Origin of the sequence: Cupriavidus consociatus, assembly GCF_017814975.1 — a bacterium.
In the GTDB taxonomy this organism is placed as follows: Bacteria; Pseudomonadota; Gammaproteobacteria; order Burkholderiales; family Burkholderiaceae; genus Cupriavidus; species Cupriavidus consociatus.
This window is the reverse complement of record NZ_JAGIQA010000001.1, coordinates 287,213-712,696: the sequence shown is the minus strand read 5'-3', so window position 1 is coordinate 712,696 and position 425,484 is coordinate 287,213. Positions and strand designations below refer to the sequence as shown.

Sequence of the window (425,484 nt, the reverse complement as noted above, 5' to 3'; positions counted from 1 at the left end):
CCGGAAAGGGTGTAGTAATCGGTATGGCAGATGCCGGTGGCCTTCACTTCCACCAGCACTTCCCCGGCGCGCGGGCCGTCCAGGTCCACGTCTTCGATCGTTAGCGGTTTTCCCGCACCCCAGGCAACTGCTGCGCGTGTTTTCATCGGTCTGTTCTATCGATAAGCTGGTGGGGCCAGACTATAAGTGGGCTGGCATGGGTATTGGCCAGGCCGGCATGCACTTGTCCGAAAACTGGCCCAAGTTGGCCGACGGCCGCGATCAAAGCTGGCTTTCACCTTCGCTTTCAGCTTCGCCTTCGCCATCATCGCGCACGCACAGCGCCCCGGCGTCGTCATCGGACAGCGCCGACTCGGCGGGAGGAGCTCCCTTTTCGCGGTAGGCCGCGGGCGGTACGCCGAATTGCTTGCGAAACTCGCGCCCGAGATGCGAGGCGTCGGCAAAGCCACAGCTCAATGCAATGTCGGCAACGGTACGATCCGAGCTGGTCAACAGCCACGCGGCGGTGCGCAGCCGCACATGCCTGGCGAATACCTGCGGGCTCTTGCCGGTCTGTGCCTTGAACAGGCGCTCGAGCTGGCGCGCCGACAGGTCAAGCTTGCATGCAAGCGCCTCGAGCGGCAGCGCGCGCCCGACGTGCTGCTCCATCAGCAGGATCGCGCGCTTGACCTTCGGGTGCGTCGCCGGTTCGAGGCCGGGCGGGTGCGGCTGCGGCGCGTTGCCTTTCTGCATCTCCCCGACCAGCAGTATCCGCAGCGCCTTCTGCACGGTCGCATGATCGAAGTGGCGCAGCAGGATGGCGGCGGCCACGTCGATCGACGCGCGCCCGCCTGAGCACGTGATGCGCCGGCGGTCGATCACGAACAGCCGGTCGGCGACCAGCAAGTCGGGATCCACCGTCGGGAAGCGTTCGATGAAATCCCAGTAGTGGAACCAGCTGACGCAAGCCCGGTAGCCGTCGAGCACGCCGGCGCGCATCAGGGCGAAAACGCCGGTGCAGATGCCGACGATGGTCGCGCCGCCGCCCGCCGCGCGGCGGATGAAGTCCAGTGTCTCGGGTCCGGCCTGCGGCCCCGAGTGGAGCAGCCCGCCGACGACGACCACGTAGTCGAATGGCTCCGCTTCGTCAAAGGTCTCCCACGGCGCGACCTGGATTCCGCAGCTTGCGCGCACCGGCGCGAGTGTGTTGCCGATCACGCTCCAGACGCAGCGCACCGGCTTGCTGTAGTCGCCATCGTCCGCCGACAGCCGCAGCATGTCGACGAAGCCGGAAAACGCGGTCAGCGTGAAGTTCGGCAGCAGCACGATGCCAAAGCGGATGCGCCGGGGCGCGGGCTCGGCGACGGGAGAAATGGGAACGTCTGGTGTCATGGCGGCATCCATCTTGACAGGCTCGCATGGGCAGGCACATCCGGGCTACCCCCGAACCCGCCCCGGAACCCGACAGGGGCGAGGGCGCGTCGGGCACGCGGACGCCGGTGATGCGTACTGCATCCCTGTAGCCTCCCGCCGCGCCGCCTTGTCCCGGTCTTGCCCCTATCTTGCCCGCGATCGGACGAGGCGCTCCGTCACAGCCAGCGTCGCCGATCCGCCCGCAGCGGACTTGCACAATTGCGACGCGAATCATCGCCAAAGCGAAATCCGGGCTCCTGCGGACCGCCGACTGGCGGTGGCATCCCACGCCGATGCCGGTTTTGTTCTATCTGCAAATCCTGCGCTCTGATGTACTGGCTTCCAACGACAGCAACCCAGCACCCGCAGAGAGGCAGTCAGATGAATGTCAGCGTATTCGACCTGTTCAAGATCGGTATCGGACCCTCGAGTTCGCATACGGTCGGCCCGATGATCGCCGCGTGCCGCTTCGTATCCCACCTCGAGGATGCGAACCTGCTCGGCTTCGTTCGCCGCGTGCGAGCGGAATTGTATGGCTCGCTCGGCGCGACCGGCAAGGGCCACGGCACCGACAAGGCGGTGCTGCTTGGCCTGGAAGGGAGCCTGCCCGACCGGATCGATCCGGACCTGATCGAGCCGCGGCTGGCGCAGATCCGCAAGGACAAGCGCATGCTGCTGCTCGGCAAGCACGAGATCGGCTTCGACGAGAAGGAGCACCTCGGCTTTTTCCGCCGGATGATGAGCGGCACCGGCAGCGTCGTGCACCCGAACGGCATGCGTTTCCAGGCGTTCGACGAGCAGGGGCAGCTGCTGGTCGAGAAGGAGTACTACTCGATTGGCGGCGGCTTCGTCGTCAACCGCGACGGCGACCGTGTCAACGGCGTGCGCGCGGCCGCGGAGGTGCCGCATCCGTTCCGCACCGGCGCCGAGCTGATGCAGGCGTGCCGCGACAGCGGGCTGTCGATTGCCGAACTGATCTTCCGCAATGAATGCGCGCTGCGCCCCGCCGACGACGTGCGGGAAGGGCTGCTGGCGATCTGGCGCACCATGGCCGCCTGCGTCGAACGCGGCTGCAAGGTCGAGGGCGAACTGCCCGGCCCGATGCGCGTGAAGCGCCGCGCGGCCGAACTCAATCTGCGCTTGCGCACGCGTTCCGAGGAATCGCTGCGCGATCCGCTGTCGATGCTCGACTGGGTCAACCTGTACGCGATGGCCGTCAACGAGGAGAACGCGGCGGGAGGCCGCGTCGTCACCGCGCCGACCAACGGCGCGGCCGGCGTGATCCCGGCGGTGCTCCACTACTACGTGAAGTTCGTGCCGGGCTCGAACGACGATGGCATCGTCGACTTCCTGCTGACCGCGGCCGCGATCGGGATGATCTACAAGGAAACGGCATCGATCTCCGGCGCCGAGGTCGGCTGCCAGGGCGAGGTCGGCGTGGCGTGCTCGATGGCCGCGGCCGCGCTCGCGGCGGTGATGGGCGGTACGCCAGACCAGGTCGAGAACGCCGCGGAAATCGGCATGGAGCACAACCTCGGCATGACCTGCGACCCGGTTGGCGGGCTGGTGCAGATTCCCTGCATCGAGCGCAACGCAATGGGCGCGATCAAGGCGCTCAACGCCTCGCGCATGGCGCTCAAGGGCGACGGCCAGCATTACGTGTCGCTCGACTCGGTGATCAAGACCATGCGCGAGACCGGTGCCGACATGAAGACGAAGTACAAGGAGACGTCGCGCGGCGGTCTGGCCGTGAACGTCATTGAATGCTAAAGGGGGCATGAAATGAGCCGCTATTCGATATTCAGTCTGTTCCGCAATGGGCTGTCCTACCACGAGAACTGGGAGAAGCAGTGGAAGAGTCCCGAGCCCAGGCGCGAGTATGACGTGGTCATCGTCGGCGGCGGCGGGCACGGCCTGGCGACCGCGTACTACCTGGCGAAGGAGCACGGCATCACCAATGTCGCCGTGCTCGAGAAGGGGTGGATCGGCGGCGGCAACACCGCACGGAACACCACGATCGTCCGCTCGAACTACCTGTGGGACGAATCCGCGGCGCTCTACGAAAAGGCGATGAAGCTGTGGGAAGGGCTGTCGCAGGACCTGAACTACAACGTCATGTTCAGCCAGCGCGGCGTGATGAACCTGGCGCACACGCTGCAGGATGTGCGCGACACCGAGCGGCGCGTGAACGCGAACCGGCTGAACGGTGTCGACGCCGAGTTCCTGACACCCGCGCAGGTCAAGGAGATCGAGCCCACCATCAACCTGAACAGCCGCTACCCGGTGCTGGGCGCGTCGATCCAGCGGCGCGCGGGCGTGGCCCGGCACGATGCCGTGGCCTGGGGCTTCGCACGCGGCGCCGACCGCGCCGGTGTCGACATCATCCAGAACTGCCAGGTCACCGGCATCCGCCGCGACGGCGGCGCGGTGGTCGGCGTCGAGACGGTGAAGGGCTTCATCAAGGCGAAGAAGGTCGCGGTGGTCGCCGCCGGCAATACCACCACGCTTGCCGACATGGCCGGCATCCGCCTGCCGCTGGAAAGCCACCCGCTGCAGGCGCTGGTGTCCGAGCCGATCAAGCCGGTGGTCAACTCGGTGATCATGTCCAACGCGGTGCACGCCTACATCAGCCAGTCCGACAAGGGCGACCTCGTGATCGGCGCGGGCATCGACCAGTACACCGGCTTTGGCCAGCGCGGCAGCTTCCAGGTCATCGAAGGCACGCTGCAGGCCATCGTCGAGATGTTCCCGGTGTTCTCGCGCGTGCGCATGAACCGCCAGTGGGGCGGCATCGTCGACACGTCGCCGGACGCGTGCCCGATCATCAGCAAGACCGACGTCAAGGGCCTCTATTTCAACTGTGGCTGGGGCACGGGTGGGTTCAAGGCGACGCCCGGCTCGGGGTGGGCGTACGCGCACACCATCGCGCGCGACCAGCCGCATGCGCTGAACGCACCCTTTTCGCTCGACCGCTTCTATACCGGCCACCTGATCGACGAGCACGGCGCCGCCGCCGTTGCGCACTGAACCGCACTGAACGCAAGCAGGAGAAAGACATGTTGCTGATCCAATGCCCATGGTGCGGCCCGCGCGCCGAATCCGAATTCTCGTGCGGCGGCGAAGCCGACATCGCACGCCCGCTCGAGACCGACAAGCTGTCCGACCGCGAATGGGGCGACTACCTGTTCATGCGCACCAACACCCGCGGCGTGCATCGCGAGCAGTGGATCCACGCGCAGGGCTGCCGCCGCTGGTTCAAGGTCGAGCGCGACACCGTCAGCTATGACATCAAGGGCTACGAAACCTTCGGCCAGCCCGCCGCCAACGCACAGCAAGGAAGGGGCAAGCAATGAGCCAGAAAGACCGTCTCGGCACGGGCGGCCGTATCAATCGCGGCAAGCCGCTGACCTTCACCTTCAACGGGCGCGTGTACCAGGGCTTCCAGGGCGACACGCTGGCTTCGGCGCTGCTCGCCAACGGCGTGCGCTTCGTCGCGCGCAGCTTCAAGTACCACCGCCCGCGCGGCATCATGACCGCCGACGTGGCGGAGCCGAATGCCGTGGTGCAGCTGGAGCGCGGGGCCTACACGGTGCCGAATGCGCGCGCAACCGAAATCGAGCTGTACCAGGGCCTCGTCGCGGAGAGCGTGAACGCGGAGCCGGACCTGGAGCGCGACCGCATGGCGGTCAACCAGAAGTTCGCGCGCTTCATGCCCGCCGGCTTCTACTACAAGACCTTCATGTGGCCGCGCAAGATGTGGCCCAGGTACGAGGAGAAGATCCGCGAGGCGGCCGGCCTCGGCAAGGCTCCCACAACGCTCGACGCCGACCGCTACGACAAGTGCTACGCCCACTGTGACGTGCTCGTGGTCGGCGGCGGGCCCACCGGCCTCGCCGCCGCGCATGCGGCGGCGGTGAGCGGGGCGCGCGTGATCCTGGTCGACGACCAGTGCGAACTTGGCGGCAGCCTGCTGTCCGGGCGCGCCGACATCAACGGCAAGCCCGCGCTGCAATGGGTTGCCGAGATCGAGGGCAAGCTGCGCAAGCTGCCGGACGTAACCATCCTGTCGCGCAGCAATGCCTTCGGCTACCAGGACCACAATCTCGTCACCGTCACGCAGCGCCTGACCGACCACCTGTCGGTGTCGATGCGCCACGGCTCGCGCGAGCTGCTGTGGAAGATCCGTGCCAAGCGCGTGATCCTCGCGACCGGCGCGCACGAGCGTCCCATCGTCTTCGGCAACAACGACCTGCCGGGCGTGATGATGGCGTCGGCGGTGTCGACCTACATCCACCGCTACGGCGTGCTGCCGGGACGCGAGGCGGTGGTGTTCACCAACAACGACCGCGGCTACCAGGCGGCGCTCGACCTGAAGGGATGCGGCGCGAAGGTGACTATTGTCGACCCGCGTGCCACGACCAGCGGCGCGCTGCCCGCGGCGGCGAAGCGGCAGGGTGTGAACGTGATGAACGGCGCGGTCGTGGTGGCTGCCGCCGGCAATAAGCACGTCACGTCCGTCAGCGTCGCGTCCTATGCCAACGGCAAGGTCGGCGGCAAGGTGTCGAGGATCGCCTGCGATCTCGTTGCGATGTCGGGCGGCCTGAGCCCGGTGCTGCACCTGTTCGCGCAATCGGGCGGCAAGGCGCAGTGGAGCGACGAGAAGACGTGCTTCGTGCCGGGCAAGTCACTGCAGGCCGAAACCAGCATCGGCGCGGCCGCGGGCGAGTTCAACCTCGCGCTGGCGTTGCCGCTGGCGCTCGAAGCGGGCGCTGCTGCGGCCAGGAGCGCAGGCTTCCGCACCACGAAGCAGCCGGCGGCACCAAAGGTCAGCGCTGTCGCCGAGGGCGCGCTGCTGCCGCTGTGGCTCGTCGGCAGCCGCGAGGCCGCCGCGCGCGGGCCCAAGCAGTTCGTCGACTTCCAGAACGACGTCGCGGCCTCGGATATCCTGCTGGCGGCGCGCGAAGGCTTCGAGTCGGTCGAGCACGTGAAGCGCTACACCGCGATGGGCTTCGGCACCGACCAGGGCAAGCTCGGCAACATCAACGGCATGGCAATCCTGGCGCAGGCGCTGGGCAAGTCGATCCCGGAAACCGGCACCACCACGTTCCGGCCCAACTACACGCCGGTCACCTTCGGCACTTTTGCGGGGCGCGAGGTCGGCGACTTCCTCGATCCGGTGCGCAAGACCTGCGTGCATGAATGGCACGTCGCGAATGGCGCGCTGTTCGAGGACGTCGGCAACTGGAAGCGCCCCTGGTACTTCCCGAAGCGGGGCGAGGACCTGCATGCGGCGGTGAAGCGCGAATGCCTGGCGGTGCGCAACAGCGTCGGCATCCTGGACGCGTCGACGCTGGGCAAGATCGACATCCAGGGCCCGGACGCAGTCACGCTGCTGAACTGGATGTACACCAACCCGTGGGGCAAGCTCGAAGTTGGCAAGTGCCGCTACGGGCTGATGCTGGACGAGAACGGCATGGTGTTCGACGACGGCGTGACGGTGCGCCTTGGCGAGCAGCATTTCATGATGACCACCACCACCGGCGGCGCCGCGCGCGTGCTGACATGGCTCGAGCGCTGGCTGCAGACCGAGTGGCCCGACATGAAGGTGCGGCTGTCCTCGGTGACCGACCACTGGGCGACGTTCGCGGTGGTCGGGCCGAAGAGCCGCAAGGTATTGCAGAAGGTCTGCGCCGACATTGACTTTGCCAACGCTGCCTTTCCGTTCATGAGCTACCGCAACGGCACCGTCGCCGGTGCCAAAGCGCGCGTGATGCGCATCAGCTTCTCGGGCGAGCTGGCCTACGAGGTCAACGTGCCCGCGAACGCCGGCCGCGCGGTGTGGGAAGCGCTGATGGCCGCCGGCGCCGAGTTCGACATTACGCCGTACGGCACCGAGACCATGCACGTGTTGCGCGCGGAGAAGGGCTACATCATCGTCGGCCAGGACACCGACGGCTCGGTCACGCCGTACGACCTCGGCATGGGCGGGCTGGTGGCGAAGTCGAAGGACTTCCTCGGCAAGCGCTCGCTGACGCGCTCTGACACCGTGAAAGAGGGCCGCAAGCAATTTGTCGGCCTGCTGACCGACGACGCGCAGTTCGTGCTGCCCGAGGGCGCGCAGATCATCGCGCCGGGCACGCGCGTGTCGACGACCGAACCGACGCCGATGATCGGCCACGTGACGTCGAGCTATTACAGCCCGATCCTGAAGCGCTCGATCGCGCTGGCCGTGGTGAAGGGCGGGCTGGGCAAGATGGGCGAGAGTGTCGCGATCCCGCTGGCTGATGGCCGCCGGGTGAGCGCGAAGATCTCGAGCCCTGTTTTCTACGATACCGAAGGGGTGCGCCAGAATGTGGAATGATCAAGGTGTTGCTACGGCGCTGGCCAACGTGCCAGTGCCCAACGCGCGCACGCGTGACGTGCGCCTGGAGTCGCCACTCATCGGCGCGGCCGGCCTGCTGGAGGCACCGCATGTGCGCGCGTCGAAGCACTTCACGTTGCGCGAACGGCCGTTCCTCGATCTGGTCATGGTGCGGGGAGAGCTGGCCGATCCGGCCTTCGTCGATGCATTCGAAGGTGTCGTCGGCTGCTGCCCGCCGGCCGCTCCGAACACGGTCGCGCGCAGCGCGGGGTATGACGTGCTGTGGCTGGGCCCGGACGAGTGGCTGGTGCGCTCGAACGGCCCGGTGCCGGCCGGCGTGCTGGAGGACAAGCTGGCCCCGGCCATCGCCGGCACCTATTCGGCCGCGGTCGACGTCGGCAGCGGCTACACCGTCGTCGAACTCAGCGGCGCGCGCGTGCGCGACGTGCTGGCGCGGGGCTGCCCGCTTGACCTGCATCCACGCGTGCTGAAAGCGGGGCAATGCGCCCAGAGCCATTACTTCAAGGCATCGATCGTGCTCGTGCCGACCGGCGACGACCGCTTCGAGATCGTGGTGCGACGCAGCTTCGCGGACTACTTCTGCCGCATCCTGCTCGACGCGGCGACGCCGCTGCTGTCATGAAGCCGGTCGACAAGGTGTTCAGCGAGCCGCTGGCGGGACTCGATGGACCAGGTTGGCGCGATGCCGCGCTGCTGCCGGGGCGGGGCTGGAGCGTGTTTGTCGATGCGCTGACAGTGCCCGTGCGCATCGGCATCCACCCGCACGAGCACGACGCGCCGCAGCCGATCGTGATCGACGCGCGCCTTGGCTACCGGCGCGAGCCGAGCGAAGAGACCGAGTGGATCGACTACGACGGCTATTGCACGCGCGTCGCCGCGTATCTCGCACGCAAGCCGCACACGCGCCTGCTCGAGACGCTGGTGGCTGACATTGCGGAGCTTTCGTTCCGCGAATGGCCGGCGCTCGACACCCTGAAGCTTGCCGTGCACAAGCCCAGGATCCGGCCGGGGACGCAGCGCGTCGGCGTCGAGCTGGAATGGACGCGCGCCGACTACCTGCGCCGCGGCGGCAACGCAGGCTGAGCGCTGCCAGGGCCTGCCGGCGCGATGGCGGCGCCGGCCAAGCGCGCGTCGGGTTTTGCATGCAGCCGGTGTGCCCCTGGGGACTACTCTCGTAGGCGCACCGCTGCCGTGCCGATCGGCGTGGCGGCGGCGCGCGATACCGATACGAGGAGGAAATCCAATGAAAAAAGCCAAGCCAGGCCTGGCCATCGCCCTGTTGTTTTCCACGTCCGCTTTTGCTCAAGGCAGCGTCACGCTGTACGGCATCATCGACGAAGGCATCAACTACACCAACAACGTCCGCGGAGATCGCCTGACCGAGATGCAGAGCGGCTTTGCGCAAGGCAGCCGCTGGGGCCTGAAGGGCTCGGAAGACCTGGGAGGCGGGGTCAAGGCGCTGTTCCAGCTGGAGAACGGCTTCAACGCCAGCACCGGCAGGGCCGCGCAGGGTGGCGTGCTCTTCGGCCGGCAAGCCTATGTCGGCCTTGCCGACGACCGGTTGGGCACGATCACGCTCGGACGCCAGTATGACTCGGTGATCGACTACCTGGCGCAGACCACCGTAGTCGGAAACTGGGGCGGGTACATGTTTGGCCACCCCTACGACAACGACAACATGGTCTACTCGTTCCGGGTCAACAACACGGTCAAGTACACCAGTCCGTCGCTTGGCGGGTTCCAGTTCGGCGGCACCTACAGCTTCAGCAACGATACCAACTTCGCCAACAACCGCCAGTATGGCGCGGGGATGCAGTACGCGAGCGGCGGATTGCTGCTGGCTGCCGCCTACCTGGAGGCTGACAACCCGTCGGCCACGGCCAATGGCGCGATCAGCAGCGGGGGCGACCAGAACTTCCTTGCCAGGCGCCTGCGCATCTTCGGCGCCGGCGTCAACTACACGTTCGGCGCAGCCACGGCCGGCTTCGCGTACTCCAACACGAACCTGACCCAGCCGCTGTCGACCTCATACATCTCAGGCTCCATCCTGCCGGCCAGCGGCACGCTCGACGCGCTCAAGTTCCAGAACTTCGAATTCAATTTCAAGTACCAGTTCACGCCGGCGTTCTATGCCGGCGCGGTCTACACGCTGACCACGGAGAAGTTCCAGGCGTCGTCGGGCGAGGCCAGGCCCAAGGTCCACAGCATTGGCCTGATGGCCGACTACAACTTCTCGAAGCGGACCGACGTCTACCTGCAAGGTGTCTACCAGCGCGTGAGCGGCGACAGGACAGGCACGGCACTGGACCAGGCCTACATACCCGGCGCGGCCGACTCGTCGTCGACGGCCAGCCAGGTCCTGGTCCGGGCCGCGATTCGCCACAAGTTCTGAGCCGGTATCGGCATGGTGCCGCGGAGATCCGGCAGCCTGTGGGCAGCAGCGCGCCTGTGGGATGGGTGCGGCCGGTGACGATGTCGGCCAGGTTCAAGCACGCGTCGGATTTTGCAAACAGCTGCAAGGCCTCCGGCACTACTCTCGAAGACGCATGCCGCGAATGCGGCGCCGGACTGCGTGGCCGCGGCATGCTTCAACAAGACATGGAGACAATGCGATGAGCAACAACCGGGGTGTCGTTTATCTTGGGCCGGGCAGGGTCGAGGTGCAGAGCATCGACTATCCGAAAATGGTCGATCCGACCGGGCGCGCCATCGGCCACGGGGTGATCCTCAAGGTCGTGACCACGAATATCTGCGGGTCGGACCAGCACATGGTGCGTGGCCGCACGACCGCAGAGGTGGGCCTCGTGCTCGGCCACGAGATCACCGGCGAGGTGATCGAGATCGGCCGCGACGTCGAAACGCTGAAGATCGGCGACCTGGTATCGGTGCCGTTCAACGTCGCCTGCGGGCGCTGCGCGATGTGCAAGGAGCAACACACCGGCGTATGCCTGAGCGTCAATCCGTCGCGTGCGGGCGGTGCGTACGGCTATGTCGACATGGGCGGGTGGATCGGCGGACAGGCTGAGTACGTGATGGTGCCGTACGCCGACTTCAACCTGCTGAAATTCCCCGACCGCGACCAGGCGCTCGCGAAGATCCGCGACCTTACCTGCCTGTCGGACATCCTGCCGACCGGCTACCACGGCGCCGTGACTGCCGGCGTGAAGCCGGGCTCGACCGTCTACATCGCCGGCGCGGGGCCGGTCGGCATGGCGGCCGCGGCATCGGCGCGCCTGCTGGGCGCGGCGTGCACCATCGTCGGCGACATGAACCCCGCGCGCCTGGCCCACGCCAGGGCGATGGGGTTCGAGGTCGTCGACCTGTCGCAGGACGCCACTCTCGGCGAGCAGATCGCCGCCATCCTCGGCACACCCGAGATCGATTGCGCGGTCGACTGCGTCGGCTTCGAGGCGCACGGCCACGGCGCTTCGGGCCACGTCGAGGAGGCGCCGGCGACGGTGCTCAATTCGCTGATGGAGATCACGCGGCCTGCGGGCGCGATCGGCATCCCGGGCCTTTACGTGACCGATGATCCGGGTGCCACGGATGCCGCGGCGCGGCGCGGAAGCCTGAGCCTGCGCTTCGGCCTTGGCTGGGCCAAGTCGCATTCCTTCCATACCGGCCAGACGCCGGTGCTGAAGTACAACCGAAACCTGATGCAGGCCATCCTGCACAATCGCCTGCCGATCGCGGAAATCGTCAATGTCTCGGTGATTTCACTGGACCAGGCGCCGGAGGGCTACCAGCAGTTCGATGGCGGGGCGCCGCGCAAATTCGTCATCGATCCGCACGGCATGCTGGCTGCGGCCTGAGCGGTTCCTCAGGCGCAAAAAGGGCGGCCGCAGTCGGGCCGCCCTTTTTCATCGGCGCGTCGCGGGGGCGGAAATCCTGTCCCGCCTGCCGCCTCACGCGTGCAACACCGGCGCATACCGGGGCGCCTTGCCATGTGCCGGTGCCTTCGCCAGCGGCGCCGACTGCGCCCGGCGTTCACGTGTCGGCGCGACCCCGAACGCCTCGCGGTAGCTCTTGCTGAAATGGCATGCGGACTGGAAGCCGCATGCCATGGTGATATGCATGATCGACATGTCGGTCTGCAGCAGCAACTCGCGCGCGCGCCGCAGCCGCAGCGTCAGGTAATAGTGCGTCGGCGTCATCCCGAGATGGTCCCGGAACAGCCGCTGCAGCTGCCGCTGCGACATGCTGGCAAGCCGTGCGAGTTCCTCGCGCGACAGCGGCTCCTCGATGTTGTTCTCCATCAGCGAGATCACCTCGAACAGCGACTTGTTCGCCGACCCCAGCCGCGCGACCAGCGGCATCTTCTGCTGTGCGCTCGTGTCGCGCACATGCTCGACGATGAACTGCTCGGCGATCTGCGTGACGCGGGCCGTGCCGACGCGCCTGGCGATCAGGTACAGCATCATGTCGAGCGGCGCGACGCCGCCGGTGCAGGTGACGCGGTCCCGGTCGATCACGAACAGTTCCTTCAGGAAGCGCGTGTCGGGAAACTCCTCCTTCAGCGCCGACATGTTTTCCCAGTGAATGGCGCAGGCATAGCCGGCGAGCAAGCCTGACTTGGCCAGGGCATAGGTACCGGTACACAGGCTGCCGAGCATCAGGCCCTCGCGCGCCGCGCGGCGCAGCGTCGACAGATGGTCGGCCCCGGTCGAGCGCTGGACGTCGATCCCGCCGCAGACGAACACGATGTCCGGCCGCCCGATGCTGTCGGCCGGACGGGTATCGATCGTCAGTCCGTTACTCGCCGTCACCGGGCCGCCTTCCGGGCTGATGACGGACCAGCGGTACAGCTCCTGCCCGCTGAGGTAGTTCGCCATGCGCAGCACCTCGATGGCGTTGGTGAACGCGATCATCGTGAAGTTGGGCAGCGGCATGAACGCGAAGTGAGACAGCGACGCGGTTCGGTCGGGGGACATGGGGGGCGATCCTTTGGAATTTTGATGGGCATTCTGGCCTTTTGGGGAGGCCGCGGCGCCGTCTATGGATATTCATAATGCGGGCGCAACAAACGTGCCATACGGCGAAACCCCTACTAATGAGGGGCGTGACCCCCGCAAGCGCCGAAATGCACCGGATGCGTGGCATGGCGGCTCGCGTCGCTGCGCGGATGCACCGCGCCGGTGCGGTTCGCCACGCAACCACAGGTGCAGTGCGGAAGCCTTATATCACCGCGTCACGCAACACGGCAGAGGCCACGTGATCCGCCGCATCCACCACGCGCCCGCATGCGTGCCACGCCCGACTTGTGCCCGACTTGTTCAAAACGGACGCGAATGGCGGAAATGGAAAAGAACGCGTCTGAATTCACCAATCGACAAAAAACCCGAACGACAAGAATAGATCCGTCGGCAACGCTGCGCCGACCAGGCCGGAGAGCCCCGGTGCAGCGGGCCTCCCGCCCCGTCAGGCAGCCATCTCAATCAGTCACGGATCCTCTATGTCGAACACCCAGTCATTCTTCTCGCAGTCCCTGGCCGAGCGCGACTCGCGGGTGCGCGGTGCACTCCTGAAGGAGCTTGAGCGGCAGCAGTCGCAAGTCGAGCTGATCGCATCGGAAAACATCGTGTCGCGCGCGGTGCTCGAGGCGCAAGGCTCGGTGCTGACCAACAAGTACGCGGAAGGCTATCCGGGCAAGCGCTACTACGGCGGCTGCGAGTTTGCGGATGAGGTCGAGGCGCTCGCCATCGACCGCGTGAAGCAGCTGTTCAACGCCGGCTTCGCCAACGTGCAGCCGCACTCCGGCGCGCAGGCCAATGGCTCGGTGATGCTCGCGCTGGCCAAGCCGGGCGACACCGTGCTGGGCATGTCGCTCGATGCCGGTGGCCACCTGACCCATGGCGCCAGGCCCGCGCTGTCGGGCAAGTGGTTCAACGCCGTGCAGTACGGCGTGAATCGCGACACCATGCTGATCGACTACGACGAGGTCGAAGCGCTCGCGCATGAGCACAAGCCGAGCCTGATCATTGCCGGCTTCTCCGCCTACCCGCGCAAGCTGGATTTCGCCCGCTTCCGCGCGATTGCCGACAGCGTGGGCGCCAGGCTGATGGTCGACATGGCGCACATCGCTGGCGTGATCGCCGCGGGCCGCCATCCGAATCCGGTCGAGCATGCGCACGTCGTGACGTCGACCACGCACAAGACCCTGCGCGGCCCGCGCGGCGGCTTCGTGCTGACCAACGACGAGGAGATCGCCAGGAAGATCAACTCCGCCGTGTTCCCGGGCCTGCAGGGCGGCCCGCTGATGCACGTGATCGCGGGCAAGGCGGTCGCGTTCGGCGAGGCGCTGCAGCCGGAATTCAAGCGCTACATCGACAACGTTCTGGCGAATGCGCAAGCACTCGGCGAAGTGCTGAAGGCGGGAGGCGTCGACCTGGTGACGGGCGGCACCGACAACCACCTGCTGCTGGTCGACCTGCGCCCCAAGGGGCTCAAGGGGACGCAGGTCGAGCAGGCGCTCGAGCGCGCCGGCATCACCTGCAACAAGAACGGCATTCCCTTCGATACCGAGAAGCCCACGATCACGTCGGGCATCCGCCTGGGCGCGCCCGCCGCCACCACGCGCGGCTTCGGCGTGGCGGAGTTCCGCGAGATCGGCCGGCTGATCCTGGAGGTGTTCGAGGCGCTGCGCGCGAACCCGCAAGGGGAACAGTCCACCGAGCAGCGGGTGCGGCGCGAGATCTTCGCGCTGTGCGAACGCTTCCCGATCTACTGAGCGCCGGATTACAAAAGCCAGACTGGAGCAATACCTATGAGCCCGCTGCACGAGGACAGCATCATCATCGACGGCCTGAACATCTCGAAGTTCGAGCGGTCGGTGTTCGAAGACATGCGCAAGGGCGGTGTTACCGCCGCGAACTGTACCGTCTCGGTCTGGGAGAACTTCACCAGGACCGTCGACAACATCGCACTGATGAAGAAGCAGATCCGCGACAACGGCGAATTGCTGACACTGGTGCGCACCACCGAGGACATTCTCAGCGCGAAGCGCGAAGGCAAGACCGGCGTCATCCTCGGCTTCCAGAATGCGCATGCGTTCGAGGACAACCTTGGCTACATCGAAGCATTCGCCGACATGGGTGTGCGTGTCGTGCAGCTCTGCTACAACACGCAGAACCTGGTGGGCACCGGCTGCTACGAACGCGATGGCGGGCTGTCCGACTTCGGCCGCGAAGTGATCACCGAGATGAACCGCGTCGGGATCATGGTCGACCTGTCGCACGTCGGCGGCAAGACCTCCTCTGAAGCGATTGCTTTCTCGAACAAGCCCGTCTGCTACTCGCACTGCCTGCCCTCTGGCCTGAAGGAGCATCCGCGCAACAAGAGCGACGCGCAGCTCAAGGAGATCGCCGATGCCGGCGGCTTCGTCGGCGTAACCATGTTCGCACCGTTCCTGAAGCGCGGCATTGACGCGACCGTCGACGACTACATCGAAGCGATCGATTACGTCGTGAACCTGGTCGGAGAGGATGGGGTCGGCATCGGCACGGACTTCACGCAGGGCTACAGCACCGAGTTTTTCGACATGCTGACGCACGACAAGGGCCGCTATCGCCGGCTGACCAGCTTCGGCAAGGTGATCAATCCGGAGGGCATCCGGACTATCGGCGAATTCCCGAACCTGACCGCGGCGATGGAACGCGCGGGCTGGAAGACCTCGCGCATCCGCAAGATCATGGGCGAGAACTGGGTGCGGGTCTTCAAGGAAGTCTGGGGCGGCTGAGCCGCCGCCATTCAAGCCGGTTCTCTTTCGTCTCTTTCAAGCGATTCACTACCAACGGGACGTGCCCGCGCGCTGCGCGGGCACGCGGGCAATGCCGCGCCTGCGCGAAGACGCAAGCGGCGAAATTTTCCTCACGGAGCCACCACGATGCAACCGCAACTGCCGATCGACGTCAATCCCGACACCGGCGTCTGGACCACCGACGCGCTGCCGATGCTGTACGTCCCGCGCCATTTCTTCACCAACAACCACGTCGCCGTCGAGGAGACGCTCGGAGTCGATGCGTACGCCGAGATCCTCTACAAGGCGGGCTACAAGTCCGCCTACCACTGGTGCGACAAGGAGGCGCAGCTGCACGGCCTCAGCGGCATGGCCGTGTACGAGCACTACCTGAAGCGGCTGTCGCAGCGCGGCTGGGGGCTTTTCTCCCTGCTCGAAGCCGATCCGGCGACGGCACATGCGCGCATCGCGTTGCACCACTCGTCGTTCGTGCTCGCGCAGCCGGGCAAGGAAGGCAAGCTTTGCTACATGTTCGCCGGCTGGTTCGCCGGTGCGATGGACTGGGTCAACGACACGGCGCCCGCCGGCACGGGCGGGCCGCGCGCGCAATCGAAGGAAGCGCAGTGCGCGGCCGAGGGCCACGATCATTGCGTGTTCGAGGTGTCGCCGATCGCCCACTGAACCTCGCCGAGCCCCCGCCGAGCCAGATTTCATCCGCAACACGAAAGACATACGAACGCCAGAGGTCGTCTGCGATGCGCTATCCCCACCTGTTTAAACCCTTGCAGCTCAACCAGCTGACGCTGCGCAACCGGATCGTCAGCACCGCGCACGCCGAGGTGTATGCCGAGCCGGACGGCCTGCCGGGCGACCGCTACATCCGCTACTACGAAGAAAAGGCGAAGGGCGGTGTCGGCCTGGCGATCTGCGGCGGCTCCAGCCCGGTTTCGATCGACAGCCCCCAGGGCTGGTGGAAGTCGGTGAACCTTGCCACGGACAGGATCGTCGAGCCGCTGTCGCGGCTGGCAGAGACGATGCACCGCCACGGCGCGAAGATCATGATCCAGGCCACCCATATGGGCCGCCGCTCGGCGTTCCACGGCGAGCACTGGCCGCACCTGATGTCGCCGTCCGGCGTGCGCGAGCCGGTGCACCGCGGCAACGCGAAGATCATCGAGGTCGAGGAGATCCGCCGGATCATCGCCGACTTCGCCGCCGCGGCAAAGCGCGTGAAGGACGCGGGCATGGACGGCATCGAGATCTCGGCCGCGCACCAGCACCTGATCGATCAGTTCTGGAGCCCGCGCACCAACTTCCGCACCGACGAGTGGGGTGGCAGCCTGCAGAACCGGCTGCGCTTCGGCGTCGAGGTACTGCAGGCGGTGCGCGAGGCGGTCGGCAAGGATTTCTGCGTCGGCCTGCGCATGTGCGGCGACGAGTTCCACGAGGACGGCCTTGACCACCAGCAGCTCAAGGAGATTGCGCAGGCCATGTCCGAGTCGGGGCTGATCGACTACCTCGGCGTGATCGGATCGGGTGCGGATACGCACAATACGCTGGCCAACTGCATGCCGCCGATGGCGCTGCCGCCCGAGCCGTTCGTGCACCTGGCGGCGGGGATCAAGTCAGTGGTCAAGATCCCGGTGATGCATGCGCAGAGCATCCGCGACGCTGGCCAGGCCGAGCGCCTGCTGGCGAGCGGCATGGTCGACCTGGTCGGCATGACGCGCGCGCAGATGGCGGATCCTCACATGGTCATCAAGATCCGCGACGGCCGCGAGGACGAGATCAAGCAATGCGTCGGCGCGAACTACTGCATCGACCGCCAGTACAACGGCCTGGACGTGCTGTGCGTGCAGAATGCGGCCACCTCGCGCGAGGCGACGATGCCCCACGTGATCGAGAAATCGCGCGGGCCCAAACGCAAGGTGGTCGTGGTCGGCGCAGGTCCGGCCGGACTGGAGGCGGCGCGCGTCGCACGCTCGCGCGGCCATGACGTGGTGCTGTTCGAGAAGAATACCGAGGTAGGCGGCCAGATCATGCTCGCCTCGAAGGCACCGCAGCGCGAGCAGATGGCCGGTATCGTGCGCTGGTTCGATATGGAGACCAAGCGCCTGGGCGTCGACCGGCGCCTGGGCGTCGAAGCCGACGCCCGGACCATCATGGCCGAGCAGCCGGACATCATCGTCCTGGCGACGGGCGGCCGTGCCTTCTCCGACCAGGTGCCGGCGTGGGGCGTTGCCGAAGGCCTCGCGGTCAGCTCGTGGGATGTATTGTCCGGCCGGGTGGAGGCGAAGCAGAACGTGCTGGTCTACGACGGCGTCAGCACGCACGCCGGCGCGGGCGTCGCCGACTACCTGGCAAGCCGCGGCGCCAAGGTAGAGATTGTCACGCCGGACGTGAAGGTCGCCGACGACTGCGGCGGCACGACGTTCCCGATCTTCTATCGCCGCCTGTACGCGCAGGGCGTGATCCATACCCCGAACTACTGGCTCGACCGCGTCTACGAGGAAGACGGCAAGAAGATCGCGGTGCTGCGCAACGAGTACACGGAAGAACTCGAGGAACGCGCCGTGGACCAGGTCGTGATCGAGAACGGCTCGACGCCGAACGATGCGCTGTACTGGAAGCTCAAGCCGGAATCGGTCAACCGCGGCCAGGTCGACGTGCACAAGCTGTTTGCGTCGGAGCCGCAGCCGTGCCTGTCGGAGACCCTCGGCAACGGCCGCTTCCTGCTGTTCCGCGTTGGCGACTGCATCTCGATGCATAACATCCACGGCGCGATCTATGACGCGCTGCGGCTCGTGAAGGACTTCTGACCATGAATCCGTCCTTGCTGATTACCGTCCTGCTCTGGCTGTCGGTGGCCGGCCTTGCCTTCGCGCTGCTGCGGCGCGCGTCGTACTGGCGGCTCGGACGGGCGGCCACGCCCGGCTCGTTCGGCATTGCCAACCTGTTCGCGATCCCGAAGCGCTATTTCGTCGACCTGCACCACGTGGTCGCGCGCGATCCGTATATCGCGAAGACGCACGTGGCCACCGCGGGCGGCGCGATCGCCGCGCTGGCGCTCGTGTTCGTCAACTACGGGCTGGCGATCTACTCGCCCTGGCTCGACAAGCTCATCCTCGTCGCGGCGCTCGCGATGCTGGTCGGCGCGGTGTTCGTCTGGCGCCGCCGCAAGGCGAAGGACGTGCCGGCGCGCCTGTCGAAGGGGCCGTGGAATACGCTGCCCTGGCTGCTCGGCTCGTTCGCGCTCGGCCTCGCGCTGTACACGCTGGTGCCGGCCGAGGTCATGTCGGGCGCATTCGCCGTGCTGTGCGCGGTGCTGATCGGCGTCGGCGCGTTCGCGATGACGGTCGGCGCGGCCACGGGCGGACCGATGAAGCATGCGATGGCGGGCCTGCTGCACCTTGCCTTCCACCCGCGCCAGGAGCGGTTCGCCGCGACGCCGGAGTCGTATACCGGGAGCGGCACGGCCACGCCGCCGACTGCCCTGAAGATGCCCGACATCGAGCACAAGGAATATGGCGTCGCGAAACCGGTCGAGTTCCGCTGGAACCAGTTGCTGAGCTTCGACGCCTGCGTGCAATGCGGCAAGTGCGAGGCGGCGTGTCCGGCGTTCGCCTCCGGCCAGCCGCTCAACCCGAAGAAGCTGATCCAGGACCTGGTGGTCGGCATGGCGGGGGGCACCGATGCCGCCTATGCGGGAAGTCCGACCCCGGGGATTCCGGTCGGCAGGCATCGCGGCGAGCCCAGCGGGCCGATCGTGTCGGGCCTGATCGAGGCGCAGACGCTGTGGTCGTGCACCACCTGCCGCGCCTGCGTGCAGGAATGCCCGATGCTGATCGAGCACGTCGATGCCATCGTCGACATGCGCCGTAACCAGACCCTCGTGCATGGCACCGTGCCGGGCAAAGGGGCCGAAGTGCTCGCAAACCTGCGCGAGACCGGCACCATGGGCGGCTATGACAACGCCGCGCGCTACGACTGGTCGGTCGACCTGAACGCCCCGGTCGCGCGGGCGGGCAAGGCGGTCGACGTGCTGATCGTGGCCGGCGAAGGCGGCTTCGACATGCGCTACCAGCGCACGCTGCGCGCCCTGGTCAAGGTGCTGAACAAGGCCGGCGTCGATTATGCGGTGCTCGGCGAGGCCGAGACCGACACCGGCGATGTCGCGCGCCGCCTTGGCGACGAGGCCACTTTCCAGCAACTGGCCAAACACCTGATCGGCACCCTCGGCGCGCTGTCGTTCAAGCAGATCGTGACTGCCGATCCGCACGTGATGCACAGCCTGCGCAACGAATACCGCGCGATGGGACTGCGTGTGACGGTGAAGCACCACACCACGTATCTCGCCGAACTGGCGTCGAGCGGGCTGATTGCGCCCAAGGCCGTGGAAGCGCTGCGCGAGAGGCGGACCACCTACCACGACCCGTGCTACCTCGGCCGCTACAACGGCGAAACCGAGGCGCCGCGCAAGCTGCTGAAGACCATTGGCATCCAGGTGGTCGAGATGGAACGCCACGGCATGCAGGGCCGCTGCTGCGGCGGTGGCGGTGGCGCGCCCCTGACCGACATCCCGGGCAAGCAGCGCATTCCCGACATCCGCATCGCCGATGCGCGCGCGGTGGGTGCGGAAGTGGTCGCGGTCGGATGCCCGAACTGCACCGCGATGCTCGAGGGCGTCGTCGGCCCGCGCCCGGAGGTGCTCGACGTGGCTGAACTGGTTGCGGCTTCGCTGGAGTGAATTGATGGACACGATCAAACGAATCGATCCGCGCCGGCCGTTCATCATCACGGCGGCGGGCCTCAGGCGGATTACGCTCGGCGCAGCCGGCAGCGCCGACGCAGGCACGGCGCACTGGCCCGCGCACGGACATGCGGCGGCGGCAAAGCCGCGCCGGATGGTAAGCGATGCGCGCCATGTGCTGCTGGTTGCAGCGCACAGCGAGCGCGGCGCGCTCGACGAGCATGCGCGCCAGGCGGTCGCTGCCGCGGCTCTGCTGGCGGATGCGCAGACCGAAGTCGCGCTGCTGGTGTTCGGCGAGATGAAGGACGATGCGGCGGAACTCGGTGCCGACAAGCTGATCGCTCTGCCAGAGTTCGACCGCCGCACGTTCGCGCCCGAGGCGGAGCTGCGCGCGTTGCAGGCGTGCGCCACGGCGCTGTCGGCCCGCCATGTCTTCATTCCCGACAACGCGTCCGGCGACGGCGATCTCGGCCGCCGGTATGCGGCTGTGGCGGCCGAGGCCGGTGCAAGCGTCGCGACGCACGTGGTCGAAATCGATGCACGCCACGTCGGCACCTATGCGCACGCCAGGCGCGCGTTCGCGACCCGTGCGCTGCCCGATGTGATCCTGCTGGCGCCGGGCGCGGTCGATGCCAGGCTGCCGTTCACCGGCGCGGGCGAGCGTCTTTCTCCCGATTTTCTTTGCGCGAAGGGGAGCAGCACGCACCCGTACCGCGATCTCGGCATCGAGGAGATCGATGCCGCGCGGGTCGCGCTCGAAGAAGCGGACTTTATCGTGGCAGCCGGCAACGGCGTGACCGACATCGGCGCGTTCGAACGGCTTGCGGGCGCTTTCGGCGCGGCGGTCGCCGCCAGCCGGGTGGCGGTGGACAACGGGCATTTCACGCGCGACAAGCAGGTCGGTGCCACCGGCAAGACGGTGGAGGCGAGCGTCTACATCGCGTTCGGCATCTCGGGCGCGGTTCAGCACCTGCAAGGCATCAAGGACTGCCGTCACGTGATCGCCGTCAACGTGGACGGCAGTGCGCCCATCGCCAAGCGCGCGAACCTGACCATTGTCGGCGACGCGCAGGCGACGATCGCCGCGCTGATGGAGTTGGTGCAGGCCGCCCGCCCCGCGCGTGGCCAGCCCGAGGAAGCACGTTCCAGGGAACTCGCAGGAGTCGCAGCATGAGCGCCCCCCGACAAGTAAAACGCATCGCGGTGCTGGTCTCCATTGGCCGCCATCCGGTCAGCGGCGCGCCGCGCTACAGCCGCAACGACGCCGCCGCGCTGGAACTTGGCCGCGGCCTGGCCGACAGGCATGGCGCCGAGCTGACCGTGCTGCACGCGGGCGATGCCGCGGATCCGGCACTTGCCGACTATCTGGCACTCGGCGCGAGCGAGGTCCAGGTGCTGGCGTGCGGGGCCGGTGAGGATGCGGCGCGCGTGCTCGCCGCGCACGCGAAGCACTGTGATCTCGTGCTGACCGGCACCCGCGCGGAGGGCGCCTACGACACCGGGATGCTGCCGTACCGGCTTGCCGCGGTACTAGGCCGCCCGCTGGTGGGCGCTGCCGTCGACGTCGCCATCGAGGGCAGCCGTGTCGCCGTGCGGCAGTTCCTGCCCAAGGGGCTGCGCCGGCGCGTCGATTCGGCGCTGCCTGCGGTGGTGGCGGTACACCCGCTCGCGAACGCCCAGCCGCGCTACGCCTACGCGCGCCTGCGCGGCGGCGCGATCCGCACGGTGCCGGCAACGCGATGCGACGACAACGATGCCCCGGCATGGGTGCTCGGCGCGGCCGAGCGCAAGCCGGTCAGGCTGGCGGCTGCCGAAAAGCGCTCCGGCCATGCCCGGATGCTGTCGGCAACCACGACCGAAAGCCGCGGCGGAAACGTCGTAAACGGTGGGACTTCGGTCGAAAAAGCACAAATCATCCTCGCGTATTTGCGCGAGCATCAACTCATCGACTACTGACGTTGCCGGTCTGTCGGCAAACAACCAGGAATGCAGGGAATCCGGAGCAAACGATGAAAGTATCGGCAGACATTCGCGCGCTGGTGGAACGGCGCAAGGCGGGCCACAGCCTCGAGGCGCCTTTTTACCTGAGCGATGAGGTTTTCGCGCTCGACATGGAGGCAATCTTCCGCCAGCACTGGATACACGTGGCGGTCGAGCCCGACGTGCCGGAGCCGGGTGACTACGTGACCGTCCAGCTGGGCCAGGACTCGATCCTGATCGTGCGCGACGACGACATGCAGGTCCGCGCGTATCACAACGTGTGCCGCCATCGCGGCGCGCGGCTGTGCAACGAAGACAAGGGTACGGTCGGCAACATCGTCTGCCCGTACCACAGCTGGACCTACAACCTGAGCGGCGAGCTGATGTTCGCCGAGCACATGGGCGAGAAGTTCGACCGCTGCAAGCACAGCCTGAAGTCCGTCCACGTGGAGAACCTTGCGGGGCTGATCTTTGTATGCCTGGCCGCGGAGCCGCCGGATTTCGCGGCGATGCGCGCCGCTATGGAGCCGTACCTGTTGCCGCACGACCTGCCGAACACGAAGATCGCGGCGCAGGTCGACATCATCGAGCAAGGCAACTGGAAGCTCACGATGGAGAACAACCGCGAGTGCTACCACTGCGTGGCGAACCACCCGGAGCTGACCATCTCGCTGTACGAGTACGGCTTCGGCTACCAGCGCTCGCCCGCCAACGCGGAGGGCATGGAAACGTTCGAGCGCACCTGCGAGACACGCGCCGCGCAATGGGAAGCAATGAAGCTGCCATCGGCGGAAATCGAGCGGCTGCTGGAGACCACCGGCTTCCGCACGCAGCGCCTGCCGCTCGATCGCAGCGGCGAATCGCAGACCCTGGACGCGAAGGTGGCATCGAAGAAGCTGCTCGGGAACTTCGAGCAGGCAGACCTCGGCGGCCTTTCCTTCTGGACCCAGCCCAACTCGTGGCATCACTTCATGAGCGACCACATCGTCACGTTCTCGGTGATTCCGTTGTCCGCCGGCGAAACGCTCGTGCGCACGAAATGGCTGGTCCACAAGGATGCGCGCGAGGGCGTCGACTACGACGTGAAGAACCTGACCGCAGTCTGGAATGCGACCAATGACCAGGATCGCGCGCTGGTCGAGTACTCGCAGCGGGGCGCGGCGAGCAGCGCGTATGAGCCCGGCCCGTACTCGCCATTCACCGAAGGCCTGGTCGAGAAGTTCTCGGCCTGGTATGTCCGCCGGCTCGCCGAGCAGATCGGCGCGTAGACGCAAGGAGCGGAGGTCGACATGATGCGCGATGCGGTGCATTTCGAATCAGCGGACAGCCGGGTGACGCGCCCGGCGTTCTGGAACGCGCTTCCCGAGCGCTGGACCAGCGACGTGGAGGAGACGCTCGTGTGCTGCCACGTGCGGCAGGAAACGCACGATGTAAAGAGCTTCTTCTTTCGTTCACCTCAGGGGCGCGCCTTTGTGTTCGAGCCGGGTCAGTTCATCACGCTGGAACTCGACATCGATGGCGAGACGATCAATCGCTGCTACACCATATCGTCGTCGCCCGCGCGGCCGCACACGGTCTCGATCACGGTCAAGCGGGTGCCGGGAGGCAAGGTGTCGAACTGGCTGCACGACACGGTGACGCCGGGCATGCCGATCCGCATGCTCGGGCCTGGCGGCGAGTTCACCTGCGCGCGGCACCCGGCGCACAAGTACCTGTTCCTGTCCGCGGGCTCGGGCATCACGCCGCTGATGTCGATGAGCCGTGCGCACCACGATCTCGCGGAAGACCGCGACATCGTGTTCCTGCACAGCGCGCGCACGCCGGACGACATCATCTTTGCCCGCGAACTGGACCTGATCGCGGCAAACCAGGCGAACTTCCGCACCGCGTTCGTTTGCGAGCGTGTCGGCGCGCGGACCAACTGGCCGGGCGTCACCGGATTCCTGTCGCTGCCGCTGCTGAAGCTGGTCGCGCCGGATTTCATGGAGCGCGAGATCTTCACGTGCGGCCCGGCCCCCTACATGAAGGCGGTGCGCGAGCTGCTGGACGAAGCCGGCTTCGATCGCGGGCGCTACCACGAGGAGAGCTTCTCCTTCGAGACCTTGAGCGCTGAGCCCGCCCCCGGCGAAGCGGCCGAGACTGTCGGGGAGGGTGAGGGCGGCGCACCAGCAGCCAACGGCCATGCGGACACGGCGCGGTTCAACATCAGCTTCGCCAGAAGCGCACGGGACATTGCCTGCGGTGCGGGGCAGAACGTGCTGGACGCGGCGCGCCAGTCTGGCGTGCGGCTGCCTGCGTCATGCACACAGGGCATGTGCGGGACGTGCAAGGTCAAGCTGGTCAGCGGACAGGTCGACATGAAGCACAACGGCGGCATCCGCCAGCGCGAGATCGACCAGGGCATGGTGCTGCTGTGCTGCAGCAAGCCGCTGTCGGACCTCGTGATCGACAAGTGAGGCCACGCACAGCGGCCGACGGTTCGTATTCAGAAGGTGGGCGCCTCGGCGCCGATTAAAGGAGGGTAGACATGAAACTTCTCGGAAAACTATTCTGCACTGGCGCTGCATCGGTCATGCTGACATGGAGCGCGCTCGCGCTCGGGGACGCCAAGCCAACGTTGAAGATCGGCTACGTCGAGGGTTGGGATGACAGCGTCGCTACCACCAACGTAGCCGCGCGCATCATCGAGAAGAAGCTGGGGTATCCGGTGCAGCTCGTGCCGGTGGCGGCGGGCGTGATGTGGCAGGGCGTCGCGCGCGGCGACCTCGACGCGACGCTGTCCGCCTGGCTGCCGGTTACGCAGGGCGCCTATTGGGAGCAGTTCAAGGCCAAGGTGGTCAACCTGGGGCCCAACTTTACCGAGGCGAGGATCGGACTGATCGTACCGGCGTCCGTCAACGTGAAGAGCATCGACGAACTGAACGCGCAGAAGGCCTCGTTCGAAGGCCGCATCGTCGGCATCGATGCCGGCGCCGGCGTCATGCGCAAGGCGTCCGAGGCGATCAAGAGCTATGGCCTCGGCTATTCGCTGATGCCCAGCTCCGGCAGCGCGATGACGGTCGAGCTGGCACGCTCGATGAACGCGAACAAGCCGGTGGTCGTCACCGGCTGGGCGCCCCATTGGATGTTCGCCAAGTGGAAGTTGCGCTTCCTCGACGACCCGAAGAAGGTGTTCGGCGATGCCGAGCACGTCGATAACATCGTGAATCCGGGCCTCGAAGCCAAGGCGAAGCCGGTCGTGGCCTTCCTGAAGAAGTTCCAGTGGAAGACGGGCGAGATCGATAGCGTGATGCTGGCGATCCAGAATGGCACGAAGCCGGATGCCGCCGCCGACGCGTGGATCGCCGCGCATGGGGATCGCGTCAGTGCGTGGCTGGAGAACACGCAGAGTGCCGCGCAGTAGATCCACGCAGTAGTTCCGTTCGCCTGCGCTGCATGCAAGAAAACACCGGCCACGATCGCATCGCGATCGTGGCCGGCGTCGTTGCGCTTACTGGAACACGACTGTGCGGTCTCCGTTCAGGAACACCCGCCGCTCGATGAACGCCTTCACCGCGCGCGCCAGCGTGATGCATTCGACGTCGCGGCCGACTGCAAGCAGCTGGTCAGGCCGGTACGAATGATCGACGCGCTCGACGGCCTGCTCGATGATCGGACCTTCGTCGAGATCGTCGGTGACGAAATGCGCGGTCGCGCCGATAAGCTTGACGCCGCGCGTGTGTGCCTGGTGATAGGGCTTCGCACCCTTGAAGCCGGGCAGGAACGAGTGGTGGATGTTGATCGCGCGGTTGGCGAGCCTGGCGCTGGTCGCAGCCGAGAGCACCTGCATGTAGCGCGCCAGGATCACCAGCTCCGCGCCGCTCGACTCGAACAGATCCAGCCAGCGCGCTTCCTGCTCGGCCTTGGTCTCCGGCGTAATCGGGAAGTGCCGGAACGGCAGGTCATGCTGCCGCGCCAGCGGCTCGAGGTCGGCATGGTTCGAGGCGATCCCGACAATGTCCATCTTCAGCTCGCCCATGCGCCAGCGGAACAGCAGGTCCGCCAGGCAATGCTCGAGCCTGGACACCATGATCAGGACCTTGGGGCGGGCGTGCGCGTCGTGAACCGACCACTGCATGCCGTAGCGCTGCGCGATCGGCTTGAATTCTTCCCGCAGCCGGCCGACATCCAGCCCCTGTGCGTCCGTCGGGTGGAACCCGCAGCGCAGGAAGAAGCGGTTGCTCAGGTCGTCGTCGAAGACGGTCAGTTCATCGATATAGCAGCGATGGCGCTCGAGCAGGCCGACGGTGGCGGCCACCTGCCCGGGGGCGCTCGGGCACGACAGCGTCAGGATGTGCTGCTGTGAAGGAGACAGCGCGTTCATGCGATTCCTCTTGTGGTTGACTGGCCGCGGACGCATCGTGCGCGCACATGCCATGCGCCAAGTAGATCAGGCCGCGCGGCCAGCGGATAGAACCGATGCGCCGCGGGGCTGGTATCGACCCGCCACGCCGCACGGCGCGCCGTACGCGCCCATTCCGGATCGTCGGCGTCGCTTGTGGACAGTCGCCGTCAAAATCGGCGTCCGCGCTTGCCGTTGTCGCATTTCTGCAAGCACTTGTCGGAATTCGTCGGCAGGCGAGGGCGTTTCTTGGCAACCATGTAGGGAATCGCACAACGCAGGTTGCGAAGCGACGGAAAGGTTTGCTCAGGCATTCCAGGGAGAGAGGTAGTAATGCGCCGCCAGCGCTTCCCGGACGAGTGGAAACGGCGTTGGCATGCCACATGACGTAAGAGTCCCCACAGGACCAGGAGAAGTTTCGATGGATAGTCCCAAGGTCGTGGTCGAAGGTCTGTGCAAGGTATTTGGCAGCAACCCCAAACAGGCGCTCGACATGCTCGCCGCCGGTTCGACGAAGGACGAAGTGTTCCGCCGCACCGGCCATGTGGTCGGCGTGCACAACGTGTCGTTCGACGTGAAGGAAGGCGAAATCTTCGTGCTGATGGGCCTGTCGGGATCCGGCAAGTCAACGTTGATCCGTCTCGTCAACCGGCTGGTCGAACCGACCGCCGGCAAGGTGCTGATCGGCGGCCGCGACGTGGCAGCCGTCAGCCGCAGCGAGCTGATCGCGCTGCGCCGCAAGGACATGAGCATGGTGTTCCAGTCCTTCGCGCTGATGCCGCAGCGCACGGTGCTGTCGAATGCCGCGTTCGGGCTGGAGGTGGCCGGCGTTGGCAGGAAGGAGCGCGAGCGCCGTGCCATGGACGTGCTCGAGCAGGTCGGACTGGCGACGTTCGCGCAGAAGCTGCCGCGCGAGCTGTCGGGCGGCATGCAGCAGCGTGTGGGCCTGGCGCGCGCGCTGGCGGTCAATCCGTCGCTGATGATCATGGACGAGGCGTTCTCCGCGCTCGACCCGCTCAAGCGCAAGGAGATGCAGAACGTGCTGCTGCAACTGCAGAAGGAGCACCGGCGCACGATCATGTTCGTGTCGCACGACCTGGAAGAGGCGCTGCGCATCGGTAGCCGGATCGCGATCATGGAGGGCGGCCGGCTGGTCCAGGTCGGTACGCCGCAGGAGATCATTGCCAATCCGGCTGACAACTACGTTCGCACCTTCTTCGACGGCATCGACACCAGCCGCTACCTGACGGCTGGCGACCTGATGCAGACCAACGCCGTGCCGACGCTGTCCAGACTCGACGCGGCGAACATCGCCGCGACCCTGACCGGCAGTGAAGACTATGCCTTCGTGCTCGATGCGCAGCGCAAGCTTCGTGGTTTCGTCACACGCGACGCTACCCAGAGCGTGCGTCCCGTGGAAAGCATCCGGCGCAACGCGTCGCTCGACCATGTCGTCGAGCGCGTGGTCGCGAACCCAAATGCGCTGCCGGTCGTCGACGACGACGGCTGCTATTGCGGCTCGGTCAGCCGCGCCGTCATCCTGAAAGCAATCACGCGCTCGCGAGGCAACCATGTCTGAACTCCTTCCGCTCGGCCGCTGGGTCGACCAGTCCGTCCATTACCTCCTCGATCACGACGCCGCCACGTTCGATGCCATCGGCCGCGCCATCGGGGGGCTCGCTGAACTGATCGAGCGCAGCCTGCAGGCCGTGCCGATGTGGCTGATGGTGGCGATCTTCATCGGCATCGGGCTGTGGCGCGTCGGCTGGCGCTTTGCGCTGTTCACGGGCGCGTCTCTGTTCGTGATCTTCGCGACCGGCTTCTGGGACCAGACCATCATCACGCTGGGCCTCACGTTGTCGTCGACCATCATCAGCCTGCTGCTCGGCGTTCCGCTCGGGATCTGGGCGGCAAAGAGCAGGGTGGTCGCGGCCACCGTGCGTCCGGTCCTTGACCTGATGCAGACCATGCCTGCGTTCGTCTACCTGATTCCCGCCGCGATGCTGTTTGGCCTCGGCCGCGTGCCGGGCATCCTGGCCACGGTCATCTTCGCCATGCCGCCGGCGGTGCGCCTGACGAGCCTGGGCATCCGCCAGGTGAACATGGAAATCGTCGAAGCCGGTCATGCTTTCGGCTGCACGCCGTGGCAACTGCTGTACAAGGTGCAGTTCCCGAACGCGCTGCCGTCGATCATGCAGGGCGTGAACCAGACCATCATGATGGCGCTGTCGATGGTGATCATCGCCTCGATGGTGGGCGCGGGTGGCCTGGGCAACGAGGTGCTGGCGAGCATCCAGCGGCTCGACATCGGCCTGGGCTTTGAAAGTGGCCTGTCGGTGGTGCTGCTGGCGATCATCCTCGACCGCATCACGGAGAGCTTCGGCCGGGTGCCGGGTACCGCGAAGGCGCCGCTTTTCTCGGGGATCCGGCAACTGTTCTGCGCCAAGGCCAGCACGGCGCAAGCCTGAGATCAGGACATCTGCTCGCCAGGAGAGCGACGTGAGCTCCGCCGACGCCGTGCCAACTGAGAGCCTTCCAACGTCGATGTCGGCTCTCGCGCATTTCGGCTTCCTGACATTGCCCGAGTTCTCGATGATCGCGTTCTCGAGCGCGATCGAAGTGCTGCGCATGGCGAATTACGTCGGGCGTGCCGACCATTACACATGGTCGATCTATACGCCCGACGGCGCGCCGGTGCAGGCGAGCAACGGCATCGTGGTCCGCCCGACGCGCCCGCTGGATCGCTCTGCGCTGCCGGATGTGTTGATTGTCTGTGGAGGCATCCGGATCCGCGATGCCGTCGACGACGGCACGCGGACCATGCTGGCGCAGCTCGCCGGGCAGGACATGCCGCTTGGCGGTGTCTGTACGGGCGCCTATGCGCTGATGTCGAGCAAGCTGCTGGACGGATACCGCTGCGCGGTGCATTGGGAGAACCGGTCCGCCCTGCACGAAGAATTTCCGCTGGTGAAGTTCGCTGACGAACTGTTCGTCATCGACCGTGACCGGCTCACTTGCACGGGCGGCACCGCACCGATCGACATGATGCTGAACCTGGTTGGCTTGCGTTTCGGCCAGCAGCTTGCGGCGCAGGTTTCCGAACAGTTCATACTCGAGCGGATTCGTAGCGCCAGCGATGCGCAGCCGATCCCTGTCTATGCCCGGGTTGGCCTCTCGCGGGCAGAGCTGATCGAGGTCGTCCGGCTGATGGAGGCGAACATCGAGGAACCGCTGTCGCTCGATGAACTGGCGCGGCTCGTGCGGCTGTCGCAGCGGCATCTGCAACGGATGTTCAAGTTCTACCTGAACGTGTCGCCGACCCACTACTACCTGACGCTGCGCCTGAAGCGCGCGAGAGAGATGCTGCGCACGACCAACGCGCCGATCGCGCGTGTCACGGCAGTCTGCGGCTTCCATTCGCCCTGCCATTTCAGCAAGGCGTATCGCGCGCAATTCGGCCATGCACCCAGCCACGAACGCCGTCCACCGGGATGATCCTGCGCAGCGCACAGTGCAAGCTACCAGAGGCAGACGCCATGAATCCATCGTGGGACGGTCGCCGCCCGGAATTCCGTGCACAAGCGAACAAGCCTGTTACCGACTACGACATTCCCAAGATCCCCATGAGCCAGAACACCTCGCACCTTTTGCGCACGCCGCTGTACGAATGCCACCGTTCCAGCCACGCGCGCATGGCTAATGTTGGCGGCTGGGAAATGCCGGTTGCCTTTGGCTCCCAGATCCAGGAGCACCACACCGTGCGGCAGGACGCCGCAATGTTCGACTTTTCGCACGCGTGCGTGGTCGACTTGCACGGCGCGGAGGTTCGCGCGTTTCTTGGCAAGCTTCTCGCCAATGACGTCGCCAGGCTGAAGTCGGCAGGCAAAGCAATGTATTCGTGCATGCTTAACGGAGACGGAGGGGTGATCGACGACCTCGTCGTCTACTATCTGGCCGACGATCACTTCCGCATCGTCCTGAACGCGCACACGGCACGCGGCGACCTTGAATGGATCCGCTCGCAAATTGCGGGGACGGACAGCGTGGTTACCGTAGTGGCGCGGCGCCCGGATCTTGTCACGGAGGGTGTAGAGCCTTTGGCAACGATTGCCGTCCATGGTCCCAATGCACGGGAGTCGGTATTCCGGGCGATACCATCCACCCAGGTTGCCGCACAGGTAAAGCCGTTCAATTCGATCATCGTGCATGACCCTGTCGTAGGCGAGCTGATGCTGGCAAGGACGGGGAAGACCAGCGAGGATGGTTTCGAGCTGATCGTGCTGGCAAGGCATGCTGTGCAAGTGTGGGACATGCTGCGCTCGGCGGGCATCGTCCCGGCGGGTCTGGATGCCTGGGAGACGCTTCGGCTTGAGGCTGGCATGCAGCTGGCCGGGCGGGACATGGACCCAAGGTGCTCCCCCTTCGATGTCGGCCTGGGATGGAGTGTCGATCTTGACTCGGAGCGGGACTTTGTTGGCAAGGCAGCGCTGCGCACACGTCGTCAGACCCGGCAGTTCGTCGGGCTGGTATTTGAACAAAGCGCTGCGGTCGCCCGCACGGCCAGCCCGGTGGTGAACCTCCAGGGCGAGGTCATCGGAACGGTCACCAGCGGAACGTATAGTCCGACACTTCAGATCGCCATCGCCCTGGCACTGATCGACCCGGACATCCCGTTCGGCGCGTATGTGGATGTCGAGGTGTATCGCAATCGCGTTGCTGCGAAGGTGGTGCGGCCGCCTTTTGTACGGGACGGGCGTTCCATGCCACGGCTTGCCTAGCACCGATGTAGTCAGCAAGGATAAGGAGGAGTCCAACCATGTGTTCGGCACTATTCAAGCAGGGCATGCGACGACTCGCCGCTTCCGTGACGGTCATCACCGCCCGCGACGGGGGCGAAGTCGTTGGGCTGACGGCGACGGCGGTATGCTCGCTTTGCGCGGAACCACCCTCGCTGCTGTGCTGCCTCAACCGGAGCAGCAGGACAGCCCAGGCGATCGTGAATTCGCGCCAGTTCGCGGTCAACATACTTTCGCCGAACGACATCGAGGTGGCCGGAAAATTTGCCACCAGTGCGGCCCCGGCGGAGAAGTTCGCCGTCGGCGAGTGGAATGTGAGGCCGGGCGCCGCGCCATGGCTGTCCTCCGCCACAGCTGTCTTCGAGTGCAGCGTGTCCGAGATCATCGAATCAGGCACTCACCTCGTCTTGATTGGCGACGTGACCGATGTTCGCCTGGACGCCGGGGATTCAGCTTCGCTACTGTATGCGCGGGGGGAGTATGGCCGGTTCATCAATGCCGTCATGACGGCGGCGGCCTGATGCCAGGGTGCGGCATCCGGCGAGCTGACAAAGGCCAGTCGGCCCGCGCTGCTTGTGCGACGCTGGCATCGGCATGCCGGAACCTGGCCTTGTCCCATGCCTGCCCGGCAAGCTTCAATGCAGCCGCGTCCCCGCACCCAGCCAGCGCTCGAGCCCATGCGATATCGAGATCGCCAGGGCCCGGCGCCAGCCGTTAATCGAGACGATGTGGCGACGATAAATGGCATTGTGTAGCAGGCCAGCCAGACGTCCCTCCACATACCAGCCTGAAATACCCTTGACCGAGGCCAGCGAACCGACGGCCAGGCCACCCGCCAGCGAAATCAGCGATCCATAGTCCCGGAAGACAAAGGGCCTCACCGGCTTGCCCGCCAGATGCCGCGGCACCGCGTCCGCCAGATACAGGGCTTGCTGGAAGGCAACCTGTGCCCGCGTGGGGAGCTCCTTTGCCGCATTGGCGGGCCGGCAGCTGGCGCAATCGCCGATCGCGAAGACGTTTTCGTCATCCAGGCACTGAAGCGTGGGGCCCACGCGGGCCTGTCCCTTCTCATTGACAGCCAGGCCAAATGACGCGACCAGCGCCGGCGCAGCGACGCCTGCGGCCCAGACGACGACGTCCGCATCGACCGGCTCGGTGCCATTGAGCGTGAGTCCTTGCGGCGTGACCGCAGTCACGCGCTGCCCGGTGGCGATGCCGATGTTCTGCTTGGCGAGTTGCCGTGCCACCCGGGCCGCAAGCTCGCCATCCATCCCTGGCAGGAGACTCGGCGCCGCTTCGAGCACGGAGATATCCACGTCACGGTTCGGGTCGAGCTGATGCACGCCATAGCGGTTCAGCAGGTAGGAGGTGCGGCGCAATTGCGCGGCTAGCTGGACGCCGGTCGCTCCACCACCCACGATAGCCACCCGCACCTTGCTTGCCTCTCTGTCGGGCGACAACGCGGCGGCTGATTTGCGGCGCAGGGCGGCGTGCAGGCGCTCGCGCACGCGCTCAGCACCGCTGACGCTGTCCAACGCCAGCGCATGTTCGCGGGCTCCGGTCACGCCAAAGTACTGCGTGACACCGCCGATCGCGAGCACAAGCTTGTCGTATGCCAGCTGCCGGAGGCGCGCGCCGGACGTATCTGCTTCGCCGCCGGCGGTCAGGGAGATCACGCGGTGCGACCGGTCCACGGAAACGAGGTCCCCCTGAATGAACTCGAAATGATTGCGTTCGGCCTGTAGCGCGAAGGAGGTGTAGTGAACGGTCGGCTCAACCGTGCCAGCGGCCACCTCGTGCAACAGCGGCTTCCAGAGATGCGTCGGGCTGCGGTCTACCAGGATCACCCTGGCGCGCCGGCGTTTCCCTAACGTGCGCCCCAGTCCAATGGCGAGTTGCAAACCGGCGGCGCCACCGCCAACAACGACGATCGTATTCATATTGGTTTTCCGAAGTCAGCTAAGGAGCGGCAGAGGGAGCCGTGCGCGGCGCACCTCGAGAACGTGTATCGCGCGACGGCCATGCCTCGCTACCGTTGTCGTTCCGCCTTGCGAATGCACCGTCATGCGCGTTGAGTCTTTCCCCCTGCATGCCGAGGCGACGCGCGATCTCGTTACAGCGCCTCGACGCCGACACCAGCGACGCATGTTGTGGCGGTACGCCCGTCGTGCGCAGGATCAGGCGATACAACTCGTCTTCCGACTGGTGCCCGGACAGGGCGTCCGCGGTGGCCACAACTGAAAACCGGTCGACCCAGTCTGGCCCCAGCGTTGATTCCATCAATGCGCAGACCATCCTGGACGAAAGCCTGGAGCCCAGTGCAAGGCGCACCCCGTCGAGCGCGGCGTCTTCCATCCGGGCAAGCGCCTGTGCTTCGATCCCAAACCTGCCCTGAGCGCACGCGGCGATGAAGCGCTTCTCATACGCCAGTAGATCGGCCTCCGCGTGCTCCCGCACCGTTTCGCTGTTTGCCGAACCTGCCGTCAGGCGAAGTTCGCTGAAAGTGTGTGCGACATCTTGCACTGAGGTGGCAGCTTGCCGAGCGCATGAGGCTCGCCACGCTTCGCCGCGCTCTTCTTTGGGTTGGCCTTGGTGCGGATCGTCAAGCCGGGGCATGACGTCGTCCAGTGCGAATACAAGCAGTTCAGGTGACATTGCCGTTCTCTCTCTTAAGAGCCTTAACCTAAGGGGTCGCGTGGATTGCGTTTCCGTGCTGCCCACTATAAGGTAGCGGGCTCATACGAAAAAATTGATAATCAAAACCGACCCATTGGTTTTTTGATATGAATCGATCCACCACGTTCCGGCAACTGAATGCCATCGATGCTGTTGCACGCCTGGGCGGTGTCTCGCGGGCGGCTGAAGAATTGCACCTGACGCAGCCGACGGTGTCATTGCAGTTGCGCCTTTTGGAGCAAGCGACCGGTACGCCGCTCGTGCAAAGGGTCGGCCGAGGCATGCAACTGACGCCTGCCGGTGAGGTCATCGCCGGCTATGCCGGCCAGATGCTGCGCTTGTGGCGCGATGCGGTCGAAGAAGTCGCCGCGCTCAAAGGGGACCAGGCCGGTACGCTGCGGGTGGGGGCGATTACGACGGCAGAGTACCTGTTGCCGCCGATGCTGGTGGCATTCACCGGGCAACGCCCCGAGGTCAAGATCAAGCTCAGTGTAGGCAATCGCGAGGAGATCATCCGCATGCTGGCCATGCACGAAATCGACCTTGCCATCATCGGCCGGCCACCCAGCGACGTGCGCACCCACGCGACGCCATTTGCCAAGCACCCCATGGCGTTCATCGCCGCGCCGGATCATCCGCTGATGTCACGCAGGAATCTTTCCCTGAAAGACTTGCTGAACGCCAACTTGCTGGTGCGGGAGAGGGGGTCTGGCACGCGCAATACGGTGGAGCGCCTTTTCAAAGAGGCGGGGCACCGCTTGCCCCTGGGTTCCGAGCTATCAAGCAATGCCGCCATCAAGCGCATGGTGGCGGCGGGGCTGGGTGTCGCCTTCCTCTCGCTGCATGCCTGCACGCTCGAATTCCAGGCAGGGCTGATCGGGCTGCTGCCACTCAAGGACAATCCGATTGAGCGCGACTGGTATGTCCTGAACCTTCCCGGCGTGCGCATTCCCCGTGTTGCCATGGCGTTTCGAGCGTTCCTGATCGAACATGGCCAGGCGGAGATCACGCGCCAGCTCGAAACATTCGACGGGATACTCAGCCGTCTGCATGCGAAATCTTCGGGTCGGCGCGACCGCGGACGCCCGGCGTCCCGACGCTAACCCGCGTGGCTTCGCCCCCTGCTCAGACTCCCTGCACCTGTCTGCCGCCACGTTCGCGTTCTGGTCCAGGAATAGGCCAGCGGGCTGGCCTGCGTTTGTGCCCAGATACAGAGCATGTTTGCTAAGGCTATGATTTTCCTAGGAATGTTGCTGGTGGGTCGAGTGGATGGCATCCACTGTTTGCCCGGCCCGCGAGGCTTCCCGCGCTAAAGGATTTGCCGGAACGCGGGCACTCGCCAAGGAGCATTTCGACCTGCGCCGGCAGGGCGGAATCAAGGCAGCGTGGCCACGCTGGGTGTTGCTAGATAGCGCCAACCTCGTTTCACATTCGCGCTGCAGCACTTCCCGACCTAATATAGGCCATGCCATCGGCGGCACGGGGGCTTCCTATGATGATCGATCCGCCAGTCTTGCCATGTTGACGCGCAGAGCCTTCCTGCTCGGCGGTGCGGGCGCCGCTGGTGTGCTGGTGATTGGATGGGCCTGGCTGCCGCCGCGTCAGCGCCTGGTGGGCGGCGAGCCGCTAGCAGTGCGCAATGGGCAATTCGCGCTGAACGGCTGGGTGAAAGTGGCGTCTGACAACACCGTCACGGTGGTGATGAACAAGGCCGAGATGGGGCAGGGCGTGCATACCGGCGCGGCGATGCTGCTGGCCGAGGAGATGGAGGCCGACTGGTCGCAGATCCGCGTCGAGCCGTCTCCGGTCGACAACCTGTACAACAACATCGAGGGCGTGGTCGCCAACCTGCCGTTCCGACCGGACGACAAAGGATGGCCCAGGCGGGCCGCGGAATGGTTCGTGCGCAAGGGTGTGCGCGAGGTGGGCATGATGTTCACCGGCGGCTCAACCAGCATCAGGGACCTGTGGAATCCGATGCGCGAAGCCGGCGCCGCCGCCCGCATGATGCTGTGCGCGGCCGCGGCCAGGCAGTGGGACGTCAAGGCCGAGGAGTGCCGCGCGCAGGCCGGCAAGGTAGTGCACCCGTCGGGACGCAGTGCCACCTTCGGCGAGCTGGCCGCGGCAGCCGCGCGCGAGGGCTTGCCGCGCACGGTCGAACTGAAGGAACCGGCCAACTTCAGGCTCATCGGCACCCGCACGGCGCGGCTTGATACACCGGCCAAGCTTCACGGCACCGCCCGCTTCGGTATCGACGTGGTGGCGGACGCGATGGTCTACGCCAGCGTGCAGATGTGTCCGACGCTGGGCGGCAAGCTGCAGGGATCGCCGCCGGACGATGTGAAAAAATTGCCCGGCGTGCTCGACCTTGTCGCGCTGGAGCCGATCCCGGGCGGCAGCGGCGGCGTGGCGGTGATCGCCAGCGATGCGTGGATCGCCATGCAGGCGGTGGAAAAGGTTCAGTGCAAGTGGGACGCGGGCGAGGCGCAAAGCCTTTCGAGCCCCGGTATCCGCGACCTGCTGGTGAAGGCGCTCGACGCCTCCAACCCGCGCATCTGGTACGAGCATGGCAACGGGCGCGCCATGGCGCAGGGCAAGCCCGCCATCCAGAGCTTGTACTCGGCACCATATCTCGCGCACGCCGCGCTGGAGCCCGTCAACTGCACGGTGCTGGTCCAGGAGGATCGCGCCATCGTGTGGGCCGCCACGCAGATGCCCGGGCTGGCTCGGCGCTGCGTGGCGAAGACGCTCGGCCTGGACACGGACCGGGTGGAACTGCGCCAGCAATCCATCGGCGGTGCCTTCGGGCGCCGGCTCGAAGTGGATTTCATCTGCCAGGCGGCCGCCATAGCCGCCAGGCGCAAGGGCGTGCCGGTGCAGACGATCTGGTCGCGCCCCGAGGACATGCAGCACGACTTCTACCGTCCGGCCAGCGTGTCGCGCTTCGAGGCCTGGCTCGACGGGAACCGCAAGGTCATCGCCGTGCGCAATATTTCGGCCAGCCAGTCAGTGCTGGAGAGCACCGCGAAACGCAACTTCGGCCTGCCCGACATCTTCGTGTCGCGGCTGGACAAGTCCACGGTGGAAGGCGCCTTTGACCAGGCCTATGCCTGGCCAGACATATGGGTTGGCCACCACACCGTGGATCTGGCCATCCCGGTGGGCTACTGGCGCTCGGTGGGGCACTCGCACCATGCCTTCTTCATGGAAAGCTTCGTTGACGAACTGGCGGTGGCTGTCGGCGCGGATCCGCTCGATTACCGCATGACCCTGCTCAGGGATGATCGTCAGCGCGCGGTGCTCGATCAGCTGAGAAACATGTCGGGCTGGGGCCAGCCTATGCGCAGGAAGCCTGGCGTGGCCAAGGTGGGGCGTGGCGTGGCCCTGCATGAGTCGTTCGGCAGTGTGGTGGCGCAAGTGGCCGAAGTGTCGGTGGACAACGCGGGGCAGGTGCGCGTGGATCGCGTCTACTGCGCTATCGATTGCGGCATGCCGGTGAACCCGACCCTGATCGAGCAGCAGGTGGAAGGCGGCATCGTGTTCGGTCTGTCGGCGGCGCTGTGGCAGAAGATCACGCTGGATGCAGGCAAGGTGAAGGAGGACTACTACACCGCCTTTCCGGTCATGCGCCTGCGCGACTGTCCGGACATCCAGGTACACGTGATGCCTTCGATGGGACCGCCCCAGGGCGTGGGCGAGTCCACCACGCCGCCGGTCGCGCCGGCGGTGGCGAACGCCTTGTTCAATGCGACTGGCGAGCGCTTGCGCGACCTGCCGCTGTTGAAGACCCTGCCGCCTTCCGGAGCCTGCGATGCCAGACAACCAGCTCAGTGTCAACGGTAAGCGCGTCGACATCCGATCGGACCACTGCACGCCCTTGTTGTGGGTGCTGCGCTGCGAACTGAAGCTGACGGGCACCAAGTTCGGGTGCGGCGTGGGAGTATGCGGCGCCTGCGCGGTGCATGTCGACGGCAAGATGCTGCTGTCGTGCCAGCACCAGGCGGGCGAGATGGAAGGCAAGAAGATCGTCACCATCGAAGGACTGGAGGGCCCCGAAGTGAACGCGCTGCGTGCCGCCTGGCTGAAGCACGAGGTCGTTCAGTGTGGCTACTGCCAGAGCGCGCAACTGATGGCGGCGAGCGCGCTGCTCAAGCGCACACGAAATCCGAAGGAGACGGAGATCGTCGACCAGATGAGCTGCGTGATCTGCCGCTGCGGCACGTATACGCGGATCAGGCGGGCGATTGCGGAAGCGGTTGGGATGCTGAGGGGATAAGGGGACATCAGGGCATCAGCGCTTGATGGCATGAGGGCGCCATCCGAGAGTGGCCGCCATGGCGCCGCACGCGTGCGTGCCCCCAGTCTTGCAGGCGAGCCAGAAATCTCAGGGGAAAGGCGATGAAGGATTCCGGGGCAGCACCCGCGCCGCGCTATCCGGGCGGGTCGAAACCTGCGGCCGCTGCTGCCGGTGCCGCGGCGAAACCAGCCGTGTCTGCTGCGATCGGGCGCGTGGAACTCTATACGCAAAGAGCCATGGTGAACTGGCTGAGCCCGCTGCAGCTTCCGTTCACCGCCATGCGCGTTGCCGTGGCAATGGCAGTCGGCACGTTTGCGGACCAGCGCATGGTGCAGGCCGCACTGTCCACGCTGAATCCGAATCCGCCGATTCCCGTACCTGCTGACGAGCAGGGCGGTGTCTGGGTAGACTATCTGTCCGACACGGGAGACGGTTGGGACTCGACATACTCCATGGCGTTGTGCGTCAGTCACGGGGTGACAGTGCGCGATCAGGGTGTGACGTTGCCGCGGTCGAAAGTACTGTTGCTGGGCGGCGACCAGGTGTATCCGACCCCTGCCCATGATGGCTACCGGTCCCGCTTCGTCGATCCTTTCCGGGCGGCCTTCCCCGCGCCAGTCGAGGCCGCGCAACCCGCGTACAGCGACCAGCAGATCCAGTTGCCGGACGCACCGTGGATGGTCGCCACGCCTGGCAATCACGACTGGTACGATGGTTTGCGAGGCTTCGCCCGGCTGTTCTGCAGTGGCAAGTCCGTGGGCGGCTGGGAGACGCGCCAGCGCACGGGTTACTACGCCTTGCAGTTGCCCGGCGGCTGGTGGATCTGGGGCCTGGACCTGCAACTGGAGTCGGAAATCGACCGGCCGCAGCGCGAGTACTTCCAGAAGATGCTTGCGGAGTTGCAGCCCGGTGATCGCGTGGTATTGTGCGCGCCCGAGGCAAGCTGGGTGGATGAGATGGAGCGCGTGCGCCGCGGGGAACGGCGGGCCGTGCCGTCGATCGAGATCAAGACGCCGCGCTTTCGGAGTTTGAGCGAGATCGAGGGGATGCTGGGTGACCGGCTCGCACTTGTGCTGGCCGGCAACTCGCACCATTTCGCGCACTATGTGCCAAAGGAGGGCACGGCGGGGCCGCACCGCATCACCTGCGGAGGCGGTGGCGCCTTTCTTCACGGCACGCATCTGCTGCCAGATCCGCCCAGGCCTATCGTGGTGGGGCCGGCCAGGCAGTTCTACGAACTGAAGGCCGCGTATCCGGAAAAAGCGACCTCCCGGCAATTACGCAATCGGGCGTGGCAACTGCCGGGGCGCAACCTTTCGTTTTGCGCGCTGGTGGCCAGCGTGTACTTGCTGTTCGGCTGGATCGTTCAGAGCGCGAGCCTCGTACCGTTGCCCGGGAGCAATCACCGCGGCTTCGTGCAGAGGCTGCTCGACCTCGAAGTGACATTCGGGAACATCGGCGAGGTATATCGCGAACTGTTCCGGGTCATGGCGCATAGTCCGGCGTCAGTGTTGTTTGTGGCAGCCATTGTCTTTTGTTGTGGTGCGCTGTCGACCAGGGATGTCAGGCGGGGTGTCGGGCTCGCGTGCGTTGTCGGCGCGTTGCACGGGCTGCTGCATCTGGCACTGGCGGTCGCCATGCTATGGCTCGTCACGCGCTTCAACCTCCACGGCTTTGGCGCGGACAAGCCGCCACCCATGCTGCTCTTCCTCGTCGAAGCCATGCTGCTGGGCGGGACCGTCGGCGGCCTGCTGTTCGGCGGGTGGATGGTTCTGGGCAACGCCCTGTGGCGCCTGCACCCCGAGGAGGTGTTCTCCTCCCAGCGCATCGCCGACTACAAGTGCTTTCTGCGGATGCGGTTCGAGGACGGGCAACTGACGATCTATCCACTCAAGCTGGAGAAGGTTTGCCGGAAGTGGAAGCTGGGTGAGGGCGTCAGGCGGCTGGCAAAGGTCCGCGGCACCTGGCGCGTGCGCGCCCAGCCCGGCGCAAGCGGGCCCCGCTTCGTGCCGGCAGACGGTGAGCTATCGCCGCCGGAGGCGGTGCAGATGATTGAGGAGAAGGCAATCATCATCCCACGATAGGGAGCGTCAGATGAGCAATGCGCTGGCATGCGATGTCGTCATCATCGGCAGCGGCTTCGGTGGTGCGGTCTCGGCCTGCAGGCTCGCACAGGCCGGCCGCAGGGTGTTGGTGCTGGAGCGCGGACGGCGCTGGAGCCCGGCGACCTACCCGCGCGACGAGAATGACCCCTGGCTGTGGAACCAGGAACGCGCACATCGCTTCAATGGCTGGGCCGATATCCGGACATTCTCTGATGTCTGGGTCATCGCCGGGGCCGGAGTCGGTGGCGGCTCGCTGATCTACGCCAACGTCTCCGTGGAAGCCAGGCCAGAGGCCTTCCAGCGTGGCTGGCCGGAAGAGGTTACCTATGCCGAGCTGCAGCCCCACTACGAAGAGGTGGGGCGCATGCTCGCAGTGAGCGAGGTTCCGGATAGTCAGTTGAGCGAGCGAACCCGGCTATTGCGCGAGGGGGCGCAAGCATGCGGGTGGGGCGACCGCTTCCGCAAACTGCCGCTGGCTGTGTCCTTTTCCGAGCATTGGGATCCCACACGGCGAGACCCCCGCGCGGACCGCCATTCAGAGAAATTCCTGAACCGGCACGGCAGGTGGCAGGGCACTTGTGTCCACTGCGGCAACTGCGATGTGGGGTGCCAGGTATCGGCCAGGAATACGCTGGACCTGAATTACCTGGCGGTGGCTGAAGACAATGGCGCCGAGATCCGTCCCTTGCACCTGGTAGACAGGCTGGAGCCGCTGCAGCAGGGCTGGCGGGTGTGCTTCAGGAAAATCGACCCGGATGACTGCACGATGAGCCCTGGCGAAGTCACGGCTGCCCGGGTGATCCTGGCAGCCGGCTCAATCGGCAGCACCGAGCTCTTGCTGCGCTGCCGGGATGAGCATCGCACTCTGCCCGGGCTCTCACCACGCCTGGGATATGGCTGGGCCCACAATGGCGACTTCGTGACGCCAGCCTTCTATGACAACAGGACGGTCTCGCCTTCCCATGGCCTGACCATTTCTGCGGCGATCGACCTGCTGGACCACAGCGGCCCGAACGGACAGGCCCTCTTCGTGGAGGATGGCGGCTTCCCGAATCTCGCAGGCAACTTCATTCGACGCCATTTGAAGAGAACGCGTTCGCGCAAGCTGCGCGCTGTGTGGAAGGAGATCGGAGGGCTGTTTGACGACGGCGATCCGATCGAGAGCATGATGCCCTGGTTCGGGCAAGGCGTGGACCCGGGCGATGGGCAGTTGAGGCTGGGCCGCACATGGTACGCACCATGGCGCCGGGTGCTGCGGCTAGACTGGTCTTACCAGGCTTCGGTGGCGGTCATCGAGGCCATGATTGCAGCGCATACGCGGCTCTCGGAAGCGACTGGCGGGGATCCGTGGGTACCGCTCACCTGGCGGCGGTGGCACAACCTGATCACGCCGCACCCGCTGGGCGGCTGCAACATGGGTACCTCTCCCGCGGACGGCGTCGTCGATGCACGGAGCCGGGTATTTGGCTACCCGGGGCTGTATGTGATGGACGGCGCAATCGTCCCCCGTCCGCTCGGCCTGAACCCTTCGCGCACCATCGCGGCACTTGCGGAGCGTAATGTGGCGATGCTCCTGCGCGAGCGGGATTGACGCACGCTGGAATGAGCGTGGTCCTGGTAAGCCGTTGCTGCATAGACGCCAGTGGCGAAGCTACATCGAAGGCCAGGATGTAGGTTCGCCGTCTTTATTCTGCTCGACTGCCGGCTCGGAAGTGTGGCACCGGTGCAGTTTCTCGAGGCCAATGATGGCCCCCTCCAAGGCGATCCAGATCGTGTTTATCGGCGGTCGTCGCTGACTGGTGCGACGTATCTTGTCAGATTTTTCTCTATTTGTTTCGAGATCTCTACTCAGGACATCGTATCGCTATAGTCGGTCCTGCTGCGTCTTCGCGGCGCCAATGACAAGGCAGGAGGGAAAAGATGGCTGGCACGCCGAACGCTTCGCGATGTACCGCTTTGCGGATAGCACAGCAAGGAGCCGCGCCATGGGAGACCAGTGGCGGCCGGGGTATTGCAGAACTGTTGCTGGGCGTTGTGCTGGACGCAACATGCGGTGCAGCGATCCCGGTCATGCTGACCGTGCAGATCAGCGCGGCATTGCGAAGTGGCGCATTCGACCGCGATGCGCGCCTGCAGCATGCACAGGGTTTGCAGCAGCAATGGCTGGCCGAACTCCGGCAAGCGGGGAGCCTTGTGAGTCGCGCACATGTAGTCGTAGAAGCTGAACTGCCTTCGTCCAGCTATGTGCCCTGGCATGGCGGGATCAGGCCGATTCCATTCCACCATGACGACGGCATTGCGCATTGCTTGCGGGTGGCGCGGCTGTTCGACACGGCGATCCGCTCGCGTGCTGGCGCGTTCGGGCTGGTTCCGCTGTGGCTCACGATCCTTTACTTCGGCGACGCCGCGCAGTTGGCGCGGCAGCGGCAACCGCTGACGGTGTCGGCGGTGAGCGAAGGGCGGCTTGGCCCACTCCGGCAATACGAAATGAAAGTGTCCCAGGGAAGCGAAACAGTCGCGATGCTAACCACCGTCTACGATAATGCCTAGGCCAGAAAACCGGTCGGCGCGGCCCGCCGTTATTGCCGCAGTCATTGGGCTCGCTCGCCGCGGCGGGCTCGACAGCTTTTCCATCAACGATCTCGGGCAGGCGCTTGGCGTGTCCAAGAGTTGCGTTTACCGGCACTTCGAATCCCGCAACGACATCGTAGCGGAAGCCATGCTTGCCTACGCGGATGCGCTCGCCCGGCACGCAACCAGGGCTGCCGCCGGGACGCCTTCGGGATTACGCCGGCTGCAACGCATGTTGGACGTCTGGCTCGGCGACTATGTGCTGAGGGAAGGCTGCCTGATCCTGCGTGCGGGAACCGAGTGCGCCAATCGAGCTGACGATACGGTAAGCCGCAGCGCTGCGCGGGCGGTGACGGCATGGCGCGGCTTGCTAGCCGCGCAGCTGGAAGACGCCGTGCGGGCTGGCGAGATCGAGGCGGAGGTCGATACCCAGCGCGTGGTGTTCGAGATCTTCAGTTTCGCGCTGGGCCTCCAGCACGATCACCTGTTCCTTGGCGACCCGGTGGAGTTCCGGCAGGCGGTGCTCAGCGGTATCCTTGCCCGTCATGGCATTCGGATCCCAGGCGCGACCCCAGGGCTTCCGCCCGGCTCGCGCCCGATCGCAGGGCACTGAGCCGCCGGGTAGACTTGCCGACGGCGGCGAGCTCATTCCGGTCCGTGCAATGCCAACAACTGCCGCTTTGCCGCGGCCAGCACCGCATCGGACCGCTTGTCGTTCGCCAGCACCCGTGACACCACCAGCGCGCCGATCATCGCGCTGACCGCGAACATGGCCTTGTCGGGATCGTCACCGCCCAGTGCGTCGTCCATCCGGCCGATGAACCGTTCGATATGGGCTGACATGGCTTCGCGCGCCGGCTCGTCGGCACGCGCCACGTCGCCCGCCAGCGCGGCGATGGCGCAGCCGGTGGTGCGCGCCTCCCGATGCGTGCGGCTCAGGTAACTGCGCACCACCGCGGCGAAGTCCGGCGTCGCTTTGCCACTCTTTGCCTCGAATGCGGCCTTTCCGTCATCCAGTGCGCGTTCCAGCGCATGCACCAGCAATTCCGACCGCGAGGCGAAGTGACCATAGAAGCCGCCGTGGGTCAGGTTGGCGCTGCGCATCAACTTGCCGACGCTGACGGATTCAAGTCCGCCGTCCCGGATCTGTTCCGCCGCCTGCTCCAGAATGCGCTCCCTGCTGCGCGCCTTGTCCGCCTGAGAGTGGCCCATCTGCCATTCCTTTCATGTCGCCTTGACATTCTGCATTGTGATCGTCATTCTCCTGAATGACAACCATCATGCAGATTAGGGGCGCCTGCCATGGCCGAACCGGACGAACTGGACGTTGATCTGGACGACTACGAGGTGCCTTTCAAGGGCATTGTCGAACAATCCATTGCCGGCATCTACATCCTGCAGGATGGGCGGTTCCGCTACGTCAACGAGACCTTCGCGCGCATGTGCGGGCTGCGCCGCGAGCAATTGCTTGGCGCCCGCCTGCGCGACGTCGCGCACCCCTCGCAACGCGCCGCGCTGATGAACCAGTACGCGCGCAGGATCAAGGGCGCCGCGCCCGCCGACCTGTTCGTCATTCGCCGCACATCGTCACACAACCCCGGTTGCTTCGAAATCCATGGCACGCGCGTGATCTTCCACGGGCGCCCGGCGATCGTCGGCGTCGGCATCGACATTACCGACCGGGAGCGTCAGCGTGAGCGGCTGGTCGAGGCCGGCGAGCGACTGCAGGAACTGGTGGCAAGCGCCAACAGTGTCCGCGAGAACGAGCGCAACCGCGTGGCGCGCGAGCTGCACGACGTCATCGGCGGCATGCTGACAGCGATCAAGTTCGACCTGTCACGGTTGTCGCGTGGCATCGAGGCGCTGGACCGGGCTTGCGCGCCGCGTGCCAGACGCAGCCAAAAAGAGGCGCCGGCCCTTGCATCCCTGGCATTGACCGCGGCCCAGACCCTGCAACTCACGCAGGAAACCATCGAGGCCGTGCGCACCATTTCCGAAGGGCTGAGGCCTGGCGCCCTCGATCATCTGGGCTTGTGCGACACGCTGTACCTGGATCTCGGCCGTTTCGAGAGACGCTACGGCATTGCCACGCGCATGCGCACGGCTGGCGAGGCGCGCGCCATGGACCGCAATCGGGAAATGGGCATCTACCGGATCTTCCAGGAAGCGCTGACCAACGTCGCGCGTCACTCCATGGCCACCGAAGTCGCCGTCTGCCTCGACTGGACGGCAGACCGGCTGGACGTGGAAATCTCGGACAACGGCCTGGGCTTTGATTTCGGCTCTGCCGCGGCCGAGGGGCATCTGGGCTTGCTCGGCATGCAGGAACGGGCGCGCGAACTCGAGGGCACGCTGGTGCTGGACACCGGACCGCGCTCCGGCGCGCGGGTGCGCCTGAGCGTACCGGTCCCGCCCTGCAGCCATCGGCAAGCTGATGCGCAGGCGACCGGATGCGCCCGCAACGGCGCGTATCACCACGGAGAGAGACATGATTCGGCTGCTGCTGATCGATGATCACACCATCTTCCGCCAGGGGCTCAAGCGCCTGCTGGCCGAGCACGAAGAATTCGATGTCGTCGCGGAAGCCGGCGACGCCTCCGAGGCGCTGGGCCGGCTGCGCGAGCAGCCATTCGACGTGGCGCTGCTCGACGTCAACCTGCCTGGCCGCAGCGGGCTGGAGATGCTGCCTTCGCTGCGCGCCGAGCGGCCCGCGATGCCGGTGGTCGTACTGAGCATGTATCCCGCCGAGCAGTATGCGCTACGCGCCTTCCAGGCTGGCGCATTCGGCTATGTCACCAAGGACATGGATGCGATGGAATTGGTCGATTCCATCCGCAACGTGGCGAAGGGCAAGCGCTACATGACACCCGCCGTGGCAAACTGCCTGCTCGACGGCTTCGACCGTGTCGGCGATAGCGCGCCGCACCGGCAACTGTCGTCTCGGGAGTACGAGATCATGCTGCTGATCGTGCGCGGCATCCGCCTGACCGAAATCGGCCGCCAGATGTTCCTCAGCGTGAAGACCGTGAGCACATATCGCTCGCGCATCCTGAAGAAACTCAGTGTCTCCAGCAACGCCGAACTGGCACGCTATGCCGTCGAGCACCGCCTGATCGACTGAAGTCCGAACCGCAATCTGCGCGGCGACAGCTTCAGAAAACGCTGACACGGCGCAGAGTGAGTTCCGACAGCCAGATTCGCGCCCGGCATCCAAACTCTCTTCAACGACACGACTCCACCGGGGTCGGAACCGAAGGAGAGAATGATGACCACGGACGTGCTGCAGCACCTGGACGACGGCGTGCTGGTCGTGACGATCAACCGGCCGGCAAAGAAGAACGCGATCAGCGCGCCGATGTATCAGGCGCTCGCCGAGGCAATCGTCGCAGCCGACCGCCGCGAAGACGTTCGTGCCGTGCTGTTGCAGGGCGAGGGCGGCAACTTCAGCAGCGGCAATGATATCGGCCTGTTCGTGAACGGACCGGCATCCGATCACAAGGCGTCGCCCGCCGCGCCATTCCTGCGCGCGGTCATCGCGCTGCGCAAGCCGATGGTGGCCTGCGTGTGCGGACACGCGGTCGGCATCGGCGCCACCGTCCTGCTGCATTGCGATTATGTCGTCGCCTCCGACGACGCGCGCATCCGCTTCCCGTTTGTCGATCTCGGCCTGTGCCCCGAATTCGCCTCCACGCTGCTGCTGCAGCAGGTGGTGGGCCGCAACAAGGCCGCCGAATGGCTCTTGCTTGGCGCCACCATTCCCGCCGCCGAAGCGCACCGTGCGGGGCTGGTCAATCGTGTGATGCCGCAGAACACGGTCAGCGAAGAAGCCTTGTCGGTCGCCAGGTGCCTCGCCGCCAAGCCGCCCCAGGCCCTGATGGCAACGCGCGGCCTGATGCGTGACGCCACCCGCGCTTTGGTCGAGAGCAGTCTCGAGCGCGAGACCGTTGTCTTCGACACCTTGCGCCGGTCGCCCGAGGCGCAGGAAATCTTCCGGCGCTTCCTGCAGCGCACGCAGGCCCCGACGGCGCTCGGCGCCTGACCGGCGCAGCCGCATCCAGCCCCATTCCCAAAACCTCGGCCGGGCACCAATCCCCCGATACGAAGGACGCAAAGGACCTCCCATGAGCACCGAATACGCAGTCATCGATGACATCGCAGTCATCACGATCACCAATCCGCCGGTCAACGGCCTGGGCTATGCCGTGCGCGTCGGCATTCTCGACGGCATCGATCGCGCTGCGGCTGACGCAAGCGTCCGGGCCATCGTGCTGACCGGCGCCGGCAAGGCCTTCTCCGGCGGGGCCGACATGCGCGAGTTCAACTCGCCGAAGACGGGGCGCGAGCCGGGCCTCAATACGGTGCTTGCAGCCATCGAAGACAGCGCCAAGCCGGTGGTCGCCGCCGTGCACTCGGTGGCGATGGGCGGTGGCCTGGAGCTGGCGCTGGCGTGCCATTACCGCGTGGCCGTGCCGAAGGCGCGCATCGCCTTGTCCGAGGTGACCATGGGGCTGCTGCCCGGCGCTGGAGGCACCCAGCGGCTACCGCGCCTGATCGGGCTGGAAGCGGCCACCAACATGATCGCGCACGGTACTTCGGTCACCTCCGAGGCGCTGGCCGGGTCCGGGCTATTCGACCGGCTGGTTGACGGCGACATCCTGCCTGCCGCGCTCACCTTTGCGCGCGAGGTTTCCACGCGTCCTGGGCCGCATCCGCGTGTGCGCGACCTGCCGGTCACCCACCCGAACCCCGAGGGGTACCTGGCGGTGGCGCGTGCCGCCATCGCCGCCCGCTACAAGAACCTGCCGGCGCCGCTGCGTTGCCTGGACGCCATCGAGGCCAGTTTCACGCGGCCTTTCGATGAAGGACTGGCGCTCGAACGCCGCTTCTTCCTCGAATTGATGAACGGTCCTGTGTCAAAGTCGCTGCGCCATGCATTTTTCGCGGAACGGGCAGCGGCGAAGCTGGCGGGCGTGCCCGAAGCGGTGGCGGAACGGACCATCGACAAGGTGGCAGTTGTTGGCGCCGGACTGATGGGCAGCGGCATCGCGATGAACTTCCTCAGCGCTGGCATGCCTGTGGTGCTGCTGGACGTTTCGGAAGAGGCGGTGCAGAAGGGCGTCGCCGCCATCCGGCGCAACTACGAGGCCGGCGTGAAGAAGGGCAAATTGGGCGCAGAAAGCGTCGAGACACGCATGGCGCTGCTGCAGCCGGCTGTTGAACTGGGCCGCGTTGCCGATTGCGACCTCGTGATCGAGGCGGTTTATGAAGACATGGACGTCAAGCTGCGCACGTTCCGCGCGCTCGACGAGGTGGCACACCCCGGGGCCATCCTGGCCACCAATACTTCGACGCTCGACGTCGACCGCATCGCCGCCGAGACCAGGCGCCCGCAGGACGTCGTTGGCCTGCATTTCTTCAGCCCCGCCAACGTGATGCGCCTGCTGGAAGTGGTAAGGGGCGCTCAGACCGCACCCGACGTGCTGCAGACCGCAATGCGGCTGGCCCGCCGGATCGGCAAGGTCCCGGTGGTGTCCGGCGTCTGCGACGGCTTTATCGGCAACCGCATGCTGGCGAAGTACACCCGCCGCGCCGGCGAACTGCTGGAGCAGGGCGCCCTGCCGGAGCAAGTCGACCGCGCCATCGAGGCTTTCGGCTTTGCGATGGGCCCGTTCCGCATGGCGGACCTCGCTGGCAATGACATCGGTTGGGCGATCCGCAAGCGCCGCTATGCCGAGAATCCCGCCCTGCCTCGCTTCGAACTGGGCGACCGCCTGTGCGAAGCCGGCCACTTCGGCCAGAAGACCGGCGCAGGCTGGTACGACTACGCGGCCGGCCAACGCAAGGCGCTGCCGTCGGCTCGCACGCGCGCCATGCTGGAGGCGTACTGGCAGCAGCACGGCGTGACGCCCCGGCGCTTCAGCGACCAGGAGATCGTCGAGCGGCTGGTCTACGCGCTTGTGAATGAAGGCGCCGCCATCCTGCAGGAAGGCATTGCTGCCCGCGCCTCCGATGTCGATGCCGTCTACCTGCACGGCTATGGCTTCCCGGCCTGGCGGGGCGGACCGATGTTCTACGCCGATACGGTCGGCGTCACCAACGTCCGTCGCACGCTGCATGCGCTGTCCGCCGGCGCCGCGGGCGATCCCGGCTGGAAGCCGGCTGCGCTCATCGAACAGCTTGCCGACGAAGGCGGCGCCTTCAACGCCTGAATTCCCCAACCCAACGGAAAACAAATCATGAATGAGGCCGTCATCGTATCGACCGCCCGTACCGGCCTGGCCAAGAGCTGGAAGGGCGCCTTCAACATGACCCATGGCGCCACGCTCGGCGCGCATGCGGTGCGGCATGCCGTGGCGCGCTCGGGTCTCGACCCGGCCGAGATCGAGGATTGCATCATCGGCGGCACTTTTGGCGAGGGCACCACGGGCGGCAATATCGCCCGGGCTATCGCGCTGCGCGCCGGGCTGCCCGTCACGACGGGCGGCGTCAGCGTCAACCGGTTCTGTTCGTCCGGCCTGCAGACCATCGCGATGGCGGCGCAGCGCGTGATGCTGGAAGGCGCGCCCGCTATCGTCGCCGGAGGCGTCGAGTCGATTTCGTGCGTCCAGAACCAGGCGAACACGCATATGCGGCGCGATCCGTGGCTGGCCGAGCACAAGCCGGAGCTGTACTGGAACATGCTGCAGACCGCCGAGCAGGTGGCCAAGCGCTATGGCATCGGCAAGGACGCTCAGGATGCTTATGGCGTGCGCAGCCAGCAGCGCGCCGCCGCGGCACTGGCCGCCGGCAAGTTCGACGACGAAATCGTACCGATGACCACCACCATGGGCGTGGTCGAGGCGGACGGTCGCATCACCACCCGCGAAGTCACGATCTCGCACGATGAGGGCATCCGCGCCGACACCACGCTGGAGGCGGTCTCGCGCATTCGCCCAGCGCTGCCTGGCGGCGTGGTCACCGCTGGCAATGCGAGCCAGTTTTCCGACGGCTCGTCGGCGTGCGTGGTGATGAACGCCAGGTTGGCGGAGCGCCGTGGCATCGAGCCGATGGGGCTGTTCCGCGGCTTCGCCATTGCCGGCTGCGAGCCCGACGAAATGGGCATCGGTCCCGTCTTTGCCGTGCCGCGCCTGCTCGAGCGCGCCGGCGTCCGGCTGGAAGACATCGGTCTGTGGGAGCTGAACGAGGCGTTCGCCTGCCAGGTGCTCTATTGCCGCGACCAGCTTGGCATCCCCGATGACCGGCTCAACGTCAACGGCGGCGCGATCGCGGTCGGCCATCCCTACGGCGTCAGCGGTTCGCGGCTGACCGGTCATGCGCTGATCGAAGGCAAGCGCCGTGGCGCGAAGTATGTCGTGGTGACCATGTGTATTGGCGGCGGGCAGGGCGCCGCCGGGCTGTTCGAAGTGCTTTGACGATGTCCATCCATTAACAAGGAGACAGCAATGACGGTAGTGGCAAATCTTTTCGACCTGAAGGGCCGCACGGCCCTTGTCACTGGCGGATCCAGTGGTCTGGGGCTGCAGATTGCGGAAGCGCTCGGCACGCAGGGCGCGCGGGTGGTGATCTCGGCGCGCAAGGCGGACGCGCTGCAATCGGCGCAGGCGCACCTGGCCCGCCTGGGTGTCGACGCCAGCTGGATCGCGGCCGACAACGCGGCCGAGGACGATGTCGAGCGACTCGCCAATGAAGCGATGGAGCGCCTCGGCAAGGTCGACATCCTGGTCAACAACGCGGGCGCAACGTGGGGCGCGGCTACTGTCGATCATCCGCTGGCCGCCTGGGACAAGGTCATGAATCTCAACGTGCGCGCGATCTTCCTGCTGACGCAGAAGATCGGGAAGCTGTCCATGCTCCCGAACCGCTACGGCCGCGTGATCAACCTGGCGTCGATTGCCGGGCTGAAGGGCAATGGTCCCAAGGGCCAGCCGACGCTTGCCTACAACACCAGCAAGGGCGCGGTCGTCAACCTCACGCGCGCGCTCGCCGGCGAATGGGGGCCGTACGGCATCACCGTCAACGCGCTCGCACCGGGCTTCTTCCCGTCGAAGATGACCAAGGGAACGATCGAGAAACTCGGTGTCGAGAAGCTGTCGGAACGCGCGCCGCTGCAGCGCATCGGTGACGACGACGACTTGAAAGGCGCCGCGTTGCTGTTCGCCAGCGACGCGGGCAAGCACATTACCGGCCAGATCCTCGCCGTCGACGGCGGCCTGACTGCCGTCTGAGGCTATCCAGCCTTATCCCGATCCACCCCAAGCACAGGAAACCATCATGAGCAACGCAGCAGGAACGCCCGAAGTTCGCATGACGATCGAGGACCATATTGCCATCATCTCGCTCGACAACGCGGCCAAGAAGAACGCCATCACACCGGAACTGATGCAGCAGCTCTCGCAGCGGCTGACCGAGTTCGACAATGACGACAACTTGTGGGTGGCGGTGCTGGACCCGGCCGGCGAGCACACCACCGCGGGCCTGGACATGCCGAAGTTCTTCGGCCCGACCGCCACGGCAAAGCCGATTCCCGATGACCAGGTCGATCCGTTCGGCCTGCGCAAGCGCTGCCGCAAGCCCGTGATCTCCGTGGTCCACGGCATCACCTACACCATCGGCATCGAGCAGATGCTGGCTTCGGACATCGTGATCGCCGCCGACACCGCGCGCTTCTGCCAGATGGAATCGAAGCGAGGCATCGCCCCGCTCGGCGGTGCGCACTACCGCTACCTGACGCGCACGGGCTGGGGCAACGCGATGTACCACCTGTTCCTGTGCGACGAATTCTCCGCAGAGGAAGCGTACCGTTGCGGCTTCGTGCAGGAAGTGCACCCGTACGGCCGCCACCGCGAGCGCGCGATGGAAATTGCCCGCGCAATCGCCAAGGTTGCGCCAATCGGCCTGCGCGCCACCAAGGCGGCAGCGCTGACCTATATCGAGCATGGCGAGCAGGCGGCCATCGCGGTCATCCCGCAGGTGCGCGAAGAGGTCTTTGCGTCGTCGGACTTCAAGGAAGGCATCCAGTCCTTTGTCGAACGTCGCGAAGCCCGGTTCACGGGGCGTTGATACGGAGGCATCCATGCAGACCTTCACGTCGATCGAAGCCCTGAAGGCATTCCAGGGCAAGGAGGCCGGGCCAGGCGACTGGCATCAGGTCACGCAGCAGGCGGTCGACCTGTTCGCGCAAGCCACGGGCGACGACCAATGGATCCATGTCGATCCGGAGCGCGCCAGGCGCGAGTCTCCGTTCGGCGGGCCGGTCGCGCATGGGTTGCTGACGTTGTCGCTGCTGCCGATGCTGATGGCCCAGGTGACGCAGTTCGAGGGCGTGCGAGCGCGGATCAACTACGGCCTGAATCGGGTTCGCTTTACCGCGCCCGTACCCGTTGGCGCCAGGGTGCGCGTCCGCGCTGTCCTGCAAGACGCGGACGACGAGGGCCAGGGCGGTGTGAAGGTGACATGGGCCGTCACCTTCGAGATGGAAGGGGCATCCAGGCCCGTTTGCGTCGCCGAATCGCTGGCCAAGCTCTACTTCTAGGCAAGCTTCCTCGTCAACAACCCGGACGTCAGCCGAGACCGCGCGATGCCTTTCGTCGCGCGGCAGGCGACCTGCGCCCTGCGGACGTGGTGGAGTCCGGGAAAGATAGAAAAAAACTGGAGACAACAAGATGGCATTTCTTGCATGGCGGTGCGGCGACGCGAGGCTCGCAGCCGTGTCGCTGCTGATTCTCGGCATCGGAACCGGAAACGGCGCGCTGGCGCAGTCGACGAGCCGCACGCCCGCATCACTGATCGTTCCTTATCCGGCCGGCAGTTCGTTTGACATTGTCGCGCGACGGCTCCAGGCCGAGCTCGGTACGCGCCTGAACCGGGTGGTGGTGGTCGAGAATCTTGGCGGCGCATCGGGTTCGCTGGGAGCGCAGCGCCTGCTCAAGGCCGACGGCGAAACGCTGTCGATGCTGGTGGCCTCCCCGAACGAACTGACGCTGCCGCCGCTGGCCATGAAGAGCGTTCGCTACAAGCCTGAAGACTTCCGCATGGTCGCGCAGCTGACCTCGGGTGTGCTGGCGGTGATGGTGCGGCCCAACTACCCGGCGAACAGTCTCAAGGAACTGATCGAGAAGGCGAGGCAGCCCGGCGTGCAGCCGCTTTCGTTCGCCAGTACTGGCGTCGGCTCCATCTTCCACATGGTGGGCGTCGACTTTGGCAGGCGCCTCGGTCTGCCGGTCAATCACGTGCCTTACAAGGGCGGCGCCCCAGTGATGCAGGACCTGATGGGCGGCCAGGTGGATATCACGTTCCTGCCGCTGATCCCCGGCTATATCGAAGCGGCGAAGGCCGGAAAGATCAAGGTGCTGGGCATCCTCTCGGCGCAGCGGCATGCCGCGTTGCCGGAGGTTCCGTCGGTTGACGACATCGCCGCATTGCGCGGTTTCCACTACGCGATGTGGACGGGCCTGTTCGTGTCCTCCAGGCTGCCGAAGGCGACTGCCGAGGCCATCGGCAAGGCCGCCAGCGAGATCGTTGCCGCTCCGGCCTTCCGGGATTGGGTTGCCGAGCGAGGCAATTCAGCCGGGGCTCCGATGGACCTCGACCAGGCCGCCACCTACTTCCGCCAAGAGTCCGACCGCTTTGCGCGGCTGGCACGCGACATCCAACTTGAACGCGAATGAGCCTTGCAATGGAGCGCACCATGACTGCCCAGATGCCTGATTACTGGACCGATGAAGTCCTCTTGAACGAAGCCGACGTAGCGCGCTTCGAGCAAGTGCCGCTTGCAGCCCGCAAACTGCCGGCGTCGACCTACGAGATGCTGATGGACGGTTGTGCCATCGCACCGTCCAAGGTCGCCATCCACTATTTCACCGACGGCGCCCGTCCGCTGGAGAGCGCCCGCCAGGTCACCTATGCCGAACTGCGGGAGAAGGTCCACCAGACGGCCAACCTGCTTGGCGACCTTGGCGTCGGCAAGGACGACGTGGTGTCGGTGCTGCTGCCGGCGATTCCCGAATCGCAATTCGTGCTGTGGGGCGCGCAGGCCGCTGGCATTGTGAATCCGGCCAACTGGATGCTCGAGCCCGACATCCTGGTGCAGATGTTCCGCGCGGCCGGCACCAAGGTATTGGTGGCGTTTGCCGGCGACGAGAACCCCGGCATCTGGGACAAGGCCGAGGCCGTCGCGCGGGGGCTGCCGTCGCTGGCAGCCGTGATCCGCGTGGGCGGCGCCGGAGCGGCACCTGCCGCGGTGAACGGCGTGCCCGTGATCGACTTTGCCACGGCGGTGGAGCGCTACCCCGCGGACCGGCTGTTGTCCGGGCGCGCCTTTTCGCCCGACGACACGGCATCCTTGTTCCATACCGGCGGCACGACCGGCGCGCCGAAGCTGGCGCGCCACCTGCACCGCAACCAGGTGTTCTGGGTGTGGGCGTCGAAGTACCTGTCGGGTTTCGACTCGACCGAGGTGAGGCTGGTCGGCGTGCCGATCTTCCACGTCGCGGGTGCCGTGGTCGGTTGCTTCGGTCCGCTGGCGAAGGGCGCGACGGTCATCCTGATGACCGCCGCGGGCTTCCGCCATCCGTCGGTGCTGCCGAATATCTGGCGGATCGTCGATCTCACCCGGGCCAACATGCTGACCCTCGTGCCGACGCTGGTCAACCAGGTGCTGTCGATCCCGATGGACGGCGCTGACATCTCGACGCTGACGTACGTCGCTTCGTCAACGGCCCCGTTGTCTACCACCGTCGCGCAGGCGTTCCACCGGATGACCGGGCTGCGTATCCGGGAAAGCTGGGGCATGACCGAGACGACCGCCGTGACGTGCATCACGCCGCCGATCGAGCAGGTCAAGGTGGGCAGCTCGGGCGTGCGGCTGCCGTACACCCAGGTGCGGATCGTGCAGCCGGACGGCGACGTGGCGAGCGAATGCGCGCCGGGCGAGTCCGGGCTCGTCATCGTGCGCGGGCCCTCTGTCTTCCCCGGCTACCTGGGGCAGGAGTCGGCCGCGCGCTGGTTCGACGGCGACTGGATGGATACCGGAGATCTCGGCTACCTGGACCCGGATGGCTGGCTGTGGATCACCGGGCGCGCCAAGGACCTGATCATCCGCGGCGGCCACAACATCGACCCGAAGATGGTGGAGGAAGTTCTGTTTGGCCATCCGGCGATCCAGGATGCCGCCGTGGTTGGCGCGCCGGACGCGCATGCCGGGGAGGTGCCGGTCGCCTACGTGGTGCTGAAGCCGCAGGCGACGGCTTCCGCGCAGGCCGTGCTGCAGTACGCGGCCGAGCATGTACCTGAGCGCGCCGCGATTCCCCGGCACTGCTTCGTGCTGCCGGAGATGCCGAAGACGTCAGTTGGGAAAATCCAGAAGAACCTGCTGCGTGTCGACGCCATCGAGCGGATGTTCCGCGCCGCGCTAGATAGCGTAGGGCGAGGCTCGGACGCCACCGTGCAGGCCACCGACCGGGGCAGCCGCGGCTTCTTTGTCGAGATACGAGTGCCGGCTTGCGATGCGGACGATGCCGTGCTGGCCGATGCGCTGCGTAGTTTTACCGTTCCCTATGCAGTCCGAGCCGCCGAAGGAGCCTGACCATGACCCGATCCATTGACCGTCGTACGGCCGGCAAATGGCTGCTTGCCGGTGCCGCCACGACTGCCACCGCGGGATTGTCTCGCGCGTTGCTGGCCCAGCCAGCCTTCCCGTCGAAGACGCTGCAGCTCGTCGTGCCCTATCCGGCCGGGGGCACTACTGATGTCGTGGCGCGCGCGCTCGCCCACGGCTTGTCGGATCGCACACCTTCTCCGGTGATCGTGGAAAACCGGCCCGGCGGCTCCAGCTCCATCGGCAGCGGCTTCGTCGCCCGCGCGGCGGCGGACGGCCACACGCTGCTGGTGACCACGGGCAGTACCGTGACGCTGCTGCCGCATACGCAGGGGCTGCCGTTCGATCCGCTCAAGGCGCTGACACCCGTGGCGGAACTGGGCCGCACGCCGCTGTTCTTGTACGCCAATCCCCGCATCCCGGCGAAGGACATGAAAGGGTTGATTGCCTGGATGAAGGCCAATCCCGGGAAGATCTCCTACGGTTCGTACGGGCAAGGCACGCAAGGACACTTTGGTGGCGTGATCCTCGGCAGGGCGACGGCGGCAGATATGCTGCATGTCCCGTTCCAGGGCGGCGCCCCGGCGTTGCAGGCGCTGGTCGGCGGGCACGTGCAATTGCTGATTGATGCCTACCAGCCGGCGATGGAGCAGGTGAAGGCGGGCAGGGTGCTTGCGCTGGCAGTGTCAAGCCCGGAGCGCAGCCCATACGCGCCCGACGTGCCGACCTTCCGCGAACTGGGCCTGAAGCAGGTCGAGGCCATCAGCGGATTCTTCGGCATGTTCGCGCCTGCGGCGACGAAGCCCGAGACTGTCGCCGCGCTGAGCCGGCTGGTCTCCGGCATCACCGCCTCTGAAGCTTATCGGCAGAGCCTGGCGAAACTGGGCGTCCTGCCGCCGCAGGCCCTGAGCCCGGCGCAGATGGGCCAGTCGATCCGCCAGACCCATGCAGCGTGGGCGACATTGGTCCGCGACATCGGCTATCGCCACGGCGACGCCTGAGCGACGCAGGTTCGCGCCATGCAACGCATTCACCAACAAGGAACTGCTATGTCTACGCAATACAGGGCTCCCGTCGACGACTATGTCTTCCTGCTGCACGATGTGATCGCACCCGTCGCCCCGCACATGCTGGGCGACCTGACGCGCAACGATACGCGCCAGGTGCTCGACCAGGCCGCCAGGTTCTTCGAGGAAGTCTGGGCGCCGCTGGACGGGCCGGCTGACGAAGAAGGCTGCCATTTCGAAGACGGCGCGGTGCGCACGCCAGCCGGGTATCGGGCGGGCTACGACGCGCTGTGCGAAGCCGGATGGAACCGGGTGTCGGCTCCCGAGGCATCTGGCGGCGCCGGGCTGCCGGAGGCAATCGGGCAGGCCGTGCGCGAGTTCTCCGCATCGGCCTGCAATTCTCTCGGTCTTTATGCAGGGCTGACCGCCGGCGCGCACGCCACTGTCCGCCGCACCGGCGAGCCATGGATGCTGAAGCAAATCGTGCCGCCGATGGTGGACGGGCGCTGGGCCGGCACCATGTGCCTGACCGAGCCGCATTGCGGCACCGACCTGCGGCTGATGACAACCCGCGCAATGCCGCAGCCTGACGGCAGCTGGCGGCTGAGCGGCACCAAGATCTTTATCTCGGGCGGCGACCAGGACCTGACCGAGAATGTCATCCACCTGGTGCTGGCGAAGGTGCCCGACGAGAGCGGCCGCCTCCGCGACGACCTGTCGACGGTCCGGTTGTTCCTGGTGCCAAAGCGCGTGGTGGATCCCGACACCGGCACCCTGGGGGACCGCAACGGCGTGGTGGTGGCCGGCATCGAGCACAAGATGGGCCTGAAGGGCAGCGCCACCTGCACGATGTCGTTCGAGCACGCGCTGGCGTATCCGCTGCGCGAGTCGAGCCAGCCGGCCGGCTCGCAGCGCAAGTCGTCCGCCGGCATGAGCGGTATGTTCGACATGATGAACTCCGCGCGCCTCGGCACCGGACTGCAGGCCCTGTCGTCGGCGACACGCGCCTATGGGCATGCGGCTGTCTACGCCCGTGACCGGCTGGCCGGCCGTGCGGCGAAGGCTGAGGATCGTACCGGCGGCGCCGCGGATCCCATCGTGGGCCACCCGGACGTGCGCCGGCTGCTGCTGAAGCAGGCGTCCTTCCTGGAAGCGGCCCGCGCCCTGGCATTGCAGGTCAGAACGCTGCTCGACGAGCCGGACGACGCGCTGCATGGCGAACGCAGCGCGATCGGCAGCCTGCTGACCCCGGTGGTCAAGGCGTTCTTCAGCGACCGCTCCTTCGAGTCGGCCAATGACGCCATGCAGCTGATGGGCGGGCATGGCTACATCCGCGACAACGGCGTCGAACAGCTCGTGCGCGACTGCCGCATCTTCCAGCTCTACGAAGGGGCTAACGGCGTGCAGGCGCTGGACCTGGTGCTGCGCAAGCTGCCCGCCGCCGGTGGCCACGCCCTGGCAGGTTTCCTCGACCTGATCGAAGCCACGGCCTCGGAGGCGCGGCAGTGGGAACCGCTGCGCGAACAGGCTGACGCACTGCGGCAGGCGTCGCAGCAGATCCGGGCCTGCGGCCAGTGGTTTGCCGATCCGGCCCGCGACCCGTACGACGCCGGCGCGTCGTCCAGCGACTTCCTGGCCATGATGGGCATTGTCGCCTGCGCATGGATGTGTCTGCGGATGTCAGTGGTCGCGCTGGACCTGCTTCCTGCAGCGCAGGACAGGGCGTTCCTTGAGCGCAAGCTCGATCTCGCGCGCTACTGGTTCGCGCGGGAGCTGCCGCTGGTGTCGGCGCTGCGGCAGCGCGTCGAAACCGGCGCGGCCTGCCTGATGGCGATCCCGTCCGAAAGGTTCTGAGCGGCATTCCAATTTACCCCATTCATTCCAAGGAGATTGGACGATGAAGACACAGATCACGGAGCTATTTGGCATCGAGCATCCGATTATCCAGGGCGGCATGCACTACGTCGGCTTCGCGGAGCTGGCCGCCGCGGTATCCAATGCAGGCGGCCTGGGCATCCTCACGGCGCTGACGCAGCCAGACCCGCAGTCCCTGGCGCGCGAAATCCGTCGCTGCCGGGAACTGACCGACAAGCCTTTCGGCGTCAACCTGACCTTCCTTCCCGCGCGCAACCCACCCGATTATCCCGGCTACGTGCGGGCGATCATCGAGGGCGGCGTCAGGATTGTCGAGACCGCCGGAAACAATCCGCAGAAGTGGCTGCCGATGCTGCACGAAGCCGGGATCAAGGTCATCCACAAATGCACCTCGGTCAGGCATGCACTGAAGGCCGAGAGCATCGGGTGCGACGCGGTCAGCGTGGATGGGTTCGAATGCGGCGGCCACCCAGGCGAGGACGACGTGCCCAACTTTATCCTGCTGCCCCGCGCCGCTGACGAACTGCGGGTGCCGTTCGTCGCCTCGGGCGGCATGGCCGACGGCCGCTCGCTGGTGGCAGCGCTGGCGATGGGCGCCAGCGGCATCAACATGGGAACGCGTTTCGTGGCGACACAGGAAGCCCCGGTACACCAGAAGGTGAAACAGGCAATCGTCGCGGCGACCGAGCTCGATACACGGCTCGTGATGCGCCCGCTGCGCAATACCGAGCGTGTGCTGAACAACGCCGGGGTCGAGCGACTGCTGGAGAAGGAACGCCGCCTTGGCCCCGACATCGCCTTCTCGGACATCGCCGAAGAGGTGGGCGGTGTCTATCCACGCGTCATGAAAGACGGCGACCTGGACGCGGGAGCCTGGTCGTGCGGCCTGGTCGCCGGACTGATCCATGACATTCCCGGGGTCGGGGAATTGGTTGAGCGGATCATGCGCCAGGCGGAAGAAATCGTTGCGCAGCGGCTTCAGGGGATGCTGGCGCGCGCCTGAACACAGCGGATACGAGAGGAGAAAACAGCAATGCGTGGAATTGTTGCGAAGATCAGGATCAAGGAAGGCCGGGAGGCTGAGTTCGAGGCATTGGCGGATGGACTCGTGACCCAGTCGCGCGGTGAACAAGGCTGCTTGTCTTATGACCTGTGGCGCTCGGACGAAGCGCGTGAATACGTCTTCATCGAGCGATATGCGGACGAGGCGGCAGCACAGGCCCACGTCAAATCCGATCACTACCGCCGGATCGGGCGCCTGATGGGAGCGCTGATGGACGGGGCGCCGATTGTGTTCAGGCTCGCGGCAGTGACATCCGCTGCCGGCGTGGCGCCGGACAAGTAGCCTACTTGCCACCTCTGCCCTGGGCCACAGTCCCAAGTCAGCGTGACAGCAATGCGTCGTCTCTCCCGGGCTCCCTTGGGGCACCGGGATTTATCCCGCGGGCAATCCGCGGGTTCTTTTTTTGCCGCCAAGGCCCGCGGCGGCGCTTGCCACGGCCGAGCACATGGCGCAAGCGATGCTGAGCGCCCACGCCACCACTTGCGCGTGGCCACGCACTGCACCGAGGCTGACATAGACCACCGTGCGCGGCAGCCAGCGTGCATCGCGCCCGGTGCGCTTCAGGCGGCCTTTGGTCAGGCCAGCAAATCTCTGGACATAAGCATAGTTATGTCTAAAGAAATATCAGCTTAGTTAGAAATATAACGTATTACGTAGTAATATTTATATTCACGTTTCCTCTCGATTTTCGCCGCAGCCCAGACGACGCCGCGTTGCGGCGTTTTGACAGGAACTGCGAGCGCACGCGCGCCACCATTTACCATCCCGACTTGCGCGGAAGCGCTGAAGGAGATTGCCGCCGGGCCGGTGCAGACCATCTGGCGGGTGGCCAACGAAGCGGCCACCGGCGCGCCGGCCAGCGCTGGTCGGTATCCCGGCCGCCACCCCTGGGAAGCACAGGCGGAAGAGCAGGGCGCGCCTGCCGTGGCCAGCAATCCGGATAACCCGAACGTAGCAACGGTAACGATGAGAACCCAACGCTGTGGCCGTCCGGGCGTGACAGCCACCTTCAGCACGCCGTCGAGTTGATTGCTGATCGCGCCGGCCCCGCTCGATCTTGCGCACTTTGTAGTGGCCGGGGATCTGGGCGCGAGGGTGAGACGGCCGCGGCCCCGGCAGTCTGTCGGAATCACGTCTATTATTTACCCCAATGAAGGCCGGAGTGCACTTGCCTTGTGCATGCAAGGGACGGCACCTGGCTCGGGGCTTGCGATCGCAGTGTCCGAGCGCGACTGCAGCGAGGAATCCGGCGCGCAATCGACCTTGATCCTTCAGATCGAAATACTGCCAAGCAAAACCAGCGAACTGGCCATGCAGCCACGCCGCATTCCCTGCCGCGGGGTATTTGCAAGATGAGCAGCAATCCAACGGACTCGCATGCGCCGCCGCCATCTCCCCGCACGTGGGACGCGCGTCTGGCGCGACGGCTTGTCGAGCCGCTCAAGGATTCCCGGGTTACGCCCAATCATCTGACCACAATCCGGCTTTTGACCGGTGTGGCCGGCGCGGCGTGCCTGGCGCAAGGCGGCTTCGCCTGGGCGAATGGCGGTGCGCTGCTGGTCGTGCTTTCCAATTTTATCGACCATGCTGACGGGGAACTCGCGAGAATCAGCGGGAAATCCAGCAAGTTGGGCCATTTTTACGATCTGTTCAGCGACGCGGGAGTCACTATCCTGCTCTTCGTCAGCATGGGGATCGGCGTCTCGGGACAGTTTCAGGACACTGCGGTGTCAGCGGTCGTGCGCGGCAGCGTCGCGGGCGGGGCCGTGGCGCTGATTTTCTTCTTGCGCATGCGCATCGAGGCGCTCGCTGGCAAGAACGCCACGAAACAGGCCTCGGTCGGTGGCTTCGAGACGGAGGATGTGCTCTACCTCCTGCCCCTTGTGACCCTGAGCAGTGCCATCGGCCCATTCCTGACGGCGGCCTCGATCGGCGCGCCCTTGTTCGCGGCATGGGTGGTCATCGACTACTGGCGCGCCGTGCGGCGCGCTCGGCCCGTGACAGCGGCTACCAGACCATGAGGCGCCGATGAGCGAACAAGCCGAAGCGGACCGGGATCTTCTCGCCCTGGCTGGCGAGCGGCAGCAGCCTTTCGCCGACCCTGCAGCCGCGCGCGCCGATCCCGATGCAGATGTGGGCGCACGTGTTGGCACACTCGGGCACAGCGCGCTGCGCGCGGAATTCGAGCGCCAGGGTGCGTTCTTGCATGTGGGCGAATTTTTGCCGGCGGAAGTCACGGAGGGACTGGTTGCCAGCGCCCAGGCCTTGAAAGACCGGATCAATCGCAATTATCTTCCGGGCCACAAGCAGGGCGGCAGCGTCAGCCGCCATGTGATCGACCAGCACGCGCCGTTTATCGCGCAACTCTATCGGTCCAAGGCCCTGATCGGCTGGCTCGAACAGATCTGCGGCGAGCGGCTGCTGCCTTCGCCCGAGCAGGATCCGCATGCCTACGCGCTCTATTACTACACGCGCGAGGGCGATCATATCGGCTGGCATTACGACACCTCTTACTACAACGGCAGGCGCTATACCTTGCTGTTCGGCGTGATTGACGAATCGTCGTGCCGTCTCGAGTACGAATTGCACACGCGCGAGGCCGGTGTGCCCGTGCAAGCGGGGTCGGTACAGATCCCCCCAGGCGGCCTCGTGTTCTTCGATGGCGACAAGCTGCGCCACCGCATCACGCCACTCGGGGCGAACCAGATGCGGGTGTCGCTGACCTTCGAATACGTCACCGACCAGGGCATGCGGCCGTGGCTGCGTTTCGTCTCCAATATGAAGGACGCGCTCGCTTATTTCGGCTTCCGGCAAGTATTCAAACGGCTGGCCAGGGGCCAGCAGCCCCGGGCATGACGCGTGCGGCGATGTTTTCGCTGACAGCCGGTGCGGCGCTGTTTGTCGTCCTGCTTGCCTTCACCGGATTCGGCTCGGTCGCGTCGACGCTGCTGTCCGCCGGGTGGCTGAGCCTGCTGGTGGTGGCGTTTCACCTGCTGCCGCTGGCGCTGGATGCAGGTGCCATTTTCGTACTGTTCGATCGCCACGCCGGACATCGCACCCTGCGCGCCGCACTGCTTGCACGCTGGGTGGGCGAGTCCGTGAACAGCCTGCTGCCCGCCGGACAGCTGGGTGGACCGGTGCTGATGGTGCGCCATCTCGCGCAACTCGGTGCGCGCATGCGCGATGCTGCCGCGGCCATCACCGTCAGCACGACCATGCAAGCGATGGCGCAGATCGTGTTCGCGGTGTTCGGACTCGTGCTGTTCGGCGCGTCCACGGCGCGCGGAGCGCGCGAGGATTTGCAGTTTCCGGTGATTGCCGTCACCGCGCTATTGGCGCTGTGCATGGTCGGGTTCTATGTGGCGCAGCGGCGCGGCCTGTTTGGGCGAGTGCTGCGCTTGCTGTCGAAATTGTCGGGAAAGCGCGATTGGTCTGCGCTGACTTCGCGTGCCGATGCCGTGGACGCCGCGGTGCGGCAGACCTATCGCGCGCCAGGCAAGATCGCCGCGACCTTCGCGCTTAGCCTGGCGGGCTGGCTGGTCGGCACCGGCGAGGTGTGGCTGGCCCTGCGGTTTCTCGGCCATCCTGTCAGCTGGCTCGACGCCTTGCTGCTGGAGAGCGCCGGGCAGGCGATCCGCGGCGCCGCGTTTGCGATTCCCGGCTCGCTGGGTGCCCAGGAGGCTGGCTACCTGTTGCTCGCGCCATTGGTGGGCCTGCCTGCCGATGCGGCGCTGGCGCTGTCGCTGATGAAGCGCGCCCGGGAAATCGCGCTTGGCGCGCCCGGGCTTCTGTATTTGTACTGGAGTGAACGAAACCACCGGCGGCGAAGCATGGGGGGTGTGCCGACTACCGATTGATGGCAAATTGCAAGGGAGCAGAGAAAAGTATGCGAGCGATTATTCTTGCCGCGGGCCTTGGCCTGCGTTTGCAGCAACCGCCCGGAGAACAATTCCCGAAATGTCTGTTGCGCTTCGATGGCATGACCCTGCTGGAACGGCATCTACGCATGCTGGACGCGGCGGGCGTCACGGAGATCGTGCTTGCGCTTGGCTTCCAGCCTGAACTGGTCAAGACCGAACTCGACCGGCTCGGACATTCGCCCCATCCTGAAATCGTTCTGAATCAGCGCTACGAGCTCGGCAGCGTCCTGACCGTGCACACCGTCGCCGACGCGCTCACGCGCGGCGGCGACGTGCTGCTGATGGACGCCGACGTGCTCTACGACGAGCGCATTCTCGCCGCGCTGGTCGCCGGCGACAGCGTCAACCGCCTGCTGATCGACCGCGACTTCGAAATCGGCGACGAGCCAGTCAAGCTTTGCCTGCGGGACGGCCTTCCAGTCGAGCTGCGCAAGCAGGTCGCGGTGGGCCTGGAATATGACACGATCGGCGAGTCGGTCGGCTTTTTCCGCTTTGGCGAGCAGGCCGCGCGCCGACTGGCGCAGATCGTCGCGGGGTATGTCGAGCGCAACCAGGAGAAGATGCCGCACGAGGAAGCCGTGCGCGACCTGCTGCTGGAGGGCGGTCATGCCTTCGACATCGCGGACGTGACCGGTGCGCCCTGGATCGAGATCGACTTTCCGGGCGACGTCGTGCGCGCGCGCGATGAAGTGTTGCCGGAACTCCAGCGCCGGTCCAGCGTCGCCTCTGGAGCCACGCCATGAACGCACGCGATCCGGCCTTGTCCGCGGCCTCGCGCAGCGCCACGCTGCGCCAGTTGCTGGTGGGCCCCGAACTTGAATTCATGATGGAGGCCCACAACGGGCTCTCGGCCCGCATTGTGCGCGAAGCGGGCTTCAAGGCCATCTGGGCCTCCGGCCTGGCGATCTCGGCGCAATTCGGCGTGCGCGACAACAACGAGGCAAGCTGGACACAGGTGGTCGACACGCTCGAATTCATGGCCGATTCCAGCGGCTTGCCGATCCTGGTCGACGGCGATTCCGGCTATGGCAACTTCAACAATGTGCGGCGCCTGGTCAGGAAGCTCGAACAGCGCGGCATCGCGGGTTTGTGCATCGAGGACAAGCTGTTCCCCAAGACCAACAGCTTTATCGACGGCGAACGCCAGCAACTGGCCACGATCGACGAGTTCTGCGGCAAGATCAAGGCGGGCAAGGATACGCAGACGGATGCCGATTTCTCGATCGTCGCGCGCGTGGAAGCACTGATCGCGGGCTGGGGCATGGACGAGGCCTTGCGCCGGGCCGAGGCCTATCGGCAGGCCGGTGCCGACGCGATCCTGATCCACAGCAAGCTGTCGCGGCCGGATGAGATCCTCGAGTTCGCACGCGAGTGGGCCGGCCGCGCTCCGCTGGTGATCGTGCCGACCCGGTACTACAGCACGCCCACCGAGGTGTTTCGCCGGGCCGGCATCAGCGTTGTGATCTGGGCCAACCACCTGATTCGTGCGGCGGCATCCGCGATGCAGGCGGTGGCCAAGGAAATCCACGACACCCAGACGCTGGTGCATGTCGAGGACCGTATCGCGCCGGTAAGCGAGATCTTCCGCCTGCAGGACGCCGATGAGTATTCCGCCGCCGAACGGCTGTACCTGTCTGGTTCCGAGGCGCCCGGCGCGGCGGTTGTGCTGGCGGCGAGCCGCGGTGAAGGGCTTGACGCCCTGACCGCCGAGCGGCCCAAGGTCATGCTGCCGGTCGCGGGCAAGCCGCTGCTGCGCTGGCTGGTGGACGCCTTCAAGATGCAGGGCATCCACGACATCACCGTGGTCGGCGGCTATCATGCCGATGCGATCCGGTGCGCGGGCGTCACGCTGCTGCGCAACGAGCGCCACGCGAGCACCGGCGAACTGGCGTCGCTGACGTGCGCGGCCGAAGGCCTGCATACAGATACCGTGATCGCCTACGGCGACCTGCTCTTTCGCAGCTACTTCCTGCGCGACCTGTTCGAGAGCGAGTGCCGCTTCAGCGTGGTGGTCGACTCGTCGCAGACGCAACCGTCGAATCAGAGCGTCCGCGATTTCGCCTACTGCTCCGCGCTGGACGATCGCGCCCTGTTCGGCCAGAAGGTCCTGCTGCGGCATGTCTCGAACAAGGCGCGGGAAGTGCCCGTCACCGGCGGGCAGGCGCCGCACGGACGCTGGATCGGCCTGCTGTGCGCACGCGGCGCCGGGCGTGAGGCCTTGCAGCGCACACTTGCCGGCCTGCGTGCGCGAGCCGATTTCGACACGCTGGACATGCCGGACCTGCTCAACGCCTTGATCGATGCAGGCGAGGAGATCGAGGTGAAGTATGTGCATGGCCACTGGCGCAGCGTGAACGACCTGGAGGACTACCAGCGCGCGGGCGAGTTCGCGCATGCCCCGCTGCCGTTCGTCCAGGGCGCACCCTCCAGCGAGAAACGCCCATGATCGAAGCGGCCCAGTTTATCGAGGCGACGCTGGCGCGCGGCTTCTCCTGGTATGCGGGGGTGCCGTGCTCGTATCTCACCCCCTTTATCAATTACGTGCTGCAGGCTCCATCGTTGCACTACGTCTCGTCCGCGAACGAAGGCGACGCGGTAGCGCTGATCGCGGGCGTGACGCTCGGCGCCAGGGATGGGCGGCGCGGCATCACGATGATGCAGAACTCCGGTCTCGGCAATGCGGTGAGCCCGCTCACTTCGCTGACCTGGACGTTTCGCCTGCCACAATTGCTGATCGTGACGTGGCGAGGACAACCGGGCACCGCGGACGAGCCGCAACACGCGCTGATGGGTCCGGTCACGCCTGCGATGCTCGACACCATGGAGATACCCTGGGAGCTGTTCCCGACCGACGCGGCCGCCATCGGCCCGGCGCTCGATCGCGCGCTGGCGCATATGGACGCGACCGGACGCCCTTACGCGCTGGTCATGCAAAAAGGCAGTGTCGCGCCCTATGCGCTCAAGCCGCAGATTCGACCCGCGCCGCGCGCGCGATGCGAGGTCCGCACGCAGTGGCGGGGAGGGGCGCCGGATGCGCTGCCTTCGCGTCGCGATGCCTTGCAGCGCGTGATTGCACATACGCCGGCTGCTTCCACGGTGGTACTGGCATCGACCGGCTTCTGCGGCCGCGAACTGTATGCGCTCGAAGACCGGCCAAACCAGCTCTATATGGTGGGCTCGATGGGTTGCGTGGCTTCGTTTGCGCTCGGCCTCGCGCTGGTGCGCCCGGACCTGCATGTGGTCGCCATCGACGGCGACGGCGCTGCCTTGATGCGCATGGGCAACTTCGCCACCCTGGGCGCATACGGCCCGTCGAACCTCGCGCACGTGCTGCTCGACAACGGAGCGCACGACTCGACCGGCGCACAGGCCACGGTGTCGCCCAATGTGTCTTTCGCCGGCGTGGCGGCGGCGTGCGGCTATGCCTCGGCGGTCGAAGGCGACCGCCTCGAGCTGCTTGACGATGGTCTTGCGGCGGCTGCGCCCGCCGCGCCGGGTGCATCCGCTCCCGGCGCGCGTTTCGTGCGATTGATGATACGCGCCGGCACGCCGGATGGCCTGCCCAGGCCCACCATCACCCCCGCGGAAGTGAAGTCCCGCCTCGCGCGGCACATCGGCGCTGATCACGGAGAGAACTGATGCTATTGCTCAACCCCGGGCCGGTTACCTTGTCCGAGCGCGTACGCCGCAGCCTGCTGCAGCCCGATTTGTGTCACCGCGAAAGCGAATTCTTCGATTTGCAGGACGAGGCGCGTGCGCGGCTGCTTGACGTCTACCGGCTGGACCCCGCCGAGTGGGCCGCGATATTGATGACCGGGTCAGGCACAGCGGCAGTCGAAAGCATGATTGCCGCGCTGGTGCCCGAGCGCGGAAAGCTGCTCGTGATCGAGAACGGCGTGTACGGCGAGCGCATCACGCAGATAGCAAGTCAATACCGCATCGACCATGAGGTGATCAGGCATGACTGGATGCAGGCGCCCGATCCCGGCCGGCTGGCCGCCGTGCTGGACGCGGACCGGGCCATCGGCCATGTGGCGGTCATCCACCATGAAACGACGACTGGGCGCTTGAACGATCTGCACGCGCTCGACGCCGTTTGTCGCCAGCGAGGCGTTCTCTTGCTGGTCGACGCCGTCAGCAGCTTCGGCGCCGAGACGATCGATTTCGGCGGCAGCATTGCCGCCGTGGCCGCCACTGCCAACAAGTGCCTGCACGGCGTGCCCGGGGCCGCCTTCGTCATCGCGCGACGTGACGCGCTGGCCCAGGCCGCAAGCCGGACCTATTACCTGGATCTTGGCCGGCTGGCACGCCTGCAGGACCAGCGCAACACCCCTTTCACCCCGTCCGTGCACGCCTACTACGCCCTGGTGGAAGCGTTGCGCGAGCTTGACGACAGCGGCGGCCAGCCCGCCAGGCACGCGCACTATGCGGCCCTGGCCGAGCAGGTGCGCGCGGGACTTGCATTGCGTGGCATCGCAAGCGCGTTGCCGGCGGACCAGTCTTCCGTCGTCCTGCGCGCCTACCGTTTGCCGGCGAGCTTGTCGTACACGCAGTTGCACGACGGCTTGAAAGCGCTCGGCTTTGTGATCTATGCAGGGCAGGGGCAGCTGTCGAACGAACTGTTCCGGATCTCCACGATGGGACATATTCAGGCGCACGACATCGAGCGCCTGCTGCAGGGGTTTGCGGCATTGATGACGTGATCCCGGCGTGGCTACCCGCGCCATTGAGGCATTGCCCGCGAAGGCAGGTTACGGGGGGCCAGGCACAGGCGCTCAGTGCCCCGATAACCGCCATGAATGACGCCAGCTAGCCCTGTCCGCTCCCTGCGACTTCAGGCACCAGGGCATGAAGCCGGGAAAGAACGAGCCGCGCCGCCCGGGACAGCGGATGATGCCGCGTGACGCCCATCGCAATGGTCCGTGGCAGGCGCGGCTCGACAATCTCGACTGCTGACAAGCGTCCGGCGGCAACCTCGCTATCCACGGCGAGGACAGGAAGTATTGTCAAAGCGCCACCAGCAAGCGCGACCTCCTTCATCGTATTCAGCGATTCCACTTCCAGTGCCACGTCCAGCGAGATGCCGAGCTGGCGCGCGTGCTGGTCAAGGATCGATCGCAGGCCATTGGGCGCCGGCGGCAGCACCAGCGGGAGGCCGTCGAGCTTGCGGAACGCCACCGTCGGCATCCCGGCGAGCGGATGCCCGGGCGGGCAGATCAGGTAGGTGGCGACCTGGGCGAGCACGTCTTCATTCTGTCGCGGCCCGGGGCCATAGCGATTGATGACCGCAAGATCCAGATGGCCCGATTCCAGTTCCTCATCGAGTTGGCCGCTGAACCCTTCGGCCACGCGCAGCCGGACACCCGGCGCCGTGGTGCGCAGGTCCTCGAACAGCGCCGGAATCAGGCGTGGCGCCATTGACGGCAGCACGCCGATCCTTACCTGGCCGACCGGCACGCCCGCCGCGTCCTTGACCTCGTCGCGCAGCCGCGCCGACTGGGCCAGCAGCAACTGGACATGCGGGAAGATCCGCTGGCCGAACTCCGACAGCACCACGCCCCGGCCGGTCCGTTCGAACAGCCGGTCGCCCCATTCGGCTTCGATCTGGGCAATGGCGCGGCTCACCAGCGACTGGGCGATCCCCAGCGAGCGTGCCGCGCGTGACAGCGATCCCACTTCGGCCACCAGTGCCACGGTTTCGAGCTGCTTCAGGTTCACGCTGCCACTCCATCCAGAAAGTCGATATCAGATATCGACGATTCTACTCTTTTGCATTAGACCAGGACTCCATACACTGAGTCCATCCCTCCTGGCAGAGAGAGGGGGCTTACGAAACATATGGAGACAACATGCCGCGCTTTTCCGCTGTGCTTCGCGCATTCCGGCGGCCGTTATGCGCCTTGCTGGTCGCCGCCGCGCCGGCTGCCTTCAGCGGCGCCGCCGCTGCCACACCGGGCTATCCCGCCAAACCGATCCGCCTGCTTGTGCCGTTTCCGGCCGGCGGGCCCACTGACGCGATGGCGCGGCTGATCGGCCAGCACCTGTCGCAGCAGCTAGGACAGCCCGTGGTGATAGACAACCGCGGCGGCGCCGGCGGCACCATCGCCACCGAGGCCGCGGCGCAGGCGGCCCCCGATGGCTATACGCTGTTCTTTGCCACCACCGGCACCATGGCGATCAACCCATGGCTCTACCGCTCGCTGAAGGTTGACCCCGTCAAGTCGTTCGATGCCGTGGGTTCGGTGGCCTCCACGGTCAACGTGCTGGTGGTGCCGAACAACCTGCCGGTCAGCAACGTCAGGGAGCTGCTGGCGCTGGCAAGGCAGAAGCCGGGCACGCTGACCTTCGGCTCGGCCGGCAACGGCAGCTCCAACCACCTGTCCGGCGAACTGTTCAGGTCAATGGCGGGCGTCGACATCGTCCATGTGCCGTACAAAGGCTCGGCGGCGGCATTCACCGACCTGCTTGGCGGACGCATCTCGATGATGTTCGACACGGTATCGAGCCAGGTGCAGTACATCAGCACCGGCAAGGTCAAGGCGCTCGGCGTGACCGGGGCGACACGCTCGGAGGCGCTGCCCAAGGTGCCGACCATTGCCGAGGCCGGCCTGCCGGGCTTCGACGTGACGATCTGGTTCGGCCTGTCGGCACCGAAGGGGACCACGCCAGACGTGATCCGCCGCCTGAACAGCGAACTGCAGGCCGTGCTCGCGCAGGCGGACGTGCAGAAACAGCTCGCCGCGCTGGGTGCACGGCCGCTGCCGGGGACGCCGGCCGACTTCTCCCGGCTGATCCAGCAAGACGCGGGCAAGTGGTCGCCGGTGGTGAAGGCATCGGGAGCGACCCTTGACTGAGATCTCCGCAACCTTCGGCGCCTTGTTCTCGCCGGCCTCGGTGGCCGTGATCGGCGCCTCGGACAATCCCAACAAGGTGGGCGGACGGCCGATCCACTACCTGCGCACCTTCGGCTACACGGGCGAGGTGTTTCCGGTCAACCCGGGGCGCGAGGTCATCCAGGGCTATCGCGCGTATCCCGATCTCGGTGCGATCGGCAAGGCGCCGGATGCCGTGGTGATCGCCGTGTCCGGCGATGCCACGCTTGAGCAGGTGCGCCAGTGCGGCGCCGCCGGCGTCAAGGCTGCCGTCATCATGGCGTCGGGCTTCGCCGAGACGGGCGAGACGGGACGCCGGCGGCAGCAGGAACTGGTGGCGGTGGCCAATGACAGCGGCATGCGGCTGGTGGGGCCGAACGCGCAGGGCACGGCCAACTTTGCCAGCGGCGCGGTGCTCAATTTCTCGACCATGTTCATGGAGGTGGCGCCCCGGGACGGCCCGATCGCGATCATCAGCCAGAGCGGCGCGGCGAGCGTCATGCCCTATGCCTTGCTGCGCCAGGCCGGCCATGGCGTGCGCTACCTGGTGGCGACGGGCAACGACGCCGATCTCGACGCCTGCGCCATGACCGCGGCCGTGGCGGCGGACCCCGAGGTGCGGCTGATCCTGGTCTACCTTGAATCGGTGTCCGACCCGGCGCAGCTGGCCCGTGCGGCGGCGGTGGCCCGTGCGCGTGGCGCCAGCATCGTGGCGATCAAGGCCGGCAACAGCGAGCGCGGCGCCAGGGCGGCAGCCTCGCATACCGGTGCGCTGGTCGGCAACGATGCGGCGATCGATGCCTTCCTGGCTCGTCACGGCATCTGGCGTGCGCGCGATATCGGCGAGCTGGTTCGCGCCGTGCCCCTCTATCTGCAGCACTGCACGCCGGGGCAGGGCCGCACGGTCGTGATGAGCCATAGCGGCGCCGTGGGCGTCATGGCGGCCGACCTGGCCGAACGGCACGAGCTGCCGCTGACCGAACTGCAGCCGGCCACGCTGCGCGAACTGGGCGCGATCCTGCCCGCGTTCGGGACGGCCAGCAATCCGCTCGACATGACCGCGGCGCTGCTGGGCAAGGGCGACATGTTCCCGCGCGTGCTACAGGCGCTGGGCGCCGATCCGCAGGCCGACATGGTGATGGTCGGCATTCCGGTGGCCGGCCCCGGCTACGACGTCGAGGCGCTGGCGCGCGACGCCGCCACTTTCAGCGCGCAACAGGCCAGGCCGCTGGTGGCGAGCGCGCCGCAACAGTCGGTGCGCGAGGTCTTCGTGCGGCACGGGGTGCCGGCCTTCGTCACCGAAGCGGATGCCATTGCAGCGCTGGCGCAATACGCCGCGCATCATCGGCTGGCCGAGGCGGCAACCACGCCGGCCTGGCCTGAAGCACGGCAGCTCGACGGCAGTGGATTGCAGGACGAAGCCCGTAGCCTGGCATTGCTTGCCGCAGCCGGCGTACCGACCGTGCCGTACCGGCTATGCGACAGCGTGGATGCGGCGGTGACGGCGTTTGACGCGCTCGGCGGGGTGCCGGTGGTGGTCAAGGGCTGTGCGGCGGAGGTCCCGCACAAGAGCGAACATGGCCTCGTGCATCTTCGGCTCACCGATGCGGCGAGCGTGGCCCGCGCGACGCAGGACTGTCTCGATACGCTGCAGCGGCTGGGCGTGGCATCCCCACGGGTGATCGTGGCAACGATGGTCAAGGGCCGCCATGAGTTTGCGCTGGGCGTCTCGGTCGATCCCGCGTTTGGGCCGCTGGTCATGATCGGGGAGGGCGGCACGCTGCTCGAACTCCGCAAGGACGTCGTGACCCTGCTGGCCCCGTTCACCGCCGACGACGTCAAGGCGGCCTGCGCACGGCTGCGCCTGGCGCCGCTGTTCGGTGGCTATCGCGACATCCCGGCGCTCGACCTGGAGGCGCTGGCGTCGTCGGCGGTTGCGCTCGGAGACTGGGCGTTGCGTCACCGCACCGCGCTGGTTTCGGTCGACATCAACCCGCTGATGGTGATGGCGGCCGGCGCGGGTGTCGTGGCAGTCGATGCCGTGGTGGAACTCAAGGGAAACTGAAGCATGGAAGCCATACGTGTCGAACAGGATGACGAGATCGCCATCGTCACGCTGAACCGTCCGGGCCGCATGAACGCGGTCAACGACGTGCTGCGCGGCGAGCTGATCGAAGCGCTGGGCCGGCTCAACACCGAACCATCGGTACGCGCCGTCGTGCTGACCGGTGCCGGCGAGCGGGCGTTCTGCGCCGGGCAGGACCTCGATGAGGCGGCTGCCGTGACCTGGCAGCAGCTCGTGCCCTGGCTGAACCGGCAACGGGCGATGTACCAGGCCGTGCGCGATCTGGACAAGCCTTGCGTGGCCGCCGTGCGGGGCGTGGCGGCAGGCGCGGGTTTCCAGCTGGCGCTGTGCGCGGACTGGCGCCTGACCACGGCTGACAGCCGCTGGGGCCAGCCGGAGGTCAAGGCAGGCCTGGCTAGCATCGTCGGATCGTATCTGATGACGCTGCACGTTGGGCACACCCATAACGTGCAGATGTCGCTGTCGGGCGAGCTGGTCAGTGGCCAGCGCGCCTTCGATATCGGCCTGGTGACGGCGCTGTGCGGCGAGGCCGAGCTGATGACGCAGGCGCTGGCACAGGCGCGGTCGCTGGCGGCGCTGCCGCCGACCGCCGTGCGCCTGTCCAGGCAGCGCTTTCGTGCCATGACGCAGCCGGGGTTCGATGAGGCCTGTGTCGCCGGCATCCGGGCGCAACTGGAATGCTATGCCGACGGCGAGCCGCAGCGCGTGATGGCAGCGTTCCTCGATCAACGCAAGACAAGGGAGTCGCAGTGAAGCAGTTGACCCAACACTACATAGACGGCACACGTCGCCCGATACGAGGCGGCGAACCGATCCGCGTCCACGATTCGGCGACCGAAGCCCCGTTGGCCGAGGTCAGCCTGGGCACCGCGGACGATGTGGCCGACGCCGTGGCGGCGGCCGTGCGAGCGCAGCCAGCGTGGCAGGCCCTGGGCGCAGCCGGGCGGGCGCCGTATCTGCATGCGCTTGCCGATGCGCTGGAAGGTTGCGCAGCGGAACTCGCCCACGAGATCTCGCGTGAAGTCGGCATGCCGCTGAAGCTGTCGCGTCGTATCCAGGTCGATGCGCCGATCGCGGCCTGGCGCGCCACGGCGGCGCTGGCCGACACGTTCGATTTCGTCCGCACGATCGGCAATTCCCGGGTGACGCTGGTGCCGGTCGGCGTGGTGGCCGCCATCACGCCGTGGAACTACCCGTTGCACCAGATCACGGCCAAGCTGGCGCCCGCGCTGCTGGCCGGCTGCACGGTGGTGCTGAAGCCGTCCGAACTGGCGCCTGCCGCCACGGAACGGCTGATGGCCGCGTGCGAACAGGCGAAGCTGCCGCCGGGCGTCCTTAACCTCGTACTGGGAGGTGCGGCGGTCGGCGAGGCGCTGGTCTCGCATCCCGATATCCAGATGGTGTCGTTCACCGGCTCCACGGCAGTGGGCCGGAAGGTCGCCGCGCAGGCGGCGGGCGACATGAAGCGCGTGTCGATGGAACTCGGCGGGAAGTCGGCGGCCGTCGTGCTGCCGGGTGCCGATCTCGCCAGGGCGGTCAGGGCGACGGTCGGTTCCTGCTTCCTCAATTCGGGGCAGACCTGCAGCGCGACCACCCGGCTGATCGTTGCCCGCGAGGACTACCCGCGCTGCCGGCAACTGCTGGCGGAGGCCGCGGCAGCGATGACCCTGGGGGATCCCGCCGATGGCGAAACCCGGGTCGGCCCCTTGCTGTCGGCGCTGCAGCGCCAGCGCGTGCAGGCGCATATCGCCACAGCGGAAGAGGCGGGCTTCGACCGGATCGCCGGCGGTGCCGACGCGCCAGTACCAGCGACCGGCTATTTCGTCGCGCCGACCATCTACGGCAACGTTGCACCCGACAGCCGGCTGGCGCAAGAGGAGGTCTTCGGGCCGGTGCTGGCGGTGCTGTGCTACGACAGCGTCGACGAGGCGATCGCCCTGGCCAATGGCACGCGCTACGGACTGGCTGCCACGGTCTGGGCTGCCGATGACAGCGCCGCCGAAGCGATCGCCAACGCGCTGCGGGCAGGGCAGGTGGACGTCAATGGCGCCCGCTTCAATCCCGCCGCACCGTTTGGCGGCTTCGGCCTGTCCGGCGTCGGGCGCGAAGGCGGCGTCCATGGGCTGGAAGAGTTCCTGGAGCCGAGATCGGTTCAGCTCCCTTAGTCAAGACTAGCCAAGACATCAAAAGGAATCGCACTATGTACAGTCAGGTCACCGTTGCTCGCGCAGGAAAAAGCGAGCGCATCGCCGTGGTCACCATGAACCGGCCAGACAAGCTCAACGCGCTGACCAAGGTCATGGAGGCCGAATTGCGCGACGCCATGGAGACCGTCGATCGCGACGACAACGTCCGCGTGGTGGTGCTGACCGGCGCCGGCAAGGGCTTTTGCGCCGGCATGGACATCAACGAACTGGAAGTGCTGCCGCCGGGCGACATCCGCGCCGCCCAGTGGATGCGCCCGTTCGACATGAACCGGCGCGCCGACTACCAGACACGCTATGGCTATTTCCCGGCCATGCGCAAGCCCGTGATCGCGGCAATCAATGGTGCCGCGGCGGGTCTGGGCCTGGTGTTCGCGCTGTACAGCGACATGCGCTTCGCCAGCGCGCGGGCCGCGTTCAGCACCGCGTTCGCGCGTCGGGGGCTGATTGCCGAGCACGGTATCTCCTGGCTGCTGCCACGCGTGGTCGGCCCAGGTCATGCTGCCGATCTGCTGTACTCGGCACGCAAGGTTCCGGCCGACGAGGCGCTGCGGATTGGTCTGGTCGACCGTGTGGTCGATGCGGACACACTCATGGCGACGACCCTTGACTATGCCGACGACCTCGCCGAGAACGTTTCGCCCCGATCCATCCGCGTGATGAAGCGGCAACTGTGGGAGCAACCGTTCCAGTCATTGGCCGAGGCCACGCGGGTTGCCAACGCCGAGATGTTCGAAAGCATCCAGAGCGAGGACTTTACAGAGGGGGTTGCGCATTTCATCGAGCGCAGGCCGGCCAGATTTTCCGGCCAGTGACCGCACTGAAACACTCTGCTGCGACAGTGCACCGCGCAACCCTTCTTCGCCGGCCACGCGTTGACGACGCTGAATGTCGCAACGCGTGGCAAGCAGGACGACTGACACGCTTCCAGCGACCCCCTTTTCAGGGCGATCACTATTCCGGCTGGATTCCCGCTTCCTTGATGACTTTCCCCCACTTTGCCAGGTCAGACTTGATCAAGGCCGCGTATTCCTGTGACGTGCCGCCCTTGACCTCGATTCCTGCCGCTTCCAGCTTGGCGCGCACCTCGGGCAAGTTCAGCGCGGCATTGATCTCGGTATTGAGCCTGGCAACGATCTCCCTGGGGGTTCCCGCGGGGGCCAGGAAGCCGCCGTTGGTATTGGCGTCATAGCCCTTGAGGCCTTGCTCTTCGGCAGTTGCCACATTGGGCAGGGCCTTGGAGCGGCTATGGGTGGATACCGCGATGGCACGGACGTTGCCCGACTTGACCTGCTCCTGGATGGCGCTGATGGTATCGATGTAGAGCGTGGTCCGTCCGGCGATCAGGTCGGGATGGGCGGCGGACGACCCCTTGTAGGGCACCAGCAGCACCGGCGCCCCGCTTACCATGCGGAACATTTCGGCGGCCATTTCCTGCGCGCTGCCACGACCGGAAGTGGCAACCTTGGCCTCGCCCGGATTCGCCTTCATCCAGGTGACCAGCTCAGGTACCGTCTTGACCGGGAGTTTCGGGTAGACCGCAAACACCAGCGGGATCTCATGGGTGTAGACGATGGGCTCGAAGCTCTTCTGCGGATCCCACCCCAGGTTCCTGAAAAGGAATTTGTTGATGTTGTGGCTGCCGCCCACGATGCCGATGGTATATCCATCGGGCCTGGCGTTTGCCAGCACCGCGGTGCCCAGGTTGTTGGACGCACCCGGACGGTTCTCGACGATGAACGGTTGGCCAAGCCTGACTGAAAGCTTTTCGCCGACGATCCGGGCGATCAGGTCGATGCCACCCCCCGCCGGCGCGGGGACGATGATGGTGACGGGTCGCGCGGGGTAATTCTGTGCCGATGCCAGGCCGGGTGCGATGAGCAGCGCGGCGGGGACGACCAAGGTCTTGATCAGGGTAGTGAACTGCATCGTTGTCTCCGTTTGTTTCTGGTTAACTCGTGTCAACTCTGGGGATGCACGCCTTTGCAAAGCGTGCAAGGGTGCGGATCCATGTCAGCCGCGCCCGGCGAAGGGCATGGCACTGGCCATGACGGTCATGGTCAGCACGTTGGCGTCCAGTGGCAGCGAGGCCATATGACGCACGGCATTGGCGACGTGGCTGGCGTCCATCATGGGCTCGGGTGCGATCGTTCCGTTGGCCTGCAAGACGCCGCGCGTCATGCGCTCGGACAGGTCGGTCAACGCGTTGCCGATGTCAATCTGGCTGGCAACGATGTTGAAGGCGCGCCCGTCCAGCGCCAGTGCCTTGGTGAGGCCGGTGACGGCGTGCTTGCTGGCGGTATAGGGCGCCGTGAAGGGACGCGGCGTATGCGCCGAGATGGAGCCGTTGTTGATGATGCGCCCGCCCTGCGGCGATTGACGGCGCATGAGTCCGAAGGCCGCACGCGCGCAGAGATAGACGCCGGTGACATTGGTATTGATGACGTTGAACCAGTTATCCAGCGGCAGCTCGTCCATCGGCACAGCCGGCGCATTGACACCCGCATTATTGAAAAGCAGGTCCAGTCGCCCGAACTCGCGTTCGATCGCGTCGAACAAGGCCTGCACGCGCTGCGGGTCGGTCACGTCTGCAGGCATGGCCACCGCGCTCTGGCCGCGCGCGGCGGCTTCGGCGGCCAGCGCTTGCAAGGGAGTGGCGCGGCGGCCGGCCAGCACGACCGTCCAGCCGTCGTCGAGCAAGCCAATCGCGGTAAGGCGGCCAACGCCGCTGCCAGCGCCCGTAACCAGGGCGATCTTTCGGGAAGCGTTCAAGGACGGTCTCCTGCAATGAGGGGCGAACGAAAATCAGGTGAGAAACGGCGCCGCGCGCCCGTGAGACGGGGAGGGCAAGCGTGGCGATGGTGGGAAAATGAAGCCGGTCAATTCCGGTGTCAGGGATGGGCCCGCGCTCAGGTAGTCAGGCTCATGACGGGGCGGTTGCCGGCCAGCGCCTGGGCGACGCTGTCGAGCACCATCTGCGCCATGGCGGTACGGGTCTCCCAGGTGGCGCTGGCGCGGTGGGCCTGCAGCGTCGTGCGGTCGGACTGGCGTAGCGTCAGGGGAACGCGAGGCTCATCTACGAATACGTCCAGCGCGGCGCCCGCGATCCGGCCGGCGGCGACGGCTTCGGCGAGATCCGCCTCGTTGACCAGCCGGCCACGCGCCACGTTGACCAGATAGCCGCGGGGGCCGAGTGCGTCCAGCACCGCGGCATCGACGATGCCTTCGGCCTTGTCGGCAGCCGCGCACAGCACCAGGGCATCGCTGTCGTGCGCAAGCTGGCGCAGATCTGCCACGAAGGCATAGGGCACGTCGTCCATGCGGTGCAGGTCCGTGTAGCGGATGTCGCAGCCAAAGGCAGCGGCCCGCGTTGCGACCGCGCGGCCGACTCGCCCCATGCCTGCGATACCGACGCGCATGCCGCTGAATCGCCGGGCGAGCGGGATGGCGCTGGGCTGGGGGTGCAGCTCCCATTGGCCATCGCGCACAAAGCGGTCGACGGCGCAGATGTTGCGGCAGGCCGCGATCAGCAGGCCGATGGCCAGGTCTGCCACGTCTTCTGTCAGCGCACCCAGGGTGGCGGTGACTGGCAGGCCGCGTTCACGGCAGTAGGCAAGATCCACCGCATCCGTCCCGACACCATTGACGGCCACCACCTTCAGCGCCGGCAGCTGTTCCAGCATCGCGCGCGAGATCCCGGTGTGCCCGCCGGTGATGACGGCCTCGATTGCCGCGCCATGCTCCCGCAGCCACGCGCCCTGGTCCGCGATCTCGAAGAATTTGTGAACCCGATAGCGTGTGGCGAGTTCGTCATTGGCCGCCGGGATCAGGATGGGATTGAGTTGCAGGATCTGTGGCTTCATGTCCGGATGCAGTCAGGTTGACAAAGGTAGGAAAAGGTTGACTGCATGGTATGTATAAGTTGATTGTGTAGGCAATCTTGATATATAAAATCAATATAAATTTGCCAAACCAGTCATCATGGGATCCTGGATATCGATGGAGGAGGCGTGCAAGCGCCTTGGCGTCAGGCCGCAGACGATCTATGCCTACGTCAGCCGCGGCAAGCTGGAAGTCACATCCGACCCCGCGGACACACGGCGCAGCCTGTATCGCGCCGAAGACGTGGCGAACCTGGCCAGGCGCAAGCAGGCCGGGCGCAAGTTTGAGACGCTCGCGGCCAATACGCTGTTCGGGGCGGAGCCCAGCATCCCCACTGCGCTCTCCACCTTTGTGCGGGAGCGGCTGTACTACCGCGGTCAGGACGCGGTGATGCTGGCCGGCTCGGCCAGCCTGGAAGACGTTGCGCGCTTGCTCTGGAACGCCGAGCAACCCGTCGACTTTTCATCGACTGCCCGCTGCGGCAAGCCGGGGCGTGTTGCGGCGTTCATGGCCCTGGCCGAGCTGGCCGCCACGGGCCACTCCACCCACGGGCGCATGACCCGCGTCCTGCACTACGAATGCCAAAGCCTGGTGGGCCAGCTGGCCAATAGCTTCGGCGCGCATGCGGGACAGCAGCCGTTGCACTTGCGATTTGCGCAAGGGTGGAAGCAATCCCCGCAGGTGGCTGACCTCCTGCGTACGGCGATGGTGCTGCTGGTGGACCACGAGTTGACGAGTTCCGCCTTTGCCGCGCGCATTGCGGCGTCCACCGGGGCGTCCCTGCCGGCCTGCCTTCTGTCCGGCCTGACCACACTGTCCGGTCCGCTGCATGGCGACGCCTCAGGCCGCGTGAAGGCGCTGTTCAATGAACTGGACCGACAGGGCGAGGACCAGGTGATCGCCCACCACCTGTCCGCTGGCTTGCCATTGGCTGGATTCGGGCATCACCTCTATCCCGAAGGCGATCCGCGCGCGGCCGCGTTGCTGGCACTGTTCGATCCCCCGGAAGTCATCGCCCGCTTTATCGAGAAAGCGACTCGCCTGACCGGTTTGCAACCCAATATCGACGTTGCCCTGGCGGCGCTGGTTACCCACTACGGACTACCTGACGACGCAGCCTTTGGCATGTTCGCCACGGCGCGGAGCATCGGGCTGTTGGCACATAGCCTGGAGCAGTCGGGTGTGGGGCAAGTGATACGTCCGAGAGGGCGTTATGTCGGGAAAACGCCTGAAAGAGCGGCCGAGGGCTGAGTCGCCACGGCGCCGGGGCCGCCTCATTCACCAACCACCGGCGTTCGCGCGACACACGCTGCCGTCGTCGTTCACTTCGTCATGCAGCGCCACCAGTCAACTTACGCCAGGCTGGTCGCGTTCGACGCTGTCGGCGAGCGCGCGCAACAAGGCCGCGCCGTCGCCGCGCCAGGCGCTGCCGTGCATGCAGGCGAGCGTTGTGGGCTGCAGTGCAGCGAGGCGTTCCAGCATTGCGCGGGCGTTCCTGGTGTGGGAGAAGTAGTCCATCTTGCGACGGAACGCCTCGCTCGGCTCGAGGATGTCACCCTCGGTAAGCGGCGCAGGGTGCGAGCCGCCCTGGGTAAACAAGTCCCCACAGAGCAGGGTCGCTGACGTGCACTCCATCAGGAACCCACACTCCCATGCGTGCGGCAGATGCGGTGTATCCAGCCAGCTCACCTTGTGCTGCCCGAGCGAGATGGTCTCGCCATCATCCAGCGCGCGAGGCGGGCGGTCGGCATAGTCACTCACCGAGACCATGGCTGCGATCTGGCCGCACAGTGGCTCGGCTCGCGGCGCGGCCGCGAGAAACTGATTGAGCGCGCCGCATTCGTCAGCCTCGAAATGCGAGAAACCGACATAGCGCAGGCGACCGACAGGCATGATCCGCTCGACCGCTTCCCTGACCACCGGAAACAGCCTGCGCAGACCGGTATGAAATAACAGCGGCTCGTCGTCATCGATCAGGAACTGGTTGAAAGAGAATCCGCCACCCCCGGGGATCTCGAGCGGCGTGGAGATGCGATAGATGCGGTCCGCAATCTCGTCGATTGCTGTACCGCTGGAGAGGGACAGGGTCGCCATGGCGCGCTCCTCCTTGGGCAACTTGCGTGGTCCGGACTCGGCCAACTCGTCGTTGTGCGTTCGACGATTGTCTGCCATCCAGGCCCAGCGTCAAGGGAAGGATCAATGCGGACGAAGCGGTGGCGCTTCGGCGCCCGATGCGGTTGCTGATCCCTGGCGCTCGCGAAAATCATTCGCAACCCGCAAGGGCGCGCGGAGGGAGGGCAGCAAATCAACCGTCGACGTCGCGCGGATCGTTGCCAAATGAGCTTCGCTCAACGATTTGGCGGTCCCGGCCGTGGATAAGCAGTTCCACCCTTGCACGCCTGGCCTTCTCCAGGCCGGTGGCAATCGCGTGGTCCATGGAGGTGAATCGCTGCTGCCTGCCGGCGCCACCTTCCGATTCAACGGCCCAGCCGTTATGGGTGGGCACGACGTGGATGTTCTTGCCGGGCATGGTCGTCTCCGGAGGTTGGTGCAGCCAGTGTCTGCTCAACGTCACCGCACCGGTATCAGGCGTTGTCCGACAAAGAGATGTGGCCGCAGTAGCCCGACCATCTTTTTGTAAAGGCTCTCGTCACACCTAAACTGGTGCCATCACATCCTTCTCTGCGCGGCTTCGCGAAATCCGGGGTCATTTTATGGAGGGCCGGATCATGCACACTGTTGTCAGGACTTATGCCGGAAGCGGGGCCAAGGCGCTGTTTGACCTGCTGGAAAAGCGCACACCGGAAGTCGAATCGCTGATGCGCTCGGTTCAGGGCTTTGTCAGCTATACGCTGGTGCGAACCACCGATGGCGGATTCTCCGTCACGACCTGCAATGACAAGGCCGGCGTGGATGAAAGCGTCAAGAAGGCCAGGGACTGGATTGCCGAGAACGCAGCCGCTACGGGCGCAAGCGCGCCGACTATCTCCGAAGGCACCGTTATCCTGCACGCCAAATAGGCGCTGCACGCAAGCAGGGCAGGTCGCAAGTGAGCCGGGCGGGTCCTGCAAAGAACCGGATCGACTTATCGATCGGACCGAGGGCACGCCTTGGCGCGCAGCCATTTCGATCCGTCCCTACGCCTGACCAACCGGAAGAACAACATGGCAAAGCTTGTCGCACTGTACAAAATGCCCGCCGACAAGGCAGCGTTTGACTCGCACTACTTCTCGAAGCACATTCCGATTGCCAGGAAAATGCCAGGCTTGCAAGCTTACGAGGTCAGCAGCAGTCCAGTGGAGACGCCAGCCGGGCCATCACCTTTCCATCTGGTAGCGTTGCTGACCTTCGATTCCCTCGGCGCACTGCAACAGGCTCTCGCTTCGCCAGAGGGCGCCGCGGCCGCCGCCGACCTGGCGAATTTTGCACAGGCAGGCGTGGATCTTCTGGTCTTCGACACCAAAGAGGTGTAGCGCCTCTCAGGCGCTCGCGATCTGTTTGCGCAACGTTGCGAAACGCTCTTGTGCATCGTCTCCCAACAGGGGATCGGAGCCATCCGGAACGGTGTCCGAGACTTCTGCCCAATCTTCTTCGGTCAGTCGTTGCGCGGCACGCGGCATGACCTGTTTTTCCTCAGTGGAGAGATGATTGCGATAGTAGGCAAGGTACATGGCGGCGGCGGCTTCGAGCGCCGTCCGCGACGTGATGACGTCGCTTTCTGCTTCGCGAAGCCGGCCGAGCAGTTCCTCGCCCACCGCGGCGATGACGCGATGCTCTTGCAGAAGCCGACTGACCACAATGTCCATGTCCGGAGATCGCTCGACGAGCAGGGCGTATGCAACATCCTCCCGAGGGTGGTGAACGCAATCGCCATAGCTGCGCAGGTAATCGATGATCATGGCCATCAAGCGGTAGTTTGGCTGCTCGTCCCGGTAAAAGGCGTTCACCTGCTCTTCCAGCAGGTCGAGTAGTGCGGCGAAATTGATATGGTCGGAATGCCAGACGGCAAGCTGGTTGGCCATGGCGCCCTCCAGGGAAACTGGTCACTGGGATCGTTGAGTCCGGATTCATCGGAACTGCAACATTTCAGTAACAATAGTCTTCCCTCGCAGCGTGGGCCTGATCCAGGTCAAAGATTCCTGTTCAAGCCTGCAGAGTCTTCCCGACCCGGATAGCCAGCAGCCGCTTGAGAGCCAGGCTTCTTGCAGCGCGAGCGTGGACCGGTTTCTCGTCAAGGATGGCTACAAAAAGCAAGCCAAGTGACGGGCTGAAGATCATCGAGAACGTCGTCCAGGCCGCACCGGAGCGCCCCAGCCCGTTGGCAAAAAGGCCAACCAGAACGGAAAAAATCAACCAGCATGCAATAGCGAACATGACGAAAACTCGCAATATCAGGAAAGGGGTGCTCGCAGTATGTGAAATCGCCGCGCCTGCATTTGACTGCGCGGGACAAAAATTTTGCTGTTCGGGACAATCAGGGTAAGTGTTTAGCCGACGGAGTGCAGGTGAGAACACACCGGTCGCCGGCCGGCGCCTGTGGCTTATCCCGGCAGGAAGAAGAAGGTGAGGGCAAGCGCGAAATAGACCATCAGAAGTTGCGTGCCCGTGAACCAGTCTGCGCGGCCGTCGCTTGCCATTTGCGCCGTGACCAGCACGGACAGGATCACGATGCGCACCAGGTCCGGACGAAAGGCCAGGTCCATCTGGGCCGGCAGCTATCGTTCGCAACTGGCCGAGGATTCGAGTGCGCAAGCCAGCGATCTACGCGTCCGGATCGGGGAGAGCGGTTGGGACCGAAGATCCTTCGTGCCTGGCGATAAAGGCCTCGATGGTGTCGTGCAGCAGGTGCGGCTTCTCGAGGAAGATGAAGTGGCCACCGTCCAGCATGACAAGCTCGGCCCCGGGAATTTGCGCCGCAATCTCCGCTGAGAAGTAGGGCGGGGCGCAGAAGTCGCGCTCGCCCACCACTACCAGCGTCGGTGTCGAGATAGAAGGAAGATCCTCGAAGGCGTCATGACCGACGATCATCTCGATCCGGGCAAACGCGATCTCTGCTTCAAACTTGCCAGCCGCTGTTGCATCTACCCATGCCTGCACCTGCTGCGGGTGTTCGCGCATGAATCGCGCATCGAACAGGAACAGTGCGTTGGCCTCCGTTGAAGCGCGCAGGCCGGAATCCATCAGCATGCGTTGCCGCATGGCGAATTGGCGACGGTAGAACGCGTCCGCTCGGGCAATCGAGGAGACGATGGTTGCGCTGCGTAATAATTCGCGGTGACGGATCGCCAGAAGCTGCGCGATGGCGCCGCCGGTTGAAGAACCGATGACGTGGACGGGTCCGCATCCGACAGCCTCGATGATCCGCGCCATGTCGCGGGCGTGTTGTGGGATCGTCATGTCGCGCGCGATGTGCTCCGACGCACCGGTTCCCCGGTGGTCCGGAATGATCACCTGGTGTTGCGCGGCAAACAGATCAATCTGTGGCCCCCAGGATGCGCCCACTCCCGCAAGCCCGGCCAGCAATAGAACCGGGGAACCCTGACCCTTGGTCTCGTAGTGGATGCAAACACTGTCTGATGTCACGTTTGGCATGTTGCTTCTCCGGTTTAGGGCAGTGCGAAGGAGAAGTCGAACGGGGCGAGGACCGCGCCGTTGAGCTGAACCATAGCGTTAGCGCAGCAATTCCGGAGGCAGGAGGCTGTGCGAAAGCATACATAAATGGTACAGGCGGATCGCGTTCTTCAAGCAGAAGGCCGAGCATGCCAGGGGCCCGCGACAGCCAGGGCCGATCGCAGAATGAACATCATGGCCACGGTGGCTGCTCCGCCTGCCCCCGGTAATAAAACGGCTGGCTAGGGTGGCGCTTAGCGCGCGCGCATTCCATACTAGAAACGGCGCCCTCTTAGGACCAGGGGGCTCGGGCTGGCGCAAGAGCGCCCGTTTTGAGCAAGCGTGAAGGGCGCCCAAACGGCTAAGGGGCCAGGGCCAGATATGAAAGCGCTAGGCGTGCTTCTCGGCATATCCATGGCGGCGGGGTTTGCGCCTCTCGCCGGCGCCGTTGGATGCCAATACGATATGCAGTGCAAAGGGGAGCGAATCTGCGAGAACAGTCAGTGCGTCTCTCCCGGCGCACAGGACCGGAACGTCGAGCAAGCCATCAAGGCCCCACCGGCCCCGAAGAGCGTCCCAAAGCCGGAGCAACCCACCCGGATTTCCCCAGCCACAAGGAGTTTTCCGCCGCCTGCGCCAGCCCCCAAGGCTGCGCAAGTGACGAAGAGCGTTCCAGCTCCTGAGCAACCCATGCCAGCTGAACGATCTGCCGTGGCTTCGCCGGCAGTGGCGAATTCCCCGGCACCTTCGACGGCGTTTCGTTTCTGTTGCACCAAGGTCGGAAGATTTCCGATCGATCCGGAAGCTAGCGCGGAGGGCCCCCTCAATACCTGTTATGGGATAACCAGTTACGGGACGCCCCTCCCGGGCACGCCCTGTAATTGAAAGGTTACGTGCCCCTGTCCGGGTGAACTGCATCGCGCCATCACGCGATGGGACGACAGGCGGTGCCCGAACCGGGAAAGGAACGTGTCATGCCCTTCGCACTTCGATCCTCGGTTTGCCGGTTCTTCGTCGCCTGCTGCCTTGGTATCGCAGCCTGCGGAGGGGGTGGGGACGACGAGGGCAATGACGGCGCGAGCGGCACCGGTACGCTGACGATCTCCATCTTCGGCCTGCCGTCCGGGACATCGGCGGCCATCACCGTATTGGGTCCCGGCGAGTTCCGCCAGACCGTGACCCAGCCGTCCACCCTGTCCAGCCTGGCTCCTGGCAGCTATACCATCAGTGCCGCCAACGTGCTGACGGGCAGCGCGCTCCTCAAGCCACAGCCGCCCTCGCAGACGGTGGGGGTGGCCGCGGGCGGACGTGCCGTGGCCACCGTGGCTTACGAGGAAACGTAGCAGCCGACGCGGCCCCACGTCACCGGCAAGGTTTTACCCACCAGCACCACCAGCCCCACCAGCCCCACCAGCCCCACCAGCCCCACCAGCACCACCAGCACCACCAGCCCCACCAGCCCCACCAGCCCGGCACCAGCCCTATGCCGCCTTCATGCCATTCGCGTCCCGCGTGCCGTCCACCGCCTCGCGCTGCAGCGCTGAGGCGCGCTGCACCAGCTTGCTGAGGCTGGTGTTCATGGGCTTGAGCTCCATGCGCTCGGCCGCCAGCGCGCAGGCCAGGTTGGCGCGCTCGCCGCGCAGCGCCGCCTCGATCAGGGTCAGGTTGATCAGGTCGCGCTGGGCATGGCTGCCCCCGAAGCGGTGCGCGATCTGGCGTACCGGCATCAGCAGCTCGATGGTGCGATCGTAGTCGCGCCGCGAGAAGGCGACCAAAGCCTCGGTCACTGGCAGGCCGACCTCGCGCGTCATCATCGCGTTGCAGCCGCCTGCGGCCGCCGCGGCGCGCATGCCGGCAAGCAGGGCGGCGAGCGCGTCATCGCGCCCCGCGCACAGGAAGGCCATCGCCGCATGGGTGTCGTTGAAGGCGTAGTACCCTTGCGCGCCGCGGGCCTGCCAGGTGTCGGCCAGCTCGCTCCAGCGCGTGCCTGTGTCGATGCCGCGCAGGTGCAGGCGCCACAGCATGGCGCACGCATCGATCAGTTCCAGCGCGACCGAAGACTGGTTCTCGCGGATGTGCGCGTCGTAGATGTCGAGCACCTGCCTGGCATGGCCAAGCTCCAGATGGAACAGCGCCAGGTGCCACCAGTTGTGCACGGCCATCATATTGTCCTGCGACCAGTCGCCGGCACGACCGCTCAGCCAGTCGATGCCTTCGTCCTGGCGGCCTTGCATTTCCATCACGTGGGCAACGGCGTGGATCGCCCAGGGATCGCGCGGGTTCAGTTCCAGCGCGAAGCGGCCGCGTTCCTCGGCCTGCTCGTACCGGTGCGTTTCCTCCAGGCCGAAGGCATGCATGCCGAGCACATAGCCGAAGCCCGGCACACGGGTGTTCCAGTGAGGCAGCACCTGGGCGATGCGGTCGCGCAGCAGGGTGGACTGCCCGAGCAGGAAGTCCCCGATATGGGCAACCTGCAGCGCCAGGCTGTCGCGCGGGTAGTCGATCACGATGTCGCCGTAGAGCTGGATCGAGCGTGTGAAGTGTCCATCCAGCCAGGCGCGCGCCGCGGCGATATGCCGGCGCTCGCGCTCGTTCGCGCCGGCGGACAGCGCTTCGCCTGCTTCGACGCTTTCCCGCAGCAGCGGCACTACGGTGCCGTCGCCGGCCGTGATCATCATCCCGGCGCGCAGCGCGTGCCCCATCACGAAGCCGGGGTCTTCTGCCAGGGCATGATCGATCACCGTGAGCGGGTCGCCGTAGTAGCCATGCAGCAGTTCCAGCGCCGCCTCGAAGCGCTCGATCGAGCTGGCGTTGGTGCTTGAGACCGAAACACTCCGCGAATCAGTATGTGCCATGACGCAATCCTTCCAGTGTGATGGAGACAGCCCGTGTCTCGATAAACAGCCCGTTATCTGCGCGCTGAATTGGGGCCGCGCGACCGGGGTTGTGCTGATACTAGGCAGGGGCCGTGAAGGGGACCGGCGGTCCGGCGTGAAAGAATCGTGAAAATTGCCGCGCGCCGGAAAGTAACGGCTACCTGTCTTTGCGGCCGGGGGGCGCAGCGTAGTCCTTTGCCGTGGCCTATAAAGGATGGGCTTGCCAGTTTCCCTCCCATGACCCGCGCCCGTCTCGATCTGTTCGGCGGTTTCCAGCTCAGTTCCGCCGACGGCACGCCGATTCCGCTGACGGCGCGCAAGGCGCGCGCCGTGCTCGCCTACCTCGCCCTCCAGGGCCGTGCCCAGCCGCGCGACAAGCTCGCCGCGCTGTGCTGGGCCGAAAGCAATGCCGAGCAGGCACGCAGCAGCCTGCGACAGGCGCTGAGCGCGGCACGCCGCGCGCTCGACGATGCAGGCACGCAAGGCCAGCACGTGGTACTGGCGGAAGGCGACTGCGTGATGCTGGGCGAGATCGCGGTCGATGTATGCGAGTTCGAGCAGTGTGCCCGCGAAGCCACGCCGGCATCTCTGGCCCGCGCGGCGGACCTGTACCGTGGCGACTTGCTGGAAGGATTTCATGCCGCTGCGCCGGCCTTCGACCACTGGCTGGCGATCGAACGCGAACGTTTGCGTGGCATGGCGCTGGACGCTCTGGCGAAGCTGCTGGGGCAACATGAACAGGCTGGCGCGACAGACCTTGCCATCGCCAGTGCCACGCGCCTGCTTGCGCTGGACCCGCTCCAGGAAGGCGTGCACCGGGCGCTGATCCGGCTGTATGAGCGGCAGGGCAGGCAGGCCCTGGCACTCAAGCAATACCGGCTGTGCCGGGCGGCGTTGCAGCGCGAGCTCGGCGTGTCGCCGGAGCCCGAGACCGATGCGCTGTACCAGGCCATCCTGCGCGCGCGGCGCGAGCCGGCGGACAGCCTGGGCGGTGACGACGGCGCCGGGCAAACAGCCGGACCGGACGCGGTTTCACCCGCTGCCACGGTGGCGGCCACGCTGACAGCCGAGCCGCAACTGCGCCACGCGGTGGTATTGGTGGCCAGCCTGCAGGAGGGCGCCGCCAGCGTGCCCGACCCTGAGCAGCTGCACCAGGCACTGACCTGCTGGCGCCAGCACGCACGCGCCCTGGCGGATGCCTGTGGCGGCCACATTACCGATGAGATCGGCACCCGGCTGACCATCGTGTTTGGCGTTCCGGTGGCGCACGGCAACGACGCCGAGCGCGCGCTGCACACCGCCGGGGCGCTGCATGCAGCATTGGCGGGGTTGGCCGGTGCCGCCGGGTCACGGCTGCAGGCCCGCGTCGGCCTGGCAAGCGGGCAAGTGCTGGCGGCTTATGGCGGCAGCAACATGACGCTGACCGGCGGCCCGGTCGGTGTCGCCTTGCAGGCGATGGAAGCCGCCGAGGCTGGCGGCACGATGGTGTCCAACCGGGTCTACCAGGCATTGCCCGGACGCCTGGAAGCCGATTGCGTGGCCCGCGCCGTGCTGCCCGGCATAGCCGAGCCAATCCCGCTGTGGCGTGTGCGGCGTTTCCTTGGCGTGGAACAGGCCCCGGCCGAGCATGCCTTCGTCGGCAGGCACGCGGAACTGGCCCAGTTGGCCGGTGTGGCGGACAGCTGCCTGCGCTCGGGCCATGGCCGCGTCGTACTGATCCGCGGCGAGGCCGGCATCGGCAAGAGCCGGCTGGCCGGACGCTTTGTCGCGCTGGCGCGCGAACGCGGCCTGGAGGCACACCGGGTCCTGGTGCTTGACTTCGGTGCCGGCAGCGGCGGCGATCCCATGCGCATGCTCGCGCACAGCCTGATGGGCGCCGCGCGGGGTGCCGACGCCAATGGCAGCAACGCGGCTGCCCTCGAAGGCGCGCTCACCGCCTGGCAACTTGCCGAGCAGGACCTGATGTTCGCGCGCGACATGCTCGGGCTGCCCCAGTCCCCCGAGCACGCCGCCGCGCTGGCCGCGATGGATCCCGCCAGCAGGCAGCGTGGCGCGCAGCGGCTGATGGTGACGCTGGCTACCCGGCGCAGCGCCGCGCGGGCGTTGCTGATCGTGGTCGAAGACGTGCACTGGGCCGAGCGCACGGTGCTCGATTGCCTGGCGCAGCTGGCGGCCGCGACGCGCGGCCATGCGCTGGTTCTGGTACTGACCGTGCGCCCCGAGCACGACCCGGTCGATGCGGCCTGGCGCGCGACCAGCCAGGGCGCGCCGCTGACCACCATCGACCTCGGTCCGCTCGACGATGCCGAGGCGCACGAACTGGCCGCCTGCTACCGGCAGGTCGATCCGGCAGTGGCCATTTCCTGCATCCGCCGGGCCGAAGGGAATCCGCTGTTCCTCGACCAGCTGCTGCGCGGCGCCGAGGCGGGCGCGGAAGCTGGCATGGAAGAGCTGCCCGGGACGCTGCAGAGCATCGTGCTGGCGCGGCTGGACCGCTTTTCCAACATCGACCGGCAGGCGCTGCAGGCCGCTGCCGTGCTGGGCCAGCGCTTCAGCTCGGCCGCGCTGCAGCACTTGATCCAGGATCCTGCCTATGCGTGCGAGCGCCTCGTGATGGCCGCCATGACGCGGCCGGAAGGCGAGGACTACCTGTTCATGCACGCGCTGATCCACGAGGCGGTGTACGCGTCGCTGCTCAAGTCGCGCCGGCAGAACCTGCACCGGCGCGCGGCCGCCTGGTACGAGGGCAGGGACCCGGCACTGATGGCGGAGCACCTGGACGCCGCGGGCGATCCCGGCGCGCCCGAAGCCTATGCTGCTGCGGCACGGCATGAGGCGGCGCACTTCCGCGGCGAGCGCGCGCTGCGCCTGGTCGAGCGCGCGCAGCGGCTGGACAGCGATGTCGCCTGCCGCCATGCGCTTGCCTGCCTGCATGGCGAGCTGGCGCTGGACCTGGGCCTGGCCGCGCAATCCCTGCAAGCGTTCCGGCAGGCCCAGCCGCTTGCGAGCGGGGCGGCGCAGCAGGCCCGGGTCTGGCAGGGCACGGCGGCTGCCTTGCGCCTGCTCGACCGCCATGATGAGGCCCTGTCAGCGCTGCGCGAGGCCGAGCAGGCCGCCGCAGGGCTGGGCCAGTCCGAGCAGCTGGCCGAGATCGAATCGCTGCGCGGCAATCTTTATTTCCCGATGGGCGACATGGACCGGTGCCTGGCCGCCCACCAGCGCGCCCTCGGCCATGCGCGCGCAGCCGGATCGGTGCTGGGCGAGGCGCGCGCGCTCGGCGGCCTCGGCGATGCCTACTACCAGCAAGGCCGCATGATTACCGCCCATGCGCACTTTGTCCGCTGCGTCGAGCTGGCGCGGGCGCACGGCTTTGTCCGCATCGAATGTGCCAACCTGCCGATGGTGGGCGCGGTGGATCTGTTCCTCAACCAGCTCGATTCTGCGCGTGCCAGTTGCGAAGCAGGGCTGCGCCTGGCGCGGCGCATCGGCGATGCGCGCAGCGAGATGCTGGCCTGTGACGTAATGACCTCGACCGCGCAGCTGGCCGGCGACTGGCAGCACGCCGAAGCGCACGCTCGGCTCGCCCTGGCGCTGACGCGCCGGCTCGGCGCACGGCGCTTCGAGGCCGAGGTGCTGGCGCGGCTTGGCCTCGCCCTCGGCGCGCTCGGCCAGATGCAGGAAGCCGAGGCACTGCTCGACGAGGCGCTGCAACTGAGCCACGCCAGCGGGCTGCGCTACTCCGGACCGACCGTGCTGGGTTTCCTGGCACGCACCACACGCGATCCCGACCGGCAGCTCGACGCCTTGCGGCAGGCCGAGGCGATCCTGGCGCAGGGCTGCGTCAGCCATTGCCACGTCGACCTGCTGGAAGCCGCGATCGACGTGTCCGTATCATTGCGGCGCTGGCAGGAAGCGGGTCGGTACCTCGCGGCGCTGCAGGATTACATGCGGCCCGAGCCGTTTGCGTGGGGTGATTTCCTGATCCGCAGGGGCCGCGCGCTGGTCAGCGCCGGACAGGAAGAGGAGGGCAGCGGCACGCCGGCGCTTCGCGAAACCCTGCGCCAGCTCAGTGACGAAGCGCATGCGGCCGGCCTGCTCGCGTCCCTGGCGGCCATCGATGCCGCACTGAAGCGGCTCGGGGAAGGGCGCAACTAGGCTGTCCCTAACAGGTATATTGTCGCTGGGGAGGGCGCCTCACCCGATCGCCGGCCGGCAGTCGGATCCTCTGCCCTTGGACCTGCCACGCCGCCAAGAGCGCATGCACCATGCACCTGGGAAAATCGTACTCAATATCCGAGTTCACGTTCTGGTCGAGACGCCAACTCTATGCCTCGGTGGCGTGCGCATCGCTGCCGGTCTTTTTCTATCAGTTCGCCGGACTGAAATGGCTGTCGATTCCGGTCTCGGTGGTGGTGCTCCTGGGAACGGCCACTTCGTTCATCGTGGGCTTCAGGAACGTGCAGACCTACAGCAGGGCCCTGGAGGCCCATCAGATCTGGACCGAAATTCTGAATGGCAGCCGGAGTATTGGCGTGATGAGCCGCGATTTCCTGGCAGGCCAGCCGGGCGCCAGGGAACTGATTATCCGGCATTGCGCGTGGCTGACGGCGCTGCGCTACCAGCTAAGGACCCCGAGGATCTGGGAAAGCTCGGGCAAGGCATCCAACGTGGAGTACCGCAAGTACTACCGGGTCCCGGAGTGGGAGACGCCATTGGAAGCGGCGCTCGCGCGGTACCTGTCCCAGGCCGAGCTCGACTCGCTGGCGCCGGCCGACAGCAAGACCAGCCAGTTGCTGGGCGTGCAATCCGCGACGATCAAGCGGCTCTTCGACGCTGGCGAGATCAGCAACGCCTTTTATCTCGAGCTGCTGGCGTCGATCCGAGGCTTTTTCGTGCAGCAAGGACGCGCGGAACGTATCAAGGACTATCCCTATCCCAGGCAATATGCGGTCATCAACAAGCTCTTTGTCCGTGCCTTTTGCCTGCTGCTGCCTTTTGGCATGCTCACGGAGTTCGAAAAGCTCAATGCCAGCGTTTCAGGGTTTATGCACGGCAACATGATCTGGCTGGTCATTCCGTTCAGCACGATGATCCTGTGGATGTACCTCGCACTGGAGCAAGTGGGCGAAAGCACGGAAAACCCGTTCGAAGGCAATGCCAACGACGTGCCCATGGCACAGATCTGCCAGAAAATCGAACGCGAACTCATGGGAATGCTTGGCGAAAAGAGCGATATCGCCAGGCCAGCGGCAGAGCACGGTGTTGTCCTTTAGGGCTAGTGGCTTGGGCGGCCGTCTTGCCGGCGGGCGCATCGGTAATTTAACATAACACTTATTATGCGTCTTTTGAATGTTAGGCCCAAATAGTAATGTCGTACTTGGGGGTGCGGACGAAAACATGACCTACCTCCAAGTAGTCCAAATTTTCGTCCGCACCCCCAAGGACGACTTTTCAAAATCGGCTGGACAACAGATGTAGCGGCAAAGCGGTAATGTCCGCTTATAGCCAAATCGCCCTCCTTATTCCAGCGGCGAAATCGTCCGCCCGCCCGCCGCGTCCGCGTCTGACGAATCAGCGTCGATCCAGACACGCGTGGCCCCGCCCACGCGCGACAGGCGCATCTGGTAGGTGTAGCGCTCCGGGTGATACAGCCCCACCAGGTATTGCACGCGCCGGCCTTGCCGATCCGTGGCGATGCGCGAAACGCGCAGCAGCGGCACCCCGGGACTAAGGCGCAGGATGCGGGCAACCTGCAGGTCCGCCACGGCAGCCCCGAGCGTCTGGTCGGCGGAAACGACATGCACGCCGTGCTGCTCCAGCGCCACCAGCATCGGCGTGTCCTGCAGCGTATGCCGGTCGAGTGCGCCGGCCAGGTCGTCGGGCACAAAGACTTCGGTATAGGCGATCGGTTGCGCCTTGAACTTGCGCACGCGCACTACCTTGAGCACCGCGGCGCCAGGCGGCAGATCCAGCGCCATGCTGACCGCCGGGGGAGCCGGCATGCGCTTCCATTCCAGGACCGTGACGCGGGTTCGCTTGCTGACGCTGACGATGTTGTCGAGCAATCCGCCGCGCACCGCCGTGGCGGCGGTTGCCGCATGCCGGAAGGTCGGCACGGTGCCCTTGCCGCGCAGACGCGCGACCATCCCCTCCTCTTCCAGGCGCGCCAGCGCCGAGCGTACGGTGACGCGCGCCACGCCGAATTCTTCGGCAAGCTGGCGCTCGCCGGGTAGCGGCATCCCGGTCTCGTAGTAGCCGCCGCGGATACGGTCGCGCAGGATCAGCCGAACTTGCTGGAAGCGGGGAAGATCGGGGTTGGCATCCAAAGACATGGGCGACAGGCTGACAAGCGTACCGGGGCATTGCTGCCACGGTACGCCGGTGGCGCTACTTGAACAAGCGATGCTGCCCCTATTCGTAGCGCTTGCCGAGCGCCAGCATTTCAGGTGTCCCGATCAGTTCGTTGAGCGCCTGGAACGAAAGCATCCGGTCCAGGTACGGTGTGGTGGTCTGGTGCGCTCCCAGGCTCTGCAGGTAGTCGCGCAGCGCAAAGGCCAGCGCCCGCACGGTACCGCCGGGGAAAATCACGACGCGAAAGCCGATCTCCTCCAGTTCCGGCGCCGGCAGCACGGGCGTCTTGCCGCCTTCGACCATATTGGCCAACATTGGCGCGCGCTGGCCCAGCCTGGCGATGGCCGCCGACATGTCTTCGCGGCTGCGCAGCGCTTCCACGAACAGCAGGTCGGCGCCGGCCTCGGCGTAGCGCTCGGCGCGTTCCAGCGCCGCTTCCATGCCCTCCACCGCCACGGCGTCGGTGCGGGCAATGATCAGCGTGTTCGCATCGCGGCGCGCGTCGCAGGCGGCGCGGATCTTGCCCGCCATCTCGGCGGCCGGGATCACCGACTTGCCGTCGAGGTGCCCGCAGCGCTTCGGCATCGCCTGGTCTTCCAGCTGGATCGCCGATGCGCCGGCACGCTCGAGCACGCGTACGGTCTGCACCACGTTGAGGGCGTTGCCGAAGCCGGTGTCGGCATCGACGATCAGCGGCAGCGCCACGCGCTCGCGGATATTACGGGTAACCGAAGCCACGTCGTCGAGCGACAGGAAGCCGATATCCGGCCGGCCAAAGCGCGTATAGGCAATGCTGGCGCCGGACAGATAGGCGGCCTGGAAGCCGGCCTGTTCGACCAGCAGAGCGGAAAAGGCATCGTAGACACCCGGCGAGGTCACGATGCCGGGTTGTTGCAGGCGTTGCTTCAGTGTCATGCTGGAATCCTGGTCACGGAAAGTTGGCCCGCCGCGATCTTGCGGGCGAGATGCGGCACGAGGCCGCCGTCATGGATCATGTCCACCAGGTGCGGCGGAATCGGTTCGCATTGTAGCGGCGCGAGGCCTTCGACAAAGACCTGCGCACGCGCAATATCGCAACCGGCGCGCTGGCCGGCCGCGATATGCGGCAGCGCCGGGCAAGTGAACAGCGGCAGGCCCAGGTTGAAGCCGTTGCGGTAGAACAGCCCGGCGAACGACGGCGCAACCACGGCTGCCACGCCCAGGTGCCGCAGGACCTCCACCGCCTGTTCGCGCGACGATCCCGCGCCGAAATTGCGCCCGCCGAACACGATGTCGCCGGGCCGCACCGCGCCAGCAAACTCGGCATCCACATGTTCCATGCAATGGCGCGCGAGCGCTTCGATGCCGTACTTCATGTAGGCGCCGGGCGCGAGCAGGTCGGTATTGATATCGTCGCCGAACACCCAGGCGCGACCGGTAAAACGCCCTGGGGCTGGCGTCAGCGTCTCGTTCACGACAGCATCTCCCGTGGATCGGCGATTCGGCCGGCGATTGCAGACGCGGCCACCGTGTACGGCGAACCGAGATAGACCTGCGACGATGCGGCGCCCATGCGTCCCTTGAAATTGCGTGCGGTGGTGCTGATCACCACGGTGTCTTCGCCAAAGCGGTGCTCGCCATAGCCGGCGCACGCGCCGCACGCGTTCGGCAGCAGCTCGGCGCCCGCGGCCACCAGCGCGCCCAGCGTGCCCTCGCGCTCGGCCTGCGCCTGGTCCGCGGCGCTGGCCGGCGCCACCAGCAGCCGGATATTGCGCGCCACGCGCTGCCCGCGCAGCACCTGCGCCGCCATGCGCAGGTCGTCGAGCTTGGCGCCGGTGCAGGCGCCGATGTATGCGATATCGACCGCCACCTTGCCCAGGCTGTCGACGTCGCCCGCATCGGCCGGGGTATGCGGCCGCGAGACTTGCGGCGCCAGCGATGCGGCGTCGAAGTCGTGCGTAGCGAGGCAGGCAGCACCGGCATCCGACTGCCAACTGTCGATGTCGATGTCCGATGGCGCCACGCCGGCGCCGAGCAGCCAGTCGCGCGTAACCGGGTCGGGCGCCACCAGGCCTGCCTGGCCGCCAAGTTCGGCAGTCATGTTCGACAGCGTCATCCGCTCCTGCATCGACAACGCCGACACGGCGGCGCCGGCATATTCGACCGCCTGGTACTGGCCCCCGTCCATCCCGAACTGCGTGCACATGCGCAGCATCATGTCCTTCGCCGACACGCCGGCGCGCAGCTTGCCATGCCATTGCATGCGGATGGTCTGCGGCACGCGCACCCAGATCTCGCCGGTGACCAGTACGCCCAGCATCTCCGTCGCACCGATGCCGAACATGTACGCGCCAAACGCCCCACCCGTCGACGAGTGGCTGTCGCCGCCCACCGCCATCATGCCGGGACGCAGGTAGCCCTTCTGCGGTACCACGACATGGCAGATGCCCTCCATGTCATGGAAGCGCGCCACGCCCTCCTCCCTGACCCAGTCGCGCGCGATCTGCACGATCTTGCGGCTGTCGGCGTCATGGGCCGGCACGTAGTGATCTGTGACCACCACCACCCTGGACGGGTCCCAGACCCGGGCGCCGATTTTCTCCAGCAGCGGCTTGACGCGTCGCGGGCCGCCTGAGTCATGCATCATGGCCAGGTCGACACGGCAGGTGACGATCTCGCCCGGCGTGACATGCGCACGGCCGGCCGCGCGGGCCAGCAGTTTCTGGGCGAGCGTCTGGGGCATGGCCGGTGGCGCGGCCTGTGCGGACACCTGCGTCATCATTCCACCCGCGTGCCCGATGCCTGGATCACCTTGGCCCAGTGCTGGATATCGCCGCGGACAAACTGCGCGAACGCCTGCGGCGTCATGCTGACCGCGCTGGCGGCCTCGGTTTCCATGCGCTGCTTGTACGCGGGATCCTCCACCGCGATCTTCACCGCCCGATACAGCTGGTCAGTGGTTGCCTGCGGCAGCTTGGCCGGCCCGAACAGCCCGAACCACGCCGACGACTCGAAGCCCTTTACGGTGCTGCCGATGGTGGGCACGCCCTGGAACTGCGGCAGCGGCTGCTTGCTGCTGACGCCCAGTATCTTGAGCGCGCCGGACTTCGCATGCGGCAGCACGTTGACGGTACTGGCGAACATCAGGTCCACGGTGCCGGCCAGCAGGTCGGTCAGCGCGGGATTGGTGCCCTTGTAGGGAATGTTCAGGATGTCGGTGCCGGTCTGCAGCTTGAACTGCTCGCTGGCGAGGTGCAGCGACGACCCTTGCGCGCCGATGGCAAAGCTCAGCTTGCCAGGATTGCGCCTGGCATAGTCGATCAGGCCGGCAGTATTGTCGAACGGCGCATTCTTGCGTGCCACCAGCACGCTCGGCACCCGCGCGACCATCGAGATCGGCGTGAAGTCCCTGACCGGGTCGAACGGCAGGTTCTTGTAGAGCGAGGCGTTGATGGTATGGCCCGTAAAGCTCATCAGCAGCGTGGTGCCGTCCGGCGTGCTGCGCGCAACATACTGCGCGGCGATATTGCCGCCGGCGCCGGGCTTGTTGTCCACCACCACGCTGCGTTGCAGCGTTTCACCCATCGAACGGGCGATCAGGCGCGCCAGCGCGTCGGTAGTGCCACCGGCCGGGCTGCCGACCACGATCGTGATCGGCTTGTCGGTTGCAGCGTGCACTGCCGGGGCCATCGAGGCCAGGACGGCCAGCGCGGCACTGGCCAGGAACTGTCTTTTGCTGAAAGGCATGTCGGTCTCCACCGCTGTTCTAGCTACTTCGGGTGAAGTGGACTCTATGCCCGGGGGCAGGTGCGTTCAATGGAACCGGGTGGTCCTATCCTAGGGACCACTTATGGGCCAGTGCGGCTTCTACAGGCGATTTCCTGTTTTTCCCAGATACAGCCCATATCCTGTATTTTCATATTACAGGCTACAGCTTGTAAAATACCAAAACAGGCTATATCCTGTATGTCATCCACAGACCCACGGCCAGCCATCCGGGGACGGCAGGTGCGCTATGCAATATCCCATCCATACCCTCACCCAGTTGCGCCCGATCCTCCAGGGCTTCAGGAAATCCAGGGGCCTGACGCAGGCCAATATGGCGGCCTACCTGGGCGTCAGGCAGCAAACCTACGCCGAACTGGAAGCCAACCCTGCCACGGCCAGCGTCGAGCGGCTGTTCAAGGCACTGCGCGTGCTCGGCGTGGAGATGGTCCTCTCCCCTGCCCTTGATATGCAGGTGCAGCCGGAGCCTGTGCAGGAGACAAGTCCCGTCTCCCTGCCGGCAAACAAGGCTGCCCGCAAGACAACGACGACTGAAAGGCCGAAACAACTCGCTGGCGACAAGGCAAGCCGCCCCGCCCGCAAGACCACCAAGGCACAGCGGGAGGACTGGTAGCCATGGCGCGCGGCACGCAAGCGAAGCGTCTCGACCTGTGGATGAACGGATTGCCGGTGGGTCACTGGGAAACCACACCCGCCGGCGACCGGCTGGCCTATCGCGATGACTGGATTGCCGACCCGCAAGGCCGGCCACTGTCCCTGTCCTTGCCCTTTACGCCAGGCAACCAGCCACACCGTGGGCCGGCAGTCGCCAACTATTTCGACAACCTGCTGCCCGACAGCGATGCCATCAGGCGGCGCATCGCGGCCCGGTACCAGACCGGCGGGACCGACGCCTTCGCGCTGCTGGCCAAGCTCGGCCGCGATTGCGCCGGTGCCCTCCAGATGCTGCCGGCGCAGGAAGCGCCGATGGCATTGAAGCGCGTCCAGGGCCGCCCGCTGTCCGAGACGGAGATCGCCACCCTGCTGCACGAAGCCACGGCCGAGCCCGTGCTCGGGCTGCGCGAGCCCATCGATGACCTGCGCCTGTCCATCGCCGGCGCGCAGGAGAAGACCGCGCTGCTGCGCTGGGACGGACAATGGCTGTTGCCGCAAGGCAGTACGCCTACCACGCATATCTTCAAGCTGCCGATGGGGCTGGTGGGCAATATGCGCGCCGACATGCGGACCTCGGTGGAAAACGAATGGCTCTGCGCCAGGATCGTCGCCGCCTTTGGCTTGCCGGTCGCTGCCTGCGAGATCGCGCGCTTTGGGGATATCAAGGCACTGGTGGTCGAACGCTTCGACCGCAAGCCCTCGGCCGACGGTTCCTGGCTGCTGCGCCTGCCGCAGGAAGACATGTGCCAGGCCACCGGGACGTCGGCATTGCAGAAATACGAGTCGGACGGCGGGCCTGGCATCCAGCAGATCTCCGAGATCCTCTCCGGCTCGCGCTCGGCGCTGTCCGATCGCCGCAACTTCTTCCTCGCGCAGATCGTTTTCTGGGTGCTCGCGGCCACCGATGGCCATGGCAAGAACTTCAGCATCAGCCATCTGCCGGGCAGCCGCTATGAAGCGACGCCGCTGTACGACATCCTGTCCGCGCACCCGATCATCGGCAAAGGCAAGAACCAGGTGGCGCCGCAACGGGCCCGGCTGGCGATGGCGTTGCACGGCAAGAATTCGCACTACGCCATCCAGGAAATCCAGCGGCGGCACTGGGTTGCCCAGGGACAGCGCATCGGCTTCCCGCCCGACGATGTCGAGTCGATGCTCGACGAGGTCGTGTCGCAGGCCAGCCGGGCCATCGACACCGCCGCTTCAGCACTGCCGCCGGAATTCCCCATGGACCTGGCCGATGCGATCTTCGATGGCATGCGCCGGCAGCAGCGGCGCCTCGCCGCCCGAGGCTAGCGCCGGCGTTTGGACTGGTTCAGCGCCACGGCGGCGCGGACCAGCGCCTTCAGCGCTTTCTCGTCGATCCCGTCCCCTTCCTGGAAATCGATGGCGCGCCGGGTGTTGCCCTCCAGGCTGGCGTTGAACAGGCCGGCAGGGTCGGCCACCGCCGCGCCCTTGGCGAAGGTCATCTTGACCACGTTCTTGTAGGTCTCGCCGGTGCAGACGATGCCGTCGTGCGACCAGACCGGGACGCCGCGCCATTTCCATTCCTCGACGACTTCGGGATCGGCTTCCCTGACCAGCGCGCGCAGCCGGCCGAGCATCTGGCCGCGCCAGTCGTCGAGCTCGCGGATCCTGGCATCGATCAGTTCGGAAGCCGGAATGCTGTCCTGCCTGCTTTCCTGCATTTCGCTCTTCTTCATGGCGGTTGCTCCTCAAGCGGATGCCGTGCCCGCGACACATGGCCGGCCCTGCATTGTGCCGAACCCTGCCCTGTATCGCCACTACCGCGCCACTACCGCGCCACTACCGCGCCACTACCGCGCCACTACCGCGCCACCACCGCCCTCACCTTGCCACGCCGCCCAAATCTGCCTCTAATAGTCTGAACAGGCGGGTCGGCATGACCCGGTCCGGTCAGGAGGCGAAATGCGCTGCACGCATTGCGGCTTCGCGAACGTTGCGGGCGCCAACTTCTGCGAGGAGTGCGGGGCAAGGCTTGCCCGCATTTGCCCGCAATGTGGCGCCGAATCCACGCCAGGCGCCAAGTTCTGCCGGGCCTGCGGCGCTTCCCTGGCCGATACGGCCGCGCCGGCATCCGTGCCGCGATTTGCGCCCCAGTCCGCGCCCCAGTCCGCACCACAACCCGCGCCCCAGCCGCCCCTGCCGCCGGCGACTGCCCCGGTCCATTACACCCCGCCGCATCTCGCCGAGCGCATCCTGGCCGAACAGGCCGCGATGGAAGCCCGCGGCGAGGCCGCCGGCGAGCGCAAGACCATCACCGCCCTGTTCGCCGACATGGCCGGCTCGACCGCGCTGACGCAGGACATGGACCCGGAAGACGCGCGCCGCCTGATCGACCCGGTGGTGACGCTGATGATGGAGGCGGTCCACCACTACGAAGGCTATGTCGCCAAGTTCCTCGGCGACGGCATCCTGGCGCTGTTCGGCGCGCCGATCGCGCACGAGGACCATGCCCTGCGCGCGTTGTACGCCGCGCTGCGGATGCAGGGCGCGATGCATCGCCACAGCGACCGGGTCCGGCTGGAGCAAGGCATTCCGCTGCAGATCCGCATCGGCATCCATACCGGCGAGGTGGTCGTGCGATCGATTCGCAAGGACGACCTGCATACCGATTACGATCCGGTCGGCCACACCATCCACATTGCCTCGCGCATGGAAGGGATTGCCACCCCTGCGTCGATCCTGGTCAGCGAATCCACGCACAAGCTTGCCGAGGGCTATTTCGAGTTCACGGCGCTGGGCACCACGCATGTCAAGGGCGTGCGCGAACCGCTGGCGGTGTACGAGGTGGTGGGGCTGGGGGCGTTGCGCACGCGCCTGCAGGTGGCGGCGCACCGCGGGCTGGCGCGCTTCGTCGGCCGCCAGCAGGAACTCGAACACCTTAATGAAGCACTGGAGCACGCCAAGGCGGGCAGCGGGCGCATCGTCGCCGTGGTTGGCGAAGCAGGCGTCGGCAAGTCGCGGCTGTTTCATGAGTTCAAGACCCGCTCGCAACAGGGCTGCCTGGCGCTGGAGACGTTCTCGGTTTCGCACGGCAAGGCGTTTGCCTACCTGCCGCTGATCGAACTGCTGAAGAACTACTTCCAGATCACCGCGCAGGACGGCGACCGCGCCTGCCGCGAGAAGGTGACGGGCCGGCTGCTGACGCTCGACCGTTCGCTGGAAGATCACCTGCCCTACCTGCTCTACCTGCTTGGCACCACCGAACCGGGTTCGCCGCTGCCGACCATGGACCCGTCGATCCGGCGCCAGCGCACCTTTGACGCAATCGCCCGGTTGCTGGTGCGCGAGAGCGCCAACCAGCCGCTGATGCTGATCTTCGAAGACCTGCAATGGCTCGATGGCGAGACCGAGGCATTCCTCAACATGATGGTCGACCATGTGCCCGCCGCGCGCATGGTGCTGCTGGTCAACTACCGGCCCGAATACACCCATCGCTGGGAAGCGGGGCCGCGTTACTCGCAGCTGCGGCTGCAGCCGCTGGGGCCGGCCGAGGCGCAGGGCCTGCTGACCGCCCTGCTGGGCGACGACCAGAGCCTGGTGCCGCTCAAGCGCCTGATCCTGGACAAGACCGAAGGCAACCCGTTCTTCATGGAGGAAGTTGTCCAGACCCTGTCCGAGGAAGGCGCGCTGCTGGGCCAGCCCGGCTGCTACCGCATCGAGCAGGCGCCGGCGCTGCTCCATATCCCTACCACGGTCCAGGGCGTGCTGGCCGCGCGTATCGACCGCTTGCCGCTGGCGCAGAAAGAACTGCTGCAGACACTGGCGGTGATCGGCAAGGAATTCCCGCAAAGCCTGGTGCTGCGCGTGGCCGGGCTGGAGGGCGACAGGCTGCATCCGCTGCTGGCCGACCTGCAGGCCGCGGATTTCATCCACGAACGCCCCGCGTTCCCGGAAGTCGAGTACGCCTTCAAGCACGCGCTGACCCAGGAAGTCGCCGGCAATTCGCTGCTGACCGAACGCCGCAGCGCCTTGCATGAAGCCACGGCGCGGGCAATCGAAGATTTGTTCCAGGGCCGGCTCAAGGACTATTGCAGCGAGCTGGCGCATCACTACAGCCTCAGCGGCAATGTGCCAAAGGCGGTCGAATACCTGCACTGCGCCGGCCAGCAGGCGCTGCAGCGCTCGGCGCAGGGCGAGGCGATCCGGCACCTCAGCACGGCCATCGAGTTGCTCAAGCGCCAGCCCGATACCGCCGAGCGCGCACGCCAGGAACTGACGCTGCTGCTGACGCTGGGACCGGCGCTGATGGCCGCGCGCGGACAGGCGTCGCAGGAAGTCGAGGCCAACTACCGGCGCGCGCTGGCGCTGTGCGAGCAGGGCCGGCAGACGCCCTACGTCTTCTCCGCGCAGCTCGGCCTGTGGGCCTTCTACCAGCTGCGCGCGCAATACCAGGTTTCGTTGCCGCTGGCCAAGCGGCTGCTCGGCCTGGCACTGAAGTCGCAGCGGCCCAAGCAGCTGGCCGAAGGCCACCGCGCACTGGGCGCCACGCTGTTCCGGCTGGGCAAGCTCGACGCCGCGCGTTCGCACATGGAGACGGTGATCGGCCTGCCCCACCCCGATTCGCAGGCCTATGACTTCCTGATGGGCTACGGGCGCGATCCGGCCGTGCACGCCACCAGCACGCTGGGCTGGATCCTGTGGTACCTCGGCTGTCCCGACCATGCCCGCGCGCTGTGCCAGGAGGCCCTGGTGATGGCGCGCGCGCGACCCGATGCCTACAACCTGGCGCTGTGCCTGGTTTTCGCCGCGGAAGTGCACCAGTGCCGGCGCGAGCCGAAGCTGGCTCGCGAGTATGCCGAGGCGGCGATCGCGATTTCGGGCGAACAGGGTTTCCCGATCTACCTGGCGTGGGGGAACGTCGTGCAAGGCTGGGCGATGGCCGAGCTTGGCGAGACGGAGGCAGGGATCGCCCGGATCCGCCACGGCCTGGCTTCCTACGAGGGCACCGGCGCCGTACTCGGCACGCCTAACCTGCTGTCGCTGCTGGCCGATGCCTGTTGCAAGGCAGGACAGGCGGAAGCTGCGCAGGAAGCGCTGGCGCGCGGGCTGGCGCTGGCGGAAGAGACCGGCGAGCGCCTGGACGAAGCCACGCTGTGGCGGCTGCGCGGCGACATGCTGTGCCGGCTGCAGCCGCGCGCGCACGAGGAAGCGGAAGCCTGCTTCAGGCGGGCGCTCGGCATCGCCGGCGAACAAGGTGCCAGGCTGCTGGCGCTGCGCGCCGCGCGAAGCCTGGCCAGGCTGTTGCACTCGCAAGGCAAGGCCGAGCTGGCACGCGAGATGCTGGCCCTGCACCTGGCCCCGCTGACCGAGGGCGCCGACACCGTCGACCAGCTGGAGGCCGCCGCGCTGCTGGCGCAACTGGAAGGCGAAGTATCCGCCACCGAAGCCGGCACTGCTAACCGCACTGCCAGCGCCACCACAACCCCCGCGCGCCCATGACCCCGCTCCAGGCCCGTCAGCTCCAGGACCGCTTCGTTGCCGTGTGGACGCGCGCGGGCGGTGCGCATGCGCGCGACGCCTATGCCGATCTTGCCGGCCGCTATGGCGAGCCGGGCCGCCATTACCATACCCTCGACCACATCCGCCGCTGCCTGCGCGACCTGGATTGGGCACGCGGCGCCATTGCCCCGGCGGATGCCGACGCGGTGGAACTGGCGCTGTGGTGCCATGACGTGATCTATGTGCCCGGCGCGGCCGACAATGAAGCGCGCAGCGCCGGCTGGATCCTGCAATGGGGGACCGGCATCGCCACGGCCAGCAGGATCGCCGCCCTGGTGCTGGAGACCGTCCACGACGGCATCCCCGCCAGCCCGGCGGGCCGCTTTACCGCCGATATCGACCTGGCGGCGCTCGGCTGCAGCCGGATGCGCTTCCGCCATAACGGCGCCTGCCTGCGCGCCGAGCGCACCGACCTCGACGACCAGGCCTACGACGCCGCCGAGCGCGCTTTCCTGCGCGCGCTGCTGGACAGCCCGCGCATCTACTACACCGAGCTGTTCCATGCGCGCTACGAGGCGCGCGCGCGCGGCAACCTGGCGTGGCGGCTGGCGCAGCCGGGCCCGCCTGACGTCACAGGAATTCGCCGCTGATGTCGATGCTGGAGCGCTGGCCGATGCTGTCGTAGTGCTGTGCCAGCCAGGCCGTGGCCTGCTTGCGGCCCTGGTCGCGCAGCGCGCACAGGAAGCCCCAGTCGGCGTTGTACTTGGTTGACACGCCAAGCGCCGCCATGGTCTCGTCGGAGCGGATCGAGTGGATCCACATCTCCTTCATCTCGCGCCCGTCCACCTTGCCTTGCTGGATCAGCGAGGTGACAAAGGCAATGGCGCGCATCTCGCGCATCAGCGATGAGTTGAAGCTGAGTTCGTTGACGCGGTTAAGGATATCCGCCGCCGAGGTCGGCACGCCGTGGCGCACGATCGGGTTGATATGAACGATGACCACGTCGCGGGTCTGGCAGTGGTAGATCAGCGGAAAGATCGCCGGATTGCCGACATAGCCGCCGTCCCAGTAATACTGGCCATCGATGCATACCGCCTGGAACAGCGTGGGAACACAGGCCGAGGCCAGCACGGCATCGATGCTCAGTTCCTCCGGCGGGAAGATGCGTATGCGGCCGGTCTCGATATTGGTCGCGCACAGGTAGAGTCGGATCGGGCAATGCTCGCGCAGCGCGGCGAAATCCACCTGCGTGCCGAGCACTTCGCGCAGCGGGTTCAGGTTGTTGGGATTGAACTGGTACGGCGACAGCAGGCGCAGCGCAATGTCGGCCATGGCGTACAGCGGCGAATGGTTCAGCCCCAGGGTATGGCCGGTCTTGAACCAGGGCATCCAGCGGAACGGGCTATAGCGCTGCGCCGAGTTCGAGATCGCCTGCCAGAACGAGTGCAAGGCCTCGCGCGCGCCGGCGCTGCCGCCTTGCAGCATCCCGTAGGCCAGCACCGCGCCGTTCATGGCGCCGGCGCTGGTGGCGCTGACGCCCTCGATCGCCAGCCTCCCGTCCTCCAGCAGGCGGTCGAGCACGCCCCAGGTGAAGGCGCCGTGCATGCCACCGCCCTGCAGGGCAAGCGAGACGGGTTTGTGGTCTGGCTGATCTGGCTGGTCCGGCTGCATCCGAGGCTCCCTCCCCTGGCGCGCCATGCGGGTGCGCCAGGCTCCGTGCTGCGGGCGGTGATTCGTATCAATCCAGTGTAGGGAATAAGCCGTTTTACGGCAGCCCGGCGCGTGGCCCGGCGTGTGTCCTTACGGCCGGACCGATGGCGGGCTTGCCGCCGGCGCCATGCCTGGACCTCCGTCAGGCGCTGGCGGCGGCCCTCACGACGTGCGCCTGCATCGGCCCGGAGACGGGGCCGTCTCCATATGCCTCCAGGAACGCCCGTGTGCACGCGTCGGTAGCCCGCGCCAGCGCATCGGGACCGCGCCGCTCCAGCTCCGCGCGCAGCGGCGTGCCCTGGCAGTACGCCACCGCGGGGATGCGGGCGGCATCGGCGCGGCTGGTGGCGGTGACGGTCTCGAACAGCGGCGGCGCGGTAAAGCCGCCCTGCCGCAAGTCCTGCTCGATCGCCACCTGGCTGTGATAGCCGTGCGGCGTGCGCGCCATGAAATCCGGCGGCGATTCGGGGAACAGGCGGGCCAGCGCCGCCGCGACATCGCGGGCAAAGGCGTTGAATTCGATCCGGTCCCACACGTTGAAGACCAGCGTCCCGCCCGGCACCAGCACGCGGCGCGCCTCGGCGAAGGCCCTGGCCTTGTCCGGGAAGAACATCACGCCGAACTGGCAGGCCACCAGGTCGAAGCTGGCATCGCCGAACGGCAGCGCCATCGCGTCGGCCTCCTGCCAGGTCACGGGGCGCTCCGTGCCTTCGGCCTGGGCCCGCGCCAGCATTGGCGCATTGAGGTCGGTGGCGACGATGATGGCGTCGGGCGCGAGCCGGCGCGCCAGTTCGCGCGTGAGCACGCCGGTGCCGGCGGCCAGTTCCAGCACCCGGCGCGGTTGCAGCGCGGCGATCCGCTGTGCCAGGTCGGCGGCATAGGGCGCAAAGATCATGGGCACCATCAGCGATGCGTAAATGTCGGGGATCGCACCCGCGAACAGGCGGTCGGCATTCGGCTGGTCGGCATTCGGCAAAGCCATGGAAGTCCCCTTGCCCGGGCGCTGGAAGCCGGGATCGCCTCAGTGGGTGTAGGACACCTGGCTGCGAAAGTAAACCAGACGGCGCTGCCTGCCGTGGCGTAATGGCGTCAGGGCCGCCCCAGCGCCCGGGCCTCCTTCATCTGCGCGTTGGCGAATTCGAGCATGCGCAGCGCTTCGTCGAATACTGGCAGTGTGCGTTCCCGGTCCGGCACGTCAGGCATGCCGGCGCGGTCGGCGGCAACGCCGCGGATCAGTTCGTCCAGGAAGCCGGGCTGGCTCGCCTCGGCGCGCTGCAGCAGCAGGTGCAGCAGATAGGCGCAGGCATCAAGGCGCGAAACTTGCGTGGCGGTCATGGGACTTACCCCCTTCAATTTGGGCACGACGTGCGCACCGCGCGTGGTGCGTGTCATTGCAAAAAATACAGTGCACACTCGAGCAAGGCAAATGATCCGGATCGGCATCTCGGGCTGGCGCTATGACGGGTGGCGCGGCGTGTTCTACCCAAAGGGGCTGGCGCAACGGCGCGAGCTGGAGTTTGCCTCGCGCGCGGTCGACTCCATCGAGATCAACGGCTCGCACTATGCGCTGCAGACGCTGCGCAGCTATCGCGCCTGGTACGAAGCCACGCCCGAGGATTTTGTCTTCAGTGTCAAGGGATCGCGCTACCTGACGCACATGCTGCGTTTCCGCGACGACAAGGCGCGCCCGGCCATGGCCAACTTCCTGGCGTCCGGCGTGCTGGCGCTGGAGGAAAAGCTGGGCCCGATGCTGTGGCAGTTCCCGCCCAATTTCGCCTTCGATCCCGAGCGGATGGAGCGCTTCCTCGCACTGCTGCCGCACGACACCCACAGCGCGCGCGAACTGGCGCGCGATCATGACAGCCGGGTGAAACAGCCGTGGTGCGACACCCGGCGCCGGCGCCGGATCCGGCACGCCGTGGAAATCCGGCACGACAGCTTCTGCACGCCCGAATTCCCGGCGCTGCTGCGGCGCCATCGCGTCGCGCTGGTGATCTCCGACGCCGTGGCGGACTGGCCTTACGCCGAAGACGTGACCAGCGATTTCCTCTACCTGCGGCTGCACGGCAGCCAGACGCTGTACGGCGGCAGCTACTCCGACAAGGCGCTGCACCGCTGGGCGGCACGGCTGGGCAAATGGGCGAGCGGCCACGAACCGGCCGATGCGCAGCGGATCTCGCCCAAACGCCCGCGCAAGGCGGCGCACCGCGACGTCTACTGCTATTTCGATAACGACAAGAAGGTCAAGGCGCCGTTCGATGCGCAGCGCCTGATGCGCATGCTGCAGAAGGAATGAGGGATTGCGGGTGCCTTAGTTGGCGTCAGTCACGGATGCGCGGCAGCCAGCCGCTGCCGCGCGTGCGCGGATCCACCGGCAGCTGGCGCTGCAACGCGGCCTTGGACAGCATATGGGCACTGATCGGCGCGGTCAGGAACAGGAACGCGGTCACCAGCAGCTCATGCAGGCTGGCATCGCCCCGGAAGCTGAAATACGCCACGGACCCCAGCACCACCCCGCCCACGCCCAGCGTGGTCGACTTGGTGGGCCCGTGCAGCCGCATGAAGAAGTCCGGCAGGCGGAACAGCCCGATCGCCCCCACCAGCATGAATACGCTGCCGATCACAAGCAGCGCGCAGACAACGAATTCCGCAACGGGATGCAGCATGGCCGTGGCTCCTTAGTATTCGATGATGTCGCCGCGCTGCAGGTACTTGGACAGCGCCACCGTACCCACGAAGCCCATCACCGCGATCAGCAGCGCAGCCTCGAAGAACATCGCCGAATCCAGGCTGATACCCAGCAGCACGATCAGCGCAATGGCGTTGATATTGAGCGTATCGAGCGCCACGATGCGGTCCGGCAGGCTGGGCCCGCGCAGCAGCCGCGCAAAGGTCAGCAGGAAGGCCAGCCCGAGGATGACCAGGCACACCGGTATCACGATGGCAAGCATTGGAAGATCTCCTTCAGCGGGATTTCATAGCGCGACTTGATGCGTTCGACCAGGGCCGCCTCTTCTTCCAGGTCGAGCACATGGACCAGCAGCGCGCGCCGGTCGTCGCTCAGTTCGGCGCACAGCGTGCCGGGGCTCAGCGAGACGATGCTGATCAGCGCGGTGGTGGCCAGTTCGTGTTCCACGTCCAGCGGCACCACGATAAAGGCCGGCCGCAGCCGCGCGGTGCGGCCCAGCACCAGGATGGCCACTTCGATATTGGCCATGACGATATCGATCAGCACATGGATGCTCAGGCGCAGGATCAGGTCGGGACGCGACAGCCGGAACGCGCCCAGCACCAGCCAGCGGTCGGCCAGGCGGCCGATGGCCCAGCCGAGCAGCGCGCCCAGCAGCAAATGGCCGGGCGCGATGCTGTTGGTCAGCATCAGCCACATGAGCAGCAGAATCAGGCTGAGCCAGGGATGCGGCAGCAGGCGATGCAGCATGGCCTACTCCTTCTGCGCGGGCAGCACGGCCCGCAGGTAGGCCGCGCGGTCCAGCAGTTGCGCGGCGGCGTCCGCCATATATTCGGTGGCCGGCCGCGCGTACACGGTCAGCGCGACGTTGCCCGCCAGCAGCAGCGCGCAGCAGGCCAGCTTGCGCGGGTCCGGCCGCATGCGGGAGCGCGCGGCAAAGGGATGATCCTCGTCGAGATACTCGGCGCCTTCCGGCACCTGCGCTGCCTCGTGCGGCAGGCGCCACAGCAGCCGCGTGCCGGTGCGCGACGCCGCGATCAGCAACAGCAGGCTCGACACCAGCACCACCGGCCACAGCGCCGGCATCCACGGCACCGGAGTCGCGCGCAGGATCATGGCCTTGCCCAGGAAGCCCGACAGCGGCGGCAGGCCCACCGCCGCGAGCACGCCGACCAGGTACAGCACGCCGGCCAGCCGCGAGGCCACCGGCGGCGCGCCATCGCGCGCGGGATCCGGCTCCAGCGCATCGGCCAGCAGGAACAGGCCCGCCGTGCACAGCGTGGTGCTGGGCAGGTAGTACAGCGCGGCGGCCCAGCCGGCTTGCGTCTGCATCGCCACGCACGCCGACAGCAAGCCCACTGAGGCCACCACCAGGTAGCTTGTCATCGCGCGCAGCGTGCGGGCTGCCACCGCGCCGATGCCGCCGATCGCCAGCGTCAACAGCGCCAGCGGAAACACCCAGTCATGCAGGAACGGTCCCAGCAGCCCTTGCGCGCCGCCGAACAGCAGCGCGGCACAGCGCAGCATGGCGTAGATGCCGACCTTGGTCATGATGGCGAACAGCGCGGCGACCGGGCCGGTGGCGCTGGCATAGGCGCGCGGCAGCCAGAAATACAGCGGGAACAGCGCCGCCTTGAGCCCGAACACCAGCATCAGCATGACGCCGGCGGCCACCGCGAGCGGCAGGTCCTGCGCCGGCAGGCCGGCCAGCCGCAAGCCCAGGTGCGCCATGTTGAGCGTGCCGCTGAGCCCGTACAGCACGCCGATCGCCACCAGGAAGAACGACGACGCCACCAGGTTCAGGATCACGTAATGGAGCCCCGCGCCGATGCGCGCGCGCCCGGCGCCGTGCACCAGCAGCGCGTAGGAGGCGATCAGCAGGATCTCGAAGAAGACGAACAGGTTGAACAGGTCGCCGGCCAGGAAGGCGCCGTTCAGGCCCATCAGCTGGAACTGGAACAGCGCGTGGAAATGCCGGCCCTGGCGTGCCGTGCCATCACCCGCCGCGGCGAGCGCCGCAACCGCCAGCACCGCGGTCAGCACCAGCATCATGGCGCCGGTGCGGTCCAGCTGCAGCACGATGCCGAACGGCGCGGCCCAGTTGCCCATCGCGTAGACGTCGATGGCGCCGGTTGCCGCATGCTGCATCAGCATGACGGCCACCGGCAGCAGCAACAGCGTCACTACCGCGCACACGGCACGCTGCGCGCGCAGCGCCTGCGCCGGCATCGCCGCCAGCAGCGCACCGGCGAACATCGGCAGCAGGATGGGGAGAAGCACGGCGTGGATCATGCCCGCGGCCCCCGTGCTTCATCGCCGTCCGGATCTGGCACCGTGCCGCTTTCCGGCTTGCTGGCGGCGTCGACATGGTCGCTGCCGGTCAGTCCCAGCGACCGCAGCGCCAGCACCACGGCAAACGCCGTCATGCCGAACGCGATCACGATGGCGGTCAGCACCAGCGCCTGCGGCAGCGGATCGGCATAGCTGGCGCCAGGCACGATCACCGGCGGCCGGCCGATCGACAGCCGGCCCATGCCGAGCAGGAACAGGCTGACCGCATACGACAGCAGCGTCAGGCCCAGCACCACGGTGAAGACGCGCTCGCGCAGCAGCAGGTAGATGCCGCAGGCAGTCAGGATGCCGATGGTCAAGGCGTAGAGGGCGGCCATCAGTCCTCCTCCTCAGCACGCGCGGGCGGCAGGTTGCGCACGCCAAGGTGCGAGACGATGACCAGCGTGGTCCCGGTCACGGTGCAGAACACCCCAAGGTCAAAGATCATGGCCGTGGCCAGCTCGATTTCGCCGATGCCCGGCAGGTGGAAATGGCCGAATGCCGTGGTCAGGAACGGGTAGCCGAAGGCCAGGCTGCCGAGGCCGGTCAGCCCCGCCAGCAGGATGCCGGCGCCGGCAATGGCGCGGTAGTCCGGCGCGATGCGCGCTTCGGTCCAGCGCACGCCGTTGGCCACGTACTGCAGCAGCAGCGCCACCGACGTGATCAGCGCAGCGATAAAGCCGCCGCCGGGCAGGTTGTGCCCGCGCAGCAGGATAAACACCGCCACCAGCAGCGTCAGCGGCAGCATCAGCCGCGCCAGCATGGCCAGCAGCAGCGGATGCGCCTGGCTGGTCCACGGCAGCCCGTCCGGCGCGGCCGACGGCGTTGGCAGGCGCATGCCCTTGAGCAGCGCCTGCACCGCCAGGCCGGCGATCAGCAGCACGCAGATCTCGCCCATGGTATCGAAGCCGCGGAAGTCCACCAGCAGCACGTTGACCACGTTGTGGCCGCCGCCGCCCGGCACCGCCTGCTCGATATAGAACGCGGACACCGGGTCGTACGGGCGCGTCATCACCGCATAGGCCGCCACCGCCAGCAGCGTGCCGCCGCCCAGTGCCAGCGCCACGTCGCGGGTGCGGCGCGCGGCGCCGCCCTGCTCGGCCGTCTCGCGCGGCAGGTAGAACAGCGCCAGCACCAGCAGCAGCACCGTCACCACTTCCACCGACAGCTGCGTCAGCGCCAGGTCCGGTGCCGAAAAGCGCAGGAACACCAGCGACACCATCAGCCCGCAGCCGCCGAGCAGCACCAGTGCTGCCAGCCGTTGCCCGCGCGCGGCCACCACGGCAAGCGCCAGCACCGCCAGTATCGCCAGCGCCGCGGCGCCCAGCGGGTCGAGCGCGCCGGCCGGGACGGTGCCGGCGAGCGCGTCGAGATCGGCCAGGAACCAGGCCGGAATCGCCAGCAGCGCCAGCAGCATCCAGGCGATATAGCCCGGCAACGAGCCGCGCTCCAGCGTGCGCGTGAGCGCGGTGGCGATACGCTCCAGCGCGCGCATGCCGCTCTCGAACGAGCGGCGCGCGTTCAGGTGCTCGAGCGACTGCTGCCAGCGGCGCAGCGCATCGCGGCGCAGGAAGAACAGCGCCGCGCCGCCCGTCATGGACAGCAGGCTCATCACCAGCGGCAGGTTGACCCCATGCCACAGGTTCAGGCTGTACGCCGGCAGCGGCGCGCGCAGCGTGGCCAGCGACGCCGCCGCCAGCAGGGTGCCAACGGTGTAGGCAGGCACCAGCCCCACCACCAGGCAGATCACCACCAGGAATTCCACCGGCACCTTCATGAAGCGCGGCGGCTCGTGCGGCGGATAGTTGGGGACGTCGGGCTGCCTGCCGCCGAAGAACACGCCGTAGATGAAGCGCAGCGAATACGCCATCGTGAGCGCGCCAGCCATGGTTGCCGCCGCCGGAATGACCCAGTTGAAGTCGCCCAGCAAGCCCTGCGCCAGGGTCTCGCCAAAGAACATTTCCTTGCTGAGGAAGCCGTTGAACAGCGGCACGCCCGCCATCGACAGCGACGCCACGATCGCCAGCACCGCCGTATGCGGCATGTAGCGCGCCAGCCCGTGCAGCCGGTCCAGGTCGCGCGTGCCGGTCTCGTGGTCGATGATGCCGGCCGCCATGAACAACGACGCCTTGAACACGGCGTGGTTGATGATGTGGAAAATTGCCGCCACCGTGCTCAGCTGGGTATCGAGCCCGAACAGCAGCGTGATCAGTCCCAGGTGGCTGATGGTGGAGTACGCCAGCAGCCCCTTGAGATCGCGCTGCAGCAGCGCCATCGCCGCGCCGAAAATCAGCGTGGCCAGCCCGGTCATGCTGACCAGGTAGAACCAGCCGTTGGTGCCGTCCAGCACCGGGTACAGCCGCGCCAGCAGGAACACCCCGGCCTTGACCATGGTGGCGGAGTGCAGGTACGCGGACACCGGCGTGGGCGCGGCCATCGCCTGCGGCAGCCAGAAGCTGAACGGGAACTGCGCCGACTTGGTGAACACCGCCAGCAGGATCAGCACCAGCATCGGCATGTAGAGCGGATGGCGCTGCACGCTGCCGGCCTGCGCCAGCACTGCCGACAGCTCGAAACTGCCGCACATATGGCCCAGCAGCAGCACCCCGGCCAGCAGCGCCAGCCCGCCGCCGCCGGTGACGGTCAGCGCCATGCGCGCGCCCTGGCGGGCATCGCCGCGCCACGACCAGAAGCCGATCAGCAAGAACGACAGGATGCTGGTCAGCTCCCAGAACACCGCCAGCAACAGCAGGTTGCCGGCCAGCACCACGCCCAGCATGGCCGCCATGAACAGCAGCAGCAGGCAGAAGAAGCGCACCGCCGATTCATTGCGCGCCAGGTAGTAGCGCGCGTACAGGATCACCAGCAGGCCCACGCCGACCACCAGCAGCGCAAACAGGTAGGCCAGGCCGTCCAGGCGCAGCGACAGGTCGAGACCCAGTGCGGGCAGCCAGCTCACGCGCCAGGCCAGGCCGTCCCCGGGCTGGTCGAAGACCGCGCCGCGCAGCTGCAGCAGCAGCACCAGCGCGACCAGCGGCAGGCCGACGATGACGGGCGCCACCAGCCGCGGCGCGCGCATGCCGATCACCCAGGTCAGTCCGGCGGCCACCAGCGGCAGCACGAGCAGCAGCGGCAGCTCCATGGGCGCCGCCTCAGGCCTGCGCCGGCGCGCGCGCCTGCGCAGCGCGCGGATTGACGACGATGACCGGCACCGTGGCCTGCGCCAGCACCGTGGACACCACCGGTCCCGGCAGCGCCGACACGATGGCGCCGCGCCCCTTGGCGCCCGGCACGATTGCATCGGCATCCGGCGTCCCGGCCAATTGCACCAGCTCGGCCGCGGGATCGCCATGCAGCCAGTGCCGCACCAGCGGCATGCCGGGCAGCCCGGCCTCGGCGGCGGCAAAGGCGCTGTCGGCCTGGCTGCGGTTCTCGGCATCGAGCGCGGCGCGGGACAGGCCGGGGCTGCCCGGCACCGGCGAAACATGGGCGACATGCCCGGACAAGGGCGCGGCCAGCAGCGGGCGGCTGGCCAGGCGGCGGGCGGCGGCAACGCTGTCGGGCGATCCGTCCATCGCGAGTACGACGACTGTCATGGGCAATGATCCAGGCATTAACAATGCAGCGGGCAGGCGTGCCCCCTACTCTCCGGATTCTGGGGGTATTGCGCAAGTCATGCGTCACCTGTTAATGGCTGCACGAAAAAATTCATCGCCCTGCATAACATACTGAATGCGCGATACATGCCCGCTATCGCCCGCCAACAAATGAATATTGGACGCAGCCGGCCCGGCTGCCTTAGCCTTGGCGCCAGCAACTGAACCCGATGCCCCCGGAGCCCACCATGAGCAACTTCCTCCTCTACGAACAGGACGGCCATATCGTCACGCTGACGATGAACGAGCCCGAGCGCCGCAACCCGCTGACCGGCAACACCGCGGTGGCGGAGTTCCTGGCCGCCATCGAGCGCATCCATGCCGACCGCAGCGTGCGCGCCGTGGTCATCACCGGCGCCGGCACGGCGTTCTCGTCGGGCGGCAACATCAAGGACATGGAACGCCAGGCCTCAGGGCAGGTGCCGGGCATGGAGATCCGGCAGGACTATCGCTGCGGCATCCAGCGCCTGCCGCTGGCGCTGTTCAACCTGGAAGTGCCGGTGATCGCCGCCGTCAACGGCGCGGCCATGGGCGCGGGGCTGGACCTGACCTGCATGTGCGATATCCGCATCGCTTCGGAGCGCGCGCAGTTTGCCGAGTCCTTCGTCAAGCTGGGCATCATCCCCGGCGATGGCGGCGCCTGGCTGCTGCCGCGCGTGATCGGGCTGTCGCGCGCCGCCGAGATGACCTTTACCGGCCAGGCGATCGACGCGAAGACCGCGCTGGAATGGAACCTGGTGTCGCGCGTGGTGGCGCCCGAGGCGCTGCTGCCGACCGCATACGAGCTGGCCGGGCGCATCGCCGCCAACCCGCCGCACGCGGTGCGGCTGGCCAAGCGGCTGATGCGCGAGGCCATGCACACCCGCCTCGACACGCTGCTGGAATTGTCGGCCGGCTTCCAGGCACTGTCGCACCAGACCGCCGACCACCGCGAGGCGGTGCAGGCCTTCCTGGACAAGCGCACGCCGGTGTTCGGCGGCAACTGATCGCACGACCGGAAGCTGGCCGGAAGCTGGCCGGAAACTGGCCGGAAACTGCCCGCAAACTGCCCGCGCCGACCGGCCAGCCAGCTTCAGGCGGATTGCGTTTCCGCCGCCTTGAGCTGGTTGACCAGCGCCACGTAGTCGCGCATGGCCTGCTCGCGCGGCAGGCCGCGCCGCGCCGCCCAGGCGTCGTACTTGGCGCGGCCGACCATGTCCATCATGCCGGGGCGGTCGCCGCTGACGTCGCCCGCGCTGCCTTGCTTGTAGAGCGCATAGAGCGACAGCAAGGTGTCGTTGTCGGGCGCCTGGCGCAGCGTCTTCGACAACGCCGCGGCGGCCTCGAAGGCCTTCTCGGACGGGCTTGGCCCCGGCACCGCCGGCGTGCCGCCGAAGTGCGCATCCTCCAGCGCCACTTCGTCCGGGAACCACCGCCCCTCCAGCAACTTGCCGTCGCGCAGCGCAAAGGCCAGCACGCCCTGCGAGGCCAGCGTGCCGCTGCGCAAGGTCGCGGGCACCACGGCCATGCCGGTGTTGAGCACCGGCGCGCCGAAAGCGGTGAACGCCAGCCCCGCATCCGCCCACCCGCGCAGCCGCGCCAGGCCACGATCGCCACGGTAGACCCCGCTGGTCCGGTTGGCGCCCGGCTGGAACCACGCAAAATCGCCCTTGCCGCGCGCATACAGCGCGGCCAGATCGCCCTGCTCCAGGTCTGTGCGCGCCGCCGCCAGCAGCCCGGCCATCTGGTCCGGCGTCATGCGAGCATCGTCGCGCTCCCCACCCGCCATGCCAAGCGACGTGCCCACGCTGGCCTCGAAGAATTCCAGCACGTTGCGCGCCACCAGCTCGCGGTCATTGTCGACACAGACCATGTGGTAGCTGTCTTCCAGCACCAGCATGCGCGCCTGCCCGGCACGCTTGCCCTGCCCGATCTGCTCGACCAGGAAGTTGGCCGAGCGCAGGCTGGTCAGCTCGTCCAGCCGGGCGTGGACCACCAGCGTGGGGCAGGCAATGCGCTGCAGCCCCCTGCGCACGTAGCCGCGCAACCGGTCCACTTCGCGGATGCATGCCAGCGGCACCCACTGGTAGTGGAAGTTCTCGCCGCGCGCGAACTTGGCCTTGACGATCTCGCGCAGCTGCTCGTTCTTGATGCCGAACGGCTCTTCCTCTTCCACCTTCATCCGGTTTGGCACGCCTGGAATCTGGTACAGCAGCGGACGCAGGCCGCGGTACCACGGCGTGGCCCAGCCGTCGATATAGACCGGCGGCGCCAGCGCCACCAGCCGGCCCTTGGTGTGCTGCTCGCGCTTGACGGTCTCCACCGCCAGCAGCGCGCCCATGCACATGCCCATCACGTGCAGTGTTTCATGCTGGTCGATGATCTCGCGGTATTTGGCGCGCACCGCCTCGAGCCAGTCCTCGGCGCGCACGCCGCACAGGTCCTCGGGCTGCGTGCCGTGTCCCGGCAGCGTCAGCGAGTGCGTGACAAAGCCGGCGCGCTTGAGGCGCTTGTGCATGGAGCCCAGGTCATACTGCGTGCCGCCCAGGCCGTGGATCAGGAACACGCCGGGGTCAGACATGCGCGGGCTCCCCGCCGGTGCGGCGCAGCAATGCTGCCACCTGCTCTACCTTGCCGTCCGCGCCACGGATGCCGGCCAGCCGCTCATGCACGCGCAAGCGGCCGCTGCCCGGCAGCGTCACGGCGTACTCCTGCACGCTGTCTGGCGCATCGCCGCGCGCCACGGCGGACCAGGTGGCCTGCACCAGCGCGCGGTCGGATGCGTCGATGCGGTCCAGCCATTCGTCGACGCTGCTGACGTCGCGGATCGTGTCGCCGAGCAGCGCCGCCGCGCCCTCGCTCCAAGTGGCCCGGCCTGTGACCGCGTCATATTCCACGCTGGCCACGCCCACCGCCTGCAGCGTGCGCGCATAGCGCAGGCGCCAGTCACGCGCTTCCTGCAGCGCGGTGCGGCGGCCCTCCGACAGCGCGCGGCCAAGCAGCATCACCAGCGCCCAGACAATGACGAAACCCTGCACCTCGACCACGGCCTCGCCCGGAAATCCCTCGATGACGTTGAACGGGCCCGCGCCGGCCGCGGTGCGGTGGATGATCAGCAGGCAGCCCAGCAGCGTGGCAATGGCACCGCCGCGCGGCCCCCACAGCAGCGCGGTGGCAAGCAGCAGCGGCATCGGCACGTAGGCGAGCGTGGGCGCGAGGCCGCCGAAGCGCTGCGCCGCGTTGTCCGAGAACACCGCCAGCACCGCCACGATAAAGACCACGAAGGCCAGCCCGCCGGCCGCGAACTGCTGCATCGGCATGCCGCCCGAGCGCCGCACGCGGAAGCCGCGGAACGCCACCGCCAGCGGCCCCACCAGCAGCAGCCCGGCTGCGGTGGAAAAGGCCCAGGCGCGCCATTCGACCGGCAGGTCCAGGCCGGGCCGCTGCCAGCGCCACAGCTCGACCGCCAGCGAAGCGCCCAGCGCCGAGCCGACCAGCGCCCCGGCGATCAGCAGCGTGGCGCCCTGCGGGCTTTGCGGATCGCGGCGGCCATAGGTGGCGATCCAGCCGGCGGTGCCCAGGCTGATGACCTCGATCAGGCCGAAGGCGACCGCGCCGCGCAGCGGCAGGCCATGCGTGGCCATGCCCCACCCTGCCAGCGCCAGCCCGGCGCCGGCCAGCACCGCCGGCCATGACCAGCGCGCGCAGACCAGCAGCGCGGCAAACGTAACGCCGCTGCCAAGCCAGACCGGCACCGCCTCGGTCGACGCATGCGCCAGCGAGCGCGAGACCACGCCGGCCGCAAGTACCAGCACGGCGACGATCGCCGCCAGGCGTATCTGCTGCATTGGCATACCCCCAGGAAGCTGTTCTTGACGGGTTTCCGACATCCCGTTTGGGACTCAGGATAGTCGCCAGCCTGCCGGGGGCCAAGCCAGGTCACTCCGCCAGCCCCGGGTTCGCGCGCGTCAGCCGGATACTCCGAGTGCTCCCTCCACATTGCGCACCAGGCTCACCAGCCGCGGGCCGATGTCTTCTTCGATCTGCTTGCTCTGCGGGCTGAACACCGGCACCGACGCGGCAAAGATCCACGCTTCCCCATCGCGCCGCGCGCGCATCGGCACGGCAACGGATTCCACCTCGCGATGCAGGTCGCGATGGCCGCGGCAGTAGCCGTGTTCCTGCAGGTCGCGCCCGGCATCGGCCAGGCGCTGCTGCAGCCAGTCGGCGCGCGCGGCATCGGCGGCGCGCAGCTGGGCGAGATATGCCTCGCGCTCCGGTTCCGGCATCAGCAACAGGTAGCCGCGGCCCGAACCGGTGCGCGAGATCGATACCCGGGTGCCGACCTCGGGCCGGAACACATGGCTGCCCACGCCCTGGGCGATCTCGACGTAGGTCATGGCGTTGCCGTTGCCGACGATCAGCTCGACCTGTCCGGCGATATGGTCGGCCAGCTCCTGCATGGCCGGCCGCGCCAGCTGGCGCACCGTCATCCGCGCCAGCGCGGGCGCGGCCAGGTTGACCAGCCCGACCCCGGGCACGTAGCGCGACAGGCGCTCCGAATAGTGCAGCAGGCCCAGTTCGCACAAGGTGTCGAGCAGGCGGAACAGCGTCGGCTTGGCCAGCCCGGTGCGCTCCATCAGCTCGCGGCTGCTCAACTCCTGCACCGTTGGCGAGAAGCAGTTGAGGATCGACACGCCCCGCGCCAGCGCACTGACGAGGCGCGACTCGCCATCCGCATCGGGGGGCGACGGGGTCATGGTTCCGTGTGCTTCATTCGTCATAACCAAGGCCTTCATCTGGATTTTTTTGATACCAGCGTCTCAAAACCCGGATGTTGCCCTTCGCTGATTCCGAAGTCAAACGCAGGATTTTGAGTTTACATAGTGAATTTCCGACGCGAGAATTCCAATTCATCGTATTGGACGATCACTTTTTGAAACTGACGTCTCAATATCCTGACTCAACAACATCCAAGACTCGCAACCGCTCAGCCTCAGGGAGACACCCATGCAACAAGCCGTCATCGTCGACGCCATCCGCAGCCCGATGGGCCGCTCCAAGCCGGGATCGGCCTTTACCGAGCTGCATGCCACGGAATTGCTGGCCCAGGTGCTCAAGGGCCTGGTCGAACGCAACCAGCTCGATCCCGGCCTGGTCGACGACGTCATTACCGGCTGCGTGACGCAGGCCGGCGAACAGTCTGCCGGTCCGGGCCGCGTGGCCTGGCTGGCGGCCGGCTTCCCCGACCACGTGCCCGCCACCACCATCGACCGCAAGTGCGGTTCGAGCCAGCAGGCGGTGCACTTTGCCGCGCAGGGCATCATGGCCGGCGCCTACGACATCGTCATCGCCTGCGGCATCGAGTCGATGAGCCGCGTGCCGATGGGCTCGGCGCGCATCGGCCAGAACCCGTACGGCCCGTCGATGGAAGCGCGCTACGCGCCGGGGCTGGTGTCGCAGGGCGTGGCGGCCGAGCTGGTGGCGGCCAAATATGAGCTGTCGCGCCAGGACATGGACAGCTACTCGGCCCGCTCGCACGAGCTGGCGGCCGCGGCGCGCGAAAGCGGCGCCTTCCGCCGCGAAATCCTGCCGATCAGCACCCCCAACGGCGTGGTGGAGCATGACGAAACCATTCGCCCCGGCACCTCGGTGGATAAACTGGGCACGCTGCAGGCCTCGTTCCGCAACGACGAACTGAGCGCGCGTTTTCCGCAGATCGGCTGGAATGTCACCGCCGGCAACGCCTCGCAGATCAGTGACGGCGCCTCGGCCATGCTGCTGATGAGCGAAGCCATGGCGCAGCGCCTGGGCCTGAAGCCGCGCGCGCGCTTTGTCGCCTTCGACGTCTGCGGCGACGATCCGGTGATGATGCTGACCGCCCCGATCGCCGCCAGCCAGCGCGCCATCAGGAAGAGCGGCCTGGCGCTCGACCAGATCGATCACTACGAAATCAACGAAGCCTTCGCCTGCGTGCCGCTGGCCTGGCAGAAGGCGCTGGGCGCCGACCCGGCGCGCCTGAACCCGCGCGGCGGCGCGATCGCGCTGGGCCACCCGCTGGGCGCGTCGGGCGTGCGCCTGATGACCACCATGCTGCATGCGCTGGAAGACAGCGGCCAGCGCTACGGCCTGCAGTCGATGTGCGAGGCCGGCGGCATGGCCAACGCCACCATCATCGAGCGCCTGTAAACGCCTGTAAGCGCCGTAGACAACACCTCTGCCGTTCCCGCCGTCGCGGGAACCTGGCGATTCTTTTTCTAGGAGACACCCATGAAACTCGAAAACATGTCCGCCGTCGTCACCGGCGGTGCTTCCGGCCTGGGCCTGGCCTGCACGCGTCGCCTGGTGGAGCGCGGCGTCGGCGTGGTCATCGCCGACCTGAACGAAGAGCGCGGCAACGCGGTGGTGGACGAGTTCGGCGGCAAGGTCCGCTTCGTCAAGGCCGACGTCACCGACACCGACCAGATGAACGCGGTCTACGACGCCGCCGAGGCCATCGCCCCGCTGCGCGCGCTGATCCACTGCGCCGGCCTGGGCGCACCGGTGCGCGTGGTCGAGAAGGACGGCTCGCCGGGCTCGCTGGAAAAATACGAATCGGTGGTGCGCATCAACCTGATCGGCACCTTCAACGCGCTGCGCCTGGGCGCCGCGCGCATGGCCAAAAACGAGCTGGTGGACGGCGAGCGCGGCGCGTGCGTGCTGACCGCGTCGGTGGCCGCCTATGAAGGCCAGATCGGCCAGATCCCGTACAGCTCGGCCAAGGCAGGCATCGTCGGCATGACGCTGGTGGCCGCCCGCGACCTGGCGCAGCGCGCCATCCGCGTATGCACCATCGCCCCGGGCCTGTTCGACACGCCGCTGCTGGCGAAGCTGCCGGAGAATGTGCGCACCTCGCTGGGCGCCATGGTGCCGCATCCTGCGCGACTGGGCGCGCCGGACGAGTACGCCTCGACCGCGCTGCACATCCTGGAGAACCCCATGCTCAACGGCGAGACCATCCGCCTGGACGGCGCCATCCGCATGGCCCCGCGCTGAGCCATCGATCCACATCCGGCACCCCGACAAGGACATCTGCATGAGCGACACGCTGCAACTAGAGACCCGCGGCAATACGCTGCTGATCACCATGAACCGGCCCCAGGCGCGCAACGCCATGGATTTCGAGACGGCGACCGCGCTGGCCGCGGCGATCGACCAGCTCGAAAGCCGTGACGACCTCGCCGTCGCCATCCTGACCGGCGCCGGCGGCACCTTCTGCTCCGGCATGGATCTGAAGGGCTTCCTGGAAGGCAAACGCCCCAGCCTGCCCGGCCGTGGCTTCGGCGGGCTGACCGAGAAGCCGCCGCGCAAGGTGCTGATCGCCGCCGTGGAAGGCTATGCGCTGGCGGGCGGCTTCGAGCTGGCGCTGGCCTGCGACCTGATCGTCTCGTCGAAGGCGGCCAAATTTGGCCTGCCCGAGGTCAAGCGCGGGCTGGTCGCCGGTGCCGGCGGGCTGATGCGCCTGCCGCGCCGCGTGCCGTACCACATCGCCATGGAATATGCGCTGACCGGCAATATGCTCGGTGCCGAGCAGGCGCATGCCTACGGCCTGATCAACCGCCTCACCGAACCGGGTGAAGCGCTGCAGGGCGCGCTGGCACTGGCCGACGAGATCGGCGCCAACGGCCCGCTGGCGGTGGCGGTCAGCAAGCAGATCGTGGCCGAGTCGGCGGACTGGAGCAACGAGGAGATGTTCGAGCGCCAGCGCCCGCTGATGGCGCCGGTGTTTTCCTCTGCCGATGCACGCGAAGGCGCCGCGGCCTTTGCGGAAAAGCGCAAGCCGGTGTGGACCGGCAAGTAATGCCGTAGTCCCGCCTGTTTGCCTGGACGGCCGGCTGCAAGCCGGCCGTTTGCACATGGAACCGCAGCACAGATATCACGACATGGAGGAGACCCATGAACACCAGGCTGCCACAATCGCTGTGCCATCTGCCGTCCCTTCCGCTTTCCGGATCGCTTTCCAGATCGCTTTCCGGATCGCTTTCCAGATCGCTTTCCCTTCGCGCCAGCCTGCTTGCCGTCGCCGGCGCCGCCACGCTGCCGACGGTCGCGCACGCCGCCCCCGCATGGCCCGACAGGCCGATCACCATCATCGTCCCCGGCGCCCCGGGCGGCACCACCGACATTCCGACCCGCCTGGTCGCGCAGAAGCTGTCGGCCATCCTCGGCCAGCCCGTGGTGGTCGACAACAAGCCCGGCAGCGGCGGCATCATCGGCACGCAGGCCCTGCTGCGCGCCGCGCCTGACGGCTACACGCTGGTGGTCGGCAACACCGGCTCGCATGCCATCAACTACAGCGCGTACAAGCAGCTGGCCTACCATCCGCAGGACTTCATGCCGCTGACGGACATGATTTCCTTCCCCAACGTGCTGGTGGTCAATGCGCAGGCGCCAGTGCGCAACGTGGCCGAGCTGGTGGCGCAGCTGAAGCAGTCGCCGGGCAAGTATTCCTACGCCTCGGCGGGCATCGGCCAGACCACGCACCTGACCGCGGAGCTGTTCCGGCTGCGCACCGCCACCGAGGTGCTGCACGTGCCGTACAAGGGCTCGACGCCGGCCACTACCTCGGTGCTTGCCGGCGAAACCACCTTCATGTTCGACAACCTGACGCAGGCGCTGCCGCATATCCGCGCCGGCAAGCTGCGCGCGCTGGCGGTGACCAGTGCCGAGCGGCTGCCGTCGCTGCCGGACGTGCCGACCATGGAACAGGCCGGCGTGAAGGATTTCGTGGTGATGGGCTGGCTCGGGGTGTTCGCGCCCGCGAAGACGCCGCCTGCCGTCGCCGCCGTGCTGCAGGACGCGCTGTCCCGCGCCATGCGCGATCCCGAGGTCGCGGCGAAATTCCGCGACATGGGCGGCATCCCCGGCGGCGAACCGCAGCCGCGCTTCGCCGCGCTGGTCAACGGCGACATCAAGCGCTGGGGCGAGACCATCCGCGCATCCAGGGTCAGCCTGGACTAGCGCGGCGCCCGCCTTCGGCAAAGCGGAAGGCGGGCCGGCCCAAAGCCAAATTGACATGGTCCCGGCCACCGCTTACGCTCGCCCTACCCTGCGGTATATTCAGCGCATGCTTAACAAGCCAGGCGCCGTCGCGGGCACATAACGACAACGACAATCCCGGGAGACGACCACCGTGCCTTCCTCAACCGCGCCTTCCCGCCTGGAAAGCCTGCGCCCGGCCCTGCCGATCCTCCTGGGGGCCTCCCTGATGCTCAGCCTGGCCATGGGCCTGCGCCAGAGCCTGGGCATCTTCATGCCGCCGCTGACGCGGGACATCGGCATCTCGGTCTCCGACTTCACGGTGGCCATCGCCGTGCAGAACCTGGCCTGGGGGCTGCTGCAGCCGCTGGCGGGCGCATGGGCGGCACGGATCGGCTTCCGGCCGCTGATGCTGGCGGGATCGCTGTCGTATGTAGCCGGGCTGGTGCTGCTGGCGACCGCGCAAGGAATGGTCGGCGTCACGCTGGGCGCAGGCGTGGCGATCGGCGCATCGATGGCCTGCACCGGCAGCGCGCTGGCGATGGCGGTGGCGGCACGGCCGGTGCCGGCGGCGCTGCGCAGCACGGTCCTGGGGCTGGTGTCGGGGGCCGGCTCGCTCGGGGCGCTGCTGGCGGCGCCGATCGGGCAGGTGGTGACGCAGACTTACGGCTGGCGCGCCGGGCTTGCCGCCTTCGTGCTGCTGGCGCTGGTGATGCTGCCGGCGGCCTGGATGGCGGGGCGCGTGGACAAGCTGCCGTTGCCAGCGTTCGTCGGCGCCGACCAGAGCAATGCACGGCAGGCGCTGGGCACGGCGCTGCAGCACGTTCCGTTCATCGTCATGGCGCTGGCGTATTTCGTCTGCGGCATGCAGCTGGTTTTCCTGACCACGCACCTGCCGTCGTACCTGGACATCTGCGGCATGGACCCCATGCTCAGCGCGCAGGCGCTGGGCGTGATCGGCGGCTTCAACGTGCTCGGCAGCATCTTCTTCGGCTGGGCCGGCGGGCGCTTCAACAAGCTGATGCTGCTGGGCGGCATCTATACCGTGCGCTCGCTGGCGCTGACGTGGTATTTCTCGTCGGCGCCCACGCCGGGCAGCACGCTGGTGTTTGCCGCGGTGATGGGCTTCCTGTGGCTGGGCGTGGCGCCGCTGGTATCGGGCTGGATCGCCGAGACCTTCGGCCTGCGCTGGCAGGCGATGCTGGGCGGCGTGGCCTTTTTCAGCCACCAGATCGGCAGCTTTACCGGTGCCTTTGGCGGCGGCGTGGTCTATGATGCGCTGGGCTCGTACACCGTTGCCTGGCAGGCGGGCGTGGCGATGGGGCTGGCGGCAGGGCTCGCGCAGATCGCGTTTGCGGTGGCGACGCAGCGCCGGCCACCGTTGATGGCGACGTCCTGACGGCTCCGCGCCGTGTCAGAATCCGGGGTTCCTTGCAGGAACCCTTTTTTCATTTTTGCCGCCGCCAGACCTTGGATCTCATTCGCATCGCCCTGCTGTTTGCCGTGACAGCGCTAGCCGAAATCGTCGGCTGCTATCTTCCCTGGCTGGTGCTGCGCCAGGGCAAGAGCGCGCTGTTGCTGCTGCCCGCCGCCGTCTCGCTGGGCCTGTTCGCCTGGCTGCTGACGCTGCATCCCGCCGCCGCGGGGCGCACCTACGCCGCTTATGGGGGCATGTATATCGCCGTGGCGCTGCTGTGGCTGCGTTTCGTCGATGGCCTGGCCCTGACGCGCTGGGACGTGGCCGGCGCCGCCATTGCGCTGGCCGGCATGGCCGTGATCGCGCTGCAGCCGGCGCGCTGATTGCAGTTCGCGGCGCTGATGCCGCGGCTTCAGCGTTCCTGGGCCACGGCAGGCCACCAGGTCAAAATTTGCCAACAGGCTCAACGCAAGGGCTCAAAGGGGCCCTCAAAGGCATCAAAGCGTATATCGGGCGCGTCGATGTTATGCCGCGACGGCACCACCCTGCCGAAACGCACGGAACGCGCCCGAATCACGGCGGTGTCGGCCACCGAGGCGTGATGCGCGCGGCCGGCGGCATCGCGCCACTCGACGCGGCTCATATCGGCGTTGTCTTCGGCGACATACATCGAGCGCAACATCGCGAAGCCTGACATGCCGTCTGCCATGGACATGCCGGGGGGTCGATAGCTCGGCCTGAATTTCACATCGAGCGCGGTGCGCTCGCGGCTCACTTCGATCAGTCGCACGCTGGCCTCGCCGCCTGCGATGAAGCGCAGCCGAATGGATCGCTCTTTGGGGTCGATATCGATCCCTGCGATCTCGACGACGGGTCTGCCAGCCTCCGTGATCGGGCCAATCAGGAACGATGAGCCGTATGAATTGCCGCTGGTGTGGATTGCCGGCAATGGCTTGGCCCGCCAGTATCCGTCGGGCGGGTACAACACCAGCACCTGCGTCTCCCGCAGTTTTCCAGCATGCGGATGCTTCACGTAGAACTGCAGCAGATGGAATTCGTCATACACGCTGCCCCACACCGCGACCGGCACGGACTGTGGCCGCCAGAACGTCTCGTAGGTATTGCCTTCGATGACGAAATCAGGACCGTCGTAGATTCGCACCTTGCGAGGCTCGAAGCGACGCCCCGGATCCGTGCGGGGCGTATTTTCGTCGAAGTCGCAGTTGGAGAAGTCCGCCGGCGGAAAACGGGGCTCGCCAACCTTGCTGAGGTATGGCGGATGTAGCGCCTCTACGCGGAAGCGCTGGATTGCCGGCGAGCTCATGGCGAACGAGACATTGTCCTCCTCGGTGCATTGGGTCGGTGTGGTGAAGTTGCGCACCTCGACGATCACCGGCGTGGCCCGGACTGCGTCAAGCGCAAGCGCACAGACTGTCACGATGACGGCGGCAAGCGCCCGGAAGCGTAGGGTTGCCATGATAGGTTGCCATCTCCTGCTTTCGCGGTGCGATCGCAGCGTCACAAGCAGAGAATGCGTGCTGCACCCCGAACGGGGGATGTGCTGCCGATGCCAGGCAATTAGGATAAACGCTGAGCGGTCCTCTAGCGGACCCTCAGGCCTTTGCGGCCCGCGTTCGCGCGGGCCTTTTTCCAAGGGCCGGCAGCCTCAAGCGGCGCAGGTAAGAATCGCCCGCGGTTGTAATTCTGCCCGTCGTTGCGGGCACTCAGCGGGCGTGGCGGCGCCAATGCCACAGCGCGAGGCCGGCAAGTCCGGCCGCCACCGCCGCGCCGGCAATGCGAAGCTGGCGCATCCGTTCCGGCGAGCTCCAGTTGCCCTCGACATCCATATGCCCCAGCGAGGCATGGAACAGGTTGCCGTCGGTGACCGGTATCTCGTGCGCCCCGCTGAAATGCCGATGCAGGATGCGGCCGTACGCCTGCTGCAGCAGGCCTGGCGCCAGCAGGTTGGCAACGCGCGCCAGCCTTGCGACGACGCCTACCGTCACCGCCTGCGAGGCTGGTGCCGCCACCGCGCGCAGCACTGCACGCGCGACCGCGCCCGCCTCGACCAGCGGCCGCGGCGGACGCAGTACCTTGCCGGTGTAGTTGGCACTGTGGCGCATGCCCGGCGTGTCGGCGGTGGCGGGGAAGATGTCGCAGATGCGGATCTGCGGATAGTCGACCAGCTCCGCGCGCAACGCCTCCGAAAAGCCGCGCAGCCCGAACTTGCTTGCCGTATACGACACGCCATATGGCGACGGGGCCCATGCCCCCAGCGACACGATATTGACCAGCACGCCCTTGTGCGCCGCCTTGAAGAACGGCAGCACCGCATGCGCGCCGTGCAGGTAGCCCAGCAGGTTGATGCGGACCACCTGCTCGTGCGCGGCCACCGGCGTTTCGTCAAACAGGCCCACCGCGCCGACACCGGCATTGTTGACCCACACATCGATGCCGCCATCGCCAAACTCCGCCGCGCGCTCGGCCAGCCGGTGCATGGCCGCCGGCTGCGTGACGTCGCCCGGCACGGCCAGCGCCCGTGCACCCAGTTCGCGGCAGGCCGCGGCGGCGCGCGCCAGCGGCGCCTCGCCGCGCGCGCACAGCACCACGCGCGCCTGGGTGCGGGCGAAGGCCAGCGCGGTGGCGAGCCCGATGCCGCTCGAAGCGCCGGTGATGACAACGGTAAGCGGTCGGGTCGGGGGCATGGTGAACCTCTTGCAGTGTTGGCGGCGAAAGTTACAGCGCATCCCCGGCAGAGCAGCAGATTCCGTTCCAGCGCGGCGTCGCTGGAATGCAACTTGCTGCCTGACACCCAGACAGACCTTGCAGCCGCTATCGGCGCCAGCCCGCCTGAACCCTTGCACAAGGAGCCCAGCCATGACCTCGACCGAACAGGAAATCCTGGTGTGCGGCCCGGAACACGGCCGCTGGCACCTCGAAATGCGCACCGGCAACGGCGCACCGGAGCGGCTCGCCGGTGAATTCGATTCACCCGACATGGCTATTGCCGGCGCCCAGCAGGTCTATCCGTCGATTCCGGTTCGCGTGACCGATATCTCCGGTGCGCCGGCACCCTCGGCGCCCGCGCATGAAGGATCGCTGACCGACTACCACTACGGCGGGCACAGCGTGACCCAGGACGAGAAGCTGACCGGCCGCGCGCATCCGTCGAGCGACACCTCGCAGCCCCCGCCCGGCCCGCACCCCTACCAGGCCACCGATCTCGGCAACCTGCCGGCGGGCACGCCGCGCCACGGCATGTACGGGGTCGCGTCCACCCCGGCAGAGGCCGAGGCGGCAGACCGCAGGGACGAGGCGGCGCGGCGCCACCCCGGATCGCGCGACGCCGAAGACTAGGCCAGGCGGCACCACGGCGGGCGACACCACGTACAATCCCGGTTTTCCCTTCGCCCCGCCGCCTTGCCGCCATGACCACCCTCGGAACGCCCCTTTCCCCCTCTGCTACCAAAGTGATGCTGCTCGGCTCCGGCGAGCTGGGCAAGGAAGTGCTGATCGCACTGCAGCGCCTGGGCGTCGAGACCATCGCCGTCGATCGCTATGACAATGCGCCGGGCCAGCAGGTGGCCCACCACGCGCGCACCATCGCCATGAGCGACCCGGACCAGCTCAAGGCGCTGATCGAAGCCGAGAAGCCTCACCTGGTAGTGCCCGAGATCGAAGCCATCGCCACCCCCATGCTGGAAGCGCTGGAAGCCGCCGGCACCGTGCGCGTGATCCCCACCGCGCGCGCCGCGCGCCTGACCATGGACCGCGAAGGCATCCGCCGCCTCGCGGCCGAGTCGCTCGGCCTGCCCACCAGCCCGTACAAGTTCTGCGATTCGCTCGACGAACTGCAGGCCGCCATCGATGGCGGCATCGGCTATCCGTGCGTGGTCAAGCCGGTGATGAGCAGTTCCGGCAAGGGCCAGAGCAAGATCGACGGCCCCGAGGACGTGCAGGCCGCCTGGGACTACGCGATGGCCGGCGGCCGCGTCAGCCACGGCCGCATCATCGTGGAAGGCTTTATCGATTTCGACTACGAGATCACGCTGCTGACCGTGCGCGCGATCGGCGCCAGCGGCCAGGTCGAGACGCAGTTCTGCGCCCCGATCGGACACGTGCAGGTCAGCGGCGACTACGTGGAAAGCTGGCAGCCGCAGCCGATGCACCCCGCCGCGCTGGAGCAGGCCCAGCAGATCGCGCAGGCCGTTACCGCCGACCTGGGCGGCATGGGCCTGTTCGGCGTGGAACTGTTCGTCAAGGGCGAGCAGGTCTGGTTCAGCGAAGTCAGCCCGCGCCCGCACGATACCGGCATGGTCACCATGGCCACGCAGCACCAGAACGAATTCGAGCTGCATGCGCGCGCCATCCTCGGCCTGCCGGTCGACACCTCGCTGCGCAGCCCCGGCGCCAGCGCGGTGATCTACGGCGGCGTGGATGCGCAGGGCGTGGTGTTCGACGGCGTGGATCAGGCGCTGAGCGTGCCGCAGACCGAGTTGCGCCTGTTCGGCAAGCCCGAGAGTTTCGCCAAGCGCCGCATGGGCGTGGCGCTGGCCTATGCGGATGACGTCGACACCGCCCGCATCCGCGCCAAGGAAGCCGCAAGCCGCGTGCGCCCGCGCGCGGTGGGCTGATCTGGAGGCGCGGAAGGCCTCAGAGCACGTGGCTGCCCGCGGCGGCGTGGCCGGGCGGGTGCGCTGCTGCCACCTGCGCGGCAGCGTGCGCCGCGGCCAGCACCGGCGCCATGCGCACGCCGCTCAGGTCGGCGCCGGACGGCGCCTGGTACAGCCGCAGGCCCAGTTCCGGCAGGATCGCCAGCAAGTGGTCGAACACGTCGCCCTGGATGCGCTCGTAGTCCATCCACGCCGTCAGCGCGGTAAAGCAGTAGATCTCCACCGGGATGCCTTGCGAATCGGGCTCCATCATGCGCACGTTCAGCAGCAGGTCGTGGTGGATTTCGGGATGCGCCTTCAGGTAGGCAATGCCATACGCGCGGAAGGTGCCGACATTGGTCAGCCGCCGCCGGTTCACCGGGTCATTGCCGGCGGCGATCAGCAGCCGGTTGGCCTCGTCGACCTTGGCCTGCTTCTCCGCCAGGTAATCGTGCAGCAACTTGTAGCGCATCAGCGCATGGACTTCGTCGTCTTCCAGGAAGCGCACGCTGCTGGCGTCCAGGCGCAGCGTCCGCTTGATACGGCGCGCGCCTGACTCGAACATCTGGCGGTAGTTGCGGTAGCTCTCCGAGAACAGCTTGTAGGTCGGCACCGTGGTCACGGTGTTGTCCCAGTTCTGCACCTTGACCGTATGCAGCGCAATGTCCTTCACGTAACCATCGGCATTGCATTGCGGCATCTCGATCCAGTCGCCGATGCGCAGCATGTCGTTCGAGGTCAGCTGCGTGCTGGCCACGAGCGACAGCAGCGTGTCCTTGAACACCAGCAGCAGCACCGCCGACAACGCGCCCAGGCCGGACAGCATCCACAGCGGCGAGCGGTTGATCAGGATCGACAGCACCAGCACCGCGCACACCAGTCCCAGCCCGAGCCGCCCCACCTGGATGTAGCCCTTGATCGAGCGCGTCTGCGCGCGCCGGCTGCTGGCGTAAACGTCCTGCCAAGCGCCCAGCACGCCGCCCAGCATCAGGAAAAAGCAGACCCACAGGCAGGAATGGGCCAGGCGCTCCACCAGCAGCGCATAGCGGCCCATGTGCGGTACCTCGCCGATGCCGACAGTGATCACCGCGAAACCCACCGCATAGCCGAAGCGCCGGTACGCGCGATGGCGCGTCAGCGCCTTGCTCCAGGGCCCCTTGCCCCAGACCGTCAGCACGCGGTGGGCGATGCGCGACATCACATGGCCGAACAGCCATTGCGCGAGCACCGCGATCAGCACCAGCACCACCGAGTACAGCGTGATCTGCGCCCAGGGATGGGCCGGAATACGGTGCTGGAACAGCTCCAGCAGGGCATCGAAACTCATAAGGGGGCGACGTCAAGCCAGTGGTTTGGCCGGATAGTGTACAAAACGCGCGCGCCCCTTCGTAAAACTGCGATCCCGGGACCATTTGTCCCCCGCCCGGCCCTCGCTCAGGTTTGCTCAGGTTCGCCCAGGTTTCCTCATGCAGGCAGCAGCTTCAGCCCGCCGATCCCGACAAAAATCAGCGCGATCAACGCCAGCCGCAGCGGCGCCGCGCTCTCCCCAAGAAACAGGATCCCGATCACGGTGACCCCGATCGCCCCGATCCCGGTCCATACCGCGTACGCCGTCCCCACCGGCAGGTGCCGCAAGGCCGCACTGAGCAGGAAGATGCTCGCCAGCGCGGCCGCGATTCCCAGCACCGTCGGCCCTGGCCGCGTCCACCCATCCGTGTATTTGAGGCAAGCGCCATCACGATCTCGATCAGCCCAGCCAGCACCAGCAGCATCCACGCCATTGCCTCTTCCTTTCCGGTCTTGCCGCCCGGCGACCATTGCCGCGCCTGCCCGGCCAATGTAGGCTGTGCGAATCGGCACGGGAACTGGCAATTTTTGCAAAGGAGCTATGCAAACATGCAGGAAGCGGACTGGGATGACCTGAAATATTTCCTTGCCGTCAGCCAGTCAGGCTCACTGGCCGGCGCCGCGCGGACGCTGCACGTCAACCACTCCACCGTGCTGCGCCGGCTCGCCCGGCTGGAAGAGGTGCTGGGCACCCTGCTCTTCGAGCGGCATCCGACCGGCTACGCCCTCACGGCTGCGGGAGAAGCGCTGGCCCAACGGCTTGCCGGCGTCAGCGAACAGATCGATGGCGCGCAACGGCAGTTGTCCGGCCTGGACCGCCAGCTGAGCGGGCCGCTGCGGGTCACTACCACGGACACGCTGCTGACCGGGCTGCTGATGCCGCTCTTCGCCGAATTCCGCGCGCTGCATCCGGGGATCCAGTTGCAGATCGTGGTCAATAACAGTTTCCTGAGCCTGAGCCGGCGTGAAGCGGATGTGGCGATACGGCCGGCCAGTGCGCCGCCGGAGTACCTGGTCGGGCGCCAGGTCGGGATACTGGAAACGGCGCCGTACGCATCGCGCGACTACCTGGATCGGACCAGCAAGGCCCCGGCCCTGGCAACCACCGCACCGGACTGGGCCGGCCACGAATGGGTGGTACCGGACGACGCGCTCGCACATCTCGCACAAGCTCGCTGGGTGGCCGAACATGTGCCGCCGGCGCGCCGGCTGGTGAGCGTCGACAGCCTGGTGGCCATGGCCGATGCCGTCAGGCATGGCATGGGTGTCGGCATGCTGCTGTGCCTGCTGGCCGAGGACGATAGCGGCCTGGTCCGGCTCGCCCGGCCCGACCCCGCGCTCGGCACACCGCTATGGATCCTGACCCATCCCGATCTCCGCCACAGCGCGCGGGTCCGGGCGTTCAACGACTTTCTTTACGCGAAGCTCAGCGCGTCGCCCTGGTTGAAGCCAGCGCCGGCGCTATGAAGCTTTCGTAGTCGTGTACATCGCCATCAGTTGCTCGTCCGTATAACCCCATTCGGCGGCATTCTCAAACGCGACCACCGTCTCCTCGCTGTGCCGCAGGTCGACGAGTTCCGTTGGCACCGGGCGTGACTGCGACACCGAATAGAACGCCATCACCAGCGGCCGCAGCGGGTCCGCCTCGTTCTGGCCGCAAACCACCGCCAGCCGGTTGGAGCGCAGCCGCAGCACGGTGCCCAGCGGGTAGATGCCGACGGTACGCGTGAAGGCCTTGAACACGCGGCGGTCGAACAGCGTGTCGACGCGCACGGCCATGTATTCCATGGCGCGCGCCGGCGACCATTGCTGGTGGCCCGGACGGTCCGAGGTCAACGCATCGTAGGCGTCGCAGATCGCGGCAATCCTGGCGTGGATGCTCAGTTCGCGGCCGACCAGCCCGAACGGGTAGCCGCGGCCGTCCACACGTTCGTGGTGGTGGACGCAGACGTCGAGCGGGATATTGGAAACCAGCCGCGCCTCGTTGAGGATGCGGTAGCCGGCCGATGAATGGCGGCGGTAACTCTCCTCTTCCTCGGGCGTGCGCGCTGCGGCCTTGTGCTGCACGGATTCGGGCAGTGTCAGCTTGCCGATGTCGTGCACCAGTCCGGCCAGCCCGAGCTCGCGCACCTCGTCGTCCGGCAGGGCCAGCGTCCGCCCGACCGCGATCATCAGCGCGCAGACGGCAAAGGCGTGCAGGTAGTTGTAGTCGTCGCGCGCCTTGAGCCGCGCCAGCGCCAGCAGCGCCTGCCCGTGGCGCGACAGCGAGCGCGACGCGGCGTCGACCAGCGGCAGCGCGCGCCCGACCTCCAGTGCGCGGCCCATGCGGATGTCGGCGAACATGGAACCGAGCACGGCCTTGCCGGACTGGAGCAGCTCGCGCGCGCGGCCGAGCTCGGCTTCGAGCGAGGCGCCCGGCTGCGCGGCCGCAGGTTCCCACGCCTGTGGCTGTGGCGCGGGCTCCATAACCGGCACCGGCCGCACCGGCGGCACCGGCGGCACCGGCGGCACCGGCGGCGCCTCGGGCACGACTGCTGCCGGCAGGTTGCGGCCCTTGAGGATATCGATCCAGACTTCGCGGACGCCCGCGGACTGGATCTGCCGGATCTGGTCTTCGTGGCTGACCAGAAACTTCGCGCGCCAGAACGGGTGGTTGATCCACGGCCCGCCCAGCCTGGCGACAAACATCCCGACCTGCAATTGTTCCGACCCGATCCGTCTCAGCATGAGATGTCCCCCGGACGTTGGTTTTTCTCTTGTCGGGATGGCTATCGGCAGGCTCGCGCCAGACTTGAGCCGTGTCCTTGCCTGCCGGAACCGGGCCCGCCGGCGTTGTCAAGGGGAGGCCAAATGCCCGGACGGCGCCGTCAGGCATTCCGGGCGGCTGCGGCGCCGGCGCTACAATGGCGCGCCCAGTGCTCACCAGACGCCAGCCAGTCGCCCCCGTTCAACCATGTCCGGAACGTACACGCTAGTCGGCATCGCCCGTGCCAAGTCCCATCGCCGCGAGGCGCTGGTATCCCAGCTCACGACGCTGCAAACGCGCGGGCTGAAGGAGCCCGGCTGCCTGGACTACCATGTCGGGCAGGATGCCGAGGACGCACAGGTCTTCGTGATCTACATGGTCTGGGATTCGAAGAACGCCCTGGAATCGCACCTGAACCGGCCTTATATGCGCGATTTCCACGCCTCGCGCCGGGAATTCGTCGAAGGCGATTTCAGCTTCCGCTGGCTGAACGCGGCCTGACGCGGCCTCCCTCGTCCCTGCCAGCGGCTTACGCCACAAGGCGCGTCAGGCACGCCACTTCCACGCCCGCCTTTCCGGCCGCCCCGCCCGCTTGTCATTCCCGCCGCGCCGGTCTATCAATCAGATTGACCCTCATCTAGGGCCGCCGCGGCCCGGCAGGAGTGCATCATGGACGTCAGGGACGGATTTGCCGGCACCATTGGCCACACCCCACTGATCCGGCTGGCGGGGCTGAGCGCCGAAACCGGCTGCGATATCTACGGCAAGGCCGAATTCCTGAACCCGGGCGGCTCGGTCAAGGACCGCGCCGCGCTCTACATCATCCGTGACGCCGAGCGCCGCGGGCTGCTGAAGCCCGGCGGCACCGTGATCGAAGGCACGGCGGGCAATACCGGCATCGGCCTGGCCCACCTGTGCGCGGCGCGCGGCTACCGCTGCATCGTGGTGATCCCCGACACGCAGTCGCCCGAGAAAATGGAGCGGCTGCGCATGCTGGGCGCGGAGGTGCGCCCCGTTCCCGCCAAGCCCTATGCCGATCCCGGCAACTACCAGAAGATTGCCGGCCGGCTGGCCGAGGAAACCGACAATGCGATCTGGGCCAACCAGTTCGACAACCTCGCCAACCGGCAGGCCCACTATGAAACCACCGGCCCCGAGATCTGGCACGCCACGGCTGGCCGCATCGATGCCTTCACTTGCTCCACCGGCACCGGCGGGTCGCTGGCGGGCATCGCGCGCTTCCTGAAGGAACACAAGCCGGCCGTGCGCGTCGTGCTGGCCGATCCGCACGGCAGCGGGCTGTACCACTACGTGAAGCACCGCGAGGTGAAGGCCGAGGGCAGCTCGATCACCGAGGGCATCGGCTCGAGCCGCGTCACCGCCAACCTGCAGGACACGCCGATCGACGATGCCGTGCGGATCGACGACCAGACCTGCGTGGACATGGTCTACCGGATGCTGCGCGAGGAAGGGCTGTTCCTGGGCGGCTCGTCCGGAATCAATGTCGGCGCCGCCGTAGCACTGGCCCGGGAAATGGGACCGGGCCATACCATCGTGACACTGCTGTGCGATCGCGGCGACCTGTACATGGGCCGGCTCTTCAACGAGGCATGGCTGGCCGGCAAGGGCTTGCAGCCGATTCCGTTCCGGCGCGTCGGGCCGGGCGTGTAGGCACAACCAGCGGCTACGCCGCCTTCAGCCGCCGCCACAGCGTGGTCGGGCTGATGCCCAGGACATGGCACGCGGCGGTCCGGTCGCCGCCGCATTCGGCCAGCACGCGGCGGATATGCTCGACTTCGCTCGATTGCTTGACGCGCGCCAGCGAATGGCCGGGCTTGCCGGCCGTTGCAGTGCGCGCGGCGGGTTCGGCCGGCGCTTCCGCCATGACCATCGCCACACCCTCGCCGCCGAACAGTTCCGGCACGGCAGCCTGCAGCTCGCGCAGCAGTGCATCGGCCTCCAGCTTGCGGCCGGCCACCAGCACCGCGATGCGCTCCGTGACATTTTCCAGCTCGCGGATATTGCCCGGCCATGCGTAGCGCGCCAGCCGCGAGCGCGCCACGCCAGGCAGGCGCTGCGGACGCTCGGTGCCCAGGCGCTCCTGCGCGCGGCGGTACAGCAGTTCGGCGAGTTCGGCCAGGTCTTCGGCGCGCTCGCGCAACGGCGGCATCTCGATGCGCAGGATGTTGAGGCGGTAGTACAGGTCCTGGCGGAAGGAGCCGTCGCGCACCATCGCGGGGAGGTCGCGGTGGGTGGCGGCGATCACGCGCACGTTGACGGGCACGGCATCGAGGCCGCCGATCGGCAGCACCTGTTTTTCCTGCAGCACGCGCAGCAGGCGCGTCTGCAGCGTCGGCGGCATGTCGCCCACCTCGTCGAGGAACAGTGTCCCGTTGTGCGCGGACTCGAACAGGCCGGCCTTGCCGCCGCGGCGCGCGCCGGTGAAAGCGCCCTCTTCATAGCCGAACAGCTCGCTTTCCAGCAATGCTTCCGGAAACGCGGCGCAGTTGACCGCCACGAACGGGAACGCGCGGCGCGGGCTGGCGTCGTGCATGCCCTGCGCCAGCACTTCTTTGCCGGTGCCGCTCTCGCCGCCGATCAGCACGGTGGAATCGACCACGGCGTAGCGCCGCGCCAGCGTGCGCAATTCAGTCATCACCTCGGAGGTGCCGGCCAGGTCGTCGAGGCTGTAGCGCACACCCGCGGGCCGGGCGCGGCTGCGCGAGCGCAGGTTGCGGTCCACGCGCTGGATCGCGCTGGCGTCCTGGATGGTGAGCACCGCGCCGAGGGTGCCGGCTTCGCTGGCGATCGGAATACGGTTGACCACCACCATCTTGTCGCCAAGCTTGTGGATCGCTTCCAGTTCCTTGTCGCCGCTCTGCATCACGCCTTCGAGCGACAGGTTGGGCGCCAGGGTCTGCAGCTTGCGACCCACCGCGGCCGCGACCGAGGTGCCGAGGAAGCGCTCCATGGCCGGATTGAACGACTGGATCCGTCCTTCCGCATCGACGGCTGCCACGCCCTCGTTCAGGTGGGCCAGGATGGTATTGACATAGTCGCGCCGGGTGGATTCAATGCGGCGCAGCCGCGCCGCCTCGATCGCGTCTTCCAGCGCCATGCGCACCGAATTGCCGGAATACAGGAACACGCCGGTCAGGCCGTAGCGGTCGGCCAGGTCGGTGACCAGCCCGGGGCCGACCACCACCTGGATGCCCTCCTGCTTGAGCGCCTTGACCCGCGCCACGGCGTCGTCCTCGGTCAGGTAGGTATAGGCCGGGATCGCCAGCGAGAACGCGCGCACGAATTCATCGACTTCGGCATAGGTGGAGGCATGCGTGACCAGCGCCACCCTGGGCGAGATTCGGCGCGCGGTGGCAAGCGCGCTCATGACATCGAAGCCCGTCACCTTAACCAGCACCACCGGCACGTCGACGTGCTGCCGCAGGTAGGCGCCGTTCGAGCCGCCGGCGACCACCACGTCGAGCCGTCCTTCGCGCACTTCACGCGATACCGCACTGGCGGCGGCTTCGAATCCCTTGCCGACGATGCGGAATTCCGCGCGCGCGGCATAGGACGGAATCAGGTCGGCAAAGGCACGCGCAAGGCGGCTGATGCCGATGGCCCAGATGCGCGGACGGGCGGGCGTGGAGGCGGGAGGACTCATGGTGTGGTGCGGCGTGGGGAGCGGGTGAAACCCCGCTGGAACAGGCGTACAGTGCTGGCACATTGTCCGTCATGCCACGGCCGATTTCAACTTTGAATTCACGATTTGCGAATGTGAAATGCAAATGTGCCGAAATGATGACATCCGGTATTGGCGAGGTTTTGCCCCGATGCCCGCCAGCCCAGGCCTGACAAGGCTTTCCGGGAATTTGCCGACGCCCGCGCAGGCGCTGGCACAGCCCTTGCGCTTATGGCTCCGTCTTGTTCACCTCAACGCAAACGCCAAGCAAACGCCATGACCTACTCCGCTTCCGACCTCGCGCGCTCCGCTGGCGCCCGTTTCCGCCAGGCGCTTGCCGAAGAGCATCCGCTTCAGGTGGTCGGCACCATCAACGCCAACCACGCCCTGCTGGCCAAGCGCGCCGGCTACCGAGCCATCTACCTGTCAGGCGGCGGTGTCGCTGCCGGCTCGCTGGGCCTGCCCGACCTGGGCATTTCCAACCTGGACGACGTGCTGACCGATATCCGCCGCATCACCGACGTGTGCGACACGCCGCTGCTGGTTGACGTCGATACCGGCTTCGGCGCCTCGGCCTTCAACGTGGCCCGCACCACCAAGTCGCTGATCAAGTTCGGCGCCGCGGCCATGCATATCGAGGACCAGGTCGGCGCCAAGCGCTGCGGCCATCGTCCCAACAAGGAAATCGTCACCCAGGGTGAAATGGTCGACCGCATCCGGGCCGCCGTCGACGCCCGCACCGACGAGAACTTCGTCATCATGGCCCGCACCGACGCACTGGCCGTGGAAGGCCTGGACAAGGCTATCGAGCGCGCCGTGGCGTGCGTGGAAGCCGGCGCCGACGCCATCTTCCCGGAAGCCATGACCGACCTGGCCATGTATCGCAAGTTCGTCGACGCGGTGAAGGTGCCGGTGCTGGCCAACATCACCGAGTTCGGCGCCACGCCTCTGTTCACCACCGAAGAACTGGGCGGTGCCGGCGTGTCGATGGTGCTGTACCCGCTGTCGGCCTTCCGCGCCATGAACAAGGCGGCGGAGAATGTCTACGCGGCGATCCGTCGCGACGGCACGCAGAAGAACGTGGTCGATACCATGCAGACCCGCTCGGAGCTCTACGAGAGCATCGGCTACCATGACTTCGAGCAGAAGCTCGACGCCCTGTTCGCGCAAGGCAAGGGCAAGTAAGGCAACCAGACTCAGGCACGGCCGGGCCGGGTATATCCCCTCCCGGCCGTTCGGTCGCACAGATCCGGCCGATCACTAACAGGCAACACCAGGCATCACATCAAGGAGACCCAGATGTCCGAAGCGCAACCGCTCGTCACTCCCAAGCCCAAGAAATCCGTCGCGCTGTCCGGCGTCACCGCAGGCAACACCGCGCTGTGCACGGTCGGCCGTACCGGCAACGACCTGCACTACCGCGGCTATGACATCCTCGATGTCGCCGACGCCTGCGAATTCGAAGAAATCGCGCACCTGCTGGTGCACGGCAAGCTGCCCAACAAGGCTGAACTGGCCGCCTACAAGACCAGGCTGAAGGCCCTGCGCGGCCTGCCCGCCAACGTCAAGGCCGCGCTGGAATGGGTTCCCGCCAGCGCCCATCCGATGGACGTGATGCGCACCGGCGTGTCGGTGCTGGGCACCGTGCTGCCGGAGAAGGAAGACCACAACACCCCGGGCGCGCGCGACATCGCCGACCGCCTGATGGCGAGCCTGGGTTCGATGCTGCTGTACTGGTACCACTACAGCCACAACGGCAAGCGCATCGAAGTCGAGACCGACGACGATTCGATCGGCGCCCACTTCCTGCATCTGCTGCACGGCGAAAAGCCGTCGGCGCTGTGGGAGCGTGCCATGCACACCTCGATGATCCTGTACGCGGAGCACGAGTTCAATGCATCGACCTTCACCGGCCGCGTGATCGCCGGCACGGGCTCGGACATGTACTCGTCGATCTGCGGCGCGATCGGTGCGCTGCGCGGCCCCAAGCACGGCGGCGCCAACGAAGTCGCGTTCGAGATCCAGAAGCGCTACGACAGCCCGGATGAGGCGCAGGCCGACATCACCCGCCGCGTCGAGAACAAGGAAGTCGTGATCGGCTTCGGCCACCCGGTGTACACCATTGCCGACCCGCGCAACCAGGTGATCAAGGAAACCGCCCGCAAGCTGTCGAAGGAAGCCGGTTCGATGAAGATGTTCGACATCGCCGAGCGCCTGGAAACCGTGATGTGGGACATCAAGAAGATGTTCCCGAACCTGGACTGGTTCAGCGCGGTGAGTTACCACATGATGGGCGTGCCGACGGCGATGTTCACGCCGCTGTTCGTGATCGCGCGTACGTCCGGCTGGGCCGCGCACATCATCGAGCAACGCATCGACAACAAGATCATCCGCCCGAGCGCCAACTACACCGGCCCGGAGAACCTGAAGTTCGTGCCGATCAAGGATCGCAAGTAAGACCGGCTGCCGGATTGCCCTTTGTCGGGTTGCATTGATCCGCCTGAGGGCAAAGGGGGTAGTTGGTCGCTGACACGGGGCCACTACCCCTTTTTCATACTTATATAGATTTCCCTACACCATGAATTCTGCAAACCGCAAACCGCTACCGGGCACCAAGCTGGATTACTTCGACGCGCGCGCCGCGGTCGAGGCCATCCAGCCGGGTGCCTACGACAAGCTGCCGTACACGTCGCGCGTGCTGGCAGAAAACCTGGTGCGCCGCTGCGACCCCGCCACGCTGACGGATTCGCTGAAGCAACTGATCGGGCGCAAGCGCGACCTCGACTTCCCGTGGTTCCCCGCGCGCGTGGTGTGCCACGACATCCTGGGCCAGACCGCGCTGGTGGACCTGGCCGGCCTGCGCGACGCCATTGCCGACCAGGGCGGCGACCCCGCCAAGGTCAACCCGGTGGTGCCGGTGCAGCTGATCGTCGACCACTCGCTGGCGGTGGAATGCGGTGGCTTCGACCCGCAGGCGTTCGAGAAAAACCGCGCCATCGAAGACCGCCGCAATGAAGACCGTTTCCATTTCATCGACTGGACCAAGAAGGCGTTCAAGAACGTCGACGTGATCCCGCCGGGCAACGGCATCATGCACCAGATCAACCTGGAAAAGATGTCGCCGGTGATCCACGCTGACCATGGCGTGGCCTACCCCGATACCTGCGTCGGCACCGACAGCCACACCCCGCACGTCGATGCGCTGGGCGTGATCGCCATCGGCGTGGGCGGCCTGGAAGCCGAGAACGTGATGCTTGGCCGCGCCTCGTGGATGCGCCTGCCGGATATCGTCGGCGTCGAGCTGACCGGCAAGCGCCAGCCCGGCATCACCGCTACCGACATCGTGCTGGCCCTGACCGAATTCCTGCGCAAGGAAAAGGTGGTCGGCGCCTACCTGGAGTTCCGCGGCGAAGGCGCGTCGAGCCTGACGCTCGGCGACCGCGCCACCATCTCCAACATGGCCCCGGAATACGGCGCCACCGCGGCGATGTTCTTCATCGACGAACAGACCATCGAATACCTGCGCCTGACCGGCCGCACGGACGAGCAGCTCAAGCTAGTCGAGACCTATGCCAGGACCGCCGGCCTGTGGGCCGATTCGCTGAACAATGCCGAATACGAGCGCGTGCTGAAGTTCGACCTGTCCAGCGTGGTGCGCAATATGGCCGGCCCGTCGAACCCGCACAAGCGCCTGCCGACCTCGGCGCTGGCCGAGCGTGGCATCGCCGTGGACCTGGACAAGGCCCGCGCGCAGGAGGCCGAAGGCCTGATGCCCGATGGCGCCGTGATCATCGCCGCCATCACGAGCTGCACCAACACCAGCAACCCGCGCAACGTGATCGCCGCCGCGCTGCTGGCGCGCAACGCCAACGCGCGCGGCCTGACGCGCAAGCCTTGGGTCAAGTCGTCGCTGGCGCCTGGCTCCAAGGCGGTCGAGCTGTACCTCGAAGAATCCAACCTGCTGCCTGACCTGGAAAAGCTCGGCTTCGGCATCGTCGCGTTCGCCTGCACCACCTGCAACGGCATGTCCGGTGCGCTCGATCCGAAGATCCAGCAGGAAATCATCGACCGCGACCTGTACGCCACCGCCGTGCTGTCCGGCAACCGCAACTTCGACGGCCGCATCCACCCGTACGCCAAGCAGGCTTTCCTGGCCTCGCCGCCGCTGGTGGTCGCGTACGCCATCGCCGGCACCATCCGATTCGATATCGAGAAGGATGTGCTGGGCACGGACCAGGACGGCAAGCCGGTCTACCTGAAGGACATCTGGCCGACCGACGAAGAGATCGACGCCATCGTCAGGCAAAGCGTGAAGCCCGAGCAGTTCCGCAAGGTCTACGAGCCGATGTTCGCGCTGACCGCGGAGACCGGCGAGAGCGCCGCGCCGCTGTACGACTGGCGCCCGCAGAGCACCTATATCCGCCGCCCGCCGTACTGGGAAGGGGCGCTGGCCGGCGAGCGCACGCTCCAGGGCCTGCGTCCGCTGGCGGTGCTGGGCGACAACATCACCACCGACCACCTGTCGCCGTCCAACGCGATCCTGCTGAACAGCGCGGCCGGCGAATACCTGGCCAAGATGGGCCTGCCGGAAGAGGACTTCAACTCGTACGCGACCCATCGCGGCGACCACCTGACGGCGCAGCGCGCCACCTTCGCCAACCCCACGCTGATCAATGAAATGGCCGTGGTCGATGGCCAGCTCAGGAAGGGTTCGCTGGCGCGCATCGAGCCGGAAGGCAAGGTCGTGCGCATGTGGGAAGCGATCGAGACCTACATGGACCGCAAGCAGCCGCTGATCATCATCGCCGGCGCGGACTATGGCCAGGGCTCGTCGCGCGACTGGGCCGCCAAGGGTGTACGCCTGGCTGGCGTGGAAGCCATCGTCGCCGAAGGCTTCGAACGCATCCACCGCACCAACCTGATCGGCATGGGTGTGCTGCCGCTGGAGTTCAAGCCGGGCGTGAACCGCCTGACGCTGGGGCTGGACGGCACCGAGACCTATGACGTGATCGGCGAACGCCAGCCGCGCGCCACGCTGACGCTGGTGCTGCATCGCAAGAATGGCGAGCGCGTGGAAGTGCCGGTGACGTGCCGCCTCGACAGCGACGAGGAAGTTTCGATCTACGAGGCTGGCGGGGTGCTGCAGCGGTTTGCGCAGGACTTCCTGGAGTCGAGCAAGGCGGCGGCTTGACCAGTTGCCGAGTGTTGGCTCCCCTCTCCCGCTCGCGGGAGAGCGGAGCGTCCGCCAGGGGTGCCGGCTGCGATCGGCTTCCTGCGCATACCTAACCACGACATTCATTCCCATGGCCCACGTACCCCAGATCAAGATCCCCGCCACCTACATCCGTGGCGGCACCAGCAAGGGCGTGTTCTTCCGCCTGCAGGACCTGCCCGAGCGCGCGCAGTCGCCCGGCCCGGCGCGCGATGCGCTGCTGATGCGCGTGATCGGCAGCCCCGACCCGTATGGCAAGCAGATCGACGGCATGGGCGGTGCCACGTCGAGCACCAGCAAGACCGTGATCGTGTCGAAGAGCACGCGTCCGGACCACGATGTCGACTACCTGTTCGGCCAGGTCTCGATCGACCAGTCCTTCGTCGACTGGAGCGGCAACTGCGGCAACCTGTCCGCCGCGGTCGGCCCCTTCGCCATCAGCGCCGGCCTGGTCGACCCGAGCCGCGTGCCGCAGAACGGTATCGCCGTCGTGCGCATCTGGCAGGCCAACATCGGCAAGACCATCATCGGCCACGTGCCCGTCACCAACGGCGAAGTGCAGGAAACCGGTGACTTCGAGCTCGACGGCGTGACTTTCCCGGCCGCCGAAGTGCAGCTCGAGTTCATGGATCCGGCCGCCGAGGAGGAAGGCGCCGGCGGCGCGATGTTCCCGACCGGCAATGTGGCCGACGACCTGGAAGTGCCGGGTGTCGGCACGCTCAAGGCGACCATGATCAACGCCGGCATCCCGACCATCTTCGTCAATGCGGAGAGCATCGGCTATACGGGCACCGAGCTGCAGGACGCCATCAACAGCGACACCAGGGCGCTGGCGATGTTCGAGACCATCCGCGCCCATGGCGCGCTGCGCATGGGGCTGATCAAGGACGTGGACGAGGCCGCCAAGCGCCAGCACACGCCCAAGGTTGCCTTCGTGGCCAGGCCGGTTGACTACGTTGCATCGAGCGGCAAGAAGGTGGCCGCAGCCGACGTGGACCTGCTGGTGCGCGCGCTCTCCATGGGCAAGCTGCACCACGCGATGATGGGCACGGCAGCCGTTGCCATCGGCACCGCTGCGGCCATCCCCGGCACGCTGGTCAACCTGGCTGCCGGCGGTGGCGAACGCAACGCCGTGCGTTTCGGGCACCCGTCCGGCACGCTGCGCGTGGGCGCCGAGGCGCAGCAGGTCGATGGCGAATGGGCGGTCAGGAAGGCCATCATGAGCCGCAGCGCGCGCGTGCTGATGGAAGGCTGGGTGCGCGTGCCGGGCGACGCATTCTGACGCCTGCCATCCAGGCTGCTGTCGGGGCGGTATCGCTCCACCGGGCATGGCTGAAACCGTGCCGGTGGGCGAACCGCCCCGCAATGTATGCACATTCGATCAACGCTCCACCAACTTCATGCCGAATCGGCATAACCGGCCGGGAACCTCCTCACGTATAGTCACTGCCGCTACCCGCCCGGCGCCTGCGCGCGCGGCGGCAAGCCATTGAAGGAAGACGGACCGCACCGCACCACCCACAAGGTCTGCAGTGCCGTTTCGCTCGAACCTGTACGTGCCTACACGTCCGTATAAATCCGAGGAGAACCATGAAGAACTTTGCCCGCGCCACTACGCTGGCCGCTGCCCTGCTTTCCGCCAGCCTGATCACCGCGCCTGCCCACGCACAGCCGGCGACGGTCGCCCCGCCTGCTGCGGCGCCCACAGCGCCCGCCGCTGCCACGGCTGAAGCCCGCAAGGCCAATATCGTCATCATCGGTACCGGCGGCACCATCGCCGGCGCCGGCGCGTCGGCCATCAATACCGCGGCCTACCAGTCCGCCGTGGTGCCGGTCGACAAGATCATCGCCTCGGTCCCTGAAATCTCGAAGGTCGCCAACGTCAAGGGCGAGCAGATCTTCCAGATCGGCTCGGAGAGCTTCAACAACGAACGCCTGCTGAAGCTGGCCAAGCGCGTGTCGGAAGTGCTCAAGCAGCCGGACGTCGACGGCATCGTCATCACCCACGGCACCGATACCATCGAGGAAACCGCGTACTTCCTCAACCTGACGCTGAAGAGCGACAAGCCGGTGGTGGTGGTCGGCTCGATGCGCCCGGGCACGGCGCTGGGCGCGGACGGCGCACTGAACCTGTATGACGCGGTGCTGGTGGCCTCCAATCCCGCTTCGAAGGGCAAGGGCACGCTGGTGGTGCTGAACGACGAGATCCACACCGGCCGCGACGTCACCAAGAGCAATACCTTCAAGGCCGAGACCTTCCGCTCGCAGTTCGGCCCGCTGGGCTACGTGGTGGAAGGCCGCTCGCTGTTCTACCGCCTGCCGGCGCGCCCGCACACGCTGCAGACCGAATGGGATATCGACAAGATCGACAAGCTGCCTGAAGTGGCCGTGGTCTACGCCTACGGCAACGTCAACCCGGCCAGCATCGACGCCGCGGTGAAGAACGGCGCCAAGGCCATCGTCTACGCCGCCACCGGCAACGGCAGCGTCGGCGACTACATGGTCGAGCCGCTCAAGGCAGCGCGCGCCAAGGGCGTGCAGATCGTGCGTGCCTCGCGCACCGGCAGCGGCGTGGTGGTCCGCAATGCGGAGCAGCCGGACGACAAGTACGACTGGATCGTCACCGACGACCAGCTGCCGCAGAAGGCGCGCATCCTGATGGCGCTGGCGCTGACCAGAACCAACGACCCGAAGGCGCTGCAGCAGGTCTTCTGGAAGTACTGATGGTGGCGCGGGCATGTCGGCGCCGATGCCAGACGCGCCCGCCTTCTCTTCCGAGCCCTCTCCCAAGGTGGGAGAGGGATAAGGAAAGCCAGCCTCACACGGAATCCGGCTGCCTCCCTATTGGAGGCGTATTCGCGCCAGTTTACTGGCGCGCAACGGTTGTGGAACACAAGTTCCGGCGGTTAATTGCATTTTAAGAAGAGGCCTGTGCGCATGCGCTGGCCTCTTCAGCGACTCAGAACATGGCGCTGCTCATCAACGCCTTTGCCACCAGCACGCCTTCGTCGGCAGCCTCGGCGTAGACCGCCACCTCGGTCGCCACCTGCCGCCGGCCACGCCGCACCACTGACGCCACGGCGCGCAATGCCGCCCCTTGCGCCGGGGCAAGGTACTGGATCGACAGCGAACTGGTCGCCCCTCCCCTCACTTCGTCGGCGCTGGCGCCGGACGCTGCGGCCGCGGCGCCGGCAATATCGATCAGCGTGGCGATCACCCCGCCGTGCACGGTGCTGCCATGGGTCACATTGGTCGGCAGGAACGGCATTTCGAGTTCGACATGCTCGGGGGCGAGGCTCGCCAGCCGCACGCCCAGCGCCCGCGCGACTGGCGAGCTCAGCAGGATGTTGTCGATCATCGCGTGCATGCGGGGGTCGACGGCGGCATCGCGGCGCGCGGGGGCGAGGCTGGCAATGGCCTGCGGCATGGGGCGGCTCCTTCAGATCAGTTATGGGGCTATGCCAGGCAGCGTAGGGGAATGCCGCGAGCGGCTCAATTACGTCGTACATAGTTGTGCGGCAATGGCGCCGCCAATGCGCGGCATGGCTCATATCGCGCACATCGGGCGCCGCGGGATCCGGTAATTTGCAGCTACGCGGCCGGACGCAATCCAGCGGCCGCCAATTCACCTACACGGGGACAGGCCCCTATTCCCATGCCCGGGCACGAATGCTATCGTGCAGCGGCTTGCCGGTGCCACAGCACCCCCACAGCACACCACATGCCGGCAAGGCATCTACAGGATTGCGTACCCCCGATATGTCGAGACAGATTCCCCCACTCAACCCGCTGAGGGCGTTCGAAGTGGCTGCCCGGCATCTGAGCTTCACGCGGGCCGCGGAGGAATTGTTCGTCACGCCATCGGCGGTCAGCCACCAGATCAAGGCTCTGGAAGAAAGCCTTGGCGTGCAGCTGTTTATCCGCGAGGCCAAGGCCCTGGTCCTGACACCGGCCGGCACTGCGTACCTGCCCAGCGTGCAGCTGGCCTTCAAGCAGCTCGCCGATGCCACCCACCGCCTGCACAGCAAGGACCGCCCCGCGCTGAAGGTCAACATGCCGCCCACGTTCGCGGTCAAATGGCTGATCCCGCGCATGGACCGCTTCATGAAGGCACACCCGGATATCGACCTGAAGGTGTCCACCTCGAACCATCGCATCGACTTCGAGCGCGACGATTTCGACATGGCGATCCGCTATGGCCGCGGCGATTACCCCGGCCTGCACTGCGAGCTGTGCATGGCGGTCGAAGTCATCCCGGTGTGCAGCCCGGCGCTGCTGCAAGGCCCGCAGCCGCTCGAAACACCGTCCGACCTGAAGCACCATACGCTGCTGCACGACGACAGCACGTACACAGACGTGAGCAACCCCGACTGGGCAATGTGGCTGGAGCATGCTGGCGTGACCGATGTCGACGCCAGCCGCGGGCCGTCGTTCTGGCCGAGCCACCTGGTCATCAACGCCGCGCTCAATGGCCTGGGCGTGGCGCTGGTGAAGAAGAACTGGATCGAGCAGGACCTGGCTGAAGGCCGGCTGGTGCGACTGTTCGAATCGATCCGGCTGCCAGTCGAATTCTCTTACTTCGTGGTGTTCCCGAAGGAGCGGCTGGAGGATCGCCGCATCCGCAGCTTCACTGACTGGATCCGCGCGGAAGTGTCGGCGGACCAGCAGCAGCCGGCCCCCGTCTGAGCGCAGCTTGCGGGGCGCGTCCCCCGCAAGCTGTGCGCGCCTGCCGCACCGGACAGGCTTGCTGCACGGCTTCAGGCCGCGGTGGGCATCGATGCCGTCTTCTTTTGCACGCGCGCGCGCAAGCGCCCGACATCGACCACGAAGCGGCGATGCGTGCCGCTGCAAACCCGCTCCACCGCATCGTCGGCAGTCACGCTGAACGTGACACTGCGGCCGTCGATGGCCGTGATCTCGGCGTGGATGCGCACCTCGCCGCCCAGCGGCGTGGCACCGGTGTGTTGCACCGACACCTCCGCGCCCACCGAGCTTTCGCCGTCATTGAGAAAGCCTTGCAGGAAGTCGAGACAAGTTTGTTCGATATCGCGCACCAGCTCGGGCGTGGCGTAGATGCGCAGGCTTTCGCCAAGAAAATCGATGGTGCGCTGGCGGTCGACCGTCAGCGTGCGCGCGCAGGTCGCGCCCGGTTGCAATCCGTTTTTCATCATGGGTTCCGTTCAGGTCTGGGGGCGAAGCCGCCCGGCCCGCCACGGCGCGAGCCGGGCGGGTGGCGGATCCTGGCAATGCGTTGCTACAGGCGATAGCAGCGCGCGGCGTTGTCGTGCCACAGCGCGCGCTGCTGTTCGGGCGGATAGACGGCGATGGCGGCGCGGAACCCCGTCACGATGGTGTCGTAGCTCGCCACCAGGCTGTCCACCGGGTAGTTGCTGGCAAACATGCAGCGTTGCGCGCCGAAGATGGCGATGGCGTCGCGGATCACCGGCACGTTGTCTGTCTGCGTCCATGGCTTGCCCGGCAATCCCAGGCCCGAGATCTTCACGGAGACATTGGGCTGCCCGGCCAGCCCGGCCATCGCGGCGCGCCAGCCGGCCAGGCCGGCTTCACTGCGGTCGGCCGGCAGCCCGGTATGGTTCAGGATCAGCTGCGTGCCGGGGAAATCCCGTGCCAGCGCAGCCGCCTGATCCAGGTTCCACCACGGCGCCTGCAGGTCGAAGGACATGCCATGGCGAGCCAGCAGCGCATAGCCTCGCCGCCAGCGCTCATCGTCCATCGAGCCGGGCACGCCGCGGCGCGCATCCTCGCGCCGCGCGGCGGTCACCGGCTTGTTGCGGATGCCGCGCATGATGGCGCAGGCGGCATGACCCGCCAGCACTTCCTCGACATCGCCGCGGTCAAGCTGGGCATGGCCGACGATCACCGTTGGCCGGCCCGTCCGCGCGGCGAGCTGCGTCAGCCATGCGGTCTCGTCGACGGGATTGCCGCGCGCCCATTCGGCCTCCACATGCACCGTCTTGACCGGCGCGCAGCCAGCCGTGTCGCGGGCGAAATCTTCAGGAAGATAGTTCCTGCGTAGCGCCGAGTAATCGCCATAGCGGAAGTTCGGCACCGATTCGCCCTGCAGCCACGGGTACGGGTTGCGCTCCAGGTCCCAGAAATGCTGGTGCGCGTCGATAAAAGGCGCGACGGACGCCGCGCCCTCCGCGGGTGTGTCGCGCATGGGCCTACTCCTTGACGCTGATGCGGCTGGCGAGCTGCTTGAACTGCGCCGACTCCTTCACCATGGCGGCCTGCAGCGTCACGTCATCGGCATAGGTATCGGTGCTGAAGTGCAACTTCTCCAGCGTCTGGCGCATCACCGGCTCCTGCACGGATTTCGCGATCGCTGTCTTCAGTACCGCGATCACCTCGGGCGGCGTGCCCTTCGGTGCCGAGATGCCGCGCCAGATCCCCATGGACAGGTCGATGTTGCGTTCCTTCAGCGTGGGCACGTTCTCGAAGCCGCTGACCCGCTTGTCGGCCATCACCGCCAGCACCTTGAGCTTGCCCGCGGCAACATGCGTGAATACCTCCGCCGTACTGACCGTGACCGCATCGATATGCCCGCCCAGCAGCGCGAGCGTGGCGGGAGCGCCGCCCGCATAGGGGATATGGTTGAACCTGGCGCCGGTCTTGTCGGCCAGCGCGGCGGCTGCCATATGCCACGCGGAGCCCTGCCCGGCGTTACCCACGCGGATATTGGCGTCCGGCTTGCGCGCATCGGCGACAAACTGCTCGATCGTGCTCCATGGCGCATCGGCCCGTACCGCCACGGCGGCCGGGTCCGCGTTCAGGCGTGCGATGGGGATCAGGTCCTGGTAGGTGAACTTGGCCAGCCCGAGGTAGTTCAGGAAGGTCAGCTCGCTGGACGACAGCACCAGCTTGTAGCCGTCCGGCTTCGCGTGGACCACTTCGCCCAGGCCTACCGCGCCGGTGGCACCCGGCTTGTTGATCACCACGATCGGCTGCGGCAGGTGTTTGGCGGCCGCGGCGGACAGCGCGCGCGCCACCACGTCGGCCCCGCCGCCTGCCTGCCAAGGCACAATCAGCTCGATGCGCCGGCTCGGGTAGGTTTCCGCACTTGCCGTGGCCGTACCACCCAGCAGCCCCAGCAGCCCCAGCACCACGGCCGCCGGCATCGCCCAGCGCCGCATCAGCGAAAGTGACATCGTCATGGTTGTCTCCTGTCTTTTATCGGTATAGATGATGGCCGCGGTGCGCTCAGGCGGCACCGCGTTCCAGTTCCTGTGCGCGGACCGGGGCGCCGAACGCCCCCTGCGCACGCAGCCGCGTAACGGTGGCCGCGTCCAGGCCAAACTCGCCCAGCACCTCATCGGTATGCTGGCCCAGCAACGGCGCCGGATAGCGCACCTGCTGCGGCGTGCCGCTCAGCTTGACCGGGAACCCCAGCGCCTTGACCCGCCCTTCGACCGGGTGGTCGATCTCCAGCACCATGTCCCGCGCCACCGCCTGCTCGCTGGCCAGCGCTTCGTCGTAGGTGAAGATCGGGGCCGCTGGCACACCGGCCGCCAGCAGCGCATCGACCCACTCCGCCGCTGGCTTGCGCGCGAATTCTGCCTCAATTTCAGGGATCAGCGCGGCGCGGTTGCGGATGCGGGCGGCGTTGTCGGTAAAGCGCGGATCGGCAAGCAGGTCCGGGCGCTCGATCACCTCGCACAGCGCGGCCCACAGCTTGGGATTGGCCGCGCCAATGACAAAGTGCCGGTCGGCGGCCCGCACCGCCTGGTATGGCGCGCTCATGCGGTTGGCGCTGCCGATCGGTACCGGCACGTCGCCGGTGCCCCAGAACTCGGCCGATTCCCATACCGACAGGCCCAGCGCCGTTTCGAACAGCGACGCATCGACGTATTGCCCCTGCCCGGTATGCTCGCGACCCATCAGTGCGCTGAGGACGCCATAGGCGGTGAACAGCCCGGCCCCCAGGTCGGCGATCGGCACGCTGGCCTTGACCGGCGGCGCGTCCGGATGGCCCATCACGCTCATTACGCCCGACATGGCCTGCGCGATCAGGTCCAGCCCCGGGCGCCGCGACCATGGCCCGGTCTGGCCGAAGCCGGAGATGCTGGCGTAGACCAGGCGCGGATTGATCTCGCGCAGCACCGCATAGTCGATCTTCAGGCGAGCGGCCACGCCCGGACGGTTGTTCTCCACCAGCACGTCAGCGCCGCGCACCAGTTCATAGAAGGCCTCCAGGCCGGCCGGGTTCTTCAGGTCGATCTCGACACTGCGCTTGTTGCGGTTCAGCGCCAGGAAGCCGCCACTGTCATCGCCCTTGAGCCGGAAGCCCATCGACTTGCGGGTCTGGTCGCCGGCACCCGGCGCTTCGACCTTGATGACGTCGGCGCCCATGTCGCCCAGCAGCATGCAGCAGAACGGACCGGCCATGATCTGGCTGACGTCCAGGACCTTGATTTTCGATAACGGCAAATTCATGGATACCACCTGAGGTTGGGGCGGCCGCATGGGAATGGCGGCGCCGCGATGCTTGGAAAGTAGGTGCTTTCAACGGCCCACGAACTGCGGGCGGGTCTTGTCGATAAAGGCGCGGTGGCCGATGCGGAAATCCTCGGTATCGAAGCATGCATAGGACTCGGCATGCTCTTCCGGACGCAGCGGCGTGGGATCGAGCAGCCGGCGCACGAACTGCTTGTGCCAGCGCGCCACCAGCGGCGCGCCAGCGGCGATGCGCCGTGCCGCCGCATAGGCTTCGTCCGGCACGGCCTCGTCCGCCACCACGCGATTGACCAGGCGCTTGTGCAGGGCCTCGTCGGCATCGAACACGCGGCCTTCCAGGACGATCTCCAGCGCGGTGGCCGGCCCCGCCAGCGCCACCAGCCCACCCAGTTCGCCATACGACATCACCAGACCGAGCCGGTTGACCGGCACGCCAAAGCGGCTCGACCTGCCGCAGATGCGCAGGTCGCACATCGAGGCGATCTCCAGCCCGCCGCCGACGCAGGCGCCCTGGATCAGCGCGATGGTCGGGTGCCGGCATTCGGCGATGGCGCGCATGGTGGCATTGGTGATCTCGCCATACTGCTGCGCCTGTGCGGCGTTGGCGCGCATGGTGTCGAACTCGGCAATGTCGGCGCCGGCGGCAAAGGCCTTGTCGCCGGCGCCGCGCAGCACCACGCAGCGCAGCGTGTCGTCGGCCGACAGGCCCTGGATGGCTTCGGTCAGGCCCTGCCACATGGACAGGTCCATGGCATTGAGCTTGTCCGGGTTGTTCAGCGTGATGGTGGCGACCTGCGCGTCGCGCTCGATCAGGATCGGTTGTCTCATGGTTGTCGTTGGTGTGGAGGAGGCCCGGCAGCGGGCGGTGGTCCGTAGTCCGGCTGGTCTGCGCCAGTCTAGGGCCCGCGCCGCGCGCCGCAAAACGAGAAAATCTCAGCGCCGTTTCAAGAAAAACTAGGCATCCGGTGCTGTGAGTTTTTCTTGGGCAGCCTTCAAGTAATTCCACGTTGTGACCCGCGGGCCTTGTTCCTAGACTTCGTCACCAATGCAGCCGGCCCGCCCACAGGCACACGGCGCACCCCACACAGCATGGAGACAAGATGGCCCTCATCCACTACATCACCCAGATCCAGATCGACTTCGGCGCGATCGGGCTGCTGGCCCAGGAATGCGAACGCATCGGCATCAACCGCCCGCTGGTGGTCACCGATGCCGGCGTCAAGGCCGCCGGCATCGTGCAGCGCGTGCTGGAGCAGCTGCGCCCCGGCTGCGAGGCGGTGATCTACGACGGCACGCCATCCAATCCGACCGAAGCCGCCATGCGCGAGGCCATGCGCCTCTATGGCGAGTACCGTTGCGACGGCATCATCGCGGTGGGCGGCGGCTCGCCGATCGACCTGGCCAAGGGGGTCGCGGTCTGCGCCACGCACGACGGCCCGTTGCGCCAGTTCGCCGCGATCGAGGGCGGCGTGGCGCGGATCACGGCGGCCACCGCACCGGTGATCGCGATCCCCACCACCGCCGGCACCGGCAGCGAAGTCGGCCGCGGCGCCGTGCTGATCCTCGACGACGGCCGCAAGGTCGGCGTGCTGTCGCCCTACCTGGTCCCGCGCGTGGCGATCTGCGACCCGGAGCTGACGCTGGGCCTGCCGCCGATGCTGACGGCGGCCACCGGCATGGATGCCATCGCGCATTGCCTGGAAACCTTCATGGCGCCGGCCTTCAATCCGCCCGCCGACGGCATCGCGCTCGATGGCCTGCGCCGCGCCTGGCTGCATATCGAGCGCGCGCGCCGGGATCCGCAGGACCGCGGCGCGCGCCTGGCCATGATGAGCGCATCGATGCAGGGCGCGCTCGCTTTCCAGAAGGGGCTGGGCTGCGTGCATAGCCTGAGCCATGCGCTGGGCGGGCTGATGCCGACGCTGCACCACGGCACCCTGAACGCCGTGCTCCTGCCCGCGGTGATCCGCTTCAAGGCCGACGCGCCGTCGATGCGGGCCGACGACAAGCTGGCCCGCATCGCGCAGGCCATGGGGCTGCCCGATGCCAACGCCGTCGGCCCGGCCATCACCGACATGAACCGGCGCCTGGGCCTGCCCGCGGGCCTGCGCGAAATGGGCGTCGATCCGGCGCTGTTCCCGCGCGTCATCGACTACGCGCTGGCCGATCACTGCCACAAGACCAGTCCGCGCGAAGCCAGCGCGCAGGACTACCTGCTGATGCTGCAGGCCTCCCTGTAAGGCCGGCGCCTTCCCTGCATCCATAACAACATCAGTGAGACCACGCATGCGACGTCGCACATTGCTGTGCGCGGGCGCGGCCGCATTGAGCCCGGCGCACACCGACCGGGCCGCATGACACCCCAGGAGACACCATGAAACACGTTATCCCGCATATCGTGCTGGCAGCGCTATTGTCCGTTGCCGGCGTGGCGCAGGCAGAGGCACCGGTAAAGCTGCGCTTTGCCCATACCGTTCCGGAAACCGACTCCCAGCACCTGGCCGCGCTTGCCTTCAGCAAGAAGGTCAAGGAGCGCACCCAGGGCGGCGTCGAGATCCAGGTCTTCGCCAACAGCCAGCTCGGCAACGACACCACGCTGGTCACCGGCGTGCGCAGCGGCACCATCGATATCGGCGCCACCGGCAATCCCTTTGTCACGGGCCTCGCGCCACGCCTGAACGTGCTCGACCTGCCCTACCAGTTCGAGGACGGCCCCTCGGCGTACAAAGTGCTGGACGGCCCGGTCGGCCGCTCATTGCTGGAGGAGTTGGGCGCCCACCGCATCAAGGGCCTGGCCTTCTGGGAGATCGGCTTCCGCAGCCTTGGCAACAACAAGCGGCCGGTCAACAAGGCCGAGGACATCCGCGGCCTGAAGATCCGCACCACGCCCAATCCTTCGCATATCAAGGCCTTCCAGCTGCTGGGCGCGAGCCCGCAGCCGATGCCGTTCGCCGAGGTCTTCGGCGCGCTGGAATCCGGTGCGGTCGACGGCCAGGAAAATCCGCCCACGCTGATGGTCTCGGCCAAGATGTACGAGGTGCAGAAGTACGTGTCGATGACCCGCCACGCCTATACCGCTCTGGTGGTGCTGATGAACAAGGCGAAGTTCGACGCGCTCAAGCCCGAGTACCAGAAGGTGCTGCTGGAAGAGGCCGCTGCCGCCGCCACCCACCAGCGCAAGCTCAACGCCGACAACGAGGCCGCGGCGATCGCCACGCTGCGCGCCAGGGGCGTGCAGGTCAACGAGCATCCCGACAACGCCGGCATCCGCAAGGTGGTACGCGAGGAGACGCGCCAGCTGTTCGTGCAGAAGAACGGCGACGCCGTGCTGCGGGCCATGGACGCCCAGCGCTAGGAGGCCGGCCATGCCAGCATTGCCCGCCGCCATCGTCGATGCCCACCACCACCTGTGGCGCCTCGGCCCGGCGCGTCACCCCTGGCTGCAGGAAGGGTACGACCCTGCCGCCTTCTTCCTCGGCGATTACGCCGCGCTGCGGCAGGACTTCGATCCCGCCGCCTACCTGCGCCAGTGGGACGGCCTGCCCCTCGCGGCCAGCGTGCACGTGGAAGCCGAGCGGCATGCCGACGAGTCGGTGGCCGAGACCGCGTGGCTGCATCAGGTCCACGCGCGCCACGGCTTTCCCAATGCAGTGGTGGCGCATGCCGACTTCAACAGCGACACGCTGGCGGCACAGCTGCGCGCGCACCAGGCCTTCCCGCTGGTGCGGGGCGTGCGGTGCAAGCCGCGCACCAGCCAGAGGGCGGATGGCAGCGTGCGCGGCCAGCCCGGCACGCTGCAGGACCCGCGCTGGCTCTCCGGGCTGCAGCGGCTGGCCGGGCATGGCCTGGCGTGGGACCTGCGGGTGCCGTGGTGGCACCTGGAGGATGCCGCCGAGGCGATCGCGGCGGTGCCAGGGCTTGCCGTGGTGGTGGAACACACCGGGCTGCCCTGGGACCGCACCGAGGCGGGCCTGTCCGGCTGGCGCCGCGGGCTGGCGGCCGTGGCGAGCCTGCCGGGGGTGCACCTGAAGCTGTCCGAATTCGGACTGCCGGGTGCGGCGTGGGATCGCGCCGGCAACGTCAGGGTCGTCCGCCAGGCGCTGGAGATCTTCGGCTGGCAGCGCTGCATGTTCGCCAGCAACCTGCCCGTGTCGGGACTGCGCGCGTCGCTGCATGAAATCGTCAATACCGTGGCCGCCGCGCTGGAAGGCCTGCCCGACGCCGCCGCGCAGGCGGTGTGGCACGACAACGCCATGCGCTTTTACCGGATCGGGGCGCCTGTGGCGAGCCTGCGCTGAGTCCCCGTCCACCCAGGAGTTTTCAATCATGAACCGAATTACGCTGCGCCTGATCCAGGGCGCGATGGTCGCCATGATGGCCACCATGATCGTGCTGGTCTTTGGCAACGTAGTGCTTCGCTACGTCTTCAATTCCGGCATTGCCTTCTCCGAGGAAGCCTCGCGCTTCGTCTTTATGTGGCTGACGCTGACCGGCGCGCTGCTGGTCATGCATGACAAGGCCCACCTTGGAATGTCCACCGTGGTATCGCGGCTGGGCGAGACCGGGCAGCGTGCCTGCCGACTGCTCGCCGACGCGGGCGCCCTGGGCTGCTGCCTGCTGCTGGCGCATGGCGCCTGGCAACTGGTGGCGATCGGCATGGACGACCGCGCTCCCGTCACCGGCGTGCCGCTGGGCGTGGTCTATGCCTGCCTGCTGGTGTGCAGCGTGGGCATGGCGGCGATGCTGCTGCACGGGCTGTGGCGCCTGGTCAGCGGCCGCATGGCGCAGCATGAACTGGTGCCGCAGTCCGGCGCCGCCGGCGAATAAGCGCAAGGAGCCTGTCATGACCATCTTTGTCTTTGTCGGCTCGCTGCTGGGCGCGATGTCGCTCGGCATGCCCATCGCCTTTGCGCTGCTGGCTTCCGGCGTCGCGCTGATGCTGCACCTGGGCAGCTTCGATACGCAGATCCTTGCGCAGAACATGCTCGAGGGCGTCAACAACTATCCGCTGATGGCGGTGCCGTTCTTCATGCTGGCGGGCGAGCTGATGAACGCCGGCGGCCTGTCACGGCGTATCGTGCGCGTCGCCGACGCAGCGGTCGGACACGTCCGTGGCGGGCTGGGCTACGTGGCGATCATCGCGGCAACCGTGGTGGCCAGCATTTCCGGCTCCGCGGTGGCCGATACCGCGGCAGTCGCCGCGTTGCTGATCCCGATGATGCGCAACGCCGGCTACAACGTGCCGCGCGCGGCGGGACTGATCGCGGCGGGTGGCATCATCGCGCCGGTGATCCCGCCGTCGATCGCTATCGTCGTGTTCGGCGTGGTCGCGCAGGTTTCCATCACCAAGCTGTTCCTCGCCGGTATCGCGCCCGGCGCGATGATGGCGCTGACGCTCGCCGTCACCTGGCACTTCTGCGCACGCAAGGAAAAACTGGCGCCGACGGAGCCGTTCAATGTGCGCCGCCTGGGCAGGGCCGCGCTCGACGGGGTCTGGGCCCTGGTGCTGCCGGTGGTGATCATCGGCGGCATGAAGATCGGCGCGTTCACGCCGACCGAGGCGGCGGTGGTGGCCGTGGTCTACGCCATGGTGGCCGGCCGCTTCGTCTACGGCGAACTGAAGCTGCGCGCGCTGCCGGAGCTGATCGTCACCGCCGCCAAGACCTCCAGCACGGTGCTGTTCCTGGTGGCCTGCGCGCTGGTGTCGGCATGGCTGATCACCATCGCGAATATCCCGGCGCAGGTGACCGACCTGCTCGAACCTTTCATCGACAACAAGATCCTGCTGATGTTCGTCATCATGGTCCTGGTGATCGTGGTGGGCACCGCGCTCGACCTGATGCCGACAGTGCTGATCATGACGCCGATCCTGATGCCGGTGATCACCAAGGCGGGCATCGACCCGGTGTATTTCGGCGTGATGTTCGTGCTCAACAATGCGATCGGCCTGCTGACGCCGCCGGTGGGCACGGTGCTCAACGTCGTGGCGGGCACTTCGCGCTGCAGCCTGGACAGCGTGATCGGCGGGGTCTGGCCGTTCCTGCTGAGCCTGACCGCGCTGATGTTCCTGTTCGTGCTGTTCCCGCAGCTGATCCTGGTGCCGGCCGCATGGCTGCATTGAGGCCAACTGCGCCAGGCTGCCGCCGCATCCGCCCGCTTCTCAGTTTTTCTTGCCGTAGCCGCAAATCCCACTGCAAACAAACCCAGACAGGAGACAACCAATGATCCTTCGCCAAACCCTGCGCGCCCGCCAGGCGCTCGCCACCCTCGCAGCGGCCGCCGCCGTCGGCGCCATCGCCCTGATGCCCGCGGCAGCCGCGGCGCAGCCGGCGCCATCCGCCGAATGCAGGGCGGCACTGGACGCCCGCGCCCAGAACCCCAACTACCCGCGCGACAGCGTGCCGCGCTACATCAAGACCCCCACCGGTTACCTGCTGGTGCTGCGCATGGGCGACAACGTGTTCGAGCAGATCGAGGCCTTTGCCATCTGCGAGAAGGTGCCCAGCGCGAGCTTGTCCGCGATCGGCTTCGCCAACGTCACCTTCGGCTTCTGGGACGCCGCGAAGAAGCAGTTCAACCCGCGCACCTTCCGCAACGTGGAGATGGCCAGCATCGTCGGCAGCCTGGCGTGGAAGGAAGGCAAGCCGTCGATCCACGCGCACGGCGTCGCCGGCGACAGCAGTTTCGACACGTACGGCGGCCATATCCTGTCGATGGAAGTCGGCACGGGATCACTGGAAGTGACGGTGACGGCCTATCCGCAGCAACTGGAACGCGGCATCGACCCGAAGATCGGCGCGAACGTGCTGGGACTGCGCGATAGCCACTGACGGGCCGCGGGATTGGGCGGTGGGACCGGCGGCGGCCGGTCCCACCCCGTATAATGTGCCCCCGTTTCACCCCAACCCACTCGTCGACATGCCGCAGTCTCCCGAATCCGCCCCGTTCCGCCCCCAACCGGACACCGGCGCCACGGATTCCCCGCTGTCCGACCGTCCGGACAGCCCGTGCATCGGCATCTGCTCCACGCTGTTCGACGAAATCTGCCAGGGCTGCGGGCGCACCGCAGCCGAGGTCAGCAACTGGGTGTTCTTCAGCGACGAGGAAAAGCAGGGGGTGTGGGAGCGCATCACGCGCGAAGGCACGGCCCGACGCTTCCGGCAGGACTGATACGCGCCTGCCCCTGCGCGGCCGCTCAGCCGCCCGCCAGGCGCCGCTCCATGTCTTCGACTTCGCGCCGCTCCAGGCGCTCGCGTGCGAGCTTGCGCCAGCTCTCCGCCAGCGGAACCAGCGCGGCCATGTCGCCGAGCGCGGCATAGTCGAGCCTGTCGACATACAGCACGTGCAGGAGCCGCTGCAGCGGCCATTGCGGGTATGGACGCGCCACCAGCGCCAGCGTATCGCCCGCGCCTGTCTCGCCATCTTCCAGCACGCGGTAATACCATCCGGTGCGCAGGCTCTGCTGCACCGCCCGTGACATGCCGGCATAGCCGAAGCGGTGATTGAGCTTGAAGCATGGCTGGCGTGCCTGCGAGACTTCGACCAGCGCCGTGCCGAGCCGGAAGCGATCGCCGATGCAGATATCGGACTCGGTCAGCCCTTGCGTGCTGAGGTTCTCGCCGAATGCGCCGGGAGCATCGAGCAGGGCAATGCCGGCCGCGCCCTGTTCCGCCAGTTCGGCACGCCAGCCGGGGTAGTGATCGCGAGGATAGTGGTGCAGCGCCTTTTCCGGGCCGCCGTGATGGCGTGGATCGCCCTGCTGGTCGCCCTCCAGCCCGAGCGAGCCGATGCGCACACGCCCGCTGGCGGCTGACTTGGCGATGCCGCTGGGTACGCCTTTGGGCCCGAACGGCCGCACTGCGCCAACCAGCACCGCGTCGATAACGGCCCGCACATGCGACACCGGCGGCGACACTGGCGGCGGCGACACCGGCAATGCAGACGTACTCACAGCTCCGCCTGCTCCAGCCAGCGGGCAAACATGCGTTCGCCTGCCGCCGCCACCTTCGCGCCGACTTCCGCCGTGCGCGCGCGAATGGTGCGCGGGTCGATGCCGGCCTTGCCGAGTTCGACGGTATGGCCAACCAGCCAGGCCTCGATGTCGCCCGGCATCACCTCGGGATGGAATTGCAGCGCCAGCACCTGGTTGCCGATGGCATACGCCTGGTTAGTCACCGCCGCGGTGGACGCCAGCAGTTCGGCGCCGGCCGGCAGGTCGAAGGTATCGCCGTGCCAGTGCAGCACTTCCCAGTTGGCCGCGTCCAGTTCGCCAAGCGCCGAATCCCGTCCGGCCGGCGTCGGCACGATCGATCCCCAGCCGATCTCGCGCGTGCCGGGATACACGCGCGCGCCGGCGGCACGGGCGATCAGCTGCGCGCCCAGGCAAACCCCGATTATCTTGCCGCCCGCGGCCAGCCGCTGGCGGATCAGCGCGATTTCGCCTTCCAGCCACGGATAGGCATCGGTCTCGTAGACGCCAATCGGGCCGCCCAGGATCAGCAGCAGGTCGGCCGGGTCATCGACGATGGGGCTCAGGTCGTCGACACCCGCCTGGAATGCCCGCAGCGCATGGCCGCGCGCGCGCAGCGCGTTGCCGATCACGCCCGCGTGCTCGAATGCGAGGTGCTGGATCACATGGGTGGTGCGCGTGGCCATGGGCGGCTCCTGCCATTCAAAAAGGGCCCTCATGGTAGCGCCAATGGCAACGCCGCGAGAAAACCACGGCGGGATATCGCCTATTTGATATCGCCTGTTTGGGCGGTATCCCCGGCACGGCATGCCGCCACGGTGCGCTAATTTGTCGCAGCCGGAACCAGGGTCAGGGCGTTGGCCTGCGCAGGTGCCAGGGGCATGGTCACGTACTCCACCGCCGCCCATTTGCCGGTCCAGTCGCGATAGCGCGGCAGCAACGCGTTGCCGGACTGGCCGGTGGAATCCATGAAGCGCGATCCTGGCAGGTCGGCCAGGTCGTACAGCGCCCGCACGCTGGCGGCATGGGTATTCTCGAACGGCGCCTTCTCGTCGCGCAGGTTGTGGCGGCCGACGTTGACCGTATACGTGTCGCCGCCGGTCGGCACGCGCAGGTTGAACAGCGGCGACAGGTACGCGACCTTGCCGAACGGCTTGTGCTCGGAGCGGGCCGCATGCGCTTCGCCCCAGCGCCAGCGTTTCGGGTCCTCGCCATAGCGGCGCGACAGGTCGGCCATCGCCTGCGTCCAGGCATCGGCAATCGCCTCGTTGCAGCTTTCCGCGGGGCCCGTATGCGGACGGTCACACCAGAACGCCCCGAGCTTGCCGGGGTCGCGCAGGATATTCAGCATCGGCTGCTGCACATTGCGCTGGTCCCATAGCCGGACAAAGATCGCCTCGCCGACCTTTTCCTCGAACAGCCGCCGCGACAGCTCGCGCAGCCAGGCGGTGACCACCAGCGGCTCGGCGCGCCCGGCGTCCATGGTGCCGTCCCACTTGCGCAGCGCATCGAGCAGCGCGCGCTCGCGCTGCGGCCGTGCGCCGTCGTGGCTGACCGGTGCGGCCAGCAGCAGCGGCAAGGCATCGCGCACGGCCAGCGACAGCACGTCTTTCTGGATCGCGGCGAAGGTGTCGAAGGTGTGTCTGGGCGTGGCCGCCAGCAACGCCTGGATGCGGTCATGGCGATATGGCACCGTCCATTCGCTGGTGATGAAGTACGGGTAGTCCGGCGGCACGATGCGCTGGTTGGCGGTCACGATCACGCCTTCCGCCGGGTTGTAGCGCTGCGGCAGGGCCTCGAACGGGATAAAGCCGACCCAGTCATAACGCGCGTCCCAGCCCGGCGCGGGCGCCAGGCCCTTCAGGTCGTTGTCGGCGCGGCGCAGCGGCACCCGGCCAGGCGCGAAGAAGCCGATATTGCCGTCGACATCGGCGTAGACGATGTTCTGCTGCGGAGAATGGAAGTCGCGCAGCGCGGCGGTAAAGCTGGCCCAGTCGCGCGCCTCGTTCATCTTCATGCCGGCCTGGAAGGTGCGGTCGTCCGGCCGCAGCGCGGTCCACTGGAACGCGACCACGTATTGCGCGCCTAGCGGCCCGGCCGCGGCGGACAGCGGCTCGGACACGTCCGAGACCACTGGCCCATGGCGCGTGCTGCGGACCTTCAGCGTCACGTCGGGCGCGCCCTTGACGCGGATGGTCTCGGTGCGGGTCTCGAAGGCGGCCCATCCGTCCGGCGTCTGGTATTGCGTTTCGCTGCCGGGCCGCAGCCGTTCGATGAACAGGTCCTGCACATCCGGCGCGGTATTGGTCAAACCCCATGCGATGCGGTCGTTGTGCCCGAGCACCACCACCGGAATGCCGGGCAGCGTGGCGCCTGCCACGTCGAGTCCCGGGGCCGTCATGCGGGCGAAATACCACAGCGCCGGCGCCTGCAAACCCAGGTGCGGGTCGTTGGCCAGCATCGGCTTGCCCGATTGCGTATGCGCGCCGGAGACCACCCAGTTGTTCGAGCCCATGCCCTCGACATAGCCCGGCGGCGCCTTGTCGCTGACGCTGGCCATGGCATTGGCCAGCGGCGCCAGGTGCTTGTACAGGTGGCCGTAGTCCATGGTGCGCACCGGCTGCTCGCCCGGGTACGGTGCCAGCAGTTCGCTGATGCGCGCCACCGGCAGCACTTGCGCCAGGCGCATGCGCAGCGTTTCCTGGTTCCAGTTGCCGCCCAGGTCCCAGGCCATCATGGTCTGCCAGCCCAGCGTATCGGCCGGCTCCCAGTGCTCCGGCTGCGTGCGCAGCAGCAGGAATTCAGGCGGCAGCGGCCCCTGCCGGTGATCGATCCACGCATTGACGCCGTCGGCGTATGCCTGCAGGGCGGCCCGCGTCTCCGGCGCGGCCTGCGCAAGGATCGCTTCGGCGTTGCGCCGCACGCCCAGCGTGCGCAGGAACTTGTCGGTATCGAGCGCGGACGGGCCCAGGATCTCGGCGAGCCGGCCAGCCACCACGCGCTTGTTCATCTGCATCTGCCACAGCCGGTCCTGCGCGTGGACATAGCCCAGCGCGAACCATGCGTCGGCCTTGCTGGCGGCACGGATCTGCGGCACGCCGTTGCCATCGCGCACGACGGTGACCTGCCCACGCAGACCAGGCAGCGCGGCTGTGCCGGATGCGGGCGGCTGCGCGGCCTGGCGATACCAGATCAAACTTCCCGCCGTGCCGGCTAACGCCAGCACCAGCAGCCATCCCACAAGCCTGGCCAGACGACCGAACCAGCGCATCGTTGCTCTCCCCTTATCGTTGTCGTTGCATGGCACCGGCGACGGCCGCCGCTTCTTCGGCGGCGATGCAAAAAATGCCCGGACCAGCCGGGCATTTTCCCATGTCGCGCAGGCCTCAGGCCGGCTTCCTCAACTGCAGGGCCTTGTATTCGAGGAATTCCTCCAGCCCGTACTTGCCGGCTTCGCGCCCGTTGCCGGACTGCTTGTAGCCACCGAACGGCGCCGCCATGTTGAACGGCCCGCCGTTGATGTCGACCTGCCCGGTACGGATGCGCCGCGCCACGCGGATCGCGCGCGCCTCGTCGCCGGACCAGACGCCGCCGCCCAGCCCGTAGATGCTGTCATTGGCGATACGCACCGCGTCTTCCTCGGTGTCATAGCAGATGATCGTCAGCACCGGCCCGAAGATCTCCTCCTGCGCCACGGTGGCGCGCGGCTCGACCCTGCCGAGCACGGTCGGCCTGACAAAGAAGCCCTGGTCCAGCCCCTCCGGCGCCTCGGGGCCGCCGGCCACCAGTTCCGCGCCCTCTTCCAGTCCGCGGCGGATATAGCCGGTGACGCGCTCCTTCTGCACCGCGGAGATCAGCGGTCCGAGCCGGGTGGTTTCCTGCAGCGGATCGCCCACGGTAAAGCCGGCCACCACCTTCTGCGCGATCGCCTTCACTTCGTCGTAGCGGGCACGCGGCACCAGCATGCGGGTATGCGCCGAGCAGGTCTGGCCCGAATTGAGGAAGCAGGCGCTGATCGTGCCCTTGACCGCCGCCGGCAGGTCGGCATCGTCCAGCACCACCGACGCAGACTTGCCGCCCAGCTCCAGCGCCACGCGCTTGACCGTTTGCGACGCCAGTTCGGACACGCGCTTGCCGGCCCGGGTCGAACCGGTGAACGACACCATGTCGACCTCCGGATGGCTCGCCAGCACCTCGCCCACCACCGGGCCAAAGCCCGTCACCAGATTGAACACCCCCGGCGGCAGGCCCGCGGCCTCGATCACTTCGGCCAGCACGAAGGCGTTCAGCGGCGCCACTTCCGACGGCTTGAGCACCACCGTGCAGCCCGCGGCCAGCGCCGGCGCGACCTTCAGCGTGATCTGGTTGAGCGGGTAGTTCCACGGCGTGATCGCCGCCACCACGCCCACCGGCTCGCGCACCACCAGCGAATTGCCGACTTCTTCCTCGAAGGGGAAGGTATCGAGCAGCTTCGCGGCCTGTCCCCAGTTGTAGACCGGACCGCCCACCTGGATCGCGCGCGCCAGCTTGATCGGCATGCCGACTTCGCCGGCGATCATCTGGGCCAGTTCTTCGCTGCGCGCCTTCAGACCTTCGGCGATCTTGGCGATATAGCCTGCGCGCTCCGACGCGGGCGTCGCCGCCCAGCCGTCAAAGGCAGCGCGGGCGGCCTGGATGGCGTCTTCCGCATCGCGCGGCGAGCCTTCGGGAATGGTCGCCATCACCGCTTCGGTGCTGGAATGGATGACGTCGATGGTGCCGGTACCGTGGGGCGCGACCCACTTGCCGTTGATAAACAGTTTGTCTCGTTGTTGCATGGCCACAGTTCTCGGTTGGTGCTGAGTTTGACGGATAGGCAACCGCAATTTTTTGTTACTTTTATGGTGCACGCACATTGTAGAGCGGTTTGGAGACTATGTTTCCAGCCCGGCAGCCCCCACGCCGGCCGCTCCTTATCAGATGGCGATAATCGGCCGCACCCGCAACACGGGATGCTCGCACGGTCGGCCGGCATAACAAGGGAGCGAGACACATGGTCGATCCGATCTACCGCAAGACGGATGCGGGACAAGACGAGATCAGGACACGCGCACGCAAGCTGGACCACAAGCTGCGCGCGCTGCTGTTGATGGTCAACGGCGAGCGCCGCGGGCAAGACCTGCTGGCGCAGGTGGCAGCCATGGGCGTCGGGCCCGATGCCATGGACATGCTGGCCGCCCAGGGGCTGGTCGAGCCAGTGCAGGAGGCGGCACCGGCGCTTGCGGCTACCGCTGCGGATGCCCCTGCCCGTACATCGAACGCCGCGACGGATACCAACATGTTTTCCGTGTACGCCATGCGGCACGCGCCGGGAGCCGGGCCCGCGGCAATGCATGACCCGACCCAGCCGACGCACTCTGCCGCCGAGATCGACGCGTTCCAGCGCCTCTACCACTTCTATACCGAAGTCATCGGCCAGCACCTGGGCCTGCGCGGCTACATGCTGCAAGTCAAGGTGGAAAAGGCGCAGGACCTGCCTGCACTGCTGATCCTGCGCGAGCCGCTGCACGCGGCGCTGCTCAAGGCCAAGGGGGAAATCACGGCGCATGCGATCCTGCGTGAACTGGACACCATCGCACAAGACCTCCCGGCGGCAGCCGGTTGAGCGGCCACGGGCGCACGAGACAGCAAAAAGGCCGCCTCGGAAGGCGGCCTTTTCCATGGGCATGAGGCAAGCTCAGCCGTCGATCCCCTGCGACTGCAGGTACTCGTCATACGTACCCAGGTAATCGGTCAGCGTACCGTCGGTGCGCACTTCGATCACGCGCGTGGCCAGGCCGCTGACGAACTCGCGGTCGTGCGAGACGAAGATCAGCGTGCCCTGGAACTTGTCCAGCGCGATCTGCATCGACTCGATCGACTCCATGTCCATGTGGTTGGTCGGCTCGTCCAGCGCCAGCACGTTATGGCGGCCCAGCATCAGCTTGCCCCAGATCATGCGGCCCTTCTCGCCCCCGGACAGCACCTTGACGTTCTTCTTGATATCGTCGGCCGAGAACAGCAGGCGGCCCAGCGTGCCGCGCAGCGAGGTCTCGTCATCGCCGGCCTGCGTCCACTGGCTCATCCAGTCCATCACGTCGCGGTCCGTGGGGAATTCCTCGTAGGTGTCCTGCGGCATATAGCCCACATTGGCGTTTTCCGCCCACTTGATCTCGCCGCGGTCCACTTCGACGCCGCGCTGCACGCCGGTCTGCACCGCACCGTTCAGCAGGCTGCGCAGCAGCGTGGTCTTGCCCGCGCCGTTCTCGCCGATGATGGCCACGCGCTCGCCGGCCTGGATCGCCATCGACAGGTTGCTGATGATCTTGCGGTCGTAGCTCTTGGTGACGCCTTCCGCCTCGACTGCCAGGTTGTGCAGCTTCTTCTCGAACTCGAAGCGGATGAACGGGTTCTGGCGCGACGACGGCTTGATGTCCTCGACCTTGATCTTCTCGATCTGCTTGGCACGCGAGGTGGCCTGGCGGGCCTTGGACTTGTTGGCCGAGAAGCGGCGCACGAAGTCCTGCAGTTCGCTGATGCGCTCCTTGGCGCGCGCGTTGGCGGCCATCTGGCGCTCGCGGGCCTGCATCGACGCTTCCATGTAGTCGTCGTAGTTGCCCGGGTAGACCTTGAGCGTGCCATAGTCCATGTCGGCCATGTGGGTGCAGACCGAGTTCAGGAAGTGGCGATCGTGGGAGATGATGATCATGGTGGAGTTGCGCTCGTTGAGCACGGTCTCCAGCCAGCGGATCGTGTTGATGTCCAGGTTGTTGGTCGGCTCGTCCAGCAGCAGCACGTCCGGGTTCGAGAACAGTGCCTGCGCCAGGAGCACGCGCAGCTTCCAGCCCGGCGCGACGTCGCTCATCGGGCCCTGGTGCTGCGTGGTGGGGATGCCCACGCCCAGCAGCAGTTCGCCGGCGCGCGCCTCGGCGGTGTAGCCATCGTATTCGGCGTACTTGGCCTCCAGCTCGGCGGCCTTCATGTAGTCTTCGTCGGTCGCCTCCGGGTTGGCGTAGATGGCGTCGCGCTCCTGCGCGGCGGCCCACATCTCGGTGTGGCCCATCATCACCACGTCCAGCACGCGCATGTCTTCATAGGCGAACTGGTCCTGGCGCAGCTTGCCCAGGCGGATGCCCGGCTCCAGCATGACGTTGCCGGACGACGATTCGAGGTCGCCGCCCAGGATCTTCATGAAGGTGGACTTGCCGCAGCCGTTCGCGCCGATCAGGCCGTAGCGGTTGCCCTCGCCGAACTTGACCGAGATATTCTCGAACAACGGCTTGGGGCCGAACTGCATGGTGATGTTTGCGGTAGAAAGCACGTCTGGAACCTTGTCTGGAGAATGTGGCGCCGCGGCACGGGCCGCATTGCGCAGGTTGTAGCACCGGGGTGCACCCCATGCCGTTCAGGGGCCGGCCTTGCCGGGAAGCATCGCGCCGTCCGGAGCATTCCGGAGCCATGGCTGGCGATGCGGCAGGGGCCGCGCCCGGTTCTTGCGAGAACCCGGCAGGAAGTCAGGAAATAACCGCATATTCTACCATCCGGATGCATTCCTTGCAGCCGGATGGCGGCATGGCGGCCAGCACGTGGCGGCCGCGCTTCGCGCGCTGCGCTCAGGCCATCGGCGGCAGCACCGGATAGCCGGAAAACGCCATCGAGAACCCGTCGGCACGTGCGGCCAGCCGCACCTGCGCTCCCACCGGCAGCGTCAGCTTGCGCGCGCAATGGCCGAACGGCAGGCCGGTCAGCACCGGCACCGGCAGCTGGTCGCGCAGGTAGGCCACCACGGCGTCCATGTCGTAGCCGTTGTCGTAGTCGGTGACGCGATAGTTGGAGAAATCGCCCAGCACGATAGCGCGCTGGGTGCCGAGCACGCCGGCCTGCTGCAGCTGGAGCAGCATGCGTTCGACCCGGTACGGCGGCTCGTTGATGTCTTCCAGGAACAGCACCCCGCCCTCGACCCGCGGCATGTAGGGCGTGCCGAGCAGGCTGCACAGCATCGCCAGGTTGCCGCCCCACAGCGTGCCGGACACTTCGCCGCTGAACGGCTGCCCGCCGGCCTGCGGCGCCGCCACCTCGACCCGGTAGGCCGGATCGCGCAGGATGCCTTCGAAGTGCTCCCACATGTAGGGATCAACGCTGTCGACGCCGAAGTCCGCCAGCAGCATCGGCCCGGCGAACGTCACGCCGCCGGTCGCCGCGAGATATGCCAGCTGGAACGCGGTGAAATCGCTATGCCCGACGATGGGCGCGGCGCTCGCGCGCGCCTGCCCGGCGATACGCGCGAAGTCCACCTGCGCCAGCAGCCGGGCGATGCCGTAGCCGCCGCGCACCGCCAGCGTCAGCTCATGCGGCGCGCCGGTGCCGATGGCATGCAGGTCGGCCAGCCGCTCCGCGTCGGTGCCGCCGAAGCGCAGGTAGCGCCGGGCCAGCACGTCGGGGTTGGTGGTGTGGTAGCCGTGCTGCTTGAGCCAGGCAACGCCGCGCGCGGCAACGGCGACGTCATGCGGATAGCCGGACGAAGCGATCAGTCGGACTTCGGTATGCGGCGGCCTGCTGTTCGGCGTACTCATGCGTCGTTGGCGTTGTTCTGGGAATTCGGTTCTGGATGGGCCGGGCAGGCGCAGCCCGCGCCATTTCCGGCCTCGCTGCGGGCGGCGTCGCTGCGGGCGGCCTTCTGCGCGCGGCGCCTGGCGCCGAAGAAATCCTTCAGCATCTGCCCGCAGGTGTCGGCCAGCACGCCGCCGGCGATGGTGGTCTGGTGATTGAGCTGGGCGTGCTCGAACAGGTTGAGCACGCTGCCTGCGGCACCCGTCTTGGGATCGGTGGCGCCGAACACCACGTGCCGCAGCCGCGCGTGCAGGATCGCGCCACTGCACATCGCGCACGGTTCCAGCGTCACGTACAGCTCGCACTCGGGCATGCGGTAATTGCCGATCACCTGCGCGGCGGCGCGCAGTGCCTGCATCTCGGCATGCGCGGACGGGTCGACCGCGCGGATCGGCAGGTTGTGGCCGCGCGCGATGATGGTGTCGTTCCAGACCACCACCGCGCCGACCGGGACTTCGCCGGCGGCCTCGGCCAGGCGCGCTTCTTCCAGCGCGGCGCGCATGTAGCGCGCATCGCGTGCGGCGGCCTCGGCCGGATCGTCCGGCAGCGCGCGCGGGGCGCGCAGCGGCAGCGGCGGCGTCTCTGGCATCGCCCGGCTCAGTCTTGCGCCGGCAGCACTGCTTGGGCGCTGACTTCGGCCCAGCAATTGGGGGTTTCGAACAGCACCAGCTTGGTCAGCTGCAGGTGGTGGCCGAAACAGTCCTTGAACACCGGTGCCAGGATATCGAAGGCGACCTGGGCCAGGTTCTCGACGGTGGGGATGGCATCCAGCACCACGGTCTTGTGCTCTTCCATCGATTGCAGGAAGTTCAGCAGCGCGGTGTCGCCGCGATAGATCAGGAAGGCGTGGTCCCATTTGTTGACCAGGTGCTCGTTGGCGAGCGCCTTGATATCGCCGAAGTCCAGGATCATGCCGTCATCCGAGGCACCTTCGCGATGCAGCACCTCGCCCGACAGCGTCAGGTCCAGCCGGTAGCGGTGGCCGTGGATATTGCGGCACTGGCCGCAGTGGTTCGGGATGCGGTGGCCGGAGTCGAACTCCAGCCGGCGGGTAATGGAAACTTGTTTGCTCATTTGTAGCGGCGCCCCTTTCGTGGTCAAGGCCGCCTGCGTTGGACGGGCGCCGCGCGTGCGCCCGAAGCCTCTATTGTGTACGTTTGCCCCGGGTTGGGCAAAACTCCGGCCCTGCGCTCAGCGGATGCCCAGCAGCTTGTGGGTCTGCAGCGACAGCCGCCAGCGCGGATGGCGCTGGCAGAACTCCACCGCGGCGGCCGTATTCTCGCGCTGCAGCGGGCCGTCCATGGGCTGCACCAGGAAATGCTCGAAATCAAGCTGCTCGTATGCGGCAAAGTCCTGGCCCGCCTGCGGGATCACGACCTTGAGCTCGTCCCCGCGCCTGACCACCAGCTCGGAACCCATCTTGGGGCTCACGCAAACCCAGTCGATGCCGGGCGGCACGGCGATGGTGCCGTTGGTCTCGATGGCGATCTCGAAGCCCTGCGCATGCAGCGCATCGATCAGCGGCGCGTCGAGCTGCAGCAGCGGCTCGCCCCCGGTGCACACCACCAGCGGCTTGCCGCCCGCGCCCTGCGGCCATTCCGAGGCGACCACCGCGGCCAGTTCCGCGGCGCTACGGTACTTGCCGCCGCGGGTGCCGTCGGTGCCGACGAAATCCGTGTCGCAGAACTGGCATATCGCGCTGGCGCGATCCTCTTCACGGCCGCTCCACAGGTTGCAGCCGGCGAAGCGGCAGAACACCGCGGCGCGGCCGGCGTTGGCGCCCTCGCCCTGCAGCGTATAGAAGATTTCCTTGACGGCGTAAGTCATGCGTGGGGTCTCTCTGGGACCGTAAACGGATTAACGGCAGCGGATCATCGGCAGCCTTCGGGCTGGCCTGGTGTCTTGGTATGGTTGGGCTCGGCCAGGGGCCAGTCATGGCGGATCGATCGGCGGGACCGATGCCGCCCAGGGCGGCGCACGATCGTGGCAATCGATGGCAGCGCGGGCGGGAAGCACCGGGTTTCCGATGCAAGGGTCCGGGCACTGCCGGAGTATCCGCCCCGTGGCCTGTCGCAGGCTGCGTCCGGCCGCTCCGGACACGGCTCGGACAACGTATAAGTATACCAGAGGGCCTAGGGTTTTCGCTAAGGACGGCCGCGAGGAGCGCGCAGGGCCGGGGTGACCCGTGCGTCGCCCGCCGGCGGCACCTTACCCCTACCTGAGCCCGAGGTAGTCGCGCTTGCCGATCTGCACGCCCTTGTGGCGCAGGATGTCGTAGCCCGTGGTCACGTGGAAGTAGAAGTTGGGCAGCGCGAACCCCAGCAGGTATGACTTGCCGTCGAACGTCACCGGCCCCTGCCGCAATTTCAGTTCGATCACGCGCGTCTCGCTGCCCTCGAGTTGTGCCGGCGTGACCTGTTCCAGGAATACGATGGTGCGCGCAATCCGGTCCTGCAGCTCGGGGAAGGAGGTTTCGATGTCGGCGAACGATGGCACCTCGATTCCCGCCAGCCGCGCCGCGGCCCCCTTGGCAGCGTCACTGGCGCGCTGGACCTGCGCCGACAGCGGATCCATGTCGGCGATCAGCCGGGTCTGGATCAGGTCGGCCGGATCCATGCCCTGCGCCTGCGCATGCGCGGCGCCCTTGTCGAGGATCGCGGCAAGGTTGCCGAGGGCGCGGATAAACGGCGGGATCGATACGTCGTACATCGAGAGTGCCATGAGGTCTCCTGGTGTGGCTTGTGATGTCGCGGTTGTCGTGATTGTCGAGGGTCGGCAGGCTGTCCTGGCAACCTGCCGCGAGCATAGAACGGTTTGGCCTTTGCCGCAGAATCTCCGTCCGCTCTTGCCGCCAGTGCCGCGCCTCCTGCAGCATCTGAGCGCAACACAACGGTGCCAGCGCCGCGGACCGGCAACCTGATTTAACATATCCGGCCATCGCCCCGGAATCCGGCGGAGCCACCGCCGCGCCCCCATGAACGCGCCGTTTCCCCTTCGCACGGAATGCCCGCCCGGCGCCTGCATCTGCGGGCGCGAAGCGCTGTTGAGTGATCCCCACGCCGACCTGCGCGTGCTGCGGCTCACCCGCGCCGAGGAAAAGCGTCTGGTCGAACGGCTCGAGAACCTGACCAGCCTGGCCGAGCTGCGCCGCATGGAGGGCCTGATGCAGTCCCAGCTGAACATCGTGCTGACCATCACGCCCAGCGCGCGCGGCGTGAAGACCGTGCGCGGCATCAATATCCAGGTGCAGGAACAGCCGGGCCTGTGCCGCAAGATCCGCCAGTCCATTCCCGCGGCCATCCGGCGCAGCATGGAGCAGCATCCGGAGATCGCCTATGCGATCGTCGATGCGCACGACCTGCTGGGCGGGACCTGACGCGCCCGGAACGACTGAACCTCCCTGTCCTATTCGTCAAACGGCTGCTTGCCGAGGGCGTCGACCACATGGTCGACAAAGCAGGTGATGCGCGCAGCGAGCGCGGTATTGCGGTAGTAGACCGCATTGACCGGCTGGCGCACATCCGCCGATTGTGCCTCGAACAGTTGCACCAGCCGCCCGCTGCGCCGGTCATCGCGCGTCATGAAATCCGACAGGCACACGATGCCAAGCCCGGCCAGCGCCAGATGGCGCAGGGTTTCGCCGCTGGACGAGGCGATGGTCGGCTTGATATGCACCGCGCCGCCGCCCTCGTCGCGCAGCGGCCAGTCGTTCAGCGATTCCGGTTGGGTGAAGCCCAGCAGCGCGTGCTTGGCGAGATCACCCGGCGTTGCCGGCGTGCCATGGCGTCCGAGGTAAGCCGGGCTCGCCAGCACGCGCACGCGGCTGGTGCCGATCGGGCGCGCATGCAGCGTGGAGTCCTTCAGCGCGCCGATGCGGAACGCCACGTCGGTGCGTTTCTCGATCAGGTCAATGATGCCCTCGTTCGAGTTCAGCTCCAGCTCCACCTGCGGATAGCGGGCACGGAAGCCCTCCACCAGCGGCACGATCACATGCAGCATGAACGGCGTGGCGGCATCGACACGCAAACGCCCGACGGGCCGCATCCGCCGTGCCGCCATCTGCTCTTCGGCGGCGTCCACCGAGGCAAGGATCGCGCGGGCCTGCTCCAGGAATGCGGCACCTTCCTCGGTCAGTTCCAACCGGCGTGTCGTGCGCCTTAGCAAAGTGGTCTGCAGCTTTTCTTCCAGCCGGCCCAGGGTACGGCTGGCCGCGGAGATGGTCAGCCCGAGCTGGTCGGCGGCCGCCGTGATCGAGCCGGTGTCGACGACCGCGACGAACGCCTGCATCTCATCGAGGGTGGTCTTCATTGTTGATTTCAAATCAAATGTATTTGGCTTATACACGTCTTTTTTGGCAAATGTAAAGCCGTCACACTGCGGTCCATCGCCTCGGTTCTGCAGTTCGACCCAACGGAAATCGCAGACCGGACCCAGGCTGATGCCCCCATTCCCTGAACTTACGAGCCATTCCATGAGCATCCCTTCCTTCGGCGTCGGCACCTTCCGCCTGACCGGACAGACCGTGATCGATTCGGTCCGCAATGCGCTGGCGCTGGGCTATCGCGCCATCGATACCGCCCAGATCTACGGCAATGAGGCGGACATCGGCCAGGCTATCGCCGGCAGCGGCGTGCCGCGCGGCGACCTGTTCCTCACCACCAAGATCTGGGTCGACAACTATGCCGGCGACAAGCTCGTGCCCAGCCTGCGCGACAGCCTGGCCAGGCTGCGCACACACTATGTCGACCTGACGCTGATCCACTGGCCGGCACCTGGCAACGGCATTGCGCTGCCCGAGTACATGGCAGCGCTGGCCGAGGCCAGGGCACTTGGGCTGACGCGCCGGATCGGCATCTCGAACTTCAATATCGACCTGGCGCGGCAGGCGATCGCCGCGGTCGGCAAGGACGCCATTGCGACCAACCAGATCGAACTCAGCCCGTACCTGCAGAACCGCAAGCTGGTTGCGTTCCTGAAGGACCATGGCATCGCCGTGACCTCGTACATGACGCTGGCCTACGGCAAGGTGCTGGAAGACCCGGTCATTGCCGGCATCGCACGCAAGCACGACGCCACCCCGGCGCAGGTGGTGCTGGCCTGGGCGCTGCAGCTTGGCTACGCAGTGATCCCGTCATCAACGAAGCGGGAAAACCTCGCCAGCAACCTGCTGGCCCGCGACCTGCGGCTGGACGACGACGACTTGCTGAAGATCGCCGCGCTCGAGCGCAATGGCCGCGAAGTGAGCCCCGAGGGCCTGGCCCCGGCGTGGGACTGACTGCAGCCTACCCTTGAATCCACCGGTGCCGCGGTGCCGGCCACGGAGCCCCTTGATGACTGACGAAACCGTTTTCGATCCCTTGTTCCGGCCGCTGCCGCTGGCCGGCCTGACCCTGCCCAACCGTATCGTGATGCCGCCGATGACGCGTTCGCGCGCCAGCCAGCCCGGCGATGTGCCGAATGCACTGATGGCCGAGTATTATGCGCAGCGCGCCGGCGCCGGCCTGATCGTCAGCGAAGGCACGTGGATTTCGCCGCTGGGCAAAGGCTATGCGTGGACTCCCGGCATCCACACCGACGAACAGATTGCCGGCTGGCGCAAGGTCACCGAGGCTGTGCATGCTGCGGGCGGGCGCATCTTCGCGCAACTCTGGCATGTCGGCCGCCTGAGCCACGTCAGCCTGCTCGGCGGGCAGTCGCCGGTATCGGCGTCGGCGCTGCAGGCCGAGGGCGTCAATGTCTTTATCGCCGACAACGACGGCCAGCCCGGATTCGTCCAGGCATCGAAGCCGCGCCCGCTCGGCGTGGAAGAGATCCGGGAAATCGTCGGGCAGTACCGGCAAGCGGCACGCAATGCGATGGCGGCCGGTTTCGACGGCGTCGAGTTGCACGCCGCCAACGGCTACCTGGTCAACCAGTTCATCGACTCCGGGGCCAATGACCGCACCGACGCCTACGGCGGCGCGCTGCCGAACCGGCTGCGCTTTCTCGACGAGGTGGCGCGCGCGCTGATCGAGGGCACTGGCGACAGGCGGCGCGTGGGTATCCGGCTGGCACCGCTGACCACGCTGAATGGCTGCGTCGATGCGGATCCGCAGACCACCTACACCGCCGCCGCGAAACTGCTCGGCGAAATCGGGGTCGGCTACCTGCACATCGCCGAGGCTGACTGGGACGATGCGCCGCACATGCCGGTCGCGTTCAAGCAGCAACTGCGCGCGGCCTTTTCGGGCGTACTGATCTATGCCGGCAAATACACCGCCGAACGCGCGCGCACTGCGTTGCGCGAAGGCTGGGCCGACATGATCGCCTTTGGCCGGCCATTCGTCGCCAACCCCGACCTGCCCGAACGCCTGCGGCAAGGCGCGCCCCTCAACGTGCATGAGCGCGAGACGCTGTTCGGCGGCGGTGCGCGCGGACTGACCGACTACCCGGCAATGGCTGCCGCGGCCTGAGGCCCTGGTCTAAAGGTCGGCAGGTCGGAAGGTCGGAAGGTCGGAAGGTCGGAAGGTCGGAAGGTCAGTACCCCATGCACTCAGGTCAGCGCCGACAGCAACATGTTCTGCGCTGCCTCGCCGTCCTGCGCAAGCTGTCGTTCATAGTTCCCGCCAGGCGTCATCACCCAGGTGTCGCGCCGGTCGGAGAGGTACGGCTTCAGGCCTTCGGCAATGACCCGTTCCTTCAGCCGGGGATCCAGGATGGGAAAACAGACCTCGATCCGCCGGGACAGGCTGCGCTCCATCCATTCCCCACTGGACAGCATGACCCTCTCTGCCCCGCCGTCGTGAAAGTAGAAGATGCGCGAGTGCTCGAGAAATCGACCCATGACCGATTTCACGGCGATGTGCTCCGACAGGCCGGCAACGCCCGGCCGCAGCGCACAGGCGCCCCTGACGATCAGGTCAATGCGCACGCCTTCACGCGAGGCATCGTATAGCGCCTGGATCAGCTCGGGCTCCAGCAGCGCATTCATCTTGGCGATAATCCGTCCCTTGCGCCCGGCTCTGGCGTGCTCGGCTTCGCCCCGGATCGCCATCAGCAACTGCTTCTTCAAGGTGAACGGCGATTGCCAGATATGAGTCATGCTCTGCGTCTGCCCGCGGCCGGTCAGCTGGCTGAAGACTTGTGCCACGTCCTGCGTCAGCGATTCATCGCAGGTCAGCAAGCCGAAATCGGTATAAGTGCGCGAGGTATCGAGGTGATAGTTCCCCGTGCCGAGATGGACATAGCGCCTGAGCTTTCCACCCTCTCGCCGCAACACCATGACCATCTTGGCATGTGCCTTGAAACCGACGACGCCATAGACGACATGGGCGCCAACTGCCTCCAGTTGCGCCGCCCAGCCGATATTCGCCTCTTCATCGAAGCGGGCCAGCAATTCCACCACGGCGGTAACCTCCTTGCCGTTGCGCGCAGCCTCGATGAGTGCCGACAACAGGACCGAGTCGTGTCCGGCCCGATACACGGTCTGGCTGATGGCCACGACATCGGGATCCTGCGCCGCCTGCCTGACGAAGTCGACGACCGGAGCAAATGACTGGAATGGATGGTGCAGCAGGATGTCGCCATCGCGCATGGCGCGGAAGACATCGGCATGCTCCTTCAGGATCTTCGGCACGCCCGGCCGGAAAGGCATGTATTTCAGTTCCGGCCTGTCGACCTGGTCCGGCACCTGCATCAGGCGAACCAGGTTGACCGGCCCGTTGACCGAAAACACTTCACCTGGCGCCAGTCCGAACTGTTCCTGCAGGAACGTCGTCATTGCCGGCGTGCAGTTGTCCGCGACCTCCAGCCGGACCGCATCGCCAAAATGGCGGTGCGGCAGTTCGCCTTGCAGCGCCTCGCGCAAGTTCTTGACCTCTTCCTCGTCCACGAACAATTCGCTGTTCCGGGTCACACGGAACTGATAGCAGCCCCGTATCGACATGCCGCTGAAAAGTTCGCCGACATGGGCGTGAAGGATGGAAGAGAGAAAGACAAAGCCATGCTCGCATCCTGAAACCTCAGCGGGCAGTGCGATGACACGTGGCAGCGCCCGTGGCGCTTGCACAATCGCATAGCCGGAGTTGCGCCCGAATGCATCCTTGCCCTCGAGCTCCACCGCGAAGTTCAGGCTCTTGTTGAGCACGCGCGGGAACGGATGCGCGGGATCCAGCCCGATGGGTGTCAGGACCGGCATCAGTTCGGCGAAGAAGAAATCGCGAATCCAGGCCTGCTGCTCGGCGTTCCACGATGGCCGTCGCAGGAAGCAGATCTGCTGCTCTGCCATGGCTGGAATCAGGACGTCATTGAAGAGGCGATACTGCTGCTCGATCAATTCACGCACCCGCCGGTTGACCGTGGCATAGACGACCTGCGGCGTGAGCCCGTCCGGGCCGACGACCGGCGACTGAAGCACGCACTGCTCCTTCAGGCCCGCCACGCGAATCTCGTAAAACTCATCCAGATTGCTGCTGAAGGTACACAGGGCACGCAGGCGCTCGAGCAGCGGAATGGCGGGATCGGCGGCCTGCTGCAGCACACGGCTGAAGAACTCCAGCTGGCTGAGCTCGCGGCTGATATAGAACTCATTGCCATTGGGCAGGCTCTCCTCATCCGCCAGAGGGTCCGGGCGTCCCGCCCCCCGCGCAGCCGACGACACATTCTTCATGGAGCTAGATTCGCGTTTCATGATTCCGTGCCAAAGAGAGAGCCTTCCAGATTCTAGCTGGCGTATCGCGCATATCGACGCGATCCTGATTCCGGTGTTCGCGAAATATGCAATCCTCCCGGAACCTGCTCGACCTAGAATAATCCGACTTGCCCAATGGAGTTGCCAATGACACCGGAAATACCATCTGCGAGCGAGACCACACCGGAAGGTCTGGCGCGATTGATCGAGCACATCAGGCATGCCGTGGAGCAAGGGGATCTCGACCCCGATTTTGTCCACAAGCTGGCCAAGCGCATCTGCAAGGAGTTTCAGGAGATGAAGCTGGCAAGGCCGGGAGAAACTGACCTAGCGGGACTCGAATCACGCATTGAGGCGCTGCTGCTGGCCGCGGACAGCGGGCATGGCGCCAGGTTGACCAAGTCCTTGCAAAAATTGCGGGAGAATGAAGGCGCGAATCCGGCTTCTCACTAGCCGCCGTAATGACGATTACGCCGTGACTTTTTCATTACGTCATTAATTCATTGCGCCGAACCATGGCACGCCGCTAATCTGGGTGCACCCGCGCTGCGCCTTGTCAAAAACCTGCCATCCAGGTTTAGGAAGGACGCTGGCAACGCCCGCCCACACGGAAATTCCTGTCGTTCCGTACCGCGCAGAATCAGTGACGCGGTATTGCCTTATATGGCCGTTGCCGGCTCCCACCCGCCGCCTAGTGCCTTGAATGCCGCCACGGCAGCGCGGGCGGAGTCGGCCTGCGCCTGCGCCCTGGCATCGGACGTGCGCAGCAGGCTCTCGTCGGCAAGCAGCACCTCGATCAGGCGGACCACACCTTTCTGGTAGGCCGCGAGCGAGGCGTTACGCGCCTGCGTCAGCGAGGCCTCACCCTGTGCCAGGGTACCGGCCTGCTCTTCACGCTTGATCAGCGCGGAGAAGGCATTTTCGACATCTTCGGTCGCACGCAGCACGGCCTGCCGGTATGCCACCAGGGCTTCCGCTTCCTGGCCGCGGGCCAGGTCGATCTGGGCATTGATGCGGCCGAAATCGAACAGGCGCCAGCGCAGGCCCAGCACGCCCGCCGCCTGGCTCGCGCCGGAGGAAAACAGATTGCCGCCGGCCACGGTCGTGGCGCTGCCCAACAGGGCGCTGAGCGAGAACTTGGGGTAGTACTCGGCAATGGCGACACCGATGCGTGCGTTGGCTGCCGCCAACCGGCGCTCCGCGACGATGAGGTCCGGCCTGCGTCGCAGCAGGTCCGCCGGCGAACCCGTACCGGCGAGCTGCGGTGCCGCGGGTATCGTTCCTGGACCGCCCAGTTCGGCGCGATACGTGCCCGGCGGAACACCAAGCATCACGTCGAGCGCGTTCAACGCTGCATCGAGCCCCGTCTCCAGCACCGGAACGGTGGCGCTGACCTGGGCCAGCGCGCCCTCGGCCTGCCGGACTTCCAGCTCGGCGGCAAGGCCCTTGCCGAACAACAGGCCAACCGTGGAGAGTAATTTCTGCTGGGTCTCCACTTGCCGCCTGGCGATGCCCAGACGGGTCTGCAATCCACGCACGGTGATGTACAGGTCCGCCGTTTGCGCGGCCACGGCGAGACGCGTCGCCGCCGCGCCCGCGGCCGAGGCCTGGTACTCCGCCAGGGCGGCTTCGCGCCCGCGGCGCAGTCCGCCGAAGACGTCCAGCTCCCAGCCGGCGCCGAGGTTTGCCTCGTAGGTGTTGCCATACCTGTCAAAGCCCGGCGTGGCATTCTGCAGCCTGCCAAGCGGCGTCTCGATCGACTGGTAGCTCCTGCCCGCCTGCGCACTGGCGCTGCCCGAAGGCAGCAAGGCCGCGTTGGCCGCGCCGAGCCCCGCCCGCGCCTGGGTGACGCGCGCTGACGCCTGCGCCAGGTCCAGGTTCTGTTCCAGCGCCAGCGACACCAGGCGGGTCAGCACGGGATCGCCGAAGCCTTCCCACCACGTCGTCAGCCCGGCCGGCGGCGACGCGTGCCGTTGTTCAACGCCGGACTGGCCCAGGTAGCGTTCCGAAACCGGGACGTCCGGTTTTCTGTAATCCGGGCCGACGGCGCAACCCGCCATGGCGCAGGCACTCAGCAGCAGGGTCAGATAGCGAGGGAAAAGCATTGGAGTGTGCGGTGACTAAAAGCGACTGGAGTTGTGACTATAGTATAAATCGGTCACTAGTTGTCAATGACTCTCTACCACGGTAAGCTGGCCGAATGACCGAAACCACACCCTCTGCCCTGCCATCCCGGGGCCCCGCAGATCACAATGTCCGCTCCCAGATCGTCGAGGCGGCCACCGAGCACTTCAGCCTCTATGGCTACGAGAAGACGACGGTTTCCGACCTCGCCAAGGCGATCGGCTTCTCCAAGGCGTACATCTACAAGTTCTTCGATTCCAAGCAGGCGATCGGTGAAGTGATCTGCGCAAACTGCCTGGGCGCGATCACCAATGAGGTCGACGAGGCCCTTGCCGCCGTCCCGACGGCTTCCGAACGCTTGCGGCGGCTGTTCAAGACCCTGGTCGACGCTGGCGTACGCCTGTTTTTCCAGGAACGCAAGCTCTACGCGATTGCCGCGGCGGCCGCGCAGGAACGGTGGCAGCCGGTTCTCGCCTATGAGGACCACATCCGGAATCTCGTGATGCGGATCATCCTGGAGGGCCGGAAATCCGGGGAGTTCGAGCGCAAGACACCGCTGGACGAGACCGGCAACGGCATCTACCTCGTCATGCGCCCTTACATCGATCCGTTGCTGCTGCAGCACAACCTCGACGTTGCCGCAGAAGCTCACGTCCAGCTTTCCAGCCTGATCCTGCGCAGCCTCGCCCCGTAAGAAGCATCTGCGGATCGGCGCAGGCGGCGTACTCGCCGCCATGGGTCCCATGGATGGCCGTGACCATTGACTAAATTGGTCACACAACCAATAATTCAGGTCCAGTCTCGCATAGAGAGGACCTTATGCTTCAGCGCCGAATCGCTTTATCCGCCGCCGCGTGCGTGTTGCCACTTGCACTAGCCGCTTGCGGCGAGCCGCCGGCGGCCGATCCACGCATCCAGCCCCCGCTGGTCCGGGTCGGAATCGTCCAGGACCCGGCCGCCGCCACACGCTCTTTCACCGGAACCATTGCCGCCCGCGTCCAGGGCGACCTGGGCTTTCGTGTCCCGGGCAAAGTCCTGGAGCGGCTTGTCGATACGGGCCAGGCGGTCAAGCGCGGCCAGCCGCTGATGCGTATCGACCCCAACGACCTGAAGCTGGCCGCGCACGCGCAGCAGGAAACGGTCGTTGCCGCGCGGGCCCGGGCCAGGCAAACGGCGGAGGACGAAGCCCGCTACCGCGACCTGGTCGGAACCGGCGCGGTATCGGCATCGGCCTACGACCAGGTCAGGGCCGCGGCGGAATCGGCCAGGGCACAACTCAAGGCAGCGGAAGCCCAGGCCGGCGTGGCGAGGAATGCCACCGGCTACGCAGTCCTGGTCGCTGACGCCGACGGCGTGGTCGTGGAAACGCTTGCCGATGCCGGGCAGGTCGTCAATGCCGGCCAGGTGGTGGTGCGCGTGGCGCATGCGGGGCGGCGCGAAGCAGTGGTTCACCTCCCTGAAACCCTTCTGCCGCCGGTGGGTTCGGTCGGCGAGGCGACCCTTTACGGCAACGACACGCTGACGGTGCCGGCAAAACTCAGACAGCTTTCCAACGCGGCGGATCGGCAGACCCGCACCTACGAAGCGAGGTACGTGCTCGAAGGCGCGCTGGCCGAGGCCCCGCTCGGCGCCACCGTTGTCCTCCGCATCCCGGAAGTCCGCCGCGCTTCGGCGCAAGCCGACCTGCAGGTACCGATCGGTGCGCTCTTCGATCCGGGCAAAGGCCCGGGCGTGTGGGTGGTGAACGGAAAGTCCAATCGCGTCAGCTGGCGCCCGGTGAAGGTACGCAGCCTGGACGACGATGCCGCGCGTGTCGCGGGTGACCTCCGCGCCGGCGACCGGATCATCGCGCTGGGCGCCCACCTGCTGCGCGAGGGCGAGCAGGTGCGGATCGCGGCAATCGGGACCGGGGCCGCGCAGGCGTCCGGCCAGGGAGCCCAGCAATGAGTGGTTTCAACCTTTCGGCGCTCGCGGTGCGCGAGCGATCCGTCACGCTGTTCCTGATCCTCCTGGTGTCGGTGGCAGGCGTCATCGCCTTCTTCCAGCTTGGCCGCGCGGAAGATCCCGCATTCACGGTGAAGACCATGACCGTCATCACGGCCTGGCCGGGCGCGACGGCGCAGGAGATGCAGGACCAGGTGGCGGAACGGCTGGAAAAACGCATGCAGGAACTGCGCTGGTACGACCGGACGGAAACCTACACCCGCCCCGGCCTGGCATTCACCACCGTCACCCTGCTCGACAGCACCCCGCCAGCGGAGGTCCAGGAAGAGTTCTACCAGGCGCGCAAGAAGCTGCGGGATGAGTCCGCCGCGCTGCCTGCCGGCGTGATCGGCCCGATCGTCAACGACGAGTATTCGGACGTAACCTTCGCGCTGTTCGCGTTGAAGGCGAAGGGCGAGCCGCAGCGGGCGCTGGTCCGCGACGCCGAAGCATTGCGCCAGCGCCTGCTGCACGTCGCAGGCGTGAAGAAGGTGAATATCATCGGGGAACAGTCCGAGCGCATCTTCGTCAGCTTTTCCCATGATCGCCTGGCCACGCTGGGCATCTCGCCGCAGGACATCTTCGCGGCCCTGAGCAGCCAGAACGCCCTCACGCCCGCCGGGTCGATCGACACCGCGGGTCCGCAGGTCTTCATTCGCCTCGATGGGGCCTTCGACAAGCTGCAGAAGATCCGCGACACGCCGGTGGTGGCGCAGGGCCGGACCCTCCAGCTTTCGGATGTCGCCACGGTGGAGCGCGGCTACGAGGATCCGGCGACCTTGCTCGTCCGCAACAACGGCGAACCCGCGCTGCTGCTGGGCGTGGTGATGCGCGACGGCTGGAACGGCCTGGACCTCGGCAAGGCGCTGGATGCGGAAGTGTCGGCGATCAATGAAGCGTTGCCGCTGGGCATGAGCCTGGCCAAAGTGACCGACCAGTCCGTCAACATCAGCGCATCGGTCGACGAGTTCATGGTCAAGTTCTTTGTCGCGCTGATAGTGGTGCTGGTGGTGTGCTTCGTGAGCATGGGCTGGCGCGTCGGCATCGTCGTGGCGGCCGCTGTGCCGCTGACGCTGGCCGCGGTGTTCGTGGTCATGGCGGCGACAGGGAAGAATTTCGACCGCATTACCCTGGGTGCGCTGATCCTGGCGCTCGGCCTGCTGGTGGACGACGCCATCATCGCGATCGAGATGATGGTGGTCAAGATGGAGGAAGGCTACAGCCGCATCGCCGCCTCCGCCTATGCCTGGAGCCACACCGCCGCGCCGATGCTGTCGGGCACGCTGGTCACGGCGGTGGGCTTCATGCCCAACGGCTTTGCGCGCTCAACGGCCGGCGAATACACCAGCAACATGTTCTGGATCGTGGGCATTGCCCTGGTCGTGTCCTGGATCGTCGCCGTCGCCTTTACGCCCTACCTGGGCGTCAAGCTGCTGCCCGGGATCGTCAAGGCCGAAGGCGGGCACGATGCCATCTATGGCACGCCGAACTACCACCGCTTCCGCCGCCTGCTGGGGCGCGTCATCGGGCGCAAGTGGCTCGTGGCCGCGGTCGTGGTGGGCAGCTTCGTGGTGTCGGTGCTGGGCATGGACATCGTCAAGAAGCAATTCTTCCCGACTTCCGATCGACCCGAGGTGCTGGTCGAAATCCAGATGCCCTATGGCACGGCGATTGCCCGGACCAGCGCGACCACGGCCAAGGTCGAAGCGTGGCTCGCGCGCCAGCCGGAGGCGAAGATCGTGACGGCCTACGTCGGCCAGGGCGCGCCCCGCTTCTATCTCGCCATGTCGCCGGAACTGCCGGATCCCTCCTTTGCGAAGCTCGTGGTGCGGACCGACAGCCAGGCCGAACGCGAAGCGCTGAAGGTCCGTCTGCGCCAGGCCATTGCCGATGGGCTGGCGCCCGAGGCCCGCGTGCGCGTCAGCCAGCTGGTATTCGGCCCATACTCGCCCTTCCCGGTGGCATTCCGCGTCGCGGGGCCGGATCCGGACAAGCTGCGTGCGATTTCCGCGGACGTGCGCCGCGTAATGGAGAGCAGCCCGTTGATGAGAACCGTCAATACCGACTGGGGCTCGCGTGCGCCCGCCTTGCACTTCACGCTGCAGCAGGATCGCCTGCAGGCCGTAGGGCTGACTTCCAGCGGCGTGGCGCAGCAACTGCAGCTGCTGCTCAACGGCCTGCCGGTCACCGAAGTGCGCGAGGACATCCGCTCGGTGCAGGTGCTGGCGCGCGCCGCGGGAGACATCCGCCTGGACCCGGCGAAGATCTCCGGCTTCACCTTGACCGGGGCGGCAGGACAGCGCATTCCGCTGTCCCAGGTAGGCACCGTCGATGTGCGCATGGAAGATCCGATCCTGCGCCGCCGCGACCGTACGCCGACGATCACGGTACGCGGCGATATCGCCGAGGGATTGCAGCCGCCCGATGTGTCCGCGGTGATCCAGCAACAGCTGCAGCCGATCCTCGCCAGGTTGCCGGCTGGCTACCGGATCGAGCAGGCTGGCGCCATCGAGGAATCCGACAAGGCCACCAAGGCGTTGCTGCCGCTGTTCCCGATCATGCTGGCCCTGACCCTGCTGATCATCATCCTGCAGGTGCGTTCGATCTCCGCCATGGTCATGGTGCTTGCCACCAGCCCGCTGGGACTGATCGGCGTGGTGCCGACCTTGCTGCTGTTCCGGCAGCCGTTCGGGATCAACGCCCTGGTCGGGCTGATCGCGCTGTCCGGCATCCTGATGCGCAACACATTGATCCTGATCGGGCAGATCCACGAGAACAAGCACGCGGGCATGGCGCCGTTCGACGCGATCGTTGAAGCGACGGTGCAACGTACCCGTCCGGTACTCCTGACCGCGCTGGCGGCAGTGCTGGCCTTTATTCCGCTGACGCAATCGGTGTTCTGGGGAACGCTGGCTTACACGCTGATCGGCGGTACCCTCGCCGGCACGGTGCTGACCCTGGTGTTCCTGCCGGCGATGTATGCCATCTGGTACCGGATCAGGGTGCCTGCCGATGCGAAAGAGAGGGATCCGGGCAAGCCTGCAGTCACGCAGCATCGCGCGGATATGGACGACGGTGGCGCGGGCACTCCCGCAAGCACTACATGACGCGGGCGGCCGCGACCGCCATGGCGCGGCCGCGGCCTTCACGCTGGTCAGGCCGGAACATCGTTACGGCCTGCCGATATCCCGCACGCGCTAATGGTATCCGCCGGAATCTCCCGGAGGGATTTCGCCTGTTCGACCTTCAGGTCATCCGGCAGGCGCACCTGATTCCGCGCTGCCACCACCTCGGCAAGGATCGAAATGGCGATTTCCGGCGGCGTACGGCTGCCGATATAGATGCCGGCCGGCCCATGCAGCCGCGCCAGCTGCCTGCTGTTCAGGTCGAATTCCTTCAAGCGCTCGCGCCGCGCCTGGTTGTTGCGGCGCGAACCCAGTGCGCCGACATAGAAGGCCGGGGTGCGCAGCGCCTCCATCAGGGCCAGGTCGTCTAGCTTGGGGTCGTGTGTCAGCGCCACCACCGCACTGCGCTCGTCGAGGGCCATCTCCATCACCGTGTCGTCCGGCATGGTTCGCACCATGGTGATGCCGGGGAGCGTCCAGGCATCGCTATATTCCTCGCGCGGGTCGCACACCGTGACGTCGAAGCCCAGCCCGACGGCGATTTCACAGAGGTACTTCGAAAGCTGTCCGGCGCCGATCACCAGCATGCGATAGCGCGGTCCGTGGATGGTCGACAGGAACCTGCCGTCGAACGCCAGGCCGTCGGCGGCCGCGGCCGGTCCAAGCGTGGCGACGCCGGTCGCCACATCGAGCGTGCGCGTCACCAGACGGCCATCCTCCACCGCCTGCAGCAGTTCACGCAACCCGCTTGCCGTGCATACTGCCTCCGCCACCAGTTCAATGGTTCCGCCGCAAGGCAAGCCAAAGTGGTGTGCTTCCTCGGCACTGACGCCGTACCGGAGCACCTTGGGTCTGCCGTCGCGAATGCCCTCGCGCCGGGTCTGGTCGATGATGTCGTCCTCGATGCAGCCGCCGGAGACCGAGCCCACAACCAGGCCGTCGTCGCGCACCGCCAGCATCGCGCCGGCCGGCCTTGGCGACGAACCCCAGGTACGGACCACCGTCACCAGCAAACTGCGGTGCCCCTGCCCGCTCCAGCGGACGCTGCTTCTCAAGACTTCAAGATCCACGCTTTCCATGATCGTTCCTGCCGGTGGAGCCCGCGTCCGCGCCCCCGGGCAAGCGGGGCAGGCTCATGTCTCGGTCAATACCCGGGGGCCAACAAATGGGTCATGCCTCGTTGGCAACAGCCGCCTGCGGCGACGGCTTCCCGTCTGCCGCCATTCCCTTTGCCGCGACGGCGATGGCAGCGAGAACGGAGGGCACGGCGAGGATGCTCAGGATCGCGCTCATGCCGAGACCCAGCTGCAACAGCGTGCCACCGGCAACGGCGCCGAGGATGCCGCCAAAGCGCCCGATGCCGAGCATCCAGCCGACGCCACAGGCGCGACCCTGCGTTGGATAGAATGAGGCGGCCAGCGCTGGCATCGATACCAGGCCCGCGCCCATGAACAGCCCGGCGACGGGCGTCAGCATGGTCAGGTATGCGCCACTGGTCGCATGAGCCATTGCCAGGATGAACACGCCAGCAAAGAAGTAGGCCAGGCCGATGATGCGATGCGGATCGATGCGGTCCATCAGCCAGCCGCACGCCATCGCGCCCAGCGTGCCACCCAGCGGGAACAGTGCTGCGATCAGCGCTGCCTCGGCCGGGGTCGCGCCGGTTTCGTTGACCAGGGTCGGCATCCAGCTCGTCACCAGGTAGAAGACCAGGACACCCATGAAATAGGTGGTCCAGAGCATGAACGTGCCCATCCGGTACTTTTGCGACAGGATCAGCCCGAGCGGCGAGCGCAGCTTGTCGGCCTGGTCATCCGGCAAGGTAAAGCGCGCCGCCTGGAATTGCGCGGAACCTGCGATGCGCCGCAGCACCGCACCGATCCGCTGCGCCGGCCAGTCGCGCAGCACCATGAAGCGGATCGACTCCGGCAACGCCAGCACCATGACGGCAAGGACCAGCGGCACCACGCCGCCGACGATAAAGACGCTGCGCCAGCCGAACTCCGGAATCACGACCGCGGCAAGGAAGCCGCCGCCCGCGGCGCCCAGCGTAAAGCCGCAAAACATGCTGTTCACCAGGAAGGCGCGGCGCCTGGCGGGCGCATACTCGGCCAGCAGCGTGGTCGCGTTGGGAATGGCGGCGCCCAGCCCCATGCCCGTCAGGAAGCGCCAGCCGGACAGCTCGACGGCGGACGCCGCCGACGCGGTGGCAAGGCTGAACAGGCCGAAGACCGCCACCGATACACCCAGCACGGGCTTGCGCCCGAAGCGGTCGGCAAAGGGTCCGGCGATCAGCGCGCCGAGCGCAAGGCCAACCAGCGAAGCGCTCAGCACATTGCCCATCGCCAGCTTTGAAACGCCCCACTCCTTTGTCAGCGATGGCGCCACATAGCCGATCGCGGCGGTGTCGAAGCCATCCGCCACCACCACCAGAAAGCAGACGATAAGAATCATCCATTGGTAAGGCGAGAATCGCTGGCTGTCAATGAACGCCTGGACGTCAACCGTCCCGGGCGAGCTGGATTGCTGTGGTTTCATGCGCGTTGTCTCCGTTGTCTGTCATGCAATGATGATCGTCATATCAAAGGGCGAACGACTGCAGCGGCCACGACGCTCCCCATGCCGCTTGTCGCGAGTCTGCAATGCCCCGCTGATGTATCCAGCGTCTACATCCTAGTCAGGCGATGCGGCATGGTCAAGGAGGATCACCCCGCTGCTGCCTTGGTGCTATCCCTAGTGAAGCGGGTGGCGCGAGCGTTCAGGCAACCACATTCCCCGCGCGGTTGGCAGACCTCGGGAAGCGCCCGATGCAATGACGATCGTAATGCTATATATTGCAGAGACTGACATTGCCATCGCTGGCTCCCCATCATGCGCTACTCGCTCGACCAGAAGGCTGAAACCCACAAGCACATCGTCAAGGCCGCCTCGACGCAATTCCGCAAGCATGGCGTCAACGGCATCGGCGTTGCGCAGTTGATGAAAAGCGCCGGCCTCACGCATGGCGGCTTTTACGCACACTTCGAATCCAAGGACGCGCTGGTCGCCGAGGCCATCGACGCGGCCTTTGACCAGACCATGGATTTCCTGGAGGATGCGACCTCGGTGGCATCTTCGCGGCAGCGCAAGCAAGCCGTCGTCCAGGCCTATGTGAACAAGAAGCACCGCGACAATCCCGGCACGGGCTGCGCCATCGCGGCGCTCGGCGCCGATGTATCCCGGCTTGACGCCAGGACCCGCAAGCGCTTCGAGGCGCGCGTGACAGCGCTGATCGATGCCATTGCCGGAGGCGATGACGAGGCTGCGCGCAAGGATGCCATCGTCACGCTGGCGGCCATGGTCGGCGGGATGGTGCTGGCGCGCTCGGTCAGGTCGGAAGCGCTGTCCGGCGAGATCCTGGACGCAGTCCAGGCCGGCCTTCACGCCGGCCTGTAAGGCGGGCGCCTCCTGCGCCGGCACCCGAGCCGACATGAGCCAATCCCGCTTCCTTGCCATGCCATGTCCTGTCGCCCATGCATCGGCAGTACTGGGCGAGCGCTGGGTCATCCTGATCCTGCGCGAAGCGTATTACGGGTCGACACGGTTCGAGGAGTTCCAGCGCCGGCTCGGCATCGCTTCCAACATCCTGAGCGCCAGGCTCCAGGCGATGACCGATCATGGCCTGCTGGAACGAAGGAAGCTTGAGGGCAGCACGCGTTGCGCCTATTTCCTGACCGACAGCGCACGCGATTTCCTGCCGACGTACCTGAGCCTCAAGGCCTGGGCAGAGCGATGGGTGGCGCAGCCGAAGCGGCGCGCCAAGCGTTTCGTCGACAAGCAGACCGGCAGCGAGATCGTGGCGCCGCCGTTGTCGCGCGCCGATGGCTCGCCGATCGCCTTTGAAGACGTCCAGGTCATCGACGCGCTGCTACGTTAACTGCCCGTTGCGGCCCGCGCCGACATTGGCCTGCCGGTGCGCAATAACGCGCACGAACATGGGACAGGATGGCGCTAATATGGAGGCCTGACGATATTGCCACCCGCATTTTCATGACCACCTCCACCAAGCGCCCAGCCCGCCAAAGCTATCACCATGGCAACCTGCGGGAAGAAATGATCCGTTGCGGCCGCGAAATCCTCGCCAGCCAGGGCGTCCATGGACTGACGCTGCGCTCCGCGGCCAAGCTCGCCGGGGTTTCACACGGCGCGCCGCGCAACCAGTTCTCCGACAAGGAGGGCCTGCTGGCCGCGATCGCCGCCGAAGGGTTCCGGGAACTGGTCGCGGTGCGGCGGGCCCGCCTCTCGCCGGACATGAGCGCCGAAGCGCGGCTGCTGACGGTCATGGATGGCTACATCGAGTTTGCCGTCAAGCATCCGGCGCTGTTCTACCTGATGTTCGGGCCACAGATCGAGGACAAGGAGCGGTATCCGGAACTGCTCGAAGCCGGCAGCGCGTCCTACCAGCTGTTGTCGGGAGCCGTGCAGGACTATTTCGGCGAGAACGGTCTTGCCGGGCAGTTCGACGACATGATGGTGCGCTGCGCCTGGTCGGCCATGCACGGTGTCAGCATGTTCTTCAGTGCCAGGCCGACGGGCCCCAGCCCTCGCCCGCGGGTGGCGCTGGCACAATGGCGGCAGAGCGTACAACAGTTCGTGCTGACCGGCCTGCTGGCAGCGGGCCAGAAGAAAAAAGCCGCGGCGGCCGACGAGGCCGCCGCAGGCAAGCCGAAGGCGAGGTCACGCAGCGCCGCGCAAGCGTAACCCGCCTTCGGGAGACTCAGTCCGCGCCAGGCGCTTCTAGCGCATCGGCAAGCGCGCGCTTCAGCATCACCCGGCCAAGCTGCATCCGGTATGCCCCATCCGCAAAGTTGTCCTCCAGCGGGGACACGTTGGCGAATGCGGCATCGACGATGGCATCGACCTTGTCCGGCAGCTCCGCGAAGCTGCCTTCCAGCAACGCACCGGCCTCCCATGCGCGGAATGCCGTATCGGCAACGCCGGTGATGGCAATCCGGCCCCAGGTATAGCCGTCCTTGCCGACATTGATCGCAACGGCCGCCGCGGCGACCGCGTAGCCGGACGACGGATGGCGGAACTTGCGGTAGCCGACCCGGGCCGGCGCCGGCAATGGCACGTGGATGCGCGTCAGGATTTCGTCCGGCTCGACGGCTGTCGCCATGAAGCCGGCAAAGAACTCAGGCGCGGGAATGCGCCTGCTCCCGCGTTCGCCCACGACTTCCATCTCGGCGTCCATGGCGAGCACCACAGCCGGCCAGTCGGCCGACGGATCCGCGTGCACCAGCGCGCCGCCGATCGTGCCACGGTTCCTGACGGTCGGATCGGCGATCACCGCGGCGGCGAGCGGGAACAGCGGTGCCAGTTGCTTCAGTTCCGCGCTCGCCTCGAGTTCAGCGTGCGTCGTGGCGCTGCCGATGGAAACGGACTCCTCATGGACCGCGATCCCACGGAGCTCTGGCAGGCGGCCGATGTCCACCAGCAGCGCGGGCCGCGCCAGCCTGAGCTTCATCATCGGCAGCAGCGTATGACCTCCGGCCAGGATCTTCGCCTCGGGGTGTTGGGCAAGGAGCGAAAGCGCCTGCTGCACGCTGCCGGCCCTCAGGTATTCGACTTCGTAAGGAATCATGTCGCGCTCCGGCGCTGTTGGATGGCACGCCAGACCTTCGGCGGCGTCAGCGGCATATCGAGATGGGATATGCCGAATGGCTTCAGTGCATCGCATACCGCCGCCACCACCGCGGGCGGCGCACCGACGCAGCCCGCCTCCCCGATGCCCTTGACGCCAATCGGGTTGGACGGCGCCGGAGAGACATGGAAGCCGGTGCGCATGCGAGGAATCTGCTCGATGCGCGGAAAGCCGTAGTCGAGCAGCGAACCGGACAGCAGCTGCCCGGCATCGTCGTAGCTGGCTTCCTCGAACAGCGCCTGGCCGATTCCCTGTGCGATGCCGCCGTGCATCTGGCCGTGACAGAGCATCGGATTGATCATCACCCCGACGTCGTCGACCGCCACATAGTCCAGAATCGTCACGACTCCGGTCTCTGCATCGACCTCCACGACCACGGCGTGGCAGCCATTCGGCGCTCCCAGGGCGACCGGCTCATAGAAGACGCGTTCATCCAGCCCTGCCTCAAAATCCCGGGGCAGCCTGTGCGCAAGGTATGCCATTCTTGCAACCTGCGAGAACGGGATAACGGTGGGATTGGCTGCGCTCGAGAAACGGCCATCTGCATAGTTCACTTCCTCTTCGGGGACTTCCAGCATGAAGGCGGCGATGCGCCTCGCCCTGGCCAGGATCTTGCCGGCTGCCACATAGGCGGCGCTGCCGCCCACGGGCATCGAGCGTGAATTGAAGGTGCCATGGCCAGCCAGCACGCGGTCAGTGTCGCCCTGCACGACATCGATATCTTCCATCGGCAGCTGCAAGGCATCCGCGACGATCTGCGCGAAGCTGGTGGCATGGCCGTGTCCTTGGGGCATCGAGCCGCTGAACAGCGTGACCTTGCCATCGGAATGCACGCGGATATGCGCGCTTTCCCAGCCGCCGCGGTTGAACCCGACCTTTTCCAGCATCGGGGAAATGCCCATGCCGACCAGCTCCAGATAACAGGTCACGCCGATGCCGATGTACCTGCCCTGCTCGCGCAGCGCCGCCTGCTCCTCCCGCCAGCGCCGGTAGCCGATCAGCTCGGTTGCCTGGTTCAGGCAGGCTTCGTAATCCCCGGAGTCCCATTTGCCGCGAGCGCCGTCGTGCGGCAAATAGGGAAACTGGTCGGGCTGCACCAGGTTGCGGCGCCGCAGCTCGACCGGATCCAGGTCCAGCTCCCCCGCCACGGCGTCCATCAGGCGCTCGATGATGTATGCGGCTTCCGGACGGCCGGCACCGCGGTATGCATCGACCGGCGTGGTATTGGTCGTCACCAGGTTCACTTCCACGTCGACCGAAGTAATCCGGTAGTTGCCCGTGATGTAGTTGGCCGTGTTGACGGTGGGAATGCCGGTCGCCATGTTCGACAGGTAGGCGCCGAGGTTGGCGAACGAGCGCAAGCGGATGCCCAGCACCTTGCCATCGCTCGTGACTGGCGCTTCCACATACTCGGTATGCGCGCGGCCATGGGTGGTCGCGACGAAGTTTTCGCTGCGCGTCTCGGTCCAGCTTACCGGGAGCCCGAAATGCCTGGAGGCGAACGCCACCAGCACTTCTTCCGCATAGAAGTGCATCTTCGCGCCGAATCCGCCGCCGATATCGGGCGCCACGATCCTGACCCGGTGCTCGGGCCAGCGCAGGGTTTCCGCAAGCCAGCGTCGCGACATGTGCGGAACCTGGGTCGGGACGATAAACGTGAGGCGCTCGTCGACCGGGTCGAAGTTCGCGCACAAGGCGCGCGGTTCGAGCGGGCTGGGTATCAGCCTCTGGTTGACCAGCCGGATCGATACCACCCGGTCGGCCCGCTTCAATGCGTCCTCGTAGCTGCCGCCCTTGAGCCGGAACGTGCCGATGTGATTGCCCGGCACGTTATCGTGGAGCTGGGGCGCGGTGTCCGCCAGCGCGGCTTCCGCATCGACGACCGGCGTCAATTCCTGATAGCTCACCGCGACGAGCTCGGCGGCATCCGCCGCAATTTCCCGGCTCTCGGCAACCACCATCGCTACGGCTTCCCCAACGTACCGGACGCGCTCCGCCGCAAGCGCCGGATGAGGCGGCACCTTGGAATTGCCGACCACCCAGTTCGGCCGGATGTCGCCGACCTTGCCGTGGATATCCGCGTAGGTCAGCACGCCAACCACGCCGGGAAGCGCGCACGCGGCTGACGTGTCGATGCCGGTGACGCTGGCGTGGGCGTAGGGCGATCTGACAAAGGCTGCGTAGACCATGCCAGGGAACCGATGGTCATCGGTGAACCTGCCCTGGCCACTCATCAGCCGCTTGTCTTCCCGCCGCGCGACCGACTTGCCGATGTACCGGGTTGCGCTGCCGTTCGGTGCTTCGCTCATCTGGAGGCCTCCCCTTGCATCACGGCCTGCGTTTGCCGCAGCCTGGTCGCGGCGAGCAGCACCGCATCGACGATGTTCTGGTATCCGGTGCAGCGGCACAGGTTGCCATGCAGCGCCTCCCTGACATCGGTCTCGGCCGGCGCCGGCTGGTGCTCGAGCAGCGCGCGCGCCGCCAGCAGCATCCCCGGCGTGCAGAAACCGCACTGCAAGCCATGCAGTTCGTTGAAGGCTTGCTTGAGGGCGTCGGTGGTGCGGTCATGCTCCATTCCCTCGATGGTGCGGAGTTCGCAGCCGTCGGTTTGTGCGGCCAGTACCGTGCATGACTTCACGGTCGAACCGTCCAGCAGGACCGTGCAAGCGCCGCATTGGGACGTGTCGCAGCCGATGTGGACGCCGGTCAGGCGCTTCTGGTCCCGCAGCATATGCACCAGCAGCCGCCTTGGCTCGATCTCGGTCGTGCCGGTCACGCCATTGATGGTGTTTTCGATTTTCACGGTCGCCTCTGTGTCTCCGTTATCACTTCAGCATCAGCACGCGCGATGCGTATAGTATTACGATCATCATACTAAACGGAAAAATTTTTTGATGTACTCCCTTTCCGCCTGAAGCCTACCCCAGGGAAGCTTCCAGGGAGGCACTTCGCTCCATCTCCTGCGTGACCCGCTGCTCAAAGCGGGAAAAGAATTCTGCGAGGAACTTGTTCGCCACCGATCCCACCAGCCGGGATCCGATCTGTGCGAGCTTTCCGCCGATCTGTGCCGCGGCCACATAGTGCAGCGTGGTACCGCCATCGGCGTCTTCCAGCCGGACGTCGGCGCCCAGCTTGCCGTATCCCGCGACGCCACCGCTGCCGCTGCCTTCGATGTGGTAGCCGATGCCTGCTTCGTGTCCGGAAAAGCGGACGGTTCCCTTGAAGCGGGCCTTGATCGGCCCGACGGCCGCGACGATGACCGCCTCATAACTGCCGTCCTCGCCTTGCTCGTATTGCTCGCATCCCGGCAGGCATTGCTGCAAGGTCGCGGGATCGTTCAACCGCTTCCAGACCTCTGCCCTGGAAGCCTTGATTACCTGTGTGCCAGTGAATTCCAATATTCGCTCCTTTCGACTTCTGCTATCCCGTCACCGCATCGCTGGCCATCAATGTATCCAGCGTCTATATGCTAGGGAGCGCATCAGCCTGCGTCAAGGAACGGGAAGCCATTTGCCCCTAGTGCAAACCCTAGCAACGAAAGCGCCTGCGCCGATCCGGCTGACGCCGCGGCGCCAACGCATCGACAGGGAGGTAAACCCGACCTTGTCCAACGACTCCTTGACGCCGGCGCGGCGGCAATCCTAGTATGTAGACAGTGGATACACTGAGTGCCTGCGTCGACTGCACTGACGCAGCAAGCCATGCGAAGCATCCGGCCTCTCAACGCTTCCAGATCTTGTCCGAGGCAAAACACAGCTCACCAGACGCCCAAATGTATCCACTGTCTATATTCGATCCGGCGGGCCAGCAGTGCCCGCTCTCATCCACAAAGGAGAACCCATGTCGCGTGCAGTGATCGTTTCGTTTGCCCGCACCCCGATCGGCAAAGCCACCCGGGGCGCATTCAACATGACCCATGGCGCAACCATGGCGGGCCATGCCATCCAGCATGCCGTCCAGCGCGCGGGAATCGACGGCGCGGAAGTCGAGGACATCATCTTCGGCTGCGGCCAGCCCATCGCCGCAACCGGCGGCAACGTCGCCCGGCAAGGCGGCATCCGCGCCGGCCTGCCGGTCTCCGTCAGCGGCACGACCCTGACCCGCTTCTGCGCGTCGGGCCTGCAGGCGGTGGCGTTTGCCGCGCAGCGCGTGCTGATCGACAAGGTGCCGGTGATGGTGGCAGGTGGTGTCGAATCCATCAGCCTGTCGCAACCGGTCACGCTGAAGGTGGCCCAGCAGGAAGCGTGGCTGGCGAAGAACCGCCCCGACGTCTACCTGCATATGATCGATACGGCCGAAATCCTGGCCGAGCGCTACGGCATGTCGCGCCAGCGCTCCGACGCGTTCGCGCTGCGCAGCCAGCAACTGACCGTGGAAGCACAGAAGGCGGGCCGCTACGCCGAGGAAATCGTCCCGCTGTCAACGGTGAAGTCGGTCAAGGATAAGGTGACCGGCGAGACTTCGACGGTGGAGTTCCTGCTCGAGGCCGACGAAGGCGTCCGTCCCGACACCACGCTGGCGGGCCTGGGTGCGCTGCCCGCCGTGAAGGGCGAGGGCTACCAGGTGACGGCCGGCAACTCCAGCCAGTTGTCCGACGGCGCGGCGGCGCTGGTGGTGATGTCCGAGCGTGAGGCTGAACGCCGCGGCCTGGAACCGCTCGGCTACTTCGTCAGCCTGGCCACCGCCGGCGTGGAACCGGACGAAATGGGCGTGGGCCCGGTGCGCGCGGTGCCGCGCCTGCTGGAGCGCAACGAGCTTTCCATCGACGACATCGACCTGTGGGAGCTCAACGAAGCCTTCGCCTGCCAGGCGCTGTACTGCATCGACAAGCTCGGCCTGCCGCTGGAGCGCGTCAACGTCAATGGCGGCGCCATCGCCATCGGCCACCCGTATGGCATGACCGGGGCGCGCCAGACCGGCCACATCCTGCTCGAAGGCCGCCGCCGCAAGGCCAGGTATGGCGTCGTGACCATGTGCGCTGCCGGCGGCATGGGCGCGGCCGGCCTGTTCGAGTTCATCCACTAAGCACCCCACAGCAATAACGGAGACACCGATGACCGACATCACCGAGTACGACACCGTCTTTATCGACCGCGACGGCCCCTGCGCCGTCGTCACCATGAACCGGCTGGAGAAGTACAACGCGCTGAACACGGGACTGCGCAGCGACCTTTACGCGGCGCTGTCGTCGCTGATGGCGGACCGCACGGTTCGCGGCATCGTCCTGTGGGGCGGCACCAAGGCCTTCGTGGCGGGCGGCGACATTCCCGAAATGCTCGCGCGCCGGCCGATCGAAGCCTTCGTGCCGACCAGCGGCGCGCCCGACCTGTGGGCGCTGATCCATCACAGCACCATCCCCGTGGTCGCGGCCATCGCCGGGCCGTGCTTTGGCGGCGGCCTGGAACTCGCCATGGCGTGCGACCTGCGCGTCGCCGCGGACAATGCCCTGATGGGCCAGACCGAGACCAACGTCGGCCTGATCCCGGGGCGTGGGGGCACGCAGCGGCTGACCCGCCTGGTCGGCGCGACACGCGCCAAGGAAATGATCTTTACCGGCGAAATCATCAAACCCGACGAGGCCTACCGCATCGGCCTGGTCAACAAGGTGGTGCCCGCGGACGAACTGCTGGCCGAGGCAAAGGCCTACGTGCAGCGCATTGCCGAGAAATCGCCGCACTCCATCGCGATGGCCAAGCTGATGATCAACAACGGCCAGGACGCCACGCTGGATACCGCGCTGATGCTGGAACAGCTCGCGTTTGCCACGCTCTTCAGCACCGAAGACATGCATGAAGGCGGCGAGGCATTCCTCAACAAGCGCCGTCCGGTCTATCGCGGAGTCTGAACATGACGCAGCTCACTACACGCGTGCAGGCGGCCGCCGACCTGGTACAGCCGGACCCTTACCGGCCGAGGCTGACGGTGACGGCGCTTGCCGATATCCGCCGCTTCGAGCAGACACCGCTTGCCGACCGCCGCCTGCCTGACAGCACCTACGAGTTGCTGCGCCTGGCGCGCGACCGTGCGCCGGAGGCGCCCGCGCTGCACTATTTCACTTCCGGCGACGAACTCGCCAAGTCGGTCACCATTACCCATGCGCAGATGTTCGGGCGCATCACGCAGACCGCCAACCTGCTGCACTCGCTCGGCCTCGGCGCCGATGACGTGATCGGGGTGCTGATGCCGGTGACGCCGGAATCGCAATACGCGATCTGGGGCAGCGAAGCAACCGGCATCGCGTGCCCGGTCAACTGGATGCTCGAGCCCGAGATCATCGCGGCGCTGCTGCGCAATGCCGGCGCCAAGGCGGTGATTGCCTACGGCCCCGACCCGGATATCGAAGCCTGGCACAAGGCCATGCTGGTGCGCCGCGAGCTGCCCGGCGTGCAGCACTGGATCAAGGCGGGCGGCGGCAAGGCGAGCGAGGCGGGCATCGTCGATCTCGACGCCGCGCTCGAGCGCTTCGACAGCGAGTCGCTTGACAGCCAGCGGGTGTTCTCCCCGGGCGACACCGCTTCGATGTTCCATACCGGCGGCACTACCGGCACGCCCAAGCTGGCGCTGCACACCCATGGCAACGAAGTGGCGATGGCGTGGGTCAGCGCGATGCAGATCGACGTGCAGCCCGAGGATGTCCGCGTCTGCGGCGTGCCGATGTTCCATGTCACCGGCGTGTTGACCAATTGCCTGATGCCGCTGGCGCGCGGCGCCTCGGTGGTGCTGCTGACCTCGAGCGGCTGGCGCGATCCTTCCGTCATCCGCAATCTCTGGCAGATCGTCGGGCACTTCGGCGTCACCGCGCTCGGCATGGTGCCAAGCGTGGTCAACATGGCGCTGAATATCCCGGTCGGCGACGCCGACATCAGCTCGCTCAAGGCGGCAAGCTGCGGCACCGCGCCGTTGTCGATGGCCGTCGCCGAAGCGTTCGAACGGCAGACCGGCGCGCTGATCTTCGAGGGCTACGGCCTGACCGAAGGGACCGCGCTCAGCGCCACCAACCCGCGCTATGGCCAGCGCCGCATCGGCTCCATCGGCCTGCCCATGGCCTACCAGGAGATGAAGGTGGTCAAGATAGCGGACGGGCGCATCCAGCGCGACTGCGAGCCGGGGGAACCCGGCATCGTGGTGGTGCGCGGTCCCAACATCTTCGCCGGCTACCTGAATCCCGAGCAAAACAAGAGCATCTGGTTCGAAGGCGGCTGGTTCAATACCGGCGACCTGGGCTATGCGGACGAGGACGGCTACTTCTGGCTGACCGGGCGGGCCAAGGACCTGATCATCCGCGGGGGCAACAATATCGACCCGCGCATGATCGAAGAGGCGCTGTATCGCCACCCGGAGGTCTTCGATGCCGCCGCGGTCGGGCTGCCCGACGCGCATGCCGGGGAGCTGCCGGTGGCGTACATCGCGCTCAAGCCCGGCAGCACCTACCCGCTCGGCCGCATCAAGCACTACGCCTACGAGGTGATCCCGGAACGCGCGGCCGTGCCCAAGCAGTTCTACCTTGTCGATGCCATTCCCAAGACTGCCGTCGGCAAGATCCAGAAGAACTCGCTGCGCAGCGACGCCGTGCTGCGCGCGCAACGGCAGATGCTTGCCGAGGTCAATGCGCAGACGCCCGTGCCGCTTGTCGATATCCGCATCGAAGACCGGGGCGATCAGGGGCTGCTGTCCACGCTGGTGCTGCCGTCCGCCCTGAGCGCCGAAGAGCGGGAGGCCGCCGTCGCGAGCATCGGCAAGGCCTTCGCCACGCTGACCATCAAGTACGCGGTGGTCTACGAATAGTCCGCCCAGCCAACCTCACCAGAAGCAGTGCCTGCCGGCAGCCGCCCCATCCGGGGATGCGCTGCCGGCAATCCATCGAGGAGACAACCATGACTATCCAGCTATCGCGCCGCCGCCTGCTGCAAATGGCCTGCGGCGCCGTGCCGGCCATGCTTGCGCCATCCTGGCTGCGGGCCGACAGCACCTACCCGAGCAAGCCGGTGGTCGTCAAGGTCGCATTTCCCGCCGGTGGCCCGGCGGATGAATCGATCCGCGCGGCAGCCGTCGTGATGAAGAGAAGCCTCGGACAGAACGTCCTTGCCGACAACCTCCCCGGGGCGAGCGGTTCGATCTGTGCCATGAACGTACTGCGCGCCGCCAATGATGGCTACACGCTGCTGGGCACGACCGGCATCGACTTCCTGGTCGCGCCACTGACCATCGCATCGGCGAGGTATTCACCGGAGAAATTCAAGCTGGCGGGCTTCAGCGGGATTTCCGACTTCATCCTGGTCTCGAATCCCTCGCTGCCATTCCGGAACGTCGACGAGGTCATCGCCTACGCGAAGAACCCGAAGAACCGCCCGTTGTCGCTGGCGCACTGGGGCCCGGGCTCGGCCCCCCACCTGGTCGGCGCCGACTTCCAGGCCCGTACCGGCGTGCGCTTCCTCGAAGTCCCGTACAAGGGCGCGGCACCGGTCACCAGCGATATCGCGGGCGCGCAGGTAGACCTGACCTTCATTCCGATGGGCGGCCCCACCTACGGCATGATCAAGGCCGGCCGCTTCCGCCCGCTCGGCGTCGCCAGCAAGGCTCGGCATCCGTCGCTGCCCGATGTGCCGGCGCTGTCGGAAACCACCGGCCTTGCCGACTTCGAGTACAGCCAGTGGGCGGGCGTGCTGGCGCCGCCGGATACCCCGGACGCGGCCGCGGCACGACTGGTGGAGGCCATGAATGCCTGGGTGGGCAGCCCGGAGAACCGTACCCGGCGCTCCGTCAATCTGCAGCGCGCGATCGAGCCGCTCACGATGGCCCAGGCGCAAGCCTTCCTGAGCAACGAACACGCCAAGCTGACCCGCATTGCCAGGAGCCTGAAGCTCGCCGGGCAGTAATGCAGCGGTAATGCCGGACACTAGAGCCCGGCATCAATGCGGGCAGCCCCGCTGCCGCGGCTATGCCGGATCGCCGCGGCGCAGGCGGGCAAAGTCCACGGGACGTTTTTCCAGGAAGGCAGCGATGCCCTCCGCGGCTTCCGCGCCGCCCTGGGCCACGGCCATCGCCACCCGTTCCGCTTCGAGCTGGTCATCGAGCGTGCGTTCGTGCGCATGCCGGCACAGCGCCTTGATCGAACCCAGCGCCTGTTGCGGGCCCTGCGCAAGCCGCGCCGCCAGCGCGATCGCAGCCGCGCCGGCCTGCCCCGCCTCGACCAGCTGGTTGACCACGCCGAACTGCTGCAGCTGCTCGGCCGTAATCCGGTCGCCGCTCAGCGCGAGCTGCGTCAGCACCTGCCGCGACAGGCTCTGCGCCAGCAGGCCAGTGATGCCGCCATCCGGTGTCAGCCCCACTTTCACATAGGCAATCGAGAAGGCCGCGCCGGCGGATGCCACCAGCAGGTCGCAGGCCAGTGCCAGCGAGAAGCCCGCGCCCGCCGCGCCGCCCTCCACCGCCGCGACGATCGGCTTGGGAAAGTCGCGCAGCTTGCACACGACGTCGTGCAGGTGCCCCAGCTTCTCGATGCGCTCGTCGTAGGTCAGTTCGCGCCGCTTGCTGATCAATGTCAGGTCGCCGCCCGCGCAGAAGTAGTTATCGGCGCCGGTCAACACGATGGCGCCCACCGCCGGATCGTCCGCGGCGGCGGCCAGCGCGGCGCGGATGTTGTCATAAAGATCCGCCGCAATGGCGTTGCGCTTGCCCGGGTTGTTGATGGTGAGCACCCGCACGCTGCCTTCCGTGCGCTGCAACAGGGAGGAAAAATTCGTCATGTCGTGATTCTTCGTGGTTTGGGTGAGCGGGCGCATTCACGCCGCAGAGGCCGCAGCCTGCGCGGCAGCGCGCTGGCGCTCGTACACCTGCAGGTGGCAATAAGCCGTGCGGCTCAATGGCAGCTCATTCCCGTGGGCGGCGCCGCGCCTGATCAGGTCGCCGACGATGGCGTCGGCTTCGATGCGTGTCGCGCCCTGCGCAATGTCCCGCATCATCGACGCCGCCCAGGTCGAGGTTTCGTCCAAAAGCCGCGACTGCATGGCAGCCACCACGGGCTCGGGAATGGCATGGCCGCACAGTCGCGCCACCGTGCGGCACTCGGCCATCGCGTCAAGCATCAGCCGGCGGCCATCCTGCGTCGTCATGATGTCCGCCACCGAACCGCGCATCAGGCATGTCATGACGGCGCCCGCGGCGATCATGGCCCATTTGTTCCAGAGCTCTTGCTCGATGGCCCCCGATACTTCACGCGTGCCCGCAGCGCGCGACAGCAGCGCGTGGAATTCCGCGGCCATTGCCGACGCCTGCGCGGCGCGCGGCCCGACCACGAGCCGGTCCATGCGGCCGGCGTGCATGACGGTTCCGTCCGCCGCCAGCGTGGTCGCAATGTAGGCGACCCCACCCAGCACGCGCTCCCTGCCAAAGCACTGGTCGAGCGAGTCATAGGCGCCGAGCCCGTTGAGCAAGGGCAGCACCGCGGTGTCCCGGCCCACGGCGGGACTGACCGCCCGGATCGCGTCGGCAAGGTCGTAGGTCTTGCATGCCAGCAGGATGAGGTCGTACTGCGCGTCTACCTGGCCGGCCAGGACGGCCTTGACCGGGCGATGAAAGTCGCCGAGCTCGCTGCCTACGGCAAGGCCATGGCGTTCCAGGGCCTGTGCGCGGGCGGGCCGCACCAGGAAGGTGACGTCCGCGCCCGCCTCGATCAGCCGCGCGCCGTAGTAGCCGCCCATGGCGCCGGCACCGAGTACCAGGATCTTCATGGCGCCTCCCGTTTACGCTGTGCCGCCGGGACGGCACTGCACCACCAGGTTGACGACACCGGCCTGCACCGGTTCGTCATGCTGGTTGAAGGTCGTGATGCGCACCTTCACGATGCCCTGGTCAGGGCGCGACCTGGACGTCCGCACCTCCAGGATCTCGCTCTCGACACGCAATGCATCGCCGGGCCGCACCGGCTTGGGCCAGCGCAGTTCCTCGAAACCGGCGCCGATGATGCCGCCCGCGGGCCGGAGCTCGCCGTCGACCAGCAGGCGCATGGTCAGCGCCGCCGTGTGCCAGCCGCTCGCGGCCAGGCCGCGGAACAGCGTGTCGCGGGCAGCGGCGTCATCGAGATGGAAAGGCTGCGGGTCGAACTCGGCAGCGAAGGACTTGATCCGCTCTGGCTCGACGGTCAGCCGTCCCGAACCATATTTCTGGCCCGGGGCCAGATCCTCGATATATTGGATGTTCATGGTTTGCTCCTCCAGATTGGTTAGTGCGCCGGTCCCGACGACCGGCGCGCGCGACGACGACTGACAGATCAAAGGCTTCATTGATCTCTTGCATTCATCGCTTTCTCCCTGCCAGATACCAAAGATCAATCGGTCACATCGGTCACATCGGTCACATCGGTCACATCGGTCACATCGGTCACGCGCGCTTCAGTCGTGGCGCCATGCGGCAAACGCCCGGCGGCCGGCTGCTGAAGGTTGCAATATGTATTGCCTGCACGGGCACAGGCCACGCCGGTGTCACGCGGGCGCTCGTTGCCAGCGTATGCCAGCGTCGTCCCGCCCGCGATCAGCGCGGCACACAGCAATCGTCTGAACAGAACGGCTTTCATCGCTGCCTCCGATCAATGCGCATCCGCCGACGGGCCCTTCGGCGCCGCGACCTTGCGCAGCAGCGGCACCATCGCCGTGGCGATGACGAAGCAGACCAGGATCACCAGGAACGCGTCGCCGAACGTCTGCGTCTGGGCCTCGCGCCAGGCCAGCCCCCACAGTTGCCTGAGCGCGGCGGTGTGCGCATCGAGGGCATCATGCCCGGCCGCCACGAACTGGTCGCTGAGCCCTTGCAGCACGCTTCCCATGGCTTCATTGCGGCTATTCAGGTGCTCCGCCTCGCGCAGGAAATGCAGGTTGCCGCGGTCGTTGAGCACGGTCGCGCACGCCGCGATGCCGATGGCGCCGCCCAGGTTGCGCATCAGGTTGAACAGGCCGGACGCCAGCTTGAGCCGCTCCGGCGGCAGGCTGCCCAGCGTCAGGGTCACGGTGGGCGCCACGGCAAATTGCTGCGCCATGCCGCGCAGCGCCTGCGGCAGCAGCAACTGCGACGCGCCCCAGTCGTGGGTGATCGGCGCAAAGAACCACATCGATATCGCGAACATCGCCAGCCCGGCCATCATCAGCCAGCGCAGGTCGATGCGGTTCGCGAGGAAGGCATAAAGCGGGATCGAAGCCATCTGGAACACGCCGGTGGAGAACACCGCCAGCCCGATGTCCAGCGCGCTGAAGCCGCGCACCCGCCCCAGGAACAGCGGGGTCAGGTAGATGGTGGCGAAGATGCCGATGCCGGTAACAAAGGAGAAAAAGCAGCCAAGCGCGAAGTTGCGTTCCTTGAGCGCCCGCAGGTCGACGATCGGATTGGCGTAGGTCAGCGTGCGCCAGATGAAGGCCACCCCCGACACGCCGGCGATCCACGCCGTCGTCAGGATCACGTCATCGTCGAACCAGTCCCAGCGCGGCCCTTCTTCCAGCGTGTATTCCAGGCAGCCCAGGAACAGCGCCATCATCACGATGCCAGGGTAATCGGCACCGCGCACCAGCGACCAGTTGGGCCGGTCGACCTTGACCAGCAGCGGCACCGCGACGGTGACGAAGATGCCCGGCACGAGGTTGATGAAGAACAGCCAGTGCCACGAGAAATGATCGGTGATCCAGCCGCCCACCGTGGGCCCGAGCGTCGGTGCCAGCGAAGCCAGCCCGCCGACGGTGGCCGCGGCGATCACGCGCTGCGGGCCGGTGAAAAACGCGAAAGCCGTGGTGAACACCATCGGGATCATCGAGCCGCCCAGGAACCCCTGCAGCGCGCGGAACACGATCATGCTGTGGATATCCCACGCAATCCCGCACAGCAGGCTGGTCACGGTAAAACCGGCGGCCGAGGCGGCGAACAGCCAGCGCGTCGACATCACGCGCGACAGCCAGCCGGACAGCGGAATGACGATGATCTCGGCGATCAGGTAGCTGGTCTGCACCCATACCGTCTCATCGGCGCCGGCCGACAGCGCGCCGCCGATATCGCGCAGCGACGCGGAAACGATCTGGATATCGAGCAAGGCGATGAACATGCCCACGCACATGGTGCCGAAGGCGAATATCTTGGCGCCGGTGGACATCGCGTCCGGCGTTGTCTCCACGGCGGCCGCAGGAGTGGTCACGCTGGCCGCCGTCATCACCGCACCTGCGAGGTGGACTGCGTCGCGGGGTGGGTATTGACCTGCGCGATGACCGACAGGCCCGGGCGCAAGACCCCCAGCCTGGCGTCCTGGTCGTCAAGGCGGATCCGCACCGGTACGCGCTGGACGATCTTGGTGAAGTTGCCCGTAGCGTTTTCCGCCGGCAGCACGCTGAACTGCGCGCCGGTGGCGGGCGCCAGGCTCGCGACCCGGCCATGGAAGACGCGTCCGGGCAGGATATCGGCCTCCACTTCGACCGGCATGCCGGGGCGCATATGGGCCAGCTGCCCTTCCTTGAAATTCGCGTCCACCCACAGCCCGTTGGCCGGCACGATGGAAAGCAGCTGGCTGCCCGCACCGGCAAAGGCGCCGACGCGTGCGCGGCGGTTGCCGACGGTGCCGTCCACCGGGGCGCGCAACTCCGTATAACCGAGATTGAGTCTGGCGATATCGCGCTCGGCGCTCGCCTGCGCCAGCGCGGCCTCGGCCTGCTGCTTCTGCGTGCCGATGACGTCCAGCTGGCGCTGCGCCGCCAGCAGCGCGGCGCGCGCCTTGTCGCCATTGGCCTGCGCCTGCTTGTAGTCGGAGTCGGCCTTCTGCGAGCTCTGGATCGAGACGGCCGCCTTGGCCACCAGGCTGGCGTAGCGGACCTGGTCGTCGCGCGCCCGCACCGTGTCGGCATTGGCCGCCGCGATGCCCGCCCGGCCCTGCGCGATGACCGCCTCCTGCAGCCGCGCGGTGGCATCCAGGTTGGCCAGCAGCGCCTGCTGGGCCGCCACCGCGCCCTCGGCCTTGGCCAGCGCGGCGCGATAGTCGCGGTCGTCGATGCGCACCAGCACGTCGCCGGCGCGGACCGACTGGTTGTCGGTCACCGCGACTTCGGCGATATAGCCCCCGACCTTGGCACCAATCACCGTCACATCGCCGCCCACGTAGGCATCGTCGGTGCTTTGCAGGTAACGGCCCGACGTCCACCAGTGGTGGCCGTAACCGATGGCCGCCAGTCCCGCGACCACCAGCGCACCGGCCACCAGCAGCCGTTTGGGGCTGGTCCTGGATTTCGATTCGGGAACGGGTTCGGTACTTGCCCGCTCGGTCAGCGTATTGCTGCTCATGGCACTTCCTTTCTGCTTTCTGCTCTTGGCACTCGGGGACCTGCGCCGCCCGTGGTGCGGCAGGTCGGGAAATCAGGAAATAGGGAAATCGGGGCTCAGGATTCGGCCGAGCGGGACAGCCGCTGGCGCACGCGCTCGCTGGCGGCCGGGCCGGGCGCAATGTGGTAGTCGGCACCGGTGACCGGGCTGCCGGTGGCGGGGTCGACCAGCACGGGTTCCACGCGCGCGCCGGTGCGCCGGTCGGCCAGCTGCACGCTTTCGCCTTCAGGAGCGAGATGCTTGTTCCCCCACGCCAGCATGGCCAGCAGCACCTGGCGGAAATCGCGCCCGCGCTCGGTCAGGATGTACTCGGAACGCGGCGGCCGGTCGCAGTATTGGCGACGTTCCAGCATCCCCTCTTCAACCAGCGAGTTAAGGCGGCGCGTGAGCATATTCGGAGCGATCGCCAGGTTCTGCTGGAACTCGTCGAAGCGGGTTACGCCATAGAAGGCCTCGCGCAGGATCAGCACGCTCCAGCTGTCGGCAACGCGAGCCGCGGTGCGTGCAATGGGACACGGCAATTCAGCAAGTGGCTTTTTCGACATGATCAGCGTCCTCGGAAAATCTTGTTGCTTTCAATTTGAAAGTTAGTCTAGAGTAGTCACTATCATCATGCAAGTTAGTTTTTCGATTGTGCACTATCCGTCGCTGTCGAGTCGTTGAAGGTCGCCGTTGAAAGGTGTTAGCAATGCCGCAAGATCCCTCCCGTTCCGCTTTCCGTGCCGCTCGCCGCCCCTCCGCTCGCTCCCGTGTGCAACGGGCAAGCGCCGGCATCGCCCGTGCCGTGCCGCTGCTGCTGACGGCCGCGCTCGCCGCCTGCACGGTGGGGCCCGACTACCAGGCCCCGTTATCGGACCTGCCCGCCGCCTACCCCCACGCCGCGGCATTGGATGCCCGCGACGCCACCCGTGCAGCGCCGGCGCTGGACAGCTGGTGGCAGGGTTTTGACGACCCCGCGCTGACCCGGGTGATCCAGCGTGCGCTGGACCAGAACCTTGACCTGGCAGCCGCTATCGCGCGCGTCGACCAGGCCCGCGCGGCGGCGCAGTACGCCGGCGCCGCGCTGCTGCCCGAAGGGTCGCTGTCGGGCAGCGTCAGCAGGCAGCATCAATCGCTGGAAGGACCGCTGGGCAGTCTTGCCAGGGACCGGCCGGGCTTTGACCGCAACAACACGCTGTACAGCGTGGGCGCCGGCGCGAGCTGGGAGGTCGATGTGGCGGGCGGCCTGCGGCGCGGCGCAGAGGCGGCCGGCGCGGAAGCGCAGGCCGCCGAGGCCGAGCACATGGGCGTGCGCGTGCTGGTGGCCGCGGAAGCCGCCGATGCGTACTTCCGCGTGCGCGGCGCGCAGCAGCGCATCGCGATCACCCAGCAGCAGGTGCGGACCAATGCCAGGCTGCTGGAACTGGTGCAGTTCCGCCTTGCCGACGGCCTCGGCGCCGAGCGCGAACGGGCCCAGGCGGAAGCACAGCTCGCGCAGACCCGCGTGGCCATCCCGCCGCTGCAGATCGAGCTGGAGACCCAGCTGAACCGCCTCGATGTCCTGATGGGCGCGCATCCGGGCACCTATGCGGCCGAACTGCTCGCGCCCGTCGAGCGCTCCACGGTCCCGCAGATTTCCGTGGCGCAAGGCCCCGCCAACCTGCTGCAACGCCGCCCCGACGTGATCGCCGCCGAACGCCGGCTGGCGGCAACGAGCGCCCGCATCGGCGTGGCCACTGCCGAGTACTACCCGAAACTGTCGCTGTCGGCGCTGCTCGGCTTCGAAAGCCTTTCCGCCGGCAAGCTGTTCACCGCCTCCGCGTTCCAGCCTGCCGCTGCCGCCGGGCTGCGCTGGCGGCTGTTCGACTTCGGCCGGGTGGACGCCGAGGTAGCACAGGCCAAAGGCGCCAACGCCGAGGCCCTGGCTACCTACCGCAAGGCCATGCTGCGCGCCACCGCGGACGTGGAAAACGCGATCATCGCGCTGACCCAGCTGGAATTGCAGAGCAAGGACCTCGCCGTCGAAGTGGCGGCGCACGCGCGCGCTCGCGGCGCGGCCGAGGATGCCTACAAGGGCGGCGCGGTCAGCCTGTTCGAAGTGCTCGAAGAAGACCGCCTGCTGCTGGCCGCGCGCGACCAGCAGGCGCGCGTGCGCGCCGACAATGCCCGCGCGGCGGTGGCAACGTTCCGGGCGCTGGGCGGCGGCTGGTAGTCCGCTAGTCCGGCAGCGAAGGAAAGGTCGAGATAAAGGTCAACCGGCAGCAGGTCGCCGCAAACCACGCAAGCGAGGCCTGCTCCCTCAGCCCAGCCTGAGCTGCGCCTCGAGCCCGCCGCCCTCGCGATTGCGCAGCGTCAGCGAACCGCCGATGGCCAGCGCCAGCTGATGTGCAATAGCCAGGCCCAGGCCGGTGCCGCCGGTCTCGCGGTTGCGCGATTCCTCGAGCCGGACAAACGGCTGCACCACGGATTCGAGCTTATCCGCCGGGATGCCGGGGCCGCGATCGAGCACGCCGATCACCACCGCTGCGCCGTCGCGCCGCACGCTCAGTTCCGCCGCCCCGCCGAACTTGATGGCGTTGTCGGTCAGGTTGGTCAGGATGCGGCGCAGCGCGTGCGGCCGCGTCATGATGGCGCCGCCGATGTTCTGCAGGATCGTGACGGCCTTGCCGGTGTCCTGGTAGTCGTAGGCCAGGCTCTCGACGAATGACCCGATGTCGATCCGCGATGCCTTCTCGCCATCGCCATGCATGGCGCGCGCATAGGCCAGTCCCTCTTTCACCAGCGTCTCGATCTCGGCGAGGTCGTGCACCAGCTTGCGCTTGTCTTCGGAGTCGTCCGCCATCTCGGCGCGCAGCTTCATGCGCGTGATCGGCGTCTGCAGGTCGTGCGAGATCGCCGCCAGGATCTGCACGCGTTCCTCGACAAAGCGTGCGATGCGCTCGCGCATGGCATTGAACGCGCGCGCGGCACGCACCAGTTCGGTCGGACCGGTCTCGGCCAGCGGCTCGCTCGCGGCGTTCGGGTCAAGCGCGTCGGCGGCATTGGCCAGCGCCACCACCGGGCGCAGCGACAGCCTTACGGCCAGCCAGCAGCACAGCACCAGCAGCAGCAGCTGCAGCACCAGCACATAGGGCAGCCATTGCGCGATCGCGGGCGGCTTCGGATGGACGTCGATGGTGAGCGGGCTGCCATCGCTGAGGGTGAGGTGCGCCTGCAGGCGTTTGCCTTGCCCCGGGATCGATTCGACCCTGACGGGGAAGCGGCCGCCGCTCGCTTCGGTAATGCGCTCGGCGATCTCCCTGGCCTGATCGCTCATCTCCGGCACGCCAGGCAGGCCCGTGCCGAGCATGTATTGGTAATTGCCGCGATTGACGTGCCGCAGCCACTGCGGCCGCTCCGCCGCGGGCACGCGGTCGAGGATCGCGATCGACGTCGACACGTCGGTTTCCAGCGTGCCGAGCATCACCTGGCGCGCGGTGATGTAGCGCTCCGCGAACAGCACGGCAAAAGCGAGCCCATAGGCCACCACGAGACCGGCCAGCAGGATCAGGAACAGCCGCGAGCCCAGGGTGCGGGGCCACGGCAAGGCTCGGAGTTTCACTGCCGGGCCTCCCGGATCTCGACCGGCACCGAGAACACGTAGCCCTCGCTGCGCACGGTCTTGATGTAGCGGGGTTCGCGCGCATCGTCTTTGAGATGCTGGCGCAAGCGGCTGACCAGCAGGTCAACCGACCGTTCGAACATTTCCGCCTCGCGGCCTTGCGTGAGGCTGAGCAGCTGGTCGCGGTTGAGCACGCGCTGCGGATGGTCGACAAACACGCGCAGCAAGCGGTATTCCGCGCCACTCAGCGCGACGATGATGCCATCGCGGTCGATCAGGTGCCGCGCCGTGGTGTCCAGCTGCCAGTCGCCGAACGCCAGCAACTGGCCCGCTTCCGTGATCTGCAGGTTGGGCGGCAGCATGCGCGTCCTGCGCAGCACCGCCTTGATGCGGGCCAGCAGCTCGCGCGCCGCGAAAGGCTTGGGAAGATAGTCGTCGGCACCCATTTCGAGGCCGAGGATGCGATCGGTCTCGTCGCTGCGCGCGGTCAGCATCAGGATCGGGGTGGTCTTGTGCTTGCCGGCTCGCAGTTCGCGGCACAGCACCAGGCCATCGTCGCCGGGCATCATCACGTCCAGCACGATCAGGTCGACAGCATTGGCCTCCAGGATCGATCGCATCTGCCTGCCATCCTGCGCTACGGTCACACGCAGGCCATTCTTGGTCAGGTAGGTCGATACCAGTTCGCGGATTTCCCGGTCGTCATCGACAACCAGGACATGGTCGACGTGTGCATCCATCTTTATCCCCTCAGAAAAGTCAGGTGAACCGCCAGTCTGCGTCGACGCCATTGTATGGGTGCCGGCGCTTCTCCGTGTATCACACTGTATCCGGCGAAGCACACGCCACAATCCGGTACATATTCGTTTGCCCGCCCGGTAACGGCAATACCGGCGGATACAGCGCCATTCATAAGGGGCGCCTTCCTCGCAGGGAGCGCGCCGCCGGATGGCAGAAAAGGTGGCATCTATGACATTGGCGTCATGCCATTGCGCCTCTACTCTTGAGTCCAGGCAGCCGGCCAGTCCGGCCACCGCTTCCCCCCTCTTCCAAGAATCCCGGAGCTCAGACATGACCACTCACATCCACGCGGGCACCGCCGTCATCACGGGCGCATCGTCCGGCATCGGCGCGATCTATGCGGATCGCCTTGCGCGCCGCGGCCACGATCTCATCCTGGTGGCGCGCAACCGCTCCCGGCTCGAAGCGTTGGCCCGGCGCATCACCGACGACACCGGCCGCTCGGTCGAGATCGTGACCGCGGACCTTGGCCAGGCTGCCGATGTCCGCCGCATCGAAGACCTGTTGCGCAGCGATGCCAGCATCACCACGCTGGTCAACAATGCCGGCATCGGCGCCGCGGCACCGCTGCTGGCGTCGGAGGTCGACAAGATGCAGGCGATGATCGAGCTCAATGTCACGGCGCTGACTCGCCTGACCTATGCCGTTGCGCCGGCATTCGTAGCGCGCGGCGAAGGCACCATCATCAATATCGCGTCGGTCGTCGCGGTGGCGCCCGAGATCCTGAATGGCGTCTATGGCGGCTCGAAAGCGTTCGTGCTGGCCTTTACCCAGTCGTTGCAGCATGAGCTCGCCGGCAAGGGCGTGCGCGTGCAGGCCGTGCTTCCCGGCGCAACGCGAACCGAGTTCTGGGACACCGCCGGCCAGCCGGTCGAGAACCTGCCACAAGGCATCGTGATGAGCGGCGACGATCTGGTCGATGCCGCGCTCGCCGGGCTTGACCTGGGTGAAGTGATTACCGTGCCATCGCTGCCTGACGATGCGGACTGGAAGGCATTCGAGGCTGCGCGTGCCGCGCTCGGCCCCAACCTGTCACGTGACCAGCCCGCGGCCCGGTACGGCGTGGCGCGGTAGATCGCTGGCACTTTCCCGGCAGTTCCTTCTTGCCCGTGTCTTCGCTTCCTGCCTCCGGGGCGCCGCATCGGCGCCCCGGAAGCTGAGAAGGCTGGAACCGGCACGCACGCCGAAGTCCGTGGCGAGCGCCCCAACCGCCTGCCCAATATCAGGCAAGGCGGTCGCGGATGCCTTTGTATCGCCTTGTATCCTGCGCGCGGAGCGATACACGCGCTGACAGAAATGGGGTCCCAGCGCCAAAGGACAGATACACCGGTTCCCTCTAATACGCCTCGCGCCTCGGCGGCGAACGGAAACTGCACGCTCCGGACGCGCCATGCCACGCCAGACTCGAGGAAACCGACCGTGCCCGCCCAGTCCAACCAATGCATTGTTCTCGCCATCGCGCTCCCGGCAGCCGCCGCGGCCACCCCTGCCGCCGACCCGGGCGCGCGTGACCCGTTTACCAACGGCACGCGCCATGTCCCGTTGTAGCGCCCCCGCGCACGGCGTTCCCGCGGGAGGCCGTGCGCCACAGGTTCACCGTGCCGTGGCAGCCGCCTGTTCGGCCCGAAGGCGCTGATACAAGGCAAAGCGCTTCTGATACTCTGCACTGTCGAAGTTGGGACCGCGGTCGCCACGCCAGTACTCCGACATACCGGCGCGGTGCCAGGCCTCGAGGTCGGCACGCACTTCTTCGCGGGTCAGGGTACGGCTTGTGCCGTTCGTATCGGCTGCATGCCCATGCGCCGGGAAAGCGAGGCTCGAAGCCATCAGCGCCGCGGCAAGGAAAGGGATCGTGATGCGTTTCATAGTCTTTGACATCCTGTTCAAACGTACCGGGTATCGCCAATGACACCCGCCGGCGGCTACGCGCAGGCGCGCATCCGGAAAGGACATTGCATCGCGCCGGTGTATCCCGGTTGTTTCCGGCAAGCGCGGTCTTTGTATCGCAGCTTGTCAGCACCACGCCGCTACCTATTGCAATCCCCAACGAAAGAAAAACTGGAGAAATGATGAAGAAGATCTTTGCGGCGTTTGCCGCATCCATGGCCGCCAACGCTGCCTGGGCCGAATCCGGCGTCTCGCTGTTCGGCATTGTCGATGCCGGCATCGAGTACAACAGCAACTCCGGCCTCAACGGCGACAATCTGTTCAGGCTCAGCTCCGGCAATCAATCCGGCTCGCGCTGGGGCGTGCGCGGCACCGAAGACCTGGGCGCCGGGCTCAAGGCCGTGTTCCTGCTGGAAAGCGGCTTCGACATCGATACCGGCAATTCCGGCCAGGGCGGGCGCCTGTTCGGCCGCAATGCATACGTTGGCGTGGAGAGCCCTTATGGCAGCCTGCTGCTCGGTCGGCAGCATACCGCCTTGCGCGACTTCAATGGCCTCTACGATCCCGCAGCGACGGCCGACCGCTATGGCATCCTGGCCATCGCGCCGGAGTTTGGCGCGCGGGCAGACAATGCCGTCAAGTACGTCGGCAAGTTCGGTGCACTGACCGGCGTCGCCTTTTATTCGTTCCAGGCCAATGGCAACGAAGTCGCCGGCAGCAATGTGTTCGGGCGCGAGTACGGCGCCTACCTCAGCTACGCCAGCGGCCCGTTTTCATTGGGCCTGGCGTATGACGACCTGCACACCGGGACGCCGGCCAACCAGGCACCGGTGCTGCGGCGCTACGCGATCGCCGGCACATACGCAGTTGGCCCTGCCAAGATATTCGCCGGGTACCGCCTGGCAAAGGCGCTCGACGGCGCCCGCCTGCCAGGCGCGCAGGCCGCGAACGCTGGCGCCAACCTCTACTGGCTTGGCGTCAATTACAAGCTGACGCCTGCCTTCTCGCTGATGGGGGCGGCCTACTACCAGGACTTCCGCCAGACCGGGGCGGATCCCTGGCAGTTCGTGGTCACGGGGGACTACACCTTCACCAAGCGTACCGACCTCTATGCATCGGTGTCCTACGCGCTCAACAAGGACCAGTCGAACCTCGGGGTCAACGGCTACAACACTGGCACGGGTGCGACAGCTGTCTATAACGTGCAGCCTGGCAAGAACCAGCTCGGTGCCGTACTGGGCGTCCGCCATCGGTTCTAGCCGTTCGGGGAACGAGAACGCAGCGCTTGCGGCCACGGGTATCGCACCCGGCCCATCGGTTTACTTCGCATGCGAATTATCTATATACTTCGCATGCGAAATTCATTGCGATGCTCGCACAGCATCCTGCAACTCACCCGGAGACCGACCCATGACCCCCGAAATCCGCATTGACCTCACCGGCGGCGTGCTGACCATGACGCTTGCCCGGTCCGACAAGAAGAACGCCTTGACGAACGAGATGTATGGCGCCCTCGCCGACACGATCGAGCAGGCGCAACTGGACCGGCGTATCCGCGTCCTGCTGGTCCAGGGAGATGGGGACATGTTCACGGCCGGCAACGACATCGGCGAGTTCGCCGCGATCGCGGCGGGAAAGCATAGCGGCGACCGTCACGTGCATCGCTTTCTGCACGCCCTTGCCAACTCGACGGTGCCGACTGTCGCCGCCGTCAACGGCAAGGCCGTCGGCGTCGGGACCACCATGCTGCTGCATTGCGATTATGTCGTGCTGGGCCAGGATGCGCAGCTGATCACGCCATTCGTCAACCTCGCGCTGGTTCCGGAAGCGGCATCGAGCCATCTGCTCCCGCTGCGGATCGGCCACGTCAGGGCCTTCGAGATGTTTGCGCTGGGCGAGCCGCTCGACGCGCAAACCGCGGTGGCCTGGGGCATCGCGAACAAGGTTTGCAGCAACGACCAGTTGCGGGCGGAAGCGCGCCGGATGGCCGACAAGCTTGCCACCCGCCCTCCTGGCTCGCTGAGCGCCATGAAAAAGCTGATGCGCGATGCGGAGAAACTGATAGCACAGATGCAGAGCGAAAGCGCCCGGTTCGAGGAGCGGCTGGCCAGTGCGGAAGCCAGGGAAGCCTTCCAGGCTTTCGCCGAAAAACGGAAACCGGACTTCACCAGGCTTGACGGGCAGTAAGCCGGCTGCCTCGCTTCCGCGCCGCCCGCCCGGGTTACACCTGATCCTCGTCGGCGGCCGGAAACTTTGTCTGCAAGCTGCCCAGCCAGCGCGCCACGACGTCGATCTCGTCCGGGGTGAAGCCCTCGGTCAGCCTGGCATTCAATACCTTCATGCTGGCCTTGGAGCGCAGGCGCGCCTTGCGCCCTGCCTCCGTCAGCCACAGGCGCCAGGCGCGGCGATCGGTATCGTCCGGCCGGCGCTCTATCAGCCCGGCCCGTTCGGTCCGGTCGGCCAGCCCGCTCATCCCGGGCGCGCCCAGATCGAGCGCGGCGGCGGCCTCGCTCATCAGCGCGCCGTCGTTCCTGCCCAGAAAGAACAGCAGCCCCGCCTGGGCCGCTGTCACGCCACCGGCGGCAATGCGCGCTTGTGACCACCGCTGCAGGCGCCGCTGGCCCACGTTCAACAGGTAGACGAGGCGAGGTTCCATGTATCAGAGACGGCGTTGTGAATTTGTTCGCATGCGAATATATCACGGACCCGCCCGGCGTAGCGCCAGCACACGCTACGCTGGCCGATATACGGATAAATCCGACCGGAAGGCGCAAGCGATCGCATCGGAGGCTGCCCGAATGCGATCGCAAGGCAATCACGGCATTTGCATTTCTGCATCCGCTGTAACCGCGGTTATCAGCTCTGGCAGCGTTAGCGCGCCAGGCGTGCCTGCAGCACATTGCTGATGCCGCCGCCCAGCGCCCCGAGCACGCCCGCTGCGACTAATCAGGCCAGCAGCGACGGCGACGGTGGCTGGCTCGCGGCAAAGAAGCTGATCAGCCCGAGAAAGTAGGCAAGCGGGTTGTTGACGCCGGGCACGGCTGTGGGTCAGGCGTGTGCGCCGTCGAGATAGGGGTCGGCGCTGCGCGCCGGTTCCGCGGAGATGCCGGTGCGGTCCAGGCCGGCCAGGGTCCGGGCTCCATCGGTAAAGGGATCGAAGCTGCGAGCGCCGTCGCTGTACGGGTTGCGCGGCTCCTGCACCGAACGCGCCCCCTCGCTGTACGGGTCGCGCGCATCCTGCACGGAGCGGGCGCCGTCGGTGTACGGGTCGCGCGCGCCCACATGGGACAGGCTCGCGGCCTGGGCACCTGCCGCTGCGGCAGTCAGGGCGATGGCCAATACGAAACGGCGGGCGATGTTGTTAGTCATGATTGGTTTCCTTAAGGATTGACGTTGAACCGTGAGCGCCCGGTGCTAGCTTTCGCTGGATTTCGGCGCCGGGCCACGGAGCGTATTTAAGGAGACCGGTGTATCGCGCGTGTAGTGCAGGGAGGCCGAGGCTGTCAGGAAGCGTATCGGCCTGGCTGCGCAATACAAAGACATACAAAACTGATGTCAGGTTCTGATCCGGCCCTGCGCCAAGTGCCTGATGCGCCGACCCGCAGCGTTGCCGGAGCCGCTCAACCAAATCGCCCCCACCGCTGCTATTGCCCCGCGCCATCCCGACGCGGGAAGAGGTCACGGCGCTGCAACGCCCGTTCACCGCATTGAACGCGGCCCAGGTCGCCAGCGCTTCACCTCAGCGCCGGAACCACAGCAGCGACAGCCCGCACGCCGCCATCAGCAGCAGGGCCGAGCCCGCCGCCAGCAAGGCGCTGATCTCGATTTCCCTGCGCTCGAGCGCGAAACGCGCGCTCAGCCGGCGATACACCTGTGTCAGGTCCGCGGCCGAGCCAGCCTGGAAGTACTCGCCGTCAGTGAGCGCGGCGACCGCGCGCAAGGTGGGCTCATCCAACTGCATGTAGAAAGACAGGCCGGACACCACCGCACCCGCGTCCTGCGGCGTACCAAAGCCCACGGTATAGACGCGCACGCCGCGCTGGGCCGCCATGCGCGCGGCGTCCAGGGGGTCGGGGCCAGTGGTGCGGCGGCCATCGCTCAGCAGGATCACCGCACCGTGCCGGTAAGAGCCCGGCTGCGCCGCCGGCTGCTCCAGGTCGCGCTTGCGGACGGCATCCGCCGCCGCGGCCTCTGTCATCGATCTGCCGCCCGGCCCGGGTGCGAGCGACTCGCCACTGAAGAGGATCGCTTCCAGGTCGATCCCATCGTCGGGGAACAGCATCGCCAGCGCCTGGATCAGTCCGCTGCCTGTCGCCGTGCCGCGCTGGAGCTGGAAGCGATTGATCGCGTCGAGCATGTCCTGCCGGTTGTCGGTGGGAGGCAGCACCACAGTCGCCGTCGCGGCAAAAGAGACAATACCCAGGCGCACGCTGGCCGGCAGCCCGACGATGAGATCCCGCGCTGCCTGCTGGGCGGCGCTGATCCGGGTGGGCGCGACGTCGGTCGCCTCCATGCTGCGGGAAGTATCCATGGCCAGCACCAGGGTGATGGTGTCGGACGGCAGCGTGACGGTCGCCGTGGGACGGGCACAAGCCAGCAGGGCCGCGCCCAGCGCAAGCAGGAAGAGCACTGGCGGGATGTGACGCCGCAGTCGTTGCCTGCGGCCCAGCGCGGCGCGCGGCAGCGCAAGGCTGGAATAGAACAGGGCGATTTTCTTGCGCCGCGCAATCAGGTACAGGTAGGCGGCTGCCAGCAGCGGAAGCGAGAGCAGCAGCCATAGCATTTGCGGCCAGAGAAACTGCATGCCCTGCTCCTTGGCGCGTGGGGTAGGACGATGTTACTACCGTATATTCCCTGGCGGGCTGGCTCCAGGAGCGATCAAGACCGGGTAACGGGCGAATGCCATTTGGCGCACAATTCAATCCGTCCGACGCATGGAGCATGTCATGCGTACCATCGTCGCCATCGACGACGCCCTCTCAGGCACGCGCCAGCCAGACATCCAGGCGCTGGCTAACGGTCCCACCCGCAGAATTGCTCGAGTAGTTTCGCCTCGGTTTCATGGACTTCAACCGGCAGGCGGCTCGCGCCTGCAAACGACAGGTAGCGGGCGCGATGCTGGCCGTTGCGGAAGGACACCACGCCCTCTCTGGCGATGCCAATCAGTCCGGATAACGTACGGCAGCGCCGCGTTGTGAACGTGACATAGGGCACTTCCGGGATCCGTTCCTGGCCGGGCGCCAGGAAGTCGCGAATGCCACGCACCTTGCCCGCATGCCAGTACTGCGCAGCCTGTAGGACATAGTCCGTGGAATCACGATCGGCGCAAGCGAGCAGCTTCGCCAGGTCGATCACGACCACTCTATGGCGCGAGTCGGGGGCGTCGAAACCGCATTTCATGCGGATGAACGTGTAAGGACTGTGACCGGGGATAGGAACTATCCAGTTCCCGTCAGGACCCCGTAGCACCTGATCTTCTGACAAGGCGACTCCGTTTTCTTGTTCTCCCGAAGCTTGGTCGGGGCCGGATTCGATGCGGCACGGCTGCAACCGCCGCTGCCATGCTATCCGTATGCCCACCGATTATGCGTCAGCGCCAGACCCTTGTGAACTCGCCAATCACTCGCCGCAGCCTCGCATCCTCGTCCGCAACGTACGCATTGCGGGCGCCCCGGCCGCCATCGCAAGCGCGGGCACCGAATGGACCGCGATCAGGGTTGGGCTCCGTCCGCGCCTGCAGCGCAGGCCTGCATGTAGCAGAACACCATCGCCGCACGCGATCGGACGCCGAGCTTGCAGTAGATCGTCTCGAGATACGAGCGGACGGTAAATTCGCTGATATGAAGCCGGCCCGCGATCTGCTTGGTCAGATAGCCCATGCAGACGAGCTGCACGATCTGCAGTTCGCGTACGGTCAACACGCTTCGCACGATGACCTGCCAGAACACGCGCGTGAGCCAGGGCTCCAGCACCCGTGTGAGCCGCAACGCCAGGCTCGGCTCCCACGGCGACCCCAGCACCAGCGCGGGATCGAGGATGCAGGCGAGCTTGCGCTGCCGTACCGATACGATCATGTCCTCAGCATGCCGATGCGAGCGAGATGGTGCTGCCCGGGCTGTCGCAGCGCGTACGCCTGTTCTATCAGGTCAGCGGACACGTAACCGACGCGGAGCTACACCAAATCGCGCGCACCGTCTACGCCGCCGTCGCGGCCGAGAACCGGCGCGAGCCGGGACAGCCGCAGATTGCCGCCAGCGTGGTGCGCAGGATGCGATAGGAAAGCCGGACTGCCACGTAGCCAGCTGACACTGCCGGAGCGCGACCGGCGCGTTCGCTGCGCGGTGCCCGAAGTGCCACCGCGGCTTGCGTTCGCCACGCGCTAAAACGAAGGTTGTGCGGCCTGCCGCCATCGCGTCCGATGCCTCGTTCGTCGCGGGCAAGCACCGGCGCGCCGCTCGTCTTCGTGGCAAAAACAAGGGCGCCTTGAAGGCGCCCTGTGTACTCAATGGAAAATGACTATTCGGGTCACTCCCACTCGATCGTCGCCGGCGGCTTGCCCGACACGTCGTACACCACCCGGTTCAGGCCGCGCACTTCGTTGATGATCCGGTTCGAGCAGCGGCCCAGCAGCGCATACGGCAGATGCGCCCAATGCGCCGTCATGAAGTCGGTGGTCTGCACGGCGCGCAGCGCGACGACATAGTCGTAGGTACGGCCGTCGCCCATCACGCCCACCGACTTGACCGGCAGGAATACGGCAAATGCCTGGCTGGTCAGGTCGTACCAGCTCTTGCCGACCTGGTCCGGCTCGCACAGGCCCGCGGCGGCATCCTGCTCGGTGGCGATGGTCTTGCGCAGCTCTTCGATGAAGATGGCATCGGCGCGGCGCAGCAGGTCGGCGTAGTCGCGCTTGACTTCGCCGAGGATGCGCACGCCCAGGCCGGGGCCCGGGAACGGATGGCGGTAGACCATCTCCGGCGGCAGGCCCAGTTCCACGCCCAGCTCGCGCACTTCGTCCTTGAACAGGTCGCGCAGCGGCTCGAGCAGCTTCAGGCCCAGCGTTTCGGGCAGGCCGCCGACGTTGTGGTGGCTCTTGATGGTGGTGGCCTTCTTGGTCTTGGTGCCGCCCGATTCCACCACGTCGGGGTAGATCGTGCCCTGCGCCAGCCACTTGGCCTTGCTCAGTTTCTTCGCCTCGGCCTGGAATACCTCGACGAACTCGCGGCCGATGATCTTGCGCTTCTGCTCGGGGTCGGTCACGCCGGCCAGGTGACCGAGGAACTGCCCGGACGCATCGATGTGCACGACCTTGGCGTGCAGGCGGCCGGCGAACATCTCCATCACCATCTTGCCTTCGTCAAGGCGCAGCAGGCCATGGTCGACGAACACGCAGGTGAGCTGGTCGCCGATGGCGCGGTGGATCAGCGCCGCGGCCACCGACGAATCGACGCCGCCGGACAGGCCGAGGATCACCTCTTCGTCGCCGACCTGTTCGCGGATCTTGGCGACGGCTTCCTCGATGTGGTCGCGCATGACCCAGTCAGCCTTGCAGCCGGCGATCCCGAGCACGAAGCGCTCGAGCATCTGGCGGCCCTTGACGGTATGCGTGACCTCGGGGTGGAACTGCACGGCATAGTAGCCGCGCGCTTCGTCGGCCATGCCGGCGATGGGGCAGCTCGGGGTCGACGCCATCAGCTTGAAGCCCGGCGGCAGGCCGGTGACCTTGTCGCCGTGGCTCATCCAGACCTTGAGCATGCCGTGGCCTTCCGGCGTGCGGAAATCCTCGACGTCCTTGAGCAGCGCGGTGTGGCCGTGGGCGCGCATCTCGGCGTAGCCGAACTCGCGCTGGTCGCTCCACTCGACCTTGCCGCCGAGCTGCACGGCCATGGTCTGCATGCCGTAGCAGATGCCGAGCACCGGCACGCCCAGGTCCCACACCGCCTGCGGCGCGCGCAGCTGGTGGTCTTCATAGGTGCTGGCGTGGCTGCCCGACAGGATAACGGCCTTGGGCGCGTACTCGCGCACGAAGTCGTCGGAGACGTCGTTCGGGTGGATTTCGCAGTAGACGTGCGCCTCGCGGACGCGGCGGGCGATCAGCTGCGTGACCTGCGAGCCGAAATCAAGAATGAGGATTTTGTCGTGCATGATGGGCCGATGGCGTGTCTTCCGTTGCGGGCTCGGTCACGACTTCCGTGCCGGGGCCATAGCCCGGCGGCGGCGTGATGACCGGCTCGCGCCGGTATTCTGGGGTATTCGTCTGGCGCGCCGCGGGGGCGACGCCGGGTTCCTTGGTTTCCTGTTCCTTCAGCGCGCGTTCCATCTTCAACTGCCGCTCGCGCACGCGCACGCGTTTCGCCGCGGGAATCTGCACCGCGGCGAAAAACAGCAGCACCACGGCCATGGTCGGCAGCCAGATCTTGCCGGCGCCTTCGAGCGGCAACTCCAGGAACACCATCCAGGCAATGATCAGCATCGCGCTGGCCAGGTTCACGTAGCCGGCCGTGCGTGCCACCGGTACCGTCAGCTGGCCGTTGAACGCGGCCTGCCACAGCAGCACCGACAGGCCGACCAGCGCCACGCCCAGCAGTTGCCCGAACAGCGCGGGTTGCGGCTGCGGCAATTGCAGCGCCGCATACAGCGTGGTGAACGGGGACATCAACAGCAGGACGCCCAGCAGCAGGTCCACCAGGGCATCGAAAAACAGCACGGCTCGCAGCAACACCTTCATTGGCGCTCCTCGTCTGGGCCCCGCCGGTGATGCGGCTAGCGTCAAGGCAACGCCGGCGTGGCGCGCGGCCGGGGCCATGGTCGGGGCCGGGTTGGATTCCGGTCGGACCAGGGCGGCGCTGCGCACCTGGCACCAGACCTTGCACGCCCTCGTCCCGATGATCGCGGTCAGCGCACCGCCGCCGCGGCGGACGGCGGGCGCAACCGCTGCGCGTCAGTCGATATGGTAGTTCGGCGCTTCCTTGGTGATCTGCACGTCGTGCACGTGCGATTCACGCATGCCGGCTGCCGTGATCTGGACGAACTGGGCATTCTCATGCCAGTCAGCGATCGACTTGCTGCCACAATAGCCCATCGAGGCTCGCACGCCGCCGGTCAGCTGGTGGATGATCGCCATCACCGAGCCCTTGTACGGCACGCGGCCTTCAATCCCCTCGGGGACCAGCTTGTCGACGTTGGCGGTGTTGTCTTCCTGGAAGTAGCGGTCAGCCGCGCCGTCCTTCATCGCGCCCACCGAACCCATGCCGCGGTAGCTCTTGAACGAGCGGCCCTGGTACAGGAACACTTCGCCCGGCGCTTCCTCGGTGCCGGAGAACATGCCGCCCATCATCACGGTGTGCGCGCCGGCCGCCAGGGCCTTGGCCACGTCACCCGAGTAGCGGATACCGCCGTCAGCGATCAGCGGCACGCCGGTGCCCTTGAGCGCCTCGGCCACATTGGACACAGCGGTGATCTGCGGCACGCCGACACCAGCCACGATACGGGTGGTGCAGATCGAGCCGGGGCCGATGCCGACCTTGACGCCGTCGGCGCCATGCTCGACCAGTGCACGGGCGGCGTCGCCGGTGGCGATATTGCCGCCGATCACCTGCACTTGCGGGAAGTTCTGCTTGACCCAGCGCACGCGGTCCAGCACGCCCTGGCTGTGGCCGTGTGCCGTGTCCACCACAATCACATCGACGCCGGCCTTGACCAGCAACTCGACACGTTCGTCGTTGTCCGGACCCACGCCGACTGCGGCGCCTACGCGCAGCTGGCCGTGGTCATCCTTGCTTGCCAGCGGGTTCTCGACCGCCTTCTGGATGTCCTTCACCGTGATCAGGCCGCGCAGCTCGAAGGCCTGGTTGACCACCAGCACGCGCTCCAGGCGGTGGCGGTTCATCAGGCGCTTGGCTTCTTCCAGCGGCGCGCCTTCGGCCACGGTCACCAGCTTCTCGCGCGGGGTCATCTTGGCGCGCACCGGGGCGTCGAGTTCTTCCTCGAAGCGCAGGTCGCGGTTGGTGATGATGCCGACGACGGTCTTGCCTTCCAGCACCGGGAAGCCCGAAATGCCATGCTGCTGCGACAGCGCGATCACATCGCGGATCTTCATTTCCGGCGAAATGGTGATCGGATCACGCAACACGCCCGACTCGTAGCGCTTGACGCGCGACACTTCGCGGGCCTGGTCGGCGGGCTTCAGGTTCTTGTGGACGATACCGATGCCACCGGCTTGCGCCATGGAGATCGCCAGGCGTGCCTCCGTCACCGTGTCCATGGCAGCGGACACCAGCGGAATGTTCAGTTCGATCGAACGGGACAGGCGAGTGCGGAGGGAAACATCCCGGGGAAGGACGGCCGAATAGGCCGGGACGAGCAGCACGTCATCGAATGTGAGTGCTTTCTGGACAAGACGCATAGCAAATCCTCTAGGCGCAAAAGCGAATTATACAGGAATGCGCGCTGACTGATGCACGGCAACCGGTTTTCCAGCGAGCGTCTGCTATGCTCGTCGTCCTTTTAACCGGGCGTTGAAAAGCATGGGAATCGGCGTATTGTGCGGGCTGCTGGCGGGCGCGTTCTGGGGCATGGTCTTTATCGCGCCCAAGCTGCTGCCGGTGTTCTCGCCATGGGAGCTGGCGATCGGGCGCTACCTGGCGTATGGCCTGGTGGCGCTCGTTGCCACCCTGCCGCTGATGAAGCGCATCGCCCGCAAGCTGACCCGCGCCGACTGCGTCGCGCTGCTGCGCCAGGCCTTTACCGGCAACCTGCTCTACTACGTGCTGCTGGCCTTCGGCGTGCAGCTGGCCGGGGTCGGTCCGACTTCGCTGATCATCGGCATCCTGCCGATCACGGTCACCATCATGGGCCGGCGCGACCACGGCGCCGTGCCGCTGTCGCGGCTGCTGTGGCCGCTGCTGGTGGTGGCCGCGGGCATCGCCTGCATCAACATCGACCTGTTCGGCGGCGGCCAGAGCGCACATGCCGCCGCGGCCGGCGACGCCGTGCGGCCGGTCTGGCAGAAGCTTGCCGGTGTCTGCTGCGCGGCCGGGGCGCTGGTCTGCTGGACGCTCTACGCGGTCGACAACGCCCGTTACCTGCAGCGCAACCCGCACTACAGCGGCAATGAATGGTCGGCGCTCTATGGGCTGTCGACCGGCGCGGTATCGGCCGTGCTGGCCGTCATCGGCTGGCTGGTGGCAGGCGATGCCCTCACTTCCGGCGACAGCGGCCGCGACTGGCAGTGGTTCTGGATGGTCAACGCCGCGGTGGCGTTGGGCGCGTCGCTGATCGGCAACAACCTGTGGAATATCGCCAGCCGGCGCCTGCCGCTGACACTGTCGGGCCAGATGATCGTGTTCGAGACGCTGTTCGCGCTGGCATACGGCTTTGTCTTCGACCACCGCTGGCCGCGGCCGCTGGAAATCGCCGCCATCGTGTTGCTGATGGTCGGCGTGGCCTGGTCGGTGCGCTTGCACGCCAACGACAAGTCTGCGTAGACTAGCGGACGATGGCGCGGAGGTCACACGCGCCACATCAGAACGGAAGTACCAGGGTCAAACCGGCGCCAAGCCTCGGCGCCAAGCCATCGCCCGCGGCAGGCCTGCCGCGGCATTGCCTCGCGCGCAGCCGGCGGCCCAGCAGTCTTCCAGCCGCATCCGTTACTTTCAGCCACTTTGAGACGCCGCGCCATGAAACGATCGTCCGTGCTGTGCCTGCTTGCCGCCGCCGTCGCAACGACCGCCTCGGTCCACGTCCATGCCTACTGGCAATGGCGCGATGCCAACGGCCGCATGGTCTACAGCGACGTGCCGCCGTCAGGCGCCGCCGCCAGGGTGCTGCGCGCCCCTGGCCGCCTTGCCGGCGAGTACCAGCCGGTAGCGGCTGCCAATGCGGAAAGCGCCAACGCCCCCGTAGCCGCGCCAGCGCCTGCCAGGGCCGCGGATAAGCCGACAGATAAGGCTGCTGACAAGGCCGCGGGCAAGGCCAAGGATGCCCCGCCGCCCACGGCCGAAGAGGCGTTCCAGAAGCGCCGCGAATCCCGCCTGAAGGCCGCCGCGGAAGAGGCGCGCAAGGAAACCGAGGCTGCCGACCGCGAGGCCCGCTGCGCCCAGCTGCGCAACTATGCCACCGGCCTGCAGCAAGGGATGCGCGCGGCGGTAGCGGGTCCGGACGGCTCGCTGCAGCACCTGAACAGCGAACAGCGCCAGGCCGAACTGGTCAGGACCAGCGCCAGCCTCGATAAGAACTGCGGCTGAATCTAATCAAAACGGGGCATCATGCCCCGTTTTGCTGTCAGTGCTGCTGCCGGTGGCGCACGCCTTCCGGCTCAGCCATTGCCGCGCAGCCATTTCTGGCCTTCCCGCGCCCCGCCCTCGCGCAGCTTCTGCACGCGCTTGCGCCGCGCCTGCTTGGGGTCGGCGGTCAGCGGCCGGTACACCTCCACGCGGTCGCCCTCTCGCACCACGGTATCGGGCGTCTTGAGCTTGCCGAAGATGCCCACCCGCATGGTCGACGGATCCACTTCCGGGCACGCCTGCTGCAGCCCCGAACCAACGATGGCCGCGGCAATGGTGGTGCCCGCGGGGACGTCGATCTCCTTCAGGAATACCGCATCGGGCCGCGCATAGCACACCGTGACGTGCACGGTGTCCGCGCCTTCAGCTGGCGCCATATACTACCTCGGCGCGCTTGACGAAGGCATCGACGAAGGTATTCGCGATCATGCTGAACACCGGGCCGATGAGCTTTTCCAGCAGCAGGCTCGAAAACTCATAGTGCAGGTGGAATTCGATCTTGCAGGCGTCCTCGCGCAGCGGCGTAAAGCGCCACGCACCGTTGAAGGTCTTGAAGGGGCCATCCGCGAAGGTCATGTCGATGCGGGTCGGGCGCTCCTGCGTATTGCGGGTGTGGAAGAACTGCTGGATGCCCTTGAAATGGATATGGATCTTCGCATCGAGCGTGGTTTCAGTCTGCTCGAACACCTCCACGCCGCCGCACCATGGCAGGAACTTGGGATAGTCCTCCACGCGCGTGACCAGGTCGTACATCTGCGCGGCGGAATAGCCGAGCAGCACGGATTTATGGACGTCTGCCATGTATTGGGAAATCTGGCTCCCGGCCATGCCGGGCGCATTGCGCCTGGGACACAAGCCGGTACCGGGGCTGGTTTGCTAAAATCCTGATTTTAGCCGACGCTGGTCGCTGGCGGCACCTCGCCATGCGGCACTGCAGCGATCCGGCCCGCTTTCACCCATTGCTCCCCTACCCGCACGCATGACCATCGCAGACAACAAGAAGGCCTTTTTCGACTACTTCATCGAAGAGCGATATGAGGCCGGGATCGTGCTGGAAGGCTGGGAAGTCAAGGCGATCCGCGCGAACCGCGTACAGATCAAGGAAGGCTACGTGGTCGTGCGCGACGCCGAGATGTTCCTGATCGGCGCCCATATCAGCCCGCTGCAGAGCGCCTCCACCCACGTCAAGCCCGACCCGGTGCGCACGCGCAAGCTGCTGCTCAAGGCCGACGAGATCAAGAAGCTGATCGGCAAGGTCGAGCAGCGCGGCTACACGCTGGTGCCGCTGAACCTGCACTACACGCGCGGCCGCGTGAAATGCGAGATCGGCCTGGCCAAGGGCAAGAAGCAGTTCGACAAGCGCGAGACCGAGAAGCAGCGCGACTGGCAGCGCGAGAAGGCGCGCATCATGAAGGGCGACACCAAGGAATAAAGCGCCGCCCGCGCCTGCGTGTTCAGGCGCCGGCCTTCTGCCCCTTCACGATTTGCAGCGCTGACGCGATCATGCTGCTCATCTCGCTCATGTTGCCGGGCACGATCAGCGTATTGCCCTGCTTGGCCAGGTTGCCGAAGGCAGCAACGTATTCCTCGGCCACCTTCAGGTTGACAGCGTCCATGCCGCCTTCGGTGCGGATGGCGTTGCCAACCTTCTGGATTGCCTGGGCATTGGCGTCAGCCACTGCCAGGATCGCCGCCGCCTCGCCCTGTGCCTTGTTGATGGCGGCCTGCTTCTCGCCCTCCGACTTCTGGATTGCCGCTTCGCGCGCACCCGTGGCCAGGTTGATCTGTTCCTGGCGCTTGCCTTCCGACGCAGCGATCAGCGCGCGCTTTTCCCGCTCTGCGGTGATCTGCGCCTGCATCGCATGCAGGATTTCCTTCGGCGGCGTCAGGTCCTTGATCTCGTAGCGCAGCACCTTGACGCCCCAGTTGGCGGCGGCTTCATCGAGAGCGTTGACCACGCTGTGGTTGATGAACTCGCGCTCCTCGAAGGTCTTGTCCAGCTCGAGCTTGCCTATCACCGAGCGCAGCGTGGTTTGCGACAGCTGCGTGATCGCGACCACGAAGTTGCTCGAGCCGTAGGACGCCTTCATCGGGTCGGTCACCTGGAAATACAGCACGCCGTCCACCTGCAACTGCGTATTGTCCTTGGTGATGCAGACCTGGCTGGGCACATCCAGCGGGATTTCCTTGAGCACGTGCTTGTAGGCGACGCGATCGACGAACGGCACCACGATCGACAGCCCCGGCGTCAGCGTCGCATGGTAGCGGCCCAGGCGCTCGAGCACCCAGGCGTGCTGCTGCGGCACGATCTTGATGCCCTTGGCAATCAGCACGATCACGGCAATGAGGATGATCAGCGGCAACAGGCCAAGCTGAAAAGCGAGCATGTAACAACCCTCCGGTCAGGAAAAAGCGGTACGGCGCCGCAGGAACGGCGGCAGGCGGATGGCTGCACGGCTGGCACCGGGCAACCCTTGGATACGGCTCAGCGCGGCGAAACCACCAGCGTGCTGCCGCGCACTTCGACGATGCGGTAGCGGCCCGGGGCCGCGGCGCAGTTCGGCGCGAGCTCGACGGTCCAGTCAGCGCCGCGGTACGGCACGCGTGCGCGGCCGTTGGCGTCCCAGGCGGAGACGTCGAGTTCCTGGCCGATGTCGAGATTGACGTTGGGATCGGCGGCGGCATTGCCGCGCCGCAGCTTGCCGAAACGGGTGCGGCGCAGTCCCGCGATCAGCACCGCGGCGACCAGCGCCGCGGTCACGGTCTGCGCGGCGGGCGACAGGCCAAGCAAGGCCGCGACGCCGCCGGCGGCCAGTCCCACGGCCACCATCAGCAGGTAAAACGTGCCGGTATTCAGCTCGACGATCACAAGCGCGACCGCCGCTACGAACCAGATGTAGTAGGCCATCCGAACTCCCCGTCCGATCGGTTCCCGAAAACGATTCCCGAAAAACAAAAAACCCCGCAGCGCCAGAGGCGCCTGCGGGGCCGATTCAACACCTGACGCAGGGCCGGTGCCAGCCGGCTGCCCGAAGGCGCCGGCTAATATCGCTATTGTGACGTCAAAAGCCTCAGGAGGCCAGCTTCTGCCAGGTGTCGACCACCGAATCCGGATTCAGCGAGATCGACTTGATGCCTTCCTTGGTCAGCCACGCGGCAAAGTCCGGATGGTCCGAAGGACCCTGGCCGCAGATGCCGACGTACTTGTCCAGGCGGAGGCACGCCGAAATCGCGCGCGACAGCATGAAGCACACCGCCGGATCGCGCTCGTCGAAGTCCTTGGCCAGCAGTTCCATGCCCGAGTCGCGGTCCAGGCCCAGCGTCAGCTGCGTGAGGTCGTTCGAGCCGATCGAGAAGCCGTCGAAATACTGCAGGAACTCTTCGGCGAGGATGGCGTTGGACGGCACTTCGCACATCATGATGATGCGCAGGCCGTTCTCGTCGCGCTTCAGGCCATGCTTGGCCAGCAGCTCGATGACCTTCTCTGCCTGGCCCAGCGTACGCACGAACGGCACCATGATCTCGACGTTGGTCAGGCCCATTTCATCGCGCACGCGCTTCATGGCCTTGCATTCCATCTCGAAGGCTTCGGCGAAGTCTTCGGCGATGTAGCGCGAGGCGCCGCGGAAGCCCAGCATCGGGTTTTCCTCGTCCGGCTCGTAGCGCGAACCGCCGATCAGCTTCTTGTACTCGTTGGACTTGAAGTCCGACAGGCGCACGATCACGGGCTTCGGGTAGAAGGCCGCGCCGATGGTGGCGATGCCCTCGGCCAGCTTGTCGACGTAGAACGCGCGCGGGCTGGCGTGGCCGCGGGCCACGCTTTCCACGGCCTTCTTCAGGTCGGCATCGACCTGCGGGTAGTCGAGGATGGCCTTCGGGTGGACGCCGATGTTGTTGTTGATGATGAATTCCAGGCGAGCCAGGCCGACGCCGCAGTTCGGGATCTGCGCGAAGTCGAAGGCCAGCTGCGGATTGCCCACGTTCATCATCAGCTTGACGTCGATTTCCGGCATGTCGCCACGCTGGACTTCGGTCACTTCGGTTTCGAGCAGGCCGTCGTAGATGCGGCCTTCGTCGCCCTCGGCGCACGACACGGTGACCAGCGTGCCATCCTTCAGGATGTCGGTGGCGTCGCCGCAGCCGACCACGGCCGGCACGCCCAGTTCACGCGCGATGATCGCCGCGTGGCAGGTACGGCCGCCACGGTTGGTGACGATGGCCGAAGCGCGCTTCATCACCGGCTCCCAGTTCGGGTCGGTCATGTCGGCCACCAGCACGTCGCCGGGCTGCACGCGTTCCATCTCGGACGGGTCGTTGATGACGCGGACCGGACCGGTGCCGATCTTCTGGCCAATGGCGCGGCCGCTCGTCAGCACCGGGGCGGTGCCCTTGAGCTTGAAGCGCTGCTCGGCCTTGCCGGCCGACTGGCTCTTCACCGTTTCCGGGCGGGCCTGCAGGATGTAGATCTTGCCATCCTTGCCGTCCTTGCCCCACTCGATGTCCATCGGGCGGCCATAGTGCTTCTCGATGATCATCGCGTACCTGGCCAGCTCGGTCACGTCTTCGTCGGTGATCGAGTAGCGGTTGCGCAGTTCGCCCGGCACGTCGACGGTCTTCACGCGGCCGGCTTCGCCCGGCTTGGTGAATTCCATCTTGATCAGCTTGGAGCCGATCGAGCGGCGGATGATCGGGTACTGGCCGGCCTGCAGCGTCGGCTTGAAGACGTAGAACTCGTCCGGATTGACCGCGCCCTGCACCACCGTTTCACCCAGGCCGTAGCTGGAGGTGATGAAGACCACGTCGGGGAAGCCGGATTCGGTGTCGATGGTGAACATCACGCCGGAAGCGGCCAGGTCCGAGCGGACCATGCGCTGGATACCGGCGGACAGCGCCACCACGTCATGGGCAAAGCCCTTGTGCACGCGGTAGGAGATGGCGCGATCGTTGTACAGCGAGGCGAACACGTGCTTGATCTTGTCCAGCACGTCCTCGATGCCGCTGACGTTCAGGTAGGACTCCTGCTGGCCGGCGAACGAGGCGTCGGGCAGGTCTTCCGCCGTGGCCGACGAACGCACCGCGAACGAAGCCTCGGCGCCTTCGCGCTCGGACACGCGGGCATAGAACTCACGGATTTCCTGTTCCAGGCGCGGCTGGAACGGAGCGGTGGCGACCCAGTCGCGGATCTCGGCACCGGCCTCGGCCAGGGCCTTGACGTCGTCGACGTCGAGCGTCTTCAGGCGCTGGGAGATGCGCTCGGTCAGGTTGTTGTGGGCGAGGAAGTCGCGGAAGGCAAGCGCGGTGGTGGCAAAACCGCCGGGAACGCGCACGCCGGCTTCCGCCAGCTGGGAGATCATCTCGCCCAGCGACGAATTCTTGCCGCCGACGATTTCCACGTCAGCCATGCGCAACTGCTCGAACGGCAACACGTAGGCGCCGTTATCTGCCTGGTTAGTCATGAGAGCCTCAAAACAAAGTAGAAAACTTGTTGCGCATGCCCGGAATGTTGTTCGTGTTCTGTCCCCGGACCGATCGCTTGGCTAAGCAACCCCATGCTCATGGTGTTGCAATGTTGCGGACGCGGCGCTACGGCTCTCATCGCGCAGCGCACATTGTCGACAATTCCGGGCCCGGATCGATGCAAAGGGAGCCCCTCGCGGAATTGCTTAGCGAAAAGATCGCCGCTATTCTACCGTGCTGCGCCGCACTTTTCTGCGGAAGATTGAATCTATTTATTTGCGCAACCCATGTCCCAGCCAGAAGCGCCCGGTACAGCGGATTCCGGGACCCAGCCTGGAACGCAGCCTGCCTCCCCGTCCAACCAAGCGACCGCGGCCACGCCCGCTGCAGCGATCCAGACCGGCGATCGCCCGCCGGTGCGTACCGTCTTTATCGTCTCGGATGGCACCGGGATCACTGCGGAAACCTTCAGCCACTCGATCCTGGCGCAGTTCGAAATGCGCTTCCGCAAGGTGCGGATGCCATTTGTCGATACCCCGGAAAAGGCACATATCGCGGTCGGCAAGATCAACGAGGCCTTCCATAACGAAGGCGTGCCGCCGATCGTCTTCACCACGCTGGTCAACCAGGAAGCGAACAAGGCACTGCGCCGCGCCAAGGCGATGATCCTGGACATGTTCCAGACCTTCATCGAGCCGCTCGAGAAGGAACTGGGGCTGAAGTCGACCCACGCCATCGGGCGCTTCCACCAGAACGCCGATACCGAGGCTTACAAGAACCGGATCGAGGCGATCAACTTCTCTCTGGCGCACGATGACGGCCAGTCACACAAGAACCTCGAAGAAGCCGATGTGATCCTGGTGGGCGTGTCCCGCAGCGGCAAGACCCCGACCAGCCTCTACCTGGCGATGCAATACGGACTGAAGGCTGCAAACTACCCGCTGATCCCGGATGATTTCGAGCGCGGCAAGCTGCCGTCGGCGCTGTACGCGTTCAAGAGCAAGATCTTCGGACTGTCGATCGACCCGCAGCGCCTGACGGAGATCCGCAACGAGCGCCGTCCCGGCAGCAAGTACGCGGCGGTGGAAAACTGCCGCTACGAGGTCAATGAGGCCGAGGCGATGATGCGGCGCGAAGGCATCAAGTGGCTGTCGTCGACGCACAAGTCGATCGAAGAGATCGCGACCACGATCCTGCAGGAGATCAAGGTCGATCGCGACAACTACTAGGCAAAAGCAAAAGCGGCCGCCCGGCCGCTTTTTTTATCGCCGCTGTCGCACCGCCTCGAACAGGCAGATCGCGGTGGCAGCTGCCACGTTCAGCGATTCCAGGCCGCCCGGCTGGGGAATGCCAACCTTGCGCTTCACGTGCTGCATCCACGCGTCGCTGACGCCGGCGCCCTCATTGCCGACCACCCAGGCCACCGGCGCGCGCAGGTCAGTATCGAACACCGTGGCGTCGGCATGCGAGGACGTCGCCAGCAGCGGCAGCGCCAGCCGCGGCGCCAGCGATTCCACGGTGCAGTGCTCGACGATGTTCAGGTGGAAGTTGGCGCCCATGCTGGCGCGCAGCGTCTTCACCGACCAGGCGAACGCGCATCCCGTCGCCAGGAATGCATGGCGGATGCCCGCCGCGGCGGCGCTGCGCAGGATCGAGCCGACATTGCCGGCATCCTGCACCCCGTCGAGGATGATGCAGTCCTCTTCGATGCGCGCGGGCAGGTGGCCGGCAGGCGTCTCGATCACCAGCATCAGATCGATCCCGTTGACCACGCCGGAAATCTGCGTGAACAGCGTATCGGCCAGCACTACCAGCCGCTCCGCGTCGATGCGCGCCAGCAACGGCGCTACCTCGGCGTGGTCGTAGTGACGCTCGGACACCACGCAGGTGACTGGCTGGCCCAGCGCGTCGATATAGGCCTGGGCCAGGTGCACGCCGTCGAGCAGCGACTGCCCGGCCTTGCGGCGCTGGTGGGTGGAAGTGGCCAGCGCCTTCAGGTGCTTGAACAGCGCGTTGTCGCGCGAGGTGACGTGCTTCACGGTGCGTCGGTCTGCAGGGTGCCTGGCGGCGCGGCCTGGATGGGGGTGGTGATTTCGTTGATTTCGTTGATTTCGCTGTTTTCGAGGCCTTCGATGACCTCGGCAACTGCCGTCACCGCGGTAAACATCGGACGCTGTGCCAGCGCCTCGCGCACCGGCGCGAACGAGCGCCGGTGATGCGGCGTGGCGCCGAATTCGGCCAGCGCGGCCAGGTGCTGCGGCGTGCCATAGCCGACATGCGAATCGAAGCCGTATTGCGGGTAGCGCTCGTGCAGCGCCATCAGTTCGCGGTCGCGCGCCACCTTGGCCAGGATCGACGCGGCCGAGATCGCCCTGACCAGCGCGTCACCCTTGACGATGGCTTCGACAGGGAACGGCACCTGCGGGCAGCGGTTGCCATCGACCTGCACCAGGTCCGGCACCACGCCGCTGGCGGCCAGCCCCTGCACCGCGCGCTGCATCGCCAGCATGCTGGCGTGCAGGATGTTGATCGTATCGATCTCCTCGACCGTGGCGAAGGCGATATGCCAGCCCAGCGCCCGTTCGCAGATCTTCTCGTACAGCGCCTCGCGCCTGGCGGCGCTCAGGATCTTGGAGTCGGCCAGGCCTCGGATCGGGCGTTTCGGATCGAGCACCACCGCGGCGGCATACACCGGCCCCGCCAGCGGGCCCCTGCCCGCTTCATCGACGCCGCACAGCCGCTGGATCGAAGCGGCGGCCGGCGCCAGGTCCAGGCCCATCTGCGGTGAAGCCGCATTGCGACGCGCCATCAGACGGTCCCCCGGCTGTGCATCAGGTCCACCACCACATCGGCGGCCAGTTGCGCGGTGTTGCACTTGAGGGTCTCGTGCATGCGGGTGAAATGCTCGTACAGGAAGGCAATATTGCCCTCGTCGTTGAGCTGCAGCAGCGTTTCGCGGGCCAGCGCCTCGGGCGTGGCGTCGTCCTGCAGCAGCTCGGGCACGACAAAGCGCCCTGAAAGGATATTAGGCAATCCCACGTACGGCAGGTAACCCTGCCGCTTCATGATCTGCGCGGTCAGCCAGGGCACCTTGTACGAGATCACCATCGGCTTCTTGTACAGGGCCGCCTCCAGCGTCGCGGTACCGCTGGCCAGCAGCACCACGTCAGCAGCTTCCATGGCCTGGTGCGACTTGCCGTCGACAATGGTCAGGCGCAGTTCCGGATACTGCTGGTGCAGGTCTTCGACGATGGCGCGCAGCGGCGCGCTTGCCGCCGGCAGCACGAACGCCAGGTTCGGGTCCATGCGCTGCATCTGCGCCATCGCGGCAAAGAAGGTGGCGCCAAGGTTGCGCACCTCGGACTGGCGGCTGCCGGGCAGCACCGCGACCACGCGGTGGCCGGCGGGCAGCCCCAGTTCGGCGCGTGCGCCGGCAACGTCAGGCACCATCGGGATCACGTCGGCGAGCGGATGCCCGACGTAGGTGGCGGGAATGCCGGCCTTGGCGTAGATCTCGGGCTCGAACGGGAACAGGCACAGGATGTGGTCCACCGCGCGCGCGATGGTGCGGATGCGCCCCCCGCGCCAGGCCCAGATCGACGGGCTGACGAAATGCACCACCGGGATCCCGGCGCGGCGCAGCGGCACTTCCAGGCCGAAATTGAAATCCGGCGCATCGACCCCGATAAAGCACTGCGGCGGCTCGGCCAGCAGCCAGTCGCGCACCTCGCGCCGGGTGCGCAGGATCTCGCGCAGCGAGCCCAGCACCTCGACATAGCCGTTGACCGACAGCGTTTCCATCGGCCAGCGCGAGACGAAGCCCTGCGCCATCATGCGCTTGCCGCCGATACCGGCGTACGCCATGGTATCGCCCAGGCGGGCCTTGAGCCCGCCCATCATCAGCGATGCCAGCAGGTCGCCGGAGGCCTCTCCGGCCACCATGGCGATGGTGCCGCGCCTGGCGGCGGCAGAACCGTTGCCCGTGGGCAAGCCACCCCGAATCGCGGCGTCGACCATGTGCGGCCCGGGCTCAGCGCACGATGCCGCGCTGGGTGGCGGCAAGGAAGTCGACGAACGCCTGCAGCGGCACCGCGGTGCCGGCATCTGACTGGGCCAGCAAGGCGGAGATCTCGTTGCGGGCCTCGTCAAAGCTGAGGTCGGACTTGTAGAGCAGCTTGTAGGCCTGGCGCAGCGCAGCGATCTGCCCCGCGTCGAAGCCGCGGCGGCGCAGTCCCTCGACGTTGACGCCGTGCGGCGTGGCCTTGTTGCCGCCCTTGTCGCTGGCGGCGATCACGAATGGCGGCACGTCCTGCACCAGCGCCGAGGCACCGCCCAGCATCGCGTGGGCGCCGATGCGCACGAACTGGTGCACGCCGCTCATGCCGCCCAGGATGGCCCAGTCGCCCACGTCGACGTGGCCGGCGATCTGCGCGTTGCTGGAAAACACGGTGTGGTTGCCGACCGAGCAGTCATGCGCGATATGCACATAGGCCATGATCCAGTTGTCGCTGCCGATGCTGGTCAGGCCGCGGTCCTGCACCGTGCCGGTGTGGATCGTGGTGAATTCGCGGATGGTGTTGCGGTCGCCGATCTCGAGCCGGGTCGGCTCGTTGCGGTACTTCATGTCCTGCGGCACGCCGCCGACGGAGGCATAGGGACCGATGTTGTTGCCCTCGCCGATCGTGGTATGGCCCTCGACCGTCGTATGCGAGCCGATCCGGGTGCCGCTGCCGATCCGCACATTGGGGCCGACGATGGAGAACGGCCCGACGGTCACGTCGGCTGCCAGTTCTGCCTTCGGGTCAACCAGGGCGGTGGGGTGGATTTGCGTCATACGTCCTGTCCTGTGGTGTGTCTGGTGAAGAGTGGGCCCCTGCGCGCGGCAAAGGTTCCCGTCCGCGCCGCGCGCCCGTGCGGGAGCGCGGCAGCCGGCCTCACTCGGCCTGCTTCACGGTGCACATCAACTCCGCCTCGCAGGCGACCTTGTCGTCCACGGTGGCGAATGCCTTGAATTTCCAGATGCCGCGGATATAGCGCTCGACCGTCACATTCATGTGCAGCTGGTCGCCGGGGTACACCACCTGCTTGAAGCGGGCCCCGTCGATGCCGACGAAGTAGTACAGCGAGTCTTCCTTGCGCTCCATGTCGGCGCCGAAGGTCAGCAGGCCGGCCGACTGCGCCAGCGCCTCCAGGATCATCACGCCAGGCATCACCGGATGGCCCGGGAAATGCCCCTGGAAAAACGGCTCGTTGATGGTGACGTTCTTCAGCGTCTTGATCCGCTTCTGCGGATCGAACTCCAGCACGCGGTCGACCAGCAGCATCGGATATCGATGCGGCAGCAGCTTGAGGATCTTCCGAATGTCAATGTCGGCTGCGGTCATGATGTTTCTCTTAGTCTTGTGAGGTTTGGGAGCCGGCGGATTGTCCGCGCAGGCGACGTTCCAGCGCCACCACCCGTTCGCGCAGCTTGCTCAGGCCGCGCACGATGGCTGCGTTGCGTTCCCACTCGCCGTGCGGCAGGAACGGGAAGACGCTGGTGAAATGGCCCCCGGGCTTGGTAATGGATTTGGTGATGGAGGTACCGCCGGACACTGTGGTGCGGTCGGCAATGGTCAGGTGGCCGGCAAAGTTGGCCGCGCCCCCGATCACGCAGAAGCGGCCGATGCGCGTGCTGCCCGATACCGCGGCGCAGCCGGCAATGACCGTATGGGCGCCGACCCGCACGTTGTGCGCGATCTGGACCTGGTTGTCGATCTTGCAGCCGTCCTCGACTACCGTGTCGGCCATGGCGCCGCGGTCGATCGCCGTATTGGCACCGACCTCCACATCATTGCCCAGCACCGCGCGTCCCGTCTGCGGGATCTTCACGTATTCGACGCCGGTGGCGCTGATATCGGGCGCGAAACCGAAGCCATCGGCGCCGATCACCACGCCGCTGTGCAGGATGGCGCGCGCGCCCACGACGCAGCCATGGTAGACCGAGACGTTGGCGTACAGCAGCGAATCATCGCCGATCTCGGCCCCGGCACCGACGTAGCCGTTGGCCAGGATGCGGACCCGCTCACCCAGCCGTGCGCCGCGCTCGATGACCACGTTCGGGCCGATGAAGCACGATGCCGGCACCACCGCGTCCGGCGACACGCTGGCGCGCGGGTCGATACCGACGCGCGGATCGTGGTTGGCTTCGCGGTCGAAGCGCTGCGCCACGCGGGCAAAGCAGACGTAGGGATTGCGCGCCACCAGCCAGTTGCGGCCGTCGGCACGGCCCCCGGCGCGGATGCGCTCGAGGTCGGCCTGCGAGACGATCACGGCGCCAGCTTGCGAATCCAGCGCCTGCTGCAGGTAGAGCGGATTGGACAAGAACGAGAGTTCGCCTGCCGAAGCCTGGTCAAGGGGAGCCAGGCCAACGATCGCCAGGTCGGGATCACCCACAACCTGCGCGCCGTTCTCGGTGGCGAGCTGACCCAGTGTGGGTGTCTTCATGGCGGTACTTCCTGAAAAAAACGGTACGAAAGAGCAGCGGCCGCTTACTTGCTGCCGGTGTTCAGCGCCTTCATCACCTCATCGGTGATATCGATGCGCGGATTGACGTACACGGCTTCCTGCACGATGAGGTCGTACTTGCGCTGCTCCGCCAGCTGGCGGATCACGCGGTTGGCGCGCTCGAGCACCTGCGCCAGCTCCTCATTGCGGCGCTGGTTCAGGTCCTCGCGGAACTCGCGCTGCTTGCGCTGGAACTCGCGATCGAGGTCGGCCACCTCGCGCTGGCGGCGCTGGCGATCGGAATCGGCCAGCACGGCGGTGTCCTTGTCGAGTTTGTCGGCCATGCCCTTGATCTTCTGGGCCATGTCCTGCAGCTCGCGGTCGCGCTTGGAGAATTCCTGCTCCAGCTTCACCTGGGCCTGCTTGGCCGGCTGCGAGTCGCGCAGGATGCGCTCGGAATTGACGGCGGCAATGCGCGCCTCCTGGGCCATGGCCGGCATCGTGGCGCAGAGCGCGGCGGTGGCGAATGCGGCGGCGCCCAGGGATTTGACCACTTTGGATGTTGTCATCATGAAAACAGATCCTTTTACAGAATCAGAATGCCGTCCCGATCTGGAACTGGAAGCGCTGGACCTTGTCGGTGTCGTCGCGGTTGAGCGGGAAGCCCATGCTGATCTTCAGCGGTCCGATCGGCGACAGCCACGACATGCCGAAGCCGGTCGAGTACTTGAGGTCGCTGAACGAAATCGGTGCGCCTTCCTGGTAGACGTTACCGAAGTCGAAGAAGGTGAACAGGCGCAGCGTGCGGTCAACGCCCGAGCCCGGCAGCGGGAAGATGAATTCCACGTTACCGATCATCTTGGACGCGCCACCCACCGGGTTGCCGTTCTGGTCCTTCGGGCCCAGCGTGCTGGTCTGGTAGCCGCGCACCGAGCCGATACCACCGGCGTAGAAGTACTTGAACACCGGGAACGGCGTGTTGCCGTAGCCATGGCCGTAGGCAACTTCACCGTTCAGCGCCAGCGTGAACGACTTCGAGATCGGGTAGAAGTACTGCTGCTGCACGCTGGCGCGGTAGTACTGCGTATCGCCGCCCGGCAGGCCCACTTCCAGGTTGGCCTGGGTGTATGGGCCCTTGGTCGGGACCAGCGCGCTGTCGCGGCGGTCACGTGCCCAGCCGATGGTGAACGGGAAGTTGTTGATGCCGTCGCCGCTGTTCTTGCCGATCGCGTTCAGCCACGCCGTGTACTGGCTCGGCGTGTTGACCGAGGTATAGACCTGGGTCCGCTCGTAACCGATACCGAAGAAGACAGTGTCGACTTCCGAGAACGGCACGCCGAACTTGAAGCCGCCGCCTGCGGAGACGATCTTGTAGTCCTGGTCGCCGGTGTAGTACAGCGGACGCGAGGTACGGTAGTAGATATCGGTCGAGCGGCTGATGCCGTCCACCGTGAAATACGGGTCGTACTGCGTCAGCGCGATGGTACGGAACGACTTCGCGGTGTTCACGTCCAGGCCCAGGCTGGTACCGGAGCCGAACACGTTATCCTGGCGCAGGCCGGCCTGCAGCACCAGCTTGTCGGTGGACGAGAAGCCCACGCCCAGGCTGATCTGGCCGGTCGGCTTCTCGGTCACGTTGACGTTCACATCGACCTGGTCGGGCGCGCCGGCCACGTCCTCGGTGGTGATATTGGTGTCGGTGAAATAGCCGGTCCGGTTGATACGCGCCTGCGACTGCTGCAGCTTCTCGCTGTCGAACCACGAGCTTTCCATCTGGCGCATCTCGCGGCGCACCACTTCGTCGCGGGTCTTGCTGTTGCCCACCACATTGACGCGGCGCACGTAGACGCGCCGTCCCGGGTCGACCATCAGCGTCAGCGCAACCTCACGCTTTTCCTGGTCGATGTTCGGCTGCGGGTTGATCGTGGTGAAGGCGTAGCCATAGGTGCCCAGCAGGTCGGTAATGGCCTTGGTGCTGGCGGTCAGCTTTTCGGACGAGAAGATGTCGCCCTTCTTCAGCTGCAGCAGCTTTTCCATTTCCTCCTGCTTGCCCAGCAGTTCGCCGGCCAGGCGGATGTCGGACACCTTGTACTGCTCGCCTTCCTTGATGTTCAAGGTCAGGTAGATGTCCTTCTTGTCCGGCGTGATCGACACCTGGGTCGATTCGATCGCGAACTCGAGGTAGCCGCGGTTCAGGTAGTAGGAACGCAGCGCCTCCAGGTCGGCCGTCAGCTTCTGCTTCGAGTACAGGTCATTCTTGGTGTACCACGACAGCCAGTTCGGCGTGGACAGCTGCATCTCGTCGCGCAGCGTGCTTTCCTTGAACGCCTTGTTGCCGACGATATTGATCTGGCGGATCTTGGCGACCGGGCCTTCCTCGACGTTGAACACGACCGAGACGCGATTGCGGTCCACCGGCGTGACCGTGGTCTGCACGTCGGCGGCATAGTAGCCGCGCGCGACGTACTGGCGCTTGAGCTCCTGCTCCGCCTTGTCGATCAGCGCCTTGTCGTAGTAGCGCGCTTCGGCGACGCCGACCGCGCGCAGCGAGCGGCGCAGCGTGTCTTTGTCGAATTCCTTGATGCCGACGAATTCCAGCTGCGAGATCGCGGGGCGTTCTTCCACCTGCACGACCAGCACGCCGTCTTCGGCGCGGATCTGCACGTCCTTGAAGAAGCCGGTATTGTAGAGGGCACGGATCGCGTCGGCGCCCTTGTCGTCGGTGAAGGTTTCACCGACGCGCACGGGGAGGTAGCCAAACACCGTACCCGGCTCGACGCGCTGCAGGCCCTCAACGCGGATGTCCCTGACGACGAACGGATCGGCAGCCCAGCCCGCCGGGCTCCAGGCTGCAATAACGGCACTCGCCAGCAAGCCCAGCGAAATGCGCTTATGTCTGATCAATGTTGATCCCCTCTTTGATTCCATCCAGGATTTTCCATGCCTCGTGGGACTGCGCATGGCAATGGCGCCCCCTGGCGACGGTGTCCGACGACACGACCGCCCCCCTTGCCGACATGCGTTTCTAGCCGTTCGCCAGAAACATTCGGCTGACGTCATTGAACAAAGCGAGCGAGGTCAGGAGCAGGATGCAGGCGATGCCAATCTTCTGCAGCATTGCCTGCCAGTGGTCTGGGACGGGCCGGCCAGTCAAAAATTCCACGCAATAATACAGCAAATGCCCCCCATCCAGAACCGGAATAGGTAACAAATTCAGTACACCGAGGCTGACGCTGACCAGCGCCAGGAAGCTGACAAAGGCCTGCAGGCCGAGGTTTGCGGCACGCCCGGCGTAGTCGGCCACGGTCAGCGGACCGCTCAGGTTCTGCAGCGACGCCTGCCCCACCAGCATCTTGCCGAGCAGCTTCAGCGACAGCGCGCTGGTGTCCCACACCTGGCCAACCGCGCGCGCCAATGCCTCGTCCGGACGATAGCGCACCGTCTCCATTTCCACCGCCTGGCTGAGCGCCGCACCCAGCTTGCCTGCGGGCGGCGCCGGCGCGCCGCTGGCATCTTTTTCGCCGTCGCGCGGCGCGGCAGCGTCCAGCGTCACCGGCACCTCCATCCGCTTGCCGTCGCGCTCGATGCCGAGCGTCACGGTCTGCCCGGGCTGACTGCGCACCGCCTTGATCAGCGCGCTGGCCTGGGTCAGCGGGGTGCCCTGCCAGGCGACGATGCGATCGCCCTTCTTCAGCCCGGCGCGCTCGGCGGCCGAGTCCGACAATACTTCGGTAATGGTGACCGGCCCGCCTTTCAGATTCAGGCCCAGCGTGCTGAGCGGATCCTGCTCCGGGTTGCCGCCGGTATTGGGCAGGCGCGCCAGCGCGACGTCCCGCTCGGCGCCATCGGCGCCGCGCACGCGCAGCACGGCGCGCGCATCGCCGAAGCCCTCGGCGAAGACCGCCATGCGCAGGTCATTCCAGGAACGCACCGCTTCGGTATGGCCGTTGGCGGTCAGCGCCAGCACGCGGTCGCCTTCGCGCACGCCGGCCTGCTGCGCCATGGTGCCAGCCGCCGGTGCGGCGACGACCGGCGCGGGTTCGCGCATGCCGCCGGCGAACAGCGCGAAGTACAGCACGATCGCCAGCAGGAAATTGGCCAGCGGCCCGGCTGCGACAATGATGAAGCGCTTGCCGACCGGCTGGCGGTTGAACGCGCGCGGCAGGTCGGCCGGATCGATCCGGGCGTCGCGCTCGGCGTCGAACTCGCGTTCATCCAGCATCTTCACGTAGCCGCCCAGCGGGATGGCCGCCACCGTCCATTCGGTGCGGTCGCGGCTCTTCGAGATCCAGCGCAGCAGTGGCCGCCCGAAACCGATTGAAAAACGCAACACCTTCACGCCGCAGGCGCGCGCGGCGAGGTAATGCCCCATCTCGTGCACGTAGATGAGCACGCACAGGGCAACAATGAAAGCGAGTACGGTTTGCATGGCGTCGGGACGTCAGTAACAGTGGCTGGACTGGCGCGCCGGATCCGGGATACCGGCATGTCCGGGGCCGCCGCAGCCGCTATTGTCGCAGATGCGGCAGGCCGGCCCGTCGGATCAGTGGCGCAGCGCCAGTCCTGCAACGGCCGCGCGCGCAGCCTCGCGCGCCATGCGGTCGGCATCAAGGATGGCGTCAAGCGTGTCGGCCGCGCCAGATGGTGCTGCCTGGAGCACCTGGGCTACCAACCGCGAGATATCCGTGAAGCGCACTTTTCCGCCCAGGAATGCTTCGACCGCCACCTCGTTGGCGGCATTGAGCACGGCCGGGGCCAAGCCGCCGGCGCGCAGGGCGTCGAAGGCCAGCCCCAGGCACGGGAAGCGCTGCAGATCGGGCTTCTCGAAATGCAGCCCGCCGGCCAGCGTCAGGTCGAGCGGCGTCACGCCGGCATCGATGCGCTCGGGATAAGCCAGGCCGTAGGCGATCGGCGTGCGCATGTCCGGGTTGCCCAACTGCGCCAGTACCGAGCCGTCGTGGTAGGCCACCATCGAATGCACGATGCTCTGCGGGTGGATCAGCACCTCGATGCGCTCGGCCGGCGCGCCGAACAGCCAGTGCGCCTCGATGACCTCGAGGCCCTTGTTCATCATGGTGGCCGAGTCGACCGAGATCTTGCGGCCCATGACCCAGTTCGGGTGGGCGCAGGCCTGGTCAGGCGTAATGTCATGCAGCGTGTCGGGATCGCGCGTGCGGAACGGCCCCCCCGACGCGGTCAGCAGCACCCTGGCCACCCCGCGACCATAGCGCGGGTCGTCGGCAGGCAGGCACTGAAAGATGGCGTTGTGCTCGCTGTCGATCGGCAGCAGCGTGGCGCCATGCTCGCGCACCGCGTCCATGAAGATGCGGCCGGACATCACCAGCGCTTCCTTGTTGGCCAGCAGCACGCGCTTGCCGGCACGCGCAGCGGCCAGGGTCGGGCGCAGCCCGGCGGCGCCGACGATCGCGGCCATCACCGCGTCGGTCTGCGCGTCGGCGGCGACCGATTCCAGCTCGGCCTCGCCGTAGCTGACTTCGGTATCGACACCGGCGTCGCGCAGCAGCGCCTGCAGCTCCCCGGCCGCCTCGGCGCTGCCTACCACGGCGCGGGCCGGGCGGAACGCCATGCATTGCTCGGCCAGCTTGCGTACTTGCCGATGCGCCGTCAGCGCGTGCACGGTGTAGCGGTCGGGATGGCGGCCCACGACATCGAGCGTGCTTTCGCCGATCGAGCCGGTGGCGCCCAGGATGGTAATGCGCTGCATATCAGACCGATTCAGAGAAGGCTTCAGAGAAAAATCAGCATCAGTGCCGCCAGCGGGAACACCGGCAGCAAGGCATCGATCCGGTCCAGCACACCGCCATGACCCGGCAGCAGCCGGCTGCTGTCCTTCATGCCGACCTGCCGCTTGAGCAGCGACTCGAACAGATCGCCGATCACGCTTGCCGCCACCAGCAGCGTGGTCAGCGCGGCCACATAGCCCAGGCCGCCGCGGTCGCCCAGCACCGAGAACCACGTGGGCGCGAACGCATGGGTAGCGGCCAGCGCCAGGCCGATGACGAGCGCCAGCAGCCAGCCGCCGATGGCGCCCTCCCAGGACTTGCCCGGGCTGATGGACGGTGCCAGCTTGCGCCGGCCGATGGCCTTGCCGGTGAAATAGGCGCCGATGTCGGCTGCCCACACCAGCACGGCCGCGGTCAGCAGCACGCCGATGCCGGCGCCGCGCAGGATCATCGTGGCATGGGCAAACGCGGGCAGCATGACCAGGCCCAGTATGGCCCCCAGCACGGCAAAGCCCGGCGTCGCGGTGCGCACGCCGCGCGCCAGCAAGACCAGCGCCACGCCCCAGCACACCACCGCCGCTTCCAGCAGCCAGGTGGTGGCGTGCCGCAGCGGCATGTCATGCCAGGTGATGGTGGCAATCAGGCAGGCCAGCGCATAGACATAAGGCCAGGGCCCGCGCAGCCCGATCAGGCGTCCGAATTCCCAGCCCGCCAGCAGCACGATCACCCCGAGCAGACCCGCCAGGCCGGCCGGCGGCGCCAGGAACAGGATCGGAAGGATCAGCAGCAACAGGCACAGGGCGGTGATGACGCGGGTGAGGAGCATGCGCTGCGGTCCCGTGGTAGTTATTGGAGTAGCCTGGCCTGGCCCGGCCAGGATGTCAGGCCGTGCCCGATAGTCCCGACGCAACCAGTTGCGCGCTGGTGCGGCCGAATCGGCGTTCGCGCTGGCGGTACGAGGCAAAGGCCTTGTCCAGCTCGGCGGCGTCGAAATCCGGCCAGTACGCGTCGGTGAAATACAGCTCCGAATACGCAAGCTGCCACAGCAGGAAATTGCTGATGCGCTGTTCGCCGCCGGTGCGGATGAACAGGTCGGGCTCCGGCGCGTAGGCCATGGCCAGGTGCGGCGCGAGCATCGATTCGTCGATCGATTCCGGATCGAGCAACGGCGAGCGCGCCAGCATCTTGCGCATGGCCTGCAGCAGGTCCCAGCGGCCACCGTAGTTGGCGGCGATGGTCACGGTCAGGCCGGTGTTGCCGGCGGTGCGCGCCTCGGCATCCTTGATCAGCTTCTGGATGCGCGGGCTGAAGCGGGCGAGATCGCCAACCACCCGCAAGCGGATGTTGTTGGCGTGCATCTTCACCACTTCGCGGCGCAGCGACATCATGAACAGCCGCATCAGGAACGACACCTCGTCCGCCGGCCGGCGCCAGTTCTCGGAACTGAACGCGAACAGCGTCAGGTACTGCACGCCCCGCGCAGCGCTGGCTTCCACCACCGCGCGCACAGCATCCAGCCCCCGGGAATGCCCGGCAACGCGCGGCAGGTGCCGCTGGGTCGCCCAGCGGCCGTTGCCGTCCATGATGATGGCAACGTGGCGGGGCACGTAGGAGGTATCGGGTACGGCGAGCGTTGAACTGATGTGCTGCATGATGGCAGACGGTCGCGGGCAGCCCCGGCAGGTGCCGGGACGGCGTCAGACCGTCATGATCTCCTTCTCTTTTTCGGCGACCATCTTGTCGATTTCGGCGACGTACTTGTCGGTCAGCTTCTGCACCTCGTCCTGGCCGCGGCGCTCCTCGTCCTCGGAAATGGCCTTGTCCTTGACCAGCTTCTTGAACTGCTCATTGGCATCGCGGCGCAGGTTGCGCACCGCGATCTTGGCACCCTCGGCCTCGCCCTTGACGACCTTGGTCAGCTCCTTGCGGCGCTCTTCGGTCAGCGCGGGCATCGGCACGCGGATCACGTCGCCCATGGTGGCCGGGTTCAGGCCCAGGTCGCAGTCGCGGATGGCCTTCTCGACCGCGCCCACCATCTTCTTTTCCCACGGCTGCACCGTGATGGTACGCGCATCGGCCAGGCCGACGCTGGCGACCTGGCTGATCGGCACCATCGAACCGTAGTAATCCACCTGAACGTGGTCGAGCAGGCCGGTGTGGGCACGGCCAGTGCGGATCTTCGCCAGATCGGCCTTGAAGGCTTCGATCGACTTCTGCATTTTCTGCTCGGCGCTCTTCTTTGTGTCGGCGACGCTCATGTTAACCTCCGGAAATCAGCCAACCATGATCCCGCCGGGCGGGATCGAAAATGAATCATTCTACTCTTTGCCCGGCCAGACACCAGCGCCATGGCGCGGCATCGGGGGCGCCGGACTTAGACGTGGACCAGCGTACCCTCGTCTTCGCCCAGGATCACGCGCTTGAGCGCGCCCGGCTTGACGATCGAGAACACGCGGATCGGCAGCTTCTGGTCGCGGCACAGCGCAAAGGCGGTAGCGTCCATCACCTGCAGGTTCTTCGAGATCGCCTCGTCGAAGCTGATGGTGGTGTAGCGCGTGGCGCTCGGGTCCTTCTTGGGGTCGGCGGTGTAGACGCCGTCCACCTTGGTCGCCTTGAGCACGACCTCGGCGCCGATTTCCGAGCCGCGCAGCGCGGCGGCGGTATCGGTGGTGAAGAACGGATTGCCGGTGCCGGCGGCGAAGATCACCACCTTGCCCTCTTCCAGCTGGCGAATGGCGCGCGGGCGGATGTACGGCTCGACCACCTGGTCCATGCGCAGCGCCGACTGCACGCGGCCTTCGATATTGGCATGGCGCATCGCATCCTGCAGGGCCAGCGCGTTCATCATGGTGGCCAGCATGCCCATGTAGTCGGCCGTGGCGCGGTCCATGCCGGCCGCGCCACCCGCGACGCCGCGGAAGATATTGCCGCCGCCGATGACCACCGCGACCTGGACGCCGAGCTTCACGATCTCGGCAATGTCGTTCACCATCGCCTCGATGGTCGAGCGGTTGATGCCAAAGGCATCGTCGCCCATCAGGGCTTCACCGGACAGTTTCAGAAGGACGCGCTTGTAGGCTGGCATGTTTACCCTCGGACAGGAGCAAGTCGCTCGTTTGGGACTGAACACAAATGAGACGATTGATTTTTTGACACCGGTGGCGCGGATCGGCGCGCCGCCGGCGGAAGAAAGCCGGTTTTCGAGGTCGCCCCAGCCTGCCGGCAGGCGACAGGAAGACGACCGCGAAAACTGACTGCTGCAGTGCAACGTGCAATATGCATCACTGCACTACTTATGCAGAGGGGCACCTTGCGGCGCCCCTGCGGCATTATAGGCGCCCGGCCCGCCCGCTAGGCTGGCCGACGCGCCCTGACATCAGCCCTTCTGGGCAGCGGCCACCTGGGCGGCCACTTCAGCGGCGAAGTCGTCCTGCTTCTTCTCGATGCCTTCGCCCACGACATACAGGGTGAAGCCCTTCACGGTCGTGTTGGCGGCCTTGAGCATCTGCTCGACGGTCTGCTTGTCGTTCTTCACGAACGGCTGGTTGAACAGCGACACTTCCTTCAGGTACTTCTGCACCGAACCCTCGACCATCTTGGCGGCGATCTCGGCCGGCTTGCCCGATTCGGCAGCCTTCTGCTCGGCGATGCTGCGCTCCTTGGCGATCAGGTCGGCGGGGACCTGCTCGGCCGACAGCGACACCGGCTTCATGGCGGCCACGTGCATGGCGACGTCCTTGGCGGCGGCTTCGTCACCGTCGAACTCGACCATCACGCCGATACGGGTGCCGTGCAGGTACGAAACCAGCTTGCCGCCGTTGGCGTAACGGACAAAGCGGCGGATCGTCATGTTCTCGCCGATCTTGCCGATCAGGGCAGCACGGGTGGCTTCCACGCTCACGCCGTCGATTTCCAGCGCCGACAGCGCAGCCACGTCGGCCGGGTTCTGCCTGGCGATCAGCTCGGCAATCTTGGCCGTGAATGCCAGGAAGTCGTCGTTCTTGGAGACAAAATCGGTCTCGCAGTTCAGTTCGACCAGGGCGCCGGTGGTGCCGTCGATGAACGAACCAACCACGCCTTCAGCGGTCACGCGCGATGCGGCCTTGCTGGCCTTGTTGCCCAGCTTGACGCGCAGCAGCTCTTCGGCCTTGTTCAGGTCGCCGTCGGCCTCGGTCAGGGCCTTCTTGCATTCCATCATCGGCGCGTCGGTCTTCGCGCGCAGTTCTGCAACCATGCTTGCGGTAATTGCCGCCATTTGTCACTCCTTGAATGGTTCGCGCCGGGCCCCGGCAGTCGCCCGCGGCACCCGGTCGGTGGGTCTACAGCGCACCCGCGGCAGATATTGCCTGCGGCGGATGACAACAATTCAAATTCGAAAAAAGGGGGCGCCAGATGTGCCCCCTTTTTTTTGCCCTGCTGCCGACGTACCCCGGCTTGCGCCCTGCGCGCTGCCCGGCGTTCCGGGCGGCAGGCGATGCCTGCCTGTCGTGTGTTGACGTGCGCGCTATCGGGTTCCTTTCAGGCAGCGGGCCGGAGGCTATCAGCCTTCCTGCACTTCGACGAATTCGTCGTCGCCGCGGGCGGCTTCAACGACTTCCTGCACCGCGTTGGCACGGCCTTCCAGGATCGCGTCAGCCACGCCGCGCACGTACAGGGCCACAGCCTTGCTCGAGTCGTCGTTGCCCGGGATCACGTAGTCGATGCCGTCCGGCGAGTGGTTGGTATCAACCACGCCGATCACGGGGATGCCCAGCTTGTTGGCTTCGGTCACGGCAATCTTGTGGTAGCCGACGTCGACCACGAAGATGGCGTCAGGCACGCCGCCCATGTCCTTGATGCCGCCGATCGACTTTTCCAGCTTGATCATCTCGCGCTCGAACATCAGCGCTTCCTTCTTGCTCATGGTTTCCAGCGCGCCGGCTTCCTTGGCGGCTTCCATGTCCTTCAGGCGCTTGATCGAGGTCTTGACCGTCTTGAAGTTGGTCAGCATGCCGCCGAGCCAGCGGGCGTCGACGTAAGGCATGCCGGCGCGACCTGCTTCTTCAGCCAGGATTTCGCGCGACTGGCGCTTGGTGCCCACGAAAAGGATGGTGCCGCGATTGGCTGCCAGCTGACGCACATACTTCATGGCGTCCTGGAACATCGGCAACGTCTTTTCGAGGTTGATGATGTGGATCTTGTTGCGATGACCGAAGATGAAGGGGGCCATCTTCGGGTTCCAGAAGCGGGTCTGGTGGCCGAAGTGGCAACCGGCTTCCAGCATTTCGCGCATGGTAACGGACATGTGATTCTCCAAAGGGTTAGGTCTGAAGCCCGCCCCGACATTCCTGAAAAGGAACACCCCGGATAGGCGGGCCAGCGATTTCCAAAAACACATCGCAGCAGATGCTGCAAAATACCGGCCTGGCGGATGCAATGCTGCACCGCAATCAAGTCAGCCCGCTATTCTAGCAAGAAAAGCACCGAGCGTTCAAGCCGCCCAGCCCCCCGCGGTAAGACACGCATTGGAGATAACGCCGCCCGAAAGCGCCTCGGGACAGGCTGCGATCAGGCTCCGAAGGTGCGATAATCCCACATTGATCTTTCGAATTCGGCGTGGGCCAGTGGCCCCGTCATCACTTTTGGCGACGCAGCATGAGCATTTACCTGAACACCGCCGAAGACATCGCCCAGATGCGCGTGGCTTGCCGCCTTGCCTCCGAAGTCCTCGACTACATCACGCCCTTCGTCCAGCCCGGCGTCACCACGGGCGAGCTGGATCGCCTGTGCCACGCCTATATGCGTGACGTGCAAGGCACCGTGCCGGCGCCGCTGAACTATGCGCCCCCCGGCTACCCGCCCTTCCCCGGCGCGATCTGCACCTCCGTCAACGACGTGATCTGCCACGGCATCCCGGGCGAGCGCGTGCTCAAGAGCGGCGACGCGGTCAACCTGGACATCACCGTCATCACCAAGGAAGGCTATTACGGCGACACCAGCCGGATGTTCATCGCCGGCGAAGGCTCGATCCTGGCCAAGCGCCTGGCGCAGGTGACGTACGAATGCATGTGGAAGGGCATCGCCCAGGTGCGCCACGGCGCGCGCCTTGGCGATATCGGCCATGCCATCCAGGTGCACGCCGAAGCCGCCGGCTACAGCGTGGTGCGCGAATACTGCGGCCACGGCATCGGCAAGAACTTCCACGAAGACCCGCAGATCCTGCACTACGGCCGCGCCGGCACCGGCGCCGAGATCAAGGCCGGCATGATCTTCACCGTGGAGCCGATGATCAACGCCGGCAAGCGCGATATCCGCACCATGCCCGACCAGTGGACGGTCAAGACCCGCGACCGCAGCCTGTCGGCGCAGTGGGAGCACACCGTGCTGGTCACCGAGACCGGATTTGAGGTGCTGACGGTATCCGCCGGCACCCCGGCGCCGCCTGCCTTCATTACGGAGTCCGTCGCGGCCTGAGGTCGCACACCAGCCAGGGCGCCTGACCGGCGCCCTTATTTTTCCAGCCGTGCCCACGAACCACCCCGCCCTCTCCATGGACACCACGCCGGAACTGCTGCTGGCCACGCGTGTGCGCGACCAGCTCAAAGCCGCCAAGCAGGCCCTGTTTGCCGACTTCAATACCAGCACCAACGTCGGTACGCTGATCACGCGGCTGCGCCGCGCCGTCGACGCCGCGCTGGTGGAAGCATGGCGCGGCCTGGAGATGCCCGCGGGTGCGGCGCTGGTGGCGGTGGGCGGCTACGGCCGCGGAGAGCTGCTGCCCCATTCGGACGTCGACGTACTGCTGCTGCTGCCCGCCGAGCCCGGCCAGGACACCACCGGGCGGCTGGAGCGCTTTATCGGCCTGTGCTGGGACCTGGGGCTGGAGATCGGTTCGTCGGTACGCACCCTGGACGATTGCATCCGCGAATCGCGCCAGGACATCACCATCCAGACCTCGCTGCTGGAGGCGCGGCTGGTGACCGGCAGCCGCAAGCTGTTCGAGTCGATGCGCACACGCTACCTCGCCGACCTGGACCCGGCAGCGTTCTTCCAGGCCAAGCTGCTCGAAATGCGCCAGCGCCACGCCAAGTACCAGGACACGCCCTACGCGCTCGAGCCCAACTGCAAGGAAAGCCCGGGCGGCCTGCGCGACCTGCAGGTGATCCTGTGGATGACCAAGGCCGCGGGCCTGGGCGACAGCTGGAAAGAACTGTTCGAGCGCGGCCTGCTGACGCAGCGCGAAGCGCAGGAGCTGGCGCGCAACGAGCGCCTGCTCAAGACCATCCGCGCGCGCCTGCACCTGGTGGCAGGCCGGCGCCAGGACGTGCTGGTCTTCGACCTGCAGACCGCGCTGGCAGAATCCTTCGGCTACCGCCAGACCACCAACAAGCGCGCCAGCGAGCAGCTGATGCGGCGCTACTACTGGGCGGCGAAGGCGGTCACGCAGCTCAACAGCGTGCTGCTGCTGAACATCGAGGCGATGCTGTTCCCGAGCGAGTCGCAGGTCACGCGCGTGCTCAACGAACGCTTTGTCGAGCGCCAGGGCATGCTGGAAATCACCAGCGACGACGTCTACGAGCGCGATCCGCACGCGATCCTGGAAACCTTCCTGCTGTACCAGCGCACGCCCGGCGTGAAGGGCCTGTCGCCGCGCACGCTGCGCGGGTTGTACAACGCGCGCACTGTGATGAGCGCGGGCTGGCGCAACGACCCGGAAAACCGCCGCCTGTTCCTGGCCATCATGCAGGAGCCGCAGGGCATCACCCACGCGCTGCGGCTGATGAACCAGACCAGCGTGCTGGGGCGCTACCTGATCAACTTCCGCCGCATCGTCGGGCAGATGCAGCACGACCTGTTCCACGTCTACACCGTGGACCAGCACATCCTGATGGTGGTGCGCAACATGCGCCGCTTCGCCATCGTCGAGCACACGCACGAGTTCCCGTTCTGCAGCCAGCTGATGGCGAGCTTCGACAAGCCGTGGGTACTGTGGGTGGCGGCGTTGTTCCATGACATCGCCAAGGGCCGCGGCGGCGACCATTCCAAGCTCGGCACGCAGGACGCGCGCCGCTTCTGCAAGCAGCATGGCATCGCGCGTGAAGATGCCGACCTGATCAGCTGGCTGGTCGAGCACCACCTGACCATGAGCCACGTGGCGCAGAAGCAGGACCTGACCGATCCGGAAGTGGTGCATGCCTTTGCGCGCGCGGTCGGCAGCGAACGCTACCTGACCGCGCTGTACCTGCTGACGGTGGCCGATATCCGCGGCACCAGCCCCAAGGTCTGGAATGCGTGGAAGGGCAAGCTCCTGGAGGACCTGTACCGGATCACGCTGCGCGTGCTCGGCGGCGCCAGGGTCGATTCGCACTCGCTGTGGTCGCAGCGCAAGGAAGAAACCATTTCGACGCTGCGGCTCAAGGCGTTCGACCCGGAGCTTGGCAAGCCGTTGTGGGCGCAGCTCGACGTGGCCTTTTTCCTGCGCCACGATGCCCGCGATATCGCCTGGCTCACGCGACACCTGTACGACAAGGTCGACAGCCCCGCGCCGGTGGTGAAGGCACGCATCTCGCCCGCGGGCGAAGGCCTGCAGGTGGCGGTCTATGTGCAGGACCAGCCCGACCTGTTCGCGCGCATCTGCGGCTATTTCGAGCGCAAGGCGTTTTCGATCCAGGACGCCAAGATCCACACTACCCGGCACGGCTATGCGCTTGACACGTTCCAGGTCACCGACCCCGGCATGGCAGGGAATGGCAACTACCGCGGCAACTACCGCGACATCATTGCGCTGGTCGAACACGAGCTTTGCGAAAAGCTGCGCCAGCAGGACGCCCTGCCCGAGCCCACCCAGGGACGCCTGTCGCGCCAGTCGCGCAGCTTCCCGATCAAGCCACGCGTGGACCTGCGCGCGGACGAGCGCGGCCAGTATTACCTGCTGTCGCTGTCCGCCAACGACCGTACCGGCCTGCTGTACGCCATCGCCCGCGTACTGGCACGGCATCGCGTGTCCGTGCATTCGGCACGCATCAACACCCTGGGCGAACGCGTCGAAGACGTGTTCCTGGTAGACGGCAGCCGCCTGGCCGCCGACAACCGATTGCAGATTCAGCTTGAACAGGACTTGCTCGCCGCCCTCGCGATCTGAGGCCGCGGACAGCATCAACGATATGACCGACAGCAATTCGCCGAAGCGCAAGACGCTAGGCATCAAGGCCGCAAGCGATACGGGCACGGCCGCGCGCAAGACCGGCAACCGCCCGGTGCGGGTTTCGGACCTGAACCGGAACCGCGTGCGGGCCGTGTCCGAAGGCATCAAGCGTGCGCAGCAGAATGACGGCGGAAAGAGTGCCGGCCGCCGCGCGCCAGGCGAAGCGCAGAGCGGCGGCGACGCGCGCAAGCCGCGTCCGCCGCGCCCCGCTGACGGCGAGCGCCAGGCCCGGCCGCGCCGTGCCGAAGGCGAAGCGCGGCCGCCTCGACGTTTCGAAAGCAACGAATCGCGGCCGCCTCGACGCTTTGGCGACGACGACAACCGTCCGCGCCGCTATGGCGACGACCGTGGCGAAGCGCGCCCGCGCCGCTTCGAAGGCAATGACTCGCGGCCGCCGCGGCGCTTTGGCGATGACGACAACCGTCCTCGCCGCTATGGCGACGACCGTGGCGAAGCGCGTCCGCGCCGCTTCGAAGGCAATGAATCGCGTCCGCCGCGGCGCTTTGGCGATGACGACAACCGTCCGCGCCGCTACGGCGACGACCGCGGCGAAGCGCGTCCGCGCCGCTTCGAAGGCAATGACTCGCGGCCGCCACGGCGCTTTGGCGATGACGAAAACCGTCCGCGCCGCTATGGCGATGACCGCGGCGAAGCCCGCCCGCGCCGCTTCGAAGGCAATGACTCGCGCCCGCCGCGGCGCTATGGCGATGACGACAACCGCCCGCGGCGCTACGGTGACGACGACAACCGTCCCCGTCGCCCTGCCCCCACCGGCGAACGCCGCCGCGAGGGCGCGGCGCCGGCGCGCCGCTTCAGCGATGCCGCCGACCGCATCCGCACCGCCGGCAGTTCCAGCCCGCAGGCACCGGCACTGCGCCAGCAGAAGCCCGCACGCGACGATGCCGGGCCCGAAGCCACCCATGACGACAGCCTGGTGCGCCTGTCCAAGCGCATGTCCGAACTCGGCTTGTGCTCGCGCCGCGAAGCCGATGAGTGGATTCCGCGCGGCTGGGTGCTGGTCGACGGCAAGCCGGTGACCGAACTGGGCAGCCGCATCCGCCCGGATGCCGAGATCGAGATCCTGCAGGAAGCGCGCTCCGAACAGGGTGAGCGCGTCACCGTGCTGCTGCATAAGCCGGTGGGATACGTCTCCGGGCAGGCCGAAGACGGCTACGAGCCGGCCGCGGTGCTGTTTACCGCCGAGAACCAGTGGGAAGGCGACCCCTCGCGCAAGCGTTTCGCGCCGTGGCAACGCAAGAGCCTGGCGCCCGCCGGCCGCCTCGATATCGACTCCACCGGCCTGCTGGTGCTGACGCAGGATGGCCGCGTCGCGCGCGCGCTGATCGGCGAGGATTCGAACGTCGAGAAGGAGTACCTGGTGCGCGTGGTCTGGCATGGCCCGCAAGGCGCGGTCGAGCGCAATGTCAGCGAGGTGTTCCCCGCCGACCAGCTCGAACTGCTGCGCCATGGCCTGTCGCTGGATGGCGTGCTGCTCAAGCCGGCCAAGGTTAGCTGGCAGAACGAAGAGCAGCTGCGCTTCGTGCTGCGCGAGGGCCGCAAGCGCCAGATCCGCCGGATGTGCGAGCAGGTCGGGCTGGAAGTCGTCGGCCTGAAGCGCGTGCGCATGGGCCGCGTGGTGCTGGGCGACCTGCCGCCGGGGAAGTGGCGCTTCCTGGGGCAGTTCGAGAAGTTCTGATGCAGGAAGAAAAGCGGCCGGGATGGCCGCTTTTTTTGGGTTCGGCTGCCCACGCCTGGCACCAGCCTGATCCCCTTGCCAATTGTTTGCTCCCTCTCCCGCTTGCGGGAGAGGGTTGGGAGGGTTGGGGTGAGGGCCGACATGGCCCCGACGGGGCGCGCGGTACTTCGTGGCGGCCCCGCCCCCCCCCCCCCGGCCCCTCTCCCGCGAGCGGGAGAGGGGAGCAAACCAGCAGCGTGCCTATTGGCGTCGCTGTCAGTCGTCGCTATTTGCCGGCAAGTCCGGAAACAGGATCTCGGTAAACCCGAACCTCGAAAAATCCTTGATCCGCATCGGATAAAGAATGCCCTGCAGGTGGTCGCACTCATGCTGCACCACGCGCGCATGGAAGCCCTCGGCAACCCGCTCGATGCGATGGCCCATCAGGTCATACCCGCTGTATTTCAGCCGCACGTGCCGCGGCACCACCCCGCGCAGGCCGGGCACCGACAGGCACCCTTCCCAGCCGTCTTCCAGTTCCTCCGACAGCATCTCCAGCACAGGGTTCACCAGCACTGTCTTGGGAACCATCGGCGCATCCGGATAGCGGGGGTTGCGGTCGAAGCCGAAGATCACCACCTGCAGGTCCACGCCGATCTGCGGCGCGGCCAGCCCTGCACCGTTGGCGTGATCCATGGTGTCGAACATGTCTTCGATCAGCGTGCGCAGTTCCGGCGTATTGAAACGCTCTACCTTCCGCGCCACCTGCAGCAGGCGCGGATCGCCCATCTTGAGAATCTCGCGGATCATGGCTGTTTCCCCGGTTTTATTGCTGCGCGGGTGCGGCGCCCGCCTCTGCCAGCAACGCGAGCATGCCGGCCTCGTCCAGCACTGGCACGCCCAGCGCCTCCGCCTTGTCCAGCTTGCTGCCGGCTTCCGCGCCAGCGATCACGTAGTCGGTCTTCTTCGACACCGAGCCCGCCACCTTGGCTCCCGCCGCCTCGAGCAATTCCTTGGCGTCCTCGCGCGACATGGTCGGCAGCGTGCCGGTCAGCACGAAGGTCTTGCCCGACAGCGGTGCCGGTGCCCTGGCGGTCGGCTCGCTTTCCGGCCAGTGTACGCCTGCGGCGCGCAGTTGTTCGATGACCTCGACGTTATGCGGCTCGCCAAAGAAGTGCGCGATCGACTGCGCCACCACCGGGCCGACGTCGTTGACCTCAAGCAATGCGGCTTCATCGGCGGCCATCAGCCCGTCGAGCTTGCCGAAATGCCTGGCGAGATCCTTGGCGGTGGCCTCGCCCACGTGGCGGATGCCGAGCGCGAAGATAAAGCGGTTCATCGTCGTCTCGCGCGACGCCTCGATCGCCGCGACGAGGTTGGTCGCCGACTTGTCGGCCATGCGCTCCAGCGCCGCCAGCTTGGCCACGCCAAGCTTGTACAGGTCCGCCGGCGTACGCACGATGCCCTGGTCGACCAGTTGCTCGACGACCTTGTCGCCCAGCCCTTCGATATCCATGGCACGGCGCTGCGCAAAGTGCAGCAGCGCCTGCTTGCGCTGCGCGGCGCAGATCAGGCCGCCGGTGCAACGCGCGATCGCCTCGTCTTCCAGACGCTCGATATGCGAACCGCACACCGGGCAGGCCGTCGGCATCACGAAGGCACGCGCATCCGCCGGCCGGCGTTCGACCACTACCGCCACCACCTCCGGGATCACGTCGCCGGCGCGGCGCACGATCACGGTGTCGCCGATATGGACGTCTTTGCGGCGGATTTCGTCCTCGTTATGCAGCGTGGCATTGGTCACCGTCACGCCGCCGACGAACACCGGCTGCAGCCGCGCCACCGGCGTAATCGCGCCGGTACGGCCGACCTGCACCTCGATGTCCTCGACGATCGTGGTCATTTCCTGCGCAGGGAACTTGTGCGCCAGCGCAAAACGCGGCGCGCGCGAGACGAAACCCAGCCGCTCCTGCTCGGCCAGCGCATTGACCTTGTAGACCACGCCGTCGATGTCGTAAGGCAGGTCGTCGCGGCGCTTGCCGATATCGCGGTAGAAACCGAGCAATCCCTGCGCGCCCTTGACCACGGCGCGTTCCTTGCACACCGGCAGGCCCAGCGCATCGAAACCGTCGAGCATGGCGCTGTGCGTGGGCGGGCGATCCACGCCCTGCAGCTCGCCCAGGCCATAGGCGAAGAACGACAGCGGCCGCTTCGCCGTGATGCGCGGATCGAGCTGGCGCAGGCTGCCGGCAGCGGCGTTGCGCGGATTGACGAAGGTCTTTTCGCCGGCTTCCGCCTGGCGTGCGTTGAGCTTGTCGAAGTCACGGCGATACATGAAGACTTCGCCGCGCACTTCCAGCACCGCGGGCGCCTGGCCGCGCAGCTTCAGGGGGATCGCCTTGATGGTGCGCACGTTGACGGTGACGTCCTCGCCGGTCTCGCCGTCGCCGCGGGTAGCGGCCTGCACCAGCCGCCCGTCCTCATAGCGCAGCGACATGGCCAGTCCGTCGAACTTCAGCTCGCAGGAATACTCCACCGCGTCAGCCGCGCTGAACAGGTCGGCCTCGCCTGCCGCCGGAGCGGTGCGGCCCAGGCCCTGCGCGCAGCGGCGATCGAAGTTGAGCACGTCGTCGTCGGCGAAGCCGTTGTTCAGCGACAGCATCGGCACGCGGTGGCGCACCGTGTCGAAGGCGGCCAGCGCCTCGCCGCCGACGCGCTGCGTGGGCGAATCCGGCGACTGCAGCTCGGGATGCTCCAGCTCGAGCGCGATCAGTTCGCTGAACAGCGAGTCGTACTCGGCATCCGGGATGGTGGGCGCATCCAGCACGTAGTACTGGTAGCTGTGACGGTTGAGCTCGTCGTGCAGCCAGGCAACGCGCCTGGCCGCGGCTTCAGGCGGCAAGCCGCCGGCGGGCGCGGAGGCTTCGGCCTGCGCGCCGCGTGGTTTTGCGGTCATGGCAGGCTCCGGCTAGACGCTGAACAACCGCAGCGCCACCGGCGAACCGGCTGGCATGCCGCGCGCTTCCAGCTTCTGGTACAGCGTTTCCAGCTGGCCGAAGATGGCAATGAACGAGGCTTCGGTCAGCGGACGCATATTGTCGTCGACCAGCTGCGCGCCCATCCGCTGGGCCAGCGTGTGGCCGTACTCGCAAACCGTCTTGAACGGCCTGGTGTCCTGGTCGGCCAGCGGCACGTCGAGCAGCAGCGTGATCTGACGCCCGGACTTGACCGTCAGGTCGTCGCGCAGGAAGTTGGTATCGCCGAACTGCAGCGTGAACAGCGGGCGCTGCACGCCGTCGGCATTGGCCTGGTAGCGGATAAAGCGCGTGCCATCGCGCGACAGCACCAGCCCGTCCTGGGTGGCCACGTTCTGCACGTAGGCGGCCGACCACGGCGCACCGTCGGAAATTACGTTGACGCCCAGCTGCACGTCGCTGCCGGCGGCAAAGCCATCGAGCTCGCGCGCGTTGGCCACGGTCTCGCTCATGTCCGGCAGGTCGGCGGAGGCATCGAGCGCCTCGGCCAGCGACTCCACCGCGGTGATGAACTCGGAGAACTCCAGCGCATTGAGCGGGCCGCTGCGGTTGGCCAGCTGCACGCCGACCTGCAGGTCTTCGTACTGGTGGCCGGCGGTGACCGGTTCCCAAGCGTTGGCTTCGGCGCGCAAGCCCTCGATATGGACCTGCTTGGTGCCGGCTCGGCGCAGCCGGCCGGTCAGCGGCAGGATGCGGTCGCCGGAGGCCTTGCGCTCCAGGTGCAGCGGCACGATGCAGTCGATCAGGGGATCGATCACGGCCGGTGCGGGCTGGCCGTCGGGAACGGCGGCAACCGGGGGGGCGACCGGGGCGGGAACCGGTGCCGGCGCAGCCGCGGGTACGGGCGCTGCAGCGGGCGCCGGCGCCGATACGACCTCGGCGTCGCCGTCCTCGGCGCTGGACTCGGCCTGTACCACCCCGACAGCCACTGCCACTTCTTCCGCCACGGCCTCGTCAGCATCGGCGGTGCTGGCGGCTGCCGCGGCAGCGGCGGCCACGTGGTTGGGCTGCGACGGCGCTACCGGCATGCCGGGCGCCAGCGTCGGTTCGCGCCGCTGCACCGACTCGGCGCCGGCCTCGTGCAGCCGCGCCGTGGTCTCCGGCGCGGTGGCCTGGCCAACGACCGGCTCGCGCATCGGCGGCAGGTCGTCCTCGGGGCTCAGCTCGCGGGGACGGCGCGCCTTGCGGATCTGCCACTGGTTGTAGCCAAACAGCAGCACCAGGAATACCAAACCCGCGACGATCAGCGCGGTCTGCAGGTCCATGTTCAGCTTCATGCTGCAATCTCCAAAGCGCCCAAGTTGGTCACAGCACGGTGGTGTCGATTGCGCGCAGCATTCGCGGGCGTGCGCCGCCCCGCTGCGCGGGGCCCCTGCTTACTGCTCATGCTGCCTCCGCCATCGAAACCGCCGCGTCCATATCCACGGCCACGATCCGTGAAACGCCTTGCTCCTGCATGGTCACGCCAATGAGTTGATGAGCCATTTCCATGGCAATCTTGTTATGTGAGATGAAAACGAACTGAGTCTTGTCCGACATGCGCGCCACCATGTTGGCGTAGCGCTCGGTGTTGGCATCGTCCAGCGGCGCGTCCACCTCGTCCAGCAGGCAGAACGGTGCCGGGTTGAGCTGGAACATCGCAAACACCAGCGCGATCGCGGTCAGCGCCTTCTCGCCGCCCGACAGCAGGTGGATGGTCGAGTTCTTCTTGCCCGGGGGCTGCGCCATCACCTGCACGCCGGCGTCGAGGATTTCCTCGCCAGTCATGATCAGGCGCGCCTGGCCGCCGCCGAACAGCGACGGGAACAGCTCGCCGAAATGGTGGTTGACCTGGTCGAAGGTGCCCTGCAGCAGCGCACGGGTTTCCTGGTCGATCTTGGCGATCGCGTCTTCCAGCGTGTTGATGGCGTCGTTCAGGTCGGCCGACTGCGCGTCGAGGAAGGTCTTGCGCTCGCGCGCCGCCGCCAGTTCCTCCAGCGCGGCCATGTTGACCGGGCCCAACGCGTTGATGGCGTTGTTGATGCGCGTGACTTCGCCCTGAAGGTACGACGGCTTGAGGTCGCCGGTGAGCTTGTGCGCCAGCCCTTCCTCGTCGACCTGCGCCGTGGTCAGCTGCTCGCTGAACTGCTCCTGGTTCAGGCGCGCGGCCTGCTCCTTGAGTTGCAGCTCGGTGATGCGGTCGCGCAGCGGCTGCAGGCTGCGCTCGGCGGCCAGGCGCTGTTCCTCGAACTGGCGCAGTTGCGCCGACAGCGCATCGAGTTCGGTGCGCGCGACGGTGAGCCTTGCTTCCTTCTCGGCGCGTAGTTCCAGCGCGTCCTGCAGGCCGGTATGCGCGGTCTGCTCGTTGATGGTTTCAAGCTCGGCGCGGGCGTTCTCCAGCGATTCGGCGATGCGCTCGGCCTGGTCGGCCGCCACCTGGATATTGCGGCGCAGTTCGTCGATGCGGCTGGACAGGTTGCGCTCGGCGAAGAGCGCTTCCTGCGCGGCGCGCTCAAAGTCGCGCAGCTGGTGACGCGCGCCCGACAGCTTGCTGTCCAGGGCCTCGAACGCCATCTGCTGGTCTTCGTGCGAGGCCTGCATCTCCGCCAGCGCGGCGTCGTGCTGCTCGAAGCTGGCCTCGGATTCGGCGCGGATTGCGCGCTGCTCTTCGATCTGCGCGTGGATTTCTTCCAGCTCCTCGCGGATCTGGCCACTGCGCGCGGAATAGCGCTCCATCGCCTGCGACAGCTTGAGCACGTCCATCTGCAGCGCATGCACGCGGCGCGTGGCCTGCTCGGCGCGCGTGCGGGCCTCGCCCAGTGCCTGGCTGGCCTGCGTGTACGCGGCCTCGGCGCGCACCGCCTGGGTCTTGGCTTCGTCCGACAGCAGCGCCTGCGCGCGCGCCTGCTTCTGCAGGTTTTCGATTTCCTGCTCGCGCGCCAGCATGCCTGCCTGCTCGGAATCAGCGGCGTAGATCTGGATCGCGTTGCGGCCAACGACGTGGCCCTCGGCCACCACGAACGACGCGCCTTCCGGCAGCGTGCCGCGCGCGGCCAATGCCTGCGCCATGTCGGTGGCGACGAAGATATCGGCCAGCCAGTCCTGCATCACCGCGCGGATGCCCGGCTCGGTGATCTGCACCAGCGACATCAGCGGGCGCAGCCCCGCCGGCGTTTCCAGCGGACGGGCCGCGGCCGGCGGCGAATAGAACGCCAGCTTGGCGGGCGGCGCGTCCGTCAGGAAGGCCTTGACCCAATCCAGGTTGGAGACTTCCAGCGCGTTCAGCTTCTCGCGCAGCACGGATTCCAGCGCGTTTTCCCAGCCCGGCTCGATATGGACCTTCTTCCACAGGCGCGGCAGCCCGGCCAGCTCGTGCCTGGCCAGCCAGGGCTGCACCTTGCCATCGGTCTGCACGTTCTCCTGCAGCTGGCGCAGCGCATGCAGGCGCGCTTCCAGCGAGGCAATCGCGGCGGCTTCGCCATGCACACGCGCCTGCGCGGCGCGGCGTTCTTCATCGAGGCGCGGCACGCTTTCTTCGGCATCGGCCAGCACGGCCTGGGCTTCCTCGACCAGCGCCTCCTGCTCGGCCAGCTCGGCGCGGCCCTGTTCCAGCCGGGTTTCATCCGGGCGGTCCAGGCCCTTTTCCTCGGCCGACAGGCGTTCGCGGCGCTGTTCCAGCTGCTGCAGCATCTGGTCGGCGCTGCGCTGCTGCGCCGCCTCCAGCTTGAGCGCCTGCTCGGCCTGCATGATGCCGGCGCGCTGCTCGTTGAGCAGCTGCTGGGCATCGCGCCACTGCGCCTCCAGCGTCGGCAACTCGTCGTTCTTGTGCGCGACGGCCCCCTGCGCCTCGACCGTGCGGCCTTCGGCCACCGCCAGGTTTTCCTCGGCCTGCGCGAGTTCGTCGGTGGCCTGCTCGGCCTTGCCCTGCCATTGCTCGCGTTGCGCGGTCAGCGCGGCAATCTGGGCCTGCACGCGGTTGCGCGACTCCACCACGTAGCGGATCTCGGCCTCGAGCTTGCTGACCTCGGCGTTGGCTTCGTACAGCGCACCCTGCGCAGCGTGCATGCCATCCGATGCGGCATAGTGCGCGGCGCGCATGGTTTCCAGCTCGGCCTCGACATGGCGCAACTGCGCGGTCTGTGCTTCTAGGTCGATCTGGGCCTGCTCGATCGCGCGCTGATGGCGTTCCTGCTCGAGCTGCGCCTCGCGCTTGCGCAGCAGCCACAGCAGGTGCTGCTTTTCTTCGCCGTCGGACTGCAGCGTCTTGAAGCGCTGGGCGACTTCGGCCTGGCCTTCCAGCTTTTCCAGGTTGGTGCCGAGCTCGCGCAGGATGTCCTCGACGCGGGTCAGGTTCTCGCGCGTGTCGGACAGGCGGTTCTCGGTCTCGCGGCGTCGTTCCTTGTACTTGGACACCCCCGCGGCCTCTTCCAGGAAGATGCGCATGTCATCCGGCTTGGCCTCGATGATGCGCGAGATCATGCCCTGCCCGATGATGGCGTAGGCGCGCGGACCCAGGCCCGTGCCCAGGAAGATGTCCTGGATGTCGCGCCGGCGCACCGGCTGGTTGTTGATGTAGTAGGACGACGTGCCGTCGCGCGTCAGCACGCGCTTGACCGCCACTTCGGCGTACTGGCTCCACTGGCCGGCGGCGCGGCCCTCGGCGTTGTCGAACACCAGTTCGACGCTGGCGCGGCCGGCCTGCTTGCGCGCCGTGGAACCGTTGAAGATCACGTCCTGCATCGACTCGCCGCGCAGCTCGGAAGCGCGTGACTCGCCCAGCACCCAGCGCACCGCGTCGATGATGTTGGATTTGCCGCAGCCGTTGGGACCGACGATGCCGACCAGTTGGCCCGGCACCTGGAAATTGGTGGGATCGACAAAAGACTTGAAGCCCGCCAGCTTGATCGAGGATAGTCGCACGGTGTCTCGTGTGGTATCGGCCACCAGCGGTCCGTCTTCGGGTACCGCACGCGGCCTGGTATCGGGGCTATGGCAATGTTCAGAAGCCGGGCTGCGCGGGAGCCGGCGCGGCGTGCCGCCTGCGCCTCAAAATACCCCCCGGGCCCGAGAATTGGGGCTAATCATACCATCGCAGATGCCTTCGCCGGCCCGTTTGGCGGTTGCCCAGGGGTTGCATTCCTGCGCCGTTTTCCTTTGCTTTTCCGCGCCTTACGGGGGATTCCGCATGCACTTTGGCATCCCGCTGATGCGCGCTCTGCCGGCACGCACGGGAAGTGACGGGATAACTGATCAGGGTAAACGCCAGTCACTGCGGCGATAACGTAGTTCCGGAGTCACTCTGGATGGAGACGCGCACCGTTAAACGGTCGCCGGGCCGTGATCTGTCGTCGACATCATTTTCCAGGCAATCAAGGCACAGCGCGTGCCGCTGCCCTGGCCTTTAAGCCGCGGCCTCCGCACCCGCCGGCGCCGTTGCGCCCGGCCGGCCGCGGTGCACCAGCCCCGACAGCGCTCCCGCTGCGATGATGCACAGCCCGCCGGCCGCTTCCTTCCAGCTCAGCACCTCGGTCGCCAGCCACCACGCCGATAGCGCCGCGATCACGATCTCGAACAGCATCAGCAGCGACACCCGGTTGGCCGGCAGCCGCTGCAGGCCGTATTGCACCACCGAATTGCTGACCACCAGCACCGCGGCCAGGCCCAGCACCAGCATGGCGACGCTGACCTGCGCGCCCGGCACGACCGCCACCGCGCTGCCATCCATCAGCAGTGCCGCCGGCACGCCGACCGCGGTGCAGCCGAGGTACACCACCACGGTACGCACGCGCGCATCCATGTCGGGAAAGCGCTGGCCGGCTCGGCGCGACAGCACGTTATTGACGGCAAAGCCCATGCCGCCGATCAGACCCGACCATTCCGCGGCGCTGCCCGGCAGCGGCACGCCGACTTGGGGCGTCCACAGCATCCGCCCGGCACCAGACAAGGCCAGCGCCACCAGCCCCAGCCCGGCCGGCGACAGCCGCTCGTGCAGGAACAGCCGCGCGAACAGCGCGGTCCAGACCGGCGTCAGGTAGAACAGCAGCAGCACGCGCATGACATGGCCGTTGACGCTGCCCCAGACAAAGCCGGCGTTGGTCACGCCGGCCGCCAGCCCGATCGCGACAAAGAGCCAGTGCGGGCGCAGCCCGGCCAGCTGGCGGCGGAACGCCAGCAGCGACAGCCCTGCGGCGACCGCGCTGACCAGCGCGGCGGCGTGCAGGCCGCCCAGCCCCCAGCCGGCCAGAACGCGGTACGGGAACCAGGCGACGCCCCATACCGAGGCCCCCAGCAGGATGGAAAGAGACGCCTTGACCGCATGGCGATCGGCCGGCGCTGCATGCGGCGCCGCAATGGGCGTAATGGATTTTGTACTCATGAAGGGAATCTGTTTGAGGCGAGCCGGCGCCCTCTGCCGTCATGCGAAGACGGGCGAGCAGGCAGGTCCGGACGACGCCGGCGGCATCACTGCGATGTGATGCCCGCCATCCGTGCCCCGGCCGGCCGCCCAGGGCGGCTCCGGTGCACGGTAACCCGCGCCGTTCCTCTATAATGCGTCGTTTTAACCGGCCCCCGACTGCTACCGTGAATCCGCGCCTCGACCTGCTCCAGCCCTACCCGTTCGAGAAACTGCGGGTACTCTTTTCGCAGGTCAAGCCTGCCGACAAGCCTGCGATCAGCTTCGGCATCGGCGAGCCCAAGCACCCGACGCCCGGGTTCATCAAGCAAGCGCTGGCCGAGTCGCTTTCGGGACTGGCGAATTATCCCACAACGGCTGGTTCCGATGCACTACGACAGTGCATCGCCGGCTGGCTGGAACGCCGCTACGGGCTGCCCAAGGTCAATGCCGCCACCGAAGTGCTGCCGGTGACGGGGTCGCGCGAGGCGCTGTTCGCCTTCGCCCAGACCGTGGTCGACGGCACCAGGCCCGGCGCGCTGGTGATGTGCCCGAACCCGTTCTACCAGATCTATGAAGGCGGCGCGCTGCTGGCCGGCGCCACGCCCGTGTTCGCCAACAGCGACCCGGCGCGCAACTTCGCCCCGGCCTTCGACCGTATCGGCGAAGAGGTCTGGCAGAACGTCCAGCTGCTGTTCGTCTGCACCCCGGGCAACCCCACCGGCGCGGTGCTGTCGCTGGACGACTGGAAGCAACTGTTCGCCCTGTCGGACCGCTACGGCTTCGTGATCGCGTCGGACGAGTGCTACTCGGAAATTTATTTCGACGAAGGCCGCGCTCCGCTGGGTGCGCTGGAAGCCGCGCACAAGCTCGGCCGCGGCTTTGAACGGCTGGTGATGTTCTCCAGCCTGTCCAAGCGCTCCAACGTGCCGGGCCTGCGCTCCGGCTTTGTCGCCGGCGACGCCGCGCTGCTGAAGAAATTCCTGCTATACCGTACCTACCATGGCGGCGCGATGAACCCGGCGGTGCAGAGTGCCAGCATCGCCGCCTGGAACGATGAGGGCCACGTGCGCGAGAACCGCGCCGCCTACATGCGCAAGTTCAGCGAAGTGACGCCGATGCTGGCCGAGGTGCTGGACGTGGCGCTGCCCGACGCCGGCTTCTACCTGTGGGCCGATGTCTCGCGCACCGGCCTGAGCGATACCGGGTTCGCCGCGCGCCTGCTGGCCGAGCAGAACGTGACCGTGCTGCCGGGCAGCTACCTGGCGCGCGAAGCCGACGGCATCAACCCGGGCGCCAACCGCGTGCGCATGGCGCTGGTGGCGACGCCGGAGGAATGCCTGGAAGGGGCGCGCCGCATCGTCGAATTCTGCAAATCGCTGGGCTGAGGCGCTGCCTCGCCCACCGGATTGGCCAGATCCAAGCATCAATATTCAACCCTGAGAAAACGAACATGACGCAAGCACTGCAAGCCCTGATCGACCAGGCCTGGGAAGACCGCACCAGCCTGTCGCCGAAGTCCGCCCCCGCCGATATCCGCGAGGCTGTCGCCAACGTCATCGGCCAGCTGGACGCCGGCACGCTGCGCGTGGCCGAGAAGCAAGGCAAGGACTGGATCGTCAACCAGTGGGTCAAGAAGGCCGTGCTGCTGTCGTTCCGCCTGGAAGACAACGCGCCGATGAGTGCCGGCGGCTTTGCCCAGTTCTACGACAAGGTGCCGACCAAGTTCGCCAACTGGAGCGGCGACGACTTTGCCAAGGCCGGCTTCCGCGTGGTGCCGCCCGCCGTGGCCCGCCGCGGTTCGTTCATTGCCAAGAATGCGGTGCTGATGCCGTCGTATGTCAACATCGGCGCCTATGTCGATGAAGGCACCATGGTCGACACCTGGGCCACCGTCGGTTCGTGCGCGCAGATCGGCAAGAACGTGCACCTGTCGGGCGGCGTCGGCATCGGCGGCGTGCTGGAGCCGCTGCAGGCCAACCCGGTCATCATCGAAGACAACTGCTTCATCGGCGCCCGTTCGGAAGTTGTGGAAGGCGTGATCGTGGAAGAGAACTCGGTGATCTCGATGGGCGTGTACCTGGGCCAGTCGACCAAGATCTACGACCGCGAAACCGGCGAGATCCACTATGGCCGCGTGCCGGCCGGTTCGGTGGTGGTGGCGGGCAACCTGCCGTCCAAGGATGGCAAGTACAGCCTGTACTGCGCCGTGATCGTGAAGAAGGTCGACGCGCAGACCCGCGCCAAGACCAGCCTGAACGACCTGCTGCGTGACTGATCGCGTCTGATTGCGCCTGATCGCGCTGGCGCGGCCTCGCTGCGCCACCCCGTCCCGGGGCCGGTCCCCGGGACAGCATTACCGCTGTTACCGCTGTTACCGCTGTCACCCCCCGCCTGGCCAGGCTGAACATGCCTTCCCTCCGCAAGCGACTCATGGCCCTGGATCCCGCCACCGTCAGTACCGTGCTCTCCCTGTTGCCAACCATTCTCGAGCAGGCCAACAAGACCATCGAGAAGATCAAGAAAGGCAAGCGCAAGGACGATGCGCCGGAAGGCGCCGTGGCCGACATGCGCGATCCCGCCGCGCGCATTGCGGAACTGGAAGCCGCCGCCGTGCAGCAGGCCGAGGCGGTCAAGCTGCTGGCCGAGCAGCACGCCATCACCATCGAGGCGCTGCGCAAGGAAGCCGCGCGGCTGGACCGCCGCCTGCGCCTGATGACCGCCGTCGCCATGGGTGGCGTGGCGCTCGGGCTGGGCAGCCTGGTGATTGCGCTGAACCTGCTGTTCCGCTGACCCCGAACATTCCCAAAGAACAAGCCATGACCGTCCTGCTCTACGGCATTCCCAACTGCGATACCGTCAAGAAAGCCCGCACCTGGCTGGATGCCAGCGGCGTGGCTTACACCTTCCACGACTTCAAGAAGCAAGGCGTGGATGAAGCCATGCTGCGCGGCTGGCTCAGGCATGTGCCGCTGGCTACGCTGCTGAACCGCAAGGGCACCACCTGGCGCGCGCTGTCGGACGCCGACAAGGCCCGCGCCGAGGAAGAAGCCGGCGCGATCGCGCTGATGCAGCAGAGCCCGTCGCTGATCAAGCGCCCGGTGCTGGCCCACGCTGGCAAGGTGATGGTGGGCTTTTCCGCCGACCAGTACGCCAGCCAGTTCTGATTTCCCTGCAGATTTACCTGCTGATTTACCTGATCGCCGCCGTCACATGACCGCCACCCTCGCCCTCACCGAAGACCTGATCCGCCGCCGCTCCGTCACGCCCGCCGACGAAGGCTGCCAGGCCATCCTGGAAACCCGCCTGAAGGCGCTCGGCTTCGACTGCGAAGCCATCGTCAGCGGTCCGGACGATTTCCGCGTGACCAACCTGTGGGCGGTCAGGCGCGGCACGCAGGGCACGGCGGGCAAGCTGCTGGTGTTCGCCGGCCATACCGACGTGGTGCCGACCGGCCCGCTGGAGCAGTGGCACTCCGACCCGTTCGAGCCGACCCATCGCGACGGCAAGCTGTACGGCCGCGGCGCGGCCGACATGAAGACCTCGATCGCCGGCTTCGTGGTGGCGGTCGAGGAGTTCGTCAAGGCGCATCCCGCGCATGCCGGCTCGATCGGCTTCCTGATCACCAGCGACGAAGAAGGCCCGGCGCATGACGGCACCATCAAGGTCGTCGAGGCGCTGACCGCGCGCGGCGAGCGCCTGGACTACTGCGTGATCGGCGAGCCGACCTCGGTCAACGCGCTCGGCGACATGGTCAAGAACGGCCGCCGCGGCTCGCTGTCGGGCAAGCTGACGGTCAAGGGCATCCAGTGCCATATCGCGTATCCGCACCTGGGCCGCAATCCGATCCATGACGCCGCGCCGGCGCTGGCCGCACTGGCCGCCGAGGTCTGGGACGAAGGCAACGAATACTTCCCGCCGACCAGCTGGCAGATGTCGAATATCCACGGCGGCACCGGCGCCACCAACGTGATCCCGGGCCACGTCACCATCGATTTCAATTTCCGCTTCTCGACCGCCAGCACGCCCGAAGGCCTGAAGGCGCGCGTGCATGCGATCCTGGACCGCCACAGCCTCGAATACACGCTGGACTGGACCCTGGGCGGCGAGCCCTTCCTGACGGCACGCGGCGACCTGTCCGACGCGCTGTCGTCCGCGATCAAGGCCGAAACCGGCTTCGACACCGAGCTGTCCACCACCGGCGGCACCTCCGACGGCCGCTTCATCGCCAAGATCTGCCCGCAAGTGATCGAGTTCGGTCCGCCCAACGCCAGCATCCACAAGATCGACGAGCACGTCGAGGTGCGCTTCATCGACCCGCTGAAGAACGTTTACCGCGGCGTGCTGGAACGCCTGATCGCCTGATTTTTTCGCCGAAAGACACTGACATGGCAACACCCTCTCCCCTGCGCACCGTGCGCGACCTGCTGCGTCTCGCAGTCTCGCGCTTCACCGCCGCGCGCCTGTCCTTCGGCCACGGCAGTGCCAACGCCTATGACGAGGCGGCCTACCTGGTGCTGCACACGCTGAACCTGCCGCTCGACACGCTCGACCCGTTCCTCGATGCGCGCCTGCTGCCCGAGGAAATCGACGCCGTGCTGAAGGTGATCGACCGCCGCGTCAACGAGCGCGTGCCGGCGGCGTACATCACGCACGAGGCCTATATGCATGGCCTGCGCTTCTACGTCGACTCGCGCGTGATCGTGCCGCGCAGCTTCATCGGTGAACTGCTGCAGGAAGGGCTGGAGCCGTGGGTCGGCGAGACCGAACAGATCGGCCCGGTGCTGGAGCTGTGCACCGGCTCGGGCTGCCTGCCGATCCTGGCCGCGCATGTGTGGCCGCACGCGAAGATCGATACGGTCGACATCTCGCCCGACGCCCTGGCCGTGGCGCGCCGCAACGTCGCCGACTACAAGATGGACGACCGCATCCGTCTCTACGAAGGCGACCTGTACGCGCCGCTGCCGCATGGCGCGACCTACGATGTGATCCTGACCAACCCGCCATACGTCAATGAGGCCTCGATGCAGGCACTGCCGGCGGAATACCAGGCCGAACCGCGCATCGCGCTGGCCGGCGGGGACGATGGCATGGACGTGGTGCGGCGGATCATTGCCGGCGCCAAGGCGCGATTGAATCCGGGTGGCGTGCTGGTGGTCGAGATCGGCAACGAGCATGCCAATGTGGAAGCCGCCTTCCCCGAGCTGGAAATCGTCTGGCTGCCGGTCAGCGCGGGCGAGGAGCAGGTGTTCTTGCTGACGTACGACGCGCTGCCGGGCTGATCGCCGTAGCAAACCCACAGATCGCGCCCGCGCAATCTGGGCGAACACCGGCCAACCGTTGATCTGGCAACGCGCGCAGGCTCTACACTCGCTGCAGATATAGCGCCACTGACGCCGTGACCGCCAGCAACTCCCCCCTCCCCGGATCCCCTCCCGGTTCCAACGCCCTGCCCGCCCGCGCCGCAACCACGCGCGCCGTGCGCGGCATCGCCATCCTGACCTTTGCGTTCGCGCTCAGCCAGTTCTTCCGCTCCTGCCTGGCAGTGATGGCGCCGGAGCTGCAGCATGATTTCGGCCTGTCGCCGGCGGGGTATGGCGCGCTCTCTTCGTCATTCTTCCTGGCCTTTGCCGTGGCGCAGATCCCCGTGGGCATTGCGTTCGACCGCTACGGTGTCGGCCGCCCGACCGCGCTGCTGCTGGCCGTGGGCGCGCTGTCGTCGATCTTGTTCGTGCTGGCGCCCAACGGCACCGCGGCCACGCTGGCACAGGTAGGGCTGGGGCTGGCGTGCGCGCCCGTGTTCATGGGCCTGCTGCATTTCGCCTCCGAACAACTCTCCGAACGCGACTACACCCGCGTGGTCAGCCGCTCCAACGCCACCGGCATGATCGGCTCGCTGTGCGCTACCGCGCCGCTTGGCTGGGCCATCTCGCTGATCGGCTGGCGGCCATCGATGGCGGTATCGGCACTGGGCATGGTGGCGGCCTGCTATGGCGTGTGGCGCTTCGTGCGCGACCATGGCCATGCCGAGGCCCGCAGCGCCTCGTGGCCCGCGATGCTGTCCGAAAGCGTGCAGCTGCTGAAGCTGGCGCCACTGTGGACGCTGATCCCGCTGTGCGTGGCCATGGCTGCCGGCACCGCCTTCCGCAACGCCTGGAGCGGCCCCTACCTGGCCGAGGTATTCGGCCTGGGCTCGGCTCCGCGCGGCGTGGCGCTGACGCTGCTGAGCCTGGCCGGCTTCCTGACGGCATTCCTGCTGCCGGTGCTGGTCCGGCGCAGCACGCTCAAGACCGCCATCGCCGGCTGGTCGTGCTTTGCCATGTCGGGGGCGATCCTGCTGGCACTATGGCCGGACACCGGCATCGGCTACGCCGTGGCGATGATGGCACTGCTGTCGACCATCGGCATGCTCCATCCGCTGGTGATGGCGCAGGGCCGTGGCCTGATCCCGCCTTCGCAGCGCGGCCGCGGCCTCGGCCTGCTCAATACCTTCGTGTTCCTCGGGTCGGCGCTGACGTCGTGGGCGTTCGGCCTGATCGCGAACGCGGGACATGTACGGCAATGGCCGGTGGCATCGACTTATGCGGCGATCTTTGTGTCTGCAGCGGTGCTGGTCGCGGTGTCGCTGATCCCGTATTTCTTCAGTCCGCCGCATCCGACCAACTGAGCGCCGGCCCTCCATAAGGCCGCGCGGCGTGTGGATCACCGGGCTGACCGCCTGGGCTTCGCCCACAAAAAGCCAGACTTATCGATTTAAGAATTCCCCTGCCGCCGATCCCGTTTTACCGTTTGTGACACCAACGTCCCAGCCCGCAATATGGGACGGCGGCAGCGCCCGCGGCCGCATAACAAGGAGACACATCGATGGCATCATCCCTGCGCCCCGCCCCGGGCCGCCGCGCATGGCTAGTGCGCGGCCTGGCCGGCATGCTGGCCGCCGGCTCACTGGCCGTACCGTTCACCGCCGGCGCCGAGGCCTGGCCCGCGCGGCCGATCCAGCTGCTGATTCCCTACCCGCCTGGCGGCAGCGCCGACCTGCTGGCGCGGCCGGTGGCCGCCAAGCTGCAGGAAAAGCTGGGCCAGCCGGTGGTGCTCGACTACCGGCCCGGCGCCGGCGGCACCATCGCCACGCAGGCGCTGGCGCGCGCCAAGCCGGACGGGTACACGCTGATCATGGTGCTGGCCGCACATGCCATCAATGCGAGCCTCTATCCCAAGCTGCCGTACGACACCCGCAAGGACTTCGCGCCGGTGTCGCTGGTGGCCAACCTGCCGATGATCCTGGCCGGCAGCTCGTCGCTGCGCGCGAACAACGTGCAAGAGCTGATCGCGGAGGCCAGGGCCAATCCCGGCAAGCTGACCTTCGCCTCGGCCGGCAACGGCAACACCGGCCACCTGGCGGGCGAGTTGTTCGATTCCGTGGCCGGCATCAAGATGACCCACGTTCCGTACAAGGGCAGCGCACAGGTGGTGACAGCAATGCTGTCGGGCGAGGTCCAGCTGACCTTTGACAGCATCTCCACCACGCTGCCACACGTGAAGAGCGGCAAGCTGCGCGCGCTGGCGGTGACCGGCAGCCAGCGCGCCGCGGTCGCACCCGACGTGCCGACGCTGGCCGAAGCCGGCGTGCCGGGCATCAGCATCACCGGCTGGTATGCGGTGCTGGCGCCGGCCGGCACGCCGCAGCCGGTGGTCGACCGCCTCAGCACCGAGATCGCCACGGTGCTGCGCCAGCCCGACCTGAAGGCCACGCTGGCAACCAACGGCTATGAACCGGTCGGCTCCACGCCCGCCGCGCTGCGCACGCATATCGATGCCGAGATCAACCGCTGGAGCAAGGTGGTGAAGGACTCCGGCGCGCAGATACAGTAACCGCTTTCCAGCGGGCGCCGCATGCCGGCGCCCGCTCCGCTTTTTGCGACATGACCTTGCCGACATGACCCAGACGCCCACCCAGCCCACCCAGCCCTCCCAGCCCGCGCCGCTTACCCGCCCTTTCACCACCATGTCCGTGCTCGTGCGCGAGCATGCCACCGAACGCCCCACGCAGCGCGCGCTGATGCATGACGGGCGCGTGCTCGACTATGCCGGGCTGGACGCCGCCATGGACCGCATCGCCGCTGCGCTGGCGCGCGACAACGTGCGCCCCGGCGAGGCCATCGCAATCTGTGCCAACTCGTCGATCGAATACGCCGCGGTCTACCTCGGCGCGGTGCGCGCGGGCGTGGTGGTGGCGCCGCTGGCACCGTCGTCGACGCCGGAAAGCCTGGCCGGCATGGTGGCCGACGCCGGTGCGCGCATCCTCTTTGCCGATGCCGCGGTTGCGGCCGCCCTGCAGCCGGTGCGCGCGCAACTGGCGGACACGCCCATCGTCACGCTCGATGGGAGCGAAGGCTTTGATGGCGGCCAGCCCTACGCTGACTGGCTCGCCCCCGCCGGCACGCCGGTGCAGGAGCCCGAAATCCTCCCGGAAATGCCGCTGAACATCATCTATTCGTCCGGCACCACCGGCAAGCCCAAGGGCATCGTGCAGTCGCACGGCATGCGCTGGGCGCACGTGTCGCGCGGCGCGGCCACGGGCTACGGCACCGACGCGGTCACGCTGCTGTCGACGCCGCTGTACTCCAACACCACGCTGGCCAGCTTCTTCCCGACCATCGGCCTGGGCGGCACGGCGATCCTGATGGCCAAGTTCGATGCGGGCAAGTACCTGGCACTGGCGCAGCAGCACCGCGTCACGCACACCATGCTGGTGCCGGTGCAATACCAGCGCCTGCTGGCGCATCCGGACTTCGATAGTCATGACCTGTCGTCCTTCCGGCAGAAGTTCTGCACCAGCGCGCCGTTCAGCCCGGCATTGAAGGCTGAGGTGCTGCGCCGCTGGCCGGGCGGGCTGACCGAGCTGTACGGCATGACCGAAGGCGGCGGCAGTTGCCTGCTGCACGCGCACCAGTTCCCCGACAAGCTGCACACCGTGGGCCGGCCCGCGCCGAACGCCGACATCCGCATCATCGATGACGAAGGCCGCGAGTTACCGCCGGGCAGCACCGGCGAAGTGGTAGGCCGTTCGCCGGCCATGATGAACGGCTACCACAACCAGCCGGAGAAGACCGCCGAGACCGAATGGTTCGATGCGCAGGGCAACCGCTTCATCCGCACCGGCGATATCGGCCGCTTCGATGAAGACGGCTTCCTGGTGCTGGTCGACCGCAAGAAGGACATGATCATCTCTGGCGGCTTCAATATCTATCCGAGCGATATCGAGGCGGTGGTGCGCGAGCACCCGGCGGTCGCCGAGGTGTCGGTGGTCGGCGTGCCGTCTGAGCGTTGGGGCGAGACGCCGGTGGGCTTCGCCGCGCTGCGCGCGGGGAGCGGCGCCACGGCACAGGACGTGCTCGCCTGGGCCAACGAGCGCCTGGGCAAGACCCAGCGGCTGGCGGAGTTGCACGTGGTCGACAGCCTGCCGCGCAGCGCCATCGGCAAGGTGCTCAAGCGTGAATTGCGCGACCGGCTGACGCAGGCATAAGCCCCATGCAAAGCATGCTGACGCGGTGCGCGCAGCACAATCGCAGAAAGTTTGCGAAGGTGCTTGCGCAATCGCGGAGGCATACCTATAATCTGCGGCTTCGCTAGGCTCGTAGCTCAGCTGGTTAGAGCACCACCTTGACATGGTGGGGGTCGTTGGTTCGAGTCCAATCGAGCCTACCAACGCACAAAGGAAACGGACGGTACGCAATCGCGCACCGTCCGTTTTTCTTTTTGCCGCGTGGAACGATCAGGCGCGGATGCCGAACTCCGCCAGCACCGCTTCGGTGTGCTGCCCCAGCGTGGGCGCATCGCCCTCGGGCCGCGTCATGCCTGCCATGCCCGGCAGGTTGGCCCACGGCACCTCGCCGATCCCATCCAGCCTCAGGCGGCCAAATACCCCCGCCTGCCGGCATTGCGCGCTCCGCAGGAAATCGCTTGCGTGGCTGACGCGGCCGAACAGCACATCATGCTCGGTCAGCAGCGCTTCCCAATGTGCGAGCGGCTGCGCGGCGACTGCCCGCGCCACGCGCTGGTTCAGTTCCGCCGCGCGTGGCAGCCGGCCGCTGCTGGTACGCAGCGCGGCATCGTCGAGCCAGTCGTCAAAGCCCAGCACGCGCGCCAGCCGCACGAACATCGCGTCGTTGAGCATGCTGATGTAGAGCATGCCGTCCGCTGCGGCGAACAACCCCGTCGGCGCATTGGCCGCCGCCATTTCGGCGCCGGGGAACATGGCATCGTCCACCAGCAGGTACGACTGCAGCGCCGCGCTGGTTTCCAGCAGCGACAGCTGCACATGGCGCCCCTTGCCATGGCGCGCGGCCCTGAACAACGCCGCGCACGCATGCTGGGCGGCATAGAGCCCGGTGCCGAGATCGATCAGGAAGAACGGGATGCGCCGCGGTTGGCCCGCGGCGTCGCGGTTCAGGTGCATCAGCCCGCTGACCGCCTGCACCGTGGTGTCGACTGCCGGCAGCGCCGCCATCGGGCCGGCATGACCGTAGCCGGTGATCGACACATAGACCAGCGCCGGGTTACGCGCCGCCAGCGCCTCGTAGCCCACGCCCATGCGCTCGGCCACGCCGGGGCGGAAGTTCTGGATCACCACGTCGGCAAGCTCCGCCAGGCGCGCAATGGCGGCGCGGCCGCTGTCGGTGCGCGCATCCAGCAGCACGCTTTCCTTGCCGGCGTTGCACGCGACCGCGATCGCGGTCTGGCCGGCGCGGATGCGGCCCATGTTGCGCGACCAGTCGCCGCCGGGTGGTTCCACCTTGATCACGCGCGCGCCCTGCTGGCGCAGCACCAGTCCGCAGTAGGGACCGGCGATCCCCTGGCTCAGGTCAAGCACCGTCAGGCCGTCGAGCAGCGCAGCGTCTTGTTGCATGTCGTTCTCCACGTTTTCAGATATCCAGCATGACCTTGCCGATGGCGCGGCGCGACATCGTGGTGTCGACCGCCGCCAGCCAGTCGCGCAGCGGGAAGTGCTGCAGCACGGGCGGCGCCAGCTTGCCGCTCGCCACCGCCTGCATGATCTGCTCGACCACCTGCTGCACGCGCGGCGCAAAGCGCTGGCGTTCATCGGTCAGTCCCCAGCCGATGTAGTAGCCGTAGTTGAAGCCGATCATCGACAGGTTCTTGACCAGCAGCAGGTTCGCAGGAACTTCCGGAATGCGGCCGCTGGCATAGCCGATCGACAGCAGCCGTGCGCCCGGCGCCGCGCAGCGCAGCGAGGCGTCGAACAGGTCGCCGCCGACCGGATCGAACACCACGTCGACCCCGCCCGCCGGGCACAGCGCCTTCACCGAGGCCGCCAGCGTGGCCGCGTCGGCAGGCAGCGCATGCGCCGCGCCATTGCCCAGTGCCGCCTCGCGCTTGGCGTCGGTGCTGGCGGTAGCGATCACGCGCGCGCCCATCAGCTTGCCCAACTGCACGGCCGCCGTGCCGAGCGCGCCGCTGGCGCCATGCACCAGCATGGTCTCGCCGGGTTGCAGCGCGGCGCGCCACGTCAGCGCGGCCCACACCGTGCCGTAGGTGACCGGAAGTGCCGCGGCGTGCGCCAGTGCAAGGCCATCCGGCACCGGATAGACCGTGTCGCAGGTCGTCACGACTTCTTCGGCAAAACCGCCCCAATCCAGCGCCGCCGACACGCGCTGCCCAACGCGCAGGCGCGTCACGTCCGGCGCGACCTCAAGGATCTCCCCGGCCGCTTCCGTGCCGGGCGTGAACGGCAGCGGCGGCTTGCGCTGGTACTTGCCCGACACGAACAGGCTCAGCGCAAAGCCGACGCCAGCATGGCGCACGCGGATGCGCACCTGTCCCGGCCCGAGCGGCTGGCGCGGGATGCGCTGCAGTTCCAGTGCGCTCCAGTGACACCAGCGCGAGCAGACCAGCCCCAGGTAATCGTCCTCTTGCATCATCAGTCCAGTCATTCCAGCGTGATGCCGACATCGCGGATGATGCGGCTCCATTTGTCGCGGTCGCTCTTCAGCACCGCGGCGAAGGCTTCCGGCGTGCCGCCCACCGGCACCAGGTTCAGGTCCTGCATCTTCTTCGCAATCTCCGGCCTGCGCACGATGCGCGCCACTTCGCGCGACAGCGCCTCGACCCGCGCCTTCGGCACGCCGGCCGGGAACAGCAGGCCCATCCACGCATCCGGCTCGAAGCCCTGGTAGCCCGCCTCGCGAAAGGTTGGCACCCTGGGCAGCAGCGCCGAGCGCTCGGCGCCGGCCATCGCCAGCGGGATCAGCTTGCCGCCCTGCAGCAGCGGCATGGCCGTGCCCACCGCGATAAAGCCGATCTTCACGTGGCCGGCGGCCAGGTCGGTCGCCAGCGGCGCACCGCCCTTGTAGGCCACGTGCTCCATCTGCAGGCCGGCCTCGCGCTTGAGCAGTTCGCCGAGAATATGGCCGGTAGTGCCGGCGCCATAGGAACCATACGGATACTTGCCGGGATTCGCCTTGACCAGTGCCACCAGCTCGGGCAGCGTGCGCGCCGGGAAATCCGGCGACACGGCCAGGATGGTCGAAGAGACCGCGACCTCGCTGACCGGCGCGAAATCGGCGATCGGGTCATAGCTGATGCGCGGGTACAGCGACGGGTTCTGCACGTGCGCGGTGAAGGTCAGCAGCGCGGTATAGCCATCCTTCGCGGCGCGCGCGACGTGCTTGGTGCCGGTGGTAGTGCCAGCGCCGGGCTTGTTGTCGACGATGACCGGCTGGCCCCAGGCCCTGGTCAGTTCCTGTCCGATCAGCCGGGCGACCGCGTCATTGACATTGCCCGCCACCGAAGGCACCACGATGGTCAGCGGGCGCGATGGATACGCTTCGGCGCCGGGGGCGGCATCGGCGGCGTGCGCCGTGGCTGCGGTTGTTGCCGCGGTAGTGGCCACGATTGTGGCTGCAAGGGCGCCCAGCATGATGGCGGGCATGGCGGCGCGCAGCCGCGAGCGGAGGGTCGGCATGGTTGGTGTCTCCTGTCCTGGCTCCCTTCTGTGATGCCCGCCAGCCGCTGGCGATGCGAGGGATGCCAGCGCAGTCTATGGCATCGGCCGCGCCCCGCCGATTCCCGCTCGGCGCAAGGCGAGTCCTGCCAGGCATGGCGCGGCCGGAACCTGCGGCGCAGTGACGCAGCGCAAGGGCATACCGGCGCTACAATGGCCCGCTCCGCCCCCAGCGCGCCCCATTGCCCGGTACCCGGTACGTCCCATGCGATTCGAGGATCTTGAAGCCTTCCTGGTGGTCAGCGAGCACGGCAATTTGCATCGCGCCGCCGACACGCTCGGCATGACCCAGTCCGGCCTGTCCAAGACGCTGGCGCGGCTGGAGGGCGAGGCCGGCATGCCGCTGTTCGAGCGCACGCCGCGCGGGCTGGTGCCGACCAGCGTCGGCAAGACACTGCTGGCGCATGCGCGCAGGATCTCGCTGGCGGCAACCGACCTGCGCAATGAACTGGCCGAGCAGCGGCTGGCGCGCGCCGGCACGGTACGGCTCGGCGCCATTCCTTACCTGGTGCCGTCGCTGCTGTCGCCGCTGCTGGCGCAGTTCTTCGTCAGCCGCCCGCTGGCGGTGTTCTCGATCGAGACGCACCTGAGCGCGCGCCTGATGGCGATGCTGCAGAACGGCGACGCCGACCTGATCCTGGCGGCGCGCCCGGCCAGCGTGCCGGAAGACATCGACTGGCTGCCGCTGGGGCCGCTGACCATGCACATCGTCTGCCGCAGCGCGCATCCGCGCCGCGGCAGCTTCCGTAAGCTGGCCGACCTGACCGAAGAGCGCTGGGCGGTGCCGGCCAGTTCGCTGTACCTGCGCCAATGGCTGGAGGAACGATTCACCTCGGTGGGCCTGCCGCCGCCGCGCGTGGCGGTGGAAAGCACGGCCTCGCCGGTTGCATTCGGCGAGTTGCTGCGGCACTCGGACCTGCTCGGCATCATGCCGCCGCGCATCCTGAAGCAGGCGGAGGGACAGGGATTGCAGGCGATCGCCGGGCCCGGCATGTCGTGGCAGCACGAACTGGCGGTGCTGTGGCGCGCCGGAGGCTACCTGTCGCCGATCTGCCAGGACTTCCGCGACGCGGTGGTCAAGTGGTGCGAAGAGACCGAAATCTGAGCGTCGCCCTGCTCAGGGCACCCACCAGTAGCGGGTGATATGGAAGAACACCGGTGCGGCGAACACCACGGAGTCGAGCCGGTCCAGCATGCCGCCGTGGCCCTGGATCATGTGGCCCCAGTCCTTGATGCCGCGGTCGCGCTTGATCGCCGACATCACCAGCCCGCCCAGGAAGCCCATCAGCGCGATTGCCAGCGCAATCAGTCCGGCCTGCCACGGCGCGAACGGCGTGATCCACCACAGCGCCGCACCCAGCGCAGTGGCACTTGCCACGCCGCCGACAAACCCTTCCACCGTCTTCGACGGCGACAGCAGCGGCGCGATCTTGCGCTTGCCGCACAGCTTGCCCCACACATACTGCAGCACGTCGCTGCCCTGCACCACGATTACCAGGAAGGCGATCAGCAGCAGGTTGCGGCCCTCGAAGCCCGGGATCGGCAGCGTCAGCAGCGCCGGCACGTGCGAGATGCAGAACACGCAGATCATCACCGCCCACTGCACCCCGGCGCAGCGCTCCAGGAAGCGCGTGGTCTCGGACGACAGCGCCGCCAGGATCGGCAGGAACAGGAAGGCGTAGACCGGGATCAGGATCGAGAACATGCCGTACCAGCCGATGTAGACCAGCACATACTGCAGCGGCAGGAATACGAAGAAGGCGGCGACGATGGCGCGATGGTCGCCGCGGCGCGTGGTGGTGATGGTGACGAACTCGCGCAGCGCGAAGAACGACAGCAGGTAGAACAGCACGATCACCGCGGTGCGGCCCAGCGCGAAGGCCACGCCCATGATGCCGATCATCCACCACCAGGCGTTGACGCGCTGCGCGAGGTTGTCGATCACCGCGTGCTGCCCGCCGCCGGCCACGCGCCAGCGCAGCAGCGCGGTCACGGTGGAGGCGAGCAGCAGCACGGCAAACAGGCCGCCGAACAGCAGCCCGGTCTCATGGTCCCAGTGCACCACAGGCAAGGTCGGGATGGCTGGCATGGTCATCTTTCCGCTATCGTTCCGCCATCAGTCCAGTTCAGGGGCCAGCGCGAGCAGGCCGCCGCGGCAGCGGGAAAGGAAGCTCTCCTTGTCCTCGCCGTCGCCCACCAGTACCGGCCGGCCGAAGGTCACGGTGCATAGCAGCGGCACCGGCACGACCTCGCCCTTGGGCATGACGCGGTTGAGGTTGTCGATCCAGACCGGCACGAACTCCACTGCCGGACAAGCGCGCGCCAGGTGGTAGATGCCGCTCTTGAACGGCAGCAGCCGCGCATCGGTGGTATTGCGCGTGCCTTCGGGGAACAGGATCAGCGAATCGCCGCCTTCCAGCGCGCCACGCATCAGTGCCACCGGGTCGTTGCCCGGATCGCTGCGCATGCGGTCGATCAGCAACGCGCGGAATACGTCGCGGCCGATAAAGCGCCGCAGCGGCGAGCGGTCCCAGTAATCGGCGCCGGCCACCGGGCGCGTGCCGGTGCGCAGGTCGGGCGGCAGGCAGCCCCAGATCAGCACGAAGTCGCCATGGCTGCTGTGGTTGGCAAAGTACACGCGCTGCACCGCGGCCGGGATGCAGCCCTGCCAGTTGGCGCGCATGCCGGTCAGCAGGCGGGCGAAAGCGATGATGGCGCGCGCGGTGGCACGGGCGATCCACATGGCGTTGTTACCTCAGCAGCAAGATCAGCAGGGACAGGCACAGCTGGACTGCGGCCAGTACCACGCTGGCGCGCACCAGCCGCATCGCGCCGCGTGCGCGTTCGGGCAGCGGGCGGCCAGTGCGCTCGGATGCGATCCAGCCCAGTCCGGTCAGCGCGCCGTCGAGTCCGGCCAGGTCCGCCTGGCCTTCGCGGTCGGCCGAAGCGGCCAGCGCGTCGAACAGGCGCCGGTCGATCGCGACGCGGAGCAGCAGCCAGAGCTGGGCCAGTGCCACCAGCAACGGCAGTGCAGACAATGCGGGGCTGGCGGACAGCCAGAGGGAAGCCGGCGCGAAGGCCAGTCCGACCACGCCGATCCAGAGCGCACCGGACAGCGCGCCGGTGACGGCGTGCGCGATCCAGGCCTCCGAGGAACTGCTGCGTGCGCCATCAGCGGCCATCGGCAGCCTCCGCTGTCGGATACTGGTCCAGCCATGCCTGCAGCGCGGCGGCGTGCTCGCGCCCCAGCACCACCGCGGGCCGGTGCGCGCGTAAAGCAGCCAGCGCCGCCGCGGCATCGCGCACCCCCTGCCGGCGTGCCATCCATGCGGCCGCCACCAGCGCGCTGCGCGAATAACCCAGTGCGCAGCTCACCAGTATCCGGCGCCCTTGCGCGTGCCATGCGTCGAGTTGCGCCACGGCCTGCTCCAGTTGCTGCGCGCTCGGCACGGTCAGGTCCAGCACCGGCACACAGCGATAGGCCAGCCCGGGACCGGAGGCGGCGCGCGGCAGTTCGGCGCTAAGGTCGACCACAGCATCGGTGCCCAATGCGCGCAGTTCGGCACCGGTCGGGAAGCGGCCGACCCAGACGCCGTCGGCGATGCGGCTGGCCTGCGGCGCTCGCCGGGTCCACCAGCGCGAGTTCAGGAACGCGCCGAGCAGGTATGGCGCCAGCACCCAGCGTGCCGCCTGCGCCATCAGGCCCTCGGCATTCTTCAGGAACCAGGCCGGCGCGGCCAGCGCGTAGATGCGCGCAACGCAGGCCAGCGCCAGCACGGCCCACAGCAGCAGGAACGCCAGCGTCAAGGACAATCCCACCGCCAGTACCGCGCACAGCAGTGCCACGACCGCGCCAGCCGCATAGCGCCGCGAAAGCTGGCGCGTGCGCGCATCGGGCAAGCACGCCGCAACTTCCGGCAGCCGCATCGGAAACAGGTAAACGCACAGCCAGCCAACCAGCGCCCCGGTCGGCACGTCGATCAGGTGATGCTGCCATGTGGTCAGCACCGACATGCCGATCAGCGCGAACCAGCCATGCAGCAGCCAGCGCCATCCGCCGCGCAGGTGCGCCGCGTACGCGACCCACAGGATCACCAGCAGGCTGATATGCAGTGACGGCGCCTGGTTGAACGGCAGGTCGAAGCCGCCCAGCAGCGCGAACAGCCGCCCCGGCAGCCCGTCCGCCTGCGGCCGCTCGAAGCTGAAGCGCAGCGGGAAGGCGATAAAGCACGCCACCGAGACCAGCTGCGCCAGCACCAGCCGCCTGACGTGCGTGACCAGTGCCGCGCGCGTATGCCACAGGAAGAATGAGACGCCATACAGCAGGTCGATCGACCAGTACGGGATGATGGTCCACGGCAGGAACGGGATGCCGCGTTCCCAGCCGAAATAGACCGTTGGCACCTGCGCGCGCTGGCTCGCGAGCCAGTTGGCAAAGCCGTAGCTGGAAAAGAAAAACGCGCCGGCCAGCGCCAGCAGCAGGCAGGCCAAACCCCAGGGACGTTCACCCGTGGGGGCCGCGGCAGCCGCGTCGGCGGGCAGCGTGCTCATGCTTCGCGCCTGCGCGCCAGGCTGACGGTGAAGATGCCCCACGGGTCGATGCGCTGGCTCACCTTGTCGAAGCCGGCGGCGCGCACCAGTTCGTCCATCTCGGCCTGCGAACGGCGCCGCATCACCCAGGCGGCGCCGCCGCGGTGGCTGGTCAGCGCGCGGGCGATGAATTCAAGCTGCGGATGCCAGGGCTGGCCGGTGTAGACCAGATAGCCGCCAGGCGGCACAGCGCGCGCCAGCCCTTCCAGCGAGCGGCGCACCATCGCGTTTTCCGGGAACAGCTCGTACAGGCCCGACACCACGGCCAGTGTCGGCGCCGGGGCCAGCGCCGCCAGGCTCTCGCCGTCAAAGGCATCGCCCTGTTCGAAGCGGGCGACTCCCTGCAGTCCCTTGGCTGCGATCAGCGCCCTGCCCTGTTCGACGTTGAGCTGGCTGTAGTCGCGCAGCAGGATCGATTCGACCGCCCCGGCGCCGCCGTCCAGCGCACCCAGCGCCTCCAGCACATAGCGCCCGTGCCCGGCGGCGATATCGACCATGCGCACCGGCATGCCGGCCGCACGCAGCCGCCGCACGGCCTCGGCGATCAGCGCTTCGGCGTGGACCTTGCGCTGGCGGATGCCGCGCCAGCCAATGGCGTCGAGGTATTGCGCGTCGGCCAGCCGGCCCAGCTGGCCGCGTCCCGACGGCGTATTGCGGTAAACGTAGTCGAGCGTCGAGCCCGAGTCGAAACCGGTCTCATGCCCGAGCCGCACGCCGTCCGACAGCATCCCGCCAAGCTTCAGGTTGGCACGCGCTGCGCGCCAGCACCAGGCCGCCAGCCCGCCCGGCGCGGACGCCAGCCGGTCCGATTCTTCCCGGAACGGGCCGATCAGGTCGGCCTCCAGCAGCGAGCGCGGCGGCGACGGCGTGTCGAACTCGCGCACGATAAAGCGCCGCGCCGCGTCCACGGCCAGCTTGCGGTCGTGCTCGCCCAGCGTGTCGTGGAAAAACCCCTCCAGCACGATGCGTTCCTTGGTGCGCGCGCCCAGCCGCTCGTAGAAGCGGTCCTGCGGCCCGCGGTGCACGACCCAGTCGGCGCCGGAGATCAGCAGCTGCGTCGGCACCGTGATTGCGGCGGCATCGGCGACGATGCGTTCCGCGGTCTCGTACAGGTCCAGCAGGATATTGACCGCGATCGGCCGCGTGATCAGCGGATCGGTGTCATAACTGGCGATGCGCCCGGGATCGTGCGTCAGGAACTTCGCCTTGACGTAGCTGTTGACGAAGAACCTGCCGCGCAGCCGGTGCATCAGCTTCAGTCCCGGCCGCGCGAACGGCACGTACAGCTTGACCTTGAAGGCCGGCGAGGCCAGCACCAGCGCGCGAATCGGCGGCGCGTAGTCGTGCACCCACGTGGCGGCCAGCACCGCCCCGACGCTTTGCGCAATGACCGCGGTACGCTCCAGCGGGATGCCGTGCGCCTCGGCGATATGCTGGGTAAACGTCTGGATATCGCGCACCGAATCCGCCAGGCTGGGGCTGTAGCCACGCTCGCCGGGCGAGCGCCCGTGGCCACGCGCATCCCAGGCGAAGATGTCGTAGCCCGGCAGGTTCAGCTCGTCGGCCAGGTGGGCGACACGCCCGGAATGCTCGTGGCCGCGGTGGAACAGCACCACGGCGCCGCGCGCCGGGCCCTCCACCGCAGGCCAGTGGCGGTAGAACAGCGCCTGGCCGTCATGGGTCTGGAAATGCCGCTCCTGCGGCTGGCGGATAGCGGCTCGGTCCATGGCTTCAGCCTGCGGTGCGGGCACGCGCCTCGGCAACGCCGCGGCGCACGCGATTGGCAATGGTGTACAGCGACAGCAAGGACAGCGCCAGCCACAGCCAGGAAGCGGCACCGCCGAAGCCCAGCCCCAGCCCCGCCCACAACGCGATGGCCCCGACTGCGAAGGCACGGTCGCTCTTGCCAAGCGGGCCGTCGTAGCGCCGGCTGGCGCCGGCAAGGGGCCCGGCCAGGCCGGCGGCCTCGGCCATCACCGCCAGCAGCGCAAAGGTGCCGACCTGCGCCAGCCCGAAATCCGGCAGCGCCGCCAGCGGCAGGATCAGCGCCAGGTCCGAGACGATGTCGCCAAGTTCGTTGAGGTAGGCGCCGAGCGCGCTCTGCTGGCCGTGCTCGCGCGCGAGCATGCCGTCGATGGCATTGAGCGCCATGCGCAGGAACAGCCAGAAGGGAAACAGCAGGAACAGCGCCGGGCTCTCGGTTACCAGCATGCCAATGGCGGCCAGCACGCCGACCGCGAGAGAGCCGGCGGCCGCGGCGACCGTGACCTGGTTGGCGGTGGCGCCGCGATGGGCAAGGTCCTGCACCACCGGGCGCAGCCATGCCTGGAACCTGGGCTTGAGTTCGTAGAGCGTCATCGCGCCGGCCTCCCGCCGAGCTGATGCCGGAAGCGGCGCCGCGCGCCTTGCCGGTGCCGGCGCTTGCGCTGCGCCGCTGGCCGGCCGGGGACCCCCTTCCGTCTTGTTCTTGGTGGCGATTCTTGTGGGCGTTTCGTTGTGACTGCCCGGCCCGCAGCTGACGCGCAGACCAGTGGTGCCTTTGACGGCACTCTACAGCCAAGTCCGAGACATTACCAGAAGCGGCTTGCGCCCTGTACTGAACGATTTCGAATGCGCGATACGGTTCCGCTATGGCCAGAATCAGGCCGAGCTCAGGCCGCGGCCAGCGTGCTGCGCACGGCGTCGGTCACCTGCGTCACCACGCCGTCGCGCCAGTCATCGGCATCGCCATAGAAGGCCTGCCACATCGCCCGGCGCAGCAGCGCGCGCTGGTTCTCGTCCGCCTCGGGGTGCCGGTGCAGCCAGTGGTCGCCGCGCAGCGCGTCCAGCACTTCGCCCACCGGCAGCGTGCCGAATTCCAGCGCGATGCCGGCATAGTCGATCCCCGGCAGCGTCTGCGGCACCGCATGCCAGGCCAGCCCGGACAGGTTGGCCGAGGTCGACGAGCCGTCATAGATCGACGTCACCCTGCTGCCCCAGATTGCGCGCGTGCGCGTCAGCGACTCGGGCGTGTCCGGGCCCATGTGGATCGGCTCGCCATAGCCCCACGGTCCCAGGCCGGTGTGCACATCGATCCAGCGCAGCGACTCGCGGCCCGCGCCAAAGCGCGCCAGGATGCGGCACAGCGTGTAGTTGCTCCAGGTCGCCTTGATGCCGCCGAAGAACATGCCGTCCGGGTCCTGGTACTGGCCGCCGCTCAGCGCGGCCTGGTACCACGCCATGCCGCGCTCGGCCACGGTCTTCATCAGCTGCGCCTGGTCGGCGTCGGACGGCGGCCATTGCGCCGGCAGCAGCAGCGGCGCGATCTCCGCATAAGGCCCGTTGTGCGGCAGCGGCTGCGAGAAATCCATGAAGTTTCGGTTCAGGTCGACGTTGTCTTCATTGACCCGGCGCAGATGCGAGAAGCCGTAAGGATTGATGGCATGGACCAGCAGCAGGCTGGTGCCCGCGGCGGCGCAATCTGCGAGCAGCGCGGAGTCGTTCAGCATCGCAATCTGCGCGCCGGAGCCGGCGAAGCCCTCGGCGCCATGGGTGCCGGAAGTCACCATGAGGCACTGCCGCGCGCCGGGCGGGCCCGCCTGCGCCACGTCGATCGCCAGGTCCTCGCCGGCGCTGCCGCGGCGGGTCGGATGCGGGAACTGCGCCAGGTCGGCCCCGGCCGCGCGCGCGGCATCGAGGAATTTCTGGCGGGCTTCGGCGTAGCTGCGAGAAAAAGGGCTCATGGCGTCACCGGCGGATGGCGATGCAAACCATTAGACGCCATTTCCACCGGTTCTGCCAGCGCTGCCAGTACTGCCGAACGGGGGCTAGAACAGCGAGCCGTTCGGGTCGGCCGGCGCCGAGCCTGCCGCGGCTGCCGGGCTTGCCGCTTCCGTCCCCGCGCCCCAGATGCCAGGCGAGGTGAAGGCTTGCGGATGCATCTCGATCCCCGCCGCGGCCAGCTGGCTGGCGGTCAGCACCAGGTGTCGCGCCAGCCAGTCGTGCAGGCCGCGCAGGAAGCGGATGTTGTCGACGCTGTTGGATGCGGCGATCAGCCGCTCCAGCTTGACATGGGCGGTATAGACGTCGAGCAGGTTGGTGGCGCGCAGCCGCGGCGGCGTACCGGGGGCACGCTCGATCGCCAGGATGCGGCGCACCTGCGCGGTGGCCACCTCGCCGGTGCGCAGGTATTGCTCGTAGACCGGGTCCAGCGCGGGAAAGCGCACGGTGGGCTGCACGCGCGGCACGGCGGCCACTTTTTCCATGCGCAGCACCAAATAACGGATAGCGGCGAGGCGCTCGGCCGCCGCGTTCTCCGCCGCGCTGCGCCGCCCGCGCCGGGCGCCGGCGGGGATGGGATCGGGCAAGGCCGTGCGGGGCACCACGTCGCGCTCGGTGTAGTCCGGCACCTGCAGCAGCAACCCGGGATGCACTACCGCGGCGCGGGCGCAATCTTCGCCGAACGGATACTCATGCCCGGCGGCGTCGCGCAGGATATAGGCCTGTCCGTGCGGAAAACCGTGGTGCCGGCGGCTGTTGCCGCGCGCATGGCAGCGGGTGTCCAAGTCGACGAAATCCTTGCGTACGGGGATCCAGCCCCCGTCGTGTGCCTGGGTCATGCGAATGCGTAGTGCCGGGTTGGCTGGGTTGGCTGCGGACCCGCTATTGTCGCCGATCCGCACGATCCGCTGCCCGGCGGCGCTACTTCAGCATGAACGACATCGCCGACAGGCAGTTGAGCATGCGCACCGCGCCCTGCACGGAGTCGGCCTGGAAGCCCAGGGTCACGCCATCGAGGCGCTCCAGCGTGGGCCACTGGCAGAACAGGTCGGCATGGGCCGGCGTCAGGGTCTGCAGCCGGGCGTTCACCGGCGTGTCGAGCCGCAGGCATTGCGCCTGCGCCGCGGCGCGCACGCCGTCGGCCGCGGCCGCCTGAATCGCCTCGCGCGCCGCTGCCGGCGACAGCGTGGTGCCGCTGCCGAAGCCGCCGGCACGCTTGGTCTCGGCAAAGCGCACCCATGGCATCAGCGGCCGGGTTTCCTGCACGAAGACATCGTCGCCGCTGGCCATCAGCACCGGCACGCCCGACTCTCCGGCCAGCGCGCCGTAGAGGCCGGCCTCGCCCAGCTCCGTGCCGTTGAGCCAGACCCGGGCGAAGGCGCTGCTGTTGATGGTGTGCGCCAGCACGCCGCGGCCCTGCGCGCGGCCGTGGTAGCCGATCATCAGCACGCCGTCGGCGCCGTCCTCCACGCCGGCCATCATGCCGAAGTAGCGCGGCTTGCCGAGCACCAGCCGCGCGCGCGGGTCGATCTGGTCCGGCAACAGGTTGCGGAAGCCGCCATGCGAGTCGTTGACAAGCACTTCGGTGGCCCCCCCGGCAAAGGCGCCGGCGACGGCGGCATTGGCCTCGGCGGTCATCCAGGCGCGGGCGCGTTCGTATTCGCCGTTGCCGGGGCGGGTCTGCTCGGCGTGGAAGACGCCGGCGACGCCTTCGATATCGGTGGAAATCAGGATCTTCATCAGGCGGACTGGCACAGTTCTGGCATGACCTCCAGCAAGGCGCGGCGGGCATGGCCGTCGCGGCCCTGCACCGTCGCCGCATGCCAGAGCGCATGGACGATGGCCTGCTCGACACTGTCCGCGGCGGCGCGGAACAGCGGGTCGAGCAGCGTTTCGTGGAGCATGGCGACCGCTGGCATCGCGCGGTCAGCCTGGTGCGGGACGGTATAGGCGGTCGAGAACGCGAGCGCGATATCGCCTGAACCGTGCCCGAACACCGAGCCGGTGCGTGCCAGCCCCGCGCCCGCGCGCAGCGACAGCCGGCGCAGCTGGCGCGCGTCCAGCGGCACGTCGGTGGCCACGACCATGATGATCGAGCCCTTTTCAGGCTCCGGCAGAGGCTGCGCCAGCGCCTCGGGCTGCTGCACCCGCTGCAGCAACTGCGGCCCGACCAGCTTGCCCGCCAGCGTCAGCGACTCCGGCGTGCCGAAATTGGCCAGCACCAGCGCGCCGACGCAATAGCCCTGCACCATGCGTGACGCCGTGCCAATGCCGCCCTTGACGCCGAACGACGACATGCCGCGGCCGGCGCCGAGCGCGCCCTGCGCGACCTCCTGGCCGGCTGCGGCAAGCGCGGCGTCATAGTGGCTGGCGTCGACGGCCATGCGCTGGATATCGTTCAGGTAGCCGTCATTGCATTCGAACACCAGCGGATTGACGGTCGGCCACGCGCGTCCGATTTCCGGGTTGGCGGCGACCGCGGCGCGAATCTGTGCCTGCGCCACGGCGCCGACCGAGAAGGTATTGGTCAGCGCAACCGGCGTTTCCAGCACGCCCAGTTCGTCCACCTGCACCAGCCCCACGCTCTTGCCGAAGCCGTTGAGCACGGTAGCCGCCGCAGGCACCTTGTCGCGATACATGTCGCCCGGGTGCGGGCGGATCACGGTGACGCCGGTCTGCACCGCATCCTGCGCCAGCGTGCAGTGCCCCACGCTCACGCCTGGCACGTCAGCGATGCTGTTGCGCGGTCCCGCCGGCAGATTGCCGATGCGCGGCACGCCCTGCGTCGATGTCTGCATGGATCAGCGGCGGTCGATCTTGGGATCCAGCGCGTCGCGCAGGCCATCGCCAAGCAGGTTGAACGCGAGCACGGTCAGGAAGATCGCCAGGCTCGGGAAGATCGCCACGTGCGGCGCGGTCACCATGTCGGCGCGGGCCTCGTTCAGCATCGCGCCCCACTCCGGCGTGGGCGGCTGCGCGCCCAGCCCCAGGAACGACAGGCTGGCCGCGGTGATGATCGACGTGCCGATCCGCATCGAGAAATACACCACGATCGACGACACCGTGCCCGGCAGGATATGGCGCATCAGGATGGTCCAGTCCGACGCGCCGATGCTGCGCGCGGCCTCGACGTAAGTCAGCCGCTTCAGCATCAGCGTATTGCCGCGCACCAGCCGCGCGAACGCCGGGATGCTGAAGATCGCCACCGCAAAGATCACGTTGGTCATGCCATTGCCGAGGATGGCGACGATGCCGATCGCCAGCAGGATGCCCGGGAAGGCGAACAGCACGTCGGAGACCCGCATCACGATGCGGTCCCACCAGCCCTCGTAGTAGCCGGCCAGCAGCCCGAGCACGGTGCCGATCAGCGCGCCGATGATCACCGACAGGAAACCCGCCGCCAGCGAAATGCGCGCGCCGGCGAGGATGCGGCTGAAGATATCGCGTCCGAGCGAATCGACGCCCATCCAGTGCGCAGCCGACGGGCCGGCGTTGAGCGCGTCGTAGTCAAAGAAATTCTCGGGGTCGTACGGCACGATATGCGGCGCCAGGATGGCGACCAGCACCAGCAGCAGCACGAATACGCCGGCGCCCAGCGCCAGGTGCTGCTTGCGGAATTTGCGCCAGAACTCGGTCCAGGGCGTGCGCACGGCCTCCACAATGGGAGCAGAGGGGGCGGTAGCGGGTGCCGCTTCGCTCGCGGCGGGCGTGGAAAGCTCAGTCATGCCGGCCTCACTTGTAGCGGATGGTTGGGTTGATCACGGTGTAGAGCATGTCCACCACCAGGTTGATCAGGATGAATTCCAGCGAGAACAGCAGCACTTCGGCCTGGATCACCGGGTAGTCGCGCATCTCGACGGCATCGACCAGCAGGCGGCCGAGGCCCGGCCAGTTGAACACTTTCTCCACCACGATCGAGCCGCCCAGCAGGAAGCCGAACTGCAGGCCCATCATCGTTACCACCGGGATCATCGCGTTGCGCAGGCCATGCTTGGCCACCACCACCGTCTCGCGCACCCCCTTGGCACGGGCGGTGCGGATAAAGTCTTCCTGCAGCACCTCGACGAACGATGCGCGGGTAAAGCGCGCCATCACCGCCGCCACGGCGGCGCCGAGCGTGATCGACGGCAGCACATAATGCTTCCAGCTTTCGGCGCCGATCGAGGGCAGCCAGCCCAGTTGCACCGAAAACACCTCCATCAGCAGCATGCCGAGCGCAAAGGCCGGAAAGGAGATGCCCGAGACCGCCAGCGTCATGCCCAGCCGATCCGGCCAACGGTTGCGCCAGACCGCCGAGCCGATGCCGATCACCATGCCGAACACCACCGCCCACGCCATCGACGCCACCGTCAGCAGCAGCGTGGGCATGAAGCGGTCGCCGATCTCTTCGCTCACCGGACGCTTGGTGCGCAGCGAATGGCCGAACTCGCCGCGGATCGCATTGGAGAAAAAGTTGACGAACTGCTCGGGCAGCGGCCGGTCCAGGCCCAGGTCCTTGCGCACCAGTTCGACCGTGGCCGAGTCGGCCTCGGGGCCCGCCGCCAGCCGCGCGGGATCGCCCGGCAGCAGGTGGACGAACAGGAACACCAGCACTGCCACGATCAGCAGCGTGGGGATCACGCCCAGCACTCGTTTGAGGAAGTAGTTCAGCATGAAGCACCAGAATGAATGACAGCAAGCGAGGCCGCGGGCCGCCCGCCTGCGAACCCCGCGTCGCGGGCCGGCGGCCTTGTGTCGGCTTGCTGCTTTGCTGCTCGTTGGGTCAGGGTCCTTGAGGCGGCTGGGGTACTGCCCGCGCCCGCCCTCACCCCCGGCCCCTCTCCCGCATGCGGAAGAGGGGAGCAGACCGCCGGAGCTGGAACGACCCGTTGTGTTCTCCCCTCTCCCGCGCACGGGAGAGGGGCGGGGGTGAGGGCCGGCACCTCAACGAAGTGGCGCCGCTCACTACACCCCTCACTGCTTGATATCAATCTCATCAAAATTGAACGACCCGTCCGGCATCACATACGCCCCGGTCAGCCGCTTGCTGCGCGCGAACAGCACCTTCTCCGTCACCAGGAAGGCCCACGGCGCATCCTTCCAGATGCGTTCCTGCGCGTCCTTGTACAGCCGGGCCTTCTCGCTGCGGTCGGTGGTGCGCAGCGCGCCGGCGATATCCGCATCGACCTGGTCGTTCTTGTAGTAGGCGGTGTTCAGCAGCTTGGGCGGCATCGACTCGGAAGCCAGCAGCGGACGCAGCGCCCAGTCCGATTCACCGGTCGACGACGACCAGCCTACGTAGTAGATGCGCACGCCGGCGTCTTCCGGCTTCTGCACGCTTTCGACCTTCTCCACGCGCTGGCCGGCTTCCAGCGCCTGCACCTGCGCCTTGATGCCGACCTGCTGCAGCTGCTGCTGCACGAACTGGATCACCTTCTGCGCGGTGGTGTGGTTGTACGCCGACCACAGCGTGGTCTCGAAGCCGTTCGGGTAGCCGGCTTCCTTCAGCAGCGCGCGCGCCTTGGCCGGGTCATACGGCCACGGGCCCAGCTTCTCGGCATAGTCCACGCCCGGCGGCACCACGCCTTCGGCCGGCACGGCATAGCCGGCGAACGCCACCTTGGCCAGTGCTTCCTTGTTGATGGCGTAGTTGATGGCCTGGCGCACCTTGGGGTCGTTGAACGGCTTGACCGTGGTGTTCAGGCTCAGGTAGCGCTGGATGATCGACGGGGAAGCAATCAGATCGACTTTCGTGCTGGTCTTCAGCACCGCGGCCTGTTCGAATGGAATGCTGAAGGCAAAGTCAGCCTCGCCGGTCTGCATGATCGCGGCGCGGGTATTGTTGTCCACCACCGGCTTCCAGGTGATGGTGTCGATCTTCGGGTAGCCGGTCTTCCAGAAGCCGGCGAATTTCTTGCCCTTCAGGTGATCGGGCTGCTTCCATTCGACGAACTCGAACGGGCCGGTGCCGACCGGATGAAAGGCGATCTCCTTGCCGTACTTCTGCAACGCCGTCGGCGAGATCATGACTGCCGAAGGATGCGCCATCACGTTGATGAACGGCGAGAACGGCTCCTTGAGCGTGACCTTGACGGTATTGGCATCGACCACGTCGGTCCTGGCAACGCGGTTGAACAGCGTGTAGCGCTTGAGCTTGTTGGCCGGGTTGGTGACGCGGTCCAGGTTGGCCTTGACGGCGGCGGCGTCGAAGGTGGTGCCGTCGTGGAACTTGACACCCTTCTTCAGCTTGATCGTATACGTCAGGCCGTCCTTGCTGACCTCGTAGCTGTCGGCCAGGACGTTGACCAGCTTCATGTCCTTGTCCAGCCCGAACAGCCCCTGGTAGAAAGTCTTGCCGACTGCCTGCGACAGCGTGTCGTTCGAGTCGTATGGATCGAGCGAGGTGAAGGTGGAAGCCACCGCCATCACCGCATCCTTGGCCGCGAAGGCCGGGGCAGCGGCCAGCATGCCGAGCGCGCCGGCGGCAAAGGCGCCGGCCATCCATCGGGGCGAAACCATACGTGCAGACATCGTCGAATCTCCTTGGTAGCTTCGTTATTTCCAGGACTTCAATAGGCGCCGCCGACGGCATGCCGGGCGACATAGTGGCCAAGCGCGCCGCTGCCGGTGACCTGCACCAGCGGCTGCACCACCGGTTCGTCACCGACCGCGCGGATCGGGCTGGGAATCTCATCGTTCAGCGGCTCGCGCCGCAGGTGGCGCCGCGCCGGATCGGCGATCGGCACCGCCGACATCAGCTTGCGCGTGTACGGGTGCTGCGGGTTCTCGAAGATCGCGCGGCGCGGGCCGATCTCGACGATCTGGCCCAGGTACATCACCGCCACGCGGTGGCTGACGCGCTCCACCACCGCCATGTCGTGCGAGATAAACAGGAAGGCGATGCCCAGCTCGCGCTGCAGGTCGAGCATCAGGTTGACGATCTGCGCCTGGATCGACACGTCCAGCGCGGACACCGACTCATCGGCCACCACCACCTTGGGGTTCAGCGCCAGCGCGCGCGCAATGCAGATGCGCTGGCGCTGGCCGCCGGAGAACTCGTGCGGATAGCGCGCCGCGTGCGATGGGTCCAGCCCCACCTTGTCGAGCAGCCAGGCCACGCGCTGCTCGGCCTCCTTGCCGCTGGCTGCCTTGTGCACCAGCAGCGGCTCCATGATCGAATAACCCACCGGCACGCGCGGATCGAGCGACGCGAACGGGTCCTGGAAGATGAACTGGATATTGCGGCGCAGGGTCTGCAGCGCCGGGCCTTCCAGCTTGCTGATGTTCTGGCCGTTGAACTCGATGGTGCCGCTCTGGCTTTCCACCAGCCGCAGCAGCGAACGGCCCGTGGTGGACTTGCCGCAGCCGGACTCGCCCACCAGTGCCAGCGTTTCGCCGGGATAGAGATCGAAGCTGACTTTCTCCACCGCATGCACGCGGCGCGTGACGCGGCCGAACAGGCCGCCGGGCACGTCGAAACGCGTGACCAGGTCCTGCACGCGCAGGATCGGCGCGACGCCGGGCTGCACCGTGTCCTGCGGCGCAGCCTGCTCCGCCTTTTCGCTGTCCAGGCGCAGCAGCGGGAACTTGGCCGGCAGGTCGGTGCCGCTCATGGCGCCCAGGCGCGGCACGGCCGACAGCAGCGCGCGCGTGTACGGATGCGCAGGCGCGCGGAACACGTCGTCGGAGCTGCCCTCCTCCACCTTCTCGCCGCGGTACATCACCAGCACGCGGTCGGCCACCTCGGCCACCACGCCCATGTCGTGGGTGATGAAGACCACGCCCATGTGCATCTCGGCCTGCAGGCTGCGCACCAGTTGCAGGATCTCGGCCTGGATGGTCACGTCCAGCGCGGTGGTGGGTTCATCGGCGATCAGCAGCGCCGGCTTGCACGACAGCGCCATCGCGATCATCACGCGCTGGCGCATGCCGCCGGAGAGCTGGTGCGGATAGCGCTCCAGCACGCGGCGCGCCTCGGGGATGCGCACCAGTTCCAGCATGCGCAGCGCCTCGGCGCGCGCCGCGGCGCGGCCCTTGCCCTGGTGCAGCCGGATCGATTCCGCGATCTGCTCGCCCACCGGGAACACCGGGTTGAGCGAGGTCATCGGCTCCTGGAAGATCATCGCCACGTCGGCGCCGCGCACGCCGCGCAGCGTTGCGTTGTCCGCGCGCGCCAGGTCGATCACCTCGCCGCCGCGCCGGCGCAGAAGCATGCTGCCGCTGGCGATCTTGCCGCCGCCATGCTCGACCAGCCGCATCAGCGCCAGCGACGTGACCGACTTGCCCGAGCCCGACTCGCCCACCACCGCCAGCGTCTCGCCGCGGTCGACATGGAACGACAGGTTGCGCACGGCGTCGACGGTGCGTTCGGACGTGGCAAAGCGCACGCTCAGCCCGTCGACCGAAACGACGCGCTCGGGCGGCAGGACGATGCCGGAGGCGGATGCGCGCGGTTGCGCAGGGATAGTGGCCACTGGAACTCCTTGTTTGCTGCGAGTGCTAAGACTTGCCGGTGCGGCGTGGGTCAGCCGTAGATCGAGACGTTGACCGCCTCGCCCACGCGGGCAAAGCCGCGGTACATGCCTTCGGTGTTGAACGGCAGCGTGACGTTGCCGGCGCGGTCGACCGCGATCAGCCCGCCGCGGCCTTCGATGGCGACCAGTTTTTCCATCACCACGCGCCGCGCCGATTCTTCCAGCGGCAGGCCGGCATAGCGCATCTGTGCCGAGACATCGTGCGCGGCCACGGTGCGGATAAACATCTCGCCGGTGCCGGTGGCCGACACCGCCACCAAGTCGTCGGCATAGCAGCCCGCGCCGATGACGGGGGTATCGCCGACGCGCCCCACCCGCTTGTTGGTCACGCCGCCGGTGGAGGTCGCTGCGGCGAGGTTGCCACGGCTGTCGCATGCCACCGCGCCGACGGTGCCGAACTTGCTGTCGGGGTCGATCGGGTCGGCCGGCACGGCTGGGTTCTTGCGCGCCGCCAGTGCGGCGGCATCATGGTCGAGCAGCGCCATGCCGGCGGTACCGCGGGCGCGCTGCCATTGTTCGTGGCGCGCCTGCGTGAAGTAGTAATCCTGCGCCACCAGCTCCAGCCCCTGCGCGGCGGCGAATTCCTCGGCGCCGGCGCCGGCAAACAGCACATGCTCGCTGTGGTCGAGCACCGCGCGCGCCGCCAGCACCGGGTTGCGCAACCGCGTGACGCAGGCGACCGCGCCGGCATCGCGGGTGGCACCGTCCATCACCGCCGCGTCGAGTTCGTAGGTGCCGGCGTGGGTCAGCACGGCGCCCTTGCCCGCGTTGAACAGCGGGCATTCCTCCAGCAGGCGCACGGCCTCGGTCACGGCGTCGAGCGCCGTGCCGCCGTCGGCCAGGATGCGCTGGCCGGCCTGCAGCACCCGCTGCAGCGCTTCGGTGTATTCGCGTTCGCGCGCGGGGTCCATCGCCTCGCGGGTGATGGTGCCGGCGCCGCCGTGGATGGCAATGACTGCTTGTTGCATGGGATGGCTCAGGACTTCTTGAGGTTGGACGCGCGGCGGCGCGTGGTGCCCGCCGCCTGCTCTTCGGTAGCCTGCGGCTCGGCTGGCCCGGCACGGCCAGCGCGTTCAGCGCCCGGCGTGCCATAGAGCCACGGCAGCAGGAATTCGGTCATTTCGGCCGCTGCCTTGACCGGCCGCTCGGCGCGGTGCGCGACCGCGCCGCACAGCGCTTCGATCAGCGCCAGCACGGTCGCATCGGAATTGGCCGAGAGCCGGTTGGCGGCCTGCGCGTACAGCGCGATATCGGCCAGCGGCGCCAGCGGCGAGGTCGGCCCGTCGGTCAGCGCCAGCACCCGGCCGCCGTGCGCCCTGACGCGCTGCGCCAGCTCGATGGTGTCGGTTACGTAGCGCGGGAAGGCGATCACGATCAGCAGGTCGCTCGGCTGCAGCTTGAACAGCTGGCGCGCAGCGTGCGAGGCACCGCCGGCGCCGGCAACCGAGGTGACCATGCGGCAATGCATTTCCAGGCCATGCTGCAGCAGGCCGGCCAGAAAGCCGCTGGCGCCAAAGCCCGCCACGTAAACGCGTTGCGCACCGAGGATCGCCGAGACCGCGCGCTCGCATGCCTGCGCGTCAATGCCGCGCCGCGTGGCTTCGGCATTGGCGGCCGCATCCTCGAGCGAGGCGGCGAACACTTCGGCCACGGTCGCGGGCCGTTCCAGCTCGCTGCGCAGCCGCTCGACCGGCGCCAGCGTGGCCTCGAAGCCGCGCACCAGCTCGGTACGGAACTGCGGATAGCCGTCGAAGCCCAGTGCCCGCGCGAAGCGGTTGGCGGTGGCCACCGACACGTCCACCGCCGCGGCAAACTCATCGATGCGCATGGTGGCCGCGCGGAACAGGTTGGCCAGCACGTATTCCGCCATGCGGCGGTGCGCCGGCGTCAGCGTGGGCAGGCTGCGCGCGATGCGGTCGGAGATCGAATGGCCTTGGGTCATCTCGGGGGGACGGCGTTCGCAAATCGCGACGCTGCCGGTTACATCCTGAAAAACGAATGAAAATGAATTTACACTCAACCCACCCACAAAGAAAATAGAGTTTTGGCAATTCGAGGGTAATCCCTAGCGCCGACAGCCATGCGGCGCACCGGGGCAGTGCGCAAAGCCGCGGCATTTCTGGCATTTCGCCATTCGCGGGCATGTCGCGCACCGGAAACGCTACAATGCCGGCCAGCGCCGCCAACCCGCCTTGGCCGGCTTTTTCCGCGTAGTTGCCCGTTCCCGTTCAGAAGTTTTCCCGCCTGTGATCCGAATCGACCAGCTTGTCCTCCAGCGCGGCACCAAGGTGCTGTTCGACCACACCTCCGTGACGCTCAACCCAGGCGAACGCGTGGGCCTAGTCGGCGCCAATGGCAGCGGCAAGTCGACGCTGTTCGCGCTGCTGCGAGGCGAGTTGCATCCGGACGGCGGCGATGTCAGCGTGCCGGCGCAATGGCGCGTCGCCCATGTGGCGCAGGAAACGCCGGCGGTCAGCCGCAGCGCCGTGGAGTACGTGATCGACGGCGACACCCGCCTGCGCGAGATCGAAGCCGCCATCGCCGCCGCACAGGCCAGCGGCGACGGCACCGCCGAAGGCGAAGCCCACGCCGCCTATGCCGATGCCGACGGCTACACCGCCCCCGCGCGCGCCGAGGCGCTGCTGCTGGGCCTCGGCTTCACGCTGTCCCAGGTATCGCAGCCGGTATCGTCGTTCTCCGGCGGCTGGCGCATGCGCCTGAACCTGGCGCAGGCGCTGATGTGCCCGTCCGACCTGCTGCTGCTCGACGAACCGACCAACCACCTGGACCTGGACGCCATCGTCTGGCTGGAAGACTGGCTGGCGCGCTACCCGGGCACGCTGGTGATGATTTCGCACGACCGCGAATTCCTCGACGCGATCTGCAACGTCACCGTGCATATCGAGAACCAGCAGCTGCGCCGCTACGGCGGCAACTACACGCTGTTCGAGACCCTGCGGCTGCAGCAGATGGCCCAGCAGCAGGCCGCCTATGCGCGCCAGCAGAAGGAAATCGCGCACCTGGAGTCGTTCATCACGCGCTTCAAGGCCAAGGCGACCAAGGCGCGCCAGGCGCAGAGCCGGGTCAAGGCGCTGGAGAAGATGGAGCGGCTTGCGCCGGTGCACGTCGCCGCCGGCTTTGCCTTTGAATTCCGCGAGCCCGACGCCGCGCCCAATCCGATGATGGTGCTCGACGGCGTCGATTGCGGCTACGCGGAGGCCGAGCCGCCGGTCACGATCCTGCACAACCTGGCGCTGTCGATCCAGAACGGCCAGCGCATCGGCCTGCTTGGCGCCAACGGCCAGGGCAAGTCGACGCTGGTCAAGACGCTCGCCGGCACGCAGGATCCGATGACCGGCACGCTGCGCCTGGGCAAGGGCCTGCAGATTGGCTACTTCGCGCAGCACCAGCTCGAGACGCTGCGCGACCACGACTCGCCGCTGCAGCACCTCGCGCGCCTGGCGCCCGACGTGCGCGAGCAGGAACTGCGCGACTTCCTCGGCAGCTTCAATTTCCGCGGCGACATGGCGACGTCGCCGATCGAGCCGTTCTCCGGCGGCGAAAAAGCGCGCCTGGCGCTGTCGCTGATCGTCTGGCAGAAGCCCAACCTGCTGCTGCTCGACGAACCGACCAACCACCTCGACCTCGATACCCGCGAGGCGCTGACCATGGCGCTGGCGCAGTTCGAAGGCACGCTGATCCTGGTCTCGCACGACCGCCACCTGCTGCGCGCCACCGCCGACCAGTTCATGCTGGTCGCCGACGGCACCATCAAGCCCTTCGACGGGGACCTGGACGACTACCGCGACTGGCTGCTGCAGCAGGCCGCCGCCAAGCGCAACGCCGCCACCGCCGCGCACCTGGCGGAGAACGGTGCAGACGCCGCCACGGTCAACCGCAAGGACCAGCGCCGCGCCGAGGCCGACGAGCGCCAGCGCCTGTCGGCGTTGCGCAAGCCGCTGACCAAGGAGCTGGAGAAGGTCGAGAAGCGCATGGCGGTGCTGCAAACCGCCAAGGAGGAGATCGACCGGTTCATGGCCGATGAATCGAGCTATGCAGAAGCCAACAAGGCGAAGCTGATGGAGATGCTGAAGCGCCAGGGCGAGGTCAATGGCGAGCTGGAGACGCTGGAAGAGAAATGGCTGGAACTGCAGGAGCAGATCGAGCAGATTGCGTGACAGAGGTTCTCTCAATGAAAAACCGGCGCACACAGCGCCGGTTTTTCATTCGGAATCCGCCACCCATTAGCGGAAATTCTTCTCCCGCCGGATCAGGCCCACCGCCAGCGTCAGCGTCAGGATAAACAGCCAGATCAGCGACCACGCCGGCACCGACAGGCCCAGCACCGGCGGCAGCGGCGCCGCGCACAGGCCATCGGCATAGAACACCTGCGGCAGCACCTTGGCGGTCGGCAGCGCGTTGACCCAGTTCTCCAGCGGGTCGATGCCACAGGTCGCCTTGGGGTTGAGCAGCAGCGAAACATGGTACACAGCGACAGCAATGCCGGCGATGCCGGACAGCATGCCCAGGCCCTGCCACAACGAACGCGTGTTCTGCGCCACCACGGCGAGCAGCGAGAAGATGCCGATGCCGATAAACGCAAAGCGCTGCATCACGCAAAGCGGACAGGGCTGGTAGCCCTTTTCAAACTGCAGGTAGAGCGCAACGCCGACCAGGCCGAAGGAAACCAGGGCGATCAGCAGGAAATAGGCGCGGGAATTGGCTTGCATAGCGGTGATAAAGGTGATCCGGTAAACGGTCCGTCAGATCGGTGCCGTCAGGTGTATTCAGTTCGGGGGCGCGGCATTGCTGCGCATTATTACCGATTTTTCCGCGCCCGCCTTGGGCGCCACATCGGCTGCGCATCCCCTGCCCTGTGGCGGATTGACGCAGGGCACTATGCCGCGCTCGCCCGCCACGCGGCGCGAGACAATCGATACAGGCAATGCGGCCGCAGCGGATGCCCCGGCGGCAGCGCAGGATGTTCGAACCCCAGCGCATCCTCGCGCATGCCCAGCCGTTCCATTACCGCGCGTGAACGGAGGTTGTCCAGCGTGGTGAAGGAAACGATCTCGTCCAGACCAAGCGTGCCGAAGCCATAGGCCAGCGCAGCGCGCGCCGCTTCGGTGGCAAGGCCGCTGCCCCACGCATCGCGCGCCAGGCGCCAGGCGATCTCGACACAAGGCGAGAACGGCAGCGCGGCAGCCGGTTCGTGCAAGCCGACAAAGCCTATGAAGACGCCGTCCAGCTTGCGCTCGACGGCCCACGGTCCCCACCCGCGCCCAGCGATCAGCGCCCGGCAACGGTCCGCCATCGCATCGCTTTCGGCCCGCGTCAGCGGCGCGGGGAAATAGCGCATCACCTCCGCGTCGGCATTCAGCGCGGCGAATGGCGCATAGTCGGCATCGCGCCACTGGCGCAGCCGCAGCCGCGGGGTTTCGATGCACAAACTGCCGTCGTCCATGCCTCAATCCAGGTGGCGCACGCGATCGATGGCCTGCTCGATGCGCTCCACCGCGATCACTTCCAGGCCGTCGATCTTCTGCTTGGGCGCGTTCGCCTTGGGGATCACGGCCAGCGTGAAGCCCAGCTTGGCAGCTTCCTTCAGCCGCTCCTGGCCCCGCGGGCTGGGCCGGATCTCGCCGGCCAGGCCGACTTCGCCAAACACCACCAGCCCGCGCGGCAGCGGCTTGTTGCGCATCGACGAATGGATCGACAGCAGCACTGCCAGGTCGGCGGCCGGCTCGGTGATCTTGACCCCGCCCACCGCGTTCAGGAACACATCCTGGTCGAAGCAGGCAATGCCCGCATGCCGGTGCAGCACCGCCAGCAGCAGCGCCAGCCGGTTCTGCTCCAGGCCCACCGCCAGCCGGCGCGGGTTGGGCACGTGCGCGGTGTCGACCAGCGCCTGGATCTCCACCAGCAGCGGGCGCGTGCCCTCCTGCGTCACCAGCACGCACGAGCCTGGCACGGTCTCTTCATGCTGCGACAGGAACAGCGCCGACGGGTTGCTGATGCCGCGCAGCCCGCGCTCGGTCATGGCGAACACGCCCAGCTCGTTGACCGCGCCGAAGCGGTTCTTGAAGGCGCGGATCAGCCGGTGCGAAGAATGCGTATCGCCCTCGAAGTACAGCACCGTGTCGACGATATGCTCCAGCACGCGCGGCCCGGCCAGGCTGCCTTCCTTGGTCACGTGGCCGACCAGGATGATGGTGATGCCGCTGCTCTTGGCGATGCGCGTCAGCTGCGCCGCGCACTCGCGCACCTGCGCAACCGAGCCCGGCGCCGAGGTCAGCGCCTCGGAGTACAGCGTCTGGATCGAGTCGATCACCGCCACTTCCGGCTTCTCGGCCTCGAGCGTGGCCTGGATCTTCTCCAGCTGGATTTCGGCGAGCAGCCCCAGCGCCGGGCTTTCCACGCCCAGCCGCTGCGCGCGCAACGCGATCTGCGCGCCCGATTCTTCGCCACTGACATAGAGCACGCGGCGCTGCCCGGCCAGGTTGGCCAACGCCTGCAGCAGCAGCGTGGACTTGCCGATGCCGGGATCGCCGCCGATCAGCACCACGCCGCCCGCCACCAGCCCGCCGCCCAGCACGCGGTCGAATTCGTCGATGCCGCTGGAAAAGCGCGGCACGTCGGCGGCCTCGATCTCGGACAGCTTGCGCACCATGGCCGAAGCCGCCAGCGGCTGGAAGCGCTTGGACGCGGCCGTCTCGGCCACCGTTTCCACCAGCGTGTTCCATTGCTGGCAATGCGGGCACTGGCCGGCCCAGCGCGGCGCGGTGCCGCCGCATTCGGTACAGGTGTAGACGGTCTTGGTCTTGGCCAACGGAAAATCCTTGCGGGAAAGAACAGGCCGGGCGCAGAAGTGGCCCGGCCCTCACACTAGCCGGCGGCAGTCGCTGCCACCAGGTCTCGTTTGCAACCTCACACCACGGCCGGCGCCGCGCTGTCGGATGCCGTGATGGTAGCCACCGTGGTCGGCACGCGCGGCGCCAGCGCGCACATCAGCTCGTAGCCGACCGTGCCGCTGGCCTGTGCCACCTCGTCGATCGGCAAGCCCTGCCCCCACAGCGTCACCGGGCTGCCGACCCGCGCCTTCGGGCACGGCGTCAGGTCCACGCACAGCATGTCCATCGACACGCGGCCGACCAGTTCGGTACGCACGCCATCGACCAGCACCGGCGCGCGCAGCTCGCCCCAGCCGGAGGCATGGCGCGGGTAGCCGTCGGCATAGCCGCAGGCGACCACGCCGATGCGCATCGGGCGGTCCGCGGTAAACAGCGAGCCGTAGCCGACCGTATCGCCCGGCTGCAGGTCCTGCACCGAAATCAGCTCGCTGTGCAGCGACATGGCCGGCTGCAGGCCGGTGCCGGCGATATCGGCATCGCGGCCGGTCGGCGAGGCGCCGTACAGGATGATGCCGGGACGCACCCAGGCGCGGTGCGCCTGCGGATGCCACAGTACCGCGGCCGAGTTCGACAGGCTCGCTTCGCCCGGCAGGTTGGCCGTGGCGGCGTCGAAGGCCTCGATCTGGTGGGCGATGCCTCGGGGACTATCCGCATCGGAAAAATGCGTCATATGGACGATACTGCCTACGCAGGGCATGGCGCGGGCGCGCTCCCAGGCGGCGCGGTACTGGGCCGGATGGAAGCCGAGCCGGTTCATGCCGGTGTTCAGCTTGAGCTGGATGGCCAGCGGCCCCTTGGGGCGCGCGCTCTCCAGCATGCGCAGCTGTTCGTCGCAGTGGATCGCGGTGGTCAGCCGGTATTGCTCGATCAGGGCAATGTCCTGCGGCTGGAAAAAGCCTTCCAGCAGCAGGATGGGGCCCTGCCAGCCCAGGTCGCGCAGCAGCACGGCTTCGTTCAGGTCCAGCAGGCCGAAGCCGTCGGTGCCGCGCAGCGCGGCAAAGGCGCGGCGGATGCCGTGGCCGTAGGCATTGGCCTTGACCACGGCCCAGATGCGCGAGTTCGGCGCGCTGCGGCGGATGATGTCGAGGTTGTTGGCCAGCGCGGGCTGGTGGATGACGGCGTGGATGGGTCTTGGCATGGAGTCACATCTCGGAAATCGGGTAGCGCGCTTGCGGGCAGCTCGAGGCGTTCGGGCGGCGCAGTAGCGCATCGGGCACGCTACGCTCGCATACTGCGGGAACTGGGAGGACGGCTCTGTCTCACTCTCAAGGGCGCAAGCGTCACTTGTCAGTGGGCGATGGCACGTAGATGCATGCGGAGTACTTCATATTGCGGGCAGGTCGCGCTAAGGTGATCGGCCATGAGTATTAACGTTCGCCAGGTCGCGCGAATGTCGCCTGGCGGAGATATGGTCGAGCCGTTGCACCAGATCAGGGAAGACCCGGTCCTCTGGCCGGGATCGCAACCGTTATTTGAACACATCCGGATGCCGCTGCCGGGGGTCTTTGGGGAATCGGCGCGGCGGTTTGCAGTCAAAAAGGCACCTTGCCGGGGTTCGGGAATGTCATGTTTTCGTGATATAAAGCCGGACGCTCCGGCCATGTTCTAAAAGCGAAGCATTATGTCAATGACTGTCAGGCAAGCCGCACGACGACGCCGCAGCGCAGTGCAACCGAGACAATTCGACACGGCCGCGGCGCAAGGTTCCCTGCAAACCATAGCCTCCCCAGCCGGTGCCGCCCTGACCGGCGTGACGGAAGTCCGCGATGGAGACAAAGTCGAAAGCATGAAGAAGGGTTTTTACACCATCATGGCCGCGCAATTTTTTTCGTCGCTGGCCGACAATGCGTTGCTGATCGCCGCCATCGCCCTTCTCACCGAATTGCATTCACCGCAGTGGATGACCCCGCTGCTCAAGCTGTTCTTCGTTCTCTCCTACGTCATCCTTGCCGCCTTCGTCGGCGCCTTTGCCGACTCCATGCCCAAGGGGCGGGTGATGCTCATCACCAATGCCATCAAGGTGGTCGGCTGCGCGATCATGATGTTCGGCTTGCACCCGCTGCTGGCCTATGGCGTGGTGGGCTTCGGCGCGGCGGCGTACTCGCCGGCCAAGTACGGCATCCTGACCGAGCTGCTGCCGCCGGAGAAGCTGGTGCTGGCCAACGGCTGGATCGAGGGGCTGACGGTGGGCTCGATCATCCTGGGCACCGTGGTGGGGGGCGCGCTGATTTCGGTGCACGTGTCGGACATCCTGATGCGGCTCGACCTGCCCTGGATCAACACCGGCATCGACACGCCGGCCGAGGCCGCGATGGTCGTGATCATGCTGTTCTACGTGATCGCGTCAGTGTTCAACCTGTTCATTCCCGATACCGGCGCCCGCTACCCGCAGCAGGAAAAGAACCCCATCAAGCTGATCGCCGAATTCGGTGACTGCTTCCTGGCGCTGTGGCGCGACAAGCTGGGCCAGATCTCGCTGGCGGTGACGACGCTGTTCTGGGGCGTCGGCGCGACGCTGCAGTTCATCGTGCTGAAGTGGGCGGAGAAGTCGCTGGGCCTGAACCTGTCGCAGGGCGCGCTGCTGCAGGCGGTGGTGGCCGTCGGCGTGGCCGTCGGCGCGATCGCCGCCGCCGCGCGCATTCCGCTGCGCAAGTCGCTGTCGGTGCTGCCCTTCGGCGTGGCAATGGGCGTGACCGTGATGATCATGGCCTTCTACACCAAGGACGCCATGCCCCAGGTGACGCTGAACATCCTGGGCATGAACATGCCGCTGTACATGGCCATCGCCTATGTGTTCCTGATGCTGGTGGGCGCGATGTCGGGCTACTTCGTGGTGCCGATGAACGCGCTGCTGCAGCACCGCGGGCACGTGCTGCTGTCGGCCGGCCACTCGATCGCGGTGCAGAACTTCAATGAGAACGTCTCGGTACTGCTGATGCTGTGCCTGTACGCGCTGCTGATCAAGCTGAACGTGCCGATCGGCGTGGTCATCATCGCGCTGGGCCTGTTCATCTGCCTGACCATGATGCTGGTGATCAAGCTGCACAAGTACAACATGCGCGCCTTCAACTCGCTGGCGATGATCGGCGAGGACAAGCACCACTGACCCGGCCTGGCCGGCGCCCCGCTCAGGGTCCGTCGGCCAGCGCCTGCGCAGCCTGCCGCGGCGGCTCCGCCGCCCGCGCCATGGCGCGCGCCTCCCATCCCGGCGGCACCACGAACCCGCGCGAGCATTCGCGCCACCAGCCGTGGCCGGCCGGCTCCAGTTCGCACAGCATCACCGGCGCTTCGCGGCGCCAGCCGTGGTCGTGGCGCGGGTCGGCAAAGCGCTGCGCCAGCGTGGCGTGCAGGGCATCGACCTCCTCGGTGCCGCTGGCAGGCACCAGCGCTCCCGACAACCATCCCGAACGCGGCAGCCGGCACCAGCGCAGGCCAGGCCGCGCCGCGGCGCGCGCACGCCAGCCTTCCAGTGTCGACCACCAGCCTTGCAGGTGGTCCGGGGCGATGCCAAGCCCGTCGAGTCCCGCTGGCACTTGCCCGTCCCGGTAGAACAGCCAGCCCAGCAGGTAGACCTCGCTACGGTCGACGACATGGCCGAGCAGCGCGCGCGCTTCCGGCGTGCGCCCCAGCGGCAACTGGCGCCCGACCACGTGCCCGAGCTTGTCGCCCAGCCGGTCGACCATGTTGGGCCCAACGAAATCGTGCAGGGTCGGCACCGCAACGGCGCCGGCCATCAGGTAGAACTTGGCGGCCATTTCCCAATGGACCACGTCACCAGAAGCCTGCTCGCGCCAGACAAAATCCAGCTCGCCCAGCGTGCGGATGCCATGCGCGCCGGCGCGCCGCACCGGGACGTTGGCCGCCAGCAGTGTCAGCCCCTCCATCCGGCGCAGCGCGAAATGCAGCAGCCGTTCCGCATGGCGCCCCAGCCGCAGGCTGCGGCTGGCGGGGTCCTGCGCATGCTGCGCCGCGGCAGGCGGGCCCGAAGCGGGATCGGAAGCGGGATCGAAAGGAAAGGCGGCATGGCCGCCGGCCAGCTCATCGATGGTGGCTGGCAGCGCCGCCGGGTCGGCGGCCTCCAGCCAGTGCTGCCACGCCGCCAGCGTACCGGCGGGCCAGCGCGCCGCGGCGGCGCCCGCTACCGCGGACAGCAGCGGCGGCGACAGCGTGGTCCAGGCCAGGTCGCGCGCGCGCGGCGACAAGGCGCGGCGCCACAGCGGCGGCTCCGGCGGCAGGTTGCCGTCGCCGCCGCGATGCAGCGAGAGGTCAGGCCCCAGCTCCCGCACGGTCATGTACCTCGCGGGCCAGGCACAGGTCTTCCCATGCGCGTGCCTTGTCGGTCAGCGTGCGCAGCAGGTAGGCGGGATGGTAGGTCACCACCACGGGGATGCCTTCATAGGTATGCACGGTGCCGCGCAGCTTGCCGATCGGCGTGGTGGTGCGCAGCAGCGACTGCGCGGCGAAGCGGCCCAGCACCACGATCACCCTGGGGCGCACCAGCGCGATCTGGCGGCGCAGGAATGGCTCGCACTGCGCCACCTCGGCCGGCTCGGGATTGCGGTTGCCGGGCGGGCGGCACTTGAGCACATTGGCGATAAAGACGTTGCGCCCGCGCGCCAGGCCGAGCGCGCCCAGCATGTTGTCGAGCAGCTTGCCGGCCTGGCCGACGAAGGGCTCGCCTTGCAGGTCTTCGTTCTCGCCCGGAGCCTCGCCGACCAGCATCCATTCCGCCTGCCGATCGCCGACGCCGAAGACGGTATTGGTGCGGGTCTGGCACAGTCCGCAAGCGGTGCAGCCGGCCACGGCGGCATCCAGCGCGGGCCATGCCATGGCGGCGATGGCAGCCTCGCGCCCGGCCTGCGCCGAGTCGGGTGCGGGGCCGGCCGGTAGCAGCGAGGGCCCGGCCGGCGCACGCGAGACAGGCGCCGCCGCAGCGGCGGCCGGCACCACCGGGATGGCCGTTTCGAGCGCCGGCGCGGCCTGCACGACTGGCGCAGCGGCTTGCGCGGCCACCGTGACGGACTCGGCAATGGGATCGGCAATGGGATCGGCAATGGGATCGGCAATGGCATCGTCAACAACCGCCGCAACAACCTCGGCAACGGACCCCGCAACCGCAACGACCTCGGGCACCGCCTGCGCCTGCGGCGCGTCAGCGCGAGCCCGCGGCAGCCATTCGGCCGTGATGCCCAGCGCCTCGAGGAATCGCGCGCGGCGGCTCATGCGCGGCCCTCCCCGCCTTCCCTGGCCACATCGTCAAGCCAGCTCCGGCGCAGCACCAGCGCATCTTCGCGGGTCCGGCCCGCCGCCGGGTAATAACCCTTGCGGCGGCCGATCTCGGCAAACCCGGCGGCCTGGTACAGCGCGATCGCGCCAGTATTGGACGGGCGCACCTCCAGCAGCATGGTATGGATGCGATGCGCATGCGAGGTCGCCAGCACGATCGACAGCATCAGTCGCCCCAGCCCCTGGCGCTGGCGCGGCGGGTCGACGGTGATATTGAGCAGGTGCATCTCGTCGACCACCGGCATCAGCACGGCATAGGCCACCAGCGTGCCGGCGGGATCGCGCAGCGTCAGGCCGAGATGCCCGGCCTTGACCGAGTTCTCGAAATTGCCGCGTGTCCACGGATGGCTGTAGGCGCGCGCCTCGACGCCGGCAACCGCTTCCAGGTCGAGCGCGCTCATCCGGCCCAGCGCAAAGCCGGCAGGCAGCGGCGGCATGGCGGGCACGGCCGGCCAGTCGGCACGCTCTTCCAGCGGATAGGCGGCGCTCACGATGTGCTCCCGGCCGTGGCCGCGGCGCGCGCGGCGGCAGCAGCTTCGCGTTCGGCGATGGTTTGCGCCACCTTGTCGCGCAGGTAGATCGGCATGGCGCGGTCGGCGTCGATGGCCTCGCCACGCGCCAGCGCGCGCAGTGCGATGGCGACCATCGGCTGCGCGTGGGGCATCGCCTCCGGCAGCACGCGCTGCGCGCGCGCCAGGCCGGCAAGGCGTTCGCCGAAGACCGTGGCAGCATTGCCCGCGAGCCAGAATTCGCCGTCGGGCAGCCGCACGGTTTCCGGCGCGCCGACCTGCATCGGCGTGCGCTCCACCCACTCCTGCGCTGCGGCATCCCAGCCGAAGGCGCCGGCATAGGCCTCGTCCATGCGCGCATCGAGGGCGACCAGCACCGCGGTGCCCGCAGGCAGTGCCGGCTCGGCGGAGCGCACACGCTCGGCGCAAGCCAGCAAGGTATTGACCGGCACCACCGGCAGTCCGGCACCGAAGGCCAGCCCCTGGGCCACGCCGCAGGCGGTACGCAGGCCGGTAAACGAGCCGGGACCGGCGCCAAAGGCGATCGCGGCGCAATCGGCCAGTGCGATGCCGGCCTCGGCCAGCAGTTCGCCGGCGGCGGGCAGCACGCGTGCGGAGGAGCGCGCACCGGTGTGCTCATGGCGCACCATGCACTCGATGCCGGCGCCGGCCACGGCACGTCCGAGCGCGACCGAGCACCACTCCGTAGAAGTTTCAACAGCAAGAATCCAGGACATGGCGCGATTGTAGCCGCTGGCGCCCGGAACAGAGGGCTTCTTCGGTTTTAGACGCGCGGTCTGGCGCACTGGCGCGGCTATCATCGGCAGCACTTTCACAACCCCCACGGAGAAACCCATGAGCGACCTGCAGGCACGCTTCGACCAGGCCCAGACCGACGTCAAGCAACTGAGCGAGCGTCCCAGCAACATGACCCTGCTGCGCCTGTACGCATTGTTCAAGCAAGGCAGCGAAGGCGACGCCCACGGCGACAAGCCGGGCATGACCGACTTTGTCGGCCGCTACAAGTTCGAAGCCTGGGAAGCGCTGCGCGGCACCGCGCGCGAGCAGGCGATGGAGCAGTACATCGCGCTGGTGGAAGAACTGCGCAGCGGCGCGGCCAGCTAAACCCCGCCGCCACGCCAGCCGGCGGCCTCAACCCGCCGGCAGCGGCCTTGGCCGGATGCGCCAGGCCGCGAAGATCGCACTGGCGATCACCACCCCGACCGCCAGGAAGGTCTCATCGAAGGCGCGGATGCGCGCCGCCTGCAGCGCGGCGTCGCCCGCCTGGTCCAGCACCGCGCCGTGCTGCGTCAGCCGCCACTGCAGCCCCACCCCGGCCAGGCTCACGCCAATCGCGCCACCCAGCTGGCGGATAAAGTTGATGCAGCTCGATCCCTGCGCGATCAGCGAAAAATCCACGCCCCGCATCGAACCCAGCGTCAGCGACGGCAAAATGCAGCCGAGCCCGATCCGTCCCAGCACCGCCAGCGCGACCAGCATCAGATACGGCGTGGAGGGCGACCCCAGCGCCATCAGCAGGAACGACAGCGCCAGCAGCGCCAGTCCGAACGACACCTGGACATAGGGCGCGATCCGGTGCGTGAAGCGGCCGGCCACGGCGATCGTCAGGGCCAGCATCACGCCCGCCGGCAGCAGCACCAGGCCCGCGCGCGAGGGCGTGTATTCCAGCGCCATCTGCATGTAGACCGGCAGCAGGTAGGTCGAGCCGAACAGGCCCGCACCGTAGATAAATGCCACCACCGCGCCCGCGGAGAACTGCCGGTAGCTGTACAGCCGCATGTTCATCAGCGGATGGGGCGCGCGCAGCTGCCACAGCACGAACGCCGCCAGCATCAGCACCCCGAAGCCGGCCAGCGCCAGGCCTGCGGCCACGCTTTCGCGCATCTCGACCACGCCGTTGAGCAGGCTCACGGTGGCCACGCCGGCCAGCGCCAGGCCGCGCCAGTCCAGCGGCTCGCGCTCGCCCATCATGATCGAATCCACCGCCATGAAGCGCCGCGCCATGAACGCGCCGAGCAGCGTCAGCGGCACTACCACGAAGAAGATCGAGCGCCAGCCGAACGCCTCGACCAGGAAGCCGCCCAGGCTGGGCCCCAGCGCCGGCGCCAGCACCACGCCGAAACCGAACATGCTGATCGCCTTGCCCTGCTCGCGCTCCTCGAACACGCGCAGGATCAGGATATTGGGCAGCGGCTGCATGATGCCGGCGGCGGCGCCTTCGGCCACGCGCATGGCGATCATCACGCCGTAGGTGGGCGAGAACCCGCCGAACAGTCCGCCCGCGCCCAGCAGCAGCAGCGACCCCAGGAAGGTGCGGCGCAGCCCGTAGCGGTTGAGCAGCCACGGCGTCAGCAACATCGACAGCGTCATCGCGATCATGAAGCTGGCCGCAACCCATTGCGCGCGCTCCTGCCCCAGCACGAAGTGCCGGCTGAGGTCAGGGATGGCAACGTTGATGATGGTGGACGAGACGATCGACGAGACCGTGCCCAGCATCAGTGTCATCAGCACCAGCCAGCGCAGGCGGTCGCCGTAGCGCTCGCGCAGCGCCGCCCGGGTCGGTCCGCCCGGCTGCTTGCCGGAGGTCTCCGGCGCGACGGGGCCCTCGCTCACCCCAGCCGCCCGGTGTCGGCGATCTCGCGGATCTTGCGGACGGTATCGATGTCGGCCTCGTGATAGGCGGACTTGACGATCTCGGCGTAGCGGTCGTCGCCGCTGGCATCGACGGCCGGCATGGTGGTGTCGTAGGTGAAGCGCAGCAGCAGCGCGCCAGGGCCCGGGGTCTCGATCACCATGGTCAGCGTGCCGCCGGCATGCTCGGCGGTGGCGGCGGTTTCGTAGCGCACCTGGCGGCGCGGCTCGAACACGACGCGGTCATGGATGGACGCCTCGCCGAAATGCAGCACGCGGTCGATCCAGTTGTCGCCCCGCGCCACCACTTCGGCGCTGTCCAGGCCCAGCACGAACAGTTCGGGCGACTCGGCGCGCAACACCAGGCCTTGCCAAAGCTGGTCAGGTGTCAGCGGATCCAGTTGGGGGTTGCCTGGATCATTGATTTCCACCAAGTGCTCGAAACGCAACTTCTCTCTCCCTGTCTTCAATAAGTCGATATTATGAAGTCTCCGCGTGTTCGGGAGACGTTTTTGTCTGCGCGCTGCAACATTGCCGAGACAGCCCTCACACTGGATATCGACCGACCAACACGTTGACTGGAGTACCGCGCATGATTGCCGCGCTGCTGGCCGACCCCGATCCGCTGCAAGTCCTGGTCTATGCCGATTCACTGTCCTGGGGAATCGTCCCCGGCACACGCCAGCGGCTGCCGTTCCCGGTGCGCTGGCCGGGCCGCCTGGAGCTGGGGCTGAATGCCGACGGCGGCACGCCGGTGCGCATCATCGAAGACTGCCTGAACGGCCGCCGTACGGTCTGGGACGATCCCTTCAAGCCCGGGCGCAACGGGCTGCAGGGACTGGCGCAGCGTATCGAGATCCACTCGCCGCTGGCACTGGTGGTCTTGATGCTGGGCAACAACGATTTCCAGTCGATGCATCCGCACAATGCCTGGCACGCCGCCCAGGGCATCGGCACCCTGGTGCAGGCCATCCGCACCGCGCCGATCGAACCGGGCATGCCGGTGCCACCCGTGCTGGTGGTGGTACCGCCGCCGATCCGCACGCCGCGGGGGCCGCTGGCGCCCAAGTTTGCCGGCGGCGAGCAAAAGTGGACCGGCCTGCCGCAGGCGGTTGCCGAGGTTTGCGGGCAACTGGAGTGCCCGATGTTCGATGCCGGCACGGTCATCCAGAGCAGCGCCGTCGACGGCGTACATCTTGACGCGGATGCCCACCTGGCGCTTGGCGACGCGTTGCGCCCGGTCGTTCGCGAACGGCTGCCGCGCTGACACACGCGTATCGGCACTTCTGCGGCGGCCGGCTGAAACATCACTCCTGACAGCAGCTGTCAGGAGGGCCGGCGCACAATGCGGCCGCTCTCACACAGAACGCCGCAAGGAGGCTGTCATGGAGTTGCTGATCAATATCGATGTCGACGACCTCGCGCGTGGTATCGCCTTCTACGAGCAAGGCCTCGGGCTGAAACTGCAGCGCCGCCTGTTCGATGGCACCGTCGCCGAAATGCTGGGTGGCAACACGCCGATTTACCTGCTCGTCAAACCCGCTGGCACCCGTCCTACCAGTCGTACGGATACCCGGCGCGACTACCGGCGGCACTGGACGCCGGTGCATCTCGACTTTGTCGTGGACAACCTGGAAACCGCAATCGAACGGGCGCTGGAAGCCGGCGCCGAGATTGAAGACTGGCCGCAGGATTTCGACTGGGGCAGGCAGGCTAGGTTGTCGGATCCGTTTGGGCACGGGCTTTGTTTTGTCGAGTGGAGGGGTGAGGGGTATGGAGCGGTAGCCGGCTGAACCCAGCCTGCTGCGGTTCGCGCGAGTGCTTTGCGGATTGAAGCGAGTCGGCAATTTATGCCATCTATCGAACTAAAGCCGGCTTCATAAGCATATGAAAAAGAAATAGACGCCAGATCTGTTCCCGCTGCGCGGTTTTGGCGCAATTGCGTTAATCTGTGGCCTCGCCCGCGCAGGCAATCCCTGCCACGGCGCAACAGTCTCACTCGCCACACAATCAAAAACACTACAGAACTCCTATGCGCAGCATGTCCCTTTTCAAGCGCCTGGCGGTTGCCGTCTCCGCAATCGGCTTTATCGCCGCCGGCAGCGCCTCGGCCCAGGAACAGACCATCCGCGTCGGCACCGTCAGCGGTCCGGACGCCGAAGTCTGGCAAGTCGTCCAGAAGGTTGCCAAGCGCAATGGGCTGAACGTCAAGGTCGTGGAATTCAACGATTACGTGCAGCCGAACGCCGCACTGGATGCCGGCGACCTGGATGCCAACAGCTTCCAGCACCAGCCCTACCTGGACAGCCAGGTCAAGCAGCGTGGCTACAAGATGCAGAGCGTCGGCTACACCTATATCTCGCCGCTGGGCATTTACTCGAAGAAGCTGAAGTCGCCCAAGGACCTGCCGCAGGGCGCCAAGGTGGCAGTGCCCAACGACCCGTCCAATGAAAACCGCGCGCTGCTGCTGCTGCAGTCGCAGGGCGTGATCAAGCTCAAGGCCGGTGCCGGCACCAATGGCAACAACGCCACGCCGCTGGACGTGGCCGAGAATCCCAGGAAGCTGAGGATCGTGGAACTGGATGCCGCGCAACTGGCGCGCGCCCTGCCCGATGTCGGCGCCGCGGTGATCAACACCAACTACGCGCTGGCCGCCGGCCTGCAGCCGACCAAGGATGCGATCGCCCTGGAAGACATCCACAGCCCGTACGCCAACATCATCGTGGTGCGCACGCAGGACAAGGACAAGCCGTGGGTCAAGAAGCTGGTTGCTGCCTACCAGTCGGAAGACGTGCGCCAGTTCATGAAGGCGCAGTTCAAGGGCGCGATGGTGCCGTCGTTCTGACCGGACTCGCCTGACCACAGCAATTCGTGCTTGCAAATTCCGCCGCCTTCGGTAGAATGCGGCGCTCACCTTGCCCAGGTGGCGGAATTGGTAGACGCACTAGGTTCAGGTCCTAGCGGTGGCAACACTGTGGAGGTTCGAGTCCTCTCCTGGGCACCAAGATTTAAAAAAGGGTCTGCGCGAGCAGACCCTTTTTATTTCCGCCCGGGAAGAAAAGCGCTTGAGCGCTTTTCGGGAGGACGAGAAGGGCTGCGCTTGCCAGCGCAGCCGGGGTCGCGCTGGCGTGACCGAGTCCTCTCCTGGGCACCAAGGCTTCAAAGCGATAAGCCCGCACGAAAGTGCGGGCTTTTTTGTTTTGGCGATCGCAAACAGTCAGGGCTTCGCGGCTTGCCCGAGCGATGGCGGCACCGGTGGTGGCAATGGCGTGGCAACCGGCTCCAGTCCGGTGGTCCGCACAATCGTCGCCGCGGCAGGCGAAGCCAGGAAGCGCACAAAGCGTTCGACCGCGGCAGTCTGCCGGCCGGCGATCGTTCCGGCGGAGAAGAACACCGCCTGCTGCAGTTCAGCGGGCAACGGCCCGACAAAATCCAGCTCCTTGAACGGCAGCAATTCGCTGATCTGCTGGAAGCCGATTTCCGCATCGCCGCGCGCCACCACCGTGCCGACGCGCTCGCTGTAGATCTTGCGGGCCTTGTCCTTGACCTGGTCCGCCACGCCAAGCCGCTGGAACAACTCGGTGGAGAGATAGGTACCGCTGGCGCTGGCGGAATACGCAATCGACTTCGCCTCGAGCAGGGTCCGCTTCAGCGCCTCGGGCGTGCTGATATCCGGCTTCGGCGTGCCCTTGCGGACCGACATGCCGATCAGCGACCGGGCCAGGTCCACCCTGCTCCCGTTCGCCACCTTCCCTTCGGCGATCAGCTTGTCAAGGCCGGAGTCCGCCAGGATCACCACATCGAAGGTTTCGCCGCGGGCCAGCCGGCTGGGAATGGAATCCGGGGCATTGCCCATCGACGCGCCATAGGCGGTGATGACCCGGTCCTGCGTAGCGGCTTCATACAGCGGCACCAGCTGCTGGTACGCAGCAGTGAAGCCGCCGGAGGTAATCACGCGGATATCGTCGGCCCAGGCCGGGCCGGCCAGCCATATCAGCACAACGAAAGCGGCCTTCCTGGCGGCCATTGCGGTCAGGTTCATGTCGTCTCCATGATCGTGTTGCCGGGGCATGGTGCCGCCAGTCAGTCTTCTTTCATGTTGGCAGCGCGCGCGATCGGGCCGAGGCGCGCTTTCTCGTCCGCCAGGAACCTGGTGAAGTCCGCCCGGGTTCCGCCCATCGGCTGGATACCCTGCGGGATCAGGCGGGCGCGCAATTCGGGCGACTTGAGGGCGGCATCGATGGCCTTGTTCATCTTCTCCAGGATCGCGTCGGGCGTGCCGCGCGGCGCGAACACCCCGGACCAGTGGCCGATGAAGACCTTGGGATAGCCGAGCTCCGCGGTGGTGGGCACGTCCGGCATGGCGGCGATACGTGCATTCCAGGTCGAGGCGATCGGCCGCAGCTTGCCGCCCTTGATTTGCGGCAGCACTACCACGCTCGCCTCGGAGGTGGCATCCACCTGCTTGCCAACCACGGCGACCATCCCTTCGGAGCCGCTCTTGTACGGGATGATCTCGAGCCTGGCGCCGGTCGCCAGCTTCATCATTTCCGCGACGAAATGCGGCGTGCTGCCGGTACCCGCAGTGGCGAAGTTCAGGCTCTTGCCGTTCTTTCCGCTCGCGACCAGGTCCTTCAGATCCTTGATCGGCGAGTCGGCGGGCACCACGATGACGGAGGGGCTGACGGCCAGCATCGCCACCGGCACCAGGTCCTGCTCCTTGTAGGGCATATGCGCCTTGATCATGCCGTTGGTGATCACCCCGGCCGCAGGTGCGAGAAAGGTATAGCCGTCCGGGGCGGACTTGGCCACATAGTCGGCTCCGAGCACCGAACCGGCACCGGGCTTGTTCTCGACGATGATGGGCTGGCCCAGCTGTTTCGAGGCGGCGTCTGCCACGGCGCGCGCAACCAGGTCGTTGGCGCCGCCCGGCCCGAACGGCACGACGAATTTCACGGGCTTCGCCGGCCAGGATTGCGCCTTGGCAGTGACGGTCGTGAGGGTACAGGTGCCCAGGACAAGGGCTAATGCCAGGCGGCGAAAGGCAGGTCGCAAAGGAGTCTCCATCATGAATCTGTGTATGTGCACCGAACCGCACCGCAGGACGCTGAGTTCAGGCATTGCAAGCGTACGTCCGCGCCACTATTCTGTGAATTGCAATGTTTTGATGGACTAATGCATGTCACGCATCAATTTCGCACTGGAAGATTTGCAGGCCTTTGTCGCCACGGCGGACAAGGGCAGCTTCCGGGTCGCTGCCGAAACACTCCATATCTCGCAGCCCGCGCTGAGCCGCAGGATCGACAAGCTGGAAAAGACGCTTGGCTCGCGCTTGCTGGAGCGCACCACCCGGCGCGTGGAAACAAGCGCGATCGGCAAGCAGTTCCTGGAGGAAGCGCGTGCTGCGCTGGATATTCTCGACAGCGCGGTATTCCGCCTTGGCGACGAAGCCGCGCTGCAGCGCGGACTGGTGACAGTGGCCGCGATCCCGTCCGCGGCGATGCATCTGCTCTCCAATGCCATCGGCATATTTGCTGGCCGTCATCCGGGCGTACGCGTGCGGGTCATCGATGAAAGCGCAAACACCGGGCTGGCCAGCGTGCTGTCGGGCGAATCGGATTTCGGCATCAACTTCATGGGCGCGCAGGAGCCGAATATCGATTTCCACACGATCCGCACCGAGCCGTACCGGCTGGTGCTGCAGCGCGACCACGCCTGGGCCGGTCGCCAGTCGGTTGCATGGCAGGAACTGGCCGGTCAGCGGATGGCGGGCGTGTCGAAGCAAAGCGGCAACCGCGCCCTGATCGAACATGCCATCGCGCATCTTGAGCGGCGGCCGACCATCTACTACGAAGCCAACCATGTCGTGGGTGTACTGGCACTGGTCGAAGCGGGGCTCGGCATGGCGGTGTTGCCTGGCCTCGCATTGCCGCCCGATCATCCCCGGCTGTGCGCCATCCCGCTGGTCGAGCCTGCCGTGGACCGGATCCTCGCGCTGATTCGCCGCCGCGACAAGGCGCTGCAGCCTGCAGCCAGGGCGCTGTTTGAAATTCTTGCCGGCGGCTCGCCGCCTGCCTGACCGGTACCCGGTCGTGGCGCAAGATTTTTGCAAGGATTGCCTTGCAGGCCCTTGCAAATTCCGACGCGGCCTGTAGAATGCGGCGCTCACCTTGCCCAGGTGGCGGAATTGGTAGACGCACTAGGTTCAGGTCCTAGCGGTGGCAACACTGTGGAGGTTCGAGTCCTCTCCTGGGCACCAAGATTTAAAAAAGGGTCTGCGCGAGCAGACCCTTTTTTATTTCCGCCCGGGAAGAAAAGCGCTTGAGCGCTTTTCGGGAGGCGAGAAGGGCTGCGCTTGCCAGCGCAGCCGGGGTCGCGCTGGCGTGACCGAGTCCTCTCCTGGGCACCAGCATTCAAGGAAGGCCTGCGCAAGCAGGCCTTCTTCATTACCGCCCAGGCATGAGACGCTTCGCATTCCTTGCCTGCATCCATCGCCTACAGTAAATCCCAAAGGTGCCATAGCGCCGCCATCGGGAGACCTGCCATGGGCAAACTGCAAAAGCGTCGCCGTTTCCTGGGAGCAGCACTGAGCGGCCTGCTGGCACCGGCCCTGCCCGCATGCGGTGGCGATGACGATCCTGAGCCGGCGCCGACGCCGGCTCCCGTTCCCGAAGCGCAGATCACCGCCGCCATCGCCCAGGTCGATACGCTTGCGACCAACCTGATGTCCAGCTCTGGCGTGCCCGGCATGGCCGTCGCGGTGGTGCGCGGCAACCAGGTCGTCTTCGCCAGGGGCTTCGGCCGCCGGCTGGTGACCGATCCCGCGCCGGTCGATGCCGATACCGTGTTCCAGCTGGCTTCCGTGTCGAAGCCCATCGGCGCGACCGTCGTTGCGCGTCAGGTCGGGCGCGGCAGCATCGGCTGGGACACCCCGGTGATCCAGCACCTGCCATGGTTCGCGCTGTCCGATGCGGAAACCACCGAAGCGGTCACCATCGGCGACCTCTATGCGCATCGTTCCGGCCTGCCCGACCACGCCGGCGACCGGCTCGAAGACATGGGCTACGATCGCCGCGAGGTGCTGACGCGGCTGCGCTTCCTGCCGCTGCATCCGCTGCGCGCGGTCTACGAGTACACCAACTTCGGCATGACCGCCGCGGCCGAGGCGGTGGCCAGCGCCGCCGGCATCGACTGGGCCACGCTGTCCGAGCAGGCCATCTACCAGCCGCTGGGCATGACCCGCACCAGCTCGCGCTTCGCCGACTTTGCCGCGCGCGACAACCGTGCGCTCGGCCACGTCAAGGTCAACGGCAGCTGGGTGCAGGGCATGGGCACCATGCCCGACGCGCAATCGCCTGCCGGCGGCGTCAGCGCCTCGGTCAATGACCTGGCGAAATGGCTGATCATGGTGCTGGCCAGGGGCGAGTTCGCCGGCCAGCGCATCGTCGACGCCGCGGCGCTCGCCCCCGCGCTGTCCCAGCAGATGCAGAGCAGCCCGCCCGTCCAGGGCCGCCCCGCCAGCTACTACGGCTACGGCTTCAATGTCGGCACGACCGAGCTGGGGCTGACCAACTACAACCATTCCGGCGGCTTCGCGGTGGGTGCGGGCACCAGCTTCACCGCGGTGCCGGCGCTGGACCTGGCCATCGTCACGCTGACCAACGGCTACCCCATCGGCATCCCGGAAACGCTGAACGCGCAGTTCTTCGACCTGGTCCAGTACGGCGCCTTCCGCCGCGACTGGGGCGCGATCTTTGCCGATGCCCTGGGGTCTTTGCTGCGGCCCGAAGGCAGGCTGATCGGCCAGTCGCCGCCGGCAAGCCCATTGCCCGCGCGGGCGTTGTCCACCTATGCCGGCACCTACCGCAACGACTACTACGGCCCGCTGGTGGTCGCCGAACAGGGCGGCGCGCTGGTGATGACCCTCGGCGCGAAACCGCTGGTCTTGCCACTGACGCACTGGGATGGAGATGACTTTACGTTCACGCTCCATAACGAGAACGCCAGCCCCGGCACGATCTCCAGGGCGGCATTCGCCAGCGACCGGGTATGGCTGGAGTACTACGACCACGAAGGGCTTGGCGTCTTCGTCCGCTAAGCCGCGCCGCGCGGCAGAGGCAGGGGCCCTGCCGCATTGACACTCCCCAACCCCGTGCCGATACTGCAACACGCACCCCGCCCTCGCCTGCCATGCGCGACGCTTGCGGCACCGGCGCAGCGGCGCTACACCCCCTTGGGTGGAACGGTTCGACCCATGACTCAGCCACGGAAGGAATGACCATGCTCAGGTTCCGCGCAGTCGTACTCACCGCCGCCGTCGCCACGCTCGCCGCCTGCGGCACGCCCGCGCCGACACCCACCGCGGTCACACGGGCGCCCACGGCAACCACCGCTGCCGCCGCCGGCAAGACCGAAGTCCTGTGGCTGGGCCAGGCAGCGACCCGCATCACCTCGCCCGGCGGCAAGGTCATCGTCATCGACCCGTGGCTGACCACCAACCCGAAGACGCCTGCGGGCTTCAAGCAGCTGTCCTCGCTGGGCAAGGTCGACCTGATCCTGGTGACCCACGCACATAGCGACCACCTCGGCGACGCCCCGGCGCTCGCGCAGCTCAACAACGCGCCGATCTACAACGCAGGCGGCATGGGCTCGGCACTGATCAGCCTCGGCATGGTCCCGGCCGCGCTGGTGCAGCGCTTCGGCAAGAGCGGCACCGTGATGCCGTTCGGGCCGACCGGGCCGAAGATCACCGCGGTGCATGCCGAGCATGCATCCGAACTGGTGATGAAGAACCCGACCACCGGCAAGGACGAAACCCACTACGGCGGCGAACCGGTTGGCTACATCATCGAGATGGAGAACGGCTTCCGCGTCTGGCACATGGGCGATACCGGCCTGTTCGGCGACATGCGGCTGATCGGCGACCGCTACCGGCCCGACCTGGTGCTGATCCCGATCGGCGACCACTTCACCATGGGGCCGCAGGACGCGGCGATCGCGGTGCGCGACATGATCCGGCCGCGCTATGCGATCCCGATCCACTACCAGACTTCACCGCAGCTGCGCGGCACGCCGGAGGAATTCACCACCGCGCTGGGCGCCGGCGCGGCCTCGCGCGTGATCGTGCCGCAGCCGGGAGAGAAGGTAGATTTCTGATGCGCCCGGCAAGGGCGCGATGCCGGACATCGAGCTGCATCACGCTACATGCACGGCGGCGTCGCGCAGCGCGGCATCGCCCTTGACCTCCCGCTCCCCTTCAATGCGAAGGCGAGGCAGGAACTGTGGATACTCGCGCTGCATGAAGTCGATCAGCCCTTCGCGCACGACGCAGCGCAGGTCCCACGCCAGGCCGGATGACGCCGCGGTGCACAGCACGCGCAGCTGCATGGTGCGCTCGGTGGCATCGGTCACCACCAGGTTGAAGAAGCGCCGGTCCCACTCGGGCGCGGCATGGACAATACGTTCCAGCTCCTTGCGCAGCGGTGCCAGCGGCATGCCGTAGTCCACGTGGAAGAACACCGACCCCAACAGCTCGGCGCTGCTGCGGGTCCAGTTCTGGAACGGCTTCTCGATGAAGTACTGCAGCGGAATGATCAGGCGGCGATCATCCCAGATCCGCAGCACCACGTAAGTGCCGGTGATCTCCTCCACGCGGCCCCACTCGCCCTCGACGATCAGCACATCGTCCAGCCGGATCGGCTGGGTCAGCGCCAACTGCAAGCCGGCAATCAGGTTGCTGAACACCGGCTTGGCGGCAAAGCCCGCGATCAGGCCGAGCACGCCCGCCGACGCCAGCAGGCTGGCGCCGACCTGCCGCGCACCGGGGAAGGTCATCAGCACCATCGACGCGCCAATCACGATCACCAGCGACATGGCAATGCGCGACAGCACCCGGGTCTGCGTATGAATGCGCCGCGCGCCAATGTTGTCCGCCACATCGACCGGGTGCCGTTCCAGCACTCCCTGCGCAAAGCCAGCGATGATGCGCGCCGCCAGCCACGTCGTGGCGATGATCATCAGCAGTCCGTTGAGGTGCCGCACGTTGTCGATCCAGCGCAGGTCGTCCGGCGCCGCCTGCCAGACGGTCTGCAACGCCAGCAGCGGCAGCACTGCCTTGGCGGGCGCGCGCGACTTGATCGCAATGGCATGCAGCACCGGCGTGGCGCGCGTCATGCGCAACAGCACCAGGCCGCCAAGGCGATGCGCGATCAGCGCGACGATGACGGCGACCAGCGCGGCGGTCCACGTGCCGAACCAGGGATGGTCGAGGATGAGGTCAAGGTTCATGCGTCGTCCTGTTCATTGCGGATTGCACGGCTATGGAGCTAACGACACCCGGGCCGTGCGGAAGTTCGCCTCGCGCCACTCCACCGGAGCGCGGGAACAGAGATGTTAGAACACGCCGTTTACCGCATCGCCCGCGACGGGTTTCATTTCTACAACGGGCGGCAAGATGTTCAGGGCAACGCACGAAAACCTCAGCGCACCGCCCCTCCGGCACAGCGCCATCAGACTCCGCAGCGCATTTTCCGTCACGGCATGGATGTTGCGACTCTATCGGTTCCGTCCAACCCACTGGAGAGTGATATGGCAACGCAAAAGGAACAGCGGAATGCGCCTGGGGCCCAGCCCAATCCGGGCGTCAGGACCGACCGCGATGCGCGCGACATCAAGAGCCGCAGCGACGATCCGGGCCAGAGCAGCTATGGCGGATTCAAGAATGAAGACCCGCGCAGGCAGCACCAGGGCGATGCAAGCCGCACGCCGGGGCAGCGGCAGGGCAAATAACATCGACTGCCTTGAAGACAGCCACGCATGCGCGATGGCGGCGGGCGTACGCGGGCTATTCCGCGTGCACCCGGTGATCGTCCGCGCGCCATTGCCGGCGCTGCCGGCGCCAGCGGTTCATGGCGGCGATGCCAAGCCGCCAGAACCGGCGCGGATGCGCATGCGGGTGCGGATGCGGATCGACCAGCAAGCTCAGCGCACGCGCGTAGTCGCGCACCAGGCCCGGCGTCCACGCCATGGTCTTGCCGCGCTTGCGGATCTGCGCGGCGAGCCATAGCTCCGGCATGCACAGCGTCTGCAGCAGCAGCGTCCACGACTGCCGCTGTCCGCGCCTGCGCGTCAGCGCGCCTTCCACTGCGGCTTCGAGCGCACGCGCCACGCTGACGGCGCAATTCCGATAGGTCAGGTTGTAGGTGGTGTCGGCGCGCCACGCATGCCAGAAGCGCTGCAGGCGCGCCGCATCGTAGTTGCGCAGGTGCACGCGCACGGTGGAGTCGCCGCGCCGCGACGCCTCGGTCGAGTAATCGGGTTCGAACACGCCCGGCACGTCGTTGTCGATGGTCGCGCGCAACGCCTGCGCCACGCTTTCCGGCGTGCGGCTGAGCGGCTCGGCCGGATCGAAGCTGATGTAGACGCCTTCGGGCGCCTCCAGCGCGGCATGGCCGGTCCAGATGGCACCGTTGGCATCCACCGCGGCAATATAGCGGTCGAATACCGGGCGTCGCCGCAGCGGCTGCTGCACGGAACCGGATGGCGTCCAGACATGTACCGTCAGGCCGGGCGCGCCTTCATCGGGCAGGTGCGCGGCGTGCTCGGCATGCGCGAACAGCAAGGTCTTGGTGACCTTCTTCGTGGGCGCATGCGAGGCGTCCGTCCAGTGAGAACCACCGTTGCCCGTAGCATCCCCGCTACGCCGGCGCGGTCCGTGCATCAGGCTCTCGATCGTGGCGCTCTCCGGCACGCGGATGGCCCGATACGCCAGCATGACCATGCTCCAGCCGCCGAACAGCAGCCATAGCGACAGCGCATAGGGCACCGTGCCCTGGTAGTTGGTGGGATACGGCTGGTAGAAGAAGATCGCGATCAGCAATTCCAGCACGCCGGCGCCGACGGCCCAGCGCCAGCGCGGAAAGCGCACGACCGACGCCGACACGCATTGCAGCAGTCCGTCGGCCAGGAACAGCGTGCCGAAGATCATCGACAGCCAGAAATGCCCGTGATGGTGCCCCGCCAGCACCAGCGACGCCGCCACCACCAATGCCACGCCCTTGAACAACCTCATGGCCCGCAGCCCGCCGGCGCCCACCATGGCGACGATCACCGTGCCCAGTCCGCCCACCAGAAGCAGGCCGGCGAACCATTCCAGCGGGAAGAAATGCGCGCTGTCCAGGCCGTCGATGAACAACACCACGCCGGCAGCGAGAAAGCCGACGCCGAGCCAGAACATGCCGCGCGCACGCTGGCGCAGGTAGTCGAACCCCAACAGGATCAGGACGAGACGGATCATCGTTTCGCTGCGAGAGCGTGGATCGTTTGGCGGATTCTAGGCACAACATGCGGCCTGCGCGACGTTATGGCGCGGTCGCCACATCGGCGCTTCTTGCAACAGCGGCCGGGGAACGGCGGAAACAGTGCTGCGCGGTGGTAAGCTACCAGACCCCATCCTCCTCGCCAATCCGCAGCGTCCCCCCATGCGCCTGTCCAAGGTTTCCGCCATCTCGTTCGACCTCGACGACACCCTGTGGCCGTTCGGCCCCGCCGTGGCCCGCGCCGAGGCGACGCTGCTGGCCTGGCTGCTGCAGCACGCGCCGAAGACAGCCGGGGTGCTGACCTCGCCCGCGGTGCTGCGCGACCTGCGCGCAAGCTATGAAAGCGGGAACCCGCACCTTGCGCATGACTACCGCGCGCTGCGCCTAGGCTCGATCCTGCTGGCGCTGGAAATGGCCGGAGAAGATGCCAGCCTGGCCGAAGACGCGTACGACGCCTTCTTTGCCGCGCGGCAGCAGGTCGAATTCTTCGAGGATGCCCTGCCGGCACTGGAATGGCTCAGCGAACGCTTCCCGCTGGTGGCGGTGTCCAACGGCAACGCCGACCTGAAGGTCACCGGCGGCCATCACTTCTTCCGTGCGGCGCTCAGCGCCGGGACGTTCGGCACGGCCAAGCCGGCGGCGGCGATCTTCCATGCGGCGGCCGCGGCAGTCGACACGCCGCCGGAGCAGATGCTGCATGTCGGCGACGATCCTGACCTCGACGTCGTTGGCGCACTGGGCGCGGGACTGCAGGCCGCGTGGCTGGTGCGCCCGGACGGTCCCCACACGGCGCAATGGCAACGCGGCGGCGCGCGCCCGCACCTGATCCTCAGTGACCTGCAATCGCTCTGCCGCGCGCTGGCCGGCTGAGCGCGCCAACGCGACAGCACTCCACGGCCCGACGGCGATATCGGGCCCGCGCATACCTAGTATGCGAAAATGTCGTTTCGCGACCAGGGCCGAGACCCCTGCGCTTGCCTCGCCACCGCACGATCCGGACGTTCCCCGCCATCCGCTCCGGGGCCGTTCCAGTGCCCGACACCGCCGCAATCCGACAGGTTAACAGGCAGCAAGCCAGGGTCCGGCCTGCAAGATTTCGATCGAGGAGAAACAAGATGTTGAAGGCCCTCTTTGCCACCCTGCTGGTGGCATGCGGACTGACGAGCGCCCACGCGCAAACCCCGGCCAGCTTTCCCACCAAGCCGATCCGGCTGGTGATTCCGTTCCCGCCCGGCGGCGGCACCGACATCCTGTCGCGCCTGGTGGCGACCCAGGTCAGCCAGGCCACCAAGTGGAATTTCGTGCCGGACAACAAGCCGGGCGCAGGCGGCACGCTCGGCATCGCCGAGGCGGTCCGGGCAGCGCCGACCGGCTACGAGCTGGTGATGGGCCAGAAGGACAACCTGGTGGTCGCACCGTGGCTGTACAAGTCGGTCAACTATGTGCCCAACCGCGACCTGGTCGCGATCAGCCATGTCGCCTACACGCCGATCGTGATCGTCACGTCAGCCAATTCGCGCTTCAAGACGCTGGCCGACGTGGTCACCGCCGCGCGCAGCGCGCCGGGCGCGGTCAAGTATGGGTCGCCAGGCAACGGCACCACCATCCACCTGGCCGCCGAGATCTTCAGCCACGCGGCGGGCATCAAGCTGCTGCACGTGCCCTACAAGGGCTCCAACGCGGCGATGATGGACGCGCTGGCCGGCAACGTCGACCTGATGGTGGCATCGGTGCCGTCGGCGCTGGCGCAGGTCAAGGCGGGCAAGCTGCGCGCGCTGGCCGTTACCTCGGCCACGCGCAGCACGTCGCTGCCCGATGTGCCCACCGTGGCGGAAAGCGGCTACAAGCAGGTGGACGTCAGCACCTGGTACGGCCTGTTCGCCCCTGCCAAGACGCCGCCCGAGGTGGTCAACCGCATCCACGCCGAAGTGAACAAGGTCCTCGCCACGCCGGCGATGATCCAGGCGATCCAGGAGCAAGGCGCGGAAGCCAAGCTGATGACGACCAAAGAGTTCTCCGACCTGGTGCAGTCGGATTACAAGAAGTGGAAGGATATCGTCGAGCGTTCTGGGGCAAAGCTGGAGTAAGCCCGGCGCTTCACCACCGCTTTCGTTGTCCGGGAATGCCCGCCAGTCATGGCGGGCATTTTTTTGTTCCGTCGAACATTGCGACCACGAACAGGCAAGCCGACGCTAAGCAGCCCACCGCCCTGACGGCGACTGGCTGCTCCATCCCTACGTCAGTCCATATGCTGGCCGCCGTTGATGGCAAGGTTCGCACCAGTCAGGTAGGCCGCATCCTCGGAGCAAAGGAACGCGATCAGTCCTGCCACTTCCTCGGGCTTGCCCAGGCGCCCCATCGGAATCTGCGGCAGGATCTTGCTGTCCATGATCTCCTTCGGCACGGCAGTCACCATCTTGGTGGCCAGATAGCCCGGCGACACTGTGTTGACCGTCACGCCTTTTCTGGCGACCTCCAGGGCCAGTGCCTTGGTGAACCCATGCATGCCGGCCTTGGCCGCGGAATAGTTGGTCTGGCCAAAGGCGCCCTTGGAACCGTTGACTGACGAGATGTTGATGATCCGGCCCCAGCCGCGCTCCACCATGCCCTCGCAGAGTGGCTTGGTGACATTGAACACAGAGTCGAGATTCGTCCTGATCACCGCATCCCAGTTTGGCTTGTCCATCTTCTTGAACGCCATGTCCCGCGTGATGCCGGCGTTGTTCACCAGGATGTCGACGCGGCCGAGTTCGGCCAGGATGCGTGCCATGCCCGCCTGGCAGCTTTCATAGTCCGCCACATCGACCTCATAGGCGCGGATCTCGCGATCGGCGGCAGCCATGGAAGCCACCCATTCCTGGACCTTGGTGTTGCCCGGCGAATGGGTGACCACCACCGTATAGCCCGCGTCGTGCAAGCGAATGGAAATGGCCTCTCCCAGGCCACCCATGCCGCCGGTGACCAGTGCGATTCTTTTCATGCTGATTCTCTCTTTTTGCAAAGTAAAAGACCCCTGGCCTGCCGGAATGGCAGGCCGACGTTAACGGCTTATCGCAACGGCTGCAGCCCTCATGCGTCATGCAGCAGGGTCAACCGATCGATGGCCGAGTTTCTTCTTGGATGGATACCGGCTATGCCGGCGCGCGCGCCGCGCCCGATTCGCCGGCTAGCGGTGCGTGGCCGCGCCGGGGGCTGCGTTGAACGAGGCGGAAGCCAGGCCGGTCAACTGCTGGCTGAGGGCTTGCGCGGCTCGGTAGGACTGCGTGGCGCTATCTAATGTCGCCTGCAGCGTGGCGGAAATTGCTTCCGAACCAGCCGGGGCGTTCTTCACGAAGGCGTCGACGAAGGCCTGCACATTGCGCTGCTGCAGCTCATATTGCTCTTCAACGGCCCTTGCCAGGTCGGACTGGGCCTGCGTTGCGATCTCGCACACGTGACGCGCGTACTCGATGGCTTTGTCCGCTGCATGCTGCGGCACGCTGCCCTGGACTGACAGGACATCCCCGAGATCTTTGTTGGCCGACACGGCTTGCAGCATTCCCTGCCCTTCAGCCATTGCTGTCTTGGCCGCCTGCAGGTTCAGTTCCGTCAGCTTCTGGATCCCTTCGAAGGTGGTATTCGACAGCTTGGCCAGACTGTTCAGGTTGTTCTTATGGACTGCCGCAAACTGATCGGACGTAAAAAAGGACATTGGGTACGCCTCCTGTGGCCGCCGGGTGTCGCCTGCCGCAAGGCTACAAGTCACCGGTCGAGCTTGGTTTCCAAATGGTTATGGCCTCTGGTGCACCGCACAAAGACCAACGCGAAGATTAGAGTATTTGCTCTAATTTCGTCCCTAGGGACTTACCAGAAGTAAAGTGGAGCCCACGCAATAATATGCCTTTTAAGTCATGTATATAACATTTACTTACAGCTTGGCCTGTCGTTGGCAGGCGGTCAGGGCGAGCAAGCATCCGCGCATCCCGACGTGCAGCAGCCGCCTCGCCCGGCGTAAGGGCAAGGGAAGCATTTTTTATCGGCTTGCCGATCCCTACCCCGCCGACCGCTGCAAGCGCATCGAAACAGAAAAACTGTCGGCCGGGTGCACTGTCACCGAAACTTCGAAGGTCTCGCCGGCCGCGTCCAGGTAGCGCCGCACGATCTTCAACGCGGCCGCGCCCGCTTCCAGCCTGAGCGCTTCGGCGATACGGCGGTCACCGATCGCGAACGCACGCACATCCTGGTGGATCTCGGCGATCTGCCGGTCATAGCGCGACTCGATCAGCGTGCTGACCAGCATGCCCGGCGACGCGCGCACCAGTTCGCCAAGCTCGGCATAGGCAGGATCCACGTAGACGTCGGTCCATGCCATCGGCGTGCCGTCCTTGCCGCCATCCATCCGCAGGCTGGAAATCCGCAGCCATCGCGCGCCCGGCTCGCAGCCGATTTCGGCCGCCACCTCGGCGCTCACCGCCACCTCCTCCACGGACTGCACCAGGCGCAGATGCTCGGCGCCGAACTGCACCAGGTCGTCCACCGACGCCAGCGACGGCCGGAACACCGGCCGCGGCCGCGCCGATTCCACGCGCGTGCCCACGTTCTTGCGCCGCGACACCAGCCCCAGCTGCTGCAACTCCTGCAGTACCGCGCGGACGGTGTAGCGGCTGGCCTGGTACTGCTCGCACAGCTCGAATTCGGTGGGCAGCAGCGAGCCGACCGCGTAGCGGCCGCTTGTGATGCCCTCGATAAGTTGCCTGCTGATCTCTGCCGGATTGGTTTTGCTCATGACCGCCTGCCCGCGGCCTGGTCTGGACGCGGGTTTACCCTCCTTTTCTAAATATGTTCGAACATATTTAATACCGGATATGTTCGAACATATTAACGAACTACCCTCTCGCTCTCAAGGTAGCCACATGCCCCTGTTCTCTGCTCCCACGGCCAGCACCGTCGTTGACTCGATCCTGTTCCGCGATGCCTTCGGCACCGCCGGGATGCGCCAGATTTTCTCCGATGTGGCCCTGATCCAGCGCCATATCGACGTCGAGGTCGGACTCGCCAGAGCCGAGGCAAGGGTCGGCATCATCCCCGCGGAAGCGGCCGAGGTCATCGCCCGCGAGTCGCGCCTGGAGCGCATCGACTTCGACCACATGCGCGAGGAAACCGACATTGTCGGTTATCCGATCCTGCCTCTGGTACACCAGCTGGTGGCAATGTGCGGCGAGGCCGGACGCTACGTGCACTGGGGCGCCACCACGCAGGACATCATGGACACCGCGGTCGCGCTGCAGGTGCGCGACGCGCTCGACAGCATCGACGCCGATATCCGCGCGCTGCGCAGCATCCTGGCCGACCTCGCGGTCAGGCACCGCGACACGCCGATGGCGGGCCGCACCCACCTGCAGCAGGCGCTGCCGGTGACTTTCGGCTACAAGGCGGCGATCTGGCTGGCCATGTTCGACCGCCACCAGCAGCGCCTGGCCGAACTGCGGCCGCGCGTGGCCGTGGTCGAGTTCGCCGGCGCGGCCGGCACGCTGGCGTCGCTGGGCGGAGAAAGCGACAACAAGGAAGGCGGCAACAAGGGCTTCGCGGTGCAGGAAGCACTGGCGCAGGAACTCGGCCTGGGCGTGCCGGCCACCACGTGGCACGTGGCGCGCGACGGCTTTGCCGAAGCGGTCAACCTGCTCGCGCTCATCACCGGTTCGCTGGGCAAGATCGCGCTCGACATCATGATCATGGCGTCGACCGAGTTTGCCGAGGTGTACGAGCCCTTCGTGAAGGGCCGCGGCGCCAGCAGCACCATGCCGCAGAAGCGCAACCCGATTTCCAGCGAGTTGATGCTGGCGGCCTCCAAGGCGGTGCGCCAGCATGCCGGCCTGATGGTCGATGCGATGGTCCAGGACTTCGAGCGCGCCACCGGGCCGTGGCATGCGGAGTGGATCGCGATCCCGGAGAGCTTCATCCTGACCGCCGGAGCGCTGCACCAGGCGAAGTTTGCGCTGGGCGGCCTGATCGTCGACGAAGCGCGCATGAAGCACAACCTCGGCATCTCCAACGGCCTGATCGTGGCCGAGGCCGTGATGATGGGGATGGCCCCGCATATCGGCCGCCAGCAGGCGCACGACGTGGTCTACGACGCCTGCCGCACGGTCAACGAGCACGGCGGCACGCTGGCCGACGCGCTGGCCGCGCTGCCGGCCGTTACGCAGCACTTCGACCGCGCCGCCATCGACCGCATGACCGATCCAGCCAATTACCTCGGCCTCGCGCCGCAGATGGTCGACCGCGCTGTCGCGCTGTCCCGAGAGCAGTCCCCGGCCTGAGGCAGCACGCCAACACACATCGCCAATACACCAAGGAGACAACCCATGAACCCCATCCGCAAAGTGGCCGCGTGCGCGGCGCTGGCGCTCGCCACGGCCGTGGCTGCATCCCCTGCCGTGGCACAGGCCTGGCCTGCCAAGCCGATCACCTGGATCGTCCCGTTCGCAGCCGGCGGCCCTACCGACGCGCTGGCGCGCACCATCGCCGAGCGGGTCTCGCGCGAGGTCGGCCAGTCGATCATCATCGACAACTCGCCGGGCGCCGGCGGCACTGTCGGCACGGCCAAGGCCGCGCGCGCGCCGGCTGACGGCTACACCATGCTGGTCGGGCACATGGGCTACATGGGCGCCGCGCCCGCGCTGTACAAGAAGCTGCCCTACGACCCGGTCAAGGACTTCGCGCCGGTGTTCCGCTTTCCCGATACGCCGATGGTGCTGATGGTGCGCAAGGACCATCCCGCGAAAAACGTGCGCGACCTGGTCGAGTTCGGCAAGAAGAACCCGGGCAAGCTCAACCTGAGCAATGCCGGCATGGGTTCCACCTCGCACCTGGTGGCGGCGCTGTTCGCCTCGTCGGCGGGCATGCAGGTATCGCTGGTGCCGTACAAGGGGGCCGGCCCGGCGCTGATCGACGTGATCGGTGGCCAGGTCGATGGCATGTTAGACCAGACCAATACCGCGCTGCCGCAGATCACCGAGTCCAAGGTGCGGCCGCTGGCGGTCACGTCGGCGACCCGCGTGGCGCAGCTCAAGGACGTGCCCACGCTGGCCGAATCGGGGCTGCCCGGCTTCGAGGCCAGCACCTGGTACGGCATCTACGCGCCCAGGGGCACGCCGCAGGCCGTCATCGACAAGATGCAGCAGGCCTACCTGAAGGTCATGGCCGACAAGGCCTTCACCGGCAAGATGTCGGCGCAGGCGATTCAGCTGCTGCCGCCCGAGCAGTACACCGCCAGCGCGCTCGACAAGCACACCCAGGCCGAGATCGTGCGCTGGAAGGCGGTGGCGGCCAAGGCCAACATCTCGCTGGACTAAGCGCCGAACCGAGCGCTGGATTCAACACCATGACGGCATATCGCGTAGAACACGACGCCTTCGGGCCGGTCGACATCCCCGCCGACCGCTACTGGGGCGCCCAGACGCAGCGGGCGCTGGCGATCTTCGAGGTCGGCGAAGAACGCTTTCCCGGCTGCCTGCTCCATGCCTTCGGCGTGCACAAGATGGCGGCGGCCCGGGCCAACCTGCGTTGCGGCGTGCTCGACGCGGCCATCGCGGAGGCGATCGTCGCCACCGCCGACGAGCTGCGCTGCGGCCGCTTCGACAGCCATTTCCCGCTGACGATCTGGCAGACCGGCTCGGGCACGCAGACCAACATGAACGCCAACGAGGTCATCGCCAACCGCGCCAACGAGCGGCTTGGCCAGCCGCTGGGCACGCGCGCGCCGGTGCACCCGAACGACCACGTCAACGCTTCGCAGTCCTCCAACGACAGCTTCCCGACGGTCATGCACCTGAGCGCGGTGCTGGAGCTGGAAGACCGGCTGCTGCCCGCCCTGGCGCAGCTGCGCGACACCCTGCGCGAGCGTGCCGAGGCCTTTGCCGATGTGCTCAAAATCGCGCGCACGCACCTGATGGACGCCGTGCCCATGACCATGGGGCAGGCGTTCGACGGCTTTGCCGCGCAGCTCGACAACGCCATCGAACGCGTGCGCGGCACCCTGCCGCGCCTGCTGTTGCTGCCGCAGGGCGGTACCGCGGCCGGCACCGGCCTGAACGCGCCGGCGGGCTTTGCCGAGGCCTTTTGCGAGGAAGCCAGCCAGCTGACCGGCCAGGCCTTCCGCGCCAATCCCTGCAAGGTCGAGGGCATGGCCGCGCACGATGCACTGGTCGAGCTCTCGGGCGTGCTCAACGTGGTTGCCGTCTCCTTCACCAAGATCGCCAACGACCTGCGCTGGCTGGGCTCGGGTCCGCGCTGCGGGCTGGGCGAGCTGGTGCTGCCCGACGATGGCCTGACCTCGTCGATCATGCCCGGCAAGCGCAATCCGACCATCGCCGAGGTCGTGGCGCAGGCCGCCATGCAGGTGGCCGGCAACCACGTCACCGTGACCATGGGGGGCGCCTCCGGCAGCTTCGAGCTGAACGTGGCCAAGCCGGTGCTGATCTACAACGTGCTGCAGTCGATACGCGTGCTGGCCGACGGCGCGCGCGTCTTCGCACTTCGGCTGGTGCAGGGGCTGGCGGTCAACCCCGAACGGCTGGCGCGCAACCTGGACAACCCGCTGCTGGCGGTCACCGCGCTCAACCCGGTATTGGGTTATGACCGCTCGGCGCAGATCACCAGACTCGCGCTTGCGCAAGGCATCTCGCCGCGGGAAGCGGCGATCGCGCTGGGATTGCTGAGCGGCGAGGCGTTCGACCGCCTGGTGGATCCGATGCGGCTGGCCAAGGGGCAACCGTAGTCCTGCAGGCGCGCGGCGTCAGCGGGCGGGCACGTGTCCGCCGCTGTCAGACCACCGGCAGCTTGAGCACCTGCTCCGTCGTCAGCACGTCCCCGAACGTGTCTTCGATACTCGCCAGCGCGGCCTGGTGCAGGTCACGATGCCGGACCACGCCGCCGGGCCGATCGAGGTCGCGCGTCGCGCAGGCGTCTTCCGCCACGATCACGCCATAGCCCAGCGGCACCGCATCGCGCGCGGCGCCCGCGACGCAGGCGTGCGTCATCAGCCCCGTGATGACCAGCGTCTTGATGCCGGCGTTCTTGAGGCGCTGGTCCAGGTCAGTGGTGGGAAACACGCTGACCGAAGTCTTCTGCACCACCGTGTGGTGGCCCGCGGGCTGCAGGTCCTGGTGGAACGCCGCGCTGGCGCCCTGCTCCGCAAAGACAGGGCTGCCCGCCGGCGCCAGGTGCTGGACATGGAAGACGGGAATGCCGGCGGCGTCCGCATGCGCGACCAGGCGCCGGGCGTTGCCGAGCGCGGCCGCGCCGTCCGGGATCGGCAGCTTGCCGTCGAAGTATTCGTTCTGGAAATCGATCACCAGCAGCGCCGTGCTGGCGGCTGCGATCGCGGTCGGGGCGCTGGCGCCAGCCAGGTTGCGGATCGTCGGGTGTGTCATCGTTGTCCTCGTCGTGATGGGAAGGAGAGCGTGCTTGCCTGGCGGGACAGCCGCGCGGCCACATCGCTGCACGCAGTTTCCAACGACCGCCGCCGCCCCGAAAGCGTCCCGATGGACAACATCCGCTAGAATCGGGCCAACTTCAGACGCCCCTGCCTGCGAGGAAGCGATGCACACTGTCGCCGTGATTGCCTTCGAAGGCATCAGCCCGTTCCACCTGTCCGTGCCCTGCATCGTGTTCGGCGACGATCTTGCCATGCTGGGCGTGCCGCGCTACCGGCTGCTGATCTGCGGCGAGCAGACCGGCCTGATCCGGACCATGTCGGGCTTCCGGATCGAGGTCGAGCATGACCTCAGCGCGCTGGAACAGGCCGATACCGTGATCATGCCGGCCTGGCGCGACCCGGCGGAGCGTCCGTCGCCGGCCTTGCTGGCGGCGCTGCGGGCCGCCAGTGCCCGCGGCGCGCGCATCGCCGGGCTGTGCCTGGGCACCTTCGTGGTCGCCGAGGCCGGCCTGCTCGACGGCCGGCCGGCGGCCACCCACTGGGTCTGGGCCGATGACTTTGCCGCGCGCTATCCCAGGGTCCGGCTCGATCGCCGTTCGCTCTACATCGACGATGGCAGCATCCTGACCTCGGCCGGCACCGCCGCCGCGCTGGACTGCTGCCTGCACCTGGTGCGCCGCGACCATGGCGCGGACGTCGCGAACCGCGTGGCGCGCCGCATGGTGGTGGCGCCGCACCGGCATGGCGGGCAGGCGCAGTACATCGAGCAGCCGCTGCCGCAGACCGCGGGTGCCGACAAGCTGAGCACCACGCTCGACTGGGCCATCGAGCACCTGGAACAGCCGCTGACACTGGACCTGCTGGCCGACAAGGCAGGCATGAGCCGACGCAATTTCACCCGGCGCTTCAAGGCCAAGACCGGCACCACGGTGACGCAGTGGCTGCTGAACCACCGGCTCACCGCAGCGCAGCGGCTGCTGGAGACCACCGGCAAGAGCGTCGACGTGATCGCCGGACTGGTCGGGTTCGGCTCGGCGGTTTCGTTGCGCCAGCACTTTGCCCAGACCTTTGCCATTTCGCCATCCGCCTACCGCAAGCAGTTCGGCACCACGGCGCCATCAGGCCGTGCCGCTGCATAAGTCGTCATGAACCGCTTTTTCCGCTCCCCCTTTATGCACCGCTGCATCGGCGCCGTTGCCCTTGCGCTCGCCGGCGCAGCCCATGCCGCCACCGATATCGACTGCGACCCGTCAACTGCGCCTGCTGGCCGCGTGCCATCGCAGCGGCTGATCTGCGAGTCGGCGCTGTTTTCGATGGGCTACCAGCGCATCCATGCCGACCAGCAGCGTCAGCTGAAGGCCGGCACGATCACCGAGGCCGAGGTTGCCGCGTTCCGCAGGAAGCGCGACAGCTGCGGGACCGCGGCGTGCCTCGACACCGTGTTCCGCGAGTGGCGGACGTTCGCGGCGCAAGCCGCCAGCAAGCGCTGAATGCGACGACTGGTGCCTGCTCAGAAATTCGTCTCGATCGCCACTTTTGCGCCATCCGGCACCTGGTTGGGGATGACGCGGTGTGCAAGGATCGCGTAGTCCCGGGCAGCCGCCACCGAGGCGGGATCCACCAGCCGCTTCGGGCCTCCGAGCCAGGCGAAATGATCTTTCCCGTCATCACTGCTGAACCAGGCAAAGTCGCCGATGCGGTCCAGGCCGCGTTTCACCATCTTGAGCAGCGCCAAGGCTTCTTCCGAGACACCGAGGTGCCGTCCCGTGTCATGAATGACCGTGGCCAGGTTGCGGAGCTTGCTGGCCGTGGTGCCGTCGCCGTTTGCCTGGTCAGGCACCAGTTCGACAACCAGGATTCCCTTGTGCGCGGTGATGCGTGCTTGATGCATGGCTTCTCCCAACCAATGTGTCCCTGCCGGCCACATGCACCAGACAAGCAAGTTTGCTGCCAGGCGTTGCCGGATGTGCAGCGTACAGGCCTCGCATGACATTTCTAAGCAGGTTGGGTGGCGCAGGAATCGAACAGCGTGGGGCGCTGACGGTGCGACGGAATGGGTGCGGTGTTGGTACCGCCCCCGCACTTTCCGCAGACCGTTGGGCTGCAGGCAACTTTGCCTGCAGGGTCGGCAGGAACCGGAATCAGGCGACCTGGTAGCGCCGGATCACCTCAGGATCGGGATCGATACCCAGCCCCGGCCCGTCCGGCACCCGGATCATCCCGTCGCGCGGCAGCACCGCATCGCCGAGCACCCGGGCCTCCATGTCAAAGTAGCGCCATTCGATCATGGCGCGCGCATCGCCGAGGGCCGCCGTGGCATGGACGCTGGCCAGCAGTCCGGGACCGTCGTAGAAGGTATGGACCATCACCTGCGTGTTGTGCGCCTCGGCCAGCGCGAATACCTTGCGCAGCGGGCTGATGCCGCCCATCTTGGCCGGGCTGGGCTGGACGATGTCGACAGCGCCGGCGCCGAGCATCTGGTGGAAGTCCATCAGCGTCGAGGCATTCTCGCCCGCCGCAACCGCAATGCCGCATTGCCGGCGCAACGCGGCAAGTCCGGCATAGTTCTCCGGCGGCCACAGCGGCTCCTCGAGCCAGCGCAGCGACAGCGGCGCCAGTGCGCGCGCCATGTCGATGGCCTCGGCCAGCGACCAGGGGCAGTTCACATCCAGCGTGATTTCGATATCCGGCCCGGCTGCCTCGCGCGCGGCACGTATGACGGCGAGGTCCACCTCGTGCAGCTTGACGCTGCGATAGCCATCGGCGATCGCGCGCTGCAGGTTGGCCGCGATCGTGGCGCGGTCGGCGTAGCGGATCAGGCTGGCATACGCGGGCAGGTATTCCCGCCGCGTTCCGCCCAGCAGCCGGTACAGCGGCAGGCCGGCGGCCTTGCCGCAGATATCCCACAGCGCGATATCGAGCGCCGACAGCCCGTACAGCACGGCGCCACTGCGCCCGAAGACGTGGAACCGGCGCTGCAGGTCGAGGCCGAGCGCCTCAGGCTGCGTGGCATCCATGCCGATGCACGCGGGCGCCAGCAGTTGGTCGAGCGCCGCCTTGGCCATCGGGATGCCGATAAAGCCGAAGGTTTCGCCCCAGCCCACGATGCCGTCGTCCGTGGTCACCTTGACCAGCAGCGAATCGGCGGCCTGCAAACCCGCCCCGCCCCACACGCCGGCGGCGGAGACCCCGCCGACCGTGAATGGCACGCGCAGCACGATGGTGTCGATCGACGCAATCTTCATGGCTCGCCTCCCGCGGCCGCCGCAGCCCCGGAGACCCGGCTGGCTGCATGGCTGCGTTCACAATATAGGCGAGCGCGTGCGATCCGGCCGCGCCCTGCTGGCGGGCCCGGGGAGCGGAGCAGATTCCAGCGCACCGCCGACACCTGGTAGCCGTCGGCGCCGTTCTCGGCCTGCAGCCGGCGGCAATCCATACTTTTGAAGTATCAAATCAGACGACAACGGTCTTGGACAGCTGAAAAATAGCCATCCATACTCCGATGCAACATTCAACTGCATCAGGAAGGTATGAAAGTGGCGACACAATCCAGCTCTGCGGCCATCGAGTCGATCGAGGCCATCCTGGTCGACCTGCCGACCATCCGCCCGCACCAGCTCGCCATGGCGACCATGCAGCGGCAGACCCTCGTGATCGTCCGGCTGCGCTGCGCCGATGGCGTGGAAGGCATCGGCGAGGCCACCACCATTGGCGGCCTGTCCTATGGCGATGAAAGCCCCGAGGGCATCAAGCTGACCATCGACACTTACCTGGCGCCGGCGCTGCTCGGGCAGGACGCCACCAACGTGCATGCCGCCATGGCACGGCTGAACAAGGTGGCGCGCGGCAACCGCTTCGCCAAGTCGGCGCTGGAGACCGCGCTGCTGGACGCGCAGGGCAAGCGCCTGGGCGTGCCGCTGTCGACGCTGCTGGGCGGTGCCGTGCGGGACACGCTGCCGGTGCTGTGGACGCTGGCCAGCGGCGATACCGCGCGCGACATCGACGAGGCCGAGCGCCTGCTGGCCGAGCGCCGCCACGACACCTTCAAGCTCAAGATCGGCCGGCGCGGCGTGCGCGAGGACGTGGCCCACGTGTCCGCGATCAAGCGCGCGCTGGGCGACCGTGCCCGCGTCACCGTCGACGTCAACCAGGCCTGGAACGAAGCGGATGCCGCCACCGGCATCGCCATGCTCGAAGCCGCCGGCATCGACCTGATCGAGCAGCCCACGCCGCGCGAGCAGCGCACCGCGCTGGCCCGGCTGGCGGCGCGCTTCGTCGTGCCCATCATGGCCGACGAAGCCGTGTGCGGCCCCGAGGACGCGATGGAACTGGCCCGCCTTGGCGCCGCCGACGTGTTCGCGCTGAAGATCGCCAAGTCCGGCGGCATCTTCGGCATGCTGCGCACCGCCGCGGTCGGCGATGCGGCCGGCATCGCGCTGTATGGCGGCACCATGCTGGAAGGCAGCGTCGGCACCATCGCCGCGGCCCATGGCTTCGCCACGCTGCCGCAACTGGCCTGGGGCACCGAGCTGTTCGGCCCGCTGCTGCTCAAGGACGATATCGTGCTGGAGCGGCCGGTGTACCGCGACTTTGCGCTGCACCTGCCGCAAGGGCCCGGCCTGGGGATCGCGCTCGACGAAGACAAGCTGGCGCACTATCGCCGCGACAGCGGTCGCGCCTGAATTTTCACCACCAGACTGGAACGAGGAGAACCCGATGCTGTATCTGGTAAGAATGGACGTGAACCTGCCGCACGACATGCCCGCCGCGCAGGCCGACGAGATCAAGGCGCGCGAGAAGGCCTACGCGCAGGACCTGCAGCGCCAGGGCAAGTGGCTGCACCTGTACCGCGTGGTCGGCGAGTATGCCAACTACAGCGTGTTCGACGTCGAGTCGAACGAGGCGCTGCACAACCTGCTGTCGGCCCTGCCGCTGTTCCCGTACATGAAGATCGCCGTCACGCCGCTGGCGCCGCATCCGTCTTCGATCCGCTGAGCGAGGCCGCGTCATGAGCATTGCCTCCCGTGACGGGCTGCGCCTGCACTACGAACTCCAGGGCCCGGCCGGCGCGCCGGTGCTGGTCATGTCCAACTCGCTCGGCACCAACCTGTCGATGTGGGATCCGCAGATGCCGGCGCTGCTGGAGCGCTTCCGCGTGCTGCGCTACGACACGCGCGGCCATGGCGCCTCCGCCGTGCCGGCCGCGCCGTTCGGCATGGCCGAGCTGGGCGCCGACGTGCTCGCCGTGATGGACCACGCCGGCGTCGGTCGCGCGCACTTCTGCGGCCTGTCGATGGGCGGCATGACCGGCATCTGGCTGGCGCGTCATCACCCCGAACGCTTCGGCCGCTTCGTGCTGGCCAATACCGCGGCGCTGATCGGCCCGCCTTCCGGCTGGAACACCCGCATCGAGCGCGTGCAGGCCGAAGGCATGGCAGCCATCGCCGAAGGCGTGCTGGCCCGCTGGTTCACTCCGGCGGCGCTCGCCGGCGATCCGGCGCGCCTGGCGCCGGTGTTGTCGATGCTCGCCTCGACCGATGCCGACGGCTATATCGCCAATTGCGCCGCGGTGCGCGATGCCGACCTGCGCGGCCTGCTGGCCGGCATTGAGGCGCGCGTGCTGGTGATCGCTGGTGTGCAGGATGCCGCCACCACGCCCGAACAGGGGCGCGAACTGGCCAATGGCATTGCCAACGCCGAGTATCTCGCGCTCAATGCGGCGCATCTGTCGAACTGGGAATTGCCGGCGGAGTTTTCGGACGCGGTGATCAACTTCGTTTTTCACGCCTGACGTCGGCGCCGCCTGCGCGACGCCAGGCGGTTCACACCACCATCCCCACCTCCGACGCCGGCCGGCGCTCCAGCAGCGCCGCCAGCTTCCTCAGCGCCAGCGACAGCTGCGCGTGGCTGTCCACGCCCCCGAGCGAGATGCGGATGGCATTGGGCGCGTCGGGCCCGTCCCAGAACGCGTCGGAAGGCGTGACCCGCAGGTCTTCCGCCAGCGCGGCGCGGGTCAACTGCTGCGCCGACCACTGGGCGGGCAAGCGGTGCCATACGTGGATGGCGCTGGGCGGCAGCTGCCCGATCCCGCTCAGCCACCGGCTTGCCAGTGCGCACCGCGCCAGCGCTTCAGTGCGGATGCCTTCGAGCAGCTGCATGGCCGAGCCGTCATGGATCCATTGCGTGGCCAGCGCCGCGGTCATCGGCGCGGCCATCAGCGCAAAGGCGCGCAGCGCTGCCAGCAGGTCGCCGCTACCCCTGCCCTCCGGCAACAGGACATAGGCAGTGCGCAAGCCCGGCGTGAGCGCCTTGGACAGCGTCGCGACGTAGCAGGTGCGCTCGGGCGCAAAGCTGGCGAGCGGCGGCGGTGCCGACGGCGTCAGCAGCCAGTACGGGTCATCCTCCAGCAAGGCGATATCGCATTGCTGCGCGGTCCTGGCGATCTCTGCCCGGCGCGAGGCCGGCATGGTGTGCGTGGTCGGATTCTGCGCCGTCGGGTTGAGGTAGGCCAGCGTGGCCCCTTTGGCGCGCGCCGCGGCAAGCGCATCAGGCAGCATCCCGTCCGCGTCGCACGGCGCGATCAGCGCGCGCCGGCCCAGTTGCGCCGCCGCGGCGCGGATGCCCGGGTAGGCCAGCGGCTCGGTCACGATCGCCTCGCCGGGCCGCGTACGGCTCAGGATCACGGCGGCCAGCGCGGACTGCGCGCCGGGGCACACCACCAGCCGCGCGGTGTCGACCTGCCCGAACATCGGCGCCAGCCAGAGCGCGCCGGCCGACCGGTCCGATGCACTGCCGCCGCCAAGCTGGTAGGTCATCAGCAGGTGCGGGTCGCTGCGCAGCAGGACCTGGTTCAGGCCACGCCGCAACAGGTCCTGGAAGTCCACGCCCGCCGGCGGCGGCGGCACGTTCATGCTCATGTCGACAACCCGCGCGAGTTCCGCGCGCGGCGCGGCGATGAAGGTGCCAAGCGCGCCCCTGGCTTCGATCAGCTGGCGCCGCCGCGCCTCGTTATAGGCGCGCGTCACCGTGGTCAGGTCAACGCCGAGGGATTTCGCGAGGTTGCGCTGCGGTGGCACGCGGTCGCCAGCCACCAGCCGGCCTTCGCCGATTGCCTGCTCGATGAAATCGACGATCTGCAGATACCGGGCCCCGCCGGATGCCGTGATCCGCAGATCCCATGGGCTGGCGATCCGATCAGCGCTGCGGCCATCTTGTATGGACTCTGTCGCCAAATTTTTCCTCGATGTATGGCCTTTGTCTTCGACTAGCATGCCAGACATTGTCGAGGGAATCCATACAAGCCACGCTTCCGCGCGGCTGACGCAGCACTTGAAGCGGAGCGCGTGGCCGGATGCCTTCGGTAATCCGTAACCAAGGTGTCCGACATGCTCAAACCTACCGCCGGGCCGGCAAACAAAGATCGACAAGGCCCGCTGCCCCACCCTTCCCCCAGGCTCAGTCCATCGCCCGCCCGGCCGCCTCGCATCGGCGCGCTGCTGCTGGCCGCCGGCCTTAGCGCCCTGCTCAGCGGCTGCAACCTCGAACTGCTCAATCCCAAGGGCAGCGTCGGCGAGCAGGAAAAATCGCTGATCCTGATCGCGCTGTTCGTCATGCTGATGGTCGTCATCCCGGTGATCTTCCTGACGCTGTGGTTTGCCTGGCGCTACCGCGAAAGCAACACGCGCGCGACCTACGCGCCCAGGTGGTCGCACTCGACCGGGATCGAGATCGTCGTGTGGGGCATCCCGTGCGTCATCGTGGCCTGCCTGGCCGTGCTGATCTGGGATTCGACGCACAAGCTCGACCCCTATCGGCCGCTCGAGTCCGAGGTCAAGCCGCTGCAGGTCGATGTCATCGCGCTGAACTGGAAATGGCTGTTCATCTACCCCGAATATGGCGTCGCCTCGGTCAACCAGCTCGCCATCCCGGTCGGCACGCCGGTCAACTTCCGGCTGACCGCGGAATCGATGATGAATGCCTTCTTCATTCCGCAGCTTGGCAGCATGGTCTACACCATGGCAGGCATGCAGACCCGCCTGCACCTGATCGCCGACACGCCGGGCGTCTATCTCGGCCAGTCCGCGGCCTACAGCGGCGCGGGCTTCTCGGACATGCATTTCAAGACCCTGGCGACCTCGCGCGAGGACTTCGACGCGTGGATCGGCAAGGCCCGGGCCTCGGCCCGGGCGCTTGACGCGAACACCTACCGCGCGCTGGAGCAGCCCAGCACCAAGGATCCCGTCGCGCTCTATGCATCGGTAGCGCCAAAGCTGTTCGACCAGGTCGTCGACAAGACCATGCAGGCCAACGGCGCGATCTGCCGCGCGAACACCCCCGAATCACTGCAGGCCTTCCAACGCGTCCCGTCGGCGCTCCCCGGCCGCATGGAGCAATGACATGCTAGGAAAACTCAACCTCGAGGCGATCCCCTACCACGAGCCGATCATCATGGTGACGCTCGCCGTGGTGCTGGTGCTGGGCGCCGCGCTGCTCGGCGCGATCACGAAATTCGGCAAGTGGAAATACCTGTGGACCGAATGGATCTGCTCGGTCGACCACAAGAAAGTCGGCGTGATGTACATCATCCTGGCGCTGGTCATGCTGCTGCGCGGCTTCGCCGACGCGATCCTGATGCGCACGCAGCAGGCCGTCGCCTACGGCGACGCCGCCGGCTACCTGCCGCCGCACCACTATGACCAGATCTTCACCGCGCACGGCGTGATCATGATCTTCTACGTGGCCACGCCGCTGGTGGTGGGCCTGATGAACGTGATCGTGCCGCTGCAGATCGGCGCGCGCGACGTGGCCTTCCCGTTCGTCAACTCGCTCAGTTTCTGGCTGTCGGCCATGGGCGCGGTGCTGGTGATGCTGTCGATGTTTGTCGGCGACTTCGCCGCGACCGGCTGGGTGGCCTACCCGCCGTTGTCCGAACTCGGCTACAGCCCGACCGTCGGCGTGGACTACTACATCTGGTCATTGCAGATATCCGGGCTCGGCACCACGCTGACCGGCATCAACTTCATCGTCACCATCCTGCGCATGCGCGCGCCGGGCCTGACCCTGATGAAGATGCCGGTGTTCACCTGGACCGCGCTGATCACCAACATCCTGATCGTCGCCATCTTCCCGGTGCTGACCGCCACGCTGGCCCTGCTCACCGCCGACCGCTACCTCGGCATGCATTTCTTCACCAACGAGCTGGGCGGGAACGCCATGATGTACGTGAACCTGATCTGGATCTGGGGGCACCCCGAGGTCTATGTGCTGATCCTGCCCGCGTTCGGCGCGTTCTCCGAAATCATCGCCACGTTCTCGCGCAAGCCGCTGTTCGGCTACAAGTCGATGGTCTATGCCACCTCGTCGATCGGCGTGCTGTCGTTCTTCGTCTGGCTGCACCACTTCTTCACCATGGGCTCGGGCGCCAACGTCAATGCCTTCTTCGGCATCATGACGTCGATCATCTCGATCCCCACCGGCGTGAAGCTGTTCAACTGGCTGTTCACCATGTACCGGGGCAGGATCCGCTTCCATACCTCGACCATGTGGACCATCGGCTTCATGGTGACGTTCGCGGTCGGCGGCATGACCGGCGTGCTGCTGGCAGTGCCGGGCGCCGACTTCGTGCTGCACAACAGCCTGTTCCTGGTGGCCCACTTCCATAACGTGATCATCGGCGGCGTGCTGTTCGGCTGCCTGGCCGCGATCAGCTTCTGGTTCCCCAAGGTGTTCGGCTTCAAGCTGAACGAGTTCTGGGGCAAGGTCTCGTTCTGGTGCTGGCTGGCCGGCTTCTTCCTGGCCTTCATGCCGCTCTACGTGCTGGGCTTCAAGGGCATGACCCGCCGGATGAACCACTACGCCAATGTGGACTGGCATCCCTACCTGGTGGTAGCGATGATCGGCGCCTTCGTCATCGGCGCCGGCGTCCTGGCCATGATCGTGCAACTGGCCGTCAGCATCCGCGACCGCAAGCAGAACCAGGACCTGACCGGCGATCCGTGGGACGGCCGCAGCCTGGAATGGTCGACGGCATCGCCGGCGCCGTTCTACAACTTCGCGAAGGTGCCGCACATCACTTCGCTGGAACAGCACTGGGACGACAAGGAAGCCGGACGCGCATGGCGCCAGCCGGCCCGCTACGAGGACATCCACATGCCACGCCCCACCGCGGCCGGCTTCCTCGTGTCCGTGTTCGGGCTGGTGTTCTGCTTCGCGCTGGTCTGGCACATGTGGCTGGTTGCCATCGCCGGGCTGGTCGGCGCGATCGCGACCTTCGTGCTGCGCAGCTACGACCGCAACGTGGACTACTACGTCCCGGCCGCCGAAGTCGAGCGCATCGAGCGCGCCCGCTACGCCCAACTGCAGCAAGCTGCCTGAGCCATGAATCCGACGCTATCCCCTACCCTGCACCATCCGGGCGCGGACGCCACACACGCGACCGCACACGACACCGCGCACGCTGCCGACCACGGCCATCACGATGCCGCCGCCCATACCACGCTGGGCTTCTGGCTCTACCTGATGAGCGACTGCCTGATCTTCGCGGTGCTGTTCGCCACCTTTGGCGTGCTGTCCGGCAATACGGCGGGCGGACCGGGCGGGCGGCAACTGTTCGAGCTGCCGTTCGTGTTCGCCGAAACCATGGTGCTGCTGCTGAGCAGCTACACCTTCGGCCTGGCCATGCTGCGGCAGGACGCGAATGCCGCGCCGCGCATGATCCGCTGGCTCGCGGCCACCTTCGTGCTGGGCGCGCTGTTCGTCGCCATGGAGGTCTACGAGTTCGCCCACCTGCTGCACCAGGGCGCCGGCCCCGGCGTGAGCGCCTACCTGTCGGCCTTCTTCATGCTGGTCGGCACGCACGGCCTGCACGTCACCGCGGGCCTGTTCTGGCTGGCGGTGATGATCCACCAGATCCGGCGTTTCGGCCTCGACGACATCGTGCGCCGCCGGCTGGCGTGCCTGAGCCTGTTCTGGCACTTCCTGGACCTGGTCTGGATCTGCGTCTTCACCTTCATCTACCTGCGGGAGTTCGCATGAAGCCGTCCCATCTGCATTCCGTCCATCCGGGCGAGCACGCCAGCCACGGCAGCGTGCGCAGCTACACCACCGGCCTGCTGCTGTCGGTCGCGCTCACCGTGGCGTCGTTTGCCACGGTCATGACGGGGGCGCTGCAGAGCCATGCCGCGATCACGCTGGTGGTGGGCCTGTGCGTCGCGCAGTTGCTGGTGCAGCTGGTGTATTTCCTGCACCTGGGCACCGGTCCCGGCCAGCGCGGCAACACCGCCATCTTCGCCTGTACCGGCTTCCTGATCGTCATCGTCGTTGCCGGCTCGCTGTGGGTGATGCACAACGCCGACCTCAACATGATGCCGACCGACATGTCCATCGAACGGGCACGGGCAAAAGACTAGCGCCCCGGGGCGCAAGGAGACCTTCACCATGTATGTCTATGACGAGATCGACCAGAGGCTGGTCGACGAACGGGTCGTGCAGTTCACCGACCAGACCCGCCGCTTCCTGGACGGCGAGCTCGACGAGGAAGAATTCCGCGTGCTGCGGCTGCAGAACGGCCTGTACATCCAGCGCCATGCCCCCATGCTGCGCGTGGCCATTCCCTACGGCATGCTGGCTTCACGGCAGCTGCGCAAGCTGGCGGAGATTGCGCGCCGCTGGGACCGCGGCTACGGGCACTTCAGCACGCGGCAGAACCTGCAGTTCAACTGGCCGCGCCTGGAAGACGCGCCCGCCATCCTCGCGGAACTCGCCACCGTGCAGATGCACGCGATCCAGACCAGCGGCAACTGCATCCGCAACACCACCACCGACCACTTCGCCGGCATCGCGCCCGACGAGCTGGTGAACCCGCTGGTGTGGTGCGAGATCGTGCGGCAATGGTCGATGCTGCACCCTGAGTTCGCCTACTTGCCGCGCAAGTTCAAGATCGCGATCAGCGGCGCCACCACCGACCGGGCCGCGGTCGGCGTCCACGACATCGGGCTGCAGGCGGTGGAGCAGGACGGCCAGGTCGGCTTCCGCGTGTGGGTCGGCGGCGGCATGGGGCGCACGCCCATGGTGGGCAAGCTGATCAATCCCTTCGTGGCCTGGCAGGACCTGCTGACCTACCTGCAGGCCACGCTGCGCGTCTACAACCTGCATGGCAGGCGCGACAACAAATACAAGGCGCGCATCAAGATCCTGGTGAAGGACCTCACGCCCGAGGTTTTCCGCGAACAGGTTGCGCAGCAGTGGCAGCGCATCCGGGGAGGCCCGGATACCGTCACCGAAGACTTCGTTGCGGCGGTGGCCGCGCGCTTCACGGTGCCGCCATACGATCTCACCGCAGTACACGATGCCGACGAGAGCGCCGGACTCGCCCGAACCGACCGCGCATTCCGGCTCTGGCTGCACAGCAACGTCCATCCGCACCGCGTTCCGGGCTATGCGGCAGTGACCGCATCGCTCAAGGCAACCGGCCGCGCACCCGGCGATATCACTGCCGGGCAGATGGACCTGATGGCCGACCTCGCCGAGCGCCACGGCTTTGGCGAACTGCGTGTCTCGCACGAGCAGAACCTGATCCTGGCCGATGTGCGGCGCAGCGGCCTGCCCGCGCTGTGGCGCGCGCTGGATGCCGCCGGCCTCGCCACGCCCAACGTCGGCAGGATCACCAACATCATCGCCTGCCCGGGCGGCGACTTCTGCTCGCTCGCCAATGCGGTGTCGATTCCGCTGGCGCAGGCGATCCAGGAACGTTTCGAGGATCTCGACCATGTGCACGACATCGGCGAGCTCGACCTGAACATCTCGGGCTGCATCAATTCGTGCGGGCACCACCATGTCGGCCATATCGGCATCCTTGGCGTCGACAAGGCCGGGGAGGCCTGGTACCAGGTCACCATCGGCGGGCGGCAGAACGGCGCCGACAGCCGGGACGGCCACGCGGGCGGCGGCGCCGCGATCGGCCGCATCATCGGCCCGTCGTTCGCGCAGGAACAGGTGCCGGACGTGGTCGAGCGGCTGATCGGCACCTACCTCGCGCACCGCGACAGCGATGCCGAGCGCTTCGTCGACGTGGTCGCGCGGATCGGCCTCGCGCCGTTCCAGGCGGCCGTCTACCCGGACGGCAACAAGCGCGGCGCGGCGGTGCGTTAGCCATCATGGATCCACGTTGAGGATAACCGATGCTTGCCCGATTCCTGCCGTGTCCCAGCGCCAGCCCCGACGACCTGTGGTCCGCAATCGCCGGCCTCTCCGCCGGGCAACTGCATACGATCATCGATATCGCCAGTGCATCGCCTGAACCGACGACGGACCTGGATGCCTTCAGGCGCCGCGTCCTTGGCGTTTTCGGCAACGTCGCCGGCTTCGCCCCGGCGCCGTTGCCGGAATCGGTTCTCCGGGAACTGTGGGAAAAGTACCGGGCCTGAAGAACGAGAACGCCGAGAACGCCAAGAAAGCCGGGAAAACCGGGAAAACCGCGCGTCACGGCGCGCGGGCTTCACGAAGTCAGCCACAGCGGCCTCAGCCGGCGTCCCAGGCATGCACGCCCGGTGGAACTGCCTGCGCTTCTACGCCGTCCCGGGATCTGGTGTGTGCTCGCGCCCCTACTTTCGCCATCGTGATCCACGAAAGTAAGAAATCGCCCGACAGTCGCAGCCACGAAAGGCCTCTACACCTAAGTCATGGAATCTTGGGAATGAGGTAACGAAATGACTGTTACGACGATTCACGTAGTGCCGGTGGATGGGGGGCAGTGGGCTGTGGAGGGCGATGAGACGGGCCCCGAGACGACCTACGGCTCCCGTGCCGAAGCCATCGCCGCTGGCGTTCACAAGGCCCTGGAAAACGAGGCAATATTGCTGATTCTCGGCCGCTCGCGCGAGCGTAGCGAGCCGGATTTCGGGAACAACGACCTTACGCCTGAACGAAACTAGCGCCGAATATGTCCCGCTGCCATCAGGGATCGACGTCATGGCAAAGAGACATGTCACCCCGTCAGATGACGCATATCCGCTCGCCGTCAGGAGCGAAAGGATTTTCGAAGACGCCATGCGGCAGGTACGCGAGGCGCGCCTGGCCATCGTCAAGACCAGGACAGTGCTGGCCGTGATAAGGGCCAATGACAATGCGAGACGCCACAAATGCGGCCGCACGCGGGAGGGGTGATGGGCTGGCCTGCGTCGGGCGTAATGGTGGCGCGTGCAGGTGCCGGTCGTTGGCGACTACCGTGAGAGGCCGCAGTTTGGCACCGTGCCCCGACCGCTTATCGCACACTGACTTCACGGAAAGCGTTCCGCCGCAGCCTCATGGCAGGTACCTGCCTCGCCTGCTCCGGCATAATCAATCGGCGGTTTCACCGCTGGAACCTGCCGCAGGGCGGGAAGAAAAATTGCCATAGCAGGAGACGTAGTTGAGCATTTCGAATCGCGCGGCGCGCAGCGTCCGTCTGGTGACGCTCGCCATCACGAGTGCCGTTATCGGCCATGCGGCATTTGCGGCCGACGCCTGGCCGAGCCGGCCGATCAAGGTCATCGTTCCCTATACCCCCGGCGGGTCCACCGACACGGTATCCCGGGTCGTGTTCGAGAAGGTTTCGCAAAGCCTCGGCCAGCCCATCATCATCGAGAACAAGCCCGGCGCGAACAGTACGCTCGGCGTTGGCGTTGCCGCGCGCTCGGCGCCGGACGGCTACACCTTTGTCTCGGTGCTCGCGGCCTACAGCGCCAACATGTCGCTGTATTCCAAGCTGAGCTACAAGCCTTCGGACCTCGTGCCGGTGGCGGAGATGGCGGAGCTGCCGCTGTTCCTGTTCGCGAGCAAGAAGGTGCCCGCAAAGACCGTTGCCGAACTGGTGGACTATGGCAAGAAGCATCCCAACACGCTGACATTCGGCTCAAGCGGCGTAGGTAGCTCGGCGCACCTGACGGGCGAGCGGTTTGCCATGGAATCGAAGGTCAAGATGACCCATGTGCCGTACAACGGCAGCGCACCGATCCTGCCGGCGCTTGTTTCCGGCGAGGTGTCAGTGGCATTCGATCCGCTGCTGGTGCCGATGCCGCACGTGAAGTCGGGCAAGATCAATGTGCTGGCCGTCGCCTCGGCCAAGCGCTGGCCGGGCGAGCCGAATATCCCGACGATGGAAGAATCGGGCTTCCCGGGCTTCGTCATGAGTTCCTGGACCGGCCTTTTGGCACCAGCCGGCACGCCCGCACCCGTGGTTGACCGCATGGCCAGGGAAATCGCCGCGGCAACGCGCAGCCCCGACGTGGCAAAGAAGCTGACCGAACTGGGCTTCGTGCCGGCAGGTGGTTCATCGGAGGAATTCCGCAAGGTGATCGAGCGCGATATCGCCCGCTATGGCCAGATCGTCAAGGCGGGAAAGATTACCCTCGACTGAGACCGGCGCTGCTGCGGCGACAGGCGAGCAAGCCCCGCCTCAAGGCCGCAGCCGCACCTGCACATCGCCCCGCGGTCACCCACATTGGCCGGCGGGTGGAGCGCGCCAGCGCGGCCCTCGTCATCCCGGCCAGCCCTTCAGCGACAACTTGTCGTTCAGGGCCAGGCGCATGCTACACGGTTGTCCATGCGCATCCGAATCCATAGCAAGAGGGAACGCATCGAAGCGGAAACTGCACGTACGCAGGGAACGGCTTGCAAAGCTCGCTTGTAGCGGCTTGGTCACCCCTTTGCCACGAGCGGGTCCGACGTTGCCGCCAACACCGCACACCGTGCGCCGGCGCGAAAAAAAACGAGCGCCGAGTGAATGAATTCTGGCCAGGCGTGGATTTTGCTGGCCTATATTTCATCCAGAGATTTCTCCTGCTGGTCCGCTTCGTTGCAGCACGACGAATGTGCGTGGCGGCAGGGAATCCGTCTGCGCTGGAGAGTCAGATGAGCGTCGTGCCCGAGCCAAGGGTTGCCGGCACCACTTCGACCCGCAAGAAACGTCCGGGCGCCCCCACGCGCCACGTGTGGACCCGTTACTGGGCGATTGCCCGCCCCTACTGGTTTTCGCGTGAGCGATGGAAGGCGTCCGGCCTGCTGCTCCTGCTGATCCTGCTGCTGCTCGGCCAGACGCAGGCCGAAGTCTGGATCAACGAACAGACCGGCGAATTCACTTCGGCCCTGGCGGCGCAAGATGCCGACCGCTTCTGGGGCTCGATCCAGAAGTGCCTCTACATCCTGCTCGGCGCCGTTCCCATCTATTCCTCCTACTATTTCCTGCGCAACAAGCTGGGCCTGCTGTGGCGACGATGGCTCACCCGTCACTACCTCGACGGGTACTTCAAGGACCGGACTTATTACAAGCTCAACGCCAACGCGGCGATCGACAATCCGGACCAGCGCATCACCGAAGACATCAATACCTTCACCAAGCAATCGCTGTATTTCCTGTCGATCGGCATCGGCGCGCTGCTGCAGCTGATCGCCTTCAGCGCCGTGCTGTGGTCGATTTCCCAGATGCTGGTCTACTTCCTGGTGGTCTACGCCATCGCCGGGAGCTTCGTCTCGATGTACTTCTTCGGGCGAGTGCTGATCGGGCTGAACTTCTTCCAGCTCAAGCGCGAGGCGGATTTCCGCTTCAGCCTGATCCGCGTGCGCGAGAACGCCGAATCGATCGCCTTCTACCGCGGCGAGGCGCTGGAATCGTCGCATGTCAGCGGCCGCTTCGAGCAGGCCTTCCGCAACTTCGACAAGCTCATCAAGTGGCAGCTGAGCCTGAACACATTCCAGTACGGCTACGGCTTCCTGACCATCCTGCTGCCGAGCGCCATCGTCGCCTCGCATGTGCTGTCCGGTGAAATGGAGGTCGGGCGCGCGATCCAGGCCGCGGGCGCGTTCGCCGCGGTGCTGAATGCGCTGACGGTAATCGTCGACAACTTCGAAGAGCTGGCCCGCTTTGTCGCCGGTCTGGACCGGCTGGATACCTTCGCCAGCACACTGGCCGACTCGCCGGCCAAACCTGGCAAACCTGGCAAACCAGCAGAGCCGGCGCCGACGATCGAGGCGGTGCAGGACTCGCGCCTGTCGCTGCTGCACGTGACGCTGCGCACGCCGAACCTGGAACGCACGCTGGTGCGCGACCTGACGGTGTCGGCCGATCCCGGCGAAGGGCTGCTGATCGTCGGCGCCAGCGGCGGGGGCAAGAGCTCGCTGATGCGCGCCATTGCCGGACTGTGGACCAGCGGCAGCGGCTGCATCATGCGCCCACGTCCGCAGGACATGCTGTTCCTGCCGCAGCACCCGTACATGGTGGTCGGCAGCCTGCGCGGCCAGCTGCTCTACCCCAACCACATCGGGCAGCACATCGCCGACGACGAGCTGATCCGGCTGCTGGAGCTGGTGAACCTTGGCAGCATCGTCGACCGCTTCGGCGGCCTCGACACCGAAGTGGACTGGGGCAAGGTGCTGTCGCTGGGCGAGCAGCAGCGGCTGACGATCGGGCGCGTGCTGCTGTCGCGACCCCGTTATGTGATGCTCGACGAGGCCACCAGCGCACTCGATATCGCCAACGAGGAAGGCATGTACCGGTTGCTGGCCGGCATGGACGCGACGCTGGTCAGCGTCAGCCATCGTCCGTCGCTGCTCAAGTACCACCACCAGGTGCTGGAACTCGATGGCGCCGGCGGCTGGAAAGTGAGTCCGAGCCGGGGCTACAGCTTCTGACCGCCGGCGCGGGCGTGTTCGCGTTCCGGCAATCGCCGGCTCGCGAATCGGCATTTGAGCCGCACGGCGGCTGTCCCTGTCATCAGACCCCGTGGTATGGAAAACGCAGCGCACGCCTGCGGGCTTCGATGACAGATCCCGCGCCCGTCACAATGCCCCTCGAACGCGGCCTGCGGCAGACCCTAGCGGTAGACCAGAACGGGGATCCTGCAGTGGGTCAGCACCTTCTGCGTTTCGCTGCCGACCAGCAGCCCTTCCAGGCCGCGCCGCCCGTGCGACGCCATGAAAATCACGTCACAGCCGTGCTTGGCGGCGGCATCGATGATGCCCTTGTACGGCACTGACGTGCTCATGTCGGTCTGGCAGGTCACGCCAGCCTCGGTGGCCGCCGCGACAACCGCGGCCAGCACCGCGCTGGCCCGCTCGGCCTCATGTTCCTCATAGGCCTTTCGCCGAGGATGGCCGGCATCCCCCGAGGACAGGTAGGGATATTCCTCCATGCACGTATACGCCGTCAGCTTCGCTCCGCCCGCCTTGACGAAATTGATCGCGGCCGCCATGGCGACCTTGGAAAGCTCCGAGCCATCGGTGGCCAGCAAGATGTGCTTAAACACGATTCCCTCCATAGGCTGCTGATTCTTGGTTGCCGCGGCATGGCGCCGCAGCAAGGTTCAGTATGGACAATAAATCGCGTCACGCCAGAGCCTGGCGCTCAGCTCCGGCAGCTCTGGCCGGCACCGGGGCCGCCTGGCGGCCTCAATTCTCGATCTTGAAGCCGATTTCCTTGATGAACTGGCCCCAGCGCGCATGATCGGTCCGGATCTGCGCGGCAAAGGCCTCGGGCGTGACCGCCTGCGCCGGCAGCACGCCAACGCCGGCCAGCCGCTTCTGGTAAGCCGGATCGGCCAGCACCTTGCGCACGGCTTCCGACACCGCATCGACCGTTGCCTTGGGCATGCCCTTAGGCCCGAACAGGGCGAAATAGCCGCTAAGTTGCTCCATCTCCTGGAAACCCAGCTCACGGAACGTCGGCGCGCCAGGCGCCAGCTCCGAACGTTCCGGGATGGTGGTCGCCAGCACCTTGGTCTTGCCGGCCTGGTATAGCGGCACGCCGGTGGTCAGGCCGTCGATCATCAGCGGCACCACGCCGCCCACCAGATCCTGCGTGGCCGGCGCCGAGCCCTTGTACAGCACCGGCTCCAGGTTGGTGCCAGCCAGCCGGTTGAACAGCAGCGGGCCGAAGTGCGACGACGTGCCCGGGCCGTACGAGGCGGAATGGATCGGCTTGCCCGGATTGGCCTTGGAGTAGGCGATCAATTCTTTCAGCGTGGAATATGGGGCGTCCTTGTTGGCGGCAAGCAGCACCGGGGCGCGGCCAAGTTCGGCCAGCGCAGTCAGGTCGGTCAGCGGATCGTAGGGCACGCGGTTGATATGCGCGCCCGAGGTGGCGGACGATCCCAGCGTCACCAGCAGCGTCTGACCATCGTTCCTGGCGCGGATCACGTCCTGCGTGGCAGGAATGGTGGCGCCGCCAGGCTTGTTCTCCACCACCACCGACTGGCCCGTCACGCGGCCAAGATAGTCGGCAAACAGCCGCGCCACCACGTCGGTACCGCCACCGGGCGGATAGGCCACCACCAGCCGGATCGGCCGCGCGGGCCACTGCTGCGCCATGGCATACGGCGCCACGCCGGCTGTTGCGGCAACGGCCACGGCAACGGCGGCGGTGCCCAGGAACTGTCGACGGTCCATGTCTGAAGTCTCCGCTTTGATGTGGTGGGCCGCGCTGGCGGCGGGCACTTCATATTAGAGTGAGTTGCGACGCGGTACATGCGGGGTTTTCCAGCATGACGCGGATCCGGATTGCGTTCGGTAACTGGGCTGTTCCCGCGACTCTTGCTACGCTGCTATGTAAGCCGCCGCCCCTGCATGCATGCGCTGGTATGAACATTGCACATGATCGGCTCGGCACGGCCCAAGGAGTGATCATGCAAGAGCTGGCCTTCCGCACCCTGCTGTACCGCTACTTTTTCTTCAACTGGCTGTTCCGCGACGCCAGCCGGGGAAGCCATGCCGAACGGGCCCACGCCTGGCATTTCAACAAGGCGCGTGCGCACTGGCTGCCGACATATATGCGGCGCTGGCTGTGGTGCGGGGTCTTCTTCTATGCCGTTGGCAGCGTGGTGGAAGGCGTGCTGTGCGCGCCGGTGCTGTCGGCGCTGTTCTACGTGCCGGGCGCGCTCAGCGTGCCGGTCAACGTCATCATCATGGTGCTCTGGATCGGGCTGAAGACGCTGCCCGGGCCGCTGTAAAAGGAAGCGGCACAAAAAAAACCGCACCCATCAGGCTGCGGTTCTTGTACATGCCGGAGCAGTGCGGCCTGCTCAGACCTCTTCGTACAGCGGCAGCGTCAGGAACTCGGCGAAATCCTCCGACGTCGACATCTGCTCGAAGATTTCGGCAGCGCGGTCATAGGTCTTGGTGTCGCCGCCGACCAGTTCCTTCACCTTGGCCAGTTCTTCCGGAATCAATTTGCGCACCAGCTCGGCCGTGACCTTGGTGCCGTCTTCCAGCTTGCCCTTCGGCGAGCGGATCCACTGCCACACCTGCGAGCGCGAGATCTCGGCGGTAGCGGCGTCTTCCATCAGGTTGTGGATCGGCACGCAGCCGTTGCCGGCCAGCCAGGCGCCCAGGTAGTGGATGCCGACGTTGATGTTCATGCGCAGGCCGTGCTCGGTGATCGGCGTTTCCGGCTTGAAGTCGAGCAGGTCGGCGCCCTTCACCTGCACGTCCGGACGCTGCTTCTCGAACTGGTTCGGCTTGTCGCCCAGCACTGCCACGAATTCCTTCATGGCCGGCTCGACCAGGCCCGGGTGCGCCACCCAGCCGCCATCGTAGCCGTCGGTGGCATCGCGGCGCTTGTCGCTGATGATGCCTTCCATGGCGATGGCGTTCTTCTCCGGATCGTTCTTGATCGGGATCAGCGCGCTCATGCCGCCGATGGCGGGGGCGCCGCGGGAATGGCAGGTCTTGAGCAGCAGCAGCGCGTAGGCGCGCATGAACGGCGCGGTCATCGTGACCTTGGCGCGGTCGGCCAGGCAGAAGTCCTTGTCGTTCTTGAACTTCTTGATGCACGAGAAGATGTAGTCCCAGCGGCCGGCGTTCAGGCCGGCGCTGTGCTCGCGCAGCTCATACAGGATCTCTTCCATCTCGAACGCGGCGAGGATGGTCTCGATCAGCACGGTGGCCTTGATGGTGCCTTGCGGCAGGCCGATTTCGTTCTGCGCCATCACGAAGATGTCGTTCCACAGGCGCGCTTCCAGATGGCTCTCCATCTTGGGCAGGTAGAAGAACGGGCCGGCGCCGCGCGCGATCTGTTCCTGGGCGTTGTGGAACAGGAACAGCGCGAAGTCGAAAATGCCGCCCGAGACGCGCTTGCCGTCGATGGTGACGTGCTTTTCGTCCAGGTGCCAGCCGCGCGGACGCACCTGCAGCGTGGCGATCTTGTCGTTCAGCTTGTATTGCTTGCCCTTCGATTCCAGCGTCAGCGTGCGGCGCACGGCAGCCTTCAGGTTGACCTGGCCCTGCAGCTGGTTGTGCCAGTTGGGGGTGTTGGAATCCTCGAAGTCGGTCATGTAGCTGTCAGCGCCCGAGTTGAAGGCGTTGATCACCATCTTGGCTTCGACCGGGCCGGTGATTTCCACGCGGCGGCATTCCAGCGCCTTGGGCACAGGGGCAACCTTCCAGTCGCCTTCGCGGATGCTCTTGGTTTGCGGCAGGAAATCGGGGACTTCGCCGGCGTCCAGGCGCTTGGCGCGCTCGACGCGCGCTGCCAGCAGTTCCTGACGGCGCGGCTCGAAGGCGCGATGCAGCTTGTCTACCAGGGCCAGGGCTTCCGGCGTGAGGATATCTTCGTAGGCCGGCAGGATTTCGCCGGTAATCTTCATGCCCGCGGGCAGCGTGATAGCCATCAGTGTTCTCCTGTTAAACGATAGCGATAGCTTTGGTTGTTGGGCGCCCTGCTATACCGCCACGCCATGGGCGCGGACGAATTCGAGCAGGTCGTTCATGTCGTGCCCGGTGCCGGAGGGGGCTACGTCGAGCCGCTCCGCCGGGTGGCCGGCACGGTTGATCCAGAAGGTGGTGTAGCCATACCAGGTGGCGCCGCAGGCGTCCCAGCCATTGGACGAGACGAACAGCATCTCCTGCGCATCCAGCCCGAAGGCCAGCGGCCCCAGTGCATAGGCGGCAGGCGCGGTCTTGTACTGCCGCACCGCATCGACTGACAGCACATGGTCGAACAGGCCATGCATGCCCGCGCTCTTGACCGAGATGTCGAGCATCTCGGCGTTGCCGTTGGACAGGATGCCCAGCGGCAGCCCCGCCTTGCGCAGCCGCTTGAGCGCGCCAAGGTTTTCCGGGAAGGCCGACAGGCAGGCATATTCCTTCAGCAGCTGTCCTTCGGTGGCCTCGTCCAGCGACAGGCCCAGGCGCTCGGCGGCGTAGCGCAGCGCGTCCACGGTGATGGCCCAGAACGGCTTGTAGTGCGCGCCATCGTGGGCGGCCATGGTGCGGATGCGGGTGTAGTCGATCTGGCGGTCGCGCCACAGCAGCGCCAGCGCCTCGCCGCGGCCCGGGAACAGCTGTTCCGCGCGCGCGGTGACGGAATACACGTCGAACAGCGTGCCGTAGGCATCGAAGACGACTGCGCGGATCTTGTTCATGGGGGGCGCTGGCAACCTGACTCTGCAAAGTGTGTCGGTGCCGGACCACAACTGCGTGGCCGTGTACACCGATGAATGCATCGCATTGTAGGGAGACGCTGCACTGCGGCAAAGGTGCGCCGGGTCACTTGATCTTTTACTTTTCGACCACTAATCTTGGCTGACTAAAACGATACTCCGCACTAAATCCTCGCGCGCTGGCCGCCGGCAGCACCCTATAGCGCATCCGGCGTGACGGGGTCGGCACTAATCGCGCGGGCTGGGCACTACTCGGCAAACATTTGTGGACCATTTCAAACAACTGGAGACTTTTGTATCCGTCGCCTCGCGCGGCAGCCTGTCGGCGGCAGCTGCGGCGGAAGGCGTGGCGCCGGCCATCATCGGGCGCCGCATCGATGCGCTGGAGGAGCGGCTGGGCGTGAAGTTGCTGGTACGCACCACGCGCAAGATCAGCCTGACCTTCGAAGGCTCGGCCTTCCTGGAGGACTGCCAGCGCATCCTCAACGACCTGCACAACGCCGAGGCCAGCGTCTCGGCCGGCGGTGTCAAGGCCAGCGGCCACCTGCGCGTGACCGCGCCGGCCGGCTACGGCCGCAAGCACGTGGCGCCGCTGGTGCCGCTGTTCATTGAATCGCACCCGGACGTATCGATCACGCTGGACCTGTCCGACCGCGTGGTCGACCTGGTCAATGAAGGCTTCGACTGCGCGATCCGGCTGGGCGACCTGCCCGACTCCAGCCTGGTCTCGATCCGGCTGGCCGAAACCCGGCGCGTGGTGGTGGCCTCGCCCGACTACCTGGCGCGCGCCGGCCGCCCCGACACACCGGACGACCTGCAGCGGCACAACTGCCTGGCCTTCGGCGCCAGCGCCAACGTACAGCGTGGCTGGGTATTCACGGAAGACGGGCGCTCGGTAACGGTCAAGGTGGGCGGCACCATGGAGTGCACCGACGGCGCGGTGCTGCACGAGTGGTGCCTGCAGGGCAACGGCCTGGCGTGGCGCTCATGGTGGGAAGTCGGCAACGAAATCGCCAGCGGCAGGCTGGTCACGGTGCTGGACGAGTTCCAGGCGCCGCCGATCGGCATCCATGCGGTGTTCCCGCAGCGCAAGCACTTGCCGCTGCGGGTGCGGCTGTTTATCGACCACCTCAAGAACACTTACGGCAACCCGGCCTACTGGCGCCGGGCGGAGCGGGCGGCAACCGTGCCGGCGGCAGCGGCACTGGCAGGCTGACGGCCAGTGCAAGGCTCCGGGGTGTGACGCTTTTGTTGCAATTGATTTAGCACAATGCCGTACTCGGCACCCTGACTACAATGGATTCAGACAGGCGCTTTCCACCGCCCCGGCATCGCCCCACCGGCGCCGGGCGGCAGCCCTGCCCTCATCCCTGGCCAGAAAAGGAGCCCCGCATGTTCCAACACATCCTGCTACCCACCGACGGCTCGGAACTCTCCAAGAAAGCCATCAACGGCGGGCTGGAACTCGCCAAGGCCATCGGCGCGCGCGTCACGGCCTATGTCTGCCTGGAGGAGTATCCCTACACCCCGTTCAGCGAAATCGTGGTCGAGGCGCCGCAGGCCTTCAAGGACCGCATCGAGAACCAGGCCAAGCTCTACCTGAAGGAAGTCGAGAACCTGGCGACCGCGGCCGGTGTCACCTTCGACGCCGACATGTCGACCTTCGCCGTGCCCTACCTCGGCATCATCGACGCGGCCGAGCGCCATGGCTGCGACGTGATCTTCATGGCGTCGCATGGCCGGCGCGGGCTGTCCGGCCTGCTGCTCGGCAGCGAAACGCAGAAGGTGCTGACCCATACCGATATCCCGGTGATCGTGTATCGCTGACCCCGACCCGCCGCGCATAAAGCACAACGCCCGCACCGGGCTCTCCGGTGCGGGCGTTGTCATGCCTGCTGCCAGTGGCTTACGAAGCCTTGCGGATCCGCTCCTCGATATGCCTGGCGCGGTCATCCGAACCCGGGTGCGACGAGAACATGCTCGACTTGCCGCCATCGAGCCTGGCCAGCTTCTGGAACGCCGTCACCAGGCCCCGCGTGTTCGCCTTGTTCCTGGTCAGCAGGTCGAACGAGTAGTCATCGGCCGCGCTTTCCTGCGACTGCGAGAACTGCGCATTGATCAGCTGCTCGCCCAGCTCGCCCAGCTGCGACGACGACAGCGCAGCCACCGCGCCGTTGCCTGCCGACGCAGCCGCGCCACGCGCGGCGGTTGCAGTGTAGGCAACCTGCATGGCCTTCCTGGTGTGGCCCAATGCGACATGGCCCAGTTCGTGGCCGAGCACGCCACGCACTTCATCGTCGGTCATCATGTCCATCAGGCCGCTGTAGACGCGCACGCAGCCATTGGCCATGGCCCAGGCGTTGACGTCCTTGGTCAGGTACACCTTGGCGTTGACGTTGGGCACGCTGCTGCCATTCAGGCCGCTCATGATCTTGGCCAGGCGCTTGCCGTAGGTGGTATTGGCGCCGGCGATCTTGTTGGTCCTGTCCGATTCGGCGCAGGCCTGGTCGGACAGGCTCTTGACGTCCGCGTCGCTCAGCGTCGCGGCCTTGGCCAGCGACGAGCCGGCGGACACCATGCCGTCGATGTTGGTGGGCATGCCGCCGGAACAGCCGGCCAGCAGTGCCGCCGCGACGGCACAGGTAGCGAGTGAGAATGATGCTTTCATGATGTTGTTCTTGGTGGAAGCTCGGAAAGTGCCGACAAAGGCCGGGGCACTTTATGGCATCCACTGGCTGACCGCATCACCCAAATGCAATAAATCGTCAGATATAACAATTTATTGCATTTCGCACTGAGGGCTGCCTGGACCCTGCGCGGCGCACCCACTGACTTCGCGTGGAATCTTCGCCAATGTCGCCTAATCTTGTGGCAGGGCGATCAGCGAGTAGAAACTCGCAACACGTCGCAGCGCGTACATTTTCGGTCGGGGGCTGACGGAAGGTGTCATCATGCGACTCTCTTTAATGGCCTGCGGCGGCATCCTGGCGCTTTCGGCATGTGCCACTCCGGATGGAAACGGCGCCTTTACGGTCATGACGCCGGCCAGCTTCGATCGCACCTTCACCGCAGCAGCGGGCGCCATGCACGACCAGGGACTGGCGATCAGCGTCGCGGATCCGGTCAGGGGCGTGGTTGTCGGCAGCCTGGAAAGCAGCGCGGTGATGGCCGGTGTGGATCAGCTGGCAGACGGCCACGTGCGGGTGACATTCGACAGCCTGGGTGCAAACGATCCGGCGTTGATGGCGCGCATTTCGAGCAGCTACGATCGCCGCATGGGGCGTTGAAGCGCGTCTGCGCCAGCATTGAGAAATAAAAAAACCGCGCCGTCCCTGAGAGAGAACGGCGCGTCGCCTAAAAGGGAGGGCGTGATGGTCGCACGCCTCCCGATCCGCCGGACCCACTAGCCGGCGGGGTGACCAGGAGAGTCAGGCCACTTTCTTGTCTTCGAAGAACTGCTCGTCTTCGGTCGAACCCTTCAGCGCGGTCGTCGACGACTGGCCGCCTTCGATGGTCTGGGTCACGGCGTCGAAGTAGCCGGTGCCGACTTCGCGCTGGTGCTTGACCGCGGTGAAGCCCTTCTCGGCCGCCTTGAACTCGGCTTCCTGCAGTTCCACGAACGCGCTCATCTGGTTGCGGGCGTAACCGTAGGCCAAATTGAACATCGAGTAATTCAGCGAGTGGAAGCCGGCCAGCGTGATGAACTGGAACTTGTAGCCCATGGCGCCCAGTTCCCTCTGGAACTTGGCGATGGTGGCGTCGTCGAGGTTCTTCTTCCAGTTGAACGACGGCGAGCAGTTGTAGGCCAGCATCTTGCCCGGGAACCTGGCGTGCACGGCTTCGGCAAACTTCTTGGCGAACTCGAGGTCCGGCTTGCCGGTTTCGCACCACACCAGGTCAGCCACTTCGGCGTAGGCCAGGGCGCGCGAGATCGACTGCTCCAGGCCGTTGCGGACGCGGTAGAAGCCTTCCACGGTGCGCTCGCCGGTGCAGAACGGCTTGTCGTTGTCGTCCACGTCCGAGGTCAGCAGGTCGGCGGCCTCGGCATCGGTACGGGCGATCACCAGGGTCGGCACGCCCGAGACGTCGGCGGCCAGGCGGGCAGCGGTCAGCTTGGCGACGGCTTCGCGGGTCGGCACCAGCACCTTGCCGCCCATGTGGCCGCACTTCTTGACCGAAGCGAGCTGGTCTTCGAAGTGAACGCCGGCGGCGCCCGCTTCGATCATGGCCTTCATCAGTTCGAAGGCGTTCAGCACGCCACCGAAGCCGGCTTCGGCGTCAGCCACGATCGGGGCGAAGAAGTCGGTGTCGCCCTTGCCTTCGCTCCACTGGATCTGGTCGGCGCGCTGGAAGGTATTGTTGATGCGCTTGACGACTTGCGGCACCGAGTTGGCGGGGTACAGCGACTGGTCGGGGTACATTTCGCCGGCCAGGTTGGCGTCGCCGGCAACTTGCCAGCCCGACAGGTAGATGGCCTTCAGGCCGGCCTTCACTTGCTGCATGGCCTGGTTGCCGGTCAGCGCGCCCAGCGAGTTGACGAACGGCTCGGTATGCAGCAGGTTCCACAGCTTCTCGGAACCGCGGCGGGCAAGGGTATGCTCGACCTGGACCGAACCACGCAGGCGCACGACGTCTTCGGCGGTGAAGTTGCGCTTGATCCCCTTCCAGCGGGGATTGGTATCCCAGTCCTTTTGCAGAGCCTGGATCTGTTCTTGGCGGTTCATGGTCACTCTCCTGAAGATGCTGGGGATGGCTGAGAATCTCTTGATCACCTGCCTTGGGGCGCCGCCTGTGGGAGGCGTTTTTGGCGTCTCATGTCCTGTGTCTTATATAAGAGTGTAGGGAAAGCTCCCGCGTCGCAACAACCCTGAACTGAAGTTGTCGCTTAGTTTTTTTAATCAATAAATTCAATATCTTACAAATTTTATTCCACGATGCGGGACAAGATATTTCATCATGAGAAAAGGTGTTGTGCTTCGCAAACCATCATTTTTGCGGTCCGCAACATCTTTCCACATGGTGAAAAATCGACCGGAATGGCGTCATGCGCAGGATTGGCCACCAAGTCATCCAAGATAAAACGGCGCCACAAGGGCGCCGCTTTGGGATAGCTTCGTGGAGCCGCGTTCAGGCACTGGCGGGGCCGCGCGCGCGGCGATAGGCGACCCAGTCACCGCTGCCAATGTGCGGCAACGTGGCCACGGCGTCTTCCGCCACCGGATACAACAGGCAGGCGACGGGCTTGCCATCCTGCTGCACTGCGCATTCCTCGCGCACGAACAGCGTAGCCTGACCCGGATAGACCTCTTCGATCTCGTCCAGGACCGGCAGCAGCGCCTCGGCAATGTCGTAGATATCCCCGACCACCGGCCCGGCCGCGGCATCCAGCACCAGGCCGGGGTAGGTGCCGAAGTCATAGAGCCGGCCCGCCACCGTTGCCGTGCCCAGCAGCGTGGGCGCGGCAATGCCATGCCGCTGCGCGGCCGCATTCAGGTCGTTGACCTCGCCGGCCCGCAGTGTGCCGTAGACAAAGACGCGCGGCATGCTCAGCTCTCCAGCTTTTGGTCCGAGACCAGCACGCCGTCGGCGTCCACGTAGATCCAGTTGCCCGGACGCACGACCGCGCCGGGCATCTGCACCATGACTTCGCTTTCGCCAACGTTGCGCTTCTGGCTTTTCTGAGGATGCGGGGCGAGCGCGCGGATGCCGATGTCGCACACATCCAGCTCGGCGCTGTCGCGCACGCAGCCGTTGACGACGATGCCGGCCCAGCCATTCTTCTCGGCCAGCAGGCCGAGATTGCCGCCGACCAGCGCGCAGCGCAGCGAGCCGCCGCCGTCGATCACCAGGACCCGGCCCTGGCCCGGGCCTTCCAGCACGGTGCGCACCAGCGTATTGTCTTCAAACACCTTCAGCGTCGCGGCCGGGCCGGCAAAGGCGCCCTGCTTGCCCCAGGTGCGGAACACCGGCGCCATCACGCGCAAGGTACCGGCGGCGAGGCGGTCTTCATGGGCGTCGCACAGGTCGGTGGTGACAGGCTTCATCAATGGTCTCCTGATGGATGGTAAGAATCCGTTGCGGCCTCACCGCGTCAGTGCTGCCCGCCGGCCAGCGCCTGCGCGCGGATCGCGCTGAGTGTGGTGCGCGGCGTGATCACGTCCGGATCGACGCGGATCTCGATCAGCGTCGATACCGGCGCGTCCAGCGCGGCGCGCAGCGCGGGGGCGAAGGCCGCAGTCGTGGTCACGGTTTCGCCGCGCGCACCATAGGCGCGCGCCAGGGCGGCAAAGTCGGGATTGTGCAGCTCGGTGCCCGAGACATGGGTCGGGTATTCGCGTTCCTGGTGCATCCGGATCGTGCCGTACATGCCGTTATTGACGACGATGAACACCACCGGCGCCTGGTACTGCATGGCGGTAGCAAGTTCCTGGCCATTCATCAGGAAGCAGCCGTCGCCGGCCAGCGCCACCACGGTGCGCTGCGGGAAGGCGATCTTTGCACTGACCGCGGCGGGCACGCCATAGCCCATCGCGCCGCTGGTCGGGGCCAGCTGGCCGCGGCCGCCGTTGCGGTAGGGGCGATAACGGAAATAGCGGTGCAGCCAGCTGGCGTAGTTGCCGGCACCGTTGGTGACCACCGCATCGTCCGGCAGCATCTGGTCGAGCGTGCGGATGACTTCGGCCATGTCGACGCCCTGCCCCCCCTGCCCCATATACGCCGGCGGCTGCAGGTAGCGCTCGTAATCGGCATGGGCCGCCTCGGTCCAGGCCTGCCAACGCGGCACTGCGGCGGGCTCCAGCGCGGCAAGGCGCGCGGCGATGGCCGGCATCGAGGCGTGGATCATCAGGTCGGCCTGGTAGACGCTGCCCAGTTCCTCGGCACCGGCGTGCACGTGCACCAGCGTCTGCGCGGGCCGCGGCGCGGCGATCAGCGCGTAGCCGCCGGTGGTCATCTCGCCCAGGCGCGGGCCGATGGCCAGCACCAGGTCCGCTTGCCGGATGCGCTCGCCCAGTGCCGGATTGATGCCGATGCCGACATCGCCGGCATAGTTGGGATGGCGGTTGTCGAACAGGTCCTGCCCGCGGAAGGCGCAGCCGACCGGCAGCGCGAAGCGTTCGGCGAAGGCCTGCAGGTCGGCGCAGGCCTGCGGCGTCCAGCCGCTGCCGCCGGCCAGCACGAAGGGCCGCTCGGCAGCTTCCAGCATTTGCTGAAGGCGAGCCATCCCGGGATCGCCCGGCCAGCTCAGCACGCGCTCGTAGCCACGCAGCTGCGGCACCACCGCCGACTGCGCCAGCATGTCCTCCGGCAGCGCCAGCACCACCGGGCCGGGCCGGCCCGAGGTGGCGGTCTGGTAGGCGCGCGCGATGTATTCCGGGATGCGCTCGACCCGATCGATCTGCGCCACCCACTTGGCCATCTGGCCATACATGCGGCGGTAGTCGATTTCCTGGAAGGCTTCGCGGTCCATGAAATCGGTGCCGACCTGGCCGATGAACAGGATCATCGGCGTCGAGTCCTGAAACGCGGTATGCACGCCGATGCTGGCATTGGTGGCGCCAGGGCCGCGCGTGCAGAAAGCCAGCCCGGGACGGCCGGTCAGCTTGCCGTAGGCTTCGGCCATGACCGCGGCGCCCCCTTCCTGGCGGCAGACGATAAAGCGCAACTGGTCGCGGCGGCGATGGAAGCCGTCGAGCACCGCCAGGTAGCTTTCGCCCGGCACGCCGAAGGCTAGCTCGGCGCCATGCGCCAGCAGCGCGTCGACGAGGATATGGCCACCCAACTGCGGGCCAGCCAGCGGCGAGGCATCCGGCAGCGGCGCGCCGCTGGCTTCGTGCGAATGGGGAGTGTCAGGGTTCGAATGGCCCGGCGTGGCAGTCATGGAACAATCCTCGAGGCAGGCTGGAACAATTGCAGGACGCGCAGAAGGCAGGCGCAGAAGGCAGGCGCAGAAGGCATGCAAAGAAGCCAGGCAACGCTGGCCGGCTACCGTGCCGGCGGGGTTCAGGCTGCCGGCGCCGCGGCACCGCGGCGCGAGCGGTTGCCGTTGCCCACCGTCACCGCGGTAAAGATCGAGATCAGCTGGAAGCCGCCGATCATGAAGAACACCCAGGCCGGCAGCCGCGCGTCCATCAGCGCGCCAAAGAACAGCGGCCCGCAGGCCAGCCCGATGTCGAGGCCGGAATAGACCACGCCATAGACACGGCCGGTGGCGCCGGCGGGCGCGGCGGCACGCACCAGCAGGTCGCGCGACGGGCCGGCGGTGCCGGCGCCAAACCCGATCACCCCCATCAGCACCGGCACCAGCATCGCCGGGAACAGGTTCAAACCGACCAGGATGGCAATCAGGCCGGAGACGGTAAAGCTGATGGCGATGAGCCGGTCATGGTTGCTGGTGCGGCTGGCTGCAAAGCCGCCGACAACCATGCCGCCTGCACTGCACAGCATGTAAATGGTGTATGAAGCCGTGGCCAGCGTGAACGGCATGCCGTACAGGTAGGTCAGCGCGGTCGGCGCAAAGCTCTGGATGCCCGCTGCGGAAAACGTGGTCAGCAAAAAGAACGCCCAGCACACCCACACCTGCGGCAGCAGCAGGAAGCCGAGCAGGCTGCCGCCGGCGGCCTTGGTGGCGGGCCGGCCCGCGGCGCCGCGCAGCTCGCGCGGGTCCAGCACGTGGCGCAGCACCACCAGCACGGCCAGCACCGCGAACGCCACGACCGAGGCCGCCGCCAGTGCCACGCGCCAGCTGGCCAGGTTGGCGATGGTGACCAGGAACAGTGGCGCCGCCGCCCAGCCCAGGTTGCCGGAAATGCCGTGCACCGAGAAGGCATGGCCCAGCCGGGGCTGCGACACATGCTTGTTCAGCAGCGTAAAGTCGGCCGGATGGAACACGCCGTTGCCGAGCCCCGCCACCGCCGCGCCAGCCAGCAGCGCGGCATAGCCGTTGCTGGCCGACAGCAGCAGCGCCGCGCTGCCCAGGAAGGCCAGCCCGGCAAACAGCACCGGCCGCGCGCCGACGCGGTCCACCACGAAGCCCGAAGCGGTCTGCACCACCGCCGACACGGCGAAGAACACCGTCATCAGCAGGCCCAGCTCGGCATAGCTCAGCCCGAACTCGGTCTTGATCCACGGGAACAGCGGCGCCAGCAGCAAGTGATAGAAGTGCGAGACCCCATGCGCCAGGCCGACCAGCCCGATCACCTGCGCATCATGGCGAAGCGGATTGCGGGCGGGATCGATGGCGGCGATGGACATGGCACGGGCGAAAGTTGCGGTAGCGGGCTGCGGCGGGGCGATGCGGCCGGCCAGCAAAAATGCGGGCCGAAGCCCGCATCATAGAGGAAAACCGCGCCACCCTGCAGCCGGGTGGCGGCTGCGCCGCTTGCCGCAAAGGCCTACATCTGCTTGAACAGATGCGCGTACTGGCGCGCCACCGGCAGCAGCTCGGGCCGGTCGCGCAGCCGCAGCGAGAGCCGCCCCAGAGACTGGTTGACCGCGCTGGCGACGCAGTCGATGTTGACCACCGTGCCGCGGTGGACCTGCCAGAAACGCTCCGGATCCAGTTGCTGGGTCAGTTCGCGCAGGCTGGTGCGGATCAGCGCCTCGCCGGCGCTGGAGACCACGTTGACGTACTTGTCGGTGGCTTCCAGGTAGATCACCTCGTCGACCGGGATGATGCGGACCTCCTGCCCGACCAGCGCCTTGATGAAGCGCAGGTACTGGCGCTGCGCGCCGGCGGGCGTGGCATGCTCGAGTAATTCGAGCCGCGCCAGCAGCTGCCCCAGGCGGTCGGTGTCGAGCACGGCGGCCTCCTCCCCGGCGCTGTCATCCGCCTCGTCGTCTGCCTGGCCGTCCTCCGCGTCCGCCATCACCTGCAGGCGTTCCTTGAGGCGGCACACGGTCGCCTCCAGCCGCTCGCGTTGCACCGGCTTGAGCACGTAGTCGACCGCGGCGCGCTCGAAGGCCTCCAGCGCAAACTGGTCATAGGCGGTAACAAAGACCACCAGCGGCGGGATATCAAACTCGATCAGCTCGCGCGCCACGTCCATGCCGCTCATGCCCGGCATGCGGATATCCAGGAACACCACGCGCGGCTGGTGTTCGCGCGCGGCAGCCAGCGCGGCCATGCCGTCGTGCACGACCGAGACGATACGGGCCTCGGGCCACAGCGACTTCAGTTCGGATTCCAGCACGCGCGCGAGCAGCGCTTCGTCGTCGGCGATCAGAAGGGTCGGGGTCATGGGGGCGAGTTGTGGGGCGAGTTGGGGCGGGTTGGAGGCGAGGTTGGGGGCAGTAAAGAAACTTGGGGCGATGCCGGGGGCGCCGCCCTACGCAGCGGCCCTCGTTGTCTTCGCGCATGGCGATCGCCAGCAGCGTGTTCAGGTCCGCTGGATGGCCGGCGCCGGCACCGGCATGCTCTCCGGCACCGTGACCGTCTGCGTCAGGGTCGGCGCCTCGACCGGGCGTACCAGCGGCAGCGTCAGCCGCACCACCACGCCGCGCGGCGTGTTCTCTTCCATCTGCATGCTGGCGGCGGCTCCGAAGATCCGTGCCAGCCGCTCGCGCACATGGGTGATGCCCAGCCCCGAGCCCTTGCCCGATGCATGGCCGAAGCCCACGCCGGTATCGGCAATGATCACCTGCACCGCATCGTCGCCGGCGGCGCGCGCCGACAGGCGGATATGGCCGCCGAACATGCACGGCTCGATACCGTGCGTCACCGCGTTTTCCACCAGCGGCTGGATCAGCATCGGCGGAATTTCGACCTTGGCCAGCTCGCGCGGCAGGTCGACGTCATAGGACAGCCGCTGGCCGAAGCGCATGCCCTGAATATCCAGGTAGCTGCGCAGCAGTTCGAATTCCTGCCGCAGCGTGCATTGCTCGGCGCGGGTGTGGGCCAGCGACATGCGCAGGAAGCCGATCAGGCGCTGCAGCAACTGGCGCGCGGCGGGCGGGTCGGTGGCGATCAGGCCATCGAGGTTGGCCAGCGAGTTGAACAGGAAGTGCGGCTCGATCTGCGCCTGCAGCGCCATCAGCTGCGCACGTACCAGCTGCTTTTCGGCTTCCTCGCGCTGCAGCGCGTCGAGCGCGGCCTGGCGCTCCAGGTAGGCGAGCTTCTCGCGCGACCAGTAGAAGTAGATCATCGAGGCCGATGCCAGCATGCCCACCACCAGGCACATGCGCAGCATGTCGCCGGTTTCGGCCACTGACTTGGGCGGCAGGTCGAGCGCGACGCGCGTGGCCCAGCCGCCGATCACCACGCCGGTCGGTACCGCGGCGGCGGCCAGCAGCAGGAAGGGCCAGCGCCGCGGCCGGTCGTTCCACCAGATGCCGACGCGGGGGATATCGATCAGCAGCCAGATCGACAGGCCGATCAGCTGGCTGTAGACGAAGTTGTGCCAGAGCGTGCCGCCGGTCTGGAAACCGTAGTTGAGGCTGACGGCAATGACCGTGTTCATGCAAAGCACGAACAGCAGGTCGCGGCCGAGGATGGTAAGCCGCGACGGAGGCGCGGTGGCGACGGTGGAGATGCAGCGGTTCATGGCGGTATGTTAGCGTTGGCTGGTCTCGGCGCAATCTCCCGAGGTGACGCGCGTGCCACACTTACCGGTCAGCGCACGCCACCATCGCCCTGACACCACATAGCGCGGGAAGGTGATCCATTGCTCGGCGAAGATACGTCCGGCGATGTCCGCCGGCCCGGCAAACGGCTCCGGCGCGTTGGCCTCCAGCCGGTGCCCGCGCCCCTGCAGCGCCAGCGACATGCCCATGCACACCAGCCCCAGCGCCACCGCGGGCAGGCTCAGCCGCAAGATGCCGTAGACGCCCAGCACCGTGCCCGCCATGAACATCGGCACGGCCACGATATGCAGCAGCAGGTTGCGGGGATGCTGGTGGTTGCGGCCATAGCCGCGCCACTGCCAGCGCAGCAGCGGTTCTTCACGCATGATCGTCTCTCTCCCTTGCCCTGTTTCCTGCCCACCTTCCTGCCCGGCTGGGGGCGGAGGGGCAGCCGCGCGCAATATCTGTTGCACTGCGGGAAAGCGCTGCGCAAATTCAATCCTGGAGCGGAAGGCAATGCGCAGCACGTGCAGGGACTTTACCCTTCACCCGGGCGCGAAGAAAGCCTGTTGCGACGAACGGTGGAAACGGGGCGCGAACGGCACCGTGCGGGGGCAGACGGCCAGTGCCCATGGCGTCGGGGTGCCGCATGCGCCATCCGGCGCCAGGCGAGCCCCGGCGCCGAGACGATACGGGTGGCGCTCAGGCCGCCAGCGCCTGCCGGTCCTGCTCCGACAGCGCGCTGCTGACGGTATCGCGCGACAGGTGCGGCGCGAACATGTTGATGAACTCGTGCGCATAGCCGCGCAGGTAAGCGCCGCGGCGCACGGCCACGCTGGTGGTATTGGGCGCGAACAGGTGGTCGGCATTGATGCGGACAAGGCCCGAGTCCTTGCGCTCGTCGTACGCCATCGAAGCGATGATGCCTACGCCCAGCTCGAGCTCGGCGTAGGTCTTGATCACGTCGGCGTCGAGCGCGGTCAGCACGATCTCCGGCTGCAGCCCGGCCTCGGCAAACGCCGTGTCGATCTTGCGGCGGCCGGTGAAGCCGGCGTCGTAGGTGATGAGCTGGAAGCCGGCCACGTCCTCGAGGGTCGGCTCGGGCAGGCGCGTCAGCGGATGGTCGGGCGAAACCACCAGCACGTGCTGCCAGCTGTAGGCCTCGAACGAGGTCAGCCCGGCCTCGGTCGCCAGCGCTTCGGTGGCAATGCCGATATCGGCCTGCCCCGTCAGCAGCAGCTCGACGATATGCGTGGGCGACGCCTCCTGCAGCGCGAGGGTCACGTGCGGATACTCGCGGCGGAAGGCCTGCACCACGCGCGGCAGCGCGTAGCGGGCCTGCGTGTGGGTGGTGGCCACGGTCAGCCGCCCGGTATGGCGGCCGGCAAACTCGTCGCCGGCCTGGCGCAGGTTTTCGGCTTCAAGCAGCAGGCGTTCGACGATGCGCACGATCTCGCGGCCGGGTTCGGTCAGCCCGGTCAGCCGCTTGCCGTAGCGCTCGAAGATCTCCACGCCCAGTTCCTCTTCCAGCTCGCGGATCTGGCGCGACACGCCCGGCTGCGAGGTATAGAGCGCGTTGGCGACCTCGGTCAGGTTGAACTGGCGGCGCACCGCCTCGCGGATCGATCGGAGTTGCTGGAAGTTCATCGTGCGGCCTCTTGTTTTTTGATGGGTGAAGTGCCGTTGGCTTGCGTAAAGACGCGCAGCTGGCGCGGGCGCACGGCGAGCAGCTCGCCCTCGCGGAAGCCCGCGTGGCGGAAGCGCTCGAGCGGCAGCGCCACTTCGATCACGTCCTGGTTGTCTTCACGCTCGAGTTCCAGCTGGGCCACCGGGCCCAGCGTCAGCGCGCGGCGCAGCGTCACGGCGATGCCGTCGGCGCCGGGCGAATAGCGCTCCAGGTCCAGGTCGTGCGGGCGGACATAGGCAACCGCATCGCCTGCGGTTTCATGCCCGCTGCCGACCACCGGCAGCACCGCTTCGCCGGTATGCAGCAGGCCGCCGCTCTCGCCCACTTCCAGCCGGCCGTGGAACAGGTTCACGTTGCCGAGGAAGCCGAACACGAACGGCGTGGCCGGATGGTTATAGACCGCCTCGGGCGAGCCGTACTGCTCGACGTGGCCGCGGTTCATCAGCACCACCTGGTCAGCCACTTCCAGCGCTTCTTCCTGGTCGTGCGTGACGAACACGCTGGTCACATGCAGTTCATCGTGCAGGCGGCGCAGCCAGCGGCGCAGTTCCTTGCGCACCTTGGCGTCGAGCGCGCCGAAGGGCTCGTCGAGCAGCAGCACGCGCGGCTCCACCGCCAGCGCGCGCGCCAGCGCGATACGCTGGCGCTGGCCGCCAGACAACTGCGACGGGTAGCGGTCGGCCAGCCAGTCGAGCTGCACCAGGTCGAGCAGCGAATGCACCTTTTCGCGGATCTGCGCTTCGCTCGGGCGTTCGGCACGCGGCTTCACGCGCAGGCCGAAGGCCACGTTCTCGAACACGCTCATATGCTTGAACAGCGCATAGTGCTGGAACACGAAGCCCACCTGGCGCTGGCGCACATGCTGGTCCGAGGCGTCGCGCCCGGCCAGCACGATCTGGCCCGCGTCGGCGCGCTCCAGGCCGGCGATGATGCGCAGCAGCGTGGTCTTGCCGCAACCGGACGGCCCCAGCAGCGCGGTCAGCTCGCCTTCGTCGAAATCGAGCGAGACATTGTCCAGCGCGACGAAATCGCCAAAGCGCTTCTCTACGTTCTTGACCTGGATGCTCATGATGCCGTTTCCTTACACCGATGCTTGCAGGGGGGTTCCCGCTGTGCGAACTGTTCCTGCCGTTCCTGCTGTCCCTGCTGTACCAACCGGCCGCTCGATCACGGCCTCTTCCGTCTCTTTGCGTGCGCGCCATTCCACCAGCGTCTTGATGCCGAGAGTGACCAGCGCCAGCAGCGTCAGCAGCGAGGCCACCGCGAAGGCCGCCGCGAAGTTGTACTCGTTGTAGAGAATCTCTACGTGCAGCGGCATGGTGTTGGTCAGCCCGCGGATATGGCCCGACACCACTGACACCGCGCCGAACTCGCCCATCGCCCGCGCGTTGCACAGGATCACCCCGTACAGCAGGCCCCACCGGATATTGGGCAGCGTGATATGGCGGAAGGTCTGCCAGCCCGAGGCACCCAGCACGATCGCCGCCTCTTCCTCTTCGCTGCCCTGCGCCTGCATCAGCGGGATCAGCTCGCGCGCGACGAAGGGGAAGGTGACGAAGATCGTCGCCAGCACGATGCCCGGCACCGCGAACATGATCTTGATGTCATGCGCCTCCAGCCACGGGCCGAACCATCCCTGCGCGCCGAACAGCAGCACGTAGACCAGCCCAGAGATCACCGGCGACACCGAGAACGGCAGGTCGATCAGCGTGATCAGCAGGTTCTTGCCGCGGAACTCGAACTTGGCGATGGCCCATGCCGCCGCCACGCCGAACACCACGTTCAGCGGCACCGCGATCGCCGCCACCGTCAGCGTGAGCTGGATCGCTGCCAGCGCGTCGGGCTCGACCAGTGCTTCCCAGTAGGTCTGCACGCCCTTGCGCAGCGCTTCATAGAAGACCGAAGCCAACGGCACGAACAGGAACAGCGTGAGGAACAGCACCGCCAGCGTGATCAGCGTGTAGCGCACCCATGGCGCCTCGCCGGTGGCGTCGAACTTGTGATGGGCCCGGTCCTGGCGCTGCGCGCCCAGGCGTCCCGAGACTGCGCCCGCCATGTCAGGACTCCTTGCCCGTCGCGGGCGCTTCGGGTGCCAGCGCGGCGCGCGCACCCGACTGGTGTCGGCGCGTCCAGGCCTGCAGCAGGTTGATCAGGAGCAGCAGCGCGAACGAGATCACGAGCATCACCACCGCGACCGCGGTCGCTCCGGCATAGTCGTATTGCTCCAGCTTGGAATAGATCATCAGCGGCGCGATCTCCGACACCATCGGCATGTTGCCGGAGATAAACACCACCGAGCCGTACTCGCCGGTGGCGCGCGCGAAGGACAGCGCGAAACCCGTCAGCAGCGCCGGCAGGATCGCCGGCAGGATCACGCGCAGGAAGGTCTGCAACCGGTTGGCGCCCAGGCTGGCAGCGGCCTCTTCCAGTTCCTGCTCCACGTCTTCGAGCACCGGCTGCACCGTGCGCACCACGAACGGCAGGCCGATAAAGGTCAGCGCCACCACCACGCCCAGCGGCGTGAATGCGACCTTGATGCCAAGCGGTTCAAGGTAGCGGCCGATCCAGCCGTTGCCGGCGAACAGCGCGGTCAGGGCGATGCCGGCCACCGCGGTGGGCAGCGCGAACGGCAGGTCGACCAGCGCATCGATCAGGCGCTTGCCCGGGAAGCGGTAGCGCACCAGCACCCAGGCGACGATCAGTCCGAACACCGAATTGACGATGGCAGCGATCAGCGACGCACCGAAGCTCAGCTGTAGCGACGCCACCACGCGCGGCGCCGTGATCGACGTCCAGAACGCGTCCCATGTCATCGTGAACGTCTTCAGGAACGTCGCCGACAGCGGGACCAGGACAATCAGCGTCAGGTAGAACAGCGTGAAGCCCAGCGACAGGCCAAAGCCGGGCAGCACGGTAAAGCGCTGCCTGGCGGGGCTGCGTGGCGCACGCGAGGTCGGCACATCGGGGGCGCCCGGCGTTGGGGAATCCGCCAGGGATAGGGAGGGTGGCATGTCCGTCTCGTTTGTGGAGGCCGGCTTCGGACGCCGGCTCCTTGTGACGCCGGCGCATATTGCACCGGCTTACGAGACAGATTTTGCAGATCCGCCTTTATAAACAGAACGAATCTTTCTGAATTTTCTTAGACGGTTTAGATATATGGAGCCCCGGGAGACACTTCCAGGCCGGCTTCCCATGGCGTGGACGCCACTTCAGTGACACCCGCTTCACTTGCATCCGCGATGCGTTGCACCAGCGTGCCCAGCAGGGCCAGGCCATCAGCCCAGTCGCCCAGGCCGGAATCGGCATTGATATGCGCCAGGTTACCGGCATCGACCAGTTCGCTGCCCCACAGCGTGCCCCAGCTGAAGGCGGTGCGCTGCGGCATCCATGGATCGTTGCGGCTGGCCACCAGGATGGTCGGGAACGGCAGGCGGTAGGTCGGCAGCAGGCTGGCCACGCCAAATTTGTCGGGGTCAGCCGGCGCCACCAGCAGCGCGCCGGCGATGCCGGCCGGGTCCAGTGACGCCTGCCGCAGTGCCGCCAGGCAGCCGAAGCTGTGCGCCACCAGCAGCGCGCCACGCGAGGCCACGCGCTGCGCCCGCATCACGCCTTCCGAAACGCGCTCGGCCCACAGCGGCAGGCTCGGGCGCGACCAGTCATGCTGCTCGACGCGCTGCCAGTCCGGGAAGCGCTGCTCCCAGCGGCTCTGCCAGTGCCCCGGGCCGCTGCCATGCAGGCCCGGCAGGGTCAGCACCTGCAGGTGCCGCGGGATTTCCAGGCGCGCGCCGTGCGCCGCCGGCAGTGGCCCTGCCGATGATCCGATCACTTGCGTCATACCGGCTCCTTGCTGAGTTCGTGTGCCGCTGGCGCGCCCGTGGCCGCCGCTTGTGCCCGCAGCGCGGCCGTGCTGACCACCGCGCCGGCGAAAGCGCCCTGCCCCAGGCCGATGCCTGCCGCCTGCAGCCGCTCCACGCTTTCGGCGTTCTGCAGCCGCCGCCCGATCAGCGTGACGCCGGCATTGGCGGCGCTGGCGCGCAGCCCCGACAGCTGGCGATCGGTCCAGGTGCGGCGCATGTCGAGCTTGAGCCAGTCCGGCAACGCATGCGCCATCAGCGCGCCCGCCTCGGCCGGGTCCGACGCTTGCAGGCTGACCGCGAAGCCATTGCGGCGGTAATTGCCGACCACGTGCAGCAGCAGCGGCAGGTCATCGTTGGCGCTGGCCGGCACCTGGATCACGAAGCGCTCCAGCGGCAACTCCAGCGACTGCAGTGCGCGCCGGAACGCGGCGCCGTGGTCGTCGGCGACCGCGGCCAGCAGCCGGTTGTGCACGTTCAGCACCAGCTTGTGCGCGCCGTCGGCGGCAAAGTAATTGATCGCGTGCAGCAGCCGCGACAGGCGGTCCAGCGACACCAGCGTGGTGTCGTCGGCGGCCATCGCGAACAGCTTCCACGCCGCCAGGCCCACGCCATCGTCGGCATAGGTATGGATGGAGCCTTCGTGCGCCACGACCTGGCGGTCGGCCAGCGTCACCAGGGGCTCGAAGGCACTGGTCAGCGAGCAATTGAAGAACTGTCCCTGCACCTGCCCGCGCGCGTCGCGCCACAGTTGCCGGTCGGCCAGCGGCTGGCGCGGCAGCGATTCCAGGTAGCGTTGCAGCGGATTGGCTGCGCTGGCGGGTTCATGCACGCCTGGCATGGCGGTTTCCTTCGGTTGACCGGACCGCGTCGGGTCCCATGGTCGGGTTGTGGAAGGCAACGGCGCGCTGTCACAGCGCGCGCCTGCCTGCTCATGATAGGAGTTCAGCGGGCGGCGGCGAACCAAGATTCCGGCCTGTCGATGCGTACGCCGTCGCCGATGCGCTGCGCACGGCGCTTTGTGCACGCATCGCGGGGCGAAGAAGGCGCCGACGCTTGCCGCATCACCCGCTGCAGCACCTTTGCTTCCAGTTGCGCGAAGCCGGCGGCGCCGCGTTCGCGCGGCCGCGCCAGCGCCACGCGCTCGTCCATGGCGATGTGGCCATCCTCGATCAGCACGATGCGGTCGGCCAGTGCCACGGCCTCGGAGACGTCATGCGTCACCAGCAGCGCCGTGAAGCCAAGCCGCCGCCACAGGCCTTCGATCAATCCCTGCATCTCGATGCGCGTCAGGGCGTCGAGCGCGCCGAGCGGTTCATCGAGCAGCAACAGCTGCGGTTGATGCACCAGCGCACGGGCCAGCGCCACGCGCTGACGCTGCCCGCCGGACAACCGGGCGGGCCACGCCTGCGCGCGATCGGCCAGGCCCACCTGCGCCAGCACCCCGGCCGCTTCGCCGCGGCGTGCGCGCGGCAGGCCCAGCGCCACGTTGTCCAGCACACGCTTCCACGGCAGCAGGCGCGCGTCCTGGAACATCACACGCACGTCGGCGCCGCGCATGCGGCTGCACTTGCCCTGCGCCTGCGTGTCGCCGTCGATGGCAATGCTGCCGCCGTCGGCGCCTTCCAGCCCCGCCACCAGCCGCAGCAGCGTGCTCTTGCCGCAGCCGCTGCGCCCGACGATGGCGACAAACTCTCCCGGCGCCACGTCGAGCGCCACATCGTGCAGCACCTCGCGGCCGTCATAGCGCTTGACCACCTGGCGCAAGCGCAACGCGACGCCGCCAGTGCGGTGCGGTGCCGCCTCGTATCTGACTGTCTCGCGGCGCGCCAGGCCCGCTTCCAGTTCGGCCAGCGCGGCCTGTTCCACCGGATACATCTGCATGTCGATCTCCTTGCCGAACGCGCGGCATTGCGTGGTTCAGGCGGCCGCGTAGCCCGGGTGCCAGCGCAGCCAGTAGCGCTCCAGACCGCGCGACAGCAGGTCGGCCAGCTTGCCCAGCAGCGCATAGAGCAGGATGCCCACCAGCACCACGTCGGTTTGCAGGAATTCGCGCGCGTTCATGGTCATGTAGCCAATGCCGGATTGCGCGGAGATGGTCTCCGCGACGATCAGGATCACCCACATCAGCCCGAGCGAAAAACGCACGCCCACCAGGATCCCGGGCAATGCGCCGGGCAGGATCACTTCACGGTACAGCTGCCAGCCAGAGAGCCCGTAGCTGCGCGCCATTTCCACCAGGCCGTTGTCGACCGAGCGGATGCCGTGATACGTGTTCAGGTACACCGGGAAAAACACCCCCAGCGCCACCAGGAACAGCTTGGCGGATTCGTCGATGCCGAACCACAGGATCACCAGCGGAATCAGCGCCAGCGGCGGGATGTTGCGCACCATCTGCAGCGTGCTGTCGAGCAGCGTGGCCGCGCTGCGGAACGTGCCGGTGAGCAGCCCCAGCAGCAGGCCCAGTCCGCCGCCGATGGCAAACCCGGCCAGCGCGCGCCAGGTGCTGACGCCCACGTGCTTCCACAACTCGCCCGAACCGGCCAGCTCCCAGGCGGCCTGCAACACGGCCAGCGGGGCCGGCAGCACGCGGTTCGACAGCCAGCCGTTCTGCGAAGCCGCCTGCCACGCCACGATCAGCAGCGCGGGCACGATCCACGGTGCCACGGCGCGCGCCAGCGCGGCGCAATGCCGGCGCGGCGGCGGGAGATGCGGAGCGCTCATGCCGCCCTCCCTCAGCTTTGCGCGGCGCGCGGCACGAGGCCCGTCGCCATGACTTCGCCGAACGGGCCCGACAGCACCTTGCCCGGCAGCTTCTCTCGCACCGAGCGCGGCAGCAGCGGGAACACCAGTTCGGCAAAGCGGTAGGCTTCTTCCAGGTGCGGGTAGCCGGACAGCACGAAAGTGTCGATGCCGAGTTCTGCGTACTCGCGCATGCGCTCGGCAACGGTGTGCGGATCCCCCACCAGCGCAGTGCCCGCGCCGCCGCGCACCAGGCCGACGCCGGCCCACAGGTTGGGACTGATTTCCAGCGCCTCGCGCGTGCGGCGCGAGCGGCGGCCAGCGCCGGCATGCAGTGCGGCCATGCGGCGCTGCCCTTCCGAATCCATCCTGGCGAACACGGCCTGCGCGCGCGCCACGGTCGCGTCGTCGAGGCGGCTGATCAGGTCTTCGGCGGCGGCCCACGCGGCGGCATCGGTCTCGCGCACGATCACGTGCAGGCGGATGCCGAACCTCACCGTGCGGCCGTGCTTCGCGGCGTGACGGCGAACATCGTCCAGCTTCCGCGCCACGTCGGCCGGCGGCTCGCCCCAAGTCAGGTAGGTATCGACCTGCTCGCCCGCCAGCGCATGCGCCGGCGCCGACGAGCCGCCGAAGTACACCGGTGGATGCGGCTGCTGCAGCGGCGGATAGAGGACGCGCGCGCCCTTCACGCCAAGGTGCTTGCCCTGGTAGTCGATCTGGCCGCTGTCATGGCTGGCCGCCAGCACGTCGCGCCAGATGCGCAGGAATTCGGCCGAGGCCTCGTAGCGCTCGCCGTGGTCGAGGAACAGGCCGTCGCCCTCCAGCTCGGCGGAATCGCCGCCGGTGACGAGGTTGATCAGCAGCCGGCCATTGGAGAGCCGGTCGAAGGTTGCCGCCATCCGCGCGGCCAGCGTCGGCGCCATCAGGCCCGGGCGCACCGCGACCAGGAATTTCAGGCGCTGCGTCACGGCCGACAGCGCCGACGCCGCCACCCACGGGTCTTCGCACGAACGGCCGGTGGGGATCAGCACCCCCTCGTAGCCGAGCGTGTCGGCGGCCACGGCGACCTGCTTCATGTAGTCGAAACTGACTTCGCGCGCACCCTCTGAGGTGCCGAGGTAGCGGCTGTCGCCGTGGGTCGGGATAAACCAGAATACGTGCATGTCGTGGTCCTTGTTGTTGTGCGATGCCTTGGCGGCGCATCAGCGCTGCATCAGCGCTGCGTCAGCGCAGCGCCTGCCGTTGCGGCCTGCTGTTGCGGCACGTCCCAGCGCGCATCGGCCACCTTGACCGGCCTGGGGATCAGCTTGAGCGCGTGGAAGGCATCGGCGATGCGCTGCTGTTCAGCCAGCACGCCGGCGCTGACCGGGCGCGCGCCGTAAGAGAAGCGCGAGACAGCCAGTTCCAGCACGTCGGCAGGCAGGCCGACTTCGCCTGTCAGCACGGCGGTGGCGTCCTTCGGGTTCTTTTCGGCCCAGGTGCCCAGCGTGGCAAGTTCATCGAGGATCAGGCGCACGATCTCGGGCTTCGCCTGTGCGTAGGGACGCGACGCCAGGTAGAACTGGTGGTTGCTGACCACGTTCTTGCCATCGGCGCCACGGCCATCGGCCAGCACGCGCGCGCCCAGTTGCTTCTCGGCGGCGGCAAGGAACGGGTCCCAGATCACCCAGGCATCGACCGAGCCGCGCTCGAAGGCGGCGCGCGCATCGGCGGGCGGCAGGTACACCGGCTGGATATCGCCGTACTGCAGGCCGGCCTTCTCCAGCAGGCGCACCAGCAGGTAATGCACGTTCGAGCCCTTGTTGAAGGCCACCCGCTTGCCGCGCAGCTCGGCCACCGAACGCAGCGCCGAGCCCTTGGGCACGACGATGGCCTCGGCGGTCGGCGCCGGCGGCTCGTTGCCGACATAGACCAGCTGCGCGCCGGCGGCCTGCGCGAAGATCGGCGGGGCCTCGCCCACGGTGCCGAAGTCGACGGCGCCGACATTGAGGCCTTCCAGCAGCTGCGGACCGGCCGGGAATTCGGTCCATTTGACGGTGATGCCTTGCGGCGCCAGCCGCTTTTCCAGCGTGCCGCGCGCCTTCAGCAGCGTCAGCGTGCCGTACTTCTGGTAGCCGATGCGCAGCACCCTGGCGTCGATGTTCTTCGATTGCGCTTCGGCCCGGCCCGGCAGCAGGCCATAGGCCAGGCCAGTGGCGGCGACCAGCGCGGCGATATACAAACGGCGGCGCAGCGAGCCGGCCGGCTTGATGGTGGTGGTCATGCGATATCCTCCGTGGCCGGCACAGGGAGCCGGCGTATGTTCTGAAGTCGGACTGCGTCGAAACGCGGGCAACAAGCCGCCCTGCCTGCCCGGGTTGCCGGTGGCATGGCTGTCGGCGTTGCTGCCGCGGCGCCGGGCTGGCCGGCGCCAATGCATCAGGAATTCAGATCACGCGGTACATCGCTGCGCCACCACGGCGGCAGCGGCGGCGCGCTGCACGAAGGCGCCGGGCACAACGTCGAGCGCGTCGAGCGGGACCTCGATGCGGGCATGGGCCAGTGCGTCGCGCACGCGCAGCAGGCCTTCGTCGAGGCGGGCGGACAGCGCGGCGTCGAAGCGCGCCTGGCGCACGCCGCCGGAATCAGAGGAGGCGGAGGTTTCGATCTGCTGGTCCACGGCGAAGATACCGGGCAGGATCTGGCGCGAGCCCAGCGCGGCCAGCACCGGGCGCAGCGCATAGTCGATCGCCAGCGCATGGGCGAGGCTGCCGCCGGTGGCGATCGGCAGCACGATCTTGTCGCGCAGGCCAGCTTGCGGCAGCAGGTCCAGGAAGGCCTTGAGCAGGCCGCTGTAGGCGGCCTTGTAGACCGGCGTGGCCAGCACCACCACCTGGGCCTCGGCCACCGCGCGGGTGGCGGCGGCAATGGCGTCGTCGTCCACGCGTGCCGCCAGCAACGGACCCGCCGGCAGGTCGCGCAGGTCCAGGTGGCGGGTGCGTTCGCCGGCAGCCTCCAGCGCGGTGCGCAGGTGCGCCAGCACAAGGCCGGAGCGGGACTGGACCGACGGGCTGCCGGAGAGCGTCAGGATGGACATCGGGGCTTCCTTCTTCTGTTGGGCCGGCTCGGTGCCGGGCCGCCCCACGCGGCCCGGCCCGCCGGCCTCATGGATTATTTCTTGCCGGGTTGATAAACCTGATCGAACGAGCCGCCATCGGCGAAGTGGGTCTTCTGGGCCTTCTGCCAGCCGCCGAACACTTCATCGATGGTGAACAGCTTGACCTTGGGGAAGTTGGCCGCGTACTTGGCCGCCACCTTCTGCGAAATCGGGCGGTAGTAGTTCTTCGCGGCGATCTCCTGGCCTTCATCGGTGTACAGGAACTGCAGGTAGGCTTCGGCGGCCTTGCGCGTGCCCTTCTTGTCGACCACCTTGTCGACCACGGCGACCGGCGGCTCGGCCAGGATCGAGATCGACGGCGCGACGATCTCGAACTTGTCCGGACCCAGTTCCTTGATGGCCAGGATGGCTTCGTTTTCCCAGGCCAGCAGCACGTCGCCCAGGCCACGCTCGACGAACGTGGTGGTGGCGCCGCGCGCGCCGGAATCCAGCACCGGCACGTGCTTGAGCAGTTCGCCGACGAACTCGCGCGCCCTGGTCTCATTGCCGCCCGGCTGGCGCAGCGCATAGCCCCACGCGGCCAGGTAATTCCAGCGCGCGCCGCCCGAGGTTTTCGGGTTCGGCGTGATCACCTGCACGCCAGGCTTGACCAGGTCGCCCCAGTCCTTGATGCCCTTGGGATTGCCCTTGCGCACCAGGAACACGATGGTCGAGGTGTACGGCGCGGCGTTGTGCGGCAGGCGCTTTTGCCAGTCCGGCTTGATCAGGCCCTTCTCGGCGATGGCGTCGACGTCGTAGCCCAGCGCCAGCGTCACCACGTCAGCGTCCAGCCCGTCGATCACCGAACGGGCCTGCTTGCCGGATCCGCCATGCGACTGGCGCACGGTCACGGCATCGCCGCCCTGCGCCTTCCAGGCCTTGGCGAAGGCAGCGTTGACGTCGACGTACAGTTCGCGCGTCGGGTCGTAGGAAACGTTGAGCAGGTTGGTCGCCGAAGCGGCCTGCGCCGCGCCCAGGGCGCCCAGGACTGCCAGGCCGATGGCCAGTTTGCGGATCATTCGTGTTGCTCCCGTCTGTCGTGAATGGGCGCCATGCGCCTCTGGTTGCTTTGCCGCTGTCCGGGGCGGGCTTGTGTCAGGGGCAAGACTACCGAGGGGGCTTTCTGAACGGAACGAATGGTTTCGCCGATCCTTTACTGTTTTTTGCATAAGATCGGACGGGAATATCGGCATGCCGACATAAGGGGACGGCGGGGCGCCAGGTGGCATGAGGTGGCGCAAGCGGCACGCATAAAAGAAAACGCCCGCACCGGCTAGCCGGTGCGGGCGAAGTTTCCATTCCGGAAACGGGTAGACAAGTCATGAAGAGCGCCCCCGCATCTCCATGACAAGGCAAATGGTATCGGCTCGCCGCGGGGTCCGATTTGATCGCGGTCAAGTCGGGAACAACCCGCAGCAAATCGCCGCCGCGCAGTGCTTCAGCCGCCCTGGCGCGCCAGCAGGTCCGCCATCTCGTCGGCGTGTTCCTCTTCCACCGCCAGGATCTCTTCCATCATGCGGCGCGAAGTCGGGTCACGCTCGCCCAGGAACTTGATGATCTCGCGATAACTGTCGATCGCGATGCGCTCGGCCACCAGGTCTTCCCTGATCATCTCGGTCAGGCTGTTGCCCGGGACATATTCGGCATGCGAGCGGCTGGTGAGGCCGTCCGGCGCGAAGTCGGGCTCGCCGCCAAGCTGGACGATGCGTTCGGCGATCTGGTCGGCATGGCCCTGCTCTTCATTGGAGTGGGCCAGGAATTCTTCGGCGACGCTCTTCGAGTTCGGGCCCTGGGCCATGAAATAGTGGCGGCGATAGCGCAGCACGCAGACGATCTCGGTCGCCAGCGCGTCGTTGAGCAGCTTCAGCACGGCCTCGCGGTCGGCCGTGTAACCGGAGGTCACCGCACCCTCTTCGATATGCTGGCGAGCGCGCTCGCGCAGGGTCTTGACGTCGGTGAGGAAAGGCTTGTCGGTCATGGATTGGCTCCTGTGGGGACAGGCTGCGTGGTGGCGCAGCGCTTTGTAAGGAAACTCAACCCTTTTGCAACGCGAAAAGCGTGCCACTAGGAGATCCGCATGCAGCACGGCGGCTGGCTTCGCGGAGCAGGGTATCGCCGTGAAAATATTGCACGGCGCGGCACTCCCTTACATGTCGAGGACGGTGCGGCATAAACGGCGCGCCACGAAAAAAGGCCCTTGCGGGAATCCGCAAGGGCCTGCCTGCGACACCGGCGGCTCGGAACCGGGCTTACTGCACTGCCTGTCCGAATGTGAACGCCCCATCCACATAGTCCACCGGCACCACATCCTTTGCCGCGAACTTGCCTTCCAGGATGGCGCGCGCCACCGGGTTCTCGATCTGCTGCTGGATCGCCCGCTTGAGCGGACGCGCCCCGAACACCGGGTCGTAGCCGGCGCTGGCGATCTTCTCCAGCGCATGGTCGCTGACCTCCAGCGTCATGTCCATGCGGGCCAGGCGGGCCTGCAGGCGTTGCAGCTGGATGCGCGCGATCGACTCGATATTCTTCTGGTCGAGCGCGTGGAACACCACCACTTCATCGATCCGGTTCAGGAACTCCGGCCGGAAATGCGTGCGCACTTCCTGCCAGACCGCGCCCTTGATCGCTTCCTGCGGCTCGCCGGCCATCGACTGGATGATCTGCGAACCCAGGTTGGACGTCATCACGATCACCGTGTTCTTGAAGTCCACCGTGCGGCCCTGGCCATCGGTCAGGCGGCCGTCGTCCAGCACCTGCAGCAGCACGTTGAAGACGTCCGGGTGGGCCTTCTCGACTTCGTCGAGCAGCACCACGCTGTACGGCTTGCGGCGCACGGCCTCGGTCAGGTAGCCACCTTCCTCGTAGCCCACGTATCCCGGCGGCGCGCCGATCAGGCGGCTGACGCTGTGCTTCTCCATGAATTCGCTCATGTCGATGCGGATCAGGTGCTCTTCCGAATCGAACATGAACTCGGCCAGCGCCTTGCACAGCTCGGTCTTGCCGACACCGGTCGGGCCCAGGAACAGGAACGAGCCATAGGGCTTGTTCTCGTCCGCCAGCCCGGCACGCGAACGTCGGATGGCATCGGACACCAGCCGCACGGCTTCGTCCTGGCCCACCACGCGGTTGTGCAGGCGTTCTTCCATCTTCAGCAGCTTCTCGCGCTCGCCCTGCATCATCTTCGACACCGGGATGCCCGTCGCGCGGCTCACCACCTCGGCGATTTCCTCCGCGCCCACCTGGGTGCGCAGCAGCTTGTTAGGCTGTTTCTGCTCGCTGGCTTCGGCGTCGGTCGCGGCCTTGAGCTTGCCTTCCAGGCCCGGGAGCTTGCCGTACTGCAGTTCGGCCACCTTGTCGAGCTTGCCTTCGCGCTGCAGCCTGGAGATCTCCAGCTTGACCTTCTCGATCTCTTCCTTCAGCGCGGCCGTGCCCTGCGCGGCGCCCTTCTCGGCCTTCCAGATCTCGTCCAGGTCGGCGTATTCCTTTTCCAGGCGCGCGATCTCCTGCTCGATCAGGTCCAGGCGCTTGAGCGAGGCCTCGTCGGTCTCTTTCTTGACCGCTTCGCGCTCGATCTTGAGCTGGATGGTGCGGCGCTCGAGCTTGTCCATCGCCTCCGGCTTGGAGTCGATTTCCATCTTGATGCGCGCGGCGGCTTCGTCGATCAGGTCGATCGCCTTGTCCGGCAGAAAACGGTCGGTGATATAGCGATGCGACAGTTCCGCCGCGGCGACGATGGCCGGATCGGTGATCTCGACGCCGTGGTGCAGCTCATACTTCTCCTGCAGCCCGCGCAGGATGGCGATGGTCGCTTCCACGGTGGGCTCGTCGACCAGCACCTTCTGGAAGCGGCGCTCCAGCGCGGCATCCTTCTCGATGTACTTGCGGTATTCGTCCAGCGTGGTCGCGCCGATGCAGTGCAGCTCGCCGCGCGCCAGTGCCGGCTTGAGCATGTTGCCCGCGTCGATCGCGCCCTCGGCCTTGCCCGCGCCGACCATGGTGTGGATTTCGTCGATGAAGACGATGGTCTGTCCTTCGTCCTTGGCGACATCGTTCAGCACGGCCTTCAGGCGTTCCTCGAACTCGCCGCGGTACTTGGCGCCGGCCAGCAGGCCGGCCATGTCGAGCACCAGCACGCGCTTGTTCTTCAGGCTCTCGGGCACTTCGCCGTTGACGATGCGCTGCGCCAGCCCTTCCACGATGGCGGTCTTGCCCACGCCGGGTTCGCCGATCAGCACCGGGTTGTTCTTGGTGCGGCGCTGCAGGATCTGGATCGCGCGGCGGATCTCGTCGTCGCGGCCGATCACGGGATCGAGCTTGCCGATGCGAGCGCGCTCGGTCAGGTCGATGGTGTACTTCTTCAGCGCCTCGCGCTGGCCCTCCGCCTCGGCGCTGTTCACGGACTCGCCGCCGCGCACAGCCTGGATGGCCGCTTCCAGCGACTTGCGGTTCAGGCCGTTCTCGCGCGCGATGCGCCCGGCGTCACCCTTGTCGTCGGACACGGCAAGCAGGAACAGCTCGCTGGCGATGAACTGGTCGCCGCGCCTGAGTGCTTCTTTCTCGGTGGCGTTGAGCAGGTTCACCAGGTCGCGGCCGATCTGGACCTCGTTGGTGCCCTGCACTTGCGGCAAGCGCTTGATGGCGGCGTCCAGCGCCGCCTGCAGGCCCTGCACGTTGACGCCGGCGCGCGCCAGCAGCGCGCGGGCGGCGCCGTCGTCCTGCGACAGCAGCGCGCGCAGCACGTGCTGCGGGTCGATGTATTGGTTGTCGTTGGCCAGGGCCAGGCTTTGCGCTTCTGCCAGCGCTTCCTGGAACCGGGTGGTCAGCTTGTCAAGACGCATAGAATTCCCTCTCTCGGATAGGTCGTGTCCTGATGCGGGGGGCGCTGGCTCCGGACTTCACCGCCGGTTGCCTGGATGCCCTGCCGGACACTGGATATCCGAAAGATAAGGCTTGCTCGCGACATTTCAAGGCCGCGGCCGCACGGCGGCGAGTGCAGCAAACGATACGCCAGACAATAGGCAAATCCGCCATGAACCTGCTATGCCGCGCGGCTCTCGCTGCCCTTGTCCGCCAGGTTGCGCACCAGCACGAGCGACTCGCCCTGCACGACCACGCGGCCATCCTCGCCGGTGACCACGCTCGCCAGGTTGACCAGGTCCTTGCCGGCGCGCAGCCGCACGATGCGCACCTGCGCCGTCAGCGGCTCATCCAGCCGCGCTGCCGAGGCCAGGCGCAGCGATTGCTTCATCCAGCCAGTGCCGCGCCCCGGCAGGCGCGTGCCGAGCAGGTCCGAGAACATGCCAGCCAGCAGCGGCAGCGGCACCGCCGCCTCGCCGAACCCGTGCGCGCGGGCAAAGGCGGCGTCGGCGTGGTACGGATTGGCATCGCCGGTCAGGGCGACGTACTCGCCGATATCGGCCGCGGTGAAGGCGCGCGTGGCGCTGGCCGATTGCCCGGGGCGCAGGCCGTACAGCGCCGGATCGCCCGCGGCCTCCGCCTGCACGCCCGGCCACGATGGCAGCCGGCCCGGTGCTGCCTCGGCCAGCCACGACGATTCGCCCGCGGCCGCGACGCGCGGCGCCGCGCCGGGGATGCCCGCGCTGGCCGTGGTGCCGAAACCAGCCAGCCCCGCCTGTAGCTGCGGGACCAGCGCAAACGCCACGGCGTCGCCGACGAAGGCCGGCGTCGGGAACATCAGCGTCTGCGCCACCGGCAGCGCGGGCGCGGCTAGCTCGCGCCACGTATGGGCGCACAGCAGCGAAAACAGGAACATGCCGTGCGCCACCGTGGCACCGAAGTGCGTGCCGCGGGCAAAGGCCGGATCGCAGTGGATCGGGTTGTCGTCGCAGGACAATGCGGCGAAGCGGTCGAAATCGCGTTGCGTCAGCACGCGCGGCATGGCGTCGGTCATCAGTTGGGCACCTCTACGGTCGAAGCGTTGACGGTAATCGCATTGCCCGGCGCGGGCGTGGCGGCGATCGGCGGGACATTGGACGGCAGCAGCGTGGGCGCCGGCGAGTTGAACGTGCCACCGCGCGGCGTGGTGCGCACCACCTGCGATGGCGGCAGTGCCTTGCCGGTGGTCAGGTTGTCATAGACGGCATCGAGTGCGCGGTTCAGGTAGACATGGAGCGGCACGTAGCGGTTGCTGTAGCCCGGCACCATCCCGATCAAGGCATCGAAATGCTGGGCATTCTCCACCTCGATGTACGACAGCTTGCTGGTCACGCCCTCCTTCTGGCGGTTCAGCCCCAGGTACGGGCGCGAGGTATGGTTCACCGGCAGCAGGCCGTCGCTGCGGCCATGCACGATCACCGCCGGCTTGCCGCGCAGGTTGCCGTTGCGCAGCGTCAGCGCCTGGCCCGCCTGCAAGGCGCGCGCTGCGGCATCGGTCCCGGCCAGCAGCTTGCGCAGGCAATCGGCGCCATCGTAGTTGAGATCGGTACGGCCGTTGGATGCCGACACGGAAAACAGGTTCAGGTACGGGCCGTGCGTCGGGTCGAGGTCGTTGATCAGCTGCACCGACGGCGGCTGCGGCGGAACGCCGTTGCCGGTCGCGAACATGGACGCCAGCGCTGCGGGGGCGATCGCGGCGGGCTTCAGGTCGGTCAGCGTATTGGCGAAGCTGTAGCCGCACAGTTTGTCGGTCACGCTGGCCTGCGCGTAGGCGTTGGCATAGGTCACGGCAATCGCGGCAGCCGTGTCCAATGCAGCCAGCGACGGATGCAGGTCATCGGATTCGGACTCCCAGCCCGCTTCATGCAGCGCCTGCAGCGCGCTCACGCTTTGCTCGCTGGTATTGCTGCCGGTGACCAGACCCTTTTCCGCCAGCGTGGTGCAGCGCGCAGCGAAGAATGGCGCCATGGTCGGGTTGTCGTAGGACGGGGACTGTGTCAGCGCGGTGGTGCGCGCGGCACAGTGCTGCAGCAGGTTGGCGGTGCTGGTGTAGTCATACAGGGTGCGGCCAGAAGACGGCACCTGCATGCCGCCGCGCTGCACCACCACACCCGTATCCGGTGGCATGTTGAGGTTGGGCTCGCCCACGGCTACGCCATCGATCAACCCGTCGGCATCCTGCTCGGCCGCGGCCACCGCGGCGCCGCCCCCGTTCGACACGCTCGACGCAATCACCAGGATCTTGCCCTTGTCCATGCTGCGCTGGCGCATGCCGTTGGCGGACACCGCGCCGAAGCGGTCATTGATCGCCCAGATCGCGAACTCCACCGCCTGCAACGTGAACTTGCCCCAGTCCTTCTCCGGATTGCGCTGCGAATGCGCGTGCTTGAACGCGAGCCGGTGCGGGCTGGCGGCGGTGAAGTCCGCCAGCGACGTGGCGCCGGCGGGCGCGGCGAACTGCGCATTCTTGCCGGCGGCGGCGCGCGTGGCCCGGGTACCGTCGATCAGCGGCACGGTATCGGTATCCAGGTCGTGCGGCGCGGCACCGGTGCCCTTGTCGGTATAGGCGACCGCGCAGCCGCGCTTCAGGCCCCACTCACCGCTGGCAATGGCCCCGTAGACGCCGCGCGAACCCGACGACGTGGCGGTGATCACGCATGGCCTGGTGGTATCGAAGCCAGCCGGGATCTGCACCAGCATGGTCACGTTCTGCTGGCCCGTGCCGTCGTCCGAATACGCGAGGTATTCGACGCCCGCGACCTTGCCTTCCGACCCTGTGACATTGCCCTGTGCGTCCACGTTGGGGCCGTACAGCGAGCCATAGCCGCCCGCCGCGGTGGTATCGACGATGGCGCGGTAGTTGGCGTAGATCGCATAGCGCCGCAGTTCCGCCGCCGTCGGGGCGGTGGCATTGGCCGGCACCGGCGCGGTGGCGCTGGCGAGTCCGTCCTTGCCCAGCCCCGCGGTCAGCAGGTCGTCGCTGGTGCCGTTGTAGCTGTTGATGGTGACCGTACCGATGTATGCAGGCTTGGTGTTGGGGTTATTGCCGTTGCCATTGTTGCCATCGCCTGAGCCGCAGGCAGCGGCCAGCATCGCAGCCGCAATGGCGCACGCCGTGCGGCGCAGGTGGCCTTGTTGCAGCGGCGGAAACTGCTCGGAATGCATGTCACCCTCCTTCTGTCGCCCGTGTCGGGGCGGTAGAGACGTACGTCAATGAAGAACAGCGGAGACTGCGGACAGCGGGACTGCAAGACTGCTGGGAATGCGGGAGTGCAGGAAATGCCGGAGTGCAGGAAATGCGTATGGCGGGGCGTGGCGCGTCAGCCGGCAAACCTGGCGCGCAGCTTGTGCTTCTCTACCTTGCCCGATGGCGTGCGCGGCAAGGCGTCGACAAAGCGCACATGGCGCGGCACCTTGTAGCCGGCGAGCTGCGCCTTGCAATGGGCGACGACCTGCGCTGCATCCAGCGTGGCGCCAGCGCGCAGCACCACCAGCGCCATGCCGGTCTCGCCCCAGCGTTCGTCCGGCGTGCCGATCACGGCGGCCTCGGCCACGCCCGCAAGCTGGAACAGCACGTTTTCGACTTCGGCGGGATAGACGTTCTCGCCCCCGGAGATGTACATGTCCTTGGCGCGGTCGACGATGTAGTAGTCGCCGTCTTCGTCGCGCCAGGCGATATCGCCGGAATGCAGCCAGCCGTCGCGGATCGCGTTGGCGGTCGCCTCGGGCAGGTTCCAGTAGCCGGGGGTGACACCCGGCCCCCTGATCAGCAGTTCGCCGCGCTCGCCGGGCGCCACGTCATGGCCCAGCGGGTCGACGATGCGGGTCAGCATCGACCCCACCGGCTTGCCGATGGTGCCGATCTTGCGGCGCGCGGTGTCTTCGTCGCAGACAAAGACCGTGGGACCGGTTTCGGTCATGCCGAAGCCGAAGCAGATGGTCACGCCCTTGGCCAGGTAGGCTTCCAGCAGCGGCCCTGGCACCGGCGAGCCGCCCGCCGACATGTTGCGCACGCCGGAGAAGTCCGCTTGCGCGAAGCCGGCATGCTGGCTCAGGAACAGGTAGACCGCTGGCACCGCGAAGAACATGGTGATGCCCTCGCCCGAGTTGCGGTCGAGCCGGTCCAGCACGACCTGCGGCTCGAACTGCCGCATGATGTGCACCGTGCCGCCGGCATGCAGCACCGGGTTGGCATACAGGTTCAGGCCGCCGGTATGGAAGAACGGCAGCACGTTCAGGAACACGTCGTCGCGCGTGATCTTGTTGGCCAGCATGGCGTTGACGGCATTGAAGAACACCATGCCATAAGTCTGGATCACGCCCTTGGGCTTGCCCGTGGTGCCGGAGGTGTACAGCAGGTGCCAGAGCTCGGACTCGTCGCGGCACGGCATCTCGACGATGCGGCCCGAAGCGGCGTCGAGCACGGCTTCATATTCGGTCCAGCCACCGGGTACATCGGCCGCCTCGTCGTCGGCAAGATGCAGGACCGCGCGCAGCGGCACGGTGCGCGCCAGCTCGGCGGCCACGGCCAGGAAGCCGTCGCCGGCGACCAGCACGTCGGGCGTGCAGTCCTGCAGGATCGGCAGCAGCTCGGCTGCGGGAAGGCGCCAGTTCAGGCACACCATCACCATGCCGGCCTTGGCGCAGCCGTACAGCATCTCGAAATAGTCGGAGCTGTTGTGCGCCAGCACGGCGACGCGCGTGCCTGGTGCCAGTTGCAGGCCTTCGGCAAGGTATTCGGCGAAGCGGCTGGCGCGTTCGTCGAACTGGCGATAGGTCACCCGGCGGCCGCTTTCCACGTCCACCAGCGCGACCTTGTCTGGAGTGTGCTGCGCGTTCTTGTGCAGCCAGTCGATCACGTACATTGCGCGGGCCTCCGCTCAGGTTGCCACGTCCTGCACGGCACGATTGCCGCGCAGCCGCCCCACCACGCCCTGCGGGAAATAGTAGACGCTCAGGACAAAGAGCAGCCCCAGCCACAGCAGCCAGCGGTCCGGATGCAGCAGCGACGACAGCAGCGGCAGCGCCGCGGAGGCGTCGCTGGCCAGCTTCATCACGTCCTGCAGGTAGGTCTGCGCCACCAGGAACAGCACCGTGCCGATCACCGCGCCGTAGATCGTGCCCATGCCGCCGATCACCACGATCAGCAGGATGTCGACCATGATCTCGAACGACAGCGACGTATCCGGACCGTTATACCGCAGCCACACCGCCATCAGCACCCCGGCCAGCGTGGCGAACATCGCAGACAACACCGTCGACACCGTGCGGTAGACCACGGTACGGTAGCCGATGGCCTCGGCGCGGAAGTCGTTCTCCCGGATCGCCTGCAGCACGCGGCCGAACGGGGAATTGACAACGCGCAGCAGCGCCAGGAACAGCACCAGCGCGCCGGCGAACACCAGGTAGTAGCTCAGCAGCTTGCCTGTCAGCGGCACGCCCAGCAGTTCGGCGTCGCCGATCGCAAAGCCCGGGCGCAGCACTTCGGGCACCTTGAAGGTCAGCCCGTCCTCGCCGCCGGTCCATTCCGACAACTGCGAAACCAGCGTGGCGAAGGCAGTCGCCACCGCCAGCGTGATCATCGCGAAGAAGATCGCGCGCACGCGCAGCGAGAACAGGCCGATCAGGAACGCCAGCAGCGCCGAGACCGCCAGCGCGCCCACGGCGCCCACGGCGAGCGCGCCCCAGCCCGGCTCCATCCGCGACATGGCAATGGCCACGCCATAGCCGCCGATACCGAAGAACATGGTGTGCGCGAACGAGACAATGCCGGTGTAGCCGAGCAGCAGGTCATAGCTGGCTACCAGCACCACGAAGATGCAGATCTTGGCCGCCATGTTCAGCGCCCGCGCGCCGGGGAAGGCAAACGGCGCGCACGCCAGTGCCAGCAGGATCAGCACCAGGATCACCGTCAGCACGCGGCTGCGCGGCAGGTCGCCGGAAAGAAGTCGGATCATGGTCGTGTCGCTCCGTTCAGCGCCGCGCCACCGGGAACAGCCCTTGCGGGCGCCACAGCAGGATCAGCATCATCAGCAGGATGTTGGAGAACAGCGCAACCTTCGGGAACAGGAAGCCGGTGTAGTTGGCCATCAGCCCGACCAGCAGCGCGCCGACGAAGCAGCCCGTGGTCGAGCCCAGCCCGCCGATGATGATGACGATAAAGATCAGCACATTGACCTGCGCCCCGATCGCCGCGGTGATGTTCTGCTGGTACAGGCCCCACAGCACGCCGCCCAGCCCGGCCAGGCCGGCGCCGACGACGAATACGCCGATAAACAGCCGGCGGATGCGGTAGCCGAGCGCCTCGACCATCTCGCGGTTCTCCACGCCCGCGCGGATCAGCAGGCCGATGCGGGTGCGGTTGAGCAGCAGCAGCATCGCGATAAAGATCACCAGCCCGAGCACCATCGCGATCAGCCGGTACTTCTCGATTGCGGCATCCCCAAGCAGCACTGCGCCGCGGAAGGTGGTGGGCACCTGCAGCGCGATGGTCTCCGGGCCCCAGATCGCCTTGATCAGCTGCTCGGCGACGATCATGCCGCCCATGGTGATCAGGATCTGCTTCAGGTGCTGGCCGTAGACCGGCCGCACCACCACCCGCTCGAAGAACAGGCCGACCGCGCCGGCGGCGACCATTGCCGCAGCGATCGCCAACGCGAAAACCGCCAGGTTCTGCACAAGGCTGTCCGCCTCCACCCAGCCCGCCATCGGCAGCAGCACCGATGCCGCCACGTAGGCGCCCAGCGCGATGAAGGCGCCGTGGCCGAAGTTGAGCACGTCCATCAGGCCGAAGACCAGCGTCAGTCCGGAGGACACCACGAAGATGATCATTCCCATCGCCAGCCCGGCAACGGTCAGCGTAAGCCAGGTGGAAGGACTGCCGACCAGCGGAAACGCCAGCAGCATCAGCAGCGGCGCCAGGGCCAGCGGGGTCCAGTCGAGCCGGACCTTGGGCAGGGCAGCCGGCAGTGCGGTGGGTAAGGTCGTTGAAGTTGTCATGGGTCTCCATCCTGCCGCGGCTGACTCTCCGCGTTCGGTGTGCTCCCTCTCCCGCAAGCGGGAAAGGGGAGCAAACAATCGGTCTCGTCGAAGCGTCCTGGCTACTGGTGCGCCGCCAGCGACAGCCCCAGCAATTGCTGCTGCAGCCCCTCATCTCCCGCCAGCGCCGCCATTGTCCCCGCATGCACGGTGCGTCCGTCATCCATCACCGCCACCGTATCTCCCACCGACTTCGCCATGTTGAAGTTCTGCTCCACCAGCAGGATCGATACGTCGGTCTGCTTCAGCTCGCGGAATACATGGATCATGTTCTGGATGATCGCGGGTGCCAATCCCTTGGTGGGCTCGTCGACGATCAGCAGCTTGCGCGGCTCGATGATCGCGCGCGCCACCGACAGCATCTGCTTCTGCCCGCCCGACAGCACGCCGGCACGCTGGTGCCAGAAGGTCTTCAGCGCCGGGAACATGCGAAAGACCCAGTCCAGCCGCCGCTCGTCGATGGCCCCGCTGCGCGCGGCCAGGCGCATGTTCTCGGCAACGGTGAGGTCCGAGAACACGCTCATGTTCTCCGGCACGTAGGCGATGCCCGCCTGCGCGATCGACGGCGTGCTGTGGCGCGTGATGTCCGTGCCGTCGAAGGTCACCGTGCCCGCGCTCGCCTGCCACAGGCCCATGATGGTGCGCAGCGTGGTGGTCTTGCCGGCGCCGTTGCGTCCCAGCAGCATGGTCACGCCGCCGCGCGGCACGTCGAAGCTGACGCCGTGCAGGATGTGATACGGGCCGATATGGGTCTGCACGCCCTGCAGCCGCAGGATCGGCGTCGCGTGTTGCGCGTCAGCCATGGTTGGCGCCCTCCGTCTTTTCTTCCTCCGCCATGCCGAGGTAAGCCTGCTGCACGACCGGCGACGCGATCACCTCGGCGGGATCGCCGTCAGCCACGAGCGTGCCGTTGTGCAGCACGATGATGCGATCCGCCAGCGAGCGCACCACATCCATCTTGTGCTCGACCAGCAGCACGGTCTTGCTGCGGTCCTGGCGGATCTCGCGGATCAGGTCCAGGATCACCGGCACCTCGTCCACGCTCATGCCCGCGGTGGGTTCGTCGAACATGAACACGCGCGGCTGCAGCGCCAGCAGGATGCCGACTTCCAGCTTGCGCTGGTCGCCATGCGGCAGCGATGCCACCGTCAGGTGCTGCTTGCCCGCCAGCGCCACGCGCTCCAGGATCGCCAGCGCCTGCGCGCGCACGCCGCGGTGGCTGGTCCACATCGAGAACAGGTCGATGCCGCGCTGCTGCCGCGCCTGCACCGCCAGGCGCACGTTCTCCAGCACGGACAGCTGCGGGAACAGGCTGGTCAGCTGGAAGGCCCGGCCAATGCCGCGCCGGGTTCTCTGCGACACCGGCAGGCGCGTCACGTCCTCGCCGTCGAGCAGGATCTGCCCGGCAGTGGACGGCAACTGTCCCGAGACCAGGTTGAAGTACGTGGTCTTGCCGGCGCCGTTCGGGCCGACGATGCAGGTCAGCTCGCCTGGCCGGAACGCGCACGACACCGCATTGACCGCGACATGGCCGCCGAAGCGGATGGTCAGCTCGCGCGTCTCGAGCAGCGGCCGGGCGCCGGCCGCCGCTGCCGTGCCGCGCTGCGCGGCGGGCGATTGCGACGCCGGCAGGCCGGCAGAGCGGGCGGAGGGGGCGGAAGAGGCTGGCGCGCTCATCAGCGTTGGTTGCGCACGGGGACGTTCATTTCTTCGGGCTTGATCTCGCGCACGAGTTCAGGCACGCCCCAGGCAAAGGCCGGATCCACCTTGATCTTGAAGTGGTACATCGACTGCATCGCCTGGTGGTCTTCCTTGCGGAAGGTCATCTTGCCCTTGGGCGTCTCGAACGACATCCCTTCCATCGCCATGATCAGCTTGTCGGTGCCGGTGTCGCCGTTGGTCTTCTTCAGCGCCTCGACCAGCGCGATGCCTGCGGTCATGCCGCCGGCGGTGAAGAAATCGGGCGGCGCCTTGAACTTGCTGTAGTGGTTCGACACCAGCCACTCGTTGGCCTTGTTCTTGGGGATGCCGAAGTAGTAGTACGTGGCCCCTTCCATGCCCGGGAAGTTCTTGTAGCTGGTCATCGCCGGCAGGATGTTGCCGCCGGTGGCGATCTCGATGCCGTAGCGCCTGGGATCGAGGTCTGCGATCTTGAATGGATTGCCGGCACCGGCCCAGATGATGAAGATCACCTTGCGGCCGGGCTTGTCCTTGAGCGAATCGAACAGGCGCTGCGCACCGGCGGTGAAGTCCGTCGTGTTGGTGGGCAGGTATTCCTCATGGACGATCTTCGCGTTCTTGAGCGCGCCCTTGAACGCCTTCACGCCGTCACGGCCGAAGGCGTAGTCCTGCGCCAGCGTGGCGATGGTCACGCCCGGCTTGTCCAGCGCCACGGCGTTGGAGATCGCGTCCTGCGACGAATTGCGGCCGGTGCGGAAGATATAGCGGTTCCACTTGTCACCGGTGATCGAATCGGCGACGGCGGGCTCGACCAGCAGCACCTTCTTGTATTCCTCGGCCACGGACAGCATAGCCAGGGCGGTGCCGGACGAGGTCGGGCCGACGGCGATATCGGCGCGGTCGTCGCTGTAGGCGGCAGCAAGCTGCGCCTTGGCCACGTCGGGCTTGCCCTGCGTATCCTTTTCGATCACCACCAGCTTGTTGCCGTTGACCGTCATGGTGCCGTTGGTGGCGTATTCCAGGCCCATCAGCAGGCCGGTCTGGGTCTGCTTGGCATACGCTTCCAGCGCGCCGGTCTTGTCGTAGACGTGGGCAATGCGGATGTCCTTGGCCAGCGCGGCGCCGGTGGCAAGAAGGCCGGCGGCCATGACCAGGGCGCGTACGGCGAAGGGGTTGCTTTGCATGGCTGTCTCCTGTGTTCGGTTTCTTTTGCGTTGGTAGGGCTGGAACCTGCTGCAACTGCGTGGAATGTCTGCTGCCCGGCTACTCTCGCGATCGCCCGGCAAGGAAGCGGCGCATGCCGTCGGCAGTCTCCGCGCTGGCAATCTGCGCGATGAAGGCGGCGCGCTCGCGTTCCAGGCCCGCTGCCAGCGCGTCGGCGTCCCAGCGCAGCAGCGCGCGGGTACGCGCCACGCTGCCGGGCATCTTGTCCGCCACGCCGCGCGCCAGCGCGATGGCATCGGCCTCGGCCGCACCGGGTGCCGACAGCGCGCAGGCCAAACCATGCGCAACGGCATCCGGCGCCGCGACGACCGTGTTGTTCAATTGCCAGGCGCGCGCCCGTGCCGGTCCGGCCAGCTGCGGCAGCATCGCCGTCCAGCCGCCGTCGGGGCTGAAGCCCACCACCGTATAGAACGGTGCGATGCGCGCATCCTGCGCGAGCACGGCCATGTCGCAGGCCAGCATCAACCCGAGCGAGCCGCCGGTCAGCCAGCCTTCGACGGCCGCCACCACCGGGCAGCGCAGTGCCGCGAGGCGCAGGATCGACCGGTTCAGCAGTCCGAGCAACTCGCTGGCGTAAGCGGCAATGGCATCGCCTTGCGCCGCGAAGGCCGCCACGTCGCCGCCGGTCGAGAAATTGCTCCCGGCATGCGTCAGCACCACGGCGCGAACCGAGTTGTCGGCTTCGACCTCGTCCAGCGCGGCCAGCAAGGCTTCGAGCAATGCCGGCACGAGGCTGTTGTGCCGCTGCGGCCGGTTCAGGCGCAGCAGCGCCACGCCGTCCCTGCGTTCGAGCAGGACCAGCGAATCTTCGGCCATGGTTATCGCGGCCAAGGTCATCGCGGCTGCAAGCCGTTGGCGATCAGGTCGAAGGCGGTATCGACCACCTTCTCCATCGAAGCCGGACGCTTCCAGCGCGCATAGCGCATGCCCAGGAAGTTGCTGATGCCGATCAGGCACCAGGCGCGCACCTCGGCGTCGCCGGCGACGATCTCGCCCTGCTCTTCGGCGCGCTCCAGCCGCCGGCTGTAGAGCTCGGCAAAGACCTGGAAGTAGCTGCTGTAGATGGTTTCGTCCACCGAGTACGAGTCCAGCACGATGCGGTACAGGTTCTTGTGGCGCGAAACGAATGAGAGAAAGGCCTTCAGGCCCAGCCGCTCGGCTTCCATCTGGCTGGCGGCGCTGGCCACGTGCTTGCGCAGGTGGGCGCGCACCAGTTCCAGCATGTGGCTGACGAGCGCGCGGAAAATGTCTTCCTTGTCCTTGAAGTACAGGTAGAAGGTGCCCATGGCGACCTTGGCTTCCTGCGTGATCTCGGAGATCGAGGCGGCGTAGTAGCCCTTCTCGCCGAACACCTTTTCTGCGGCGCGAAGCAATGCTGCCCGGGTCTTTTGCCCGCGCGCCGTCTTGGGCGGGCACATGCCGCCGGCGTGGGCCATGTCGGTGGCTTCGCCGACTTCGCCAGTCTCGGTCTGGGACATCTTGTCTCCGGTGGCGCTGCGCGCCTTGTCATTGGAATGCCAGCCGCTTCGGGTCACGCCGCAGGCACCTTCTCGCACCTGCTGCCACCCCGGAAACCGATATGCAGGCAAAACCTGATATCTGATTCATGTTTCATCGTATAAATTGACCGGCGTGGATGTCAATAGAGGCGCACCCTGCCCCTCCCTTGCATCGCCTTTCACCCACCGCCTGGAGAGACACGTCGTTGGACGCTCCCGATTCGGCTCGTGACAGCGCAGCCGCCCCGCCCTTTGCCAACCACCCGGCGCTTGGCGCCCTCCCGGGCTGGCGCGAAGCCGGCGACGGCCGGCCATTGCTGCTGTTGCACGGCTGGTCCGTCAACGGCGAGGCCTTCGACGGGCAGCGCGCACTGGCGCTGGCGGGGTTCAGGGTGATTGCGCCCGACCATGCCGGCCACGGGCTTTCGCGGCACGCCACCGGCGGCACCATCGCGGCGCTGGCGAACGATGCCGCGGCGCTGGTACGTCATCTCGGACTGGCCGATGTGGTCGTGGTGGGCTGGTCGATGGGCGCGATGGTGGCATGGACGCTGCTGCGTGACCATCCGGGTTGTCCACTGGCGGCAGTCGGCAGCATCGACATGACGCCCCGGCTGTTCACCGACCCGCAATGGCCGCACGGGCTTCACGGCCACTACGACATGGCCCAGGCCCGCCAGATGGCGGCGCGCATCCGCGCCGACTGGCCGCGGCTGGCGCCTTCGGTGGCACTGGGACTGTGGGCGGCGGGACGGCGCCCCGACGGCGCGGCGATGCAGCGCATTGCGCGGATGGCGGAGAGCTGCGAGGCCGCCACGCTGGCCGCACTATGGGAAGACATGGCAGGGCAGGACTTCCGCGATACGCTGCGCGCGGCGCGCCTGCCGCTGTTCCACCTGTATGGCAACGCCAGCCGGCTGTATGCGCCGGCGGTAGGGATCGCCACCCGCGCCTTGCGGCCTGATGCGGGCCTGAGCGTGGTCGCCGGTGCCGGCCACAGTCCGCACATGGAACAGCCGCAGGCATTCAACGCCGCGCTACGCGCGCTCGTGGCTCAGGCCAGCACGCGGTAGGTCCAGAGCCCCAGCGCGGTCAGCAGCAGCGAGCCGCCGAGATGCAGCAGCAGGTGCATCGCCGCCCAGCCATAGTCGCTGGCGAGCAGGTTGGCAAGCACCTCGCTGGAAAAGGTCGAGAACGTGGTCAGGCCGCCAAGGAAACCGGTGATGGCCAGCAGGCGCCATTCCGGCGGCAGGCCGGCGTGGGTATCGAAAAAGCCAACTGCCAGGCCGATCAGGTAGCCGCCCAGCAGGTTGGCGGCCAGCGTGCCGTATGGCAGCGCGGGGTTGAGCGCATTCCACAGCACCGAGAAACCCCAGCGCAGCCATGCCCCCGCCGCGGCGCCGACACCGACGGCGACAAACCCCATCGGACCCATCAGGGATTATCCTCGCCGCCCTCGCCGCCCTCGCCGCCCTCGCCGCTGGCGTTGATCGACTGGATGCCCCAGCGCTTCAGCGCGTCTTCATCGGTCACGCGTGCATCGACCCAGCGCGCCCCCTCCGGCGTTTCTTCCTTCTTCCAGAACGGCGCTTCGGACTTGAGGTAATCCATGATGAATTCGCAAGCCGCGAACGCATTGCCGCGATGCTTCGATGCAACCGCGACCAGCACGATCTGGTCAAGTGGCAGCAGCGGGCCGACGCGATGGATGACGGTGACGCCCAGCAGTTCCCAGCGCGCGCACGCGGCCGCTTCGATCTGCGCCAGCGCCTTCTCGGTCATGCCCGGGTAGTGCTCAAGCTCCATCGCGCTGACGGCGCTGCCCTCGCTGACATCGCGCACGGTGCCGATAAAGCTGGCCACGGCGCCGACCTGCGGATTGCCGGCGCGCAGTGCCGCCACCTCGGCACCCAGGTCGAAATCCTCGCGCTGTACCCTGACGCTCATCTCAGCCTCCGGTAACGGGCGGGAAGAATGCCACCTCACAGCCATCGGTGATCGCCGTATCGGGGCGCGCCACCGCGTGGTCGACGGCCATGCGCAGCGCGCGGCCTTCGGCCAGGGTCTCGGCCCAGGCGCCGCCGCGCTGGCGCAGCCACTGGCGCAGCTCGCCCACGGTGCGCACCTCGGCCGGCACCTCGGCGCGTTCCTCTGCCACGCCGAGCTGTTCGCGCACGCTGGCGAAGAATCGTAGTTCGATGGTCATGACTGCCTCTGTGTACTTGCTGGTAATGCGGGCCGGCTATGCGAGCAGGCCGTCAAACGGAATGAATTGCACGGTATCGCCGCGCGCGATGGCCTGGTTGGGCGGGTTGTCGACCAGCCCGTCGCCCCATACCGTGGAAGTGAGCACGCCGGAGCTCTGGTTGGGGAACAGGTCCAGGCCGCCTTCGCCGTTGATGCGCGCGCGCAGGAACTCGTTGCGGCGGTCACCCTTCTTCAGCTCGAAATCGGCGCGCAGCGGCAGGCGGCGCGGCGCCACGTCGGCCACGCCCTGCAGGCGCAGGATGAACGGGCGCACGAACAGCAGGAAGGTGACGAAGCTTGACACCGGATTGCCCGGCAAACCCAGGAAAAACGCCGGTTCTGACCCCGCGCTGTTGACCTGGCCGAACGCCAGCGGCTTGCCCGGCTTGATCGCGATCTGCCACATGTCGAGGCGGCCTTCCGCCTCTACCGCGGGCTTGATATGGTCTTCCTCGCCGACCGACACGCCGCCCGAGGTGATGATCAGGTCGTGCCCCTGCGCCGCGCGGCGCAGCGTCTCGCGCGTGGCGGCCAGCGTATCGGGCACGATGCCGAAGTCGCTGACTTCGCAGCCCAGGTTTTCCAGCAGGCCGCGCAGCGTGAAGCGGTTCGAGTTGTAGATCGCGCCCGGCCTGAGCGGTTCGCCCGGCATCGCCAGTTCGTCTCCGGTGAAGAACACCGCGACGCGCACCCGGCGCACCACGTCCAGCTTCGCCTGGCCGACCGACGCGGCCAGGCCCAGCGCCTGCGGCGTCAGCCGCGTGCCCGCGGGCAGGATCACGCTGCCGGCCTCGATGTCCTCGCCTGCGCGCCGGATCCATTCACCGGATTGCGGCACGTGGTTGATGATCACGTCCTCGCCCTCCGCCGTGCATTGCTCCTGCATCACGACGGCGTCGGCACCCGGCGGAATCAGGCCTCCGGTAAAGATGCGCGCGGCGGTGCCGGGCTCCAGTTCGGTGCCGACATGTCCTGCCGGAATCCGCTGCGACACGCGCAGCCGCGTGCCCGCTGCCGGGACGTCGGCGGCGCGCATGACGTAGCCATCCATCGAGGTGTTGTCGGCCGGCGGCACGCGCAACGTGCTGGCCACGGGCGCGGCCAGCACGCGGCCATTGGCGTCAAGCGTGTCGACCTGCTCCACCTGCGCCAGCGGGCGCGCGGCGGACAGCAGCGCGTCGAGCGCCTGGGCCATGGTCAGCATTGGGGGACGGGAAGGTGCTGCGGCTTGGGTCATGGTGCGATGGGCACAGTATGCGAAGAGGTTGGCCCATGAAAAACGGCCCGCGCATTGCCTCCGACCATGACGGGGAAAGCAATCCGGGGGCCGAGGATCGGGCCCGCAGCCTGATTGTAGCGAGTTGGCGCGGACACGGCACGCCGCGGTGCCGCAGCGTGCCCATGTGCCAAGATTACTTACAGGCCGGTGTGGCCGGCGATATAAGCCTTGACCCTGGCGGCGTCGGCCGGCATCACTTCAAAGCGCTGCGGCAGGCTCTCGATGCCTTCGAACCTGGCCGGACGCTCCGGCTCGTGGCCGAGCGCCTCGCGGATGGTGTCGGCGAACTTGGCCGGCAGCGCGGTTTCCAGCACCACCATCGGCACGCCGGCGCTGAGATGCTCGCGCGCCACCTTGACGCCGTCGGCGGTGTGGGTATCGATGGTGATGCCATAGCGCGACGACAGGTCGCGGATGGTCGCCACCCGGTCCTCGTGCGTGCTGCGGCCCGAGACAAAGCCGAACTGGCGGATACGGTCGAATTCCGGCGTGCCCGACAGGTCGAAGCCGCCCTGCTCTTCCACGTCGCGGAACAGCGCGGCCAGCTTGCCGGCGTCCTGGCCCAGCAGGTCGAACACGAAGCGCTCGAAGTTCGAGGCCTTGGAGATGTCCATGCTCGGGCTGGAAGTGTGGTACGTCTCCGCCGACTTGCGCACGCGGTAGGCGCCGGTGCGGAAGAATTCGTCGAGCACGTCGTTCTCGTTGGTGGCGACCACCAGCTTGTCGATGGGCAGGCCCATCATGCGCGCGATATGGCCGGCGCAGACATTGCCGAAGTTGCCCGACGGCACGCAGAACGAGACCTTCTGGCCGGGGCCATCGGTCGCGAGCAGCCAGCCCTTGAAGTAGTACACCACCTGGGCCACCACGCGCGCCCAGTTGATCGAGTTGACCGTGCCGATCTTCTGGCGCGCCTTGAAATCGTGGTCGTTGGAGACGGCCTTGACGATATCCTGGGCGTCGTCGAACACGCCTTCGATGGCGATGTTGAAGATGTTCGGGTCCTGCAGGCTGAACATCTGCGCGGTCTGGAACGCGCTCATCTTGCGGTGCGGGCTCAGCATGAACACGCGGATGCCGCGCTTGCCGCGCATCGCGTATTCGGCCGCGCTGCCGGTGTCGCCGGAGGTGGCGCCCAGGATGTTCAGCTCCTGGCCGGCACGGGCGAGCGCGTACTCGAACAGGTTGCCGAGCAACTGCATCGCCATGTCCTTGAAGGCCAGCGTCGGGCCGTTGGACAGGCCCAGCAGTTGCAGCTTCGTACCGCCCTCTTCGCCCAGCGTGCGCAGCGGCGTGATGTCGGCGGTGTTGTCGCCCTCGCGCGCGTTGCAGTACACCTCGGCGGTGTAGGTCTTGCGCGTCAGCGCGCGCAGGTCCTCGGACGGAATGTCGTCGCAGAACTTGCGCAGGATTTCATAAGCCAGGTCGGCATACGGCAGCTTGCGCCAGGCCTCCAGCTCGTCGGCCGTGACTTGCGGATACTGCTTCGGCAGGTACAGGCCGCCATCCGGGGCCAGGCCGCCGAGAAGGATCTCGGAGAACGATTGCGGCATGTCATGGCCGCGGGTCGACTGGTATTTCATGTGTGCGGTACGGTGGCTGCGCTTAGTTCAGTTCTTCCATGCGCAGGCGCGTCACGTCGGACAGCACGGTCTGCAGCGCCTCGATCTTGGCGATGGCGGCGTTGACGTGCTTCTCGCGCGTGATGTGCGTCAGGATGATGATGTCGGTCTGCGGCTCGCCTTCGCGCGATTCCTTCTGCAGCATGGCGTCGATCGAGATGCCGCCCTCGGCCAGGATGCGGGTGATCTCGGCCAGCACGCCGGTCTCGTCGGCCACGCGCATGCGCAGGTAGTACGAGCTGTTGATCTCTTCGATCGGCAGCACCGGCACGCTCGACAGCTCGTCCGGCTGGAACGCCAGGTGCGGCACGCGGTGGTTCGGGTCGGCGGTGTGCAGGCGGGTCACGTCGACCAGGTCGGCGATCACGGCCGAAGCGGTCGGCTCCGCGCCGGCGCCCTTGCCGTAGTACAGCGTCGCGCCCACGGCGTCGCCCTGCACCAGCACGGCGTTCATGGCGCCTTCCACGTTCGCGATCAGGCGCGCGGCCGGCACCAGGGTCGGATGCACGCGCAGTTCCACGCCGTCGTCGCGGCGGCGCGTGATGCCGAGCAGCTTGATGCGATAGCCCAGTTCCTCGGCGTACTTGATGTCGGTGGCGGACAGCCTGGTGATGCCTTCCACGTGCGCGCGGTCGAATTGCACCGGCATGCCGAAGGCGATCGCGCTCATCAGCGTGACCTTGTGCGCGGCATCGACGCCCTCGATGTCGAAGGTCGGGTCAGCCTCGGCATAGCCCAGTTGCTGCGCTTCCTTCAGGACCACGTCGAAATCCAGGCCCTTGTCGCGCATCTCGGACAGGATGAAGTTGGTGGTGCCGTTGATGATGCCGGCGATCCACTGGATGCGGTTGGCGGTCAGGCCTTCGCGCAGCGCCTTGATGATGGGGATGCCGCCGGCGACCGCGGCCTCGAAGGCCACGATCACGCCCTTCTTGCGCGCGGCTTCGAAGATCTCGTTGCCATGCACGGCCAGCAGCGCCTTGTTGGCGGTGACCACGTGCTTGCCGTTCTCGATAGCCTTGAGCACCAGCTCGCGCGCCACGCCGTAGCCGCCGATCAGTTCGATGACAATATCGATGTCGGGTCGCGTCACTACCTGGTGCGCGTCGCTGACGATCTCCACTTCCCCGTTGGTCAGTTCGCGCGCGCGTTCGGTGTTGAGATCGGCCACCACGGCAATCTCGATGCCGCGGCCGGCGCGGCGACGAATTTCTTCCTGGTTGCGCTTGAGCACGTTGAACGTGCCGCTACCGACGGTACCGATGCCGAGCAGGCCAACTTTGATGGGGTTCATGGACAAATCTTCTGAGTTGCTAGGGATGGGTTGCGGCGCGGCCGCGTGAATCAGGCCGCTGCCTTGCCGTGGCGTTTCCGGTACGCCTCGAGGAAGCGCGCGATACGGCCGATGGCCTCGCGCAGGTCTTCCTCATGCGGCAGGAACACGATGCGGAAATGGTCGGGCTTGGCCCAGTTGAAGCCGGAGCCTTGCACCAGCAGTACCTTGGACTCCTGCAGCAGTTCATAGATGAACTCCTGGTCGTCCTGCACCGGGTACATCGACAGGTCCAGCTTCGGGAACAGGTACAGCGCCGCCTTGGGCTTGACGCAGGTCACGCCCGGGATCGCGGTGATCAGTTCGTAGGCCAGGTCGCGCTGGCGGCGCAGGCGCCCGCCTTCCGCGACCAGGTCGTTGATGCTCTGGTAGCCGCCCAGCGCGGTCTGGATCGCCCACTGGCCCGGCACGTTGGCGCACAGGCGCATCGACGACAGCATGTTCAGGCCTTCGATGTAGTCGATGGCCGGGCGCTTGTCGCCCGACACCACCATCCAGCCGGCGCGGTAGCCGCACGAGCGGTAGTTCTTGGACAGGCCGTTGAAGGTCACCGTCAGCACGTCGGTCGACAGCGAGGCGATCGAGGTGTGGGTGACGCCGTCGTACAGGACCTTGTCATAGATCTCGTCGGCAAAGATGATCAGTCCGTGCTCGCGCGCGATGGCGACGATCTCGAGCAGCAGTTCGTCCGAATACAGCGCCCCGGTGGGGTTGTTCGGGTTGATGATGACGATGGCCTTGGTATGCGGCGTGATGCGGGCGCGAATATCGGCCGGATCGGGCATCCACTCGTTGGCCTCGTCGCAGATATAGTGCACCGGCGTGCCGCCCGACAGGCTGACCGCGGCCGTCCACAGCGGGTAGTCGGGCGCCGGCACCAGCACTTCATCGCCGGTGTTGAGCAGCGCGTTGACCGCCATCACGATCAGCTCGGAGGCGCCGTTGCCGACATAAATATCGTCCAGGCCAACGCCTTCGATATTTTTTTGCTGGGTATAGTGCATGATCGCCTTACGCGCGGCGAAAATGCCCTTGGAATCAGAATAACCTGCCGAATTCGGCAGGTTTCGCATCATGTCCTGCTGAATCTCTTCGGGCGCGTCAAAACCGAATACGGCCAGGTTGCCGATATTCAGCTTGATGATCTTGTGCCCTTCTTCCTCCATCTGCTTGGCCTTTTCCAGCACCGGACCGCGGATGTCGTAGCAAACGTTATTGAGTTTGTTGGATTTCTGGATGGGTTTCACGGCGATGTCGGGGCAAGCTGTCGGGCAGGGATAGTGTGCCGCGTCGGCGGCACCGGGCAGAAAATCTGGCTAAATCTGAACGAACGCGGAGGCGCCGTCCGCTGCAATGCAACGCGGGCGTGGCACAGGCGTGGCAAACAGGGAGGCAAAAGCTATAATTTATCGGATTATGACAGACTTCGGCAGGTATTCTTGCATTGCAGCGTACGCCACCGGCGCGTACGGCAAGCGACCCCGGGCCATGGCCCGACCCTGCGCCTGTCCTGCCCATCACACCACGACCGCCCGCGCTGCCGGCCATCCGCCCCACGGGCCGGCCAGGCAATCCCCGGCGGCCGCCGCAGAGGCCTACAAGTGAAACTCCACGCCGACCAGCCCCAGTCGCTGAATACCGTCACGGCCTATGGGCCGGACTATATCGAGATCAACCTCGTCCGCCACACCACCTCGATCCTGGTCATGCCCGAAGGCGAGATCCGGCCCTGGCCGGTGAACCGCTTCGAAGACCTGGAACCGGCCCATTTCGAACAGCTGGCCGAACTCAATCCCGAAGTGGTGCTGCTTGGCACCGGCGCGCGCCTGCGCTTCCCGCATCCGCGCCTGACGGCGTCGCTGTCGCGCCGCCATGTGGGCGTGGACGCGATGGACATGCAGGCCGCCTGCCGCACCTACAACATCCTGATGGCCGAGGGCCGCAAGGTGGCTGCGGTGCTGCTGATCGAGCCGGCTGCCGGCGCAACCTGAGGCCAGAGCGGCGGCGCGTGGCGCCCACGCAAAGTTGAGCCCACGCCACGCTTGAAGTCCGGGTGCGCGCCCCAATCTGCTCCCGCTAAGGCGGCAGCACCCCCTTCCCGAATCTCCCTGCCCCTTGCCCAGGAGCCACAAGAATGACGATCAGTCTCAACAAGGCCGTACCCGACTTCAGCGCGCCGATGACCGGCGACGCCACCTTCCGTCTTGCCGACTTCCGCGGCAAGACGGTGGTGCTGTACTTCTACCCGAAGGACAACACGCCGGGTTGCACCACGGAGGCCATGAACTTCCGCGACCAGTACGACGATTTCACCAGGGCCGGCGTGCAGGTGTTCGGCATCTCGCGCGACAGCATCCGCTCGCACGAGAACTTCAAGGCCAAGCTCGAGCTGCCGTTCGAACTGATCTCCGATGGCGACGAAGCGGTGTGCTCGCTGTTCGATGTCATCAAGATGAAAAAGCTTTACGGCAAGGAGTACCGCGGCATCGAGCGCAGCACCTTTGTCATCGACGGCAAGGGCATCCTGCGGCACGAGCTGCGCGGCATCAAGGTGCCGAACCATGTCGACGAAATCCTGGAACTGGTGCGCGCCATCTGAGGCCCTGCGCGTTTTTTGCGTGTCTGCGACACGGCATACAGCCAGCGCCGCACAGGGTTGGCAAACCCAATTGCCAAACCCGGGACCTTCAGATACATTGGCCCGTAATGAGTTCAGATTCCGGATGCCACGCTGATTCGACTTCCCGGCCCAGGCGGTTCGCGCCACAGGCCGGTCGCGGACCTGCCGTGTCGCCGGTCCGCAAAGAAGCCGCCAACCCTGTTATGCAGGCATGGCGGCTTTTTTGTTTGCGCTCATGCCTGTCCGCGCCGGGTGCCTCGCGCATGCATGCCCCGGTCCCTGGCCACGACGCAGTCGCGCGTCGCGGCACGGACGCCTTAGCCCCTCTCTCGTCCCCCTGAAAGGAAAGCCAAGCATGCCGCTGCCTACCATGCCCGCCAAGCCTGCCCAATTGCTGGACCCGAGCGAATTCGCTCCGGTCTCCGCGGTGCCCAAGGCCAAGTCCGCCACACAGTTGAAGAAACCTGTGCCGGCACTCGAGCGCGTGGCATTGCTGGAAACCGGCGAGGCCAAGGCGCCTGCCGTGAAGGCACGCGCCGCCGGTGGTACCCGTGCCCGCAGCACCGAAACCCCGGCCGGGCCCGCGCCCACGGCCAGCGCCCCGTCGGTCAGCCTGGTCAAGCCCGTGGCCGGCACCTCGCGCCGCGCGCGCAAGGCCGAAGGCCCGAGCAAGCTGTTCGTGCTCGACACCAACGTGCTGATGCACGACCCGACCTCGCTCTTCCGCTTCGAGGAACACGACATCTATCTGCCGATGATGACGCTCGAAGAGCTGGACAACCACAAGAAGGGCATGAGCGAAGTCGCGCGCAACGCGCGCATGGTCAGCCGCACACTCGATTCGCTGGTGGGCGGCACCGACGGCGTACTCGACGAGGGCTTGCCGCTGGAAAAGCTCGGCAACCGCGACGCGCAGGGCAAGCTGTTCTTCCAGACGCGGCTGAACGACATCAAGCTGCCCGAGGGCCTGCCGCAGGGCAAGGCCGACAACCAGATCCTCGGGGTGGTCAGCGCGCTGCAGCAGCAATACCCCGAGCGCCAGGTCGTGCTGGTGTCCAAAGACATCAACATGCGCATCAAGGCGCGCGCACTGGGGCTGCCGGCGGAGGACTACTACAACGACCAGGTCCTGGAAGACAAGGACCTGCTCTACGCCGGCGTCATGCAGTTGCCCGGCGACTTCTGGGCCAAGCATGGCAAGGGCGTGGAAAGCTGGCAGGATCCCAAGTCCGGCGCGATGTTCTATCGCCTGACCGGGCCGCTGGTGCCGTCCTTCCTGGTCAACCAGTTCGTCTATCTGGAACCGGTCGACGGCAGCCTGCCGCTGTACGCGCAGGTCAAGGAGATCAATGGCAAGACCGCGCTGCTGCAGACGCTCAAGGACTACACGCACCACAAGAACAACGTGTGGAGCGTGACCGCGCGCAACCGCGAGCAGAACTTCGCGCTCAACCTGCTGATGAATCCGGACATCGACTTCGTCACGCTGCTGGGCCAGGCCGGTACCGGCAAGACCCTGCTGGCGCTGGCGGCAGGCCTGGAGCAGGTGCTCGACCAGAAGCTCTACAACGAGATCATCGTCACCCGCGCCACCGTGCCGGTCGGCGAGGACATCGGCTTCCTGCCCGGCACCGAGGAAGAGAAGATGCAGCCGTGGATGGGCGCATTCGACGACAACCTCGAAGTGCTGCAGAAGAGCGATGACAGCGCCGGCGACTGGGGCCGCGCCGCCACGCAGGAGCTGATCCGCTCGCGCATCAAGGTCAAGAGCATGAATTTCATGCGCGGCCGCACCTTCGTCAACAAGTTCGTCATCATCGACGAGGCGCAGAACCTGACGCCCAAGCAGATGAAGACGCTGGTGACGCGCGCAGGCCCCGGTACCAAGATCATCTGCCTGGGCAATATCGCGCAGATCGACACGCCGTACCTGACTGAAGGCTCGTCCGGCCTGACCTACGTGGTGGACCGCTTCAAGGGCTGGAGCCACAGCGGCCATATCACGCTGGCGCGCGGCGAACGCTCGCGCCTGGCCGACCACGCCGGCGACGTACTCTGACGCGGCGGGCCGCCGGGCCGCCGCCCTGGGGGGCGGCCCCACGGCCTACTGTCGTGAACGGCAAGCACGATGCGGCTATGATGTCCGCACATCCGCTTGTTGTCCCGCACCCCCACTGGAGGCGTCGATGAACCAACAGCATCTCCGCCTGGCCGCGCTGATTAGCGCTGCCATGGTCCTGGGCAGCCCGCTTCAGGCTCGCGCCGCGGCTGACGACCTGGTGATCCGCACCATGGGCCCGGTCAGCTATGTCTGTGGCGGTGTCGCCGAAGACGAGCGCCAGGCGCTTGCCGAGCGCGAGAAGGATTTCAATATCGGCATCCTGTTCACGCAGGGCACCGCGGGCGAGTTCCTGTCCGACGTCGCGGTCAAGCTGGTCCGCGACGAACAGGAGGTCGCAACCTTCCGCGCCGCCGGCCCCCGCTGCCTGATACGTGCGCCAGAAGGCAGCTACAATATCGAAGCCAGTTACAAGGGCCAGCCCAAGTCGATCAAGGTCAGCACCGGCACGCGCAACGCCCAGCTACGCTGGTAGCGGCAAAGTTTCCGGTGCGCCGGCAGGCCGGCGACCGGAATCCACCGATGCCATTGCGCCGTACCCATAGTTCTTCCAGTCCTCCCGCACCGCCGGGGCCGCTCGCCAGGGCAGGCCTGCCGCTGCTCTGTGCCGCCGCACTGCTGCTCGCGGCGTGCGCCAGTTCCCCACCCTCGCGCCATGGCAGCTTGCCGCGCGCGCCCGGCAAGCCCATGGTCGATCCCAGCGCCGGGCTGGAGGAGATCTCGATCCAGGCGATGTCGCTGGTCGGCACGCCTTACCGCTACGGCGGCAACACGCCGGATACCGGCTTTGACTGCAGCGGATTGGTGCGCTATGTGGTATCCCGTGCCGCCAACGTGAACCTGCCGCGCACCACGGAAGCCATGGGCACCCGTGGCACCACCCTCGACCGCAGCGAAGTCGCTTCGGGCGACCTGGTGTTCTTCAATACCACCGGACGCGCCAACTCGCATGTCGGCATCTACGTCGGCCAGAACCGCTTTGTCCATGCGCCATCGTCCGGCGGCACCGTGCGGCTGGAGGACATGGGCAAGCCATACTGGGCGTCGCGCTACAATGGCGCGCGGCGCGTGGTTTCAGGCGCGATCAACCTGCCTGCGCCAGCCACCCCTGCGCCAGCGCCGCTGGTACCAGAACCGGCCCCGCTGCCCGATGACGACGATCCCATCGCCGCCTTCGCCAACCGCTGAGCGCCCGGCCCGCGGGCAAACAAAAAGCCAGGCAGTTGCCTGGCTTTTTGCATGAGCGGCCAATCCCGCGTTACAGGATATGGCGCCCGATCCACCATGCGATCGCGGCCATGAAGGCTGATGCCGGAATCGTCAGCACCCAGGCCCACACGATGTTGCCGGCCACGCCCCAGCGCACCGCGGACATCTTCTGCGCCGAGCCGACGCCGACGATCGCTCCCGTGATCGTATGCGTGGTCGATACCGGCACACCCAGCGCCGAGGCAAAGAACAGCGTCAGCGCCCCGCCGGTCTCGGCACAGAAGCCGCCCACCGGCTTGAGCTTGGTGATCTTCTGGCCCATGGTGCGCACGATGCGCCAGCCGCCGAACAGCGTGCCCATGCCGATGGCCACATAGCAGCTCACGATCACCCACGTCGGCGGCTGGCCGCCAGCCATCACGTGGCCACTGGCGATCAGCAGCATCCAGATGATGCCGATGGTCTTCTGCGCGTCATTGCCGCCATGGCCCAGGCTGTACAGCGAGGCCGACACCAGTTGCAGCCGCCGGAACCAGCGGTCTACACGCGACGGCGGCGTGCGGAAGAAGGTCCAGCCCACCATCACCATCATGATCGAGCCGAGCAGGAAACCCAGGAACGGCGAGATCAGGATAAAGGCCACCGTCTTCAGCAGGCCGCTGCCAACCAGCGCACCGGTGCCGGCCTTGGCCACCGCCGCGCCCACCAGCCCGCCGATCAGTGCATGCGACGACGACGACGGGATGCCGTAGTACCAGGTGATGACGTTCCAGGCGATCGCCCCGACCAGGGCGCCGAAGATGACGTAGTGGTCGACGATCCCGACATCGATGGTGCCGGTGCCTACGGTGGCCGCCACCTTCAGGTGAAAGACGAAGATCGCGACAACGTTGCACATCGCCGCCATCGCCACCGCATGATGCGGCTTGAGCACGCCCGTGGATACCACCGTGGCGATCGAGTTGGCCGCGTCGTGGAAGCCGTTCATGAAGTCGAACAGCAGCGCGAGCGCCACCAGCAGGGCAATCACCCACAGGCTCATTTGAATGGTCTGCATGCCGATTGCCGCCTCAGGCGTTTTCCAGGACGATGCCTTCGATGATGTTGGCGACGTCCTCGCACTTATCGGTGATCGTCTCGAGCTGTTCGTAGATGGCCTTCAGCTTGATCAGGCGCTTCACGTCGGTCTCGTCGCGGAACAGCTTCGACATCGCCGAGCGCATCACGCGGTCGGCCTCGGACTCGAGCTGGTCGATCTGCTGGGCGGTCTTCAGGATGGTGCTGGCGTTCCCCATGTCCTCGAGCAGGCCCACGGCGATCTTGACCTGGTCGCAGCACTGCACGCAGATCGCGGCCAGGCGCAACGCCTCTTCGGTCAGGTTGGTCACGTCGTACAGCGAGATGGTCTCGGCCACGTCTTCCATCAGGTCCAGGATATCGTCCATGGTCGTGATGAGCTTGTGGATCTCATCGCGGTCCAGCGGCGTGATGAAGGTCTTGTGCAGCAGGTCGATGGTGTCGTGCGTGATCCGGTCGGCCTTCTTCTCGGTGGCCTGGACGCGGCGGGCATGCGCCTCGGCATTGGGCAGGTCGTTGACCAGGGCCTGGAGCTCATGGGCGGCGGTCACCGCGCAGTCGGCGTGCTGGTTGAAATATTCGAAGAACTTGCCCTCGGTGGGCATGAATCGGCCGAACATGGAATGTTCCTTAAGGCGGCGCGTGTGGCGCTGCTGATGTGTTGCAGATGGATTGAACGCGAAGCAAGACAGCCGCCGGGTGGGCGGCTGTCATCAAAGCGCAATATTTTACAGGGTTACGCGGACATTGCCCGCCGATTTGGCACAAACGAGACGGCCCTCGGCGCGATCCCGCAGGCAGGCTTGACTTCGTCAGGTATCGTTGTCGAAGAACGCCGGGCCGCCAGTGAAGTTGTCGAACTTGGTGAACTGGCCCAGGAAAGTCAGCCGCACCGTGCCGATCGGACCGTTACGCTGCTTGCCGATAATGATTTCGGAGGTGCCCTTGTCCTGCGAATCGGGGTTGTAGACCTCGTCGCGATAGATGAACAGGATCACGTCGGCATCCTGTTCGATAGCGCCGGATTCGCGCAGGTCGGACATCACCGGACGTTTGTTGGGGCGCTGTTCCAGGCTTCGGTTCAGCTGCGACAGCGCGATCACCGGGCAGTTGAGTTCCTTGGCCAGCCCCTTCAGAGAACGGGAAATCTCCGAAATTTCGGTCGCACGGTTCTCGCCGCCGCCGGAGCCGGACATCAGCTGCAGGTAGTCGATGATGATCAGGCCAAGCTGCCCGCACTGGCGCGCCAGCCGGCGCGAGCGCGCCCGCAGTTCCATCGGGTTCAGCGCGGGGGTTTCGTCGATGAACAACTGCGCATCGTTCATGCGCTGGATGGCATGCGTCAGACGCGGCCAGTCTTCGTCCAGCAGGCGGCCGGTACGCAACCGGTGCTGGTCCAGCCGGCCAACCGAGCCCAGCATACGCATGGCCAGCTGCGTGCCCGCCATTTCCATCGAGAACACCGCCACCGGCAGGCCCTGCTCCACCGCCACATGCTCGCCGATGTTCAGCGAGAACGCGGTCTTACCCATCGACGGGCGGCCGGCCACGATGATCAGGTCGCCGCCCTGCATGCCGCTGGTCATCCGATCCAGGTCCACGAAGCCCGTGGGCACGCCGGTCACGTCGCTGGTGCTGTCGCGATGGTAAAGCTCGTCGATGCGCTCCACCACCTGCGTCAGCAGCGGCTGGATTTCCTGGAACCCAGCCTGGCCGCGCGCGCCTTCCTCGGCGATCGCAAAGACCTTGGATTCAGCTTCGTCCAGCAGCTCGCGGACTTCTCGCCCCTTGGGCGCAAAGGCGGCCGAAGCGATGTCGTCGGCCACGGTGACCAGCTTGCGCAGCACCGCACGCTCGCGCACGATCTCCGCGTAGCGGCGGATATTGGCCGCGCTGGGTGTGTTCTGTGCCAGCGAATTGAGGTACGCCAGCCCGCCAACTTCCTCGGCCTTGCCCGCAACCTGCAGCATTTCGTAGACCGTGATCACGTCGGCCGGCTTGGTGGCCGAGATCAACCGGGCGATGCTCTGGAAGATCATCCGGTGGTCGAAGCGGTAGAAGTCCGCCTCCGAAAGGAAGTCCGCAATGCGGTCCCAGGCGGCATTGTCCAGCAGCAGGCCACCGAGCACCGATTGCTCGGCTTCGATGGAATGCGGCGGGACCTTGAGGTTGTCGAGTTGGGGGTCGGCGACGGGCGCGTTCATGGGGAGGGATTATAACGGCGGGACGCTGGCAGGAGGACGCACTACACCGGACATTTGCCGGACATTGGCCGGACATCTGCCAGCCAGCGCAAGCCGGGCAACAAAAAAGGCAGGAGCCAGGGCTCCTGCCTTTTTGCTTGCAGTGCTTCGGGCGGCGCCGCAAGCGGCACCGCTGCAGCGGATCTTAGACCTGCTCGCCCAGCACCGACACGGTCACGTCGACCACGACGTCGGTGTGCAGCGCGACGCTGATCGGGTGGTCGCCCACCATCTTCAGCGGGCCGTTCGGCAGGCGAACCTGAGCCTTCTCGACCTTGAAGCCTTGGCCTTCCAGGGCCACGGCGATGTCGGCGTTGGTGACCGAGCCGAACAGACGGCCGTCCACACCCGACTTCTGGCTGATCTGGACGGTCAGGCCGTTCAGCTTCTCGCCTTCGGCTTGCGCGGCGGTCAGCTTCTCGGCAGCGGCCTTTTCCAGCTCGGCGCGCTTGACTTCGAATTCGGCGATCGCGGTTTGCGTGGCGCGGCGCGCCTTCTTCGACGGGATCAGGAAGTTACGAGCGTAACCGTCCTTCACCTTGACGATGTCACCCAGGTTGCCCAGGTTGATGACTTTTTCCAGCAGAATGACTTGCATCGTGTTCTCTCCGTTACGGACCTAGGGCCTATCAGTTCTTGTGCAGGTCGGTGTACGGCAGCAGCGCGAGGAAACGCGCACGCTTGATCGCCGTATCCAGCTGACGCTGATAGTGGGCCTTGGTACCGGTCAGGCGGGCCGGCGTGATCTTGCCGTTGTCGCCGACGAAGTCCTTCAGGGTGTCCAGATCCTTGTAGTCGATCTGGTCCACGCCAGCCACGGTGAAGCGGCAGAAGCGCTTGCGCTTGAACAGCGGGTTCTGTTGCTGGAAGCGCTTCTTGTTCTTGTTGTCACGTTTGACGAATGCCATGATTCAATCCTTTACGAATGCTTTACATCCGGTGATGTGAAAGACGAGAGCCTTGCTGTTGCGGTGCTTGCGGGCGAGGAATCCTTCGCAGTCGAGCAGCGTGCCGAGCGGTAATCGCTCAAGCCGCTGGCCCACCTGCCCGATCCCCATTGCCGCGATGGCAAACTCGACCTGCCGCGGCGTTTCCGCCTCGACCGCCTCGCCGCTGTACTGCAGGATGCAGTTCACGACGGGCACTCCGGCCGGGGTATAACGCAGGGCATCGCGTTCCGCCAAAGTGGCGGCAAGCCGAAGCTGGTTCAACGCGGGGCCTCTTGCCGTTTGCCATGCGTGCCGCCGCGGCCGACGTCGTCAGCCTGGGCGCGCACCGCAGTCCGCACTCAGGCGGCCTGGCCTTCGGTGGTCGTTTGCGCGGCCTTGCGGGCTTCTTCGCGCTGCACTTCCTTCATCATCGGCGAAGGAGCGGTTTCAGCCTTCTTGGTCTGCACGATCAGGTGGCGCAGCACGGCGTCGTTGAACTTGAACGCGTGTTCGAGTTCAGCCAGCGTGTCCTTGCCGCATTCGATGTTCAGGCAAACGTAGTGAGCCTTGGCCAGCTTCTGGATCATGTAGGCCATCTGGCGACGGCCCCAGTCTTCCACGCGGTGAACGTTGCCGTTCTGCGAGGTCACGAGCTGCTTGTAGCGCTCGATCATGGCCGGCACTTGTTCGCTCTGGTCCGGGTGGACGATGAAGACGATTTCGTAATGACGCATTGACGCTCCTTTTGGGATTAGCCACCCGGGCGTCACGAGTCCGGTGTGGCAAGGTTGAATAGCCTTAAATTATAGCCCGGTGTCAGCCGGCCGCGCAAGCGGCAAGGCTGCCTCATACCTTGGCAAAGGCTGCCTGCAGGCGCACGGGATCCTGCGCCAGCGCAGGGTCCGCCGCAAGCGCCAGTGCCAGCAGCACCCTCGCCTTGTATGGATTCAGGTCTGCGGCAGAGACGAAAACGCCATCGGACGGGCTCGGGTGCGCCGGGATCGCCACATGGCCGGCGCCGGTGCGCGAACTGCGCACCACCGCGACGCCAGCCGCGGCGGCGTCCACCAGAGCCTCTGCCAGCACCTCATGGATGGAACCATTGCCGGCGGCGGCCACCACCAGGCCAGCCACGCCAGCCTGGACCAGTGCGTCGACGGCGGTCCGGCCCGGCTGCGCGTAACTCGCCACAATCTCGACCACCGGCCATGCGCGCGGCATCGGCCCGATCACCCAGGCCTGCCGCGGCGTGCGCCCAAAGCGAACGTAGTCGTCCTGGACCATCCCGAGCGGCCCGCATTGGGACACGAAGGCATCCACCGCCGAGGTATGCGCCTTGGCAACATCGCGCGCCGCGTGGATCAGCTGGTTCAGCACCACCAGAACGCCCTTGCCGCAAGCATCCGGATGTGCCGCCACCCGTACCGCGTCAAGCAGGTTGAGCGGCCCGTCGGCTGACAGCGAGGTGGACGGCCGCATCGCCGCCGTCATCACCACCGGCACCGGGCACGCCTGGGTCAGATGCAGCGCCATCGCCGTTTCTTCCAGCGTATCGGTGCCGTGCGTGATCACGATGCCCGCCACATCCGCCTGCGCCGACCAGTGTTCGACGCGAGCCGCCAGCGCGGCCCACAGCGCGAACGTCATGTCCTTGCTGTCGACCTGCGCCACCTGCTCGGCTTCGATCCGCGCCACCGACTTCAGCGCCGGCACCGCCGCCAGCAACGACGACACGGGCACGGTGGCCGCCTGGTAGTGCGCGCTGCTGGCGGGGTTGCCGGACGCGCCGGCAATGGTGCCGCCGGTAGCCAATACAACGATGCGAGGCAATTGGGTCATGGGTGCTGGGGGCTCAGGAAAACAGGAAGAGGAAGGGAACGCATGCGCCGGGCAATCGAATCGCGATTGTAATGGTGGACTTCCGACAGCATGGCGCATGCGGCCGATCGGCTCACGCGCGGCAGCAAAAATTCTGCTTGCGCTGACGCCGATACTGTATAAAATCACAGCATACTGTTTAAACATACAGTGCCCGGCCCGCCGGATGCAGGATTTCAGGGACAGCCCAGTTCGCTGGGAAGCCCATCCAGCCCCTGCCCAAGCGCGCCCGCACGGAACGGCGATCCCATGGCGACCCTGACACCCCGGCAGCAGCAGATTTTCGATCTGATCCGCAATACGATCCGCCGTACCGGCTTCCCGCCCACGCGTGCCGAGATTGCTGCCGAGTTCGGCTTCTCCTCGCCAAATGCCGCGGAAGAACACCTGCGCGCGCTGGCCCGCAAAGGCGTGATCGAGTTGACGCCCGGCGCCTCGCGCGGCATCCGCCTGAAGGTTGCGCGCAGCGACTCGGAAATGCCGGACCAGTTCTCGCTGCCCATCCCCGGCGTGCTGCAGCTGACGTTGCCGTTGGTTGGCCGCGTTGCCGCCGGCAGCCCCATCCTTGCCGCCGAGCATATCGACCGGCAATACCAGGTCGACGCCTCGGTCTTCGATGAACGCCCCGACTACCTGCTGCGCGTGCGCGGCCTGAGCATGCGCGACGCCGGCATTCTCGACGGCGACCTGCTCGCGGTGCGCCGCGCCAGCGAAGCGCCCAACGGCAAGATCGTGGTGGCGCGACTCGGCGACGACGTCACGGTCAAGCGCCTGCAACGGCGCGGCGGCCATATCGAGTTGATCGCTGAAAACCCGGACTTCGCCACCATCATCGTTGAACCCGGGCGCGAAGAGTTTTCGCTGGAAGGCATCGCGGTCGGCCTGATCCGATCCTCCGGCTTCTAGCCGGTCCCGGCAGGCGTTTCGCCTGCGCGGACCTGTCCGCTTCCATTGCTTTGCAGACGCCGCCCGGCTTGCCGGGTGTTGACCCCGCTTTTGCCTGAAAAAGAGGTGCAACCATGCCGCAAACCCACCACGTCGCCGCCCGTCGCCCCGTCCAGCCGGTACCCTTCCGCCAGAGCAAGGGCGTACGCGTCTATCAGGGCGCGCAGCGCCGCACCATGGTAGGCAGCATGGCCGCTATCTGCAGGATGCTTGAACTGGAAACCACGAGCAAGCTGGCCGTCTGAAGCGGCCCGGGTTTCCGGCCAGCGGTTTGCCCTGCATCAGCCACGCGCGCACGCCTTGGTTTCCGTTTCCAGTTCCTGCGGCGTCATCTGCGGGAACCACGTATCGGTCTTGCGCAACTCGACGGCCGTGCCATCCGGCCTGGCGGTCAGCGAGATCAGGTAGGCATATGCAAACTCGCCGCTGCCCTTCGGCTGCCCGATCCGGATTTCCGTCTGGTTCTGTGCCGGCAGGTTGACGACCGTGGCTTCGTCGCCGAGATTGTTGCGCAGGCATTTGGCAACGTCAGCCATTTTTGCCGGCGTAAACATGCGCATCGGCGGACGCGCGCGAATCTCTTTTTCCGACGTGCCGGTGGCGCATCCGGCCATCATCGCGGCCACCGCCACGCCAGCGCCCATTACCGCTGCTCGAAGGAACATACGAATCCTTTGGAATGCAAGGCGCGTATGGTACAGGAGCCACATCAATCGTGGGCGCACTGGCATTGAAAGAAAGGATGCGCCGATTCCCGCCTGGTTGTCGGGCATGGACGGGCCAGATAAGGACGGCAAGCCGGCCCCACCGCCCCGCCTCAAGTCAAAGGTTGAGGCGCTGGAAATACCCGGTCAGTTCGAGGTAGCCCCGTCCCACCGCCTTGCCATTCCGCCACGCAGTCACCGCGCCCTCCCAATAAACCGCGCCGGTGCTGGCGCGGCTATCGAGTTCCTGATCATCCATCAGCGGCGTCAGTTCGAGCGTGAGATCGCCTGCTTTCAAACGCATGGCAACAGGATAGCTGGTGCCTGTACGCGGCGAGCGCCAACGGCGCACCGGCATGAAGGTGACGTCTTCAGGAGCGAGTATCCGCACTTGACCGTCGCTGCCGCGCAACGTGCCGCCTCCCCAGAACTTGCGCCCCGCCTTGTCCCGAATCTGAAAGGCCATCAGCGCGCCGCCATCAGCCAGGTTGAGGCCGAGCCAGTCCCAGCCGACAGCTTCGTCGGCCAGCAAGGCCGACGACCATTCATGGTCCAGCCAGGCAGTGCCGTGCACGGCCTGCTGCCGGCTGCCCTGCTTCAAGGTGCCGCTCACCCTGAGTCCCGGCTGGCTGTAGTAGTAGCTCGCCTGGGACGCCAGAGGGCCCTTGCGGCTGTAGCCCCGTTCGCCCTGCAGCAGCAACTGCTGGGTTGGCTCCATTGTCAGCTCGAGCGTGAAATCCCGAGCGGGGAATCTGGCCCGGTAGTGCCCCGTCATCTCCCGGCGCAGCGACCAGTCGTCGATGTACACGTCGGTGTCGGCTGTGTCGGCAAGCGCAAGGCCAAAGCCGCTGCGCACCGCGCGTTGGTCGTGCTGGAGTTTGCCCGCCACGGGATCGCTCAGTGCGACATGGGCGGACAGCAGCTGCCGCGGCGCGAAGCGGCTTGGGTTGGCCTGGTCGAACTGCGGACGCGAGCGGAAAAACGTAATCTGGAAGCCGAGCGCCGCGCCTGCCTGCGTCTGCAGCCAGCCGGTCGCATACCACCATTCGGTACGATAGTCGGGGTGCGCACCATGGTCGCGCGGGAAGGCCAGGGTTCGGCCCGCGTCGACTGGCGGATAAGCGGGCGCTGCACCTGGCGCCGCACCCGACACACCGAGACCTGGCAACAACAGCAGGAATGAGCGCCTCTTCACCAATCCTCCTGCACCGCGCGCACGGCGCTCCGCGACATCGCCTGCCGTCCGCTCGCCAGCGCGGCCAGTGAGGCCGCCGCCACGACAGCGCTCGCCACCTGGGCCAGAAATGCCCATGGCACATGCAAGCCCATGGTCCAGTGGAACGACTGCGGGTTGACAACGTGAACCAGGATCAGGGCGATGACCCATCCCAATCCAAGACCGGCTGCCACGCCAAGCAAAGCCAATAGCGTGCCTTCCAACGCCAGCATCGCGCCGATCTGCCAACGCATGAAGCCGAGATGACGCAGCATGCCGAATTCGCGCGCACGCGCCAGGGCCTGCGCGCTGAAGCTGGCGCCGATGCCGAACAGGCCGATCACAACCGCGATGGCCTCCAGCAGGTAGGTCACCGCAAAACTGCGGTCGAAGATTTTCAGGGTGACGGCGCGAATCTCGCCGGGCTCGGCGAAGGCAATGTGTTCACCGCCGGCGACGCGCTGGCGCAGCCTCTCCCTGACCTGCGCCGGGCCGGCGCCCTGCTCCAGCCACAAGGCAACGTCAGTGACACGCCGCTCGTCAGTGAGCCGCCGATAATCGTCCTGACCGATCACCACCGTACCATGCTGGCGCGCGTAATCGCGCCATACGCCACCGACCCGGAAGATGACGGGCCGACCCTGCAGCGGCAGCGTGATACGTTGCCCCGGGCGGAAGCCATAGAGGTCGACCATCGCCTCGCTGACCCATACCGTTGGCGGGTCGCCCGGCTGCCCCGCGACAGGTGCGCCTGTCAGCGGCAAGCGCGCGCCCGGGTCGCGCGGATCGATCGGCCTGGCGATGACCGTGATGGGGGGACGCTGAGGGTCAAGCAGAATCTGGATCGAACGTAGAAACTCGGCGCGCGCAACGCCATGGGCGCTGGCGATGGCCGCCTGGTCCTCGGGCGAGAAATACGCGCTATCGCCGCTTGGCGAAGCACGCAGATAGAGGTCGGCCGGAAGGACATTCTGCAGCCATTGATCCACCGAGATGCGGAAGCTTGACACCATCATCGCCATCGAGGCCATCAGGCTGAAGCTGGCGACAATGCCGGCCAGCGCGATCGACGCGCGGCCCGGAGCTCCGGCAAGTTGGGTCAGGGCAAGCTGCGGCACAGCCCGTCTCGAGGAAGGCAGCAAGCCGAATACAAGATGCGCGAGCCGTGGCATCAGCAGGATGGCACCCACCAATAACAAGGCGATCGCGGCATAGCCGAAGACCGGCAGATCCGCCACAGGCCGCAGTGGGGTCAACCCAAATCCGGCTGCCATCGCAGCAAGCCCGGCCCACGGCGCGCGCAGCCGCTTGAGCGGTGTCTCCTCATCGCCTGCCTTGAGCGCCTGCGCCGGCCGCGCCCGGGCTGCCTCCCATGCCGGCGCGAGACTGCCCAGTACCGCCGCCGACAGGCCGAGCGCGAGAAAGATCAGTGCTGGCAGCGCGTCGAAGCGGATCCTGGGCCGTACACCTTCAAAGTAGCCGCCACCCAGATCGCCGCCTGCATAAGCGAGCACCGCGGCGGCGAGAACGAAGCCAAGGGCCAGGCCGAGTATCGCGCCGATTACGCCCTGCGCTGCGCTTTCCGCCAGCAGCAGCCGCAGGAGACCGGCGCGCGTCACCCCCAGGGCGCGCAGCAGTGCCAGTTCGGGGCGCCGCCGCAGCATCGAAACGGCCTGCATCGTGAACACCAGGAAGGCGCCGGTGAACAATGCCACCATGGCAAGCACGTTCAGGTTCACCCGATAGGCGCGCGACAGGTTGGAAGTCCGGCGCACGTTATCCTGGGGCGAGCTTGCCACCACACCTGGCGGCAGCAGCGCGCCCAGCGCTTGTGCAAAGTTGTCGGTATCCACCCCCGGCCTCAGCTTGACGTCGATCCGCTGCAGCAGGCCAAGCCGGTCGAGGCGCCACTGCGCCGCACCGATATCCATCACGCCCATTCGCTGGCCCTCGCCCGCCGCCGGCAGCGTGCCGGCAATACGCAGCGTCAGCGCGGTGAGCCCCACTTGCACGTTGAGCGGGTCCCCTGGCTTAAGACCGAGCCAGCTCAGCGCCGCCGGCGAAAGAAACACGGCGTCGGGATCGAGAACGTCGAGCTTGCCCGCGCGCTCGTCTGCCGGCCGCCCGATCAGATCGGGTGTCACGGACGCCGCCCGGAATACATCGATGCCAAGCAGCTTCAGCGCACCGGTGCGCCCTGGCACCCCGGCATCGACCTCCACCACCGGGCTGGCCGCTGCCACCTCCGGCAGGCGCGCGATGCGCGGATAGAGCGATTCGTCGAAGCCCGTGCGCGGCCCGCGTATCTCCAGATCAGCATTCCCCATCAACGAGCGCGCCGCCTGGGAAAACTCCGCCAGCGCAGCGTGGTTGACCAGATGCACGCCATAGCCCATTGCCACACCGATGGCCACCGCGAGAATGCCTACGATGGCACGTCCGGGATGGGCACGCAGTTCGCCGAGGACCAGTGCAAGGCCGAGCGAGCGCGGCGTTCGCATGGCTCAGGAGACCGCGCTCGTCGGCGGCTGTGCCCCCAGCGGCATCAACCCGCCTGGCGTCAGTTGCAGGACCCGATCCACGGTCGCCGCGGCCAGTGCCGAGTGGGTGACGATAATCGCGGCCGTGCCGTTTGCGTTGACCAGTTCGCGCAGCAGGCTCAGCGCCTGCGCAGCCGTATCGCGGTCCAGGTTGCCGGTCGGCTCATCTGCCAGCAGCAGCATCGGCCGGTGTACCAGCGCACGCGCAATCGCAACCCGCTGCAGTTCCCCACCGGAAAGCTCGCGGGGCAGGCTGTCCTCGCGCCCCTCGAGCCCAACCGCGGCGAGCATCTCGGCAACGCGCGCCGACGCCTTCTCCCGCTCGAAGCCGTTCAACAGCAGCGGCAGAGCCACGTTCTGGGCCGCGCTCAGATTCGGTAGCACGTGGAAGGCCTGGAACACAAAACCCATCTTTTGCCGCCTCAGCAAGGTTGCCGCGTCATCGCCCAGCTTGCCCAGATCCTGCCCGTCGAACCGGATGTGGCCGCTGTCGGGCCGATCCAGGCCAGCAATCAGGTGGAGCAGCGTTGACTTGCCGACGCCCGATTCACCCATGACGGCGACATATTCGCCGGCGTCCAGCGCAAGGCTGACTCCGCGGAAAACCGTGCGCGGCCTGGCGCCGTCGTATGTCTTCGAGACGTCTGTCAGGGTTAGCACAATGTCATAAACCTCCAGAGGCGCGCGTGCGTGGGTGGAAATACATTGCTTCGGGGACACCCCTCAACCGCAGCAGCGGAATCCGACGAAGAGGTCGCTGCGGTGCGGCAGGTAGAAGTTCCGGTAGCGAGGATGCTGCATGCGGGCATGGGTGGCGAACGATCCGCCGCGGACCGAGCGATGCGTGTGAAACCAGGGGGCGGAATACTCCTCGTACGGATCGGGCGAGAACCCTGCATAGGGCTCGAAAGGATCAGCCGTCCATTCCCACACGGAGCTACCCCAGCGGATCAGGTCATGCGTTGCCGCGAACTCCCATTCAGCTTCCGTGGGCAAGCGCTTGCCGGCCCAGCGGCAATAGGCTTCCGCCTCGTAGGCATTGATATGACACACCGGCTGTTCTGGCGGCAGCGGCACCCACTGCCCGAACCAGCGCAACGCCCATTGCCCCGGGGTGCCGCCGCCTGTCCGGCGCCAGCGCACCGGATGCGCCAGCCTGCCCTGTTGCAGCCATGCGCGCCCGTCGTCGGACCACCATTGCGGGTCGCGGTAGCCGCCGGCGGCCACGAATTCCGCAAATGCAGCATTGCTGACGCAAGTGCGATCGATGCGGAAAGGGGCGAGGTGGACCGGGTGAGTCCATTTTTCGTTGTCGAAGACGAACCCGTTGCTCCCGGCGGGCGACCCCATCAGGAACGTGTCGCCGCCTGCGACCACCGACCCGGCGCCTGGCGCAATGGCAGGCATGTCGAGCGGGGCATGTAGCGGATAATCGAGCGTCTGGCGCATATAGGTCAGCGCCTCCGCGTGCATGTCTTCGTGGAACAGGGCGAGCCGGAAAAAATAGAGCGCGTGGTCGGCGTCGTCCGCCGCGGCGAGGCTGGCCCGGACGCGCTCCAGTACCGCCGCCACGTAGCCGCGTACCTCCGCCAGTGGGGGCAACGCGAGCTTCCAGCGATCCGTGTGAGGCACGCGCGAGGAATCGAAGAAGCGGTCGGCGTTATCGAGCATCGACGGCAGGCTTGCGACCAGGCGGCCTTCCGGGCCGGGACGCGGGTCTCGCAACACCCAGTGCTCGGTGAACCACGCGACATGCGCGTATTCCCACAAGGGCGGGTTGATCCCGGGGTCGTAGCGAACCTGCCACTGGGGCGGCGACAAGTCCTGCAGGATGGCCCAGGTGCGCCGATGCGCATCGGCAAATGCCGCATCGAGCCCGAACTTGTTTATGCTTCTGGCTGCCCCCCCTTCAGAGCCGATCGTCATGCGTCCTCCCAAGGCCACTGTCGCGATTATCAGCCCGGCACTCCGGAATGCCAATAACGGCAACTGGCAGACCGCACATCGCTGGTCGCACATCCTGCAGGCAGATTACGGTGTGACCCTGGCCGCGGAGTGGTCGGAGGGCCACCCCGACGGCGCGGTGCCTGCATGCCTGATCGCGCTGCACGCCCGGCGCTCGGCCGATTCCATCGCCAGGTTTGCCGAAGCCTGCCCCGGCCGTCCCCTGGTAGTTGTGCTGACCGGAACGGACCTGTACCGCGATATCCGCAGCGACGCATCCGCCCGGCGCTCCCTGGACCTTGCCACCCACCTGGTGGTGCTGCAGGACGAAGGGCCAGCCGAACTGTCGCCCGGGCATCGTGCCAAATGCCGGGTCATCTACCAGTCCGCCCCGGCGATCCTGCCGGCCGCGGCCAGCCGGGATGCGTTTGACGTCGTGCTGGTCGGCCATATGCGGCCGGAAAAGGATCCGGCGACGCCGATGCGGGCCCTGATGCAGCTTCCCGAGGATTCGCGCGTGCGCCTGGCCCACATCGGCGCCGCACTGGACGATAGCTACCGGGAGGCCGCCGAGGCGCTGCAAGCGCAACGCTGGCCGGGGGTCCAGCGCTATGTGTGGCTGGCAAACCTGCCTCACAGCGAGACGCGGCGGCGCATCGGGCAGGCACAGGCGATGGTTATATCGAGCATGATGGAAGGCGGCGCCAACGTGATCATCGAGGCCGTGACGAGCGGGGTGCCGGTGCTGGCGAGCCGCATCCCGGGCAACCTCGGCATGCTGGGCCGCGACTACGAGGGTTACTTCCCGCCGGGCGATGCCGCGCACCTGGCGACGATGCTGGAGCGCGCCAGCCGCGACGCCGCCTTCCTCGAGCGCCTGCGGCAGCAATGCGCGCAGCGGGCACCGCTGTTCGCGCCGGAGCGGGAACGTGCCGAAGTCATTAGACTTGTCGCCGAAGCCTTGCAACCAGATTGACCTGGAGCCCCCGCCATGGACCAGCCAGACCACGCAGGCATCAAGCCCGCGGCAGCATCAGCGCCCTTCCCGGTCCCCACTCCATCACTGCCGTTCTTCGACCACGCTCGATCATGACCACAACCATATTCCCGCGTATCGCGAAACGCCTTGTCGCGCTTGCCCTGTCTGGCCTTGCCTGCCTGTCGGGTGCCCACGCTGCACAGGCCGTCCTGAAAGTGTCTGCCATCCCCGACGAGGCACCGACCGAACTGCAGCGCAAGTTCGCACCGCTTGGCAAATACCTGGAGAAGGAAACCGGCATGAAGGTGGAGTTCATGCCAGTGACGGATTACGCCGCCGTGGTCGAGTCCCTGGCAACGGGCAAGATCGACATGGCATGGCTGGGCGGTTTCACCTACGTGCAAAGCAAGATCCGGACGAAGGGCGCCACCATCCCCATCGTCCAGCGACAGGAAGATGCTGCCTTTACCAGCAAGTTCATCACTGCCGACAGCAATATCAAGACCCTGGCCGACCTCAAGGGCAAGACCTTCGCCTTCGGCTCGCCGTCCTCGACTTCCGGACACCTGATGCCGCGCTATTTCCTGCACCAGGCCGGCATCGATCCGGACCGTGACTTCAAGACTGTCGCCTATTCGGGCGCCCATGATGCAACCGCCGCCTTCGTCCAGGCCGGCAAGGCCGACGCCGGCGTGCTCAACGCCTCGGTCTGGGACAAGCTGGTGGAGCAGCACAAGGTAGACCCCGCCAAGGTCCGGGTGTTTGCTGTCACGCCGCCCTACTTCGACTACAACTGGACCGTACGCGGCGGGCTCGACCCGGAACTGCGCAAGAAGCTGACCGATGCGTTCCTGCGCCTTGACCCGGCCAATCCCGAGCACAGGGAGATCATGGCACTGCAGCGGACCGTAAAGTACATCCCTACCAAGCCGGAGAACTACGCCGGCATCGAGGCCGCGGCCCGCACCGCGGGCCTGATCAAGTGAGTTTCCATCTCGACGCCGCCAGCGTCAGCCACCCCAACGGGCAACGCGCGCTGCACCAGATCGCCTTGTCGGCGGGCAGCGGCGAACGCATCGCCGTCATCGGTCCGTCGGGCGCCGGCAAGACCTCGCTGCTGCGCCTGCTGGCAACGTCGCTGCGGCCCGGCGAAGGCCGCGTCGAGATCCTCGGACAAAGCCCCTGGGCACTGAGCGCTACACACCTGCGGCAACTGCGCTGCCGCATCGGCATGGTGCACCAGGCGCCGCCGATGCCTCCGCGCCAGCGCGTGATCACCGCCATTCTTGCCGGCCGCCTCGGTATCTGGCCCGGCTGGAAATCCATGCTCTCGCTGGTCTATCCGGCGGATATTGCCGGCGCCAGCGAACAACTGGCGCGACTGGAGCTGGCCGACCGCCTGTTCGACCGCTGCGACCAATTGTCGGGCGGCCAGTTGCAGCGCGTCGGCGTGGCCCGCGTGCTTTACCAGCGCCCGGAGCTGATCCTGGCCGACGAGCCGGTCTCGGCAATGGATCCCGTGCTGGCCAACCTGACCCTGGGCGAGCTGCGCAAGGAAGCCGATACGCGGGCGGTGACGCTGGTCGCCAGCCTGCACGCGGTGGATCTTGCTCTGCGCTGGTTTCCCCGCATCATCGGCCTGAAGTCGGGCGAGGTCGCCTTCGACCTGCCGGCCGGGCACGTCACCGACGCCCTGCTGCGCGAACTCTACGCCGCCGAGAGCGAATCGCCACCCGTGCAGGGCAGCCGCGCCGCGCACATCACCGCCACGTCCGCCGGCGCTGACCCGCGCAGGGCAACATGCCGATGACCGCTCATCCACGCGACCCGCTGGCGCTGCGGCGGGCCGGCGGCCTGGTCCTGGCCCTGCTCCTGCTGTGGCCCCTGCTGAGGCTGTCCCAGTTCAGCCCGTCGGCGCTGTTCGACAGGGCAAACCTGAAGGTGATCGGCGGCTTCCTGGCAAACTTCCTGCCCCCCGAGGTTTCAGCCGGGTTTCTCGGCTACGTGGCCAAGGCAACGCTGGAAACGCTGGCGATCGCGACCGCAGGCATCGCGCTCGCCTTTGCCATTGCGGCGCCGCTGGCCATAGCGATGACCAGGAGCCTCTCCATCTCCAGCATCGGTCCGGGCCCGGGACTGCGGTTGCGGGCAGCGCTGCGCACCGCCGTGCGCGCGCTGGTGCTGCTGCTGCGCGGGGTGCCTGAGCTGGTCTGGGCGCTCGTCTTCGTGCGCGCGCTGGGCCTTGGCGCGGCGGCGGGCGTGCTGGCGCTGGCCGTCACCTATGGCGGCATGCTGGCAAAGGTCTATGCGGAAATCCTCGAATCGAGCGACCAGCGCGCGGCGAACGCCCTGCTCTCAGGCGGCAGCGGACGCCTGGCGGCGCTGTCTTACGGATTGCTGCCGAATGCCGCGCAGGAGCTGGTCTCGTACACCGTGTATCGCTGGGAATGCGCCGTGCGGGCGTCGGTGGTGATGGGCTTCGTTGGGGCCGGCGGGCTTGGCCAGTTGATGGACCAGGCCATGAAGCTGCTCAACGGCGGCGAAGCCGCGACCATCCTGCTTGTGTTCCTGCTGCTGGTCCTGCTGGCCGACGCGCTCAGCGCCCGGTTGCGCAAGATGCTGGATTGAACCATGGCAAGCAGCACGCCCACGGCCGGCCAGTTCTGCCTCAAATGCCTGCTTACGCTGCTCGCCGTGGCAAGCGCGGTCGCGGCCAGTTTTGCCTATCTCTCGCTCGATCTGAGCCGGCTTTTTTCCGCGGACGCTGCCGCCGAAATCCTGCGCTTCCTGCAGACGTTCTTCCCGCCAGAGCTGTCGGCCACGTTCCTGGCCAGAACCGGCGGCGCCATGCTCGAAACGCTTGCGGTTTCCGCCGTGGGCACGCTGTGTGCGGCGGTGCTGGGCTTTGGCCTGGCGCTACCGGCTTCCGGCCTCTACGGCGATGCGCTGCGCGCGTTCTCGCGCTTGCTGCTGAACCTGCTGCGCTCGATTCCCGAGCTGGTATGGGCTGCCCTGACCGTGCTCGCCGTCGGCCTTGGACCGTTTGCCGGCACCCTCGCCCTGGCACTGCATACCGCGGGCGTGCTCGGCCGCCTGTTCGCCGAGGCGCTGGAGAATGCGCCGCGCACACCCGCCCGCGCGCTGACGGAAGAGGGCACTCCCGCCGCGCTGGTCTTCGTGTATGGGACGCTGCCCTGCGTATGGCCCCAGTTCCTGGCCTACATCCTGTATCGCTGGGAAATGAATATCCGCGTGGCGGCTGTCCTTGGCTTTGTCGGCGCCGGCGGGCTTGGGCAGATGCTGTATTTCGAGCTCTCCCTGTTCCACATGCCCCAGGCTTGCACGGTGATCATCGCCATGCTTGTGCTGGCGGCCCTGGTCGACACAGCCAGCGCGATCATGAGAGTTGGCCGGCATCCCTGATGCGGCTCGCTTGGGCTTCCCCAAGCGACGGAATCACTTCGTTCTACGGGTACCGAGGGCCGCCCCCCATTTCGCGCGCCGGCACCAGTCAAAACTTGTGTCGGAGATTGAGCGTGACCCCTGTCTGGTTTTCCCCTGCGGTCACCGTGCCGAATCCATTCAACCCCAGGACGGAACTGTCCTTGTTGTGCGCATAGCCCACAGTCAGGAATGCATCGGTCCGCTTTGAGAGGGCATAGTTGACCGACGCTGCCAGGCTCCATGGGTCCTGCCCGGAGTTCCTGTTGTTGAAGTAATAGCCTGCCGCGGTAAGACCCACTGCTGGCGACACTTGCACGCGGTACCCAAGCCAATAGACATCATTGCGGCGCGCCTGGCCGCCCGGGGCAACGCCGATGTCCCCCCTGAACCAACGGTAGCCCACGGATATCGTCGACTGTCCCAGCACGTAGTTGCCCCCCACGGCAAGGCGGCGGTCGGTCTGGCCGGAATTCTGCCCGGCGATGCCGGCGGTACCTTGTTGCTGGTCATAGGTCACCGTCGCACCGAATGAGCCGTCTGCGTACTCCAGGCCGCCGCCGAATGCGCGGTCGCTCTTGACGTCCCCGGGACTTTCGCTGGCGAAGCCGCTGCCGGTGCCACTGGTCACGGTGGTGCCGCGCGCAAAGCTGTACAGGGCCACGGCAGTGATGGGGCCGAACTTGCCTGTGTACTTTGCCGTATTATCGTAACGCCCGACCAGGACGGGGTCTAACATAAACGCGGAGTACCGTGTTGCGAAACCCGTCGGATCGTAGTTGATCAACAGGTCAAAGAACGCATTCTGCTGCCGACCCAGCGTAATACGCCCCCACTGGCTTTCCAGTCCCACATAAGCCTGTCTGCCAAAAAGCCGGCCACCCTGACCCATCCCGGTATCCAGGTCGAAGCCGCTCTCGAGCACGTAGACGGCCCTGTTGCCGCCGCCAAGGTCTTCAACGCCGCGCAACCCCCAACGCGAGCCCGAGACGTTGCCGCTGGTCACGCGAAGCTGCTTGTTCCCGGCCGCATCGGCTTTGGTCAGGTACTCGAATCCGATGTCGCCAACGCCATAGAGCGTGACAGACGACTGTGCCGCAGCCATTTGCGATCCCATCGCCAGCAGCATGCCTGCACAGAATCTTCTCTTCATGGGTGTCTCCAATGACAAGTCTTATATTTCCTGGAATGTGAGCCTTCTGGCGGCGGGCGGGCGTCGCAGAACCCAGCCGTCTGCCGCTCGCCCGACTTCAGTACGTCAGCTGGACAGGACGTGCTGCGGTCTTGTTGTGACGCTGCCCAGCTCAGGGCATATGGCCCCTGAGCACTTCGGCTGCCGCCCGGTAGTCGCCGGTGAGTGGACGGTCATGCTCCAGAAAGGCCACGCGCTTGCGCAATGCATCGGCCAGCTCCTGGGTGGCGGGCGACAACGTGAATCCGGAATCCTTGCGGCGACGCAACTCGGCCGCCTGGACGGCATGGACGAGTTCAATGGCCAGCAGTGCATAGGCGTTGTCGATCTGCTTGCGCACGCGTTGCACGACCGCGGGAGCGTTGGTCGCAACATCTTCGATGTTGCCGGAGGATGGCGAGAAATCCATCGATACCGGCTGCGCCAGCGATTTGTTCTCCGCAGCGAGCGCAATGGCGGGCTTCTCCATGGCACCGAACGCATGGACCGCATTCTCAGTCCCGAGGGAGCGCGAAAGGCTGGTGAAGCTGGGATCGTTCAGGCGCCCGATGCGTTGGGCGGATGCAAGCGAGTGATGCCCCAGCGCAATCGCAGTCTGTTCAAACGCGAGTACCCAGGGAAGCGGCACAAAGTTTGCCGTGGGCAGCACTGCCCCGCCCTTTGGCAAATAGCTTTGTTGCTCTTGCCATCGGGCCGAACGCGGCTTCACGCCGATTGCCACGCCCGGGTTGTCGTCCGAGGCGTTGTACTGCACGTTCAGCAGCGCGCGCAATTCCGACTGTGTGCGATCCAGTTCGCCAATCAGGAAGACACCGGTGCGGAAACTGAGCGGATCCTGCAGACGACGGGAAGCGTCCTGGTTCCAGAGACTGGAACCGCTCAACAGGCGCCGCAATTCCGCCCCGGTCTTGACCGTCTCCGGGAATGGCCGCAAGGCAAGGGAATCTTCCAGGAACGGCGAGACATTGCCGTTCAGCGCCTGCAGGCTCAAGGCGTAGACGAGCTTTGAGTGCCGGCTCAGATTCGCAAGATCCACCAGTGCCAGGGAAGCCAGGCCCGACGCATAGGAATTGGAGCTGAGGATAGACAGGCCGTCCTTGCCGAACGGCTGAATCGGCGCAATACCGGCGGCCGCAAGAACGCCGGACGCCGGCTGGCGATGGCCTTGGTAATAGACGTCGCCTTCTCCAAGCATGGCCACGCCGACATGGCTGAGGATAGTAATGTCGGCCTCGCCAATGGAGCCGACGGACGGGATCGCCGGCGTGATGCCCGCGTTCAGAAAATGAACGTACGCATCGACGATGCTTTCCTGCACGCCGCCACCGCCGGCAAGCAGCGCATTCAGGCGAGCCGCCATCGCCGCACGGACATCGACAGCCGGCGCGTCAGGTCCGGTGCCACCGCTATGCGCACGCAGCAGGGCGATATTGAAGCGCCGCGATGCATCGACGATTTCCTTCGTCAGCTCACCCTTGGCATCGACCATGGACCGGTCCTTGTTGAGACCGACGCCGACCGTCAGCCCATAAATCTGTTTGCCCGCGCGGGCGGCATCCAGCAGGACGTCATGGGCCTGGCGCACGCGCTGACGTGCCGCAGGCGCGATGCGCACAGGCTCGCCGTGGGCGATGCGTACGATGGATTCCGGGGTGGCGCTGCGGCCGTCGAGCTCCACGTCGGCTATGGCAGGAAACGCGACGCAGGCCACAGATGCGGCAATGCCGAGAGAGCGGCCGAATGCCAGAGCTTGTTGACTACGGAGCACCAATACATTGCGTTTCATGGCTGGCTCAATAATGTTTTGGACAAAGGGTGTGCGTTACCGCGTCCCGGAAATTCGGGAGCGATTCTGTTCAGACAAAAAATTGGTTCAGGACAACGGTGGCGGGCGAACATCATGGCCCTGGCGGAGTCCAGGGCAGGGCGGGGGTTAGGGCAACGCTACGGCTGAAGTGCGCAGACGCCCATCAGGGACTGACACACGGCAAATCGCCGGCCGCATTTCCGGAAAAGCATGCCCTGCGCTCTTTTCAAGCGGCGCAATGCCCTTTCCATTGATACAAGTGAGGTTGTGGCTTCCCATTTGGTCTCCCGTCCCGCAGTGGATACGCTTCACACCATGCTGTGCCGCATTGCCTGTCGCGGCCGCCGCTGAATCCATGGAAAACAGTGTAGACACCGCCACATTAACCGTCTTATGCTTTTTTGTCGGAAGCCATTAACTTCACGTTAATCGCTCGCTTGCACACGCCGGATCTCTTGATGTCCTCAGGCATATGCCGATGACCAGCCGAATACGTATGCACCCAGTTCCTCGCGAACGGCGGCTTCTATCGTCTCGTGCGGCTCGGTCAGCGTGACGGAAATGTCGAGCCCCCGCTGGCCGCCTTCCAGGGCCCGCTGCGGATCTATTTACCCCACTACTCACTCTCGAGCCACTGGATCGCAAAGCGCATCAACTCCTTGCCGCTGGAAATATCCAGCTTCTCCTTGATGTTGGCCTGATGCGCCTCGATGGTCTTGACGCTCCGGTTCAGCTTCATGGCGATCTCGCGAGTGCTGAAGCCGAGGCCGATCAGATGCAGGACCTCAAACTCCCGTTCGGAAAGACACGCGACCGAGCCCGCCGGAGTTGCTCTGGGAACCGCCAGCGCCCGCGCCAGCCGGGCATGCATTGCGGCGCTGAGGTAAATGCTGCCTGCCAGCACCTCGCGGATGGCACTCATGACCTCCTCCGCGGCCTCGAGTTTCATCAGGTATCCATTGGCGCCGGCTCGCAATGCGCGTTCGGCAAACAAGGTCTCGTCATGCATGCTGAGGACGAGTATTGCCAGGCTCGGGTGATGTTGCCTCAGCGTCTTGATAAGATCCAGGCCGGAATCCGACTGCAGGCTGAGATCCACAATGGCGATGTCAGGCTGGCTGGCCATCGCCGCGAAGGCTTCTTCGGAAGTTGCGGCTGCACAGCAGACGTGCAGACCCTCTTGCATCAGCAAGTGGGTTAATCCCTCCCGGATGATGGGGTGATCGTCAACAATCAGGACCTTGGTTGCAGGGCCATGGCTAAATGGCGTCTCTGGCATGACCGGCACCCTCCGGTATCGGATAACTGATGGCAACCGTGGTACCACCCATGGCATTGCGGGTGATGGTGCACGACCCGTCCAGAAGACCTGCCCGGTGTCGCAGGTTGTGAAGTCCCAGTCCCGACGCACGTTCCATCCGATCCGGGTCGATTCCCACGCCATCGTCACTGATCGAAAGCCTCTGGAGTTCGCCTTCCCGTTCCAGGGCGATCCAGATATGGCTGCCCTGGCTGTACTTCAATGCGTTATTGACCGCTTCCTGCGCCGCACGGTAAAGGTTGGTCTGCATCGGCGGATCCGGCAAGTCCACATCTGACGCGATGCGAAGCGTACAGCCGATGCCGTTCAGAGAGCTTGTCTTTTCTGCCAGACCTTGCAGGGCGACCGAGAGGTCACCGGATTCCATGGTCACGGGGTCCAGGCCGTGGGCAATCCTGCGAGTCATCAGGGATGCCTGTTTCACCAGGTCGACAACGGTCGCCGCATCCGCGGCTGCCGGGTTTCCCTGCTTCTGCAGTTGCAGGCTCAAGGTGGTGCAGTGAAAGCCCAGGCTGGTAAGGTGCTGCCCGAGACCGTCATGCAGTTCGCGGCCAATGAGCCTCTGTTGGTGATCGCCGATCCGGATCAGTTCTGACTCGACGCGGCGGCGCCTTTCCATCTCCTGCCTCAGTTCGTCGTTGGCCCGCTCCAGATCCTGTGTTCGCGCTTGCACGCGCCGTTCGAGTTCCTTGTGAGATGCCATCAGCAGGCGATGCAAGCGCTTTTGCTGGGCGTTTGCCGCCGCCAGCAGCAGCCCGGTAATCGCCACCACATTCGCGAACGCACACCATCTTACGAGGCTATCCACCGGGGAATCCGCGGCAAAGGGACCGGTGCCATGCGTGGCGCCCCGAATGGCGATGATCGAGACCAGCAAGGTAGCGAGGCTGGTGCCAAGATGATCGAAGCGCAGAGCGGCCCAGATCACGAACGGAAGGATCGCCATGGCCGCAGGATAGTAGCCGTGTCCGGCGAGCTGCGGGGCACCGAAGATCAGGTAACCCACCCAGAGAATCGCCACGGCCAGCCCGCACGCTTCCCCGGCTTGCCTGGCCGTATGAATGGGGCTCGGATATGCGAGCAGATGGAGCAGCGGCGGAGCCACCACGAGCACGCCCATCATGTCGCCGAGCCACCATTCCAGAAAGGCGGTGCTGTATTCGTCGGCTGACAGCAGCCCGCCACCCCAGAGGGCGGTCGTGCCGATCGACGCGCTCAGTGCCGAGCCAAGCGTCGCCGCCAGGATGATGAAGGCCAGCACGTCCCTGATGCGATCAAGCGAGACCTGGAAGCCGGCGACTCGATTTAGCAGCCATGTGGCCGTTAAGGCGGCTGCTGTCGCGCCGAGGGCGATCACCGCGGCCACATGCGCAGGCACGCCCACTGACATGTTGGCGAGCATCGATCCAATGGCGACACCCGGGGCAACGCCGAAGCCCATCGTGAGCAGCGCAACGAGGGCGATACCGCTGGAGGGCCATACCAGGGACACGGCTCCACCTACTACCGCATAGGCAAGTCCCAGCCTTGCACCTGCAAAATACGCCAATGCGACAAAGCCGGTTTGAATGAAGAGGTTGAGCCTCGGCTTGTGCAGGATGATGGTCATTATTCGATTCTCAAACCCTCGGAGCAGATTCCGGCACCACGAGTCATGGCTGGCGTCGAGCGAAATGACAATAGCCTTGCTAAGGCCAATATGCCCAAATTCGTTAAAAATTACGAAATTGCACCCAATCCACGCAACGTGCAGCAGCACAGATCCATGGATGATGCAATGCACACTACGAATCTATGCCAGAACGCTGCCGCGCGCATAAGTGTTCTTGCGGAATTTCGATAGTTCCCGTCCCCCTTCCGAATCGGGCATTCCCCTAGCCGATTTTCGGCAACATGCCCTATTCATCAACCCGAGGCCAGGGCATACATTGCAGTCGAACAAAGCTATGCCCTGACATTGGAACAAACAGGTTTCGCTGCCGGGATCCTTGCAACCGCATAAGTAGGAGGAAAAAATGGTAAAGACTCTCATTCTGCTTGCTGGCGCAAGTGCCGCGCTTGGCTCCAGCCTGGCCTATGCCGGCATCGGGGCGCGAGATGTGTACACGGATGGGGCGAGCGTCATGGGGCCGCGAGATCCATATTCCGATGGGAGCGCGAAGTTCGACGTCTATTCGGACGGCGCGAGAGTCGTGGACAGGCGTGACGTGTTCACGGACGGCGCGAGGATCACCAACCGCGATGGGTTCGTAGAATAGGGTAAGTAAGCAGATACAGCAAAGGACCTGAAGCGTTTGCAATAGGCGGGGTCGCCCTGCATTGGCGGGCCCCGAACCGGCATCGTCCCCGAGCAGCAGGCGTCGGGGACTTTTTTTTGCTTCTATTTCCGGATGAGCAATGCTGAAATCGGTTGCGTCAGATCATCCACGCATCGGAGCAAGAGTCAGGTACCCCAGATCAGACCAAAACCTCTTCGGCGGGTACATGCATGTATCCATGCGCGCTGGCGACGGCGGCATAAGTCACATGTCCCCGACAAATGTTCAAGCCCGCCCGCAGATAGGCATCCTCGGCCAACGCGCGTAGCCATCCTTTATCGGCAATGGCTAGCGCATAGCCGATCGTGGCATTGTTCAGGGCAAAGGTAGAAGTCCGGGCGACCGCGGCCGGCATATTGGTCACGCAGTAGTGCAGCACGCCGTCGACGACATAGGTCGGTGCCGTATGGCTGGTCGGACGCGATGTCTCGAAGCAGCCGCCCTGGTCGATCGCCACATCGACCATGACTGATCCGGCCTTCATGCGCGCAACCATGGCGCGAGTGACGAGCTTGGGCGCCTCGCCGCCTGGCACCAGCACCGCGCCGATGACCACATCCGCTGACAATAGCGCCCGCTCGATG

The 425,484-nt window shown here is 66.7% G+C and carries 389 protein-coding genes, 3 tRNA genes and 3 pseudogenes (1 of these 395 running past the window's edge); 180 read left to right on the top strand and 215 right to left on the bottom strand.

Translation table 11 applies throughout. From position 1 onward, the window contains the following. A pseudogene (locus J8I82_RS03225) lies at positions 1-146 on the bottom strand (alcohol dehydrogenase catalytic domain-containing protein); the annotation flags it as partial. Between the two features lie 115 nt (positions 147-261). Next, a complete protein-coding gene (locus tag J8I82_RS03220; protein WP_245179320.1) occupies positions 262-1,371 on the bottom strand; it encodes a GlxA family transcriptional regulator in 1,110 nt (369 codons plus the stop codon). A 402-nt stretch (positions 1,372-1,773) separates the two neighbouring features. Here J8I82_RS03220 and J8I82_RS03215 point away from each other — a divergent pair, with 402 nt between their 5' ends. From J8I82_RS03215 to fdhA, 8 genes are all read left to right on the top strand, one after another. After that, positions 1,774-3,162, top strand: a complete 1,389-nt coding sequence (locus J8I82_RS03215; protein WP_209754380.1) for an L-serine ammonia-lyase — start codon at positions 1,774-1,776, stop codon at positions 3,160-3,162. 12 nt (positions 3,163-3,174) lie between these two features. Next, positions 3,175-4,419 (top strand): sarcosine oxidase subunit beta family protein, encoded by a 1,245-nt coding sequence (locus J8I82_RS03210; protein WP_209754379.1) that lies wholly within the window; start codon positions 3,175-3,177, stop codon positions 4,417-4,419. 29 nt (positions 4,420-4,448) lie between these two features. Beyond that, the gene (locus J8I82_RS03205; RefSeq protein WP_209754378.1) at positions 4,449-4,745 is read left to right on the top strand and encodes a sarcosine oxidase subunit delta; all 297 of its coding nucleotides are present in this window, start codon (positions 4,449-4,451) and stop codon (positions 4,743-4,745) included. Continuing rightward, positions 4,742-7,753 carry a sarcosine oxidase subunit alpha family protein gene (locus J8I82_RS03200; RefSeq protein ID WP_209754377.1) on the top strand — a complete coding sequence of 1,004 codons (3,012 nt, stop codon included), beginning with the start codon at positions 4,742-4,744 and terminating at the stop codon, positions 7,751-7,753. Before J8I82_RS03205 ends, J8I82_RS03200 begins: the two co-directional genes overlap by 4 nt. Then, complete coding sequence (locus J8I82_RS03195; RefSeq protein WP_209754376.1) at positions 7,743-8,396, top strand: sarcosine oxidase subunit gamma; 654 nt, start codon at positions 7,743-7,745, stop codon at positions 8,394-8,396. Before J8I82_RS03200 ends, J8I82_RS03195 begins: the two co-directional genes overlap by 11 nt. Continuing rightward, the gene (locus J8I82_RS03190; RefSeq protein ID WP_209754375.1) at positions 8,393-8,857 is read left to right on the top strand and encodes a dihydroneopterin aldolase; all 465 of its coding nucleotides are present in this window, start codon (positions 8,393-8,395) and stop codon (positions 8,855-8,857) included. The genes J8I82_RS03195 and J8I82_RS03190 overlap by 4 nt, the downstream gene beginning before the upstream one ends. 160 nt (positions 8,858-9,017) lie before the next feature. After that, positions 9,018-10,166 carry a porin gene (locus tag J8I82_RS03185; protein WP_209754374.1) on the top strand — a complete coding sequence of 383 codons (1,149 nt, stop codon included), beginning with the start codon at positions 9,018-9,020 and terminating at the stop codon, positions 10,164-10,166. 220 nt (positions 10,167-10,386) lie between these two features. Further along, a complete protein-coding gene (gene fdhA / locus J8I82_RS03180; protein WP_209754373.1) occupies positions 10,387-11,586 on the top strand; it encodes a formaldehyde dehydrogenase, glutathione-independent in 1,200 nt (399 codons plus the stop codon). A gap of 93 nt (positions 11,587-11,679) precedes the next feature. Here the strand turns inward: fdhA and J8I82_RS03175 are convergent, their stop codons facing one another. After that, a complete protein-coding gene (locus J8I82_RS03175) occupies positions 11,680-12,705 on the bottom strand; it encodes a GlxA family transcriptional regulator (protein ID WP_209754372.1) in 1,026 nt (341 codons plus the stop codon). A gap of 521 nt (positions 12,706-13,226) precedes the next feature. Here J8I82_RS03175 and J8I82_RS03170 point away from each other — a divergent pair. From J8I82_RS03170 to J8I82_RS03125, 10 genes are all read left to right on the top strand, one after another. After that, entirely contained in the window at positions 13,227-14,501 is a 1,275-nt protein-coding gene (locus J8I82_RS03170; protein WP_209754371.1) for a serine hydroxymethyltransferase, read from the top strand. A gap of 36 nt (positions 14,502-14,537) precedes the next feature. After that, entirely contained in the window at positions 14,538-15,509 is a 972-nt protein-coding gene (locus J8I82_RS03165; RefSeq protein WP_209754370.1) for a dipeptidase, read from the top strand. 147 nt (positions 15,510-15,656) lie between these two features. After that, the gene (locus J8I82_RS03160) at positions 15,657-16,190 is read left to right on the top strand and encodes a DUF5943 domain-containing protein (protein WP_209754369.1); all 534 of its coding nucleotides are present in this window, start codon (positions 15,657-15,659) and stop codon (positions 16,188-16,190) included. A gap of 74 nt (positions 16,191-16,264) precedes the next feature. After that, positions 16,265-18,328, top strand: coding sequence for an NADH:flavin oxidoreductase (locus J8I82_RS03155; protein ID WP_209754368.1), 2,064 nt, complete (start codon positions 16,265-16,267; stop codon positions 18,326-18,328). A 2-nt stretch (positions 18,329-18,330) separates the two neighbouring features. Next, on the top strand, positions 18,331-20,256 hold the full coding sequence (locus J8I82_RS03150; protein WP_209754367.1) for a (Fe-S)-binding protein: 1,926 nt from the start codon (positions 18,331-18,333) through the stop codon (positions 20,254-20,256). Between the two features lie 4 nt (positions 20,257-20,260). Continuing rightward, positions 20,261-21,433 carry an electron transfer flavoprotein subunit alpha/FixB family protein gene (locus tag J8I82_RS03145; RefSeq protein ID WP_209754366.1) on the top strand — a complete coding sequence of 391 codons (1,173 nt, stop codon included), beginning with the start codon at positions 20,261-20,263 and terminating at the stop codon, positions 21,431-21,433. Then, the gene (locus J8I82_RS03140) at positions 21,430-22,215 is read left to right on the top strand and encodes an electron transfer flavoprotein subunit beta/FixA family protein (protein ID WP_209754365.1); all 786 of its coding nucleotides are present in this window, start codon (positions 21,430-21,432) and stop codon (positions 22,213-22,215) included. The genes J8I82_RS03145 and J8I82_RS03140 overlap by 4 nt, the downstream gene beginning before the upstream one ends. A 53-nt stretch (positions 22,216-22,268) precedes the next feature. Then, positions 22,269-23,507, top strand: a complete 1,239-nt coding sequence (locus tag J8I82_RS03135) for an aromatic ring-hydroxylating oxygenase subunit alpha (protein ID WP_209754364.1) — start codon at positions 22,269-22,271, stop codon at positions 23,505-23,507. Between the two features lie 21 nt (positions 23,508-23,528). Beyond that, positions 23,529-24,695 carry an FAD-binding oxidoreductase gene (locus tag J8I82_RS03130; RefSeq protein WP_209754363.1) on the top strand — a complete coding sequence of 389 codons (1,167 nt, stop codon included), beginning with the start codon at positions 23,529-23,531 and terminating at the stop codon, positions 24,693-24,695. Between the two features lie 71 nt (positions 24,696-24,766). Next, positions 24,767-25,642 carry a glycine betaine ABC transporter substrate-binding protein gene (locus J8I82_RS03125; RefSeq protein WP_209754362.1) on the top strand — a complete coding sequence of 292 codons (876 nt, stop codon included), beginning with the start codon at positions 24,767-24,769 and terminating at the stop codon, positions 25,640-25,642. A gap of 87 nt (positions 25,643-25,729) precedes the next feature. Here J8I82_RS03125 and purU read toward each other — a convergent pair whose 3' ends face one another. After that, positions 25,730-26,602, bottom strand: a complete 873-nt coding sequence (purU, locus tag J8I82_RS03120; RefSeq protein ID WP_209754361.1) for a formyltetrahydrofolate deformylase — start codon at positions 26,600-26,602, stop codon at positions 25,730-25,732. Positions 26,603-27,029: 427 nt separating this feature from the next. Here purU and J8I82_RS03115 point away from each other — a divergent pair. The 5 genes and pseudogenes from J8I82_RS03115 to J8I82_RS03095 all read left to right on the top strand — a co-directional run. Then, a pseudogene (locus tag J8I82_RS03115) lies at positions 27,030-28,199 on the top strand (quaternary amine ABC transporter ATP-binding protein); the annotation flags it as partial. Continuing rightward, the gene (choW, locus tag J8I82_RS03110; protein ID WP_209754359.1) at positions 28,192-29,088 is read left to right on the top strand and encodes a choline ABC transporter permease subunit; all 897 of its coding nucleotides are present in this window, start codon (positions 28,192-28,194) and stop codon (positions 29,086-29,088) included. The pseudogene J8I82_RS03115 and the gene choW, both read left to right, overlap by 8 nt. 31 nt (positions 29,089-29,119) lie before the next feature. Continuing rightward, a complete protein-coding gene (locus tag J8I82_RS03105; RefSeq protein WP_209754358.1) occupies positions 29,120-30,115 on the top strand; it encodes a GlxA family transcriptional regulator in 996 nt (331 codons plus the stop codon). Between the two features lie 128 nt (positions 30,116-30,243). Then, a complete protein-coding gene (gene gcvT, locus J8I82_RS03100; protein WP_209754418.1) occupies positions 30,244-31,398 on the top strand; it encodes a glycine cleavage system aminomethyltransferase GcvT in 1,155 nt (384 codons plus the stop codon). Between the two features lie 38 nt (positions 31,399-31,436). Continuing rightward, the gene (locus tag J8I82_RS03095; RefSeq protein ID WP_209754357.1) at positions 31,437-31,937 is read left to right on the top strand and encodes a flavin reductase family protein; all 501 of its coding nucleotides are present in this window, start codon (positions 31,437-31,439) and stop codon (positions 31,935-31,937) included. A gap of 114 nt (positions 31,938-32,051) precedes the next feature. Here J8I82_RS03095 and J8I82_RS03090 read toward each other — a convergent pair whose 3' ends face one another. Continuing rightward, complete coding sequence (locus tag J8I82_RS03090; protein WP_209754356.1) at positions 32,052-33,356, bottom strand: NAD(P)/FAD-dependent oxidoreductase; 1,305 nt, start codon at positions 33,354-33,356, stop codon at positions 32,052-32,054. 19 nt (positions 33,357-33,375) lie between these two features. Next, complete coding sequence (locus tag J8I82_RS03085; RefSeq protein ID WP_209754355.1) at positions 33,376-34,071, bottom strand: HAD family hydrolase; 696 nt, start codon at positions 34,069-34,071, stop codon at positions 33,376-33,378. A 128-nt stretch (positions 34,072-34,199) separates the two neighbouring features. Between J8I82_RS03085 and J8I82_RS03080 the strand changes: the two genes are divergently transcribed. From J8I82_RS03080 to J8I82_RS03050, 7 genes are all read left to right on the top strand, one after another. Continuing rightward, a complete protein-coding gene (locus J8I82_RS03080) occupies positions 34,200-35,195 on the top strand; it encodes a LysR family transcriptional regulator (protein WP_209754354.1) in 996 nt (331 codons plus the stop codon). Between the two features lie 415 nt (positions 35,196-35,610). After that, positions 35,611-37,935, top strand: coding sequence for a xanthine dehydrogenase family protein molybdopterin-binding subunit (locus J8I82_RS03075; protein WP_209754353.1), 2,325 nt, complete (start codon positions 35,611-35,613; stop codon positions 37,933-37,935). Beyond that, positions 37,904-38,368, top strand: a complete 465-nt coding sequence (locus J8I82_RS03070) for a (2Fe-2S)-binding protein (RefSeq protein WP_209754352.1) — start codon at positions 37,904-37,906, stop codon at positions 38,366-38,368. Before J8I82_RS03075 ends, J8I82_RS03070 begins: the two co-directional genes overlap by 32 nt. A gap of 122 nt (positions 38,369-38,490) precedes the next feature. Continuing rightward, positions 38,491-40,473, top strand: coding sequence for a preprotein translocase subunit YajC (locus tag J8I82_RS03065; protein WP_209754351.1), 1,983 nt, complete (start codon positions 38,491-38,493; stop codon positions 40,471-40,473). Between the two features lie 10 nt (positions 40,474-40,483). Further along, positions 40,484-42,085 (top strand): GMC oxidoreductase, encoded by a 1,602-nt coding sequence (locus J8I82_RS03060; RefSeq protein WP_209754350.1) that lies wholly within the window; start codon positions 40,484-40,486, stop codon positions 42,083-42,085. Between the two features lie 329 nt (positions 42,086-42,414). Continuing rightward, positions 42,415-43,044: a hypothetical protein gene (locus J8I82_RS03055; RefSeq protein WP_209754349.1), complete on the top strand. Its 630-nt coding sequence runs from the start codon at positions 42,415-42,417 to the stop codon at positions 43,042-43,044. Continuing rightward, positions 43,037-43,678: a TetR/AcrR family transcriptional regulator gene (locus J8I82_RS03050; protein ID WP_209754348.1), complete on the top strand. Its 642-nt coding sequence runs from the start codon at positions 43,037-43,039 to the stop codon at positions 43,676-43,678. Before J8I82_RS03055 ends, J8I82_RS03050 begins: the two co-directional genes overlap by 8 nt. A gap of 32 nt (positions 43,679-43,710) precedes the next feature. On the opposite strand, the gene J8I82_RS03045 is transcribed toward J8I82_RS03050, so the two are convergent. Next, positions 43,711-44,277: a TetR/AcrR family transcriptional regulator gene (locus tag J8I82_RS03045; protein WP_209754347.1), complete on the bottom strand. Its 567-nt coding sequence runs from the start codon at positions 44,275-44,277 to the stop codon at positions 43,711-43,713. A gap of 90 nt (positions 44,278-44,367) precedes the next feature. On the opposite strand from J8I82_RS03045, the gene J8I82_RS03040 reads away from it, so the two are divergent. The 22 genes from J8I82_RS03040 to J8I82_RS02935 all read left to right on the top strand — a co-directional run bounded on the left by J8I82_RS03040 (position 44,368) and on the right by J8I82_RS02935 (position 68,228). Next, entirely contained in the window at positions 44,368-45,579 is a 1,212-nt protein-coding gene (locus J8I82_RS03040; RefSeq protein WP_209754346.1) for a PAS domain-containing sensor histidine kinase, read from the top strand. Next, a complete protein-coding gene (locus tag J8I82_RS03035) occupies positions 45,554-46,186 on the top strand; it encodes a response regulator (protein ID WP_209754345.1) in 633 nt (210 codons plus the stop codon). The genes J8I82_RS03040 and J8I82_RS03035 overlap by 26 nt, the downstream gene beginning before the upstream one ends. A gap of 141 nt (positions 46,187-46,327) precedes the next feature. Continuing rightward, positions 46,328-47,104 (top strand): enoyl-CoA hydratase, encoded by a 777-nt coding sequence (locus J8I82_RS03030; protein ID WP_209754344.1) that lies wholly within the window; start codon positions 46,328-46,330, stop codon positions 47,102-47,104. An 82-nt stretch (positions 47,105-47,186) separates the two neighbouring features. Next, positions 47,187-49,274: a 3-hydroxyacyl-CoA dehydrogenase NAD-binding domain-containing protein gene (locus tag J8I82_RS03025; protein WP_209754343.1), complete on the top strand. Its 2,088-nt coding sequence runs from the start codon at positions 47,187-47,189 to the stop codon at positions 49,272-49,274. Between the two features lie 27 nt (positions 49,275-49,301). Beyond that, positions 49,302-50,477, top strand: coding sequence for an acetyl-CoA C-acyltransferase (locus J8I82_RS03020; protein ID WP_209754342.1), 1,176 nt, complete (start codon positions 49,302-49,304; stop codon positions 50,475-50,477). 30 nt (positions 50,478-50,507) lie between these two features. Continuing rightward, positions 50,508-51,290 carry an SDR family oxidoreductase gene (locus J8I82_RS03015; RefSeq protein ID WP_209754341.1) on the top strand — a complete coding sequence of 261 codons (783 nt, stop codon included), beginning with the start codon at positions 50,508-50,510 and terminating at the stop codon, positions 51,288-51,290. A 46-nt stretch (positions 51,291-51,336) separates the two neighbouring features. Next, positions 51,337-52,125, top strand: a complete 789-nt coding sequence (locus J8I82_RS03010; RefSeq protein WP_209754340.1) for a crotonase/enoyl-CoA hydratase family protein — start codon at positions 51,337-51,339, stop codon at positions 52,123-52,125. 13 nt (positions 52,126-52,138) lie between these two features. Then, positions 52,139-52,597, top strand: coding sequence for a MaoC family dehydratase (locus tag J8I82_RS03005; RefSeq protein ID WP_209754339.1), 459 nt, complete (start codon positions 52,139-52,141; stop codon positions 52,595-52,597). A gap of 130 nt (positions 52,598-52,727) precedes the next feature. Continuing rightward, on the top strand, positions 52,728-53,732 hold the full coding sequence (locus J8I82_RS03000; protein ID WP_209754338.1) for a tripartite tricarboxylate transporter substrate binding protein: 1,005 nt from the start codon (positions 52,728-52,730) through the stop codon (positions 53,730-53,732). A 20-nt stretch (positions 53,733-53,752) separates the two neighbouring features. Next, positions 53,753-55,648 carry an acyl-CoA synthetase gene (locus J8I82_RS02995; RefSeq protein ID WP_209754337.1) on the top strand — a complete coding sequence of 632 codons (1,896 nt, stop codon included), beginning with the start codon at positions 53,753-53,755 and terminating at the stop codon, positions 55,646-55,648. A gap of 2 nt (positions 55,649-55,650) precedes the next feature. Continuing rightward, the gene (locus J8I82_RS02990; RefSeq protein ID WP_209754336.1) at positions 55,651-56,661 is read left to right on the top strand and encodes a Bug family tripartite tricarboxylate transporter substrate binding protein; all 1,011 of its coding nucleotides are present in this window, start codon (positions 55,651-55,653) and stop codon (positions 56,659-56,661) included. A 48-nt stretch (positions 56,662-56,709) separates the two neighbouring features. Next, positions 56,710-58,521: an acyl-CoA dehydrogenase C-terminal domain-containing protein gene (locus J8I82_RS02985; protein WP_209754335.1), complete on the top strand. Its 1,812-nt coding sequence runs from the start codon at positions 56,710-56,712 to the stop codon at positions 58,519-58,521. 43 nt (positions 58,522-58,564) lie between these two features. After that, on the top strand, positions 58,565-59,545 hold the full coding sequence (locus J8I82_RS02980; RefSeq protein ID WP_209754334.1) for an NAD(P)H-dependent flavin oxidoreductase: 981 nt from the start codon (positions 58,565-58,567) through the stop codon (positions 59,543-59,545). Between the two features lie 30 nt (positions 59,546-59,575). Next, the gene (locus J8I82_RS02975) at positions 59,576-59,887 is read left to right on the top strand and encodes a putative quinol monooxygenase (protein WP_209754333.1); all 312 of its coding nucleotides are present in this window, start codon (positions 59,576-59,578) and stop codon (positions 59,885-59,887) included. Between the two features lie 525 nt (positions 59,888-60,412). Further along, positions 60,413-60,634 (top strand): hypothetical protein, encoded by a 222-nt coding sequence (locus J8I82_RS02970; RefSeq protein WP_209754420.1) that lies wholly within the window; start codon positions 60,413-60,415, stop codon positions 60,632-60,634. A gap of 323 nt (positions 60,635-60,957) precedes the next feature. Beyond that, entirely contained in the window at positions 60,958-61,626 is a 669-nt protein-coding gene (locus J8I82_RS02965) for a CDP-alcohol phosphatidyltransferase family protein (RefSeq protein WP_209754332.1), read from the top strand. 7 nt (positions 61,627-61,633) lie between these two features. After that, entirely contained in the window at positions 61,634-62,461 is an 828-nt protein-coding gene (locus tag J8I82_RS02960) for a HalD/BesD family halogenase (RefSeq protein ID WP_209754331.1), read from the top strand. Then, the gene (locus J8I82_RS02955; protein ID WP_209754330.1) at positions 62,458-63,462 is read left to right on the top strand and encodes a flippase-like domain-containing protein; all 1,005 of its coding nucleotides are present in this window, start codon (positions 62,458-62,460) and stop codon (positions 63,460-63,462) included. Before J8I82_RS02960 ends, J8I82_RS02955 begins: the two co-directional genes overlap by 4 nt. Positions 63,463-63,491: 29 nt before the next feature. Next, positions 63,492-64,268: a phosphocholine cytidylyltransferase family protein gene (locus tag J8I82_RS02950; RefSeq protein WP_209754329.1), complete on the top strand. Its 777-nt coding sequence runs from the start codon at positions 63,492-63,494 to the stop codon at positions 64,266-64,268. After that, a complete protein-coding gene (gene aepX / locus J8I82_RS02945; protein ID WP_209754328.1) occupies positions 64,265-65,971 on the top strand; it encodes a phosphoenolpyruvate mutase in 1,707 nt (568 codons plus the stop codon). Before J8I82_RS02950 ends, aepX begins: the two co-directional genes overlap by 4 nt. After that, positions 65,968-67,164 carry a phosphonopyruvate decarboxylase gene (gene aepY, locus J8I82_RS02940; protein WP_209754327.1) on the top strand — a complete coding sequence of 399 codons (1,197 nt, stop codon included), beginning with the start codon at positions 65,968-65,970 and terminating at the stop codon, positions 67,162-67,164. Before aepX ends, aepY begins: the two co-directional genes overlap by 4 nt. Beyond that, positions 67,164-68,228, top strand: coding sequence for a 2-aminoethylphosphonate aminotransferase (locus J8I82_RS02935; RefSeq protein WP_209754326.1), 1,065 nt, complete (start codon positions 67,164-67,166; stop codon positions 68,226-68,228). Before aepY ends, J8I82_RS02935 begins: the two co-directional genes overlap by 1 nt. A gap of 106 nt (positions 68,229-68,334) precedes the next feature. On the opposite strand, the gene J8I82_RS02930 is transcribed toward J8I82_RS02935, so the two are convergent. Then, positions 68,335-69,243 (bottom strand): LysR family transcriptional regulator, encoded by a 909-nt coding sequence (locus J8I82_RS02930; RefSeq protein WP_209754325.1) that lies wholly within the window; start codon positions 69,241-69,243, stop codon positions 68,335-68,337. Between the two features lie 131 nt (positions 69,244-69,374). Between J8I82_RS02930 and J8I82_RS02925 the strand changes: the two genes are divergently transcribed. From J8I82_RS02925 to J8I82_RS02905, 5 genes are read left to right on the top strand one after another with little or no spacing between them, the layout of a single operon-like run. Further along, positions 69,375-70,379, top strand: a complete 1,005-nt coding sequence (locus tag J8I82_RS02925) for a Bug family tripartite tricarboxylate transporter substrate binding protein (RefSeq protein ID WP_209754324.1) — start codon at positions 69,375-69,377, stop codon at positions 70,377-70,379. Further along, on the top strand, positions 70,372-72,462 hold the full coding sequence (locus J8I82_RS02920) for an acetate--CoA ligase family protein (protein WP_209754323.1): 2,091 nt from the start codon (positions 70,372-70,374) through the stop codon (positions 72,460-72,462). The genes J8I82_RS02925 and J8I82_RS02920 overlap by 8 nt, the downstream gene beginning before the upstream one ends. A 3-nt stretch (positions 72,463-72,465) precedes the next feature. Further along, complete coding sequence (locus tag J8I82_RS02915; protein ID WP_029048019.1) at positions 72,466-73,236, top strand: enoyl-CoA hydratase/isomerase family protein; 771 nt, start codon at positions 72,466-72,468, stop codon at positions 73,234-73,236. Next, a complete protein-coding gene (locus J8I82_RS02910) occupies positions 73,233-74,648 on the top strand; it encodes an aldehyde dehydrogenase family protein (protein ID WP_209754322.1) in 1,416 nt (471 codons plus the stop codon). Before J8I82_RS02915 ends, J8I82_RS02910 begins: the two co-directional genes overlap by 4 nt. Before the next feature lie 35 nt (positions 74,649-74,683). Next, positions 74,684-75,502, top strand: coding sequence for an enoyl-CoA hydratase (locus J8I82_RS02905; protein ID WP_209754321.1), 819 nt, complete (start codon positions 74,684-74,686; stop codon positions 75,500-75,502). Positions 75,503-75,641: 139 nt separating this feature from the next. On the opposite strand, the gene J8I82_RS02900 is transcribed toward J8I82_RS02905, so the two are convergent. From J8I82_RS02900 to J8I82_RS02890, 3 genes are all read right to left on the bottom strand, one after another. After that, positions 75,642-76,616 (bottom strand): Bug family tripartite tricarboxylate transporter substrate binding protein, encoded by a 975-nt coding sequence (locus J8I82_RS02900; protein WP_209754320.1) that lies wholly within the window; start codon positions 76,614-76,616, stop codon positions 75,642-75,644. An 84-nt stretch (positions 76,617-76,700) separates the two neighbouring features. Beyond that, the gene (locus tag J8I82_RS02895; RefSeq protein WP_209754319.1) at positions 76,701-77,459 is read right to left on the bottom strand and encodes an SDR family oxidoreductase; all 759 of its coding nucleotides are present in this window, start codon (positions 77,457-77,459) and stop codon (positions 76,701-76,703) included. Between the two features lie 137 nt (positions 77,460-77,596). Then, positions 77,597-78,550, bottom strand: a complete 954-nt coding sequence (locus J8I82_RS02890; protein ID WP_209754318.1) for a 2-hydroxyacid dehydrogenase — start codon at positions 78,548-78,550, stop codon at positions 77,597-77,599. A 118-nt stretch (positions 78,551-78,668) separates the two neighbouring features. Here J8I82_RS02890 and J8I82_RS02885 point away from each other — a divergent pair, with 118 nt between their 5' ends. Then, the gene (locus tag J8I82_RS02885) at positions 78,669-79,820 is read left to right on the top strand and encodes a citrate/2-methylcitrate synthase (RefSeq protein ID WP_245179315.1); all 1,152 of its coding nucleotides are present in this window, start codon (positions 78,669-78,671) and stop codon (positions 79,818-79,820) included. Between the two features lie 96 nt (positions 79,821-79,916). On the opposite strand, the gene J8I82_RS02880 is transcribed toward J8I82_RS02885, so the two are convergent. After that, complete coding sequence (locus J8I82_RS02880) at positions 79,917-80,663, bottom strand: oxygen-binding di-iron domain-containing protein (RefSeq protein WP_209754317.1); 747 nt, start codon at positions 80,661-80,663, stop codon at positions 79,917-79,919. A 211-nt stretch (positions 80,664-80,874) separates the two neighbouring features. Next, on the bottom strand, positions 80,875-81,099 hold the full coding sequence (locus tag J8I82_RS02875; RefSeq protein WP_209754316.1) for a DUF2188 domain-containing protein: 225 nt from the start codon (positions 81,097-81,099) through the stop codon (positions 80,875-80,877). A gap of 199 nt (positions 81,100-81,298) precedes the next feature. On the opposite strand from J8I82_RS02875, the gene J8I82_RS02870 reads away from it, so the two are divergent. Together J8I82_RS02870 and J8I82_RS02865 are read left to right on the top strand one after the other, a co-directional pair. After that, the gene (locus J8I82_RS02870; protein WP_209754315.1) at positions 81,299-81,589 is read left to right on the top strand and encodes a hypothetical protein; all 291 of its coding nucleotides are present in this window, start codon (positions 81,299-81,301) and stop codon (positions 81,587-81,589) included. A gap of 144 nt (positions 81,590-81,733) precedes the next feature. After that, the gene (locus J8I82_RS02865) at positions 81,734-82,042 is read left to right on the top strand and encodes an EthD family reductase (protein WP_209754314.1); all 309 of its coding nucleotides are present in this window, start codon (positions 81,734-81,736) and stop codon (positions 82,040-82,042) included. A 6-nt stretch (positions 82,043-82,048) separates the two neighbouring features. Here the strand turns inward: J8I82_RS02865 and J8I82_RS02860 are convergent, their stop codons facing one another. From J8I82_RS02860 to J8I82_RS02845, 4 genes are all read right to left on the bottom strand, one after another. After that, positions 82,049-82,591 (bottom strand): hemerythrin domain-containing protein, encoded by a 543-nt coding sequence (locus J8I82_RS02860; RefSeq protein ID WP_209754313.1) that lies wholly within the window; start codon positions 82,589-82,591, stop codon positions 82,049-82,051. Between the two features lie 121 nt (positions 82,592-82,712). Then, positions 82,713-82,943 (bottom strand): hypothetical protein, encoded by a 231-nt coding sequence (locus tag J8I82_RS02855; RefSeq protein WP_209754312.1) that lies wholly within the window; start codon positions 82,941-82,943, stop codon positions 82,713-82,715. Positions 82,944-83,110: 167 nt separating this feature from the next. Beyond that, positions 83,111-83,272 carry a hypothetical protein gene (locus J8I82_RS02850; RefSeq protein WP_245179314.1) on the bottom strand — a complete coding sequence of 54 codons (162 nt, stop codon included), beginning with the start codon at positions 83,270-83,272 and terminating at the stop codon, positions 83,111-83,113. A gap of 58 nt (positions 83,273-83,330) precedes the next feature. Then, entirely contained in the window at positions 83,331-84,161 is an 831-nt protein-coding gene (locus tag J8I82_RS02845) for an alpha/beta fold hydrolase (protein ID WP_209754311.1), read from the bottom strand. A gap of 992 nt (positions 84,162-85,153) precedes the next feature. Between J8I82_RS02845 and J8I82_RS02840 the strand changes: the two genes are divergently transcribed. Then, positions 85,154-85,522, top strand: a complete 369-nt coding sequence (locus J8I82_RS02840; RefSeq protein WP_245179313.1) for a hypothetical protein — start codon at positions 85,154-85,156, stop codon at positions 85,520-85,522. Here J8I82_RS02840 and J8I82_RS39015 read toward each other — a convergent pair. Together J8I82_RS39015 and J8I82_RS02830 are read right to left on the bottom strand one after the other, a co-directional pair. Next, positions 85,507-85,644 (bottom strand): hypothetical protein, encoded by a 138-nt coding sequence (locus tag J8I82_RS39015; protein WP_209754310.1) that lies wholly within the window; start codon positions 85,642-85,644, stop codon positions 85,507-85,509. The two genes, J8I82_RS02840 and J8I82_RS39015, sit on opposite strands and share 16 nt — an antisense overlap. Before the next feature lie 16 nt (positions 85,645-85,660). After that, complete coding sequence (locus tag J8I82_RS02830) at positions 85,661-87,034, bottom strand: tetratricopeptide repeat protein (protein ID WP_209754309.1); 1,374 nt, start codon at positions 87,032-87,034, stop codon at positions 85,661-85,663. Between the two features lie 258 nt (positions 87,035-87,292). On the opposite strand from J8I82_RS02830, the gene J8I82_RS02825 reads away from it, so the two are divergent. Beyond that, positions 87,293-91,210, top strand: a complete 3,918-nt coding sequence (locus tag J8I82_RS02825) for an ATP-binding protein (RefSeq protein WP_209754308.1) — start codon at positions 87,293-87,295, stop codon at positions 91,208-91,210. A gap of 110 nt (positions 91,211-91,320) precedes the next feature. Next, positions 91,321-92,328 (top strand): bestrophin family protein, encoded by a 1,008-nt coding sequence (locus J8I82_RS02820; RefSeq protein ID WP_209754307.1) that lies wholly within the window; start codon positions 91,321-91,323, stop codon positions 92,326-92,328. Between the two features lie 246 nt (positions 92,329-92,574). Here J8I82_RS02820 and J8I82_RS02815 read toward each other — a convergent pair whose 3' ends face one another. The 5 genes from J8I82_RS02815 to J8I82_RS02795 all read right to left on the bottom strand — a co-directional run bounded on the left by J8I82_RS02815 (position 92,575) and on the right by J8I82_RS02795 (position 97,132). Further along, positions 92,575-93,387 carry a GntR family transcriptional regulator gene (locus J8I82_RS02815; protein ID WP_209754306.1) on the bottom strand — a complete coding sequence of 271 codons (813 nt, stop codon included), beginning with the start codon at positions 93,385-93,387 and terminating at the stop codon, positions 92,575-92,577. Between the two features lie 79 nt (positions 93,388-93,466). Next, the gene (locus tag J8I82_RS02810; protein ID WP_209754305.1) at positions 93,467-94,321 is read right to left on the bottom strand and encodes an isocitrate lyase/PEP mutase family protein; all 855 of its coding nucleotides are present in this window, start codon (positions 94,319-94,321) and stop codon (positions 93,467-93,469) included. Next, positions 94,318-94,860: a LeuD/DmdB family oxidoreductase small subunit gene (locus J8I82_RS02805; RefSeq protein ID WP_209754304.1), complete on the bottom strand. Its 543-nt coding sequence runs from the start codon at positions 94,858-94,860 to the stop codon at positions 94,318-94,320. The genes J8I82_RS02810 and J8I82_RS02805 overlap by 4 nt, the downstream gene beginning before the upstream one ends. Then, the gene (locus J8I82_RS02800) at positions 94,857-96,164 is read right to left on the bottom strand and encodes a 3-isopropylmalate dehydratase large subunit (protein WP_209754416.1); all 1,308 of its coding nucleotides are present in this window, start codon (positions 96,162-96,164) and stop codon (positions 94,857-94,859) included. Before J8I82_RS02800 ends, J8I82_RS02805 begins: the two co-directional genes overlap by 4 nt. Then, positions 96,164-97,132, bottom strand: coding sequence for a Bug family tripartite tricarboxylate transporter substrate binding protein (locus J8I82_RS02795; RefSeq protein ID WP_209754303.1), 969 nt, complete (start codon positions 97,130-97,132; stop codon positions 96,164-96,166). Before J8I82_RS02795 ends, J8I82_RS02800 begins: the two co-directional genes overlap by 1 nt. A 268-nt stretch (positions 97,133-97,400) precedes the next feature. Between J8I82_RS02795 and J8I82_RS02790 the strand changes: the two genes are divergently transcribed. Then, positions 97,401-97,784: a helix-turn-helix transcriptional regulator gene (locus J8I82_RS02790; RefSeq protein WP_209754302.1), complete on the top strand. Its 384-nt coding sequence runs from the start codon at positions 97,401-97,403 to the stop codon at positions 97,782-97,784. A gap of 2 nt (positions 97,785-97,786) precedes the next feature. Next, on the top strand, positions 97,787-99,121 hold the full coding sequence (locus J8I82_RS02785; RefSeq protein ID WP_209754301.1) for a type II toxin-antitoxin system HipA family toxin: 1,335 nt from the start codon (positions 97,787-97,789) through the stop codon (positions 99,119-99,121). On the opposite strand, the gene J8I82_RS02780 is transcribed toward J8I82_RS02785, so the two are convergent. After that, on the bottom strand, positions 99,118-99,528 hold the full coding sequence (locus J8I82_RS02780) for a DUF1801 domain-containing protein (RefSeq protein ID WP_209754300.1): 411 nt from the start codon (positions 99,526-99,528) through the stop codon (positions 99,118-99,120). The genes J8I82_RS02785 and J8I82_RS02780 overlap by 4 nt on opposite strands. Positions 99,529-99,754: 226 nt before the next feature. Here J8I82_RS02780 and J8I82_RS02775 point away from each other — a divergent pair, with 226 nt between their 5' ends. Together J8I82_RS02775 and J8I82_RS02770 are read left to right on the top strand one after the other, a co-directional pair. Further along, positions 99,755-103,291 carry an adenylate/guanylate cyclase domain-containing protein gene (locus J8I82_RS02775; RefSeq protein WP_209754299.1) on the top strand — a complete coding sequence of 1,179 codons (3,537 nt, stop codon included), beginning with the start codon at positions 99,755-99,757 and terminating at the stop codon, positions 103,289-103,291. Further along, on the top strand, positions 103,288-103,941 hold the full coding sequence (locus tag J8I82_RS02770; RefSeq protein WP_209754298.1) for an HD domain-containing protein: 654 nt from the start codon (positions 103,288-103,290) through the stop codon (positions 103,939-103,941). Before J8I82_RS02775 ends, J8I82_RS02770 begins: the two co-directional genes overlap by 4 nt. Here the strand turns inward: J8I82_RS02770 and J8I82_RS02765 are convergent. The 3 genes from J8I82_RS02765 to J8I82_RS02755 all read right to left on the bottom strand — a co-directional run bounded on the left by J8I82_RS02765 (position 103,922) and on the right by J8I82_RS02755 (position 106,336). Further along, positions 103,922-104,962, bottom strand: coding sequence for a patatin-like phospholipase family protein (locus tag J8I82_RS02765; RefSeq protein ID WP_209754297.1), 1,041 nt, complete (start codon positions 104,960-104,962; stop codon positions 103,922-103,924). The two genes, J8I82_RS02770 and J8I82_RS02765, sit on opposite strands and share 20 nt — an antisense overlap. A gap of 181 nt (positions 104,963-105,143) precedes the next feature. Then, positions 105,144-105,983, bottom strand: coding sequence for a class I SAM-dependent methyltransferase (locus J8I82_RS02760; protein ID WP_209754296.1), 840 nt, complete (start codon positions 105,981-105,983; stop codon positions 105,144-105,146). A 107-nt stretch (positions 105,984-106,090) separates the two neighbouring features. After that, positions 106,091-106,336 (bottom strand): hypothetical protein, encoded by a 246-nt coding sequence (locus tag J8I82_RS02755; RefSeq protein WP_209754295.1) that lies wholly within the window; start codon positions 106,334-106,336, stop codon positions 106,091-106,093. A 91-nt stretch (positions 106,337-106,427) separates the two neighbouring features. On the opposite strand from J8I82_RS02755, the gene J8I82_RS02750 reads away from it, so the two are divergent. Beyond that, positions 106,428-107,297, top strand: coding sequence for a DUF72 domain-containing protein (locus tag J8I82_RS02750; RefSeq protein ID WP_209754294.1), 870 nt, complete (start codon positions 106,428-106,430; stop codon positions 107,295-107,297). 25 nt (positions 107,298-107,322) lie between these two features. On the opposite strand, the gene J8I82_RS02745 is transcribed toward J8I82_RS02750, so the two are convergent. Genes J8I82_RS02745 through J8I82_RS02715 form a run of 7 tightly spaced genes read right to left on the bottom strand, consistent with a single transcriptional unit; the run spans position 107,323 to position 113,617 of the window. Then, positions 107,323-107,667, bottom strand: coding sequence for a Na+/H+ antiporter subunit G (locus J8I82_RS02745; protein WP_209754293.1), 345 nt, complete (start codon positions 107,665-107,667; stop codon positions 107,323-107,325). Between the two features lie 12 nt (positions 107,668-107,679). Next, the gene (locus tag J8I82_RS02740; RefSeq protein ID WP_116320733.1) at positions 107,680-107,952 is read right to left on the bottom strand and encodes a K+/H+ antiporter subunit F; all 273 of its coding nucleotides are present in this window, start codon (positions 107,950-107,952) and stop codon (positions 107,680-107,682) included. Next, entirely contained in the window at positions 107,937-108,440 is a 504-nt protein-coding gene (locus J8I82_RS02735) for a Na+/H+ antiporter subunit E (RefSeq protein ID WP_209754292.1), read from the bottom strand. The genes J8I82_RS02740 and J8I82_RS02735 overlap by 16 nt, the downstream gene beginning before the upstream one ends. Before the next feature lie 3 nt (positions 108,441-108,443). Then, positions 108,444-109,982, bottom strand: coding sequence for a monovalent cation/H+ antiporter subunit D (locus J8I82_RS02730; protein WP_209754291.1), 1,539 nt, complete (start codon positions 109,980-109,982; stop codon positions 108,444-108,446). Continuing rightward, positions 109,979-110,359: a Na+/H+ antiporter subunit C gene (locus J8I82_RS02725; RefSeq protein WP_209754290.1), complete on the bottom strand. Its 381-nt coding sequence runs from the start codon at positions 110,357-110,359 to the stop codon at positions 109,979-109,981. The genes J8I82_RS02730 and J8I82_RS02725 overlap by 4 nt, the downstream gene beginning before the upstream one ends. After that, complete coding sequence (locus J8I82_RS02720) at positions 110,359-113,163, bottom strand: monovalent cation/H+ antiporter subunit A (RefSeq protein ID WP_209754289.1); 2,805 nt, start codon at positions 113,161-113,163, stop codon at positions 110,359-110,361. The genes J8I82_RS02725 and J8I82_RS02720 overlap by 1 nt, the downstream gene beginning before the upstream one ends. A gap of 10 nt (positions 113,164-113,173) precedes the next feature. Next, a complete protein-coding gene (locus tag J8I82_RS02715; RefSeq protein WP_209754288.1) occupies positions 113,174-113,617 on the bottom strand; it encodes a universal stress protein in 444 nt (147 codons plus the stop codon). A gap of 248 nt (positions 113,618-113,865) precedes the next feature. Here J8I82_RS02715 and J8I82_RS02710 point away from each other — a divergent pair, with 248 nt between their 5' ends. Further along, positions 113,866-114,663, top strand: coding sequence for a crotonase/enoyl-CoA hydratase family protein (locus tag J8I82_RS02710; protein WP_209754287.1), 798 nt, complete (start codon positions 113,866-113,868; stop codon positions 114,661-114,663). Positions 114,664-114,749: 86 nt separating this feature from the next. Here the strand turns inward: J8I82_RS02710 and J8I82_RS02705 are convergent, their stop codons facing one another. From J8I82_RS02705 to J8I82_RS02695, 3 genes are all read right to left on the bottom strand, one after another. Further along, positions 114,750-116,237 (bottom strand): acyl-CoA-binding protein, encoded by a 1,488-nt coding sequence (locus J8I82_RS02705; protein ID WP_209754286.1) that lies wholly within the window; start codon positions 116,235-116,237, stop codon positions 114,750-114,752. Then, the gene (locus tag J8I82_RS02700; protein ID WP_209754285.1) at positions 116,230-117,504 is read right to left on the bottom strand and encodes an MASE1 domain-containing protein; all 1,275 of its coding nucleotides are present in this window, start codon (positions 117,502-117,504) and stop codon (positions 116,230-116,232) included. The genes J8I82_RS02705 and J8I82_RS02700 overlap by 8 nt, the downstream gene beginning before the upstream one ends. Before the next feature lie 120 nt (positions 117,505-117,624). After that, on the bottom strand, positions 117,625-118,440 hold the full coding sequence (locus tag J8I82_RS02695) for an IclR family transcriptional regulator (RefSeq protein WP_209754284.1): 816 nt from the start codon (positions 118,438-118,440) through the stop codon (positions 117,625-117,627). A 226-nt stretch (positions 118,441-118,666) separates the two neighbouring features. On the opposite strand from J8I82_RS02695, the gene J8I82_RS02690 reads away from it, so the two are divergent. The 6 genes from J8I82_RS02690 to J8I82_RS02665 all read left to right on the top strand — a co-directional run bounded on the left by J8I82_RS02690 (position 118,667) and on the right by J8I82_RS02665 (position 124,474). Then, positions 118,667-119,845, top strand: coding sequence for a thiolase family protein (locus J8I82_RS02690; RefSeq protein WP_209754283.1), 1,179 nt, complete (start codon positions 118,667-118,669; stop codon positions 119,843-119,845). Between the two features lie 81 nt (positions 119,846-119,926). After that, positions 119,927-120,691: an SDR family NAD(P)-dependent oxidoreductase gene (locus J8I82_RS02685; protein ID WP_209754282.1), complete on the top strand. Its 765-nt coding sequence runs from the start codon at positions 119,927-119,929 to the stop codon at positions 120,689-120,691. 40 nt (positions 120,692-120,731) lie between these two features. Continuing rightward, positions 120,732-121,496: a crotonase/enoyl-CoA hydratase family protein gene (locus tag J8I82_RS02680; RefSeq protein WP_209754281.1), complete on the top strand. Its 765-nt coding sequence runs from the start codon at positions 120,732-120,734 to the stop codon at positions 121,494-121,496. A gap of 95 nt (positions 121,497-121,591) precedes the next feature. Further along, positions 121,592-122,656: a Bug family tripartite tricarboxylate transporter substrate binding protein gene (locus J8I82_RS02675; RefSeq protein WP_209754280.1), complete on the top strand. Its 1,065-nt coding sequence runs from the start codon at positions 121,592-121,594 to the stop codon at positions 122,654-122,656. A gap of 172 nt (positions 122,657-122,828) precedes the next feature. Beyond that, positions 122,829-124,073: an MFS transporter gene (locus J8I82_RS02670; protein ID WP_209754279.1), complete on the top strand. Its 1,245-nt coding sequence runs from the start codon at positions 122,829-122,831 to the stop codon at positions 124,071-124,073. A gap of 71 nt (positions 124,074-124,144) precedes the next feature. Beyond that, on the top strand, positions 124,145-124,474 hold the full coding sequence (locus J8I82_RS02665; protein ID WP_209754278.1) for a YnfA family protein: 330 nt from the start codon (positions 124,145-124,147) through the stop codon (positions 124,472-124,474). 80 nt (positions 124,475-124,554) lie between these two features. Here the strand turns inward: J8I82_RS02665 and J8I82_RS02660 are convergent, their stop codons facing one another. Together J8I82_RS02660 and J8I82_RS02655 are read right to left on the bottom strand one after the other, a co-directional pair. Next, positions 124,555-125,568, bottom strand: a complete 1,014-nt coding sequence (locus tag J8I82_RS02660; protein ID WP_209754277.1) for a hypothetical protein — start codon at positions 125,566-125,568, stop codon at positions 124,555-124,557. Between the two features lie 247 nt (positions 125,569-125,815). Next, positions 125,816-126,796, bottom strand: a complete 981-nt coding sequence (locus tag J8I82_RS02655) for an SDR family oxidoreductase (RefSeq protein ID WP_209754276.1) — start codon at positions 126,794-126,796, stop codon at positions 125,816-125,818. A gap of 172 nt (positions 126,797-126,968) precedes the next feature. Between J8I82_RS02655 and J8I82_RS02650 the strand changes: the two genes are divergently transcribed. Next, complete coding sequence (locus J8I82_RS02650; protein WP_209754275.1) at positions 126,969-127,448, top strand: hypothetical protein; 480 nt, start codon at positions 126,969-126,971, stop codon at positions 127,446-127,448. Between the two features lie 71 nt (positions 127,449-127,519). Continuing rightward, the gene (purT, locus tag J8I82_RS02645; protein ID WP_209754274.1) at positions 127,520-128,725 is read left to right on the top strand and encodes a formate-dependent phosphoribosylglycinamide formyltransferase; all 1,206 of its coding nucleotides are present in this window, start codon (positions 127,520-127,522) and stop codon (positions 128,723-128,725) included. 19 nt (positions 128,726-128,744) lie between these two features. Here the strand turns inward: purT and J8I82_RS02640 are convergent, their stop codons facing one another. Together J8I82_RS02640 and J8I82_RS02635 are read right to left on the bottom strand one after the other, a co-directional pair. Beyond that, the gene (locus J8I82_RS02640) at positions 128,745-130,070 is read right to left on the bottom strand and encodes a mechanosensitive ion channel family protein (RefSeq protein WP_209754273.1); all 1,326 of its coding nucleotides are present in this window, start codon (positions 130,068-130,070) and stop codon (positions 128,745-128,747) included. A gap of 137 nt (positions 130,071-130,207) precedes the next feature. Beyond that, a pseudogene (locus J8I82_RS02635) lies at positions 130,208-130,524 on the bottom strand (DMT family transporter). 115 nt (positions 130,525-130,639) lie between these two features. Between J8I82_RS02635 and J8I82_RS02630 the strand changes: the two are divergent. Then, positions 130,640-131,557 carry a LysR family transcriptional regulator gene (locus J8I82_RS02630; RefSeq protein WP_209754272.1) on the top strand — a complete coding sequence of 306 codons (918 nt, stop codon included), beginning with the start codon at positions 130,640-130,642 and terminating at the stop codon, positions 131,555-131,557. Here the strand turns inward: J8I82_RS02630 and J8I82_RS02625 are convergent. Then, on the bottom strand, positions 131,552-132,817 hold the full coding sequence (locus tag J8I82_RS02625; RefSeq protein WP_209754271.1) for a cyclic di-GMP phosphodiesterase: 1,266 nt from the start codon (positions 132,815-132,817) through the stop codon (positions 131,552-131,554). The genes J8I82_RS02630 and J8I82_RS02625 overlap by 6 nt on opposite strands. A 226-nt stretch (positions 132,818-133,043) precedes the next feature. Between J8I82_RS02625 and J8I82_RS02620 the strand changes: the two genes are divergently transcribed. Together J8I82_RS02620 and J8I82_RS02615 are read left to right on the top strand one after the other, a co-directional pair. Then, the gene (locus tag J8I82_RS02620) at positions 133,044-133,337 is read left to right on the top strand and encodes a putative quinol monooxygenase (protein WP_133096177.1); all 294 of its coding nucleotides are present in this window, start codon (positions 133,044-133,046) and stop codon (positions 133,335-133,337) included. A 168-nt stretch (positions 133,338-133,505) separates the two neighbouring features. After that, positions 133,506-134,507, top strand: coding sequence for a cysteine synthase A (locus tag J8I82_RS02615; RefSeq protein WP_209754270.1), 1,002 nt, complete (start codon positions 133,506-133,508; stop codon positions 134,505-134,507). A gap of 13 nt (positions 134,508-134,520) precedes the next feature. Here the strand turns inward: J8I82_RS02615 and prpR are convergent, their stop codons facing one another. Continuing rightward, positions 134,521-136,500: a propionate catabolism operon regulatory protein PrpR gene (gene prpR, locus J8I82_RS02610; RefSeq protein WP_209754269.1), complete on the bottom strand. Its 1,980-nt coding sequence runs from the start codon at positions 136,498-136,500 to the stop codon at positions 134,521-134,523. Between the two features lie 294 nt (positions 136,501-136,794). Between prpR and prpB the strand changes: the two genes are divergently transcribed. From prpB to J8I82_RS02585, 5 genes are all read left to right on the top strand, one after another. Then, a complete protein-coding gene (gene prpB, locus J8I82_RS02605) occupies positions 136,795-137,703 on the top strand; it encodes a methylisocitrate lyase (protein WP_209754268.1) in 909 nt (302 codons plus the stop codon). A 114-nt stretch (positions 137,704-137,817) separates the two neighbouring features. Further along, positions 137,818-138,975 carry a bifunctional 2-methylcitrate synthase/citrate synthase gene (gene prpC, locus J8I82_RS02600; RefSeq protein WP_209754267.1) on the top strand — a complete coding sequence of 386 codons (1,158 nt, stop codon included), beginning with the start codon at positions 137,818-137,820 and terminating at the stop codon, positions 138,973-138,975. A gap of 121 nt (positions 138,976-139,096) precedes the next feature. Beyond that, positions 139,097-141,709 (top strand): Fe/S-dependent 2-methylisocitrate dehydratase AcnD, encoded by a 2,613-nt coding sequence (gene acnD, locus J8I82_RS02595; protein WP_209754266.1) that lies wholly within the window; start codon positions 139,097-139,099, stop codon positions 141,707-141,709. Positions 141,710-141,821: 112 nt separating this feature from the next. Next, entirely contained in the window at positions 141,822-143,012 is a 1,191-nt protein-coding gene (gene prpF / locus J8I82_RS02590) for a 2-methylaconitate cis-trans isomerase PrpF (protein WP_209754265.1), read from the top strand. Between the two features lie 308 nt (positions 143,013-143,320). After that, the gene (locus tag J8I82_RS02585) at positions 143,321-144,454 is read left to right on the top strand and encodes an asparaginase (protein WP_209754264.1); all 1,134 of its coding nucleotides are present in this window, start codon (positions 143,321-143,323) and stop codon (positions 144,452-144,454) included. Between the two features lie 235 nt (positions 144,455-144,689). Here J8I82_RS02585 and J8I82_RS02580 read toward each other — a convergent pair whose 3' ends face one another. Further along, positions 144,690-145,157, bottom strand: coding sequence for a PaaI family thioesterase (locus tag J8I82_RS02580; RefSeq protein WP_209754263.1), 468 nt, complete (start codon positions 145,155-145,157; stop codon positions 144,690-144,692). Positions 145,158-145,489: 332 nt separating this feature from the next. Between J8I82_RS02580 and J8I82_RS02575 the strand changes: the two genes are divergently transcribed. Continuing rightward, positions 145,490-146,416 carry a transcriptional regulator GcvA gene (locus J8I82_RS02575; protein WP_209754262.1) on the top strand — a complete coding sequence of 309 codons (927 nt, stop codon included), beginning with the start codon at positions 145,490-145,492 and terminating at the stop codon, positions 146,414-146,416. A 71-nt stretch (positions 146,417-146,487) separates the two neighbouring features. Here J8I82_RS02575 and J8I82_RS02570 read toward each other — a convergent pair whose 3' ends face one another. The 5 genes from J8I82_RS02570 to J8I82_RS02550 form a co-directional block, all read right to left on the bottom strand. Continuing rightward, on the bottom strand, positions 146,488-146,898 hold the full coding sequence (locus tag J8I82_RS02570; RefSeq protein ID WP_209754261.1) for a thioesterase family protein: 411 nt from the start codon (positions 146,896-146,898) through the stop codon (positions 146,488-146,490). 86 nt (positions 146,899-146,984) lie between these two features. Next, entirely contained in the window at positions 146,985-147,911 is a 927-nt protein-coding gene (locus J8I82_RS02565) for an amidohydrolase family protein (RefSeq protein WP_209754260.1), read from the bottom strand. 4 nt (positions 147,912-147,915) lie between these two features. Further along, positions 147,916-148,899 carry a tripartite tricarboxylate transporter substrate binding protein gene (locus J8I82_RS02560; RefSeq protein ID WP_209754415.1) on the bottom strand — a complete coding sequence of 328 codons (984 nt, stop codon included), beginning with the start codon at positions 148,897-148,899 and terminating at the stop codon, positions 147,916-147,918. Between the two features lie 52 nt (positions 148,900-148,951). After that, positions 148,952-150,184: a CaiB/BaiF CoA transferase family protein gene (locus J8I82_RS02555; protein WP_209754259.1), complete on the bottom strand. Its 1,233-nt coding sequence runs from the start codon at positions 150,182-150,184 to the stop codon at positions 148,952-148,954. A 69-nt stretch (positions 150,185-150,253) separates the two neighbouring features. Beyond that, complete coding sequence (locus J8I82_RS02550) at positions 150,254-151,033, bottom strand: enoyl-CoA hydratase-related protein (RefSeq protein ID WP_012352919.1); 780 nt, start codon at positions 151,031-151,033, stop codon at positions 150,254-150,256. Between the two features lie 272 nt (positions 151,034-151,305). Between J8I82_RS02550 and J8I82_RS02545 the strand changes: the two genes are divergently transcribed. The 7 genes from J8I82_RS02545 (at position 151,306) to J8I82_RS02515 (ending at position 157,375) form a co-directional block, all read left to right on the top strand. Next, a complete protein-coding gene (locus tag J8I82_RS02545; protein WP_209754258.1) occupies positions 151,306-152,445 on the top strand; it encodes an iron-containing alcohol dehydrogenase in 1,140 nt (379 codons plus the stop codon). A 134-nt stretch (positions 152,446-152,579) separates the two neighbouring features. After that, positions 152,580-153,560: a DctP family TRAP transporter solute-binding subunit gene (locus tag J8I82_RS02540; protein ID WP_209754257.1), complete on the top strand. Its 981-nt coding sequence runs from the start codon at positions 152,580-152,582 to the stop codon at positions 153,558-153,560. A gap of 10 nt (positions 153,561-153,570) precedes the next feature. Further along, positions 153,571-154,503, top strand: a complete 933-nt coding sequence (locus J8I82_RS02535) for an amidohydrolase family protein (RefSeq protein ID WP_209754256.1) — start codon at positions 153,571-153,573, stop codon at positions 154,501-154,503. Between the two features lie 28 nt (positions 154,504-154,531). Then, complete coding sequence (locus tag J8I82_RS02530; RefSeq protein ID WP_209754255.1) at positions 154,532-155,032, top strand: TRAP transporter small permease; 501 nt, start codon at positions 154,532-154,534, stop codon at positions 155,030-155,032. A gap of 16 nt (positions 155,033-155,048) precedes the next feature. Continuing rightward, positions 155,049-156,326, top strand: coding sequence for a TRAP transporter large permease (locus J8I82_RS02525; protein ID WP_209754254.1), 1,278 nt, complete (start codon positions 155,049-155,051; stop codon positions 156,324-156,326). A gap of 100 nt (positions 156,327-156,426) precedes the next feature. After that, entirely contained in the window at positions 156,427-157,035 is a 609-nt protein-coding gene (locus J8I82_RS02520; protein WP_209754253.1) for a PPC domain-containing DNA-binding protein, read from the top strand. Between the two features lie 88 nt (positions 157,036-157,123). Beyond that, the gene (locus tag J8I82_RS02515) at positions 157,124-157,375 is read left to right on the top strand and encodes a DUF1289 domain-containing protein (RefSeq protein ID WP_209754252.1); all 252 of its coding nucleotides are present in this window, start codon (positions 157,124-157,126) and stop codon (positions 157,373-157,375) included. A 25-nt stretch (positions 157,376-157,400) separates the two neighbouring features. Here J8I82_RS02515 and J8I82_RS02510 read toward each other — a convergent pair whose 3' ends face one another. The 4 genes from J8I82_RS02510 to J8I82_RS02495 form a co-directional block, all read right to left on the bottom strand. Then, the gene (locus J8I82_RS02510; protein WP_209754414.1) at positions 157,401-158,120 is read right to left on the bottom strand and encodes an MOSC domain-containing protein; all 720 of its coding nucleotides are present in this window, start codon (positions 158,118-158,120) and stop codon (positions 157,401-157,403) included. A gap of 32 nt (positions 158,121-158,152) precedes the next feature. Then, positions 158,153-158,860: a glutamine amidotransferase gene (locus J8I82_RS02505; protein ID WP_209754251.1), complete on the bottom strand. Its 708-nt coding sequence runs from the start codon at positions 158,858-158,860 to the stop codon at positions 158,153-158,155. Between the two features lie 137 nt (positions 158,861-158,997). Beyond that, positions 158,998-161,445: a penicillin acylase family protein gene (locus J8I82_RS02500; RefSeq protein WP_209754250.1), complete on the bottom strand. Its 2,448-nt coding sequence runs from the start codon at positions 161,443-161,445 to the stop codon at positions 158,998-159,000. A 115-nt stretch (positions 161,446-161,560) separates the two neighbouring features. Next, positions 161,561-162,991: an aldehyde dehydrogenase family protein gene (locus J8I82_RS02495; RefSeq protein ID WP_209754249.1), complete on the bottom strand. Its 1,431-nt coding sequence runs from the start codon at positions 162,989-162,991 to the stop codon at positions 161,561-161,563. A gap of 215 nt (positions 162,992-163,206) precedes the next feature. Between J8I82_RS02495 and J8I82_RS02490 the strand changes: the two genes are divergently transcribed. Further along, on the top strand, positions 163,207-163,818 hold the full coding sequence (locus J8I82_RS02490; protein WP_209754248.1) for a hypothetical protein: 612 nt from the start codon (positions 163,207-163,209) through the stop codon (positions 163,816-163,818). A 72-nt stretch (positions 163,819-163,890) separates the two neighbouring features. Here the strand turns inward: J8I82_RS02490 and J8I82_RS02485 are convergent, their stop codons facing one another. The 6 genes from J8I82_RS02485 to J8I82_RS02460 all read right to left on the bottom strand — a co-directional run bounded on the left by J8I82_RS02485 (position 163,891) and on the right by J8I82_RS02460 (position 169,523). Beyond that, positions 163,891-165,513: an ABC-F family ATPase gene (locus J8I82_RS02485; RefSeq protein ID WP_209754247.1), complete on the bottom strand. Its 1,623-nt coding sequence runs from the start codon at positions 165,511-165,513 to the stop codon at positions 163,891-163,893. 292 nt (positions 165,514-165,805) lie between these two features. Then, positions 165,806-166,765, bottom strand: coding sequence for a muramoyltetrapeptide carboxypeptidase (gene ldcA / locus J8I82_RS02480; RefSeq protein WP_209754246.1), 960 nt, complete (start codon positions 166,763-166,765; stop codon positions 165,806-165,808). After that, positions 166,762-167,391 carry a tRNA adenosine(34) deaminase TadA gene (tadA, locus tag J8I82_RS02475; RefSeq protein ID WP_209754245.1) on the bottom strand — a complete coding sequence of 210 codons (630 nt, stop codon included), beginning with the start codon at positions 167,389-167,391 and terminating at the stop codon, positions 166,762-166,764. Before tadA ends, ldcA begins: the two co-directional genes overlap by 4 nt. Positions 167,392-167,399: 8 nt before the next feature. Beyond that, positions 167,400-167,876 carry a 6-pyruvoyl trahydropterin synthase family protein gene (locus J8I82_RS02470; RefSeq protein WP_209754244.1) on the bottom strand — a complete coding sequence of 159 codons (477 nt, stop codon included), beginning with the start codon at positions 167,874-167,876 and terminating at the stop codon, positions 167,400-167,402. 117 nt (positions 167,877-167,993) lie between these two features. Continuing rightward, a complete protein-coding gene (queE, locus tag J8I82_RS02465) occupies positions 167,994-168,629 on the bottom strand; it encodes a 7-carboxy-7-deazaguanine synthase (RefSeq protein WP_209754243.1) in 636 nt (211 codons plus the stop codon). Positions 168,630-169,016: 387 nt separating this feature from the next. Beyond that, positions 169,017-169,523, bottom strand: a complete 507-nt coding sequence (locus J8I82_RS02460) for a DUF1993 domain-containing protein (RefSeq protein WP_209754242.1) — start codon at positions 169,521-169,523, stop codon at positions 169,017-169,019. A gap of 253 nt (positions 169,524-169,776) precedes the next feature. On the opposite strand from J8I82_RS02460, the gene J8I82_RS02455 reads away from it, so the two are divergent. Further along, positions 169,777-170,178 (top strand): hypothetical protein, encoded by a 402-nt coding sequence (locus tag J8I82_RS02455; RefSeq protein WP_209754241.1) that lies wholly within the window; start codon positions 169,777-169,779, stop codon positions 170,176-170,178. 29 nt (positions 170,179-170,207) lie between these two features. On the opposite strand, the gene J8I82_RS02450 is transcribed toward J8I82_RS02455, so the two are convergent. Then, positions 170,208-171,110: a LysR family transcriptional regulator gene (locus J8I82_RS02450; RefSeq protein WP_209754240.1), complete on the bottom strand. Its 903-nt coding sequence runs from the start codon at positions 171,108-171,110 to the stop codon at positions 170,208-170,210. A gap of 163 nt (positions 171,111-171,273) precedes the next feature. Between J8I82_RS02450 and dkgB the strand changes: the two genes are divergently transcribed. Both dkgB and J8I82_RS02440 read left to right on the top strand, forming a co-directional pair. After that, positions 171,274-172,077 (top strand): 2,5-didehydrogluconate reductase DkgB, encoded by an 804-nt coding sequence (dkgB, locus tag J8I82_RS02445; protein ID WP_209754239.1) that lies wholly within the window; start codon positions 171,274-171,276, stop codon positions 172,075-172,077. Positions 172,078-172,132: 55 nt separating this feature from the next. Beyond that, entirely contained in the window at positions 172,133-173,254 is a 1,122-nt protein-coding gene (locus J8I82_RS02440; protein WP_209754238.1) for an alkene reductase, read from the top strand. A gap of 80 nt (positions 173,255-173,334) precedes the next feature. On the opposite strand, the gene ppk1 is transcribed toward J8I82_RS02440, so the two are convergent. Continuing rightward, positions 173,335-175,470, bottom strand: a complete 2,136-nt coding sequence (gene ppk1 / locus J8I82_RS02435) for a polyphosphate kinase 1 (RefSeq protein ID WP_209754413.1) — start codon at positions 175,468-175,470, stop codon at positions 173,335-173,337. 201 nt (positions 175,471-175,671) lie between these two features. Here ppk1 and J8I82_RS02430 point away from each other — a divergent pair, with 201 nt between their 5' ends. Further along, complete coding sequence (locus tag J8I82_RS02430; RefSeq protein WP_245179311.1) at positions 175,672-175,923, top strand: hypothetical protein; 252 nt, start codon at positions 175,672-175,674, stop codon at positions 175,921-175,923. Between the two features lie 206 nt (positions 175,924-176,129). Here J8I82_RS02430 and J8I82_RS02425 read toward each other — a convergent pair whose 3' ends face one another. Continuing rightward, a complete protein-coding gene (locus tag J8I82_RS02425) occupies positions 176,130-177,575 on the bottom strand; it encodes an efflux transporter outer membrane subunit (RefSeq protein WP_209754236.1) in 1,446 nt (481 codons plus the stop codon). 95 nt (positions 177,576-177,670) lie between these two features. Here J8I82_RS02425 and J8I82_RS02420 point away from each other — a divergent pair, with 95 nt between their 5' ends. The 3 genes from J8I82_RS02420 to J8I82_RS02410 all read left to right on the top strand — a co-directional run bounded on the left by J8I82_RS02420 (position 177,671) and on the right by J8I82_RS02410 (position 182,684). Next, positions 177,671-178,288 (top strand): TetR/AcrR family transcriptional regulator, encoded by a 618-nt coding sequence (locus tag J8I82_RS02420; RefSeq protein ID WP_209754235.1) that lies wholly within the window; start codon positions 177,671-177,673, stop codon positions 178,286-178,288. 125 nt (positions 178,289-178,413) lie between these two features. Then, positions 178,414-179,541, top strand: a complete 1,128-nt coding sequence (locus tag J8I82_RS02415; protein WP_209754234.1) for an efflux RND transporter periplasmic adaptor subunit — start codon at positions 178,414-178,416, stop codon at positions 179,539-179,541. Continuing rightward, complete coding sequence (locus J8I82_RS02410; protein WP_209754233.1) at positions 179,538-182,684, top strand: efflux RND transporter permease subunit; 3,147 nt, start codon at positions 179,538-179,540, stop codon at positions 182,682-182,684. The genes J8I82_RS02415 and J8I82_RS02410 overlap by 4 nt, the downstream gene beginning before the upstream one ends. A 47-nt stretch (positions 182,685-182,731) precedes the next feature. Here J8I82_RS02410 and J8I82_RS02405 read toward each other — a convergent pair whose 3' ends face one another. Together J8I82_RS02405 and J8I82_RS02400 are read right to left on the bottom strand one after the other, a co-directional pair. Further along, positions 182,732-183,781, bottom strand: coding sequence for an XdhC family protein (locus J8I82_RS02405; RefSeq protein WP_209754232.1), 1,050 nt, complete (start codon positions 183,779-183,781; stop codon positions 182,732-182,734). Positions 183,782-183,872: 91 nt separating this feature from the next. Then, positions 183,873-185,240: an MFS transporter gene (locus J8I82_RS02400; protein WP_209754231.1), complete on the bottom strand. Its 1,368-nt coding sequence runs from the start codon at positions 185,238-185,240 to the stop codon at positions 183,873-183,875. A 333-nt stretch (positions 185,241-185,573) separates the two neighbouring features. Here J8I82_RS02400 and J8I82_RS02395 point away from each other — a divergent pair, with 333 nt between their 5' ends. The 3 genes from J8I82_RS02395 (at position 185,574) to J8I82_RS02385 (ending at position 187,442) form a co-directional block, all read left to right on the top strand. Then, the gene (locus J8I82_RS02395) at positions 185,574-186,137 is read left to right on the top strand and encodes a TetR/AcrR family transcriptional regulator (protein ID WP_209754230.1); all 564 of its coding nucleotides are present in this window, start codon (positions 185,574-185,576) and stop codon (positions 186,135-186,137) included. A gap of 34 nt (positions 186,138-186,171) precedes the next feature. Continuing rightward, entirely contained in the window at positions 186,172-186,618 is a 447-nt protein-coding gene (locus tag J8I82_RS02390) for a winged helix-turn-helix transcriptional regulator (RefSeq protein ID WP_209754229.1), read from the top strand. 113 nt (positions 186,619-186,731) lie between these two features. Next, positions 186,732-187,442, top strand: a complete 711-nt coding sequence (locus J8I82_RS02385; RefSeq protein WP_209754228.1) for a TetR/AcrR family transcriptional regulator — start codon at positions 186,732-186,734, stop codon at positions 187,440-187,442. A gap of 16 nt (positions 187,443-187,458) precedes the next feature. Here the strand turns inward: J8I82_RS02385 and J8I82_RS02380 are convergent, their stop codons facing one another. The 4 genes from J8I82_RS02380 to J8I82_RS02365 all read right to left on the bottom strand — a co-directional run bounded on the left by J8I82_RS02380 (position 187,459) and on the right by J8I82_RS02365 (position 191,783). Then, positions 187,459-188,325: an FAD binding domain-containing protein gene (locus J8I82_RS02380; protein WP_209754227.1), complete on the bottom strand. Its 867-nt coding sequence runs from the start codon at positions 188,323-188,325 to the stop codon at positions 187,459-187,461. After that, positions 188,322-190,694, bottom strand: a complete 2,373-nt coding sequence (locus tag J8I82_RS02375; protein WP_209754226.1) for a xanthine dehydrogenase family protein molybdopterin-binding subunit — start codon at positions 190,692-190,694, stop codon at positions 188,322-188,324. The genes J8I82_RS02380 and J8I82_RS02375 overlap by 4 nt, the downstream gene beginning before the upstream one ends. Beyond that, on the bottom strand, positions 190,691-191,188 hold the full coding sequence (locus J8I82_RS02370) for a (2Fe-2S)-binding protein (RefSeq protein ID WP_209754225.1): 498 nt from the start codon (positions 191,186-191,188) through the stop codon (positions 190,691-190,693). The genes J8I82_RS02375 and J8I82_RS02370 overlap by 4 nt, the downstream gene beginning before the upstream one ends. 115 nt (positions 191,189-191,303) lie before the next feature. Continuing rightward, entirely contained in the window at positions 191,304-191,783 is a 480-nt protein-coding gene (locus J8I82_RS02365; protein WP_209754224.1) for an SRPBCC family protein, read from the bottom strand. Positions 191,784-192,225: 442 nt separating this feature from the next. Between J8I82_RS02365 and J8I82_RS02360 the strand changes: the two genes are divergently transcribed. From J8I82_RS02360 to J8I82_RS02345, 4 genes are all read left to right on the top strand, one after another. Beyond that, the gene (locus tag J8I82_RS02360) at positions 192,226-193,410 is read left to right on the top strand and encodes an acetyl-CoA C-acyltransferase (protein ID WP_209754223.1); all 1,185 of its coding nucleotides are present in this window, start codon (positions 192,226-192,228) and stop codon (positions 193,408-193,410) included. Positions 193,411-193,438: 28 nt separating this feature from the next. After that, the gene (locus J8I82_RS02355) at positions 193,439-194,230 is read left to right on the top strand and encodes an enoyl-CoA hydratase/isomerase family protein (protein ID WP_209754222.1); all 792 of its coding nucleotides are present in this window, start codon (positions 193,439-193,441) and stop codon (positions 194,228-194,230) included. A gap of 2 nt (positions 194,231-194,232) precedes the next feature. Further along, positions 194,233-196,170: an acyl-CoA synthetase gene (locus J8I82_RS02350; RefSeq protein ID WP_209754221.1), complete on the top strand. Its 1,938-nt coding sequence runs from the start codon at positions 194,233-194,235 to the stop codon at positions 196,168-196,170. Between the two features lie 89 nt (positions 196,171-196,259). Further along, positions 196,260-197,261, top strand: coding sequence for a tripartite tricarboxylate transporter substrate binding protein (locus J8I82_RS02345; protein ID WP_209754220.1), 1,002 nt, complete (start codon positions 196,260-196,262; stop codon positions 197,259-197,261). A gap of 60 nt (positions 197,262-197,321) precedes the next feature. Here the strand turns inward: J8I82_RS02345 and J8I82_RS02340 are convergent, their stop codons facing one another. The 7 genes from J8I82_RS02340 to J8I82_RS02310 form a co-directional block, all read right to left on the bottom strand. Beyond that, entirely contained in the window at positions 197,322-198,131 is an 810-nt protein-coding gene (locus J8I82_RS02340; RefSeq protein ID WP_209754219.1) for an oxepin-CoA hydrolase, alternative type, read from the bottom strand. Between the two features lie 36 nt (positions 198,132-198,167). Next, positions 198,168-199,115 (bottom strand): 2-dehydropantoate 2-reductase, encoded by a 948-nt coding sequence (locus tag J8I82_RS02335; RefSeq protein ID WP_209754218.1) that lies wholly within the window; start codon positions 199,113-199,115, stop codon positions 198,168-198,170. A gap of 12 nt (positions 199,116-199,127) precedes the next feature. Beyond that, positions 199,128-199,586 (bottom strand): MaoC family dehydratase, encoded by a 459-nt coding sequence (locus tag J8I82_RS02330; RefSeq protein ID WP_209754217.1) that lies wholly within the window; start codon positions 199,584-199,586, stop codon positions 199,128-199,130. A gap of 125 nt (positions 199,587-199,711) precedes the next feature. Further along, positions 199,712-199,957, bottom strand: a complete 246-nt coding sequence (locus J8I82_RS02325; protein WP_209754216.1) for a hypothetical protein — start codon at positions 199,955-199,957, stop codon at positions 199,712-199,714. A 12-nt stretch (positions 199,958-199,969) separates the two neighbouring features. Continuing rightward, the gene (locus J8I82_RS02320; RefSeq protein WP_209754215.1) at positions 199,970-201,571 is read right to left on the bottom strand and encodes a DHA2 family efflux MFS transporter permease subunit; all 1,602 of its coding nucleotides are present in this window, start codon (positions 201,569-201,571) and stop codon (positions 199,970-199,972) included. Then, entirely contained in the window at positions 201,571-202,689 is a 1,119-nt protein-coding gene (locus J8I82_RS02315; RefSeq protein WP_209754214.1) for an HlyD family secretion protein, read from the bottom strand. The genes J8I82_RS02320 and J8I82_RS02315 overlap by 1 nt, the downstream gene beginning before the upstream one ends. A gap of 95 nt (positions 202,690-202,784) precedes the next feature. Continuing rightward, positions 202,785-203,273, bottom strand: a complete 489-nt coding sequence (locus J8I82_RS02310) for a winged helix-turn-helix transcriptional regulator (protein ID WP_209754213.1) — start codon at positions 203,271-203,273, stop codon at positions 202,785-202,787. Between the two features lie 143 nt (positions 203,274-203,416). Here J8I82_RS02310 and J8I82_RS02305 point away from each other — a divergent pair, with 143 nt between their 5' ends. Further along, positions 203,417-204,919 carry an efflux transporter outer membrane subunit gene (locus J8I82_RS02305; protein ID WP_245179310.1) on the top strand — a complete coding sequence of 501 codons (1,503 nt, stop codon included), beginning with the start codon at positions 203,417-203,419 and terminating at the stop codon, positions 204,917-204,919. An 87-nt stretch (positions 204,920-205,006) separates the two neighbouring features. Here J8I82_RS02305 and J8I82_RS02300 read toward each other — a convergent pair whose 3' ends face one another. Next, positions 205,007-206,308 (bottom strand): ATP-binding protein, encoded by a 1,302-nt coding sequence (locus J8I82_RS02300; protein ID WP_209754212.1) that lies wholly within the window; start codon positions 206,306-206,308, stop codon positions 205,007-205,009. Next, the gene (locus J8I82_RS02295; RefSeq protein ID WP_209754211.1) at positions 206,305-207,048 is read right to left on the bottom strand and encodes a response regulator; all 744 of its coding nucleotides are present in this window, start codon (positions 207,046-207,048) and stop codon (positions 206,305-206,307) included. Before J8I82_RS02295 ends, J8I82_RS02300 begins: the two co-directional genes overlap by 4 nt. A 331-nt stretch (positions 207,049-207,379) precedes the next feature. Here J8I82_RS02295 and J8I82_RS02290 point away from each other — a divergent pair, with 331 nt between their 5' ends. Further along, positions 207,380-208,183 (top strand): SDR family NAD(P)-dependent oxidoreductase, encoded by an 804-nt coding sequence (locus J8I82_RS02290; protein WP_209754210.1) that lies wholly within the window; start codon positions 207,380-207,382, stop codon positions 208,181-208,183. Between the two features lie 519 nt (positions 208,184-208,702). Here J8I82_RS02290 and J8I82_RS02285 read toward each other — a convergent pair. Continuing rightward, positions 208,703-208,975: a DUF4148 domain-containing protein gene (locus tag J8I82_RS02285; RefSeq protein WP_209754209.1), complete on the bottom strand. Its 273-nt coding sequence runs from the start codon at positions 208,973-208,975 to the stop codon at positions 208,703-208,705. A 200-nt stretch (positions 208,976-209,175) separates the two neighbouring features. On the opposite strand from J8I82_RS02285, the gene J8I82_RS02280 reads away from it, so the two are divergent. Both J8I82_RS02280 and J8I82_RS02275 read left to right on the top strand, forming a co-directional pair. After that, positions 209,176-210,255: a porin gene (locus J8I82_RS02280; protein ID WP_209754208.1), complete on the top strand. Its 1,080-nt coding sequence runs from the start codon at positions 209,176-209,178 to the stop codon at positions 210,253-210,255. 151 nt (positions 210,256-210,406) lie between these two features. Beyond that, positions 210,407-211,183, top strand: coding sequence for an enoyl-CoA hydratase (locus J8I82_RS02275; protein ID WP_209754207.1), 777 nt, complete (start codon positions 210,407-210,409; stop codon positions 211,181-211,183). 34 nt (positions 211,184-211,217) lie between these two features. On the opposite strand, the gene J8I82_RS02270 is transcribed toward J8I82_RS02275, so the two are convergent. The 5 genes from J8I82_RS02270 to J8I82_RS38225 form a co-directional block, all read right to left on the bottom strand. Continuing rightward, positions 211,218-211,652: a MarR family winged helix-turn-helix transcriptional regulator gene (locus J8I82_RS02270; RefSeq protein ID WP_209754206.1), complete on the bottom strand. Its 435-nt coding sequence runs from the start codon at positions 211,650-211,652 to the stop codon at positions 211,218-211,220. A 392-nt stretch (positions 211,653-212,044) separates the two neighbouring features. After that, positions 212,045-212,365 carry a hydroxyquinol 1,2-dioxygenase gene (locus tag J8I82_RS02265; RefSeq protein ID WP_209754205.1) on the bottom strand — a complete coding sequence of 107 codons (321 nt, stop codon included), beginning with the start codon at positions 212,363-212,365 and terminating at the stop codon, positions 212,045-212,047. A gap of 370 nt (positions 212,366-212,735) precedes the next feature. Then, entirely contained in the window at positions 212,736-213,800 is a 1,065-nt protein-coding gene (locus J8I82_RS02260) for a VWA domain-containing protein (RefSeq protein WP_209754204.1), read from the bottom strand. A gap of 209 nt (positions 213,801-214,009) precedes the next feature. Further along, a complete protein-coding gene (locus J8I82_RS02255; RefSeq protein ID WP_209754203.1) occupies positions 214,010-214,480 on the bottom strand; it encodes a plasmid fertility inhibition factor family protein in 471 nt (156 codons plus the stop codon). Positions 214,481-214,707: 227 nt separating this feature from the next. After that, the gene (locus J8I82_RS38225; RefSeq protein WP_245179308.1) at positions 214,708-215,070 is read right to left on the bottom strand and encodes a response regulator transcription factor; all 363 of its coding nucleotides are present in this window, start codon (positions 215,068-215,070) and stop codon (positions 214,708-214,710) included. 26 nt (positions 215,071-215,096) lie between these two features. On the opposite strand from J8I82_RS38225, the gene J8I82_RS02245 reads away from it, so the two are divergent. Then, the gene (locus J8I82_RS02245) at positions 215,097-215,273 is read left to right on the top strand and encodes a hypothetical protein (RefSeq protein WP_209754202.1); all 177 of its coding nucleotides are present in this window, start codon (positions 215,097-215,099) and stop codon (positions 215,271-215,273) included. A 248-nt stretch (positions 215,274-215,521) separates the two neighbouring features. Here J8I82_RS02245 and guaA read toward each other — a convergent pair whose 3' ends face one another. From guaA to guaB, 3 genes are all read right to left on the bottom strand, one after another. Next, positions 215,522-217,141, bottom strand: coding sequence for a glutamine-hydrolyzing GMP synthase (gene guaA / locus J8I82_RS02240; protein ID WP_209754201.1), 1,620 nt, complete (start codon positions 217,139-217,141; stop codon positions 215,522-215,524). Continuing rightward, entirely contained in the window at positions 217,116-217,724 is a 609-nt protein-coding gene (locus J8I82_RS02235) for a hypothetical protein (protein WP_209754200.1), read from the bottom strand. Before J8I82_RS02235 ends, guaA begins: the two co-directional genes overlap by 26 nt. Before the next feature lie 213 nt (positions 217,725-217,937). Next, complete coding sequence (gene guaB, locus J8I82_RS02230; RefSeq protein ID WP_209754199.1) at positions 217,938-219,401, bottom strand: IMP dehydrogenase; 1,464 nt, start codon at positions 219,399-219,401, stop codon at positions 217,938-217,940. A gap of 121 nt (positions 219,402-219,522) precedes the next feature. Here guaB and J8I82_RS02225 point away from each other — a divergent pair, with 121 nt between their 5' ends. After that, entirely contained in the window at positions 219,523-220,482 is a 960-nt protein-coding gene (locus tag J8I82_RS02225) for a DMT family transporter (RefSeq protein WP_209754198.1), read from the top strand. A gap of 192 nt (positions 220,483-220,674) precedes the next feature. Then, positions 220,675-221,241 carry a DUF4124 domain-containing protein gene (locus tag J8I82_RS02220; RefSeq protein ID WP_209754197.1) on the top strand — a complete coding sequence of 189 codons (567 nt, stop codon included), beginning with the start codon at positions 220,675-220,677 and terminating at the stop codon, positions 221,239-221,241. 71 nt (positions 221,242-221,312) lie between these two features. Here the strand turns inward: J8I82_RS02220 and J8I82_RS02215 are convergent, their stop codons facing one another. After that, the gene (locus tag J8I82_RS02215; RefSeq protein ID WP_209754196.1) at positions 221,313-221,657 is read right to left on the bottom strand and encodes an RnfH family protein; all 345 of its coding nucleotides are present in this window, start codon (positions 221,655-221,657) and stop codon (positions 221,313-221,315) included. Continuing rightward, complete coding sequence (locus J8I82_RS02210) at positions 221,644-222,081, bottom strand: type II toxin-antitoxin system RatA family toxin (RefSeq protein ID WP_029045870.1); 438 nt, start codon at positions 222,079-222,081, stop codon at positions 221,644-221,646. Before J8I82_RS02210 ends, J8I82_RS02215 begins: the two co-directional genes overlap by 14 nt. A 178-nt stretch (positions 222,082-222,259) precedes the next feature. Here J8I82_RS02210 and smpB point away from each other — a divergent pair, with 178 nt between their 5' ends. Next, positions 222,260-222,712 carry an SsrA-binding protein SmpB gene (smpB, locus tag J8I82_RS02205; protein WP_063237853.1) on the top strand — a complete coding sequence of 151 codons (453 nt, stop codon included), beginning with the start codon at positions 222,260-222,262 and terminating at the stop codon, positions 222,710-222,712. A gap of 22 nt (positions 222,713-222,734) precedes the next feature. Here the strand turns inward: smpB and J8I82_RS02200 are convergent, their stop codons facing one another. From J8I82_RS02200 to ppsA, 3 genes are all read right to left on the bottom strand, one after another. Further along, complete coding sequence (locus J8I82_RS02200) at positions 222,735-223,667, bottom strand: SPFH domain-containing protein (protein WP_209754195.1); 933 nt, start codon at positions 223,665-223,667, stop codon at positions 222,735-222,737. Positions 223,668-223,765: 98 nt separating this feature from the next. Then, entirely contained in the window at positions 223,766-224,188 is a 423-nt protein-coding gene (locus J8I82_RS02195; protein WP_209754194.1) for an NfeD family protein, read from the bottom strand. Positions 224,189-224,351: 163 nt separating this feature from the next. After that, positions 224,352-226,736, bottom strand: a complete 2,385-nt coding sequence (gene ppsA, locus J8I82_RS02190) for a phosphoenolpyruvate synthase (RefSeq protein WP_209754193.1) — start codon at positions 226,734-226,736, stop codon at positions 224,352-224,354. A gap of 288 nt (positions 226,737-227,024) precedes the next feature. On the opposite strand from ppsA, the gene ppsR reads away from it, so the two are divergent. Continuing rightward, positions 227,025-227,966, top strand: coding sequence for a posphoenolpyruvate synthetase regulatory kinase/phosphorylase PpsR (gene ppsR / locus J8I82_RS02185; RefSeq protein WP_245179307.1), 942 nt, complete (start codon positions 227,025-227,027; stop codon positions 227,964-227,966). Between the two features lie 33 nt (positions 227,967-227,999). Here the strand turns inward: ppsR and J8I82_RS02180 are convergent, their stop codons facing one another. The 16 genes from J8I82_RS02180 to rpsB all read right to left on the bottom strand — a co-directional run bounded on the left by J8I82_RS02180 (position 228,000) and on the right by rpsB (position 244,251). Next, on the bottom strand, positions 228,000-228,776 hold the full coding sequence (locus J8I82_RS02180; protein ID WP_209754192.1) for a TrmH family RNA methyltransferase: 777 nt from the start codon (positions 228,774-228,776) through the stop codon (positions 228,000-228,002). Continuing rightward, the gene (gene rnhB / locus J8I82_RS02175) at positions 228,773-229,546 is read right to left on the bottom strand and encodes a ribonuclease HII (protein WP_245179305.1); all 774 of its coding nucleotides are present in this window, start codon (positions 229,544-229,546) and stop codon (positions 228,773-228,775) included. Before rnhB ends, J8I82_RS02180 begins: the two co-directional genes overlap by 4 nt. After that, a complete protein-coding gene (lpxB, locus tag J8I82_RS02170) occupies positions 229,546-230,754 on the bottom strand; it encodes a lipid-A-disaccharide synthase (protein WP_209754191.1) in 1,209 nt (402 codons plus the stop codon). Before lpxB ends, rnhB begins: the two co-directional genes overlap by 1 nt. A gap of 13 nt (positions 230,755-230,767) precedes the next feature. Beyond that, on the bottom strand, positions 230,768-231,571 hold the full coding sequence (lpxA, locus tag J8I82_RS02165) for an acyl-ACP--UDP-N-acetylglucosamine O-acyltransferase (protein WP_209754190.1): 804 nt from the start codon (positions 231,569-231,571) through the stop codon (positions 230,768-230,770). Between the two features lie 100 nt (positions 231,572-231,671). After that, entirely contained in the window at positions 231,672-232,121 is a 450-nt protein-coding gene (fabZ, locus tag J8I82_RS02160) for a 3-hydroxyacyl-ACP dehydratase FabZ (protein WP_209754189.1), read from the bottom strand. Between the two features lie 10 nt (positions 232,122-232,131). Next, positions 232,132-233,223 (bottom strand): UDP-3-O-(3-hydroxymyristoyl)glucosamine N-acyltransferase, encoded by a 1,092-nt coding sequence (gene lpxD / locus J8I82_RS02155; RefSeq protein WP_209754188.1) that lies wholly within the window; start codon positions 233,221-233,223, stop codon positions 232,132-232,134. Between the two features lie 44 nt (positions 233,224-233,267). Further along, a complete protein-coding gene (locus J8I82_RS02150; RefSeq protein WP_209754187.1) occupies positions 233,268-233,795 on the bottom strand; it encodes an OmpH/Skp family outer membrane protein in 528 nt (175 codons plus the stop codon). A 22-nt stretch (positions 233,796-233,817) separates the two neighbouring features. Then, positions 233,818-236,151, bottom strand: a complete 2,334-nt coding sequence (gene bamA / locus J8I82_RS02145; protein ID WP_245179304.1) for an outer membrane protein assembly factor BamA — start codon at positions 236,149-236,151, stop codon at positions 233,818-233,820. A gap of 97 nt (positions 236,152-236,248) precedes the next feature. Further along, positions 236,249-237,652 (bottom strand): RIP metalloprotease RseP, encoded by a 1,404-nt coding sequence (rseP, locus tag J8I82_RS02140; protein WP_209754185.1) that lies wholly within the window; start codon positions 237,650-237,652, stop codon positions 236,249-236,251. Positions 237,653-237,766: 114 nt separating this feature from the next. Continuing rightward, a complete protein-coding gene (gene ispC / locus J8I82_RS02135; protein WP_209754184.1) occupies positions 237,767-238,948 on the bottom strand; it encodes a 1-deoxy-D-xylulose-5-phosphate reductoisomerase in 1,182 nt (393 codons plus the stop codon). A gap of 23 nt (positions 238,949-238,971) precedes the next feature. Continuing rightward, positions 238,972-239,793, bottom strand: coding sequence for a phosphatidate cytidylyltransferase (locus tag J8I82_RS02130; RefSeq protein ID WP_133096305.1), 822 nt, complete (start codon positions 239,791-239,793; stop codon positions 238,972-238,974). A gap of 55 nt (positions 239,794-239,848) precedes the next feature. After that, a complete protein-coding gene (gene uppS / locus J8I82_RS02125) occupies positions 239,849-240,619 on the bottom strand; it encodes an undecaprenyl pyrophosphate synthase (protein WP_209754183.1) in 771 nt (256 codons plus the stop codon). 45 nt (positions 240,620-240,664) lie between these two features. Next, positions 240,665-241,225, bottom strand: a complete 561-nt coding sequence (gene frr, locus J8I82_RS02120) for a ribosome recycling factor (RefSeq protein ID WP_209754182.1) — start codon at positions 241,223-241,225, stop codon at positions 240,665-240,667. A 116-nt stretch (positions 241,226-241,341) separates the two neighbouring features. Continuing rightward, on the bottom strand, positions 241,342-242,052 hold the full coding sequence (gene pyrH, locus J8I82_RS02115; protein WP_063237869.1) for a UMP kinase: 711 nt from the start codon (positions 242,050-242,052) through the stop codon (positions 241,342-241,344). A gap of 291 nt (positions 242,053-242,343) precedes the next feature. Next, on the bottom strand, positions 242,344-243,222 hold the full coding sequence (tsf, locus tag J8I82_RS02110) for a translation elongation factor Ts (RefSeq protein ID WP_209754181.1): 879 nt from the start codon (positions 243,220-243,222) through the stop codon (positions 242,344-242,346). 285 nt (positions 243,223-243,507) lie between these two features. Continuing rightward, entirely contained in the window at positions 243,508-244,251 is a 744-nt protein-coding gene (rpsB, locus tag J8I82_RS02105) for a 30S ribosomal protein S2 (protein WP_029045850.1), read from the bottom strand. A gap of 350 nt (positions 244,252-244,601) precedes the next feature. Between rpsB and map the strand changes: the two genes are divergently transcribed. The 3 genes from map to J8I82_RS02090 all read left to right on the top strand — a co-directional run bounded on the left by map (position 244,602) and on the right by J8I82_RS02090 (position 249,847). Then, entirely contained in the window at positions 244,602-245,420 is an 819-nt protein-coding gene (map, locus tag J8I82_RS02100) for a type I methionyl aminopeptidase (RefSeq protein WP_209754180.1), read from the top strand. 76 nt (positions 245,421-245,496) lie between these two features. Further along, positions 245,497-248,088: a [protein-PII] uridylyltransferase gene (locus J8I82_RS02095; RefSeq protein ID WP_209754179.1), complete on the top strand. Its 2,592-nt coding sequence runs from the start codon at positions 245,497-245,499 to the stop codon at positions 248,086-248,088. 22 nt (positions 248,089-248,110) lie between these two features. Next, positions 248,111-249,847, top strand: a complete 1,737-nt coding sequence (locus J8I82_RS02090; RefSeq protein WP_209754178.1) for a pseudouridine synthase — start codon at positions 248,111-248,113, stop codon at positions 249,845-249,847. A 255-nt stretch (positions 249,848-250,102) separates the two neighbouring features. Here the strand turns inward: J8I82_RS02090 and def are convergent, their stop codons facing one another. The 5 genes from def to J8I82_RS02065 form a co-directional block, all read right to left on the bottom strand. Then, positions 250,103-250,636 (bottom strand): peptide deformylase, encoded by a 534-nt coding sequence (def, locus tag J8I82_RS02085; protein ID WP_209754177.1) that lies wholly within the window; start codon positions 250,634-250,636, stop codon positions 250,103-250,105. Positions 250,637-250,652: 16 nt separating this feature from the next. Beyond that, positions 250,653-252,782 carry an NAD-dependent DNA ligase LigA gene (gene ligA / locus J8I82_RS02080; protein ID WP_209754176.1) on the bottom strand — a complete coding sequence of 710 codons (2,130 nt, stop codon included), beginning with the start codon at positions 252,780-252,782 and terminating at the stop codon, positions 250,653-250,655. 12 nt (positions 252,783-252,794) lie between these two features. Beyond that, positions 252,795-254,138, bottom strand: a complete 1,344-nt coding sequence (locus J8I82_RS02075; RefSeq protein WP_209754175.1) for a cell division protein ZipA C-terminal FtsZ-binding domain-containing protein — start codon at positions 254,136-254,138, stop codon at positions 252,795-252,797. A gap of 106 nt (positions 254,139-254,244) precedes the next feature. Further along, the gene (gene smc, locus J8I82_RS02070) at positions 254,245-257,760 is read right to left on the bottom strand and encodes a chromosome segregation protein SMC (protein ID WP_209754174.1); all 3,516 of its coding nucleotides are present in this window, start codon (positions 257,758-257,760) and stop codon (positions 254,245-254,247) included. 481 nt (positions 257,761-258,241) lie between these two features. Next, on the bottom strand, positions 258,242-259,216 hold the full coding sequence (locus tag J8I82_RS02065; protein WP_209754173.1) for a DMT family transporter: 975 nt from the start codon (positions 259,214-259,216) through the stop codon (positions 258,242-258,244). A 206-nt stretch (positions 259,217-259,422) separates the two neighbouring features. On the opposite strand from J8I82_RS02065, the gene dapC reads away from it, so the two are divergent. From dapC to J8I82_RS02015, 10 genes are all read left to right on the top strand, one after another. Further along, positions 259,423-260,622 carry a succinyldiaminopimelate transaminase gene (gene dapC / locus J8I82_RS02060; RefSeq protein WP_209754171.1) on the top strand — a complete coding sequence of 400 codons (1,200 nt, stop codon included), beginning with the start codon at positions 259,423-259,425 and terminating at the stop codon, positions 260,620-260,622. A 65-nt stretch (positions 260,623-260,687) separates the two neighbouring features. Next, positions 260,688-261,512: a 2,3,4,5-tetrahydropyridine-2,6-dicarboxylate N-succinyltransferase gene (dapD, locus tag J8I82_RS02055; protein ID WP_209754169.1), complete on the top strand. Its 825-nt coding sequence runs from the start codon at positions 260,688-260,690 to the stop codon at positions 261,510-261,512. Between the two features lie 155 nt (positions 261,513-261,667). Further along, positions 261,668-262,027: a hypothetical protein gene (locus J8I82_RS02050; RefSeq protein WP_245179302.1), complete on the top strand. Its 360-nt coding sequence runs from the start codon at positions 261,668-261,670 to the stop codon at positions 262,025-262,027. Positions 262,028-262,053: 26 nt separating this feature from the next. Further along, a complete protein-coding gene (locus J8I82_RS02045) occupies positions 262,054-262,401 on the top strand; it encodes an ArsC family reductase (protein ID WP_209754165.1) in 348 nt (115 codons plus the stop codon). Between the two features lie 46 nt (positions 262,402-262,447). Beyond that, complete coding sequence (gene dapE / locus J8I82_RS02040) at positions 262,448-263,599, top strand: succinyl-diaminopimelate desuccinylase (protein WP_209754163.1); 1,152 nt, start codon at positions 262,448-262,450, stop codon at positions 263,597-263,599. Between the two features lie 23 nt (positions 263,600-263,622). Then, on the top strand, positions 263,623-264,516 hold the full coding sequence (gene prmB, locus J8I82_RS02035) for a 50S ribosomal protein L3 N(5)-glutamine methyltransferase (RefSeq protein ID WP_209754160.1): 894 nt from the start codon (positions 263,623-263,625) through the stop codon (positions 264,514-264,516). A 116-nt stretch (positions 264,517-264,632) separates the two neighbouring features. Beyond that, entirely contained in the window at positions 264,633-265,901 is a 1,269-nt protein-coding gene (locus J8I82_RS02030; RefSeq protein WP_209754158.1) for an MFS transporter, read from the top strand. Positions 265,902-266,098: 197 nt separating this feature from the next. Further along, positions 266,099-267,106, top strand: a complete 1,008-nt coding sequence (locus tag J8I82_RS02025) for a Bug family tripartite tricarboxylate transporter substrate binding protein (RefSeq protein WP_209754156.1) — start codon at positions 266,099-266,101, stop codon at positions 267,104-267,106. A gap of 64 nt (positions 267,107-267,170) precedes the next feature. Further along, a complete protein-coding gene (locus tag J8I82_RS02020; protein WP_245179301.1) occupies positions 267,171-268,760 on the top strand; it encodes a class I adenylate-forming enzyme family protein in 1,590 nt (529 codons plus the stop codon). Between the two features lie 105 nt (positions 268,761-268,865). Next, positions 268,866-268,942 (top strand) — tRNA-Val (locus tag J8I82_RS02015). Positions 268,943-269,009: 67 nt separating this feature from the next. Here J8I82_RS02015 and J8I82_RS02010 read toward each other — a convergent pair. The 3 genes from J8I82_RS02010 to J8I82_RS02000 are packed head-to-tail and all read right to left on the bottom strand — an operon-like array spanning position 269,010 to position 272,219. After that, positions 269,010-270,143, bottom strand: a complete 1,134-nt coding sequence (locus J8I82_RS02010) for a CaiB/BaiF CoA transferase family protein (protein WP_209754155.1) — start codon at positions 270,141-270,143, stop codon at positions 269,010-269,012. Positions 270,144-270,159: 16 nt separating this feature from the next. Next, positions 270,160-271,173, bottom strand: a complete 1,014-nt coding sequence (locus J8I82_RS02005) for an NADPH:quinone oxidoreductase family protein (protein ID WP_209754409.1) — start codon at positions 271,171-271,173, stop codon at positions 270,160-270,162. 11 nt (positions 271,174-271,184) lie between these two features. Then, on the bottom strand, positions 271,185-272,219 hold the full coding sequence (locus J8I82_RS02000; protein WP_209754153.1) for a tripartite tricarboxylate transporter substrate binding protein: 1,035 nt from the start codon (positions 272,217-272,219) through the stop codon (positions 271,185-271,187). Between the two features lie 244 nt (positions 272,220-272,463). Here J8I82_RS02000 and J8I82_RS01995 point away from each other — a divergent pair, with 244 nt between their 5' ends. Further along, positions 272,464-273,363, top strand: a complete 900-nt coding sequence (locus J8I82_RS01995; RefSeq protein WP_209754151.1) for a LysR family transcriptional regulator — start codon at positions 272,464-272,466, stop codon at positions 273,361-273,363. 12 nt (positions 273,364-273,375) lie between these two features. Here J8I82_RS01995 and J8I82_RS01990 read toward each other — a convergent pair whose 3' ends face one another. From J8I82_RS01990 to J8I82_RS01915, 16 genes are all read right to left on the bottom strand, one after another. After that, positions 273,376-274,347, bottom strand: coding sequence for a phosphatidate cytidylyltransferase (locus tag J8I82_RS01990; RefSeq protein ID WP_209754149.1), 972 nt, complete (start codon positions 274,345-274,347; stop codon positions 273,376-273,378). Between the two features lie 27 nt (positions 274,348-274,374). Beyond that, positions 274,375-275,001 carry a lysophospholipid acyltransferase family protein gene (locus J8I82_RS01985; protein WP_209754146.1) on the bottom strand — a complete coding sequence of 209 codons (627 nt, stop codon included), beginning with the start codon at positions 274,999-275,001 and terminating at the stop codon, positions 274,375-274,377. A gap of 7 nt (positions 275,002-275,008) precedes the next feature. After that, positions 275,009-275,440 (bottom strand): hypothetical protein, encoded by a 432-nt coding sequence (locus tag J8I82_RS01980; protein WP_209754145.1) that lies wholly within the window; start codon positions 275,438-275,440, stop codon positions 275,009-275,011. Further along, positions 275,430-276,809: a phosphatase PAP2/dual specificity phosphatase family protein gene (locus tag J8I82_RS01975; protein ID WP_209754143.1), complete on the bottom strand. Its 1,380-nt coding sequence runs from the start codon at positions 276,807-276,809 to the stop codon at positions 275,430-275,432. Before J8I82_RS01975 ends, J8I82_RS01980 begins: the two co-directional genes overlap by 11 nt. Further along, positions 276,806-278,575: a bifunctional alpha/beta hydrolase/class I SAM-dependent methyltransferase gene (locus J8I82_RS01970; RefSeq protein ID WP_209754141.1), complete on the bottom strand. Its 1,770-nt coding sequence runs from the start codon at positions 278,573-278,575 to the stop codon at positions 276,806-276,808. Before J8I82_RS01970 ends, J8I82_RS01975 begins: the two co-directional genes overlap by 4 nt. Before the next feature lie 4 nt (positions 278,576-278,579). After that, positions 278,580-279,206: a CDP-alcohol phosphatidyltransferase family protein gene (locus J8I82_RS01965; protein ID WP_209754140.1), complete on the bottom strand. Its 627-nt coding sequence runs from the start codon at positions 279,204-279,206 to the stop codon at positions 278,580-278,582. A 293-nt stretch (positions 279,207-279,499) separates the two neighbouring features. Then, entirely contained in the window at positions 279,500-280,570 is a 1,071-nt protein-coding gene (locus J8I82_RS01960) for a M14 family metallopeptidase (RefSeq protein WP_209754139.1), read from the bottom strand. Positions 280,571-280,654: 84 nt separating this feature from the next. Then, on the bottom strand, positions 280,655-281,446 hold the full coding sequence (locus J8I82_RS01955; protein ID WP_209754138.1) for a hypothetical protein: 792 nt from the start codon (positions 281,444-281,446) through the stop codon (positions 280,655-280,657). A gap of 82 nt (positions 281,447-281,528) precedes the next feature. Continuing rightward, positions 281,529-282,347, bottom strand: a complete 819-nt coding sequence (locus tag J8I82_RS01950; RefSeq protein ID WP_209754137.1) for a M55 family metallopeptidase — start codon at positions 282,345-282,347, stop codon at positions 281,529-281,531. Beyond that, entirely contained in the window at positions 282,347-283,405 is a 1,059-nt protein-coding gene (locus J8I82_RS01945) for a DmpA family aminopeptidase (RefSeq protein ID WP_209754136.1), read from the bottom strand. Before J8I82_RS01945 ends, J8I82_RS01950 begins: the two co-directional genes overlap by 1 nt. Before the next feature lie 3 nt (positions 283,406-283,408). After that, positions 283,409-284,332, bottom strand: a complete 924-nt coding sequence (gene gsiD, locus J8I82_RS01940; RefSeq protein WP_209754135.1) for a glutathione ABC transporter permease GsiD — start codon at positions 284,330-284,332, stop codon at positions 283,409-283,411. A 7-nt stretch (positions 284,333-284,339) separates the two neighbouring features. Then, on the bottom strand, positions 284,340-285,260 hold the full coding sequence (gsiC, locus tag J8I82_RS01935; protein WP_209754134.1) for a glutathione ABC transporter permease GsiC: 921 nt from the start codon (positions 285,258-285,260) through the stop codon (positions 284,340-284,342). Positions 285,261-285,560: 300 nt separating this feature from the next. Next, positions 285,561-287,105 carry a glutathione ABC transporter substrate-binding protein GsiB gene (gsiB, locus tag J8I82_RS01930; protein ID WP_431831521.1) on the bottom strand — a complete coding sequence of 515 codons (1,545 nt, stop codon included), beginning with the start codon at positions 287,103-287,105 and terminating at the stop codon, positions 285,561-285,563. A 50-nt stretch (positions 287,106-287,155) separates the two neighbouring features. After that, positions 287,156-289,060, bottom strand: a complete 1,905-nt coding sequence (locus J8I82_RS01925; RefSeq protein WP_284182798.1) for a dipeptide ABC transporter ATP-binding protein — start codon at positions 289,058-289,060, stop codon at positions 287,156-287,158. Between the two features lie 50 nt (positions 289,061-289,110). Further along, positions 289,111-290,088 carry an isoaspartyl peptidase/L-asparaginase family protein gene (locus J8I82_RS01920; RefSeq protein ID WP_209754132.1) on the bottom strand — a complete coding sequence of 326 codons (978 nt, stop codon included), beginning with the start codon at positions 290,086-290,088 and terminating at the stop codon, positions 289,111-289,113. 8 nt (positions 290,089-290,096) lie between these two features. After that, positions 290,097-291,062, bottom strand: coding sequence for a MurR/RpiR family transcriptional regulator (locus J8I82_RS01915; RefSeq protein ID WP_209754131.1), 966 nt, complete (start codon positions 291,060-291,062; stop codon positions 290,097-290,099). A gap of 304 nt (positions 291,063-291,366) precedes the next feature. Here J8I82_RS01915 and J8I82_RS01910 point away from each other — a divergent pair, with 304 nt between their 5' ends. After that, on the top strand, positions 291,367-293,298 hold the full coding sequence (locus J8I82_RS01910) for an ATP-binding cassette domain-containing protein (protein ID WP_209754130.1): 1,932 nt from the start codon (positions 291,367-291,369) through the stop codon (positions 293,296-293,298). A gap of 66 nt (positions 293,299-293,364) precedes the next feature. On the opposite strand, the gene J8I82_RS01905 is transcribed toward J8I82_RS01910, so the two are convergent. From J8I82_RS01905 to alr, 4 genes are all read right to left on the bottom strand, one after another. Next, the gene (locus J8I82_RS01905) at positions 293,365-293,850 is read right to left on the bottom strand and encodes a disulfide bond formation protein B (protein WP_029045809.1); all 486 of its coding nucleotides are present in this window, start codon (positions 293,848-293,850) and stop codon (positions 293,365-293,367) included. Positions 293,851-294,017: 167 nt separating this feature from the next. Beyond that, positions 294,018-294,584: a GNAT family N-acetyltransferase gene (locus tag J8I82_RS01900; RefSeq protein ID WP_209754129.1), complete on the bottom strand. Its 567-nt coding sequence runs from the start codon at positions 294,582-294,584 to the stop codon at positions 294,018-294,020. A 3-nt stretch (positions 294,585-294,587) separates the two neighbouring features. After that, a complete protein-coding gene (radA, locus tag J8I82_RS01895; RefSeq protein WP_133096354.1) occupies positions 294,588-295,949 on the bottom strand; it encodes a DNA repair protein RadA in 1,362 nt (453 codons plus the stop codon). A 98-nt stretch (positions 295,950-296,047) separates the two neighbouring features. Beyond that, on the bottom strand, positions 296,048-297,169 hold the full coding sequence (alr, locus tag J8I82_RS01890; protein ID WP_209754128.1) for an alanine racemase: 1,122 nt from the start codon (positions 297,167-297,169) through the stop codon (positions 296,048-296,050). Positions 297,170-297,817: 648 nt separating this feature from the next. On the opposite strand from alr, the gene lplT reads away from it, so the two are divergent. Further along, positions 297,818-299,137: a lysophospholipid transporter LplT gene (lplT, locus tag J8I82_RS01885; RefSeq protein ID WP_209754126.1), complete on the top strand. Its 1,320-nt coding sequence runs from the start codon at positions 297,818-297,820 to the stop codon at positions 299,135-299,137. A gap of 22 nt (positions 299,138-299,159) precedes the next feature. Here lplT and J8I82_RS01880 read toward each other — a convergent pair whose 3' ends face one another. The 4 genes from J8I82_RS01880 to tsaB are packed head-to-tail and all read right to left on the bottom strand — an operon-like array spanning position 299,160 to position 302,563. Beyond that, positions 299,160-300,323, bottom strand: a complete 1,164-nt coding sequence (locus J8I82_RS01880) for a DUF1853 family protein (protein ID WP_209754124.1) — start codon at positions 300,321-300,323, stop codon at positions 299,160-299,162. Further along, a complete protein-coding gene (locus J8I82_RS01875; protein WP_209754122.1) occupies positions 300,298-301,254 on the bottom strand; it encodes a uracil-DNA glycosylase in 957 nt (318 codons plus the stop codon). Before J8I82_RS01875 ends, J8I82_RS01880 begins: the two co-directional genes overlap by 26 nt. After that, positions 301,251-301,808, bottom strand: a complete 558-nt coding sequence (gene rimI, locus J8I82_RS01870; RefSeq protein ID WP_284182797.1) for a ribosomal protein S18-alanine N-acetyltransferase — start codon at positions 301,806-301,808, stop codon at positions 301,251-301,253. Before rimI ends, J8I82_RS01875 begins: the two co-directional genes overlap by 4 nt. Then, positions 301,805-302,563, bottom strand: coding sequence for a tRNA (adenosine(37)-N6)-threonylcarbamoyltransferase complex dimerization subunit type 1 TsaB (gene tsaB / locus J8I82_RS01865; protein WP_209754120.1), 759 nt, complete (start codon positions 302,561-302,563; stop codon positions 301,805-301,807). The genes rimI and tsaB overlap by 4 nt, the downstream gene beginning before the upstream one ends. A 118-nt stretch (positions 302,564-302,681) precedes the next feature. On the opposite strand from tsaB, the gene J8I82_RS01860 reads away from it, so the two are divergent. Next, positions 302,682-302,951, top strand: a complete 270-nt coding sequence (locus tag J8I82_RS01860) for an acyl-CoA-binding protein (protein ID WP_209754118.1) — start codon at positions 302,682-302,684, stop codon at positions 302,949-302,951. Between the two features lie 27 nt (positions 302,952-302,978). Here J8I82_RS01860 and J8I82_RS01855 read toward each other — a convergent pair whose 3' ends face one another. After that, on the bottom strand, positions 302,979-304,460 hold the full coding sequence (locus J8I82_RS01855; protein WP_209754116.1) for a DHA2 family efflux MFS transporter permease subunit: 1,482 nt from the start codon (positions 304,458-304,460) through the stop codon (positions 302,979-302,981). Beyond that, a complete protein-coding gene (locus J8I82_RS01850) occupies positions 304,457-304,927 on the bottom strand; it encodes an SRPBCC family protein (protein WP_209754114.1) in 471 nt (156 codons plus the stop codon). Before J8I82_RS01850 ends, J8I82_RS01855 begins: the two co-directional genes overlap by 4 nt. A gap of 143 nt (positions 304,928-305,070) precedes the next feature. Here J8I82_RS01850 and J8I82_RS01845 point away from each other — a divergent pair, with 143 nt between their 5' ends. The 4 genes from J8I82_RS01845 to J8I82_RS01830 all read left to right on the top strand — a co-directional run bounded on the left by J8I82_RS01845 (position 305,071) and on the right by J8I82_RS01830 (position 307,482). Next, positions 305,071-305,745 (top strand): SGNH/GDSL hydrolase family protein, encoded by a 675-nt coding sequence (locus J8I82_RS01845; protein WP_209754112.1) that lies wholly within the window; start codon positions 305,071-305,073, stop codon positions 305,743-305,745. Between the two features lie 118 nt (positions 305,746-305,863). Next, positions 305,864-306,271, top strand: coding sequence for a VOC family protein (locus J8I82_RS01840; RefSeq protein WP_209754110.1), 408 nt, complete (start codon positions 305,864-305,866; stop codon positions 306,269-306,271). Between the two features lie 239 nt (positions 306,272-306,510). Continuing rightward, on the top strand, positions 306,511-307,323 hold the full coding sequence (locus J8I82_RS01835) for a MetQ/NlpA family ABC transporter substrate-binding protein (protein ID WP_209754108.1): 813 nt from the start codon (positions 306,511-306,513) through the stop codon (positions 307,321-307,323). A gap of 72 nt (positions 307,324-307,395) precedes the next feature. After that, positions 307,396-307,482: transfer RNA gene (locus J8I82_RS01830), tRNA-Leu, on the top strand. A 213-nt stretch (positions 307,483-307,695) separates the two neighbouring features. Here J8I82_RS01830 and J8I82_RS01825 read toward each other — a convergent pair. Next, positions 307,696-308,505, bottom strand: a complete 810-nt coding sequence (locus J8I82_RS01825) for a substrate-binding domain-containing protein (RefSeq protein WP_245179347.1) — start codon at positions 308,503-308,505, stop codon at positions 307,696-307,698. Between the two features lie 56 nt (positions 308,506-308,561). Further along, a complete protein-coding gene (locus tag J8I82_RS01820; RefSeq protein ID WP_431831520.1) occupies positions 308,562-309,545 on the bottom strand; it encodes a Bug family tripartite tricarboxylate transporter substrate binding protein in 984 nt (327 codons plus the stop codon). 112 nt (positions 309,546-309,657) lie between these two features. Here J8I82_RS01820 and J8I82_RS01815 point away from each other — a divergent pair, with 112 nt between their 5' ends. From J8I82_RS01815 to J8I82_RS01800, 4 genes are all read left to right on the top strand, one after another. After that, the gene (locus J8I82_RS01815; RefSeq protein WP_209754104.1) at positions 309,658-310,557 is read left to right on the top strand and encodes a LysR family transcriptional regulator; all 900 of its coding nucleotides are present in this window, start codon (positions 309,658-309,660) and stop codon (positions 310,555-310,557) included. A gap of 93 nt (positions 310,558-310,650) precedes the next feature. Further along, positions 310,651-310,737 (top strand) — tRNA-Leu (locus tag J8I82_RS01810). Between the two features lie 285 nt (positions 310,738-311,022). Beyond that, complete coding sequence (locus J8I82_RS01805; protein WP_209754102.1) at positions 311,023-312,576, top strand: serine hydrolase; 1,554 nt, start codon at positions 311,023-311,025, stop codon at positions 312,574-312,576. Between the two features lie 182 nt (positions 312,577-312,758). Beyond that, positions 312,759-313,634 carry a metal-dependent hydrolase gene (locus J8I82_RS01800; RefSeq protein WP_209754100.1) on the top strand — a complete coding sequence of 292 codons (876 nt, stop codon included), beginning with the start codon at positions 312,759-312,761 and terminating at the stop codon, positions 313,632-313,634. 39 nt (positions 313,635-313,673) lie between these two features. Here the strand turns inward: J8I82_RS01800 and J8I82_RS01795 are convergent, their stop codons facing one another. Further along, entirely contained in the window at positions 313,674-314,765 is a 1,092-nt protein-coding gene (locus J8I82_RS01795; RefSeq protein ID WP_209754099.1) for a mechanosensitive ion channel family protein, read from the bottom strand. A 102-nt stretch (positions 314,766-314,867) separates the two neighbouring features. Between J8I82_RS01795 and J8I82_RS38220 the strand changes: the two genes are divergently transcribed. Then, on the top strand, positions 314,868-315,266 hold the full coding sequence (locus tag J8I82_RS38220) for a hypothetical protein (protein WP_245179300.1): 399 nt from the start codon (positions 314,868-314,870) through the stop codon (positions 315,264-315,266). A 55-nt stretch (positions 315,267-315,321) separates the two neighbouring features. Here J8I82_RS38220 and J8I82_RS01785 read toward each other — a convergent pair whose 3' ends face one another. After that, entirely contained in the window at positions 315,322-316,773 is a 1,452-nt protein-coding gene (locus J8I82_RS01785) for an HdeD family acid-resistance protein (protein ID WP_209754097.1), read from the bottom strand. 184 nt (positions 316,774-316,957) lie between these two features. Between J8I82_RS01785 and J8I82_RS01780 the strand changes: the two genes are divergently transcribed. Further along, positions 316,958-317,665, top strand: a complete 708-nt coding sequence (locus J8I82_RS01780; RefSeq protein WP_209754095.1) for an HAD-IA family hydrolase — start codon at positions 316,958-316,960, stop codon at positions 317,663-317,665. Positions 317,666-317,910: 245 nt separating this feature from the next. Continuing rightward, complete coding sequence (locus J8I82_RS01775; RefSeq protein ID WP_209754093.1) at positions 317,911-318,882, top strand: Bug family tripartite tricarboxylate transporter substrate binding protein; 972 nt, start codon at positions 317,911-317,913, stop codon at positions 318,880-318,882. 152 nt (positions 318,883-319,034) lie between these two features. On the opposite strand, the gene phbB is transcribed toward J8I82_RS01775, so the two are convergent. From phbB to J8I82_RS01760, 3 genes are all read right to left on the bottom strand, one after another. Beyond that, positions 319,035-319,775, bottom strand: a complete 741-nt coding sequence (phbB, locus tag J8I82_RS01770; protein WP_209754091.1) for an acetoacetyl-CoA reductase — start codon at positions 319,773-319,775, stop codon at positions 319,035-319,037. Between the two features lie 186 nt (positions 319,776-319,961). Further along, positions 319,962-320,486 carry a phasin family protein gene (locus J8I82_RS01765; protein ID WP_209754089.1) on the bottom strand — a complete coding sequence of 175 codons (525 nt, stop codon included), beginning with the start codon at positions 320,484-320,486 and terminating at the stop codon, positions 319,962-319,964. Positions 320,487-320,825: 339 nt separating this feature from the next. Next, entirely contained in the window at positions 320,826-321,560 is a 735-nt protein-coding gene (locus tag J8I82_RS01760) for a GntR family transcriptional regulator (protein ID WP_209754085.1), read from the bottom strand. 127 nt (positions 321,561-321,687) lie between these two features. Here J8I82_RS01760 and J8I82_RS01755 point away from each other — a divergent pair, with 127 nt between their 5' ends. The 3 genes from J8I82_RS01755 to J8I82_RS01745 are packed head-to-tail and all read left to right on the top strand — an operon-like array spanning position 321,688 to position 325,553. Further along, positions 321,688-323,094 carry a class-II fumarase/aspartase family protein gene (locus tag J8I82_RS01755; protein WP_209754083.1) on the top strand — a complete coding sequence of 469 codons (1,407 nt, stop codon included), beginning with the start codon at positions 321,688-321,690 and terminating at the stop codon, positions 323,092-323,094. Positions 323,095-323,139: 45 nt separating this feature from the next. Then, positions 323,140-324,129, top strand: coding sequence for a tripartite tricarboxylate transporter substrate binding protein BugD (locus J8I82_RS01750; RefSeq protein ID WP_209754081.1), 990 nt, complete (start codon positions 323,140-323,142; stop codon positions 324,127-324,129). 29 nt (positions 324,130-324,158) lie between these two features. Continuing rightward, positions 324,159-325,553, top strand: coding sequence for a class II fumarate hydratase (locus J8I82_RS01745; protein WP_209754079.1), 1,395 nt, complete (start codon positions 324,159-324,161; stop codon positions 325,551-325,553). Between the two features lie 46 nt (positions 325,554-325,599). Here J8I82_RS01745 and J8I82_RS01740 read toward each other — a convergent pair whose 3' ends face one another. Then, a complete protein-coding gene (locus J8I82_RS01740; protein ID WP_209754077.1) occupies positions 325,600-326,208 on the bottom strand; it encodes a cysteine hydrolase family protein in 609 nt (202 codons plus the stop codon). A gap of 169 nt (positions 326,209-326,377) precedes the next feature. On the opposite strand from J8I82_RS01740, the gene J8I82_RS01735 reads away from it, so the two are divergent. Then, the gene (locus J8I82_RS01735) at positions 326,378-327,352 is read left to right on the top strand and encodes a GlxA family transcriptional regulator (protein ID WP_209754075.1); all 975 of its coding nucleotides are present in this window, start codon (positions 326,378-326,380) and stop codon (positions 327,350-327,352) included. A gap of 6 nt (positions 327,353-327,358) precedes the next feature. Beyond that, on the top strand, positions 327,359-327,703 hold the full coding sequence (locus tag J8I82_RS01730) for a hypothetical protein (RefSeq protein ID WP_336620886.1): 345 nt from the start codon (positions 327,359-327,361) through the stop codon (positions 327,701-327,703). A 20-nt stretch (positions 327,704-327,723) separates the two neighbouring features. Here J8I82_RS01730 and J8I82_RS01725 read toward each other — a convergent pair whose 3' ends face one another. Next, complete coding sequence (locus J8I82_RS01725; protein WP_209754073.1) at positions 327,724-328,104, bottom strand: hypothetical protein; 381 nt, start codon at positions 328,102-328,104, stop codon at positions 327,724-327,726. Between the two features lie 250 nt (positions 328,105-328,354). Continuing rightward, positions 328,355-329,458, bottom strand: coding sequence for a mandelate racemase/muconate lactonizing enzyme family protein (locus J8I82_RS01720; protein ID WP_209754071.1), 1,104 nt, complete (start codon positions 329,456-329,458; stop codon positions 328,355-328,357). A gap of 285 nt (positions 329,459-329,743) precedes the next feature. Between J8I82_RS01720 and J8I82_RS01715 the strand changes: the two genes are divergently transcribed. From J8I82_RS01715 to pcaD, 3 genes are read left to right on the top strand one after another with little or no spacing between them, the layout of a single operon-like run. After that, the gene (locus J8I82_RS01715) at positions 329,744-330,895 is read left to right on the top strand and encodes a muconate/chloromuconate family cycloisomerase (protein ID WP_209754069.1); all 1,152 of its coding nucleotides are present in this window, start codon (positions 329,744-329,746) and stop codon (positions 330,893-330,895) included. A gap of 34 nt (positions 330,896-330,929) precedes the next feature. After that, positions 330,930-331,208, top strand: coding sequence for a muconolactone Delta-isomerase (gene catC, locus J8I82_RS01710; protein WP_029048466.1), 279 nt, complete (start codon positions 330,930-330,932; stop codon positions 331,206-331,208). 13 nt (positions 331,209-331,221) lie between these two features. Beyond that, positions 331,222-332,004 carry a 3-oxoadipate enol-lactonase gene (pcaD, locus tag J8I82_RS01705; RefSeq protein ID WP_209754067.1) on the top strand — a complete coding sequence of 261 codons (783 nt, stop codon included), beginning with the start codon at positions 331,222-331,224 and terminating at the stop codon, positions 332,002-332,004. A 31-nt stretch (positions 332,005-332,035) separates the two neighbouring features. Here the strand turns inward: pcaD and J8I82_RS01700 are convergent, their stop codons facing one another. Next, on the bottom strand, positions 332,036-333,445 hold the full coding sequence (locus J8I82_RS01700; protein ID WP_245179298.1) for an aminotransferase-like domain-containing protein: 1,410 nt from the start codon (positions 333,443-333,445) through the stop codon (positions 332,036-332,038). 153 nt (positions 333,446-333,598) lie between these two features. On the opposite strand from J8I82_RS01700, the gene cyoA reads away from it, so the two are divergent. From cyoA to J8I82_RS01655, 9 genes are all read left to right on the top strand, one after another. Further along, positions 333,599-334,609, top strand: coding sequence for a ubiquinol oxidase subunit II (cyoA, locus tag J8I82_RS01695; protein ID WP_209754063.1), 1,011 nt, complete (start codon positions 333,599-333,601; stop codon positions 334,607-334,609). Between the two features lies 1 nt (position 334,610). Then, the gene (cyoB, locus tag J8I82_RS01690; RefSeq protein WP_209754061.1) at positions 334,611-336,587 is read left to right on the top strand and encodes a cytochrome o ubiquinol oxidase subunit I; all 1,977 of its coding nucleotides are present in this window, start codon (positions 334,611-334,613) and stop codon (positions 336,585-336,587) included. Positions 336,588-336,590: 3 nt separating this feature from the next. Beyond that, positions 336,591-337,247 (top strand): cytochrome o ubiquinol oxidase subunit III, encoded by a 657-nt coding sequence (cyoC, locus tag J8I82_RS01685; RefSeq protein WP_209754058.1) that lies wholly within the window; start codon positions 336,591-336,593, stop codon positions 337,245-337,247. Then, positions 337,244-337,621, top strand: a complete 378-nt coding sequence (cyoD, locus tag J8I82_RS01680; RefSeq protein WP_209754056.1) for a cytochrome o ubiquinol oxidase subunit IV — start codon at positions 337,244-337,246, stop codon at positions 337,619-337,621. Before cyoC ends, cyoD begins: the two co-directional genes overlap by 4 nt. Before the next feature lie 28 nt (positions 337,622-337,649). Beyond that, positions 337,650-339,362 (top strand): nitrite/sulfite reductase, encoded by a 1,713-nt coding sequence (locus J8I82_RS01675; RefSeq protein WP_209754054.1) that lies wholly within the window; start codon positions 337,650-337,652, stop codon positions 339,360-339,362. 29 nt (positions 339,363-339,391) lie between these two features. Further along, entirely contained in the window at positions 339,392-339,637 is a 246-nt protein-coding gene (locus J8I82_RS01670) for a hypothetical protein (protein WP_209754052.1), read from the top strand. 282 nt (positions 339,638-339,919) lie between these two features. Further along, complete coding sequence (locus J8I82_RS01665; RefSeq protein WP_209754050.1) at positions 339,920-340,144, top strand: DUF2188 domain-containing protein; 225 nt, start codon at positions 339,920-339,922, stop codon at positions 340,142-340,144. A gap of 512 nt (positions 340,145-340,656) precedes the next feature. Further along, entirely contained in the window at positions 340,657-341,607 is a 951-nt protein-coding gene (locus tag J8I82_RS01660) for a Bug family tripartite tricarboxylate transporter substrate binding protein (protein WP_431831519.1), read from the top strand. A gap of 494 nt (positions 341,608-342,101) precedes the next feature. Continuing rightward, entirely contained in the window at positions 342,102-343,877 is a 1,776-nt protein-coding gene (locus J8I82_RS01655) for an ABC transporter ATP-binding protein/permease (protein WP_209754046.1), read from the top strand. A gap of 182 nt (positions 343,878-344,059) precedes the next feature. On the opposite strand, the gene J8I82_RS01650 is transcribed toward J8I82_RS01655, so the two are convergent. Further along, entirely contained in the window at positions 344,060-344,491 is a 432-nt protein-coding gene (locus tag J8I82_RS01650) for a universal stress protein (protein ID WP_209754044.1), read from the bottom strand. A 142-nt stretch (positions 344,492-344,633) separates the two neighbouring features. Continuing rightward, positions 344,634-345,629 (bottom strand): Bug family tripartite tricarboxylate transporter substrate binding protein, encoded by a 996-nt coding sequence (locus J8I82_RS01645; protein WP_209754042.1) that lies wholly within the window; start codon positions 345,627-345,629, stop codon positions 344,634-344,636. 236 nt (positions 345,630-345,865) lie between these two features. Here J8I82_RS01645 and J8I82_RS01640 point away from each other — a divergent pair, with 236 nt between their 5' ends. Further along, entirely contained in the window at positions 345,866-346,189 is a 324-nt protein-coding gene (locus J8I82_RS01640) for a hypothetical protein (protein ID WP_029048445.1), read from the top strand. Between the two features lie 72 nt (positions 346,190-346,261). Here J8I82_RS01640 and aceB read toward each other — a convergent pair whose 3' ends face one another. Both aceB and J8I82_RS01630 read right to left on the bottom strand, forming a co-directional pair. Beyond that, positions 346,262-347,848 carry a malate synthase A gene (gene aceB, locus J8I82_RS01635; RefSeq protein ID WP_209754040.1) on the bottom strand — a complete coding sequence of 529 codons (1,587 nt, stop codon included), beginning with the start codon at positions 347,846-347,848 and terminating at the stop codon, positions 346,262-346,264. A 51-nt stretch (positions 347,849-347,899) separates the two neighbouring features. Continuing rightward, complete coding sequence (locus J8I82_RS01630; RefSeq protein ID WP_209754038.1) at positions 347,900-348,601, bottom strand: haloacid dehalogenase type II; 702 nt, start codon at positions 348,599-348,601, stop codon at positions 347,900-347,902. 283 nt (positions 348,602-348,884) lie between these two features. On the opposite strand from J8I82_RS01630, the gene J8I82_RS01625 reads away from it, so the two are divergent. Continuing rightward, on the top strand, positions 348,885-349,835 hold the full coding sequence (locus J8I82_RS01625; RefSeq protein ID WP_209754036.1) for a LysR family transcriptional regulator: 951 nt from the start codon (positions 348,885-348,887) through the stop codon (positions 349,833-349,835). 176 nt (positions 349,836-350,011) lie between these two features. Continuing rightward, on the top strand, positions 350,012-350,446 hold the full coding sequence (locus J8I82_RS01620; RefSeq protein WP_012353026.1) for a universal stress protein: 435 nt from the start codon (positions 350,012-350,014) through the stop codon (positions 350,444-350,446). Between the two features lie 79 nt (positions 350,447-350,525). On the opposite strand, the gene loiP is transcribed toward J8I82_RS01620, so the two are convergent. After that, positions 350,526-351,287 (bottom strand): metalloprotease LoiP, encoded by a 762-nt coding sequence (loiP, locus tag J8I82_RS01615; RefSeq protein WP_209754034.1) that lies wholly within the window; start codon positions 351,285-351,287, stop codon positions 350,526-350,528. A 283-nt stretch (positions 351,288-351,570) separates the two neighbouring features. Here loiP and J8I82_RS01610 point away from each other — a divergent pair, with 283 nt between their 5' ends. Continuing rightward, positions 351,571-351,906, top strand: coding sequence for a penicillin-binding protein (locus J8I82_RS01610; RefSeq protein WP_209754032.1), 336 nt, complete (start codon positions 351,571-351,573; stop codon positions 351,904-351,906). 141 nt (positions 351,907-352,047) lie between these two features. Here the strand turns inward: J8I82_RS01610 and aceA are convergent, their stop codons facing one another. The 32 genes from aceA to J8I82_RS01450 form a co-directional block, all read right to left on the bottom strand. Continuing rightward, the gene (gene aceA / locus J8I82_RS01605; RefSeq protein WP_209754030.1) at positions 352,048-353,343 is read right to left on the bottom strand and encodes an isocitrate lyase; all 1,296 of its coding nucleotides are present in this window, start codon (positions 353,341-353,343) and stop codon (positions 352,048-352,050) included. 403 nt (positions 353,344-353,746) lie between these two features. Then, on the bottom strand, positions 353,747-354,163 hold the full coding sequence (locus J8I82_RS01600; protein ID WP_209754028.1) for a gamma-glutamylcyclotransferase family protein: 417 nt from the start codon (positions 354,161-354,163) through the stop codon (positions 353,747-353,749). A gap of 2 nt (positions 354,164-354,165) precedes the next feature. Further along, positions 354,166-354,663, bottom strand: a complete 498-nt coding sequence (gene rraA / locus J8I82_RS01595; RefSeq protein ID WP_209754026.1) for a ribonuclease E activity regulator RraA — start codon at positions 354,661-354,663, stop codon at positions 354,166-354,168. A gap of 47 nt (positions 354,664-354,710) precedes the next feature. After that, the gene (locus J8I82_RS01590; RefSeq protein WP_245179296.1) at positions 354,711-356,498 is read right to left on the bottom strand and encodes a thiamine pyrophosphate-binding protein; all 1,788 of its coding nucleotides are present in this window, start codon (positions 356,496-356,498) and stop codon (positions 354,711-354,713) included. 122 nt (positions 356,499-356,620) lie between these two features. Further along, the gene (locus tag J8I82_RS01585; RefSeq protein WP_209754024.1) at positions 356,621-357,871 is read right to left on the bottom strand and encodes an MFS transporter; all 1,251 of its coding nucleotides are present in this window, start codon (positions 357,869-357,871) and stop codon (positions 356,621-356,623) included. A gap of 140 nt (positions 357,872-358,011) precedes the next feature. Next, positions 358,012-358,857 carry a LytR/AlgR family response regulator transcription factor gene (locus J8I82_RS01580; protein WP_209754022.1) on the bottom strand — a complete coding sequence of 282 codons (846 nt, stop codon included), beginning with the start codon at positions 358,855-358,857 and terminating at the stop codon, positions 358,012-358,014. Positions 358,858-358,995: 138 nt separating this feature from the next. Beyond that, a complete protein-coding gene (locus tag J8I82_RS01575; protein WP_209754020.1) occupies positions 358,996-360,159 on the bottom strand; it encodes a sensor histidine kinase in 1,164 nt (387 codons plus the stop codon). A 9-nt stretch (positions 360,160-360,168) separates the two neighbouring features. Then, positions 360,169-360,564 (bottom strand): DUF962 domain-containing protein, encoded by a 396-nt coding sequence (locus J8I82_RS01570; protein WP_209754018.1) that lies wholly within the window; start codon positions 360,562-360,564, stop codon positions 360,169-360,171. Positions 360,565-360,880: 316 nt separating this feature from the next. Then, a complete protein-coding gene (locus J8I82_RS01565) occupies positions 360,881-361,825 on the bottom strand; it encodes a CysB family HTH-type transcriptional regulator (protein WP_209754016.1) in 945 nt (314 codons plus the stop codon). Further along, a complete protein-coding gene (locus J8I82_RS01560; protein ID WP_209754014.1) occupies positions 361,822-362,934 on the bottom strand; it encodes a sulfate/molybdate ABC transporter ATP-binding protein in 1,113 nt (370 codons plus the stop codon). The genes J8I82_RS01565 and J8I82_RS01560 overlap by 4 nt, the downstream gene beginning before the upstream one ends. A 12-nt stretch (positions 362,935-362,946) precedes the next feature. Then, entirely contained in the window at positions 362,947-363,921 is a 975-nt protein-coding gene (gene cysW, locus J8I82_RS01555) for a sulfate ABC transporter permease subunit CysW (protein WP_245179293.1), read from the bottom strand. A gap of 1 nt (position 363,922) precedes the next feature. Beyond that, on the bottom strand, positions 363,923-364,876 hold the full coding sequence (cysT, locus tag J8I82_RS01550; protein WP_209754012.1) for a sulfate ABC transporter permease subunit CysT: 954 nt from the start codon (positions 364,874-364,876) through the stop codon (positions 363,923-363,925). Between the two features lie 137 nt (positions 364,877-365,013). Continuing rightward, entirely contained in the window at positions 365,014-365,700 is a 687-nt protein-coding gene (locus J8I82_RS01545; RefSeq protein ID WP_209754010.1) for an RBBP9/YdeN family alpha/beta hydrolase, read from the bottom strand. After that, positions 365,697-366,560 (bottom strand): EAL domain-containing protein, encoded by an 864-nt coding sequence (locus tag J8I82_RS01540; protein ID WP_209754008.1) that lies wholly within the window; start codon positions 366,558-366,560, stop codon positions 365,697-365,699. Before J8I82_RS01540 ends, J8I82_RS01545 begins: the two co-directional genes overlap by 4 nt. Before the next feature lie 104 nt (positions 366,561-366,664). After that, entirely contained in the window at positions 366,665-367,603 is a 939-nt protein-coding gene (locus J8I82_RS01535) for an ATP-binding cassette domain-containing protein (RefSeq protein WP_209754006.1), read from the bottom strand. A gap of 36 nt (positions 367,604-367,639) precedes the next feature. Next, entirely contained in the window at positions 367,640-368,443 is an 804-nt protein-coding gene (gene ssuC / locus J8I82_RS01530) for an aliphatic sulfonate ABC transporter permease SsuC (protein WP_209754004.1), read from the bottom strand. 11 nt (positions 368,444-368,454) lie between these two features. Beyond that, positions 368,455-369,627 carry an FMNH2-dependent alkanesulfonate monooxygenase gene (gene ssuD / locus J8I82_RS01525; RefSeq protein ID WP_209754002.1) on the bottom strand — a complete coding sequence of 391 codons (1,173 nt, stop codon included), beginning with the start codon at positions 369,625-369,627 and terminating at the stop codon, positions 368,455-368,457. A gap of 50 nt (positions 369,628-369,677) precedes the next feature. Beyond that, entirely contained in the window at positions 369,678-370,727 is a 1,050-nt protein-coding gene (locus J8I82_RS01520; RefSeq protein ID WP_209754000.1) for a sulfonate ABC transporter substrate-binding protein, read from the bottom strand. A 168-nt stretch (positions 370,728-370,895) separates the two neighbouring features. Continuing rightward, complete coding sequence (ssuE, locus tag J8I82_RS01515) at positions 370,896-371,540, bottom strand: NADPH-dependent FMN reductase (protein WP_209753998.1); 645 nt, start codon at positions 371,538-371,540, stop codon at positions 370,896-370,898. Between the two features lie 74 nt (positions 371,541-371,614). Continuing rightward, a complete protein-coding gene (locus J8I82_RS01510) occupies positions 371,615-372,619 on the bottom strand; it encodes a sulfate ABC transporter substrate-binding protein (RefSeq protein ID WP_209753996.1) in 1,005 nt (334 codons plus the stop codon). A gap of 419 nt (positions 372,620-373,038) precedes the next feature. Beyond that, a complete protein-coding gene (locus J8I82_RS01505) occupies positions 373,039-373,578 on the bottom strand; it encodes a ferritin-like domain-containing protein (protein ID WP_209753994.1) in 540 nt (179 codons plus the stop codon). A 271-nt stretch (positions 373,579-373,849) separates the two neighbouring features. Beyond that, a complete protein-coding gene (clpB, locus tag J8I82_RS01500) occupies positions 373,850-376,438 on the bottom strand; it encodes an ATP-dependent chaperone ClpB (protein WP_209753992.1) in 2,589 nt (862 codons plus the stop codon). Between the two features lie 200 nt (positions 376,439-376,638). Then, positions 376,639-377,511 carry a MaoC/PaaZ C-terminal domain-containing protein gene (locus tag J8I82_RS01495; RefSeq protein ID WP_209753990.1) on the bottom strand — a complete coding sequence of 291 codons (873 nt, stop codon included), beginning with the start codon at positions 377,509-377,511 and terminating at the stop codon, positions 376,639-376,641. Beyond that, entirely contained in the window at positions 377,511-379,661 is a 2,151-nt protein-coding gene (locus tag J8I82_RS01490; RefSeq protein ID WP_209753988.1) for a D-(-)-3-hydroxybutyrate oligomer hydrolase, read from the bottom strand. The genes J8I82_RS01495 and J8I82_RS01490 overlap by 1 nt, the downstream gene beginning before the upstream one ends. A 155-nt stretch (positions 379,662-379,816) precedes the next feature. Then, a complete protein-coding gene (locus tag J8I82_RS01485) occupies positions 379,817-381,361 on the bottom strand; it encodes an acyl-CoA synthetase (protein ID WP_209753986.1) in 1,545 nt (514 codons plus the stop codon). A gap of 15 nt (positions 381,362-381,376) precedes the next feature. Beyond that, entirely contained in the window at positions 381,377-382,453 is a 1,077-nt protein-coding gene (locus J8I82_RS01480; RefSeq protein WP_209753984.1) for a branched-chain amino acid ABC transporter permease, read from the bottom strand. 16 nt (positions 382,454-382,469) lie between these two features. Continuing rightward, entirely contained in the window at positions 382,470-383,495 is a 1,026-nt protein-coding gene (locus tag J8I82_RS01475; RefSeq protein WP_209753982.1) for a branched-chain amino acid ABC transporter permease, read from the bottom strand. 101 nt (positions 383,496-383,596) lie between these two features. Then, positions 383,597-384,337, bottom strand: a complete 741-nt coding sequence (locus tag J8I82_RS01470) for a branched-chain amino acid ABC transporter ATP-binding protein (protein ID WP_209753980.1) — start codon at positions 384,335-384,337, stop codon at positions 383,597-383,599. After that, a complete protein-coding gene (locus J8I82_RS01465; RefSeq protein WP_209754402.1) occupies positions 384,330-385,103 on the bottom strand; it encodes an ABC transporter ATP-binding protein in 774 nt (257 codons plus the stop codon). The genes J8I82_RS01470 and J8I82_RS01465 overlap by 8 nt, the downstream gene beginning before the upstream one ends. 107 nt (positions 385,104-385,210) lie before the next feature. Continuing rightward, positions 385,211-386,398, bottom strand: coding sequence for a substrate-binding domain-containing protein (locus J8I82_RS01460; protein WP_209753978.1), 1,188 nt, complete (start codon positions 386,396-386,398; stop codon positions 385,211-385,213). 79 nt (positions 386,399-386,477) lie between these two features. Next, positions 386,478-387,254: an enoyl-CoA hydratase/isomerase family protein gene (locus tag J8I82_RS01455; RefSeq protein ID WP_209753975.1), complete on the bottom strand. Its 777-nt coding sequence runs from the start codon at positions 387,252-387,254 to the stop codon at positions 386,478-386,480. Positions 387,255-387,271: 17 nt separating this feature from the next. After that, complete coding sequence (locus tag J8I82_RS01450) at positions 387,272-387,916, bottom strand: TetR/AcrR family transcriptional regulator (protein WP_209753973.1); 645 nt, start codon at positions 387,914-387,916, stop codon at positions 387,272-387,274. A 227-nt stretch (positions 387,917-388,143) separates the two neighbouring features. Between J8I82_RS01450 and J8I82_RS01445 the strand changes: the two genes are divergently transcribed. Next, a complete protein-coding gene (locus J8I82_RS01445) occupies positions 388,144-389,010 on the top strand; it encodes an alpha/beta fold hydrolase (protein WP_245179291.1) in 867 nt (288 codons plus the stop codon). Here the strand turns inward: J8I82_RS01445 and crcB are convergent. The 7 genes from crcB to J8I82_RS01410 all read right to left on the bottom strand — a co-directional run bounded on the left by crcB (position 388,992) and on the right by J8I82_RS01410 (position 395,665). After that, complete coding sequence (crcB, locus tag J8I82_RS01440; RefSeq protein WP_209753971.1) at positions 388,992-389,372, bottom strand: fluoride efflux transporter CrcB; 381 nt, start codon at positions 389,370-389,372, stop codon at positions 388,992-388,994. The two genes, J8I82_RS01445 and crcB, sit on opposite strands and share 19 nt — an antisense overlap. Then, the gene (gene moaE, locus J8I82_RS01435) at positions 389,372-389,884 is read right to left on the bottom strand and encodes a molybdopterin synthase catalytic subunit MoaE (protein ID WP_209753969.1); all 513 of its coding nucleotides are present in this window, start codon (positions 389,882-389,884) and stop codon (positions 389,372-389,374) included. The genes crcB and moaE overlap by 1 nt, the downstream gene beginning before the upstream one ends. Position 389,885: 1 nt before the next feature. Beyond that, a complete protein-coding gene (gene moaD, locus J8I82_RS01430; RefSeq protein WP_029048714.1) occupies positions 389,886-390,143 on the bottom strand; it encodes a molybdopterin converting factor subunit 1 in 258 nt (85 codons plus the stop codon). A gap of 36 nt (positions 390,144-390,179) precedes the next feature. Further along, positions 390,180-391,421: a molybdopterin molybdotransferase MoeA gene (locus J8I82_RS01425; RefSeq protein WP_209753967.1), complete on the bottom strand. Its 1,242-nt coding sequence runs from the start codon at positions 391,419-391,421 to the stop codon at positions 390,180-390,182. A gap of 179 nt (positions 391,422-391,600) precedes the next feature. Next, positions 391,601-393,046 carry a threonine synthase gene (gene thrC, locus J8I82_RS01420; protein ID WP_209753965.1) on the bottom strand — a complete coding sequence of 482 codons (1,446 nt, stop codon included), beginning with the start codon at positions 393,044-393,046 and terminating at the stop codon, positions 391,601-391,603. Between the two features lie 22 nt (positions 393,047-393,068). Continuing rightward, the gene (locus J8I82_RS01415) at positions 393,069-394,379 is read right to left on the bottom strand and encodes a homoserine dehydrogenase (RefSeq protein WP_209753963.1); all 1,311 of its coding nucleotides are present in this window, start codon (positions 394,377-394,379) and stop codon (positions 393,069-393,071) included. A gap of 50 nt (positions 394,380-394,429) precedes the next feature. Beyond that, complete coding sequence (locus tag J8I82_RS01410; protein WP_133096458.1) at positions 394,430-395,665, bottom strand: pyridoxal phosphate-dependent aminotransferase; 1,236 nt, start codon at positions 395,663-395,665, stop codon at positions 394,430-394,432. Between the two features lie 354 nt (positions 395,666-396,019). Here J8I82_RS01410 and J8I82_RS01405 point away from each other — a divergent pair, with 354 nt between their 5' ends. The 5 genes from J8I82_RS01405 to J8I82_RS01385 all read left to right on the top strand — a co-directional run bounded on the left by J8I82_RS01405 (position 396,020) and on the right by J8I82_RS01385 (position 400,345). Further along, complete coding sequence (locus J8I82_RS01405; RefSeq protein ID WP_209753961.1) at positions 396,020-396,409, top strand: Mth938-like domain-containing protein; 390 nt, start codon at positions 396,020-396,022, stop codon at positions 396,407-396,409. 143 nt (positions 396,410-396,552) lie between these two features. Next, complete coding sequence (locus tag J8I82_RS01400) at positions 396,553-397,017, top strand: peroxiredoxin (protein WP_209753959.1); 465 nt, start codon at positions 396,553-396,555, stop codon at positions 397,015-397,017. A gap of 376 nt (positions 397,018-397,393) precedes the next feature. Continuing rightward, a complete protein-coding gene (locus J8I82_RS01395; protein ID WP_209753957.1) occupies positions 397,394-399,097 on the top strand; it encodes a PhoH family protein in 1,704 nt (567 codons plus the stop codon). Between the two features lie 127 nt (positions 399,098-399,224). After that, a complete protein-coding gene (locus J8I82_RS01390) occupies positions 399,225-399,632 on the top strand; it encodes a hypothetical protein (RefSeq protein WP_209753955.1) in 408 nt (135 codons plus the stop codon). Between the two features lie 47 nt (positions 399,633-399,679). Next, positions 399,680-400,345 carry a C40 family peptidase gene (locus J8I82_RS01385; protein ID WP_209753952.1) on the top strand — a complete coding sequence of 222 codons (666 nt, stop codon included), beginning with the start codon at positions 399,680-399,682 and terminating at the stop codon, positions 400,343-400,345. Positions 400,346-400,415: 70 nt separating this feature from the next. Here the strand turns inward: J8I82_RS01385 and J8I82_RS01380 are convergent, their stop codons facing one another. From J8I82_RS01380 to J8I82_RS01345, 8 genes are all read right to left on the bottom strand, one after another. Beyond that, positions 400,416-401,423: an inorganic phosphate transporter gene (locus J8I82_RS01380; protein ID WP_029048704.1), complete on the bottom strand. Its 1,008-nt coding sequence runs from the start codon at positions 401,421-401,423 to the stop codon at positions 400,416-400,418. A gap of 13 nt (positions 401,424-401,436) precedes the next feature. Continuing rightward, positions 401,437-402,063: a DUF47 domain-containing protein gene (locus tag J8I82_RS01375; RefSeq protein WP_029048703.1), complete on the bottom strand. Its 627-nt coding sequence runs from the start codon at positions 402,061-402,063 to the stop codon at positions 401,437-401,439. Between the two features lie 192 nt (positions 402,064-402,255). After that, positions 402,256-403,647, bottom strand: a complete 1,392-nt coding sequence (locus J8I82_RS01370) for a replicative DNA helicase (protein WP_029048702.1) — start codon at positions 403,645-403,647, stop codon at positions 402,256-402,258. Between the two features lie 184 nt (positions 403,648-403,831). Beyond that, entirely contained in the window at positions 403,832-404,284 is a 453-nt protein-coding gene (gene rplI, locus J8I82_RS01365; protein ID WP_209753950.1) for a 50S ribosomal protein L9, read from the bottom strand. 31 nt (positions 404,285-404,315) lie between these two features. Beyond that, positions 404,316-404,594, bottom strand: a complete 279-nt coding sequence (rpsR, locus tag J8I82_RS01360) for a 30S ribosomal protein S18 (RefSeq protein WP_209753948.1) — start codon at positions 404,592-404,594, stop codon at positions 404,316-404,318. Positions 404,595-404,597: 3 nt separating this feature from the next. Continuing rightward, positions 404,598-404,897 (bottom strand): primosomal replication protein N, encoded by a 300-nt coding sequence (gene priB, locus J8I82_RS01355; protein ID WP_209753947.1) that lies wholly within the window; start codon positions 404,895-404,897, stop codon positions 404,598-404,600. A gap of 77 nt (positions 404,898-404,974) precedes the next feature. Further along, positions 404,975-405,349, bottom strand: a complete 375-nt coding sequence (gene rpsF / locus J8I82_RS01350; protein ID WP_029048699.1) for a 30S ribosomal protein S6 — start codon at positions 405,347-405,349, stop codon at positions 404,975-404,977. A gap of 112 nt (positions 405,350-405,461) precedes the next feature. Then, the gene (locus J8I82_RS01345; protein ID WP_209753946.1) at positions 405,462-406,454 is read right to left on the bottom strand and encodes an asparaginase; all 993 of its coding nucleotides are present in this window, start codon (positions 406,452-406,454) and stop codon (positions 405,462-405,464) included. A 288-nt stretch (positions 406,455-406,742) separates the two neighbouring features. Here J8I82_RS01345 and lexA point away from each other — a divergent pair, with 288 nt between their 5' ends. Then, positions 406,743-407,399 (top strand): transcriptional repressor LexA, encoded by a 657-nt coding sequence (gene lexA, locus J8I82_RS01340; RefSeq protein ID WP_209753945.1) that lies wholly within the window; start codon positions 406,743-406,745, stop codon positions 407,397-407,399. A gap of 113 nt (positions 407,400-407,512) precedes the next feature. After that, entirely contained in the window at positions 407,513-407,683 is a 171-nt protein-coding gene (locus J8I82_RS01335) for a hypothetical protein (protein ID WP_209753944.1), read from the top strand. A gap of 36 nt (positions 407,684-407,719) precedes the next feature. On the opposite strand, the gene J8I82_RS01330 is transcribed toward J8I82_RS01335, so the two are convergent. From J8I82_RS01330 to senA, 5 genes are all read right to left on the bottom strand, one after another. Beyond that, positions 407,720-408,211 carry a hypothetical protein gene (locus J8I82_RS01330; RefSeq protein WP_245179289.1) on the bottom strand — a complete coding sequence of 164 codons (492 nt, stop codon included), beginning with the start codon at positions 408,209-408,211 and terminating at the stop codon, positions 407,720-407,722. Between the two features lie 49 nt (positions 408,212-408,260). After that, on the bottom strand, positions 408,261-409,337 hold the full coding sequence (locus J8I82_RS01325; RefSeq protein ID WP_209753943.1) for a lipocalin-like domain-containing protein: 1,077 nt from the start codon (positions 409,335-409,337) through the stop codon (positions 408,261-408,263). After that, a complete protein-coding gene (locus tag J8I82_RS01320; protein ID WP_209753942.1) occupies positions 409,334-411,859 on the bottom strand; it encodes an FtsX-like permease family protein in 2,526 nt (841 codons plus the stop codon). The genes J8I82_RS01325 and J8I82_RS01320 overlap by 4 nt, the downstream gene beginning before the upstream one ends. Positions 411,860-411,862: 3 nt before the next feature. Continuing rightward, positions 411,863-412,558, bottom strand: coding sequence for an ABC transporter ATP-binding protein (locus tag J8I82_RS01315; protein ID WP_209754400.1), 696 nt, complete (start codon positions 412,556-412,558; stop codon positions 411,863-411,865). 63 nt (positions 412,559-412,621) lie between these two features. Further along, entirely contained in the window at positions 412,622-413,824 is a 1,203-nt protein-coding gene (gene senA / locus J8I82_RS01310; RefSeq protein ID WP_209753940.1) for a selenoneine synthase SenA, read from the bottom strand. Between senA and senB the strand changes: the two genes are divergently transcribed. From senB to phnE, 5 genes are all read left to right on the top strand, one after another. Beyond that, positions 413,823-414,818, top strand: coding sequence for a selenoneine biosynthesis selenosugar synthase SenB (senB, locus tag J8I82_RS01305; protein ID WP_209753938.1), 996 nt, complete (start codon positions 413,823-413,825; stop codon positions 414,816-414,818). The genes senA and senB overlap by 2 nt on opposite strands. A 113-nt stretch (positions 414,819-414,931) precedes the next feature. Beyond that, positions 414,932-415,807: a putative selenate ABC transporter substrate-binding protein gene (locus tag J8I82_RS01300; RefSeq protein WP_209753935.1), complete on the top strand. Its 876-nt coding sequence runs from the start codon at positions 414,932-414,934 to the stop codon at positions 415,805-415,807. Continuing rightward, positions 415,804-416,631 (top strand): phosphonate ABC transporter ATP-binding protein, encoded by an 828-nt coding sequence (locus J8I82_RS01295; protein ID WP_209753933.1) that lies wholly within the window; start codon positions 415,804-415,806, stop codon positions 416,629-416,631. The genes J8I82_RS01300 and J8I82_RS01295 overlap by 4 nt, the downstream gene beginning before the upstream one ends. Beyond that, positions 416,628-417,449, top strand: a complete 822-nt coding sequence (locus J8I82_RS38215) for a PhnE/PtxC family ABC transporter permease (protein WP_245179285.1) — start codon at positions 416,628-416,630, stop codon at positions 417,447-417,449. The genes J8I82_RS01295 and J8I82_RS38215 overlap by 4 nt, the downstream gene beginning before the upstream one ends. Positions 417,450-417,452: 3 nt before the next feature. Further along, positions 417,453-418,244 (top strand): phosphonate ABC transporter, permease protein PhnE, encoded by a 792-nt coding sequence (gene phnE / locus J8I82_RS38210; protein WP_245179282.1) that lies wholly within the window; start codon positions 417,453-417,455, stop codon positions 418,242-418,244. An 88-nt stretch (positions 418,245-418,332) separates the two neighbouring features. Here the strand turns inward: phnE and J8I82_RS01285 are convergent, their stop codons facing one another. The 4 genes from J8I82_RS01285 to J8I82_RS01270 all read right to left on the bottom strand — a co-directional run bounded on the left by J8I82_RS01285 (position 418,333) and on the right by J8I82_RS01270 (position 424,191). Continuing rightward, the gene (locus J8I82_RS01285; RefSeq protein ID WP_209753932.1) at positions 418,333-419,415 is read right to left on the bottom strand and encodes a porin; all 1,083 of its coding nucleotides are present in this window, start codon (positions 419,413-419,415) and stop codon (positions 418,333-418,335) included. Between the two features lie 151 nt (positions 419,416-419,566). After that, a complete protein-coding gene (locus tag J8I82_RS01280) occupies positions 419,567-421,240 on the bottom strand; it encodes an HAL/PAL/TAL family ammonia-lyase (RefSeq protein WP_209753930.1) in 1,674 nt (557 codons plus the stop codon). A 637-nt stretch (positions 421,241-421,877) separates the two neighbouring features. Further along, on the bottom strand, positions 421,878-422,540 hold the full coding sequence (locus J8I82_RS01275; RefSeq protein ID WP_209753928.1) for a response regulator: 663 nt from the start codon (positions 422,538-422,540) through the stop codon (positions 421,878-421,880). After that, the gene (locus J8I82_RS01270) at positions 422,521-424,191 is read right to left on the bottom strand and encodes an MASE1 domain-containing protein (protein WP_209753926.1); all 1,671 of its coding nucleotides are present in this window, start codon (positions 424,189-424,191) and stop codon (positions 422,521-422,523) included. Before J8I82_RS01270 ends, J8I82_RS01275 begins: the two co-directional genes overlap by 20 nt. Before the next feature lie 406 nt (positions 424,192-424,597). On the opposite strand from J8I82_RS01270, the gene J8I82_RS01265 reads away from it, so the two are divergent. Next, complete coding sequence (locus J8I82_RS01265; protein WP_209753924.1) at positions 424,598-424,840, top strand: hypothetical protein; 243 nt, start codon at positions 424,598-424,600, stop codon at positions 424,838-424,840. 199 nt (positions 424,841-425,039) lie between these two features. On the opposite strand, the gene ald is transcribed toward J8I82_RS01265, so the two are convergent. Beyond that, a protein-coding gene (ald, locus tag J8I82_RS01260) for an alanine dehydrogenase (RefSeq protein WP_209753922.1) crosses the window boundary here: on the bottom strand, positions 425,040-425,484 show its 3' end. It continues 671 nt past the right edge of the window; the window shows 445 of its 1,116 coding nt (coding positions 672-1,116); its start codon lies off the right edge, out of view; it ends in the stop codon at positions 425,040-425,042.

Bases quoted from the DNA above. Each gene is read 5' to 3' on its own strand.
- J8I82_RS03220 (WP_245179320.1), bottom strand. From the start codon at position 1,371: ATGACACCAGACGTTCCCATTTCTCCCGTCGCCGAGCCCGCGCCCCGG.
- J8I82_RS03215 (WP_209754380.1), top strand. From the start codon at position 1,774: ATGAATGTCAGCGTATTCGACCTGTTCAAGATCGGTATCGGACCCTCG.
- J8I82_RS03210 (WP_209754379.1), top strand. From the start codon at position 3,175: ATGAGCCGCTATTCGATATTCAGTCTGTTCCGCAATGGGCTGTCCTAC.
- J8I82_RS03205 (WP_209754378.1), top strand. From the start codon at position 4,449: ATGTTGCTGATCCAATGCCCATGGTGCGGCCCGCGCGCCGAATCCGAA.
- J8I82_RS03200 (WP_209754377.1), top strand. From the start codon at position 4,742: ATGAGCCAGAAAGACCGTCTCGGCACGGGCGGCCGTATCAATCGCGGC.
- J8I82_RS03195 (WP_209754376.1), top strand. From the start codon at position 7,743: ATGTGGAATGATCAAGGTGTTGCTACGGCGCTGGCCAACGTGCCAGTG.
- J8I82_RS03190 (WP_209754375.1), top strand. From the start codon at position 8,393: ATGAAGCCGGTCGACAAGGTGTTCAGCGAGCCGCTGGCGGGACTCGAT.
- J8I82_RS03185 (WP_209754374.1), top strand. From the start codon at position 9,018: ATGAAAAAAGCCAAGCCAGGCCTGGCCATCGCCCTGTTGTTTTCCACG.
- fdhA (WP_209754373.1), top strand. From the start codon at position 10,387: ATGAGCAACAACCGGGGTGTCGTTTATCTTGGGCCGGGCAGGGTCGAG.
- J8I82_RS03175 (WP_209754372.1), bottom strand. From the start codon at position 12,705: ATGTCCCCCGACCGAACCGCGTCGCTGTCTCACTTCGCGTTCATGCCG.
- J8I82_RS03170 (WP_209754371.1), top strand. From the start codon at position 13,227: ATGTCGAACACCCAGTCATTCTTCTCGCAGTCCCTGGCCGAGCGCGAC.
- J8I82_RS03165 (WP_209754370.1), top strand. From the start codon at position 14,538: ATGAGCCCGCTGCACGAGGACAGCATCATCATCGACGGCCTGAACATC.
- J8I82_RS03160 (WP_209754369.1), top strand. From the start codon at position 15,657: ATGCAACCGCAACTGCCGATCGACGTCAATCCCGACACCGGCGTCTGG.
- J8I82_RS03155 (WP_209754368.1), top strand. From the start codon at position 16,265: ATGCGCTATCCCCACCTGTTTAAACCCTTGCAGCTCAACCAGCTGACG.
- J8I82_RS03150 (WP_209754367.1), top strand. From the start codon at position 18,331: ATGAATCCGTCCTTGCTGATTACCGTCCTGCTCTGGCTGTCGGTGGCC.
- J8I82_RS03145 (WP_209754366.1), top strand. From the start codon at position 20,261: ATGGACACGATCAAACGAATCGATCCGCGCCGGCCGTTCATCATCACG.
- J8I82_RS03140 (WP_209754365.1), top strand. From the start codon at position 21,430: ATGAGCGCCCCCCGACAAGTAAAACGCATCGCGGTGCTGGTCTCCATT.
- J8I82_RS03135 (WP_209754364.1), top strand. From the start codon at position 22,269: ATGAAAGTATCGGCAGACATTCGCGCGCTGGTGGAACGGCGCAAGGCG.
- J8I82_RS03130 (WP_209754363.1), top strand. From the start codon at position 23,529: ATGATGCGCGATGCGGTGCATTTCGAATCAGCGGACAGCCGGGTGACG.
- J8I82_RS03125 (WP_209754362.1), top strand. From the start codon at position 24,767: ATGAAACTTCTCGGAAAACTATTCTGCACTGGCGCTGCATCGGTCATG.
- purU (WP_209754361.1), bottom strand. From the start codon at position 26,602: ATGAACGCGCTGTCTCCTTCACAGCAGCACATCCTGACGCTGTCGTGC.
- choW (WP_209754359.1), top strand. From the start codon at position 28,192: ATGTCTGAACTCCTTCCGCTCGGCCGCTGGGTCGACCAGTCCGTCCAT.
- gcvT (WP_209754418.1), top strand. From the start codon at position 30,244: ATGAGCCAGAACACCTCGCACCTTTTGCGCACGCCGCTGTACGAATGC.
- J8I82_RS03095 (WP_209754357.1), top strand. From the start codon at position 31,437: ATGTGTTCGGCACTATTCAAGCAGGGCATGCGACGACTCGCCGCTTCC.
- J8I82_RS03090 (WP_209754356.1), bottom strand. From the start codon at position 33,356: ATGAATACGATCGTCGTTGTTGGCGGTGGCGCCGCCGGTTTGCAACTC.
- J8I82_RS03085 (WP_209754355.1), bottom strand. From the start codon at position 34,071: ATGTCACCTGAACTGCTTGTATTCGCACTGGACGACGTCATGCCCCGG.
- J8I82_RS03080 (WP_209754354.1), top strand. From the start codon at position 34,200: ATGAATCGATCCACCACGTTCCGGCAACTGAATGCCATCGATGCTGTT.
- J8I82_RS03075 (WP_209754353.1), top strand. From the start codon at position 35,611: ATGTTGACGCGCAGAGCCTTCCTGCTCGGCGGTGCGGGCGCCGCTGGT.
- J8I82_RS03070 (WP_209754352.1), top strand. From the start codon at position 37,904: ATGCCAGACAACCAGCTCAGTGTCAACGGTAAGCGCGTCGACATCCGA.
- J8I82_RS03065 (WP_209754351.1), top strand. From the start codon at position 38,491: ATGAAGGATTCCGGGGCAGCACCCGCGCCGCGCTATCCGGGCGGGTCG.
- J8I82_RS03060 (WP_209754350.1), top strand. From the start codon at position 40,484: ATGAGCAATGCGCTGGCATGCGATGTCGTCATCATCGGCAGCGGCTTC.
- J8I82_RS03055 (WP_209754349.1), top strand. From the start codon at position 42,415: ATGGCTGGCACGCCGAACGCTTCGCGATGTACCGCTTTGCGGATAGCA.
- J8I82_RS03050 (WP_209754348.1), top strand. From the start codon at position 43,037: ATGCCTAGGCCAGAAAACCGGTCGGCGCGGCCCGCCGTTATTGCCGCA.
- J8I82_RS03045 (WP_209754347.1), bottom strand. From the start codon at position 44,277: ATGGGCCACTCTCAGGCGGACAAGGCGCGCAGCAGGGAGCGCATTCTG.
- J8I82_RS03040 (WP_209754346.1), top strand. From the start codon at position 44,368: ATGGCCGAACCGGACGAACTGGACGTTGATCTGGACGACTACGAGGTG.
- J8I82_RS03035 (WP_209754345.1), top strand. From the start codon at position 45,554: ATGATTCGGCTGCTGCTGATCGATGATCACACCATCTTCCGCCAGGGG.
- J8I82_RS03030 (WP_209754344.1), top strand. From the start codon at position 46,328: ATGATGACCACGGACGTGCTGCAGCACCTGGACGACGGCGTGCTGGTC.
- J8I82_RS03025 (WP_209754343.1), top strand. From the start codon at position 47,187: ATGAGCACCGAATACGCAGTCATCGATGACATCGCAGTCATCACGATC.
- J8I82_RS03020 (WP_209754342.1), top strand. From the start codon at position 49,302: ATGAATGAGGCCGTCATCGTATCGACCGCCCGTACCGGCCTGGCCAAG.
- J8I82_RS03015 (WP_209754341.1), top strand. From the start codon at position 50,508: ATGACGGTAGTGGCAAATCTTTTCGACCTGAAGGGCCGCACGGCCCTT.
- J8I82_RS03010 (WP_209754340.1), top strand. From the start codon at position 51,337: ATGAGCAACGCAGCAGGAACGCCCGAAGTTCGCATGACGATCGAGGAC.
- J8I82_RS03005 (WP_209754339.1), top strand. From the start codon at position 52,139: ATGCAGACCTTCACGTCGATCGAAGCCCTGAAGGCATTCCAGGGCAAG.
- J8I82_RS03000 (WP_209754338.1), top strand. From the start codon at position 52,728: ATGGCATTTCTTGCATGGCGGTGCGGCGACGCGAGGCTCGCAGCCGTG.
- J8I82_RS02995 (WP_209754337.1), top strand. From the start codon at position 53,753: ATGACTGCCCAGATGCCTGATTACTGGACCGATGAAGTCCTCTTGAAC.
- J8I82_RS02990 (WP_209754336.1), top strand. From the start codon at position 55,651: ATGACCCGATCCATTGACCGTCGTACGGCCGGCAAATGGCTGCTTGCC.
- J8I82_RS02985 (WP_209754335.1), top strand. From the start codon at position 56,710: ATGTCTACGCAATACAGGGCTCCCGTCGACGACTATGTCTTCCTGCTG.
- J8I82_RS02980 (WP_209754334.1), top strand. From the start codon at position 58,565: ATGAAGACACAGATCACGGAGCTATTTGGCATCGAGCATCCGATTATC.
- J8I82_RS02975 (WP_209754333.1), top strand. From the start codon at position 59,576: ATGCGTGGAATTGTTGCGAAGATCAGGATCAAGGAAGGCCGGGAGGCT.
- J8I82_RS02965 (WP_209754332.1), top strand. From the start codon at position 60,958: ATGAGCAGCAATCCAACGGACTCGCATGCGCCGCCGCCATCTCCCCGC.
- J8I82_RS02960 (WP_209754331.1), top strand. From the start codon at position 61,634: ATGAGCGAACAAGCCGAAGCGGACCGGGATCTTCTCGCCCTGGCTGGC.
- J8I82_RS02955 (WP_209754330.1), top strand. From the start codon at position 62,458: ATGACGCGTGCGGCGATGTTTTCGCTGACAGCCGGTGCGGCGCTGTTT.
- J8I82_RS02950 (WP_209754329.1), top strand. From the start codon at position 63,492: ATGCGAGCGATTATTCTTGCCGCGGGCCTTGGCCTGCGTTTGCAGCAA.
- aepX (WP_209754328.1), top strand. From the start codon at position 64,265: ATGAACGCACGCGATCCGGCCTTGTCCGCGGCCTCGCGCAGCGCCACG.
- aepY (WP_209754327.1), top strand. From the start codon at position 65,968: ATGATCGAAGCGGCCCAGTTTATCGAGGCGACGCTGGCGCGCGGCTTC.
- J8I82_RS02935 (WP_209754326.1), top strand. From the start codon at position 67,164: ATGCTATTGCTCAACCCCGGGCCGGTTACCTTGTCCGAGCGCGTACGC.
- J8I82_RS02925 (WP_209754324.1), top strand. From the start codon at position 69,375: ATGCCGCGCTTTTCCGCTGTGCTTCGCGCATTCCGGCGGCCGTTATGC.
- J8I82_RS02915 (WP_029048019.1), top strand. From the start codon at position 72,466: ATGGAAGCCATACGTGTCGAACAGGATGACGAGATCGCCATCGTCACG.
- J8I82_RS02905 (WP_209754321.1), top strand. From the start codon at position 74,684: ATGTACAGTCAGGTCACCGTTGCTCGCGCAGGAAAAAGCGAGCGCATC.
- J8I82_RS02900 (WP_209754320.1), bottom strand. From the start codon at position 76,616: ATGCAGTTCACTACCCTGATCAAGACCTTGGTCGTCCCCGCCGCGCTG.
- J8I82_RS02890 (WP_209754318.1), bottom strand. From the start codon at position 78,550: ATGAAGCCACAGATCCTGCAACTCAATCCCATCCTGATCCCGGCGGCC.
- J8I82_RS02885 (WP_245179315.1), top strand. From the start codon at position 78,669: ATGGGATCCTGGATATCGATGGAGGAGGCGTGCAAGCGCCTTGGCGTC.
- J8I82_RS02880 (WP_209754317.1), bottom strand. From the start codon at position 80,663: ATGGCGACCCTGTCCCTCTCCAGCGGTACAGCAATCGACGAGATTGCG.
- J8I82_RS02875 (WP_209754316.1), bottom strand. From the start codon at position 81,099: ATGCCCGGCAAGAACATCCACGTCGTGCCCACCCATAACGGCTGGGCC.
- J8I82_RS02870 (WP_209754315.1), top strand. From the start codon at position 81,299: ATGCACACTGTTGTCAGGACTTATGCCGGAAGCGGGGCCAAGGCGCTG.
- J8I82_RS02865 (WP_209754314.1), top strand. From the start codon at position 81,734: ATGGCAAAGCTTGTCGCACTGTACAAAATGCCCGCCGACAAGGCAGCG.
- J8I82_RS02860 (WP_209754313.1), bottom strand. From the start codon at position 82,591: ATGGCCAACCAGCTTGCCGTCTGGCATTCCGACCATATCAATTTCGCC.
- J8I82_RS02855 (WP_209754312.1), bottom strand. From the start codon at position 82,943: ATGTTCGCTATTGCATGCTGGTTGATTTTTTCCGTTCTGGTTGGCCTT.
- J8I82_RS02850 (WP_245179314.1), bottom strand. From the start codon at position 83,272: ATGGACCTGGCCTTTCGTCCGGACCTGGTGCGCATCGTGATCCTGTCC.
- J8I82_RS02845 (WP_209754311.1), bottom strand. From the start codon at position 84,161: ATGCCAAACGTGACATCAGACAGTGTTTGCATCCACTACGAGACCAAG.
- J8I82_RS02840 (WP_245179313.1), top strand. From the start codon at position 85,154: ATGCCCTTCGCACTTCGATCCTCGGTTTGCCGGTTCTTCGTCGCCTGC.
- J8I82_RS02830 (WP_209754309.1), bottom strand. From the start codon at position 87,034: ATGGCACATACTGATTCGCGGAGTGTTTCGGTCTCAAGCACCAACGCC.
- J8I82_RS02825 (WP_209754308.1), top strand. From the start codon at position 87,293: ATGACCCGCGCCCGTCTCGATCTGTTCGGCGGTTTCCAGCTCAGTTCC.
- J8I82_RS02820 (WP_209754307.1), top strand. From the start codon at position 91,321: ATGCACCTGGGAAAATCGTACTCAATATCCGAGTTCACGTTCTGGTCG.
- J8I82_RS02815 (WP_209754306.1), bottom strand. From the start codon at position 93,387: ATGTCTTTGGATGCCAACCCCGATCTTCCCCGCTTCCAGCAAGTTCGG.
- J8I82_RS02810 (WP_209754305.1), bottom strand. From the start codon at position 94,321: ATGACACTGAAGCAACGCCTGCAACAACCCGGCATCGTGACCTCGCCG.
- J8I82_RS02800 (WP_209754416.1), bottom strand. From the start codon at position 96,164: ATGACGCAGGTGTCCGCACAGGCCGCGCCACCGGCCATGCCCCAGACG.
- J8I82_RS02795 (WP_209754303.1), bottom strand. From the start codon at position 97,132: ATGCCTTTCAGCAAAAGACAGTTCCTGGCCAGTGCCGCGCTGGCCGTC.
- J8I82_RS02790 (WP_209754302.1), top strand. From the start codon at position 97,401: ATGCAATATCCCATCCATACCCTCACCCAGTTGCGCCCGATCCTCCAG.
- J8I82_RS02785 (WP_209754301.1), top strand. From the start codon at position 97,787: ATGGCGCGCGGCACGCAAGCGAAGCGTCTCGACCTGTGGATGAACGGA.
- J8I82_RS02780 (WP_209754300.1), bottom strand. From the start codon at position 99,528: ATGAAGAAGAGCGAAATGCAGGAAAGCAGGCAGGACAGCATTCCGGCT.
- J8I82_RS02775 (WP_209754299.1), top strand. From the start codon at position 99,755: ATGCGCTGCACGCATTGCGGCTTCGCGAACGTTGCGGGCGCCAACTTC.
- J8I82_RS02770 (WP_209754298.1), top strand. From the start codon at position 103,288: ATGACCCCGCTCCAGGCCCGTCAGCTCCAGGACCGCTTCGTTGCCGTG.
- J8I82_RS02765 (WP_209754297.1), bottom strand. From the start codon at position 104,962: ATGCAGCCGGACCAGCCAGATCAGCCAGACCACAAACCCGTCTCGCTT.
- J8I82_RS02760 (WP_209754296.1), bottom strand. From the start codon at position 105,983: ATGGCTTTGCCGAATGCCGACCAGCCGAATGCCGACCGCCTGTTCGCG.
- J8I82_RS02755 (WP_209754295.1), bottom strand. From the start codon at position 106,336: ATGACCGCCACGCAAGTTTCGCGCCTTGATGCCTGCGCCTATCTGCTG.
- J8I82_RS02750 (WP_209754294.1), top strand. From the start codon at position 106,428: ATGATCCGGATCGGCATCTCGGGCTGGCGCTATGACGGGTGGCGCGGC.
- J8I82_RS02745 (WP_209754293.1), bottom strand. From the start codon at position 107,667: ATGCTGCATCCCGTTGCGGAATTCGTTGTCTGCGCGCTGCTTGTGATC.
- J8I82_RS02740 (WP_116320733.1), bottom strand. From the start codon at position 107,952: ATGCTTGCCATCGTGATACCGGTGTGCCTGGTCATCCTCGGGCTGGCC.
- J8I82_RS02735 (WP_209754292.1), bottom strand. From the start codon at position 108,440: ATGCTGCATCGCCTGCTGCCGCATCCCTGGCTCAGCCTGATTCTGCTG.
- J8I82_RS02730 (WP_209754291.1), bottom strand. From the start codon at position 109,982: ATGATCCACGCCGTGCTTCTCCCCATCCTGCTGCCGATGTTCGCCGGT.
- J8I82_RS02725 (WP_209754290.1), bottom strand. From the start codon at position 110,359: ATGGCCGCCCTCTACGCCTTGACCATCGGCATCCTGACTGCCTGCGGC.
- J8I82_RS02720 (WP_209754289.1), bottom strand. From the start codon at position 113,163: ATGGAGCTGCCGCTGCTGCTCGTGCTGCCGCTGGTGGCCGCCGGACTG.
- J8I82_RS02715 (WP_209754288.1), bottom strand. From the start codon at position 113,617: ATGACAGTCGTCGTACTCGCGATGGACGGATCGCCCGACAGCGTTGCC.
- J8I82_RS02710 (WP_209754287.1), top strand. From the start codon at position 113,866: ATGAGCAACTTCCTCCTCTACGAACAGGACGGCCATATCGTCACGCTG.
- J8I82_RS02705 (WP_209754286.1), bottom strand. From the start codon at position 116,237: ATGTCTGACCCCGGCGTGTTCCTGATCCACGGCCTGGGCGGCACGCAG.
- J8I82_RS02700 (WP_209754285.1), bottom strand. From the start codon at position 117,504: ATGCAGCAGATACGCCTGGCGGCGATCGTCGCCGTGCTGGTACTTGCG.
- J8I82_RS02695 (WP_209754284.1), bottom strand. From the start codon at position 118,440: ATGACGAATGAAGCACACGGAACCATGACCCCGTCGCCCCCCGATGCG.
- J8I82_RS02690 (WP_209754283.1), top strand. From the start codon at position 118,667: ATGCAACAAGCCGTCATCGTCGACGCCATCCGCAGCCCGATGGGCCGC.
- J8I82_RS02685 (WP_209754282.1), top strand. From the start codon at position 119,927: ATGAAACTCGAAAACATGTCCGCCGTCGTCACCGGCGGTGCTTCCGGC.
- J8I82_RS02680 (WP_209754281.1), top strand. From the start codon at position 120,732: ATGAGCGACACGCTGCAACTAGAGACCCGCGGCAATACGCTGCTGATC.
- J8I82_RS02675 (WP_209754280.1), top strand. From the start codon at position 121,592: ATGAACACCAGGCTGCCACAATCGCTGTGCCATCTGCCGTCCCTTCCG.
- J8I82_RS02660 (WP_209754277.1), bottom strand. From the start codon at position 125,568: ATGGCAACCCTACGCTTCCGGGCGCTTGCCGCCGTCATCGTGACAGTC.
- J8I82_RS02655 (WP_209754276.1), bottom strand. From the start codon at position 126,796: ATGCCCCCGACCCGACCGCTTACCGTTGTCATCACCGGCGCTTCGAGC.
- J8I82_RS02650 (WP_209754275.1), top strand. From the start codon at position 126,969: ATGACCTCGACCGAACAGGAAATCCTGGTGTGCGGCCCGGAACACGGC.
- purT (WP_209754274.1), top strand. From the start codon at position 127,520: ATGACCACCCTCGGAACGCCCCTTTCCCCCTCTGCTACCAAAGTGATG.
- J8I82_RS02640 (WP_209754273.1), bottom strand. From the start codon at position 130,070: ATGAGTTTCGATGCCCTGCTGGAGCTGTTCCAGCACCGTATTCCGGCC.
- J8I82_RS02630 (WP_209754272.1), top strand. From the start codon at position 130,640: ATGCAGGAAGCGGACTGGGATGACCTGAAATATTTCCTTGCCGTCAGC.
- J8I82_RS02625 (WP_209754271.1), bottom strand. From the start codon at position 132,817: ATGCTGAGACGGATCGGGTCGGAACAATTGCAGGTCGGGATGTTTGTC.
- J8I82_RS02620 (WP_133096177.1), top strand. From the start codon at position 133,044: ATGTCCGGAACGTACACGCTAGTCGGCATCGCCCGTGCCAAGTCCCAT.
- J8I82_RS02615 (WP_209754270.1), top strand. From the start codon at position 133,506: ATGGACGTCAGGGACGGATTTGCCGGCACCATTGGCCACACCCCACTG.
- prpR (WP_209754269.1), bottom strand. From the start codon at position 136,500: ATGAGTCCTCCCGCCTCCACGCCCGCCCGTCCGCGCATCTGGGCCATC.
- prpB (WP_209754268.1), top strand. From the start codon at position 136,795: ATGACCTACTCCGCTTCCGACCTCGCGCGCTCCGCTGGCGCCCGTTTC.
- prpC (WP_209754267.1), top strand. From the start codon at position 137,818: ATGTCCGAAGCGCAACCGCTCGTCACTCCCAAGCCCAAGAAATCCGTC.
- acnD (WP_209754266.1), top strand. From the start codon at position 139,097: ATGAATTCTGCAAACCGCAAACCGCTACCGGGCACCAAGCTGGATTAC.
- prpF (WP_209754265.1), top strand. From the start codon at position 141,822: ATGGCCCACGTACCCCAGATCAAGATCCCCGCCACCTACATCCGTGGC.
- J8I82_RS02585 (WP_209754264.1), top strand. From the start codon at position 143,321: ATGAAGAACTTTGCCCGCGCCACTACGCTGGCCGCTGCCCTGCTTTCC.
- J8I82_RS02580 (WP_209754263.1), bottom strand. From the start codon at position 145,157: ATGCCGCAGGCCATTGCCAGCCTCGCCCCCGCGCGCCGCGATGCCGCC.
- J8I82_RS02575 (WP_209754262.1), top strand. From the start codon at position 145,490: ATGTCGAGACAGATTCCCCCACTCAACCCGCTGAGGGCGTTCGAAGTG.
- J8I82_RS02570 (WP_209754261.1), bottom strand. From the start codon at position 146,898: ATGAAAAACGGATTGCAACCGGGCGCGACCTGCGCGCGCACGCTGACG.
- J8I82_RS02565 (WP_209754260.1), bottom strand. From the start codon at position 147,911: ATGCGCGACACACCCGCGGAGGGCGCGGCGTCCGTCGCGCCTTTTATC.
- J8I82_RS02560 (WP_209754415.1), bottom strand. From the start codon at position 148,899: ATGTCACTTTCGCTGATGCGGCGCTGGGCGATGCCGGCGGCCGTGGTG.
- J8I82_RS02555 (WP_209754259.1), bottom strand. From the start codon at position 150,184: ATGAATTTGCCGTTATCGAAAATCAAGGTCCTGGACGTCAGCCAGATC.
- J8I82_RS02550 (WP_012352919.1), bottom strand. From the start codon at position 151,033: ATGAGACAACCGATCCTGATCGAGCGCGACGCGCAGGTCGCCACCATC.
- J8I82_RS02545 (WP_209754258.1), top strand. From the start codon at position 151,306: ATGGCCCTCATCCACTACATCACCCAGATCCAGATCGACTTCGGCGCG.
- J8I82_RS02540 (WP_209754257.1), top strand. From the start codon at position 152,580: ATGAAACACGTTATCCCGCATATCGTGCTGGCAGCGCTATTGTCCGTT.
- J8I82_RS02535 (WP_209754256.1), top strand. From the start codon at position 153,571: ATGCCAGCATTGCCCGCCGCCATCGTCGATGCCCACCACCACCTGTGG.
- J8I82_RS02530 (WP_209754255.1), top strand. From the start codon at position 154,532: ATGAACCGAATTACGCTGCGCCTGATCCAGGGCGCGATGGTCGCCATG.
- J8I82_RS02525 (WP_209754254.1), top strand. From the start codon at position 155,049: ATGACCATCTTTGTCTTTGTCGGCTCGCTGCTGGGCGCGATGTCGCTC.
- J8I82_RS02520 (WP_209754253.1), top strand. From the start codon at position 156,427: ATGATCCTTCGCCAAACCCTGCGCGCCCGCCAGGCGCTCGCCACCCTC.
- J8I82_RS02515 (WP_209754252.1), top strand. From the start codon at position 157,124: ATGCCGCAGTCTCCCGAATCCGCCCCGTTCCGCCCCCAACCGGACACC.
- J8I82_RS02505 (WP_209754251.1), bottom strand. From the start codon at position 158,860: ATGGCCACGCGCACCACCCATGTGATCCAGCACCTCGCATTCGAGCAC.
- J8I82_RS02500 (WP_209754250.1), bottom strand. From the start codon at position 161,445: ATGCGCTGGTTCGGTCGTCTGGCCAGGCTTGTGGGATGGCTGCTGGTG.
- J8I82_RS02495 (WP_209754249.1), bottom strand. From the start codon at position 162,991: ATGCAACAACGAGACAAACTGTTTATCAACGGCAAGTGGGTCGCGCCC.
- J8I82_RS02490 (WP_209754248.1), top strand. From the start codon at position 163,207: ATGGTCGATCCGATCTACCGCAAGACGGATGCGGGACAAGACGAGATC.
- ldcA (WP_209754246.1), bottom strand. From the start codon at position 166,765: ATGAGTACGCCGAACAGCAGGCCGCCGCATACCGAAGTCCGACTGATC.
- tadA (WP_209754245.1), bottom strand. From the start codon at position 167,391: ATGCCAGAGACGCCGCCGCTGCCGCTGCGCGCCCCGCGCGCGCTGCCG.
- J8I82_RS02470 (WP_209754244.1), bottom strand. From the start codon at position 167,876: ATGAGCAAACAAGTTTCCATTACCCGCCGGCTGGAGTTCGACTCCGGC.
- queE (WP_209754243.1), bottom strand. From the start codon at position 168,629: ATGACTTACGCCGTCAAGGAAATCTTCTATACGCTGCAGGGCGAGGGC.
- J8I82_RS02460 (WP_209754242.1), bottom strand. From the start codon at position 169,523: ATGGCACTCTCGATGTACGACGTATCGATCCCGCCGTTTATCCGCGCC.
- J8I82_RS02455 (WP_209754241.1), top strand. From the start codon at position 169,777: ATGAACGCGCCGTTTCCCCTTCGCACGGAATGCCCGCCCGGCGCCTGC.
- J8I82_RS02450 (WP_209754240.1), bottom strand. From the start codon at position 171,110: ATGAAGACCACCCTCGATGAGATGCAGGCGTTCGTCGCGGTCGTCGAC.
- dkgB (WP_209754239.1), top strand. From the start codon at position 171,274: ATGAGCATCCCTTCCTTCGGCGTCGGCACCTTCCGCCTGACCGGACAG.
- J8I82_RS02440 (WP_209754238.1), top strand. From the start codon at position 172,133: ATGACTGACGAAACCGTTTTCGATCCCTTGTTCCGGCCGCTGCCGCTG.
- ppk1 (WP_209754413.1), bottom strand. From the start codon at position 175,470: ATGAAACGCGAATCTAGCTCCATGAAGAATGTGTCGTCGGCTGCGCGG.
- J8I82_RS02425 (WP_209754236.1), bottom strand. From the start codon at position 177,575: ATGCTTTTCCCTCGCTATCTGACCCTGCTGCTGAGTGCCTGCGCCATG.
- J8I82_RS02420 (WP_209754235.1), top strand. From the start codon at position 177,671: ATGACCGAAACCACACCCTCTGCCCTGCCATCCCGGGGCCCCGCAGAT.
- J8I82_RS02415 (WP_209754234.1), top strand. From the start codon at position 178,414: ATGCTTCAGCGCCGAATCGCTTTATCCGCCGCCGCGTGCGTGTTGCCA.
- J8I82_RS02410 (WP_209754233.1), top strand. From the start codon at position 179,538: ATGAGTGGTTTCAACCTTTCGGCGCTCGCGGTGCGCGAGCGATCCGTC.
- J8I82_RS02405 (WP_209754232.1), bottom strand. From the start codon at position 183,781: ATGGAAAGCGTGGATCTTGAAGTCTTGAGAAGCAGCGTCCGCTGGAGC.
- J8I82_RS02400 (WP_209754231.1), bottom strand. From the start codon at position 185,240: ATGAAACCACAGCAATCCAGCTCGCCCGGGACGGTTGACGTCCAGGCG.
- J8I82_RS02395 (WP_209754230.1), top strand. From the start codon at position 185,574: ATGCGCTACTCGCTCGACCAGAAGGCTGAAACCCACAAGCACATCGTC.
- J8I82_RS02390 (WP_209754229.1), top strand. From the start codon at position 186,172: ATGAGCCAATCCCGCTTCCTTGCCATGCCATGTCCTGTCGCCCATGCA.
- J8I82_RS02385 (WP_209754228.1), top strand. From the start codon at position 186,732: ATGACCACCTCCACCAAGCGCCCAGCCCGCCAAAGCTATCACCATGGC.
- J8I82_RS02380 (WP_209754227.1), bottom strand. From the start codon at position 188,325: ATGATTCCTTACGAAGTCGAATACCTGAGGGCCGGCAGCGTGCAGCAG.
- J8I82_RS02375 (WP_209754226.1), bottom strand. From the start codon at position 190,694: ATGAGCGAAGCACCGAACGGCAGCGCAACCCGGTACATCGGCAAGTCG.
- J8I82_RS02360 (WP_209754223.1), top strand. From the start codon at position 192,226: ATGTCGCGTGCAGTGATCGTTTCGTTTGCCCGCACCCCGATCGGCAAA.
- J8I82_RS02355 (WP_209754222.1), top strand. From the start codon at position 193,439: ATGACCGACATCACCGAGTACGACACCGTCTTTATCGACCGCGACGGC.
- J8I82_RS02350 (WP_209754221.1), top strand. From the start codon at position 194,233: ATGACGCAGCTCACTACACGCGTGCAGGCGGCCGCCGACCTGGTACAG.
- J8I82_RS02345 (WP_209754220.1), top strand. From the start codon at position 196,260: ATGACTATCCAGCTATCGCGCCGCCGCCTGCTGCAAATGGCCTGCGGC.
- J8I82_RS02340 (WP_209754219.1), bottom strand. From the start codon at position 198,131: ATGACGAATTTTTCCTCCCTGTTGCAGCGCACGGAAGGCAGCGTGCGG.
- J8I82_RS02335 (WP_209754218.1), bottom strand. From the start codon at position 199,115: ATGAAGATCCTGGTACTCGGTGCCGGCGCCATGGGCGGCTACTACGGC.
- J8I82_RS02330 (WP_209754217.1), bottom strand. From the start codon at position 199,586: ATGAACATCCAATATATCGAGGATCTGGCCCCGGGCCAGAAATATGGT.
- J8I82_RS02325 (WP_209754216.1), bottom strand. From the start codon at position 199,957: ATGAAAGCCGTTCTGTTCAGACGATTGCTGTGTGCCGCGCTGATCGCG.
- J8I82_RS02320 (WP_209754215.1), bottom strand. From the start codon at position 201,571: ATGACGGCGGCCAGCGTGACCACTCCTGCGGCCGCCGTGGAGACAACG.
- J8I82_RS02315 (WP_209754214.1), bottom strand. From the start codon at position 202,689: ATGAGCAGCAATACGCTGACCGAGCGGGCAAGTACCGAACCCGTTCCC.
- J8I82_RS02310 (WP_209754213.1), bottom strand. From the start codon at position 203,273: ATGTCGAAAAAGCCACTTGCTGAATTGCCGTGTCCCATTGCACGCACC.
- J8I82_RS02305 (WP_245179310.1), top strand. From the start codon at position 203,417: ATGCCGCAAGATCCCTCCCGTTCCGCTTTCCGTGCCGCTCGCCGCCCC.
- J8I82_RS02295 (WP_209754211.1), bottom strand. From the start codon at position 207,048: ATGGATGCACACGTCGACCATGTCCTGGTTGTCGATGACGACCGGGAA.
- J8I82_RS02290 (WP_209754210.1), top strand. From the start codon at position 207,380: ATGACCACTCACATCCACGCGGGCACCGCCGTCATCACGGGCGCATCG.
- J8I82_RS02285 (WP_209754209.1), bottom strand. From the start codon at position 208,975: ATGAAACGCATCACGATCCCTTTCCTTGCCGCGGCGCTGATGGCTTCG.
- J8I82_RS02280 (WP_209754208.1), top strand. From the start codon at position 209,176: ATGATGAAGAAGATCTTTGCGGCGTTTGCCGCATCCATGGCCGCCAAC.
- J8I82_RS02275 (WP_209754207.1), top strand. From the start codon at position 210,407: ATGACCCCCGAAATCCGCATTGACCTCACCGGCGGCGTGCTGACCATG.
- J8I82_RS02270 (WP_209754206.1), bottom strand. From the start codon at position 211,652: ATGGAACCTCGCCTCGTCTACCTGTTGAACGTGGGCCAGCGGCGCCTG.
- J8I82_RS02265 (WP_209754205.1), bottom strand. From the start codon at position 212,365: ATGACTAACAACATCGCCCGCCGTTTCGTATTGGCCATCGCCCTGACT.
- J8I82_RS02260 (WP_209754204.1), bottom strand. From the start codon at position 213,800: ATGCAGTTTCTCTGGCCGCAAATGCTATGGCTGCTGCTCTCGCTTCCG.
- J8I82_RS38225 (WP_245179308.1), bottom strand. From the start codon at position 215,070: ATGATCGTATCGGTACGGCAGCGCAAGCTCGCCTGCATCCTCGATCCC.
- J8I82_RS02245 (WP_209754202.1), top strand. From the start codon at position 215,097: ATGGTGCTGCCCGGGCTGTCGCAGCGCGTACGCCTGTTCTATCAGGTC.
- guaA (WP_209754201.1), bottom strand. From the start codon at position 217,141: ATGCACGACAAAATCCTCATTCTTGATTTCGGCTCGCAGGTCACGCAG.
- J8I82_RS02235 (WP_209754200.1), bottom strand. From the start codon at position 217,724: ATGAAGGTGTTGCTGCGAGCCGTGCTGTTTTTCGATGCCCTGGTGGAC.
- guaB (WP_209754199.1), bottom strand. From the start codon at position 219,401: ATGCGTCTTGTCCAGAAAGCACTCACATTCGATGACGTGCTGCTCGTC.
- J8I82_RS02225 (WP_209754198.1), top strand. From the start codon at position 219,523: ATGGGAATCGGCGTATTGTGCGGGCTGCTGGCGGGCGCGTTCTGGGGC.
- J8I82_RS02220 (WP_209754197.1), top strand. From the start codon at position 220,675: ATGAAACGATCGTCCGTGCTGTGCCTGCTTGCCGCCGCCGTCGCAACG.
- J8I82_RS02215 (WP_209754196.1), bottom strand. From the start codon at position 221,657: ATGGCGCCAGCTGAAGGCGCGGACACCGTGCACGTCACGGTGTGCTAT.
- J8I82_RS02210 (WP_029045870.1), bottom strand. From the start codon at position 222,081: ATGGCAGACGTCCATAAATCCGTGCTGCTCGGCTATTCCGCCGCGCAG.
- smpB (WP_063237853.1), top strand. From the start codon at position 222,260: ATGACCATCGCAGACAACAAGAAGGCCTTTTTCGACTACTTCATCGAA.
- J8I82_RS02200 (WP_209754195.1), bottom strand. From the start codon at position 223,667: ATGCTCGCTTTTCAGCTTGGCCTGTTGCCGCTGATCATCCTCATTGCC.
- J8I82_RS02195 (WP_209754194.1), bottom strand. From the start codon at position 224,188: ATGGCCTACTACATCTGGTTCGTAGCGGCGGTCGCGCTTGTGATCGTC.
- ppsA (WP_209754193.1), bottom strand. From the start codon at position 226,736: ATGACTAACCAGGCAGATAACGGCGCCTACGTGTTGCCGTTCGAGCAG.
- ppsR (WP_245179307.1), top strand. From the start codon at position 227,025: ATGTCCCAGCCAGAAGCGCCCGGTACAGCGGATTCCGGGACCCAGCCT.
- rnhB (WP_245179305.1), bottom strand. From the start codon at position 229,546: ATGGCGCGTCGCAATGCGGCTTCACCGCAGATGGGCCTGGACCTGGCG.
- lpxB (WP_209754191.1), bottom strand. From the start codon at position 230,754: ATGGTCGACGCCGCGATTCGGGGTGGCTTGCCCACGGGCAACGGTTCT.
- lpxA (WP_209754190.1), bottom strand. From the start codon at position 231,571: ATGACGCAAATCCACCCCACCGCCCTGGTTGACCCGAAGGCAGAACTG.
- fabZ (WP_209754189.1), bottom strand. From the start codon at position 232,121: ATGACCGCAGCCGACATTGACATTCGGAAGATCCTCAAGCTGCTGCCG.
- lpxD (WP_209754188.1), bottom strand. From the start codon at position 233,223: ATGAAGACACCCACACTGGGTCAGCTCGCCACCGAGAACGGCGCGCAG.
- J8I82_RS02150 (WP_209754187.1), bottom strand. From the start codon at position 233,795: ATGATGACAACATCCAAAGTGGTCAAATCCCTGGGCGCCGCCGCATTC.
- bamA (WP_245179304.1), bottom strand. From the start codon at position 236,151: ATGGAATCAAAGAGGGGATCAACATTGATCAGACATAAGCGCATTTCG.
- rseP (WP_209754185.1), bottom strand. From the start codon at position 237,652: ATGCAAACCGTACTCGCTTTCATTGTTGCCCTGTGCGTGCTCATCTAC.
- ispC (WP_209754184.1), bottom strand. From the start codon at position 238,948: ATGCAGCGCATTACCATCCTGGGCGCCACCGGCTCGATCGGCGAAAGC.
- J8I82_RS02130 (WP_133096305.1), bottom strand. From the start codon at position 239,793: ATGCTCCTCACCCGCGTCATCACCGCCCTGTGCCTGTTGCTGCTGATC.
- uppS (WP_209754183.1), bottom strand. From the start codon at position 240,619: ATGCAGCACATCAGTTCAACGCTCGCCGTACCCGATACCTCCTACGTG.
- frr (WP_209754182.1), bottom strand. From the start codon at position 241,225: ATGAGCGTCGCCGACACAAAGAAGAGCGCCGAGCAGAAAATGCAGAAG.
- pyrH (WP_063237869.1), bottom strand. From the start codon at position 242,052: ATGCCAGCCTACAAGCGCGTCCTTCTGAAACTGTCCGGTGAAGCCCTG.
- tsf (WP_209754181.1), bottom strand. From the start codon at position 243,222: ATGGCGGCAATTACCGCAAGCATGGTTGCAGAACTGCGCGCGAAGACC.
- rpsB (WP_029045850.1), bottom strand. From the start codon at position 244,251: ATGTCCGTTACCATGCGCGAAATGCTGGAAGCCGGTTGCCACTTCGGC.
- map (WP_209754180.1), top strand. From the start codon at position 244,602: ATGAGCATTTACCTGAACACCGCCGAAGACATCGCCCAGATGCGCGTG.
- J8I82_RS02095 (WP_209754179.1), top strand. From the start codon at position 245,497: ATGGACACCACGCCGGAACTGCTGCTGGCCACGCGTGTGCGCGACCAG.
- J8I82_RS02090 (WP_209754178.1), top strand. From the start codon at position 248,111: ATGACCGACAGCAATTCGCCGAAGCGCAAGACGCTAGGCATCAAGGCC.
- def (WP_209754177.1), bottom strand. From the start codon at position 250,636: ATGATCCGCGAGATTCTCAAGATGGGCGATCCGCGCCTGCTGCAGGTG.
- ligA (WP_209754176.1), bottom strand. From the start codon at position 252,782: ATGACCGCAAAACCACGCGGCGCGCAGGCCGAAGCCTCCGCGCCCGCC.
- J8I82_RS02075 (WP_209754175.1), bottom strand. From the start codon at position 254,138: ATGAAGCTGAACATGGACCTGCAGACCGCGCTGATCGTCGCGGGTTTG.
- J8I82_RS02065 (WP_209754173.1), bottom strand. From the start codon at position 259,216: ATGAGTACAAAATCCATTACGCCCATTGCGGCGCCGCATGCAGCGCCG.
- dapD (WP_209754169.1), top strand. From the start codon at position 260,688: ATGACGCAAGCACTGCAAGCCCTGATCGACCAGGCCTGGGAAGACCGC.
- J8I82_RS02050 (WP_245179302.1), top strand. From the start codon at position 261,668: ATGGCCCTGGATCCCGCCACCGTCAGTACCGTGCTCTCCCTGTTGCCA.
- J8I82_RS02045 (WP_209754165.1), top strand. From the start codon at position 262,054: ATGACCGTCCTGCTCTACGGCATTCCCAACTGCGATACCGTCAAGAAA.
- dapE (WP_209754163.1), top strand. From the start codon at position 262,448: ATGACCGCCACCCTCGCCCTCACCGAAGACCTGATCCGCCGCCGCTCC.
- prmB (WP_209754160.1), top strand. From the start codon at position 263,623: ATGGCAACACCCTCTCCCCTGCGCACCGTGCGCGACCTGCTGCGTCTC.
- J8I82_RS02025 (WP_209754156.1), top strand. From the start codon at position 266,099: ATGGCATCATCCCTGCGCCCCGCCCCGGGCCGCCGCGCATGGCTAGTG.
- J8I82_RS02020 (WP_245179301.1), top strand. From the start codon at position 267,171: ATGACCCAGACGCCCACCCAGCCCACCCAGCCCTCCCAGCCCGCGCCG.
- J8I82_RS02010 (WP_209754155.1), bottom strand. From the start codon at position 270,143: ATGCAACAAGACGCTGCGCTGCTCGACGGCCTGACGGTGCTTGACCTG.
- J8I82_RS02005 (WP_209754409.1), bottom strand. From the start codon at position 271,173: ATGCAAGAGGACGATTACCTGGGGCTGGTCTGCTCGCGCTGGTGTCAC.
- J8I82_RS02000 (WP_209754153.1), bottom strand. From the start codon at position 272,219: ATGCCGACCCTCCGCTCGCGGCTGCGCGCCGCCATGCCCGCCATCATG.
- J8I82_RS01995 (WP_209754151.1), top strand. From the start codon at position 272,464: ATGCGATTCGAGGATCTTGAAGCCTTCCTGGTGGTCAGCGAGCACGGC.
- J8I82_RS01990 (WP_209754149.1), bottom strand. From the start codon at position 274,347: ATGCCAGCCATCCCGACCTTGCCTGTGGTGCACTGGGACCATGAGACC.
- J8I82_RS01985 (WP_209754146.1), bottom strand. From the start codon at position 275,001: ATGTGGATCGCCCGTGCCACCGCGCGCGCCATCATCGCTTTCGCCCGC.
- J8I82_RS01980 (WP_209754145.1), bottom strand. From the start codon at position 275,440: ATGGCCGCTGATGGCGCACGCAGCAGTTCCTCGGAGGCCTGGATCGCG.
- J8I82_RS01975 (WP_209754143.1), bottom strand. From the start codon at position 276,809: ATGAGCACGCTGCCCGCCGACGCGGCTGCCGCGGCCCCCACGGGTGAA.
- J8I82_RS01970 (WP_209754141.1), bottom strand. From the start codon at position 278,575: ATGGACCGAGCCGCTATCCGCCAGCCGCAGGAGCGGCATTTCCAGACC.
- J8I82_RS01965 (WP_209754140.1), bottom strand. From the start codon at position 279,206: ATGACGCTCTACGAACTCAAGCCCAGGTTCCAGGCATGGCTGCGCCCG.
- J8I82_RS01960 (WP_209754139.1), bottom strand. From the start codon at position 280,570: ATGAGCCCTTTTTCTCGCAGCTACGCCGAAGCCCGCCAGAAATTCCTC.
- J8I82_RS01955 (WP_209754138.1), bottom strand. From the start codon at position 281,446: ATGACCCAGGCACACGACGGGGGCTGGATCCCCGTACGCAAGGATTTC.
- J8I82_RS01950 (WP_209754137.1), bottom strand. From the start codon at position 282,347: ATGAAGATCCTGATTTCCACCGATATCGAAGGCGTCGCCGGCGTCTTC.
- J8I82_RS01945 (WP_209754136.1), bottom strand. From the start codon at position 283,405: ATGCAGACATCGACGCAGGGCGTGCCGCGCATCGGCAATCTGCCGGCG.
- gsiD (WP_209754135.1), bottom strand. From the start codon at position 284,332: ATGACTGAGCTTTCCACGCCCGCCGCGAGCGAAGCGGCACCCGCTACC.
- gsiC (WP_209754134.1), bottom strand. From the start codon at position 285,260: ATGCTGAACTACTTCCTCAAACGAGTGCTGGGCGTGATCCCCACGCTG.
- gsiB (WP_431831521.1), bottom strand. From the start codon at position 287,105: ATGGTTTCGCCCCGATGGATGGCCGGCGCCTTTGCCGCCGGCGCGCTC.
- J8I82_RS01920 (WP_209754132.1), bottom strand. From the start codon at position 290,088: ATGCAACAAGCAGTCATTGCCATCCACGGCGGCGCCGGCACCATCACC.
- J8I82_RS01915 (WP_209754131.1), bottom strand. From the start codon at position 291,062: ATGACCCAAGGCCATTCGATCTCCGACCGCATCGCGCGCAGCCTGCCC.
- J8I82_RS01905 (WP_029045809.1), bottom strand. From the start codon at position 293,850: ATGCAAGCCAATTCCCGCGCCTATTTCCTGCTGATCGCCCTGGTTTCC.
- J8I82_RS01900 (WP_209754129.1), bottom strand. From the start codon at position 294,584: ATGGACGACGGCAGTTTGTGCATCGAAACCCCGCGGCTGCGGCTGCGC.
- alr (WP_209754128.1), bottom strand. From the start codon at position 297,169: ATGCCAAGACCCATCCACGCCGTCATCCACCAGCCCGCGCTGGCCAAC.
- lplT (WP_209754126.1), top strand. From the start codon at position 297,818: ATGAAGAAGGGTTTTTACACCATCATGGCCGCGCAATTTTTTTCGTCG.
- J8I82_RS01880 (WP_209754124.1), bottom strand. From the start codon at position 300,323: ATGACCGTGCGGGAGCTGGGGCCTGACCTCTCGCTGCATCGCGGCGGC.
- J8I82_RS01875 (WP_209754122.1), bottom strand. From the start codon at position 301,254: ATGAGCCGCCGCGCGCGATTCCTCGAGGCGCTGGGCATCACGGCCGAA.
- tsaB (WP_209754120.1), bottom strand. From the start codon at position 302,563: ATGTCCTGGATTCTTGCTGTTGAAACTTCTACGGAGTGGTGCTCGGTC.
- J8I82_RS01860 (WP_209754118.1), top strand. From the start codon at position 302,682: ATGAGCGACCTGCAGGCACGCTTCGACCAGGCCCAGACCGACGTCAAG.
- J8I82_RS01845 (WP_209754112.1), top strand. From the start codon at position 305,071: ATGATTGCCGCGCTGCTGGCCGACCCCGATCCGCTGCAAGTCCTGGTC.
- J8I82_RS01840 (WP_209754110.1), top strand. From the start codon at position 305,864: ATGGAGTTGCTGATCAATATCGATGTCGACGACCTCGCGCGTGGTATC.
- J8I82_RS01835 (WP_209754108.1), top strand. From the start codon at position 306,511: ATGCGCAGCATGTCCCTTTTCAAGCGCCTGGCGGTTGCCGTCTCCGCA.
- J8I82_RS01825 (WP_245179347.1), bottom strand. From the start codon at position 308,505: ATGGCCGCCAGGAAGGCCGCTTTCGTTGTGCTGATATGGCTGGCCGGC.
- J8I82_RS01820 (WP_431831520.1), bottom strand. From the start codon at position 309,545: ATGGAGACTCCTTTGCGACCTGCCTTTCGCCGCCTGGCATTAGCCCTT.
- J8I82_RS01815 (WP_209754104.1), top strand. From the start codon at position 309,658: ATGTCACGCATCAATTTCGCACTGGAAGATTTGCAGGCCTTTGTCGCC.
- J8I82_RS01805 (WP_209754102.1), top strand. From the start codon at position 311,023: ATGGGCAAACTGCAAAAGCGTCGCCGTTTCCTGGGAGCAGCACTGAGC.
- J8I82_RS01800 (WP_209754100.1), top strand. From the start codon at position 312,759: ATGCTCAGGTTCCGCGCAGTCGTACTCACCGCCGCCGTCGCCACGCTC.
- J8I82_RS01795 (WP_209754099.1), bottom strand. From the start codon at position 314,765: ATGAACCTTGACCTCATCCTCGACCATCCCTGGTTCGGCACGTGGACC.
- J8I82_RS38220 (WP_245179300.1), top strand. From the start codon at position 314,868: ATGTTAGAACACGCCGTTTACCGCATCGCCCGCGACGGGTTTCATTTC.
- J8I82_RS01785 (WP_209754097.1), bottom strand. From the start codon at position 316,773: ATGATCCGTCTCGTCCTGATCCTGTTGGGGTTCGACTACCTGCGCCAG.
- J8I82_RS01780 (WP_209754095.1), top strand. From the start codon at position 316,958: ATGCGCCTGTCCAAGGTTTCCGCCATCTCGTTCGACCTCGACGACACC.
- J8I82_RS01775 (WP_209754093.1), top strand. From the start codon at position 317,911: ATGTTGAAGGCCCTCTTTGCCACCCTGCTGGTGGCATGCGGACTGACG.
- phbB (WP_209754091.1), bottom strand. From the start codon at position 319,775: ATGAAAAGAATCGCACTGGTCACCGGCGGCATGGGTGGCCTGGGAGAG.
- J8I82_RS01765 (WP_209754089.1), bottom strand. From the start codon at position 320,486: ATGTCCTTTTTTACGTCCGATCAGTTTGCGGCAGTCCATAAGAACAAC.
- J8I82_RS01760 (WP_209754085.1), bottom strand. From the start codon at position 321,560: ATGAGCAAAACCAATCCGGCAGAGATCAGCAGGCAACTTATCGAGGGC.
- J8I82_RS01755 (WP_209754083.1), top strand. From the start codon at position 321,688: ATGCCCCTGTTCTCTGCTCCCACGGCCAGCACCGTCGTTGACTCGATC.
- J8I82_RS01750 (WP_209754081.1), top strand. From the start codon at position 323,140: ATGAACCCCATCCGCAAAGTGGCCGCGTGCGCGGCGCTGGCGCTCGCC.
- J8I82_RS01745 (WP_209754079.1), top strand. From the start codon at position 324,159: ATGACGGCATATCGCGTAGAACACGACGCCTTCGGGCCGGTCGACATC.
- J8I82_RS01740 (WP_209754077.1), bottom strand. From the start codon at position 326,208: ATGACACACCCGACGATCCGCAACCTGGCTGGCGCCAGCGCCCCGACC.
- J8I82_RS01735 (WP_209754075.1), top strand. From the start codon at position 326,378: ATGCACACTGTCGCCGTGATTGCCTTCGAAGGCATCAGCCCGTTCCAC.
- J8I82_RS01730 (WP_336620886.1), top strand. From the start codon at position 327,359: ATGAACCGCTTTTTCCGCTCCCCCTTTATGCACCGCTGCATCGGCGCC.
- J8I82_RS01725 (WP_209754073.1), bottom strand. From the start codon at position 328,104: ATGCATCAAGCACGCATCACCGCGCACAAGGGAATCCTGGTTGTCGAA.
- J8I82_RS01720 (WP_209754071.1), bottom strand. From the start codon at position 329,458: ATGAAGATTGCGTCGATCGACACCATCGTGCTGCGCGTGCCATTCACG.
- J8I82_RS01715 (WP_209754069.1), top strand. From the start codon at position 329,744: ATGAAAGTGGCGACACAATCCAGCTCTGCGGCCATCGAGTCGATCGAG.
- catC (WP_029048466.1), top strand. From the start codon at position 330,930: ATGCTGTATCTGGTAAGAATGGACGTGAACCTGCCGCACGACATGCCC.
- pcaD (WP_209754067.1), top strand. From the start codon at position 331,222: ATGAGCATTGCCTCCCGTGACGGGCTGCGCCTGCACTACGAACTCCAG.
- cyoA (WP_209754063.1), top strand. From the start codon at position 333,599: ATGCTCAAACCTACCGCCGGGCCGGCAAACAAAGATCGACAAGGCCCG.
- cyoB (WP_209754061.1), top strand. From the start codon at position 334,611: ATGCTAGGAAAACTCAACCTCGAGGCGATCCCCTACCACGAGCCGATC.
- cyoC (WP_209754058.1), top strand. From the start codon at position 336,591: ATGAATCCGACGCTATCCCCTACCCTGCACCATCCGGGCGCGGACGCC.
- cyoD (WP_209754056.1), top strand. From the start codon at position 337,244: ATGAAGCCGTCCCATCTGCATTCCGTCCATCCGGGCGAGCACGCCAGC.
- J8I82_RS01675 (WP_209754054.1), top strand. From the start codon at position 337,650: ATGTATGTCTATGACGAGATCGACCAGAGGCTGGTCGACGAACGGGTC.
- J8I82_RS01670 (WP_209754052.1), top strand. From the start codon at position 339,392: ATGCTTGCCCGATTCCTGCCGTGTCCCAGCGCCAGCCCCGACGACCTG.
- J8I82_RS01665 (WP_209754050.1), top strand. From the start codon at position 339,920: ATGACTGTTACGACGATTCACGTAGTGCCGGTGGATGGGGGGCAGTGG.
- J8I82_RS01655 (WP_209754046.1), top strand. From the start codon at position 342,102: ATGAGCGTCGTGCCCGAGCCAAGGGTTGCCGGCACCACTTCGACCCGC.
- J8I82_RS01645 (WP_209754042.1), bottom strand. From the start codon at position 345,629: ATGGACCGTCGACAGTTCCTGGGCACCGCCGCCGTTGCCGTGGCCGTT.
- J8I82_RS01640 (WP_029048445.1), top strand. From the start codon at position 345,866: ATGCAAGAGCTGGCCTTCCGCACCCTGCTGTACCGCTACTTTTTCTTC.
- aceB (WP_209754040.1), bottom strand. From the start codon at position 347,848: ATGGCTATCACGCTGCCCGCGGGCATGAAGATTACCGGCGAAATCCTG.
- J8I82_RS01630 (WP_209754038.1), bottom strand. From the start codon at position 348,601: ATGAACAAGATCCGCGCAGTCGTCTTCGATGCCTACGGCACGCTGTTC.
- J8I82_RS01620 (WP_012353026.1), top strand. From the start codon at position 350,012: ATGTTCCAACACATCCTGCTACCCACCGACGGCTCGGAACTCTCCAAG.
- loiP (WP_209754034.1), bottom strand. From the start codon at position 351,287: ATGAAAGCATCATTCTCACTCGCTACCTGTGCCGTCGCGGCGGCACTG.
- J8I82_RS01610 (WP_209754032.1), top strand. From the start codon at position 351,571: ATGCGACTCTCTTTAATGGCCTGCGGCGGCATCCTGGCGCTTTCGGCA.
- aceA (WP_209754030.1), bottom strand. From the start codon at position 353,343: ATGAACCGCCAAGAACAGATCCAGGCTCTGCAAAAGGACTGGGATACC.
- J8I82_RS01600 (WP_209754028.1), bottom strand. From the start codon at position 354,163: ATGCCGCGCGTCTTTGTCTACGGCACACTGCGGGCCGGCGAGGTCAAC.
- rraA (WP_209754026.1), bottom strand. From the start codon at position 354,663: ATGAAGCCTGTCACCACCGACCTGTGCGACGCCCATGAAGACCGCCTC.
- J8I82_RS01590 (WP_245179296.1), bottom strand. From the start codon at position 356,498: ATGACTGCCACGCCGGGCCATTCGAACCCTGACACTCCCCATTCGCAC.
- J8I82_RS01585 (WP_209754024.1), bottom strand. From the start codon at position 357,871: ATGTCCATCGCCGCCATCGATCCCGCCCGCAATCCGCTTCGCCATGAT.
- J8I82_RS01580 (WP_209754022.1), bottom strand. From the start codon at position 358,857: ATGACCCCGACCCTTCTGATCGCCGACGACGAAGCGCTGCTCGCGCGC.
- J8I82_RS01575 (WP_209754020.1), bottom strand. From the start codon at position 360,159: ATGAACCGCTGCATCTCCACCGTCGCCACCGCGCCTCCGTCGCGGCTT.
- J8I82_RS01570 (WP_209754018.1), bottom strand. From the start codon at position 360,564: ATGCGTGAAGAACCGCTGCTGCGCTGGCAGTGGCGCGGCTATGGCCGC.
- J8I82_RS01565 (WP_209754016.1), bottom strand. From the start codon at position 361,825: ATGAACTTCCAGCAACTCCGATCGATCCGCGAGGCGGTGCGCCGCCAG.
- J8I82_RS01560 (WP_209754014.1), bottom strand. From the start codon at position 362,934: ATGAGCATCCAGGTCAAGAACGTAGAGAAGCGCTTTGGCGATTTCGTC.
- cysW (WP_245179293.1), bottom strand. From the start codon at position 363,921: ATGGCGGGCGCAGTCTCGGGACGCCTGGGCGCGCAGCGCCAGGACCGG.
- cysT (WP_209754012.1), bottom strand. From the start codon at position 364,876: ATGCCACCCTCCCTATCCCTGGCGGATTCCCCAACGCCGGGCGCCCCC.
- J8I82_RS01545 (WP_209754010.1), bottom strand. From the start codon at position 365,700: ATGACGCAAGTGATCGGATCATCGGCAGGGCCACTGCCGGCGGCGCAC.
- J8I82_RS01540 (WP_209754008.1), bottom strand. From the start codon at position 366,560: ATGCCAGGCGTGCATGAACCCGCCAGCGCAGCCAATCCGCTGCAACGC.
- J8I82_RS01535 (WP_209754006.1), bottom strand. From the start codon at position 367,603: ATGCAGATGTATCCGGTGGAACAGGCCGCGCTGGCCGAACTGGAAGCG.
- ssuC (WP_209754004.1), bottom strand. From the start codon at position 368,443: ATGAGCGCTCCGCATCTCCCGCCGCCGCGCCGGCATTGCGCCGCGCTG.
- ssuD (WP_209754002.1), bottom strand. From the start codon at position 369,627: ATGCACGTATTCTGGTTTATCCCGACCCACGGCGACAGCCGCTACCTC.
- J8I82_RS01520 (WP_209754000.1), bottom strand. From the start codon at position 370,727: ATGACCACCACCATCAAGCCGGCCGGCTCGCTGCGCCGCCGTTTGTAT.
- ssuE (WP_209753998.1), bottom strand. From the start codon at position 371,540: ATGTCCATCCTGACGCTCTCCGGCAGCCCGTCGGTCCAGTCCCGCTCC.
- J8I82_RS01510 (WP_209753996.1), bottom strand. From the start codon at position 372,619: ATGATCCGCAAACTGGCCATCGGCCTGGCAGTCCTGGGCGCCCTGGGC.
- J8I82_RS01505 (WP_209753994.1), bottom strand. From the start codon at position 373,578: ATGACCGACAAGCCTTTCCTCACCGACGTCAAGACCCTGCGCGAGCGC.
- clpB (WP_209753992.1), bottom strand. From the start codon at position 376,438: ATGCGTCTTGACAAGCTGACCACCCGGTTCCAGGAAGCGCTGGCAGAA.
- J8I82_RS01495 (WP_209753990.1), bottom strand. From the start codon at position 377,511: ATGACCGACGCCATGCCGCGCGTGCTGACGCAACGCGATTTCGACCGC.
- J8I82_RS01490 (WP_209753988.1), bottom strand. From the start codon at position 379,661: ATGCATTCCGAGCAGTTTCCGCCGCTGCAACAAGGCCACCTGCGCCGC.
- J8I82_RS01485 (WP_209753986.1), bottom strand. From the start codon at position 381,361: ATGTACGTGATCGACTGGCTGCACAAGAACGCGCAGCACACTCCAGAC.
- J8I82_RS01480 (WP_209753984.1), bottom strand. From the start codon at position 382,453: ATGATCCGACTTCTTTCCGGCGACCTGCCGCGCAGCCGCGTGCTGACG.
- J8I82_RS01475 (WP_209753982.1), bottom strand. From the start codon at position 383,495: ATGACAACTTCAACGACCTTACCCACCGCACTGCCGGCTGCCCTGCCC.
- J8I82_RS01470 (WP_209753980.1), bottom strand. From the start codon at position 384,337: ATGGCTGACGCGCAACACGCGACGCCGATCCTGCGGCTGCAGGGCGTG.
- J8I82_RS01460 (WP_209753978.1), bottom strand. From the start codon at position 386,398: ATGCAAAGCAACCCCTTCGCCGTACGCGCCCTGGTCATGGCCGCCGGC.
- J8I82_RS01455 (WP_209753975.1), bottom strand. From the start codon at position 387,254: ATGGCCGAAGATTCGCTGGTCCTGCTCGAACGCAGGGACGGCGTGGCG.
- J8I82_RS01450 (WP_209753973.1), bottom strand. From the start codon at position 387,916: ATGTCCCAGACCGAGACTGGCGAAGTCGGCGAAGCCACCGACATGGCC.
- crcB (WP_209753971.1), bottom strand. From the start codon at position 389,372: ATGGGTCCGATGGGGTTTGTCGCCGTCGGTGTCGGCGCCGCGGCGGGG.
- moaE (WP_209753969.1), bottom strand. From the start codon at position 389,884: ATGAGCGTCAGGGTACAGCGCGAGGATTTCGACCTGGGTGCCGAGGTG.
- moaD (WP_029048714.1), bottom strand. From the start codon at position 390,143: ATGACCATCGAACTACGATTCTTCGCCAGCGTGCGCGAACAGCTCGGC.
- J8I82_RS01425 (WP_209753967.1), bottom strand. From the start codon at position 391,421: ATGACCCAAGCCGCAGCACCTTCCCGTCCCCCAATGCTGACCATGGCC.
- thrC (WP_209753965.1), bottom strand. From the start codon at position 393,046: ATGAAATACCAGTCGACCCGCGGCCATGACATGCCGCAATCGTTCTCC.
- J8I82_RS01415 (WP_209753963.1), bottom strand. From the start codon at position 394,379: ATGAACCCCATCAAAGTTGGCCTGCTCGGCATCGGTACCGTCGGTAGC.
- J8I82_RS01400 (WP_209753959.1), top strand. From the start codon at position 396,553: ATGACGATCAGTCTCAACAAGGCCGTACCCGACTTCAGCGCGCCGATG.
- J8I82_RS01395 (WP_209753957.1), top strand. From the start codon at position 397,394: ATGCCGCTGCCTACCATGCCCGCCAAGCCTGCCCAATTGCTGGACCCG.
- J8I82_RS01390 (WP_209753955.1), top strand. From the start codon at position 399,225: ATGAACCAACAGCATCTCCGCCTGGCCGCGCTGATTAGCGCTGCCATG.
- J8I82_RS01385 (WP_209753952.1), top strand. From the start codon at position 399,680: ATGCCATTGCGCCGTACCCATAGTTCTTCCAGTCCTCCCGCACCGCCG.
- J8I82_RS01380 (WP_029048704.1), bottom strand. From the start codon at position 401,423: ATGCAGACCATTCAAATGAGCCTGTGGGTGATTGCCCTGCTGGTGGCG.
- J8I82_RS01375 (WP_029048703.1), bottom strand. From the start codon at position 402,063: ATGTTCGGCCGATTCATGCCCACCGAGGGCAAGTTCTTCGAATATTTC.
- J8I82_RS01370 (WP_029048702.1), bottom strand. From the start codon at position 403,647: ATGAACGCGCCCGTCGCCGACCCCCAACTCGACAACCTCAAGGTCCCG.
- rplI (WP_209753950.1), bottom strand. From the start codon at position 404,284: ATGCAAGTCATTCTGCTGGAAAAAGTCATCAACCTGGGCAACCTGGGT.
- rpsR (WP_209753948.1), bottom strand. From the start codon at position 404,594: ATGGCATTCGTCAAACGTGACAACAAGAACAAGAAGCGCTTCCAGCAA.
- rpsF (WP_029048699.1), bottom strand. From the start codon at position 405,349: ATGCGTCATTACGAAATCGTCTTCATCGTCCACCCGGACCAGAGCGAA.
- J8I82_RS01345 (WP_209753946.1), bottom strand. From the start codon at position 406,454: ATGACCCAATTGCCTCGCATCGTTGTATTGGCTACCGGCGGCACCATT.
- lexA (WP_209753945.1), top strand. From the start codon at position 406,743: ATGGCGACCCTGACACCCCGGCAGCAGCAGATTTTCGATCTGATCCGC.
- J8I82_RS01335 (WP_209753944.1), top strand. From the start codon at position 407,513: ATGCCGCAAACCCACCACGTCGCCGCCCGTCGCCCCGTCCAGCCGGTA.
- J8I82_RS01330 (WP_245179289.1), bottom strand. From the start codon at position 408,211: ATGCCCGACAACCAGGCGGGAATCGGCGCATCCTTTCTTTCAATGCCA.
- J8I82_RS01320 (WP_209753942.1), bottom strand. From the start codon at position 411,859: ATGCGAACGCCGCGCTCGCTCGGCCTTGCACTGGTCCTCGGCGAACTG.
- senB (WP_209753938.1), top strand. From the start codon at position 413,823: ATGCGTCCTCCCAAGGCCACTGTCGCGATTATCAGCCCGGCACTCCGG.
- senA (WP_209753940.1), bottom strand. From the start codon at position 413,824: ATGACGATCGGCTCTGAAGGGGGGGCAGCCAGAAGCATAAACAAGTTC.
- J8I82_RS01300 (WP_209753935.1), top strand. From the start codon at position 414,932: ATGACCACAACCATATTCCCGCGTATCGCGAAACGCCTTGTCGCGCTT.
- J8I82_RS38215 (WP_245179285.1), top strand. From the start codon at position 416,628: ATGACCGCTCATCCACGCGACCCGCTGGCGCTGCGGCGGGCCGGCGGC.
- phnE (WP_245179282.1), top strand. From the start codon at position 417,453: ATGGCAAGCAGCACGCCCACGGCCGGCCAGTTCTGCCTCAAATGCCTG.
- J8I82_RS01285 (WP_209753932.1), bottom strand. From the start codon at position 419,415: ATGAAGAGAAGATTCTGTGCAGGCATGCTGCTGGCGATGGGATCGCAA.
- J8I82_RS01280 (WP_209753930.1), bottom strand. From the start codon at position 421,240: ATGAAACGCAATGTATTGGTGCTCCGTAGTCAACAAGCTCTGGCATTC.
- J8I82_RS01275 (WP_209753928.1), bottom strand. From the start codon at position 422,540: ATGCCAGAGACGCCATTTAGCCATGGCCCTGCAACCAAGGTCCTGATT.
- J8I82_RS01270 (WP_209753926.1), bottom strand. From the start codon at position 424,191: ATGACCATCATCCTGCACAAGCCGAGGCTCAACCTCTTCATTCAAACC.
- J8I82_RS01265 (WP_209753924.1), top strand. From the start codon at position 424,598: ATGGTAAAGACTCTCATTCTGCTTGCTGGCGCAAGTGCCGCGCTTGGC.